At 66.1% G+C, this 461373-nt stretch carries 434 protein-coding genes, 5 tRNA genes, 1 other RNA gene and 6 pseudogenes (2 of these 446 running past the window's edge); 192 read left to right on the plus strand and 254 right to left on the minus strand.

Annotation, left to right across the window (positions count from 1 at the left end; genetic code table 11):
- The 4 genes from GGC64_RS13830 to ftsZ form a co-directional block, all read right to left on the minus strand.
- Positions 1-142, minus strand: the beginning of a protein-coding gene (locus tag GGC64_RS13830) for a cell division protein SepF (RefSeq protein ID WP_192723074.1). 503 nt of this gene lie to the left of the window's left edge; 142 of the gene's 645 nt are visible here — the first part of the coding sequence; the start codon lies at positions 140-142; its stop codon lies off the left edge, out of view.
- 65 nt (positions 143-207) lie between these two features.
- Positions 208-948 carry a YggS family pyridoxal phosphate-dependent enzyme gene (locus GGC64_RS13835; protein WP_192723876.1) on the minus strand — a complete coding sequence of 247 codons (741 nt, stop codon included), beginning with the start codon at positions 946-948 and terminating at the stop codon, positions 208-210.
- 5 nt (positions 949-953) lie between these two features.
- A complete protein-coding gene (pgeF, locus tag GGC64_RS13840; RefSeq protein WP_192723075.1) occupies positions 954-1661 on the minus strand; it encodes a peptidoglycan editing factor PgeF in 708 nt (235 codons plus the stop codon).
- A 22-nt stretch (positions 1662-1683) separates the two neighbouring features.
- Positions 1684-2820: a cell division protein FtsZ gene (gene ftsZ / locus GGC64_RS13845; RefSeq protein WP_192723076.1), complete on the minus strand. Its 1137-nt coding sequence runs from the start codon at positions 2818-2820 to the stop codon at positions 1684-1686.
- Between the two features lie 358 nt (positions 2821-3178).
- Here ftsZ and GGC64_RS13850 point away from each other — a divergent pair, with 358 nt between their 5' ends.
- Positions 3179-3808, plus strand: a complete 630-nt coding sequence (locus GGC64_RS13850; RefSeq protein ID WP_192723077.1) for a hypothetical protein — start codon at positions 3179-3181, stop codon at positions 3806-3808.
- On the opposite strand, the gene GGC64_RS13855 is transcribed toward GGC64_RS13850, so the two are convergent.
- From GGC64_RS13855 to GGC64_RS13915, 13 genes are all read right to left on the minus strand, one after another.
- Entirely contained in the window at positions 3809-4717 is a 909-nt protein-coding gene (locus GGC64_RS13855) for a cell division protein FtsQ/DivIB (protein WP_192723078.1), read from the minus strand.
- On the minus strand, positions 4714-6132 hold the full coding sequence (gene murC / locus GGC64_RS13860) for a UDP-N-acetylmuramate--L-alanine ligase (protein WP_225951907.1): 1419 nt from the start codon (positions 6130-6132) through the stop codon (positions 4714-4716). Before murC ends, GGC64_RS13855 begins: the two co-directional genes overlap by 4 nt.
- 38 nt (positions 6133-6170) lie before the next feature.
- Positions 6171-7331 (minus strand): undecaprenyldiphospho-muramoylpentapeptide beta-N-acetylglucosaminyltransferase, encoded by a 1161-nt coding sequence (gene murG / locus GGC64_RS13865; RefSeq protein ID WP_192723080.1) that lies wholly within the window; start codon positions 7329-7331, stop codon positions 6171-6173.
- Positions 7328-8830, minus strand: a complete 1503-nt coding sequence (gene ftsW, locus GGC64_RS13870) for a putative lipid II flippase FtsW (RefSeq protein ID WP_192723081.1) — start codon at positions 8828-8830, stop codon at positions 7328-7330. The genes murG and ftsW overlap by 4 nt, the downstream gene beginning before the upstream one ends.
- 6 nt (positions 8831-8836) lie before the next feature.
- Entirely contained in the window at positions 8837-10237 is a 1401-nt protein-coding gene (gene murD, locus GGC64_RS13875; protein ID WP_192723082.1) for a UDP-N-acetylmuramoyl-L-alanine--D-glutamate ligase, read from the minus strand.
- A 1-nt stretch (position 10238) separates the two neighbouring features.
- Positions 10239-11318: a phospho-N-acetylmuramoyl-pentapeptide-transferase gene (gene mraY / locus GGC64_RS13880; protein WP_192723083.1), complete on the minus strand. Its 1080-nt coding sequence runs from the start codon at positions 11316-11318 to the stop codon at positions 10239-10241.
- Complete coding sequence (gene murF / locus GGC64_RS13885; protein ID WP_192723084.1) at positions 11315-12811, minus strand: UDP-N-acetylmuramoyl-tripeptide--D-alanyl-D-alanine ligase; 1497 nt, start codon at positions 12809-12811, stop codon at positions 11315-11317. Before murF ends, mraY begins: the two co-directional genes overlap by 4 nt.
- Complete coding sequence (locus GGC64_RS13890; protein WP_192723085.1) at positions 12808-14328, minus strand: UDP-N-acetylmuramoyl-L-alanyl-D-glutamate--2,6-diaminopimelate ligase; 1521 nt, start codon at positions 14326-14328, stop codon at positions 12808-12810. The genes murF and GGC64_RS13890 overlap by 4 nt, the downstream gene beginning before the upstream one ends.
- Positions 14329-14370: 42 nt before the next feature.
- Entirely contained in the window at positions 14371-16296 is a 1926-nt protein-coding gene (locus GGC64_RS13895; RefSeq protein WP_192723086.1) for a penicillin-binding protein 2, read from the minus strand.
- On the minus strand, positions 16293-17279 hold the full coding sequence (locus GGC64_RS13900; protein ID WP_192723087.1) for a hypothetical protein: 987 nt from the start codon (positions 17277-17279) through the stop codon (positions 16293-16295). Before GGC64_RS13900 ends, GGC64_RS13895 begins: the two co-directional genes overlap by 4 nt.
- 2 nt (positions 17280-17281) lie before the next feature.
- Positions 17282-18421 (minus strand): 16S rRNA (cytosine(1402)-N(4))-methyltransferase RsmH, encoded by a 1140-nt coding sequence (rsmH, locus tag GGC64_RS13905; protein ID WP_192723088.1) that lies wholly within the window; start codon positions 18419-18421, stop codon positions 17282-17284.
- Complete coding sequence (gene mraZ / locus GGC64_RS13910) at positions 18396-18827, minus strand: division/cell wall cluster transcriptional repressor MraZ (RefSeq protein WP_192723089.1); 432 nt, start codon at positions 18825-18827, stop codon at positions 18396-18398. Before mraZ ends, rsmH begins: the two co-directional genes overlap by 26 nt.
- 356 nt (positions 18828-19183) lie before the next feature.
- Positions 19184-19582: a DUF3040 domain-containing protein gene (locus GGC64_RS13915; RefSeq protein WP_192723090.1), complete on the minus strand. Its 399-nt coding sequence runs from the start codon at positions 19580-19582 to the stop codon at positions 19184-19186.
- Positions 19583-19796: 214 nt separating this feature from the next.
- On the opposite strand from GGC64_RS13915, the gene GGC64_RS13920 reads away from it, so the two are divergent.
- The 4 genes from GGC64_RS13920 (at position 19797) to GGC64_RS13935 (ending at position 23880) form a co-directional block, all read left to right on the plus strand.
- Positions 19797-20408 carry an N-acetyltransferase gene (locus GGC64_RS13920; RefSeq protein ID WP_192723091.1) on the plus strand — a complete coding sequence of 204 codons (612 nt, stop codon included), beginning with the start codon at positions 19797-19799 and terminating at the stop codon, positions 20406-20408.
- A 66-nt stretch (positions 20409-20474) separates the two neighbouring features.
- The gene (locus GGC64_RS13925) at positions 20475-21101 is read left to right on the plus strand and encodes a DUF3153 domain-containing protein (RefSeq protein WP_192723877.1); all 627 of its coding nucleotides are present in this window, start codon (positions 20475-20477) and stop codon (positions 21099-21101) included.
- Between the two features lie 102 nt (positions 21102-21203).
- Complete coding sequence (idsA2, locus tag GGC64_RS13930) at positions 21204-22292, plus strand: bifunctional (2E,6E)-farnesyl/geranyl diphosphate synthase (protein WP_192723092.1); 1089 nt, start codon at positions 21204-21206, stop codon at positions 22290-22292.
- Between the two features lie 4 nt (positions 22293-22296).
- Positions 22297-23880, plus strand: a complete 1584-nt coding sequence (locus GGC64_RS13935; RefSeq protein ID WP_192723093.1) for an alpha-(1->6)-mannopyranosyltransferase A — start codon at positions 22297-22299, stop codon at positions 23878-23880.
- Here the strand turns inward: GGC64_RS13935 and GGC64_RS13940 are convergent.
- Entirely contained in the window at positions 23801-24205 is a 405-nt protein-coding gene (locus tag GGC64_RS13940) for an Rv2175c family DNA-binding protein (protein WP_192723094.1), read from the minus strand. The two genes, GGC64_RS13935 and GGC64_RS13940, sit on opposite strands and share 80 nt — an antisense overlap.
- 36 nt (positions 24206-24241) lie before the next feature.
- On the opposite strand from GGC64_RS13940, the gene GGC64_RS13945 reads away from it, so the two are divergent.
- Positions 24242-25465, plus strand: coding sequence for a protein kinase (locus GGC64_RS13945; RefSeq protein WP_192723095.1), 1224 nt, complete (start codon positions 24242-24244; stop codon positions 25463-25465).
- Here GGC64_RS13945 and GGC64_RS13950 read toward each other — a convergent pair.
- Complete coding sequence (locus GGC64_RS13950) at positions 25462-25668, minus strand: hypothetical protein (RefSeq protein ID WP_192723096.1); 207 nt, start codon at positions 25666-25668, stop codon at positions 25462-25464. The two genes, GGC64_RS13945 and GGC64_RS13950, sit on opposite strands and share 4 nt — an antisense overlap.
- 192 nt (positions 25669-25860) lie before the next feature.
- Between GGC64_RS13950 and GGC64_RS13955 the strand changes: the two genes are divergently transcribed.
- Entirely contained in the window at positions 25861-27555 is a 1695-nt protein-coding gene (locus GGC64_RS13955; RefSeq protein ID WP_192723097.1) for an FAD-dependent monooxygenase, read from the plus strand.
- Here GGC64_RS13955 and GGC64_RS13960 read toward each other — a convergent pair.
- From GGC64_RS13960 to GGC64_RS13970, 3 genes are read right to left on the minus strand one after another with little or no spacing between them, the layout of a single operon-like run.
- Positions 27497-28894 (minus strand): class II 3-deoxy-7-phosphoheptulonate synthase, encoded by a 1398-nt coding sequence (locus GGC64_RS13960; protein ID WP_192723098.1) that lies wholly within the window; start codon positions 28892-28894, stop codon positions 27497-27499. The two genes, GGC64_RS13955 and GGC64_RS13960, sit on opposite strands and share 59 nt — an antisense overlap.
- 33 nt (positions 28895-28927) lie before the next feature.
- Complete coding sequence (locus GGC64_RS13965; RefSeq protein ID WP_192723099.1) at positions 28928-29437, minus strand: polyadenylate-specific 3'-exoribonuclease AS; 510 nt, start codon at positions 29435-29437, stop codon at positions 28928-28930.
- Complete coding sequence (locus GGC64_RS13970) at positions 29434-30321, minus strand: hypothetical protein (RefSeq protein WP_192723100.1); 888 nt, start codon at positions 30319-30321, stop codon at positions 29434-29436. The genes GGC64_RS13965 and GGC64_RS13970 overlap by 4 nt, the downstream gene beginning before the upstream one ends.
- 84 nt (positions 30322-30405) lie before the next feature.
- Between GGC64_RS13970 and GGC64_RS13975 the strand changes: the two genes are divergently transcribed.
- Positions 30406-31683, plus strand: a complete 1278-nt coding sequence (locus GGC64_RS13975) for a glycosyltransferase 87 family protein (RefSeq protein WP_192723101.1) — start codon at positions 30406-30408, stop codon at positions 31681-31683.
- Here GGC64_RS13975 and GGC64_RS13980 read toward each other — a convergent pair.
- The 5 genes from GGC64_RS13980 to GGC64_RS14000 all read right to left on the minus strand — a co-directional run bounded on the left by GGC64_RS13980 (position 31643) and on the right by GGC64_RS14000 (position 34984).
- Positions 31643-32368, minus strand: coding sequence for a 1-acyl-sn-glycerol-3-phosphate acyltransferase (locus tag GGC64_RS13980; protein ID WP_192723102.1), 726 nt, complete (start codon positions 32366-32368; stop codon positions 31643-31645). The two genes, GGC64_RS13975 and GGC64_RS13980, sit on opposite strands and share 41 nt — an antisense overlap.
- An 83-nt stretch (positions 32369-32451) precedes the next feature.
- A complete protein-coding gene (locus tag GGC64_RS13985) occupies positions 32452-32853 on the minus strand; it encodes a hypothetical protein (protein WP_192723103.1) in 402 nt (133 codons plus the stop codon).
- Entirely contained in the window at positions 32850-34115 is a 1266-nt protein-coding gene (locus tag GGC64_RS13990; RefSeq protein ID WP_192723878.1) for an ArsA family ATPase, read from the minus strand. The genes GGC64_RS13985 and GGC64_RS13990 overlap by 4 nt, the downstream gene beginning before the upstream one ends.
- 1 nt (position 34116) lies before the next feature.
- Positions 34117-34554 (minus strand): SRPBCC family protein, encoded by a 438-nt coding sequence (locus tag GGC64_RS13995; RefSeq protein ID WP_192723104.1) that lies wholly within the window; start codon positions 34552-34554, stop codon positions 34117-34119.
- Between the two features lie 40 nt (positions 34555-34594).
- Positions 34595-34984, minus strand: coding sequence for a polyketide cyclase / dehydrase and lipid transport (locus GGC64_RS14000; protein WP_192723105.1), 390 nt, complete (start codon positions 34982-34984; stop codon positions 34595-34597).
- A 98-nt stretch (positions 34985-35082) separates the two neighbouring features.
- Here GGC64_RS14000 and GGC64_RS14005 point away from each other — a divergent pair, with 98 nt between their 5' ends.
- Positions 35083-36885 (plus strand): long-chain fatty acid--CoA ligase, encoded by a 1803-nt coding sequence (locus tag GGC64_RS14005; protein ID WP_192723106.1) that lies wholly within the window; start codon positions 35083-35085, stop codon positions 36883-36885.
- On the opposite strand, the gene GGC64_RS14010 is transcribed toward GGC64_RS14005, so the two are convergent.
- The 4 genes from GGC64_RS14010 to GGC64_RS14025 all read right to left on the minus strand — a co-directional run bounded on the left by GGC64_RS14010 (position 36882) and on the right by GGC64_RS14025 (position 40322).
- Positions 36882-38009, minus strand: coding sequence for a glycosyltransferase family 4 protein (locus GGC64_RS14010; RefSeq protein ID WP_192723107.1), 1128 nt, complete (start codon positions 38007-38009; stop codon positions 36882-36884). The two genes, GGC64_RS14005 and GGC64_RS14010, sit on opposite strands and share 4 nt — an antisense overlap.
- Positions 38010-38019: 10 nt before the next feature.
- Entirely contained in the window at positions 38020-38856 is an 837-nt protein-coding gene (locus GGC64_RS14015) for a peptidase (RefSeq protein WP_192723108.1), read from the minus strand.
- Positions 38825-39904 (minus strand): peptidoglycan hydrolase RipC, encoded by a 1080-nt coding sequence (gene ripC, locus GGC64_RS14020; protein WP_370582090.1) that lies wholly within the window; start codon positions 39902-39904, stop codon positions 38825-38827. Before ripC ends, GGC64_RS14015 begins: the two co-directional genes overlap by 32 nt.
- Before the next feature lie 214 nt (positions 39905-40118).
- Positions 40119-40322, minus strand: a complete 204-nt coding sequence (locus tag GGC64_RS14025; protein WP_192723109.1) for a hypothetical protein — start codon at positions 40320-40322, stop codon at positions 40119-40121.
- Between the two features lie 123 nt (positions 40323-40445).
- Between GGC64_RS14025 and GGC64_RS14030 the strand changes: the two are divergent.
- Positions 40446-42218 (plus strand): annotated as a pseudogene (locus GGC64_RS14030) (DEDD exonuclease domain-containing protein); the annotation flags it as partial.
- Here GGC64_RS14030 and trpD read toward each other — a convergent pair.
- The gene (gene trpD / locus GGC64_RS14035) at positions 42156-43214 is read right to left on the minus strand and encodes an anthranilate phosphoribosyltransferase (RefSeq protein ID WP_370582091.1); all 1059 of its coding nucleotides are present in this window, start codon (positions 43212-43214) and stop codon (positions 42156-42158) included. The pseudogene GGC64_RS14030 and the gene trpD overlap by 63 nt on opposite strands.
- Positions 43215-43282: 68 nt before the next feature.
- On the opposite strand from trpD, the gene GGC64_RS14040 reads away from it, so the two are divergent.
- From GGC64_RS14040 to GGC64_RS14055, 4 genes are read left to right on the plus strand one after another with little or no spacing between them, the layout of a single operon-like run.
- Positions 43283-43894, plus strand: a complete 612-nt coding sequence (locus GGC64_RS14040; RefSeq protein WP_192723111.1) for a heme-copper oxidase subunit III — start codon at positions 43283-43285, stop codon at positions 43892-43894.
- 31 nt (positions 43895-43925) lie between these two features.
- Positions 43926-44732: a c-type cytochrome gene (locus GGC64_RS14045; protein ID WP_192723112.1), complete on the plus strand. Its 807-nt coding sequence runs from the start codon at positions 43926-43928 to the stop codon at positions 44730-44732.
- Positions 44729-45934, plus strand: a complete 1206-nt coding sequence (locus tag GGC64_RS14050) for a ubiquinol-cytochrome c reductase iron-sulfur subunit (protein WP_192723113.1) — start codon at positions 44729-44731, stop codon at positions 45932-45934. Before GGC64_RS14045 ends, GGC64_RS14050 begins: the two co-directional genes overlap by 4 nt.
- On the plus strand, positions 45931-47619 hold the full coding sequence (locus tag GGC64_RS14055; RefSeq protein ID WP_192723114.1) for a cytochrome bc complex cytochrome b subunit: 1689 nt from the start codon (positions 45931-45933) through the stop codon (positions 47617-47619). Before GGC64_RS14050 ends, GGC64_RS14055 begins: the two co-directional genes overlap by 4 nt.
- Before the next feature lie 79 nt (positions 47620-47698).
- On the opposite strand, the gene GGC64_RS14060 is transcribed toward GGC64_RS14055, so the two are convergent.
- From GGC64_RS14060 to GGC64_RS14075, 4 genes are all read right to left on the minus strand, one after another.
- Positions 47699-48331: a DUF2561 family protein gene (locus tag GGC64_RS14060; protein WP_192723115.1), complete on the minus strand. Its 633-nt coding sequence runs from the start codon at positions 48329-48331 to the stop codon at positions 47699-47701.
- A complete protein-coding gene (locus tag GGC64_RS14065) occupies positions 48331-49194 on the minus strand; it encodes an MmpS family transport accessory protein (RefSeq protein ID WP_192723116.1) in 864 nt (287 codons plus the stop codon). The genes GGC64_RS14060 and GGC64_RS14065 overlap by 1 nt, the downstream gene beginning before the upstream one ends.
- Before the next feature lie 135 nt (positions 49195-49329).
- Complete coding sequence (locus tag GGC64_RS14070; RefSeq protein ID WP_192723117.1) at positions 49330-49749, minus strand: cytochrome c oxidase subunit 4; 420 nt, start codon at positions 49747-49749, stop codon at positions 49330-49332.
- 8 nt (positions 49750-49757) lie between these two features.
- Positions 49758-50792, minus strand: a complete 1035-nt coding sequence (locus GGC64_RS14075; RefSeq protein WP_192723118.1) for a cytochrome c oxidase subunit II — start codon at positions 50790-50792, stop codon at positions 49758-49760.
- A gap of 105 nt (positions 50793-50897) precedes the next feature.
- Here GGC64_RS14075 and asnB point away from each other — a divergent pair, with 105 nt between their 5' ends.
- On the plus strand, positions 50898-52829 hold the full coding sequence (gene asnB / locus GGC64_RS14080) for an asparagine synthase (glutamine-hydrolyzing) (RefSeq protein ID WP_192723119.1): 1932 nt from the start codon (positions 50898-50900) through the stop codon (positions 52827-52829).
- Here asnB and GGC64_RS14085 read toward each other — a convergent pair.
- Entirely contained in the window at positions 52826-53800 is a 975-nt protein-coding gene (locus GGC64_RS14085) for a carbohydrate kinase family protein (RefSeq protein ID WP_192723120.1), read from the minus strand. The genes asnB and GGC64_RS14085 overlap by 4 nt on opposite strands.
- Positions 53801-53943: 143 nt before the next feature.
- Here GGC64_RS14085 and GGC64_RS14090 point away from each other — a divergent pair, with 143 nt between their 5' ends.
- A complete protein-coding gene (locus tag GGC64_RS14090) occupies positions 53944-54576 on the plus strand; it encodes a hypothetical protein (protein WP_192723121.1) in 633 nt (210 codons plus the stop codon).
- A 1-nt stretch (position 54577) separates the two neighbouring features.
- Here GGC64_RS14090 and GGC64_RS14095 read toward each other — a convergent pair whose 3' ends face one another.
- Positions 54578-54934, minus strand: coding sequence for an iron-sulfur cluster assembly accessory protein (locus GGC64_RS14095; protein WP_192723122.1), 357 nt, complete (start codon positions 54932-54934; stop codon positions 54578-54580).
- Between the two features lie 81 nt (positions 54935-55015).
- On the minus strand, positions 55016-56071 hold the full coding sequence (locus GGC64_RS14100; RefSeq protein WP_192723123.1) for a glycerate kinase: 1056 nt from the start codon (positions 56069-56071) through the stop codon (positions 55016-55018).
- Positions 56072-56094: 23 nt separating this feature from the next.
- On the opposite strand from GGC64_RS14100, the gene GGC64_RS14105 reads away from it, so the two are divergent.
- The 4 genes from GGC64_RS14105 to GGC64_RS14120 are packed head-to-tail and all read left to right on the plus strand — an operon-like array spanning position 56095 to position 59064.
- Positions 56095-56757, plus strand: a complete 663-nt coding sequence (locus GGC64_RS14105) for a DUF3043 domain-containing protein (protein ID WP_192723124.1) — start codon at positions 56095-56097, stop codon at positions 56755-56757.
- A 17-nt stretch (positions 56758-56774) separates the two neighbouring features.
- The gene (locus GGC64_RS14110) at positions 56775-57308 is read left to right on the plus strand and encodes a bifunctional adenosylcobinamide kinase/adenosylcobinamide-phosphate guanylyltransferase (RefSeq protein WP_192723125.1); all 534 of its coding nucleotides are present in this window, start codon (positions 56775-56777) and stop codon (positions 57306-57308) included.
- Positions 57305-58342, plus strand: coding sequence for a nicotinate-nucleotide--dimethylbenzimidazole phosphoribosyltransferase (gene cobT, locus GGC64_RS14115; protein ID WP_192723126.1), 1038 nt, complete (start codon positions 57305-57307; stop codon positions 58340-58342). The genes GGC64_RS14110 and cobT overlap by 4 nt, the downstream gene beginning before the upstream one ends.
- On the plus strand, positions 58339-59064 hold the full coding sequence (locus tag GGC64_RS14120; RefSeq protein ID WP_192723127.1) for an adenosylcobinamide-GDP ribazoletransferase: 726 nt from the start codon (positions 58339-58341) through the stop codon (positions 59062-59064). Before cobT ends, GGC64_RS14120 begins: the two co-directional genes overlap by 4 nt.
- On the opposite strand, the gene GGC64_RS14125 is transcribed toward GGC64_RS14120, so the two are convergent.
- The gene (locus GGC64_RS14125; RefSeq protein ID WP_192723128.1) at positions 59061-60167 is read right to left on the minus strand and encodes a branched-chain amino acid aminotransferase; all 1107 of its coding nucleotides are present in this window, start codon (positions 60165-60167) and stop codon (positions 59061-59063) included. The two genes, GGC64_RS14120 and GGC64_RS14125, sit on opposite strands and share 4 nt — an antisense overlap.
- A gap of 22 nt (positions 60168-60189) precedes the next feature.
- Positions 60190-61299 carry a glycine cleavage system aminomethyltransferase GcvT gene (gcvT, locus tag GGC64_RS14130; protein ID WP_192723129.1) on the minus strand — a complete coding sequence of 370 codons (1110 nt, stop codon included), beginning with the start codon at positions 61297-61299 and terminating at the stop codon, positions 60190-60192.
- Positions 61300-61345: 46 nt separating this feature from the next.
- Here gcvT and GGC64_RS14135 point away from each other — a divergent pair, with 46 nt between their 5' ends.
- Together GGC64_RS14135 and GGC64_RS14140 are read left to right on the plus strand one after the other, a co-directional pair.
- On the plus strand, positions 61346-62431 hold the full coding sequence (locus GGC64_RS14135; protein WP_192723130.1) for an adenylate/guanylate cyclase domain-containing protein: 1086 nt from the start codon (positions 61346-61348) through the stop codon (positions 62429-62431).
- A gap of 18 nt (positions 62432-62449) precedes the next feature.
- Positions 62450-63976, plus strand: coding sequence for a leucyl aminopeptidase (locus GGC64_RS14140; RefSeq protein ID WP_192723131.1), 1527 nt, complete (start codon positions 62450-62452; stop codon positions 63974-63976).
- Between the two features lies 1 nt (position 63977).
- On the opposite strand, the gene GGC64_RS14145 is transcribed toward GGC64_RS14140, so the two are convergent.
- Both GGC64_RS14145 and GGC64_RS14150 read right to left on the minus strand, forming a co-directional pair.
- Complete coding sequence (locus tag GGC64_RS14145) at positions 63978-65741, minus strand: SDR family oxidoreductase (RefSeq protein ID WP_192723132.1); 1764 nt, start codon at positions 65739-65741, stop codon at positions 63978-63980.
- A gap of 51 nt (positions 65742-65792) precedes the next feature.
- On the minus strand, positions 65793-66146 hold the full coding sequence (locus GGC64_RS14150) for an oxidoreductase (protein ID WP_192723133.1): 354 nt from the start codon (positions 66144-66146) through the stop codon (positions 65793-65795).
- Positions 66147-66303: 157 nt separating this feature from the next.
- Here GGC64_RS14150 and sucB point away from each other — a divergent pair, with 157 nt between their 5' ends.
- From sucB to GGC64_RS14175, 5 genes are read left to right on the plus strand one after another with little or no spacing between them, the layout of a single operon-like run.
- The gene (sucB, locus tag GGC64_RS14155; RefSeq protein WP_192723134.1) at positions 66304-68067 is read left to right on the plus strand and encodes a 2-oxoglutarate dehydrogenase, E2 component, dihydrolipoamide succinyltransferase; all 1764 of its coding nucleotides are present in this window, start codon (positions 66304-66306) and stop codon (positions 68065-68067) included.
- A gap of 6 nt (positions 68068-68073) precedes the next feature.
- Positions 68074-68985, plus strand: coding sequence for a TIGR01777 family oxidoreductase (locus tag GGC64_RS14160; RefSeq protein WP_192723135.1), 912 nt, complete (start codon positions 68074-68076; stop codon positions 68983-68985).
- A gap of 10 nt (positions 68986-68995) precedes the next feature.
- Entirely contained in the window at positions 68996-69667 is a 672-nt protein-coding gene (gene lipB / locus GGC64_RS14165) for a lipoyl(octanoyl) transferase LipB (protein WP_192723136.1), read from the plus strand.
- Positions 69667-70599 carry a lipoyl synthase gene (lipA, locus tag GGC64_RS14170; RefSeq protein WP_192723137.1) on the plus strand — a complete coding sequence of 311 codons (933 nt, stop codon included), beginning with the start codon at positions 69667-69669 and terminating at the stop codon, positions 70597-70599. Before lipB ends, lipA begins: the two co-directional genes overlap by 1 nt.
- A gap of 4 nt (positions 70600-70603) precedes the next feature.
- Positions 70604-71356 (plus strand): DUF4191 domain-containing protein, encoded by a 753-nt coding sequence (locus GGC64_RS14175; protein ID WP_192723138.1) that lies wholly within the window; start codon positions 70604-70606, stop codon positions 71354-71356.
- A gap of 1 nt (position 71357) precedes the next feature.
- Here GGC64_RS14175 and GGC64_RS14180 read toward each other — a convergent pair whose 3' ends face one another.
- Entirely contained in the window at positions 71358-71831 is a 474-nt protein-coding gene (locus GGC64_RS14180) for an RDD family protein (RefSeq protein WP_192723139.1), read from the minus strand.
- Between the two features lie 150 nt (positions 71832-71981).
- On the opposite strand from GGC64_RS14180, the gene glnA (GGC64_RS14185) reads away from it, so the two are divergent.
- The 3 genes from glnA (GGC64_RS14185) (at position 71982) to GGC64_RS14195 (ending at position 76359) form a co-directional block, all read left to right on the plus strand.
- Positions 71982-73418 carry a type I glutamate--ammonia ligase gene (gene glnA / locus GGC64_RS14185; RefSeq protein WP_192723140.1) on the plus strand — a complete coding sequence of 479 codons (1437 nt, stop codon included), beginning with the start codon at positions 71982-71984 and terminating at the stop codon, positions 73416-73418.
- Positions 73419-73705: 287 nt separating this feature from the next.
- Positions 73706-74134 carry a DoxX family protein gene (locus GGC64_RS14190; RefSeq protein WP_192723141.1) on the plus strand — a complete coding sequence of 143 codons (429 nt, stop codon included), beginning with the start codon at positions 73706-73708 and terminating at the stop codon, positions 74132-74134.
- 128 nt (positions 74135-74262) lie between these two features.
- Positions 74263-76359, plus strand: coding sequence for an Ig-like domain-containing protein (locus tag GGC64_RS14195; RefSeq protein WP_192723142.1), 2097 nt, complete (start codon positions 74263-74265; stop codon positions 76357-76359).
- Here the strand turns inward: GGC64_RS14195 and GGC64_RS14200 are convergent.
- From GGC64_RS14200 to GGC64_RS14235, 8 genes are read right to left on the minus strand one after another with little or no spacing between them, the layout of a single operon-like run.
- Entirely contained in the window at positions 76348-77208 is an 861-nt protein-coding gene (locus tag GGC64_RS14200; RefSeq protein WP_192723143.1) for a TIGR03619 family F420-dependent LLM class oxidoreductase, read from the minus strand. The genes GGC64_RS14195 and GGC64_RS14200 overlap by 12 nt on opposite strands.
- Entirely contained in the window at positions 77205-77840 is a 636-nt protein-coding gene (locus tag GGC64_RS14205) for a PaaI family thioesterase (RefSeq protein WP_225951736.1), read from the minus strand. The genes GGC64_RS14200 and GGC64_RS14205 overlap by 4 nt, the downstream gene beginning before the upstream one ends.
- The gene (locus GGC64_RS14210) at positions 77837-80803 is read right to left on the minus strand and encodes a bifunctional [glutamine synthetase] adenylyltransferase/[glutamine synthetase]-adenylyl-L-tyrosine phosphorylase (RefSeq protein ID WP_370582097.1); all 2967 of its coding nucleotides are present in this window, start codon (positions 80801-80803) and stop codon (positions 77837-77839) included. The genes GGC64_RS14205 and GGC64_RS14210 overlap by 4 nt, the downstream gene beginning before the upstream one ends.
- A 53-nt stretch (positions 80804-80856) precedes the next feature.
- Positions 80857-82197 (minus strand): type I glutamate--ammonia ligase, encoded by a 1341-nt coding sequence (gene glnA, locus GGC64_RS14215; RefSeq protein WP_192723145.1) that lies wholly within the window; start codon positions 82195-82197, stop codon positions 80857-80859.
- A 57-nt stretch (positions 82198-82254) separates the two neighbouring features.
- On the minus strand, positions 82255-83784 hold the full coding sequence (locus GGC64_RS14220) for an alpha/beta hydrolase (RefSeq protein WP_192723146.1): 1530 nt from the start codon (positions 83782-83784) through the stop codon (positions 82255-82257).
- 56 nt (positions 83785-83840) lie between these two features.
- Positions 83841-84290: a GNAT family N-acetyltransferase gene (locus GGC64_RS14225; RefSeq protein ID WP_192723147.1), complete on the minus strand. Its 450-nt coding sequence runs from the start codon at positions 84288-84290 to the stop codon at positions 83841-83843.
- The gene (locus GGC64_RS14230; RefSeq protein ID WP_192723148.1) at positions 84284-85792 is read right to left on the minus strand and encodes an alpha/beta hydrolase; all 1509 of its coding nucleotides are present in this window, start codon (positions 85790-85792) and stop codon (positions 84284-84286) included. Before GGC64_RS14230 ends, GGC64_RS14225 begins: the two co-directional genes overlap by 7 nt.
- A 56-nt stretch (positions 85793-85848) precedes the next feature.
- Positions 85849-87240 carry a wax ester/triacylglycerol synthase family O-acyltransferase gene (locus tag GGC64_RS14235; RefSeq protein ID WP_192723149.1) on the minus strand — a complete coding sequence of 464 codons (1392 nt, stop codon included), beginning with the start codon at positions 87238-87240 and terminating at the stop codon, positions 85849-85851.
- Between the two features lie 157 nt (positions 87241-87397).
- Here GGC64_RS14235 and panB point away from each other — a divergent pair, with 157 nt between their 5' ends.
- Positions 87398-88234 (plus strand): 3-methyl-2-oxobutanoate hydroxymethyltransferase, encoded by an 837-nt coding sequence (panB, locus tag GGC64_RS14240; protein ID WP_192723150.1) that lies wholly within the window; start codon positions 87398-87400, stop codon positions 88232-88234.
- 15 nt (positions 88235-88249) lie between these two features.
- Here the strand turns inward: panB and GGC64_RS14245 are convergent, their stop codons facing one another.
- Entirely contained in the window at positions 88250-89029 is a 780-nt protein-coding gene (locus GGC64_RS14245) for an enoyl-CoA hydratase-related protein (RefSeq protein WP_192723151.1), read from the minus strand.
- Positions 89026-89694 carry a TetR/AcrR family transcriptional regulator gene (locus GGC64_RS14250; RefSeq protein ID WP_192723152.1) on the minus strand — a complete coding sequence of 223 codons (669 nt, stop codon included), beginning with the start codon at positions 89692-89694 and terminating at the stop codon, positions 89026-89028. Before GGC64_RS14250 ends, GGC64_RS14245 begins: the two co-directional genes overlap by 4 nt.
- Before the next feature lie 123 nt (positions 89695-89817).
- On the opposite strand from GGC64_RS14250, the gene GGC64_RS14255 reads away from it, so the two are divergent.
- The 5 genes from GGC64_RS14255 to GGC64_RS14275 all read left to right on the plus strand — a co-directional run bounded on the left by GGC64_RS14255 (position 89818) and on the right by GGC64_RS14275 (position 95174).
- Positions 89818-90138 carry a hypothetical protein gene (locus GGC64_RS14255; RefSeq protein ID WP_192723153.1) on the plus strand — a complete coding sequence of 107 codons (321 nt, stop codon included), beginning with the start codon at positions 89818-89820 and terminating at the stop codon, positions 90136-90138.
- Positions 90139-90265: 127 nt separating this feature from the next.
- Positions 90266-91018 carry a DUF1989 domain-containing protein gene (locus GGC64_RS14260; RefSeq protein ID WP_192723154.1) on the plus strand — a complete coding sequence of 251 codons (753 nt, stop codon included), beginning with the start codon at positions 90266-90268 and terminating at the stop codon, positions 91016-91018.
- Entirely contained in the window at positions 91015-91647 is a 633-nt protein-coding gene (locus GGC64_RS14265) for an urea amidolyase associated protein UAAP2 (protein ID WP_192723155.1), read from the plus strand. Before GGC64_RS14260 ends, GGC64_RS14265 begins: the two co-directional genes overlap by 4 nt.
- Positions 91644-93638 carry a 5-oxoprolinase/urea amidolyase family protein gene (locus tag GGC64_RS14270; RefSeq protein WP_192723156.1) on the plus strand — a complete coding sequence of 665 codons (1995 nt, stop codon included), beginning with the start codon at positions 91644-91646 and terminating at the stop codon, positions 93636-93638. The genes GGC64_RS14265 and GGC64_RS14270 overlap by 4 nt, the downstream gene beginning before the upstream one ends.
- Before the next feature lie 36 nt (positions 93639-93674).
- Positions 93675-95174, plus strand: a complete 1500-nt coding sequence (locus GGC64_RS14275) for a CYTH and CHAD domain-containing protein (RefSeq protein ID WP_192723157.1) — start codon at positions 93675-93677, stop codon at positions 95172-95174.
- 10 nt (positions 95175-95184) lie between these two features.
- On the opposite strand, the gene rnpB is transcribed toward GGC64_RS14275, so the two are convergent.
- An RNA gene (gene rnpB / locus GGC64_RS14280) (RNase P RNA component class A) lies at positions 95185-95610 on the minus strand.
- Between the two features lie 19 nt (positions 95611-95629).
- Between rnpB and GGC64_RS14285 the strand changes: the two genes are divergently transcribed.
- Genes GGC64_RS14285 through GGC64_RS14295 form a run of 3 tightly spaced genes read left to right on the plus strand, consistent with a single transcriptional unit; the run spans position 95630 to position 97043 of the window.
- Positions 95630-96082: a helix-turn-helix transcriptional regulator gene (locus tag GGC64_RS14285; RefSeq protein WP_192723158.1), complete on the plus strand. Its 453-nt coding sequence runs from the start codon at positions 95630-95632 to the stop codon at positions 96080-96082.
- A 10-nt stretch (positions 96083-96092) separates the two neighbouring features.
- A complete protein-coding gene (locus GGC64_RS14290) occupies positions 96093-96530 on the plus strand; it encodes a VOC family protein (protein ID WP_192723159.1) in 438 nt (145 codons plus the stop codon).
- A complete protein-coding gene (locus GGC64_RS14295; RefSeq protein ID WP_192723160.1) occupies positions 96531-97043 on the plus strand; it encodes an isoprenylcysteine carboxylmethyltransferase family protein in 513 nt (170 codons plus the stop codon).
- Here GGC64_RS14295 and GGC64_RS14300 read toward each other — a convergent pair.
- Both GGC64_RS14300 and helR read right to left on the minus strand, forming a co-directional pair.
- Entirely contained in the window at positions 97022-98437 is a 1416-nt protein-coding gene (locus GGC64_RS14300) for an HNH endonuclease signature motif containing protein (protein WP_192723161.1), read from the minus strand. The two genes, GGC64_RS14295 and GGC64_RS14300, sit on opposite strands and share 22 nt — an antisense overlap.
- A gap of 21 nt (positions 98438-98458) precedes the next feature.
- Positions 98459-100651: an RNA polymerase recycling motor ATPase HelR gene (gene helR, locus GGC64_RS14305; protein ID WP_192723162.1), complete on the minus strand. Its 2193-nt coding sequence runs from the start codon at positions 100649-100651 to the stop codon at positions 98459-98461.
- Between the two features lie 171 nt (positions 100652-100822).
- On the opposite strand from helR, the gene GGC64_RS14310 reads away from it, so the two are divergent.
- From GGC64_RS14310 to GGC64_RS14320, 3 genes are read left to right on the plus strand one after another with little or no spacing between them, the layout of a single operon-like run.
- Positions 100823-101335 (plus strand): methylated-DNA--[protein]-cysteine S-methyltransferase, encoded by a 513-nt coding sequence (locus GGC64_RS14310; protein ID WP_192723163.1) that lies wholly within the window; start codon positions 100823-100825, stop codon positions 101333-101335.
- A complete protein-coding gene (locus tag GGC64_RS14315; protein WP_192723164.1) occupies positions 101335-102051 on the plus strand; it encodes a 2OG-Fe(II) oxygenase in 717 nt (238 codons plus the stop codon). The genes GGC64_RS14310 and GGC64_RS14315 overlap by 1 nt, the downstream gene beginning before the upstream one ends.
- Positions 102048-102269 carry an Ada metal-binding domain-containing protein gene (locus tag GGC64_RS14320; RefSeq protein WP_192723165.1) on the plus strand — a complete coding sequence of 74 codons (222 nt, stop codon included), beginning with the start codon at positions 102048-102050 and terminating at the stop codon, positions 102267-102269. Before GGC64_RS14315 ends, GGC64_RS14320 begins: the two co-directional genes overlap by 4 nt.
- Here the strand turns inward: GGC64_RS14320 and GGC64_RS14325 are convergent.
- Together GGC64_RS14325 and GGC64_RS14330 are read right to left on the minus strand one after the other, a co-directional pair.
- Entirely contained in the window at positions 102247-102870 is a 624-nt protein-coding gene (locus tag GGC64_RS14325) for a cyclopropane-fatty-acyl-phospholipid synthase family protein (protein WP_192723166.1), read from the minus strand. The genes GGC64_RS14320 and GGC64_RS14325 overlap by 23 nt on opposite strands.
- Positions 102857-103816 (minus strand): NAD(P)/FAD-dependent oxidoreductase, encoded by a 960-nt coding sequence (locus GGC64_RS14330; RefSeq protein ID WP_192723167.1) that lies wholly within the window; start codon positions 103814-103816, stop codon positions 102857-102859. Before GGC64_RS14330 ends, GGC64_RS14325 begins: the two co-directional genes overlap by 14 nt.
- Positions 103817-103863: 47 nt before the next feature.
- Here GGC64_RS14330 and GGC64_RS14335 point away from each other — a divergent pair, with 47 nt between their 5' ends.
- Complete coding sequence (locus GGC64_RS14335) at positions 103864-104445, plus strand: helix-turn-helix domain-containing protein (RefSeq protein ID WP_192723168.1); 582 nt, start codon at positions 103864-103866, stop codon at positions 104443-104445.
- Here the strand turns inward: GGC64_RS14335 and GGC64_RS14340 are convergent.
- Genes GGC64_RS14340 through GGC64_RS14355 form a run of 4 tightly spaced genes read right to left on the minus strand, consistent with a single transcriptional unit; the run spans position 104434 to position 107529 of the window.
- Positions 104434-105534, minus strand: a complete 1101-nt coding sequence (locus tag GGC64_RS14340; protein WP_192723169.1) for a bifunctional RNase H/acid phosphatase — start codon at positions 105532-105534, stop codon at positions 104434-104436. The genes GGC64_RS14335 and GGC64_RS14340 overlap by 12 nt on opposite strands.
- Complete coding sequence (locus tag GGC64_RS14345; protein ID WP_192723170.1) at positions 105531-106268, minus strand: zinc ribbon domain-containing protein; 738 nt, start codon at positions 106266-106268, stop codon at positions 105531-105533. Before GGC64_RS14345 ends, GGC64_RS14340 begins: the two co-directional genes overlap by 4 nt.
- Entirely contained in the window at positions 106265-107392 is a 1128-nt protein-coding gene (locus GGC64_RS14350; protein WP_192723171.1) for a Nif3-like dinuclear metal center hexameric protein, read from the minus strand. Before GGC64_RS14350 ends, GGC64_RS14345 begins: the two co-directional genes overlap by 4 nt.
- Complete coding sequence (locus tag GGC64_RS14355; RefSeq protein WP_192723945.1) at positions 107389-107529, minus strand: hypothetical protein; 141 nt, start codon at positions 107527-107529, stop codon at positions 107389-107391. Before GGC64_RS14355 ends, GGC64_RS14350 begins: the two co-directional genes overlap by 4 nt.
- Positions 107530-107562: 33 nt before the next feature.
- On the opposite strand from GGC64_RS14355, the gene GGC64_RS14360 reads away from it, so the two are divergent.
- Genes GGC64_RS14360 through GGC64_RS14370 form a run of 3 tightly spaced genes read left to right on the plus strand, consistent with a single transcriptional unit; the run spans position 107563 to position 109545 of the window.
- Positions 107563-108240, plus strand: coding sequence for an HAD-IA family hydrolase (locus GGC64_RS14360; RefSeq protein ID WP_192723172.1), 678 nt, complete (start codon positions 107563-107565; stop codon positions 108238-108240).
- Positions 108233-108727, plus strand: a complete 495-nt coding sequence (locus GGC64_RS14365) for a low molecular weight protein-tyrosine-phosphatase (protein ID WP_192723173.1) — start codon at positions 108233-108235, stop codon at positions 108725-108727. Before GGC64_RS14360 ends, GGC64_RS14365 begins: the two co-directional genes overlap by 8 nt.
- Positions 108727-109545 carry an SURF1 family protein gene (locus tag GGC64_RS14370; RefSeq protein WP_192723174.1) on the plus strand — a complete coding sequence of 273 codons (819 nt, stop codon included), beginning with the start codon at positions 108727-108729 and terminating at the stop codon, positions 109543-109545. The genes GGC64_RS14365 and GGC64_RS14370 overlap by 1 nt, the downstream gene beginning before the upstream one ends.
- Here GGC64_RS14370 and GGC64_RS14375 read toward each other — a convergent pair.
- Positions 109499-110461 (minus strand): cobalamin biosynthesis protein, encoded by a 963-nt coding sequence (locus tag GGC64_RS14375; protein ID WP_192723175.1) that lies wholly within the window; start codon positions 110459-110461, stop codon positions 109499-109501. The two genes, GGC64_RS14370 and GGC64_RS14375, sit on opposite strands and share 47 nt — an antisense overlap.
- A 35-nt stretch (positions 110462-110496) precedes the next feature.
- Here GGC64_RS14375 and GGC64_RS14380 point away from each other — a divergent pair, with 35 nt between their 5' ends.
- Entirely contained in the window at positions 110497-111324 is an 828-nt protein-coding gene (locus GGC64_RS14380) for an oxygenase MpaB family protein (RefSeq protein ID WP_192723176.1), read from the plus strand.
- A 25-nt stretch (positions 111325-111349) separates the two neighbouring features.
- On the opposite strand, the gene GGC64_RS14385 is transcribed toward GGC64_RS14380, so the two are convergent.
- The gene (locus GGC64_RS14385; RefSeq protein WP_225951738.1) at positions 111350-112924 is read right to left on the minus strand and encodes a cellulase family glycosylhydrolase; all 1575 of its coding nucleotides are present in this window, start codon (positions 112922-112924) and stop codon (positions 111350-111352) included.
- Between the two features lie 435 nt (positions 112925-113359).
- Between GGC64_RS14385 and GGC64_RS14390 the strand changes: the two genes are divergently transcribed.
- The 3 genes from GGC64_RS14390 to GGC64_RS14400 all read left to right on the plus strand — a co-directional run bounded on the left by GGC64_RS14390 (position 113360) and on the right by GGC64_RS14400 (position 115276).
- Complete coding sequence (locus GGC64_RS14390; RefSeq protein ID WP_192723177.1) at positions 113360-113755, plus strand: VOC family protein; 396 nt, start codon at positions 113360-113362, stop codon at positions 113753-113755.
- Positions 113756-113834: 79 nt separating this feature from the next.
- Entirely contained in the window at positions 113835-114587 is a 753-nt protein-coding gene (locus tag GGC64_RS14395; protein WP_192723178.1) for a cutinase family protein, read from the plus strand.
- A gap of 230 nt (positions 114588-114817) precedes the next feature.
- Positions 114818-115276, plus strand: a complete 459-nt coding sequence (locus tag GGC64_RS14400; RefSeq protein ID WP_192723179.1) for a hypothetical protein — start codon at positions 114818-114820, stop codon at positions 115274-115276.
- A 53-nt stretch (positions 115277-115329) separates the two neighbouring features.
- On the opposite strand, the gene GGC64_RS14405 is transcribed toward GGC64_RS14400, so the two are convergent.
- The 4 genes from GGC64_RS14405 to GGC64_RS14420 form a co-directional block, all read right to left on the minus strand.
- Positions 115330-115404 (minus strand) — tRNA-Val (locus GGC64_RS14405).
- Between the two features lie 45 nt (positions 115405-115449).
- Positions 115450-115914 (minus strand): peroxiredoxin, encoded by a 465-nt coding sequence (locus GGC64_RS14410; protein WP_192723180.1) that lies wholly within the window; start codon positions 115912-115914, stop codon positions 115450-115452.
- Positions 115914-116339, minus strand: a complete 426-nt coding sequence (locus GGC64_RS14415) for a DUF3052 domain-containing protein (RefSeq protein ID WP_192723181.1) — start codon at positions 116337-116339, stop codon at positions 115914-115916. The genes GGC64_RS14410 and GGC64_RS14415 overlap by 1 nt, the downstream gene beginning before the upstream one ends.
- A 104-nt stretch (positions 116340-116443) precedes the next feature.
- The gene (locus GGC64_RS14420) at positions 116444-116947 is read right to left on the minus strand and encodes a hypothetical protein (RefSeq protein WP_225951942.1); all 504 of its coding nucleotides are present in this window, start codon (positions 116945-116947) and stop codon (positions 116444-116446) included.
- 232 nt (positions 116948-117179) lie between these two features.
- On the opposite strand from GGC64_RS14420, the gene aceE reads away from it, so the two are divergent.
- The 7 genes from aceE (at position 117180) to GGC64_RS14455 (ending at position 126750) form a co-directional block, all read left to right on the plus strand.
- Positions 117180-119969, plus strand: coding sequence for a pyruvate dehydrogenase (acetyl-transferring), homodimeric type (gene aceE / locus GGC64_RS14425; RefSeq protein ID WP_192723182.1), 2790 nt, complete (start codon positions 117180-117182; stop codon positions 119967-119969).
- A gap of 39 nt (positions 119970-120008) precedes the next feature.
- Complete coding sequence (locus GGC64_RS14430) at positions 120009-121295, plus strand: CdaR family transcriptional regulator (RefSeq protein ID WP_192723183.1); 1287 nt, start codon at positions 120009-120011, stop codon at positions 121293-121295.
- A gap of 139 nt (positions 121296-121434) precedes the next feature.
- Positions 121435-122367 (plus strand): ACP S-malonyltransferase, encoded by a 933-nt coding sequence (locus GGC64_RS14435; RefSeq protein WP_192723184.1) that lies wholly within the window; start codon positions 121435-121437, stop codon positions 122365-122367.
- Positions 122368-122429: 62 nt separating this feature from the next.
- Positions 122430-122729 (plus strand): meromycolate extension acyl carrier protein AcpM, encoded by a 300-nt coding sequence (gene acpM, locus GGC64_RS14440; protein ID WP_015307814.1) that lies wholly within the window; start codon positions 122430-122432, stop codon positions 122727-122729.
- Positions 122726-123976 carry a 3-oxoacyl-ACP synthase KasA gene (gene kasA, locus GGC64_RS14445; protein ID WP_192723185.1) on the plus strand — a complete coding sequence of 417 codons (1251 nt, stop codon included), beginning with the start codon at positions 122726-122728 and terminating at the stop codon, positions 123974-123976. The genes acpM and kasA overlap by 4 nt, the downstream gene beginning before the upstream one ends.
- Positions 123977-124000: 24 nt before the next feature.
- Complete coding sequence (gene kasB / locus GGC64_RS14450) at positions 124001-125263, plus strand: 3-oxoacyl-ACP synthase KasB (RefSeq protein WP_192723186.1); 1263 nt, start codon at positions 124001-124003, stop codon at positions 125261-125263.
- A 65-nt stretch (positions 125264-125328) separates the two neighbouring features.
- Positions 125329-126750, plus strand: coding sequence for an acyl-CoA carboxylase subunit beta (locus GGC64_RS14455; RefSeq protein WP_192723187.1), 1422 nt, complete (start codon positions 125329-125331; stop codon positions 126748-126750).
- Positions 126751-126754: 4 nt separating this feature from the next.
- Here GGC64_RS14455 and GGC64_RS14460 read toward each other — a convergent pair whose 3' ends face one another.
- Positions 126755-127540, minus strand: coding sequence for an alpha/beta hydrolase (locus tag GGC64_RS14460; RefSeq protein ID WP_192723188.1), 786 nt, complete (start codon positions 127538-127540; stop codon positions 126755-126757).
- Between the two features lie 73 nt (positions 127541-127613).
- Here GGC64_RS14460 and GGC64_RS14465 point away from each other — a divergent pair, with 73 nt between their 5' ends.
- Positions 127614-128675 carry a VIT1/CCC1 family protein gene (locus GGC64_RS14465; RefSeq protein ID WP_192723189.1) on the plus strand — a complete coding sequence of 354 codons (1062 nt, stop codon included), beginning with the start codon at positions 127614-127616 and terminating at the stop codon, positions 128673-128675.
- Here the strand turns inward: GGC64_RS14465 and GGC64_RS14470 are convergent.
- The 3 genes from GGC64_RS14470 to GGC64_RS14480 are packed head-to-tail and all read right to left on the minus strand — an operon-like array spanning position 128568 to position 132208.
- On the minus strand, positions 128568-130055 hold the full coding sequence (locus GGC64_RS14470) for an amino acid permease (protein ID WP_192723190.1): 1488 nt from the start codon (positions 130053-130055) through the stop codon (positions 128568-128570). The two genes, GGC64_RS14465 and GGC64_RS14470, sit on opposite strands and share 108 nt — an antisense overlap.
- Positions 130056-130094: 39 nt before the next feature.
- A complete protein-coding gene (locus tag GGC64_RS14475) occupies positions 130095-131633 on the minus strand; it encodes a glycerol-3-phosphate dehydrogenase/oxidase (protein WP_192723191.1) in 1539 nt (512 codons plus the stop codon).
- Positions 131630-132208, minus strand: coding sequence for a TetR/AcrR family transcriptional regulator (locus GGC64_RS14480; RefSeq protein ID WP_192723192.1), 579 nt, complete (start codon positions 132206-132208; stop codon positions 131630-131632). Before GGC64_RS14480 ends, GGC64_RS14475 begins: the two co-directional genes overlap by 4 nt.
- Positions 132209-132267: 59 nt before the next feature.
- Between GGC64_RS14480 and GGC64_RS14485 the strand changes: the two genes are divergently transcribed.
- Together GGC64_RS14485 and GGC64_RS14490 are read left to right on the plus strand one after the other, a co-directional pair.
- Positions 132268-133848 carry an FAD-binding oxidoreductase gene (locus GGC64_RS14485; RefSeq protein ID WP_192723883.1) on the plus strand — a complete coding sequence of 527 codons (1581 nt, stop codon included), beginning with the start codon at positions 132268-132270 and terminating at the stop codon, positions 133846-133848.
- A complete protein-coding gene (locus tag GGC64_RS14490; protein ID WP_192723193.1) occupies positions 133845-134759 on the plus strand; it encodes a diacylglycerol kinase in 915 nt (304 codons plus the stop codon). Before GGC64_RS14485 ends, GGC64_RS14490 begins: the two co-directional genes overlap by 4 nt.
- A 9-nt stretch (positions 134760-134768) precedes the next feature.
- Here GGC64_RS14490 and GGC64_RS14495 read toward each other — a convergent pair whose 3' ends face one another.
- From GGC64_RS14495 to GGC64_RS14515, 5 genes are all read right to left on the minus strand, one after another.
- The gene (locus GGC64_RS14495; RefSeq protein WP_192723194.1) at positions 134769-135281 is read right to left on the minus strand and encodes a DUF3145 domain-containing protein; all 513 of its coding nucleotides are present in this window, start codon (positions 135279-135281) and stop codon (positions 134769-134771) included.
- A 108-nt stretch (positions 135282-135389) separates the two neighbouring features.
- On the minus strand, positions 135390-136214 hold the full coding sequence (locus GGC64_RS14500) for a serine hydrolase domain-containing protein (RefSeq protein WP_192723195.1): 825 nt from the start codon (positions 136212-136214) through the stop codon (positions 135390-135392).
- Between the two features lie 10 nt (positions 136215-136224).
- On the minus strand, positions 136225-137154 hold the full coding sequence (locus GGC64_RS14505) for a homocysteine S-methyltransferase family protein (RefSeq protein WP_192723196.1): 930 nt from the start codon (positions 137152-137154) through the stop codon (positions 136225-136227).
- Between the two features lie 2 nt (positions 137155-137156).
- Entirely contained in the window at positions 137157-138227 is a 1071-nt protein-coding gene (locus tag GGC64_RS14510) for a class I SAM-dependent methyltransferase (protein ID WP_192723197.1), read from the minus strand.
- Between the two features lie 22 nt (positions 138228-138249).
- Complete coding sequence (locus GGC64_RS14515; protein ID WP_192723884.1) at positions 138250-139017, minus strand: class III extradiol ring-cleavage dioxygenase; 768 nt, start codon at positions 139015-139017, stop codon at positions 138250-138252.
- A gap of 40 nt (positions 139018-139057) precedes the next feature.
- Between GGC64_RS14515 and GGC64_RS14520 the strand changes: the two genes are divergently transcribed.
- Together GGC64_RS14520 and GGC64_RS14525 are read left to right on the plus strand one after the other, a co-directional pair.
- Entirely contained in the window at positions 139058-140146 is a 1089-nt protein-coding gene (locus tag GGC64_RS14520) for an S-(hydroxymethyl)mycothiol dehydrogenase (RefSeq protein ID WP_192723198.1), read from the plus strand.
- Positions 140143-140772: an MBL fold metallo-hydrolase gene (locus GGC64_RS14525; RefSeq protein WP_192723199.1), complete on the plus strand. Its 630-nt coding sequence runs from the start codon at positions 140143-140145 to the stop codon at positions 140770-140772. The genes GGC64_RS14520 and GGC64_RS14525 overlap by 4 nt, the downstream gene beginning before the upstream one ends.
- 22 nt (positions 140773-140794) lie before the next feature.
- On the opposite strand, the gene GGC64_RS14530 is transcribed toward GGC64_RS14525, so the two are convergent.
- Together GGC64_RS14530 and GGC64_RS14535 are read right to left on the minus strand one after the other, a co-directional pair.
- Complete coding sequence (locus GGC64_RS14530; protein WP_192723200.1) at positions 140795-141529, minus strand: SHOCT domain-containing protein; 735 nt, start codon at positions 141527-141529, stop codon at positions 140795-140797.
- 13 nt (positions 141530-141542) lie between these two features.
- Complete coding sequence (locus GGC64_RS14535) at positions 141543-142211, minus strand: TetR family transcriptional regulator (RefSeq protein WP_370582103.1); 669 nt, start codon at positions 142209-142211, stop codon at positions 141543-141545.
- An 89-nt stretch (positions 142212-142300) separates the two neighbouring features.
- Here GGC64_RS14535 and GGC64_RS14540 point away from each other — a divergent pair, with 89 nt between their 5' ends.
- Together GGC64_RS14540 and GGC64_RS14545 are read left to right on the plus strand one after the other, a co-directional pair.
- Positions 142301-143257, plus strand: coding sequence for an SDR family oxidoreductase (locus GGC64_RS14540; RefSeq protein ID WP_370582104.1), 957 nt, complete (start codon positions 142301-142303; stop codon positions 143255-143257).
- A 48-nt stretch (positions 143258-143305) separates the two neighbouring features.
- Positions 143306-144394 (plus strand): SAM-dependent methyltransferase, encoded by a 1089-nt coding sequence (locus tag GGC64_RS14545; RefSeq protein ID WP_192723202.1) that lies wholly within the window; start codon positions 143306-143308, stop codon positions 144392-144394.
- Here GGC64_RS14545 and GGC64_RS14550 read toward each other — a convergent pair whose 3' ends face one another.
- From GGC64_RS14550 to GGC64_RS14585, 8 genes are all read right to left on the minus strand, one after another.
- On the minus strand, positions 144395-145357 hold the full coding sequence (locus tag GGC64_RS14550; protein ID WP_192723203.1) for a helix-turn-helix domain-containing protein: 963 nt from the start codon (positions 145355-145357) through the stop codon (positions 144395-144397).
- A 46-nt stretch (positions 145358-145403) separates the two neighbouring features.
- Positions 145404-147080, minus strand: coding sequence for an acetolactate synthase large subunit (locus GGC64_RS14555; protein WP_192723204.1), 1677 nt, complete (start codon positions 147078-147080; stop codon positions 145404-145406).
- 455 nt (positions 147081-147535) lie between these two features.
- Positions 147536-148096, minus strand: a complete 561-nt coding sequence (locus tag GGC64_RS14560) for a sigma-70 family RNA polymerase sigma factor (RefSeq protein WP_192723205.1) — start codon at positions 148094-148096, stop codon at positions 147536-147538.
- Positions 148097-148099: 3 nt separating this feature from the next.
- Positions 148100-149563: a catalase gene (locus GGC64_RS14565; protein WP_192723206.1), complete on the minus strand. Its 1464-nt coding sequence runs from the start codon at positions 149561-149563 to the stop codon at positions 148100-148102.
- Between the two features lie 2 nt (positions 149564-149565).
- A complete protein-coding gene (locus GGC64_RS14570) occupies positions 149566-150033 on the minus strand; it encodes a hypothetical protein (RefSeq protein WP_192723207.1) in 468 nt (155 codons plus the stop codon).
- Between the two features lie 12 nt (positions 150034-150045).
- Positions 150046-150699 carry an HD domain-containing protein gene (locus tag GGC64_RS14575; RefSeq protein WP_192723208.1) on the minus strand — a complete coding sequence of 218 codons (654 nt, stop codon included), beginning with the start codon at positions 150697-150699 and terminating at the stop codon, positions 150046-150048.
- Between the two features lie 48 nt (positions 150700-150747).
- The gene (locus tag GGC64_RS14580; RefSeq protein ID WP_370582105.1) at positions 150748-153558 is read right to left on the minus strand and encodes an AAA family ATPase; all 2811 of its coding nucleotides are present in this window, start codon (positions 153556-153558) and stop codon (positions 150748-150750) included.
- Positions 153559-153620: 62 nt separating this feature from the next.
- The gene (locus GGC64_RS14585) at positions 153621-156386 is read right to left on the minus strand and encodes a helix-turn-helix transcriptional regulator (RefSeq protein ID WP_192723209.1); all 2766 of its coding nucleotides are present in this window, start codon (positions 156384-156386) and stop codon (positions 153621-153623) included.
- Between the two features lie 67 nt (positions 156387-156453).
- On the opposite strand from GGC64_RS14585, the gene GGC64_RS14590 reads away from it, so the two are divergent.
- Positions 156454-157413, plus strand: coding sequence for a GlxA family transcriptional regulator (locus GGC64_RS14590; protein ID WP_192723210.1), 960 nt, complete (start codon positions 156454-156456; stop codon positions 157411-157413).
- Positions 157414-157433: 20 nt separating this feature from the next.
- Here GGC64_RS14590 and GGC64_RS14595 read toward each other — a convergent pair whose 3' ends face one another.
- Genes GGC64_RS14595 through GGC64_RS14610 form a run of 4 tightly spaced genes read right to left on the minus strand, consistent with a single transcriptional unit; the run spans position 157434 to position 160710 of the window.
- Positions 157434-157880: a cupin domain-containing protein gene (locus GGC64_RS14595; protein WP_192723211.1), complete on the minus strand. Its 447-nt coding sequence runs from the start codon at positions 157878-157880 to the stop codon at positions 157434-157436.
- On the minus strand, positions 157877-158803 hold the full coding sequence (locus GGC64_RS14600; RefSeq protein WP_192723212.1) for an NADP-dependent oxidoreductase: 927 nt from the start codon (positions 158801-158803) through the stop codon (positions 157877-157879). Before GGC64_RS14600 ends, GGC64_RS14595 begins: the two co-directional genes overlap by 4 nt.
- 11 nt (positions 158804-158814) lie before the next feature.
- Positions 158815-160065: an MFS transporter gene (locus GGC64_RS14605; protein ID WP_225951741.1), complete on the minus strand. Its 1251-nt coding sequence runs from the start codon at positions 160063-160065 to the stop codon at positions 158815-158817.
- Between the two features lie 6 nt (positions 160066-160071).
- Positions 160072-160710, minus strand: a complete 639-nt coding sequence (locus tag GGC64_RS14610) for an HD domain-containing protein (protein ID WP_192723214.1) — start codon at positions 160708-160710, stop codon at positions 160072-160074.
- Between the two features lie 317 nt (positions 160711-161027).
- On the opposite strand from GGC64_RS14610, the gene GGC64_RS14615 reads away from it, so the two are divergent.
- Positions 161028-161654: a DJ-1/PfpI family protein gene (locus GGC64_RS14615; protein WP_192723215.1), complete on the plus strand. Its 627-nt coding sequence runs from the start codon at positions 161028-161030 to the stop codon at positions 161652-161654.
- On the plus strand, positions 161645-161950 hold the full coding sequence (locus tag GGC64_RS14620; RefSeq protein WP_192723216.1) for a hypothetical protein: 306 nt from the start codon (positions 161645-161647) through the stop codon (positions 161948-161950). Before GGC64_RS14615 ends, GGC64_RS14620 begins: the two co-directional genes overlap by 10 nt.
- Here the strand turns inward: GGC64_RS14620 and GGC64_RS14625 are convergent.
- The 4 genes from GGC64_RS14625 to GGC64_RS14640 form a co-directional block, all read right to left on the minus strand.
- Entirely contained in the window at positions 161932-163671 is a 1740-nt protein-coding gene (locus GGC64_RS14625; protein WP_192723217.1) for an acyl-CoA dehydrogenase family protein, read from the minus strand. The two genes, GGC64_RS14620 and GGC64_RS14625, sit on opposite strands and share 19 nt — an antisense overlap.
- Before the next feature lie 10 nt (positions 163672-163681).
- Positions 163682-165427: an Hsp70 family protein gene (locus GGC64_RS14630; RefSeq protein WP_192723218.1), complete on the minus strand. Its 1746-nt coding sequence runs from the start codon at positions 165425-165427 to the stop codon at positions 163682-163684.
- 61 nt (positions 165428-165488) lie between these two features.
- Positions 165489-166586 (minus strand): dihydrodipicolinate reductase, encoded by a 1098-nt coding sequence (locus tag GGC64_RS14635; RefSeq protein WP_192723219.1) that lies wholly within the window; start codon positions 166584-166586, stop codon positions 165489-165491.
- On the minus strand, positions 166561-166788 hold the full coding sequence (locus tag GGC64_RS14640; protein WP_192723220.1) for a hypothetical protein: 228 nt from the start codon (positions 166786-166788) through the stop codon (positions 166561-166563). Before GGC64_RS14640 ends, GGC64_RS14635 begins: the two co-directional genes overlap by 26 nt.
- Between GGC64_RS14640 and GGC64_RS14645 the strand changes: the two genes are divergently transcribed.
- Positions 166787-167530: a 3-oxoacyl-ACP reductase family protein gene (locus tag GGC64_RS14645; RefSeq protein WP_192723221.1), complete on the plus strand. Its 744-nt coding sequence runs from the start codon at positions 166787-166789 to the stop codon at positions 167528-167530. The genes GGC64_RS14640 and GGC64_RS14645 overlap by 2 nt on opposite strands.
- Before the next feature lies 1 nt (position 167531).
- On the opposite strand, the gene GGC64_RS14650 is transcribed toward GGC64_RS14645, so the two are convergent.
- Positions 167532-168638, minus strand: coding sequence for a DUF4185 domain-containing protein (locus tag GGC64_RS14650; RefSeq protein ID WP_192723222.1), 1107 nt, complete (start codon positions 168636-168638; stop codon positions 167532-167534).
- Positions 168638-169159 carry a hypothetical protein gene (locus tag GGC64_RS14655; protein ID WP_192723223.1) on the minus strand — a complete coding sequence of 174 codons (522 nt, stop codon included), beginning with the start codon at positions 169157-169159 and terminating at the stop codon, positions 168638-168640. The genes GGC64_RS14650 and GGC64_RS14655 overlap by 1 nt, the downstream gene beginning before the upstream one ends.
- Before the next feature lie 92 nt (positions 169160-169251).
- Between GGC64_RS14655 and GGC64_RS14660 the strand changes: the two genes are divergently transcribed.
- The 6 genes from GGC64_RS14660 to GGC64_RS14685 all read left to right on the plus strand — a co-directional run bounded on the left by GGC64_RS14660 (position 169252) and on the right by GGC64_RS14685 (position 175399).
- On the plus strand, positions 169252-170787 hold the full coding sequence (locus tag GGC64_RS14660) for an ABC transporter substrate-binding protein (protein WP_192723224.1): 1536 nt from the start codon (positions 169252-169254) through the stop codon (positions 170785-170787).
- Positions 170784-171752, plus strand: coding sequence for an ABC transporter permease (locus GGC64_RS14665; protein WP_192723225.1), 969 nt, complete (start codon positions 170784-170786; stop codon positions 171750-171752). The genes GGC64_RS14660 and GGC64_RS14665 overlap by 4 nt, the downstream gene beginning before the upstream one ends.
- Positions 171749-172630, plus strand: coding sequence for an ABC transporter permease (locus GGC64_RS14670; RefSeq protein WP_192723226.1), 882 nt, complete (start codon positions 171749-171751; stop codon positions 172628-172630). Before GGC64_RS14665 ends, GGC64_RS14670 begins: the two co-directional genes overlap by 4 nt.
- Positions 172627-174252, plus strand: a complete 1626-nt coding sequence (locus GGC64_RS14675) for an ABC transporter ATP-binding protein (protein ID WP_192723227.1) — start codon at positions 172627-172629, stop codon at positions 174250-174252. Before GGC64_RS14670 ends, GGC64_RS14675 begins: the two co-directional genes overlap by 4 nt.
- A gap of 12 nt (positions 174253-174264) precedes the next feature.
- Positions 174265-175005 (plus strand): SDR family NAD(P)-dependent oxidoreductase, encoded by a 741-nt coding sequence (locus GGC64_RS14680; protein WP_192723228.1) that lies wholly within the window; start codon positions 174265-174267, stop codon positions 175003-175005.
- Positions 175006-175231: 226 nt separating this feature from the next.
- Positions 175232-175399 (plus strand): hypothetical protein, encoded by a 168-nt coding sequence (locus GGC64_RS14685; RefSeq protein WP_192723229.1) that lies wholly within the window; start codon positions 175232-175234, stop codon positions 175397-175399.
- A 56-nt stretch (positions 175400-175455) separates the two neighbouring features.
- Here the strand turns inward: GGC64_RS14685 and GGC64_RS34700 are convergent, their stop codons facing one another.
- The gene (locus tag GGC64_RS34700) at positions 175456-176481 is read right to left on the minus strand and encodes a hypothetical protein (RefSeq protein ID WP_225951742.1); all 1026 of its coding nucleotides are present in this window, start codon (positions 176479-176481) and stop codon (positions 175456-175458) included.
- On the opposite strand from GGC64_RS34700, the gene GGC64_RS34705 reads away from it, so the two are divergent.
- Together GGC64_RS34705 and GGC64_RS14695 are read left to right on the plus strand one after the other, a co-directional pair.
- Positions 176447-176893: a hypothetical protein gene (locus GGC64_RS34705; RefSeq protein WP_225951743.1), complete on the plus strand. Its 447-nt coding sequence runs from the start codon at positions 176447-176449 to the stop codon at positions 176891-176893. The two genes, GGC64_RS34700 and GGC64_RS34705, sit on opposite strands and share 35 nt — an antisense overlap.
- Positions 176894-177351: 458 nt before the next feature.
- On the plus strand, positions 177352-177687 hold the full coding sequence (locus tag GGC64_RS14695; RefSeq protein WP_192723231.1) for a hypothetical protein: 336 nt from the start codon (positions 177352-177354) through the stop codon (positions 177685-177687).
- Positions 177688-177694: 7 nt separating this feature from the next.
- On the opposite strand, the gene GGC64_RS14700 is transcribed toward GGC64_RS14695, so the two are convergent.
- Entirely contained in the window at positions 177695-178105 is a 411-nt protein-coding gene (locus GGC64_RS14700; RefSeq protein ID WP_192723232.1) for a hypothetical protein, read from the minus strand.
- A 74-nt stretch (positions 178106-178179) separates the two neighbouring features.
- On the opposite strand from GGC64_RS14700, the gene GGC64_RS14705 reads away from it, so the two are divergent.
- The 4 genes and pseudogenes from GGC64_RS14705 to GGC64_RS14720 all read left to right on the plus strand — a co-directional run bounded on the left by GGC64_RS14705 (position 178180) and on the right by GGC64_RS14720 (position 181833).
- The gene (locus GGC64_RS14705) at positions 178180-178791 is read left to right on the plus strand and encodes an isochorismatase family cysteine hydrolase (RefSeq protein WP_225951744.1); all 612 of its coding nucleotides are present in this window, start codon (positions 178180-178182) and stop codon (positions 178789-178791) included.
- A 783-nt stretch (positions 178792-179574) separates the two neighbouring features.
- A pseudogene (locus GGC64_RS35295) lies at positions 179575-180309 on the plus strand (NHL repeat-containing protein); the annotation flags it as partial.
- A gap of 138 nt (positions 180310-180447) precedes the next feature.
- Positions 180448-181416, plus strand: a complete 969-nt coding sequence (locus GGC64_RS14715) for an aldo/keto reductase (RefSeq protein WP_192723235.1) — start codon at positions 180448-180450, stop codon at positions 181414-181416.
- Between the two features lie 39 nt (positions 181417-181455).
- Entirely contained in the window at positions 181456-181833 is a 378-nt protein-coding gene (locus GGC64_RS14720; RefSeq protein ID WP_192723236.1) for an SHOCT domain-containing protein, read from the plus strand.
- 4 nt (positions 181834-181837) lie between these two features.
- Here the strand turns inward: GGC64_RS14720 and GGC64_RS14725 are convergent, their stop codons facing one another.
- Positions 181838-182104 (minus strand): YdeI/OmpD-associated family protein, encoded by a 267-nt coding sequence (locus tag GGC64_RS14725; RefSeq protein ID WP_192723237.1) that lies wholly within the window; start codon positions 182102-182104, stop codon positions 181838-181840.
- A 150-nt stretch (positions 182105-182254) separates the two neighbouring features.
- On the opposite strand from GGC64_RS14725, the gene GGC64_RS14730 reads away from it, so the two are divergent.
- On the plus strand, positions 182255-185107 hold the full coding sequence (locus GGC64_RS14730; RefSeq protein ID WP_192723238.1) for an MMPL family RND transporter: 2853 nt from the start codon (positions 182255-182257) through the stop codon (positions 185105-185107).
- A gap of 91 nt (positions 185108-185198) precedes the next feature.
- On the opposite strand, the gene GGC64_RS14735 is transcribed toward GGC64_RS14730, so the two are convergent.
- The 3 genes from GGC64_RS14735 to GGC64_RS14745 form a co-directional block, all read right to left on the minus strand.
- Complete coding sequence (locus GGC64_RS14735; protein WP_192723239.1) at positions 185199-185555, minus strand: hypothetical protein; 357 nt, start codon at positions 185553-185555, stop codon at positions 185199-185201.
- A gap of 276 nt (positions 185556-185831) precedes the next feature.
- Positions 185832-186005: a hypothetical protein gene (locus GGC64_RS14740; protein ID WP_192723946.1), complete on the minus strand. Its 174-nt coding sequence runs from the start codon at positions 186003-186005 to the stop codon at positions 185832-185834.
- Positions 186006-186073: 68 nt separating this feature from the next.
- The gene (locus tag GGC64_RS14745; protein ID WP_192723240.1) at positions 186074-187408 is read right to left on the minus strand and encodes a serine/threonine-protein kinase; all 1335 of its coding nucleotides are present in this window, start codon (positions 187406-187408) and stop codon (positions 186074-186076) included.
- A 127-nt stretch (positions 187409-187535) separates the two neighbouring features.
- Between GGC64_RS14745 and GGC64_RS14750 the strand changes: the two genes are divergently transcribed.
- The 3 genes from GGC64_RS14750 to GGC64_RS14760 all read left to right on the plus strand — a co-directional run bounded on the left by GGC64_RS14750 (position 187536) and on the right by GGC64_RS14760 (position 189707).
- Positions 187536-187841: a DUF732 domain-containing protein gene (locus GGC64_RS14750; RefSeq protein WP_192723241.1), complete on the plus strand. Its 306-nt coding sequence runs from the start codon at positions 187536-187538 to the stop codon at positions 187839-187841.
- A 422-nt stretch (positions 187842-188263) separates the two neighbouring features.
- Positions 188264-188875, plus strand: coding sequence for a hypothetical protein (locus GGC64_RS35155; RefSeq protein WP_192723242.1), 612 nt, complete (start codon positions 188264-188266; stop codon positions 188873-188875).
- Positions 188856-189707, plus strand: coding sequence for a hypothetical protein (locus tag GGC64_RS14760; protein ID WP_192723243.1), 852 nt, complete (start codon positions 188856-188858; stop codon positions 189705-189707). Before GGC64_RS35155 ends, GGC64_RS14760 begins: the two co-directional genes overlap by 20 nt.
- On the opposite strand, the gene GGC64_RS14765 is transcribed toward GGC64_RS14760, so the two are convergent.
- Together GGC64_RS14765 and GGC64_RS14770 are read right to left on the minus strand one after the other, a co-directional pair.
- The gene (locus GGC64_RS14765) at positions 189704-191410 is read right to left on the minus strand and encodes a serine/threonine-protein kinase (RefSeq protein ID WP_370582108.1); all 1707 of its coding nucleotides are present in this window, start codon (positions 191408-191410) and stop codon (positions 189704-189706) included. The two genes, GGC64_RS14760 and GGC64_RS14765, sit on opposite strands and share 4 nt — an antisense overlap.
- 90 nt (positions 191411-191500) lie before the next feature.
- Complete coding sequence (locus GGC64_RS14770; protein WP_192723244.1) at positions 191501-192403, minus strand: hypothetical protein; 903 nt, start codon at positions 192401-192403, stop codon at positions 191501-191503.
- A 269-nt stretch (positions 192404-192672) separates the two neighbouring features.
- On the opposite strand from GGC64_RS14770, the gene cax reads away from it, so the two are divergent.
- A complete protein-coding gene (cax, locus tag GGC64_RS14775; protein ID WP_192723245.1) occupies positions 192673-193830 on the plus strand; it encodes a calcium/proton exchanger in 1158 nt (385 codons plus the stop codon).
- A 45-nt stretch (positions 193831-193875) separates the two neighbouring features.
- Here the strand turns inward: cax and GGC64_RS14780 are convergent, their stop codons facing one another.
- A complete protein-coding gene (locus tag GGC64_RS14780) occupies positions 193876-194592 on the minus strand; it encodes an RsiV family protein (protein WP_192723246.1) in 717 nt (238 codons plus the stop codon).
- A 670-nt stretch (positions 194593-195262) separates the two neighbouring features.
- On the opposite strand from GGC64_RS14780, the gene GGC64_RS14785 reads away from it, so the two are divergent.
- Positions 195263-196696: a lipopolysaccharide assembly protein LapB gene (locus tag GGC64_RS14785; protein WP_192723247.1), complete on the plus strand. Its 1434-nt coding sequence runs from the start codon at positions 195263-195265 to the stop codon at positions 196694-196696.
- Between the two features lie 19 nt (positions 196697-196715).
- Here GGC64_RS14785 and GGC64_RS14790 read toward each other — a convergent pair whose 3' ends face one another.
- Together GGC64_RS14790 and GGC64_RS14795 are read right to left on the minus strand one after the other, a co-directional pair.
- Positions 196716-197333: a metallophosphoesterase gene (locus tag GGC64_RS14790; protein WP_192723248.1), complete on the minus strand. Its 618-nt coding sequence runs from the start codon at positions 197331-197333 to the stop codon at positions 196716-196718.
- Positions 197330-198112, minus strand: coding sequence for a nucleotidyltransferase domain-containing protein (locus GGC64_RS14795; RefSeq protein ID WP_192723249.1), 783 nt, complete (start codon positions 198110-198112; stop codon positions 197330-197332). Before GGC64_RS14795 ends, GGC64_RS14790 begins: the two co-directional genes overlap by 4 nt.
- Before the next feature lie 557 nt (positions 198113-198669).
- On the opposite strand from GGC64_RS14795, the gene GGC64_RS14800 reads away from it, so the two are divergent.
- Genes GGC64_RS14800 through GGC64_RS14810 form a run of 3 tightly spaced genes read left to right on the plus strand, consistent with a single transcriptional unit; the run spans position 198670 to position 200980 of the window.
- Positions 198670-198816 (plus strand): hypothetical protein, encoded by a 147-nt coding sequence (locus GGC64_RS14800; protein ID WP_192723250.1) that lies wholly within the window; start codon positions 198670-198672, stop codon positions 198814-198816.
- Positions 198798-200312: a hypothetical protein gene (locus GGC64_RS14805; RefSeq protein ID WP_192723251.1), complete on the plus strand. Its 1515-nt coding sequence runs from the start codon at positions 198798-198800 to the stop codon at positions 200310-200312. The genes GGC64_RS14800 and GGC64_RS14805 overlap by 19 nt, the downstream gene beginning before the upstream one ends.
- Positions 200309-200980, plus strand: a complete 672-nt coding sequence (locus tag GGC64_RS14810) for a hypothetical protein (RefSeq protein ID WP_225951745.1) — start codon at positions 200309-200311, stop codon at positions 200978-200980. Before GGC64_RS14805 ends, GGC64_RS14810 begins: the two co-directional genes overlap by 4 nt.
- Before the next feature lie 375 nt (positions 200981-201355).
- Here GGC64_RS14810 and GGC64_RS14815 read toward each other — a convergent pair.
- Positions 201356-201429 (minus strand) — tRNA-Ile (locus GGC64_RS14815).
- Positions 201430-201892: 463 nt separating this feature from the next.
- Between GGC64_RS14815 and GGC64_RS35300 the strand changes: the two genes are divergently transcribed.
- The gene (locus tag GGC64_RS35300) at positions 201893-202189 is read left to right on the plus strand and encodes a J domain-containing protein (protein WP_192723252.1); all 297 of its coding nucleotides are present in this window, start codon (positions 201893-201895) and stop codon (positions 202187-202189) included.
- 73 nt (positions 202190-202262) lie between these two features.
- Here the strand turns inward: GGC64_RS35300 and GGC64_RS14825 are convergent, their stop codons facing one another.
- From GGC64_RS14825 to GGC64_RS14835, 3 genes are read right to left on the minus strand one after another with little or no spacing between them, the layout of a single operon-like run.
- A complete protein-coding gene (locus GGC64_RS14825; RefSeq protein WP_192723253.1) occupies positions 202263-203105 on the minus strand; it encodes a carboxymuconolactone decarboxylase family protein in 843 nt (280 codons plus the stop codon).
- Positions 203106-203112: 7 nt separating this feature from the next.
- Positions 203113-204486, minus strand: coding sequence for a TldD/PmbA family protein (locus tag GGC64_RS14830; protein ID WP_192723254.1), 1374 nt, complete (start codon positions 204484-204486; stop codon positions 203113-203115).
- Entirely contained in the window at positions 204483-206000 is a 1518-nt protein-coding gene (locus tag GGC64_RS14835; protein WP_192723255.1) for a TldD/PmbA family protein, read from the minus strand. The genes GGC64_RS14830 and GGC64_RS14835 overlap by 4 nt, the downstream gene beginning before the upstream one ends.
- Positions 206001-206045: 45 nt before the next feature.
- On the opposite strand from GGC64_RS14835, the gene GGC64_RS14840 reads away from it, so the two are divergent.
- The 3 genes from GGC64_RS14840 to GGC64_RS14850 are packed head-to-tail and all read left to right on the plus strand — an operon-like array spanning position 206046 to position 209048.
- Positions 206046-206918: a carbohydrate ABC transporter permease gene (locus tag GGC64_RS14840; RefSeq protein WP_192723256.1), complete on the plus strand. Its 873-nt coding sequence runs from the start codon at positions 206046-206048 to the stop codon at positions 206916-206918.
- Positions 206905-207732: a carbohydrate ABC transporter permease gene (locus tag GGC64_RS14845; protein WP_192723257.1), complete on the plus strand. Its 828-nt coding sequence runs from the start codon at positions 206905-206907 to the stop codon at positions 207730-207732. Before GGC64_RS14840 ends, GGC64_RS14845 begins: the two co-directional genes overlap by 14 nt.
- Complete coding sequence (locus GGC64_RS14850) at positions 207729-209048, plus strand: sugar ABC transporter substrate-binding protein (protein WP_370582111.1); 1320 nt, start codon at positions 207729-207731, stop codon at positions 209046-209048. Before GGC64_RS14845 ends, GGC64_RS14850 begins: the two co-directional genes overlap by 4 nt.
- Positions 209049-209644: 596 nt before the next feature.
- Here the strand turns inward: GGC64_RS14850 and GGC64_RS14855 are convergent.
- Genes GGC64_RS14855 through GGC64_RS14865 form a run of 3 tightly spaced genes read right to left on the minus strand, consistent with a single transcriptional unit; the run spans position 209645 to position 215721 of the window.
- Positions 209645-212806 carry an adenylate/guanylate cyclase domain-containing protein gene (locus tag GGC64_RS14855; RefSeq protein WP_192723258.1) on the minus strand — a complete coding sequence of 1054 codons (3162 nt, stop codon included), beginning with the start codon at positions 212804-212806 and terminating at the stop codon, positions 209645-209647.
- 51 nt (positions 212807-212857) lie between these two features.
- On the minus strand, positions 212858-213685 hold the full coding sequence (locus tag GGC64_RS14860; RefSeq protein WP_192723259.1) for an energy-coupling factor transporter transmembrane protein EcfT: 828 nt from the start codon (positions 213683-213685) through the stop codon (positions 212858-212860).
- The gene (locus GGC64_RS14865; protein ID WP_192723260.1) at positions 213682-215721 is read right to left on the minus strand and encodes an ABC transporter ATP-binding protein; all 2040 of its coding nucleotides are present in this window, start codon (positions 215719-215721) and stop codon (positions 213682-213684) included. The genes GGC64_RS14860 and GGC64_RS14865 overlap by 4 nt, the downstream gene beginning before the upstream one ends.
- Positions 215722-215829: 108 nt before the next feature.
- Here GGC64_RS14865 and GGC64_RS14870 point away from each other — a divergent pair, with 108 nt between their 5' ends.
- Entirely contained in the window at positions 215830-216267 is a 438-nt protein-coding gene (locus tag GGC64_RS14870; protein ID WP_192723261.1) for a MarR family winged helix-turn-helix transcriptional regulator, read from the plus strand.
- Between the two features lie 24 nt (positions 216268-216291).
- Positions 216292-217503, plus strand: a complete 1212-nt coding sequence (locus GGC64_RS14875) for an MFS transporter (RefSeq protein WP_192723262.1) — start codon at positions 216292-216294, stop codon at positions 217501-217503.
- Position 217504: 1 nt separating this feature from the next.
- Here GGC64_RS14875 and GGC64_RS14880 read toward each other — a convergent pair whose 3' ends face one another.
- A complete protein-coding gene (locus GGC64_RS14880; RefSeq protein ID WP_192723263.1) occupies positions 217505-218236 on the minus strand; it encodes a VIT1/CCC1 transporter family protein in 732 nt (243 codons plus the stop codon).
- Between the two features lie 101 nt (positions 218237-218337).
- On the opposite strand from GGC64_RS14880, the gene GGC64_RS14885 reads away from it, so the two are divergent.
- Complete coding sequence (locus tag GGC64_RS14885) at positions 218338-220260, plus strand: acyl-CoA dehydrogenase (protein ID WP_192723264.1); 1923 nt, start codon at positions 218338-218340, stop codon at positions 220258-220260.
- Between the two features lie 18 nt (positions 220261-220278).
- Here the strand turns inward: GGC64_RS14885 and GGC64_RS14890 are convergent, their stop codons facing one another.
- On the minus strand, positions 220279-220755 hold the full coding sequence (locus GGC64_RS14890; protein ID WP_192723265.1) for an LppP/LprE family lipoprotein: 477 nt from the start codon (positions 220753-220755) through the stop codon (positions 220279-220281).
- Between the two features lie 64 nt (positions 220756-220819).
- On the minus strand, positions 220820-221209 hold the full coding sequence (locus GGC64_RS14895; protein ID WP_192723266.1) for a nuclear transport factor 2 family protein: 390 nt from the start codon (positions 221207-221209) through the stop codon (positions 220820-220822).
- Between the two features lie 580 nt (positions 221210-221789).
- Here GGC64_RS14895 and GGC64_RS14900 point away from each other — a divergent pair.
- Positions 221790-222563, plus strand: coding sequence for a phosphatase PAP2 family protein (locus GGC64_RS14900; RefSeq protein ID WP_192723267.1), 774 nt, complete (start codon positions 221790-221792; stop codon positions 222561-222563).
- A gap of 34 nt (positions 222564-222597) precedes the next feature.
- Here the strand turns inward: GGC64_RS14900 and GGC64_RS14905 are convergent.
- Positions 222598-222670, minus strand: a tRNA-Asn gene (locus GGC64_RS14905).
- Between the two features lie 142 nt (positions 222671-222812).
- Here GGC64_RS14905 and GGC64_RS14910 point away from each other — a divergent pair.
- Complete coding sequence (locus GGC64_RS14910) at positions 222813-223064, plus strand: hypothetical protein (RefSeq protein WP_192723890.1); 252 nt, start codon at positions 222813-222815, stop codon at positions 223062-223064.
- Here GGC64_RS14910 and GGC64_RS14915 read toward each other — a convergent pair whose 3' ends face one another.
- Genes GGC64_RS14915 through GGC64_RS14925 form a run of 3 tightly spaced genes read right to left on the minus strand, consistent with a single transcriptional unit; the run spans position 223065 to position 226660 of the window.
- Positions 223065-223376 carry a hypothetical protein gene (locus GGC64_RS14915; protein WP_192723268.1) on the minus strand — a complete coding sequence of 104 codons (312 nt, stop codon included), beginning with the start codon at positions 223374-223376 and terminating at the stop codon, positions 223065-223067. It lies immediately after the preceding gene.
- Between the two features lie 58 nt (positions 223377-223434).
- Positions 223435-225336, minus strand: coding sequence for a DNA primase (dnaG, locus tag GGC64_RS14920; protein ID WP_192723269.1), 1902 nt, complete (start codon positions 225334-225336; stop codon positions 223435-223437).
- Between the two features lie 31 nt (positions 225337-225367).
- Positions 225368-226660, minus strand: coding sequence for a deoxyguanosinetriphosphate triphosphohydrolase (locus tag GGC64_RS14925; RefSeq protein WP_192723270.1), 1293 nt, complete (start codon positions 226658-226660; stop codon positions 225368-225370).
- Here GGC64_RS14925 and GGC64_RS14930 point away from each other — a divergent pair.
- A complete protein-coding gene (locus tag GGC64_RS14930) occupies positions 226659-228653 on the plus strand; it encodes a TPM domain-containing protein (RefSeq protein ID WP_192723271.1) in 1995 nt (664 codons plus the stop codon). The two genes, GGC64_RS14925 and GGC64_RS14930, sit on opposite strands and share 2 nt — an antisense overlap.
- A gap of 11 nt (positions 228654-228664) precedes the next feature.
- Here the strand turns inward: GGC64_RS14930 and GGC64_RS14935 are convergent, their stop codons facing one another.
- The 3 genes from GGC64_RS14935 to GGC64_RS14945 form a co-directional block, all read right to left on the minus strand.
- A complete protein-coding gene (locus GGC64_RS14935; protein ID WP_192723272.1) occupies positions 228665-230689 on the minus strand; it encodes a prolyl oligopeptidase family protein in 2025 nt (674 codons plus the stop codon).
- 117 nt (positions 230690-230806) lie between these two features.
- Complete coding sequence (locus GGC64_RS14940; protein ID WP_192723273.1) at positions 230807-231523, minus strand: CoA pyrophosphatase; 717 nt, start codon at positions 231521-231523, stop codon at positions 230807-230809.
- 3 nt (positions 231524-231526) lie between these two features.
- Positions 231527-232957, minus strand: coding sequence for a glycine--tRNA ligase (locus GGC64_RS14945; protein WP_192723274.1), 1431 nt, complete (start codon positions 232955-232957; stop codon positions 231527-231529).
- Positions 232958-232987: 30 nt separating this feature from the next.
- On the opposite strand from GGC64_RS14945, the gene GGC64_RS14950 reads away from it, so the two are divergent.
- Both GGC64_RS14950 and GGC64_RS14955 read left to right on the plus strand, forming a co-directional pair.
- Entirely contained in the window at positions 232988-233347 is a 360-nt protein-coding gene (locus GGC64_RS14950) for a metalloregulator ArsR/SmtB family transcription factor (RefSeq protein WP_192723275.1), read from the plus strand.
- On the plus strand, positions 233344-233742 hold the full coding sequence (locus GGC64_RS14955) for a Fur family transcriptional regulator (RefSeq protein ID WP_192723276.1): 399 nt from the start codon (positions 233344-233346) through the stop codon (positions 233740-233742). The genes GGC64_RS14950 and GGC64_RS14955 overlap by 4 nt, the downstream gene beginning before the upstream one ends.
- A gap of 7 nt (positions 233743-233749) precedes the next feature.
- Here GGC64_RS14955 and GGC64_RS14960 read toward each other — a convergent pair whose 3' ends face one another.
- From GGC64_RS14960 to recO, 3 genes are read right to left on the minus strand one after another with little or no spacing between them, the layout of a single operon-like run.
- A complete protein-coding gene (locus tag GGC64_RS14960; protein ID WP_192723277.1) occupies positions 233750-234157 on the minus strand; it encodes a hypothetical protein in 408 nt (135 codons plus the stop codon).
- A complete protein-coding gene (locus GGC64_RS14965) occupies positions 234157-235047 on the minus strand; it encodes a decaprenyl diphosphate synthase (RefSeq protein ID WP_192723278.1) in 891 nt (296 codons plus the stop codon). Before GGC64_RS14965 ends, GGC64_RS14960 begins: the two co-directional genes overlap by 1 nt.
- Positions 234986-235828, minus strand: a complete 843-nt coding sequence (gene recO / locus GGC64_RS14970; RefSeq protein ID WP_192723279.1) for a DNA repair protein RecO — start codon at positions 235826-235828, stop codon at positions 234986-234988. The genes GGC64_RS14965 and recO overlap by 62 nt, the downstream gene beginning before the upstream one ends.
- A gap of 63 nt (positions 235829-235891) precedes the next feature.
- Between recO and GGC64_RS14975 the strand changes: the two genes are divergently transcribed.
- Positions 235892-237430 carry an amidase gene (locus tag GGC64_RS14975; RefSeq protein WP_192723280.1) on the plus strand — a complete coding sequence of 513 codons (1539 nt, stop codon included), beginning with the start codon at positions 235892-235894 and terminating at the stop codon, positions 237428-237430.
- Between the two features lie 13 nt (positions 237431-237443).
- On the plus strand, positions 237444-237986 hold the full coding sequence (locus GGC64_RS14980) for a CAP domain-containing protein (RefSeq protein WP_192723891.1): 543 nt from the start codon (positions 237444-237446) through the stop codon (positions 237984-237986).
- A gap of 168 nt (positions 237987-238154) precedes the next feature.
- On the opposite strand, the gene era is transcribed toward GGC64_RS14980, so the two are convergent.
- From era to hrcA, 8 genes are all read right to left on the minus strand, one after another.
- Positions 238155-239054 (minus strand): GTPase Era, encoded by a 900-nt coding sequence (gene era / locus GGC64_RS14985; protein ID WP_192723281.1) that lies wholly within the window; start codon positions 239052-239054, stop codon positions 238155-238157.
- On the minus strand, positions 239051-239368 hold the full coding sequence (locus GGC64_RS14990) for a cytidine deaminase (RefSeq protein WP_192723282.1): 318 nt from the start codon (positions 239366-239368) through the stop codon (positions 239051-239053). Before GGC64_RS14990 ends, era begins: the two co-directional genes overlap by 4 nt.
- Positions 239361-240650 carry a hemolysin family protein gene (locus tag GGC64_RS14995; RefSeq protein ID WP_192723283.1) on the minus strand — a complete coding sequence of 430 codons (1290 nt, stop codon included), beginning with the start codon at positions 240648-240650 and terminating at the stop codon, positions 239361-239363. The genes GGC64_RS14990 and GGC64_RS14995 overlap by 8 nt, the downstream gene beginning before the upstream one ends.
- Complete coding sequence (gene ybeY, locus GGC64_RS15000; RefSeq protein WP_192723284.1) at positions 240647-241183, minus strand: rRNA maturation RNase YbeY; 537 nt, start codon at positions 241181-241183, stop codon at positions 240647-240649. Before ybeY ends, GGC64_RS14995 begins: the two co-directional genes overlap by 4 nt.
- Positions 241184-241187: 4 nt before the next feature.
- The gene (locus tag GGC64_RS15005) at positions 241188-242222 is read right to left on the minus strand and encodes a PhoH family protein (protein WP_192723285.1); all 1035 of its coding nucleotides are present in this window, start codon (positions 242220-242222) and stop codon (positions 241188-241190) included.
- Between the two features lie 90 nt (positions 242223-242312).
- The gene (locus GGC64_RS15010) at positions 242313-243056 is read right to left on the minus strand and encodes a 16S rRNA (uracil(1498)-N(3))-methyltransferase (protein ID WP_192723286.1); all 744 of its coding nucleotides are present in this window, start codon (positions 243054-243056) and stop codon (positions 242313-242315) included.
- Positions 243057-243062: 6 nt separating this feature from the next.
- Entirely contained in the window at positions 243063-244205 is a 1143-nt protein-coding gene (dnaJ, locus tag GGC64_RS15015; protein ID WP_192723287.1) for a molecular chaperone DnaJ, read from the minus strand.
- A 23-nt stretch (positions 244206-244228) separates the two neighbouring features.
- Positions 244229-245260 carry a heat-inducible transcriptional repressor HrcA gene (gene hrcA / locus GGC64_RS15020; RefSeq protein ID WP_192723288.1) on the minus strand — a complete coding sequence of 344 codons (1032 nt, stop codon included), beginning with the start codon at positions 245258-245260 and terminating at the stop codon, positions 244229-244231.
- Positions 245261-245408: 148 nt separating this feature from the next.
- Between hrcA and GGC64_RS15025 the strand changes: the two genes are divergently transcribed.
- Positions 245409-245723, plus strand: coding sequence for a type II toxin-antitoxin system VapB family antitoxin (locus GGC64_RS15025; RefSeq protein ID WP_192723289.1), 315 nt, complete (start codon positions 245409-245411; stop codon positions 245721-245723).
- Here GGC64_RS15025 and GGC64_RS15030 read toward each other — a convergent pair.
- The 9 genes from GGC64_RS15030 to GGC64_RS15070 are packed head-to-tail and all read right to left on the minus strand — an operon-like array spanning position 245673 to position 265657.
- On the minus strand, positions 245673-246353 hold the full coding sequence (locus tag GGC64_RS15030) for a DUF998 domain-containing protein (protein WP_192723290.1): 681 nt from the start codon (positions 246351-246353) through the stop codon (positions 245673-245675). The genes GGC64_RS15025 and GGC64_RS15030 overlap by 51 nt on opposite strands.
- Before the next feature lie 45 nt (positions 246354-246398).
- On the minus strand, positions 246399-246614 hold the full coding sequence (locus tag GGC64_RS15035) for an MbtH family protein (RefSeq protein WP_192723291.1): 216 nt from the start codon (positions 246612-246614) through the stop codon (positions 246399-246401).
- Positions 246592-247881: an NADPH-dependent L-lysine N(6)-monooxygenase MbtG gene (gene mbtG, locus GGC64_RS15040; RefSeq protein ID WP_192723893.1), complete on the minus strand. Its 1290-nt coding sequence runs from the start codon at positions 247879-247881 to the stop codon at positions 246592-246594. The genes GGC64_RS15035 and mbtG overlap by 23 nt, the downstream gene beginning before the upstream one ends.
- Positions 247875-252146, minus strand: a complete 4272-nt coding sequence (locus tag GGC64_RS15045; protein ID WP_192723892.1) for a non-ribosomal peptide synthetase — start codon at positions 252144-252146, stop codon at positions 247875-247877. The genes mbtG and GGC64_RS15045 overlap by 7 nt, the downstream gene beginning before the upstream one ends.
- A gap of 20 nt (positions 252147-252166) precedes the next feature.
- A complete protein-coding gene (locus GGC64_RS15050; protein ID WP_370582113.1) occupies positions 252167-257221 on the minus strand; it encodes an amino acid adenylation domain-containing protein in 5055 nt (1684 codons plus the stop codon).
- Positions 257214-260120 carry a mycobactin polyketide synthase MbtD gene (mbtD, locus tag GGC64_RS15055; RefSeq protein ID WP_192723292.1) on the minus strand — a complete coding sequence of 969 codons (2907 nt, stop codon included), beginning with the start codon at positions 260118-260120 and terminating at the stop codon, positions 257214-257216. Before mbtD ends, GGC64_RS15050 begins: the two co-directional genes overlap by 8 nt.
- Positions 260120-261430, minus strand: coding sequence for a polyketide synthase (locus GGC64_RS15060; RefSeq protein ID WP_192723895.1), 1311 nt, complete (start codon positions 261428-261430; stop codon positions 260120-260122). Before GGC64_RS15060 ends, mbtD begins: the two co-directional genes overlap by 1 nt.
- A 4-nt stretch (positions 261431-261434) precedes the next feature.
- Positions 261435-262181: a thioesterase II family protein gene (locus tag GGC64_RS15065; RefSeq protein ID WP_192723293.1), complete on the minus strand. Its 747-nt coding sequence runs from the start codon at positions 262179-262181 to the stop codon at positions 261435-261437.
- The gene (locus tag GGC64_RS15070) at positions 262178-265657 is read right to left on the minus strand and encodes a non-ribosomal peptide synthetase (protein WP_192723294.1); all 3480 of its coding nucleotides are present in this window, start codon (positions 265655-265657) and stop codon (positions 262178-262180) included. Before GGC64_RS15070 ends, GGC64_RS15065 begins: the two co-directional genes overlap by 4 nt.
- A 57-nt stretch (positions 265658-265714) precedes the next feature.
- Between GGC64_RS15070 and GGC64_RS15075 the strand changes: the two genes are divergently transcribed.
- Positions 265715-267301 carry a (2,3-dihydroxybenzoyl)adenylate synthase gene (locus GGC64_RS15075; RefSeq protein ID WP_370582115.1) on the plus strand — a complete coding sequence of 529 codons (1587 nt, stop codon included), beginning with the start codon at positions 265715-265717 and terminating at the stop codon, positions 267299-267301.
- A 3-nt stretch (positions 267302-267304) separates the two neighbouring features.
- Here GGC64_RS15075 and GGC64_RS15080 read toward each other — a convergent pair whose 3' ends face one another.
- Positions 267305-269848 (minus strand): RNA helicase, encoded by a 2544-nt coding sequence (locus tag GGC64_RS15080; protein WP_192723296.1) that lies wholly within the window; start codon positions 269846-269848, stop codon positions 267305-267307.
- 42 nt (positions 269849-269890) lie between these two features.
- On the opposite strand from GGC64_RS15080, the gene GGC64_RS15085 reads away from it, so the two are divergent.
- Positions 269891-270196, plus strand: coding sequence for a hypothetical protein (locus GGC64_RS15085; RefSeq protein WP_192723297.1), 306 nt, complete (start codon positions 269891-269893; stop codon positions 270194-270196).
- Here the strand turns inward: GGC64_RS15085 and GGC64_RS15090 are convergent.
- Complete coding sequence (locus GGC64_RS15090) at positions 270193-271086, minus strand: sterol desaturase family protein (RefSeq protein ID WP_192723298.1); 894 nt, start codon at positions 271084-271086, stop codon at positions 270193-270195. The two genes, GGC64_RS15085 and GGC64_RS15090, sit on opposite strands and share 4 nt — an antisense overlap.
- 33 nt (positions 271087-271119) lie before the next feature.
- Here GGC64_RS15090 and GGC64_RS15095 point away from each other — a divergent pair.
- Positions 271120-271907 (plus strand): annotated as a pseudogene (locus tag GGC64_RS15095) (helix-turn-helix transcriptional regulator).
- Here GGC64_RS15095 and GGC64_RS15100 read toward each other — a convergent pair.
- Positions 271908-272291, minus strand: coding sequence for a nuclear transport factor 2 family protein (locus GGC64_RS15100; RefSeq protein WP_192723300.1), 384 nt, complete (start codon positions 272289-272291; stop codon positions 271908-271910).
- A gap of 48 nt (positions 272292-272339) precedes the next feature.
- Between GGC64_RS15100 and GGC64_RS15105 the strand changes: the two genes are divergently transcribed.
- Positions 272340-273200 (plus strand): LLM class F420-dependent oxidoreductase, encoded by an 861-nt coding sequence (locus GGC64_RS15105; RefSeq protein WP_192723301.1) that lies wholly within the window; start codon positions 272340-272342, stop codon positions 273198-273200.
- Between the two features lie 128 nt (positions 273201-273328).
- Here the strand turns inward: GGC64_RS15105 and GGC64_RS15110 are convergent, their stop codons facing one another.
- The 6 genes from GGC64_RS15110 to hemW form a co-directional block, all read right to left on the minus strand.
- Complete coding sequence (locus tag GGC64_RS15110; RefSeq protein WP_192723302.1) at positions 273329-274684, minus strand: salicylate synthase; 1356 nt, start codon at positions 274682-274684, stop codon at positions 273329-273331.
- Positions 274663-276393 (minus strand): ABC transporter ATP-binding protein, encoded by a 1731-nt coding sequence (locus tag GGC64_RS15115; RefSeq protein WP_192723303.1) that lies wholly within the window; start codon positions 276391-276393, stop codon positions 274663-274665. The genes GGC64_RS15110 and GGC64_RS15115 overlap by 22 nt, the downstream gene beginning before the upstream one ends.
- Positions 276390-278213, minus strand: a complete 1824-nt coding sequence (locus tag GGC64_RS15120; protein ID WP_192723304.1) for an ABC transporter ATP-binding protein — start codon at positions 278211-278213, stop codon at positions 276390-276392. Before GGC64_RS15120 ends, GGC64_RS15115 begins: the two co-directional genes overlap by 4 nt.
- 81 nt (positions 278214-278294) lie before the next feature.
- Positions 278295-278990 carry an anti-sigma factor gene (locus GGC64_RS15125; protein WP_192723305.1) on the minus strand — a complete coding sequence of 232 codons (696 nt, stop codon included), beginning with the start codon at positions 278988-278990 and terminating at the stop codon, positions 278295-278297.
- On the minus strand, positions 278987-279502 hold the full coding sequence (locus GGC64_RS15130; RefSeq protein ID WP_192723306.1) for a sigma-70 family RNA polymerase sigma factor: 516 nt from the start codon (positions 279500-279502) through the stop codon (positions 278987-278989). Before GGC64_RS15130 ends, GGC64_RS15125 begins: the two co-directional genes overlap by 4 nt.
- 99 nt (positions 279503-279601) lie before the next feature.
- The gene (gene hemW / locus GGC64_RS15135; RefSeq protein ID WP_192723307.1) at positions 279602-280774 is read right to left on the minus strand and encodes a radical SAM family heme chaperone HemW; all 1173 of its coding nucleotides are present in this window, start codon (positions 280772-280774) and stop codon (positions 279602-279604) included.
- Positions 280775-281078: 304 nt separating this feature from the next.
- Between hemW and GGC64_RS15140 the strand changes: the two genes are divergently transcribed.
- The 3 genes from GGC64_RS15140 to GGC64_RS15150 are packed head-to-tail and all read left to right on the plus strand — an operon-like array spanning position 281079 to position 284154.
- A complete protein-coding gene (locus tag GGC64_RS15140) occupies positions 281079-282752 on the plus strand; it encodes a nitrite/sulfite reductase (protein WP_192723308.1) in 1674 nt (557 codons plus the stop codon).
- Positions 282749-283453 carry a phosphoadenylyl-sulfate reductase gene (locus tag GGC64_RS15145; protein WP_192723309.1) on the plus strand — a complete coding sequence of 235 codons (705 nt, stop codon included), beginning with the start codon at positions 282749-282751 and terminating at the stop codon, positions 283451-283453. Before GGC64_RS15140 ends, GGC64_RS15145 begins: the two co-directional genes overlap by 4 nt.
- A complete protein-coding gene (locus GGC64_RS15150; protein WP_192723310.1) occupies positions 283432-284154 on the plus strand; it encodes a sirohydrochlorin chelatase in 723 nt (240 codons plus the stop codon). The genes GGC64_RS15145 and GGC64_RS15150 overlap by 22 nt, the downstream gene beginning before the upstream one ends.
- Position 284155: 1 nt before the next feature.
- Here the strand turns inward: GGC64_RS15150 and GGC64_RS15155 are convergent, their stop codons facing one another.
- From GGC64_RS15155 to GGC64_RS15180, 7 genes are all read right to left on the minus strand, one after another.
- The gene (locus tag GGC64_RS15155) at positions 284156-285607 is read right to left on the minus strand and encodes an LLM class flavin-dependent oxidoreductase (protein ID WP_192723311.1); all 1452 of its coding nucleotides are present in this window, start codon (positions 285605-285607) and stop codon (positions 284156-284158) included.
- Positions 285608-285678: 71 nt separating this feature from the next.
- Positions 285679-286737 carry a sulfate/molybdate ABC transporter ATP-binding protein gene (locus GGC64_RS15160; protein ID WP_192723312.1) on the minus strand — a complete coding sequence of 353 codons (1059 nt, stop codon included), beginning with the start codon at positions 286735-286737 and terminating at the stop codon, positions 285679-285681.
- 19 nt (positions 286738-286756) lie between these two features.
- Positions 286757-287569 carry a sulfate ABC transporter permease subunit CysW gene (cysW, locus tag GGC64_RS15165; protein WP_192723313.1) on the minus strand — a complete coding sequence of 271 codons (813 nt, stop codon included), beginning with the start codon at positions 287567-287569 and terminating at the stop codon, positions 286757-286759.
- Positions 287566-288450 carry a sulfate ABC transporter permease subunit CysT gene (cysT, locus tag GGC64_RS15170; protein ID WP_192723314.1) on the minus strand — a complete coding sequence of 295 codons (885 nt, stop codon included), beginning with the start codon at positions 288448-288450 and terminating at the stop codon, positions 287566-287568. Before cysT ends, cysW begins: the two co-directional genes overlap by 4 nt.
- Entirely contained in the window at positions 288447-289475 is a 1029-nt protein-coding gene (locus GGC64_RS15175) for a sulfate ABC transporter substrate-binding protein (RefSeq protein ID WP_192723315.1), read from the minus strand. The genes cysT and GGC64_RS15175 overlap by 4 nt, the downstream gene beginning before the upstream one ends.
- Positions 289476-289593: 118 nt before the next feature.
- A complete protein-coding gene (locus tag GGC64_RS35305) occupies positions 289594-289839 on the minus strand; it encodes an Ms4533A family Cys-rich leader peptide (RefSeq protein WP_370582117.1) in 246 nt (81 codons plus the stop codon).
- A complete protein-coding gene (locus GGC64_RS15180) occupies positions 289823-290017 on the minus strand; it encodes a hypothetical protein (RefSeq protein WP_192723316.1) in 195 nt (64 codons plus the stop codon). The genes GGC64_RS35305 and GGC64_RS15180 overlap by 17 nt, the downstream gene beginning before the upstream one ends.
- A 32-nt stretch (positions 290018-290049) precedes the next feature.
- Between GGC64_RS15180 and GGC64_RS15185 the strand changes: the two genes are divergently transcribed.
- The 3 genes from GGC64_RS15185 (at position 290050) to GGC64_RS15195 (ending at position 293746) form a co-directional block, all read left to right on the plus strand.
- Complete coding sequence (locus GGC64_RS15185) at positions 290050-291294, plus strand: FAD-dependent oxidoreductase (protein WP_192723317.1); 1245 nt, start codon at positions 290050-290052, stop codon at positions 291292-291294.
- 69 nt (positions 291295-291363) lie between these two features.
- Positions 291364-293394: a glycoside hydrolase family 15 protein gene (locus tag GGC64_RS15190; RefSeq protein WP_192723318.1), complete on the plus strand. Its 2031-nt coding sequence runs from the start codon at positions 291364-291366 to the stop codon at positions 293392-293394.
- A 94-nt stretch (positions 293395-293488) separates the two neighbouring features.
- A complete protein-coding gene (locus GGC64_RS15195) occupies positions 293489-293746 on the plus strand; it encodes an ANTAR domain-containing protein (protein ID WP_192723319.1) in 258 nt (85 codons plus the stop codon).
- 112 nt (positions 293747-293858) lie between these two features.
- Here GGC64_RS15195 and GGC64_RS35045 read toward each other — a convergent pair whose 3' ends face one another.
- Positions 293859-293990: a hypothetical protein gene (locus GGC64_RS35045; protein WP_255528883.1), complete on the minus strand. Its 132-nt coding sequence runs from the start codon at positions 293988-293990 to the stop codon at positions 293859-293861.
- A 257-nt stretch (positions 293991-294247) separates the two neighbouring features.
- On the opposite strand from GGC64_RS35045, the gene GGC64_RS15200 reads away from it, so the two are divergent.
- Both GGC64_RS15200 and GGC64_RS15205 read left to right on the plus strand, forming a co-directional pair.
- The gene (locus GGC64_RS15200; protein WP_192723320.1) at positions 294248-294607 is read left to right on the plus strand and encodes a DUF202 domain-containing protein; all 360 of its coding nucleotides are present in this window, start codon (positions 294248-294250) and stop codon (positions 294605-294607) included.
- On the plus strand, positions 294604-294915 hold the full coding sequence (locus GGC64_RS15205) for a DUF202 domain-containing protein (protein ID WP_192723321.1): 312 nt from the start codon (positions 294604-294606) through the stop codon (positions 294913-294915). Before GGC64_RS15200 ends, GGC64_RS15205 begins: the two co-directional genes overlap by 4 nt.
- Position 294916: 1 nt before the next feature.
- On the opposite strand, the gene GGC64_RS15210 is transcribed toward GGC64_RS15205, so the two are convergent.
- From GGC64_RS15210 to lepA, 3 genes and pseudogenes are all read right to left on the minus strand, one after another.
- Positions 294917-295630: a sensor domain-containing protein gene (locus GGC64_RS15210; RefSeq protein WP_192723322.1), complete on the minus strand. Its 714-nt coding sequence runs from the start codon at positions 295628-295630 to the stop codon at positions 294917-294919.
- Positions 295631-295705: 75 nt separating this feature from the next.
- Positions 295706-296431 (minus strand): sensor domain-containing protein, encoded by a 726-nt coding sequence (locus tag GGC64_RS15215; protein ID WP_225951749.1) that lies wholly within the window; start codon positions 296429-296431, stop codon positions 295706-295708.
- A gap of 13 nt (positions 296432-296444) precedes the next feature.
- Positions 296445-298354 (minus strand): annotated as a pseudogene (gene lepA / locus GGC64_RS15220) (translation elongation factor 4).
- Between the two features lie 33 nt (positions 298355-298387).
- Here lepA and GGC64_RS15225 point away from each other — a divergent pair.
- Positions 298388-298972, plus strand: coding sequence for a type II toxin-antitoxin system PemK/MazF family toxin (locus GGC64_RS15225; protein WP_225951750.1), 585 nt, complete (start codon positions 298388-298390; stop codon positions 298970-298972).
- A 76-nt stretch (positions 298973-299048) separates the two neighbouring features.
- Here the strand turns inward: GGC64_RS15225 and GGC64_RS15230 are convergent, their stop codons facing one another.
- The gene (locus GGC64_RS15230; RefSeq protein ID WP_192723324.1) at positions 299049-299654 is read right to left on the minus strand and encodes a GNAT family N-acetyltransferase; all 606 of its coding nucleotides are present in this window, start codon (positions 299652-299654) and stop codon (positions 299049-299051) included.
- Positions 299655-300086, minus strand: coding sequence for a CBS domain-containing protein (locus GGC64_RS15235; protein ID WP_192723325.1), 432 nt, complete (start codon positions 300084-300086; stop codon positions 299655-299657). It lies immediately after the preceding gene.
- A gap of 183 nt (positions 300087-300269) precedes the next feature.
- On the opposite strand from GGC64_RS15235, the gene GGC64_RS15240 reads away from it, so the two are divergent.
- Complete coding sequence (locus GGC64_RS15240) at positions 300270-301292, plus strand: aldo/keto reductase (RefSeq protein ID WP_192723326.1); 1023 nt, start codon at positions 300270-300272, stop codon at positions 301290-301292.
- Here the strand turns inward: GGC64_RS15240 and GGC64_RS15245 are convergent, their stop codons facing one another.
- From GGC64_RS15245 to GGC64_RS15260, 4 genes are read right to left on the minus strand one after another with little or no spacing between them, the layout of a single operon-like run.
- Positions 301293-302024, minus strand: a complete 732-nt coding sequence (locus GGC64_RS15245) for a TetR/AcrR family transcriptional regulator (protein ID WP_225951751.1) — start codon at positions 302022-302024, stop codon at positions 301293-301295.
- Complete coding sequence (locus GGC64_RS15250) at positions 302017-302760, minus strand: creatininase family protein (protein ID WP_192723328.1); 744 nt, start codon at positions 302758-302760, stop codon at positions 302017-302019. Before GGC64_RS15250 ends, GGC64_RS15245 begins: the two co-directional genes overlap by 8 nt.
- 2 nt (positions 302761-302762) lie before the next feature.
- Entirely contained in the window at positions 302763-304133 is a 1371-nt protein-coding gene (gene glnT, locus GGC64_RS15255; RefSeq protein WP_192723898.1) for a type III glutamate--ammonia ligase, read from the minus strand.
- Positions 304134-304135: 2 nt separating this feature from the next.
- Entirely contained in the window at positions 304136-305296 is a 1161-nt protein-coding gene (locus tag GGC64_RS15260; protein ID WP_192723329.1) for an aromatic ring-hydroxylating dioxygenase subunit alpha, read from the minus strand.
- A 174-nt stretch (positions 305297-305470) separates the two neighbouring features.
- Between GGC64_RS15260 and GGC64_RS15265 the strand changes: the two genes are divergently transcribed.
- Positions 305471-306331, plus strand: coding sequence for a ribonuclease Z (locus tag GGC64_RS15265; protein WP_192723330.1), 861 nt, complete (start codon positions 305471-305473; stop codon positions 306329-306331).
- Positions 306332-306350: 19 nt separating this feature from the next.
- Complete coding sequence (locus GGC64_RS15270; protein ID WP_192723331.1) at positions 306351-307871, plus strand: hypothetical protein; 1521 nt, start codon at positions 306351-306353, stop codon at positions 307869-307871.
- Here the strand turns inward: GGC64_RS15270 and GGC64_RS15275 are convergent.
- On the minus strand, positions 307868-308725 hold the full coding sequence (locus GGC64_RS15275) for a TIGR03560 family F420-dependent LLM class oxidoreductase (RefSeq protein ID WP_192723332.1): 858 nt from the start codon (positions 308723-308725) through the stop codon (positions 307868-307870). The two genes, GGC64_RS15270 and GGC64_RS15275, sit on opposite strands and share 4 nt — an antisense overlap.
- A complete protein-coding gene (locus GGC64_RS15280) occupies positions 308722-309441 on the minus strand; it encodes a hypothetical protein (protein ID WP_192723333.1) in 720 nt (239 codons plus the stop codon). The genes GGC64_RS15275 and GGC64_RS15280 overlap by 4 nt, the downstream gene beginning before the upstream one ends.
- A gap of 88 nt (positions 309442-309529) precedes the next feature.
- Between GGC64_RS15280 and GGC64_RS15285 the strand changes: the two genes are divergently transcribed.
- Positions 309530-310012 (plus strand): MarR family winged helix-turn-helix transcriptional regulator, encoded by a 483-nt coding sequence (locus GGC64_RS15285; RefSeq protein WP_192723334.1) that lies wholly within the window; start codon positions 309530-309532, stop codon positions 310010-310012.
- Here GGC64_RS15285 and GGC64_RS15290 read toward each other — a convergent pair.
- The 3 genes from GGC64_RS15290 to GGC64_RS15300 are packed head-to-tail and all read right to left on the minus strand — an operon-like array spanning position 310009 to position 313403.
- A complete protein-coding gene (locus tag GGC64_RS15290; RefSeq protein ID WP_192723335.1) occupies positions 310009-310848 on the minus strand; it encodes a transglutaminase family protein in 840 nt (279 codons plus the stop codon). The two genes, GGC64_RS15285 and GGC64_RS15290, sit on opposite strands and share 4 nt — an antisense overlap.
- A complete protein-coding gene (locus GGC64_RS15295) occupies positions 310849-311826 on the minus strand; it encodes an alpha-E domain-containing protein (protein WP_192723336.1) in 978 nt (325 codons plus the stop codon).
- Between the two features lie 14 nt (positions 311827-311840).
- Complete coding sequence (locus GGC64_RS15300) at positions 311841-313403, minus strand: circularly permuted type 2 ATP-grasp protein (RefSeq protein WP_225951978.1); 1563 nt, start codon at positions 313401-313403, stop codon at positions 311841-311843.
- 288 nt (positions 313404-313691) lie between these two features.
- On the opposite strand from GGC64_RS15300, the gene rpsT reads away from it, so the two are divergent.
- On the plus strand, positions 313692-313952 hold the full coding sequence (gene rpsT, locus GGC64_RS15305) for a 30S ribosomal protein S20 (protein WP_192723337.1): 261 nt from the start codon (positions 313692-313694) through the stop codon (positions 313950-313952).
- Between the two features lie 10 nt (positions 313953-313962).
- On the opposite strand, the gene holA is transcribed toward rpsT, so the two are convergent.
- The 3 genes from holA to GGC64_RS15320 are packed head-to-tail and all read right to left on the minus strand — an operon-like array spanning position 313963 to position 317275.
- Positions 313963-314925 carry a DNA polymerase III subunit delta gene (holA, locus tag GGC64_RS15310; protein WP_370582118.1) on the minus strand — a complete coding sequence of 321 codons (963 nt, stop codon included), beginning with the start codon at positions 314923-314925 and terminating at the stop codon, positions 313963-313965.
- Complete coding sequence (locus tag GGC64_RS15315; RefSeq protein WP_192723338.1) at positions 314922-316466, minus strand: ComEC/Rec2 family competence protein; 1545 nt, start codon at positions 316464-316466, stop codon at positions 314922-314924. Before GGC64_RS15315 ends, holA begins: the two co-directional genes overlap by 4 nt.
- A 5-nt stretch (positions 316467-316471) precedes the next feature.
- Positions 316472-317275 carry a ComEA family DNA-binding protein gene (locus tag GGC64_RS15320; protein WP_192723339.1) on the minus strand — a complete coding sequence of 268 codons (804 nt, stop codon included), beginning with the start codon at positions 317273-317275 and terminating at the stop codon, positions 316472-316474.
- A gap of 113 nt (positions 317276-317388) precedes the next feature.
- Between GGC64_RS15320 and GGC64_RS15325 the strand changes: the two genes are divergently transcribed.
- Positions 317389-318042 carry a hypothetical protein gene (locus tag GGC64_RS15325; RefSeq protein ID WP_225951753.1) on the plus strand — a complete coding sequence of 218 codons (654 nt, stop codon included), beginning with the start codon at positions 317389-317391 and terminating at the stop codon, positions 318040-318042.
- Here GGC64_RS15325 and GGC64_RS15330 read toward each other — a convergent pair whose 3' ends face one another.
- Complete coding sequence (locus tag GGC64_RS15330; protein WP_192723340.1) at positions 318043-318939, minus strand: SDR family oxidoreductase; 897 nt, start codon at positions 318937-318939, stop codon at positions 318043-318045.
- Positions 318940-319024: 85 nt separating this feature from the next.
- On the minus strand, positions 319025-319432 hold the full coding sequence (locus GGC64_RS15335) for an N-acetylmuramic acid 6-phosphate etherase (RefSeq protein ID WP_192723341.1): 408 nt from the start codon (positions 319430-319432) through the stop codon (positions 319025-319027).
- 131 nt (positions 319433-319563) lie between these two features.
- On the opposite strand from GGC64_RS15335, the gene GGC64_RS15340 reads away from it, so the two are divergent.
- Positions 319564-320226 carry a helix-turn-helix domain-containing protein gene (locus tag GGC64_RS15340; RefSeq protein ID WP_192723342.1) on the plus strand — a complete coding sequence of 221 codons (663 nt, stop codon included), beginning with the start codon at positions 319564-319566 and terminating at the stop codon, positions 320224-320226.
- Here GGC64_RS15340 and GGC64_RS15345 read toward each other — a convergent pair.
- Entirely contained in the window at positions 320223-321311 is a 1089-nt protein-coding gene (locus GGC64_RS15345) for a hypothetical protein (RefSeq protein ID WP_192723343.1), read from the minus strand. The genes GGC64_RS15340 and GGC64_RS15345 overlap by 4 nt on opposite strands.
- Between GGC64_RS15345 and nthB the strand changes: the two genes are divergently transcribed.
- From nthB to GGC64_RS15360, 3 genes are read left to right on the plus strand one after another with little or no spacing between them, the layout of a single operon-like run.
- Positions 321258-321887 carry a nitrile hydratase subunit beta gene (gene nthB, locus GGC64_RS15350; protein WP_192723344.1) on the plus strand — a complete coding sequence of 210 codons (630 nt, stop codon included), beginning with the start codon at positions 321258-321260 and terminating at the stop codon, positions 321885-321887. The genes GGC64_RS15345 and nthB overlap by 54 nt on opposite strands.
- The gene (nthA, locus tag GGC64_RS15355) at positions 321884-322477 is read left to right on the plus strand and encodes a nitrile hydratase subunit alpha (RefSeq protein WP_192723345.1); all 594 of its coding nucleotides are present in this window, start codon (positions 321884-321886) and stop codon (positions 322475-322477) included. Before nthB ends, nthA begins: the two co-directional genes overlap by 4 nt.
- Entirely contained in the window at positions 322474-322761 is a 288-nt protein-coding gene (locus tag GGC64_RS15360) for a nitrile hydratase accessory protein (RefSeq protein WP_192723346.1), read from the plus strand. Before nthA ends, GGC64_RS15360 begins: the two co-directional genes overlap by 4 nt.
- On the opposite strand, the gene GGC64_RS15365 is transcribed toward GGC64_RS15360, so the two are convergent.
- From GGC64_RS15365 to GGC64_RS15380, 4 genes are read right to left on the minus strand one after another with little or no spacing between them, the layout of a single operon-like run.
- Positions 322762-323160 (minus strand): hypothetical protein, encoded by a 399-nt coding sequence (locus GGC64_RS15365; protein WP_192723347.1) that lies wholly within the window; start codon positions 323158-323160, stop codon positions 322762-322764. It abuts the gene before it with no gap.
- A 31-nt stretch (positions 323161-323191) separates the two neighbouring features.
- A complete protein-coding gene (locus tag GGC64_RS15370) occupies positions 323192-324097 on the minus strand; it encodes an SPFH domain-containing protein (RefSeq protein WP_192723348.1) in 906 nt (301 codons plus the stop codon).
- 20 nt (positions 324098-324117) lie between these two features.
- Positions 324118-324543 carry a RidA family protein gene (locus GGC64_RS15375; protein WP_192723349.1) on the minus strand — a complete coding sequence of 142 codons (426 nt, stop codon included), beginning with the start codon at positions 324541-324543 and terminating at the stop codon, positions 324118-324120.
- Positions 324540-325598: an acetamidase/formamidase family protein gene (locus tag GGC64_RS15380; protein ID WP_192723350.1), complete on the minus strand. Its 1059-nt coding sequence runs from the start codon at positions 325596-325598 to the stop codon at positions 324540-324542. The genes GGC64_RS15375 and GGC64_RS15380 overlap by 4 nt, the downstream gene beginning before the upstream one ends.
- Before the next feature lie 187 nt (positions 325599-325785).
- Between GGC64_RS15380 and GGC64_RS15385 the strand changes: the two genes are divergently transcribed.
- Positions 325786-326085 (plus strand): hypothetical protein, encoded by a 300-nt coding sequence (locus tag GGC64_RS15385; RefSeq protein ID WP_192723902.1) that lies wholly within the window; start codon positions 325786-325788, stop codon positions 326083-326085.
- A 149-nt stretch (positions 326086-326234) separates the two neighbouring features.
- The gene (locus GGC64_RS15390; protein ID WP_192723903.1) at positions 326235-327095 is read left to right on the plus strand and encodes an alpha/beta fold hydrolase; all 861 of its coding nucleotides are present in this window, start codon (positions 326235-326237) and stop codon (positions 327093-327095) included.
- Between the two features lie 5 nt (positions 327096-327100).
- On the opposite strand, the gene GGC64_RS15395 is transcribed toward GGC64_RS15390, so the two are convergent.
- Genes GGC64_RS15395 through GGC64_RS15405 form a run of 3 tightly spaced genes read right to left on the minus strand, consistent with a single transcriptional unit; the run spans position 327101 to position 330353 of the window.
- Positions 327101-327934, minus strand: coding sequence for a mycofactocin-coupled SDR family oxidoreductase (locus tag GGC64_RS15395; RefSeq protein ID WP_192723351.1), 834 nt, complete (start codon positions 327932-327934; stop codon positions 327101-327103).
- The gene (locus GGC64_RS15400; protein WP_192723352.1) at positions 327931-328734 is read right to left on the minus strand and encodes a mycofactocin-coupled SDR family oxidoreductase; all 804 of its coding nucleotides are present in this window, start codon (positions 328732-328734) and stop codon (positions 327931-327933) included. The genes GGC64_RS15395 and GGC64_RS15400 overlap by 4 nt, the downstream gene beginning before the upstream one ends.
- Positions 328734-330353 carry an NAD(P)/FAD-dependent oxidoreductase gene (locus GGC64_RS15405; RefSeq protein ID WP_192723353.1) on the minus strand — a complete coding sequence of 540 codons (1620 nt, stop codon included), beginning with the start codon at positions 330351-330353 and terminating at the stop codon, positions 328734-328736. The genes GGC64_RS15400 and GGC64_RS15405 overlap by 1 nt, the downstream gene beginning before the upstream one ends.
- 128 nt (positions 330354-330481) lie before the next feature.
- Between GGC64_RS15405 and GGC64_RS15410 the strand changes: the two genes are divergently transcribed.
- The 8 genes from GGC64_RS15410 to GGC64_RS15445 all read left to right on the plus strand — a co-directional run bounded on the left by GGC64_RS15410 (position 330482) and on the right by GGC64_RS15445 (position 337276).
- Positions 330482-330751: a 2Fe-2S iron-sulfur cluster binding domain-containing protein gene (locus GGC64_RS15410; RefSeq protein WP_192723354.1), complete on the plus strand. Its 270-nt coding sequence runs from the start codon at positions 330482-330484 to the stop codon at positions 330749-330751.
- A gap of 93 nt (positions 330752-330844) precedes the next feature.
- Positions 330845-332026 carry an acyl-CoA dehydrogenase family protein gene (locus GGC64_RS15415; protein ID WP_192723355.1) on the plus strand — a complete coding sequence of 394 codons (1182 nt, stop codon included), beginning with the start codon at positions 330845-330847 and terminating at the stop codon, positions 332024-332026.
- Between the two features lie 11 nt (positions 332027-332037).
- Positions 332038-332946, plus strand: coding sequence for a biphenyl-2,3-diol 1,2-dioxygenase (gene bphC, locus GGC64_RS15420; RefSeq protein WP_192723356.1), 909 nt, complete (start codon positions 332038-332040; stop codon positions 332944-332946).
- Positions 332943-334409 carry an FAD-dependent oxidoreductase gene (locus GGC64_RS15425; protein WP_192723357.1) on the plus strand — a complete coding sequence of 489 codons (1467 nt, stop codon included), beginning with the start codon at positions 332943-332945 and terminating at the stop codon, positions 334407-334409. The genes bphC and GGC64_RS15425 overlap by 4 nt, the downstream gene beginning before the upstream one ends.
- A gap of 127 nt (positions 334410-334536) precedes the next feature.
- On the plus strand, positions 334537-335370 hold the full coding sequence (locus tag GGC64_RS15430) for an IclR family transcriptional regulator (RefSeq protein WP_370582170.1): 834 nt from the start codon (positions 334537-334539) through the stop codon (positions 335368-335370).
- On the plus strand, positions 335367-336302 hold the full coding sequence (locus GGC64_RS15435; protein WP_192723359.1) for an alpha/beta hydrolase: 936 nt from the start codon (positions 335367-335369) through the stop codon (positions 336300-336302). The genes GGC64_RS15430 and GGC64_RS15435 overlap by 4 nt, the downstream gene beginning before the upstream one ends.
- A complete protein-coding gene (locus tag GGC64_RS15440) occupies positions 336295-336642 on the plus strand; it encodes a hypothetical protein (RefSeq protein WP_192723360.1) in 348 nt (115 codons plus the stop codon). Before GGC64_RS15435 ends, GGC64_RS15440 begins: the two co-directional genes overlap by 8 nt.
- Positions 336635-337276: a Dabb family protein gene (locus tag GGC64_RS15445; RefSeq protein WP_192723361.1), complete on the plus strand. Its 642-nt coding sequence runs from the start codon at positions 336635-336637 to the stop codon at positions 337274-337276. Before GGC64_RS15440 ends, GGC64_RS15445 begins: the two co-directional genes overlap by 8 nt.
- A gap of 162 nt (positions 337277-337438) precedes the next feature.
- Here GGC64_RS15445 and GGC64_RS15450 read toward each other — a convergent pair whose 3' ends face one another.
- Entirely contained in the window at positions 337439-338116 is a 678-nt protein-coding gene (locus GGC64_RS15450) for a TetR family transcriptional regulator (RefSeq protein WP_370582120.1), read from the minus strand.
- A 146-nt stretch (positions 338117-338262) separates the two neighbouring features.
- Between GGC64_RS15450 and GGC64_RS15455 the strand changes: the two genes are divergently transcribed.
- Entirely contained in the window at positions 338263-339180 is a 918-nt protein-coding gene (locus GGC64_RS15455; protein ID WP_192723362.1) for a hypothetical protein, read from the plus strand.
- Between the two features lie 85 nt (positions 339181-339265).
- Here GGC64_RS15455 and GGC64_RS15460 read toward each other — a convergent pair whose 3' ends face one another.
- Together GGC64_RS15460 and GGC64_RS15465 are read right to left on the minus strand one after the other, a co-directional pair.
- The gene (locus GGC64_RS15460; protein ID WP_192723363.1) at positions 339266-340153 is read right to left on the minus strand and encodes an SDR family NAD(P)-dependent oxidoreductase; all 888 of its coding nucleotides are present in this window, start codon (positions 340151-340153) and stop codon (positions 339266-339268) included.
- Positions 340150-342036 carry a flavin-containing monooxygenase gene (locus GGC64_RS15465; protein ID WP_370582122.1) on the minus strand — a complete coding sequence of 629 codons (1887 nt, stop codon included), beginning with the start codon at positions 342034-342036 and terminating at the stop codon, positions 340150-340152. The genes GGC64_RS15460 and GGC64_RS15465 overlap by 4 nt, the downstream gene beginning before the upstream one ends.
- 102 nt (positions 342037-342138) lie before the next feature.
- Here GGC64_RS15465 and GGC64_RS15470 point away from each other — a divergent pair, with 102 nt between their 5' ends.
- The 6 genes from GGC64_RS15470 to GGC64_RS15495 all read left to right on the plus strand — a co-directional run bounded on the left by GGC64_RS15470 (position 342139) and on the right by GGC64_RS15495 (position 348366).
- On the plus strand, positions 342139-343296 hold the full coding sequence (locus GGC64_RS15470; protein ID WP_192723365.1) for an acyl-CoA dehydrogenase family protein: 1158 nt from the start codon (positions 342139-342141) through the stop codon (positions 343294-343296).
- An 11-nt stretch (positions 343297-343307) separates the two neighbouring features.
- Entirely contained in the window at positions 343308-344867 is a 1560-nt protein-coding gene (locus GGC64_RS15475) for an acyl-CoA synthetase (protein ID WP_192723366.1), read from the plus strand.
- A gap of 48 nt (positions 344868-344915) precedes the next feature.
- Entirely contained in the window at positions 344916-345398 is a 483-nt protein-coding gene (locus GGC64_RS15480; RefSeq protein ID WP_192723367.1) for a polyketide cyclase, read from the plus strand.
- 6 nt (positions 345399-345404) lie between these two features.
- The gene (locus tag GGC64_RS15485) at positions 345405-346268 is read left to right on the plus strand and encodes an SDR family oxidoreductase (protein WP_192723368.1); all 864 of its coding nucleotides are present in this window, start codon (positions 345405-345407) and stop codon (positions 346266-346268) included.
- Positions 346265-347200 (plus strand): alpha/beta hydrolase, encoded by a 936-nt coding sequence (locus GGC64_RS15490; protein ID WP_192723369.1) that lies wholly within the window; start codon positions 346265-346267, stop codon positions 347198-347200. The genes GGC64_RS15485 and GGC64_RS15490 overlap by 4 nt, the downstream gene beginning before the upstream one ends.
- 89 nt (positions 347201-347289) lie before the next feature.
- The gene (locus GGC64_RS15495; protein ID WP_192723370.1) at positions 347290-348366 is read left to right on the plus strand and encodes a hypothetical protein; all 1077 of its coding nucleotides are present in this window, start codon (positions 347290-347292) and stop codon (positions 348364-348366) included.
- Between the two features lie 3 nt (positions 348367-348369).
- Here GGC64_RS15495 and GGC64_RS15500 read toward each other — a convergent pair whose 3' ends face one another.
- Genes GGC64_RS15500 through GGC64_RS15510 form a run of 3 tightly spaced genes read right to left on the minus strand, consistent with a single transcriptional unit; the run spans position 348370 to position 350607 of the window.
- Positions 348370-349167, minus strand: a complete 798-nt coding sequence (locus GGC64_RS15500; RefSeq protein WP_192723371.1) for an SDR family NAD(P)-dependent oxidoreductase — start codon at positions 349165-349167, stop codon at positions 348370-348372.
- 10 nt (positions 349168-349177) lie between these two features.
- Positions 349178-349468: a ferredoxin gene (locus tag GGC64_RS15505; protein ID WP_192723372.1), complete on the minus strand. Its 291-nt coding sequence runs from the start codon at positions 349466-349468 to the stop codon at positions 349178-349180.
- Positions 349468-350607, minus strand: coding sequence for a Rieske 2Fe-2S domain-containing protein (locus tag GGC64_RS15510; RefSeq protein ID WP_192723373.1), 1140 nt, complete (start codon positions 350605-350607; stop codon positions 349468-349470). Before GGC64_RS15510 ends, GGC64_RS15505 begins: the two co-directional genes overlap by 1 nt.
- A 101-nt stretch (positions 350608-350708) precedes the next feature.
- On the opposite strand from GGC64_RS15510, the gene GGC64_RS15515 reads away from it, so the two are divergent.
- Entirely contained in the window at positions 350709-352412 is a 1704-nt protein-coding gene (locus tag GGC64_RS15515) for a 3-ketosteroid-delta-1-dehydrogenase (protein ID WP_192723374.1), read from the plus strand.
- Here GGC64_RS15515 and GGC64_RS15520 read toward each other — a convergent pair whose 3' ends face one another.
- On the minus strand, positions 352413-353087 hold the full coding sequence (locus GGC64_RS15520) for a PadR family transcriptional regulator (protein WP_192723375.1): 675 nt from the start codon (positions 353085-353087) through the stop codon (positions 352413-352415).
- A 101-nt stretch (positions 353088-353188) separates the two neighbouring features.
- Here GGC64_RS15520 and GGC64_RS15525 point away from each other — a divergent pair, with 101 nt between their 5' ends.
- The 4 genes from GGC64_RS15525 to GGC64_RS15540 are packed head-to-tail and all read left to right on the plus strand — an operon-like array spanning position 353189 to position 356605.
- Positions 353189-353680 carry a flavin reductase family protein gene (locus GGC64_RS15525; RefSeq protein ID WP_192723376.1) on the plus strand — a complete coding sequence of 164 codons (492 nt, stop codon included), beginning with the start codon at positions 353189-353191 and terminating at the stop codon, positions 353678-353680.
- Positions 353677-354246 (plus strand): PaaI family thioesterase, encoded by a 570-nt coding sequence (locus GGC64_RS15530; protein WP_192723377.1) that lies wholly within the window; start codon positions 353677-353679, stop codon positions 354244-354246. Before GGC64_RS15525 ends, GGC64_RS15530 begins: the two co-directional genes overlap by 4 nt.
- Positions 354243-355796 (plus strand): FAD-binding protein, encoded by a 1554-nt coding sequence (locus tag GGC64_RS15535; protein WP_192723378.1) that lies wholly within the window; start codon positions 354243-354245, stop codon positions 355794-355796. The genes GGC64_RS15530 and GGC64_RS15535 overlap by 4 nt, the downstream gene beginning before the upstream one ends.
- Positions 355797-355798: 2 nt before the next feature.
- Positions 355799-356605 carry an SDR family NAD(P)-dependent oxidoreductase gene (locus tag GGC64_RS15540; RefSeq protein WP_192723379.1) on the plus strand — a complete coding sequence of 269 codons (807 nt, stop codon included), beginning with the start codon at positions 355799-355801 and terminating at the stop codon, positions 356603-356605.
- 4 nt (positions 356606-356609) lie between these two features.
- Here the strand turns inward: GGC64_RS15540 and GGC64_RS15545 are convergent, their stop codons facing one another.
- Positions 356610-357302: a TrkA family potassium uptake protein gene (locus GGC64_RS15545; protein ID WP_192723905.1), complete on the minus strand. Its 693-nt coding sequence runs from the start codon at positions 357300-357302 to the stop codon at positions 356610-356612.
- Positions 357303-357389: 87 nt separating this feature from the next.
- Between GGC64_RS15545 and GGC64_RS15550 the strand changes: the two genes are divergently transcribed.
- Together GGC64_RS15550 and GGC64_RS15555 are read left to right on the plus strand one after the other, a co-directional pair.
- Positions 357390-358886, plus strand: coding sequence for a potassium/proton antiporter (locus GGC64_RS15550; RefSeq protein ID WP_192723380.1), 1497 nt, complete (start codon positions 357390-357392; stop codon positions 358884-358886).
- Positions 358887-358897: 11 nt separating this feature from the next.
- Positions 358898-359950: a dihydrodipicolinate reductase gene (locus tag GGC64_RS15555; RefSeq protein ID WP_192723381.1), complete on the plus strand. Its 1053-nt coding sequence runs from the start codon at positions 358898-358900 to the stop codon at positions 359948-359950.
- A gap of 27 nt (positions 359951-359977) precedes the next feature.
- On the opposite strand, the gene GGC64_RS15560 is transcribed toward GGC64_RS15555, so the two are convergent.
- The 13 genes from GGC64_RS15560 to GGC64_RS15620 form a co-directional block, all read right to left on the minus strand.
- Complete coding sequence (locus GGC64_RS15560; protein WP_192723906.1) at positions 359978-360586, minus strand: maleylpyruvate isomerase family mycothiol-dependent enzyme; 609 nt, start codon at positions 360584-360586, stop codon at positions 359978-359980.
- A 14-nt stretch (positions 360587-360600) separates the two neighbouring features.
- Complete coding sequence (locus GGC64_RS15565) at positions 360601-361077, minus strand: SRPBCC family protein (protein WP_192723382.1); 477 nt, start codon at positions 361075-361077, stop codon at positions 360601-360603.
- Complete coding sequence (locus tag GGC64_RS15570) at positions 361074-361394, minus strand: metalloregulator ArsR/SmtB family transcription factor (protein WP_192723383.1); 321 nt, start codon at positions 361392-361394, stop codon at positions 361074-361076. Before GGC64_RS15570 ends, GGC64_RS15565 begins: the two co-directional genes overlap by 4 nt.
- A gap of 33 nt (positions 361395-361427) precedes the next feature.
- Positions 361428-361766 (minus strand): STAS domain-containing protein, encoded by a 339-nt coding sequence (locus tag GGC64_RS15575; protein ID WP_192723384.1) that lies wholly within the window; start codon positions 361764-361766, stop codon positions 361428-361430.
- Positions 361766-364282 (minus strand): SpoIIE family protein phosphatase, encoded by a 2517-nt coding sequence (locus GGC64_RS15580; RefSeq protein ID WP_192723385.1) that lies wholly within the window; start codon positions 364280-364282, stop codon positions 361766-361768. The genes GGC64_RS15575 and GGC64_RS15580 overlap by 1 nt, the downstream gene beginning before the upstream one ends.
- A gap of 124 nt (positions 364283-364406) precedes the next feature.
- Positions 364407-365246, minus strand: coding sequence for a DegV family protein (locus GGC64_RS15585; protein ID WP_192723386.1), 840 nt, complete (start codon positions 365244-365246; stop codon positions 364407-364409).
- 2 nt (positions 365247-365248) lie between these two features.
- Entirely contained in the window at positions 365249-365977 is a 729-nt protein-coding gene (gene octT / locus GGC64_RS15590) for a diglucosylglycerate octanoyltransferase (protein WP_192723387.1), read from the minus strand.
- Positions 365967-366635 carry a glucosyl-3-phosphoglycerate phosphatase gene (gpgP, locus tag GGC64_RS15595; protein WP_192723388.1) on the minus strand — a complete coding sequence of 223 codons (669 nt, stop codon included), beginning with the start codon at positions 366633-366635 and terminating at the stop codon, positions 365967-365969. Before gpgP ends, octT begins: the two co-directional genes overlap by 11 nt.
- Entirely contained in the window at positions 366632-367000 is a 369-nt protein-coding gene (gene rsfS, locus GGC64_RS15600) for a ribosome silencing factor (protein WP_192723389.1), read from the minus strand. Before rsfS ends, gpgP begins: the two co-directional genes overlap by 4 nt.
- Positions 366997-367620, minus strand: a complete 624-nt coding sequence (nadD, locus tag GGC64_RS15605; protein WP_225951983.1) for a nicotinate-nucleotide adenylyltransferase — start codon at positions 367618-367620, stop codon at positions 366997-366999. Before nadD ends, rsfS begins: the two co-directional genes overlap by 4 nt.
- Before the next feature lie 126 nt (positions 367621-367746).
- The gene (locus GGC64_RS15610) at positions 367747-369192 is read right to left on the minus strand and encodes a VWA domain-containing protein (RefSeq protein WP_192723391.1); all 1446 of its coding nucleotides are present in this window, start codon (positions 369190-369192) and stop codon (positions 367747-367749) included.
- Entirely contained in the window at positions 369192-370067 is an 876-nt protein-coding gene (locus GGC64_RS15615; protein ID WP_192723392.1) for a MoxR family ATPase, read from the minus strand. Before GGC64_RS15615 ends, GGC64_RS15610 begins: the two co-directional genes overlap by 1 nt.
- A 16-nt stretch (positions 370068-370083) precedes the next feature.
- Complete coding sequence (locus GGC64_RS15620; RefSeq protein ID WP_192723393.1) at positions 370084-371331, minus strand: glutamate-5-semialdehyde dehydrogenase; 1248 nt, start codon at positions 371329-371331, stop codon at positions 370084-370086.
- A 76-nt stretch (positions 371332-371407) separates the two neighbouring features.
- Between GGC64_RS15620 and GGC64_RS15625 the strand changes: the two genes are divergently transcribed.
- The 6 genes from GGC64_RS15625 (at position 371408) to GGC64_RS15650 (ending at position 375090) form a co-directional block, all read left to right on the plus strand.
- On the plus strand, positions 371408-372289 hold the full coding sequence (locus GGC64_RS15625) for a ribokinase (protein ID WP_192723394.1): 882 nt from the start codon (positions 371408-371410) through the stop codon (positions 372287-372289).
- Complete coding sequence (locus tag GGC64_RS15630) at positions 372286-373107, plus strand: enoyl-CoA hydratase/isomerase family protein (RefSeq protein ID WP_192723395.1); 822 nt, start codon at positions 372286-372288, stop codon at positions 373105-373107. The genes GGC64_RS15625 and GGC64_RS15630 overlap by 4 nt, the downstream gene beginning before the upstream one ends.
- A gap of 72 nt (positions 373108-373179) precedes the next feature.
- Positions 373180-373485 (plus strand): helix-turn-helix transcriptional regulator, encoded by a 306-nt coding sequence (locus GGC64_RS15635; protein WP_192723396.1) that lies wholly within the window; start codon positions 373180-373182, stop codon positions 373483-373485.
- Positions 373485-374084 carry a cation transporter gene (locus tag GGC64_RS15640; RefSeq protein WP_192723397.1) on the plus strand — a complete coding sequence of 200 codons (600 nt, stop codon included), beginning with the start codon at positions 373485-373487 and terminating at the stop codon, positions 374082-374084. The genes GGC64_RS15635 and GGC64_RS15640 overlap by 1 nt, the downstream gene beginning before the upstream one ends.
- Before the next feature lie 124 nt (positions 374085-374208).
- Entirely contained in the window at positions 374209-374748 is a 540-nt protein-coding gene (locus tag GGC64_RS15645) for a YbhB/YbcL family Raf kinase inhibitor-like protein (protein ID WP_192723398.1), read from the plus strand.
- A 117-nt stretch (positions 374749-374865) separates the two neighbouring features.
- A complete protein-coding gene (locus GGC64_RS15650; protein WP_192723399.1) occupies positions 374866-375090 on the plus strand; it encodes a hypothetical protein in 225 nt (74 codons plus the stop codon).
- Here the strand turns inward: GGC64_RS15650 and GGC64_RS15655 are convergent.
- A complete protein-coding gene (locus tag GGC64_RS15655; RefSeq protein WP_192723400.1) occupies positions 375087-377129 on the minus strand; it encodes an NAD(+) synthase in 2043 nt (680 codons plus the stop codon). The two genes, GGC64_RS15650 and GGC64_RS15655, sit on opposite strands and share 4 nt — an antisense overlap.
- Positions 377130-377172: 43 nt before the next feature.
- Between GGC64_RS15655 and GGC64_RS15660 the strand changes: the two genes are divergently transcribed.
- The 6 genes and pseudogenes from GGC64_RS15660 to GGC64_RS15685 all read left to right on the plus strand — a co-directional run bounded on the left by GGC64_RS15660 (position 377173) and on the right by GGC64_RS15685 (position 382838).
- Complete coding sequence (locus GGC64_RS15660; RefSeq protein ID WP_192723401.1) at positions 377173-377712, plus strand: cysteine hydrolase family protein; 540 nt, start codon at positions 377173-377175, stop codon at positions 377710-377712.
- Positions 377713-377747: 35 nt separating this feature from the next.
- Positions 377748-380186 carry a nitrate reductase gene (locus GGC64_RS15665; protein WP_192723402.1) on the plus strand — a complete coding sequence of 813 codons (2439 nt, stop codon included), beginning with the start codon at positions 377748-377750 and terminating at the stop codon, positions 380184-380186.
- A gap of 1 nt (position 380187) precedes the next feature.
- Positions 380188-380667: a hypothetical protein gene (locus tag GGC64_RS15670; RefSeq protein ID WP_192723403.1), complete on the plus strand. Its 480-nt coding sequence runs from the start codon at positions 380188-380190 to the stop codon at positions 380665-380667.
- 105 nt (positions 380668-380772) lie between these two features.
- Positions 380773-381222: pseudogene (locus GGC64_RS15675) on the plus strand (Hsp20/alpha crystallin family protein); the annotation flags it as partial.
- Positions 381223-381335: 113 nt separating this feature from the next.
- On the plus strand, positions 381336-382172 hold the full coding sequence (locus GGC64_RS15680; protein ID WP_192723404.1) for an NAD-dependent protein deacetylase: 837 nt from the start codon (positions 381336-381338) through the stop codon (positions 382170-382172).
- On the plus strand, positions 382173-382838 hold the full coding sequence (locus GGC64_RS15685) for a hypothetical protein (RefSeq protein ID WP_192723405.1): 666 nt from the start codon (positions 382173-382175) through the stop codon (positions 382836-382838).
- Between the two features lie 15 nt (positions 382839-382853).
- Here GGC64_RS15685 and proB read toward each other — a convergent pair whose 3' ends face one another.
- The 12 genes from proB to GGC64_RS15745 all read right to left on the minus strand — a co-directional run bounded on the left by proB (position 382854) and on the right by GGC64_RS15745 (position 398190).
- Positions 382854-383957 carry a glutamate 5-kinase gene (gene proB, locus GGC64_RS15690; RefSeq protein WP_192723406.1) on the minus strand — a complete coding sequence of 368 codons (1104 nt, stop codon included), beginning with the start codon at positions 383955-383957 and terminating at the stop codon, positions 382854-382856.
- Positions 383954-385393, minus strand: a complete 1440-nt coding sequence (gene obgE, locus GGC64_RS15695; protein ID WP_192723407.1) for a GTPase ObgE — start codon at positions 385391-385393, stop codon at positions 383954-383956. Before obgE ends, proB begins: the two co-directional genes overlap by 4 nt.
- An 83-nt stretch (positions 385394-385476) precedes the next feature.
- Entirely contained in the window at positions 385477-385743 is a 267-nt protein-coding gene (rpmA, locus tag GGC64_RS15700; protein WP_192723408.1) for a 50S ribosomal protein L27, read from the minus strand.
- A gap of 11 nt (positions 385744-385754) precedes the next feature.
- Positions 385755-386066, minus strand: coding sequence for a 50S ribosomal protein L21 (gene rplU, locus GGC64_RS15705; RefSeq protein ID WP_192723409.1), 312 nt, complete (start codon positions 386064-386066; stop codon positions 385755-385757).
- Between the two features lie 172 nt (positions 386067-386238).
- Positions 386239-389049, minus strand: a complete 2811-nt coding sequence (locus GGC64_RS15710; RefSeq protein ID WP_192723410.1) for an Rne/Rng family ribonuclease — start codon at positions 389047-389049, stop codon at positions 386239-386241.
- A gap of 306 nt (positions 389050-389355) precedes the next feature.
- Positions 389356-389766 carry a nucleoside-diphosphate kinase gene (gene ndk, locus GGC64_RS15715; protein WP_192723411.1) on the minus strand — a complete coding sequence of 137 codons (411 nt, stop codon included), beginning with the start codon at positions 389764-389766 and terminating at the stop codon, positions 389356-389358.
- Between the two features lie 10 nt (positions 389767-389776).
- Positions 389777-390166 carry a DUF4233 domain-containing protein gene (locus tag GGC64_RS15720; protein WP_192723412.1) on the minus strand — a complete coding sequence of 130 codons (390 nt, stop codon included), beginning with the start codon at positions 390164-390166 and terminating at the stop codon, positions 389777-389779.
- Positions 390163-391566 carry a folylpolyglutamate synthase/dihydrofolate synthase family protein gene (locus GGC64_RS15725; RefSeq protein WP_192723413.1) on the minus strand — a complete coding sequence of 468 codons (1404 nt, stop codon included), beginning with the start codon at positions 391564-391566 and terminating at the stop codon, positions 390163-390165. Before GGC64_RS15725 ends, GGC64_RS15720 begins: the two co-directional genes overlap by 4 nt.
- 25 nt (positions 391567-391591) lie before the next feature.
- The gene (locus GGC64_RS15730) at positions 391592-394252 is read right to left on the minus strand and encodes a valine--tRNA ligase (protein ID WP_192723414.1); all 2661 of its coding nucleotides are present in this window, start codon (positions 394250-394252) and stop codon (positions 391592-391594) included.
- Between the two features lie 41 nt (positions 394253-394293).
- Entirely contained in the window at positions 394294-394893 is a 600-nt protein-coding gene (locus GGC64_RS15735; protein ID WP_192723415.1) for a DUF937 domain-containing protein, read from the minus strand.
- Between the two features lie 53 nt (positions 394894-394946).
- Positions 394947-396206 carry a trans-acting enoyl reductase family protein gene (locus GGC64_RS15740; protein ID WP_192723416.1) on the minus strand — a complete coding sequence of 420 codons (1260 nt, stop codon included), beginning with the start codon at positions 396204-396206 and terminating at the stop codon, positions 394947-394949.
- A 10-nt stretch (positions 396207-396216) separates the two neighbouring features.
- The gene (locus GGC64_RS15745) at positions 396217-398190 is read right to left on the minus strand and encodes a S9 family peptidase (protein WP_192723417.1); all 1974 of its coding nucleotides are present in this window, start codon (positions 398188-398190) and stop codon (positions 396217-396219) included.
- Between the two features lie 106 nt (positions 398191-398296).
- Here GGC64_RS15745 and GGC64_RS15750 point away from each other — a divergent pair, with 106 nt between their 5' ends.
- Genes GGC64_RS15750 through GGC64_RS15765 form a run of 4 tightly spaced genes read left to right on the plus strand, consistent with a single transcriptional unit; the run spans position 398297 to position 400998 of the window.
- Positions 398297-398689, plus strand: a complete 393-nt coding sequence (locus GGC64_RS15750; protein ID WP_192723418.1) for a helix-turn-helix domain-containing protein — start codon at positions 398297-398299, stop codon at positions 398687-398689.
- Positions 398686-399216, plus strand: coding sequence for a PaaI family thioesterase (locus GGC64_RS15755; protein ID WP_192723419.1), 531 nt, complete (start codon positions 398686-398688; stop codon positions 399214-399216). The genes GGC64_RS15750 and GGC64_RS15755 overlap by 4 nt, the downstream gene beginning before the upstream one ends.
- A 28-nt stretch (positions 399217-399244) precedes the next feature.
- Positions 399245-400414, plus strand: coding sequence for an FAD-dependent oxidoreductase (locus tag GGC64_RS15760; protein WP_192723420.1), 1170 nt, complete (start codon positions 399245-399247; stop codon positions 400412-400414).
- On the plus strand, positions 400411-400998 hold the full coding sequence (locus tag GGC64_RS15765; RefSeq protein ID WP_192723421.1) for a VOC family protein: 588 nt from the start codon (positions 400411-400413) through the stop codon (positions 400996-400998). Before GGC64_RS15760 ends, GGC64_RS15765 begins: the two co-directional genes overlap by 4 nt.
- Here GGC64_RS15765 and GGC64_RS15770 read toward each other — a convergent pair.
- The 6 genes and pseudogenes from GGC64_RS15770 to GGC64_RS15795 all read right to left on the minus strand — a co-directional run bounded on the left by GGC64_RS15770 (position 400970) and on the right by GGC64_RS15795 (position 407988).
- Positions 400970-401455 carry a transglycosylase family protein gene (locus GGC64_RS15770; RefSeq protein ID WP_192723422.1) on the minus strand — a complete coding sequence of 162 codons (486 nt, stop codon included), beginning with the start codon at positions 401453-401455 and terminating at the stop codon, positions 400970-400972. The two genes, GGC64_RS15765 and GGC64_RS15770, sit on opposite strands and share 29 nt — an antisense overlap.
- 212 nt (positions 401456-401667) lie before the next feature.
- A pseudogene (locus GGC64_RS15775) lies at positions 401668-401892 on the minus strand (transglycosylase family protein); the annotation flags it as partial.
- Positions 401893-403066: 1174 nt separating this feature from the next.
- Positions 403067-403657 carry a molybdenum cofactor guanylyltransferase gene (gene mobA / locus GGC64_RS15780; RefSeq protein WP_192723424.1) on the minus strand — a complete coding sequence of 197 codons (591 nt, stop codon included), beginning with the start codon at positions 403655-403657 and terminating at the stop codon, positions 403067-403069.
- Between the two features lie 11 nt (positions 403658-403668).
- Positions 403669-404745 carry a 2-oxoacid:ferredoxin oxidoreductase subunit beta gene (locus tag GGC64_RS15785; protein ID WP_192723425.1) on the minus strand — a complete coding sequence of 359 codons (1077 nt, stop codon included), beginning with the start codon at positions 404743-404745 and terminating at the stop codon, positions 403669-403671.
- Entirely contained in the window at positions 404742-406691 is a 1950-nt protein-coding gene (locus tag GGC64_RS15790) for a 2-oxoacid:acceptor oxidoreductase subunit alpha (protein ID WP_192723426.1), read from the minus strand. The genes GGC64_RS15785 and GGC64_RS15790 overlap by 4 nt, the downstream gene beginning before the upstream one ends.
- Positions 406692-406983: 292 nt before the next feature.
- Positions 406984-407988 (minus strand): LacI family DNA-binding transcriptional regulator, encoded by a 1005-nt coding sequence (locus GGC64_RS15795; RefSeq protein ID WP_192723427.1) that lies wholly within the window; start codon positions 407986-407988, stop codon positions 406984-406986.
- Positions 407989-408382: 394 nt separating this feature from the next.
- Here GGC64_RS15795 and GGC64_RS35160 point away from each other — a divergent pair, with 394 nt between their 5' ends.
- The 5 genes from GGC64_RS35160 to GGC64_RS15820 all read left to right on the plus strand — a co-directional run bounded on the left by GGC64_RS35160 (position 408383) and on the right by GGC64_RS15820 (position 414097).
- Complete coding sequence (locus GGC64_RS35160) at positions 408383-409930, plus strand: PGRS repeat-containing protein (RefSeq protein WP_304611096.1); 1548 nt, start codon at positions 408383-408385, stop codon at positions 409928-409930.
- A 142-nt stretch (positions 409931-410072) separates the two neighbouring features.
- Positions 410073-411236, plus strand: a complete 1164-nt coding sequence (locus tag GGC64_RS15805) for a phytanoyl-CoA dioxygenase family protein (RefSeq protein ID WP_192723428.1) — start codon at positions 410073-410075, stop codon at positions 411234-411236.
- Positions 411233-412237 (plus strand): Gfo/Idh/MocA family oxidoreductase, encoded by a 1005-nt coding sequence (locus GGC64_RS15810; RefSeq protein ID WP_192723429.1) that lies wholly within the window; start codon positions 411233-411235, stop codon positions 412235-412237. The genes GGC64_RS15805 and GGC64_RS15810 overlap by 4 nt, the downstream gene beginning before the upstream one ends.
- Positions 412237-413109 carry a sugar phosphate isomerase/epimerase gene (locus tag GGC64_RS15815; protein ID WP_192723430.1) on the plus strand — a complete coding sequence of 291 codons (873 nt, stop codon included), beginning with the start codon at positions 412237-412239 and terminating at the stop codon, positions 413107-413109. Before GGC64_RS15810 ends, GGC64_RS15815 begins: the two co-directional genes overlap by 1 nt.
- A 25-nt stretch (positions 413110-413134) precedes the next feature.
- Positions 413135-414097 carry a Gfo/Idh/MocA family protein gene (locus tag GGC64_RS15820; protein ID WP_192723431.1) on the plus strand — a complete coding sequence of 321 codons (963 nt, stop codon included), beginning with the start codon at positions 413135-413137 and terminating at the stop codon, positions 414095-414097.
- Here GGC64_RS15820 and GGC64_RS35310 read toward each other — a convergent pair.
- From GGC64_RS35310 to GGC64_RS15840, 4 genes are read right to left on the minus strand one after another with little or no spacing between them, the layout of a single operon-like run.
- The gene (locus GGC64_RS35310; RefSeq protein WP_192723432.1) at positions 414094-415695 is read right to left on the minus strand and encodes a GMC family oxidoreductase; all 1602 of its coding nucleotides are present in this window, start codon (positions 415693-415695) and stop codon (positions 414094-414096) included. The genes GGC64_RS15820 and GGC64_RS35310 overlap by 4 nt on opposite strands.
- Positions 415692-416390, minus strand: coding sequence for a hypothetical protein (locus GGC64_RS15830; RefSeq protein WP_192723433.1), 699 nt, complete (start codon positions 416388-416390; stop codon positions 415692-415694). Before GGC64_RS15830 ends, GGC64_RS35310 begins: the two co-directional genes overlap by 4 nt.
- Positions 416384-417463, minus strand: a complete 1080-nt coding sequence (locus GGC64_RS15835; protein ID WP_192723434.1) for a hypothetical protein — start codon at positions 417461-417463, stop codon at positions 416384-416386. Before GGC64_RS15835 ends, GGC64_RS15830 begins: the two co-directional genes overlap by 7 nt.
- A 30-nt stretch (positions 417464-417493) precedes the next feature.
- Positions 417494-420136: a LuxR family transcriptional regulator gene (locus GGC64_RS15840; protein ID WP_192723435.1), complete on the minus strand. Its 2643-nt coding sequence runs from the start codon at positions 420134-420136 to the stop codon at positions 417494-417496.
- Between the two features lie 195 nt (positions 420137-420331).
- Here GGC64_RS15840 and GGC64_RS15845 point away from each other — a divergent pair, with 195 nt between their 5' ends.
- A complete protein-coding gene (locus GGC64_RS15845) occupies positions 420332-421795 on the plus strand; it encodes a YncE family protein (RefSeq protein WP_192723436.1) in 1464 nt (487 codons plus the stop codon).
- Positions 421796-422044: 249 nt separating this feature from the next.
- On the opposite strand, the gene GGC64_RS15850 is transcribed toward GGC64_RS15845, so the two are convergent.
- The 3 genes from GGC64_RS15850 to GGC64_RS15860 are packed head-to-tail and all read right to left on the minus strand — an operon-like array spanning position 422045 to position 424917.
- Positions 422045-422869 carry an ATP-binding cassette domain-containing protein gene (locus tag GGC64_RS15850; protein ID WP_192723437.1) on the minus strand — a complete coding sequence of 275 codons (825 nt, stop codon included), beginning with the start codon at positions 422867-422869 and terminating at the stop codon, positions 422045-422047.
- A 3-nt stretch (positions 422870-422872) separates the two neighbouring features.
- Positions 422873-423931, minus strand: a complete 1059-nt coding sequence (locus tag GGC64_RS15855) for an ABC transporter permease (RefSeq protein ID WP_192723438.1) — start codon at positions 423929-423931, stop codon at positions 422873-422875.
- On the minus strand, positions 423931-424917 hold the full coding sequence (locus tag GGC64_RS15860; RefSeq protein WP_192723439.1) for a substrate-binding domain-containing protein: 987 nt from the start codon (positions 424915-424917) through the stop codon (positions 423931-423933). Before GGC64_RS15860 ends, GGC64_RS15855 begins: the two co-directional genes overlap by 1 nt.
- A 155-nt stretch (positions 424918-425072) precedes the next feature.
- Here GGC64_RS15860 and GGC64_RS15865 point away from each other — a divergent pair, with 155 nt between their 5' ends.
- A complete protein-coding gene (locus GGC64_RS15865; protein ID WP_192723440.1) occupies positions 425073-425849 on the plus strand; it encodes a TIM barrel protein in 777 nt (258 codons plus the stop codon).
- Here the strand turns inward: GGC64_RS15865 and GGC64_RS15870 are convergent.
- The gene (locus tag GGC64_RS15870; protein WP_192723441.1) at positions 425846-426577 is read right to left on the minus strand and encodes a GntR family transcriptional regulator; all 732 of its coding nucleotides are present in this window, start codon (positions 426575-426577) and stop codon (positions 425846-425848) included. The two genes, GGC64_RS15865 and GGC64_RS15870, sit on opposite strands and share 4 nt — an antisense overlap.
- Positions 426578-426732: 155 nt before the next feature.
- Here GGC64_RS15870 and iolC point away from each other — a divergent pair, with 155 nt between their 5' ends.
- From iolC to GGC64_RS15910, 8 genes are read left to right on the plus strand one after another with little or no spacing between them, the layout of a single operon-like run.
- Positions 426733-427704, plus strand: a complete 972-nt coding sequence (iolC, locus tag GGC64_RS15875; RefSeq protein WP_192723442.1) for a 5-dehydro-2-deoxygluconokinase — start codon at positions 426733-426735, stop codon at positions 427702-427704.
- A complete protein-coding gene (locus GGC64_RS15880) occupies positions 427697-428578 on the plus strand; it encodes an aldolase (protein WP_192723443.1) in 882 nt (293 codons plus the stop codon). The genes iolC and GGC64_RS15880 overlap by 8 nt, the downstream gene beginning before the upstream one ends.
- Position 428579: 1 nt before the next feature.
- Positions 428580-429440: a 5-deoxy-glucuronate isomerase gene (iolB, locus tag GGC64_RS15885; protein ID WP_192723444.1), complete on the plus strand. Its 861-nt coding sequence runs from the start codon at positions 428580-428582 to the stop codon at positions 429438-429440.
- A gap of 1 nt (position 429441) precedes the next feature.
- Complete coding sequence (iolD, locus tag GGC64_RS15890) at positions 429442-431373, plus strand: 3D-(3,5/4)-trihydroxycyclohexane-1,2-dione acylhydrolase (decyclizing) (protein WP_192723445.1); 1932 nt, start codon at positions 429442-429444, stop codon at positions 431371-431373.
- Entirely contained in the window at positions 431370-432272 is a 903-nt protein-coding gene (locus GGC64_RS15895; protein ID WP_192723446.1) for a sugar phosphate isomerase/epimerase, read from the plus strand. The genes iolD and GGC64_RS15895 overlap by 4 nt, the downstream gene beginning before the upstream one ends.
- A gap of 14 nt (positions 432273-432286) precedes the next feature.
- Positions 432287-433297 (plus strand): Gfo/Idh/MocA family protein, encoded by a 1011-nt coding sequence (locus GGC64_RS15900; protein ID WP_192723447.1) that lies wholly within the window; start codon positions 432287-432289, stop codon positions 433295-433297.
- Complete coding sequence (locus GGC64_RS15905) at positions 433297-434172, plus strand: sugar phosphate isomerase/epimerase family protein (RefSeq protein ID WP_192723448.1); 876 nt, start codon at positions 433297-433299, stop codon at positions 434170-434172. The genes GGC64_RS15900 and GGC64_RS15905 overlap by 1 nt, the downstream gene beginning before the upstream one ends.
- A gap of 9 nt (positions 434173-434181) precedes the next feature.
- Positions 434182-435675 (plus strand): CoA-acylating methylmalonate-semialdehyde dehydrogenase, encoded by a 1494-nt coding sequence (locus tag GGC64_RS15910; protein ID WP_192723449.1) that lies wholly within the window; start codon positions 434182-434184, stop codon positions 435673-435675.
- A 244-nt stretch (positions 435676-435919) separates the two neighbouring features.
- Here the strand turns inward: GGC64_RS15910 and GGC64_RS15915 are convergent, their stop codons facing one another.
- Positions 435920-438097 carry a glutamine synthetase III gene (locus GGC64_RS15915; protein ID WP_192723450.1) on the minus strand — a complete coding sequence of 726 codons (2178 nt, stop codon included), beginning with the start codon at positions 438095-438097 and terminating at the stop codon, positions 435920-435922.
- 145 nt (positions 438098-438242) lie between these two features.
- On the opposite strand from GGC64_RS15915, the gene GGC64_RS15920 reads away from it, so the two are divergent.
- Genes GGC64_RS15920 through fdhD form a run of 3 tightly spaced genes read left to right on the plus strand, consistent with a single transcriptional unit; the run spans position 438243 to position 442606 of the window.
- Entirely contained in the window at positions 438243-439343 is a 1101-nt protein-coding gene (locus GGC64_RS15920; protein WP_192723451.1) for a Gfo/Idh/MocA family protein, read from the plus strand.
- Positions 439344-439400: 57 nt separating this feature from the next.
- Positions 439401-441758 (plus strand): FdhF/YdeP family oxidoreductase, encoded by a 2358-nt coding sequence (locus tag GGC64_RS15925; protein ID WP_192723452.1) that lies wholly within the window; start codon positions 439401-439403, stop codon positions 441756-441758.
- Positions 441758-442606, plus strand: a complete 849-nt coding sequence (gene fdhD / locus GGC64_RS15930) for a formate dehydrogenase accessory sulfurtransferase FdhD (RefSeq protein WP_192723453.1) — start codon at positions 441758-441760, stop codon at positions 442604-442606. The genes GGC64_RS15925 and fdhD overlap by 1 nt, the downstream gene beginning before the upstream one ends.
- Here fdhD and GGC64_RS15935 read toward each other — a convergent pair.
- The gene (locus GGC64_RS15935) at positions 442572-443519 is read right to left on the minus strand and encodes an alpha/beta fold hydrolase (RefSeq protein WP_192723454.1); all 948 of its coding nucleotides are present in this window, start codon (positions 443517-443519) and stop codon (positions 442572-442574) included. The two genes, fdhD and GGC64_RS15935, sit on opposite strands and share 35 nt — an antisense overlap.
- A gap of 178 nt (positions 443520-443697) precedes the next feature.
- On the opposite strand from GGC64_RS15935, the gene GGC64_RS15940 reads away from it, so the two are divergent.
- Together GGC64_RS15940 and GGC64_RS15945 are read left to right on the plus strand one after the other, a co-directional pair.
- Positions 443698-445005 (plus strand): nucleotide disphospho-sugar-binding domain-containing protein, encoded by a 1308-nt coding sequence (locus GGC64_RS15940; protein WP_192723455.1) that lies wholly within the window; start codon positions 443698-443700, stop codon positions 445003-445005.
- Positions 445006-445089: 84 nt separating this feature from the next.
- The gene (locus tag GGC64_RS15945; protein ID WP_192723456.1) at positions 445090-445230 is read left to right on the plus strand and encodes a hypothetical protein; all 141 of its coding nucleotides are present in this window, start codon (positions 445090-445092) and stop codon (positions 445228-445230) included.
- Positions 445231-445234: 4 nt separating this feature from the next.
- Here GGC64_RS15945 and clpX read toward each other — a convergent pair whose 3' ends face one another.
- Positions 445235-446515, minus strand: coding sequence for an ATP-dependent Clp protease ATP-binding subunit ClpX (clpX, locus tag GGC64_RS15950; protein ID WP_015308086.1), 1281 nt, complete (start codon positions 446513-446515; stop codon positions 445235-445237).
- 261 nt (positions 446516-446776) lie between these two features.
- Here clpX and mmuM point away from each other — a divergent pair, with 261 nt between their 5' ends.
- On the plus strand, positions 446777-447661 hold the full coding sequence (mmuM, locus tag GGC64_RS15955; protein WP_370582130.1) for a homocysteine S-methyltransferase: 885 nt from the start codon (positions 446777-446779) through the stop codon (positions 447659-447661).
- A gap of 53 nt (positions 447662-447714) precedes the next feature.
- On the opposite strand, the gene clpP2 is transcribed toward mmuM, so the two are convergent.
- The 4 genes from clpP2 to GGC64_RS15975 all read right to left on the minus strand — a co-directional run bounded on the left by clpP2 (position 447715) and on the right by GGC64_RS15975 (position 450579).
- Positions 447715-448362: an ATP-dependent CLP protease proteolytic subunit ClpP2 gene (gene clpP2, locus GGC64_RS15960; RefSeq protein ID WP_192723458.1), complete on the minus strand. Its 648-nt coding sequence runs from the start codon at positions 448360-448362 to the stop codon at positions 447715-447717.
- Entirely contained in the window at positions 448359-448961 is a 603-nt protein-coding gene (locus tag GGC64_RS15965) for an ATP-dependent Clp protease proteolytic subunit (protein WP_192723909.1), read from the minus strand. Before GGC64_RS15965 ends, clpP2 begins: the two co-directional genes overlap by 4 nt.
- Positions 448962-449068: 107 nt before the next feature.
- Positions 449069-450466: a trigger factor gene (gene tig, locus GGC64_RS15970; protein ID WP_192723459.1), complete on the minus strand. Its 1398-nt coding sequence runs from the start codon at positions 450464-450466 to the stop codon at positions 449069-449071.
- 39 nt (positions 450467-450505) lie between these two features.
- A tRNA-Pro gene (locus GGC64_RS15975) sits at positions 450506-450579 on the minus strand.
- 120 nt (positions 450580-450699) lie between these two features.
- On the opposite strand from GGC64_RS15975, the gene GGC64_RS15980 reads away from it, so the two are divergent.
- A tRNA-Gly gene (locus GGC64_RS15980) sits at positions 450700-450773 on the plus strand.
- 20 nt (positions 450774-450793) lie between these two features.
- Here GGC64_RS15980 and GGC64_RS15985 read toward each other — a convergent pair.
- From GGC64_RS15985 to GGC64_RS15995, 3 genes are all read right to left on the minus strand, one after another.
- Positions 450794-451825, minus strand: coding sequence for a lipopolysaccharide assembly protein LapB (locus GGC64_RS15985; protein WP_192723460.1), 1032 nt, complete (start codon positions 451823-451825; stop codon positions 450794-450796).
- Positions 451822-453030: an ATP-binding protein gene (locus GGC64_RS15990; RefSeq protein WP_192723461.1), complete on the minus strand. Its 1209-nt coding sequence runs from the start codon at positions 453028-453030 to the stop codon at positions 451822-451824. The genes GGC64_RS15985 and GGC64_RS15990 overlap by 4 nt, the downstream gene beginning before the upstream one ends.
- A 77-nt stretch (positions 453031-453107) precedes the next feature.
- The gene (locus GGC64_RS15995) at positions 453108-453893 is read right to left on the minus strand and encodes a family 16 glycosylhydrolase (RefSeq protein WP_225951998.1); all 786 of its coding nucleotides are present in this window, start codon (positions 453891-453893) and stop codon (positions 453108-453110) included.
- Between the two features lie 121 nt (positions 453894-454014).
- On the opposite strand from GGC64_RS15995, the gene GGC64_RS16000 reads away from it, so the two are divergent.
- Both GGC64_RS16000 and GGC64_RS16005 read left to right on the plus strand, forming a co-directional pair.
- Positions 454015-454845, plus strand: a complete 831-nt coding sequence (locus GGC64_RS16000) for a DUF1542 domain-containing protein (RefSeq protein WP_192723463.1) — start codon at positions 454015-454017, stop codon at positions 454843-454845.
- 5 nt (positions 454846-454850) lie between these two features.
- Positions 454851-455141, plus strand: a complete 291-nt coding sequence (locus tag GGC64_RS16005) for a DUF1330 domain-containing protein (RefSeq protein WP_192723464.1) — start codon at positions 454851-454853, stop codon at positions 455139-455141.
- Positions 455142-455159: 18 nt separating this feature from the next.
- Here GGC64_RS16005 and GGC64_RS35165 read toward each other — a convergent pair whose 3' ends face one another.
- From GGC64_RS35165 to GGC64_RS16035, 6 genes are all read right to left on the minus strand, one after another.
- Positions 455160-456680 (minus strand): PGRS repeat-containing protein, encoded by a 1521-nt coding sequence (locus GGC64_RS35165; protein ID WP_304611097.1) that lies wholly within the window; start codon positions 456678-456680, stop codon positions 455160-455162.
- A gap of 289 nt (positions 456681-456969) precedes the next feature.
- The gene (locus tag GGC64_RS16015; protein WP_192723465.1) at positions 456970-457764 is read right to left on the minus strand and encodes an Fpg/Nei family DNA glycosylase; all 795 of its coding nucleotides are present in this window, start codon (positions 457762-457764) and stop codon (positions 456970-456972) included.
- Positions 457765-457766: 2 nt separating this feature from the next.
- A complete protein-coding gene (locus GGC64_RS16020; protein ID WP_192723911.1) occupies positions 457767-458246 on the minus strand; it encodes a ribose-5-phosphate isomerase in 480 nt (159 codons plus the stop codon).
- A 114-nt stretch (positions 458247-458360) separates the two neighbouring features.
- Positions 458361-459314 carry an isopenicillin N synthase family oxygenase gene (locus tag GGC64_RS16025; protein ID WP_192723466.1) on the minus strand — a complete coding sequence of 318 codons (954 nt, stop codon included), beginning with the start codon at positions 459312-459314 and terminating at the stop codon, positions 458361-458363.
- Between the two features lie 34 nt (positions 459315-459348).
- Positions 459349-459789 carry a nucleoside deaminase gene (locus GGC64_RS16030; protein ID WP_192723467.1) on the minus strand — a complete coding sequence of 147 codons (441 nt, stop codon included), beginning with the start codon at positions 459787-459789 and terminating at the stop codon, positions 459349-459351.
- A 1-nt stretch (position 459790) separates the two neighbouring features.
- Positions 459791-461197, minus strand: a complete 1407-nt coding sequence (locus GGC64_RS16035) for a cytosine permease (RefSeq protein WP_192723468.1) — start codon at positions 461195-461197, stop codon at positions 459791-459793.
- Positions 461198-461279: 82 nt separating this feature from the next.
- Between GGC64_RS16035 and GGC64_RS16040 the strand changes: the two genes are divergently transcribed.
- Positions 461280-461373, plus strand: the 5' portion of a protein-coding gene (locus GGC64_RS16040) for a flavodoxin family protein (protein WP_192723469.1). 545 nt of this gene lie beyond the right edge of the window; only the first 94 of its 639 coding nucleotides appear in the window; it begins with the start codon at positions 461280-461282; its stop codon lies beyond the right edge, outside the window.

Genomic DNA, 461373 nt, shown 5'->3' on the forward strand with positions numbered 1-461373 from the left:
CCTCGTCGTCAAACCGCTCCTCACGCGGACGGCGGGAGTAGCCGCGCGCTGGGCCGCGGTCGTCGTCTTCGTAGTACTCGTCGTCGTAATCATCCATCGGCGCCATACCGAAGTAGGCCTTGACCTTGTGCAGTGTGCTCATCGGTGGGACCCTTCTGCTTCGCGAAGTCTTGGTGTCTGTGATGAAGATGTGACTAGAGTGACTACTCAGGGTGACGTTAGCGGCCGTTGCCCCATTAGCGCGGTACCGACACGCACACACGTCGAACCGTGTTTGACCGCGCTCTCGAGGTCGCTGGACATGCCCGCCGACAGCCCGAGCGGCTGGTCATAGGACTTCTGCACCCGTTCCTTTTCTTCTTGCAGGCGCAAGAACGCTTCGTCGGGGTCGGCGTTGAGCGGCGGGATCCCCATCAGCCCGACGAACTCCAGCCCGTCCGCGGCCGCGATGGCCGCGCACAGTTCATCCACTGAATCCGGGCGGCCGATGTCGACGCCTCCCCTCGCTTCATCGCCGTCGAGGCTCAGCTGCAGATAAACCCGTAGCGGCGCAGGCCGGCGGCCCTGCTCCAGCGCCTCGCGGGCGGCCCGATCCAGAGCGGCGATCAGCTTGGCGCTGTCGACCGAGTGCGCCGCGTAGGCCCAGTTGGCGATCGAGCGCGCCTTGTTGCGCTGAATCCGCCCGACCATGTGCCAGCGAATGGGCTCCGCGCCCGACACTGCACCGACTTCCGCGCATTTATTCGATGCTTCCTGTTCGCGCGATTCACCGAATTCACGACATCCCAGACGGCGCAATATAAGGACATCGCTAGCCGGAAAGAATTTCGTAATAGGCAGTAATTCAATTTCATTTGGATTGCGATCGGCGGCCTCTGCGGCGCGCGCGAGGCGGGTCCGCAGGGCCGCAAGCGCGTCAGCCAGTTCGCGTTCACGCACGCTCGCCATCGCGGTCATTCCATCCACACCAACGACGCCAGCCGTCCGGTCGGGGCATCGCGACGATGACTGAACAGGTTGTGGTCGGCCACCGTGCAGCGGGGGTCGACGTCGATGGCCGTGATGCCCAAAGCCGTTAGCTGCCTGGCTATTCCGGCGCGCAGGTCGAGGCCGGGGGTGCCGCGCGACGTCGTCGTGCGACTGCCGGGCAGCGCCGCCTCGACCTCCGCGGCCATCGCCTCAGGCACTTCGTAGTTGGCGCCGCTGACCGCCGGGCCCAACAACGCGGAGATGTCGCCGGCGCGCGCACCGGCTTTCAGCATGGCCTCGACCGTCCTGGCGACGACTCCGTTTTGCGCGCCGACGCGGCCCGCGTGAACGGCCGCGACCACGCCAGCGTGCGCGTCACTCATTAAAACTGGAACACAATCTGCGGTAACCACCGCCAAAGCCAATCGTGGCGTGGTAGTGACCAATGCATCGGTATTGTCGACGGCCGCCTCCAGCGGGCCGTCCACCACTACCACGTGATCGCCGTGCACTTGGTTCATCCACACCACGCGGTCGTCGCCGAGCTCGAGCGCGGCGGCGAGCCGCTTTCGGTTGGCGGCCACTGCGGCCGGATCGTCACCGACATGGTCACCGAGGTTGAAGGTGTCGAACGGCGGCGCCGAGACGCCGCCGGCGCGGGTCGTGGTCACGCGACGGATACGAACGCTCACTCGCCCAGTATCCGAGTGCGGATCAGTGACGCATGAAGGGCGGCACGTCGACGTCGTCATCGTCGTCGCCACCGATGCTGACCGTCGAGCCGTTGGTGTGCACCGGAACGCTGGCCGCGTCGGCGGGTTCGAACAGCGGCGTGCGCACCTTTCCGGCCTTGGCCGGCGCGACAGCCGCGGCGTCGGCGCCCACCACGGGTCTGCGGCCGGGGCTGCTGGCTTCGAACCCGGCCGCGATCACCGTCACCCGAACCTCGTCGCCAAGCGAGTCGTCGATGACCGTGCCGAAGATGATGTTGGCCTCGGCGTGCGCGGCCTCCTGCACCAGCGAGGCGGCCTCGTTGATCTCGAACAGACCGAGGTCGCTGCCACCGGCGATCGACATCAGCACGCCCTGGGCGCCTTCCATCGACGCCTCGAGCAGCGGCGAGTTGATCGCGATCTCGGCGGCCTTGAGCGCACGGCCATCGCCTCGCGCCGAGCCGATGCCCATCAACGCCGTGCCCGCGCCGCTCATGATGCCCTTGACGTCGGCGAAGTCGACGTTGATCAGGCCGGGCGTGGTGATCAGGTCGGTAATACCCTGCACACCGTTGAGCAGCACCTCGTCGGCGCTGCGGAACGCGTCCATCAGCGAGACGGCGGCGTCGCCCATCTGCAGCAGCCGGTCGTTGGGAATGACGATGAGCGTGTCGCAGCTCTCGCGCAGCGAGGTGATGCCGTTCTCGGCCTGGTTGCTTCTGCGCTTGCCCTCGAACGAGAACGGCCGGGTCACGACGCCGACCGTCAGCGCACCGAGCTTGCGCGCGATGGTCGCCACGACCGGCGCACCGCCGGTGCCGGTCCCGCCGCCCTCGCCCGCGGTGACGAACACCATGTCGGCGCCACGCAGCAGTTCCTCGATGTCGTCCTTGGCATCCTCCGCGGCCTTGCGCCCGACCTCGGGGTCGGCGCCCGCGCCGAGACCACGGGTGGAATCGCGACCGACGTCGAGCTTGACGTCGGCGTCGCTCATCAACAGCGCTTGCGCGTCGGTGTTGATGGCGATGAACTCGACGCCCTTGAGGCCCTGCTCGATCATCCTGTTGACGGCGTTGACGCCGCCACCGCCGATGCCGACCACCTTGATCACGGCTAGGTAGTTGTGCGGGGGGGTCATCGCTGCACCTTCTTCGCGCAAGCGCTCATCAGCGTCGCCTTTCCTCCCTGGTTGCGATTCTGTGCGCGAAGCCGCTTGGCAAACTCTCAACCTCAACCAGAGGGTTATAGTTATGTCAAGTTGTTTCGCGCAACCAGAACGGTAGGGCGAGGTCGCAGGGTATTGATGCAGGCGCGCCGAACGGCGCGCCGAGAATTTCCGCGCAACTTCGAGCCACCTTCCCGCCCGCAGGCCAGTCTGGCCAGTGGGCAGCCGCATTGGTGGTGACCCGCATTGCGGCAATATCGCAGTTTGCCTTGACAACCAATGACGCACATCGCTGTGATGTACCGAGATAGCTGAATGTCAAGGGGGGTCCATGAACATCCGCATCGCCGGCGTGGCAATGGTCGCAACGGCACTGGTCGCCGCGGGCTGTGGCGACAAGAGCGCGCAAAGCGCAGCGTCGACGTCGAGCACAGCGCCGACATCCTCGGTGGCGCCGACGCCAATGGCCTCCGACGAGGACCAGATCCGCGACGTCCTCACCCAGGAGGGCGCGGCGTTCTCCGAATGGAACTTCGCCAAGGTCGGCGAGCTGACCTGTCCACAGTTCCGCGAGCAGGCCATGTCCACCGACGCCGCGATCCCACCGATGTCGATGTTCCCGGCGTCGGCCGCGGCGTCATTGGGGCCGCAGGCGTTTGCCGAGAAACTCGGCGCGCAATTCGCTGGTGCGTCCAACGATTCGCTGCTGGCGGTGTCGAACGCGGTGATCAACCAGGACGAGCCTGCTTACAAGACCGCGATGCTCGACGTCGTGAAGCAGAGCACGTCGATCAACCTCGTCAAGGTGGACAACATCGTCATCAATGGCGACAAGGCGACCGCGGATGTGCTGCTGACGCAACGGCTTGGCACGCAACCCCCCGACACGAAGACCACCCCGGCAGCGCTGGTCCGGATGGACGGCAAGTGGTTGGACTGCACCCCGCCGGCCCAGCAGTAGCTATTTGACCGTCGGCAGGTCCGGGCTCGAGACGTCATAGGTCTGCCCCGGCTGGGTGAGCAGCGCGGCCAGTTTGAGCGCCTTTTCCTCGGTGCGGTCGGTGGTTCCCCAGACCACCGTGCGGCCGTCGTCGAGGGTCAACGTGATGGCGGCCACGGAGGGCGCGGCGATTCGGCCGACCTGTCCTGCGACCTCGGGGCGCAGCGCGGTCATCACCTGCAGCGCAGCCCTTGTCGGCGGGTCCTTGGGCCCTGGGTTTTCGGCGTCCAGGTATGGCACCCCCGCAGGCGGCGGAGCGGTCGCGAAATCGACGCCGTCCTTGTCGAACAGGTGCGGGCCGTCCGGATAGTCCTTGACCACCACTGGCAGCCGTTCGATCACGGTGACGCGCAGTGTCGAGGGGTACTGACGCTGCACCCTGGCACTGGCCACCCGTCGGATCGCCGCCACCCGCTCGGCGACGGCGTCGGTATCGACCTGCAGCAGCGGCGTTCCCGGCGCAACAGCGGCAGCGGCCGTCACCTCGTCCTGGGTCACCGCGCCGAGCCCGACCACGACGATGTTGCGTGCGGCCATGATCGGCGTGAAGTACAGCAGCAGACCAAGACCGACGAGCACGACGCTGACCAGGGCCGACCACATCAGCACCTTCAGGCCCCGAACCGTCCGGCGGCCAAGCCTTTTCGCGTCTTCCTGGGGTGCGCCCATGACTTTGCGTTTGGCCTCGCGGCGGGCTGTCTCGATCGCCATGGCCCTGGCCTGAGCGGCGCGGCGTTCTTCGCGTTCGCGGCGCGCACGCCGTCGCGGACCCTCGAAATCGGCTGCCGCCGCCGCAGGTGCAGCCTCTTGCGGGGCTTCAGCCGCGTCTTCTCCGTCGGTCGGCGCGGTCGGCTCGGTCGGCTCGGTCATGGGAACGCCTTACCGGGCCCGCCGGGCGCGCTGCGATTGGCCTTGACCCGAAGTGCGGCAAGGATTTCCGGGCCGAGCATCGTCACGTCGCCCGCACCCATGGTCACCACGACGTCGCCGGGACCGGCGGCCTCGGCCACGCGATCGGCCACCGCCGAGAAGTCGGGCACATAGGTGACCGGAACCGTGACGTGGTCGGCGACCATCGCCCCGCTCACACCCGCCATCGGCTGCTCGCGCGCGGCGTAGACGTCGAGCACGAAGACTTCGTCGGCTTTGCTGAGCGCCTGACCGAATTCTGACGCGAAAGTCGCTGTCCGCGAATACAAGTGGGGTTGGAACACGACGATGGACCGACCCTGCGATTCTCTGGCCAACGCGCACACGACCGTCAGGGCGGCGGCGACCTTGGTGGGGTGATGGGCGTAATCGTCGAAAACCCTGACCCCGTCCGCCGTACCGACCAATTCGAACCTGCGGCGCACACCTTCGAAGTCCGCCAGCCCATCGAGCACGACATCCGGTGCTGCGCCGGCCTCCATCGCCGCCAGCAGCGCGGCCAGCGCGTTGAGCGCCATGTGTCGACCGGGCACCGCCAACCGCATGGTGCGCGGGCTGCCCTCTTCAGCCAACTGCACCGTAGCCACCGCACTCGTGCCCTGCTGCTGCCAGTCCAGTAATGCGCCCGCCAGGCCGGGCTGATCACCACTGCCGTAGCGCAACACCCGGATCCCCAGGGCCGCAGTGCGTTCGGCGAGCGCCGCGGCGCCGGGGTCGTCGACGCAGACCACCAGCGCACCACCGGGTTTGATGCGCTCCATGAATGCGTCGAACACGTCGACATAGGCCTGCTCAGTGCCGAAGAAATCGAGATGGTCGGCCTCGATGTTGGTCACCACGGCGATATCGGGCTCGTACTGCACCAGCGATCCGTCGCTCTCGTCGGCCTCGGCGACGAAGTAACCGCCACTACCGTGGTGCGCATTGGTGCCTGCCTCGCCGAGGTCTCCGCCGACCGCGAAGGACGGGTCAAAACCACTGTGCTGCAACGCCACAATGAGCATCGAGGTCGTCGTCGTCTTACCGGCCGTTCCGGTGACCATCAGCGTTTTGTGCCCGGCCATCAACTTGGCCAGTACCACGGGGCGCAGGATCACCGGGATGCCGCGGCGACGCGCCTCGACGAGTTCGGGGTTGGTCTTCGGAATCGCGGCGTGCGTGGTGACGACCGCGGTCGGGCCGCCGGGCAACATATCCAGCGACGACTCGTCGTGCCCGATGCGGATGGCCGCGCCGCGGGCCCGCAGCGCCACCACACCGCGTGATTCCTTCGCATCAGAACCCGAGACCTGGCCGCCGCGGTCGAGCAGGATCCGGGCGATGCCCGACATGCCCGCTCCCCCGATACCGACCATGTGCACCCGCCGCAGTTCGTCAGGGAGCGAATTGGCGTTCACCGCAACCGCTTTCGGCCGCCACGTGCGACTTCCAAGGCTATCTCCGCGACACGCTGTGCGGCGTCCCGGTGGCCTGCGAGCGCGGCGGCAGCCGTCATCGACTGCAGCCTGCCGGGCTCGTTGAGCAGCGCCGGGACCGTGTCGGCGACGAACGACGGGGTCAGGTCGGCATCGTCGACGATGACACCTCCGCCTGCGTTGACGACCGGCAGCGCATTGAGTCGTTGCTCGCCGTTGCCGATCGGAAGCGGAACGTAAACCGCGGGCAGGCCGACATCCGTCACCTCGGCGACCGTCATCGCGCCCGACCGGCAGACGGCCAGGTCGGCGGCGGCGTATGCCAGGTCCATCCGGTCCAGATACGGCACCGCAACGTAGGGAACCCCACCCTCCGCCGGCTCCGGTAAGTCAAGAGTGTTCTTCGGACCGTGGGCGTGAAGCACCGAAATACCCGCTACCGCAAGGTCTTTGGCCGCGCCGGCGACCGCCTGGTTGATCCGTTGCGCGCCCTGCGAACCACCGAACACCAGCAGCACCTTCGCGTCGTCGGCGAAGCCGAAGTGCGCTCGCGCCTCTGCACGCAACGCCATCCGGTCCAGCGAGGTGATCGTGGCCCGCACCGGCACCCCGACGACCTCGACGCGGCGCAGCCCGGGGTCGGACACCGCCGACAGCACGCGTTGCGCCGACCGCGCCCCGACGCGGTTCGCCCAGCCCGCCGTCGCGTTGGCCTCGTGCACGACGACGGGAACACGTCGCCTACGGAGGGCTCCGCCGCGGGCAGCCAGGTATGCCGGCAATGCGACGTACCCGCCGAACCCGATCACCACATCGGCGTCCACGTTGTCGAGCACCGCGCGGGTCTGCCTGACCGCGCGTCGCACCCGCATCGGCAGCCGGACCAGGTCACCCGACGGCTTGCGGGGCAGCGGTACGGGCGTGATCAGCTCGAGGTGGTAGCCGCGTTCGGGCACCAGCCGTGTTTCCAGCCCCCGCTGGGTGCCAAGCGCGGTGATCCGCACATCCGGGTCAAGAGCGGTCAGTGCGTCGGCCACGGCCATCGCGGGTTCGACATGACCCGCGGTGCCGCCACCGGCCAGGACCACGGAAAACCCCCGGTCGCAACGCTCGCCCCCTCGGGGTTCCGAGCCATTCACCCGTAACGCTGACCTTCCAATGTCCGAGCCCGGCGCTGTCGCTGGGCGCCTCCATGATGCCCTGAGCGTCGCACCTGCCGGTCGGCCGGAGGGGGTTTGCGCTTCTTGTCGGCGACCGCCTTGGGCTTGCGCCGCGGTTCCTGCCTGCGGGAGGCGACCGGCTCAGCGCCCGGCCGCGTTCGCAACCGGTCACGCAGCGCCTCGGTGCGGCTGGGCACATACGGCTCCGGCAGCGGCAGCCGCAGCAGCCGGTTGACTTTGTCATCGCGCCCCGCCCGCAGCGCGGCCACCGCCTCGGGTTCGTGGCGAGCCGCGTTTGCCATGATGCCGACGATCAAAAGTGTTGTCGCCGTTGATGTTCCGCCCGCAGAGATGAGGGGCAGCTGCAGACCCGTCACCGGCAGCAGGCCGACGACGTAACCGACGTTGATGAACACCTGACCCATCACCCACAGCGTCGTGGTAGCGGTCAGCAGCCGCAGGAACGGATCGGCCGAGCGGCGCGCGATCCGCATGCCCGTGTAGGCGAACAGCCCGAACAGGCCCAGCAGCCCGACGGCGCCGACGAACCCGAGTTCCTCGCCGATGATCGCGAAGATGAAGTCATTGTGGGCGTTGGGCAGATAGTTCCACTTGGCGGTGCCCTGTCCCAGCCCGTCGCCGAAGATACCGCCGTTGGCCAGCGCAAACTTCGCCTGGCGGGCCTGATAGCCCGAGCCCTGGGTGTCCGCGCCGGGGTTCAGCCAGGACTGCACGCGGTCGGACCGGTAGCCCTCGGAGACCGCGAGCACGGCGGCCGAGACCATGACCGCGATCAGCGAGGACAGGAACACCCGCAGCGGCAGACCCGCGTACCACAGCAGGCCGAGCAGGATGATGCCCAGCGACACCGTCTGCCCGAGGTCGGGCTGGGCGACGATCAACGCGAGCGCGATGACGGCGGCGGGCACGAGTGGGATCAACATTTCGCGCAACGACGCCTGTTCCAGACGCCGGGCCGCGAGCAGGTGCGCGCCCCAGATCGCGAACGCGATCTTGGCCAGTTCGGAGGGCTGCATGGAGAAACCGGCGATCACGAACCAACCGCGGGAACCGTTGGCCTCGTGGCCGATTCCGGGGATCAGCACCAGCACCAACATCACGATCGTGAGCGCGAACGCGCTGAAAGCCATGCTGCGCATCAACTGCACGGGCATCCGCATCGCGATGTAGAACGCGAACAGCCCGATGCAGGTCCACAGCACCTGTCTGCCGAAGATCGCCCACGGCGACCCGTCCTCGTCGTAGGAGTGCACGCCCGACGCCGACAACACCATGGTCAGGCCCAGCGTGATCAGCAGCGCGGTGACGGCGATGATGAGGTGAAACGACGTCATCGGACGGCCCAGCCAGGCACCGAACCTGGTACGCGGGCCGCGGGCCTCGGCGGTCGCTTCGGCGGTCGGTTCGCTGTTGGGCTTGGTCCGCCGGTGCCGCAACCGGGTCAGGATGTTGCTCACGGCAGGCTACCGGGACGGCTGAGACAGCTGGGCCACGGCGGCAGCGAACGCGTCGCCGCGCTGCCCGTAGCCGCTGAACTGGTCGAAGGACGCACCGGCCGGAGCCAGTAACACGGTGTCGCCTGCGCTCGCCAACCCGCGGGCCGCGTCGACGACCGCGGCCATCAGCCGAGTCACATTTGTCCCATGCACCCCAGAATCCTCCCCCGTCACAGGCTCGACGACGGGGACATCCGGGGCGTGTCGCGATAACGCGTCCCGGATCAGGTTCCGGTCCCGGCCGATCAGCACCGCACCGACCAGGCGATTCGCCGCGCCGGCAACCAGTTCGTCTACCGAAGCGCCCTTGAGCAGCCCGCCGGCGATCCAGACCACCCGCGGATACGCGGCGATCGACGCCTGCGCGGCATGGGGATTGGTGGCCTTGGAGTCGTCGACGTACGTGACACCGTCCACCTCGCCGACCACCTCGGCGCGGTGCCTGCCGACCCGAAAGCCGGCCAGGGCATCGGCGATGGCCTGCGGCGGCACGTCGACGGCGCGAGCCAGCGCCGCGGCAGCAAGCGCGTCGAGTACGCCGACCGGCCCGGCCACCGGGATAGCCGCGGCTTCGGCAAGCGGCACGTTCGAGCCGAACGCGTTGTCGACGAGCACGCCGTCGCGCACCCCGAGCTCGCCCGGCCCGGGCTCACCGAGCCGGAAGCCGACGCGCAGCGCCGCCGCGGCCCCCGGCAGCAGAGCGGCCGCGACCGGATCGTCGAGCCCGACGACGGCGACGCGGCCGTCCAGCACCCGCGCCTTGTCGCGCGCATACGCGTCCATCGACCCGTGCCAGTCGAGATGGTCCTCGGCCACGTTGAGCACCACACCTGCTTCCGGCCGCAGCGACGGCGCCCAGTGCAGCTGGAAGCTCGACAGCTCGACGGCCATCAGCTCGGCGGGTTGATCGAGCACATCGAGCACCGGGTCGCCGATGTTGCCGCACAGCAGCGCTCGGCGACCGCCCGCCACGAGCATCGCGTGCAGCATCGACGTCGTGGTGGTCTTGCCGTTGGTGCCCGTCACCACGAGCCAGCGCCGCGGCGGCCCGTAGTGGCCGGAAACGTCCAGCCGCCAAGCCAATTCGACGTCGCCCCAGATCGGCACACCCGCCGCGGCGGCGGCGGCCAGCACCGGCGCGGTGGGCGGCAGGCCCGGACTGGTGACGACGAGGTCGTAGTCGGCGATCCGTTCGGCGGCGTTGGCGGCGTCGATGACCTCGACACCGTTGCGGGCGAACTCCGTCAGCATCGACGGGCTGTCGTCGGTCAGCGTCGCGCGGACACCGAGGGGCGTCAGCGCGGCGAGGATCGCGCGGCCGGTGACGCGGGCACCGGCGACCAGAACGTTGGCTCCCGACAGGTCCATGTCAGGCTCCGACGGTGGTCAGCCACTCGCTGTAGAAGAGCGCAACACCAAGACCGCAGGCGATCGCCGTGAGCAGCCAGAACCGGATGATGACCGTGGTCTCCGCCCAGCCGACGAGTTCGAAGTGGTGATGAAACGGCGCCATCCGGAACACCCGGCGCCCGGTCGTGCGAAACGCCATGATCTGCACCACGACCGAGGTCACCTCGGCGACGAACAGCGCACCGAGCACGACGGCCAGCATCTCGGTGCGGCTGGCCACCGAAAGCCCGGCGATGACGCCGCCCAGCGCCAGCGAGCCGGTGTCGCCCATGAAGATCTTGGCGGGGGCGGCGTTCCACCACAGAAAGCCGATGCAGGCGCCCGCGGTCGCGGCCGCGATGATCGCCAGGTCCAGCGGATCGCGCACGTTGTAGCAGCCGAGGCCCGGGCTGGTGGCGCACGCGTTGCGGAACTGCCAGAACGTGATCAGTACGTAGGCGGCGCACACCATCGCCATCGCACCGGCGGCCAGACCGTCGAGGCCGTCGGTGAAGTTCACCGCGTTCGACCACGCGCTGACGATCACGATGCAGAACAGCACGAAGATGGCCGGCGCGAGGGTGACCGTGGCGATCTCGCGCACATACGACAGTTCGGCGCTGCCTGGCGTCAGCCCGTCCGCGTTGCGGAACTGCAGCGCCAGGAATCCGAACAACACGGCGGCGGCCAGGATGCCGACGGTCTTGGCGGTCTTGTTCAGGCCGAGGTTGCGCGCACGACGGATCTTGATCAGGTCGTCGACGAAACCGACGGTGCCCAGCGCGGTGGCCAGGCCAAGCACCAGCCAGCCCGACGCCGACGGCCCCCTGCCGTCCATCACGATGCCGATCAACTGCGTGCCCAGGTAGCCGGCCCAGATGCCCGCGACGATCGCGACGCCGCCCATCGAGGGCGTACCGCGCTTCTTGTGGTGGCTGGGCGGGCCGTCCTCGCGGATCTCGTGGCCGAAGCCCTGCCTGGTGAACAGCCGGATCAGCACCGGCGTCAGGAGGATCGAGACCGTCAGCGCGATGCCGACCGCGATGAGGATCTGCCTCATCGGCAGGATCCTTGGGAGTCCCCGGCGACCAGTGATTCGGCGAGGGCACCGAGCCCCGCCGCGTTCGAGGCTTTCACCAGCACCACGTCTCCGGCCTGCAGTTCGGCCCGAAGCAATGCCAGCGCGGCGTCGGCATCAGCGACCATGGTGGATTCAGCTCCCCACGATCCCTCCATCACCGCCCCGTGGTGCATGGCGCTCATAGACCTCCCGGTTCCGACGACGACGAGTCGAGACACATCTAATCGCACCGCCAACCGGCCGATGCGGTCATGCTCGGATATCGCGTCGTCTCCGAGTTCGGCCATCTCGCCGAGCACGGCCCAGCTGCGCCGTTTCTCTCCGCCTTCGTTGGCGATGGCGGCCAGCGCCTTCAGCCCGGCAGCCATCGAGTCCGGGTTGGCGTTGTAGGCGTCGTTGATGACGGTGACGCCGTCGTCGCGGGTCGCGACCGCCATGCGGTGTTTGGACACCGGCCCCGCGGCTGCGAGCGCCGCGGCCACCTGCTCGAGGCCGGCCCCGCACTCCAGCGCAACGGCGGCCGCACACAGCGCGTTGGACACCTGGTGGTCGCCGTGTACCGCCAGGGCCACAGCTATCTCTGCGTCCGCGGTGTGCAGCGTGAACCGCGGCCTGGCCAGCCCATCCAAGGTGACGTTCTCCGCCCACACGTCGGCTCCGGCGTTGCGGCTCACCCGCACCACGCGCGCCGACGTCTTCTCGGCCATCGCGGCCACCGCGGTGTCGTCGGCGTTGAGGATCACCACACCGGATGCCGGAACAGCTTGCGGCAGTTCGGCTTTGGTGGCTGCAATGGCCTCGCGTGAGCCGAATTCGCCGAGGTGCGCTGTGCCGACATTGAGCACGACTGCAATCGAAGGGGGCGCGATTTCCGCCAGCGCGGCGATGTTGCCGGGATGGCGCGCCGACATCTCGAGCACCAGGTAGTCGGTGGACTCCGTGGCGCGCAGCACCGTCCACGGGTGGCCGAGTTCGTTGTTGAACGAGCCGGGCGGTGCGACGACCTCCCCGAGCGGGGCGAGCACAGCGGCGAGCAGATCCTTGGTCGAGGTCTTACCCGACGAGCCGGTGACCCCGACGATGGTCAGCCCGCCCTCGACGAGTTCCGCGGCGACCGCGGCCGCCAGCCGCGCCAATGCGGCGAGCACCGCAGCGCCAGAGCCGTCGGTATCGAATTCGAGCACACTGGCGCCCGCGTCCCTGGCGGCCGCCGGTTCCACGACGATCGCAGGCACCCCCACCGGCCGCGCCGCCAACACCGCGACGGCGCCCGCACCGACCGCGGCTGTCGCAAAGTCGTGGCCGTCGGAGCGCGCACCCGGCAACGCCAGGAACAGTCCGCCGGGAGTCACTGCGCGCGAATCGAATTCGACGGTGCCGGTGACGCGCGTCGCCGCCGCATCCTCCGGCGAGATGTCGGCGAGCCGGCCGCCGACTATGTCGGCTATCTGGGCGATCGTCAGATCGATCATGGGCAGCGCCTCTGCGCAACAATGGAGCCGGCGAGTTCCTCGCGGTCGTCGAACGGCCTTTTCTGCCCGTGGCTGGTCTGGCCCGCCTCGTGGCCCTTGCCCGCGATCAGCACCACGTCACCCGGTTTCGCCCAAGCCACCGCGTGGTCGATCGCCTCGCGGCGGTCGCCGATTTCGACGACCTGCGCCTGCCCGCCCTGCGCCCCCGCCATGATCGCGGCCCTGATGGCGGCGGGCTCCTCGTCACGGGGATTGTCGTCGGTGACGACCACCAGATCGGCCAGTTCGGCGGCCACGCGACCCATCGGCTCGCGCTTACCCGGGTCTCGGTTGCCGCCCGCGCCGAACACGACCGCGAGCCTGCCGTCGCTCTGCGCGCGCAACGTCTCCAGCACCGCCCGCAGCGCGCCTGGCTTGTGCGCGTAGTCGACCAATGCGAGAAAACCCTGGCCGCGGTCGATCGGCTCCAGCCGGCCGGGGACCGTCGCGCTGCGAAGTCCGGGCGCCGCCTGCTCCGGCGACACTCCGACGGCATCCAGCAGCGCGACGGCGAGCAGGCAGTTGGCGACGTTGTAGCCACCTGGCAGCCCGATCCGCAGCCCGTGGTGTACGCCCGCCGGGTCAACCGCGAAAAACTCCTGGGCACCGAGATCGACGGTCTCGACGCTTTCCACCCGCCAGTCGGCGTTGCGCCCGGTTGCGCTCACCGTCACGGGACCATCCGCGATGCGCGCCATCGCCTGTCCTGCGTCGTCATCGATACAGATCACCGAAAGGCTTGCGCGCGAAGGTGATTCGGGTTTGAACAGCCGCGCCTTGGCGTCGAAGTAGTCCTGCATCGTCGGATGGAAATCCAGGTGGTCGCGCGACAGATTGGTGAATCCACCGACCGCGAACCGCACACCGTCGACGCGGCCCAGCGTGAGCGCGTGGCTGGACACCTCCATCACCACGGTGTCGACGCCCTGCTCGACCATCACCGCGAGCAAGGCCTGCAGATCGGGTGCCTCAGGAGTGGTCAGCGCGCTGGGCTGGTCACGGCCGTCGATGCGGACGCCGACGGTGCCGATCAGCCCCGCCACCCGCTGCGCCGACCGCAGACCCGCCTCGGCCAGATACGTCGTCGTGGTCTTCCCAGACGTTCCGGTGACGCCGATGACGCGAAGCCGTTCCGACGGATGCCCGTACACGGTGGCCGCGAGGTCGCCCAACACCGAGCGCGGGTCGGCATGGACGAGCACGGGCACGGCGACGTCGCCCATCGCGTCGACGCCAGCGGGGTCGGTGAGCACCGCGACGGCGCCGCGTGTCACCGCGTCGGCGGCGAAGCGCGCGCCGTGTGACGACGCCCCAGGCAGCGCCGCGAACAGGTCGCCGGGCTGCGCATTCTGACCGCGCAACGTCACCCCGGTCACCTGCACATCCGGCACGGCGGCGGCACCGGCCGGGACCGCCTGCACCTGCTCAGCCAGCCCACAAAGCGCGTGGCCGACGGGATGGTTGGGACGCAGGTTCATGGCGTGAACACAGTACCGGCCGGGCAGGCGCCGCCTGCCGGCTCAGGTGGCTTGAAGCGTCAGCGGCGGTCCGGGATCGGGCGACAGCGGCACGTTCTCCCGCTGCAGCAGCCACGCGGCGAGGTTGTGGAACAGCGGCGCCATCGTGGTGCCGTGCTGGCCGTCTGCCGTGCGTTGCGGGTTGTCTGCCATCACACCGATCACGTAGCGCGGATCGTCGGTAGGCACCATGCCCGCGAACGTGATCCAGTAGACGTTGTCGTAGTAGCAGCCGCAGCCCGGGTTGATCTGCTGCGCCGTCCCCGTCTTGCCGGAGATCTGATAGCCCTCGACCGCACCCTGGGAACCGGTGCCCTGCTGCACGCCGGTGGGATCGCGCTGCAGTGTCGCGCGCAGCATCTGCCGGACCGTCTGGGCCGTCTGCGGCGACACCACGCGCACACCGTCGGGCCTCGGCTCGTCCTTGCGGGTGCCGTCGGCGGCAATGGTGGACTTGATGATGCGCGGCGGGATGCGCACACCGTCGTTGGCGATCGCCTGATACATGCCGGTCATCTGGAGCAGGGTCATCGAAAGGCCTTGTCCGATGGGCAGGTTCGCGAATGTGCTGCCTGACCACTGGTCGATGGGAGGTACCAGGCCCGCGCTCTCGCCGGGCAGTCCGACACCGGTGCGCTGGCCGAGCCCGAACTTGTCGAGCATCTCGGCGTAGCGCTGCGGGCCGATCCGCTGCGCGAGCATCAGCGTGCCGACGTTCGACGACTTACCGAAGATGCCGGTGGTCGTGTAGGGCGTGACGCCGTGCTCCCACGCGTCATGCACTGTGACGCCGCCCATCTCGATGTCGCCGGGCACCTGCAGCACCTCGTCGGGATTGGACAGCCCGTACTCGATGACCGAGGCGGCGGTGACGATCTTGTTCACCGAGCCCGGTTCGTACGGCGAGGACACCGACAGGTTGCCGAGGTCACGGTCCTCCTGGCGGCCGATGTCCTGGCTCGGGTCGAACGTGTTGTCGTTCGCCATCGCAAGCACCTCACCGGTTTTCGCATCGAGCACCACGGCCGATACGTTCTTGGCACCGGAGATCTCCTTGGCCTGCTGCACCTGCTGCTGCACGTAGAACTGGATGTCGTCGTCCAGCGTCAACATCACCGTCGAGCCGTCGACCGCGTCGTGGCGGTTGCGATAGCTGCCAGGGATCACCACGCCGTCGGAGCCGCGGTCGTAGGTGACCGAACCGTCGGTGCCCGCCAGTTCGGCGTCGAGCGAATCCTCGAGTCCCAGCAGGCCGTGGCCATCCCAGTCGATACCGCCGACGATGTTGGCCGCCAGCGAGCCGCCCGGGTACTGCCGCAAATCCTGACGCTCGGAACCGACTTCGGGGAACTTGGTGATGATCGCGTCGGCGACGGCCGGGTCGACTGCGCGCGCCAGATAGACGAACGAGTCGTTGCTGGTGAGCTTCTTCAGCACGGTCGGGACGTCGGGTTTGTTGTTGAGCCGCAACGCGATCTCCGCGGCGATGTCGCGCAACCGGCGCTGCGGGTCCGGCGCTTGCGGCGTCTTCGCCTTGGCTTCCTCCAGCTGCTTGCGGATCTTCAGCGGCTGGAAGGTCAGGGCTCGGGCCTCGATGGTGAAGGCCAGCTTGTCGTTGTTGCGGTCGACGATCGCACCGCGCACGGCCTTCTCCACGTCGGTGACCTTGAGCTGACTCGCCGCCTCGGCGCGTAGCCCCGCCGCTTTCGGCACCTGCAGCGTGAACAGCTGCGCGGCAGCGACCAGCAGCACCAGGAAGATGACCGCGTTGCCGGTCCGGTGCCGGAACACGAATGATGCACTGCGCAAACCATTTTCGGTCGCCGGCTGCCTGGTCCGCCGGGCCTTGGCCGAACGTTCCTGGTTCGGTTGCGACTTGCGCGCCTTCGGCCTGCCATGGGCACGGCCGCGATTGTCGGGGCGGCTCATGCGGGTGCGCCGGGAAGTGGCGCGGTCAGGGCGGGGATCGCAGGCGGCGCACCCCCGTCAATCGGCACCGCAGGAGCGGCCAACGCCGGCGGGACGTCGGCGGGGGCGGCGGGTGCTACCGCGGGACCCAGGGCGGGCGGTTGCCCCGTAACGGCGTGCGGCACCTCGACAGCTGGCGGTGCGGCAGGCGGCGCGGCCGCTGTCAACGGCATCGAACGCTCGGTGCCCGGCACCGGAGCAGCAGGCGCCCGCGGCGGCATGCGGACGGTGAGCTCACGCGGATCCACCACCCGAGGCGCGGGTGGGGCGGGCGGCGCGGGCGGGCCCTCCTCGGGCAGCGGCGTGTTCAACGGTGCCGGGGCGGCACCCTGAGCGGGTTTGGGCGTGCCGACAACCACCCAGTTGCCCGAGGCGTCCTGCACGAGGTGCGCGGTGTCCCGCGACGGGATCATCCCGAGATTGCGAGCCGCTTCGGCCAGCGCCGGCGCGGCCTGCGCCTCGAGCACCTGGCGCTCCAACGCTTCCTTCTGTTGCAGCAGCGCCTGATTCGTCTCCCTGGCGTGACTCAGCTCGTACGAGCGCTCGGCCGCGTCGGTGGACAGCCACAGCGTGACACCGAGGCCGAGGCCGAGTGACCCGATCACCAGCACGACGAACGGCACCCTGGCGACCAGCGTGCGCGGGTTGAGTTCGATAGCGGTCAGCTTGACCAGAATGCGTTCCCGCAAGGGGGGACGGACTACCTTGGGCGCCTTGGCCTTTCGCGCTTTCGCCCGCGCCTTGGCCTGGCTGGCGTTCTTCGGCCGGGCAGGCGCGTCGGTGGGCCGTGGGATCGGATTGGTCGCGGGCGCAGACCGCTGCGGACGCTGTTCACGCGCCGGCTTGCGCCTGCGCGGCGGCGCGTCCGCCTGGCGTGCGCTGGTCTTGCGAGTGCGGCGCTTTTCGTCACCACCTCGTACCGGTGCGGCCTTGCGTGCCATCATGGTCAACCCCCCACCTTTTCCAGTGCCCGTAGCCGCACGGGTGCGCTACGCGGATTGAGTTCGATCTCCTCGGCACCCGCCCGTTCCGCGCCGCGGGTCAGCGCGACGAATTCCGGTCCGTGGCCGGGCAATTCAACGGGAAGCCCCGGCGGTGTGCGGGATGCGGTGGCGGCGGCGAACTGATTCTTGACGATGCGGTCTTCCAGCGATTGGTATGCCATCACGACAATCCGCCCGCCAGGCGCCAGTGCCGAAAGCGCCGCAGGGATTGCGGCCCGCAGTGAGTCCAATTCACCATTGACGGCGATGCGCAACGCCTGGAAGGTGCGCTTGGCTGGATGTCCGCCGGTGCGGCGCGCCGGCGCCGGAATCGCCTGGTACAGCAACTCGACCAGCTCGCCGGTGCTCGTGAACGGCCGCTGCGCGCGGCGGCGGACGATGTGCGCGGCGATCCGGCCTGCGAACCGCTCCTCGCCGAACTCGCGCAGCACGCGAGCCAGCGTCTTCTCATCGTAGGTGTTGATGATCTGGGCCGCGGTCAGCTCCGCGTCGGGATCCATCCGCATGTCCAGCGGCGCGTCGGCCGAATAGGAGAAGCCACGTGAGGCGCGGTCCAGTTGCATCGACGACACGCCGAGATCGAAGAGGATACCGTCCACTTTGCTTGTCCAATAACCGGTTTCGTCCAGGACCTGCTCGATGCCGTCATACCGGGTGCGCACCAGCATGACCCGGTCGCCGAACTGCGCCAGCCGCTCGCCTGCTATCCAGAGGGCGTCCGGGTCGCGGTCGAGACCGATGAGTCGCAGGCCCGGCAGCTCAGTGAGGAACCGCTCGGCATGTCCGCCCGCCCCGAGGGTGGCGTCGATAAGGACAGCACCTTCGCCGTCGGCGTGCTGGCGGGTGAGTGCGGGGGTCAGCAGCTCCACACAGCGGTCGAGTAAGACCGGTACGTGTCCATGCTCGCCCGAATTCGCGCCCATCGCAACCTCTTTGATGAAGGCCCCTGCAGCGAGGTCCCTGTCCGAGAGCACGGACCTGGCGTTGGGGAAGTACGCCAGGGCCGGTTCGGGCAGAGGCCACGCTGCACGGGCATGGGCCGCATCAACGGTCCGGTTAGATGATGTCGTGTAGAGCTTCATCGGTGGCCGCGGAGAAGTTTTCTTCGTGGGTCTCCTGGTATGTCTGCCATGCCGCCGAGTCCCAGATCTCCAGGTAGTCAACCGATCCGATCACCACGCAGTCCTTGGAGAGGTTCGCGTAGCGACGATGATCGGCCGACAAGGTGATCCGGCCTTGTGCGTCGGGGTGTTGCTCATCGGTGGCGGCGGCCAGGTTTCGTAGGAACGCCCGCGCTTCCGGATTGCTCCGGGAAGCCTGCGACGCTCGTCGAGCCAGCTTTTCGAACTCTGCGCGCGGGTAGACGGCGAGGCTGTGATCTTGGCTCTTGGTGACCATCAACCCTCCTGCCAGCGCGTCGCGGAACTTGGCGGGCAGCGTGAGCCGCCCCTTGTCGTCGAGCTTTGGCGTGTAGGTGCCCAGAAACATCTGGCCACCTCCCTGCCACCGTCCGAAGCCCCGGTCGCTCCGTTGTCCGCCACTTTACCCCACAATCCCCCACTTTGCTCCCGTTGCGCATCTCTGATTCCCGCTTGTCCCCACTCGGCCCCGCCAGAGAAGCAGATCAGCATGCTGTCCCTGCGCGCGGACTGGCCGGGTTGCGGACAATGGTGCAGGTAGAAGGGCCGCCGGTGCCGGTGGGGCGTTGTGGGGCGCCGTTTCGGTGGTCGACGCTCGGCATCCCTGGAACGGCACGGTGAACCGTGAACGTCGTGTCGCTGCGGCGTGTCTTCGCGCACAAAAAAGGGGTAGCCCCCTCCGGGCTACCCCTCGGCTCGGTTGAACTACTCGTCGAAGCGGCGGCGGAAGCGGTCTTCCATCCGGCTGGTGAAGGATCCGCCCGAGCCCTTGGCTCGCTTCTGGCGGGCACTCTGCTCAGCTCCCGCAGCACGACCGCCGGAAACCCGCGGCCCTGTGATGGCGAAGATCACGCCGCCGAACATCACCAAGAACCCGATGACGGACAGGATCGGGAAGCTGCCAATCATGGTGGCTTTGAACGCGACACCACAGATCAGCATGGCCAGGCCGATCACGAAAAGCGCGGCGCCCTGCAGTCGGCGCCTGGCAGAAGGTGCGCGCAGAGTCCCACCACGAACGCTCGAGGCGAATTTGGGGTCCTCGGCATAGAGCGCGCTCTCGATCTGGTCGAGCATGCGCTGCTCATGATCGGAGAGTGGCATTCGTCCCTCCTTGCCGGCCCTGCCGTCTAAAACGTTCAAACTCGTGCGTGCTCGCGTTCACGGGCACCTAACAGTCATGATACGAGGTCAATCTGAGCCGTACCACCTAGTTGACGGACGATTCTATGACGAGCGCGGTGACTGTGAGCTAGGACCTCTCCCATCCAATAATGGAGTAGACGAACCGCTCGACACCGAAAGAGGCAACCAGAAGTTGGCGACATTTCTCATCGATCTGTCGCCGAGCGATATGCAACGGCGGCTCGGTGACGCGCTCTCGGTGTACGTCGATGCCATGCGCTACCCGCGCGGCACCGAGGATCAGCGGGCGTCGATGTGGCTGGAGCACACCCGCAGACACGGCTGGAAGGGCGTCGCGGCGGTGGAGGTGCCCGATCACGGCGAGCTCGGCGACGTCACCGACCGCTCGGCACCGGCATTGGCTGCGGCTCCCCTGCTCGGAGTCGCGTACGGCTACTGCGGCGCGCCGGACCAATGGTGGCAGCAGCAGGTGGTGGCCGGTCTACATCGGGTCGGCGCCGACAGAATGCGGATCGCGGAGCTGATGACGAGCTACTTCGAGCTGACCGAGCTGCACATCGCGCCCCACGCGCAGGGCCGTGGCCTCGGCGAAGCGCTGGCGCGGCGGCTGCTCGCAGGCCGGGGCGAGGCGCACGTGCTGCTGTCCACTCCTGAGATCAACGGCGAAGCCAACCGCGCTTGGCGGCTCTACCGTCGGCTCGGATTCACCGACATCATTCGCGGCTACCACTTCGCGGGAGATCCGCGCGCCTTCGCGATACTCGGCCGGGCACTGCCACTCTGAGCGGGTCGGGTCTGGCACGATGACCAGGTGCCCGCCCGCTCACGCCGGTTCCGCAAGCTCGCCGTGATGTTGCTGCTGCTGCTCATCCTGCCGATGGCTGTCGGCTGCGTGCGGGTGCGGGCGTCGATCACGGTGTCGCCGGACGACCGGGTGTCGGGGCAGATCGTCGCGGCGGCCAAACCCCGCAACGCCGACGACAAGGGCCCGCAGCTGCTGAACAACCTGCCGTTCGCGCAGAAAGTCGCGATCTCCGACTACACGCGAGACGATTTCGTCGGCTCGCAGGCCGTCTTCTCCGATCTGACCTTCGCCGAACTGCCCCAGCTGGCGAACATGAACCGGGATGCCGCGGGCGTCGACATCTCGCTGCGGCGCGCAGGCGACCTGGTCATCCTCGAGGGCCGCGCGGACCTCACCTCGCTCAACGACCCCGAGGCCGACGTGTCGCTGTCCGTCGCGTTCCCAGGCGAGGTGACCTCGACCAACGGCTCACAGGTGTCGTCGGAAGTGGTCGAGTGGAAGCTGCGCCCCGGCGTGGTCAGCACGATGAACGCGCAGGCCCGCTACACCGATCCCAGTGCGCGGTCGTTCACCGGTGCGGCGATCTGGCTCGGTATTGCGTCCTTCCTGGTGGCCGGGATCATCGGCGGGGTGGCGTACTACAGCCGCGACCGCTCACCGCGTCCTTCCTGAGTCGGGGCTGGCTTGGTACAAAACCCGTCGCACGCTCTACTCTGAGAGCACTCGGGGCGAGTACGACAGACCGGTCATGGCAGAAAGGGGCGCCCGCTGAGCGTGGATGCAGCGGCACCGTCAGCCGTCGAGCTGGCAGGCGCCGTCACCGATCAATTGCGGGAGTATCTCCGCGATCGCCGCAGTGACGCCGCGTACATCGGCCCCGATTACGCCGAATTGACCGCCGCCCTCGAAGAATTCGTGCTGCGCGGCGGCAAGCGGCTGCGTCCCGCATTCGCCTACTGGGGCTGGCGTGCAGTGGCCGACGACGACGCGAATCCAGCCGATCCGGCAATGCTGCGGCTGTTCTCGGCCCTGGAATTGCTGCATGCGTGTGCGCTGGTGCACGACGATGTGATCGATGCGTCGGCCACCCGCCGCGGACTACCGACCGTGCACCGGTTGTTCTCCGAGAAACACCGCAGCAGCAAGTGGCATGGCAGCAGCGAGCAGTTCGGGATTTCTGCTGCGATTCTGCTTGGCGACCTCGCGCTGGTGTGGGCCGACGACATCGTCGCCACTTCAGATCTGCCTGCCGACGCGCAGGAGCGAGTGCGCCGGGTCTGGTCGGCCATCCGCACCGAAGTGCTCGGGGGCCAGTACCTCGACATCGTCGCCGAATCCAGCGGGGCCGAATCGGTGGCCTCAGCGATGACGGTCAACGTCTACAAGACCGCGTCCTACACGATTTCGCGGCCGCTGCAGTTCGGCGCCGCGGCAGCCGCCGATCGACCCGATGTGCTGGCCGCATTCCACGAGCTCGGAACCAGCCTCGGCGTTGCGTTTCAGCTGCGCGACGACGTCCTCGGCGTTTTCGGTGATCCGGCGGTGACGGGCAAGCCGTCCGGCGACGACCTGCGGTCCGGTAAGCGCACCGTGCTACTGGCCGAGGCAGTCGAGCGGGCCGAGAAGGTCGACCCCGTGGCGGCCAAGCTGCTGCGCACCTCGATCGGAACCGAGCTGTCCGATGCGCAGGTGAAGGAGCTGTGCCTGGTCATCGAATCGGTCGGCGCGCTGGCCGCCGTCGAAGGTCGGATCGACTCGCTGACCCGTCGGTCGCTGGAGATCCTCACCGCCGCGCCGATCGACGCAAGGGCCAAGGTCGGCCTTGCCGAGCTCGCCAGATTGGCCGCGAACCGGTCCGCCTAGGAGCATGACAACCCCGACGTCGACGCGGGCCCCGAAAGCCGGGCCGGCGCACCACCTTTGGAAGCTGACCGCCTTCGCGGCGTCGCCGCAGGCGCGGCCCGCGCTGCTTGGTGCGATCGGCGCCGTTTTGATCACCGCGGGCGGGCTCGGCGCGGGGAGCACCCGGCTACATGATCCGCTGCTGGAGTCACTGCACATCTCCTGGCTTCGGTTCGGCCACGGCCTGGTGCTTTCGTCGGTGCTGCTGTGGATCGGCGTGACGCTGATGCTGAGCGCATGGCTGTGGCTGGGCCGTCGGGTAATCGACCGCACCGCAACCGAATACACCATGGTGGCGACGACGGGATTCTGGCTGGCGCCACTGCTGCTGAGCGTTCCCGTGTTCAGTCGCGATACGTATTCCTATCTGGCGCAGGGTGCGCTGCTGCGCGACGGCTTCGACCCCTACCTTGTCGGCCCCATCGACAATCCGAACTCGTTGTTGGACAACGTGAGTCCGATCTGGACCACGACGACCGCCCCGTACGGACCGGCGTTCATTCTGGTCGCGAAGTTCGTCACGATGTTGGTCGGCAACGACGTGGTGGCCGGGACGATGCTATTGCGGCTGTGCATGCTGCCTGGCCTTGCCCTGTTGATCTGGGCGGCGCCGCGGGTGGCCCGCCATGTCGGCGCCGACGGCGCCGCGGCCCTGTGGATCTGCGTGCTGAACCCGTTGGTGATCATCCACCTGATGGGTGGGGTGCACAACGAGATGCTGATGGTGGGCTTGATGATGGCCGGCATCGCGTTGACGTTCTCCGGTCGACATATCTGGGGGGTCGGCCTCATCGCGGTCGCGGTGGCGGTGAAAGCCACGGCAGGACTGGCACTTCCGTTCATGGTGTGGGTTTGGATGCGGCACCTTCGCGATGCTCGCGGATACCAACCGATGAAGGCCTTCACTGTCGCGACGGCGGCGTCGGCGCTGATATTCGTCGCGGTGTTCGCCGTGTTGTCGTGGTTGGCCGGGGTCGGCCTCGGCTGGCTGACCGCGTTGGCCGGTTCGGTGAAGATCATCAACTGGCTGACGGTGCCGACCGCCGCGGCGAATCTGGTCAACGTGTTCGGCAGCCTGCTGTTCCCGGTGAACTTCTACGCCGTGCTCGACGTCACCCGGATCATCGGCATCGCGATCATCGCGATCTCACTTCCGTTGCTGTGGTGGCGTTTTCGGCACACCGACCGCCAGGCGCTGATCGGCATCGCGCTGGTGATGGTCGTCGTGGTGCTCTTCGTCCCTGCCGCCCTGCCGTGGTACTACACCTGGCCGCTGGCAGTGGCGGCCGCTCTGACGCAGTCGCGCCAGGCGATCGCCGTGATCGCGGGCCTTTCGACATGGATCACGGTGATCTGGAAACCCGACGGCGCACACGGCATGTACTCGTGGATCCACGTGTTGCTCGCCACGGCATGCGCTGCGGCGGCGTGGTATTCGCTGTTTTACGCGCCTAGCACGGTCAACAGCGTCAACAGGCCATCGCCTGAGCCCGGCGCACCACTTCCCGGGCCTGATGAGAATGCAGAGCGTCCACAGGACGCGCATTAGCCAGCGGTTCTGTGCTGCCGTCGCGACGGATCGTCAGCGACGGGTCGGGCGTGAACAACCAGCGCACGATCTCGGTTTCGTGGTAACCGCCGTCGTGTAGCACCACGAGCAGCCCAGCAAGGGTCTTGACCACATGGCCGGTGCTGTCGAAGAAGGCCTTGGGTATCACCACTGCGCCTTCGCGCCGCACCCCGACCAGGTGCCCTTCCCGCAGCTGCTGGTGCACTTTCGTCACGGGTATGCCGAGCAAATCTGCAACGGCAGGCAAGTCGTAAACGTCCTCGCCGGGGTCTAGCACATCGTCGGCGGCCGGAATGCTGCTCACCGCACTGAGTCTAGGACGTGACGGGCGACTCGTAACATGTGTTCGGTGGAGGCCTACCAGCAATCTGACCCGCTGGTGGGTGCCGTGCTGGACGGCCGATACCGCGTCGAGGTGTTGATCGCGACGGGCGGCATGTCCGCCGTGTACCGGGGGCTCGATCTCCGGCTGGACCGGCCTGTCGCGCTGAAGATCATGGACTCGCGGTACGCCGGCGACAACCAGTTCCTGACCCGGTTTCAGCGCGAGGCCCGGGCCGTGGCCCGGTTGAAGGATCCCGGCCTGGTCGCGGTCTACGACCAGGGCATGGACGGTCAGCATCCATTTCTGGTGATGGAGCTGATCGAGGGCGGCACTCTGCGCGAGCTACTGCGCGAGCGCGGCCCGATGCCCCCGCACGCCGTCGCGGCGGTGTTGCGTCCGGTGCTCGGCGGCCTCGCGGTTGCCCACCGCGCCGGACTCGTGCACCGCGACATCAAACCGGAGAACGTGCTCATCTCCGACGACGGCGAGGTGAAGATCGCCGATTTCGGGTTGGTCCGCGCAATCGCCGAAGCCAAGATCACCTCCACCAGCGTGATTTTGGGCACCGCCGCGTACCTCTCTCCCGAACAGGTTCGCACCGGTGATGCCGATCCGCGCAGCGATGTGTACTCCGTCGGGATCATGGCTTACGAACTGCTGACCGGCGTCACGCCGTTCACCGGCGACTCGGCACTGGCGATCGCCTACCAACGGATCGACAACGACGTCCTGCCTCCGAGCCGAATGATCGCCGGTGTGCCAGCCCAATTCGACGATCTGGTGCTCCACGCCACCGCACGCGAACCCGCCAACCGCTACGCCGACGCCCACGACATGGCCGCCGAACTCGACTCCGTCGTCGAGGAACTGGGCCTACCCCGATTCCGGGTGCCCGCGCCGCGCAACTCGGCGCAGCATCTTTCGGCGGCCCTGCATCACAGCCAACTGCCACCCGAGCACGAAGCCGTGACCACGAAAACGGCACGGCCCCAGGCTCAGCCCATGCTCGCGCCGCGGCAGCACACACGTGAACTCACCCGTGACGACTGGCAGCCGCAGGAGCCCGAATACGAGCCCGTCTCAGGACAATTCGCCGGGATCGATCTCGATGAGTTCTATTGGGCGCGCCAACGCTCGAGGCGGGCGTTGGTGTTCTGGGTGGTCGCCGTGCTCACTCTCACCGGGTTGGTCGCGGCCGCGGCGTGGACGCTCGGCGGCAACATCGGGACGTTGATCTAGCGCGACGTCACGAACGGCACACCTGGCAGGCAGCCCCTGGTGGCGGCGTGCATCCAGGCGTCGTGGCGGGCCAGGAACAGTGCGATCCGTCGGCGTCCCACCCATCCGCAGGTGCACCCAGGGGTTCGGTGGGCCACCGTGACCACACCCGACAGCGTCGCTTCGACCGACTCGTTCAGATAACCCAGGACTGCGGTGCCCACGACTACTCCCCCGATGATCTTCTATCGGCTACCACGCCCCGGCAGCCACGTTCAGATTATTTACAAGGGCGACAGTTAGAAATCGGGTGTTTCCCTACTCTTCGCGCCGGGGGTTGCGTCGGATCGTCCATAACACTACAGTCGTAGTGGAATAATTCAACGAACGATGAGATCCAAACCGAGGTGATTGTGATGACCGAAGCTGTGGTTCCAGTGCTGGTAGTCGGCGCAGGACCGACCGGCTTGATGCTGGCCAATGAGCTCGCGCGGCACGGCGTGCGGCCGCGGATCATCGATCGCAGCACCGCGCCCGCGACAACATCCCGCGCGCTGGTCGTGCAGCCGAGGACGTTGGAGATCCTCGACGACATGGGCGTGGTCGACCAGGCGATCGCGGCAGGGACCTCGGCGTCCAATCTGACGATCACGTTCGCCGAGAAGACGGTCGAGCTGGATTTCGCGGGCCAACTGACCGGGCCGCAGAACTACACCGCCTACCCCGAACCGCGCACAGTGTCGCAGCAAGACACCGAGCGCATCCTCACCGGACTGTTGAGCGAGAAGGGCGTGGAGATCGAGCGCGGACGGGCGCTGACGGATCTGACGCAGGACGGGCAGACGGTGACCGTATCGCTGCGCGCCCAGGACGGCACGATCGAAACATTGCAATGCCGGTGGGTGATCGGCTGCGACGGCGCGCACAGCGCGGTCCGTAAGGCGGCAGGCATCCCGTTCGCCGGATCCACCTACCGCGACGAGTTCATCATGGCCGACGCCGAGCTCGACTGGAAACTGCCGCACGGCGGGCTATACGGATTCCCCAGTCCCGCAGGCATTTTCGCGGCCTTCTCAATGCCCGGCGAGAACCGCTACCGGATCTTCGGCAACTTCCCTCCCGGGCCGGAAGGCCCGAGCGCCGAGTACAGCGAACCCACCCACGACGAGTTCCAGGCGATGGTCGACGAGCGGGTTCCGTTCCCGGCCACGGTCGTCAAGGAACACTGGGTGACTCGATATCGGGTGCACAGCCGCACCGTCCCTCGCTATCGCGAAGGGAACGTGTTTCTCGTCGGAGACGCCGCCCACGTGCACAGCCCCGCAGGCGCGCAGGGCATGAACACCGGCATCCAGGACGCCTACAACCTGGGCTGGAAGCTCGCGTACGTCGAGCGCGGAGTTGCCGACGAATCGCTGCTGGACACCTACGAGGCGGAGCGGCACCCGATCGGCGTTCAGTTGCTCAAGACCACCGATCGCCTCTTCTCCGTATTCGGCGGGCAGAATCCCCTGGCCCGGCTGGCCCGCGGCCGGGTGGCACCCGTGCTGGCCGGTCACCTGCTGACCCGATCCTGGCTGCGCAGGCGGTTCATCGGTCTGCTCGCCCAACTGCGCCTTCGCTATCCGGACAGCGCGCTCAACGCGCAGGACGGTTCGGGCTGGCGGGACGCGCCCGCCCCCGGCGACAGGGCCCGCGAGGCCGACGTGACCATCGACGGGCGGCAGAGCCACCTTTACGAGGTGTTCCGCGGCACGCATCACACCGTGCTGCTGTTCACCGGCCTCGACGACGATGCGATGCCTGCGGTCGAGTTGTGCCGGATCGCCGAACAGCTCGAGCAGACGTATCCGGGGATGGTGAAAGCCCGCGTGATCACCGCCGAGCGGTTCGCGGATCATCCTGCGGCACTTGGTGATTCGACTCGGTCGGCACACCGCCAGTACGGGGTCACCGCAGCCAGCGCATTCGTCGTCCGGCCCGACTCCTACATCGGCTATCGCGGACGTCCGGTCGACGCCGAGCGGTTGTTGTCCGACCTGGCGCGGCGCGTCAGTCGCGGAGCATCTCCGCGACCAGGAACGCCAGCTCCAGCGACTGCTGAGTGTTGAGCCTGGGATCGCAGGCCGTCTCGTAGCGGCCCGCCAGGTCGGAGTCCGAAATGTCCTGCGCTCCCCCGAGGCACTCGGTGACGTTCTCGCCGGTGATCTCGACGTGGATGCCGCCGGGATGCGTGCCGAGCGCCCGGTGCACCTCGAAGAAGCCCTGCACCTCGTCGACGATGCGGTCGAAGTGGCGGGTCTTGTAGCCCGTCGAGCTCTCGTGGGTGTTGCCGTGCATCGGGTCGCACTGCCAGATCACCTGATGCCCGGTGGCCTGCACCTTCTCGATGATCGGCGGCAGCACGTCGCGCACCTTGTTGTTGCCGAGCCTGCTCACCAGCGTCAGGCGGCCCGGCTGGTTGTGCGGATCGAGCCGCTCCACGTACTCGACCGCAAGCTCGGGCGACATGGTCGGGCCGATCTTCACGCCGATCGGGTTGGCAATCACCTCCGCAAACGCGACGTGTGCGCCGTCGAGCTGACGGGTGCGCTCGCCGATCCACACGTAGTGCGCCGACAGGTCGTACAGCCGCGGTTCGGGCGCCTCGACCGGGAAGTCGGTCGACAGCCGCAGCATGGCCCGCTCGTAGTCGAGCACCAAAGCCTCATGGCTGGCATAGATTTCGGCCGTCTGCAGGTTGTGGTCGGCAACACCGCAGGCGCTCATGAACGTCAGACCGCGGTCGATCTCGCTGGCGAGAGCCTCGTATCGCGCACCGGCGGGCGAGGTGCGAACGAACTCGCGGTTCCAGTCGTGCACCTGATGCAGCGACGCAAGACCCGACGCGGTCAGCGCGCGCACCAGGTTCATCGCCGCGCTGGCGTTGGCGTAGGCGCGCACCAGCCGGGACGCGTCGTGCTCGCGAACGGCCGCATCAGGGGCGAAACCGTTGATCATGTCGCCGCGATAGGACTTCAGGCCGAGCGCGTCGATGTCCGACGACCGCGGCTTGGCGTACTGGCCCGCGATGCGCGCCACCTTGACCACCGGCATGCTGGCGCCGTAGGTGAGCACCACCGCCATCTGCAGCAGCGTGCGGATGTTGGCCCGGATGTGGGGTTCGGTGTTGTCGACGAACGTCTCCGCGCAGTCGCCGCCCTGCAGCAGGAACGCCTCGCCGCGGGCGACGTCGGCCAACAGACCCCGCAACCGATCGATCTCGGCCGGCACCGTCACCGGCGGCACGCTCTCGAGCACGGTCCGCATCATCTTGGCCGATTCGGCGTCCCAGCTGGGCTGCTGCGCCGCGGGCTTGGCCAGCGCGGCGTCCAGCCGATGCCGCAGGTCATCAGGTAGCGGCGGCAGCGGCGGCAGCTGGTCGATGGGTACGTCGACGGTCCAGTTCACCCGTCCATGGTAACGGGGGCCGCCATGTGCTTTTCACCGCTGCGCTGGTGCTTCTCCCTTTTCGAAGCGCGTGGTCATCAGACGAAAACGGACCAGGTTGTGCTTGGCGTCGACCAGGGCGTCATGGGCGTCGCGCGGCCTCGGCGGCATCCGCGGTGATCCGCGCTCCTCCCAGAACTGCCTCAGCTCGCGAGTGAAGCGCGGGATGGCAGGAGGCAGGTCGGTCATCGGTCCCCACAGCTGGCACAACACCACGTGGTCGTAGGCACCGACCCAGGCCCACAGCTCGATCGGTTCGTCGCCGTCGACACCGAAGAACTCCTCGAGGTCCATCCGAATCTGCCTTCGCGAGCGCCACAGCGGCGAAGCCGGCGACGGCAACTTGGGCAGCACGTGCTTACGCACCCAGCTGCCTGCCCGCTCCGGGTCGAATTCCGTTGAGACGGCGTAATATTCGCGACCGTCCTCGGCTGCCACCCCAATCGAGATCAACTCGATGGTGCGGCCGTTGTCGATGAACTCCGTGTCGTAGAAGTACCTCACGCCTTCGACACCTGAGCCGTTTCGCGGTTGGCCAACGGGCGTGGCGCTGCGGCAGCGTGGATTTCGCGGTCGAGCTGCTGATCGACTTCGCTGTCGTCGGGAAAGTGCGGCTCCCCCGCGATCACGTGTTGCAGCCACAGCTTGGCCTGCACGATCGGCCTGCGCAGCCGGCGTTCCCGCTCGAGCGCCCTGTGCATCTTTCGCGGCTTGTCGCCGTAGCGCCAGCGCGCCCACGGCGCGTGCGGCCGCGAGAGCCGGATGGCGCCGAGGAACAACAGCGGCGTGATGAACATCCCAACCAGACCGGTCCACACCTTTCCCTTGAGCAGAACGATCACCGCGAACAGCAGCGTCAACACCGCAACCGCGATCACCAGCGCCCTGGCCTGCAGAGATTGGTCCTCACGCCAGATGGTGACGTCGAAGAACGACAATGGGTTGAACCCGAGGATCAGCAGCCCGGCAACGGCGACGGCGGCGAACACCGCGTCCACCGACGTGCGGCCGTCTTCGGCCCAGTAAACGTCCTGCAGATGCAGGATCAGCGCGAACTCATCAAGCACCAGAGCTGCACCGATGCCGAAAAAGGTTGCGGCGACCGTGAATTCGGGTACTCCTCCGTCGACTGCCAACGTCACCATCGAGATGCCGGAGACCATGACCAGGACAACGCCGATCACCACGTGGTGGATGTGCAAGCCGCCGCCGGCAGAAATGTTGCGCGGCTGCCACCATTTATGGGGCGCATCGCTGTCCGCATGGCTTCGGATGTACCGCACGATGGTGCGGGTCAAGAAGAACGTGAGGATGAACGCGACGAGGCAGAACACCAGCGGCAGCCGCCCATGCGGGATAGAAAGATTCAGGTCGAACGTCGCGTGCACGCAGAAAACTTACGCCGACGTGCGCGTGTCAGGGTCGGGATACCGCCCGACTCGCCGGTGGGCACCGATACGCTGGTCTGCGACATGAGTACTTGGCGGTCGCCCGGCGGGGCTGGTTTGTGGCCAACACTCGCCTGGCGGCTGTTCCAACTGCTGACTGTGGCGGCGTTGGCCTGGGCTTGTTGGCGGCTGCTGAACCACATCCCCTACCGCATCGACATCGACGTCTATCGGATGGGCGGGACCGCCTGGCTCGACGGACGTCCGCTATATGCCGACGGGGCGATGTTCCACACCCGCGCGGGCCTGGACTTGCCCTTCACCTATCCGCCCTTGGCCGCGGTGGCATTCGCACCGTTTGCGTGGCTGTCGCTGAACGCGGCGAGCGTCGCGATCACGTTGACCACGCTGGCGCTGCTGATGGTGTCGACGGTGATCGTGCTGACCGGGTTGGACGTCTGGCCGCAAACGGCCATCACGCCCGAACCGGCGTGGCTGCGACGGTGCTGGCTGGCGGCCGCGATCGTGGGGCCCGCTTTCATCTACCTCGAACCGATCCGGTCGAACTTCGACTTCGGGCAGATCAATGTCGTGCTGATGACACTCGTCATCGCCGACTGCGTACCGCGTAAGACACCGTGGCCGCGCGGCATCCTGCTCGGTGTCGCGATCGCGCTCAAGCTCACCCCCGCGGTGTTCCTGCTGTACTTCCTGCTGCGCCGCGACACCCGCGCGCTGCTGGTGGCCGTGGCATCGGCGGTAGTGGCCACGCTCGCCGGTTTCGCGCTGGCGTGGCGGGACTCGTGGGAGTACTGGACCTACACCGTGCGCAACACCGACCGCATCGGCACCGCCACGCTGAACACCAACCAGAACATCGCGGGCGCGCTGGCCCGCCTCGGCCTCGGCGAGGGTGAGCGGTTCGTGCTGTGGACGCTGGCCTGCTTCACAGTTCTCGGGCTGACCGTGTGGGCAGTGCGCCGGGTGTTGCGCGCCGAGCAACCGGTGTTGGCCCTGATCTGCGTCGCGATGTTCGGGCTTGTGGTTTCGCCCGTGTCGTGGTCACACCACTGGGTGTGGACACTGCCGGCGCTGCTGGTGATGATCGTCGTGGCGCTCCGGCAACGACAGGTTGCGCTCGGCCTGGTGGCGTTGGCAGGAATCGCGCTGATGGTGTGGACGCCAATCCCGTTGATGCCCAAGCATCACGAAACCTCGGCGTCCCTGTGGCGTCAGCTCGCAGGTGGTTCGTATGTGTGGTGGGCGATCGCGGTGATCGCAGTGGCAGGCACGGTGTCCGCGCGCTCAGCCACTAGATCCGTCAGCCCGCAGCTGCTTCCGGCATCCGCGCCGGCGGCTTGATAGCCGCCTCACCTTTTCCCTCTTTGACGTCGGCGGCGTAGAGGTCGACGTACTCCTGGCCCGACAGCCGCATCAGCTCGTACATCACCTCGTCGATCACCGCTCGCTCGATGAACCGGTTGCCTGCCAGGCCCTCGAACCGGCTGAAGTCCATCGGCTTGCCGAATTTGACCTCGACCCGACCGAAGCGCCACATCTTGCTGCCGGGCGGGTTGACGACGTCGGTACCGATCATCGCGACGGGAACCACCGGCACGCCGGACTCCAGCGCCAGCCGCGCCAGGCCGGTCTTGCCCTTGTACAGCCGCCCGTCAGGCGAGCGGGTGCCCTCCGGGTACATCCCGAGCAACTTGCCTTCGTTGAGGATCCGCTGGGCGGTCTGCAGCGCGCTCTGGGCGCTGTCGGCATCCGTGCGGTCGATCGGCACCTGACCGGCGGCGGTGTAGAACCAGCGGGTGAACCAGCCCTTGATGCCTGTGCCCGTGAAGTACTCGGCCTTGGCGAGGAAGGTGATCCGGCGGCTGACCACCAGAGGGAGAAAGAAGCTGTCGGCGACGGCCAGGTGATTACTCGCCAGGATCATCGGGCCGGAGTGCGGAACATGCTCCAGCCCTTCGACTTTCGGACGGCCGAGCAGCGACAGCAAAGGGCCCATGAAGATGTACTTGAAAAGCCAGTACCACATGGACCCTCCCCACACTGGAGCACCGGACGGTGCTTTGCGACAACTTTACCCACGTGGTGTGGATGCGACCACAGGACCAGAGGTCACTCTTCCACCGTCACAGGGATGTGCTGATAGCGGCCCGGGCCGCTCGGCGACGGTTCACCACCGTTGGGGCCTGGCGGCGGGGGCGGGCTCGCCGGCGGGGGTTCACCGGGTCCGGTCGGGCCAGGCGCTCCGTTCGCTCCGTTCTCCAAGACGGCGCGGACGACCGTCAGCAGCGCGACGCTGTGTTCGGCGATGACGTCGAGCAGCGGATGCTGTTCACCGGCCACCAGCGCAGCCAGCGCACACACCGGGCACCACACCTGTTGGCACTTGCCGGCTGCGTCGCCTGTTCCCGCTGCCCGCGCGGCCGCCAGTCGCACCGCCGGGTCGAGCTTGTCGAGGATCATCTGGGCCAGCTGCCGCAGTTCGGGACCGATATCGGCGTGGGACCCGGTCATGCTGGCCACACCTCCGGGTTCGGTCGAAATCGCACGGTCAGCTCACTGCCCTTTAGCTGCGCATCCATCACAATGCATCGCCGCAGGACAGATGCCAGCCGAACGCGGCGCCGCATACCGCCTACGCCGATGATCAAGTCGTCGTCGACCCGGCCCAACGTCAACGCGGCGGAATCGACCTGCGGCAACTCTAGCCGCATCCGGTAGACCGATTCGAGTCCTGTTCCCGATTCGCGGTCGACGATCGGCCGCAGCGGACCCGGCGGCGGTGACCCGTCGCGTCGGCGCGCGCTGTCGAGTAGTTCGCCGAGCGCCTTGGGTCCGATCGGCTCCCCCGCCAGGTGCGGGACGAGCACCAGCTGCACGTCCCCGATGGTGGTGTCCAGCTCGGCGAGCACCGCCCGCTGCTCGGCGATGCGCTCGGAGTACCAGTCGAAAGCGGGATGCTCGGGCAGATTTCGGTATTCGAACGAATCATCTTGAATCAGTATTTGATTGACGATCAGCTCGCCGAGCCGCACACCCATCAGTGCGAGCGAGCCAAGCGTGCGGACCGCCTCGGCCGCGACCACTCGCTCGGCCGTCATCACCAGGTGCGCACTGACGCGCTCGCCGTCGGTGAGCAGCGAGCCAAGCCGCTCGGTTCCGGCGTGGATGCGTTCGACGAGTTCGATGACCGCGGCGGCGCGGGCGTCGTCGGCGCCCGTGGACAGCCGACGGTGCCGCGGCCACGCGCGCTCCAGATACAGCGCGAAGGTCGCGGGCAATGTCAGCATCCGCAGCGCATCGGCGGTCGACGCGCAGTCGACCACGACATGGTCCCAGCCGCCTGAGGCGGCGAGTTCGCCGACCTCGTGAAGTCCGAGCACCTCCTGGATGCCTGGCAAGGCCGAAAGTTCTTCTGGCGCAATATCTCCCACATCCGACTCGGGAAACCGGCCGGACAGCAGGCCCGCGATGTCCCGCCACCGGGCCTCGAGCAGTGCGAGCGTGTCCAAGGCCAGCGCGTCGAGGAAACCGCCGCCCGCGTCGGCTTGTCCGGTTCCCAAGTCGGCGAGCACCCGGGTCGGTTCACGAAGCCCGGTCGGGGTGACGGTGCAACCGAGCACGTCGCCGATCGAATGCGCCTGGTCGGTCGAGACGAGCAGCACCCGCTGCCCGGCGCCCGCGTCGCGCACCGCGGTGGCAGTGGCCAATGTCGACTTACCTACCCCGCCCTTGCCGACGAAGAGACTGATCCGGGCGCTAGTCGGGGCTGCAATGTCAGTCAGCCTCGACTCGTTTCTTGAGATCCTTCAACGCGGTGTCCGTAAGGCGTCGTTCGGCCTTGCGTTTCAGCAGCCCGATCATCGGGATGATCAGATCGACCGATAGTTCGTAAGTGACATCGGTGCCAGAACCCTTGGGCGACAGCCGATATGCGCCGTCCAACGACTTCAGCAGCGAGCTGGACACCAGGCTCCATTTCACCGACTTGCGGTCGGTTGGCCAGTCGTAGGCCAACACCATGGTGTCCTTGAGGACGGTGGCGTCCAGCACCAGGCGGGCGGTCTTCGGATAGCCCTCGGCGTCTGCCTCGAGCACCTCGGTCTCCTTGTACTCGGCGACCCAGTCGGGATAGGAGCCGATGTCGGCGATGACGTCCATCACCGTCGAAGGATCGGCATCGATATAGATGGTCTGCGCCGTCTTGTCCGCCACGAGAAAAATCTACCTCCCCCTGCTTGCTTCGGCCGAAGTATCAGGCCAGGGGCGAAACGCCAACCGGGCGCGTCGCCTCGAGTGTCTGCTTCACTTCGAACGCCATGTTCTTACCCGCTACCCGGCGGCGATGATTCATCTTCGCCAGGTTCATCTTGGCCAGCTGCCACGCCGCCACCCCCGAGGGTTCGGCGTGCAGGAAATAGTGCAGCACCACCCCGTCCAGGACAGGTTCCAGCCAGATCTCCATGGTGCCGGTCAGCGCACCGGCCACCGTCCAGCGATGCCCCGCCGCAGCGCGGTCCTCGACGACCGTCAACAGCAGGTCGGGCCACCACCGGCGCCAGCTCGCGGGGTCCCCGATCGCCCTGCCCACCTCGGCGGGGTCGGCCGCAACGAACGTCTCGTCGGCGATCTGGATGCTGTTCATGGCATACAAGCTTCACATACGCAGCGACCACCGCCGACGGTGGCCGACTAGGCTGTGGACGGCAAAGTCGCTAGTAATCCCCCCGAGAGGTCAAGATCGTGCGCGAATTCAGTGTGCCCGCCACGTTCACCGTCGGTGAGCACGACAACATCGTCAGCTCTGTGTTCAGCCACGAACGCGACGACCCCGACCACGTGATCTTCCAGCGCCTCGTTGACGGCGCGTGGATCGATGTGACGTGCAAGGAGGCGGCCAACCAGATCCGTTCGGCCGCACTGGGTTTGATCGCCGAAGGCGTCAAGGCCGGCGACCGGGTCGCGATCTTGTCGGCAACACGCTACGAATGGCCGATCCTCGACCTCGCGATCCTTGCCGCAGGTGCGCTCACGGTGCCGATCTACGAGACCAGCTCCGCCGAGCAGGTGCGGTTCGTCCTCGCCGACTCGGGCGCCGTGCTGATCTTCGCGGAGACCGACGCGCACGCCGACAAGATCGAGCACCTCGAAAGCGAGCTGCCCGACCTGCGCAAGGTGCTGCGCATCGAGGGGTCGGGCACCCCCGCGCTCGAGGCCCTGACCGAGGCAGGCAAATCCGTCGACCCGAAAGAACTGGACGACCGATTGGCCGGCATCTCCTCGGCCGCCCCGGCGACGCTGATCTACACCTCGGGCACCACCGGCAGGCCCAAGGGCTGCCAGCTCACCCACTCCAACCTGATGTACGAGATCCGCGGCGCCAAGACCTGCTTCCCCACGCTGCTCGACAAGGGCGAGCGGATGCTGGTGTTCCTGCCGCTGGCGCACGTGCTGGCGCGCGCGATCACGTTGGCGTGCTTCGCCAACAAGGTCACGCTCGGGTTCACCAGTGACATCAAGAACCTGGTGCCGACGTTCGGGGTGTTCAAACCGACGCTCGTGGTTTCGGTGCCGCGGGTGTTCGAGAAGGTGTACAACACCGCCGAGCAGAATGCCCGCGACGACGGCAAGGGCTGGATCTTCGGCCCCGCGGTGGAAACCGCGATCGCATATAGCGAAGCGCAGGACTCCGGCGGAGCAGGTCTGCTGTTGCGTGCCAAGCACGCCCTTTTCGACCGGCTGGTGTACGGCAAACTGCGCGCCGCACTCGGCGGTAACTGCCGCGGCGCGATCTCGGGCGGCGCTCCGCTTGGCGCACGGCTCGGCCACTTCTATCGCGGCGTCGGCCTGACCATCTATGAGGGCTATGGGCTGACCGAGACCAGCGCCGCGATCACCGTGAACCGGATCGACGAGGTCAAGGTCGGCTCGGTCGGAAAGTTGGTGCCCGGCAACAGCATGCGGCTCGGCGACGATGACGAACTGCTCGTCAAGGGCGGCGTGGTGTTCAGCGGCTACTGGCACAACGACGAGGAGACCAAGGCGGTATTCACCGACGGCTGGTTCCACACCGGCGATCTGGGTGCGATCGACGAGGACGGCTTCCTGACCATCGTCGGCCGCAAGAAGGAGATCATCGTCACCGCGGGCGGCAAGAACGTCGCACCCGCACTGCTCGAGGACCGGCTTCGCGCGCATCCGCTGATCAGTCAGGCGATGTGCGTCGGCGATGCGCAACCGTTCATCGCCGCGCTGATCACCATCGACCCGGAGGCGTTCCCCGGCTGGAAGCAGCGGCACGGCAAGGACGCGACAGCCACGGTCGGCGACCTGGCCACCGACCCGGACTTGATGGCCGAAATCGAGCTGGCCATCAAGGAGGCCAACCAGGCGGTGTCCAAGGCCGAAGCCATCCGCAAGTTCCGCATCCTGCCTGTCGATTTCACCGAGGACACCGGAGAGCTGACGCCCACGATGAAGGTCAAGCGCAAGGTGGTCGCCGAGAAGTTCGCCGCCGACATCGACGCGCTCTACGCGAAGAACTAGAGAAGCTCGGCAAGGCGCCGCGCCTTGCCGGTCCACTGCCAGTTGTCGACGACCCAGCGTCGGCCCGCCTCGCCCATCCGCGCGGCGCGATCGGGGTCGGCGAGCAGATCGCTGACCGAGGCTGCGATCGCCCCGACATCCCAGCCGTCGACCACCACGCCCGTCTCGCCGTCGACGACCGTCTCGGGTGCGCCGCCGGACCGGCCCGCGACGACGGGAACACCCGTCGCCGACGCCTCGAGAAAGACGATGCCGAGCCCCTCGACGTCCAGACCCGCACCGCGGGTGCGACACGGCATCGCGAAGACGTCGGCAAGGGCATGGTGGGCGGGCAGCTCGTCACCGGGCACGCCCTCGGTGAACACGACGTGCTCGGCAACGCCGAAGCTGTGCGCCAGCCGCCGCAGCGATGTGAGATACGGTCCGCCGCCGACGATGACAAGCGCGGCGCCGGGCACCCGCTCGCGGATCGCCGGCATCGCCCGAATCAGCATGTCCTGGCCCTTGCGTGGCACCAGCCGCGACAGACACACCACCACCGGCCGCGAGCCCAGGCGATAGCGGGCGCGCAGTTCCGCGCGGGCCACCTCGTCGGGCGTGAACCGGTCGGTGTCGACGCCTGGCGGGAGGTGCTCGAGCGCGGCGCCTGCTCCGAATGCCGAGGCGAACCGGCCCCGGGTGTACTGGCTGACATACGTGACCACATCGGTGCCAGTTCCGATGCGGCGCAACGCAGTTCGGGCCACCGGCAGCATCGACCAGCCCACCTCGTGGCCGTGCGTGCTGGCGATGACGCGGCCGGCACCCGCATCCCGGGCCAAAGGCGCCATCAAAGCCAGCGGCGCGGCCGCGCCGAACCACACGGTCTCGGCGTCGTGCCGCTTGATCAGGTCGCGCATCCGCCCTGCCACCGACGGCACGGGCAGCATCAGCGTGCCGGGGTGGCGCACCACCTCGTAGGCGGCATCGCGGTCGAACGCGTCGGCGTCCTTCCATTTCGGCGCATAGACGGTCAGCGTGTGCGTCCCTGCCGCAACCAGGTGGTCCACCAGTTCCTGCAGGTACGACTGGATACCGCCGCGGCGTGGCGGAAAGTCATTGGTAACCAGCAGAACCCGGCTCATTGGCGAAAGGCTAGCCCGACATCCACTGCCGCCACCGACCGAGCACGGTCGGCAGGTCGGCGCCGAGCGTGTCGTGCACGGCGGAGGCGGCGTCGGGATGCCCCGGTGCGCAGGCGCGGAGGTACAGCGCCCGCAGCGCGTCGGTGCCGTATGCGTCGGCGACGAACCGGGTGAACCACCACGCCCGGTCGTAGGCCCGCGACCCGGCGGGGCCGGGGTCGCTGAGTTCGGCATCTGTCGGCAATTGCGCCGTCTGCTCCGCATCTGCCGGATGGGCCTGCGGTGGGCGTGCGACGAAGTCGGCGACGCCTTCGGTCAGCCAGCGCGGCGCGTCGCCGGCCGTCTCGGCCCGCGACGCGAAGTGAAAAAGCTCGTGGCGCAACACTATTCGCAACGACGCGGCGCTCATGTCGGCAGCGCCGGGGGCGAACATGATTCGTTCGGCGGTGGTAGTGGCCGCGATGTCGGGGCCGCCGCCCGCCAGGGCGCCGAACTCGGCGTCCGTCCCTGCCGCGACGACGAGGACGTCACGTGGCCAGGCGGCCCCCCAGAAGGCGGTGACGGCCTTCGACGCGTCGTTCATCTCCGCACCGATGCGGGCCAGCAGAGGCGCCGTGCGTGCCCCGCCGAGGCCGACGAGGTGAACCGTGCGCCCGTCGTCGAGCGTCTGCGTCGTCGACGCGGCGGTCGGCGTGGTGAGCGAGGCGGGCGTGGCGACGACGGGGTGCGGCTGGTCTGCCTGTGGTCTGCCGACCAGAAGCAGCGCGCAGATCAGCTCGGTGACGAGGAGCGCACCGATGCTGGTCCGGCGACGGTCAGTAGCGGCGGACGTTGTGGATCGGCGCATTGTCGACCGGGGCGACTCGCACCGGCGTGCCGTAGGTCGAGGCGTGCACCATCATTCCGTCGCCGATGTAGATGCCGACGTGCGATGCGTCGGAGTAATAGGTGACCAGGTCGCCGGGCTGGATCTGATCCATCGACACCGGCTGCCCGCCCTGGGCGAGCGCCTGGCTGGAGTGCGGCAATGAGATGCCCGCCTGCTGGAAGGACCACATCACCAGACCGGAGCAGTCGAATTGGCCCGGGCCCGAACCACCCCAGACGTAGGGCGAGCCGATCCGGCTGAGCGCGGCCTGGATGACGGTGGCCGCCTCGGGTGACCCGCCTCCTGGCTCGGCTCCAGGCGGCGCGACATCGCCGGGCGGGATGCCCTCAGGTGGGGCAGCCAGGATGCCGGGATCGGCAGGCGGCGCGGCGTCCGGCGGAGGCGGTGCAGGGATCGGGGGCAGGGCGGCCAGCGCGTCGCGCTGGGCGGGGGTCAAGACCTCGTACTGGGACTTGACGACTGCTATCTGCACCTGCAGCTTGCTTTGCTTGGATTGCAGGTCGGCGCGCACCGCGGCGGCCTGCTCGGCGGCGGTCTTGGCGTCGGCGGCGGATTTGGCGGACGCCTGCTCGGCCAGTGCGGCCTGCTGTCCGATGTCGCGGTAGCTCTTCATCTGCGCCGACATCTCAGAGGCCATCACCCGCTGAACCGCGAGCTGATCGATCAGGCCCTGCGGCGAGGTCGCCGTCAGCATTGCGTCGAGGCCGTCGGTCCTGCCACCCATGTATTGCGCGGCAGCTAACTTGTCGACGGAGCCCTGGAACGTTGCCAACTGAGCTTTGGCCGATTCGACCGCTGCCACGTCGGCGGCGTGCTTGGCCTCGGCGGCCTGCTGCACTGCCAGCTTGTTGTTGAGGTCCAGCTGAGCGGAGTGCATCGCTTCAGTGGTCTGTTCGGCTTGCCGAGACAACTCATTGAGTTTTGCCAACGCATCATCGGCCGGATCGGCCTGCACATGCCCGGCGACAACTGCCCCGAACACCGTTAACCCAGCTATTGCCCACACAAAGGTTTTCCGAACCCGGTGAAAACCACGTGTAATCCCGCGCGTGCGGTTGAGGCTCAAGATTTGCGTCCTTCAGATGCCGTGACGAAAACCGCGTCGAACTGCTCTTAGGTCTCAGATAGGTTACGAAACGGCATCGGGGTTGTCCAACAGAAGCCGCAAATTTAACAGCTGCCTCAGAGATCGTTATCAACGACCCCGTAAACGAATTTTGTTATGCGACTCCAGAATCGCTGTCGCGGCGAATCGGCACCAACCTCAATCGGGGCGCGAGCCCGGCGTCGGCGAGCACTTCAAGCGCCTGCCGTTCGTCGTCGAGCAACGTCTCGGGCACGCCGAGCAACACGCTCACGACACAGTCCTGGCACCCGGGACCGCGCACCGCGCAGTCGTCGCAGTCGATCTTCACCGTGCCCATTTGGCTGGTCCTCTCATTCGGTGTTGTCCGCACGGTAACGACAGCCACCGACAAGCACCGCCGGGTAACTGAGCCCCCGCGTGGCAACCCGAGGCTGTCGGAGTCAGTGCCTACGTTCAGCGCATGGGGCAGCTGAGCTTCGCGGATGTGGATCCACACGCGGATGTCTCACTGCGGGAGACGACGTTCGTCGTGGTGGACCTGGAGACCACCGGCGGCCGCGCCTCCGGCGAGGGCCACGACGCGATCACCGAGATCGGGGCCGTCAAAGTGCGCGGCGGCGAGGTGCTCGGCGAACTGGCCACCCTGGTCGATCCCGGCCGAAGCATCCCCCCGCAGATCGTCGCGCTCACCGGCATCACCACCGCCATGGTGTGCAACGCCCCGACCATCGATTCGGTTTTACCGTCATTTCTGGAGTTCTCCCGCGGCGCGGTGCTGGTCGCGCACAACGCCGGCTTCGACATCGGGTTCCTGCGGGCGGCCGCCGAACGCCTCCACATCACGTGGCCCAAGCCCGCCGTGTTGTGCACGGTGAAGCTGGCCCGCCGGGTGCTCACCCGCGACGAGGCGCCAAGCGTGCGGCTGTCCGCGTTGGCCCGGCTGTTCAATGCGACCACTACTCCTACCCATCGTGCGCTCGACGACGCCCGCGCGACCGTCGACGTGCTGCACGGCCTGATCGAGCGGGTGGGCAACCAGGGCGTGCACACGTACGCCGAGCTGCGGTCCTATCTGCCCGATGTGACGCCTGCCCAGCGCAGCAACCGGCATCTGGCGAAGGCGCTGCCGCACTGCCCCGGTGTCTATCTGTTCAGGGGACCGTCGGCCGAGGTGCTCTATGTCGGGACCGCGGTCGATCTACGCAGGCGAGTCGGGCAGTACTTCAACGGCGCCGACCCGCGCACCCGCATCAAGGAGATGGCATCTCTTGCGACGGCCGTCGACCACGTCGAATGCGCGCACGACCTCGAGGCGGGCGTGCGCGAACTGCGTCTGCTCGCCGCGCACGCGCCGCCGTACAACCGACGGTCGAAATTTCCTCGCCGCTGGTGGTGGGTGACACTGACCGACGAGGCGTTTCCCCGGTTTTCCGTCGTTCGAACACCCAAGCGCGACAATGCAATCGGTCCTTTCAGGGGACGCGCCGACGCGGTCGAGACCGCAGCGCTGCTTGCCCGGTTCACCGGTGTGCGCACGTGCACCACCCGACTGGGCCGCAGCGCCCTGCACGTGTGTCCTGAGCGCGAGCTCTCGCCATGCCCCGCGCCGCAGGGCATCACCCCGATCGAATACGCCGCCGCGCCTGCCCGCGCCGTCGAGCTGATCGAAGGCGGTGACAGCCGTGCGCTGGATTCGGTGCTCGCCCACATCGCCGACCTTGCCGAGCGCAACCGCTACGAGACCGCCGCCCGAATGCGCGATCACGCGGCCACGGCCATCGACGTGCTGTGGCGCGGCCAGCGGCTGCGGGCGCTGGCCGCGGTCGACGAACTGGTCGCCGCGCGCCCGGACGGTGAAGGGGGCTGGCACCTCGCGGTGGTCAGGAACGGCCAGCTGGCGGCGGCAGGCAACGCCCGCCGCGGCGTGCCACCGATGCCCGTGATCGACGCCATTTGCCTTGGCGCCCAAGCGGTTCTGCCGACCGCAGCGCCGCTTGGCGGAGCGCTGGTCGAGGAGACCGCGCTGATCGCACGCTGGCTCGCCCAGCCCGGCGTGCGCATTGTGCGCGCCGAACCGGGTTGGGCATCGCCCGCCGCCGCGGCGGGACGCTTGGCGCAGTGGGCGTCGACGGCCCGGTCCGCCCGTGCGGCGGCCGAACAAAGCCTCGGCTCAGACCTTTTGAGTGAACCCCACCCAACGCGCGAGCAGCTTTTCGGCCGCCCCGGAGTCGATGGCCTCGGTGGCGCGAGCCAGGCCCGACTCCCAGGCGGGCACCCATTTGGCGTCGCTGGCTAGACCGGCGTGGGCCACCATCGCGCCGGCCGCGTTGAGCACCACCGCGTCGCGAACCGGACCCTTCGCCCCGCTGAACACCGAACGGACTTCTGCGGCATTGGATTCCGCGTCACCGCCGACCAACTCGGAGATGTCGGCGCGGGCGAAGCCGAAGGCGGCCGGGTCGAAGGTCAGCCGTTCCACGGTTCCTGCCTGCACCCGCCAGATGGTGCTCGTCGTCGTGGTGGTGAGCTCGTCGAGACCGTCGTCGCCGTGGACCACCAGCACGCTCGACCGGCGGGTGGCGAACACGCCTGCCATCACCTCGGCCAGTTCGCCCCAGGCGCAGCCGATCAGGCCCGCCCGCGGTGACGCCGGATTGGTCAGCGGCCCAAGCAGATTGAACACCGTCGGCACCCCGATTTCGCGGCGCACCACCCCGGCGTGCCGGTACGACGGGTGGAAGTTCGGAGCGAACGCGAAGCCGATGCCGACTTCGGCCACGCTGCGCGCGACATCGTCGGGCCCCAGGTCGATGCGAACGCCGAGCGCCTCGAGCGTGTCTGCACCGCCGGACAGCGACGAGGCCGCTCGATTGCCATGCTTGATCACCGGAACGCCGGCCGCGGCCACCACGATCGCGGCCATCGTCGAGAGGTTGACGGTGTTTGCCCCGTCACCGCCGGTGCCGACGACGTCGACGGTGTCGTTGCCGATCACCTCGGTCGGCACTCGGCGCGCGTGCTTGAGCATCGTGTCGGCCAACTCGGTCACCTCACCGGACGTCGGCCGCTTCATTTTCATCGACACACCGAAGCCCGCGATCTGTGCCGGCGTCGCCACACCGGTCATGATCTGGTCCATCGCCCAGGCCGCCTGCCCGGGGCGGAGCGCCTGACCTGTGGTCAAGCGGCCGAGAACCTGGGGCCACGTCGGCGCGTCGGTAGAAGTCACCCGCCGATTATCACCAATTGGCTGACCCGGGTGGAGATCAACAACTACAAAGCGTCATACTTGCTCCTGTGACGAGCGCTGTAGGGACCTCGGGAACCGCAATCACGTCGCGAGTACATTCGCTGAACCGACCCAACATGGTCAGTGTCGGCACCATTGTCTGGCTGTCCAGCGAGCTGATGTTCTTTGCTGGGCTGTTCGCGATGTACTTCACGGCGCGTGCTCAGGCCGCAGGTGACTGGCCTCCGCACCCCACCGAGCTGAACCTGTTCCAGGCCGTGCCGGTGACGCTGGTGCTGATCGCGTCGTCGTTCACCTGCCAGATGGGTGTGTTCGCCGCCGAGCGGGGCGACGTGTTCGGGCTGCGACGCTGGTACTTCATCACCTTCTTGATGGGCGCGTTCTTCGTCGGCGGCCAGGCCTACGAGTACTACCACCTGGTTTCTCACGGCACGACCATCCCGGGGAGCGCGTACGGCTCGGTGTTCTACCTGGCGACCGGCTTCCACGGCCTACACGTCATTGGTGGTTTGATCGCGTTCATCTTCCTGCTCGCGCGCACCACAATGAGTAAGTTCACTCCGGCGCAGGCCACCGCCGCGATCGTCGTCTCGTACTACTGGCACTTCGTCGACATCGTCTGGATTGCGCTGTTCGCCACCATCTACTTCGTCCGTTGATCGGCTAGCCGATTCGTCCGTTAGGAGTTCGATGACCGACAAGTCCCGCCGTCGGCTACGCCGGCGGCTTTCGGCAGCACTGCTGCTGCTGGTCGGACTGGCCGTCGCCGGTGGCCTGGCGGCCACCCTCACCCCCACGCCGCAGGTCGCGGTCGCCGACGAGTCGTCGTCGGCGCTGCTGCGCACGGGCAAGCAGCTGTTTGACACCTCCTGTGTCACCTGCCACGGCGCCAATCTCCAGGGCGTGCCGGACCGCGGGCCCAGCCTGATCGGTGTCGGCGAGGCAGCCGTCTTCTTCCAGGTGTCGACGGGCCGGATGCCCGCGATGCGCGGAGAGGCTCAGGCGCCGCGTAAGGATCCCATCTTCGACGAGTCGCAGATCGACGCGCTCGGCGCTTACGTGCAGGCCAATGGCGGCGGCCCGACAGTGCCCCGAGACGGCAACGGCGCCATCGCCGAGCATTCGCTGCTGGGCTCTGACGTGGCCCGCGGCGGCGACCTGTTCCGGCTGAACTGCGCGTCGTGCCACAACTTCACCGGCAAGGGCGGCGCGCTGTCGTCGGGCAAGTACGCACCCGACCTCTCCGAGGCGGAGCCCGCGCAGATCTACACCGCGATGTTGACCGGTCCGCAGAACATGCCGAAGTTCTCCGACCGGCAGCTCTCCCCGGAGGAGAAGAAGGACATCGTGGCCTATGTCCGGATGGCGACCAAGGCGCCCGACCCAGGTGGCTACGGCCTTGGCGGCTTCGGACCGTCGTCGGAGGGCATGGCGATGTGGATTATCGGCATCGTCGCCGTCATCGGCGCGGCGCTGTGGATCGGAGCGCGGGCATGAGCGAAACGTCAGACGTGAAGGGCACCGACGCACCGGGCCAGCAGGGCGCGCCGGGACAGCCGACGGACTCCGAACTGGCTTCGATGTCGCGTGAGCAGCTCGTCGACCTCGGCGGCAAGCTCGACGGCGTCGACACCGTCTTCAAGGAAGACCGCTGGCCGGTGGCAGGCACCAAGGCCGAGAAGCGTGCCGAGCGCGCGGTGGCGTATTGGCTTCTGCTGGGCGGCCTTTCGGGCCTGGCATTGCTGGTGATCTTCTTGTTCTGGCCCTGGGAGTACAAGGGCGGCGACGATCCGGGACATTGGTGGTACGACCTGGCCACCCCGCTTTACGGATTGACCTTCGGCCTGTCGATTCTGGCCATCGGCATCGGTGCGGTGATGTTCCAGAAGAAGTTCATTCCCGAGGAGATCTCGATCCAGGAGCGCCACGACGGCGCGTCCCCCGAGATCCACCGCAAGACCGTCGCCGCCAACCTGACCGATGCGCTGGAGACGTCGACCATCAAGCGGCGCAAGCTGGTTGGCCTTTCGCTTGGCGTCGGTCTCGGCGCCTTCGGCCTCGGCACACTGGTTGCGTTCATGGGCGGGCTGATCAAGAACCCGTGGAAGCCCGTGGTCCCGACCGCCGAAGGCAAGAAGGCCGTGCTGTGGACCTCCGGCTGGACCCCGCGATTCAAGGGCGAGACCATCTACCTGGCCCGCGCCACCGGCCTCCCGGGCGAGTCGCCTTTTGTGAAAATGCGGCCCGAGGACATCGACGCAGGCGGCATGGAGACGGTGTTCCCCTGGCGTGAATCCGACGGCGACGGCACCACTGTCGAGTCGCACGAGAGGCTCTCGGAGATCGCGATGGGCGTGCGCAACCCGGTGATGCTGATCCGCATCAAGCCGGTCGACATGCCCAGAGTGGTCAAGCGCAAGGGCCAGGAGAGCTTCAACTTCGGCGAGCTGTTCGCGTTCACCAAGGTGTGCTCGCACTTGGGTTGCCCCTCTTCGCTTTACGAGCAACAGACCTATCGAATCCTCTGCCCGTGCCACCAGTCGCAGTTCGACGCGTTGCACTTCGCGAGGCCCATATTCGGTCCGGCTGCGCGCGCTTTGGCGCAGCTGCCCATCACCATCGACAAAGACGGGTACCTGGTCGCCAACGGTGACTTCATCGAACCCGTCGGACCGGCATTCTGGGAGCGCAAGACATGAGTCCGACATTGCCGAAGCCGAATCTGGCTGAAATCGCTGCCGCCCAAGGCGATGCGATCGATTCGCGGTATCACCCCTCGGCGGCGGTGCGTCGCCAGCTGAACAAGGTGTTTCCCACCCACTGGTCGTTCCTGCTGGGCGAGATCGCGCTGTACTCGTTCATCGTGCTGTTGATCACCGGCGTGTACCTGACGCTGTTCTTCGACGCGTCGATGGCCGAAGTCACCTACAACGGCGTGTATCAGCCGCTGCGCGGCGTGCAGATGTCCAAGGCCTTCGCCTCCGCGCTCGACATCAGCTTCGAGGTGCGCGGCGGTCTGTTCGTCCGCCAGGTCCACCACTGGGCGGCGCTGATGTTCTCCGCGGCGATCATGGTCCACCTGGCCCGCATCTTCTTCACCGGCGCGTTCCGCAGACCGCGTGAAGCAAACTGGGTGATCGGCTCGCTGCTGTTGATCCTTTCGATGTTCGAGGGCTACTTCGGCTACTCGCTGCCCGACGACCTGCTGTCGGGCATCGGCCTGCGCGCCGCGCTGTCCTCGATCACGATGGGCATCCCGGTGGTCGGCACCTGGATGCACTGGGCGTTGTTCGGCGGCGACTTCCCGTGCGGCGGGCTGGGCTACCAGTGCTCCGCCGACGGTGTCCTGCTCCCCCGGATGTATGCGCTGCACATCCTGTTGATCCCCGGAATCATCTTGGCGCTCATCGGTGTTCACCTCGCGCTGGTGTGGTTCCAGAAGCACACCCAGTTCCCCGGCCCCGGTCGCACCGAGCGCAACGTCGTCGGCGTGCGCGTCATGCCGGTCTTCGCCGTGAAGTCCGGCGCGTTCTTCGCGATGACCACCGGCATCCTCGGCCTGATGGGCGGCCTGCTGCAGATCAACCCGATCTGGCAGTTGGGCCCGTACAAACCATCCCAGGTGTCGGCGGGTAGCCAGCCCGACTTCTACATGATGTGGACCGAGGGCCTGGCCCGCATCTGGCCGCCGTGGGAGTTCTACCCGTTCGGCCACACCATCCCCGCCGTCGTCGGCGTCGCGCTGGGCATGGGCCTTGTCTTCACCCTGCTGATCGCTTATCCGTTCATCGAGCAGAAGGTGACCGGCGACAAGGCTCACCACAATCTGCTGCAGCGGCCGCGAGATGTGCCGGTGCGCACCGCAATTGGTGCGATGGCGATCGCGTTCTACATGGTGCTGACACTGGCGGCGATGAACGACGTCATCGCGTGGAAGTTCCACATCTCGCTGAACGCGACCACGTGGATCGCGCGCATCGGCATGGTGGTGCTGCCCGCGATCGTCTACTACATCGCCTATCGCTGGTGTGTGGGGCTGCAGCGCAGCGACCGCGCGGTGCTCGAGCACGGCATCGAGACCGGCATCATCAAGCGGCTGCCGCACGGTGCTTACATCGAGTTGCACCAGCCGATCGGTCCTGTCGACGAGCATGGCCACCCGATTCCGTTGGAGTACCAGGGCGCAGCGGTGCCCAAGCGGATGAACAAGCTGGGCGCCGCTGGTGCACCGGGCAGCGGCAGCTTCCTGTCCGCCGACCCGCTGTCCGAGCACGAGGCGCTGGCCGAAGCCGCGCATGCGTCAGAACGCAAGGCGCTCACCGCATTGCGCGAGCACCAGACGCGCAACGGCTCGGGTAACGGCCAGACGAACGGCCATCACTAGACGGTAGAATCAGGCTCAACGCACGCGATCGCGAGATATGCGTGCGTTGAGCCTGATGTCGTCTTCGGGCCTGGTCGGCCTAGCGGTCCAACAACCCGCGTAGCTCGCGCAAGTAGAACCACGGGATCGCCGGCATGCCGAGCGTGACGAGGCCGGCGAGCACGTAGCACGCCCACGCGGCCGCGTTGTGGTTCACCGCCATCAAGTAGGTGGCGATGCCGATAGCGACCATTGCGACGCCCATCGCGATCGCGATGACTACGGCGCAGCGCAGCCAAAGCTGATCCACCGCAGCGGCCAACGGGCTTGGTTCCGGGCGAATGGCTTCCCGCGTTGGATAGCTGGGGCCGGCGGAAGTCGTTGCGCCGATTCGGATTTTCTCCGTCGGCGCGTCTGTCCCCCGCGCCGGCACCGGCGCCGCCGGATGAACCGGCGCGGCGCGCATCGGGGCACGCGCGGGCGGCGCGGTCTCTTCGAGCGCTGCGCGGCGCGCCCGCAGCAGCAGCGGCACCGCGCCGATGATCACCGCGGCGGAGACCGCGATCACGACATACAGCAGCCACGGAGTATCGGAATCCCCTGTGGCTTGGGCATGCCCGGTGCCCAAGTCCACCAGTGCCACTGTCGCGGCAACACCTGCGCCGAGCGCCACCAGCCACACGCCGGCGCAGACGCCCAGCAGAATGCGGTCGTTACGGTCGAATTCGCTCATCAGCAGCTTGTCTGCGCAGCGTTGTTGGTGTTCGACGAGAGCACCGTGCCGTCACTCGTCGTGATCGAGCAATTGAGCCGGCTCACCAGGAACAGGCTGGATGCCTGCACCGAGCCCACTTCGGACTGCGAGATCGGCGTCACCGTCAGCGACCACGGGATGTACACGTTGCGCTGCGTGCGGCTGCGGCCGGAGGCGTCGATGTAGGTGACGGTGATGATGTCACCGGGCGCCTTCGTGCCGGTGACCGAATAGGTGACTTGTCGCGGCCCCGCGGGGGTGGTCGACGTCGGCGGGGGCGGTGGCGCAGCAGTGGTCACCGGCGGGGGCGGTGGCGCCTCGGAAGCCGGTGGAGGAGGAGGCGGCGGCGGCTCCTGCGTCACGGTCACGGTCTCCGGCGGCGGAGGAGGCGGCGCCTCCGTGGTCGGCGGCGGCGGAGGTGGCGGTGGCGGCGGGGTCGTGGTGGTGATCTCGTCCTGCACTGGCGGCGGCGGGCTCGTGGTCGTCGCAGGCGTCGCTAGGTTGTTGGTGTCGGTCCGGGTCACCAGCACCGACACCGAGGCGACCAGCGCGATCGCGGCGACGATGGCCGCCACGCCCACCACCCACGGCCAGCGTGGAGGCCGCTCCTGGTCGACGAGTTCGGTGGCCGGGTCGTAGGCGTCGTAGTCGTACAGCGACGAGTCGGCCGGCACGTAGGGGCCGCTGGTGAACTGTTCGGACTCCGGCGCGGAGTAGGCCTGCGAGTAGATCTCCGTTTCACCGGTCAAAGGCGCCGCCGACTGGTCCGACGTGGGCTGGTCGCCTGGCTCCTGACCTGGCAGTTCCGACCCTTCAGATTCTGGGGGATTCGGCCCGCTCATCTACGCCTATCCTTCTCGACTACATCTGCGGCGCGGTTGACCGTGCCCCGGCAACACTACCCAAATTGACCGCGCGAACGAATCTCACAGCGCGGTCTACGGGCGAACTGTTGTCCCGATTGTGACCTTTTGGGGTCAGTGCTTTTCGGGGCCGGTGTAGTACTCGAAAACGAGGCCTGCGGCCGACGAGAGCACGAAGCAGACGCCCGCGGCGATCAGCCAGGGCAGCCACAGCGCGACACCGACAGCGGTGACCGACGCGGACAGCGCGATGGCCACCGGCCACCAGCTGTGCGGGCTGAAGAAGCCCAGCTCGCCGGCGCCGTCGCTGATCTCGGCGTCCTCGTAGTCCTCGGGCCGGGTGTCGAGCCTGCGCGCCACGAACCGGAAGAAGGTCCCGGTGATCAAGGTCAGGCCGGTGGTCAAGACCAAGGCGGTCGTGCCCGCCCACTCCACGCCGCCGTTGGCGAACAGGGCGGTCAACGTTCCATACACCACCGCGGACAGCGCGAAGAAGGCGGTCAGGAACTCGAACAACCTGGCTTCGATATGCATTGGCGTCCCTACTTGCTGGCCTGAGGCGGCACGCCCACCTGCTCACCGCGGCGGGTGTCGAACGGATGGGTGGTCACCGCAGTCGGCGGCTGGTTGATCGCCTGCAGCGCCTCGGCGTTCGTCTTGCCAGCCGAGCGCTGCTGCAGGTACGCCTTGAAGTCGTTGGGTTCCACCACCCGCACCTCGAAATTCATCATCGCGTGGTACGTGCCGCAGAACTCCGCACAGTGCCCGACGAACGCACCGGTCTTGGTGATCTCGGTGATCTGGAACTTGTTGTCGGTGTGATTGGCTTCCGGGTTGGGCATCATGTCGCGCTTGAACAAGAACTCCGGCACCCAGAAGGTGTGGATGACGTCGGCCGACGCCAGCTGGAACTCGATGCGCTTCCCTGCGGGCAACACCAAGATCGGAATTTCGGTGGAGGTACCAAGGGTCTCCACCTTGTCGAAGTTCAAGTAGGTGCGATCTTCGGTATTCCGGCCGCTCACCGGGCCGACGAGCTCTTCGCCGTGCGCGTCTTTGCCCTCTGGTACGGAGCGCATCGCGGCCTTGCGGGCCGGGTCGGCGCCGTCGTAGGTGAGGGTGCCGTCAGTGAAGTTGACCTTCTGGTAGCCGAACTTCCAGTTCCACTGGAAGGCGGTGACGTCGATCACGACCTCGGGATTGGGGTCCTTGTGCAACATCTTCTCCTGCACCACGACGGTGAAGTAGAAGAGCACCGAGATGATCAGGAACGGCGTGACAGTCAGCACGAGCTCCAGCGGCATGTTGTAGCCGAACTGGCGTGGCAGCTCTGTGTCGCCCTTCTTGTGGCGGTGGAACGCCGAGCTCCAGAAGATCAATCCCCAGACGATCACACCGACGACGAGCGCCGCTATCAGTGAGCCGATCCAGAGCTCCCGGTTCGCATGCGCTTCAGGCGTGATGCCTTCCGGCCACCCGAGGCCGGCCACCTCAGACCAGCTGCACCCGCTGAGCAGCACGGCAGTGCCACCCAGGACGACTGACAACGCCAACACCCGAAGCCGCCGCGGTGCCACGTTGGAGCCTCCTAGAAGTCAGTATTGCTAGGCGAATACTACGCAGCGTAGACCACGCCCCGGTGCCGGTCTCGACACACTCCCGCCATTAGGCATACTGGCGCGGTGTGCGGACTGCTGGCCCTGCTTACCGACCCGTCCGCTGACGTCTCGGACGCGCTGGTCGACGCCGTTTCCGGCGCTTCGCACCTCATGCGCCACCGCGGCCCCGACGAGCCGGGCACCTGGTCCGACGACCATGTCGTGCTTGGCTTCAACCGGCTGTCGATCATCGACATCGCGCACAGCCATCAACCGCTGCGCTGGGGACCGCAGGATTCGCCGGACCGCTACGTGCTGGTGTTCAACGGCGAGATCTACAACTACTTGGAATTACGCGAAACGCTGCGCTCCGATTTCGGTGCCGTGTTTCACACCGACGGCGACGGTGAGGCCATCATCGCCGCCTACCACTACTGGGGCACCGACGCGCTGACCCGACTGCGCGGCATGTTCGCGTTCGCACTGTGGGACACCGTCGAGCAGGAACTGCTCTGCGCGCGTGATCCTTTCGGTATCAAGCCGCTGTTCATGGCGACCGGCTCCGGCGGAACGGCAGTCGGCAGCGAGAAGAAGTGCCTGCTGGACCTGGCGTCGCAGCTCGGCATCGACACTGGCATCGACGATCGCGCCGTGCAGCACTACACGGTGCTGCAGTACGTGCCCGAACCCGAGACGCTGCACCGCGGCATCCGGCGGCTGGAATCCGGGAGCTATGCCCGTGTGCGACAGGGCAAGCCGCCAGAGGTGACGCGCTACTTCGCGCCGCGGTTCACCGCTGTGCCGTTCGTCAATGGTGGCGAGCAGCCGCGCTACGACGAGATCACCGCGGTGCTCGAGGATTCGGTCGCCAAGCACATGCGGGCCGATGTCACCGTCGGCGCCTTCCTGTCCGGCGGCATCGACTCCACCGCGATCGCCGCGCTCGCGATGCGGCACAACCCGCGCTTGATCACCTTCACAACGGGTTTCGAGCGTGAGGGCTTCTCCGAGGTCGACGTCGCGGTCGCATCGGCCGAGGCGATCGGCGCACGCCACGTGACAAAGGTGGTCAGCCAGGCCGAGTTCGTCGCGGCGCTGCCCGAAATCGTCTGGTATCTGGACGAACCCGTCGCCGACCCGGCGCTGGTGCCGCTGTACTTCATTGCCCGCGAGGCCCGCAAGCACGTCAAGGTGGTGCTGTCCGGCGAAGGCGCCGACGAACTGTTCGGTGGTTACACCATCTACCGGGAACCGTTGTCGCTGAAGCCTTTCGACTATCTCCCCCGCCCGGTTCGCCGCTCGCTCGGCAAGGCGTCAAAGCCGCTGCCCGAGGGCATGCGGGGCAAGAGCCTGCTGCACCGCGGATCGCTCACACTCGAAGAGCGCTACTACGGCAACGCGCGCAGCTTCTCCGATGCCCAGTTGCGCGCGGTGCTGCCCGGCTTTCGTCAGGAGTGGACGCACACCGACATCACTGCGCCGGTTTACGCAGAGTCCGACGGCTGGGATCCGGTGGCGCGCATGCAACACATCGACCTGTTCACCTGGCTGCGCGGTGACATTCTGGTCAAGGCCGACAAGATGACGATGGCCAATTCGCTCGAACTGCGGGTGCCGTTTTTGGATCCCGAAGTGTTCGCCGTCGCATCCCGGCTGCCCGCCGACCAGAAGATCACAAGGGCCACAACGAAATTCGCGTTGCGCAAGGCGTTGGAGCCGATCGTGCCAGCCCATGTGCTCAACCGGCCGAAGCTGGGTTTTCCCGTTCCCATCCGGCATTGGCTGCGCGCGGGCGAACTGATGGACTGGGCGTATGCGACCATCGCCGCCTCACAGGCAGGCGAGCATGTGGACCTTGCGACGGTGCGGGCCATGCTCGACGAACACCGCACCGGCGCAAGCGATCACAGCCGCCGGCTGTGGACGGTGCTGATCTTCATGCTGTGGCACGCGATCTTCGTCGAGCACAGCGTCACACCCCAGATCAGCGAGCCGACCTACCCGGTGCAGCTCTAACCCAGAGCCGCACCGATTTCGGCGCCTGCATCTGCTCCGTAGGCATCGGACAGCCGCTTGACCGCGGAGTCCTTGTCCCACGTCCACTCCTGCGGACCGGGGGCCTCCAGCACCAGCGTGGCGACCATCGACGCGAGTTGGGCGGACCGCTCGAGGCTGAGCCCGGCGCTGCGGCCGGTGAGGAAACCGGCGCGGAACGCGTCGCCGATACCGGTCGGGTCGTCCTTGTGCGTCTCGGGCACGACGTCGACATGCACGAAGGTGCCGTCGCGGCCGACGATGTCGACGCCCTTCTCCCCCAACGTCGTGATGCGCAACTCGATCTGGCGCATCACCTCGGCCTCCGACCACTCGGACTTCTGCAGCAGCAGGTCCCATTCGTAGTCGTTGGTGAACAGGTAGGTCGCGCCGTCGATGAGCTGGCGGATCTGCTCGGCGGAGAGCCGGGCCAGCTGCTGGGAGGGGTCGGCGGCGAAGGCCAGGCCGAGCTTGCGGCACTCCTCGGTATGCAGGAACATGGCATCGGGGTCGTTGGCTCCGATGATCACCAAATCGGTTGTGCCCGTTCGTGATACGACGTCCGCCAGCTTGATGTTGCGGGCCTCCGACATCGCCCCCGGATAGAACGAGGCAAGCTGGGCCATGACTTCGTCGGTGGTGCAGACGAACCGCGCCGTGTACGCCGAGTCCGAGATCAGCACGCTGTCGCAGTCCACGCCGTGCGCCGTCAGCCACTGCCGGTAGTCCTCGAAGTCCTTGCCCGCCGCGCCGACCAGTGCGACGTCACCGCCAAGCACGCCGATGGCGAACGCCATGTTGCCTGCCACGCCGCCCCGGTGGATGACCAGATCGTCGACGAGGAAACTCAACGACACCTTCTGCAGGTGATCGGGCAGGAGTTGCTCCGAAAACCGACCAGGAAAACGCATGAGATGGTCGGTCGCGATCGAACCGGTCACCGCAATGGTCACGAAACGTCACCCTTCATTTATTAAACCGTCTAGATAACCTTACCCAGGGGATACCCGCAGACTGTGCGCTAACCTGCCTACAAGTGCCCGCCCGGTCACTGTAGACAGGCAAATTCATCGACACATCTCGGGGGAGCAAATATATGACTGGTCCGTACCCGCCCGATTACGGCGCTGGACCGGTTGGCCCGCAAATGTATCCCCCGCAGCCCTATCCGGAAAATGTGCCGTCGCCCTATCCTGCGATGCTGCCGCCCCCGTTGCAATATCCGAAACGGCGGTGGTGGCCGATCGCCGCAGCAGCGGCGGCGGCCGTTTTGGTCGCGGCATTAGTCGCCGCAATTGTTTTCGCGTCCCGAAACGACGACAACTCGGGCCGCACTGCGTTGACCGATGCGAAAGCCAAGGCCGCGATCCAGGAGTATCTGGACGCGTTGTCGAAGGGTGACGATCAAACCGTCGCGCGCCACACGTTGTGCGGTCTGTACGACTCGGTCAAGGAGCACCGCTCCGACCTCGCGCTGGCCAGCCTCAGCAGCGACGCGTTCCGCAAGCAGTACAGCCATGCCGAGGTGACGTCGATCGACAAGATGGTGTCGTTGTCGCCGAATCAGGCGCAGGTGTTGTTCACCATGAAAGTGGCTCCAGCGAGCCCATCGAGCAACCGTACCCAGGCGTCGAACGACGATGAACAACAGGCCGTCGCGCAGGTACTGGCCCAGGACAAGGAAACCCTGGTGTGCTCGTACCTGCCGCGGACGGCCGGTCAGTACTGAATCAGTTGAACGAGTCGCCGCAGGCGCAGGAGCCGGTGGCGTTCGGGTTGTCGATGGTGAAGCCCTGCTTCTCGATGGTGTCGACGAAGTCGATGGTGGCGCCCTGGATGTAGGGCGCGCTCATCCGGTCGACGGTGAGCTTCACGCCGCCGAACTCCGAAATCAGGTCGCCATCCAGCGACCGGTCGTCGAAGAACAGGTTGTAGCGCAGGCCGGCGCATCCGCCCGGTTGAACGGCGATGCGCAGCGCCAGGTCGTCACGACCTTCCTGATCCAGCAGCGCCTTCGCCTTGGCGGCGGCTGCATCGGTCAGGATTGCGCCGTGGGTGGTGGTCGCCGACTCGTCCTGAACAGTCATTACATCTCCTGAGTGCATGTTCGTGGGTAGACCGTTGGGTCCACACCCTCAACGGTACCTTGTTCCGGCCCTATTCCCGATTTATCCCCAGGTCGCCGCCGTCACCTCGGCCAAGCCCTCCAGCTGGTTCGCGGCATCGTCGATGGCCAGCTGCACAGAGCCCGCGTGGTCGGCGATGGAGTATGCGGCCGCGATGCCGGCCTCGGCCAGCGTCGCCTCGTCCAGGGTGACCTGCCCCGCGAGCACCAGCACCGGGACCTGATGTGACTGCGCACCCGCAGCGAGCGCGCTGACCACCTTGCCGTGCAACGACTGGTCGTCGAATCGGCCTTCGCCCGTGATCACCAACTGGGCTTCGGCGATGTCGTCGGCGAGCCGGGTGTGTTCGGCGATGACCGCGGCGCCGGATTCCCGGCGGCCCCCGAGCGCGAGTAGGCCGGCCCCGATACCTCCCGCGGCGCCTGCACCCGGTTCCTCGCTCACATCGCAGCCCGCCGCCGCGTTCAGTTCGACGGCCCAGTCGCTGAGCCGCTGTTCGAGGATGCGCACGGTGTCGGGATCGGCGCCCTTCTGCGGACCGAACACCGCCGCGGCGCCCATCGGGCCAAGCAGCGGATGCTCGACGTCGGTGGCGGCGATGAGCTCGACGTCCGCCAGCAGCTTGCGGGCGGCTTTTAGCCCACCGAGCTCCTCGATCAGCCCTCGCCCACCGTCGGTGCAGCTGCTGCCGCCCAGCCCGACCACGATGCACCCGGCCCCGGCTGACACCGCGGCCGCGATCAGTTGACCGACGCCGCGACTGTGCGCGGCCAGCGCGGTCTGCACGGTCGGCGGGCCGCCGAGCACGGCCAACCCGCAGGCCTGTGCGCATTCGATGTAAGCGGTGCGCGGCGGGGCCTGGTCGAGCACCCACTGCGCGGACACCTCATCGGTCAGTGGGCCGCTGACGCGCTCGGTGTGTACCTCGCCGACTCGGCCGGCCAGCACGCCGGCGAAGCCGGGTCCGCCGTCGGACTGCGGCGCCAGCGTCAACTCATCGTCGGGGCGGCCGCGCCGCCAGCCGCGCGCGATTGCTTCGGCGGCTTGTACGGCTGTGAGGCTGTCGCCGTAGCAGTCGGGCGCAATCAACACATGCACCACGGCAGACTAATCTGGCATCCGTGAAGCTGCTTGGCCGCAAGAAAGACAACTCGGACTCGGACAAGGCCGTCGACGAAGCCGCCTCCGACGCCGAGGCGACTCGGCAGCGCGCCGGCACAGCACCGAAGGGCAGGCCCACTCCGAAACGCGATCAGGGTAAGCGAGGCCCGATCGCCCCTGCCCCGATGACCGCAGCGGAAGCACGCAAGCGGCGCAAGGAGACCAACGCGAAGCTGACTCGCGAGGAGAAGAAGGCAGCCAGCGCCGCACGCCGCGCCGACATGGCCGATCGCCGCGAAAAGATGATGGCAGGCGAGGATGCCTACCTGCTGCCGCGCGACAAGGGTCCGGTGCGCCGCTTCGTCCGCGACGTGGTGGACTCACGCCGAAATGTGCTCGGGCTCTTCATGCCCGCGGCGCTGGTGTTGATCTTCGTCATGCTGTCGGTCCCGTCGCCCGCGGTGCAACTTCCGCTCTCGTTCGCGATGCCGGTACTCATCGTCATCATGCTGATCGACGCCTTGTTTCTTGGCCGCAAGGTCAACAAGCTCGTCGACGCGAAGTTCCCCGACAACACCGAAAGTGGTTGGAAACTCGGCTTTTACGCTGCCAGCCGCGCCTCGCAACTGCGCCGGATGCGCGCGCCTCGGCCGCAGGTCGAGCGCGGCGACAGTGTCTCTTGAAGCCCACTGACCGCCCCGTGCGCACACTGGTGCTCGGGGGTATCAGGTCAGGCAAATCGCGGTGGGCGGAGGCGGCGATCGCCGATGCGGCCGGGCCAGGGCAGCCGGTGTGCTACCTGGCCACCGGTGCCACGGCCGACGCAGACGCCGACTGGTCGGCGCGTATCGCGGCCCACCGGGCCCGTCGCCCTTCGCACTGGTCGACGGTCGAAACAGTCGACATCGCAACACAATTGCGCACCGAGGCCGCGACACCGACGCTCGTCGACGACATCGGTGGCTGGCTGACCGCGGTGCTGGACCGACGCGACGCATGGACCGCGGGTTCGGTGGCGGCAGACGTGGCTGAGCTGGTCGACGCGGTCCATGCATTCGGCGCGCCGCTGGCGCTCGTCAGCCCCGAGGTCGGACTGACGGTGGTGCCGCACACGGTGTCGGGACGTCGGTTCGCCGACGAATTGGGCAGTCTCAATCAGCAATTGGCGGCCCTGTGCGACCAGGTGGTGCTGGTTGTCGCCGGGCAACCCCTGACCGTGAAGGCCGCCTCGTGACCGACTTCGACATCACCCCGCCCGACGCTGAGGTGGCCGCCGCGGCGCGCGCACGTCAAGACCGCTTGACCAAGCCGCCCGGTTCGCTGGGCAGGCTCGAGGACCTGTCGGTGTGGGTGGCGTCGTGCCAGGGAGTCTGCCCGCCGCGGCAATTCCAGCGTCCGCGCGTCGTGGTGTTCGCAGGCGATCACGGCGTCACGTCCTCCGGCGTCTCCGCCTATCCGGCCGAGGTCACCGCGCAGATGGTGGCCAACTTCGACGCGGGCGGTGCGGCCATCAACGTGCTCGCCGAGGCGGCGGGGGCGAGCGTACGGGTGGTCGACATCTCGGTGGATGCGCCCGAACCGCTGTCGCCGTCGATCGGTGCCCACAAAGTGCGCCGTAGCAGCGGCAACATCGCGGTCGAGGACGCCATGTCGGCCGAGGAATCTGCGGCCGCCATCGAGGCAGGCCGGCTGATTGCCGACGAGGAAGTCGATTCCGGGGCCGATCTGTTGATCGCCGGTGATATGGGAATCGGAAACACCACGGCGGCAACAACTTTGATCGCGGCGCTGACCAACTCCGAGCCCGTGGCGGTCGTCGGACGCGGCACGGGCATCGATGACGCTGCCTGGGCCCGCAAGACCGCCGCGATCCGCGACGCCCTGTACCGCGCCCGTGGCATGTCGACGGATCCGGTTGGGCTACTGCGGGTTTGCGGTGGTGCGGACTTCGCGGCGATGGCGGGATTCTGCGCACAGGCCGCAGCGCGCCGTACTCCGGTGTTGCTCGACGGCGTCGTCGTCACCGCTGCCGCGCTGGTGGCCGACAAGCTCGCGCCGGGCGCCCGGCAGTGGTGGCAAGCGGGACACCGGTCGACCGAACCGGCGCACACGCTCGCGCTGCAACATCTCGACCTCGAACCGATCGTCGACATGCGGATGCGCCTCGGCGAGGGCACCGGCGCAGCGGTCGCGCTGCCGGTCGTACGCGCCGCCGTCGCCGCGCTGGCGTTGATGGCCACCTTCGACGAGGCAGGCGTCACCGCGTGATCCGTTCGGTCACAGGCGCATTCGCGTTTGCGACCGTCCTGCCCGTACGCAGTTCTGCCGGCGTCGGCCGCGGCGTCATCACCGCATTGCCTGTCGTCGGCGTCGCGCTCGGGGCGCTCGCAGGCGGGGTGGTCCTGGCGTCAGCGTCGGCGTTCGGCGCTGGCAACCCGCTTGGCGGGGCGCTCGCGGTAGCGGTCCTGCTGCTCGTGACGCGCGGCCTGCACATCGATGGGTTGTCAGACACCACCGATGCGCTCGGCTGTTACGGGCCGCCCGAGCGGGCATTGCAAGTGATGCGCGACGGCTCGGCCGGCCCGTTCGGCGTCGCGGCGGTGGTGGTCGCGATCCTGTTGCAGGCGCTGGCATTCACCGAACTTGGTGTCGTCGCGGTGATCGTTGCGGTGACCGCCGGCCGGGTGGCCGCGGTCGCGGCATGCAGACGCGCGCTGACTGCCGCGCAGGGCAGCTCGCTTGGCGGCCGCGCCGCGGGCACCCAACCGGTCGCTGTGGTGCTCATCTGGACCGTCGCCGTCGCAGCATTGGCGACGCTTGCCGATCCGCGCCCGTGGCAGGGCCCGGTCACGGTCCTCGTCGCGGTCGGCTGCGGTGTCGTTCTGGTTGCGCACTGCGTCCGCCGGTTCGGCGGCATCACCGGTGATGTGCTCGGCGCGGCCATCGAGGTGACGACGACGGTGGCCGCCGTCGGGCTTGCGATCGCCTAACTCAGTCGCGCCATCCAGCCGTGCGTGTCGGCGAACATGCCGCGCTGGATGCCGGTCAGCGTGTCGCGCAGCGCCATGGTGATCTCGCCCGGACCGCCGTCGGCGATGGTGAATTCGCCGTCGCCGTACTTGACCCGCGCAACCGGCGTGATCACCGCGGCGGTGCCGCACGCGAACACCTCCGTGATCTCACCCGCTGCGACCTTCTTCTGCCACTCGTCGACATCGATCTTGCGTTCCTCGACGGCGAATCCGGCATCAGTTGCCAACTGCAGCAAGGCATCTCGCGTAACGCCTGGCAGGATCGACCCGCTCAGCTCGGGTGTCACCAACCGCGCGGTGCCGCCGCTGCCGAACACGAAGAACAGGTTCATCCCACCCATCTCTTCGACGAAGCGGCGTTCGGCGGCGTCCAGCCACACCACCTGATCGCAGTCGTTCTCGGTCGCCTGCGCCTGCGCCAAGAGCGACGCGGCGTAATTGCCACCGAATTTCGCCGCGCCGGTGCCGCCTGGGCACGCGCGCACGTACTCCGTCGACAGCCACACGCTGACCGGCTTGATGCCGCCCTTGAAGTACGCGCCGACGGGCGAGGCGATGACCATGTAGCGGTATTCGCTCGCGGGCCGCACGCCGAGCCCCGGCTCGGTGGCGAAGACATAGGGCCGCAGATACAGCGACTCCTCGCCGCCGGCGCGGGGCACCCACGGCTCGTCGACGGCGATCAGCTGTCGCAGCGACTCGATGAACACCTCTTCGGGCAGCTCGGGGATGGCCAGCCGGCGCGCCGACGAGCGCAACCGGCGGGCGTTGGCCTCGGGGCGGAACGACACGATGGAGCCGTCCGCCCAGCGGTAAGCCTTGAGCCCTTCGAAGATCTCCTGGGCGTAGTGCAACACGATCGCCGACGGGTCCAGCTCGATAGGGCCGTACGGGATCACCCGCGCGTTGTGCCAGCCCTTCCCGTCGACATAGTCGATCGAGACCATGTGGTCGGTGTGGAACTGACCGAACGGCGGATCGTTCAGAATCGAGGCCCGTACCTCGTCGCTCACCGGCGTCGCATTGCGCTCAACGGTGAATTCGAGGGGACCGTCAGTCATGCAGCGATTGTATATCCGCTAGCTAGCGGGTTTTTGCCTCGACAAACGGCGGCCTGACGACTTCACATTCAATGGCCCGGCCTCGCACGTCGACCGAGACGTGTTGGCCGTCGGCAATGTCTTTGTCGGTGTCGATCAGGGCAAGCGCGATACCGATTTTCAAGCCCGGGGAAAACGTTCCCGACGTCGTCACGCCGATCTGGGTTTCGCCGTCGAGCACCGCGAGGTCGGGACGCAGCACGCCGCGGCCGACGGCCCGCAGTCCGCGCAACACCCGCCTCGGGCCTGCCTCTTTCTCGGCCAGCAGCGCTTCGCGTCCCCAGAACGCGTCCTTGCGCCAACCGATCGCCCAGCCGCAGCCCGCCTGCAGCGGCGAGATCTCCAGCGACAGTTCGTGGCCGTGCAGCGGGTAACCCATCTCGGTGCGCAGCGTGTCGCGGGCGCCGAGCCCGGCCAGCTCACCGCCCGCACTGCCGACAGCGTCGACGAGCGCGTCGAAAACCATACCGGCCTGCTCCCACGTCGGCAGCAGCTCGTAACCGTGCTCGCCGGTGTAGCCGGTGCGGCACACGCGGACGGGAACCCCGTCGAATTCGGCGTCGGCATAGCCCATGTAGTCCATGTCGGTGGGTAGGCCCAATCCGCCAACGACTTTGGTCGACTCGGGGCCCTGCACGGCGAGCACCGCGTACGAGCGGTGTTCGTCGGTGATGGTCAGGCCCGCTGGCGCGCGCTCCTGCAGCGCCGCAACGACCGCCGGTGTGTTGGCGGCGTTGGGTACAAGGAAGATCTCGTCGTCGGAGACGTAGTAGGCGATCAGGTCGTCGATCACGCCACCGGAATCGGTGCAGCACAACGTGTATTGGGCCTTGCCGGGTCCAATGCGACGGAGGTCGTTGGTGAGTGCGGAGTTGACGTATTCGGCCGCGCCGGGCCCTTTGACCAGTGCCTTGCCGAGATGACTCACGTCGAACAGGCCGACGGTGGTGCGCGTCGCGGTGTGCTCGCTGACAGTGCCTGCGTATGACACCGGCATCAGCCAGCCGGAGAATTCGGCGAAACTCGCGCCGAGCTGACGATGGCGTTCCTCGAGGGGGCCGTGCAGGGTCTCGCTCGCTTCAGTGTCGGACACGGGAAATCACCCTAGTGGGGAAGTCCGCGCTGGCAGACTCCGGTGGGTGGTCGATTTCGATGCGCTGGAAGCCGCGGGAATCGCCAACGCCAGGGATCGGGCCGGTCTCATCGAATACCTGGACGGTCTGGGCTTCACGACCGAGGACATGGTCGACGCCGAGCGGCGCGGCCGGTTGTTCGGCCTGGCAGGCGACGTCCTGCAACGGTCCGGCCACCCGATTTACAGCCTGGGCGCTGCGGCGACTGCCCTGGGCGTGTCCGTCGATGACGTCGCGCACGCCTGGGAGGCGCTCGGGCTGAGGGTCCCCGATCAACAGACGCCGTTGCTCAGCCAGGTCGACGTCGACGGTTTGTCGGCGTGGGTCACGCTGCGGAAGTTCGCCGGTGAGGACGCGGCGCTCAATTTCTTGCGGGTGGTCGGTGCCGCGATGGCCCGCCTCGCCGAGGCCAGCGGAACCATGATCCGGATCGCGCAACCCAACCTGATGGTCACGCACAGCCAGGACGAGCTCACCACCGCGCTCGCGTACCGCGAAGTCGCCGAGCTGGTGCCCGGTCTCTCCACACTGATGGACTCCGTATTTCGCCATCAAATCACCAGCGCCCGAACCTATTTCGAGGGCGTCATCAGCGACGCGTCGGCAAGCGTCACCTGTGGTGTGGGGTTCGCGGATCTTTCCGGCTTCACCGAGCTGACCCAGCGACTCAGCCCGGCCGAATTGTCAGACCTCCTCGTCGAGTTCGGCGGCGCAGTCAGCGACGTCGTGCACGCCGACGGTGGCCGGGTGGTGAAGTTCATCGGCGACGAAGTCATGTGGGTGACGCCGACACCTGAACTGCTCGCCAAGGTTGCGTTCGATCTCGTCGAGTACCCGCGAGCGCGGGAGGCCGGTCTGCTGGTGCGCGCGGGCCTGGGCTACGGATCGGTGCTGGCCATCGGGGGCGACTACTTCGGCACCCCGGTCAACCTCGCTGCGCGCCTGGTGGCGGCGGCCGCGCCGGGCCAGATCCTTGCCGCCACCGACGTCCGAGACGAGCTGCCGGACTGGCCGGCCATCCCCTTAGATCCGTTGACGCTCAAGGGCTTCGACGAGCCGGTGACGGCCTACGACCTGCACTTGTCGCGCTGACAGCTAGGGTAAGGCCTCGTGAGCCCTGCAAATCCCGGTTATCAGGCCCCCGCAGTCACCGTCGCCTCGGCGCTGGCCAAACGCAAAAACGACTCGGCGGTGCTGATCGTGCCGGTGGTGAGCGGTCAGGATGAGGACGCGACGGCGACGGTCCTGCACAGTCCGTTCCTCGACGCGGAAGCGGTCGGCGAGATCGACGTGGCACTGCGGGCGCTTGGCGCGAAGGGGGGCCCGGACCAGGTCACTCGCGTGGTCGCACCGTCGCTGCCGGTGGGCAGCGTGCTGGCCGTCGGGCTGGGCAAGGACCGCGACCAGTGGCCTGCCGACGTGATCCGTCGCGCCGCCGGAACCGCCGCGCGCTCGCTGAACGGCACCACCACGGCGATCACCACGCTGTCGGACCTCGACCTGAGCGCGACGATCGAAGGCCTGATCCTCGGCGCCTACCGGTTCACCGACTTCCGCAGCGCCAAGACCGCACCCAAGGACGCGGGTCTGCGCGAGATCACAGTGCTCGCCGCCGACACCAAGGCCAAGACAACGGCAGCTGCGCAGCGAGCGACGGCGATCGCGACCGCGGTGGCCACCGCCCGCGATCTGGTGAACACCCCGCCGAGTCACCTCTTTCCTGCCGAATTCGCCAAGCGCGCAAAGGCTTTGGGAGAAGCAGCAGGACTCGAGGTCGAGGTGCTCGACGACAAGGCTCTCGCCAAAGAGGGCTACGGCGGCGTGATCGGTGTCGGCAAGGGCTCGTCACGTCCGCCCCGGCTGGTGCGACTGGCGCACCGCGGCGGCAAGAGCAAGAAGGCGAAGACGGTCGCGCTCGTCGGCAAGGGCATCACGTTCGACACCGGCGGCATCTCGATCAAGCCCGCGGCCAACATGCACCACATGACCTCCGACATGGGCGGCGCCGCCGCGGTGATCGCCACGGTCGTGCTGGCAGCCAAGCAGCAGTTGCCCATCGACGTGATCGCCACGGTGCCGATGGCAGAGAACATGCCGTCGTCGACCGCGCAGCGGCCCGGTGACGTGCTGACCCAATACGGCGGCATCACCGTCGAGGTGCTCAACACCGATGCCGAGGGCCGGCTGATCCTGGCCGACGCGATCGTGCGGGCGTGTGAGGACAACCCCGACTACCTGATCGAGACGTCGACGCTGACCGGCGCGCAGACGGTCGCTCTCGGTGCACGCACGCCAGGAGTGATGGGCAGCGACGAGTTCCGCGACCGGGTCGCCGAGCTGTCGCAGGAGGTCGGCGAGAACGCGTGGGCGATGCCGCTGCCCGAGGAGTTGAAGGACGATCTGAAGTCGACGGTCGCCGACCTGGCCAACGTCAGCGGGTCACGCTATGCGGGCATGCTCGTCGCTGGCACGTATCTGCGCGAGTTCGTCGCCGACGGGGTGCAGTGGGCGCACATCGACATCGCGGGGCCGGCATACAACACCGGCGGGCCGTGGGGCTATACCGGCAAGGGCGGCACCGGCGTGCCGACGCGGACGATGTTCGCGGTCCTGGAAGATGTAGCCGCTAACGGCTGAGCTACATCACGTTTGCGCGCGCGGAGCTGCGCATCACCTGCGGCAGCAGGTGCGCGACGCCGTACACGAAGTAGGCCTCCGGCGCGACGGGCCGGATCGGCTTGTTCTTCTTGACGGCCGACACGATCGCCTTGGCAACCTTGTCGGGGCCGTATCTGCGTGCCGCGAAAGCCTTTTCGAGCTGCGCGCGACGCGCCTCCACCTTCGCCTGCTTCCCTGCCGGCACGTCGAACCTCGTGGTGTGCACGATGTTCGTGTTGATCACGCCCGGGCAGACGGTAGTGAGCCCGACCCCGGCCTGGTCGAGTTCGGCGCGCAGACAATCACCGAACATGAACACGGCGGCCTTGCTGGTGGAGTACGCATTCATCGACTGCTGCGGCGAATACGCGGCCATCGACGAGATGTTGACGATGTGCCCGCCAGTACCTCTGTCAACGAGCCGGCGGCCGAATGACCTGCAGCAGTTGACGACCCCGCCGAAGTTGATGTCGAGCACCCTGTCGAACTGTTCGGCAGGCGTGTCAAGAAACAGCCCCGCGTGGCCGATTCCGGCGTTGTTGACCACGATGTCGGGCACACCGTGCTCGGCGCTCACGCGTTCGGCGAACTCCTCGACGGCCTCGGCGTCGGAGACATCTAGCGTGTAGAAGTGCGCGACGCCGCCGCGCGCGGTGATCTGCGCTGCGGTCTCCTTGACCGTCGCTTCGTCGATATCGCTGATCACCAGTTCGGCGCCCTCACGGGCAAACGCCAGCGCGGTCTCACGGCCGATGCCGCTGCCCGCGCCGGTGACGGAAACCAGTGTGTCGCTGAAGTATTCGCGTGGACGACCGACCTGTGCGCGCAGCAGCGAACGGGTGGCGGGCTTGCCGTTCAGAAAGTCGACGAACTCGGCAACCGACGCGGCGAGTACCTGGGGGTGCGACATGGGTGACCAGTGGCCGGCCCTGATGTCGCGCCGCCACAGCCGCGGTACCCAGTTGTGTGTTTGGTCGAACCCGTGGGGCTGAATCCAGTTGTCCTTGGTGTTGACGATCAATTGAACGGGCACATCGACGCGGTAGTCCCGTCGGACGTTGCCTGCCGAGCGCAAGAAGTTGGCGCGGTAGATCTTCATGCCGTTTGCCGCGTCCGCCTTGAACGTTTCGGCGTGGTGAAGTTGGTGCGACGGTATCCCGCGGTCGATGATCAACTGGCGAATCGCGTCGGCGAGAAACGCACGCATGGCCAGTGGCAGCAGCAGCGGCACTGAGAACACGCCCATGTAGGTCAGCCGCAGTGCTTGATAAAGCGCACGCGCAAACCGCTTCGGTCGATGCGGCCGCAGGAGCGCGTTACGCAGGTACATCACCAGATGATCGGAACTGGGGCCGGACAGCGAGGTGAAGGAAGCGACGTGATCGCTTGCCCCGGAACGGGATAAGTACTCCCACACCCCCGCCGATCCCCAGTCATGAGCCAGCACATGCACGGGCTGTCCCAGCGCCACCGCATCGATCACCGCGGCGAAGTCGTCGGCGAAACGGGGCATGGTGAAGGCCGAAACCTTTTTCGGCACAGTCGATTTCCCGGCGCCGCGGTTGTCGTAACGCACGATCCGGAAGCGGTCGGCCAGAAGCGGCACGACGCCGTTCCACAGAAAGTGCGAATCCGGCCAGCCGTGTACGAGCACAACTGTGGGGCCGTCGGGATTGCCCTCTTCATAGACGGCGATGCGCACCCCGTCAGTGCTGTCGATGAACCGCTCGGTGATCTCGGTCATGGCACCTCCGCACAGTTAGTGGGACCGCTGGTACCGTATCAGGAGCCTTGATCAGCCTTCGAGCTCTTCCCGAAGCGCGCGGTCGCGCTGAATCCGCCTGCGCGCGTCGTAATCGCGCATCCGCTGCGGGTAACCCACCTTCTGCACGTCGTAGACCGGGATCTGTAGCCGCTCGCTCAGCCTCCTCGCACCGGCGTCACCCCCGGCCCTGCGGCGGGTCCACTCGCCATCGGCGGCCACCAGGACGACGGTGACATCGGTGACGGTGGTTCTCGGCTCGACGAACGCTTCGACGCCGATGTGTTCGGCCACCCACTGCTGCAGGTACTTCAGGTCGGCTGCTGGGTCACTACCGGCCGCGCTCCGCGCTTGACGACCGCCGCGAAACCTGTCGAACAGTCCCACCTGGGCTCGGCTCCTTCTCTTTCACCTCTATCGATAGTGCCAGAGCTTTCAGACCCCAGGTCTGCGGCGAATTGCGTGGGCAGACGTGACAGGATGGGACCCGACATTCGACCCGTACCAACTGAACCGTTTTCAGAGAGCGAGGGAGTCGATACATATGGCCATCTCCGTTCAGATGCCCGCACTCGGCGAGAGCGTCACCGAGGGCACTGTCACCCGCTGGCTCAAGCAAGAGGGCGACACGGTCGAACAAGATGAGCCATTACTCGAGGTGTCCACCGACAAGGTCGACACGGAGATCCCTTCGCCGGCCGCAGGCGTGTTGACCAAGATCGTCGCTGCCGAAGACGACACCGTTGAGGTCGGCGGTGAGCTCGCGGTGATCGGCGACGCAGGCGAAGCGCCTGCCGAACCGGCCCCGGCCGCCGAAGAGGAAAAGCCCGCCGAGGAGCCTGCGGCGCAGCCTGAACCGGCCGCCGAGGAACAGGAGCCCGCGCCCGAACCGGCCAAGCCGGCAGCCGCGTCGTCGGGCGGCGGCGGTCAGGCCACGTCGGTGAAGATGCCCGAGCTCGGCGAGTCGGTCACCGAAGGCACCGTGACGCGCTGGCTGAAGAAGGTCGGCGATTCCGTCGAGGTCGACGAGCCACTGGTCGAGGTGTCCACCGACAAGGTCGACACCGAGATCCCTTCCCCGGTGGCGGGCACGCTGCTGTCGATCACCGCCGAAGAGGACGACACCGTCGCGGTCGGCGGCGAGCTGGCCAAGATCGGCGACGCCGATGCCGGAGCAGCCGAGGCGCCTGCGCCCGAACCCACGCCCGAGCCGAAACCCGAACCCAAGCCCGAGCCGAAGCCGGAACCGAAACCCGAACCCAAGGCCGAGCCGGCCGCCGATGCCAAGCCGGAACCCAAGCCGGAGCCCAAGCCGGAGGCCCAGCCGGCCCCCGCGGCCGAGGCGCCTTCGGCCGACGGCGGCCCGTACGTCACCCCGCTGGTGCGAAAGCTGGCCGCTGAGAACAACATTGACCTGGCATCGGTGAAGGGCACCGGCGTCGGCGGGCGGATTCGCAAGCAGGACGTGATGGCCGCCGCGGAAGCCAAGAAGGCCCCGGCCGCCCCGGCACCAGAGGCCGCGCCCGCTGCGGCCCCCGCCAAACCGGCCGCCGCCGCTGCGACGCCCGCACCTGCGCTGGCCCACCTGCGCGGGACTACGCAGAAGGCCAACCGGATCCGCCAGATCACCGCGAAGAAGACCCGCGAATCTCTGCAGGCCACAGCGCAATTGACGCAAACCCACGAGGTCGACATGACCAAGATCGTGTCGCTGCGGGCCAAGGCGAAGGCCAAGTTCGCCGAACGCGAAGGCGTCAATCTGACGTTCCTGCCGTTCTTCGCGGTGGCGGTGATCGATGCCCTCAAGGCGCATCCAAACGTGAACGCCAGCTACAACGAAGAATCCAAGGAGATCACCTACTACGACGCCGAGCACCTCGGCTTCGCGGTCGACACCGAGCAGGGACTGCTGTCGCCGGTGATCCACAACGCCGGTGACCTCTCACTCGGTGGGCTGGCCCGCGCGATCGCCGACATCGCGGCGCGCGCCCGCAGCGGCAACCTCAAGCCCGACGAACTGTCCGGCGGAACGTTCACGATCACGAACATCGGCAGCCAGGGCGCGCTGTTCGACACCCCGATCCTGGTCCCGCCGCAGGCGGCGATGCTTGGCACGGGCGCGATCGTGAAGCGGCCCCGGGTGATCGCCGACCAGTACGGCAACGAGTCGATCGGCGTGCGGTCGGTGTGCTACCTACCGCTGACCTACGACCACCGGCTCATCGATGGCGCCGATGCCGGACGCTTCCTGACGACCATCAAGCGCCGCCTCGAAGAGGGTGCCTTCGAGGCCGATCTCGGGCTATAGAGCGCCGTGACCAACGCCGTCATCGCGATCGCGGGGTCGTCCGGCCTGATCGGCTCGGCATTGGTTTATGCGCTACGCGCCACCGACCGCAGGGTGCTGCGGATCGTGCGGCGGGCGCCGTCGAATGCCGACGAGGTGTTCTGGAACCCGGACACCGGCGAGTTCGACTCGAGCACGCTCGACGGTGTCGATGCGGTCGTCAACCTGTGCGGCATCAGCATCGGCGAGAAGCGATGGTCGGGTGCGTTCAAACAGAGCCTGCGCGACAGCCGGATAGGGCCCACCGAAGTGCTCTCGGCAGCTGCGGTCGAGGCAGGCGTTCCGACTCTGGTGAATGCCAGCGCGGTCGGCTACTACGGCGACACCGGCGGTCGCACCGTCGACGAAACCGCCCCTGCCGGTGAGGGTTTCATGGCTCAGCTGTGTGCGGACTGGGAGGCCGCGACGTCCTTCGCCGAACGCGACGGAACCCGGGTGGTGCTGGCGCGCACCGGCCTGGTGCTGGCACCCGCGGGCGGTCTGCTGAGCCGGATCAAGCCGCTGTTCTCGTTGGGCCTCGGCGCCCGACTGGGCAACGGACGCCAGTACATGCCATGGATCAGTCTCGAAGACGAAATCCGTGCGCTGCTGTTCGCGATCAACCACGACGAGGTGGCCGGGCCCGTCAACCTGACCGGGCCCGCGCCGGTGACCAACGCCGAGTTCACCGCCGCGCTCGGCCGCACCGTGAACCGCCCGACCCCGTTGATCGCACCCGGCTTCGCGCTGCGCACCCTGATCGGCGAATTCGCCGACGAGGGTCTGCTCGGCGGGCAGCGGGCAATCCCGACGGTGCTGGAACGCGCGGGGTTCAAGTTCCACCACAACACCATCGGCGAGGCGCTGGCGTTCGCGACGGCGAAGAACCATGACGCGTAGTTTTGATGCCATGGCGGCATCGATCCGGTCGGCGACAACGCCGGTCGACGTGCGCCGACTCGGCACCGTCGACTATCAGACGGCATGGCAGCTGCAGCGCGAACTCGCCGACGCCCGAGTCGCGGGTGGCTCCGACACGCTGTTGCTGCTCGAACACCCGCCGGTGTACACGGCAGGACGCCGCACGCTGCCGGAGGAACGTCCGGCTGACGACACCCCGGTGGTCGACACCGACCGCGGCGGCAAGATCACCTGGCACGGACCCGGCCAGTTGGTCGGCTACCCGATCATCGGCCTCGCCGAGCCGCTCGACGTCGTGAATTTCGTTCGGCGCCTTGAGGAATCGATGATCAAAGTGTGCGCGGGGCTGGGACTGGAAGCCGGCCGCGTCGAGGGCCGCTCCGGCGTCTGGGCGTCGCCGGACGGCAAGCGACCCGCACGCAAGATCGGCGCCATCGGCATCCGGGTGGCGCGCGCGACCACCCTGCACGGGTTCGCCCTCAACTGCGACTGCGACCTCGATGCGTTCGGCGCGATCGTGCCGTGCGGCATCTCCGACGCCGGCGTCACGTCGCTGACCGCCGAGCTCGGCCGCCGGGTGACCGTCGAGGACGTGCTCACCCCGATGGCCGACGCCGTGTGTGACGCGCTCGACGGCCGCCTGGTAGTAGCGTTGACGTAGTGACGGTCGCTCCCGAAGGTCGAAAGCTGCTGCGTCTCGAGGTTCGCAACGCCGAGACGCCGATCGAGCGCAAGCCGCCGTGGATCAAGACCCGCGCGAAGATGGGCCCGGAGTACAAGGAGCTCAAGGCGCTCGTCAAACGGGAGGGTCTGCACACGGTCTGCGAGGAAGCCGGCTGCCCGAACATCTTCGAATGCTGGGAAGACCGCGAAGCGACCTTCCTGATCGGCGGCGAGCAATGCACCCGTCGCTGCGACTTCTGCCAGATCGACACCGGTAAACCCGCCGACCTCGACCGCGACGAACCGCGTCGGGTCGCCGAGAGCGTGCAAGCGATGGGGCTGCGCTACTCCACGGTCACCGGGGTGGCCCGCGACGATCTGCCCGACGGCGGCGCGTGGCTGTACGCCGAAACCGTGCGGGCGATCAAGAAGCTCAACCCCAACACCGGGGTCGAGTTGCTGATCCCCGACTTCAACGGCGAGCCGGCACTGCTGGAGCAGGTCTTCGCAGCCCGTCCAGAAGTGTTGGCGCACAACGTCGAAACCGTGCCGCGGATCTTCAAACGGATCCGCCCGGCGTTCCGCTACGAGCGCAGCCTGAACGTGCTCACCGCTGCCCGCGACTACGGCCTCGTCACCAAGTCGAACCTGATCCTCGGCATGGGCGAGACGCCCGAAGAGGTGCGCACTGCGCTTGTTGACCTGCACGAAGCCGGCTGCGACATCGTCACGATCACTCAGTACCTGCGTCCGTCGGTGCGCCACCACCCGGTTGAGCGCTGGGTGCACCCCGAGGAATTCGTCGAGCACGAGCAGTTCGCCAACGGCCTCGGCTTCGCCGGAGTGCTCGCAGGCCCGCTGGTCCGGTCGTCGTATCGGGCGGGCAGGCTGTACGCGCAGACAGTCGCATCCAGACCAGCCGTATCCTGAACCAATGGCGAAACCCCGTGACCCCGCTGCGGTGAAGGCTGCCAAGGCCGAGGCCAAGGCGACCCGCAAGGCCGCCTCCAAGCAGCGGCGCAGCCAGTTGTGGCAGGCGTTCCAGATCCAGCGCAAAGAGGACAAGCGCCTCCTGCCGTACATGATCGGCGCGTTCGTCGTGATCGTCGGCGCGTCGACGGCGTTCGGCATCCTTTCGGGCGGGTTCACCGGCTACTTGATGATTCCGCTGGGCATCGTGCTCGGCGCGCTGGTGGCCTTCGTCATCTTCGGGCGCCGCGCGCAGAAGTCGGTGTACCGAAAGGCCGAAGGACAGACCGGCGCCGCGGCATGGGCGCTGGAGAACCTGCGCGGCAAGTGGCGGGTCACGCCCGGCGTCGCCGCCACCGGCCACTTCGACGCGGTGCATCGGGTGATCGGGCGTCCCGGCGTGATCCTCGTCGGCGAAGGTTCGACGACCCGCGTCAAACCTCTGCTGGCCCAGGAGAAGAAGCGCACCGCCCGCCTGATCGGTGATACCCCGATCTACGACTTCATCGTCGGCAACGGCGAAGGCGAAGTGCCGCTGGCCAAGCTCGAACGTCACATGACGAAGCTGCCCGCCAACATCACGGTCAAGCAGATGGACTCGCTGGAGTCGCGGCTGATGGCGCTGGGAAGCAAGGGCGGCGCCGCCGCGATGCCGAAGGGGCCGCTGCCGGGTCAGGCCAAGATGCGCAACGTGCAGCGCACCGTCCGCAGGCGCTGACTCAGCGCCGCACGACCGCGGTATTGGTGACCTTGTCCTGCAGACCCCGCATGTCGGCGTCGGTGATCAGCGGCGGAATCACGACGGCGATCAGCGCCCCGCGCACCACCGCTCGGCCGAAGCCGACATGCTGACGGCCGTCGACAGGCACGACGATCAGACCCAACGCGTACTGGCCTGGAGTGAAGCCGAATAGCCGAACCGAAACGGCGCCGAGCACGAACCAGATGCCCAAGATCGCCCATTGCAGCCACGGCATCGACACCCAACCGAACGACATCGCCAGGGCGGCCAGCCCGTAGGCGATCAACCAGTCGACGCACAGCGCCGCGAGCCGTCTGCCCATCCGGGCGAGCGATCGGGGGCCGGATTGCGGCAAACCGAGCCGCTGGCCCGGATACTCGTTGGGTTCTTGGCCCGGACTGCCCGACTCCGAAGACGGACCCGACAGCCAGGACCCAATCTCGCGGGCCATACTGTCAGGATAAGCGGGGCCTTCTGAAGGCCCTTCGGCCGCCGCTGCAGGCAAATTGCGTAACTTCAGCGCAACATGCGGTTGACGACCATGCAACATCGTGTCCATAGCGTCAACCCGCGGGTTTACCAGAAATAAGGAGAGAACTCAGTGGCAGAAAAGACCGCCGACGACATCATCAAGCAGATCAAGGACGAAGACGTCCAGTACGTCGACATCCGGTTCTGCGATCTTCCCGGTGTTGTCCAGCACTTCTCGGTCCCGGCTTCGGTATTCGACGAGAGCGTTTTCGAGGACGGGCTGGCATTCGACGGTTCGTCGGTGCGCGGCTTCCAGTCGATCCACGAGTCCGACATGATGCTGCTGCCGGACCCCGACACCGCTCGGATCGACCCGTTCCGCGCCGCCAAGACGCTGAACCTCAACTTCTTCGTGCACGATCCGTTCACCCGCGAGGCGTACTCCCGCGACCCACGCAACGTGGCCCGCAAGGCCGAGAACTACTTGGCCAGCACCGGCATCGCCGACACCGCGTACTTCGGCGCGGAGGCCGAGTTCTACATCTTCGACTCGGTTTCGTTCGACTCGCAGATGAACGGCACGTTCTACGAGATCGACTCGGAGGCGGGCTGGTGGAACACCGGCGAGCCGTTCGAGTCGGACGGCAGCGCCAACCGCGGCTACAAGGTCCGCCCGAAGGGTGGCTACTTCCCCGTCGCGCCGTACGACCATTACGTCGACCTGCGCGACGAGATGTGCACCAACCTGCAGAACGCCGGTTTCGTGCTGGAGCGCGGTCACCACGAGGTGGGCACCGCCGGCCAGGCCGAGATCAACTACAAGTTCAACACGCTGCTGCACGCCGCCGATGACCTGGTGCTGTTCAAGTACATCATCAAGAACACGGCCTGGCAGGCAGGCAAGTCGGTGACGTTCATGCCCAAGCCGCTGTTCGGCGACAACGGTTCCGGCATGCACTGCCACCAGTCGCTGTGGAAGGACGGCAGCCCGCTGTTCCACGACGAGTCGGGTTATGCCGGCCTCTCGGACACCGCGCGCCACTACATCGGCGGCATTCTGCATCACGCGCCGTCGCTGCTGGCCTTCACCAACCCGACGGTGAACTCCTACAAGCGCCTGGTGCCCGGCTACGAGGCCCCGATCAACCTGGTGTACAGCCAGCGCAACCGCTCCGCGTGCGTGCGTATCCCGATCACCGGCAACAACCCGAAGGCCAAGCGCCTCGAGTTCCGTTGCCCCGACAGCTCGGGCAACCCGTACCTGGCATTCGCGGCGATGATGATGGCCGGCCTGGACGGCATCAAGAAGAAGATGGAGCCGCAGTCGCCTGTCGACAAGGACCTCTACGAGTTGCCGCCGGACGAGGCCGCCAGCATCCCGCAGGCGCCGACCTCGCTGTCGGCCGTGATCGACCGACTCGAGGAGGATCACGACTACCTCACCGAGGGCGGCGTGTTCACCGAGGACCTGATCGAGACCTGGATCTCCTACAAGCGCGAGAACGAGATCCTTCCGGTGCAGATCCGGCCTCACCCGTACGAGATCGCGCTGTACTACGACGTTTAGTCGTTCAGACGGTCTGACAAATGCGGGGCGGAGGATTTCCTCCGCCCCGCGTTTGCGTTGCGGCACAACACCGCCCGACGGCGCGATGTATTTGCAACAGCGAAAACACAGCCTGCATGGTTTCGAGCAAGACTAGGGAAACGCCCGATTCCTCTCGGCCGCTTCGGCCCTAGCGTCATTGCTCGGGGGGAGCCGCGTCGTGCGGCCGGTGCTCCCATGCCCCACCGGCCGCACGACGTCCGGCGTGTGATTCACAACGCAACGACGTGACCCGTAGGGTCATTCGCATGACCACCAAAGTGGACGCACGCCTCAACTCATACACCCCCGCTGTCCTGAGCCTTTTCCGCATCGTGTTCGCATTGATGTTCACGTTGTTCGGCACATCGCATGTCTTCAATTGGCCGATCGCGTTCGGAATCCCAACCGGCGCTTGGCCGGTCTGGTACGCCGGCGTCATCGAACTGATCACCGGGCTGCTGATTCTGCTGGGACTGTTCACCCGCGTCGCGGCGTTCATCGCCTCGGGCCACATGGCAGTCACCTATTTCTGGCAACACCAGCCGAAGGGCTTGTGGCCGATCGTCGCGCCACAGATGGGCGGAAACGGCGGCCTGCCTGCGATCCTGTTCTGCTTTGCCTTCTTCCTGCTGGTGTTCACCGGCCCCGGCGCCTACGCGCTCGATTCGATGCGGGCCCGTCGCGTACGTCAATAAATAGCGAACGCAAGGAAATGCAGACAGCTAACCGACGGAAACGTTAATTACCTGATCAGATCCCATAGATTTGAAATCTAGGGAAACACCCTATTCCCCTACAGCAACCAATGGTCGATCATTGATCAATGACCTCTTGGTCCAGGGCCGACGCGGCTCCGATGCTGATGGTGTGTCAGGTGGGGCCATGTGATCGCGTCACCGGAGCGGTCACCTACCAGGCGACCGTCGGGAACGACGCCGCCTTCGCCCTGTCGTTCACCGAGCCGCGCGACGGCGAAGTCGCCGACCTCGGATACGGAATGTTCCGCTATACGCCACATCCGCGGGTGAACGCCGAATCCGACAGCTTCACTGTCATTGCCGACGACGGCCGCGGCGGCTCGTTCGACTCGCTGGTGACTTGGGTCAACGACAATCAGGTTCCGGTCGCGGTCGCACCGCCGCGGTTGTGGCCGCCCGATCCGACCACCGGCGCGGTCACCGTCTCGCCGAATATCGTTGACCCCGACGGTGATTGGCTGACCTACACGCTCGATGCCCCGTTCCCGCGACGCGGTTCGGTGACGATCGACTGGGACGGCACCTTCACCTACGTGCCTTACCCGTCGGAACGCGACGACACCGCGGCAGGCGAAGAAACGCTTGGCTTCCGCGCGGTCGATCCGCGCGGCGCGAGCGCGTACATCACCGTGACCGTGCCAATCTGCCCGCGCCGCTTTGTCATTCCGCAGGATCCCGATTCGGCGATGCAGAGCCCGGACCCGCGGACCGGCGTGATCACGGGCAGCTGTGGCGGCACTGCCGAGGGATACACCTACGCTGCCAGCGCGCCGGCCAAGGGCACAGTGATGATCGACGCGAAGACGGGCGTCTGGGCCTACCGGCCCGCCGCCACGGCACGGCATCGAGCGGTCGCCGACGACGCGTCGACAGCCGAACGGCACGACAAATTCACCATCACGCTGAAAAAGGGCAAACGGGACAAAGTCACTGTGCCCGTGTCGGTTCCGCTGGTGTCGATGAGGACAGTCCCGTCGTATGCCGTGACCGCCGAGATCCCTCTTGGCGTCGTCCCCGCGGGCATGGCGGTCAGCCCGCGCGGCGAGCAGGTGTACGTGACGAGCTTCGTCGGCGAAGCCGCGGTCACCGTGGTCCGCACTGTCGACAACACCCTCTCGCGGATCCCTCTCACGTTCCGGCCCGAGGGCATCGTCGTCGGCCCCGACGGTCGCCGTCTCTACGTAGCGGACCCGGCCGGCCGACGGGTTGCAGTGATCGACCCGACCGAACACACCACGACGTTCATCCCGGTCGGCGATCGCCCGTTCCACATGGCCGTCCTCGGCGCCGACCTCTACGTGGCCAACAATCAAGACGGCACGGTGAGCGTGATCGACACCATCGAGGGAGTCGTGGTCCGGACCATCGAGGTCGGCGGACACCCGTACACGGTGGCAGGCGCGCTCGGCCAGGCCTTCGTCACCGACTACAGCTTCTACGGCGGCGAGTCCACCCACAGCGTGTCGGTGATCGCGGCGCGCGGTGATCTGATCGGGATCGCCCCCGCGGGCTACTACCCGACAGGGGTCGCGGTCTCGCCGGACGACAGGCGGATCTACGTCGCCAACAACGAGGGTTCGTACAACACCAGCCATCCCGGCACCACGACGGTCATCAACGCCACCACCGGCGCGGTGATGGACACGCTGCCCGTCGGCGGCTGCGCGGTCGCGGTCAGCGACAACGGAGACCACGTGTACGTGGCGAGCCAGGGTTACGACACCACGTTCACCAGCAAGCTGTCGATCGTCGATCTGCCCACCGGACGCATCACGAACGTCCCGATCCATGGCATGCCAAATGCGTTGGCGCTCAGCGGGGATCGCGTCTACGTCACCGATACGTGGCACTCGTCGTTGGTACAGGTGACCGCGCGCGACGTTGCTGTGGTCGACTCCGGCGCCGCCAACCACCCGCCGCAGGTGACCATCACCGAGGCCGGCTATCACCTGATTCAGGTGACCGCGGTGGACCCCGACAATGACACCGTCACGTTCACCGCGTCACAACCCTTCTGCGGCACGGTCAACGACCTCGGCAACGGCCTGTTCCAGTACACGCCCAGCGCCATGGCGGTCGGTGGATTCATCGACCGCTTCGCCATCACCGTCGACGACGGCCACGGCGGAGTGGTCACCAAGACCGTCGCCCTAGGTGTCTAGTCCAAGGTCCTTGCGGAACTTCTGCATGCCGTCGATCTTCTCGGCGAGCGACGCCGACGGACCGCTGTAGAACATCCACGGCATCGTGATGATCCCGGTGATACCGCTGGCCTCGGCACGTTCGTAGTGCTCTGGGGTGAATGCATCCGTCAGCGGCGTCAAGATCGTGAAATCATCCATCGACAGCCCGTTTTCGGCCCGCATCTCGCGGAGCCGATCGACCCGTTCGATCGCGCGATCGGTGGTGATCAGGTCGCCGATCCAGCCGTCGTTGCGCGCTGCGCGCTTCAGCGCGATGTCACTCAGGCCGCCGACGTAGATCGGGATGTGCGGGGGCGTCGGCTCCATCTCGAGTCGCGGCGCGGAGTAGAACTCGCCGTCGAATTCGGTCCAGCCGGGCTGCCACAACGCCTTCATCAACTCGAGCATCTCGTCGGTGCGCTTGCCGCGGCGGTCGAAGCGCTGACCCATCAACGTGAACTCTTCCTCGCACCAGCCGACGCCTATTCCGAGCTCCAGCCGGCCGCCCGCCAGAACAGCCGCCGTACCAATCGATTTCGCAGCGGAGTACGGATCCCGCATGGCTGGCAGGTACACGGTCGTGACGAAGTGCAGCCGCGTGGTGACGAGCGCGATCGCGCCGATCATCACCCAGGGATCGGGCCAGTCGGTGAACGCTTCCCAGCGGCGCTTGCCGTCCTTGGTGTAGGGGTACGGCGTGCTCAGCGTCTCGAGGTTGATCACATGGTCCGGGATGCCCATCCCGTCGTAGCCGAGATCATCTGCGGCCTTGGCGATTTCGACGACCTCGCTGGTGTCCAGAAACGCTGTGCTGACATAGAACTTCATCCGGCGTCCCTGGCCCATGCCGGTCTGATGAACACTCCCTCTGCCTCCACTGTGGTGCCTTCGGCGTCGCTGAGGTAGCCGCGCGCAAAGGTTTTCACGCCTTCGGTTCGGTCGATGTAGGCCTCGGCGCGCAGCGGACCCAGCGGTGTGCCGCGCAGATAACGAAGGCTGATGGTGCCGGTGAACTTCGGCTGGGTCAGCCCCTCGCTGGCGGCCTCGCCGAGAATATGGTCGAGCACCAGCGCGCAGATGCCACCGTGCACCCATCCCGGCGGCCCCTCATACGCGCCGCTGAGGGTGAACTCGCTCCAGGCTCGTCCGTCGGCCTCGTGGTGAATGATCATCGGCGGGGCGATCGCATTACGCACTCCGACAGCGGGATTGGCCCACGCCAGGGGACGCCCGGTGTCTTCGTGACGCAGCGTCGTCGTCACCGTGCGCTTCTTCTGCTCGAGCATCGCGACGACCGCCTCAACCGCGGCCTGTGCCTCCCGAGCGGTCGCCTCGTCGACGTCGGTGTGGATGCCCGCATCGATGAGTCGGCGGATCGCGTCGGTCAGCGGCTCGTAGAGCACGCGCTGACGGTCGTACTCCTGCGCACTGATCACATCGAACCCGAAGTCCATGCTCATTCGCCGAACACCTTTCGCACCACCGCTTTCGCCCGCCGCGTCACCCGCAGATAGTTGTCGAGGAACTCGCTACCGTCGTCGCTGCCCCAGCCCGCGGCCAGCGCAACGGCGTTGAGCTGGCGGCCGGGACCGGGCAGCTGATCGGTCGGCTTGCCACGCACCAACACCAACGCGTTGCGCGCCCGCGTTGCGGTCAGCCACGCCTGGCGCAACAGCTCGACATCACCCTCGGCGATCAGCTCGGCGGCGCCGATCGCGTCGAGGGTGGCCAATGTCGAAGTGTTGTGCAGCGCAGGCACTTTGTGCGCATGGCGCAGCTGAATCAGTTGCACCGTCCACTCGATGTCGGCAAGGCCGCCGCGACCCAGCTTGGTGTGCGTGTTCGGGTCGGCGCCGCGCGGAAGCCGCTCGGCGTCGATGCGCGCCTTGATGCGTCTGATCTCCTGCACGGCTTGTGCCGATACGCCGCCGGGTGGATAGCGAACCTTGTCGATCGTCAACAGGAAGCGCTCCCCCAGATCGAGGTCGCCTGCGACGCGGTGCGCCCGCAGCAGCGCCTGCACCTCCCATGTCTGGGCGTACTTCTCGTAATACGCCTCATACGACGCGAGTGTGCGCACCAGCGGGCCGTTGCGGCCCTCCGGCCGCAGGTTGGCGTCGACCTCCAGCGGCGGGTCTGCGCTCGGCGTGCCGAGCAGTGTGCGGACCTGCTCGGCGATGGTCACCGCCCAGCGGACCGCGACAGATTCGTCGACACCCTCCACGGGGTCGCACACGAACATCACGTCCGCGTCGGATCCGTAGCCGAGTTCGCCCCCACCGAGCCGGCCCATCCCGATCACCGCGATGCGCGCGGGCACCCCACCCTTGGGGGTGTTGGCCCGGATGATCGAATCCAACGCCGCCTGCAGCACGGCCACCCACACCGAGGTCAGCGCGTTGCACACATCGGTCACCTCGAGCATGCCGAGCAGGTCGGCAGAGGCGATGCGGGCCAGCTCCCTGCGACGCAGGGTGCGCGCCGCCGCGATGGCCCGCACCGGGTCGGCATGTCGGCCGGCCGAGGCGATCAACGCCCGCGACACCGCGTCGGGGTCGACTTCGAGCAGCTTCGGACCCGTGGGTCCGTCGGCATACTGCTGGATCACCTCGGGTGCCCGCATCAACAGGTCGGGCACGTAGGCCGACGTGCCGAGCACCTGCATCAGCCGCTTGGCCACGGCGCCCTCGTCGCGCAGCGTCGACAGGTACCACCGGTGGTCGGCCAGCTCCTCGCTGATCCGGCGGTACGCGAGCAGGCCCGCATCGGGGTCCGGTGTATCGGACAGCCAGTCCAGCAGAGTGGGCAGCAGGACCTGCTGCACGCGGCCGCGCCTGCCGGAGTGGCCGGTGAGCGCGGCGAGGTGGGTCAGCGCGCTTTGCGGACCCTCGTAGCCGAGCGCCGCGAGCTGACGTTCGGCGGCCTGGGGGCTCATGCCACCGGAAATTCCGGCAATGCCAACTGTGCCAACGGATTCCAGCAGTGGTTGATAGAACAGCTTGGCGTGCAGCCGCGACACCCGCATGTTCTGGCGCTTGAGTTCCTCGCGCAGCACCCCCTGCGCATCGTGCCGCCCGTCCGGACGCACATGCGCCGCGCGCGCCAGCCACCGCAGCGCCTCGTCGTCGTCCTCGTCGGGCAGCATGTGGGTGCGCTTCAGCCGCTGTAGCTGCAGCCGATGCTCGAGCAACCGCAGGAACTCGTAGGACGCGGTCAGATTCGCGGCGTCATCGCGGCCGATGTAGCCGCCCGAGCCGAGCGCGGCCAGCGCGTCGACCGTCGACGCGACATGCAACGCCTCGTCGTTGCGGCCGTGCACCATCTGCAGCAGCTGCACAGCGAATTCCACGTCGCGCAGCCCGCCGGTGCCGAGCTTGATCTCGCGGGCCCGCACCCCCGCGGGCACCAGTTCCTCGACGCGCCGCCGCATGGCCTGCACTTCGGCAACGAAGTCCTCGCGCTCGCTGGCAGTCCACACCATCGGCATCAGCGCCTCGATGTATTGCCTGCCCAGCTCGGCATCGCCCGTCGAAGGCCGCGCCTTCAGCAGCGCCTGAAACTCCCACGTCTTGGCCCACCGCTGGTAGTAGGCGATATGGCTGTCCAGGGTGCGCACCAGCTGGCCGTGCTTGCCCTCCGGCCGCAGCGCCGCGTCGACCTCGAAGAAGGCGTCGCCTGCGAACCGCATCATCTCGCCTGCCACCCGGGTCTCGAGGGCATCTGCGGTCTGGCCGACGAAGATGACGTCGACGTCGCTGACGTAATTCAGCTCGCGCGCGCCGCACTTGCCCATCGCGATCACCGCAAGCCGCGGCGGCTCGCCGCCGCCTGTCACCGATTTATTGGCGACGATCAACGCGGCGCCGAGGGCGGCGTCGGCGATGTCGGAGAGGTGTTCGCCGACCGTGGTGAACGGCAGCACTGGTTCGTTCTCGACCGTCGGCGCCAGGTCGAGTCCGGCCAGCACCAGCAGCCGGTCGCGGTGCAGCGCCCGCAGTGGCAGCAGCGCAGTCGTTGTGTCGCTTGCCTTTTCGGCCTCCGCGGCGAACATGGTCCGCAGCTCGTCGGCCGAGGGCAGGGTGACCGCACCTGCCAGCAGCCGCCACGACTCGGGGTGGGCGACCAGATGGTCGCCGAGCGCCAGCGAGGACCCGAGCACCCCGAACAGCCGGCCGCGCAGCGCCTTGTCCTTGACGAGGGCCTGGTTGAGTTCGGCCCAGTCGGCTCCAACGGCGTCGGCCAGCCTGACCAGCGCGCGCAGGGCCTCATCGGCATCGGGTGCGCGCGACAGCGACCACAACAGCTCGACGTGCGCGTCGCTGTTCCAGCCCAGTCGGTCCAGGTCCGCAGCCGCTGAGGACTCGACCAGCCCGAGCCGCCCTACGCTGGGCAGCTTGGGACGCTGCGTCGCAGGTTTGGCCACCACTCGAAACTAGCGCAGCCGTGATTCGACGCGTCAGCTAGAGGGACACTTGCCTAGAGGGACAGGTAGGTCTTCAGCTCGAACGGTGTGACGTGGCTGCGGTAGTTCTCCCACTCGGTGCGCTTGTTGCGCAGGAAGTAGTCGAACACGTGCTCCCCCAACGCTTCCGCGACGAGTTCGGAGTTCTCCATCTCGGTCAGCGCGACACCGAGGCTGCCGGGCAGCTCCTTGTAGCCCATCGCCCGGCGCTCTTCGGTGGTCAGGCTCCAGACGTTGTCCTCGGCCTGCGGGCCGAGTACGTAGTTCTTCTCGATGCCACGAAGGCCCGCGGCCAGCAGCACCGCGAACGTCAGGTACGGGTTGCAGGCCGAATCGGGGCTGCGCACCTCGACCCGACGCGAAGACGCCTTGCGCGGCGTGTACATCGGCACCCGCACCAACGCCGAGCGGTTGGCCGCGCCCCAGGATGCGGCCGTCGGCGCCTCACCGCCGTGCACAAGCCGCTTGTAGGAGTTCACCCACTGATTGGTGACGGCGCTGATCTCCTGGGCGTGCTCGAGGATGCCCGCGATGAACGACTTGGCGACGTCGGACAGCTGCAGCGGGTCGTCAGGACTGTGGAAGGCGTTGGTCTCGCCTTCGAACAGGCTCATGTGCGTGTGCATGGCCGAGCCGGGATGTTCGGCAAAAGGCTTGGGCATGAACGAGGCTCGCACCCCGTCGCCGATGGCTACCTCTTTGACCACGTACCGGAACGTCATCACGTTGTCGGCCATGGACAGTGCATCGGCGTAGCGCAGATCGATCTCCTGCTGGCCCGGTGCGCCCTCGTGATGGCTGAACTCCACCGAGATGCCCATCTGCTCGAGGGCGTCGATGGCGTGGCGGCGGAAGTTCGGCGCGGCGTCGTGCACGGCCTGATCGAAGTAGCCGCCGTTGTCGGCGGGCACCGGCGGCGAGCCGTCCTCCTCGCCGGGCTTGAGCAGAAAGAACTCGATCTCCGGGTGCACGTAGCAGGAGAAGCCGAGGTCGCTGGCCTTGGACAGCTGCCTGCGCAGGACGTGCCGCGAGTCGGCCCACGACGGCGAACCGTCGGGCATCGTGATGTCGCAGAACATCCGCGCCGAGTGGTGCTTGCCCGAACTACTGGTCCACGGCAACACCTGGAACGTCGACGGATCGGGGCGCGCCACCATGTCTGCTTCCGACACGCGCGCGAAGCCCTCGATGGCCGACCCGTCGAACCCGATGCCCTCCTCGAAGGCGCCTTCGAGTTCGGCAGGCGCGATCGCGACCGACTTCAGGTATCCGAGGACGTCGGTGAACCACAGCCGGACGAAGCGGATGTCGCGTTCCTCCAGCGTGCGCAGCACGAATTCCTTCTGCCGATCCATGACCGCAGCGTAGGTTCGCGCTGTTAAATCTGTGTTACACGGGCGCTGCGTTTGGTGCTAGCAGCGCAGACCGTCCGGCGGGACCACCGAATCCACGAAGAAGTTCACCACCGACGTGTCGACGCATTCGTCGCCGTTGAACACCACGGTGTGCTGGGTGCCGTCGAACGTGATCAGCGGGGCGCCCATCTGATGCGCCAGGTCGACCCCCGCCTGGTACGGGGTGGCCGGGTCATGGGTCGTTGAGACGACGACGACCTTGCCGGGTCCCGGCGAGGTGGCCGGGTGCGGGGTCGACGTCGGAGGCACCGGCCACATCGCACACAGATCGCGCGGAGCGAACCCGGTGAAGGCGCCGTACTCCATGAACGGCGCGACCTCACGGATCTGCCGATCAGCGTCGGCCCACACCGCGGGGTCGGTCGGGTACGCCGAGTCGACGCAGCGGATCGCGGCGAACGCGTCCTGAAGGTTTTTGTAGTGACCCGATTCGTCGCGATGCTGATAGTCATCGGCCAGCAGCAGCAGGTCTCCGGCGTCGGTGCCGCGCTGCAGGCCGAGCAGTCCACTGGTCAGGTACTGCCAATAGCGTCGCGAGTAGAGCGCGTTGACGGTGCCGGTCATCGCGTCCTGATAGCTCAGGCCGCGCGGATCCGACGTCCAGCCAGGCTTGTTCACCAGCGGGTTGACCAACTCGTGGAAGCGGTCGACGAACTTCGTCGGATCGGTGCCGAGCGGGCAGCCCGTCGACTGCGCGCAGTCGGTCGCGTAATCATTGAAAGCCGTTTGGAAACCGGCCATTTGGCGGATGCTGTTGGCGATCGGATCGAGACTGGGGTCGACGGCGCCATCGAGAACCATCGCCCGGACGCGGTCAGGGTACTGCTCGGCGTATGCGGCGCCCAGTTCGGTGCCGTAGGAGAAGCCGAGATAGTTGATCTGGTTCTCGCCGAGCGCCGACCGCACCACGTCCATGTCGCGCACCGACGACGCGGTGCCGGCGTTGGCCAGGAACTCGTTGCCCATCCGCTGGGCGCACTGGCCGGCGAGCTGGGTGTAGAGGGCTTCGATGTGGGCGACACCGTCGGGGCTGTAGTCGGCCATCGGCTCACGACGCCACGCGTCGAACTCTTCGTCGGTGCGACAGCGCAGTTCCGGGGTGGAGTGGCCGACCCCGCGCGGATCGATGCCGATCAGATCGAACCGGCGGGTGATATCGGTGTTGGCCAGGGACGCGCCCATGCCTGCGACGGTGTCGACCGCCGATGCGCCGGGCCCACCGGGGTTGACGACGAGCACACCCATGCGGTCGCCCGACGCCGGAATGCGAATCACGGCCAACTGCGCTTGGGCGCCTTCAGGTTTGGCGTAATCCACCGGAACGGACACGGTCCCGCACTGTGCGGTCGGAATGGGTGTCGTGTCCCCGACGAACCGCTCGCAGCTTCCCCACAGCGGCGGCTGGCCGTACTGCTGCAGCGACTCGCCTTCCGGCGACGCCCATGCAGCAGGACACGCGATCGCCGACATCAGGGAGATCGCGAGCAGCACTGAATTCACCCTGCCCGCCCGCCACATGGCGAACATGTTCGCATGCGCAACGGCCGCAGGTCTGCGCCTGGGATACAACGGTGACCAGGCTGTTATCTGGCGTCTAGCTCGTAGGTCAGCCAGGTGGACTTTTCGGCGCCGATGCCGTCGTAAAGGCGTTGCGCGGTCGCGTTGTCCGGAGCCGTCTCCCAAAACAACTTCTCGGTACCGCGCTCACGGCACATGTCCAGACAGCGCTCGATCAACGCGCGACCCGTGCCCGTGCCCCGGGACGCCGGCACCACGAACAAGTCGTTGAGCACCCCGACCCGGGCGGCATACAGCGTCTGCCATGTCCAGTAGATCGTCGCGAAACCCAGTGGCGTTCCGTCGGTATCGCGCGCGATGAGCTGGAGCCCCTCGGACGGGTCGTCGATCAACGCGGCCACCAGCGCGCCCAACCGCTCGTCGGAGGGCTCGACGCGATAGAAGTCGCAGTATGCCCGCAGCATCGGCATCAACTCGGGGACGTCGGCGCGCCCGACGGTGGTGATGGTCAGCATCGGGCGTTCGCCGGCGGCACGGTCACGTCCAGAAGGTAGCGCGTCGCGATGTCGTCGACGCACGAATTCCCTTGGAAGACAACGGTGTGCTGAGTTCCTTCGAACGTGAGCAACGTGCCACCGAGTTGCTGAGCCAGGTCGACGCCTGCCTTGTACGGTGTTGCCGGATCGTTGGTTGTCGAGACCACGAGGATCGGCGGCAGGCCTTTCACATTGATCTCATGCTGATCGCCGGTCGCGGGCACCGGCCAGAACGCGCACGTGTCAAGGGGTGCAAGGCCGGTGAATTCGCCGTAGTTCATGAACGGCGCGACCTCGCGGACGCGACGGTCCTCGTCGACCACCTTGGCGCGGTCGGTGATGTGCGGCTTGTCCATGCAGTTGACCGCGACGCGAACGTCGGTGGAGTTGTTGTAATGCCCCTTGGCGTCGCGACCCATGTAGAGGTCGGCCATCGCGAGCATGGTGTCGCCCGTGCCGTCGCGCAGTTCCGACAGCGCCTGGGTCAGGTGCCGCCACAGGTTCGGTGAGTACAACGGCAGAATCGTCCCGACGATCGCATCGCTATAGCTCAGCCCGCGGGGATCCCTCGTCTCGGCCGGGTGCTTCACCAACGGTTCGACCAGGCTCTTGTAGACGTCCGTCGCCTTGGCGGGATCGGTGCCAAGCGGGCAGTCGGGGTGCTGTGCACAGTCGGCGGCGTAGTTGTCGAACGCCTTCTGGAACGCGGCGGCCTGCCGGATCTCCTCCTCGATCTGGTCGGCGTTGGGGTCGACGGCGCCGTCGAGGATCATCGCGCGGACCTTGTCGGGATAGTCCTCGGCGTAAAGCGCCCCGATCCGGGTGCCGTACGAGTAGCCGAGATAGGTCAGCTTGTCGTCGCCGAGGCCGACGCGGATGGCCTCGAGATCCTTTGCCACGTTGGCGGTTCCGAGGTTCTCCAGGAATTCCTTGCCCATCTTGTCAAGACAGCGCTGGACGAACTCCTTGTTCTCCTTCTCGATGTGGTCGACGCCCTCCTGGGTGTACTCGACTGTCGGGTCCGCGCGCAGCCGGTCATTGTCGTCATCGGAGTTGCACCACGCCGCGGGCATGGAGTTGGCGACGCCGCGGGGGTCGAAGCCGACGAGATCGAATCGCTCACGCAGCGGCTGCGGCAGCGTCGAGGCCATCGACGCGGCCGCTTCGACGCCCGACTCCCCGGGGCCGCCGGGGTTGACGACGAGCGAGCCGATCTTGTCGCCGGTGGCCTTGATCCGAAGCATCGCGATCTGAGCGACGTTGCCGTCGGGCTTGGAATAGTCGACGGGCACCGACAGCAATCCGCACTCGGCGCCCGCGGGGATGCGAGCTACTTCGGTGGCCGCGGACTTGCACGGCGACCACTGGATCGGTGTGCCCGGCCGGGGCGCCGAGATGACGGCGCGTCCCTGGACCACGTTGCTGCACCCGGCCAGTAGCAGGGCAGCGATGGTCGCGAGGACCCCGATCTTGAGGTTCATGGCTTCACATGCTGCCATGACCGGGCATCCGCCCTGGCGAGGCGGGGTTTGAAGCGTTACCTCGTGGCGTCGAGCAACTCGTTCAGCGCGGCTTCGAAGTCGTCGGCCATGTCCCACAGATCGGGCAGCAACTCAGGACAGGACACGATGCCGACGTCAAGCTTGCCGGTCAAAGACATCACGGTGATGTTCAGCCCTGAGCCGTGGAAGATCGGGCCCAGCGGGTACATGGCCTTGACCTCGCTGCCGAGGAAGTACAGCGGCACCTGCGGGCCGGGCACGTTGGAGATGACCAGGTTGTGCACCGGGCGCGCCTCTGTCAGCCGACTGCTTGCGTAGACACGCATGGCCACACCGAACACCGCGGGCGCGGCGAACTGGGTCCAGTCCTGAAGCAGGGTCGCCCCGATGGCCGAACTGTGTTGTTTGGCAACCGAATTCGCCTCTGCGATGGATTTCAGCCGCTGGCCGGGGTCGTCGATGTGGGTTTCCAGTTTGGCGAACATGCCCGACACCTGATTGCGGCCGGGCCGGTCGGACTTCTCGTGCACCGACACCGGAACCATCGCGACAAGCGAGTTGTCGGGCAGTTCGCCGCGGTCCTGCAGGAACTTCCGCAGCACCCCGGAAACCAGCGCCATCACGACGTCGTTGACCTTCACGCCGAAGTGGTTTTTGACGGTCTTGATGTCCTCGAGGTCCAGTTGGGCGAACGCGATGTTGCGGTGGCCGGTGACGTTGGCGTTGAACGCGGTCTTGGGCGCGGCGAACGGTGCGGCCATCGCCAGCCCGCTGCGGGCGCGTTTGAGGGTGTCCACCACCGTCGAAAGCGTGGTCGGCACCACGTTGACCAGCCGTAACGGCCGGGTGACGAACTTGACTGCGCCGCTGACCGCGATCTCAAGACCGCTGGCATCGCCAACGCCGTCGACTGGGTCCGGCGGGGGCGCGTCCGGTTCGGTGCTGCACAGCTGCGACATCAGGTTGGCGCCGGTGACGCCGTCGATGCCGGCGTGGTGCATCTTGGTCATGATCGCCAGCCGGCCCCCGGCGTGGGCGTCGGTGCCCGCGATGTTCTCGATCACCCACGTCTCCCACAGCGGCCTGCTGCGGTCCAGCGGAAGCGAAGCGATGTGGCCGCAGATCTCGGCCAGCTCACGTCGACCGCCCGGCGCGGGCAGGCCGATGCGATGCAGATGCCGGTCGACGTCAAAGTCCTTGTCGTCCACCCACACTGGATGGTCGGGGTTGAATCGGCTGTCGGCGAGCTTCTCGCGGAACTGCGGCATCGCCTTGATGCGCAGGTTCAGCGCGTCGCGCAGCCGGTCGAAGGTGTAGCCACCCGGCATGGTCGAGGTGTCGAGTTCGAGAATCGAGCACACATGCAATGGCTGCTTGGCGGTTTCGAGGTAAAGGAAGCTGGCGTCGAGTCCGCTGAGCCGTTGCATGCCGGGAAGCTTATGCGTGGTCGCGCCGACTGTGAGGAAATCCACTTGACGGACTTTTAACTTTCCGACGCGACAGTGGCAGACTTGTGAACGTCAGACGAACCCGGGGACCCAGAGGGCCACGAGGATCGACCCGACGAAACTACGAGGGACAATGATGTCTGAGCAGACTGTTTACGGTGCTGCAGATTCCAAACCGCGCGCCAAAGTACGTACCCATCACCTTTTGAAGTGGAAGTCAGAAGGCCACAAGTGGGCCATGCTGACCGCCTACGACTACTCCACCGCCCGCGTCTTCGACGAAGCCGAGATTCCGGTGCTGCTGGTCGGCGACTCCGCCGCCAACGTCGTCTACGGCTACGACACCACGGTGCCGGTGACCATCGACGAGCTCATTCCGTTGGTCCGCGGCGTCGTGCGGGGCGCTCCGCACGCACTGGTGGTCGCGGATCTGCCGTTCGGCAGCTATGAGGCCGGCCCGCAGCAGGCGCTGGCCACCGCAACCCGATTCCTCAAGGAAACCGGCGCGCACGCGGTCAAGCTGGAAGGCGGCGAGCGCGTCGCCGATCAGATCGCGACGCTGACGCAGGCCGGCATTCCGGTGGTGGCCCACATCGGGTTCACCCCGCAGAGCGTGAACGGTCTCGGCGGCTTCCGGGTACAGGGCCGCGGTGACGGCGCCGAGCAGACCATTCACGACGCCATCGCCGTTCAGGAAGCCGGCGCCATCGCCGTCGTGCTGGAGATGGTGCCCGCCGAGCTGGCCACCCAGATCACCGGCAAGCTGACCATTCCCACCGTGGGGATCGGCGCGGGACCGAACTGCGATGCGCAGGTGCTGGTCTGGCAGGACATGGCAGGAATGACAAGCGGCAAGACGGCCAAGTTCGTCAAGCGCTTCGGTGACATCGGCGGCGAATTACGCAGTGCCGCAGTGCAATACGCTAACGAGGTGGCCAGCGGCGCGTTCCCGGCCGAGGAGCACTCCTTCTAGGTCTTCCGCCTACCGCTACTGGAACTCGGGTTTGCGCTTCGCCAGGAACGCGTCGATGCCCTCGCGGCCGTCGGCGGAGTCCGCCAGCTTCGCGATCACCCGGCCCTCGAGTTCCATCTGCTCTTCGAGGCCGGCGGAGAACGTGGACAGCAGAAGGTTCTTCACACCGCCGTTGGATTCACTTGCGGTGGCGGCCATTTGGCTGGCGAGCTGATCGGTGCGGGCGGCCAATTCCGCGTCGGGCACCACCTCGGTGACCAAACCCCACTGCGACGCCTCCTGCGAGCCCAGCGTGCGGTTTGTCAGCATCAACTCCTTGGTCTTGGTGATGCCGATCAGCCGCGGCAGATAGTACGAAGAACTGCCATCCGGGCTCAGCCCCGCGCGCGTGTAGGCCATCGTGAATGAGGAAGACTCCGCTGCCAGCACCAGATCGCCGGTGACCGCCAGCGAGAACCCTGCGCCGGCCGCGACGCCGTTGACCGAGGTGATCACCACTGCGTTCATCCGCGCGAACGTCGAGATGGCGCGGTGCAGTTCGTCGGCGACGACCTTGATGAACGGACCGCGGGTCTGCGCGGCCGCGAACGACTTGAGATCCCCTCCGGCGCAGAAGAACCGGCCCGATCCGGTGATGACGACCACCTTGGTGGATGGTGTGTCGCAACGCTTGGCAGCATCGGCCAGTTCGCGAGTCATGGTGTCGTTCATGCCGTTTGCGGCATCTGGACGGTTCAGCGTGATCCGTGTGATGGGCCCGGACTGCTCGAACTTGATGGTCTCGTATTCGGTCACACCTGGACTGTATCGGCAAACCCCAGCCGGGCGGCCGTCGCCTTGTGAAGTTTGGCGAAGTCGCCGGCGAACCCCAACGTGCGCAGTGCCCCGTCGGCAATCACCCATGGCTGCTCGTCGGGGCAATCGATGTCGTCGGAGCGCCTGTTGATCACCGATTCGACCAGCCGAAACGGCAGATCGTCTGCATCGGCTGGCCCGTCGTACTCCGCGATGACCTCGGCCGAGATGCTGCGATACCGGCCGCGCAGTTCGGCACGCCGCAACCGGAACTGTTCGAAGCGATCCAGGCGCAACTCGGGAAGCAGATACAACGCGCCCAGATTCCAGCGACTGGCGCACAGTTGGGTCACATCAGCGACGACCAACGCGTGCAGTCGTGGCGCGGCCGGGCCCTTCTCGCCGAGGAGTTCGGCGGCCAGCCGCAACGGCTCGTCGACCGTGCCGGTCAGCAGGGCGTCGAGGATGTCGTCCTTGGTGGCGAAGTGGTGATACAGCGAGGCCTGTCGAACGCCGACAGCATCGGCGATCCTCCGCGTCGATGTGCTCGCGTAACCGAGGTCGGTGAAAAGTTCGGCTGCCGCGTCGAGGATCTCCTCACGCGCGGTCTTACCCGGTCGCCGCGACTGCTCCAGCCTCGGGCGTCCACGGCCGTCGCTGCGCATGGCCCCATTCTCGCACTGAGATTGGGATACTCAGGAGATCGGCGAAGGGGGAGGACTGGCGTGAACGAGCACTCGCCGGAGCGGCAAAAGGCGTATGACCGAGAGTTAGCCCATTCACGTCATGTGATCAACACAGCCAAACTGGTGGTGACCTTCGCGGCGGCAACCGCAGCGACCTTTGTTGCTACTGCACTGCAAACGGGGAACCCGAACTGCTCGGACAGGTGGGCGGCCTGGCTGCTGATTCCCACCCTCGTCATAACCGTTGGTCTTGTCGTGTTCCCGCCGTTTCACCACGAAGGCGAGCTGACACCGGAGAAGTTTCAACACGTGAAGCGGTGGACGTGGGCGGCGTACGCACTGATGGTGGCGCAAATCGCTTTTGCGGCAGCATCGAGCGTCGTCGCTGTGATCGGGTTGCTACACGAGACGCCGCGAGCCTGACTCGAGTGGCTCTAATACCTGTCATTTGATAGAAATACAGTCAACGCACTCGTAACAGCCGCGATACGCGGGTGGAATCGCTGCGCTGAAAACTTTCAAGTGACAGTTATTCGGACAGGAGCCGACCTTGGGTACCGAATCGACGACAGGGGCGCGCGACCACGCCCGGTCTCAGGTACAAACCGCCGCCATGCGGATTCCCGCCACGCCGCCCGGCGTCGAACCGTCGCGGCTGCTGTGGGCCGAGGCTGTACCTCCCGGCTCATATGCGACCAAAGTCCTGGGCCGCGGCACCCGCCTTCGGTTGATCGACCCCGACGGCGGCGCGTGCGCGCATCTGCTGCTCTTTCGCTCAGACGCGCCATGGGAGCGACTCAACGTGGCCGACACCGTGAAGGTGCCGTGGCAGGCATACCTCGGCGTCGGGCATCCGCTGCTGTCTGATCAGGGCAGGGTGTTGGCGACCGTGGTCGCAGACAGCTCGGGCCGTCACGACACGTTGTGCGGCATGACCGATGCCGGGCGGGCGAAGATGCTGCTGGCCGCCGTCAAGCACGGCCTCGATCTGCGCGACGTTGCGCCATCGGTGTCGCTGTTCAAGGGCGTGCGCGTCGGCGACGACGGGTCACTGGGCTTCACTGGGTCGGCTGGACCGGGGGCGGCAGTCGATCTGCTCATTCACCTGCCTGTGGTGGTCGCTCTCGTCAACACGGCTCATCCCCTAGACCCCGAGCCCGCGCTGACCGGTCTCGACGTGCTGGCCTGGCGCGCGGGTGAACAGCTGACCACCCCGGTCAACGACGAACCCGAATACCTGCGTGCCCTGTTCAACACCGAAAGCACTTGGGCCGCAGCGCAAACCAGTGAGGCAAGCAAATGACAACGACAGAACTGACCGTCATCGCCGACGAAGTGGTCGATGCGTGTGCGCCATGGTCGGCGATCGTGCGGGCAGGCCAGACTCTGCAGATCATCGATCTGCACGGAAATCAGGCGGTCGACACCCTGCTCTGGGGCGTCGCCGGCGATGAGGTGGATTACCGGTTGCGCTACAGCGCACAAGCCACCATTGCCGCGCAGCGCAACATCTTCCTGAGCACCGGTTCGGTGCTGCGGGCCGCCGACGGCACACCGCTGATGACGATCGTCGCCGACGATGTCGGCAACCACGACACCATCGCCGGCGCCTGCTCCAAGGAATCCAACACGCTGCGCTACGGCCATCACACCGTGCACCAACACGCTTGCGCCGAGAACTTTTTGGCCGAGGGCGCCCGGTGGGGGCTTGGCAAGCGCGACATCGTGCCGAACATCAACTTCTTCATGAACGTGCCCGTCGAGGCCGACGGCACGCTCGGCATCGTCGACGGGCTTTCCGCCCCGGGCAAGTCGCTTTCGGTGCGCGCCGACCGCGACACACTCGTGCTGGTGTCGAACTGCCCGCAGATCAACAACCCCTGCAACGGCTTCAACCCCACACCCGTGCGGATGGTGATCTCGGCCCAATGAGTGCCATCGAGGTGGTGCGGCCCGGGATGCTGACCACCGTGCAGGACTGGCCCGGCCGCATCGGCTACTGGCATGTGGGCGTGCCACCGTCAGGACCGATGGACGATCTGTCGTTCCGGATCGGGAACCGCGTGCTCGGCAATCCGGAGGGCGCCGCAGGGCTGGAATGCACGAGAGGTGGTCCCGCCCTTCGCTTTCCGGATGGTGGACGAGTGTGCGTCACCGGCGCGCCGGTTGTCGTGACCCTGGACGGAACGCCAGTGCCGCAGTGGCAGTCGATCGCGGTCCCCGCCGGCTCAGTGCTGGATGTCGCGACGCTGACCGGTCCCGGAATGCGCTGCTACGTGTTGGTGGCAGGCGGCCTACAAGAACTCGAATACCTCGGCAGCACAGCCACATTCACACTCGGCACATTCGGCGGACACGACGGCAGACCGCTGCGCGAAGGCGACGTGCTCACGGCAGCCCCGGATTCCGGACCGCTCGACGGCCGTCCCGCCCGCGCCGCGATCGACGAGCAGCCCAGCATCGGGCACCGCTGGGAGATCGCCGTCACCGAAGGCCCGCACGCAGCGCCCGAGTTCTTCACCCGCGCCGACATCGAGACGATCATCGGCACCGACTACACCGTGCACTTCAACTCCGATCGCACCGGGGTTCGTCTTGTTGGCCCGAAACCGCAGTGGGCGCGCAGCGACGGCGGCGAAGCCGGACTGCATCCGTCGAACATTCACGACAATGCTTACTGCGTAGGCGCTTTGGACTTCACCGGCGACACCCCGATCCTGCTCGGGCCGGACGGGCCGAGCCTCGGCGGTTTCGTCTGCCCGGTCACCGTGGTCGCCGCCGAGCGCTGGAAGCTCGGCCAGATGGCGCCGGGCGACACCGTGCGGTTTGTACCGGTGCGCGCCGACAGGGCGCCGTCGCTACGCACCATCGACGTCGACCGACGCGCGTCATTCCCACTGGTGATCTCGACGTCGAGCGACAACGACGACGGTGTGCTCAGCCGGTTCATCGCCTCCGACGGCACCGACGTGACCCTGCGCCGCGCCGGCGACGGCGGAGTGCTTGTCGAGTACGGGCCGATGACGCTCGACCTGGTGATGCGGGCCAGGGTGCACGTGTTGTACGAACACCTGCTCGCCCAAGACATTCCGGGCATCATCGAGCTCACGCCTGGGGTCCGCTCGCTGCAGGTGCAGTTCGATCCATCCGCGATGTCGATCGCCGAAATGACCGACCTACTGGCCGGGCTCGACGGCAAGCTGCCCCCGTCACATCAGCTGGTCGTGCCGAGTCGCACTGTCCGGTTGCCGTTGTCGTGGGACGACCCTGCGACGCACGAAGCCATTCAGCGCTACATGCACGGCGTGCGGGCCGATGCGCCGTGGTGCCCGTGGAATATCGAATTCATCCGGCGCATCAACGGTCTCGACGATGTGGCGCAGGTGCACGACATCGTGTTCAACGCGGAGTATCTGGTGCTCGGGCTGGGCGATGTCTACCTGGGCGCCCCGGTCGCCACTCCGCTGGATCCGCGTCACCGGCTGGTCACCACGAAGTACAACCCGGCGCGCACCTGGACGCCGGAGAACGCCGTCGGCATCGGCGGCGCATACCTGTGCATCTACGGCATGGAGGGCCCCGGCGGCTACCAGTTCGTCGGCCGTACCACTCAGGTCTGGAATCACTGCCATCCAGGCAGCGCTCAGTCGTTCGAACCCGGAACACCTTGGCTGCTACGGTATTTCGATCGAATCAGCTTCTACCCGGTGAGCGCCGAAGAGCTGCTACACCTGCGTGCCGAGATGGCCGCTGGCCGCGGCGACGTCGCGATCGACGACGGCAAGTTCTCGCTCGGTGACTATCAGGATTTCCTCACCGACAACGACGCCAGCATCGCCGCGTTTCGTCAACAGCAGGCCGTCGCATTCTCAGCCGAGCGCAGGGCGTGGGACGAGGCCGGGGAATTCCGCCGAGCGTCCTGAAGCCGTTCGCTTTCGTATGGCACGCTGTGTTGCACTATGGCGAAATCCAGCGACCAGGCGAATTCCAGGTATCTGGAGGTCGAGCGCAAGTTCGAGGTGTTCGAGTCGACAGTCAGCCCTTCGTTCGAGGGGCTGTCCTCGGTCGCCCGTGTAGCCCGCCAGCCGGTGCAGCACCTCGAGGCGGTCTACTTCGACACGCCGGCCCATGACCTCGCCGCCCGCCGAGTCACGTTGCGGCGCCGCACCGGGGGCACTGACGCGGGTTGGCACCTCAAGCTGCCTGCCGGACCCGATGCCCGCACAGAGGTGCGTGCGCCGCTCGGCGACGAGGGCAGCGACACAGTTCCAAATGAATTGCTCGACGTCGTGCTGGCCATCGTGCGGGACCGGCCCGTCGCTCCCGTCGCGCGCATCTCGACCACCCGCACCGTCGACATGCTTTACGGACCAGACGGCGCAGCGGTCGCGGAGTTCTGCGACGACCATGTCGTGGCCCGCGCCGAAGACGACGATGAGGACGCCGAGCAGCAATGGCGCGAGTGGGAGTTGGAGCTCGCCGACGGCGGCGATCACGACCTGCTGGACCGGCTGACGCACCGGCTACTCGACGCGGGGGCGGCACCGGCCGCACACGGCTCGAAGCTCGCGCGCGTTCTCGACCGCGAGGAGACCGCCGGAGCGGATGCGGTCGCGCCGTCCGCCGACCCGGTGCACCGCGCGGTCGCCGAGCAAGTCGAGCAGCTGGTGGAATGGGATCGGGCGGTGCGCGCCGACGTCTACGACTCGGTGCACCAGATGCGCGTCACTACACGCAAGATCCGCAGCCTGTTGCAGGCGTCGGAGGGCGCCTTCGGCATCAGCGACGACGCGTGGGTGCTCGACGAGTTGCGGCAATTGGCAGCGGTTTTGGGTGTGGCACGCGACGCCGAGGTGCTCGCCGAGCGCTACGAGAAGGCGCTCGACGACCTGCCCGCCGAGTTGGTGCGCGGGCCGGTGCGCGAGCGCCTGGTCGAGGGCGCGAAGAAGCACTACAAGTCCGGCTGGCGACGGTCGCTGATCGCGATGCGGTCGCAACGCTATTTCCGGCTACTGGATGCGCTGGAGGGCCTGGTGGCCGCCCATCCGCCGCCGACGCCCCCCGGCGAGGAGCCAGCCGAGTTGACGATCGACTCGGCATACCGCCGGGTGCGCAAGGCCGCCAAGCGTGCCGCGCATGCGGTCGAGGAGGACCGCGACGAGGCCCTGCATCGAATCCGCAAGGGCGCCAAGCGGCTTCGCTACACCGCGGCAGCCACCGGCGCGGACAAGGTGTCCGGGCGCGCGAAGACGATTCAGACGCTGCTCGGTGACCATCAGGACAGTGTGGTCAGTCGCACCCATCTGAGCCACCAGGCCGAGGCCGCGCACGCCGCGGGCGAGGACACCTTCACCTATGGGTTGCTCTATCAACTCGAAGACGACCTGGCACGCCGATCGCGCGCCCAACTCGACGCGGCGCTGAAGAAGCTGGACCGCTCGGTGCGCAAAAAGCGCTAAGCCGAGCGGGCGGATGAGTTGGCCTGTAAGCCGGATTCTGTCCCTCGCCGCCGCGTGTTACCACGGCGGCGAAGCGGCGACCATCCATCTGGACACACCGTTGCCGGGTGCCTCAAGCGGCCTACCCGCAGACTCGGGCGAGCAGCCCTCGGGCGTCTGCGCTGTCGCCCCCCTCTGCGACATTCTTGGCCTTGCTTCGGGTGGGGTTTGCCTAGCCACTCCGGTCACCCGGAATGCTGGTGCGCTCTTACCGCACCGTTTCACCCTTACCACCGTCGCCGGTGGCGGTTTGTTTTCTGTGGCACTTTCCCGCGAGTCACCTCGGATTGCCGTTAGCAATCACCCTGCTCTGTGAAGTCCGGACTTTCCTCGAACCATCCGCCGCACCTGTCCCCCCATGGTTTGGCGCATAGTCCGCGGCCGCCCAGCCAACTCATCCGCACCATAATGATCGCATGACGCAGGTTCCGCCTGCCCGATATCTCCAGCGGGCCAAGGATCTGGTCGACGCGCGTTACGCCGAGCCGATCACCGTCGACGACCTGGCCGCGGCTGCCGGGCTGTCGCGGGCCCATTTCAGCAGGATGTTCACCCGCACCTTCGGCGAATCACCGCGGTCGTATCTGCAGTCGCGACGTCTCGAGCGGGCCGCTGCGCTGTTGCGGTACACCGACCGCTCGGTGGCAGACATCTGCGTGATGGTCGGCCTGCTGAGCGTCGGGTCGTTCACCACCAGCTTCGCGCGGGTCTACGGAAAGCCGCCTGCCGCTTACCGGGCCAGCATGCCGCCCGCCGCGATCCACGCGCGGGTGCCCAGTTGCATCCTGCGCCGTGACACGCGGCGGCCCGCCGACAGCCGGGTGAAGACAGCACACGGGGAGAAGACGGACGGCAACGGCCGACCGTAGCGTCGTGCACATGATCAAAGTTGCCAGCGCCCACTTGTGGGTACACGACCAGGGAGTCGCACTGAAGTACTGGACCGAAAAGGTGGGTATGGAAGTGCGCCAGGATGTTTCGTTCCCCGAGGAGATGGGCGAGTTCCGGTGGTTGACCGTCGGCCCGCGTGGTCAGGACGACGTGTCGATAGTGCTGATGGCTGTCCCCGGCGAGCCGGTGATGGATGAGGCAACGCGCAAGGAGGTGCTCAACCTCACCGCGAAGGGTTTCGCCGGAACCGTTTTCCTGACCACCGACGACTGCCAGGCCAGCTACGAGGAGATGAAGGCGCGCGGCGTCGAGTTCACCGAGGAGCCACACCAGATGCCGTACGGCATCGACTGTGGATTCCGCGATCCCTCCGGCAACAGCGTCCGACTGACTCAATTGACGGAGATCCCCGCCAATACTGGGTAGGTGCGAACCTCGACCGCAGCGGTTGGGTCGGCCAACTTCTTTGTGGCGGCCCCCGGAACCTTCGTTGGGCTGGGCCCGTGGTTGATCACCCACTGGGAGATCCCGGGGTCCAGCCCACCGTTGCGTGTGGTCCTCGGAGTCGTGTTGATCGGGGCCGGCCTCATCCCGCCGATCCACGCGTTCGTCCAATTCGCCAGGGCCGGTGGGACGCCGATGCCCGCCGCACCGACGGAGTGCCTTGTCGTGACGGGGTTCAACCGCTTCGTACGCAACCCGATGTACGTGGGCCTGCTCACCGCGGTCCTCGGACAGGCACTGCTTTTCGACAGCCTCTGGCTCGTCCTCTACGCAGCGCTGTTCTGGATCGCGACAGCGTCATTCGTCCACTGGTACGAGGAGCCGACGCTACTCCGTACCTACGGAGAGCAATATGCGGAGTACCGCCGCAATGTGCCTGCGTGGACGCCACGCCTGACGCCGTGGCATCCGCCTCAGAAGGGTGGGGGTTCGTAGTTGGTGGCGAGCCAGGCTTGGCGTTGTTGTTCTTCTTCGGCGATGAGTTGGGTGCGTTGGCGGCGTTCGGCGTTGATGCGGTCGCGTCGGTCTTGGGCGCGGGTTTGCTTGCGGCGCGGCATCATCAACGTGCGGTAGTGGGTGGGCTGCTCGCCGGTTGACACCGGCAGCTCGCCGGTGGATTGGCCCAGGGTGGGGAACAGTGCCGCACCGTGGGCCTGGCTGATGTAGGTGTGTCCGGTCGGGGCGGTGAGAATGATTGTGCCGTCAGGCAATTGCTGCTCACCCCAGCCGCTGTGGAAGGTCTTGATCAAATGATGAATACCGCAGTAGTGCTTGAGATCGGAGGCATGGGTGAACCCGGCAGGATAGGGCACGGTGTGGTCAAGCTCGCATTTGGCCACCGGTCGGTCACAGCCCGGCCAGCGACACGTCAAGTCGCGCCACTGGGTGAATTCGCGGGTGATCACCGAAGGCCGATACCCCGGATCCGGCGGGCCCACCGGAATCCGCACCGGGTCGAGCTCTGCGGTGGCGGCCAACTCACGCACCGATTCGGCGGGCAAGATCCCAAACCCGGGCAGATAACCCGGCGCATCACTGCGGCCCTCGACAGTGGCCTGTTCGGCCAACACATGAATCACCGCAGCATCGACGGCCACACCCTCGCCCGGCGCCGGGCAATCATCTAATCCACATCGGCACTCCAGGGCGGCTTCCCGGCGCGCCAGCGCCCAGCCGGCATCAGCGCGGCGCTGGGCGTGGGTGCGCGGATCGTTGGCACACACGCTGGCAGCCAACGCATCCAACGCCTGATCCAACGCCGCACCCGCGTCGGCGGTGACCCGCCCGCGAACATCGGCCATGCCCGCAACGCCCGGCTCGATCGTCAGGTGGCGGTTGTCTTTGACCTCCGGCGCCACCCGCACCCCAGCCGGATCGAACCGGGCCACCCACTGATCCACCCGGTCCTTGAGTTTCGGCCCGGAAAGCTTCATCCACTTCACACAGCGCGCGGCGATCGCCTCATCCAACTCCGGCATGATTGTGTCATCGACGTTCTCGGTGCGATTGACGACGGTGGCCACCAACCGAAAATCGATCACCCCGGACACGAACACCCGCGCCAGCCGCGGCAGCCGATGCCACAAGTTGCAGGCGAACTGCACCTGACCCACCGCCCGGGCATGGCTGATGTTCTGCACCGCCGACACCTCGGCGGCCACCGCATCACAATCATCGGCACACCACCACTGGCGGTCAGCCAACGCACCCCGGCGCCGGACATACAACTCGGCCACCGCGGCCAGGCGTTGGGCGATCGACGTCGACTCCTCACGAGTCGCCTCGCCCATCACCTCGATGAGCTCACCATCCCCAACATCTTCGAACACATGTTCGACTATGCCACACCCCTACGACAAGTCGGCAAGACCCGCCAGGGCCCGCGGCAGCGGCCCCTGGTGCAGGACGCCGAGGCGTTGGGTGGCCCGGGTGAGCGCGACGTAAAGCTCAGCGGCGCCACGTGGGCCGTCGGCCAGTATCCGTTCGGGCTCCACCACCAGGACGGCGTCGAACTCCAGCCCCTTGGTCTCCGCGGGCGCCACTGCACCCGGCACATCGGGCGGTCCGATCACCACACTGGTGCCTTCCCGACCGGCTTCCTCGTTGACGAATTCCTCGATGGCAGCGGGCAATTCGGCCTCGGTGACCCGCCTGGCCCATGGCGCTACGCCCGACGCGCGGACCGACTCCGGTGGTTGCACGCCCGGCGCGAACTCGGCTAGCAACGCCGCCGCCACGGTCATGATCTCCGCCGGGGTGCGGTAGTTCACCGACAACGGCCGGTACACCCAGCGGCCCGGCACGTACGGCTCCAGCACCGTGTCCCACGACCTCGCTCCGGCCTCCGAACGGCGCTGCGCGAGGTCGCCCACGATCGTGAAGGAGCGGCTCGGGCAGCGTCGCATCAGCACGCGCCAGTCCATCTCGGACAGTTCCTGGGCCTCATCGACGACGACGTGCCGGAAGGTCCAGTCGCGATCGGCGCTCGCGCGCTCGGCAAGATCCCTGGTGTCGCGCTCGACGAACCGCTCGGCCAGGTCTTCGCCGTAGAGCATGTCGGTTGCCAGCAAGTGATCCTCGTCGTCCATCAGATCCTCGCGGCTGACCATCATTTCCAGCACACCCGCGGCGTACTCCACTTCGGCTTTGCGCTCCCGCTCCGCGGCGTCGTCGCCCCGCTTGTCGCGACCCAGCAGCTCCACCAGCTCGTCGAGCAGCGGCACATCCGAGACGGTCCAGGCCTCGCCGTCAGCGCGCCACAGCGCTTCGTCGGCGCCCGCGGCCCGCAACCGGTCACGCGACGTGTAGAGCTCTGCGAGCACTGTTTCGGGTGTCAGGATCGGCCAGAGTTGGTCAAGCGCTGCGATGAATTCGTCGTTGTTGGCGAGTTCGGCGATCATGTCCGCGCGCATGTTCTCCCAGGCTTCACCGTCGTCACGGGTCAGCCAGCCTCGGCCCACCAGAGCGATCGCCCTCTCGGTGAGCACGTACGTGACGATCTCGCTGAACACGGCGCGTGCCTCGTTGTGGGGCAGCCCACTGGCGCGCGCCTCTTCGATGGCCCATTCGGCGATCTCGGCGTTGATCCGCATCGTGACGTCTTTCAGGCCGATCTCGATCGGCTCATGCGGCAGTCGCTGGTGTTCGGCGACCGCGGCCGCCAGCACCGCGAGGATGTCGCGAGAACCCTTGAGCCGCATGACATCCGGATTGTCCTCGGCGGTGACGTTCAGGCCGGGCATCAGGTCGCCCATCGTCATGAACACGACGTTGGTCTCGCCAAGCGAAGGCAGCACGCGGCCGATGTAGTTCAGAAAAGCCGGATTGGGCCCGACCACCAGTACGCCGTGGCGTTCGATCCTCTCTCGCTGGGTGTAGAGCAGATACGCGACGCGATGCAGCGCGACGACCGTCTTTCCGGTGCCTGGACCGCCCTCGATGACCAACACCCCGGGATGATCGAGACGGATGATCTCGTCCTGCTCGGCCTGGATCGTCGCCACGATGTCGCGCATCCCGTCACCGCGTGGCGCATCGACTGCAGCCAGCAGGGCCGAGTCCCCTCGTCCGCCGCGCTCTGCGCCGTCAGGGCGACCGAGCACCTCGTCGGTGAAATCGACCACGCGACGCCCAAGGGTCTGGAACTGGCGACGCCTGCGCATGTTCTCCGGGCTGGCGGCGGTCGCGACGTAGAACGGACGGGCCGCGGGCGCCCGCCAGTCGAGCAGCAGCGGGTGGTAGTCGTTCTGGTCGTCGAACAGGCCGATCCGCCCGATGTAGGAGCGTTCGCCCGACACGCTGTCCAACCGGCCGAAACACAGCCCCGGGTCAGCCACGTTGAGCCGAGCCATCTCCCTGGCCTGCGCGCGTACCTCGACATCCCGATCGACCAGCGTCCCGCCATTCTGGGCATCAATCGGGGCGCGCAACGCCGCGCGGTATTTATCTTTCGCACGCTCGCGCTCGACGTCGAGTCGCTCGTACAGCGCTGCCACATACTCGCGCTCGGCTTCCAGTTCTACTTCGTAGTCCTGAGTTGACACAGTCCCCCTGTTGGATCGACTTCTGGCGTAGCTCAGCGATTTTGCGGCATGACCCGGGTCTTGCCGCAAGCCCTCTTCTGCGTTATAAGTTAGAAGTGGCAAGGAGCGTTTCTCCTTGCCTTTCTTGTTTCACCGATCTCACGTTTCGCCAACGCGCCGCGTCTACCGGGTATGAACACTCGACACGCCGTAATTCAAAGCCCGCTCGGAGAGCTCACCGTTGTCGCCGAGGGCGACGCTCTGACGGGCTTGTACTTCCGGCATCATTGGTCTCGGCCTTCCGAGGATACGCTTGGTCAGCGCGTCGACGCGGACTCCGACCCGCTGCTCGCGAAGGCTCGGACACAGTTGACCGACTATCTGACGGGCCGCACGCGGGGCTTCAATCTGCCAACGAGGCTGCATGGTGACCCGGCCCAGCAGCGTGTGTGGCAGCTGCTGAGCACCATTCCCTACGGCGAGACCGTGACGTACGGCGAACTGGCCGCGGCTCTTGGCGACGGCACGACGGCCCAAGGGGTAGGGCAGACAGTGGGGCGCAATCCGCTGTGCGTCGTCATCCCGTGCCATCGCGTCATCGGGCGCAACGGCCAGCTGACGGGTTACGCGGGCGGGCTCGAGCGCAAGCAGTTTCTGCTGGAATTGGAGGAGCCGAGCGAGGTCAAGGAGGCGAGGTTGTTCTGATGGCAGTGACGAAATGGCAGAAGCGCGTCGACTCCGGTGACTGGGACGCAATCACCAACGAAGTCAACGACTTCGGCGGTGCACTGCTACCCCGGCTGCTGACCAAAGCGGAGGCGGACAAGATCCGAGGGCTCTATCCCGACGATCACCTGTTCCGCGCGACGATCGACATGCGGCGCTACCGGTTCGGGGAGGGTGAGTACCGGTACTTCGGCCAGCCCTACCCTGAGCCCATCGAAGCGCTCAAACAAGCGCTGTATCCCCGACTGCTGCCGATCGCCAGAGATTGGTGGACCAAATTGGGTCGCACCGCGCCGTGGCCGGAAACGCTCGACGAATGGTTGGACATCTGCCACGACGCCGGCCAGAAGAAGTCGACAGCGATCTTGCTCAAGTACGGCAAGGGCGACTGGAACGCACTGCACCGAGACCTCTACGGCGACTTGGTTTTTCCGCTTCAGGTGGTAATCAACCTCAGCGAACCGGGTGTCGACCACACCGGTGGTGAGTTCCTGCTCGTCGAGCAGCGCCCGCGCGCACAGTCCCGCGGCACCGCGACACTGTTGCCGTTCGGGCACGGCTTCGTATTCACCACGCGCGAGCGGCCGGTCGAGTCAGCCAGGGGCTGGTCGGCATCGCCGGTGCGACACGGTGTTTCAGCTGTTCGCTCGGGTGAGCGGGTCACCCTCGGGCTCGTCTTCCACGACGCGAAGTGAAGATCCGCGGCACGCTCGGCGGCCACCGCAGGACCCGTATCTACGGTCGACTGGACTGTCCGTCGGCGCTGCGGGCGATCGAACGCGGCGGCTATGTCAAAGATCGCGTGTTCTTCGCCGACGAGTCCGCTGCGATCGCGGCGGGTTACCGGCCGTGTGCGCGGTGCATGCCCGACGAGTATCGACGCTGGCGGGCTAACGGCGTCGCAGCACGATGACGTTGTCGATCCACGGCCAGGTGTCCCCGTCGGGGCCCTTGGCCTGACGCTCGACGGTGTCGACCCGCACGCGTTCCCAATCGTCACCGAGTTCCAGTCCGGCGATAACCTCCTCGGCACTGGGGAATTCGTGGTGGCGATGGTCGAGTTTCGACGGCCACGGCGGCGGCCCCGCGTGGTCGACGATGAGAAGCACTCCCCGGGGGCGCACCGCGGCCGCTGCGCGCTTGAGCAGCCGCGGCCGATCGAACGGAATCATCGAATGCAGAAACTGCGCGGAGATCAGATCGAAGGTGCCGTCCGGGAAACCGTCGGACAGGTCGTGCTGGACGAAGTCGATCCGGTCGGCCAATCCCTTGGCCTCGGCGGCAGCGGTCGCGCGCTGCAGCGCGGTTTCTGAGATGTCCACTGCGACAACGGTCCAACCGTGTTCGGCGAGCCAACACGCATCGGCGCCCTCACCGCAGCCAAGGTCAAGCGCATGGCCGGCGGGAAGCGGTGTGACCACTTCCTCGAGGCGGACGTTGACGCGGCCGCTCCAGATCCGGTCGCTCTCGGCGTAGCGCTGCTCCCACTGTTCCTTGGCATCAGGCGTCGACATGTTCACTCCAATCCGGGACCGGCAGTCCGCATTCGTCGGCCAATAGGCTCTGCACCACTGACATTCCAGCCAGCGAGCCAGCCGCGATCGCCGAGGCGACCGACGGTGGCAGTTGGGTGCTCAGGTCGCCTGCCGCGAAGACGCCCGTTGCCGTGGTGCGGCACAGGCCATCCACCTTCACCGGCGCCTCGCCGAACGGCGTCACCTCGCCGGGCTCGGCGCCGAGTTGTTCGGCAAGCGACGAACGCTGATGCAGCGTGGTGGCGGCCAGCAGGCCCCGACATTGCAGCCGGTCACCGTCGGAGAACTGCACGGCCTCCAGTTGCGCGTCACGCGCGATCAGTTCGGCCACCGATCGCTCGTCGATCTTCACGCCGGCCCCGGCCAGCCGGTCTCGGTCGTCATCGCTCAGATCGGCAGGACCGTCCGTCAACAGGACCAGGTCGTCGGTCCAGCCCCGCAGCAGCAACGCCGAGTGAATCGCCTTTTCGCCGCGGGCCAGCACCGCCAGAGATTGATCGCGCTGTTCCCAGCCGTCGCAGAACGGGCAATGGAAGACCGAGGTGCCCCAGCACTCCTGCAGGCCCTTCACCTCTGGCGGCCGGTATTCCATGCCGGTGGCCAGCAGTACTCGACGCGTCCGTTCACGCGATCCGTCGGCGAGCTCCAATTCGAAGACCTCGCCGCCGCGCTTGCCCGACACGACCTCACCTTTTCGCACCTCGACGCTGGCGTAGGCGGCGAGCTCCTTGCGGCCCTGCTGGTACAAGTCGGCAGGCGATCGGCCGTCATGTCCCAGTAGCCCGCCGACCCCGTGAGCCGCCAAGTTGCTCTGCTGCCCGGCGTCGACCAGCAGCGTGCGCCGCCTCGCGCGACCCAGCACCAGTCCCGCGCTCAAGCCGGCCGCACCGCCGCCAACGACGACGCATTCCCACATCGCATCCATGACCCGAGCTTGCCCAAATTCGCGCCGATCAATCAAACTGTTTTGCCATGGAGGCAAAAACCTCGGGCAATGAAGACTTCGATCTGCGGGTCAGGCAGCGGCTGAGACAGCTGCGCACGCAGCGTGGGCTGACGCTCGAGGACGTCGCAACCCGGTCCAGCATCGACGTGTCGACGCTGAGCAGGCTGGAGGCCGGAAAGCGTCGGCTTGCACTCGATCATCTCCCCCGTCTGGCCGCCGCGCTGTCGGTCAGCACCGACGAGCTGCTGCGCGCCCCGGAGGCCGAGGACCCCCGAATCAGGGGTGCATCGCACACCCACAACGACATCACGTACTGGCCGCTGACGCGCCATGGCCCGGCAGGCGGGCTGCACGCCTACAAGATCAAGATCAACGCCCGTCGACGCACTCCGCCCGCGGAACTGCCTGTGCACGAAGGCCAGGACTGGATGTATGTGTTGTCCGGCCGGCTGCGGCTGCTCCTCGCCGAGAAGGACTTTGTCATCAAATCCGGTGAGGCCGTGGAGTTTTCGACGTGGACGCCGCACTGGTTCGGGGTCGTCGACGAGCCCGTCGAGGCGATCACCTTATTCGGCGTGCACGGCGAACGGCTCCACCTACACAGCTGATGACAAGTAGGCGGTCTGGTTCACCAGCCGTACCGAGGCCACGCCGTCGGGATAGAACTCCGCGATGGACAGCGAAGCAAGGTCCAGATGCAGCCGGTAGAGGATGCCGGGGCCGGCGTCCAACGCCATCCGCAGCAAGGTCTTGATCGGTGTCACGTGTGACACCACCAACACATTCTCGCCGTTGTGCTCGTTGATGATTCGCGCCTGCGCACGGCGAACGCGTTCGGCGACGCCGTCGAAGCTCTCACCGTCGGGAGGGGCGATGCTGGTGTCGCGCAGCCAGCGCCGGTGCTGCTCGGGGTCCCGCTCGGCGGCCTCGCCGAACGTCAGCCCCTCCCAACCGCCGAAATCGGTTTCGATCAGATCATGGTCGACCGTGACCTCGAGGCCGAGCGCTTTCGCCGCCGCAGCCGCGGTGTCGTAAGCGCGTTGCAGCGGTGACGTCACGACGGCATCGATGCCGCCCCGCTGCGCGAGGAACTGTGCGGCCGCCTCCGCTTGCCGCCTGCCGACGTCGGTCAGCGCCGGGTTGCCACGACCGGAATACCGACGCTGCGTGGACAATTCGGTCTGCCCGTGACGCAGCAACAGGAATCGGGTCGGCGCGCCACGGGCACCGATCCAACCGGCGGGCGAGGTGGGCGTCTGCGATTGGGCGGGCGCTTCCGCGGCAGCTTCGATTTCAGCGGCGGCGTCCATCGCCTCGTTGGCAAGCCGATCAGCGTGGCTGTTCTCGGCACGCGGAATCCACGTGTAGGTGATGCGCTCGAACCGGGCGGCCAACGCGGTGGCCTGCTGATGCAGCGCGGCGATGTCGGGGTGTTTGACCTTCCACCGGCCCGACATCTGTTCCACCACAAGCTTGGAATCCATCGACACGTCGACCTCGGTGGCCCCGACCTTGGCGGCCTCCTCGAGCCCCGCGATCAGTCCGCGGTATTCGGCGACGTTGTTGGTGGCCTGCCCGATGGCCTGCTTGCTTTCGGCCAGAATCGCAGCGCGGTTGGCGGTCCACACCACCGACCCGTAGCCCGCAGGACCGGGGTTGCCCCGTGACCCGCCGTCGGCCTCGACGATCACCTTCACGCGCCGGTTCCCTTGACTCGCAGCAGGATTGCCCCACACTCCGGGCAGCGCAGCACCTCGTCGTCGGCGGCAGCCGAGATGCGGGCCAACTCGCCCTTGTCGATCTCGATCCGGCACGCGCCGCAACGTCGCCCCTGCAGCAGCCCCGCACCGGGCCCGCCGTGGGCGCGCTGGCGTTCGTACAGCCCGACCAGTTCAGGATCCAGGGACGCCGCGAGTTCGTCTCTGCGAGAAACGAATTGGTGGCGTTGCTGATCGATCTCGGCACGCTGTTGGTCGCATGCGCTCTGGGCATCGGTCAGTTTGGTCTGCAGCTCGTCGATCTCGGCCAGCGCAGTCGCCTGCTGCCCCTGCAGCTCCTCGCGGCGCTCCATCACCTCCAGCAGGGAGTCTTCCAGGCTGGACTGGCGACGCTCGAGCGTCTCTAGTTCGTGCTGCAGGTCGGTGAGCTGCTTGGCGTCGATGGTGCCCGCCGCAAGCAGGCCGCGGTCCCGGTCCTCGCGTTGCCTGACGGCGTCGATCTCGGACTCGAACTTGGCCACCTGTCCGTCAAGGTCCTCGAGCGCTATCTGCACGACGGCCAACCGGTCGTTGGCCTCCCGGTGCGCCGTCTGAGCTTCTTCGAGCTGCTGCTGTGCAGGCAGGTTCTTGCCGCGATGCGCGAGGCGGCTGAGCTCGGCGTCGACCTGGGCCAGTTCGAGCAGCGAACGTTGTTGAACTACTTCAGCTTTCATGTCCTGTTTCTCTCGACATTCCAAGGATCGGTGCGTATCGCCGACACGCGCACCGGCAGCGCGTCGCCGAAATGGCTGCGCAGCAGGTCGGCCGCCTGCCTACACCACGGAAATTCACTGGCCCAGTGCGCGACGTCGACAAGCGCGACATCCGATGCCCGCGTGTGCTCGTCGGCAGGATGATGACGTAGATCCGCGGTGACATACGCCTGCACGCCCGCATCGGCGACGGTGTTCAGCAGCGAGTCGCCCGCTCCCCCGCACACCGCGACCCTCGACACCGTCGCCTCCGAATCACCTGCGGCCCGCACCCCCCACGAGGTCGGAGGCAGCGCGTCATGGACACGGGCTACGAACGCGGACAACGGCTCTGGCCTGTGCAACGTACCGACTCGACCCAGTCCCACATCGCCGGGTACGGTGGCCAGCCCGAAGATGTCGAACGCAGGCTCCTCGTACGGATGGGCGGTCCGCAACGCGGCCAGCACATGCGCGCGCAATCGCGCAGGCGCAACCATCTCGACCCGATCCTCGGGAACCCGCTCGACGCTGCCGACCGTGCCGATCGTCGGCGACGCGCCTTCGGTCGGCAGGAACTGCCCGGTGCCCGGCGTGCTCCAGCTGCAGTGCGAATAGTCGCCGATGTGGCCTGCGCCGGCGGCGAACATCGCCTCCCGCACGGCGTCGGCGGCATCGGCGGGCACGAACACCACCCATTTGTCCACGCCGGCACCGACGGAGATCGGCTCCAACACCTCCTCGACGGTCAACCCGAGCACATCGGCGAGCGCGTCGGACACCCCTGGCGCGGCCGCGTCGGCGTTGGTGTGCGCCGTGAACAACGCCCGCCCGGTGCGGATCATCTGGTGCAGCAGGGCGCCCTTGGCGGTGCTTGCGGCGACGGTGTCGACGCCGCGCAGCAGCAGCGGATGGTGTGCGAGCAGCATTCCGCGGTCGGGCACCTCGGCCACGACGGCAGCGGTGGCGTCGACGGCCACGGTCACCGTCTCGACCGGTTCGTCCGGATCGCCGCACACCAGGCCGACCGAATCCCAGTCCGCAGCCAGCCGCGGCGGGTAGGCCGCGTCGAGCAACCCGATGATCTCCGACAGCGGCACGCTCATCGCACGAACTCGGCAATCGCGTCGACCAGCCACGATGGCGGCTCAGCGCCGCGGACGTCGACGGCGAAGTCCAGCATGCCGGGCTCCGCGGCCTGGTCGCCGTCGTAGCGCACGGCGGCACGGGGTTGACTGGCCACAGCACGACACTAGACGTCGGCGACAATGGACTCGTGACAGAAACCCTGCGCAGTACCGTCGCAGCGCGCCCGCAGTTGGTGCTCTTCGACCTCGACGGCACCCTGACCGACTCCGCGCAGGGCATCGTGTCCAGCTTCCGGCACGCACTCGGACAGGTCGGGGCGGTCGTGCCCGACGGCGATTTGGCAGGCCGCGTCGTCGGCCCGCCGATGCATCACACCCTGACCGAAATGGGCCTCGGCGAACACACCGACGCCGCGATCGCCGCTTATCGGGCCGACTACACCACCCGCGGCTGGGCGATGAACAGGCTCTTCGACGGCATCGCCGAACTGTTGGCCGACCTACAGGCCGCCGGTGTCCGGCTGGCCGTGGCGACGTCGAAGGCGGAGCCGACCGCGCGGCGCATCCTCGCCCACTTCGGCCTCGACGGGCACTTCGAGGTGATCGCGGGTGCCAGTGTCGACGGCACGCGGGCAACCAAATCCGACGTCGTCGCGCATGCGCTGGCCCAGCTACATCCGCTGCCGGATCGGGTGCTGATGGTCGGTGACCGCTCGCACGACGTCGAGGGCGCCGCCGAGCACGGCATCGACACCGTCGTAGTCGGCTGGGGTTACGGCCGTGCCGACTTTGATGATCCCGACGCGGTCAGGGCGCTTGCCCATGTCTCGACCGTGGCCGACCTTCGCGAGGTGTTGGGTGTCTGAGCCGCTGCACATCACCTTCATCTGCTCAGGCAACATCTGCCGGTCGCCGATGGCCGAGAAGATGTTCGCCCATCAGATCAAGGAGCGTGGCCTGTCCGACGCGGTACGAGTCACCAGCGCGGGCACCGGCGGCTGGCATGCGGGCGATCCCGCCGATCAGCGCGCTGCCCATGTACTGCGTGAGCACGGCTATCCCACCGCGCACCGCGCCGCGCAGATCGACAGCGACCACTTGGCGGCGGATCTTGTTGTGGCTCTTGGTCGCAACCATGAACGGATGCTGCGGGAAATGGGTGTTCCGCCCAATAGGATTCGGATGCTGCGGTCGTTCGACCCGCGGTCGGGGGCGCACGCACTCGACGTCGAAGACCCGTACTACGGCACGCACGATGATTTCGAGGACGTGTACACCGTGATCGAGGCGTCGTTGCCCGGGCTGCACGACTGGGTGGACGAGCAGTTGGCCGGCAGGGGCATCGCAAGCTGATGCGACGGTTGGCGTTTCTGCTGCGGCCGGCGTGGTTGGCGCTGTTCGTCGTGGTGCTCGCGTTCGCGTATCTGTGCTTCACCGTGCTGGCACCATGGCAGTTGGGCAAGAACACCAAGACGTCGCGTGAGAACACCCAGATCTCGAACTCGGTGTCAGCCGACCCCGTGCCGCTGAAAACCTATCTGCCACAGCAGGATTCGTCCGCTCCGGACGCGCAGTGGCGGCGGGTGACCGCGACCGGTCACTATCTGCCCGAGCAGCAGGTGCTGGCCCGGCTTCGCGTCATCGACGGTGACCCCGCGTTCGAGGTGCTGACACCGTTCGCCGTCGACGGCGGCCCGGTGGTTTTGGTCGACCGGGGATACGTGCGACCCGAGCAGGGCTCGAAGGTGCCCGCGTTCGCACCGCCACCCAGCGGGACGGTCACGATCACCGCACGATTGCGCGACTCCGAGCCGGTGGTGACCGGCAAGGAGCCCTTCCGGGAGGACGGCACGCAGCAGGTGTATTCGATCAACACCGCACAGATCTCGGGGCTCACCCGGACGCCGGTGGCCGGGTCCTATGTCCAACTCGTCGAGGATCAGCCCGGCGGTCTCGGCGTCATCGCATTGCCTCGGCTCGATGCCGGCCCGTTCCTGTCCTACGGCATCCAGTGGATTGCGTTCGGCATCATCGCCCCGATCTTGTTGGGCTACTTCATCTACGCCGAGATCCGCGAGCGCCGACGCGAGAAGGCCGCCGCACCGACGCAGCCCGACGCGCCGCTCACGATCGAGCAGAAGCTCGCCGACCGATACGGCAGGCGGCGCTGAGACCGACCGCGACGGCAGCGGCCTGCACGAGTTTCGACAACCGCACCGCCCGCACCAGATCAGCGACTTCGGGGGCACGCCCGTCGCCGAGCGTCGGCCTGATCTCCAGTTCGTGGGCATACTGCGTCGGCCCGCCGAGTCGCACGCCGAGCGCTCCGGCGAAGGCGGCCTCGACCACGCCCGCGTTGGGACTGGGGTGACGGGCCGCGTCGCGGCGCCAGGCACGGAGTGCTCCGGTGGGTGAACCGCCGACCAGCGGCGCACACAAGGCCACGAGTACGCCCGTGACCCGGGCCGCGACGAAATTGGCGGCATCGTCGAATCGTGCTGCGGCCCAGCCGAATCGGAGGTATCGGGCCGAGCGATTGCCGATCATCGCATCCAGAGTGTTGGCGCCGCGGTAGACGAGCACCGCGGGCACTCCGCCGACTGCGGCCCACAACACCGGCGCCACCTGCGCGTCGGAGGTGTTCTCGGCGATGGATTCGAGCGCCGCTCGAGTGAGGCCCGCGGAGTCGAGCGCGGCCGGGTCGCGACCGCACAGCGACGGCAACAACTGCCGTGCGCCCGCGACATCATCGGCGGTCAGCAGGTCGGCCATCTGGTGGCCGGCGCGACACAACGACGTGCCGCCCAGTGCGACGAACGTCGCGGCCGCCGTGGCCGCCGACGTCAATACCGGACCCCTGACAGTGCGTTCGAAGGCGACACCAAGCACACCGAGGGCCCCAAGCAGTGTCGCGACGTGTACCGCCCCGGCGCGGCGGGAATCGGCGTAGGTCAGCCGTTCCAAAGCCGCTGCGCCGCTACCGAACAGCGCGACTGGGTGGCCCCGGCGCGGATCACCGAACAACAGGTCGGCGAGATAGCCGCCCGAGATTCCCGCGACGCGACCCCGACTCGCTGGCACAAACACCCCGGGAGCGTCTCACAAGTGGTCTACTCGGTTTCATGAGGCTGGGCCCGCCCCGGCGTCCGACCAGGGTCGCCGACTTGCTGAACCCCGCCGCGGTGCTGCTGCCTGCGGCGAATGTGATCATGCAGTTGGCCGCACCCGCGATCGGGTACGGCGTGCTGGAGAGCCCCGTCGACAGCGGCAACGTGTACAAGCATCCGTTGAAGCGCTCTCGCACCACCGGCTACTACCTGGCCGCCGCGACCGTCGGCACCGACGCGGACCGCGCACTGGTCCGCAAGGAGATCGACAAGGTGCATGCCATGATCCGGTCGACCGCATCGAGTCCGGTTTCCTACAACGCGTTCAACCCTCGACTGCAGCTCTGGGTCGCCGCCTGCCTGTACCGCTATTACATCGATCAGCACGAATTTCTCTACGGCCCACTGGACGAGGCGGCCGCCGATGCGGTGTACCAGGACGCCAAGAAGCTCGGCACCACACTGCAAGTGCGCGAAGACATGTGGCCCGCCGACCGGGTGGCGTTCGACGCGTACTGGAAGAGTTCGCTCGAGGAGCTTCGGATCGATCCGCCGGTGCGCGAGCACCTGTACGGCGTTGCAACAGCGGCATTTCTGCCGACCCCGCTTCGGCAACTCGTCGGCCCGGTGAACCTGTTTGCGACGACGGGATTCCTGCCGCAGGAGTTCCGCACGCACATGCGGCTGCCGTGGACGCCTGAACACCAACGACTGTTCGAGATGCTGTTGATGACGCTGCGCATCGCCGATCACGTTATCCCCCGCGACTTTTGGCTGTTCTGGTACGGGCTGTACCTGCGCAGCATGCGAACCAGGGCACGCCTAGGCAGGCGGGTCATCTGACCCGCCTGCCTTGACGCCCCTCGAATTATTTCGTTGCGGTCGACGAGCCGGAACTCGTGGAACCGGTGCTACCGCTTGTGGATCCGGTGCTGCCACTGGTGGTGCCCGTTGAGCTCGTCCCGGTCGAGTTGGTAGCGGTCGACCCGGTAGAGGTGCTCGACGTGCCGGTCGTGGCAGTCGACGTCGTGCCCGTCGACGTGGTGCCCGTCGTAGACGTCGTGCCCGTCGAGGTCGTACCTGTCGTAGCCGTCGGCTCAGAGGTCGCCGTCGCCGGAGTCGCTGTCGCCGTAGCCGTTGGCGCCGTTGATGTTTCGGTCGTCGGCGCCGTCGTGGTCAGCGTGCTCTGCGGCACCTCCGTCGCAGCCATCGGCGCCACCGCGGTGGTCGTCGATGCAGTCGGGGTCGTCGACGTCGTCGTCGCAGTACCCGTCGAGGCTGCCAGAGTGACCGAACTCGGCGGCGGTGACTGCGGATGCGTCGCCGTCCACTGCTGGATCACGTTCGCGGCCGGCTTTCGGGACCAGTCGGTACGCAGCACACCGAACGTGTCCTGATCGTCGGTGCTTCCCGTCTGCCGGTCACGCGTGGTGTAGATGAACGACGGCCCGGTGTAGTCGAAGCTGCTCCAGGTGTTCAGGAAGTTCGAGATGAATGAGGCCTGGGTTGCCTCACTGACAACCGATGTCGGCTCGCCGTACTCCGAGGCCCAAATCAGTTTGTCGCCATCACCATTCGCGACCATCTCCTGGTGCATCAGGTCGAGTTGATTGATCGGCGAGGCGGGACCATATGGCCTGCCCTGCCCGAACGGAACCTGGTACTGGTACGGGTGATAGGACAGCGCGTCGAAATAGCCCTGCGCCCCGGCGTCGTACATGCCCTGCACGTACTTGGCCGGGCTGATGGCGAGGTTCGGATAGTCGGTGACCCAGCCGACCACGCCCCCGATGACGGTGGCGTTCGGATCGGCCTCTTTGATGGCGGGATAAGCCGCCTGCAGCAGCTGGGTGTATTCAGCCGGGTCCGGTGATGGATACCAGAAGGTCGCGGCGTTGGGTTCGTTCCAAATCTCATAGGCCGATACCTTGCCGGCGTAGCGTTCTGCCACTGCGCCAACGAATTCCGCATATTCCGCCGTCGATGCGGGCGGGCTCGCGGGAGCGGGCTGCCCGGGTTCGGTGGCCCAGGCCGGCGTCGAGTTCAGCACGCCGAGAATGCCCATGTCGCGCTCATATGCCGAGTTGACGAGCGCATCGACCTTGTTCCAGTAGAAAAAGTCGTTCTGCAGCTCGATGCCGTTCCACGGGATCAGGATCCGGACGTTCTGCACGCCCATCGCCTGCATCTCGTCGAGCGTCCGGTCGATGTCGGCCTGTGACATCCCGATCAGGTCCGAGTCCGCGAACCCGACCGTGGTGTTGGATGTGTTGATGGCCGCCATGGTGGCGTAGGGCAGCACGACAGGCCCCGAGCCACCGGCCATCAACAGACTTGCGGCCCCGGCGGACATGACCGCTGAGGCCGTAATTGCAATACCGATCTTGACTACGGGCCGCCCAAGCTGGCCCTTCTTCTCCCTTTGCCGCACGAGTATCCCCATTTCGTGATCCATTGCTTACCGGCCCCCGCACCGGCTCCATCGATACAATTCTTTGGTTCCCAGCAACGACAACGTTTAATCACGCTCGCAAGAAGTTTTTGCCATCAGAGCTGCGCGTTTCCTGTAGAGGATGCGCGCACCTGAAACATCAGAAGCGTCAATTTGAACTGGTGGCAAAGGCCCGACTCTTTAGTTGGAGAAACTAGACAGCACCTGAAACGTGCGCGAATTCGTTTGCTGGACAGCAATGATCATGGTTACGTTCCGAATAGGCAAACCGCCGCGAAATTTGCCGCGACGCACGCGGAGGGGACGTTGCACGGTCAAGGACCGTCGCGTTTGCCCGCTCGAGGGTCAATGATCAGTGGTGAACCGGGTCACGTCCGGTGACGTATGTAGATCGTCTTTCTCGATGTGAACAGTGAGGAGTCCACGATGGCCTTCCCGGCCCTCAACCACGTCGCGCTCACAGTGCGCGATCTCGACGTCAGCGGACCTTGGTATAAAACGCTGATCGGAACCGATCCCGTGCTCGACGAGCACACCGACGCCGGTTTCCGGCATCTGGTCTGGGCGTTCGAAAACGGCACGCTGTTCGGTATCCACCAGCACGACCGCGACATCGAGGGTGGGCAGTTCACCGAGTTCCGTGCGGGGCTGGATCACGTCGGATTCGGCTGCGCCAGCCGCGCCGAGCTGCAGGAGTGGGCCGAGAAGCTCAACGGCCTCGGCATCGAACACGGCGGGATCGTCGACGCACACTATGGGTCGGGCGTCAGTTTCCGCGACCCGGACGGCAACGCGCTGGAGTTCTTCGCCCCGCCGGAGTGATGGCAATCGCGGCTCGCAGTTACCGCGCCGCTTTGCCACAGATGCGAACCCACTCGCGGTTTCTCGGTAATATCTGCCGATGAGCAACCGTCTGCGACGCGCCGGCCTCGGCGCCGCCGCTGTGCTGGCCGCCGGTGCTGCGCTGATCGCGCCAAGCGCCCTCTCGCCCGCTGTGCCGTTGGCCAGCGCCGACGACTGCCCGGACATCGAGGTGACCTTCGCCCGCGGCACCGACGAACCGGTCGGCCTCGGGCGCGTGGGCCAGGCCCTCGTGGACGCGCTGCGTGAGCAGACCGGCATGAACATCGGTGCGTACGCGGTGAACTACAAGGCGAGCCTGCTCCAGTTGCACACCGACGACGGCTCCAAGGACGCCGTAGCGCACATCAAATCCATGGCCGACAAATGCCCTAACACGCCGCAGGTGCTTGGCGGATATTCGCAGGGCGCGTCGGTGGTGGACATCGTCACCGGCAATTCGGTAGGCGGTCTGCTCAGGGGCACTACGCTGCCAGCCCAATACGCCGACAACGTCGCGGCGGTCGTCACCTTCGGCAATGTGGGCGACCGCAGCGGTTCACCGATAACGACCCAGAGTTCTCTGCTGGGTGCCAAGGCGATGGATCTGTGCAATCCCGCTGACCCGATCTGTCACGCCGGCCCCGGCAACGAATGGAGCGGACACACCGAGGGCTACGTACCCGTCTACACCGATCAGGCGGCGAGCTTCGTCATCGCGAATCTCTTGGGCGCCCAGCTTCCGACGACGTCAGGGCCTTATGCGACGCTCGCACCCTCCACGGCGGCCGAAGCGCCCCTGGCTCTCCACTGACGGGCACAACGGCCCACCTCGATGAGGCTGGTGGGCGCGGAGGGTATCGAACCGCCGACCGCTGGTGGGTAACTCCCTGTCCAGATCACCACCCAGTACCGAGGTGGAACCCAGTTGAACTGCCCAGCAAGAAACCACCAAGGCGTCCGCTGCAGCCTTGCGGATGACCAGCCACCCCGAACCGCCAACAGCGAAACGGCACCTACCCGGACAAGAGAGACAGCACGCCAATGAAAACGAAGACGCTTGCGAGACCGATCGCAGCGGTCATCGCGACCACCATCGCCGTGGCTGCCTGCTCCACTATCGGCGCACCCTCCGCGTCGGCCGACCCACAACCGACTCTGGGTCGTGCCTGGAACCCGAACACCAAGGGCTACGGAACGGTAGCGCCGACCAATGTCAACAACGGAGGCGACCCGACGGGCGATATCTGGGACATCACATGGTCTTCATGGGGCGGCGAACAGGCCATCGGCACGGGTACTTCCTACGCGATACCGCCGGGGGCCTTCAGCGTCGCACAGTCGGTCAAACAACCGGCGACGATCGTGGCCTACAACCTCGGCAACTGCGACGGCAAGCTGATGTATCAAGCGGCGAAGTGGTACTTCCCCGGCTACGGAGAATCGTTCAATCCAGCCGGGCACTACAACATCTGCACCGGTGACTATGTCGACGGCATCTAACGGAAGTCGCCAATAAACACCCACGATCACACGAAGCTGGCCTCGCTGAATGTTGGTGGGCGCGGACGGTATCGAACCGCCGACCGCTGGTGTGTAAAACCAGAGCTCTACCACTGAGCTACGCGCCCCTGCTCGGGCAGGCTACCGGTCGATGACCTGCAGGTGGAAATCCGTCAGCCCGATCGCAGCGCTTTGAGCGCCTCGGTCCACACGGCTTGATCCCGCGCCTCCCCCGGCTGCTTCATCTCGGCGAACCGGATCACGCCCGACCGGTCCACGACGAACGTGCCGCGATTGGAAAAGCCGGTGTCGTCGTTGAACACGCCGTAGGACTGCGCGACGGCGCCGTGCGGCCAGAAGTCGGACAGCACCGGAAACGTGAAACTGCTCTGCGTCGCCCAAACCTTGTGCGTAGGCGGCGGACCCACCGAAATCGACAGCGTCGCGGTGTCGTCGTTCTGGTAATCCGCCAGGTGGTCGCGTATCTCGTCGAGCTCGCCCTGGCAGATGCCGGTGAACGCCAGCGGAAAGAACACCAGCAGCACATCCTTGACGCCGCGGAAGCTGCTCAGCGTTACGGGCTGGCCGTTCTGGTCCTTGAGCGTGAAGTCCGGCGCCTCGCTACCGACTTCCAGCACTACCGCCTGCCGGCCGCTTTGGATTTCGGCTGCACCAGCCTGCTGGCGATCCAGTCGCCGAGATTGGCCGACGACGTCTGCATCAGGCCCGCTGTCGGCGCCGATTCGGCGATTTCGGCGGGTTGCACGTGGCCCGGCTTGCCCGTCTTCGGCGTCACCACCCAGATCACGCCGTCGTCGGCGAGCGGGGTGATGGCGTCCATCAGGTTGTCCACGAGATCGCCGTCGCCGTCGCGCCACCACAACAGCACCACGTCGATGACCTCGTCGGCGTCCTCGTCGAGCAGCTCGCCGCCGCACGCCTCTTCGATGTCGGCCCGGATGTCGTCGTCGACGTCGGAGTCCCAGCCCAACTCCTGCACAACCTGATCTCGTTGGATGCCCAGTCTGCGGGCGTAGTTCGGGGCGTCATCCGCCGCGACCACGGTCGGTCCTCCTTCAGCCAGCTCGGGCGCACGATGCGCCCGGTGATGTCTCAAGGCCTATCGTCGCACGCCGCGGCCCGAAGACCGACCACCGGCGGGCAGGTTCATCGATATGCCGCGTCGCAGAGGTTCAGCGCGGCGGTCTTGGTGTCGTTCAACTTGGTGATCGCGGCGTTGAATTCTTCGGGGCCGAAATTGCCCGCGATCGCCGCCGCGAGCCCCCTGGCCGCGTCCACCCACGCGCCTAGGGCGTCGCGCAAATTGGGGCTGAGCGGGTCGGAAACGCTGCGACCCACCAGATCGGCGCTGTGGTTGAGCGCATCGATCGCAGGCGGCGCCTTGGCCGCGGCATCGGCGGCGTTCTTGTTGAACGCGTCGACGTAGTTGTTCACCGCCGTGATCGCGTCGACGCTCGACGAGCTCAGCGCTTCGCACGACGAGTGGACGGCCTGGGTGGTCAGCGATGCCTGGCGTTCGGATTCGCGGGAGCTCGAGCTGGCCGCGGACTCTTCGATCGACGCCGATACCGAGGCCCGGTAGACCGGAGCGTCGGCACGGTCGATCTCCGCGCTGCCCTGCGTGACGCTGGTGCAGCCGACGATGATCATCGCCGAGGCAGCAAGACCGCCGATCACCAGCGCCACGATCCGCAGCCGCTTGCGAGACAGCCCAGCGATCAGCACGGTCTGCAGACGTTACCGGTTTGCACCCCGTTGGACCCTTTAAGTGGGTTCATTCCACTCGGCACCCCCAGCGGTGCAAGTGGGGCACGATGGGACAAAGATGGAGGCAGCTGCGCCGATCGCGTAGCACCTGTAACCGCCTAACAAGGAGCGGAAGTTGACCACCGAGTTCGTGCGCCAAGACCTGGCCCAAAACTCCAGCACCGCAGCCGAACCCGATCGGGTTCGGGTGATTCGGGAAGGCGTCGCATCATATCTGCCCGACATCGATCCGGAAGAGACCGCCGAATGGCTCGAGTCGTTCGACGAATTGCTCGAACGGTCGGGCCCGGCGCGGGCGCGCTATCTGATGTTGCGGTTGCTGGAACGCTCTGGCGAACAGCGGGTGGCCATCCCCGCCCTGACGTCCACCGACTATGTGAACACCATCCCGACCGAACTCGAGCCGTGGTTTCCCGGCGATGAAGACGTCGAGCGCCGCTACCGGGCATGGATCCGATGGAACGCCGCGATCATGGTGCACCGGGCGCAACGCCCGGGAGTCGGTGTGGGAGGCCATATTTCGACGTACGCGTCGTCGGCGGCGCTGTACGAGGTCGGTTTCAACCACTTCTTCCGCGGTAAGGCCCACCCGGGCGGCGGCGATCAGGTGTTCATCCAGGGCCACGCCTCGCCCGGCGTCTACGCGCGCGCGTTTCTCGAGGGCCGGCTAACCGCTGACCAACTCGACGGCTTCCGCCAGGAGCACAGCCACCCCGGCGGCGGACTGCCGTCGTATCCGCACCCGCGGCTGATGCCGGACTTCTGGGAGTTCCCGACGGTGTCGATGGGCCTTGGCCCGATGAACGCGATCTACCAGGCACGGTTCAACCACTATCTGCATGACCGCGGCATCAAGGACACCTCCGACCAGCACGTGTGGGCATTCCTCGGCGACGGTGAGATGGACGAGCCGGAGAGCCGCGGGCTGATCCAGGTCGCAGCCAACGAGGGCCTGGACAACCTGACCTTCGTGATCAACTGCAATCTGCAGCGCCTCGACGGCCCGGTCCGCGGCAACGGCAAGATCATCCAGGAGCTGGAGTCCTTCTTCCGGGGCGCTGGCTGGAACGTGATCAAGGTGGTGTGGGGACGCGAATGGGACACGCTGCTGCATGCCGACCGCGACGGCGCACTGGTCAACCTGATGAACACCACCCCCGACGGTGACTACCAGACCTACAAGGCCAACGACGGCGCTTATGTCCGCGACCACTTCTTCGGCCGCGATCCGCGCACCAAGGCGTTGGTCGAGAAGATGTCGGACAGCGAGATCTGGAATCTCAAGCGCGGCGGGCACGACTACCGCAAGGTGTATGCGGCCTACCGGGCGGCCATCGAGCACACGGGCCAGCCGACGGTGATCCTGGCCAAGACCATCAAGGGCTACTCACTCGGCGCGCACTTCCAGGGCCGCAACGCGACGCATCAGATGAAAAAGCTTGCGATAGAAGACCTCAAGTTCTTCCGCGACGCGATCCGCATCCCGGTCAGCGACGAGGAAATCGAGAAGAACCCCTATCTGCCGCCCTACTACCACCCAGGGCCCGAAGCTCCCGAGATTCGGTACATGCTCGAAAGGCGCCGTGCGCTGGGAGGTTTCGTACCCGAGCGCCGCACCAAGTCCAAGGCGCTGACGCTTCCCGGCCGCGACACCTACAAGGCGCTGAAAAAGGGTTCGGGCAACCAGGAGGTCGCCACCACGATGGCGACGGTTCGCACATTCAAGGAACTGTTGCGGGACAAGGAAATTGGCAAGCGAATCGTGCCGATCATTCCCGACGAAGCCCGCACGTTCGGCATGGACTCATGGTTCCCGAGCCTGAAGATCTACAACCGCAACGGCCAGCTCTACACCAGCGTGGATGCCGAATTGATGTTGGCGTACAAGGAAAGTGAAATCGGCCAGATCCTGCACGAAGGGATCAACGAGGCGGGCTCCACGGCGTCGTTCACCGCGGTCGGCACTTCTTACGCCACGCACAACGAGCCGATGATCCCGGTCTACATCTTCTATTCGATGTTCGGCTTCCAGCGCACCGGCGACGGATTCTGGGCGGCCGCCGACCAGATGGCCCGCGGCTTCGTCCTCGGCGCCACCGCGGGCCGCACCACGCTGACCGGCGAAGGCCTGCAGCATGCCGACGGCCACTCGCTGCTGCTCGCCGCGACCAATCCGGCAGTGGTGGCCTACGACCCGGCGTTCGCCTACGAGATCGCCTACATCGTGGAAAGCGGCCTGCACCGCATGTACGGCGAGAACCCGGAGAACGTCTACTTCTATATGACGATCTACAACGAGCCCTACGTGCAGCCCGCCGAGCCCGAGGGAATCGACGTGGAAGCGCTGCTGCGCGGCATCTACCTCTACCGCAAGGCGCCGGAGAAGCGCACGCACGTCGCGCAGATCCTCACGTCGGGTGTCGCCATGCCCGAGGCGGTTCGGGCGGCCGAACTGCTCGCCGACGAGTGGGACGTCGCCGCCGACGTCTGGTCGGTGACCAGCTGGGGCGAGCTCAACCGCGACGGTGTGGCCATAGAGAAGGAACGGCTGCGCCACCCCGAGCGTCCGCCGGGCACGCCGTTCGTCACCCAGGCCCTGGCCGAGGCGGCGGGGCCGGTGGTCGCGGTGTCCGACTGGATGCGGGCGGTGCCCGAGCAGATCAGGCCGTGGGTGCCGGGCACCTACATCACGCTTGGCGCAGACGGCTTCGGGTTCTCCGACACTCGCCCGGCGGCGCGGCGGTACTTCAACACCGATGCCGAGTCGGTCGTCGTCGGCGTGCTCGAGGGCCTCGCGCGCGACGGGAACATCGACGAGTCGGTCGCGGTCGAGGCCGCGCGCAAATACAAGATCGACGATGTGATGGCTGCGGGCGTCTCGTACAAGGACACCGGCAGCGCCTAGTTGGAGGTTTCCTCCAGAAGAGTCGCGTAGCCTTTGGGGATGGCCGACAATCGGTTCATCCCGCCGAAGTCCACGATCGAGGTGCTGGAGACGGTGCCCGACACCGTGCTGCGCCGGCTCAAGCAGTACTCCGGCCGGTTGGCGACCGAGGCCGTGCGCGCCATGGAGGAACGACTGCCGTACTTCGCCGACCTGGAGGCCTCGCAGCGCGCGAGCGTGCAACTGGTGGTGCAGGCGGCGGTGGTCAACTTCGTCGAGTGGATGCGCAACCCGCAAAGCAACGTCAGCTACACGGCGCAGGCGTTCGAGGTGGTGCCGCAGGATCTACGGCGACGCGTTGCGCTGCGGCAGTCGGTCGAAATGGTCCGCGTCACCATGGAGTACTGCGAGGAAGTGGTGCCGCTGCTTGCGCGCTCCGAGGAGCAGTTGACCGCGCTGACGGCCGGAATCCTGCGCTATAGCAGGGATTTGGCGTTCGCCGCCGCCATGGCCTACGCCGACCAGGCCGAGGCGCGCGGCGCGTGGGACACCCGGATGGAGGCCAACGTCGTCGACGCGGTGGTCCGCGGGGACACCGGCCCGGAACTGCAGTCGCAGGCCGCCGCGCTGAACTGGGACGCAACCGCGCCCGCGACCGTCATCGTCGGGCTGCCCCAACCCGACCGCGTGGACCTCACCAGCGATGATGTCCACGACGTCGTCAACCGCAACGGGCGAGCCGCCCTGTCCGACGTGCACGGCACCTGGCTGGTCGCCATCGTGTCGGGCGCGCTGGCACCGACGGACAAGTTTCTCTCCGAGCTGCTGGGCGTCTTTGCCGACGGTCCGGTGGTGATCGGGCCGACAGCGCCCACGCTGGGCGCCGCTTACATCAGCGCCACGGAGGCGATCGCGGGGATGAACGCGGTGGCCGGCTGGAGCGGAGCGCCGCGGCCGGTATTGGCACGCGAGTTGCTGCCCGAGCGCGCGTTGTTGGGCGATGCGACGGCCGTCGCAGCGCTGGAAGCCGAGGTGATGCGCCCGCTGGCCGACGCAGGTCCGGCGCTCACCGAGACGCTTGACGCTTATTTGGACTCGGGCGGTGCGATCGAGGCCTGCGCCCGCAAATTGTTCGTTCATCCAAATACCGTGCGCTACCGGCTCAAACGCATCGCCGACTTCACCGGCCGCGATCCCACGCTTCCGCGCGACGCGTACGTGCTGCGGGTCGCCGCGACCGTAGGTCGACTGGGCCGGCAGCCATACCACTCCAGCACGCCAAATACCTCGTCAAGATCGGTTCAGACGACAGGCGCAGCGTGGCAGGGATCACATCGCCCTGCCTGAATTGATCGCGGGATGTTGCAGAGCGGTATCGATGGAGTCCCATCACATGCCTTTTTGTGGGAGTCCCACAAAAACATAAGACGAGGTTCATAATCTCTTACACCGTGCAAAGTCGTCTTCACAGTGTTCTCTTAGAGACGTGCCTCAACAAACTGCGCTTGCCTTGCTTGCGCCCGGCCAGGGCTCCCAGACTCCCGGCATGCTGGCCGCCTGGCTCGAGCTGCCCGGCGCCGCTGAGCGTCTTGCCGCCTGGTCCGAGATCAGCGGCCTTGACCTGGTTCGCCTTGGCACTACCGCGACCGCCGAGGAGATCACCGACACCGCGGTGACCCAGCCACTCGTGGTGGCCGCGACGCTGCTGGCGCACGAGGAACTGACCCGGCGCGGGCTGCTCAACGACAGGGACACGGTTGTCGCCGGCCATTCGGTCGGTGAGATCGCCGCTTATGCGATCGCCGGCGTGATCTCCGCCGACGATGCGGTCAAGCTGGCCGCCACCCGGGGTTCGGAGATGGCCAAGGCCTGCGCGCTGGAGCCGACGGGCATGTCCGCGGTGCTCGGGGGCGACGAGGCCGAGGTGCTGGCTCGTCTCGAGGCGCTGGATCTTGTTCCGGCCAACCGCAACGCTGCCGGTCAGATCGTGGCCGCCGGCGCGCTGTCCGCCCTGGACAAGCTCGCCGAGGATCCGCCCGCGAAGGCCCGCGTCCGCCAGTTGGCCACTGCAGGTGCCTTCCACACGCACTACATGGCCTCGGCGACCGAGGGATATGCAAAGGCGGCCGAAGCGGTAACAGCCTCGGAGCCCAACACGACACTTCTGTCGAATGCGGACGGGCAGCCCGTCGCCTCGGCAGCGGACGCGATGACCAAGCTGGTGGCACAGCTGACCCGCCCCGTGCGGTGGGACCTGTGCACCGAGTACCTGCGCGGCGACGCGGAGGTCCGAGTGTCGGCGATCGTCGAGTTCCCGCCGGCGGGGACGTTGGCAGGCATCGCCAAACGTGAACTTCGGGGGGTACCGACGCACGCCGTCAAGTCCCCCGCTGATCTGGACGGGCTAGCAGAGCTCTGACCAGTACAACGAAATAGAGATCGTTAATTCCAGCAGTAACAACCCAATTAGAAGGAGCCATCGTGGCCACCACCCAGGAAGAAATCATCGCCGGCATCGCCGAGATCATCGAAGAGGTCACCGGTATCGAGCCGTCTGAGGTCACCCCGGAGAAGTCGTTCGTCGACGATCTGGACATCGACTCGCTGTCGATGGTGGAGATCGCGGTGCAGACCGAGGACAAGTACGGCGTGAAGATCCCCGACGAGGACCTCGCCGGCCTGCGCACTGTCGGTGACGTCGTCGCCTACATCCAGAAGCTCGAGGAAGAGAACCCCGAGGCCGCTGCGGCAATTCGGGCGCAGATCGCGGAGACCAAGTGACCAAGCCTTCCACTGCTAACGGCGGCTTCCCCAGTGTTGTAGTGACCGCCGTCACGGCAACGACTTCGATCTCTGGGGACATCGAGAGCACGTGGAAGGGCTTGTTGGCCGGCGAGAGCGGCATCCACGTACTCGAGGACGATTTCGTCACCAAGTGGGATCTGCCGGTCCGCATCGGCGGTCACCTCAAGGATCCGGTCGACGACCACATGGGCCGGCTGGACATGCGACGGATGTCGTATGTCCAGCGCATGGCCAAGCTGCTGAGCGGCCAACTGTGGGAGACCGCGGGTGCCCCCGAGGTCGACCCCGACCGCTTCGCAGTGGTCATCGGCACGGGTCTTGGCGGCGGCGAGAAGATCGTCGAAACCTACGACGCGATGAACGAGGGCGGGCCCCGCAAGGTGTCCCCGCTGGCTGTTCAGATGATCATGCCCAACGGGGCGGCAGCGGTGGTGGGCCTTCAGCTGGGGGCCCGCGCCGGCGTCATCACCCCGGTGTCGGCCTGCTCGTCGGGTTCGGAAGCCATCGCCCACGCGTGGCGCCAGATCGTCATGGGTGACGCCGACTTCGCCGTCTGCGGCGGCGTGGAAGGCGGCATCGAGGCGTTGCCGATCGCGACGTTCTCGATGATGCGCGCCATGTCGACGCGAAACGACGACCCCGAAGGCGCGTCGCGGCCGTTCGACAAGAACCGCGACGGCTTCGTGTTCGGCGAGGCGGGCGCAATGCTGGTCATCGAGACCGAGGAGCACGCCAAGGCGCGCGGCGCCAAGCCGCTGGCCAGGCTGCTGGGTGCGGGCATCACGTCCGACGCGTTCCACATGGTGGCTCCGGCCGCCGACGGCGTGCGGGCGGGTCACGCAATGAAGCGTGCGATGGAAACGGCGGGGCTGGAGCCGAAGGACATCAGCCACGTCAACGCCCACGCGACCGCTACCCCGATCGGTGACACGGCCGAGGCGAACGCTCTGCGGGTCGCCGGTGTGGAGCACGCCGCGGTGTACGCCCCGAAGGGTGCGCTTGGCCACTCCATCGGTGCGGTCGGTGCGCTCGAGTCGGTGCTGACGGTGCTCGCGCTGCGCGACGGCGTCATTCCGCCGACACTGAACTATGAGACGCCCGACCCCGAGATCGATCTCGATGTCGTTGCGGGTGAGCCTCGTTATGGCGAATACCAGTACGCCATCAACAACTCGTTCGGCTTCGGTGGCCACAATGTCGCCCTGGCGTTCGGTCGGTACTAGGCGAGAGGAACGTTCGGCACAGTAATGGGAGGACGAACTCAGCTTTCCACGGGGAACGGTTTCCCCAATGTGGTTGTCACTGGCATGGCCATGACGACCGCATTGGCGACCGACGCCGAAAGCACGTGGCAGAAGCTGCTGGACGGCCAAAGCGGTATTCGCAAACTCGAGGATCCGTTTGTCGAGCAGTACAACCTTCCGGTCCGGATAGGTGGCCATCTTCTCGAGGATTTCGACGGCGAGCTCAGCCGAGTTGAGCTGCGTCGGTTGTCGTACCTACAGAAGATGTCCACCGTTCTGGGACGACGGGCCTGGCAGCACGCAGGTGCGCCCGAGGTGGACACCCGCCGCTTGATGGTGTCCATCGGCACTGGCCTTGGTTCGGCCGAGGAATTGGTCTTCGCGTACGACGATATGCGCGCGAAGGGCATGCGAGCCGTGTCCCCGTTGGCCGTGCAGAAGTACATGCCGAACTCGCCCGCGGCCGCAGTCGGCCTCGAGCGGGCAGCCAAAGCCGGTGTCATCACGCCGGTTTCGGCGTGCGCATCGGGCTCCGAAGGCATCGCACACGCGTGGCAACAGATCGTGCTCGGCGAAGCCGACATCGCGATCTGCGGCGGCGTGGAATCGAAGATCGAGGCGGTGCCGATCGCCGGCTTCGCTCAGATGCGAATCGTGTTGTCCACCACCAACGATGACCCGGCAGGCGCGTGCCGACCGTTCGACAAGGACCGCAACGGGTTCGTGTTCGGTGAGGGCGGTGCGCTCATGGTCATCGAGACCGAAGAGCACGCCAAAGCACGCGGCGCGAACATCCTGGCACGCCTGATGGGTGCCAGCGTCACGTCGGACGGCTACCACATGGTGGCGCCCGACCCCAACGGTGAGCAGGCCGGGCACGCGATGTCGCGTGCTATCCAGCTCGCGGGCCTAAAGCCCACTGACATCGACCACGTCAACGCACACGCGACCGGCACCTCGGTCGGCGACGTGGCCGAATCGCATGCGATCAACAACGCGATGGGCGGCCACAAGCCTGCGGTGTACGCACCGAAGTCCGCGCTCGGCCATTCGGTCGGCGCGGTGGGCGCCGTCGAGTCCATCCTGACTGTGCTGGCGTTGAAGAACGGGGTCATCCCGCCGACGCTGAACCTGAAGAATCTCGACCCGGAGATCGACCTGGACGTCGTGCATGGCAGTCCTCGCCCCGGCAATTACCAATACGCAGTGAACAATTCGTTTGGATTCGGTGGGCACAACGTCGCGCTCGCCTTTGGAAAATATTGAGGAAGTACTTCCTCAAGTTTCTAGAGGGCATCCAGCCGACATCCGATGCGCTACAGGAGGTTTCAATGACCATCATGGCCCCGGAGGCTGTCGGCGAATCGCTTGATCCACGCGATCCGCTGCTGCGCCTGAGCACGTTCTTCGACGACGGCAGCGTGGCGCTGCTGCACGAGCGTGACCGCTCGGGCGTGCTGGCCGCTGCCGGCACCGTGAATGGCGTGCGCACCATCGCGTTCTGCACCGACGGCACCGTCATGGGTGGTGCGATGGGTGTGGAGGGCTGCGCGCACATCGTCAACGCCTACGACACCGCAATCGAGGAACAGAGTCCCATCGTCGGAATCTGGCACTCCGGCGGCGCGCGGCTGGCCGAGGGCGTCAAGGCGCTGCACGCGGTCGGGTTGGTCTTCGAGGCCATGATCCGTGCCTCCGGTTACATCCCGCAGATCTCGGTGGTGGTCGGTTTCGCGGCAGGCGGCGCCGCCTACGGCCCCGCCCTGACCGACGTCGTGGTGATGGCGCCGGAGGGCCGGGTGTTCGTCACCGGCCCCGACATCGTTCGCAGTGTTACCGGCGAGGACGTCGACATGGCGTCGCTCGGCGGTCCCGATACCCACCACAAGAAGTCGGGCGTGTGCCACATCGTCGCCGACGACGAGCTCGACGCTTATGAGCGCGGCCGTCGCCTGGTCGGATTGTTCTGCCAGCAGGGCCATTTCGACCGCAGCAAGGCCGAGTCGGGCGACACCGACCTGCATGCGCTGCTGCCGGATTCGGCGCGGCGCGCCTACGACGTGCACCCGATCGTCGAGGCGCTGCTCGATGACGACGCGCCGTTCGAGGAGTTCCAGGGCAAGTGGGCACCGTCGATCGTCGTCGGCCTCGGCCGGCTGTCCGGCCGCTCCGTCGGCGTCATCGCCAACAACCCGCTGCGGCTCGGGGGCTGCCTGAACTCCGAAAGCGCCGAGAAGGCAGCGCGTTTCGTGCGGCTGTGCGATGCGTTCGGGATTCCACTGGTGGTCATCGTCGACGTGCCGGGTTACCTGCCCGGTGTCGATCAGGAGTGGGGCGGCGTGGTGCGTCGCGGCGCCAAGCTGCTGCACGCGTTCGGTGAGTGCACGGTTCCCCGGGTCACGCTGGTCACCCGCAAGATCTACGGCGGGGCCTACATCGCAATGAACTCACGGTCGCTCAATGCCACCAAGGTGTTCGCGTGGCCCGACGCCGAGGTCGCCGTGATGGGCGCCAAGGCTGCGGTCGGCATCCTGCACAAGAAGAAGCTCGCCGCCGCGTCGGACGACGAGCGCGAGGCTCTGCATGAGGAACTGGCGGCCGAGCACGAACGGATCGCAGGCGGTGTGGATTCCGCTATCGAGATCGGTGTCGTCGACGAGAAGATCGACCCGGCGCATACCCGCAGCAAGCTGACTCAGGCGCTGGCCGAGGCGCCGCAGCGCCGCGGTCGACACAAGAACATCCCGCTGTAGTCGGTCAGAGGCCGCGGGCACCCAGCCAACCATCGATGCGTTGCGCCACCGCTTCCCAGTTCGGTTCGAGCATCAGGTTGTGTCCCATACCCGGGAAGATTTCGGCTTCGGTGCCGTACGCGCGTGCCGTGGCATGCACTTCTTCCTGAGTGAAGCAACCGTCGCATTCGCCGCCCAAAACCAGTAGCGGGGTGGTGATCCGTTGCGGCTTGGGCAGATTGAGCAACGTGTCGAAAGTAATTCCGCCCGTGAATTCCTCCGTGAGCCGAGCGGTGTAGCGGACGACGTCGGCCTCAGGCGTTTCCGCGGAGAAGAAGTATCGGCGCGCACGCTCGGGTGTGTTGAAACCGTGTAACGACCGAGTCGTGACAGTGGTTCTCACTGAAACCCAAGGGTGCCGTTTCATCTCGCGAGCGAAGAATCCGCGTGCACCCTTCGGCGGCGCGGAGGCCAGCAGCACGCCGGCGGGGGCATCGTGGGACTCGAGATACTTCTGGACCACAAAGCCACCCAGGGAATGCCCGATCACAACGGGCCGGGCGGGCAGGTCGTCGGCAACCGTGCAGACGTCGCTCACGTAGTCCGCCACCCGGCAGAACTGCATGCGTTTGACCGCCGGGCTGCTGCCGTGGCCGCGAACGCTCAGGGCCATCGCGCGATAGCCCTTGTCGGCGAAGAACCCGAGGAAGTGTTCGTCCCAACACCATGCGCCGTGCCATGCGCCATGAATGAAGAGCAGCGGCACCGGGTGCGCCTCGCTGACCGCGCCCTTGTCGATTACTTCCAGCATGTGATCAGATTCGCAAGCGTGTCTGGGAGCCGAACAAGTATTTGGATACTCGATTTCGGGGAATGATCGCGACATGGATAGCGATCTGCGTCGCTGGCGTCAGCATCTGGCCAATGAACGCGCCGAAGCAGGGGTGTACCGGCATCTGGCCCAGCGCCGGACGGGCGAGGAACGCGCCATCTTGCTGACGTTGGCCGACGCCGAGCGGCGCCATGAGCAGCATTGGCTGAACCTGCTCGGCGACCAGGTCGGCAAGCCGCGGCGCGCCGACATGCGTACCCGGATGCTCAGCTTCCTCGCCAAACACTTCGGTTCGGTATTCGTGTTGGCGCTCGCGCAACGAGCAGAAGCCCGCTCTGCCTACGACACCGACGTCGACGCCACGCCCACGATGGCCGCCGATGAGCGCATCCACCTAGAGGTCGTCCGCGCTCTGGCCACCCGTGGGCGCAACCAGTTGTCGGGCAGTTTCCGCGCGGCGGTTTTCGGTGCGAACGACGGACTGGTCAGCAACCTTGCGCTCGTGCTCGGCATCAGCGCCACCGGCGTAACCAACCACACGGTGCTGGCAACCGGCCTTGCCGGTCTACTCGCGGGCGCACTGTCGATGGGTGCAGGCGAGTACGTGTCGGTCAATTCACAGCGCGAACTACTGGAGGCATCCACGCCGAGCCCAGAGGCCGGCGACGCGTTGCCGCAACTGGACGTCAACGCCAACGAGCTCGCATTGGTGTACCGGGCCCGCGGCATGAGCGCCGACGAGGCGACAGGTCACGCGGCGAAGGTGCTGAGCAACCTTGCGACAAGCGGCAGCCCGAGCCGACTCGGCCGGCCTGAACCCGACGGGCATGAGGCTGTCGGCACGGGTGTTCGCGCCGCGGTGTCGAGCTTCAGTTTCTTCGCCTCGGGTGCGCTGATTCCGGTGCTGCCCTACCTGTTCGGGTTGCAGGGCACCGTCGCGGTCGTGGTCGCCGCCGCCCTGGTCGGAATCGCTTTGCTTGCAACGGGAATCGTCGTCGGACTGCTCTCAGGTGGACCGCCCGTGCGTCGCGCCCTGCGACAGCTGATGATCGGCTACGGCGCCGCTACCGTCACCTACCTGCTCGGGTTGCTGTTCGAGACCGGCGCGAGCTAGCCCGACGTCGACGGGTTCGGCTGCATCGCGTCGGTCGATGAACCGCCGGTTCACCAGGTACAGACCCACGACCACCGCCCACGACAACAGGCTGAGCAGCAGCTGCGACCGCAGTTTGTCGTCCAGATACATCTGCACCAGGATCGCCAGCATCGCGATCGTCGTCAGGATCGACAGCGCCGGGAACAACCACATCTTCAGTCGCAGCTCGGCGTCGCGGTCGCGATAGCGCAACACGATCTGCGAGATCGCGATCAGGATGTAGACGAACAAGATGATCGCGCCGCTGGAGTTGAGCAGGAACGCGAAGATCGTGTCCTCGGCGAACGCGGCCGCGATCACGCACAGGAATCCGACGATCGACGAGAACAGGATCGCGTTCGCCGGCACGCCCCGCCTGGTCAACCGGACCAACCGTTGCGGCGCTTCATGGCGCGCCGCGAGCACGAACAACATCCGAGAGGCGGTATACATCCCGGAATTCAGGCAACTCAGCACGGCGGTCAGCACCACAGCGTTCATGATGTGGTCGGCATACGGGATGCCCATCTTCGTGAACGCCGCGACGAACGGCGAACCGGCCAGCCCTTTGTCGTTCCACGGCACGATCGTCACGACAAGGAACACCGAGAGAACGTAGAAGACCAGGATTCGCAGGATCACCGAGTTGGCCGCCTTGGCGACGGCCGTCTCGGGATCAGAGGACTCCGCTGCGGCAATGGTCGCGATCTCCGGGCCGACCATCGAGAAGATCACCGTCACGATGCCGACCGTGATCACTCCGGCACCCATCGGCATGAACCCGCCGTGGCTGGTCAGGTTCGAGAAGTCCATCGACCTGTCGGGCCACAGCCCGAAAACGAAGCAGGCGCCGATCGCGATGAAAGCCAGGATTGCGGCCACCTTGATGCCGGCGAACCAGAACTCGAACTCACCGTAAGACTTCACCGAGAACAGGTTGGTCGCCGTCATCAGCACCATGAAGACCAGCGCACACAGCCACAGCGGGACGTGGATCCAGTACTGCACGATCTTCGCGCCGGCTATCGCCTCGAAGCCGACGACGATCACCCAGAAGTACCAGTACAACCAACCGACCGAGAAACCCGCCCAGTGCCCGAGTGCATCGCGCGAATAGTCGGCGAACGATCCGGTCGAGGGGTGGGCCACCGCCATCTCGGCCAACATGCGCATGACCATGATGATCAGCACTCCGGACAACGCATAGGTCAAAAAGGCGCCTGGGCCGGTGTCGCCCATCACCACTCCGGAGCCGACGAACAGCCCCGCTCCGATGACGCCGCCGATGGCGATCATCCTCAGTTGGCGCTGGCTGAGGGCTTTCTTCAGTGTTGGGGTAGCAGCTGTGGCCTCCGTCATTCGTTCCATGGACAGCTGAGTGCCCATTCAGTCACGCGGTTAAGCGTGTTGTGTCAGCAACTCCTCGGCTGCGGCCGCCGCTTTGGCACGGTCCGATGCAACCAGCCCGATGCGGGTCCGGCGGTCCAGGATGTCGTCGACGGTCATCGCGCCTTCATGGGTGACCGCGTACTCGAACTCCGCTCGGGTGACGTCGATGCCCTCGGCCACCGGTGCCGTCGGCCGCTCACAGCTGGCAGATGCGATCACGTTGGGCGCCTCTGCGCCGTAGCGGGCGACCAGTGACCCCGGCACCTCGATTGAAGAGCGCAGGGTCGCAACGGGATTCGACGGCGCGCCGACCAGAGGCAGGTTTCGGGTCCGGCATGGGCGTGCCGGTAGCCCCCGCAACGCGACGGCGCGGTCGAGGACGTCCTCGGCCATGTACCGGTATTCGGTGAGCTTGCCGCCGATCACACTGATCACGCCGGAGGGTGACTCGACGACCGCGTGTTCGCGCGAGACGTCGGCCGTGCGGCCTGCGCCCGTGTCGATCAACGGCCGCAGTCCGGCGTAGGAGCCGATCATGTCGCCCATACCGAGCTTGACATCCAGTGCGGTGTTTACGGTGTCGAGCAAGAAACTGATTTCTTCCGAGGTCGGCTCCGGCACATCGGGAATGGGCCCCGGTGCGTCTTCGTCGGTCAGCCCGAGGTAGACCCGCCCCAGCTGTTCGGGCATCGCGAATACGAACCGGTTGATCTCTCCCGGTATCGGAACGGTCAGCGCGGCAACGGGATTGCCGAATGCCTTGGCATCGAACACCAAATGTGTTCCGCGGCTGGGCCGCACCCGAATCGAGGGGTCCACCTCCCCCGCCCATACACCGCTGGCGTTGATGACGGCGCGAGCGGTGACGTCGAACGACTCACCGGAGCGCGTGTCGGTCAGCGTCACCGAGGTTCCCGTCGCGTTCGAGGCCGCGACGCGGGTCAAGATGCGCGCACCATGCTGAGCCGCCGTGCGCGCGACGGCGGTGACGAGTCGCGCGTCGTCGATGAGCTGTCCGTCGTAGGCCAACAGACCGCCTGTCAAACCGTCGCGGCGGACGGTGGGCGCCATCTCGATCGCACGCGCCGCATCGATGCACCGTGAGCGCGGCAGCGTGGCGGACGGTGTGCCGGCCAGTCTGCGCAGGCCGTCGCCTGCCGCGAATCCGAAACGCACCAAAGCCCTTGACGTCGAGCTCATTTCGGGCAGCAGCGGCACCAGCTGGGGCATCGCCTTGACGAGGTGAGGAGCGTTGCGCGTCATCAGGATTCCGCGTTCGATGGCGCTGCGGCGCGCGATGCCGACGTTGCCGGTCGCCAGGTAGCGCAGCCCGCCGTGCACCAGCTTCGAACTCCAGCGGCTCGTGCCGAACGCCAGGTCGTGCTTCTCGACCAGAGCGACGCGCAGACCGCGAGTCGCCGCGTCCAACGCGATACCGGTTCCGGTGATGCCGCCGCCGATGACGACGACGTCGAGCTGTTCGCCGTCGGACAGCGCAGCGAGCTCGGTGGCTCGGCGGGTTTCATTGAGGGCTGTCGAGCCGGTCATGGTTTCAGGTATCCGTTCAGCGAGTGGGCGAGTTCGACAGCCAGCGCGTCGGCGTCGAGGATCGGCGCGACCATCTGCGCCGACTGAATCGCCGACTGTGTGATCAGCAGGCACATCGCGGCGAGATGCCGCGGTTCGCCCGCCCGGATGCTGCCTTCCTCCTGGGCGAGCTTGATTGCCTGCGCCAGCGTGTCGATCAGGATCTGCTGGCTGGTGCCGAGCCGTTCGGTGATGTAGACCATCGCAACGTTCGGCGCGTTGTGCAGCACCGCCATCACAACATCGTCGGCGCGCAGATGCTCTGCCGCCGCGACGATGCGTTCGACGAGCGCTTCGCGGTCGGAGCCTCGGTCCGGCACCTTGTCGAGAACGCCGGCGATGCGCATGGTCAGCAGTTCGGCGAGCACGAAGCGGATATCGGGCCAGCGGCGATAAATGGTCGGACGGCTGACCCGAGCCCGGCGCGCGATTTCGGTCAATGTCATTCGCTCGACGCCGAACGCCAGCACGCACTCAGCGGCGGCATCGAGGATCCGGGACTCGACAGTCGATCCAGAGTTACGGATTGACAGCATATGTAATACTGTAACGCATGACGGGTCCAGATGACCAGCAGACGACGCTTTTGCCCCCGATGAAGTGGAACGCATGGGGCGACCCCGCGGAGGCAAAACCGCTGTCGGAGGGCATCCGCTCGCTGCTCAAGCAGGCACTTGGGCTCGAGGACGCGAGCACCGCCGAGCTCGAGGCCGACCAGGTCCGGTTGCGGCCGTCGGCGCTCTCGCAGGCGGACCGCGACGCGCTCGCGGCGATCGTCGGCGCCGAGTACTGCAATGTCGAGGACCGGGCGCGTTTGCTGCGGGCCGGGGGCAAGTCGACGTTGGATCTGTTGCGCCGCAGAGACTTTGGTGTACAGGACGCGCCGGACGCGGTGCTGTTGCCCGGCGGCGAAGACGAAGTGGCCGAGATCCTCCGGTTCTGCGCGGACCGCAGCATCGCCATCGTCCCGTTCGGCGGGGGCACCAGCGTGGTCGGTGGCCTCGACCCGATCCGCGGTGACTTCAAGGCCGTGGTTTCACTGGACCTGCGCCGACTCGACCAGTTGCACTCCCTCGACGAGGTGTCCGGCGAAGCCGAACTGGGCGCCGGCCTCACCGGCCCGGACGCGGAGCGGCTGCTCGGCGAACGCGGCTACTCGCTCGGCCACTATCCGCAGAGCTTCCAATTCGCCACCATCGGCGGATTCGCCGCGACGCGATCGTCTGGCCAGGACTCAGCCGGCTATGGCCGCTTCAACGACATGGTCCGCGGCCTGCGCACGGTGACGCCCGCAGGCGTGCTCGACCTGGGCCGCGCGCCGGAGTCCGCAGCGGGCCCAGACCTTCGTCAGCTGATGATCGGCTCGGAGGGCGTGTTCGGCATCATCACCCGCGTTCGCGTCAGGGTGCATCCGGTACCGGAGACCACGCGGTACGAGGCCTGGTCGTTCCCCGACTTCACGACTGGCGCCGACGCACTGCGCGCCGTCGTGCAAACCGGTACCGGGCCAACCGTGATCCGACTCTCCGACGAGGCCGAAACCGGCGTCAACCTGGCGACCACCGAAAACATCGGCGAGGACCGCGTCACCGGCGGTTGTCTGGCCATCACCGTGTTCGAAGGCACCGCCGCGCACACCGAGAGCAGGCACGCCGAGACCAGGGCGCTGCTGGAGGCGATGGGCGGCACGTCGTTGGGTGAGGGGCCCGCGCGGGCGTGGGAGCACGGCCGGTTCGGGGCGCCGTATCTTCGCGACTCGTTGCTGTCGGCGGGTGCGCTGTGCGAGACGCTCGAGACCGCAACCAGTTGGTCGAACGTGCCCGCGCTCAAGGCCGCCGTCACGGAAGCGTTGACGACCTCGCTGGGCGAATCGGGCACGCCTGCGCTTGTGCTGTGCCACATTTCGCATGTGTATCCGACTGGCGCATCGCTGTACTTCACCGTCGTCGCGGGGCAACGCGGCAATCCGATCGAGCAGTGGCGCAAGGCGAAGACCGCCGCATCCGATGCGATGATGCGCACCGGCGCCACGATCACCCACCACCATGCTGTCGGTGCCGACCACCGGCCGTGGATGCACGACGAGGTCGGCGACCTCGGTGTCGCGGTGCTGCGGGCCGTGAAGGCCACGCTCGATCCGGCCGGAATTCTCAACCCCGGCAAGCTCATTCCGTGACACAACGCGAGATCGGCCGCGTCACCGTCCTGACGAATCCGATGTCGGGGCACGGCAACGCAATGCATGCAGCCGAGCGGGCAATCGCCCGCTTTCAGCAGCGCGGCGTCGACGCGTGCGAAATCGTCGGCAGGGATGCCGATCACGCGCGCCTGCTGCTCGACGAGGCGTTGAAAGCCGGCACCGACGCGCTTGTGGTGTGTGGCGGCGACGGTGTCATCTCGTTGGCGTTGCAGTCACTGGCGCTCGGCTCCGTCCCGCTCGGCATTATTCCTGCGGGTACCGGAAACGACCACGCACGCGAATACGGCCTTCCCAGAAACGATCCCGAGGCCGCTGCGGATGTCGTCGCCGACGGGTGGACGGAAACCGTCGACCTCGGCCGCATCGACAACCACGCGGGGGTACAGCGGTGGTTCGGCACGGTCATGGCCGCCGGCTTCGACTCATTGGTCAGCGATCGCACGAATCGTATGCGTTGGCCGCACGGCCGGATGCGCTACAACCTGGCGATGGTCGCCGAGATCTCACGGCTGCGGCCGCTGCCGTTCCGACTGGCGTTCGACGACGGTAAGACGATCGTCGCCGACTTGACGCTGGCCGCCTTCGGCAACACCAAGAGCTATGGCGGCGGCATGCAGATCTGCCCCGGCGCTGACCATGCCGACGGCCAACTCGACATCACCATGGTGCATGCGACGTCGCGAACAAGGCTGATTCGCTTGTTCCCCACCGTTTTCAAGGGCACGCACATCGAACTCGACGCCGTCACCACCGAGCGTGCACGCTCGGTCAGCGTCGACTCCCCCGGCATCAACGCCTATGCCGACGGCGAGTACGTGTGCCCGCTGCCGGTCGACGTGTCAGCAGTGCCGGGCGCGCTGCAGATCCTTACCCGACTCCCTTGCTGATGTCGTCGGCTACCCGACTCCGCGGTTCAGCCAGCTGACCTCCGCCGTGTCCCCTCCGTCGCGGTACGGCTCAAGCGCCTCGTCCCATGCGGTGCCCAGCACCGTATCCAGTTCGGCCGCCAGCACGTCGGCCCCCGACGACATCAACGTACGCAGCCGCATCTCGCCGACCATCACATCGCCGTTGGCGCTCATCACGCCGCTCCATAGACCGAGCTGAGGGGTGTGGCACCAGCGGTGCCCGTCAACGCCCTCGCTGGGGTCCTCGGTCACCTCGAACCGCAGGACCGACCATGAGCGCAGCGCATTGGCCAACTGGGCGCCGGTGCCCACCGGCCCGATCCAGTTGGTGATCGCGCGCAGTTGACCCGGCATGGCCGGCTGCGGCGTCCACTTCAGGTTCGCCCTTGCTTGAAGGGTCGACGACAACGCCCACTCGACGTGCGGGCATACCGCCGCGGGTGAGGCATGGACGTACACCACACCGGTCGCCGCGTCGGCGAATTGGTTCGCTGCACGCATCTGCTGCTCCTTCGGTTCCACGAGGGACGTCTTCCCCAAGCGGCCTTGTGAATCCGAATTACAGCTGTGTCGTGCGTGTCCATTGTGCCTTGTGAGGCCTATGTTGCGCTAGTCTGTCCCGAATTCTCTCAGGACTTCGTCAGAGATTGCTGGCCAGAGCGGGTATGTCCACTCGCCGAAGCTGCGATCCGTCAGCACTACGAGCGCCAGATCCATGTCCGGATCGACCCACAAAAACGTCCCTGACTGGCCGAAATGGCCGTACGTGCGCCCTGAGTTGGACGCTCCCGTCCAATGCGGCGACTTGGCGTCCCTGATTTCGAAGCCAAGCCCCCAGTCGTTGGGCCGCTGCGACCCGAAACCTGGCAAGACCCCGGCCAGCCCCGGAAACTGCACGTCAACAGCGTCGGCGTGCATCTGCGGTGACACGGTTCTGGGCCGCAGCAGGTCCCCCGCGAAGGCCACCAGGTCGGCAACCGTCGACGTCGCCCCGAATCCGGCGGCTTCGGCCCCGCCCTCCAGCTCGGAATCGGTCATGCCGAGCGGTTCGAACACCGCCTCGGCCAGGTACTGGCCGAACTCGATGCCCGAAGCGTGCTCCAGCGTCTCGGCGAGCACCCGGAACCCGTAGTTGGAGTAGACGCGGCGCTGACCCGGCTTGGCGATCAGTTCCGGCGAGTTCATCGCGTAACCCGTCGCGTGCGCCAGCAGGTGCCTGACCGTGGACCCCTCTGGCCCGGCTTGGGTGTCGAGTTCGACGACACCCTCTTCGATCGCGATCTGGGCGGCGCGCGCGACGAGCGGCTTGGTCACCGACGCCAGCGCGAAGCGCTGTTTCGCGTCGCCATACTCAGCGACCACACCCGACGGCGCGACCACGGCGGCGGCAGCGGAATCGACCGGCCAGTCGGCTATCGCATCGAGCGCAGTCACCCGCAGGAGCCTAGTTGGCCCGCCACGCCGAAACGATCGCCGCCACATGCCGGGCGTCCGTGCCGCAGCAGCCGCCGAGCACAGTGACAGCCGACAGCCGGTCCCGAAGCGCGCCGTGCCTGGCGCCGAGATCGACCGGATCGCCCTCGTCGAGTTCTGTCGCCTCATCGAGTTCGGCGTGACTTTTCATGGATGCGTTCGCACGCAGGCCGACGAGTCTTCGCCGCCATGCCCCATCGGGTTTGAGCGCATCGGCAAAGTGAACGGGGTGGGCGCAGTTGATCATGAAATACGCTGCAGCAGCGCCGGTCTCGGCGTCGACCTGCTCGATGGCCTCATGCAGCGGCTGGCCCGCGGGTAGCCGACCGTCGCCCTCGACCGTGAAGGATATCGCCGCGGGGATGCCCGCCGCCGCGGCAGCGCGCACGATGCCGATCGCTTCGTTGACGTCGGTCAGGGTCATCGCGGTTACTTGGTCTGCGGTGGTCGTCGCGAACGTGCCGATCTGCGCCGCGTGGTAGCGCTCGGCCTCTTGCGGCGTCATCACGTTCGCCGGATCGTAGCCGTCGCCGCGTGGGCCGACGCATCCGCTCACCACCGCGCTGACCCCGTCGGCCGCCGCGACCGCCCGCACCTCTTCGGCCAGCGTCACTGCGTCGCGGTTGACGGCGTCGAGTTGTTCGGAGGAATAACCGAGTCGGTGCGCCCATTCGGAATTGGCCCGCCACGTTGGGGTTTCGATGAGGAAGCCCGCGCCGTGCTCCCGCGCGATGGCGAGATAGCGGTCGTAGTAGCGGCGAAGGTGGGCGCGAGTCTGCGGGTCACCGAGCAACGGGAACGCGGCAAAGCACGGCAAGTCGAGGCCGTCGTGGAAGATCAGCTCTGTCTCCAGGCCGCCGTCGGTCACGAACAAGCCGTCGCCGCCCAGTTGAGGCAGCATCACTACTTCCGCGCGACGTAGTAGAAGTTGATCGGGTCCGAATCGATCTCGTGCACCTGGACATCGCGGAAGCCGGCATCGGCCAGCATCGTCGTGGCAAGCTGACGCCCCCACACGGTGCCCAGCCCGTCGCCGTCCAAGCCCAGCGACACACTCATGCAGTGCATCGTCGAAACGGTGTACAAATACGCGGCGAATGGCACGCCGATGTTGTCCTCGACTTGGCTGGACGCCTTGATGTCGACCATGAGGAAAACACCACCGGGCCGCAGCGCTCGGTAGATGTTGGCGAGCACCTGCGCCGGATGGGCTTGGTCGTGGATCGCGTCGAAAACGGTTATGGCGTCATAGGTTTCGGCCTCGTCCAGTGCGGCGACGTCCTTGGCGACGAACGTCGCGTTGGTCAGTCCCCACTGGGATGCTTCTGCCCTGGCTGCGGCGAGACCCTCGTCGGAGAAGTCGATACCGGTGAACCTACTGGCCGGGAACGCCCTTGCCATCACGTTGATGGCATGTCCGCTGCCCGTGCCGATGTCGGCCACGTCGGCGCCGTCACGAAGCAGCTCAGGGAGGCCGCCGGCCATCGGCAGTATGACGTCGATGAGCGCGGCGTCGAACGTTTCGCCGCTCATCTCGGCCATCAGCTTGTGGAACCGCGGATACTCGCGGTACGACAGCCCGCCGCCGGCGGAGAAGCAACCGATGATCTTCTGTTCCACCTCGCCCAGAAGCGGAATGAACTGCGCAACGCGCGACAGGTTGTCTGGCCCGGCTGAGCGAGTCAGCACGGCGGCGCGGTGGGCAGGCAGAGAATAGGTCTGCGCCGTGGGGTCGTAATCGACAATCCGGCCCGCGGTCACACCTCCCAGCCACTCACGGACATAGCGTTCGTTGAGCCCGGCGGCGTCGGCGATCTGCGCGCTCGTGGCGGCCGGCAGCCCGGCCATCGTGTCGAACAGCTTGGTCTGGTGTCCGATCGAAAGCAGGATGGCCAGGCTGGCGCTGTCGATCGCGCCGATCATCCGTTCGGCGAATTCCTCGGTGGTGTCGGTATTCGGCTCAAGCGTCGTCATGCCAACGTCAACGGTTGGCGGGTCAGATCAGTTCAATGGACCGTTTCGCCAGGCCCATCCAGTAGCCATCGATGACCTGCTTGGGCGTCTGCCCCGGGTCGCCGGACGCCCCGAGCGCGACGAACAACGGCGAGAAGTGCTCGATCGTCGGATGGGCATAGGGCATGCCTGGAGCGCGGCGACGGAAGTCGACCAGCGCGTCGACATCGCCGGCCGACAACCGCTCCCTGGCCCACGCGTCGAATTCGGTCGACCACCCCGGCGGAGTGGCTCCGGGCGACGGGTCATCGAGGAATGGCAGACCGTGCGTGGTGAACCCGGATCCGATGATCAGCACGCCTTCGTCGCGCAGCGGTCGCAGCCGCTGGCCCAACGCAAGGAGGTGCTGCGGGTCCAGCGTGGGCATCGAGATCTGCAGCACCGGGATGCTGGCTTCGGGATACATGACCGTCAGCGGCACGTAGGCGCCGTGGTCGAGCCTGCGATGGGGATCGTGGGCGACGGGTTCGTCGTCGGGCATCAGCGCTTCGACCCGGGCGGCGAGGTCGGATGCGCCTGGTGCGTCGTAGGTGACGTCGTAATAGCGCTGCGGGAAACCCCAGAAGTCGTAGGTCAACGGGGTCTCGGTGGAGGTCGACCCGATGGTCAGCGGAGCGGCTTCCCAGTGGGCAGACACGACTAGGATCGCGCGTGGCGCAGGCAGATCGCGCGCCCACTTCTTCAGCTGCGAAACCCATAGCGCGTCGTCGACCAGTGGTGGTGCGCCATGGGACAGGTACAGAGCCGGGATCACCCCTTTAGCCTCCCACCGCTGCCATTAGGTTGTACGCATGACTCAGACGGTGCGCGGTGTGATTTCGCGGAAGAAGGGCGATCCAGTGGAGTTGGTGGATGTGGTCATCCCCGACCCGGGGCCCGGCGACGTGGTGGTCGACATCCTTGCGTGTGGGGTTTGCCACACCGACCTGACGTACCGCGACGGCGGCATCAACGACGAGTTCCCGTTCCTGCTCGGACATGAAGCCGCGGGCACCGTCGAGGCGGTCGGCGATGGCGTGACCCATGTCGAGCCCGGAGACTTCGTCATCCTGAATTGGCGCGCGGTGTGTGGTGAATGCCGGGCGTGTAAGCGGGGCAGACCGTGGTACTGCTTCAACACGTTCAACGCCAGCGCTCCGATGACACTGACCGACGGCACCGAGCTGACCCCGGCATTGGGCATCGGCGCGTTCGCCGACAAGACGCTGGTGCATGAGTTGCAGTGCACCAAGGTCGATCCCGCCGCCGATCCCGCGGTGGCCGGGCTGCTGGGCTGCGGCGTGATGGCCGGCCTGGGCGCTGCGGTCAACACCGGCGCGGTGGGCCGCGACGACACCGTCGCGGTGATCGGCTGCGGCGGTGTGGGTGATGCGGCGATCGCGGGTGCGGCGTTGGTCGGCGCCAAGCGGATCATCGCGGTCGACACCGACAACACGAAACTGAACTGGGCCAGAGGATTTGGCGCCACGCACACCATCAACGCCCGCGACCTGGATCCGGTGCAGACCATCCAGGATCTGACCGACGGGAACGGCGCCGACGTTGTCATCGACGCGGTCGGCCGACCGGAGACGTGGAAGCAGGCGTTCTACGCCCGCGATCTAGCGGGAACTGTTGTGCTGGTTGGTGTTCCAACGCCGGATATGAAGCTGGAAATGCCGCTGATCGACTTCTTCTCTCGCGGCGGCTCGCTGAAGTCATCCTGGTACGGCGATTGCCTGCCCGAGCGCGACTTCCCCACCCTGATCAGTTTGTATCTGCAGGGCAGGCTGCCGCTGGAGAAGTTCGTCTCCGAGCGCATCGGCCTCGGCGACATCGAAGACGCCTTCCACAAAATGCACGCAGGAGAGGTACTGCGCAGCGTGGTGGTTGTGAAGTGAACGGCGGTCCAATCCAGCGGGTCGTCACCCACGGCACCTTCGAACTCGACGGCGGCAGTTGGGAAGTCGACAACAACATCTGGATCGTCGGCGACGACTCCGAGGTGGTGGTCTTCGACGCCGCGCACGACGCAGGACCGATCGTGATGGCCGTCGGCGGTCGCCACGTCGTCGCGGTGGTGTGCACGCACGGGCACAACGATCACGTGACGGTCGCGCCGCAGTTGGCCGAGGCCCTCGATGCCCCTGTGCTGCTACATGCTGCCGACGATGTGCTCTGGCGAATGACCCATCCGGACAAGGACTTCCGAACCGTTGACGACGGCGACACGCTGCGGGTTGCCGGTCACGAATTGCGCGCGATCCACACGCCGGGTCACTCTCCGGGGTCGGTGTGCTGGCATGCCCCTGAACTGGGCGCGGTGTTCTCCGGCGACACGCTGTTCCAAGGTGGGCCCGGCGCGACGGGTCGGTCCTATTCCGACTTCCCCACGATCCTCGAATCGATCTCGGGCCGACTCGGGACGCTGCCGGGTGAGACGGTGGTCTACACCGGCCACGGCGACTCGACCACCATCGGCGACGAGATCGTGCACTACGACGAATGGGTGGCCCGCGGCCACTAGACCCAACTCCTCCGCGGGATGTTCAGCGCTCGAGGATTCTGCGCTTCTCGTTCTCGAATTCGGCTTCGGTCAATGCGCCCGAATCACGCAGTGCCGCAAGCTGTCGCAGCTGCTCCAGTCGCACGCCCTGGTCGCTCGGTGCGTAGCTCGCCACCGGTCCGTCGCTCCACGATGGCTCGTCGAGGTGCACGGTCTCCTCAGGAGTGAGCGGTCTGGCCGCCTTCGCGGAACGGGCCGACCAGAACAACCCCACCACAAGCTCCACTACGCCGAGAGCGAGAATCCCGCCGAACAACCACGTCAACCATCCGTAGGAACTGCCGTGGCCGAACGCGAGCCGAGGATCGATGTAGCCGTTGACATTTCCGTCCGTGACGACGTCGTAGTCACCCCCTTGCGGGACCTGCAGCAGCCACACCTGTACATGCGTGTCGCTGTTCACCGTCGTTGTGCCGCCCACGCTTTCGGTCACTTGGGGTTTGGCGCCGCCGTGCTGCGGCGTGATCGAGAACTTCAGGTCCGGAATGGGAAACCCGCTCGAGGGGCTGCCCGTGACCATCGTGTGAAAGCTGACGGTCACCTCACCGGCCGGCAGGTGCAGGCTGGTCGAACCGGGGACCGGCACCTCGCCGTAAGCGTCGAACTCGTCGAGCACGAACGCGTTGAGGATCAGCATGGCGATAAGGCCGACGCCTCCGACAACCAACGCCACGACGGCGGAGAGAATCGCGATCCGAGGCCCGACCCGTTTGCGCATGCGCGAAAGTCTGTCACGCCCCGGTTTGCGCCGCGGCGCCTATCAGCCACGTCGACAATCCGATGCGAAGGCCGTCGCGGAACCGCTGCTCAGGTTCAGTAATGCCCAACTCGGCTATCGCCGCGCGGACCGGTTCGGTGGGCACTGAGAACGGATACATCCCCGCGAGCAGGGTCAACGCGCCCTCGGCGAAGAAGTCCGCGAAGTCGCGCGGCAGCCACGGCAGGTGGGTAGCGACCAGTTGGGCCAACTCTGCTATTCGCGCCGTCGCACGCGCCTTGAAGTCACGCGCGAAGTCATAGGAGATGTTGCGTTCGAGCACGACGGCCATCGACGCGACCAACTCGCACAGCGACTGTCTGCCCTCGAGAGAGTCAGCGATCATCGTTGCGACGCGAATTTCGTTGGCGTAGTTGGGTTTCCTCGCCCGCGGTCTGCCGAGTCCCGCCTCGAGGTCCGCCAGCCAACCGGCAAACTCCTCGTCGAGGATTTCGAGGAAGATCGCTTCCCGGCTGTCGAAGTAGCGCAGCACATTGGACTTGGCCAGGCCGATTCGATCGGAGAGTTCGCGCAGGCTGATGTCGGCCACCGCCTTCTCGGCCAGCATTTCGCGCGCGCTGGTCAAGATCGCCGAGCGGCGGGCCGCCAGCTGTTCGGGCCGCCGTGCGCGCTGAAACGTCACAGCTAGAAGTTATCAGACCAATGGGCTCTTGTTATCAGACCGATGGTTCGTTATTGTTCGGTTATCCCGCCGATGCAAGGAGAAAATCCGTGGCCACCAACGAACGCGACGTCACCGTTCCCGACCTGTCCGGCAAGCTGGCCGTCGTGACCGGGGCTAACTCCGGCCTCGGTCTCGGGTTGGCCGCACGGTTGTCCGCTGCAGGCGCCGACGTCATCATGGCCATCCGCAATCGGGTGAAGGGCGAAGTCGCCGCCGATCAGATCCGCGCGACGGTGCCGAACGCGAAGCTGACGATCAAGAGTCTCGACCTGTCGTCGCTGGCGAGCGTCCGGGCGCTCGGCGAGGAACTCGTCGCCGAGGGCAGGCCGATCGACATCCTGATCAACAACGCGGGCATCATGCAGCCGCCGCAGAGGGAGACGACCGCGGACGGTTTCGAGCTGCAGTTCGGCTGCAATCACCTCGGCCATTTCGCGCTGACGGGCCACGTCCTTCCGCTCTTGCGCGCCGCCGACGGAGCGCGGGTGACGTCGTTGAGCAGTTCGGCGGCCCGGTTGGGCGGCATCAAGTTCGACGATCCGCAATGGGAGAAGCGATACAACGCGACGGGCGCCTACGCACAGTCCAAGTCAGCGAATCTGATGTTCGCGATCGAGTTGGACCGCAGGAGCCGACGCGGCGGATGGGGCATCGTCTCGAACGCCGCACACCCCGGCCTGTGTAAGACGAACCTGCAGCTCAGCGGCCCCTCGCAGGGCAAGGACAGCCCGACGCTGTTGGAACGCTTCTACCGCGTGAGCCGGCGGCTCGCGCCGTTCATGTGGCAGGAGATCGACGAGGGCATCCTGCCGCCGCTTTACGCCGCGACATCCCCCGAGGCGAAGGGCGAGGCGTTCTACGGCCCGCATGGCTTCCTCGAACTCGCAGGCGGCGGCGTCACCGACGCCAAGATCCTCGATCGCTCCAGGAACGAGGCCGACTGCCGCCGGTTGTGGGAGCTCTCCGAGCAACTGACCGGGGTGAGCTACCCGACGGCAGACTGAACCGGGCCTTCGTCGGCGCTCGCCGCATCCGGGAGCTACCGTCGTAGTGTGCCCGAATCGAGCATCGTCGTACGGCCGGAGCCGATGAACAGCGGTTCCTATACGGCCAGCTCACGGCTGCAAGCAGCCGGATTACCGGTAGCGATAAAGCTTTTGGAAGACGCGGCCGAAACCGTCCCACTTCCCCGGCCACCGCAACCGATCGTGATCGCCGATTACGGGGCGTCAACCGGTCACAATTCCCTGCTGCCGATCTGCGCGGCAATTGCAGTGCTGCGCAAGCGGACCCGGCCCGAACATTCAATCTTGGTCGCGCACACAGACGTGGCCGACAACGACTTCACCGTGCTCTTCCAGACGCTCGACGACGACCCCGACTCGTACTTGAAGAAGGATGCGGCGTGCTTCGCATCGGCGATCGGCCGGTCGTTCTACCACCAGATTTTGCCGTCCAACAGCGTCCACCTTGGCTGGTCGTCTTGGGCGATCCAGTGGCTCGGCAAGGTGCCCGCACCGGTGCCCGACCACCTACAGGTGTCCTACAGCGAAGACGAAAGTGTGAAGGCGGCCTACGCCAGGCAGGCGGCGATCGACTGGCATGAGTTCGTCGCGTTCCGCGGTCGTGAACTGTGCCCCGGCGGGCGCCTTGTCGTGCTGACAACGGCGGTTGGCGACGACGGCGAGTTCGGACACCGGCCGTTGTTCCGCGGCATGATCGCCGAACTCGCCGACCTCGTGGCTCAGGGTCTGCTCACCGAGGACGAGCACTACCGTATGTGCATTCCGATGGTGTCTCGCCGGGCGGCGGATTTCTTGTCGCCGTTCGCGCCGAAGGGTCGATTCGAGCGACTCGAAATCGAGCACCTCGAGGTGTTCAACGCCGAGGACCGGTTCTGGTCCCAGTACCGAGTCGACCATGACGCCAAGGCTTTCGGCGTCCAGTGGGCGGCGTTCGCGAGGGCGTCGGTGTTCCCGACGCTGGCCAGCGCGCTCGACGGCGGACGAAGTGATCCGCGGTGCGCCGAGTTCATGGAGCGGCTGGAGGCCGGTGTCGCGGCGCGGATGGCCGCGGAGCCGGAGGAGATGCAGATTCCGTTGGCTCAGGTGGTGCTGTGGAAGCGGCCCAAGCCCAGATGATCAGCCGGCCATCCGGTCGCGAAACGTGTTGCGATAACTCTGCGGCGGCACTCCGGTGAGCCGCCGGAACTGCTCACGGAAATTGGCCGGCGAGCTGAATCCGACGTCGCGGCCGATCTTTTCGATGGCGTGGGCGGTCCCCTCCAGTAGCTGCTGAGCATGCCGGATGCGAACGCCGGTCACCCACTGCATCGGTGTCTGACCCGTCTCGGCCTGAAAGCGGCGGTTCAGTGTGCGCACGCTCATGGCGGCCCGGGTGGCGATGTCGCCGAGCGTCAGGTCGCGATGCGCCTGCTGCTCGATCCATGCCAGCACATCGTCGAGTTCGGTGCGCTCGGCAATGTGCTTGGCGGGAGCCACATTTCGCAAGATGAACTGCGCCTGTCCCCCGCTTCGATGCAACGGCGCGACGGCGAGGCGTGCGGCGTGCGCCGCTACGGCGGCGCCGTGATCGCGGGCCACCATGTGCAAGCACAGATCCAAGCCCGCCGATGCACCCGCGGAGGTCAGCACCTGGCCGTCGTCGACGTAGAGAACGTCGGGATCGAGGTCCACCGCTGGGTACGTGGCACGAAACTCCTCGGCCGCCAACCAGTGAGTGGTCGCGCGCCTTCCGTCCAGCAGTCCCGCTTCGGCAAGGCTGAAGGCGCCCGAACAGATCGACGCGATCCTGGCGCCGTTCTCATACGCCGCCTTGAGCACGCGCAGCACATGATCGGGCGTGGCAACGGTGACGTCGTTGCGGCCGGGCACCACGATCGTGTCGGCCTCGGCCGCGGCGTCCATGCCGTGGTCGGTGGCGATGCGCATGGGGCCGGCGGTGACGACGGGTTCAGCGCCGCACACCAGAACCCGGTAGGCCGGTTCGCCGGTCAGCAGCACTGCCCGACCGAACGTTTCGACGGCGGTGCACAAGTCGAACGCGATCGTGTCCGGCAAGGCCAGTACCGCGATGGTGTGCACAGCCCGACAGTAGCAGCCGCGATGGCAATATCACGGCGGCAGGCCTCTATCTGGCCAATACGGCGTCGATGAGGTGCGGTCCTGGCTCCGCGATCGCGGCGCTGAATTGGGTCGCGAGTTCTTCGACGGTGGTGGCCCGAGTGGCGCGAACACCGAACCCGTCGGCGATGGCGACGAAGTCGAGGTTCGGATTGGACAGGTCGAGCAGCGACTGCGCCTTCGGGCCGCCCGCAGTGGCGCCGACGCGCTGCAACTCGAGTTGCAGGATCGCGTAGGCGCGGTTGTTGAGGATGACGACGGTGATGTCGAGTCGTTCGCGAGCCATGGTCCACAACGCCGAAATCGTGTACATGGCGCTGCCGTCGGACTGCAGTGCGACGACGGGCCGGTGCGGCGCGGCGATGGCGGCGCCGACCGCGACCGGCAGTCCTTGTCCGATCGCACCTCCGGTCAGCGTCAGCACATCGTGCGGGGGTGACGCGGCCGTCGCATCGGGCAGCAGCAGACCGCTGGTGTTGGCCTCGTCGGAGATGATCGCGTTGTCGGGCAACAGCGCGCCGATGACTGAGGCCCAGTTGTCGGATCGCAATGGCCCGCTTGGTAATTGCGTCGGACTGGATGGGGACTCGACAAATGCTGGGGCGGCCAGACGGTCGGCGACGTCCGCCAGGCGTGAGGCCGGGACCGTGTGCACCTTTGCACCACTGGGCACCAGATCGCCGGGCAGGTTCGGGTACGCGAAGAAGGCGACCGGGGACCGCGCGCCCGCAAGGATCAAATGCCTTGCGCCCCTGAGCTGTTCCTGCGCCATTTCGGCGAAATAGCCGAGCCGCGCGATGTCCGGCACACCTCGGCCCCGCGCCAGTCGGGCGGGAAACGTCTCGACGAGCACACGAGAGCCGGTGGCTGCCGAGATCCTCGCCGCGGCACGCAGACCGGACGCGGCGGTGGTAGGTCCGCCCAGCAGCAGCACTGCTTTCTCCCCGTACGTTTTCAGCAATTCCGCGGCACCTGCGACGTCCACGTCGGCTGACTCGCGCGTTCCGGTCGCCCACTCACTTCGTGGACCGAGTTTTGTCATCACGCGATACACGTGGCCTTCGACCGTTCTGGTCGATACGGTCAGCTGCTCGGCGACCTCGCGAATGGAGTGTCCCTGCGAAAGCAACTGTACGATCTCGCGCTCGCGATCGGTCAGTGGTGCCGATGGGGATGCGTCGGCTTGCGCGTCACCCCACGACAGGTCGGCCGGCAAGACGAGCGTCGCGATACGGCCGAGATTCGCCGAGGCAATGGCCCGGTCGACGGTCGCTGAGAGCTCTGCGGTTGACCCGGGCCGATGCACCGTACCTGTCAGCCAGTGCCCCAGCACATCGATGTCGGATTGCAGGGGCGCATCAAGTCTTTGGTGATAGGTGGCGTGATCGCCGACGACGTTGACAACCGGGCTGTGCGCTCGTCGCGCATTGTGCAGGTTGGCCAATCCGTTCGCCATGCCCGGCCCCAGATGCAGCAGGGTGGCGGCGGGCTTACCCGCGATGCGCGCGTACCCGTCCGCTGCGCCGGTCACCACTCCTTCGAACAGGCACAGCACCGCTCGCATCTGAGGAGCGGAGTCCAGCGCAGCGACGAAATGCATCTCCGATGTGCCGGGGTTGGCGAAACAGACGTCGACTTCGCCCGCGATCAGGCGGTCGATCACAACATGTGCACCGGTGGTCACCCACCAATGATGGCATTGGCCGCCAACACCTCCAGCGGTTGTTGTCACCTATCTATGACGCGCGGCTGGACGACTCCCGCTATGGGCGCGGATCCCAATCACTTTGGCAGTGACGGCCTGCGCCTTCAGCACCGGCCAACTACTCAGCCCGTAGCACCACGACGGCAGCGGCCACGCCTTGCGTCGCTTGCATTTGTCATGGCCCGGTTCCAATTCGACCCACTGCCAAGGCACGAGGGATTGCTTGTCGGATCCCGACGCAGGCGGATCACGGCTCGGCCCGGCGGCTACTCCGTCGTCAGGGGCTGCAGCGGCGCCTGACTGGTTGCTTCCGCCGTGAGGTTGGGCATCATCAGCGGATGCCGGGGCGGCGATGACAACCGCGAAGACAGCGAGCGAGGCGGCCACTGTGACAGTTGGGCATCCGCTGCGAGACCGCCGCCGCCGGAAGGTCGTCATGCAGCTGACACGCGACTGATTGGCTGCGAGATCAGACTGTTCCGCAGCTGTTTACGTCCTCTAGCGAGTCGCGACGACACCGTGCCGACCGGGCAATCTGAAATCGCGGCGATCTCCTTGCAGCTGAACTGCAGCACATCGGCGTAGAACACGGTCGTACGCACGCTTTCCTGCAGCGCGGCCAACGCCGCCCGCAGGTCACCGTCCGTCATCGAGTCCAAGGCCGACTCCTCGGCCGACCGAGCGGCACACGTCCGCAACGTGGCAGCCGAGTGCAGATCGGCAATGTCTCCCACCGCGAACTCATCCGGGCGACACCTCGTCTTGCGATATTGGCTGACCCAGGTGTTGTGCAAGATCCGATACAGCCATGCCCTGGCGTTGGTGCCGTCACGAAAGGTGTGAAATCCCGCATAAGCACGCAACATCACTTCCTGTGCGAGATCTTCCGCGTCTTGTCGAGTGCGTGTGAGAGTCGTTGCCGCAGCCAATATCTGGTCGCCGAGCGGTATGACGAGGCGACAGAAGCGTTCGGTGTCCTGCATTTGCGCCGGCATGCCCTACTCCTGCACGCCGCGACCGCGAACGGCTAATTCGATCTCGTCGCCGACCTCTTTGTCGATGTTCTTCCAATACTCGAATGCACGCTGCAGCACCTCCTCGGACACGGCGTTGCAGAGATGCTCTGCGACATTGTGGACCAACCGATGACGAGCAGGCGCGTCCATCACTTCTCGGACCAAAATTCCCGCTTGTGTCCAGTCGTCGTCGTTCGGCCGCAACGTGTATGCGGTACGCACCATTTCCCCGTCGGCGTACCAGAGGGCCTCGGCGGTAAGTTGTGGGTCGGCCTGCGGTCCGCCGTACGAGTTCGGTGCGTACACCGGGTCGGACGCGTTCTCGACGCGCATCCGACCGTCCTTGGAGTAACTGTGAACTTCGTTTCTCGGTGCGTTGACAGGAATCTGCTTGTAGTTGACTCCGATACGCGCTCGATGCGCGTCCCCGTAGGCGAACGTGCGGGCCAGCAGCATCTTGTCGGGGCTCAATCCGGTCCCTGGCACTTGGTTCGCCGGGGCAAAGGCGGCCTGCTCGATCTCGGTGTGATGGTCGGTGAAGTTACGACTCAAGACGAGCTTGCCGACCTCCAGAAGCGGATAGTCGCTGTGCGGCCAGACTTTCGTCAGATCGAACGGGTTGATGCGATAGCTCTTGGCGTCTTCGAACGGCATGATCTGAACCTTCAGCGTCCAGCTCGGATGGTCGCCACGCTTGATCGCCTGGTACAAGTCGCGCTGGTGGTAATCGCCGTCGACGCCGGCTAACCGGTCGGCTTCCGCCTGCTCTAGGTACTCGATGCCCTGATCGGAAATGAAGTGGTACTTGACCCAAGAGATCTGATCATCGGCGTTGATCCAGCTGTACGTGTGGCTGCCGTAACCGTGCATGTGCCGCCACGTCCGCGGAATGCCTCGATCGCCGAACAACCAAGCCACTTGATGTGCACTCTCCGGCGACATCGTCCAGAAGTCCCATTGCATGTCGTTGTCGCGCATGCCGGTATCGGCGCGGCGCTTCTGCGATCGAATGAAGTGCTGGAACTTCATCCCGTCCCGAATGAAGAACACCGGGGTGTTGTTGCCGACGATGTCGAGGTTGCCCTCCGCGGTGTAGAACCGCAGCGCGAACCCACGCGGGTCGCGCCAGGTGTCTGGGCTGCCGCGCTCCCCGGCCACGGTGGAGAAGCGGGCCAGGGTATTCGTCTTGGCGCCGGGCTGAAAGACGGCAGCCCGGGTATAGGTCCGGACGTCCGCGCTCACTTCGAAATAGCCGAAGGCACCGGAGCCCTTGGCATGTGGCTGCCGCTCGGGTGTCCGCTCCCGGTTGAAGTTCGCCATCTGCTCTATCAGATAGTTGTCATGAAGCAGGATGGGGCCGTCAGGCCCGATGGTCAGCGAGTGGCCGTCACTGGCCACCGGTGCGCCAGCATCCGTTGTCGTGGCAATGCCCTTGTGTTGATTCATTACTAGGCTCTCGAATTCATGCGTCGCGACTCTGCCGTCAGTAGCAGGCCCTGCCATTCGACCATCTGCCCGATCTCGCCGAGGAGGTCGGCGATCAACTGGTCGGTGGCGCCTATCTGCTCATAGACACACCGAATAGTGCTGAGGGCGAGGGATATTCGCTGGGATATCATGATCACTGCAGCCGTTGCACATCGTTCCCCCGGCCTCAACGTTGGTACAGCGACGGGGGTTTCGTTGATGATGAAGCGTCGGACACCGTCGTAGTCGGACCCGCGCACCAACTCCGCGACCGCATCACTGGCCTCTCGGGCGGTGCGCACGACTGCTTCCAGGCGATTCTGCATGCCGATGAATCTGGTTCCGCTGAAGTGTGCGTGCGCTTCCACGGCCTGGACATGGAGGTTGAACAGCTCGCCGAGCACCGTCGCCAGGTCGTGCCGCAGCGTCGGGGTGGAGGTTTTCGTCATGGCAGCACCCGACTATTCCGGCCAGCTGTTGTTGAGGATGATCGTCACGAAATCGTCTCGGACGAACGACGGATCGAAGTGGGCCAGCACGTCGGCGTTCATCGTGCCGAAGGTGCTGCGCGGACGATGCTTCATCCCGTCGGTAAACGCTTGCAAAATACGATTTTTGAAGTCCGGCCGCGGGTGCGCGGACGTGACGGCGATCAGTGATTCCGACGACAGATCGTCTCGGCCCAAACCGAGCACGTCTGTCTCGACGCCTGCGGTGACCAAAGCGATTTCCGGGTCCAGGAACTCCGGTACCCCTGGTGTTGTGTGCAGTGCAATGCTCAGCCACACTCGGCGCGCCTCGGCTTCGTCGACTCCGTGTTGGAGCAGGAAGTCACGGGCTGCGTTGGCGCCGTCTACCTCGAACCGAAGACTCGAGGATGTTCGATACGGTTCTGTCAGCCCAAGGTCGTGAAACATCGCGCCCACGTAGAGCAATTCGAGGTCGGGCTTGAGGTTGCGCCGTTCACCCTGCAGGGCGCCGAAGAAGAACACCCGGCGTGAGTGGTCGAACAACAGGTCGTCCTCTGCACCTCTGATGAAGTCGGTGACGTCGCGGGTCAACGGCGTGTCAGGAACAGTTATTCCTGCGACAGAGGCGAATGTTTCGGTGGCCATGGGTCAATCTCCGTTCGGTCAGGCGTGTACTCCTCACTGTGCCGCCGGTCATCGAGCAGCAACATCACCCGCCGGGTGATTTCTAAGCTGGCCGCGCGAGTTGATACCGAGTTTGGTGAAGGCGTTGCGGACATGGGATTTCACCGTGTGCGGCGAGAGGTGCAGCTGCTTTGCGACGTCAGAGTTGGTCGCGCCATTGGCGATCAGGTTGACAACCCTCATCTCGGCGTCGGTCAGGCTGTCCCAGCCGGTCTTCTCACGCCGGGCTTGAACTCGCCGCACCACGCCCATCGATCGCAGGCGGCGAGCGACTCTGTGCGCGTCGGCCGCTGCCTCACATTCGACGAACGCGTCGAATGACGTGTTGAACTGGTCGACCGCTGCTGCGTTCCTGCCGACGCTGGCCAAGGCGACACCGGCGTCTTCTGCTGCTGATGCGGACAGCAACGGGCGATACGCCCGTAACGCTGCAGCTGCACAGGCCAACGCAGCGCCATCGCATTCCAAGATGCCTCTGGCGTAGCCGGTGACGGCCTGGAAAATGGGGATGTCCTCGCTACTTGGCGCGAGTAGTTCAAGACTGCTCAGCACGCGAGCCCTCAGCCACGCGTCACCAGTGCTCACGCCCACCCGGGCGGTGCTGATCAACCTATCGAAAGCATTCGGCCACAACGGATTCAATACTTCACCACCGTCACGGCTGAGCCAATGTGCCGCTTCGTGTACATCACCGCAATGCCACGCGGCCAAGGCGAGCACGTATGCTGCGCCCCGACTGACCAGGGTCGCACCATGGGGATTGGCTGCACGCACCGCGACGACTGCTTCCTGCAGTGACTCGCGGTCACCGGTGTGCGCGGCCACCTCGGCCAGGATCAGCCACCGGTTCATGCTCATCTCGCTCGTGGCACCCCATAAGGGCGCGGCAACCCTCTCGAGCGTTCGTCGTGCAGTGGCCAAGTGTCCGGCAGCGAAGTGGATGGCTGCGACCTTCAGTGCCCATAGGGCAGTGGCGACATCGCTGCAATCTTGCTGGGCCACTTCGAAGCCGGGCAGCGCCAGGGCAGCAGCATCATCCGCGCGGCCGATGAAGCACAGCACATTGCATCGGTGCACACCTGCCAGAACGAGTGCGAAGCTGGGATCGTCGTTGCGTGCGGGAGGGTCGAGGTCTTCCAACCTTTGCAATGCACGCAGTGGCTGGCCGTGGACGTATTCGAGGATGGCAAGCGATATTTCGGTGATGACCCGTGTCTCCGTGTCGTCAGTGGCCGCAGCGGCCGCGACCGCCGGGGCGATGATCGCCTCGTCGGCAGGCAATCCACTGACGGCGTGGTTGCACAGCAGCCAGGCTTGATGACGTGATCGCGTCACGTCGCTGATGCTCTTCAGCTGCAGAGCACGCTGGTTCTCTGACACACGGGTTTCCAGCGAGTCGCCGGGGGCGGGGATGCGTAGACGCGCCTTCGCCTGATCTTCAGGCGATAGCTGCGCCAGCATTGCGGCCGCCAGTTCCTCGGCCTCCTGACATCTCGCTGAATGATTCAACAGCCACACGGTTTCCGCGACCAGCGAGCCCCGCTGTGGGTCGTCGCCAGCCAGCAGTTCGAGCGCACGTCGGCTCAACTCCGCCGCGGCACTCTTGTCGCTGGCCGCTACGCATCGCGCTGCCTCGCGTAACGTCGCGATGGCCGCCTGGTCGCCGACGTCGGCGCTGCGCGCCAGCTGGGTGGCCACTTCCGCTGGCGCAGCGCCCATCTGCAGCATGACGGTCACCGATTGTCGCTCGATCGCGCGCAGCAGCGAGGTGGGCAACGACTGACGTGTCGCATCACGCAGCAGGTCGTGCCGGAACCTCAGCTGATCCTCGTCCTCCACGAGCAGATCGGCACGCACGGCTTCTTCTATCGCTGACATCAGCGCCGCGGGTCGCCGGTCAAGCATCTGCGCTAACAGCGCCGCGGTGAACCGTTCTGGCAGCACCGCCGCGATCTGGATGACTTCCTTCGTCTCGTCTGACAAGGCGTCCAATCGCTGACTCATGTTGGTGCTCAACCGCCGCGGCAGATTGTCGCCATGAGCCACGGCGCAGCCTCGAGTGACGTGCAGCCGGGTTTCCTCGAGCAACCCGCCGAGCAATTCGGTGATCAAGAACGGGTTGCCGTGTGCCTTACCGGCCAGCCTCAGCAGCGAGACATCGGCACGAGCCCGGACCGCGTCTTCGACAATGTCGATCACTCCCTCACGCCCGATCGGCGACAACCGGACGAACCGCGCGCCTCGGCGCTCCAGTTCGCCGAGGGTGTCGGCGACCGCGGGGCCGCCGGCGCCCGTTCGCGAGCTGAGTATCCAGAGCACCGGTGACTCGTGAGGGATCGCCGTCAGCGCTCGCAGCGCCATCAGCGTGCCGGTATCCGCCCAATGAATATCCTCGAGCAGGATCACCATTGGTGTATTGCCCGCAGCGGCGCGGATGGCGGTGCGCAGATCATGCACCACCCAGTAGTGCAGATCGGGCGAATTGCCCAGTCGGCGTAGCGCATCCGGATCGCCGACAGGCGGGTCCGCATACACGGTCGCCGTGAACAAAGCGAAGAACGGGACTGTCTGCTGGTACTCGAAGGCCTGGCCGACCAGCACCCGCATGCCGGCTGCTTCGGCGATGACTTTCGCCTCAGCCATCAGGCGGGTTTTGCCGATTCCCGGCGACCCCTCCACGACGAGTACGCCGCCACAACCCTGGTGCAACGACGAGATGAGCGACTTGATGACGTCAATTTCGGGTGCACGTCCCCGAATCGGCATTGAGGGCGTGGGCGTGCGCGGCCGTCGTTCCGCCGGGCCATCGACGCTCGTCACAGTGTCGACGATGGTGCATGCGGACAATTGCTCGCATCCACCACTGGCTAGCGCGGACTGGGTTAGTTCAAGACGTACTCCAGCTGGCTGCGCGACGAGATATCGAGCTTGGTGAAGACTTTGCGCAGGTGATATTGAACGGTTTTGGAACTGATGAACAAGCGGGTGGCGATCTCCGGATTGGACAATCCCTCGCGCGCCAATCGAGCGACCTGAATTTCCTGCGCTGTCAATTCCGGAGTGCGGGTGACAGTGCGCTTACGGGACGTCTCGCCGGTGGCGAGCAGTTCGCGACTCGCGCGTTCTGCGAATGCGGCCATACCCATGGACTCGAACATTTGGTGAGCCGTTCGCAGATGCTCGCGAGCGTCGACGCGTCGGCGCTCGCGGCGGAGCCATTCGCCGTAGATCAGGTGCGCGCGGGCCAGTTCGGTTCGCACGCGGCTGTCGCCGAAGCGAGTGATGGCTTCCTGGTAGAGGTTTTCGGCTTCGTCGCCTTCGGTTATCAGCGCACGGGAGCGCGCTTCCACACCGAGTGCCCAGTTCGTGCCGCTGGCGCCGGTCATCTCGACGATCCACTCCAGGGTCTGCGAAGCGGCGTCGGTCATCCCGCTGCGGACCGCGGCCTCGACGTGCTCGGCGGCCGCCCAATTCGCCACGCCCGGATATCGAACATCGGGATACTCCTGGTGGTACAGCGCCTGCTCGGCAGCCGCCATCGCCTCGGGGTACTCGCCCTGTCCGTTATGCAGAACCGCTCGGGTCCACTCGGCGACTGCCGTCCCAATACCTTCTCCCCGCAGGGGCACCTCCCGCGCGGTCTTGGCTATCAACGCAAATGCCTCGCTCTGGTCCCCACGCAGCGCTGCCAGGCGCATGGCGGCATACGGCGCGAGATTGCCGCCGGTCGCTTCCGTCACTGCTTCTTGCTCGTCGACCAGCGCGCCGGCTGCCGAAAGATCACCTGCGAACAACAGCAACATGGCGCGGGTGCTCAGCGCCAACGGAAGCTCACTCAGTGCGCCGCTAGCCCGGGCAAGGTGAAGATAGCGACTGGACAGCGGATCCCAATGATCGTCGTCCCACAAGTGCAGGGCTGCGAGGTTGATCAACCACATCCACCGCAGTTCCTCGTCCGGCGACATGTCTTGGCCGAAGGTCGCCAGCGCGTCACGAAGAGCGGGCACGGCCGCCGCGTATCCGGCGACGAAGTTCGTTGCCAGGCCGTCGAGCAAATGATCGGAGGACCGCGACGGCTGGGTGGGCGCCGGCGCCCGCACGGCGGCTCGTGCCACCTCGACGACGTGACCGCCGGGGGCTGCGAGTCGTCCGGCGAATGCGGCTGCGTTGATCGCGTCCAGGTAGGTCTGCCGGGCCAGGCCGGCATCGATCTGTTCGAATCTCTTTGCCGCGGTGAGCAATAGCGCAGGAGCGTCGCCGCCGCGATTTGTTGCGAAGGCGAGTGCGCCGCGGAGCAGTTGGAGGCTGGCCTGTTGCGCTTCATCCAGCGGGCCGCTCTCGGCCATGGCCAGCAACTCTGTCGTCGCGTCGAACGCGCCGGCCTGAAATTTCGTGCCGGCCGCGGCGAGCGCGCGTGCCGCCCGCCCCGCGGAGTCGAGCGTGAGCAAAGCTGCGCGTTCCAGGAACGCGGCCGCAGCGGCCAGTCCGCCCCTGGCTCGCGCTTGTTCAGCGGATCGCTCCAGTTCCGCGGCGATCTCCTCGTCGGGGCCCGGGCTCGCCTCGGCCCGATGCCACACCCGCCGATCGGGATCGACTGTGGCATCGGTTTCTTCGGCCAACGCGCCATGCGCTGCTCGCCGACCGTCAAGGGAGGCCGACCAGTAGGCCACCGCACGGGCCAGCGGATGGCGAAACCGGACGCGCGTGCCGATCTCCGCGATGCCGGCCTCGACCGCGGGGCCGGCCGCTTCTGCCGCCAACCCCAGGCGCCGGGCCGCACGCCACACCAGGCCTGGGTCGCCGGTAGGGTCAGCAGCCGCGAGGGCGAGTAGCTGCCGAGTATCGGCGGCCAGGGCAGTGATGCGGCGGCGAAAGTTCTCCTCGACTGCGCCGGAAAGCGTTGCAGCAGTGGGTAATCCAAAGCCTCCGGCCAAGTTCGCAGGAGACAGACCGCGAGGCAGTTCGAGCAGGGCAAGCGGATTGCCGCGGGTCTCTGCGACGATCTGATCGCGAACTCTATTGTCGATCCGCCCTGGAATGACGGTGGCCAGGAGCTCCCGCGCTTCGGCGTCGGATAGCCCATCGATTCGCAGCTTCGGCAGGCCGGCCAGTTCGTCGGCGGGTGTGCGGGTGGCAAATATCATGCCTACCGACTCGGCCCCGAGCCGGCGCGCGACGAAGGCCAGCACCTGCGCCGACGCTCGGTCAAGCCACTGATGATCATCGATCAAACAGAGCAGCGGCCGGTCGTCAGCCCCGGCGGAGAGCAGTCCGAGTACCGACAGACCGATCAGAAACTGATCGGGCGCCGACCCGGCCGCCATCCCGAATGCGACCTGCAGCGCCTGCCGCTGTGGTTCCGGCACCTCCACGAGGCGGTCCAGCATCGGCGCGCACACCTGATGCAGGCCGGCGAACGGCAACTCCAATTCCGATTCGATGCCGGCGGTGCGCACGATTCGGCAGTCCGGCACCCGCGCCGCCAGGTGGTCGATGAGTGCGGTCTTGCCCACACCGGCGTCCCCGTACACGACCAGGGCGCGACTCTCGCCCGTCCGCACCGCTGCCACCAGTTGGTCGAGCACGTCGCGTTCTGAACGACGGCCGGTCAACTTGGTTGCCGGACCGTCTGGCGGCGGTGTCGACATGGGAAACGAGATTAACTGAACCGCCGGTCTGACGCCTGACCCCGGCCGGCCGGATTATCGTTCGGACATGTCACGCTGCGTCGCGATTCTCGTCTACGACGGCGTGACCCTATTGGACGTCGCGGGTCCGGCGGAGGTGTTCAAGGAGGCCAATCGGTTTGGTGCCGATTACCGAATCGCGTTGCTGTCGCCGACGGGCGAGGACGTCATGTCCAACCTCGGGTTCGGGGTCACCGTCGATGGCGGCGTTTCCTGCGAGCACCCGCCGGACACGTACCTGGTGGCCGGTTCCGACCGCTATCCGCGGACTCCTGTGCCAGAAGCACTGGCGGAAGCGGCGCGGGTGCCTGCGACGGGAGCCCGTCGCGTCGCATCAATCTGTACCGGCGCGTTCATCCTCGCCGCTGCCGGCCTCCTCGATGGCAAGCGTGCGACCACACACTGGAAGGTCACCCGCGAGCTCGCCAGCCGATGCCCGACATGCCGGGTCGAACCCGACGCGATCTACGTTCGTGACGGCAGCACGTACACATCAGCGGGAGTAACCGCGGGAATCGATCTGGCCCTCGCGCTCGTCGAAGAGGATTACGGACCGGACTTGACCCGCGACGTCGCCCGCGCACTGGTGGTCTACATGCAGCGTTCCGGTGGCCAGTCGCAGTTCTCCGCTCCACTGCAAGGACCGCCGCCTCGCTCCCCCGCGCTGCGCAAGGTCACCGATCTGGTGACGGCCAACCCGCATGGCAATTACTCGCTGACTGAATTGGCCAGACACCTCAACGTAAGCACCCGGCACCTGAATAGGCTCTTTCGCGAAGAACTGTCCACCACGCCGGCCCGGTACGTGGAAGAGATCCGCTTCGACATGGCCAGGGCGCTGCTCGACCAAAGACACACCGCGACGGATGCCGCGACTCGGGCCGGATTTCCCAGCTACGAAAGCATGCGACGCGTATTCGCGAGGAAGTTGGGAATCAGTCCCGCGGCCTATCAGCGTCGCTTCGGCACCACGCGCCGCGCCAACTAGGGATTGCTGAGGGCGGACGCCTATGAGTGCGGATCGTCGACCTTGAGCTGCTCTCCGGTGGTGGCGACGAACACCACCAACAGTTTCGCCTCTGCGGTTTGGCTGGCGTTCTCGGTGGCCACGTGGTGGGCGCCCGGCGGCTCGTACCAGTTCTCGCCTTGGTGATAGACATGCGCGGACTGGCCTTCGAGCTGGCTGCTTACGGCGCCTTCGAGGACGTAGGCGTAAACGAAAGCGTCGCCGTGGCGGTGAGGGACAGCGCGAGCGCCTGGCGGGAAGCTCACAATCGCGGAGGTGAACGTTTTGCCCGGGGCGTTCGGAAGCGCCTGTGTGAAAAGGGGCGCCAGTGTCTCGGCCGGATGCGCCGACGCAGTGTCGGCCTGTGGTTCGGCTGCAGGTGCGCCGCAGGAGACGATCACGGCGGCAAGCGCGAAGGTCAACAGTCCCTTGGCAATACGGGTCCTCATCGGCGCTCTCCTGCTACTTGGATGACCGTTTTTCCGGGAGCGCGTCGACGGCGGCTGAACGCGTCGACGGTCTCGGCCAGGGGGCGCACCGAACTGATGATCGGCTTCAGCCGCCCGTCGCGCAGTCGCTCGGCGAGCCCGGCTAGCTGCGTGCGGTCCGGTTCGACGACGAAGAACACGGCGCGCCCTTCCTCGGGGTGCACCTTCGGTGGCGCGGCGATTGTGACGAGGGTACCGCCGGGGCGCACCAGAGCCGTTGACCGCTCGAGGATTTCGCTGCCGATGACATCGAAGACGACGTCGACTTGACCGACGTCCTCCAGTGGGTCGGCGCCAAGAACGACGAATGCCTGTGCACCGAGGCCGAGCACGACGTCGCGGTCTTCGGACCGTCCGGTGCCGATCACGTGAGCACCCACCTCGAGTGCAAGCTGGACGACGATCGACCCCACGCCGCCGGCAGCGCCGTGGACCAAGACGGTCTGGCCGGTGGTCAGCCCGGCGTGAACGAATAGTCCTTGCCAGGCGGTCAGCCCTGAGATCGGCAGCGCCGCCGCCACAGTGTGGTCGATGTCGGCGGCCAGCGGGACGAGGTTGCGCGCCTCCACCGCGGTGTATTCGGCCAGGGAGCCGTCGCGGCACCAGTCGGTGAGGCCGAACACCCGTTGACCGATGGTGAGACCGGTTGTGCCATAACCTAACTCGACAACAACCCCCGATAGTTCGTGTCCCGGAACGGTCGGGGTTCGGTCTCGGCCGGCCCGGTCGGTCCAGGTGGCGGGCCACTCGAGTTCGCCGGGCGTGAAGCCGGCTGCGTGGACTCGCACGATGACGTCGTTCTCGGCGGCGTGGGGGTAGGGCACGTCGGTCAGCTCGAGGCCACCGATACCGGCGTCCCGGTCTCGTGCGGTGATGGCTTGCATGTCGGGTCCTTTCATGCGGTTTCTCGAACGATGGACGGCTGCAAACGACGTGACGGCGGCGGGTCCGGCCGGGAGAGGAGGCGACGACCGCCGTGGAGCGCCGCGGCGAGAGACAGCGCTCCGACAAGCGCGGCGTACAGGTAGCTTGTGGACGCGAGTCCCCACGACGGGGCGGCCAGTCCGGCGGCGAGAGCCGGAAGACCCAGCGCCGCATAGCTGATCACGAAGGCGGCGGAAAACACCTCCGATCGTGACTTCGCAGTGGCGGCCTCACTGATGTCACGAAATGTTCCGTTGAACGTCAGGCCGACACCTAGGCCAGAAACGATCGACGCACCAATGAAAGTCGACGGGGACCCGAAGGCCAGGGCGGCGGCCAAACCAGCCGCGCCCAATGACAGCAGGACCGCTCCCAGGGCCGTGGCACCTCGCGGCGAGCGCCCCGCCGCCCACAGTCCACCCGCGCTGTTGGCGATGTACAGCACCGTGATGCTGAGACCCCCGGCAGCGCTGAACCGCACATGCAGGACGTCGCGCACCACGGATGGAGCGAGAGCGAGGAAGAATCCGGTGATGGACCACCCCGCCACGATGGCGGGAACCGCGGCGAAGAACTGCCGCCGTGATTCGCGCGGAACCCGGATCCGCGGACGCAGGGCAGCACGTCCTCCCGGGCGCCGAACGGCGGTCTCGGGAATCGCGAACAGGAGGGCGGCAAGGATCAGGAACGCCAGCGTGAGCGCCGGAAAAATCGCAGCGTCGGGACGGGGACTGAGCTGAACCAGGGCGCCCGCCAAACCTCCACCCAAGGCCAGTCCGAAACTGGTGCCGACGGCGGTCATCGTCGGCCCTGCGTGCGGGCGGCCCACGGGGGATAACTCGACCAGGCCGGCGGCGAGGGCACCCGTCGCCATTCCCGTTGCAATGCCCTGCACCACCCGGGCGAGCAGGAGCGAGATGACGCCTCCAGCCGCGCAGAAGATCGCTGTCCCTGCGGCGGCCACCAGAATGGACACCACCAACACCGGACGCCGCCCGAGGTGGTCACTCAGCGATCCGACCGTCAACAGGGCACCTATCAACCCGGCCACGTATACGGCGAAGACCAGAGTCAGGGCGGTGACTGAAAAGCCCCACCGCTCCCGGTACAGCGGGTATATCGGCGACGGTGCGCTGGTTGATGCCATGAGCAGCACGTTGGCGAAGACGAGGACGCTGAAGGAGCCACCTCGTCCGAGCGTGAAGCGCCTTGCCCCATGCATCGTCGATCAGCTTGGCCAGGCCGAGCCGAGCATGCGCTCGACAGTGGTTGTGCGCCGGTACTCGGGCATGAAGTGCTCCACCACATCGGAGTTCACGGTTCCATTCGTCGTCTCCGGGCGGTTCTTGAACCCGTCGAAGTAGGCTTGCAGGAACTCGTTCTTGAAGTCGCCCCGCGGATGAACGGCGAGTATTTCGTCCACCTCGTCGGTGTTCAGATCGTCAAGGCCGAAGCCGACCACATCGGTCATCACACCCAGATGGGTGGCGGCGATCTCGGGACCCATCCGCCCAGGAATCCCCGGTGTCGTGTGCAGCGCGATGGCCGTCCACACGGTATCTGCTGCGGCGGTGGAGAATCCGTGCTCGATCAAGAACTTGCGCCCGTGGTCGGCCCCATCGACCTCGAAACGCTGTTCCACATCGGAGTAGGGGGTCACGAGACCGGTGTCGTGAAACATGGCGGCCAAATAGAGCAGTTCGGGATCCGGTTTCATGCCGAGCCGCCGGGCGTGAAGCTGACCGAACAGGAACACCCTGCGGGAGTGGTGGTAGAGCAATGGGCTGGTCGTCTCCGAGACGATACGAGTCGATTCGGCGACCGCCGCGGTCTCCGGAAGCTCCACGCCCCCAACGATTTCTGACATGATTTCCGCCCCTTCTTGTCGTGGTTGTGAGACCGTGCCTGATATCGATACTGGCGGTAGCCGCACGTTGTGCGCCGCCTCAATCCGGCCAGGAATCCCTCAAAAGTGGACGAAAGAGATCGGCCTACGGTCACGTCTTATGCAACGCGAACTGCCGAGTGATCGCTGCATGCCGCCGGGAAGCGCGGACCCATGGCCCAACTGGCCTCGAGCACACCTTCAGCTTCAGCCCGCTCGATAGCTGACTGGCAACATCTCGGCGGGCAATGACCGCCTGACCGCTGTTCCACCATGGTCGGCGACCCGACGATGAACAGGTGCACGCACAGATTGTGTTGTTCGACGGGTTCGACCCGCTCGATGCCATCGCGCCGTTCGAAGTGCTGGCCGCGGGCAGCGACGAAGTGGGCGGCGCCTTGGACGTCGAGTTGGTTTCGGCCGAGGGTCCGCGGGCAGTGGTCAGCGGGACCCGCGGCATGGTGTTACATGCGACTGCCCAACTCGATCCCGCGAAGCCCGGCTACGTCATCGTGCCGGGTGCCAGCGGTCCCATCGACGGCGATCCCGACGAGGTCGACACGATCCCCGTTCTTCTGGCCCGCTTCGGCGAGACGGCAGCGGTGCCGTTGATTCAGCAGGCGATGCAGAATCCCGACATCACTGTCGCGACCGTCTGCGGTGGATCACTCGCGCTCGCCATGGCGGGGCTGCTCGAGGGCAGACACGCCGTGACGCATCACCTCGGCATGGACGTGTTGGACGCCACCGGCGTCAACGTCGTTCATGCCCGGGTCGTCGACGACGGCGATCTGATCACCGCGGGTGGGGTGACCTCCGGCCTCGATCTCGCACTGCATCTACTGCACCGAAGCTATGGGCCGCGCGTTGCGCTGGCTGTCGAATCGTTGTTCGCCTACGAGCGCAGAGGAACGGTATGGAGCTAGCCGGCCAGTGGGACGTGACGATCAAGACGCCGATCGGATCACTGGCGGTGGTGTACACATTCGCCGACGACGGGGTCACCGGCACCGCGACCGCAAAGGGCGAGACGGTTCCGCTGCGCGACATCGTCGTTGCGGGACAACGGGTTACCTGGCGTCAATCGGTGACCAAGCCGATGCGGCTGAACCTCGAATTCGAAGTCGTAGTCGATGGCGACCGGCTGGCCGGTCACTCCAAGGCCGGGCGGCTGCCGCGGTCAGCCGTGACAGGTGTGCGACGTCAGGGTCGCATCGCGTAGGCGCCGTCGTAGGCCTTGACGCGCTCCCACACCCGGTTGAATCGGTCTGCATCGGTCACGGGTTTGCGGATTGCACCCACGGCCCAGTCCTGTTGAGCCTGCGTCGAGCTCGGCTTGCCGTGCAGCGCAACGGCATAGGTGGAGAAGTCGCGGATCTGGAAGTCGAAGATCTGATCCACGATGTCGTCATCGATCCCGGTCAGCGCGGCCTGCTCCAGGATGAGCTGGCCGTAGACGATCAGCGAGAACAAATGCCCCACGTTGAGCATGAAGTCGAGATCCTTCTGCTGATCCGCATCGGGGGCCGCGCTTGCCAGCAGCGTCGAAAACGCCTGAGCCTGTTCGTAGAACCGTGCGACATTCGCGATCCCCGCGTTCCGCTCGTAAACCGGCTTCCAGTCCGCGAACTGCACCTTGGCCGCGCCGCGCGTCGGTCCCTGGTTCCAGAAGAACACGTCGTCGGCAGGATCGTTGCGGGTCGGGATCTCCGGATACTCGGCGGGATTGAACATGTAGTTGGGCATGAACTTCAGCACCAGGCCGACGTTGACATGTACGGTGCCCTCGAGTCGCGGCAGCGTGCCGATCAACTGCGAGACCTCACGGAACATCGTGTTCTTCTCATATCCCTTGGCGGCGATCACGTCGTGCAGGGCACGCAGTACGGTCTCGCCCTCCATGGTGACCTTCGCCTTGGTCATCGGGTTGAACAGCAGATACCGCCGGTCGTCGAGGCTGGCGCTGCGGAAGTAGTCGACAGAGCGCTGACTGAACAGTTTCATCGCGACCAGTCGTGCGTACGCGTCGACGAAATTGGCTCGCACATGGGTGAAGTCGGTGACCGGATTGCCGTAGAGGATTCGGTTCTGCGCGTGTGTGATCGCCTCGTAGAAGGCGTGTTCGGTCATGCCGATCGTGCACGTGCACAAGTTGAACTTGCCGACGTTGACCGTATTCAGTGCTGCGGCAAAGGCTTCCACGCCGGTATGCAGGATGTCGGATTCCCGCACCGGATAGTTCTCCAGCCGGAACGTGCTCACGTAAATCTGCATGTGCACGACGTTGTCGATCAGGTGATAGTTCTCGTGCTGGCTGTCGACGGCGAAGAAGACGTAGGCATCCTGACCCTCGACGTCGCCGCGGCGCCCGAACACCGACACCATGCTGGCGACGTTGCCGTTGCCGATGTAGTACTTCTCCCCCGACGCCCGGTACAGGATGCCGTCGGCGCGGTCCTGTTCGCTGGTGGGCGTGAGCACCATGTCGGTGTTGTAGACGTCGGCGCCGTGTTCGCGCTCCGACAGCCCGAAGGCCATCACCTCGCCGGCGTCCAGGTCATCGGCGGCCTTGAGCTTGGCGTCCTTGTTCTCGCTCTGCCAGATCGGTCCGAGTCCCAGGATCGTGACCTGCTCGGTGTACCAGTAGGTCAGCCCGTAGAACCCGAGGATCTCCGACAGCGCGGCGTTGCGCGCGGCGTCCCACCGCTTGTTCGGGTCGCCGTCGGCGAACTCCGACGGTGTCAGAAAGGTCGCGAACAGTTTCTCGCGCTTGACGAAGTCGACGAAATCCGCGGGCCACTGCGCCGCCAGGTCGGCGTCAAGGATGCGCTTTTTGCCCTGGCCCTCGAACCAATCGATGGTGGCGCGCAGCAGTCGCCGCGTCTCCTCGTCGAACTGCTGTGGGTCGTAGGTGTTCGGATCGAAGAGCAAGCCGTCGGTCATGCACGCGAGCCTAGGGCTGCGCCGGTATCTGGGGTGCAGGAACCCACGGTAGACCGGGGATCGTCGGATACGGGGCGGTCGGACTCCACGGCGGCGGCTGCGACGTCGGCGGAGCTTCGGTGGTCGGCGGGGGCGCCTCCGAAGTGGGCGGCGGCGGTGGAGGCGCCTCCGTGGTCTCCGGCGGAGGCGGCGGAGCTTCGGTCGCGGTCTGCGGAGGCGGCGCCTGCTGGGTCACCGTGCGGGTCTGTGGTGCGCGCGTCTGCGGCGCAGGCGCCTGAGTCTCTGGTGGTGGTGCGGCCGCGGTGGTCGTCGGGGCCGGCGTCGTGGTCGTGGTGACGGGGCCGGTGGTCGAGGCAGGCGTCGGTGTGGAGTCGTCGCGCATCACGTACAGCACGGCGGCGGTCAGCGCGGCCAGGACGGTTAGTACGCCTGCGAGCAGCACCAGCGCGGGCTTGCGGTACCACGGCAGCGGCGCCGCCTCCTGCTCGATGGGGTCGCGATCGAACTGCATTTGAGGACGCGGGTCATAGCCGGCGTCTGCCGGTGCGGCGTACTCGTATGGGTCACCGGCCGTGACATCGGGGACGTCGTCGGCGTCCGACCACGCCAGCGCGTGAAACGTGCTCGACTGCGGCGCGTCCTGCGGTCCGACTTCGGGTGCCATCGCGGTGGCTGCGCCCGCCGCGGCGGCGACACCGGGTGCCACCGCCATCGACGTCGCGCCCTCGTCGACTGTGCCGCGCACCGCCCGCAGGCCTGCCCCGATCGCGGCTGCCAACTCCGGCTGCGCCGCGGTGATGACGGGTACCCGAAAGTGTTCGGACAGTGTGGTGGTGACGATCGGGATGCGGGCCCCACCGCCGACACTCGCCACGGCGACGAGATCGGCGCCCCGAATTCCGTTGCGCTCCAATGAATCCTGAACGACGCCGACGAAGTCGGCGAGCGGCGTGCGGATCGCTTCGTCGAGTTCGTTGCGGGTCAGTCGCACGTCGCTGCGATGCCCTGGCAGCTCGGCCACCAATGAAGTGACGGCGGAGGTGGACAGCCGCTCCTTGGCTCCGCGGCACTGGGCGCGCAGCCGGCTCAGTGAGCCGATGGCCGAGGTGCCGGACAGATCGATGGTGCCCGCGGCCGACAAGTCATTGATGACGTGGGTAAGCAACGCCTGATCGATGAGATCGCCGGACAGGTCGGTGTGACGGACTGTCGGGCCGACTGGCGCGAAACCGTTCGTGGCGTCGACGAGCGTGATGCTGGTGCCGGTGCCGCCGAAATCGCAGAGCGCGATCACGCCGCGAGTCGGCACCCCGGGATCGTCCTGCAATGCGGTGAGCGCTGCCGACGCGTCGGATAGCAGCCGCGCCTGCTTGAGCTCCGGCATCGCCGATAGGGCGTTACGCAGTGCGTCGACGGCCGCGGGTCGCCAATGCGCGGGGTACGTGACGGCGACCGGGCCCGCCGCCGGCTTGCCGACGGTGTAGAGCATGGCGCGCAGCGCGTCGGCGAGCACTTTGTCGGCCAGATGTGAGGACCCGTCGGCCGCGACGATCCCGACGGGGTCGCCGACGCGGTCGACGAAGTCGGTGATGATCAGGCCACGTTCGGTCAGGTTGGGGTTTTCACTGGGCACACCGACCTCGGGTGGTCGGTGCGGATACAGCGTCACCACCGGCGAGCGCGTCACCGCGGTCCGCCCTACTACGACGGCGGTCAGGTTGGTGGCACCAACCGACAGCCCTACCCCGTCAGACATGTCACTCCGTCTCGATGAAACCCTATCGGTATTCCATCTTGTCTCACGGCGCCAGCGTTACTCAGCGAATGGTCCCCACACCGGGAATCAGTGGTAGATCCAGAGCCGTCACCCAGCCTGGCGAAAGGTCGTTGACCGCGGGCACCGCGTTGAGCGCCCGCAGGCCGGTGGCGAGGCAGCCTGCGGCGGCGGCATCGCGCCCCGAGCCGTCGGTGAACCGGAACGCCGTCTCCTGGAAAATGCTCGGTGTGCCCTCGATGTCGACGCGATAGACATCGTTCTGCGTGCCAGACGGCCAGTCCGGTGCGGCGTCGTTGCCGATCCTGTTGACGTGTTCGAGTTGAATACGGGTCTCGCCCTGGTATACGCCGTTGATCGTGAACCGCACGGCCGCAACGTTTCCTGGCTCGATGATGCCCTTGGCGGACTTGCGCTCGGTGGGCGTCACCCACTTGTCCCACGTCGTGGTGATCTCGTCGAGCATGATGCCTGCCGCATGCGCGATCATCGGAACTGTTGCGCCCCAAGCAAAGACCAGAATGTCGGGGTTTTCCAGCAGAGGTCGGTACTCCGGCGGCTTGCCGATGCCCATCTCGAACTCGTAGTCGCCTTCGTAGTTCGTGTAGTCCAGCAGTTCGGAGGCACGCACCTTGCGAACCTCTGAACACAGTCCCATCAGTGTCATCGGGAACAGGTCGTTGGCGAAACCCGGGTCGATGCCGGTGGTGAAGCAGGAGGAGCCGCCGAGTTCGCAGGCCACGGTGATGGGTTCGATCCAGTTCGGCGGGTTGAGGTGCATGGTCGGCCACACCCAGGGCGTCATCGCCGTGGAAACCACGTCGATGCCCGCCCGCAGGAAGCGGGTGATCAGCGCGATGTTGTCGTCGGCGTGCGCGGCGGTCGGACCGTAGTGCACCAGCGCGTCCGGTTTCAGCGCGATGAGCGCATCGACATCGTCGGTGGCGGACAGCCCGAGTTCTTCACCGAGAGAACAGATTTCACCGATGTCGCGGCCGACCTTGTCCGGGTTGCTCACCCCGACGCCGACCAGTTCGAACAGCGGATGCTTGACGATTTCGCCGATCACCATCCGGCCGACGAAACCGGTGCCCCAGACGACGACGCGCTTCCTGTCAGATTGCTTCACGGCCTTCACCATAGGCGGGCTCGCGATCCCCGGTGAGCAAGTTCGAGAGTCGGCGAACCTCGTTCCGTCGTTCGTCGATCTGCGCCCGCGTCGCCGCTTCGCTGACGGTGTCCTCCTCGGCGCGGGCAGCCAGACCTCGAGGTTGTGCCAGCACCTGCAGCGAATACTGACCTGGCGGGAATGTTCTCGCCGCGATGCGCCTTGAGGGTGGCATGACTTCATCACTTACTGGACGGCGCGCACTCGTAACCGGCGGATCGCGCGGCATCGGCGCCGAAATCGTTCGGCGGCTGGCTGCCGATGGCGCAGCCGTTGCCTTCACCTACGGCGCATCGGCGGTCGAGGCCGAGAAGCTGGTTGCGGAGGTCGGCGAGGCCGGCGGTACCGCCGTCGCCATTCAGGCCGACAGCGCGGACCCCGAACAGGTGGCCAAGTCGGTCGACGATACCGTCGCACAACTGGGCGGGTTGGACATCCTGGTCAACAACGCGGGCGTGGCGTACGTCGCCGACACCGAGTCGTTCCCACTCGACGAGTTCGACCGTCTCGTGGCCGTCAACGTGCGTGCCGTCTTCGTCGCGGTGCAGCGAGCACTTCCTCATCTCGGCGAGGGTGGCCGGATCATCAATATCGGCAGCGTCAACGCCGACCGGGTACCCGCTGCCGGCCTCGCCGTGTATGCGATGACCAAGGGCGCCGTCAAGAGCCTCACCCTGGGGCTGGCGCGCGAGCTCGGACCGCGCGGCATCACCGTCAACAACATTCAGCCCGGGCCGATCGCCACCGACATGAACCCCGAAGAGGGCGAATTCGCCGATTGGGCAAGGCCGTTGACGTCGCTGGGCCGCTACGGTCAGACCAGCGACATCGCCAGCGCGGTGAGTTATTTGGCAGGGCCGGAAGCGTCCTATGTGACCGGCGCCAACTGGAACGTCGACGGCGGTATCACGGTTTAGTTCACAGGTTGATCGGGTCAGGCGGCGGTACGGTCGTCGTGGTGTCTCGCAGCGCGGCCTTGAACTGCATTGCGCGGTAAGGCCATCCGATGTCGGTGTTCCACTGGGACACCACGAGACCGACGCCGCCCTGCACATCGAACCGCGAGCCTGGCAACAGGTAGCCGCCGTAGAGTTGGGCGACCCTGTTCTTGGAGTGGTTCTCGTCGTTCCATGACGAACCGAGCACGGGCATCTGGAGTTCAGTGGTGTGCATGTTGGCGACGGGTGAATCGACGACGCGGTAACCCAGCGCATACTGCGACGCCAGGAATCCGCCGAGCACCCACTTGCCTTGGGCCATCCGGCGAAACGTCAGCTCGCCCCATTTCTCGCCCTGCGGCGTGATCGGCGTGGCCGGCTGTCCCCACGCCCACTGACCGGCACTGTAGCCCCAGCTGACATATCGCGACTTCTGCCCGATGTCGTCGGGTCGCACCCGCATCAGGATGATGCCCTTGTCGCGCTGAAATCCCGTCGCCACGACGTAAACCCAGCCGTCGTCCAGGTCGTAGTCCCACGACCAGCATTGGGCGTGGCCGCCGTACAGATCGGCGGGAAACTTCGCCTCCTCACCCATGTGTGACCACGAGACGCCGCTGTCGTCGGAGCGCCAGATCTCGGTCCAGACGACGTTGCCGAAACCTCGATTCACGATGGCGTGCAAGTAAATCGAGTCGCCGACGCGCAGCAGGTCTGAGGGGATCACGGTACTGATGCCGCCGTGTGTCCAGCCGGTGGCGGCGTCGTCGTGGATGTAGTGCCACAGCTGGTTGGCGTAATTCGGGTCGTCTCCCCCGGCCCGCTCGTAAGCGATTTCGTGGTCGGCGTCGCCGGTGCCGATCAGCACGACGGGCGAGCGCCAGTCACCCTGACCGACCTTGCGACCGGAGAACGTATCGCCGAACACCGAAACCAGCTTGCCGTTGGGCGCGACGACCGACGCCCCGAGGTCGGTGCATGTGACGCCCCAACGGCTGGTGCGGCGCGGCCCGGTCAGGTTCACCACCTTGCCGTTGAGCAGCGGGACGGCAGTACCGGTGTGAGCCCTCCGGCGCCAGCGGGCCACTACTGGCAGATGCGCAGCCCGGCGGGCTCGCAGTACAGCGGATACTGCTCGACCGGAAATGGCAGCGGTCCCTGGTAAGTCATCGTGAACGGGATCGTGATGATCCCCGGCTGCAGTCCGCAAACGTCGTTGTGGGCGATGTTGCGGGTGCCCGTCATGGTGAGGTCGTCGAACTTGAACGTCTCGACTGTCGGCGCCCAGCTACCGTCGGGGCACTGCATCCCCTGGCTGGTGTTATAGGTCCACTCCCAGACGCCGCCGGTCAGCCGTGCCAGACCGCTGGCCAGACCTGACGACCCGGCCATGTGCAGCCTGCAGGCGACCGGCAGGTTCAGCGGCTCTCGCAGGTCGCCGACCACCGGTACGCAGGACGGCCAGATCGAGTAGGTCCCGCTGTCACCCTGCTCCGGCGTGTAGGTGTAGACGCCCTGGACGACCTGATCGGCGTGGGCGGGGCCCGCGAACCCAAGGGCCGCGCACGCCATGATGACGGCTGCGGCCAGACCACGGAATATTCTCACGTCGCTGAGTATCGCAGCCTTCGTTTCGCTAAGTCACGGTTTGGTGGCGCGACGGAGTTTCGGAGGCCCGACGCAGCGGGTAGAGATCCCAGGTGACGAAACCGGCGGTAGTGACCGCTGTCGGCGTCGTGGTGGCGGTCGTGGCTGCCCTCAGTGGCTGTTCCACCGGTTCCCGGGTTGATCTCGGCGACGACTCGTCGAGCAACCTGGTGGCCGCGATCGCGGGCGAGCCCGACCAACTCGACCCGCAGAAGACCAGCGCGTACTTCTCGTTCGAGGTGCTGGAGAACGTGTTCGACACGCTGGTGCAGCCCGACGCGAATCTGGAGATGCGGCCCGCTCTTGCGGAGTCCTGGGAGGTCAGCCCAGATCAACTCGCGTGGACGTTCCACCTGCGCCGCGGCGTCACGTTTCACGACGGCAGCCCGTTCACCGCCGACGACGTCGTCTACTCGTATCGGCGCATCATCGACCAGAAGCTGGCCAACGCCGACAAGTTCAGTGCCGTCACCAGCGTCACGGCACCCGACCAAACCACGGTTCGGATCACGCTCAAGCAGCCGACGCCGAATCTGTTGACCAATCTGGGCGGATTCAAGGGTGTGGCGATCGTGTCACGCCGGAACGTCGAGAGCGGCCAGATCGCAACGCATCCCGTCGGAACGGGACCGTTCGTATTCGCAAACCAGAAGAGCGGCGATTCGATCGTGCTGAAGGCGAATCCGACGTATTGGGCGGGGGCGCCGAAGGTTTCGGGTGTGACGTTCCGGTTCATCTCCGAACCGTCGACGGCGCTGTCGGCGCTCCAGGCCGGTGAGATCGACTGGACGGACTCCATTCCGCCGCAACGGGTCGCTGCGCTGAAAAACGACGACTCCATCACTCTGGCGGCGACGCCCAGTAACGACTACTGGTATCTCGCACTGAACGAGGCGCGGCCACCGTGGAATGACGTGCGGGTGCGCCAGGCCATCGCCTACGCCATCGACCGCGACGCCATCGTGCAGGCGACCAGTTACGGGACCGCCGTTGCCAATCAACTCGCGATTCCCAAGGGCAATCCCTGGTACACCCCGTACGACGGCTACCGCCACGACGTCGAGAAGGCGAAAGGTTTGCTTGCAGAAGCCGGTGTGGCGCCCAAGACCCTGGACATGCTGGTGACCACCGAGTATCCGGAAACGGTGACGGCTGCGCAGATCATCGCGGATAACCTTGCGCCACTTGGTATCACGGTGAACATTCGCACTGTCGACTTCGCGACTTGGCTCGACGAGCAGAACAACGGCCACTTCGACATGCTGATGATGGGCTGGCTCGGCAACATCGACCCCGACGACTTCTATTACGCACAGCACCACACCGGCGGCAGCAGCAACGCGCAGAAGTTCTCGAACCCCGAGGTCGACCGGCTACTCGATGCGGGTCGAGTCGAAACCAACCGGAATGCGCGTGGCGACGACTACAGCAAGGCGGCGACGCTCATCGCCGACGAAGCGAGCTACATCTACCTGTACAACCCGTCGGTGATCCAGGCCTGGACCAAGAGGCTGTCGGGCTACGAGGCGCGCCGCGACGGCGCGGTCCGGTTCAGCACCGCGACGCTGACTTCGGGAGGGGCAACGTGACTTCCGCACTCACCCATCCGATCACCCGTTTCATCGCGCGACGGCTGCTCTACTCCCTCGTCGTCCTTGCCGGTGTGCTCGTCGCGGTGTTCGCGCTCGTGCATCTCGTTCCGGGCGACCCGGTCCGCATCGCACTGGGCACCCGCTACACCCCGGAGGCCTACGACGCGCTGCGGTCGGCAAGCGGCCTGGATCGCCCCATCGTCGAGCAGTTCTTCGGCTACCTCGCCTCCGCGTTCACCGGAGACCTCGGCGTCAGCTTCCGCAACGGCGACCCTGTCACCGTCACTCTGCTGGAACGCCTGCCCGCCACCGTGTCACTCGGCGTCGTCGGCATTGTCATCGCGATGGTGATAGCGCTGCCCGCAGGGATCTTCTCGGCACTGCGCGAGGGCCGTGTCTCCGATGCGATCGTGCGCATCACCAGCCAGTTCGGCGTGTCCATTCCGGACTTTTGGCTGGGCATCTTGCTCATCGCACTGTTCGCGACGACGCTGGGCTGGCTGCCGACGTCCGGGTATCGTCCGCTGTTCGACGACCCGGTGGGTTGGCTGCGCCACATTGTATTGCCTGCTCTGACAGTGGGTTTGGTGGCCGCGGCGATCATGACGCGTTATGTCCGGTCCGCCGTGCTCGAAGTCGCGTCGATGGGTTACGTCCGCACCGCGCGGTCGAAAGGCTTGCCGCCGCGCGTCGTGACGTTCCGGCACACCGTGCGCAACGCGCTCGTTCCGGTGCTGACGATCACCGGTATCCAGCTGGCGACGATTCTCGGGGGTGTGATCGTCGTCGAGGTCGTGTTCGCCTGGCCGGGCCTGGGCCGACTGGTGTACAACGCGGTCGCGGCCCGCGACTACCCCGTCATCCAGGGCGCGGTGTTGTTGATCGCCATCCTGTTCCTGGTCATCAACCTGATCGTCGATGTGCTCTACGCGGTGGTCGATCCGAGGATCCGGTTGGCATGAGCACACTCACAGGCGAATCGACGCGCGTGGCGTCGTGGCGGCTGTTGTTGCGCAATCCGGTGACCGTCGTCAGCGCCGCCGTGCTCGGCGTCGTGGTTGTCGTTGCGGTGGTGGCCGACTGGATCACGCCCTTCGGTGTCAACGACGTCGATGTTCCGAACGCGTTGCGACCACCTAGTGGCGAACACTGGTTCGGCACAGACGAATTGGGGCGAGACGTGTTCTCGCGGGTGTTGGTGGCCATGCAGGCGTCGATGCGGGTTGCGGTGATCAGCGTCGCGTTCGCGGTCGTCGTCGGCGTCATGGTCGGTGTCATCGCCGGTTACCGTGGCGGCTGGGTCGATGCGGTGTTCATGCGCGTGGTCGACGTGATGTTTGCATTTCCTGTGCTGCTGCTGGCCTTGGCCGTCGTCGCGATCCTGGGACCGGGAACGACGACGACGATTCTGGCGATCGGCATCGTCTACACGCCGATCTTCGCGCGGGTGGCCCGAGCCAGCACTCTGAGCGTGCGCATCGAACCGTATGTCCAGATGTCGCGTGCCATGGGCACCGGAAGCCTGTACATCCTTGGCCGCCATATCGTTCCGAACATCGCCGGGCCACTGATCGTGCAGACGTCGCTGTCGTTGGCGTTCGCGATCCTGTCCGAGGCCGCCCTGTCGTTCCTCGGGCTGGGCATCCAGCCGCCGCAGCCGTCGCTGGGCCGGATGATCTTCGACTCGCAGGGCTTCGTGACGATGGCGTGGTGGATGGCCGTGTTTCCCGGTGCGGCGATCTTCGTCATCGTGCTGGCCTTCAACCTTGTCGGCGACGGACTGCGCGACGTGCTGGACCCCAAGCAGCGCACGATGATCGAGGCCAGGAGCCAGCGGTGACCGATCAAGTACTGAGTGTGCGCGGCCTGCGGGTACGCATCGGCAACCGCCACATCGTCCGCGACGTCGGGTTCGTCGTGCAGCGCGAACAGACGCTCGGCATCGTCGGCGAGTCCGGGTCGGGCAAGACGATGACCGCGCTCGCGGCGACGGGCTTGCTGGACACACCCGGCGCTGTCGTCGACGGCAGCAGCATCCTGGCGGGTGAGACCGAACTTGTCGGCGCGTCGCCTCGGTTGTTGCGCAGCGTGCACGGCGGCAAGATCGGTTTCGTCTTCCAGGACCCCGGCACCTCCCTGAATCCGTTGCTCACACTGGGCCGCCAGATCACCGAATCGCTTGAGACACACCGGAAGATGACGCGACGCCAGGCGAACACCCGTGCCCTCGAGTTGCTCGAGGCGGTAGGCCTGCCGGATCCCGCGAGCCGCCTGCACGCCTATCCTCACCAGTTGTCGGGTGGGCAGCGGCAGCGCGTGATGGTTGCGATCGCGCTGGCCTGCGACCCCGAACTGTTGATCGCCGACGAGCCGACCACATCGCTGGATGTGACGACGCAGGCCCAGATCATCGAGTTGGTTCGGGACCTGCAACGTGATTTCGGCACTGCGGTGGTGTGGATCAGCCACGATCTGGGAGTGATCGGACAAGTGGCCGACAACGTGACCGTGTTGCGCGACGGTGAAATAGTCGAGCAGGCCCCGATCCTCGAGCTATTCGACAATCCGCAGCACGCGTATACCCAAGAGCTATTGCAGGCGCGCCCGATCGTCGGCCGGTCCGCGCCTGCGCCCTTTGACGATGACGCGCCGGTGCTGCTGCGGGTCGACGGCCTCGATGTGCGGTTCGCCGTGACGACACCCGTCGGCAGATCGACTGTGCATGCCGTGAAACAACTTTCGTTCGACATGAAGCGAGGGATGACGCTGGGCTTGGTTGGCGAATCGGGCTCGGGAAAGTCGACGGTGGCGGGGGCGCTCACCGGGCTGGTCGAGCCCGACGCGGGCACCGCGCAATTGGACGGTGTGGACGTAATCGACGTTCGTGGGGCGGCGGGCAGGGCGCTGCGCCGCAAGATCGGACTGGTCTTTCAGGATCCGTTCTCGTCGCTGAACCCACGCATGCGGGTGCAGACCGCGATCGAAGAACCATTGCGCGTACACGGATTGGTCAAAGGCAAAAGTGATCGGCAGACACGGGTGGCCGAGCTACTCGAACTCGTCGGTCTGCCTGCATCTTTCGCGTCCCGGTACCCGCACGAGCTGTCCGGCGGGCAACGTCAGCGCGTGAGCATCGCCCGTGCGCTGGCCGCGGAACCGGAGCTGTTGATTCTCGATGAGGCGACTGCATCGTTGGATGTTTCGGTACAGGCTCACATCCTCGACTTGCTCGCGCAATTGCAGCGCGAGCTCGGGCTGACGTATCTGTTCATCGGCCATGACCTGGCGGTCATCCAGCAGATGAGCCACGAGGTGCTGGTGATGCGCGACGGTGAGGCGGTTGAGTACCGGCCCGCCGCGCAGCTGTTCGCCGACCCGGAGCACGAATACACCCGAGCGCTGTTGGCGGCAGTTCCGCCCGGGCGACCGCGCGCCGCTGTAGGGGCCGGCGAAGGCTCGTGAGAAGGTCTTGCCATGACGCAACTGGATGGCAAGGTCGCATTGGTCACCGGCGCCTCGGCAGGACTCGGCGCAGCCACAGCACAGCTCTTCGCCGAACGCGGCGCCTCGGTTTTCGGCATTGCACGCGATGCCGACCGGATGGCGACCGTTTTCGAAAACGTGCCGGGTGGCAAGTACGCGTCGGTGGACATCTCCGATCCCGCGGCGTGCAAGCAAGCCATCGCAGACTGCGTCGCTGAGTTCGGGCGCCTCGACATCCTGGCCAACATCGCCGGCTTCCACCAGATGCGGCACACACCGACGATGACCGACGACGACTGGGATCGCGACCTCGCGGTGAACCTGAACGGGCCCTTCTATCTATGTCGGGCCGCGCTTCCCCACCTGCTCGAAACGGGCGGCAACATCGTCAACGTGTCGTCGATCGCCGGCGTCGAAGGTGAGGTGTATTCGGCCGGGTACTGCGCGGCCAAGCACGGGCTCATCGGCCTGACTCGCGCGCTGGCCGTCGAATTCACGAAGGAGAAGCTGCGAGTGAACGCGGTGTGCCCCGGCGGCATGCCGACCGCTCAGTCGACGGAGTTTCAGGCCCCAGACGGCGCCGACTGGAACCTGATCCTGCGCATCGCCTCTCCGCGCGGCTTCATGGAGACCGTCGACGTGGCCAAAGCGATCGCGTTTTTGGCGAGCGACGACGCCGCCGCCATCCACGGGGCGGTGTACCGGGTCGACAACGGCAAGGGCGCCGGCTAGCCCGTTTGCTGTGACGCCCGTCACGCCAGTGCCTTGATTCATGCCATCTCACGCCGGGCAGTAGTCGATTCCTGCCAACCGGCGATCAATTGCTGCCAGCGGAATTAAACCTCTGACCTCCCCGTTTAACACATCAGAAACGATGGAGAGAATTCCCCACCGGCACCAAAGATGTTCGAGTCGCGACAACCGCGCCACGAGTCGGACAAGAAGAGAGGGCACCAAAATGAAGAAGTTCGGATTTGCCACAGTCATCGCCAGCGGCCTGGCCGCCGCGGTCCTCGGGCTCGCAGGCCCGGCCTCGGCCGACATCGGCCACCATGACTGGGTGAACAACACTCAGCCGTCGGTGAGCGTCCCGCACGTAGATAGCTCCGTGCAGCAGAGCCGCTGACCCCGACATACGAAGAGGGGCACCCATTTCGGGTGCCCCTCTTTCGTTGTGTGCCCTTAGTGCTCTGGCCGACGGCGCCCGAGGAACAGGGCGAGGCCGATGGCACCGAAGCCCAGCGCCACGGTCACCCCTGCGGCGACGTACAGGAAGATGTCTCGACCACTCATGCCGGCCGGTGACTCATCCGAGGCCAGCCGCAGTTGATAGTCGCCCGGCAGCGGTGCTTCCTGCGGAGCATCGAGACCCGGGAACTGCTGGGTCCGGTGCACCTCGAATTGCCGTTCACCGCTTGCCGTTTGGGTCCACTCGCCCCACGCCGGAGTGGCACCGTCGAGCAGCACCTTGCGCTCACCGAACTGGGGGTCGTCGCCGACGTCGATGATGCGCCGAACGCGGAACGGCTCATAGCGCGCGTGCGAGTAATTCACCAACACCGGGACGTTGTCGTAGCGCAACACCGGAGGCGGAGGCGGAGGCAACGGCAAGCCCACCGCGGGGATGTAGCCACCGCCGAAGAACGAGCCGACCGCCACGTTGAGGGCGGTGTCCACCGCCGCGTTGACGAGGTTGGCCGCAGTGTCGACGACAGCGGTGAAGCTGTACGCCGCGAACTGCGCCACGTCGAGCACGGCCCGCGCCAGCGGCGGGATCCAGATGATCCGCGGGGCGTTCTGGTAGACGTACACAATCCGAACGCGCTCGTGATACGGGTTCAGGATGATCGGCCGGTAGTACTCGTCGTACTGCACCCAATCCGGCCTCCACTGGCGGATCGGGCGGTCGAATACCCGGTCACTCGCGAGTCGAGCATCCACCTTCGCGCTAGCGCTGGCGTCGACACCGAGCGGGCTCTTCACGCCGAGATCAAGCCCGATCGAACTCGCGATCGAATCAACATCCTGCTTCGGCGCCGGATCTGCTTTCACCTCAATGGGTTTGGCGTTCTTGGCGACCTCGACATCCTCTTTGGGCGCTTCCAGTGTCTGCGGTTGCGACATCTGGATCACCTTGGCGGCCTGCGTCACCGAGACGGTTGGCTCGCCCGACGTGGCCGTTGCCGGCGACGTCTGCGCCGCGCTCACCTTCGGCTCGCCGGACGCCGCCGACTCGCTCGACGGCGATGATGCCGTGCTGCCCGTGGACGGCAGGTCCGCGGTTGCCGCGTTCGGTGGGACCAGCGCGGCCGACGGCGGCACGGAACCGACCGACGCCGTTGCGGAAGCGCTCGCGGTCTCCGACACTGACGCTGGCGACGACGGCGCCTGCGTGGCGGGACTCGGCGAGGCCACAGTCGAGGTGACCGTAGGCGTGTCAGAACTCGGGGCGACAGCACGTGGCGCGGGCGCCTCGACCTTCGTCACGGTCGGCGCCTCGACCTTCGGAGCCGGCGCAGCCGGCGTCGCCGTCGGCGATGCAGGCGCGACGACAGCCGTAGTCGTCTGCGTCACGGGCGCGGGCGCGACCGGTTCGACCACCTGCTGCGTCGGTTGCTGAGTCTGCGGTGCCTGCTCGACGGGCGCCGCAGGCGCAATGGCGGGCGCCTTCGGCGGCGCCTGTTGGACCGGAGCTTCAGTCTCCTCCGCGACCGGCGCCTTTGGCTCCGGCGCCGCGGCCGTCGTCGTGATGACCGGCTCGGTGTCCGGCTTGGCGAACGCCGGCGCGACTCCTCCAGTCAAAGCTGTGAGAGAGATCACGACTCCTGTCGCCAAAACGGCGACAACGCCTCGCTTCGAGCAGATTTCAAGCGGTGCACCCATCTGTGCATCGACTCCTCTAGTAACGGAGCGTGGCGGATTGCTCCGCCACTGCTGCCATGCGCAGCCATCTCCCCCAACGCTGGGCCCGGTCCAGCAGCTGCCGCGGCTCTGCTAATTCATCGCTGGTTTGCCGCAACTGTTACAGCCGCGCGGCGCATCCTTGAACTACCGACCCTGCGGGTCAGGAGGACTGCCATGTCACCCAGGTACGGATTGCTCGCCGCGGGACTCGCTGGCGCCGCGGTCGTCTGCGCGCCCGCCGTCGGCGCTGAGCCGGTGTGGCCGGTCGCCGGCGCAGAGGACGCCAACGCCACCGTCGACGACCTGCAAGCCCAGGGCTACGACGTTCAGATCAACTGGGTCAGCGGTGTGTCGTCGGTCCCGCTGCACTGGTGCAAGGTCACCGCCATTCACAACCCCAACCACGAGCCACCCACCGGCGAGACGTTGGCGACGGTCTACGTCGACGTGTCATGCCCCAATCCCGATGACGACTACTGGGGCGGTTTCGGCGTGGGAATCGGATTCTGACGCCCGTTCAGATCCTGGTCAACGTGATGAAGATCGGCTGCGAGTAACCCGGCGCGAGTCCCCATCTGCACCCGGTCGCCGGACTCGTCGTCAGCATCGTGCCGTTGTTCTGCGCGGAGTCCACATGGAACGTGACCGTGCCGGGCAGCACGCCGTCGTTGTTGCATTTCGTCCCGTCCGGCAGATCTGCCACAAAACTCCACACCGCGCCAAACGGGTGAGCCTCCGCAGACCAGCCGTTGCTGTCGGAGACGCGGGCGCAGTCGGGGCCGCACGGGGTGACGACCCAGGTGGAATTCAGGCCGGGTCCGTTGGGGATGAAGGTGCCGCTGAAGCCGTCGGCGTTGGCCTGTCCTGCGAGTCCGACCGCAGTTCCGGCGAGTACGACGGCTGCGGCGAGGCCTGGCGTGACGTTCATGGTGCACTCCATTCGCTGGCGGCGTAGAACGATTATTTGCGACCGAGGCGGCGACGGGAGAAGAAATGGTCGACATGACGTATGAGAAAGACATCACGGGCCTGGTGGTGATCGATCCGTACAACGACTTCATTTCCGACGGTGGCAAGGTGTGGGATCGGTTGAAGGGTGTCGCGGAGGCCAACAGCTGCATCCCTCACATGCTCGAGGTGCTCAATGCCGCGCGCAGAGCAGAGATTCGGGTCTTCTACGCGCTGCATCACCGGTATCGCCCTGGTGATTACGAGACGTGGCGCTACATAGCCCCGATTCAGCGAGCGGCCTGGGGACGCAAGACATTTGAATACGGCAGCTGGGGCGGTAAGTTGCGCAGCGAGTTCGAGCCCCAACCGGGCGACGTTGTGGCCCAAGAACATTGGTGCTCCAGCGGATTCGCCAACACCGACCTCGATGTACTGCTCAAGCGACACGGCATCCACAAACTGATAGTCATCGGCTTGATTGCACACACCTGCGTGGAGGCGACCGTACGCTATGCCGCCGAGCTCGGCTACGAAGTCACGATGGTGCGCGACGCGACAGCGGACTACTCGGATGTGGAGATGCATGCCGCGCTCGACGTGAACATTCCGAACTACGCGAGCGCGGTGGTGACGACAGACGAGATCGTGCGCGCGCTGTCCTAGGCGTCAGCAGCGCGCCAAGAATCTGCCAAGTCGGGGAAGGGAGTGTCGACCCTCACGAGATCGATCACGAGATGAGGGACGTTCATGAGGAAAGCCTTAGGCCACCAACGGCTTAAGAAGATGGCAATGGTCGCCGCGGTCGCGGCAACGATTCCAGTTGCCGCGTGCTCGTCGAGCACACCGACGCTGGACACGACCATTGCAAGCAAGGCGCCGACCACTGCCGCGGCAGCCGGCCAGGCCGCCGGCTGTGAGATCAACCCGGCGTCCGCACCGCTGCCCACTGCGGAGCCCTACCGATCGGTTCCAGCCGGCGCCAGGATCTCTGTCGCGATGAACGGCGTCCCGTCAGGCACTGTGAAGCCAGGCGATCCGATGACGGAAATCGATGTGACGCTGTGCAACAACTCGCCGGTCGACTACCCGAAAGTCGGCGTCGTGTTCGCGTTGCCGCGATGCAGTTGCGCGACTTCGCCGATGGGACTGCCCGAGGCCACCGCCGACCGCTTCGACGCGGCCACCGGAAAATGGGTCAAGCTGAAAGACCCTGTGATGGGGACCGGCATGGACTATCTGGGCGACTTCACTGATGTGCAGCCCATGCCCAAGGGCACGGTCGTGACGCTGAAATACCGTTTTGCGCTTGATGCTTCGATGACTGACGGCAGGGGCGCGGTGGAGGCCGCGGCCGTCATGCCTGATCCGCTTGTCGAGATCGGAAAGGCACATCTGCCGTTTGTCGTGTCGAAGGAGTCGACCGTCCCGCCGAAGAGACCAGAACCGACGGTGTTGCCATTGGCGGGCCTGACCTACCCGCGCGGTGTTGCTGTGAGTTCAGCAGGCGATGTCTACGTCGCCGACGGGGAAGGCGGCCGAGTGCTGAAGCTGGCGGCCGGGGCGACCGAGCAGACCGTGCTGCCGTTCACCGACCTCAACCGCCCTGATGGCGTCGCGGTCGATGCCGCCGGGAACGTCTACGTCACCGACGACACCAAGGTCCTGAAGCTGGCAGCCGGGTCGAATCAGCAGACGGTGCTGCAGTTCACCGGCCTCGAGCGCGCCCGGGCTGTCGCGGTCGATAACGCCGGCAACGTCTACGTCACCGACGACACGAAAGTGGTGAAGTTGGCGGCCGGATCAAACCAACAGAGCGTGCTGCCCTTCACCGACGACAAGTGGCTCCGCGGCGTGGCGGTGGACGCCGCTGGCGACGTCTTCGTCAACGCGGACAACAGGGTGTTGAGGTTGTCGGCCGGATCGACCGAGCAGACAGTGCTGCCGGTGACCGGAATCGAGGACGCCGAGGGTCTTGCGGTGGACGGCGCGGGTGACGTGTACGTCATCGACGCGGACAACCGAGAGATAGTGAAGATCGCAGCAGGCTCGAACAAGCAGACCGTGGTGCCGTCTCCCCTGCTCTACGCACCCCACGAGGTGGCGGTGGACGGCGCAGGCAATCTGTACGTCATCGACGCCCGCGGGTTCGGCCAAGTGCTCAAGATTGCGGAGGGCTCGTAAGCCAGAGATATTTTCGGCCGCGAGCGGCGTCCCCCGCGTTCGCCGCTCGCGGCCGAGCTGTTGATAAGCCAAAGCATCGCGCCGATCGCTACGCAGGGCATGCGTAGTCGACTACTCGAATTTCAGTACGGTGGGCGCATGAAGTACCTCGACGTCGACGGAATCGGGCGCGTCAGCCGGATCGGTGTGGGCACCTGGCAGTTCGGCTCACGCGAATGGGGTTACGGCGACAACTACTCCTCTGGTGTCGCCCGCGACATCGTGCAGCGCGCCCTGGCGTTGGGGGTGACGCTGTTCGATACCGCAGAGGTGTACGCGATGGGCGCCAGCGAGCGCATCCTCGGCGAAGCGCTCGGCGAGCAACGGTCGTCAGTCGCGTTGGCCAGCAAGATCTTTCCGATCGCGCCGTTTCCGCCGGTCATCAGACAGCGCGAACGGGCGAGCGCCAGGCGATTGCAGGTCGACCGCATTCCGCTCTATCAGATCCACCAGCCCAACCCGTTCGTCCCCGACTCGGTGATCATGCCGGGGATGCGCAGCCTGCTCGACAGCGGCGATATCGGCGCGGCCGGCGTCTCGAACTACTCGCTTGATCGATGGAAGAAGGCCGATGCCGCGCTCGGACGGCCCGTGATCAGCAATCAGGTGCAGTTCTCCCTCGCCCAGCCGAGCGCGCTCGAAGACATCGTGCCGTTCGCGGAGCAGGAGAACCGCATCGTGATCGCGTACAGCCCGCTGGCGCAGGGCCTGCTGGGCGGCAAGTACGGGATCGACAACCGGCCCGGGGGCGTTCGGGCGGTCAACCAGCTGTTCGGCACCGAGAATCTGCGCCGCGTGGAGCCGCTGCTGCAGACGCTGCGTGACGTGGCCTCAGATGTCGGCGCCAAGCCGGCGCAGGTCGCGCTGGCATGGCTGATCGCCCTTCCGAACGTCGTCGCGATCCCAGGCGCGTCCAGCGTGGAACAACTCGAGTTCAACGTCGCCGCCGCCGACATCGAGCTCAGCCCCGAGGCGCGCGATGCGCTCACTGCGGCCGCCAGGGCGTTCCGGCCGGTCTCTACCAGCCGCTTTCTGATTGACCGTGTTCGCGAGAAGCTCGGGCATTAGTTGGGATCGGTAGCACCGGGCGCGGTGTCAACTTGCGGCATGAACAACAACAAGGTCGTAGTGATCGTGGTCGGAGCGGTGGTCGCTCTCTTCGCAGTGTCGATGGTGATGCGGTTCGTCATGCTGAGCGAGTACGGCGTATCGGGCAGCTGGATGTACTTCGGTCTGCCGATGGGCGGTGTCGGTCTGGTCGTGCTGTTGCTGCGGCTCGGGCTGTTCAACTTCGGCGAGCGCTCGGCGCGCCCGATGCAGCCCTGGCAGCACAACATCGGTTACCAGGCGCCGCCCGTAGCGCCTCCGGTGCACGGCGCCTCGGTTTCTTCACGCCTGCAGCAACTCGACGGCATGCATGCCAGCGGCGCGATCTCCGACTCCGAATACAGCGCAAAGCGCCAGCAGATCATCGCCGGCATCTGACCGCTTACTTGCCGGTGCGCTCGCGGTGTTTGCATCCCGGCCAGCAGCAGGGTCGGCGCATGCCTTCCTCGAGCTCCTCCTGAGTCCGGCGAATGCGGCGCGCTCGGGTCGCCTCCTGCTTGGCGTCCTCGACCCAGCAGATGAACTCGTTGCGCGCCAAGGGTGTGATGTCTTTCCAGGCGGCGAGCGCCGTGGTGTTGGCGATCAGCGACTTGCGCAGGTCGTCGGGCAGCTTGTGCACCACTCCGCCCGGCACTCGTTGGCTGGTCATGGGGTCAGGGTAGCTGCCGCTGTGCGCCCCGCCCCCGTGACGGGGCGCACAGAAACGGCTCCGATTCTGGTATGACTGAGGCAAATACGACCCGTTAGGGAGGAGTCCCGCCTCGGTGCCCGGTTGGTGCGTTGAGCGGATAGCGACCTAGTGAGTGCCCCGACGACCGACCCCGTCATCTCGGCTGAGCAGCCCCCGCGATCGGCCGTAGCCAAATGGATCCGCCGCTTGGCGGTCCCGATCATCCTCGGCTGGATCGCGCTGATCGCGGTGCTCAACGTGGCCGTGCCGCAACTCGAGGTCGTCGGCGAGATGCGATCGGTGTCGATGTCGCCGAAGGAGGCGCCGTCGGTCGCCGCGATGATGCGCATCGGCAAGGTCTTCGAGGAGTTCGATTCCGATAGCTCGGCGATGATCGTCCTCGAGGGTGACAAGCCGCTCGGCGAGGACGCGCACCGCTTCTACGACGACATGGTCGCCAAGCTGCGGGCCGACAAGAAGCACGTCCAACATATTCAGGACTTCTGGGGCGACCCGCTGACGAGGGCCGGAGCGCAGAGCGACGACGGCAAAGCGGCCTACGTGCAGGTGTACCTCGCGGGGAACATGGGTGAGGCGCTCGGCAACGAATCGGTCAACGCCGTGCACAAACTCGTCGACGGGTTGAGTCCGCCGCCGGGAGTGAAGGCCTACGTCACAGGAGGGCCGGCGCTACAGGCCGACCAGGAGGCGGCAGGCAACAAGAGCGTCAGAACCATCGAGATCGTCACCGTCATCGTCATCATCACGATGCTGCTGTTCTTCTATCGGTCGATCTTCACCGTCGTTCTCGTGTTGCTGATGTTGATGCTGGGACTGTCGGTGACCCGCGGGGTGGTGGCGTTTCTCGGCTACCACGAGCTGATCGGATTGTCGACGTTCGCGACCCAGCTCCTGGTGACTCTGGCGATCGCGGCGTCGACCGACTATGCGATCTTCCTGATCGGGCGCTACCAGGAGGCGCGCACGGTCGGCGAGGACCGAGAGTCGGCCTTCCACACGATGTTCCGCGGCACCGCCCACGTGGTGTTGGGGTCGGGCATGACGATCGCAGGAGCGACGTTCTGCCTGTCGTTCACCCGGCTGCCCTACTTCCAGACACTGGGCGTGCCGCTGGCCGTGGGCATGGTCGTCGCGGTTCTCGTCGCGCTGACGTTGGGTCCCGCGATGATCACCGTCGCGAGCCGGTTCGGCTTGCTGGAACCCAAGCGCGCCATGCGGATCCGGTTCTGGCGACGCATCGGTGCCGCGATCGTGCGGTGGCCGGGCTTCATCCTGCTCGCCTCGATCGTCCTCGCGTTGGTCGGGCTGTTGACGCTGCCGGGCTACGAGCCCAGCTACAACGACCGCAAGTACCTACCGGCCGACCTGCCCGCGAATGAGGGTTTCGCGGCGGCCGAACGCCATTTCCCGGTGTCTCGGATGAACCCCGAAATGCTGCTCGTCGAAACGGATCACGACCTTCGCAATTCGGCTGATTTCCTGGTGATCGAGCGGATCACCAAGTACGTGACGAAGGTTCCCGGCATCGGACGCGTGCAGTCGATCACGCGCCCTGAGGGTAAACCGTTGAAGTTCAGCACGATTCCGGCCCAGATGAGCATGAGCGGCACGTTCCAGGAAATGAACCGCGACTACATGAACAACGTGATGGCCCTGATGAAGGTCCAGGCCAACGACATGCAAAAGACCGTCGACACGATGGACCGGATGATCGTGCTGATGGAAGAAATGAGCGCGACCACGCACAGCATGGTCGGCAAGTCCAACCAGATGGCGGTCGATGTCGCCGAATTACGCGACCACATCTCCGATTTCGACGACTTCTTCCGTCCGATTCGCAACTACCTGTACTGGGAACCGCACTGCTACGACATCCCGATCTGTTGGTCGCTGCGGTCGACGTTCGACGCGTTGGACGGTGTCGACACCATGACGGATGACTTCCAGAGCCTGCTGCCCGACTTGAACAAGCTCGATGCGCTGATGCCCCAGATGATTGCGACGATGCCGCCGACGATCGAGACGATGCGCAACGCACGCGACATGATGCTGAGCATGCAGTCGAGCCAATCGAGTCAGCAGGATCAGCAGCATGCGATGAGCGAAAATCAGTCAGCGATGGGAGATGCGTTCAACGACTCCCACAACGACGACACCTTCTACCTGCCGCCGGAGATCTTCGACAACAAAGACTTCAAGCGCGGCATGGACAACTTCATCTCCCCCAACGGCCACGCGGTTCGGTTCATCATCTCCCATGAGGAAGACCCGCTGTCGGCTGACGGCATCAACCGCATCGACGCCATCAAGAACGCCACCTTCGAAGCGATCAAGGGCACGCCGCTCGAGGGATCCAGGGTCTTCATCGGCGGCACCGCCTCGACGTTCAAGGACATGGAGGACGGCAACGCCTACGACCTGATGATCGCAGGCGTGGCTGCGCTGACGATGATCTTCATCATCATGCTGCTCATCACGCGCAGTGTCGTGGCATCCGCCGTCATCGTTGGCACGGTGGTGCTGTCACTGGGCGCCTCGTTCGGCTTGTCAGTTCTGTTCTGGCAGCACCTTCTTGGCATCCAGTTGCAATTCATGGTGATGGCGATGGCGGTCATCATCCTGTTGGCGGTTGGCGCGGACTACAACCTGTTGTTGGTGGCGCGAATGAAAGAGGAACTACCCGCCGGCATCAACACCGGAATCATTCGCGCCATGGGCGGCAGCGGATCCGTCGTGACGGCAGCCGGGCTGGTGTTCGCATTCACGATGATGTCGATGTCGGTCAGCGCGATGGTCGTGGTCGCACAAATCGGCACCACCATCGGAATGGGTTTGTTGTTCGACACCTTGGTGATTCGGGCCTTTATGACTCCGTCGATCGCGGCGCTGCTAGGTCGGTGGTTCTGGTGGCCGCAGGTGGTGCGTCAGCGGCCCGCGCCCGCAAGAGAACGCGTCCGCTAGCGACCGCCGATTGGTCAGACGTTCAGGCACAAAGGATTCGGCCCGCCACCGGGGGAGGGAGAGTGGCGGGCCGAACGATTGATGCAGCGGGTCAGCGTTGTGCGACGAGCACAGGCAGGTTGCGGTCGAAGACCGGCTTCTTGCCCACGGTGCCGGTACCGCCGCTCACGGTGCCCTTGCCGCCGTCAGCGCGCTGCGGCGCGGTGGTGATGACGATCTTGCCCCCGCGGCAGCTGACGATGTGGCCGTCGACGAACACATCCTGGCCGTCGTCGATCGGGATGTCGTAACCGTCGGCGTCGGTGTAGGTGCACCCGCCGGAGCCGGGGGTCGGCTCGTTGTCGACGGCGAAGGCGGTCGCCGGGGCCATGGCGAGAATGCCGAAGGCGCCGAGGACGGTCGCTGCGTACTTGAGGCCGGTCAGCTTGCGGGGGGCTGCAGTGGTCATCGTGGTGAATTCCTCTCGGGGAGTTTGGTGTCGGTGCCTGTTGTGGTGTTGAGAGAAATACTGCTGGTCAGCGGGCGCCCGCGTAATCGCCCACAAGCCAGATTCCACTGCTGGAATGGGAAGACTTTCCTATCCCCCGGGTAAGGACGGCGCGGACATCAATGGTCGGAGCGCCGGCGACCGCGGCTGCAGCGGCGTTGCCCGTTGCGGCCGTGGAGTATGCGACTCAAACGCCGAGAGTCTGGCGTTCTACGTCAGCTGGGACAAGTTGGACTGTCAGTCGTCTTTGGCGTGGCCCGGCCGGCCGGGAGTCGGGTCGTTGGCGGGGTCGGCCAGCGGATGAGGCCCTTTGGCGTCCTCCGGCAGGGCGTGATCGTCCCCGCCGGGATTCGGGTCACCTGATGGATCTACGTGATACTTCTCGCCGTCGCCCATGTCGTCCCCTCTCATCGTCGCGATAGCACATTCGAACACAGCGGCCACACGGTCGGTTGATGTTTGACCGTGCAAGCACTGGTTTACGGCGGCCCGGACAGATTTCCCCGCCGAATGTCCTCGCGGCACTCGAGGCGTGTCTGGCCGGTCTGCTGGATACAGACTTCGACCTGTTGTTCAATGCCCGCGGGGTAGACGGGGTCGGTTGGGCCTTTGGAGACAGTCGGTGTCGGAACGACGCCGGAGACCAGGGACCACATGGTGTCGCCGGTTGACGGCAAACGTGCGCAGTACGCCTTCTGGCCGGTCTCGGTGACGCCGGCGGCCCCCAGGACTGCGCAGTCGGCGCCGACGAGCACCACAGGCACTGGCGGCGCGGTCGGACTCGGCGGGGCGGCCTGGTTTTGGTGACGCCCGGCCAGCATGACGGCCGCAACTCCCCCGACGATCAGCACCGCAGCCAGCATCGCCGAAGCGATCAGCAGCGTCCGCCTTCGGTTTCCCGGCTCTGTTCGGCGACGGCGTGCAACCGCAACGGCATCCAACGTCGGTTCGCTGGCGCCAAGCTCATCCACGGTGACGTTGAGATGCCGGGCAAGAGCGTTCGCGAAGTCCTTGCACGTGCCGTAGCGATCGTCGGGCGACTTGGCGAGCGCTTTGGACAGCACCGGGCCGAGGCCGGAAAGCTCTGGTTTGCGCTTGGCGATCTCGGGCGGCGGTGCGGAAAGGTGCTGACTGATCACCACGGCAGGGTTCGGATCCTGGTACAGGAGCGAACCGGTCAAGAGCTCGAAAGCCGTTGCCGCAAGCGAGTATTGGTCAGCACGGCCGTCGAGTGTCAGACCCATCAACTGCTCGGGTGCCGCGTAGGCCACGGTGCCGACCGCCATGTTGGTCTGCGTCAATGAGCTGGAATCGTCGACCCGTCTGGCGATGCCGAAGTCGGCCAGCATCGCGCGCCAGCCACCGGAATCCAACTCGGCCAGAAGGATGTTCCCCGGTTTGACGTCACGGTGAAGCAGCTGGCGTTGATGGGCGTAGTCGAGCGCGTCGGCCACCGCGGTGACGATCCGGACGACTTCGTCGGGCGGCATGCCCTTGCGGTATCGCTCCTGCAATAACCGGCCAGCGTCGATGCCTTCGACGTAGGCCATCGATATCCACAACTGGCCCTCATGCTCACCGCGGTCGTAGATGGCGACGATGTTCGGGTGCGAGAGCGTGGCGGCGTTCTGTGCTTCGCGGTTGAAGCGTTCGCGATACGTCGGATCATCCGATACCTGCTGCGCGAGCACCTTCAACGCATCGCGCCGCGGCAACCGCGGGTGCTCGACGAGGTAGACCTCCCCCATCGCGCCTGAACCCAGCCGCTGCAGAATCGTGTACCCGGCGAATGTCTGGCCGGCTACTAACGACATGTCGGGATCCTATCGGCGTCAACCCGCGATGACGGGTCGCGCGCTGGTAACACCCGCATCTCAAAATGCGCCGCCTCCTGCGTGCCGCTCGCACCAAGTGGGTAAGCAGCGGTAGGACGGACTCAATATGACCATGCTTGCGAAAACCACATTGCTGGTGGCGGCGATAGTCGGCGCACTGCTAGGCGCGCCGGATGCTGCCGCCACCCCCGAGAACGATTTCTGCCGGAGCATGGCCGGCGTGGGTTTCACCGGCGACTGCACCGCCCTCACCGCGCTCGCCCGAGACGCGTGCGCTCAGAAGGCCCGCGGCGTCGATCTGACTACTGTGGCGCAGAAGTTGGACCTCGCGACGAAGAACGAGAACCTGTCCAACTACATCATTGCCGGTGCGCAGATCTACTTCTGTCCAGACCGCCCCCCAACGACCTGAAGCGCGCATACGGGGCTAGTCGCGATCGCCTGGGAGTTGTCGGAGAACCGATTCCAGCAATACCGGCGCGGGCAGAAAATCGCCGTATCCACCCATCGGCGAATAGTGGTAGTTGTGGCAGACATTCATGTCCGGCCAGACCGAGAACGGCCGGCGTCAAGGCGGTAACCGCCAGTGCCACTCCTGACTTCATCGTTGCTCGGACGGCCTGACGAGGGTTCCAAGAATTCCCCAAGGCCGCTGCCGCACGCTTCACCTACCGGTCGGGGCGTCGGCACTGAAGGAGCATCGTGTACCAAAAACTGCTGGTCATCTCCACTTTCCAGCGTGTCAGACCGGAGTACAATCCGACCTACGCATTTTGGGGAGCGCGCAAAGCGGCTGCGGCCGTTGGCCGGAGTCGTCGCGCGAGAGGGGGACCAATGAGCTCAGCCATTTCCGTCGTCCGTCATCCCCTTGCGATCGGTGCAATCGCCGTTGCGGTGAGCATTCTGGCTGGCGGAGCTCCGCTCGCCTCCGCCGCACCGGGCTGTGATGGTCGGTGCGACGTGACAGTCGCCGGTCCGAGCGGTGGATCGTCGAACAAGAACGGCGGTTCGCACGGTGCCCAGCCCACGATCCCCACGGTGAAGTTGCCGCCTCCGGCGATCATCAACGCGCAAACCGTTGTGCAGACGGCTCCTCCACCACCACCTCCGGTCAGGATCCCGCCACCGGTGATCGAGGTTTACCAACCCAGCATTCCTGTCGACACGCAGCCTCACGATGTACTACCCGTGGATGTCGCTCCGTCCGTTGTGCCCGTCGCGCCGGCGCCCGTTGAGATTCCGTTGCTTCCGCCGCCGCCGTCGGCACCGCCCGCCCCGGTATCAACACCAATGCCCCGTGTGCTGTTCACCAGCAGCGCGGAGCCGGGTACCCAGGCGCTGACGCTCATCGTGCTGTTCATGGCGTGCGGATGCTGGATATACGGCAATCGGATCGCATCGCAGATGACTGTGCGAAAGAAAGAGCGTGTGGCGGCGGGCGCGTAGCGCCGTCGCGGTCGTGGTCCTTGCGGCCGCGACGATCCTCATCGGCGCACCAAGCGCGCACGCCCAGGACAACCCGGTCATCATTCACGCGACTCTCGACGGCCACGATGTGGCCATCGGTGCGAGCGCCGAGCCGATCCCGCTGTACCCCGACAGGGTCATCGACGTCACCGTAGATGTGGCGAACCACGGGACGGATCCGATCGAGATCTCCTCGGTGCAGTTGGTCGGCCGCGTGCTCGGCCTGACGTTCTTCAGTTTCGCGACGGGCGTCGAACTGACCGTCGCACCGGGCGCCAGCGGCACCGTGCATTACCAACTCGACCTCACCGACCTCAAGCATCAGGCGACTGGCCTCATCGAAACGCAGTTGGTCGTGCGCAACCACGCCCACGACACGGTCGCGGTGGTGCACATGGTCGCAGATGTCCGCGGCTCGCTATGGTCGGTATACGGCTTGCTGGGCTTGGCACTGCTCGTACTCACGACGCTTGCCACCGTCGATGCTGCCATCGCGATCGCCCGCCACAAGGTGTCCCAAAACCGTTGGCGCCGCGGGCTTCGGCTGCTGACCCCCGGTATCGGTATCGGGCTGGTGCTTGCGTTCTCGGCGTCCGTTGCCCGCTGGTGGGTACCAAGCACGGGGACCTGGCTGCTGGCGGCCGGCATCACCGCCGCGACGTTCTTCGTGCTCGGCTACTTCTCGCCGACGCCGTCGGACGAAGAGGAGGACGAGGACGACGTTTACGTCGAGTCGGATGGAGACACGGCAGTCGTAGCGGCGGTCGACTCTGACGCGACGCTCGTCGACGAAACCCGGTCCGAGGCTTAACGGCGGCTGCCGCGCGCCCGTTCGTCGCGTACCCGACGGCCCCGCTGGCCCGCCGCGATCGCGGCGGCCAAACCCGCGCCCGCACCGAGGCCTGCAGACACGATCAGGGTGGCGACGGTGGGGGGCTCACCGAGCAAGATCCACGCAGCGGCGACGACGGCGGCGGCCAGCGCCGCTGCGAACAACGGCACGGCCACCACGGATGAAGGACGCTCACGCCCTCGGCGCAGCACCCGCAGGTGGGACTCGAGGTAGGCGCCCGCAATCAGCACGACAATTCCCGTCGCGGCCGCCAGCGCGGTGGTAACCGCAGATTGCTTGCTGCTCAACGTGATTCGTTCTGCGCCGATTGGGGTGTTATCACGCAGCACGGTGATTTCGGCAGGCAAGTTGCCCGCCAACACATAACGGTTGACCGGCGGCGGGACAACCGCACCACCCCCGGGACCCAGTTGCGCCTCGCGACGTCCGACTGAGAAGCCGAGGACATCGACCGACAGTGCGACCGAGTCGGCACCGGCGGTGGTGACCCCGACGGGGATCGGTTTCGAAAGGTCGACGGGTACCTCGTGGTTGCTCTTGGGGTCGTTGCCGTTGATGGTCACGGCGCCGGGCGCCAGGTCGCCGCCGGTCGGGACGGAACCAAGGCCGACGAGGGCGACCGCGACAGCGGCCAACGCCAGTGCGGCCGCGATTGCCGAGGCAATCGTCGGCGAACGTGACGCGCTTGGCTGACGGGCAGCGGCGGAGGGCGTGGGCCTAGGCGCGAGCACGGTTCGCAAGTCTTCGGTGGACTGCGAGGAGGGGTGTACCAGTGTGGCCGCGTCATCCGGGGATGGCTCCACAATCGTGGTGGCCGCCCCCGAACTCGGCGGAAGCGGGGACACCTGGTTGGACAGCGCTGCGCGGGCGGCCGCGGCGAGTTCGGACGCGCTCTGATAGCGCTGCTGCGGATCTTTGGCCATGCCCCTGGCGATCACCGAGTCGAAGGCGGCGGGGACCGCGGGGTTCACCGACGTCGGGCGCGGCGGATCCTTGGTCATGTGTCCGGCCATCACGTGCTCGAGGCTGTTACCGGGGTACGGCGCCTTCCCGGTCAGGCATTCGTGCAGCACACAAGCGAGCGCGTAGATATCGGCGCGCGCGTCGGCGTGGCCGGTGGTGAACCGCTCGGGGGCCATGTACGCCACGGTGCCCAGCACCGAGCCGGTCTGCGTGATCCTGGTGTCGGATTCGTCGTGGGCGATGCCGAAATCGATCAGGTAGACGAATTCGGAGGGCGTCATCAGCATGTTGGACGGTTTGACGTCGCGGTGCACGAGCCCGTGCGAGTGGGCCGTATCCAGTGCGGCGGCAACCTGTTCGATCACTTTGACCGCGAGCTCGGGGGTCATCGGCCCGCGCTCGGCCAGCGACGTGTGCAGATCGATTCCTTCGACTATCGGCATCACGAGATACAGCCGACCGTCTATCTCGCCCGTGTCATAGATCGGGATGATGTGCGGTTCGTTCAGTCGCGCCACCGTGTAGGCCTCGCGCCGGAAACGCTGCACGTACCCGCGTTCGCCAAGCAGATTGGCGGGCAACACCTTGATCGCGACGTCGCGCCCGATTTCCGTGTCGTGAGCCCGGTACACCTGACCCATGCCGCCCTGGCCGATCAGGCTGATCAGCCGATAACGCCCGAAGAGTTCTTCATCCACCGAGGAACGGCCTTAGCACGCTCAGCATGCTATCGACCGATTGCTCGGCGTGCGCCTTGTTCGATCGGCTCCACAGGTCATCGGGGTCCTTCACAGCCCGGCGGACCGTCGTCGCCGCCTGTTGGGAATGAACAGCACGGCCGCCATGACTGCGCATATCGCTCCTCCAATAAACGGCCACTTTGGGATGCCCGGCGCAAACGCCCAGCCGTTGTACACATGGACGTCGAGCACTGAACCGTCCTGCACACCGTGAGTGTCACCCCAGATTTGGCCCGTGTGGGTCTTCTCTTCGAGAGTCCATGTGCCCCGACAGCTTCGGGCGCGCTTCGCGGTGTGACTGCAACTGACTATCGTGGCCCGCGTCGGCATACCGACGTGGTAGCCGTAGACCTGATATGCGCCAAAGCCGAAGAGCAGCAACGAAAGAGCAACGCCAAGGGCCGCCGACATCCGGTATGACTTGGTGCGCCAACTTCGACGATTTTCGAGCATCTGCGATGCCACCGCAGAGTCGGGTGGCGCCGATACCGCGTGGGCCCCGGCCTGTGTCACCGAGAACTCCTGCAGCTGGCCGGCCAGTTCGGCCGCGATGCCGCTTGAGCCGAGTTCCAAGTCCAATTCTGCCGACTGGGCACGAGATTTGAGGTGGTACAACCACAAGCCGTCATCGTCCCGGACGGTCGTTATTTCGGCATCCCCTCGGGCAAGGGTGAGTATCGGTGACCCGATCGGCCGGTAACCGGTCATGCCTCGGTCGGTGTCGGTAATCAGAATTCGCGTCGGTGTGAGGATGAGAAACATTGTCTGTGGCAGTCGAGCCTGTGGCTGCCCGTTGACGATCAGCGACGGCCGCCACAACGGAGTAAAGCTGTCCAAGCGCATCCTGTCGTGCATGGTTGCGGCGTTGAGCGCGATGCAGCGCAGAATCGGCTCGCCCAGCTCCGATGACAGCTGCGACGCGAGCCGTTGCTCATATTTTCGGAGCGCCATCACCCCCACCCCCCAGGTCAGAGACCAAGAATAAGCGCCGCCCGCGGCACCCAGCACGCATTTCGCTGCGACGGCACAGGTGACCCGGCACGCCTTACTGACGCGGGCGTCGAAGCCTCAACGATCAGCCGAAGTACGGGAGCTCTGTTGTTTCCCACTCCCACAATGGATCCCGACACAGCTGGGTCGCCGGCGCGGTCTCAGCGTGTTTTTCAACGCGGACCGTTCGATTCTGGAAAAGTTCGGCGCGATCAGAACAGGAGAGGCGTGTGACGACCACCCATACCGAACAGCTCCCGCTGCTGACCCGGCGCGACCGCATCATGATCACCATCACGGTTGTCGCGGCTGCGGCCGCCGGAGTTCTGCACTTCGCCCACATGAACGCAGTGCTGGCGTTCATTGTGTCCGCGCTTGCGCTGGCCACGCTGGCATCTCTGGTCGGCCGATCGGTCGAGGCCCTCGGAGACCGGCTCGGGCCCAACGCGACTGGGATATTGCAGACGGCGCTGGGGAACCTGCCTGAGCTGTTCGTCATCCTGTTCGCACTCAAAGCAGGCCTTTACGACGTGGTGAAGGCCACCATCGTCGGCTCGATTCTGTCCAACGTCCTGCTGGTGCTGGGGCTGGCATTCGTGGTGGGCGGTATCAAGCACGGCCGTCAGCGCTTCGCCGCCGACGATGGGCGCACCCTCGGACTGATGTTCACTCTCGCGGTGTTCATCCTCGCAATCCCGTCGCTGACCGCTGCCATCCACTCCCCGGCGCAGCAGCATGAGCGGGCGGTGTCTGTCGTCGTCTCCATCGTCATGTTGGTCCTGTTCGGACTCTCGCTGCCGGCCATGCTAGGCAAGCGGTCTTCAGACCCATCGACGCACACAGCTCACGATCCCGCCAGAGCGTCGTCACCCATTGTGGCGAGCCCCGATTCGGCCAAGGCCGCCAGTGTGGCGACAGCACACGGCGAGTGGCCGCTGGCGATGGCCATCGGCATGCTGGGCGCCGCCGGTATCGGTGCGGCATTTGTGTCGGAATGGTTCGTCGCCGCCCTGGAGCCGGCGATGCGCGCAGCGGGCATCAACGAGGTTTTCGCCGGTCTGGTGATCGTGGCCATCGCCGGCAACGCGGTGGAGAACTTCGTTGGCATTCAGTTGGCCGCCAAGAACCAGATGGACTACGCGGTGCAGGTGATCGTGCAGTCGCCCGTGCAGATCGCGCTGACCATCGCCCCGATTGTCTGCCTGGCGGCGGTCTGGCTTGGTCAGCCCGGTTTCGATCTGGTGTTCTCGCCGCTGCTGTTGGCGTCGATGATCATGTCGGCGTTGGTCGCGGTGCTGGTTATCTTCGACGGCGAGTCGACCTGGTTCGAAGGAGCGGTGCTCATCGCGCTCTATGTGGCGATCGCTACGTCGTTCTGGTGGGGCTGACCGCAGCTGCTGGCTTATTCTCGAAAACGATTGCCACACAACCACCTAGGGGACATTGTTTATGGGGATGCCATCGAAGACGGCCCAGGGCACGGTGATCGCTACGAGGCCGTGCGGGCCCACTTGGTAGTCATCGAAATGGAGTTCGATGCCGTTGCTGGTGGGAACCCAGTTTGCGAAGTTTTCGGCCGCGGGGGCGACCCCGTCTGGTCTGAAACCGTCACCCAACTTGGCAGACAGCTGGGTGGTCGCGTTTTGCGAAAGCCGTTGCAACGCCGAACCGAAGTCACCGAATACATCGGCGAGCATCACTGGCTGAGCCGTGGTCTTGTTGATGACAAAGGTCGCCACGTGGTAGCTACCGTGCGCTTCGTGGGCAGTGTCCACCCTTGTGACCCACAAGCCGCTAACGGTGTTGTTGCCCAACCACACTGCCTGTTGGTTCTGGTTGGTGGTGAGGGTCCATTCGGCTGGCATGGAGTCGTTCTGCAATGTGGTGATCTGCTGGCGGAAGGAGGCGTCGACGGTGTTGTTGAACGCGTCGACGACAGCCTGGTTGGGGCCGGTGACGGCGGGCATGGTGACGTCGTAGGTGACGGTGCCGTCGGTTCCTGAGGCATTGCGGGATGTCGCGTTGTAGCCACCGTTCGGCGACGTAGAGCCGCTTCCGTCGTCTGCGTGCGCGATGCCGGCCAGACCGATCGTTGCCGCAAGCGTCGCCGTGGCGATCAGTGCAAGCTTCATGATCCTGCTGGTGCTCATTGGGTCCCTTCTTGGTCGCATGCCGGCGTCGTGACGCGGCGTCGATTTTGTGCGTGGGACCACTTTGCGGCGGACGGCTTGGAAGATTCTTTGAGGATCAGCCGAGGCAATACATTCCGGGAGTGTCAAGATCAACCGAAGCAGGTGTAAAGCATCAGCCGAAACACTGTCAGCCATCAACCGAAGACCCAACGCCAAGCATCAACCGAGGCAATACACCTCTGAAGTGGGGCGGGCGGGGCTCGAACCCGCGACCAACGGATTACGGAACGGCGATGCGTGCGAGCACCGACGCGTTCTCTAATTTGCTTGCTTCCCAACGGAGTTAGCATTCTCTCCCGATTCGGAAGTACCGACTGATTCCGACCGAATCCGGATCATTCTCGCCGAATAAGCGGCAACTCAGTCGCGCGCGGAACGGACAATCCCTTCGCGAGACCTGGGATGCCTCAGCCAATTGGCGGATGAGGCTTTAACCGTTGATCACTTTCACCGAACAGCGGTGCCTGCTGCGCACCGCGCTCGACGGCGAAGGGTCCGCTTCGTTGCGCAGCGCGATGAAGGCGGCGCGTGCCGGAAACTACGAGCGGCGCGGCAGTAAGCGACTGGAGGCCGGATCTAACACCGCATCATTGGCCGCCATCGTAGGTCACGAAGGTAATGTGCGCCTATGCCAGACGCCCTTCCTCTCTACGTTTTTGTCGCCACGCCCGGCGACGTCACCACGGAGCGAACGCTGATTTCAACCTGCATCGATGAACACAACTCGCGACAGGGGGCGACTGGCGTCAAATTCAAGATGGTGGGTTGGGAAAGCGTTCGTGGCACCGCTCGGCGGCCCCAAGAGGCAATCAACGAATTAATCGGTGAGTCTCACTACCTGATAACGATGTTCAAAGAATCGTGGGGAAGCGAACCAGGGAGCCCGTGGGGCTTTACGTCCGGCACCGAGGAGGAGCTATTCACCGGCCTTTTGGAGCTTGGTCGGCCTGAACAGCCAATGCGGGATGTGTGGGTGGCGTTTTTGCCCGCCGCATCGCCCGATCCGCGAATCAAGTTGCTCCGGGACCAAATGGCGGGCACTCACGCAATGATGTACGAAGTCCCCTCCGACCTTCGCGACTTGAAGTCCAAGATCGCTGACCGCCTCGAAGGGTGGGCGGCCACCGCCACAGCTAGGAAAACAGCCCGACACGTCGAACTTCTTCCAACTTCTGGTAAGGACATCCTTCGGGCAGCAAACCTGCGTCGCGATGGCGAGAAGCTGGTCGAACTCGGTCAGCCGGGTACAGGTGGAGCCAAATTGAAAGAGGCCGCGGCAATCGGCGGACCGCCAGAACAACTTGCGTATGCGAAGTTTCTCGAACGCCGAGGCGATCTTGACGACGCACGATTGGTGATTCAGCGCGCAATCGACTACTTCGCGACCGGGCCAGGCGTTCTGCACTCAGCTTTGGCTGCTGAAGCATTTTCCGCTGACGCCCGCATACTGCGCCGGCAGGGCGACGAAATCGGCGCAATTGGCCGCTTGCAGCATGCTCTGACGCTCCTTGTGGATAGCGACCCGTTCTCCACGAGGGTCAAGTCCCGCATACTCGATGACCTTGGGATTGCTTACCTGGCCACGAAGGACTATGACTCAGCATTGAAGGAATTCGAAACCGCGCACGAACTTCGCAACCAGCAGGGCGACACTGTCGAAATCTCTCAGTCGTTGGTCAACATAGCGCGCGTCCATGGGAGGGCCGGCGAACATGTGGTTGCAGAGGAATTTGCAAAAAAGGCGCTAATTGGGCTACGAGAAGTGCCGCCTGACACTCTGCGTGCGAACGCAGAAATCCTGGTCGCCCAAACTTTGCTGAGATTGGGGAGAGCTACGGAGGCGATCGAAAACGCGGAACGGGCCGTCGCGATAAATCAGCAGATTGGCAATAGACAAGGCGAAGCAATCGCACATCTGGTGGCTGCTCAGTGTTGTCGGTCTTCCGGTCGGAACGACAAAGCTAAATTCCACGCCCAGAACTGTCTAGAACTCAACAAAGCCATGGGAAATAAGTACGGTCAAGATCGAGCGCGCTGGCTACTCGATCAGATCGGTAACTGAATTCGCGAATAACGCATCGCTAGTGGACGGGCGTGCCGTCAGTATTCACCTGGAAATACGTCAGCGACGGCCATACAAACGCTGTTAGCCGACCATCTGCGAATGATCCACAACCGGTATCGATTCGGGCCCCGTCCCTATCGATTAATGGCACTGTGCCCACCGAGACGTGAGCGGACACTGAGTAGCGACCCTCGAGGCCCGACTCGGACAGAGGTATGTGCGAAGCCACCACATTCGCATACTCAAACCTGTCCGGCATGTGCCGAATGAAATCAACATGCGCTGCAGGGATTCGCGACCGCAATTCGGCCAAAACATCAGGCCCGACCGGCCGTCGCAAATATGAGTGGATCGTTTTTGCGCCTCCAATCTTGAGAAAATGCGTCAAGTTTTCGGTGTCCAACGCTTCCAATAGAACCTTCTCGTGGTTTCCCTTTAGCAGCACCATGGAACGTCGCATTGATTCATTAAGCAAAAGCTCGATAACACCAGCCGAATCGGGACCTTTATTAAGATAATCTCCAAGGAAAACCGTCTTATCGACACCTATGTTCTCAATGACGGTCATCAAACCACGAAGGGCATCAGCATTTCCATGTATGTCACCGACAAATGCGATCGACGTCGGACTCATAGAAGTATCTTATCTACTTCCGCGTAACCGGTATCCGCGCCAACGAGACCAAGGGCCATAAAACCAATCGCCAAGAGATCGCCTCCGTGGTCCCACTCATTGACGATGAGTGCCTCAAGGGAGCCATGGGGATTCGAGGGCAACTCACCAAGGATTTGCTCAAGACGGATAAGGCATTCGCGCAGGTCTGCCACTTGAGGTGGTTCAACATGTCTGGATGCCAACAGGGAGACTAACGACGGATCGTCATGTCGCACTGCAATCTCGCGTACCGAGAAGCAGGGGTGGCCGGCGGCAATCGCCTGCGCGTAGAGGCTGCTTCGCAAAAGGTAGCGGGCTTCGCGCAGGAGACCGCGCAGGTATTTCGGTAAATCAGCGTCCAGAGCACCGAAAACCTTCGCCATGTTCTTGACCCGGCTGAAAAGACGTGCTGTGTCGACCTCACCCAGCCCATTCACTAGCTCTTGCAGGCGTCCTGTCGGATCCCAAATTATCCTCGCATCGCGCCGTAAGTGCGCGCCGAAAAGCGTACCGACCCCTGACTTCAACTGATCGACCGTGTAAAAGCTGACATTTACGAGGCCTGAATAAGTGCTTGGCAACATTCGCTCGGAAAGGGCGAGCAGATCCAAGTCGGATCCCTCGACAGAATCTCCGCGGGCTCGACTTCCATATACCAAAAGCCCTTGCACACCGGCTGGAAGGTCAGGGACATCGTGTAGAACTTCGTCGGGAATGCCCAATCCGCGGAACGCCTCCAAGATGGCATCTCGCTGCAATCCGCTCCTCCGGGCATCCTTGTTGCTCAGCCAAAACCCACAATATCGGAGCCTATGTCGGTGTTCGCATGGTCCAAGGATTGCCGGGCTATGTTTGCCTGTCTTGGAACACCCTCGGCACAACGGGGTTTTGGTGTCCGCCCGTTCGATCGCGTTCGACTGATGACCTGCTGCGCAACTTCAGCTGTTGGTACAGCACCTCTTGGAAGCGGTCGGCCCGGTTCTGCGGCGTCAGCCGTTCCTCTCCCGTCGAATTCGCTGACACTGTCCAAGTGCAGCGCCAGCTGACTGTATCTGCACGGGCGTCTGTTGACGTAGGTGCGAAACGCTTGAACGAGCGATGACATTGTTCGGTCGGTGAGCGCGGAACTTGTCGTATCTGCTGGGAGACTGTGAGTGAAGGCCGTGTCACCGGGGAGAGTGTTGCGGGTTGCGACGTGGCGGTAAGCCGGTCGACTGTGATGTGCGTCACAGTGTTGTCGTTTTCGGCGTTTGAGGCGGCCTGTGTCTAGAGGTCCCGTATGGAGCGGGGCATCGACGCGATGAGGAGGCGTCTCATGGAAGTAGATCACACTAGCGGCGAGGAGCCTGACGGCGAGCCGGCGGGCGATCCCGAGGACTCGGTACCGCGGCTGCCCGCAGTGGGTTCGGCGGCGGGCCAGGCGATGATGGCTGCCGGTCATGGATGCCTGATGACGCGCTGACTGGCTTCGCCAACCACTTCCAGGCCGATAATCGGCTAGCCGGTTCGCCTGCATTGCACTCGGTCATGGACATGGTGACCCGTGCCGGTCGTGAGTCGGGGCTCGGTGTGTCGAACTTGATCGGCAGCGAGTACTTGTCGCAACTGCCGGGGGCGACCACTGGTGTGAATCTGACGAATCTGTGGGCCAAAAACGCGGGGATGCCGTGGCATGAGCTGCACGGGGGGCCCAGTCCGGTGCAGATGGCCGCCGAAGCGGTTGCCCGCGCCCGGGAAGCCCTGGACATCGGGCGGCCCGGTTCATTGACACACGACCTATTCGGTACAGGCGCTGGCGGGGTCTTGGGTGAGCTGCACTCTGGGCCCAGCCCGATAGCGGAAGCGGCGGCCCGCGCCAGGGAGGCCTGGCAAGAGCTGCAGGCGGGGCCGAAGCTGACGGATCTGGTGCCCCCGACCCCGATCTGGGAGAAGTTCAACACTGGGCCGAGCCCAATGGCACAGATGACGGCCGAGGTGGCCGCTCGGGCCCGGGAGACCCTGGGCAACGGTCCGGGATCACTGACGCACGACATGTTCGGCAAGAGCAGCGTGGGGTCGATGTTGGAGGGGCTGCAGTCGCAGGTACCGGATCTGGCGAGCTCGTTCGTGCCGTCGGCAAACTCGGTGCTGTCGGGGCTGTCGGAGGTCATGTCCGGTTTCGCCGACAAGATGCTGGGCGACCCGCAATGGGGTCCTGGGCGCTTTTTCTCGACCGAGTACCTGACTGGTGTGACGTCATGGATGGGTGCAGCTGGGCATCAGTCGTGGATGGACGGCGTGTGGCGTTCGCCGGAGGAATCCATTGCCAAGGTGTTGCAGTCGTTTTCGGCGCTGGCTGATCATGGCCTGGCGTGGGGCTGGCAGGCGTTGATGGCGGCGCTGCGGGCCCGCCGCGCTGTGCTGCGCGGGGATGTGGAGGCGATCGTGCTGTTCCTGCGCCAGTGGTTGGGGTTCAAGCGCACGCCGCCCACCTTGGTCGACGCCGCCTCGTCGGTGTTGTTGGAGGAAGCGGCCTGGCTTCCGATCGGGTTGGAAGCCGACGAGAAATTGTGCCCCCGGATTCGGAAGTTGACCATCGATGAGCACCGGAACTTCCGGTTCATCGGTGATACGCAACTGATTGGTCGGCGGGTGGACGCGCTGGACCGAACGGTGAGTATCACCGATGAACCGGATGCGACCTTGACGCTGGTTGACGTGGTACCGGCGTCTCCCCCGCTGCCGAACATGGACGACATCAGCGATCCTCGGTTGCTGTGGATTATTGACAGGCTCGATGAGCGTGAGCGCAGGATTCTGCGGATGAAAGCCGAGGAGAAACGTACGTGGGCTGACGCCGCGGTGTCGTGCGGCCTCGCGCCGGCCGACGGTGAAAACCTGCGCCGCAAGCTCAAAAGGCTGGGCAAGGCTGCCGATGTCGACGCACCGGTGAGTGCGGCCGCGGCGGTGTGGGGTTGACGAGGTCATCGGGGCGGCCGTCCAATCCAGTGCTGGAAAAGGCGTACGCCAACACCGCGGGGGCGGTTGCCTATCTCGACGAGACGTTTGAGCACGGTGAACACGGCGCCGGCAGGTTCTATGTATTCACCGCAGTGCTGGTAGAGCGCACCGAGATGGAGGTGCTGCGCGATGAGCTGCGAGCGGTGGCTGGTGGCACGTTCTGGCACACGACCGACGAACTGCTCACCGAGGACGGCCGCAAGAAGGCCTCCGGAATGCTGGAGTTCTTGGGCGAAGGCGACGAGATCTGCGTGATTTCTCACCACACCCGCGTCGCAAATGACGACGAAAATCTAGAGGCGGCGCGGCGCGAATGCATGCGGGGCTTGGCGTCCACGCTGTCAGCTGGAGCTGCACCGTTGCGGGGCCAGGTCGACTTGATGGTGTTAGAGGAACGCAACCCGCGGAATCTGAGCACCCTGGACCGTAAGAACATTGCGGCGATGCGCGGCGAGGGTCTTATCCACCGGTCGATGCAGGCGGTTTTGACATCACCGAAGTTTGAGCATCTGTTGTGGCTGCCGGACTTGGTGTCGTCCGCGTACAGGAGAACGGTCACCCACAGAGACGATTCGCTGTTTTCGCTGATCCGCCCGATGGTGCACTTCGTCGATCCGATGCCGTAATCCGGCCCAGAAATAGAGCAACCCCTGGGTGCCGTAGCTGTCATCAGGGGCCAGACCAGCTGTCAAGAGAAAACCCCGAGGGCCGGTTCCTTGCTCGCAACTAGATTAACATCTATTCAGGTTGGAATCATCCTCGTTCACAGGGCGTCGCCCGTGTGAACGACCGGTCTGGGATGGCTTGCCCCTCAGACCGGTGTGACCTGCGGCAATGTCTTGAATTCGGCGGCCGTTTCAGCGGGTCCGAGCTGACCGCTACAGGCAGCTACTACTCACGCCACTGAGCGCGGGCCGATGTTCGGCTCGACCGGACAGTCGCTAAAAGCGGTGAATAAACGGTGACTGATCAAGATCGTCGCCCAAAAATGGCCTCTGAAGTGGGGCGGGCGGGGCTCGAACCCGCGACCAACGGATTATGAGTCCGCGGCTCTAACCGACTGAGCTACCGCCCCTATTCACAGTTTCGCGGCAATCATGGTCGCATACGCCGAGAACGGCGGCGTACCCCGCCGAACATGTGAGCGAGGTGCGTCAAGACACCTGTCACGGAAATCAACGGGATGGTTAATTCGGACGCCAGTGGGGTAGCCCTGCGGGAGCGAAGCGACCCAAGACCCCGGTGCGCTTTGCCGGTCCAATAGGAGGCACCACATGCGCAATCCGTTTCCCGTTTTGGTAGGCGCGATACTGTTTGCTGTCGGTGCGATAGGAGCGACGATCTGGCTGTGGTTCAAACGCAGGCAGTTGGTGCTCGCGGCGGCTAAAGCGGCGCCGGAGAGAGCAACGGCAGCCGCTACTGATCAGGCATCAGCCGTGCCCAACGCCATACCTGATCAGGCATCGGCAGCAACCAACGCGGCACCAGAACTTCGACCTTCGGGGCGTTAAGCCCTGACGCGAGAGGTGGATCCGCGGATGGAAATCGATCCGTACGCCGTCCTGGGGGTGCGTGCAACGGCAACCGCGGACGAGATTCGACGTGCCTACCTCAGGCAAGTTCGGATTCATCATCCCGACGCCAGACCCGCAATCTGCAGGCAGAGCAGTTCGCCGATGAGCCACTTCGACGGGTCGTGGCGGCCTACGACCTGCTTCGCGACGCTGAGCGCCGGGCACGCTACGACCGCTCACAAGCAAGTGCCGACTCTGTCGCCCAGCACAGGACACGTGCTCCGCGTGTACCGGCGGAAACCACGAGTAGATCGAAGCTGACCGGTAGCCTCCGCATCCCGGGGCTTCACGTTCGATTCGGCGTCAAGCGGCTCTCGGACTGAGTTCGCCGCAGTTAACCGACGACCGTCTGCCCGTCCGCGTCGACCCGGAACAGCTCGGTCCCCTCGGCCACCTGCGCCGCATCCGCTCCCAGCGCGACCATGATCTTGTTGCAGGCATTGCGCATGACGTCGAGCGTCAGCTCGAACGCCTCCTCCTCGGTGAAGTGCTCGCGCACCCCTGCTACCACCGACCTCGAAATGCGCGACGGTGTCCATATCAGCGCGTCCACATACCGCAGCGCCGCCTTCTGCCGGGTCGACAGCTGCTCCGAGGTCTCGAAGTTCTCGATGTCGCCGTACAACGACTCCGATCCCCCGGCATCCAATGCATTGCCCTCGCGACGCGACTTGCACAGCCTGCAGTTGTGCTGCGCGGCGCCACGCAGCCGCACCACCTCGGTCGTCACCGGATCCAGTGCCTGCAGCCGCGCCACCGCCGGCGCGAAGTCGTTCAGCAGCGCCCCGATCGGATCGGCGTCGTGGTCCCAATCCGGAATTCCCCCGTTGCCCGGCTTGCCCATGCCGAGCGCTTCGAGACCCGCCCACACCCGGGGGACGAAGTCCGCGATGAACGTCGCGACCGTGACTCGGAACGCGTCCTTGCCCAGCGTTGAAACAAACTGCGCGCGTTGGTGTTTGCCGATGCCCGCGACGTCGACGGTGAATTGTTCGGCGAACGCCACCACCACCGCTTCGCTGCCGGACTTACCATCAAGCAGGTCGACCTCCGACGGCAACGGAGGCAACGACAACGCCCTTCCACACGTCAGCCGGATCAGCGTGTCGAGCCGAGTATCACCCGATGACATCGCCACCAAGCCGGCCAGCCGCTCGGGAATCGCTTCGTCAGCCACGCATGGATTATTGCGCCTGGCTCACCGAGGACATGTGAAAGTCAGGGATCCGCAGGGACGGCATCGCCGCCCGCGTCGCCCAATCGCCCCATTCGCGTGGCAGCGTCACTTCGCTGACGCCCGCCTCCGTGGCCCGGCGCAGCAGGTCCAACGGACTTTCGTTGAACCGGAAGTTGTTGACGGCCGCGGTCACCTCGCCGTCCTCGATCAGATACACGCCGTCGCGGGTCAGCCCCGTCAGCAGCAGCACCGTCGGGTCCACCGTGCGGATGTACCACAGCGTGGTCAGCAGCAATCCGCGCTCGGTGCCCGCGATCATGTCCGCCAGGCTCGCCGACCCGCCCGTCATCAGCAGGTTGCTGGCGGGTGCCACCACCGGCGCGTCGTATTCAGCCGCCGCCGCCCGCGGGTAGGCCAACGCGTTGATCGTGCCGTCGCGGATCCAATCCACCCGGCCGATGTCCATGCCGTTGTCGAACACCGACATCCGCTCCGATGAGGCCGCCGTCGCGACGAACGGGGTGCATTCCAGCCGGGCAGCGGACGGATCCGAATACAACGTCAGCGGCAAATCGGTCAGCTTCTCCCCCACTCGCGTGCCGCCGCCTGGCGCCGACAACGCCGTGCGCCCTTCCTGCGCACCGAGGCCATCCATGGACCACGCCAGGTAGATCATCATGTCGGCCACCGTCGACGGCGGCATGATGGTCTCGTATCGCCCCGCGGGCAGTTCGACCGTTCGCTCGGCCCAACCGAGCTGCGTCGACAACTGATCAAGTAGCGACTCAACCTGCACATCAACATAATTCGGCGTGCTCACCCCAGCCCAGGCACTCGCACCGCCACGCTTGGCATTGATCTCCACCGAGCCCGTCGGTTGCGTGTATCGCCGTCGCAAACCGCCGGACGTTGCGACGAATGTCGTCTCCACGACGTGCCGGGCATACCCGTACAACCGATCCGTGCCCCGAAAGCCTTGCGCCAGCGGACCCGCGATGCCCGAGAACACCTGCGCACCCGTGCCAGGCACCGGCGCATCCCAGTCACCCGGAGTATCGGTACCCGACAGCGCGGGTGCACTATCGCGGGCCTCCGGCGCGGACACGGCGGTCTGCTGTGAGGCCGCTACCAGGTCTGCGATCGCGGCTGGATCCACATCGCTGGAGCGCACCGAGCCGACCTGGGCCGTATCTCCTTTGCGCACAATCGAAATCACGGTGGTCGTCCGGCTGACAGACTCCCCATTGGTGGTCATCGAGTTGCCTGCCCAGCGCAGCGCCGCGTCAGCGCGATCAGTGACCAGCACAATCGTCTCGTCGGCCTTACCCAGTCGCGCCGCCTTGGCCAGTGCAGTGTCGATGACCTGCTGCGCCCCGATCATCGGCCGCCCTCGGCAAGCGTGTTGAGCACGTTGATGCCCCGGAACAACGTCGATGGGCAGCCGTGGCTGACCGCCGCCACCTGACCCGGTTGCGCTTTACCGCAGTTGAACGCGCCGCCGAGCCGCCAGGTCGACGGTCCACCAACGGCTTCCATCGCGCCCCAGAAGTCCGTGGTGGTCGCCTGATACGCGACGTCGCGCAACTGGCCGTCGAGACGGCCGTCCCGAATCCGGAAGAACCGCTGTCCGGTGAACTGAAAGTTATACCGCTGCATGTCGATTGACCAACTCTTGTCGCCGACGATGTAAATGCCGTCCTCGACACGCGCGATCAGGTCATCGGTCGTCACGTCGTCGGCAGCCGGCTGCAACGACACGTTGGCCATCCGTTGGATCGGCACGTGGTGCGGCGAATCGGCATACGAACAGCCGTTGGACCGTGGCAGCCCCAGTCGCGGGGCGAACACCCGGTCGAGCTGGTAGCCGACAAAGATGCCGTCACGCACCAGATCCCAGCTCTGCGTCCGCACCCCCTCGTCGTCGAAACCGATTGTGGCCAGACCGTATTCGACCGTCCGGTCGGCGGTCACGTTCATCACCGGCGAGCCGTAGCGCATTGTGTCGAGCTTGTCCGGGGTGGCGAATGAGGTGCCCGCGTAGGCGGCTTCGTAGCCGATGGCCCTGTCGTATTCGGTGGCGTGCCCGATCGATTCGTGAATGGTCAGCCACAGGTTGGAGGGATCGATCACCAGGTCGGTCGGGCCGGCGGTCACCGACGGGGCCTTGGCCTTCTCGGCAAGCAGCGACGGCAGCTGCGCCAGCTCGTCGGTCCAGTTCCAGATTTCGTCGCCGGCCACGTACTCCCAGCCGCGGGCTGTCGGCGGCGCGAGCGTGCGCATCGACTCGAACGTGCCCGCTGCCGCGTCTACCGTGATCGCATCCAGTGTCGGCTGCACGCGGACCCGCTGCTGGGTGGTCGACGAGCCGAATGTGTCGGCGTAGAACGTCTGCTCCTTGGCCGCATAGAGCACCGCCGACACGTGGTCGACGCCTTCGGCGGCCAGCAGCCGACCCGAGTACTCACCCAGCACCGCGATCTTGTCGGCGACGCCGACGGCAAACGGGTCGACCAGATAGTCCGAAACCCAGGTGACGTCGGAGTAGACCGGCTCGGCGGCCAGCTCGATCGTCTCTGCGTTCAGCGGCGCGAGCGTCGTCGCCACCTGTACAGCGCGCCGCGCGGTCTCGGCTGCGACGTCAGCATCCAGCTCGGCGTGCGAGGCGAAGCCCCACGTGCCATTGACGATGACCCGGACGGCAAGGCCGATCTCGTGGTTGACCACCGCGGTTTCGAGTTCGGCGTCGCGCAGCTGCACGATCTCGGTGGTGATGGCGTGAATGCGCAGGTCGGCGTAGCTCGCGCCGGCAGCCATCGCAGCGGACAACGCGGCGTCGGCAAGCTGATGCCTCGGCAACGCGAGGAACTCGGCATCGACACGGCGCGCTGCTGTCACGCCACTACCGTAGTGGCAGGCCACAGGTGGCGCTTTAATGGCTCGGTGGCAGCCAACCGTGTCCGGTCGACGGCGTTGGGCTACGCGCTACTTGCCCCCAGCCTGTTCGGCGTGGTGACGTTCTTGCTGTTGCCGATGCTGGTGGTGGTGTGGCTGAGCCTGCACCGCTGGGATCTCCTCGGCCCGATTCGCTATGTCGGACTGGACAATTGGGAGTCGGTGCTGACCGATTCGTCGTTTTCGACCTCGCTGCTCGTGACGCTGGCGTTCATCGCGATTGTGGTGCCGGGACAGACGGTGCTCGGCCTCATCGCCGCGGCCATGCTGGCGCGCGGGCTGCCCGGCTCGGGGTTCTTCCGCACGTTGTACGTGCTGCCGTGGATCTGCGCACCGCTGGCCATCGCCGTGCTGTGGCGGTGGATCCTGGCGCCAACCGACGGTGCGGTCAGCACACTGCTCGGCCACCAGATCGAATGGCTGACCGATCCGGGTCTCGCGCTGCCCGTCGTGTCCGCCGTGGTGATCTGGACCAATGTCGGCTACGTGACGCTGTTCTTCCTGGCCGGCATACTCAACATCCCCGACGACATCCACAACGCGGCCCGCACCGACGGCGCGACCGCGTGGCAGCGGTTCCGCCGCATCACGCTGCCGATGCTGCGGCCGACGTTGTTCTTCGTCACGGTCACCGGGATCATCAGCGCGGCCCAGGTCTTCGACACGGTGTACGCGTTGACGCGCGGCGGTCCGCAAGGCCGCACCGATCTGGTGGCCCACCGCATCTACGCCGAGGCGTTCGGCGCGGCGGCGGTCGGACGCGCAGCGGTGATGGCAGTGGTGCTGTTCGTGCTGCTGGTCGGTGTGACGATCGCCCAGCACCTCTACTTCCGGCGACGGATCACCTATGACCTCACCTAGCCGGACGATCTCGGCCGCCGTCATCTACGCCGGGTTGGCGGTGGGGGCGGTGATCACGTTGGCGCCGTTCGCATTGGGGCTGCTGACGTCGGTCACCTCGGCGCGACAATTCAACACCGGTTCACCGCTGTCGCGGCCGAACCCGCCGACCCTGGAGAACTACACCGGACTCGCCGACGCGGGATTCGGGCGAGCGCTCCTGGTTACCGCATTGATGACCGCCGTCATTCTGTTGGGGCAGATGACTTTCTCGGTGCTGGCGGCGTATGCCTTTGCACGACTGGAGTTTCCGGGCCGCGACGCGCTGTTTTGGGTATATATCGCGACGCTGATGGTGCCGGCCACCGTGACCGTTGTCCCGTTGTATCTGATGATGGCCGAAGCCGGCCTGCGGAACACGTTCTGGGCGTTGGTGTTGCCGTTCATGTTCGGCTCGCCGTACGCCATCTTCCTGTTGCGCGAGTACTTCCGCACGATCCCCGCCGAGCTGATCAACGCTGCCCGCATCGACGGGGCCAACACGCTGGACGTCATCGTGCATGTGGTGGTGCCGGCCAGTCGGCCGATCCTGGTGACGCTCGCACTGATCACGTGCGTCAGTCAATGGAACAACTTCATGTGGCCGCTGGTCATCACCAGCGGAAGCAAGTGGCAGGTGTTGACGGTGGCTACGGCGGGCCTGCAGTCCCGCTATAACGCGCAGTGGACGTTGGTGATGGCGGCGACGACGGTGGCGGTCGTGCCGCTGATCGTGTTGTTCGTCGCGCTGGGCCGTCACATCGTCCGCTCGATCGTGGTGACCGGACTGAAATGACCGCCCGGCCACGCACTTCCACACTTGTGCTCGCCGGCGTGGCTGCAACGATGGCCCTCCTGCTCGTCGCGGCGATGCTGCTGGGGCGGTCCGACGACCGGGGCGCACGGACCGTTGTGACGGTGCGGTTGTGGGATGAGCAGGTCGCCGCTGCGTATCGGGATTCGTTCGCCGAGTTCACGCGCGAGCATCCCGACATCGAGGTGCGGGTCAACGTCGTCGCCTACTCGAGCTACTTCGACACCCTGCGCACCGATGTCGCCGGCGGCGGCGCCGACGACATCTTGTGGTTGTCCAACGCCTATCTCGCGGCATACGCAGACAGCGGCAGGCTGATGCGGATCGACCGTTCACCCGCATGGGAACCATCGGTGGTCGACCAGTTCACCCGCAACGGTGTGCTGTGGGCGGTGCCGCAGTTGACCGACGCGGGTATCGCGCTGTACTTCAACGCCGACCTGCTGGACGCCGCAGGTGTGGACCTACACGAGCTGTTGACACTGCACTGGTCGCCCGACGGCGACGACACGCTGCGGCCGCTGCTGGCCCGGCTGACGTTCGACGCCGACGGGCACGCCGCGGGCACACCGGGTTTCGATGCCACGCGGATACGTCAGTGGGGCTACAACGCCGCCAACGACCTCCAGGGCATCTACCTCAACTACATCGGGTCGGCCGGTGGTGTGTTCTCGATCGGCGACCGGTTCGCGTTCGACAACCCGCAAGCTGCCGAGGCGTTCGAATACCTGGTGCGGCTGATCAACACCGATCATGTCGCCCCGCCCGCGTCGGACACCAACGACAACGGCGACTTCTCCCGCAATCAGTTCCTGCAGGGGCGGATGGCGTTGTTCCAGTCGGGCACCTACAACCTCGCGGCGATCGCGAACCAGGCGCCGTTTCGGTGGGGGGTGGCTATGATGCCGTCGGGGCCGACGGGTCGCGTCAGCGTCACCAACGGCATTGCCGCCGCGGGCAATTCAGCCACCAAGCACCCCGATGCGGTGCGCGAGGTCCTCGCATGGATGGGCAGTCGGCGCGGCAACGAATATCTCGGGGCGAAGGGCTCAGCGATTCCAGCAGTGCTTTCTGCGCAGCCGGTTTACCACAAGTATTGGGCGTCACGCGGTGTCGACGTGGCCCCGTTCTTCAAGGTGCTCAACGGTCCTCGCATCCCTGCGCCAGGCGGCGCCGGATTCGCCGCCGGATTCGATGCGCTTAAACCGTACTTCGACGAGATGTTCCTCGGCCGCGCGGAGGTCTCGGCCAGCCTGTCCGCGGCACAACGAGCGGCCAACGCGGCAGCTGATCGCTGAGTGAGGTGCCCTGAGCAGGGCATACCGCGCCCGTCGATCAGTTCGCGCAAACGGGCACCAGTGGATTCATACAAGGATTCGTCGGCGGTGCTTGTGTGGTGGCAGGCGACGGCATCGGCGTTGGTACCGGTGTCGATGTCGGGGACTGCGTAAAGGTCTCGGTTCCGATGCCGGACGGATCATGAGTTCGTAAGGGAGACGGAGTGAGTGTTTCCGAACCGATGTCTGACAAATCGTGCTGCGACCCCGGCGGGCCGGGATCAGGCGGTGGCGCCACGCACTTACCGAGACCGCCGTTGTCCTGGAGAACGCCGTCAATGACATCGCAGCATCTGGTTTGATCGCTCGCCGCGCCCTTCGCACACGCTTTGAGGTCCCATACGTCTTCGACGCGTGGAGCCGACGTGATCACAACGATTACCAACGCCGCTGCGATCGCGCTCAAGGACAGGGCTGCCATCGCAATTTGTATGTGCCTCATGTCCCTCCTTGACTTGGCACAGAGTGTGCTTGCCCCCGATTCGGCCGACTATAGGCCTGTGGCAACTGCGCCGCGGGAACTCGACAGCAAAAGTGCAGTCCTGATCGGCGCGGGGTCACGCCAACGCTTGCGCCAACGCCATGAAGCCCTCCGCCCGTAGTGAAGTCGCCATGGTTCGGAAGCGTTCGGCGTAGTTCCGATACGCCGTCTCGTCGCCCTCGGCTTGCGCCACGAACGCGTGGACGAGAGACGACACCATCTGATCGAGTGCGTAACGCGGACTGCGCAGTTCGGCGACCGAATCCAGGACGCGGTGCACTTCTCGAAAGTCTGCAGGGCCACCGCGAGTCAGCAGGAGTTCGACGAGCGTCGCCGCCGCTCCGGCACGGCTCATCATCTCTCCTGAGTCGGATAGGCGTGCAAGGATTGCTCGCGCTGACTCGATTGCGCCATCGAGGTCACCGCCTGCGGCCATCTCCTTCACGAACACACCATCGATGTACGGCAGTGTGGTGGTGCTGAACCGCTCGCGGAGGCATGCCTCACGGGTCTGTCGCAGCAGATCCAGACCGGCGTCGCGATCCGCACCTTCGAGAAATATCAACGTGACACCCCGGACGAATCGTGCAGCGGTCAACGCGAAGTCGTCGCTCGAATCCTCTGCCAACCGTAGCGCTTCGGCCGTCTCCCGCAGGGCCGTGTCGTCGGGCAGCAACGCACCCGAGGCGATGCCCAGATACTTGTACATGACCGCGAACACCAAGCAGGACGGATCGTTGGCGCGGGCCATCTCGACCGCACGGTCAGCATCGTCGCGCCAGCCGGCCGTCCCGATGCGGTAGCGCAGGGTGCCGCGGATCGCGAGCAACAACGAAAGCGGCGAGCCGAAGATCAGGTTGCCCATCGTTGGATCACCATCAGTGAGATCGATAGCGCGCTGGGCCATTTCGAGCGCCTCTGTCAATTCACCTGCCTCGTACTTCGCAAGGATGAGAGGGAACGACAAGCCGACGGTCAGTGCGGGATCGCCGATCGACTCGAACAACGCCATGCATTCGGATGCGAGCTCTGATGACTCCCGATGGCGGGAATGAACCGTCAACGCCATTACAAAGCCGGACATGCCCATGGACAATGACCGCTTGTCGTCTGACATCCCGGTCAGGTCGCGTAGTTCATCGAATCCCGAGTCCGCGACCCTTCCGCCGACTCGAAAAGCCGAGGCGCTCAGCAGGGTTCGCGGAGCGATGCGCATCGCGGTGATATCGGCGGTGTCATCGGGCAACCGGTCGGCGACACTGCTGGCTCGCCGCCAGCTGATACGAGCGGCCGCGATGTCGCGGGTCGCCAGCCATCCTGCCGCACGCATGTGCCACCCATATGCAGGCAGTAGATCACCGGCCGCTTCCGAGTGCTCGGCGATCAAGGCCGCATTCGCCTCGATGGCGCCCGCATCGCGCTGTTCGATCACCGCGGCGAGTCGGCGGTGTAAGTCTGACCGATCCGCCCTCAGCTGTGACTCGTAGGCCACGGTCCGGATCAAGGGATGCCGGAACGCGTACTCCGGTTGCGGCCCGGCGAGCACTTCGTCGATCAGCTCCGCATCGACCAATTCGGCAACTGCCGGGTCGACGCCCAAGCTCACCAGCAGGTCTGCGGTGAATCGCGAGCCCACCACCGCTGCCGCCCGCAGCGTCCGTTTGGCCATCGGTCCCAGGCGATCGATGCGAGCGGCGATTGTCGCTTGCAGCGTCGCCGGAACATCGATGGCGGCCACATCGCCGTGGCAGACGTAGTGGCCGCGACTGCCGATCAGCACGCCACGGTCCGCCAAGTCCCGCGCGATCTCTTCGGCGAAAAACGGGTTTCCGGCGGCCCGCTCCGTGATCAGCGCTCCCACCTGAACGATGGACGCGTCGAAGCCCAGCAACTCAGCCGTCAACGCGCTTGCCTGCGAAAGTTCCAGCGGGGCAAGTGTTATTTGCGTTGCTCCGGCTGTCTGCGTGAGCGCGCCGCGGTATTCGGGTCGATAGGAGACGATCGCCATCGACTGCGAACGCGGTATCGCCGTGAGCACGTCCGCCAGCATCGATTCGCTGACCTCATCGATCCAGTGGGCGTCTTCGATCACGTAGATCGTCGGACGCGGGCGCGACTGCAAGGCGTTGGTCAGCAGCGCGGTCAGCCGTCGCCGACGGGCATCAGGGTCGATGTCCGGCATCGCCGATTCCCGGTCCGCGACCCCCAGCAGATCGTCAAGAAGAAGAAGGTCGTCTTCGTCGGCGCCACGGAACTGGGACCGAATCTCTTGTCGGGCAACAACATCGGGCAGGTCAATCAATCCGCATGCTGTGCGCAGCAGATTCGCAACGGCATGAAACGCGATGTCTTCGGCATGCGCTTCGCAGTACGCCACGTGCACATCAGCCCCGCTGCGCGCCAACGCGGTCGATTCGCCGACGAACCTGCTCTTGCCGATGCCCGGAGGCCCGACGACGCGGACCACCTGCCCACGTCCACCTCTCGCCTGTTCGATGGCCTCGGTGATGCTGTCGATCTCACGCTGGCGCCCGACGAACGTCGACTGCCACCGGCGAGGCTCGGGACGTCCGGAATGGACCGCCAGGAGTTGACGGGCCGGTACGCCCGCGTCGCGGCCCTTGACCCGCACGAGCTCCGGTTCACCCAAGTCAGCTGCCGCTTCGACGAGCTTTGCGGTGGACTGACTGAGCATCACCCCGCCGGGCCGTGCGACGGACTCCATCCGCTGGGCCATGCCGACTTGTTCGCCGATCGCGGTGTATCCCGCGGCGCTCGAAGTCATTTCACCAGCGACCACCTGACCGGAATTCAGGCCGACACGCAATTGCAGTGTCAGGCCGTCGCGGGCATGCACATCGACCGCTTGGCGTTGCACAGTCTGCTGCAGCTCGAGTGCCGCACGGCAAGCGCGTAACGCGTGATCCTCCAACGCGACCGGTGCGCCGAACAGCGCCATGATCCCATCGCCGGTGAAGCCCTGCACCGTACCGCCGTAGTGCTCCACGGCCGCGGCAGCGCCATCCACCAACTCCGCCATGATCTCTCGCAAGCGCTCGGGTCCGACGAGGGCCGCGATGCCCATCGAACCTACGACGTCGGCGAACAGCACCGTGACTTGCTTGAACTCAGCGGGGTCGGGCGCCGCGCCGATCGGCGCACCACAGGAATCACAGAACCGAGCACCAGCCCGCGGTTCGGTGCCACACGAGTCGCATACGGTCGCTGCCGTCGCCATCCGTCCCCCGCTGTTGCACGGTCCGCACAGACCGCTTGGCCAAGGATAGAGCTACAACGTGCCCAGTACGGTCAGTTCGAGCGCCAGCGCAACCGCGCACACCACGATGACGATCGAGAGCGCGATCCAGTCAGCGCGTTTCGGGCCCGACGGTACGGCCGAGATTTGACCGGCGCCGCCGCGGGCCGTGATCGCGTCGCCCATTTCGTCGGCGCGGCGCAGCGCCACGGTGATCCCGGCCGCGAGAATGTCGACGAGCTCCAGTGCCCACCGCTTCCTGCGCTGCCGACGCGTGACGGGCACCACCTTCGGCCGCAGCCTGCGCGCCGCGTAGAGCACGCGGAATTCGTCGATCAACATCGGAAATGCCCGCAAAGCCAACGCCAAAGCCACCGCCCAGTCGTCAACCGGTACCCGCAGCGGCCGCAAGGGTTTGCCCAATGTCGCGACAGCGGGCGCGATTTCGGCGACATTGGTGGTCCACGACACCATTGCGCCCAGCCCGAGCAGCACGATCGAAACCGCGGTGATGCGCAGGAAGGTGAGCAGTCCACCGAGCGCGAGGTGCACCGAACCGACGTCGAGCACCGGGCTGCCGCCCGCCAGCGCTGCAGTGGCACCTCCGAAGAACAGCAGGATCCACAGCCACCGCGGAATCGCAGGCAACGTCCCCCGCTGAATGCGCGCCAACCGCGCAGCCGTCAGGATCAGTGCGGCCACCAGACCGATCGGCACCCAGCCCGGATAAAACGTCAACAGCACCCCGATGCCCGCCACCGCGATCAGCTTCGTTCCGGCCCACAGCCGGTGAATAACGGTATCTCCCGGCACCGGACGCAACAAGACGACCGTTGTGCGCTGCCGCGCAGGGGCGGTCACGAGACGCCTCCAGCCGTCGTCGGCGCGGCCAGCTGGCCGTTGTGCAAGTGCAGCGTACGTGGGCACAGGTCCTCGAGGCCCGAAAAGTCATGGGAGATAACGACAACCGTGAGACCTGCCGTACGGCGCAGCTCCTCCAGCAGCCGCAGCAACCCACGCGCACTCGCGGCATCGAGGCCGGCCAACGGCTCGTCGAGGATCAACGCACGCGGCGAGCGGGCCAGCAGGCCGGCAAGAACCACGCGGCGCATTTGGCCGCCGCTCAGCTGGTCGATGCGTCGCTTGGCCATGCCGGGATCCAGCCCCACGGTGGCCAATGCCGCGACCACGCGGTCGTGATCGCGGTGCGAAAAACCAGCCGCCGAGGCCACTTCCAGGTCGACGCGGCTGCGCATCAGTTGCAACCTGGCCGCCTGGAACGAGATCGCGACCGCGCCCACCTGATCGGAGACCGGCTTTCCGTCAAGCAGACACTCGCCCGTCGTCGGCACCGTCAGCCCGGCCATGATCCACGCCAGCGTCGACTTGCCCGATCCGTTCAGACCGTGGATCAACAACCCGTCGCCCTGGTGGACAGCGAAGTTGATGTCCCGTAAAGCCGTTGTCGCCCAAGGAGTTCCGCTCGCGTATTCGTGTCCGACACCGTTGAGCTCGAGCACCGCCGTATCGGAGTCGTGTGCGACAGCGCTGGTTGCCGTCGGAGGGGCGGCCGTCTCGACCATTTCGGTGTTGTCGGAAGCACCGTTTCCGGTCAGGTTGATCACCCGGTCGGCGGCATCCGCCTCGCTGTTGTAGTGCGTGATATGAACCAGCGACATCTGGTGATGCTGGGTCAGGCCGGACAGCACCGCCATCAACCCGTCGCGTCCGTCCTGGTCGACCATGCTGGTGACCTCGTCGGCGATCAGCAGCGAGGGTTCACGCGCCAGCGCCGCGGCCACGGCGAGCCGCTGCAGTTCCCCGCCCGACAGCCCGCCGGTATCTCGCTCGGCGAGCCCGTCCAGTCCGACCTCGCCGAGCAGCTGATGGACGTCGATCGTCTTGCCAGGCGGCAATCCCCACACCAGGTCGTCGGCGACGCGGGTACCGAGCACCTGGCTTTCCGGGTGCTGCATGATCACCGCGGTGCCGCCGAGCTTCCCGAGGCCGACGGCACCCGCACGCTCGATGGTCCCCGAGGTGGGTTCGCGGCCGGCGAGCATCAACATCAGCGTGGTCTTGCCTGAGCCGTTGGCGCCGGTCACCGCGACGTGCTCACCGGGCTCGACACTCATCGACACTGGGCCGAGAGCGTCGTGGTCGACGTTGGGATAGCGGAATCGGACGTCGTGCAGCCGCGCAGGCACCGGCGCGACAGGCCCCGCGTCGGTCGACGACTCCAGCTTGTGCACATCGGGTATGCCGAGCAGCCGGGTCATCACCCGCGACAGCGCCCACCACCCGATGAACGTGACGAAGACGATGGACATCACCGACGAGCCGAAGAACAGAAACGGCCAGTAGTGCAGCGCGGTCGCGAAGTCGTGCTTCAGCCGCTCGGCGGCGGGCTCCATGTCGGGGATGCGGGCGATCACCGCTGCGAGCCCGTTGATGTTCGCGGTCACCGAGTCGAAGAGAAGGTGGCGCAACCTCGCCAGAATCGCCAGCCCCGCCACCGTGAAAACGCCGAACAGCGAGCCCGCGACGAGCGAAGCACAGAACACCGTGAAGAGACCGCGGCCGCGCCGCTTGACGATGCCCGTCAGGCCGCCGATGTAAGCGCAGTTGACCACCGTCATGAACCCGCCCATGCCGGCGATCAGGAACGCGATTAGGGCGCCCGCGACCGTCGCAGCGATCAACACGCGAAGCCGGTATCGATACGCGAGCAGACCCATCGGGACCGTACCCAGCAGCGACACGCCGGCGGCGAACGGGACGACGACGGCGATGATCGCGGTGGCGGCGCACAACGCCGCCATGACAGAGGCTTGTGCGAGTTCGACCGGTTGAAGGGAGCCGGCCCGTCGAGGGGTGCTCGGCTCGGTCGCGGTCATTTCTCGATTCTGCCAGCCTCCTGCAGGCACCCCTTTTCACCACGCTGTGAGCGCCGGCACGGCGCCGAGCGTTTGAAACGCATAGTAAACCTATGTAATCATGGAGTCATGTCCCCGACGCTCGGAGCCGATCTGCTGGCAGTGGTCGCCCGTATCAACCGGCTGGCCACGCAGCGGGTCCGCATGCCACTTGGATTCGCCCAAGCGCGGCTGCTGTCCACGATCGAGGATCGGGGCGCGACCCGGATATCCGACCTGGCCGCGCTCGACCATTGCTCGCAGCCGACGATGACCAACCAGGTGCGCCGGCTCGAAGACGCGGGACTGGTATCGCGCACCGTCGACCCCGACGATGCCAGGGCGGTACTGATCCGCATCACCCCGAAGGGGGTCGACACCCTGAGGCAGGTGCGGGTGGACCGCGGCGCGGCCATCGACCCGTACCTGGAGCGCCTCGACGCCGCGGATCGCCAGACACTGAGCGACGCCGTGCGGGTGATGCGTCGCCTACTCGCGGACGCGGCCGTCCCGACCCCTGTCAAGTAACAACCGAAAAGGAGAAGCCACCGTATGTGGCGCCAACCCAAGGCTGTTTGGGCCGTTGCCTTCGCGTCCGTCGTCGCGTTCATGGGCATCGGTCTCGTCGACCCCATCCTCAAGCCGATCGCCGACAACCTGAACGCGTCCCCGTCGCAGGTGTCGCTGTTGTTCACCAGCTACATGGCAGTGATGGGCGTCGCCATGCTCATCACCGGCGTGGTGGCCAGCCGCATCGGCCCCAAACGCACGCTGCTGATCGGCCTGTTGATCATCATCGCGGGTGCAGGGCTGGCGGGCATGTCCGACACCGTGGCCGAAATCGTTGGCTGGCGGGCACTTTGGGGGCTGGGCAACGCGCTGTTCATTGCCACCGCATTGGCCACCATCGTCGGCTCCGCACGCGGATCGGTCGCGCAGGCGATCATCCTCTACGAGGCGGCGCTTGGCCTCGGCATCGCGGTCGGGCCGTTGGTCGGTGGCCTGCTCGGCTCGATTTCCTGGCGTGGGCCGTTCTTCGGGGTTTCGGTCCTGATGGCCCTTGCGCTCGTCGTCACCGCGTTCCTGCTGCCGTCCACGCCGCGTGCCGAACGCGCCACCACGCTGGCCGACCCGTTCCGCGCGTTGCGCCACCGCGGTCTGCTCGGTGTCGCAATCACCGCGCTGCTGTACAACTTTGGTTTCTTCACGCTGTTGGCGTTCACGCCGTTCCCGCTCGACATGACCGCCCATCAGATCGGGCTGATCTTCTTCGGCTGGGGGCTTGCGCTTGCCTTCACCTCGGTGGTTGTCGCGCCTCGGCTACAGCACCGCTTCGGCACGGTGCCTACGCTGATCGTCAACCTGCTGGCGATGACGGCGACGCTGGTGGTGATGGCCGTCGGTACCGACAACAAGACCGTGTTGGCCACGTGTGTGGTGGTCGCCGGGCTGTTCATCGGCATCAACAACACACTGATCACCGAGACCGTCATGAAGGCCGCACCTGTTGAACGCGGAGTCGCTTCGGCCGCATACAGTTTCGTACGCTTCGCGGGCGCCGCGCTGGCGCCGTGGCTGGCAGGCGTGCTCGGCGAGCAGGTCAGCGTGCATCTGCCGTTCTGGGTCGGCGCCGCCGCGGTGCTGCTCGGGGCAGGGGTGTTGTTCTCGACGCGTCAGCATTTGGTCGGTATCGACGTCGAGGACTCGGAGCTAGACGAGATCACCGAGCAGGCGACGGCCGTCACCGTCGGCAACGACACCTAGATCAGACCACAGTTCCGACCAGGTGGCCGACAAGATACGTCGCCGCGATCGCTATCGTCCCGAATAGCAACTGACGCAAGGACGCAAACCACAGCGGCTTCTTCGTGAACCGCGCTGCGACTCCCCCGGCGATCAGTAGGCCCACGCCGCCGAACAACAGACCCAGCCACAACGACTGGAAACCGAGGAAATACGGAATCAGCGGAACGATGGCGCCGATCGCGAACGTGACGAAGCTCGAGCCGGCAGCCACCCATGGGGATGGTTTCTCCTCCGGGTGAACCCCCAGCTCTTGTGCGACATGCACATTCAGCGCCCGATCCACGTCGCGATGTATCTCCTCGGAGGCCTTCTCCGCGGTTTCCGGGCTCATTCCCATCTCGACGAGCATCCAGACCAGTTCGGTTTCCTCCGCCTCGGGATGCTTGCTCAACGCGTGCCGCTCCATCAGCACCTCGGCATCGAGCTGCTCGTTGGCGGTGGTGACGGACGTGTACTCACCCAATGCCATCGAAAACGCACCGGCGACCAGGCCCGCGAAGCCGCTGATCACCACGGTGTGGGCATCACCAACCGCGCCCACGCCCGCGATCAGCGCCGTGTTGCTGACGAGACCGTCCATCGCACCGAACGTCGCGGCGCGCAGCCAGCCGCCCGACACGTCCGAGTGTCGATGGTGCGGGATGTGCGGCATGCCGGTCGGCGATACCGGCGCCTCGTCGGATTCGGTCATGGGGTCGATTCAACGTCACAGGTATCTGCTGGTCTAGCAAGGTTTGCCTACGTTTCTGACATCACAGTTTGCCGGGGCACCAGAAGGGCTAACGTCTCGGTATGACCACCACTGCGGAGCATCTACGCAACACGCTGGACGGCCGTTGGCGCGACGTGAAGAACAGAATGCGATCCGAACTCTCCAACGAGGTGTTCCGCCCGCATTACACCCCGAACACCGTGATCGCCCGCACCAAGGTGATGGAGCAGATGAAGATCATGGCGGCGCACGGGGCCGCCGAGGACGGGTTCAAGAAGGAACACGGCGGCAACGGCGACGTCGCTGCTGCCGTCACCCGGATCGAGATGCTGGCGATGTCCGATCTGTCGTTGATGGTCAAGGCGGGCGTGCAGTGGGGCCTGTTCGGCGGGGCCGTCGAGAACCTCGGCACCGAGCGCCACCACCAGGCGTACGTGCCGCGCATCATCAACCTGGATCTGTTGGGTTGCTTCGCGATGACGGAGACCGGTCACGGCAGCGACGTTCAGTCGCTGGAGACGACGGCCACCTACGACCCGTCGACCCAGGAGTTCGTCATCGATTCCCCCACTCCGACCGCACGCAAGGATTACATCGGTGGCGCCGCCGAAACCGCCACCGTCGCAGCGGTATTCGCCCAACTGATCACACCCGACGGCGAAGGGCACGGAGTGCACTGCTTCGTGGTGCCGATCCGCGACGACGACGGCAACGACCTGCCAGGGGTGACCACCGGAGACTGTCACTACAAAGGCGGCCTGCCGGGGGTGGACAACGGTCGCATCCAGTTCGACAATGTCCGCATCCCGCGGGAGAACCTGCTCAACAAGTATGCCGATGTAGCCGAGGACGGCACGTACAGTTCGCCGATCGAGAACCCGAACCGTCGGTTCTTCACAATGCTCGGCACGCTGATCCGCGGCCGAGTCACGGTCGGCGGAAGCGCAGGGGCCGCGGCACGAGTCGCCCTCGACATCGCCACCCGATACGCATTGGAGCGCAGGCAGTTCCAGGCTCCCGGCGACGACCACGAGGTTTTGCTGATGGACTACCTGGTGCATCAGCGCCGACTGTTCCCGCTGATCGCCCGTTCTTACGCGCTGCAGTTCGCGCAGAACGAGTTGGTCGCCAAGACGCACGAACTGCAGAGTGCCGACGATCCCGACAAAGAGGAGCAACGGGAACTCGAGTCCCGCGCCGCCGGACTGAAGGCCGCCAACACTTGGCACGCCACCCGTGCGATCCAGGAAGCTCGCGAAGCATGCGGCGGCGCAGGCTATCTCGCCGAAAACCGGCTCATCGCGCTGAAGGCTGACACCGACGTGTTCACCACGTTCGAGGGCGACAACCACGTACTGATTCAGCTGGTGGCCAAGGAACTGCTCACCGCGTACGCCGACGACATCAAGGGCATGAGCCCCGTCGAGTGGGTGAAGTTCGCGGCCAACTTCGCAGGCGAGCGGGTCATGAAACGCACTGCGGCCGAGACGATCATGCAGCGAATCCTCGATACCAGGCAGGACAACGAGGAAGAGGGCAGCCTGTTCAACCGCGGTACTCAGGTCAAGATGTTGGAGGACCGCGAGGAGTACATGGTCGCGACGGTCGCGCGTCGGCTGCGGGGTAAATCCAAGGAAATGAACGCATTCGAGGCGTTCAACGCGGTGCAGGACCACGTGCTGCACGCCGCTGCGGCGCATATCGACCGCATCATTCTGGAGGCGTTCGTCGCGGGCATCGACGCCTGCGAGGACGACGAAGCCCGCAAGATCCTGGACATGGTGTGTGACCTGTACGCGCTGTCGGTGATCGAGGATGACAAGGCCTGGTTCATGGAACACCAGTTCCTGTCGACCGAGCGCGCGAAGGCCGTCACGCGCGGCATCAACGAACGCTGCCGCACGCTGCGACCATACGCGGAGCTACTCGTCGACGGCTTCGGCATTCCCGAGCAGTTGCGCTACGCCGAGATGCTGCATCCGGAGAACATCGCCGAGACGTAGGACGACTCGGGAGACCGACTATTTGTTCGGAATGGGATCGAGCGCCTTGAGCTTGCCGTCCTCGATCTTGAACCGCACCGTCGCCGCGCCCGTCGGACAACACGCAGGGTCCTGGCCCTGACGCCATTGATACTGCACCGACGCGGTGTCATCGCCCGTCGGGGTGATGGTGACGTATGGACGCGGGTCCGGCGTCGGCGTGCCGATCGGGGTTTTGCGATCGAAGAACAACACCTGTCCCGGGCTGTCGGAGGCGTCGCCCGAACCGACGACCACCCAGTGCAGGCTGCAGTCGGCGGTGTGGCCGCTCATGATCTCGAGCCAGTCCGCCTTGGGCAGCTTGGCGATCTCGGCCGTAACCGTCTCCTCGCTTGGCCCGTCGTCTTTTGTGCAGGCGGCCGACGTCGTCGGAGCCGATGACGGCTGGTTGGAGCCACAACCCGCGGCAAGCAGGATCGTGAGTGGGACGACGGCAATCAGCCGGGAAGGTCGCATGGCCCGAGCTTACGGTGGGCCATGCGACGACAACTCCCCGGCCCAAAAAGGTTGCGCGAAGCGGTTATCCAGCAGCGAGCTGCTTCTTGCCGTAGACGCGCTCCAGCAACGCCGTGTCGCCGTGCACCTGAACGTGAACGGTCTTGCCGTTGCGAATCGTGAATACGTCGGCGTCCTCGCTGGTCTCGCCCCCAGCGGTCACCTGGGTGATGGCGACGACGGTGTCGCCCTCGGCGACGAGCTGCTTGAGCTCCACCGTCAGCCCCTTCTCGGCCAATCGCCCGAACTGCTCCATGACTTCGGTCTTGCCGTGATAGGTCCCGCTGACCGCGCTCGAACCTGGCTGTACCCATTCGATGTCGTCGTCGAACAGACTCATCACCGTGTCAAGGTCACCAGCAGAGAAGGCTGCGTAGCCGCGTTCCATGAGTTCTTTGTTTTCCTGCTCGGACATTCGATCCCCCTTTTGTGTATCCGATACGTCGGCAGCGACACAGTCGTGCCTGGAGTGGGAACCGCGGTGTGCAGCTCCGGGACACTCAGACCTTCGCCGACTTGTCGATTATCGACCCGGCGCGATCGGCGTCCAGACCGTTCACCGCAAATAGATTGGCGCCGTTGACGATGCAACCACATCGCGTCGCAGCGGTGTTTGCTGCGAGCGGGCCCGCCGATTCGCGATGTGACGCTTCTTTCTTCAGTGCGCAAGCAGGTGGATCACCCGCAGCGATCGAGCAACCTTTGACACTCCTGCTAAGCAAACCGGGAAACTGCTATCTACTTTCCGGCAATGGAATAGCCACCCCAACGGCCACCGCGCCGAAGCCAGCGGTTTGGCCCACAGTCAATGAAAGCCGGCTGGGCCAGAGCGCTTGATTTGCAGGGCTATTCGCGGCCTAAGTGACTGGCCAGCCGGGTTGCGACGTCTTGGCGGTCTCGCGGCCGCCCGGGATCACGGGTCTCCGCAGCAACGTCAACCCAGCTGATGGCGATGGGACAGCAACGAGAATGTCGTGCATACTGTTGTCATCACTATGATCGTCATCGTTCTCATCGGCGTTGCAGTCGTGCTGGCTACGCATTCGCTGTTCACTTACCGGCCGTTCGCGACAGTCTTACGCGTCGGTGGGCTGCTGTCGGCATTGACGGCGCTCACGATTGGCGTGCACGCCCACGGCTGGGTAACCAGCCTGGACGCAGCCGCATCGAAATGGGCGGTCGGGCAGCGGTCGTGGTCACTGGACATCGCCACCCGGATGATCGGCGAATATGGACATCCGGCCACCGCCGTGGCTTTGACGCTGATCAGCGGCACTTGGTTGTCGCATCGGGCTCGATCGGTGGTCCCCGGCGCGGTGGTGCTCGGGACGGTCGTGGGTGCGACGGTGACCAAGACAGTCCTCAAAGCGGTCGTACTGCGGCCACGCAGCTCGGCCGAGGCGCAGCTGGTGATCCATCATTTCGGTCCGGCCGGTCAACACATGTTTCCTTCAGGCCACGTCACCCGGACCGGCGCCTTGCTGGGATCGATCGCAGTGTGCCTCGGCGTGGGACGCAGCCGCGCCGTACGCACGTTGCTTGCGGGTGTGGTGGGCGCCGGCGTGCTCGTCATGGCCGTCACCCTGGTGCATGTCGGTGTGCACTGGCTCACCGACGTCATCGGTGGCGCGCTGCTGGCCGCCTTGTTCGTGACTCTGGGTGCCGAAGTGATCAGGTACTTCCACTTCCGATCCGCCAGGGGCGCGGCGCAGTACGGGGCTCAGCCACGCTCGACGACCGATGTCGCCGTTGTATCTGCAGGGCGCTGACCAGACTTCGAATTGGCTTCTGCGCTAATGCTTGCTCCCCCGGCTGGACTCGAACCAGCAACCCTTCGGTTAACAGCCGAATGCTCTGCCAATTGAGCTACAGGGGACTGTTGCTTTCGCGCGGCCTGCGCCGCGAACCAAGACTTTAGCGTACGTGCCGCGCGGGCCGCCAATACGCGCCCGGCCCGCCGCTACACAGCCAAGTGAGGCAGGATGGAGACCAACGCACCGTCGTCTGGGAGGGGCCCTGTGATCCGGTATCTCGTCGTCTTGGCCGTTGGCTACGTGTTTGGTGCGAAAGCGGGCCGGCGCCGTTATGAACAGATCGCCGGAACGTACAAGGCCGTCACCGAAAACCCGGCCACCAAGGCAGTGCTCGACGCCGGGCGCCGCAAGATCGCCGACCGGGTCTCACCCGATCCGACATTGGTCACGCTGACGCCCATCGACTCTCAGACCGACGTATTGCAGCCGGAGTCGATGGTCAGGAAAGACGGCTAGCTAGCCGATCGGGGTGGTCCAGGTCTGCGACGGCAGCAGCGGCCCGGTGCTGATGCCGACACCGCCACGGCCGCTACCGGCGTCTGGGCCATAAATGCCGAGGTCAGGAGTGCCGACGAAGACCGGCTGGCCATTCGAGTAGGACAGGCACTTGCCGTCGTCCCTGTTGCCGAACCACGCCAAGCAGGCCGGAGAAGCCGTGACCTGCGCGCTGTCGGACGACACTGCCGCGGCATAGCACGGAACAGCCACCGCAGCGGCCACGAAAACACCCGCGATCAGCCGAGTTCGGTTGGGTTTCCGATTGAACACGGGCCTCCCTTTCCACACGATCCCCGACAGCCTTAACACCATAACCTGCTTGCTGTGTTCACGCAGTAAGGTCGTCGCCGCTGGCCTGTTCCAGCAGGCTGCGCCGATAGGCCTCCATGGCCACCAGGTCACCGAATAGTGCGTGGTATTCGTCGCCCTGTTCCACCGGTGACATGCGCTGCAATTTGGACTTGACCTCGGCAATCTGGCGGCCGACCCACACTTCCTGCAGTCTGGCCAGCACTCCGGAGATGTACCGGGGCAATCTCTCGTCGTCGTCCACGTTGATGGCCTCGACGCCCAGTTCGTTGACCAGGTTGGCCGCCGCCGGCGACGCCGTCTGGTCACGCACGGCCTCTATCCACTGTGCGCCGGCCAGGCCCGCCGACATTCCGCCTGCCGCCTCGATGGCCGCCCGCACCGCCGCGTAGCCCGGGTGGGTGAAGCTCTCGACGGTGAGTGAGTCGAACACCGGACCCGCCACCGCCGGATATTGCAGTGCCGACTTGAGCGCCTCGCGCTGCGGCCACAGCGTGGGGTCGGCCGGGTCGGGACGAACCGGTGCCGGTGTCTCGGCGGAGGGGCGACGGCGCGCGGTGCGCGCGCTGTTTTGAGACTTTCCGGTCGCGACTTCACGGACACGGTTGACGACCTGCGCGACGTCGTCCCAACCGACCCACCCCGCGAGCCGGCGAGCGTATTCGTCTCGCAACGCCACATCGCGGATGCGCGCAACCATCGGCACTGCGCGACGCAAGCCGTCGACTCTTGCCTGCGGGTTGTCGTCGAGTTCCTTGTTGTCGGGCAGCAGTCCCCTGATCGCGAACTCCAGCATCGGTACCCGCCGCGCGACCAGATCGCGCAGCGCCCCGTCGCCGTGTTTGAGCCGCAGATCGCACGGGTCCATCCCGTCGGCCGCGACCGCGACGAAAGACTTGCCCGCGACGTTCTGGTCGCTGTCGAACGCCTTCATCGCGGCCTGCTGGCCCGCGGCGTCACCGTCGAACACGTAGATCAGTTCGCCGCGAAAGAAGTTGTCGTCCATCATGAGTCGACGCAACATCGCCAGATGCTCATCGCCGAACGCCGTGCCGCACGAGGCGACAGCAGTCGTCACTCCGGCCAGATGCATGGACATCACATCCGTGTATCCCTCGACCACCACGGCCTGATGGGCCTTGGCGATGTCGCGCTTGGCCAGGTCGAGACCGAACAGCACCGACGACTTCTTGTAGAGCACCGTCTCCGGGGTGTTGATGTATTTGGCTTCCATCGTGTCGTCGTCGAAGATGCGGCGCGCCCCGAAGCCGATCACCTCGCTGCTGCTGGCCCGGATCGGCCACAGCAGGCGGCGGTGAAAGCGATCCATCGGCCCGCGCCGACCCTCGCGCGAGAGCCCAGCCGCCTCGAGCTCCTTGAATTCAAATCCCTTGCGCAGCAAGTGTTTTGTCAGCGAATCCCAGCCAGACGGGGCAAATCCGCAGCCGAAATGTGCGGCTGCCTGCATGTCGAAGTTGCGGTCGAGCAGATACTGCCGAGCAGGCGCCGCCTCGTCGGACTGCAGCGCTGCGGCGTAGAACTCCTGCGCGGCGGCGTTGGCGGCCAGCAGCCTGCTGCGGCTGCCGCGGTCGCGCTGCACATTCGTCGTCGCCGAACCTGTGTAGGTGACGGTGTAGCCGACGCGGTCCGCGAGCAACTCGACCGCCTCGACGAAGCTGACATGCTCGATCTTCTGGACGAAGGCGTACACGTCGCCGCCCTCGCCGCAACCGAAGCAATGGAAGTGTCCGTGGTTGGGCCGGACGTGAAACGACGGCGACTTCTCGTCGTGGAACGGGCACAGCCCCTTCAGCGAATCCGCGCCCGCGCGCCGCAGCTGCACGTAGTCGCCGACGACGTCCTCGATCCGGATTTTTTCGCGGATGGCCGTGATATCGCGATCAGGAATCCGGCCGGCCACCGGCTCAGTCTAGGCGGGCGCGCCGCGTCGGCTAAGCGGGTTCCAAACGCTCCAACCGCCCCTCTGTGAATGACGCGATCTGGTCGACGACCACCCGCAGCCGCGCGCCGTCGTCAGCGGCGTCGTTGAACGAGGTGGCAAAGATCGGATCGAGCGTCGCCGGGGCCCCGGCGAGGACCCACTTGGCGACGCGGTGGATCCGGTCGCGCTGTTGGGCCTGCAGCTCGAGGTGTCTCGGGTCGGACATGATGAACTGCAACGCCAGGATCTTGAGCACGGTGACCTCGGCGCGGACCAGGGCCGGGACCCGCAACTCCGCCTGGTAGCGGACCAGCGGCCCGGGGCCGTAGGCCTCGCGGGTTGCGGCGATCGCTGCCGAAGCAAACCGGCCGACCAGCTCACTGGTCAACCGTTTCAGCGCCACCGACGCGGCCAGCGTGGCGTCGTACTTGCCGACGGCTGCGACCACCGGCAGCGCCGACAGCCTCTCGGCGGCGGCCACCAGATCGTCGGCTCGCAGGCCCGCACCCATGCCGTGGGATTCGCCGAGCCGGCCGAGCACCGCGGCCGCGTCGTCGTCGGCAAGCACCCGCATGTCGATGCGGCCGGAGACGACCCCGTCCTCGACGTCGTGCACCGAGTACGCGACGTCGTCGGCCCAGTCCATCACCTGGGCCTCGAGACACGGCACGCCCTGCGGTGCGTCGACACGCACCCACTGGGCCACGGCGGCGTCGTCCTCGTAGAAGCCGAACTTGCGGTTTTGCGATCCTCGCGGCCAGGGGTACTTGGTGACCGCATCCAGGCCAGCCCGAGTCAGGTTCAGTCCGGCGCTACGGTCTTGGGGGTCAAGGACTTTGGGCTCAAGGCGGGTGAGGATGCGGAAGTTCTGCGCATTGCCCTCGAAGCCGCCGTGGTCGGCGGCGAACTCGTCAAGGGCGCGTTCGCCGTTGTGGCCGTACGGCGGATGGCCGATGTCGTGGGCCAGGCCCGCCATGTCGACGAGGTCGGGATCACACCCCAGCCCGATGGCCATCCCGCGACCGATCTGCGCCACTTCCAGCGAGTGGGTCAACCGCGTGCGCGGCGTCTCGCTCTGGCGCGGCCCGACCACCTGCGTCTTGTCCGCCAGCCTGCGCAGCGCCGCGCTGTGCAGCACACGGGCCCGGTCACGCGCGAAATCCGTGCGATGTTCGGTGGCCGTCCCCGGCAGCGAGGCACCCTTCGGCGGTTCGACCACCACACGCTCGCGGTCGAACTCTCCGTAGGGATCTCCAGTCACAGCCACCGACGCACAGTCTGCCAGTACTACATTGTGGGCCATGCGCATCGCCCGTTTGCTCGGCCTCGTGCTCGCGGCGCTGACCGTCGGCGTTCTGCTGGCACCGGCGGCGACCGGGCAGCCGCCGTTCCGGCTGCCCAGCTATGTCAACGACGACGCCAACGCGCTCAGCGGGTCCGAGTTCAGCGACGTGCAGCAGGCCGTCGACAAGCTGTACAACGACCGGCACATCCGGCTGTGGGTCGTCTACGTCGACACGTTCTCCGGTAAGGGCGCGGTCACCTGGGCCGAGGAGACGAAGAGTTTCAGCGACATCGGCGGCCAGGACGCGATTCTCGCGGTCGCGACCGAAGACCGCGCGTATGCATTCCTGCCGCCGACCACGGGGTCGGACGGATTCGACGTCACGTCGTTGCGCACCAACGAAATTGAGCCCAAGCTGCGCCAAAGCGACTGGGCGGGGGCCGCGATCGCTGCGGCGCAGGGGCTCGACCCTGGGACTTCCACGACGAATGCGGATATTTCCTGGTTCGGCTTGTTGGTCGCGTTCGCGGTACTGGCTCTCGCGGTCCTGGTGGTGTGGCTGTGGCTTCGGCGCCGCAAACGCAAGAGGCGTGAAGCGGAGTTCGCCGCGGCGCGTCGTGTCGACCCCGCCGATCCGAACGCCTTGGCCTCCGTCCCGATCGACGCCCTCGACGAGCTGTCCAAGTCGATCGTCGTCGACGTCGACAACGCGGTACGCACCAGCGACAACGAATTGGGTTTGGCGGTGGACGAATTCGGTCCGGACGAGACCGCGCCCTTCAGCAAGGCCGTCGCGAGCGCCAAGACCACGCTGGCGCAGGCATTCAACGTCCGGCAGATCCTCGACGACGCCGTTCCCGAGACCGTGCAGCAGCGACGCGACCTGCTGACTCGGGTGGTGGTCGCCGCGGCGAAGGCCGACCGTGAACTGGACGCGCAACGCGAAGCGTTCGAGAAGCTGCGAGATCTGGTGATCAACGCCCCGTCGCGACTGGACACGCTGACCCAGCAGATGGTCGACGTGACCGCGCGGATCGCGCCGTCGGAGCAGGCGCTCGCGGCGTTGCACAAGCAATACTCCGACACGGCGCTGGCTTCGGTGGCGGGCAACGTCGAAACCGCCAAGCAGCGACTGGCTTTCGCCGACCAGAACCTCACCAACGCCCGAGCACTGGTGGCGCGTCCGGTCGGTCGCCAGTCCGGTCTGATCGACTCCATTCGCGGCGCGGAGTCCGCGCTGGGACAGGCGCGGACGTTGTTGGACGCCATCGACAACGCAGGCACCGACATCAACCGCGCGATGGCCAACCTACCTGCGTCGATCGCGGACATCCAGCAGGGCATCAATCAGGCCGCAAGCCTGCTGGCGCAGGGCAATACACCGCATCCGACCGAACTCGGCGCCGCTCGCGACGCCGCGGTCAAGGCCGTCGCCGACGCCCAAAGCGCCGGAACCACGGACCCCTTGGGTGCCTTCACCAAGCTGACGCAGGCCGACGCCGAACTGGACCGACTGCTGGCCTCCATCGCCGAGGAACGTGAAGCCGCCGAGCGGCTCAGCCGCGCATACGACCAAGCCCTGTTCACTGCCCAATCACGAGTGCGCGGTGTGTCCGACTACATCGACACCCGGCGCGGCAGCATCGGCCCCGATGCCCGAACCCGGCTCGCGGAAGCGGTGCGCCAATTACAGGCCGCGCAGGATATGAAGGCCACCAACTTGAATGAAGCCATCGCACACGCCAACGGCGCCTCGGTGCTGGCGGCGCAGGCGCAGGACCTGGCCAACGCGGATGTCCGTGCCGCGCAACGTTCCTACACCGGACAGTACGGCCAGACCAGCGGGTCCAACATGGGCGCGATGATCGGCGGCATCATCATCGGCAACATCCTGTCCGGTGCGCTGCGCGGCGGAATCGGCGGCAGTATGGGCGGCGGCTGGAGTTCGACGTCGTTCGGTGGGTCGGGCTCGTCCGGCGGCTGGAGCGGTGGCGGCGGCGGGCGGCTCTAGCCGCCCCCACGTCACGGAGTCAGCGTGCGATGTAGGAATTCATACATCAGCGCAGTTTGGTGGGCGGCCTGGGCATTGTTTGACACGCCGCCGTGCCCGCCTTCGGTGTTTTCGTAGTACAGGACGTTGTGTCCCGCATCGGCAAGGGCGGCCGCCATTTTCCGGGCGTGGCCGGGGTGGACGCGGTCGTCGTTGGTCGAGGTGGTGATCAGGATCGGCGGGTAACGGCGCTCGGTGCTGATGTTGTGATACGGCGAATATTGCTTGATGAATTCCCAATCCGCATCGTCGTCGGGATCGCCGTATTCGGCGACGAAGGCCGAGCCGCCGAGCGCGGAGAACCGCCGCATGTCCAGCAGCGGCTGGCGGCACACCAACGCACCGAACAGCTCGGGGTATTGGGTCAGCATCACCCCCATCAACAGCCCGCCGGCGCTGGCACCGCTGGCACCGAGTTGTGCCGGGGTCGTGACACCACGATCGATCAGATCAGTGGCGACAGCGGCGAAATCCTCGGCTACCTTGTGCCTGCCTTCCCGGATGGACTGCAGGTACCAGTCGGGTCCATACTCACCGCCGCCGCGTGTGTTGGCCTGCGCGTAGGCGCCACCGCGCTCGAGCCACAGTCGTCCGACCGTACCGAGGTACCCGGGCCCCTGCGACTGCGCGAAGCCTCCGTATCCGCCGAGCAGGACGGGACGGGGACCGTCCGAATCGCGGTGGGAAACAAGAAAATACGGTATGCGAGTGCCGTCGGCAGAAGTCGCGAAGTGCTGGCTGACCGCTAGATCGTCGGCCCTGAAACGGGCGGGCGACGATTTGATCTCGGAAACCGATTTATCGGCGTAGCCGTGCAGTAGGCGCGGCGGTTGGAGGAAACCGTAAGAGACCAGAAAGATTTCGTCGCTGTAACCATCGGCCGCGTGGACCCCTGTTTCGGTGTTGTCAGGCACACCTGGGATCGACTTGGCTCGCCAACTGCCGGGCGTCATGACCTCCAAGCGGCTGACCACATCCTGCATGGTGACAACAACGAGATGGTTCTTGGTCCATACACCTCCTTGCAGGAACGTGTTTTCGTCAGGCTCGAACACGACATGCAATTGACCTGTCCCGGCGAGGAATTCGTCGATATCGGCAACGAGCAGCGTTCCTGGCCGATACGTGGTGTCCCCGCGGATCCACTCGACAGGCACCGAGATCAAGATCCATTGCCCGTGCAGGTTCACCGGCGCTTCTGAGGGGACGTCGAGGCGCACCAGTTGCCCATCGCGCACCAGCATCATCTCGCGGCGTCTGTTGTCGATCTGACGAACGAATAGTGTGCGCCCACCGTACTGCCTGTCGACGGCGGCGAACACCGCGATGTCCCCGTCGGAGGCAGTGAAGACCGTTTCGGCATCCGCCAGCGGCGTGCCGCGCCGCCACCGCTTGATGACCAGCGGGAAGCCGGCCGCCGATATCGTCCCTTCGCCGAAATCGCCGCTCACCAGGACGGTGTTCTCGTCTTCCCAGCTGACATCGTTTCTGGCCGCCGGTAGGTTGAACCCGTCCGTGACGAATTCCCTTGTGAACATGTCGAATTCGCGAACCACCATCGCGTCCGAGCCGCCGTGCGACAGATAGATCAGCGCGCGACTGTACTCCGGGTCGATCACGTCGACGTTCTGCCACACCCAGTTCTCGTCCTCCGCGGCGGCCAACGCGTCGAGGTCGACGACTACGTCCCAATTCGGTTCGGCCTTGCGATACTCCTCCAGCGTGGTCCGCCGCCACAGGCCCCGCGGATGCTCGGCATCGACCCAGTAGTTGTACAAGTAATCCCCGCGGCGCTTCACTGTCGGAATGCGGTCATCGGCATCGATCGATTCGAGCGTTTCGCCGCGCAGCAGTTCGAACCGCTCACCGCACAACGTGCCGAGTGTCGCGGAGTTGCGTCTGTCCACCCAAGCCCGGGATTGCTCGCTGCCGGTGTCCTCCAACCACAGATACGGGTCATCGACCACAGATTTGCCCACATCACTCGTCGCTGTCATTACGGCACCCCTGTCCCCCGTGTGAGCCGCGCGTTCGGCATTTGAAGTGTGCCGCACATCAACGTGGGGCGAGCGAGTAATCGCCTACTCGAGCAGCGTTGCGCGGGGCGGTGCCAGCTACTTCCAGGCGAAAACCGGTTGCTCCAGCCCGTTGACCGCATCACCGCGGCCTTCCAGGCAGAGCCATCGAAACTGAAGCAGCACAGCACCTGTCGGTGCGTGAATGAGGTCATTTCCCAACGGAATCTGCACCACTGGGCGCGGGCTCTCCGGGATCGTGATGAACCGCGGCGAGTCTTCGCGTTGCAGTTGGTGCAACCCGACCCGATACACGGCGGCCACCTCGTCGGGAGCGGGCTGCGGGTCGAGCCGTCCCCCGCCCCAGACGACGACCGGGGTGATCACGTATCCCGACCGGGTCGGGTAGTCGTCGAGCAAGCCCAGCACCGTCGAGGCCGGCAACGAGATGCCCACCTCTTCCTCCAGTTCCCGCAGGGCGGCGTCGACAGCGGTTTCGCCTGGGTCGAGGCGCCCGCCGGGAAGTGCCCATTGCGCTGCATGGGCGTTGAGCCGAGATGCCCTGCGGCACAGCAGAAATGCGGCCCCGCCGGAGACGTCGATCATGCGGCCGTCCAGACCGATCTGGCCGAGCAGCTCAGCGATCATCCCGTCGGCTCCCACCGGATCCACCCGGTCCTCACCGACTTCGGAGTCCACCAACACCACGGCGACGGCCGCATGCCGCTTCGTCGGATCCGCGACGGTGCGACGGTCGTGTGCCGCCAACCGTTCGCGGATCTGCTCCCGCAGCGCGTCGTCGTAGGTGATCGTCACCGGTTAGCAGCCCTTGAGTCGGGCCGCCAGATAGTCGCTGACTGCGTCGAGTGCCACGCGGTCCTGAGTCATGGCGTCGCGCTCGCGGATGGTCACCGCTTGATCCTCGAGGGTGTCGAAGTCGACCGTCACACAGAACGGGGTGCCGATCTCGTCCTGGCGCCGGTAGCGCCGCCCGATCGCACTGGCGTCGTCGAATTCGACGTTCCAGCACTTGCGCAACTCCGCGGCGAGGTCGCGCGCCTTCGGCGAAAGGTCGGCGTGCCGCGACAGCGGCAGCACCGCGGCCTTGACCGGCGCCAGTCGCGGGTCGAGCCGCAGCACCGTGCGTTTGTCGACGCCACCCTTGGCGTTGGGCGCCTCGTCCTCGGCGTACGCGTCGACGAGGAACGCCATCAGTGACCGGGTGAGCCCGGCTGCGGGCTCGATCACGTACGGCACGTAACGGGTGTCGCTGGCTTGGTCGTAGAACGACAGATCGACACCGGAATGCTTTGAGTGCGTTGACAAGTCGAAGTTCGTCCGGTTCGCGACGCCTTCCAGCTCACCCCACGGGTTGCCCTGGAAGCCGAACTTGTACTCGATGTCGACCGTGCGATCGGAGTAGTGCGACAGCTTGTCCTTGGGATGTTCGTAGAGCCGAAGGTTGTCGGCGTCGATACCGAGGTCGACGTACCACTGCAAGCGGGTGTCGATCCAGTACTGGTGCCACTCCGGGGCGGTGTCGGGCTCGACGAAGAACTCCATCTCCATCTGTTCGAACTCACGGGTGCGGAAAATGAAGTTGCCCGGCGTGATCTCGTTGCGGAAGCTCTTGCCGATCTGGCCGATGCCGAACGGCGGCTTGCGGCGCGCGGTGGTGACGACGTTGGCGAAGTTGACGAAGATGCCCTGCGCGGTCTCTGGCCGCAGATAGTGCAGCCCCTCCTCGGTCTCGATGGGGCCGAGGTAGGTCTTGAGCATCATGTTGAAGTCGCGCGGCTCTGTCCACTGGCCCTTGGTGCCACAGTCGGGACAGACGACCTCGGTCATCGGCACCGACTCCGGGTCCTCGATACCTTTCTTCGCCGCGTACGCCTCCTGCATGTGGTCTTGGCGGTGGCGCTTGTGACAGTTCAGGCATTCGACCAGCGGGTCGTTGAACACCTCGACGTGCCCGGAGGCGACCCACACTTCGCGCGGCAGGATGATCGAGCTGTCCAGGCCGACGACATCGTCGCGGCTGGTGACGACCGAGCGCCACCACTGCCGCTTGATGTTCTCCTTGAGCTCGACGCCGAGCGGACCGTAATCCCACGCCGACTTTGTGCCGCCGTAGATTTCACCGGCCTGGTACACGAGCCCGCGCCGCTTGGCGAGGTTTGCAACGGTGTCGATGATCGAAGTCGCAGCCACGGGTGACAACCTTATCGGCCGCCCGCCATGCGTTGACATGCGCGGTCACGCATGTAATCTGGCGGCATAATGAAAACCGTTTCCACTTTGCCCGGCAGCGGGTCGCACGACCACGGCGGCGTGCCGCTACCGGAGCTTCCGTCGCGCGACCTTCTCGACACCGCCGGCGACCTGTTGCGGGCGTTGGCCGCGCCGGTGCGCATCGCGATCGTGCTGCAGCTTCGCGAGTCGGCGCGCTGCGTGCACGAGCTCGTCGACGCGCTGGCGGTGCCGCAGCCCCTGGTCAGCCAGCACCTGCGCATCCTCAAGTCGGCGGGCGTGGTGGCGGGCGAACGCTCCGGACGCGAAGTGATGTACCGGCTGGTCGACCACCACCTCGCCGACATCGTCGTCGCGGCGGTCACGCACGCGGCCGAGGGCAGCGAGTGAGCCCGGCGACGGGCGTGCGCGCCACCCGGCAGCGCGCGGCGATCTCAGCGCTGCTGGAGAACCTCGACGACTTCCGCTCTGCCCAGGAACTGCACGACGAACTGCGCCGCCGGGGTGAAGGCATCGGGCTGACGACCGTGTACCGCACGCTGCAGTCGATGGCCGCCAGCGGACTCGTCGACACGCTGCGCACCGACACCGGCGAATCGGTGTACCGACGCTGCTCGGACGATCATCACCACCACCTCGTCTGCCGGACCTGCGGTTCGACGGTCGAGATCCAGGGCGGCGACGTCGAGGCCTGGGCGGCCGAGGTCGCGCGCGAGCACGGCTTCTCCGACGTCAGTCACACCATCGAGATCTTCGGCATCTGCGGCGACTGCGCCGACAAGTAGCGGGGCGCTATCCGACCAAATCGCGGCGGATGTCGGCGCCGGTGCCGAGCACCAGCAGGATCAGCGTGCGCAGCGCGTCGTCGGCCAGACCGACGCCCGGGAAGTTGTACCGCAGCAGCACGTCGCCGACCTTCTTCGAATTGCCTTTGGCGCCAGCGCTTTTCTCCACCAGCGACACGGTGCCGAGCAGCGTGTTGCGGGCGTGGCTTGCGATGCGGTTACGAATCTTGGCGTCCACCGGCAGATCCCACGCCAGAATCTGAGTCAGCGACACCATGTCCAGACCCTCGCCGATCGTCACCACGCGCAGCGACGAGATCGTCTGGTCGTGGCGCACGGTGAGCGCGCCGTCGTCCTCCCGCTGGATCGACGTGACGTCGTCGAGGATCGTGGCGAGTCGCTCCTGAAGATCCATCAGGCCCTTCCGAAGCGCCGGTTGCGGTTCACGTACTCCTCGCACGCCTCCCACAGGTCGCGGCGGTCGTAGTCCGGCCACAGCTTGTCCTGGAAGACGTATTCGGCGTAGGCGGCCTGCCAGATCAAGAAGTTGCTCGCCCGTTGCTCCCCGGACGTGCGGATGAACAGGTCGACGTCGGGGATGTCGGCGCGATGCAGATGCTTGGCGAACATCGCCTCGTTGATCCGGTTGGGGTTGATCTTGCCGTCGGCCGCCTCCTGTGCGAGTTCGCGGGCGGCCTCGACGATCTCGGTGCGCCCGCCGTAGTTCACGCAGTAGTTGATGGTGATGACGTCGTTGCCGACCGTCATCTGCTCGGCGATATCGAATTCCTTGATGACGCTGCGCCACATCCTGGGCCGCGAGCCGACCCAGCGCATGTTGACGCCCATGTCGTTGAGGTTCTCGCGCCGCCTGCGCACCACCTCGCGGTTGAACCCCATCAGGAAGCGCACCTCCTCGGTGCTGCGCTTCCAGTTCTCGGTGGAGAACGCATACACCGTCAGGTGTTTGATGCCGATTTCGATGGCCCCGCAGGTGATGTCGATGAGCACCGCCTCACCCATCTTGTGGCCCTCGGTGCGGTGCAGGCCGCGCTGCGTGGCCCACCGCCCGTTGCCGTCCATCACGACGGCGACATGGCTGGGCACCTGGTCGGCAGGAATCTTGGGCGCGGCGGCCTTCGAGGTGTGCTGCGGCGGGCGGGCGAACCGGCCGTTGGTGTGCGGTGGCAGATCCGGGAACACCACCGGCCACGTCGACTTGTCGGGAAACGTCGGATAGTCGTCAGGCGCCGGGGGCAGCTGTGGGTAAGTGGTCTTGCCCCGCTTGATCGCCATGGCTGACATCCTGCCCGAACACCGATACGCGGTGCTCAGCGACTGTGCGATCAACCCGGTAGGTCCGTTCGACCAGCGGCAATGTTCGCAGCTGGCGTTCCAGGTGCCACTGCAGGTGCGCGGCCACCAGCCCGCTGGCCTGGCTGCGGTACGACGACGGCGACGCTTGTGCGTGCTCCCAGTCGCCGTCGTTGAGTGCGGCCATCAAGTCAAGCACCCCCTGCGGCGGAGTCGCCGACCCGGACGGGCGGCAGTGCACGCACACGCTGCCGCCGGCCCCGACGTGGAACGCCCGGTGCGGACCGGGTGTAGCGCAGCGGGCGCATTCGGTCAGTGCCGGCGCCCAGCCCGCGATTCCCATGGCGCGCAACAGATATGCGTCGAGCACGAGTTCGCGGGGACGGCTGCCATCAGCGACCGCTCGCAGAGTCGCCACGGTGAGCCGGTGCAGCGCGGGCGCGGGAGCCCGCTCCTCCCCCGCCAACCGCTCAGCGGTCTCCAGCACCGCGCACGCGCACGTGTAGCGGCCGTAGTCGTTGACGATGTCGGTGGCGAACGCGTCGATGGCCTGCACCTGGGTGACGATGTCGAGGTTGCGGCCGGGATGCAGCTGAACGTCGATGTGCGCGAACGGCTCCAGCCGCGCCCCGAACTTGCTGCGCGTGCGACGCACACCCTTGGCCACCGCGCGCACCATCCCGTGGTCGCGGGTGAGCAAGGTGACGATCCGGTCGGCCTCGCCGAGCTTGTGCTGACGCAGCACGACCGCCCGGTCCCGATACAGCCGCATTAAGAAAGTCTCTCACCGCGATCTGACAGTTGCTGGTTGGCAACGCCGATATTCTCGTAATCGATGGTCGAACCTGCCGGACGCAACGCCCGATTTCCTACGATCACCAACCAGCTTTACCAGCTCGCCGCGGGCACGGTCACGTCGGACCAACTGGTACGGCGATCACTTGATGCCATCGAGGCGAGCCAGTCGACGCTCAACGCGTTTCGGGTGGTGCTGCGGGAGCAGGCGCTGGCCGACGCGGCCGAGGCCGACCGCAAACGCGCGGCCGGAAAAGAACTTCCGTTGCTGGGAATTCCGATCGCTGTCAAGGACGACGTCGACGTCGCAGGCGTCCCCACCCGGTTCGGCACCGCCGGGCATGTCCGCGACGCCGAGCGCGACTCCGAGGTGGTCCGCCGGTTGCGGGCCGCGGGCGCGGTGATCGTCGGCAAGACCAACACGTGTGAATTGGGCCAGTGGCCGTTCACCAGCGGGCCGGGGTTCGGGCACACGCGCAACCCGTGGTCGAGCGAGCACACGCCGGGCGGTTCGTCGGGCGGCAGCGCGGCTGCTGTTGCGGCGGGCTTGGTGGCGGCGGCCATCGGCTCCGACGGCGCAGGCAGCGTGCGAATCCCCGCGGCGTGGACCCATTTGGTCGGCATCAAGCCACAGCGCGGTCGCATTTCGACCTGGCCGCTGCCCGAGGCGTTCAACGGCATCACGGTGAACGGCGTGTTGGCGCGCACCGTGACCGACGCCGCGCTGGTGCTGGACGCGGCGTCGGGCAACGCCCCGGGCGATCTGCATCAGCCGCCGCCGGTGCTGGGGGCACCTCCCGCTCGCGGGGGAATGTCGGACTTCGTCGCGCAGGCGCCGGGACCGCTGAAGATCGCGATGTCGACGAAGTTCGCCTACAGCGTCTTCAAGCCCAAGTTGCACCCCGAGATCCGTGCGGCGATGGAGACCGTCGCGGGCCAACTCGAGGAACTGGGCCACACGGTCGTCGAGCGCGACCCCGACTACAACCTGCGGATGTCGTGGAACTTCTTGTCCCGCTCGACCTCAGGCCTGCTCGATTGGGTCGATCGGCTCGGCCCGAACGTCAAACTGGACAAGCGGACGCTGGCCAATACCCGGACCGGTTGGCTGCTGTCGCAGAACACGCTGCGCAAGGCCCGCGCCCGCGAGGCCGAGTCGCAGCGCCGGATCGGGTGGATCTTCAATCTCGTCGACGTCGTGCTGGCGCCGACGACCGCGCTGCCCCCGCCGAGGGTGACCGACTTCGACGAGCGGGGCGGGTTGTCGACGGACCGCGCGATGATCCGCGCATGCCCGGCGACGTGGCCGTGGAACCTGCTCGGCTGGCCGTCGATCAATGTGCCCGCCGGGTTCACGTACGGCGGCCTGCCGATCGGTGTTCAGCTGATGGGCCCGGCCAACAGCGAACCGCTGCTGATCTCGCTTGCTGCCGAGTTGGAGGCGCTCAACGGCTGGGCGATGCGGCAGCCCGACGTCTGGTGGGACCGGCGTCAACGCGCAACGGCGCCTGAACTGGTTTCCGAAGCTGCTATGGAGAATCTTGCCGCTGACGAGCCGCTGAGCAACGAGGTCGCGTAATCTCCCGATCGTGATGGTTCTTCGTGCGCTGCCGGTTGTCGCGGTGGTTGTTGGCGCCGTCGCGGGCATGCCCGCCGCCAGCGCCGACAACAAGCGGCTGAACGACGGGGTGGTCGCCAACGTCTATACGGTCCAGCATCAGGCCGGCTGCACCAACGACGTGAAGATCAATCCGAAGCTGCGTCTCGCCGCCCAGTGGCACACCAACGACGTGCTGAACAACCGCGCACTGGACGGTGACATCGGTTCGGACGGGTCAACGGTCGCCGATCGCGCGCGCAACGCCGGCTACGCCGGACCCGTGGCAGAGACCGTCGCGATCAACCCCGCACTGGCGATCAGCGGCGTCGAGTTGATCAACCAGTGGTATTACCGGCCCGACTACTACACGATCATGGCGGACTGCGCCAACACCGACATCGGTGTGTGGTCGGAAAGCCAGCTGGACCGCACGGTCGTGGTCGCGGTGTACGGCAAGGGTGACGGCGCTCCGCCCGTCAACGCGCCGCCGGGGCAGCGGCCGTTCGGACAGCCCGGCGCGGGTTGGCCGGGCTAAACCTCAAAGCCCAGTCGCCCAAAGTTGTTTCGGCTCACCCCGGTCGAGATCGCAGTTATTGCGAAGAACTATGAGTGCACCGCACGATAACTGCAATCTCGCGGGCTAGGGCCAGTCAGCATATGGCCGTCAGAAGAAACGGTCGCCACACGACACATGCTCCCGGACTCAGAAACCCAACCGTCCAAGCTGTTTCGGGTCGCGCTGCCAGTTCTTCGCAATCTTGACCCGTAGGTCGAGATACACCTTCGTGCCGAGCAGCTTCTCGATCTGCGTGCGGGCCGCCGTGCCCACCTCGCGAAGCCGTGCGCCGCCCTTGCCGATCACGATGCCCTTCTGGCTGTCCCGCTCGACGTAAAGGATGGCGTGTACGTCGATCAGGTCGTCGCGGTCTTCGCGCGGGCTGACCTCGTCGATGACGACCGCAAGCGAGTGCGGCAGTTCGTCGCGGACACCCTCGAGCGCGGCCTCGCGGATCAGCTCCGCCATCAACGTTTCCTCGGGTTCGTCGGTGAGTTCGCCGTCCGGGTAGAATGCCGGGCCCGGCGGCAGCTGGTCGGCCAGCACCTTGGTCAGGACGTCGAGGTTCTCCCCGGTGGTCGCCGACACCGGCACGATCTCGGCATCGGGTCCGACGAGCTCGCTCACCGCGATCAGCTGGGCGCCGACCCGGTCCTTGGCCACCTTGTCGATCTTCGTCACCACGACCACGAGCTTGGTTTTCGGCGCGATCGCACGGATCTGCTCGTAGATCCACCGGTCGCCCGGCCCGATCTTCTCGTCGGCGGGCACGCACCACCCGATGACGTCGACCTCCGAATAGGTGCTCTTCACCAGATCGTTGAGCCGCTGCCCGAGCAGCGTGCGCGGGCGGTGCAGGCCCGGGGTGTCGACGAGGATGATCTGGAAGTCCTCCCGATGCACGATCCCGCGAATCGTGTGCCGGGTGGTCTGCGGCCGGTTCGACGTGATCGCCACCTTCGCACCGACGAGCGCGTTGGTCAGCGTCGACTTCCCGGTGTTGGGCCTGCCGACGAAACAGACGAAGCCGGAACTGAACTCGCTCATACGGGTGAGCCGCTGCGGTCGGTGACGATCACGGCGGCGTCGCTGGACAGCTCACGCACCGCCGCCACGCCCTCGTCGTCAGCCGATCCGCCGACGAGCACGGCGGCCTCCAGTCCCGTCGCACCGCTGGACACCGCTGCGGCGACCGCGGCCTGCAGCGCAGTCAACTGCAACGCATCGAGTGCGACGGGCGCGCCCGCATAGGTGCGGCCGTCCAGGTCACGCACTGCCGCTCCGCTGCCGGCTTCGGCCCGGCCCATCGCGCCCCTGGCCAACACCACCAGCTTGGCGTCCTCGGCGTCCAGTTCAGTCATTGTGCTCCTCGGCTTCCGGGGTGGGGCTGACCAGCACGGTGCCGATCCGGACCCGGCCGCGGTGGTCGGGTCCGCCTTCAGCCTTCAGCCGCAGCCCGTCCCACGTCACCTCTGCGCCCGGCAACGGGACGCGGCCGAGCTCCAACGCCACCAGGCCGCCGACGGTGTCGACGTCGAGGTCTTCGTCGAACTCGATGTCGTACAGCTCGCCGAGATCCTCGATGGGCAGCCGCGCCGACACCCGAAAGTGCTTGTCGCCCAGATCTTCCACCGGGGCGACCTCATCGGTGTCGTACTCGTCGGCGATTTCGCCGACGATCTCCTCGAGTACGTCCTCGATGGTGACCAGGCCCGCGATCGCGCCGTACTCGTCGACCAGCAATACCATGTGCACGCGGTCGCGCTGCATTTCACGCAGCAGCGCGTCCAGCGGTTTGGAGTCGGGAACGAACACCGCGGGGCGCATCACCGCGGACACCTTCGTGTCGCGGCCGCCGTTGGTCGAGTAATACGTCTTCTGCACAAGGTCTTTGAGGTAGACCACACCGATGACGTCGTCGACGTTCTCGCCGATCACCGGGATGCGGGAGTGGCCGCTGCGGACCGCCAGTGACGTGGCCTGGCCTGCCGTCTTGTCGTTCTCGATCCACACCATCTCGGTGCGCGGCACCATCACCTCGCGGGCCGGAGTGTCGCCGAGTTCGAACACCGACTGGATCATCCGGCGTTCGTCGTCGGCCACCACGCCGCGCTGCTGGGCCAGGTCGACGACCTCACGCAGCTCGATCTCGGACGCGAACGGACCGTTGCGGAATCCGCGGCCGGGTGTCAGCGCGTTACCGATCAACACCAGCAGCCGGCTGATCGGGGTGAGCAACACCGAAATCGCTTGCAGCGGAAGGGCGGCCACCAACGAGATGCTGTAGGCGTTCTGCCGTCCGACAGTACGAGGGCCGACGCCGATCGCGACGAAGCTGACCACCACCATGATCGCGGCCGCGGTGAACAACCCCCAGCCGACACCAAGCAGGCCGTCCAGATAGGCGACAAGCAAAACGGTCGCCGCCACCTCGCACGTGATACGCAGCAGCACAACAAGATTGATGTAGCGCGGTCGCTCGACCATGACCCGGGCCAGCCGCACCGCGCCTGGCCGTTCGTCGCGCACGAGCTCCTCGACACGGGCCACCGACACCGTGCTGACGGCCGCGTCGATCGCCGCGAACAGTCCGCCGAGGCCGATCAACGCGATCGCGCCGACGAGCGGGCCTATGCCGGTCACAGTTCGTCGAAATATCGAGACTTGTCCAGCAGCCGGCGGTCCTTCTCGGACTGGCGGTCCTGGTGGTAAGCCTCGACCTGGTCGGCCACCCACTCCTCGAGCAGTTGGCGCTGCAGGGCGAACATCTCTTTTTCCTCGTCCGGCTCGGCATGGTCGTAGCCCAGCAGGTGCAGCACGCCGTGCACGGTCAGCAGCGCCAATTCTTGACCCAGCGTGTGCCCGGCCGCGTTGGCCTGCTGCGACGCGAATTCCGGGCACAGCACGATGTCGCCGAGCATCGACGGGCCCGGCTCCGGCGCGTCCGGGCGACCACCCGGCTCGAGCTCGTCCATCGGGAAGCTCATCACGTCGGTCGGTCCCGGCAGATCCATCCAGCGCATGTGCAGATCGGCCATCGCCGCGGTGTCGAGCAGCACCATCGACAGCTCAGCCGCCGGGTTCACCTTCATCTTGCGGATGACGAATCGCGCGACGCTGATCAGTTCCTCTTCGGATACGTCGATGCCCGACTCGTTGGACACCTCGATGCTCACACGGTCACCTTCGCGATCGGGTCCCCGACGAGCGCCGCTGAGCCCTGTTCATCAGAGCCGGCTCCTCGGACTTGGCATACGCGTCGACGATTTCGGATACCAATCGGTGCCGAACGACGTCGGCACTGGTCAGTTCGGCGAAGTGGATGTCGTCGATACCGTCGAGAATGCGCATCGCAGCGCGCAGGCCCGACGCTGCGCCGCCGGGCAGGTCCACCTGCGTGATATCGCCCGTCACAACGATTTTCGAGTTGAACCCCAATCGCGTCAGGAACATCTTCATCTGCTCGCCGGTGGTGTTCTGCGCCTCGTCGAGGATGATGAACGCATCTGACAGGGTCCGGCCACGCATGTAGGCCAGCGGGGCGACCTCAATGATCCCGGCGTTCATCAGCTTCGGGATCGATTCGGGATCCATCATGTCGTACAGCGCGTCGTACAGCGGCCGCAGATACGGGTCGATCTTCTCGCTCAGCGTGCCGGGCAGGAAGCCAAGGCGCTCACCGGCTTCCACGGCAGGACGGGTGAGTATGATCCGGTTGACCTGCTTGGTCTGTAAAGCGTTGACCGCCTTGGCCATTGCCAGATACGTCTTGCCCGTACCGGCGGGCCCGATGCCGAACACGACGGTGTGCACGTCGATCGCGTCGACATAACGCTTCTGGTTCAACGTCTTCGGCCGAATCGTCTTGCCGCGTCGCGACAGAATGTCGAGCGTCAGCACCTCGGCCGGCGATTCGTCCCCGGTGCCGGTCAGCATCGCGACGCTGTGTCGCACCGCCTCCGGGGTGAGGCGCTGGCCGCTGGCCACGATGGCCACCAGTTCGGAGATCACCCGTTCGGCCAGGGCGACGTCGGCGGGCTCGCCGGACAGGGTCAGCGCGTTGCCGCGGGCATGGATGTCGGCGGAGAGGATGGATTCGAGTGCCCGCAGATTCTCGTCAGCGGAACCCAGCAGGCCCACGACGAGGTCGGGCGGAACATCGATGCTGCTGCGAACGGGCGCGTCCGAGTCAGCGTTCGTCTCGCGGGGCGTCACGTGGGGTTTTCTGCCTGCTTTCTGGGTTCTGGCCTGGTTGTTTGCTCTGGAATACCCAGTTTACCGCCGGGTACGGACGCATCCCAATGCTTAACCCGCAGACCATCGCGACGTCAGGACGCCGAGCGCGCCCAACGCGACGGCCGCCGCCGTCGACGTCCGCAGCACCGCCGGCCCCAGTTGCACCGCCGTCGCGCCGGCGCCGGTCAGCGCCGCGATTTCGTCGTCCGCGATACCACCCTCGGGGCCGACGATGAGGAATAGCGAATCTGCTTGTGCCACTGGTATTTCCGTCAGCTTGCTGGTGGCCGACTCATGTAACACGAGTGTCGTCGCGCCAGAGTCGCGCACCCGCTCTACCAACTCAGCCGTCGACAACACCCCGCTGACCGGCGGAATGTAGGGCCGCCGCGACTGACGTGCCGCCGAGCGGGCCACCGCGGCCCACCGGCGCAGCCCCTTGTCGACCTTCGCCGACGACTCCCACCTGGCCACGCATCGGGACGCCTGCCAGGCTACGAAGGCGTCGGCGCCGGCCTCGGTGGCGAGTTCGACGGCCAACTCAGAACGGTCGGACTTGGGCAGCGCCTGCACGACGGTGACGCTCGGCACCGCGACATCGACGGTCCGGCGGTCAAGCACTTTCGCCGTCAACCTGCCCTTGGCGACATCTTCGACGACACAGTGCGCCACGGACCCGTCACCGTCGCCGAGGTCGAGTTCCTCGCCGACCCTGATGCGCAGGACGTTGGCGGCGTGGAAGCCTTCGTCGCCGTCGACGACGGCAAGCTCACCGACCGCGGGCAGCGCGTCGACGTAGAACAGCGCGCGCACGAATGTTCAGCGGCCGGTGAAGGTTTCGCGCAGCCGGCTGAAGAAGCCGCTGCCCGACGCCGCGCTCTGGCTCGAGCGAACCTCGGCCACGTCGCGAACGCGCTTTTCCTTCAACTTGTGCAGCAGTTCGATGTCCTCGTGGTCGAGCCGTGACGGCACCACGACCTCGATGTGGGCGTGCAGGTCGCCACGCACGCCTGAGCGCAGGTGCGGCATGCCGTGTCCGCGCAGTGTGGTCACCGAACCGGGCTGGGTGCCCGCGGGAATGGTGAGCTCCGTCGGCCCGTCGATGATCGCGTCGACGGTGACGGTGGTGCCCAACGCGGCGTCGACCATCGGCACCGAAATCGTGCAGTGCAGGTCATCGCCATCGCGGACGAACACCTCGTGCGGCTTTTCGTGGACCTCGACATACAGGTCGCCTGCGGGGCCGCCACCGGGGCCGACCTCGCCCTGCGCGGCCAGCCGCACGCGCATCCCGTCGCCGACGCCGGCAGGGATCTTCACGCTGATGTCGCGTCGCGCCCGGATCCGGCCGTCGCCGCCGCACTGGTGGCACGGGTCGGGGATCACCTCGCCGACCCCTCCACACACCGGGCAGGGCCGCGACGTCATCACCTGGCCGAGCAGCGACCGCTGGACAGTCTGGATCTCCCCGCGCCCACCGCAGGTGTCGCAGGCGACCGGCGTGGACTTGCCGTGGGTGCCCTTGCCCTGACACAGATCGCACAGCACCGCGGTGTCGACAGTCACCTGCTTGGTCACGCCGGTGGCGCACTCTTCCAGGTCAAGCCGCATCCGTAGCAGCGAGTCCGAGCCAGGGCGGACCCGGCCGATCGGGCCGCGGGAGGCGGTGCCGCCGCCAAAGAAGGCCTCGAACACGTCGCCGAGGCCCCCGAAGCCGCCGAAGCCGTTGCCCGCGGCACCCGCGCTCTCCAGCGGATCGCCGCCGAGGTCGACGATGCGCCGCTTCTCCGGGTCGCTCAGCACCTCGTAGGCGACGCTGATCTCCTTGAACCGGGCCTGCGCCTCTTCGTCGGGGTTGACGTCGGGATGCAGCTCACGCGCGAGCTTCCGATAGGCGCGCTTGATCTCCGAATCGCTCGCCCCCCTGCTCACCCCGAGCAGCCCGTAATAATCGCGTGCCACGCCAGACCTTTCCAAAACCGGGATTACCGGCTGCCTAAGACTTCACCTATATAGAGAGCAACCGCAGCGACATTAGCGATAGTTCCCGGATAGTCCATCCGCGTGGGTCCCAACACCCCCATGCCGCCGTACACCTTGCCCGAACTGCCGTACGTGGTGCTGACCACCGACGTCCCCGCCATCTGCTCGGCCTCGGTCTCATGCCCGATGCGAACGGTGACCTTGCCTGCCTCTTGCTGTGCGGCCAGCAGGCGCAACACCACCACCTGCTCCTCGAGGGCTTCCATCACTGAACGCAGTGAACCGCCGAAGTCCGCGGTGTTCTGCGCCAGGTTGGCGGTGCCGCCGAGGACAAGACGCTCCTCGCTGTGCTCGACCAGCGTCTCGACCAGCACGGTGGCCGCTCGGCCGACCGCGTCGGCGAGGCGCCCGCTGCCGTTGAGCTGTGCGGCCAGGTCGGACACCGCGATCGAGGCGGCAGCCAGCGGCTTGCCCTCCATGGCTTGGCCGAGCCGGTCGCGCAGCTGGGACAGCTCGTGATCGTCGATGGCGTCGCCGAGTTCGACGATGCGCTGGTCGATGCGCCCGGAGTCGGTGATCACGACCAGCAGCAGCCGGGCCGGGGTCAACGCGACCACCTCGAGGCGTCGCACGCTCGACGTGGACAGCGTCGGATACTGCACGATCGCGACCTGGCGGGTGAGCTGGGCCAACAGCCGCACAGCGCGCCGCAGCACGTCGTCGAGATCGACCCCCGATTCGAGGAAGGACAGAATCGCGCGGCGCTCCGAGGACGACAGCGGCTTGACCTCGTCGAGCCGGTCGACGAACTCGCGATAGCCCTTCTCGGTGGGCACTCGCCCGGAGCTGGTGTGCGGCTGGGTGATGTAGCCCTCGGCCTCCAGGACGGCCATATCGTTTCGTACGGTCGCGCTGGAGACGCCGAGATTGTGCCGCTCGACAAGAGTCTTCGAACCGATCGGCTCCTTGGTGGATACGAAGTCAGCGACGATGGCACGCAGCACTTCGAAGCGACGGTCGTCGGCGCTACCCAATGGTCACCTCCGTTTCGCAGCCAGTCAGCGCCCATTTTACGGGCATCAGCAGGGCCGATGCTCCTCGAGCCGTCGTGCGCGTGGCGGACAGCCGATTTCCGGCTAGCCTTTGCCATGTGACGCCGACGCCGCCCGAGAGATCACGTCGATGATCTTCAAGGGAGTGCGTGAGGGCAAACCGTACCCCGACCACGGCCTGTCCCAACGGCAGTGGGCCCAGATTCCGCCCCGCCAGCTGCGCCTCGACGAGTTGGTGACCACCACGACCGTGCTGGCGCTCGACCGGTTGCTGTCGGAGGACTCGACGTTCTACGGCGACCTTTTTCCGCACGCGGTCAGGTGGAAGGGCATCGTCTATCTGGAGGACGGGCTGCATCGTGCGGTCCGGGCCGCGCTGCGGAACAGGACCGTGTTACACGCCCGCGTGTTCGACATGGACATGCCGCTTTCGCAGCAGACCTAGCAGTACCAGGGCGCTGAAAACCTGCCACGCCAGAATCGAATACACCGGAATCCGCTCCAGGAGACCGACCGGCCCATAGTTGTGGCCCCACACGTTGTAGTTGGCGAGGGTCAGCCAGGCGAGGATGCCGACCGCGGCGATCAACAGCGACACCGCTCGATACCACCAGTTGGCCTCTGCGGCGCGGGCGACGGTCGATGACCCCGGCACGATGGCCAGGTTGCCTGCGATGAACACCAGCAAGGCGCCCGCCATGTGCAACTGCATGCCGTCGCCTTCGGCCAGCGGCGAGCCGCCGTGGACCGTCGCGACCAGGAAGTAGCCGACGGTCGCGGCCGCGGTGAAGAAGAGGAAGACCACGGCGCGACGGCCGGAGGCGCGCGTCACCAACACGGCGCCGACGAACATCAGCACGCCCTGCAGGTAGAAGGCCCCGTTCATCAGATAGGCGTACCGGCCCCAGTCCGGGACGCCGAGCACGCTGATGTAGTGGTGGAGGTAGCTGTAATGGCCTTTGACGTTGTCCGCGGCGATCTTCTCGACCAGCAGATACACGACGGCGGCGAGGATCCAGACGACGGCGGCGACCCGCGAGAGCTGGGTGTGGCTCGCTGTCTTGGTCACCGTCACAGCAACCACGGTAGGCCAAGGCGGCAAAACCGTGCCGACGACGCGTCAGTCGGCAGCCATCGCCTCGCGAAGGCTGCGCGGCCGCATGTCGGTCCAGTGCTCCTCGACGTAGGCCAGGCAGTCGGCGCGGGTGCTCTCGCCGAACACGACCCGCCAGCCAGCCGGGACGTCGACGAACGTCGGCCACAGACTGTATTGGTCCTCGTGGTTGACCAACACGAAGAAGGAGCCGTTGTCGTCATCGAATGGGTTGGTACTCATCACTTCTCCTGATAGGCCGTTCGGGGGTGGTGAAGTCTGCGCCGAGGATCCGGTCAGACAGCAGCCCGAGGCAACTGAGGTTGGGGAAGCCGGGCCCCTGGGTCAGTCCGGCCAGCCCGGGCAGGAACAACTTCGGCGCGACACCGCTGACCGCGAGGTCGTGGCCAATGGCTTCCTGTAAGGGTTCCCCGGTCAACGGGCCGCCCAGCCCGAGTTCCAGCAGATCGAGTGCATCCTGGCCAAGCAGCGGCACGAACCAGAGCCCGTCGGCGCCGGAGCCGTCGATCACCAGATCGAAGCCGTGCACGGTCTCCAGCGCTTCGACGCCTCGATTTGTGCTCAGCGTCAAGCGAATTCGCTCATCGCGGGCCACCGCATGGGCGACCCTGCCGCGCAGGTGCCGAATCCTGTCGTCAGCCAGCAACGCCTCCTGCACGCGTGCGGAGAACACGCCGCGGTCTGTGCGCATCAACGCATCCCGCCGCTCGACCGGCGTCAGGCTGGACCAATCGGTCGGATCCGAGTACAGCGTGTTCTCGAAGAAACCCTCTCCGCGGGTGAACAACGTCACCTGCGGGGAGATGACGGTGATGGTCGAAACCCGGTGCCGGAAAAGCTCGTTGAGGATCGACGCCGCGGTCTCGCCGCCGCCGATCACGGCGACGCGTTCGGCGTTCAGCAGTTCGTGCTGGGCGGCGCGGCGCCAGAACTGCGCGATGGACAGCACTCGCGGATGGCCGGGCAGGATCGACCGCTCGGCCTGGCCGGGCCCGGTGATCATCACCGCGTCGGCGTTCACGGTCTGATCGGCGGTGTGCAGCGCCCAGCGCCGACCCTTGACCGCGATCCGGCGGACTTCGCCCGCGACGACGGCCATTTCGACGTTGTCGGCCACCCAGCGCAGGTACTGACTCCATCGGCGATGAGTCGGTGCGGGCCTGCCGCGGTCCACCCATTCGGCGAACTGGCCAGTGCCGATCAGGTACGACTGCCAGCTGTGCCGGATCATCCGGTCGTCGAGTTCGGCGTTACGGCCGGCCACCAGCGAGGAGCGGTACGGAAACCCGACATCCTTCTCGGGACTGGTGCCCAACCGATGTTGGCCGTCGGTCCAGCCGCCGTCCGGACGCCAGTTGGCTGCGACGCCACTGCGTTCGACCGCGACGACGTCGGGCACGTCGACACCCATCGCACGCAGTTCGGCGGCCTTGGCGGCGACGGCCACGGCCTTCGCGCCTGCACCGACAACCGCAAGTGTGGTCATGATGCGACCTCCCGCAACGCGTCCTGCCACATCGACTGCAGCGTCGCGACCTCGTCGGCGGACAAGATGTCGGGCAACGTGCGCCACTGCGTGGCCAACATCGGCGTATCCGCATCCCCGACGATGCCCGCGATGATCGTCAACTCGTAGCGCGCCGCGACGCCCGGTTCGGGCAGCGCCGACACCTTGGCGAGGAGGTCGCGATCCACCCGCAGGCCGTTGCCGCTACCGCCAAAGTGCAAGCGGCCCAAGTAGTTCAGCAACAGCTGCGGCTCGGGGTACGCCCGCAGCCGCTCTGCGGTGTCCGGCCGCAGGTACCGCAGCAGGCCGTAGTCGATGCCGTCGCCCGCAATCTTGGTGATCGCCTCTGGCGTGTCAATCCTCAGCGGGTAAACCGCGCTCAGCAGACCAACAGTGTCCGAGGTGTCGGCGTCGTCGGTGATGGCGTCGGCGCGACCGTGCGTTTCGATCGCCAGCAGCGGTATCCCCGGCTGCTGCCCGCGATGCCGCCGCCAGTTGCTCACCATCTGCGCCGCGGCCGCCGCCAACAGCTGGGTGATCGGCCGTTTCGCACCGAGCAGCCGGGCCGTCACGTCGGGGTCGGTTGCGCACATGGTGACGGCGGCGTCGCCGACGCGATCGGTGGTGGGCTGGACCCGGCGCGCACCCAGATCCGGGTCCTCGCCCTCGAGTTGGGCCACCCAGAAGTCACACGTGTCGAGTTGCGCGGCACGCTCGGTCAGCAGCTTCGACCAACGCCGGTGTCTGGTGTGCTCCTGCACCGGTGCGAAACGGCGGCCGGCGGCCAGCGCGCGCCACGCGGCGTCGAGTTCACCGAGGACGATGCGCCACGATGCCGGATCCATGGCCAGCACATGCGCCGTGAGCACCAGCACGCCTGCCTCGCGCAACCAGACGGCGTCCAGCAGCACACCGTTCTCCGGGTCGAGGCGGTCGACGGATTGGCGGGCCACCTCGGCGACGGTTTCCGTCAGGTCGCCGGTGACGGCCGCTTCGACGAGCGCGACGGTGCCGTCATGTGCGACGAGCGTCATGGTGTCGCGGTCCAACCGGCTTCGCAGTACCTCGTGACCGTCGATCACGTTCTGCAGCAGCGTTTCCAACTGCTCGCGGGTGACGCCGGGCGGCAATCGGATTGCTTCGGTCTGCGCCAGCCGGCGCGGTTCGCCGTATTCGTAGAGCCAGCGCGCATTGGACAGCAGCGTGATCGGGCCGCCCTCGTCGTCGGCGACGCCGGGGCGCACCGATTCGTTGTCGATGGCCGCCGCGAGTTCACGGATGGTGCCGCACTCGAGCATCAGCCGGGCCCGCAGTGCGATACCGCGTTGCCGCGCCGCCTGCACCACCGACAGCGCGACGATGCTGTCGAGGCCCTGGCGCACGTAGTCGGTGGCGACGTCGATGTGATCGGACTCCAGGACCTCGGCCATCAACTCGGCGAGGGCCGTCTCGGTCGGTGTTTCCGGCTGTGCCACAGCCAAATCCGTATCGTGCTGCCGCATCGCGAGAGCGGCCTCGTCGACTTTGCCGTGTGCCGTCAGCGGCATCTCGTCGAGGACGACGATGTGATGCGGAACCATGTAGCGCGGCAACCGCTTTGACAGCATCGCCCGCAGTTCGGCCACCTCGGGCGGGGGGTCGGCTGCGACGTACGCGGTCAACCGCGGCGCAGCGCCTTGCCGTTTCACCGTGACGTGCGCGTGCCGCACCGATGGATGGGTGTGCAGTACCGCCGCGATTTCGGCGGGCTCGACGCGGAATCCGCGGATCTTGACCTGTGCGTCGGACCGGCCGAGGTACTGCAATGCCCGATCCGGCTGACGTCGCACCACGTCGCCGGTCCGGTACATCCGCTCGCCCGCCACGAACGGATCGGCCACGAATCGAGCCGATGTCTCACCGGGCCTGCCGAGGTAGCCGCGGGTCAACTGTCCGCCGGCGAGGTAGAGCTCGCCGGGCACGCCGATCGGCACCGGTCGCAGCCACGAGTCGAGCACGTAGGCCCGGCTCGCCGCGGTGGGTCGCCCGATGACGGGCGCCTCGTGGTCGGTGATCGCAGCGACGACTGATTCGACCGTGGATTCCGTTGGGCCGTAACAGTTGTAGGCAACCATCCCGGTGCGGACGCATTCGTCACCGATCATGTTCCACGCCGGCATTCCGACCGCCTCGCCGCCGAGCGCCAACACAGCGAGCGGGACCGTCGTCAAGAGGCCGGCAGCACGCAGTTGGCCGAACATCGACGGTGTGGTGTCGAGCATGTCGATGCCGTAGCGGGCGATCGTCTCGACCAACGCCTCGGCATCGCGCTGGGTTTCGTCGTCGATGATGTGCACGGCATGCCCGTCGAGCAGCACGGCAAGCGGTTGCCATGCCGCATCGAAGGTGAACGACCAGGCATGCGCCACCCGAAGCGGGCGACTCAGCCGGGTAGCCGCCGGTCGCAGGATGTTTCGGGCGTGATCTTCGGCATAGGCGAGCAGCGCCTGATGCGTCCCGACGACACCCTTCGGCGTCCCGGTGGTGCCCGAGGTGAAGACGACGTAAGCGGCCTGCCCGGGATGCGTGGCCGCGGGCCGGTAAGCGCCGAGAGGCTCTGCCGCGGTGAAGGTCTCGTCGACGACGACGGCGGCGTCGGTCTGGCGCACGATCTCGGCTGCGCGTTCGGCCGGCATTCCGGGGTCGAGCGGAACGATCACGCCGCCTGCCTTCAGCACACCGAGCATTGCGACGACGTAATCCGGTCCCCGCGAAAGATTGATCGCCACCGGCGTTTCGGGCCGCACTCCGCGGGTGACGAGTGCGGCGGCGACACGGTCGGCCGCCTCATCCAGCTCTCGGTAGGTGTACCGGCCGCCAGCCCAGCTGAGCGCGACCGAGCCGAGCCTGGTGGCGGCGCCGTCGGTGAACCGGGTGTGTACCCCGCCGCCGATCGGAGTGGGCGTTACCGTCGCCGCGCCGCCTTCACCGTCGAGCAGGACGCTGACATCACGAAGCGGATCATCCCAATGCTGGATCAACCGCTGGGTTGTGGTGAGCAGTCGCTGACCGAGCGAGTCGGGGCTCGTCAGTCCCAGCGCGCGGTCGATCACCTCGATCAGCAGTGTCAGCTCGCCGTCGGTGATGTGGGCGGCGACTGTGACCGGGAAGTGCGAAAGGCTTTCCAGCGCCGCGGGCCGGAAGGTCGCCCCGTTGGCCGTGAACTCACCGCCGCCGACCAGCCCGCCGGGCGGGAAGTTCTCGTACACCAACAGGGTGTCGAACATTTCGCCGACGCCTGCGAGCGACCGCAGTTCCGCATGGGCCAGGTAACTGTGGTCACGCAGCTTTGCGCCTTCGCGTTGCAGCGCGATGCACTGTGCACCTACCCGTTCGGCAGGATCGAGCCGCACCCGCAGCGGCACAGTGTTGATGAACAGTCCGACCATCGTTTCCACACCGGTCAGCTCGCCGGGACGGCCCGACACTGTGACACCGAAGATCACGTCGCTGCGGTCGGTCACCGCGGACAGAATTGCGGCCCAAGCCATTTGAACGAGTGTGTTGACGGTGACGCCACGCGCGCGGGCGGCCTCGATCAGGCATCGGGTGGCATCGGGGGCGAGTTTGAGTTCGGTGCGGCGCGGCGTACCGGCGGGCGGCTCGCCCGCGGTCAGCGCGGACGTCATCAGCGTCGGTCCGTCGATTCCGGCGAGATGCTCCCGCCACAGCGAGCGGCTGGTCTCCTGGTCGCGGCGGGCCAACCAGCCGATGTAGTCGCGGTATGGCCTCGGCGGGGGTGGCAGCGCCGCGCCGTCGCCGCCGCACCGGTACAGCGTGATCAATTCGCCGACGAACAGCGGCAGCGACCAGCCGTCGATGATGATGTGGTGCGCGACGATCACCAATCGCCAATGAGAGTCAGGCACTTCGATGAGGACAAAGCGGATCGCCGGACCGTGTTCCAGGTCGAACGGTTGTCGGCGTTCATCGGTGTCAAGCGACTCGACCTCATCGGCCGTCGCCGTGACATGCCGCCATGGCACCTCGACATGCGATGGGACGATCTGAACGGGACGACTCGTTTCAGTGCGCAGAAAGCTCACCCGCAGATTCGGGTGGCGCGCCAACATCGTTGCAGCGCAACGACGCAGCAGGTCAGCGTCGAGGCTGCCGTCGATGTCGGCCGCCATCGCGATCACATAGGGATCGTGTTCGGACAGCGCCGCCATCGAGTAGAGCCCCTGCTGCAGCGGGCTCAACGCCATCACGTCTTCGATCTTTGTGTTCACGTCATACCGTCCTGGGACGACCTCCACAGCGCGGTGACGGCGGCCAGCTCGTCTGCGGACAGGCCGGACGCGGTCATGGGTTCGTGGTGGGTATCGCCGGCGATCGCCTTGCCCGCGTCGTCGACAGCCGCGGCCAGGTCGTGGATTGCGGGGTGTTCGAACACCATTCGCGCAGTCAGCGCCATGCCATTGTCGCGAGCGCGGGCCGCCAACTGCACGGCGAGGATGCTGTCGCCCCCGAGTTCGAAGAAGTCGTCGTAGCGGCCGATTTCGCCGACTCCAAGCACGTCGGCCAGTATCGCGGCCAGCCTGTGTTCGGTGTCGGTGTGTGGCGGTTCGGATGAGTCAACGGGCTTCGGCTGCGGTGTCGTCGCCTGCTCGGTACTGCCGACGAACTCCAGCCGTCCGTCCTCTGTCCAGCGGGCACGTTCCCCGCTGCGGTGCAGCGGCGAGTCGAACGCAGTGCCTGCGTAATGGACGTAGCCGACCACCCCCACCGGAACGGGTTGGTGCTGATCGTCGAGCACGTGGACGTGGGTCATGCCGCGGCTCCAGTCCTCGACCCGTTGCCTCTCGTCAAAGTCAGCGATCTGGATCTGGCGCAGCGTTTGGTCCGGGTCGTCGGCGAATGCGTCGAGAACGCGGCCGAGCCACCGCGTCAGTCGTTCAATCGTGCTGCGCCGGTATAACTCCGGCCGGTAGATCACATGACCGCGATAGCCGTCTGCGGTGGCGAAGAAGTTCACCGACAAGTCGGCGTGCGCGACATCGAACGTCGGTTCCAGCGCGGTGAACGTGGTGGCGCCGTCGACGGTTCCGGTGGGCAGTTCTTCTCGGACGTGCACGACGACCGAGAACAGCGGGTTGCGCGACAGTGACCGCACCGGGCTGACCGCATCGACCATCCGATCGAACGGCAGGTCCTGGTGCGCATAGGCGGCCAGCGCCATCTCGCGTGCGCGGTCCAGGGTCTCGCGCACCGTCGGGTCGCCGCCGAGATCGTTGCGCAGCACCAGGATGTTGACGAAGAACCCGATGAGCTGGTCGAGCTCGGACTCGGTGCGTCCGGCCACCGGCGTGCCCAGCGGAATGTCGGACCCTTCCCCGGCCTTGTGCAGCAGCACGGCAACCGCCGACTGCAACAGCATGAACTCGGTGATGCCCAGCTCCCGCGTGAGGCCGACGAGTTTGGCGCGCGTGGCCGAGTCGACGGTGAACTCGACCGAATCGCCGACTCCGCTCGGTACTGCTGGGCGCGGGAAGTCCGGCCGCAGGGCGACATCCTGCGGCATGCCCTGCAATTGGTGCTTCCAGTATTCGCGTTGTGCTGCAACGATTCCTGCGTCGTCGCCGAGCAGCGCGCCTTGCCATACCGCATAGTCGGCGTATTGGACCGGAAGTGGAGACAACGCCGGTGGTTCGCCGGCGCGGCGCGCGTGGTAGGCGGCCAGCAGGTCGGAGAACAGCACGCCTGCTGACCAGTGGTCTGCAGCGATGTGGTGGACCACCAGCGACAGCACGTGATGCTCCGGAGTCGACAGCACAGCCGCGCGGATCGGCGGTTCGCGCTCGAGGTCGAACGTGTGCCTGCGTTCCCGGTCGAGCTCGGTCTGCAGCCACGCCTCGTCATCGCCGCGGTCGCGCCGCACCGGCACGCCGGTCGGCCGGTTGACGATTTGGTATGGGATGCCGTCGATTTCGCGGTAGGTGGTGCGCAGCGTCTCATGCCGGTCGACGACGTCGGAGACCGCGGCCACCAATGCGTCCACATCGCACGGTCCGGACAGCCGAACAGCGAACGGGATGTTGTTGACTGGGCTGGGCCCGTCGATGCGGTACTGAAACCAGGTACGCAGCTGGGATGCCGACATTTGGCATGGCCCGTCGTGCGGGGTCGCGACCAGTCGGCGTCGGGCCTCATCGCCTGGTGTCCCGGCGTCGATGCGTTCGGCGAGTTGCGCCACCGTGCCGAGTTCGAAGATCTCCCGCACGCCGAGATCGATGCCGCAACGCGAGCGGATCGCAGCGACCAGCTTGGTGGCCAGCAGCGAGTGACCGCCGAGGTCGAAGAATGAATCGTCGGCGCCGACCTGCTCGCGACCGAGCAACTCGGCAAAGAGTTCGGCGAGGGTCTGCTCCGTGCCTGCGGCGGGCTCACGGAACTCCGTGTCGGAGAAGATCTTCGGGGCCGGCAGCGCGTCGCGGTCGATCTTGCCGTGCGCGGTGATCGGGATTTCGTCGAGGACCACGTACCCGGCGGGCGTCATGTAGTCGGGCAGCGCGGCGGCCACCCTGGCTCGGACACGGTCGACGTCGACCGCTTCGGTGTCCGCTGCGGGCGTCAGGTAACCGACCAGGCTCTTGCCGAGATTCGGCAGATCACTGATCACCACGACGGCCTGACCGACGCTGGGGTCGACAGAGATCGCCGCGGCGACCTCGCCGAGTTCGACGCGGAACCCGCGGATCTTGACCTGTTCGTCGGCGCGGCCGACGAATTCGATGTCACCGTCGGCGTTGCGGCGCGCCAGATCACCCGAGCGATACAGCCGCCCGCCGGGGGTGAACGGGTCGGCAACGAACCGTTCGGCGGTCAGCCCCGCCCTGCGGTGATAGCCCCGCGCGACGTGTCCCCCACCGATGTAGATCTCAGCGATCACGCCGACGGGAACGGGTCGTAGTGCGTCGTCCAGCAGGTGAATCTGGGTGTTGATCTTGGGCTTTCCGATCGGCACGATCCGGTTGCCCTGCTTGCCCTCGACCTTGTATCGGGATGCGTTGATCACCGTTTCGGTCGGGCCGTAGAAGTTGTGTAGTAGCGCATCGAAGGTGGCGTGGAACTTGTCGGCGATCTCGCCGGGCAGCGCCTCACCTCCGATCGGCACCCGCTTGAGCGTGCGCCACTGGTTCACGCCGGGCAGCGACAGGAACAGGCTCAACAGGGAGGGAACGAAGTGCATCGAGGTGATGCCCTCGTCATGCAGAAGCTCGGTGAGATAGCCGATGTCGCGAAGCCCATCGGGGCGCGGGATCACCAGCCGCGCACCGCAGGACAGCATGCCGAAGATCTCGGCGATCGAAACGTCGAAGCTGGGTGAGGCGACCTGAAGCAGTCGCTCGTTGTGGTCGATCTGGTATTCGTCGCGGAACCACTCGAAGAACTCGGCCACCGGCCGGTGTGACACCGCGACACCCTTGGGCAAGCCGGTCGATCCCGAGGTGTAGATGAGGTAGGCGGCGTTGTCTGGGTGCACGGGGCGCTCCCGGTCGTTGTCGGTCGGGTTGTCGTCGCGGTGGTCGTCCAGATCGGTAACGGGTTCGCGCAGAACGAGTCTGGGGTCGGAGTCGGTCACGATGAAGTTCAGGCGGTCCTGCGGATACGTCGGGTCGATCGGCAGGTAGACGGCGCCGGCCTTCAGGATGCCCAGCGCGGTGATGACGAGTTCCGGCGATTTGTCGAGCAGCACCGCAACGCGGTCCTCGGTGCCGATGCCCTGCCCGATCAGCCAGTGCGCGAACCGATTCGCGGCCTCATTGATCTCCCGGTAGCTGTAGTGCCGTCCTTCGTAGGCGATCGCGACGGCATCGGGTGTCCGGGCGGCCTGCGCCTCGATGAGCGCGGGCATCGTGGTCGCGGCTACGCCGAACTGCTCACCGACCGATACGTTGCGCAGCCACTCGGAATCCGCGTCGCCCATCAGCGGCAGGTCGCGCAACGGCTGATCCGGGTTGGTGAGGGCAGCTTCCAGCAGCACGGCGAAGTGGTTCACGAGTTGACGGACCAGCCCGGCGTCGAGGATCTCGGTCAGATACTCCGCTTCGACCGTCGCACCGTCGGTGTCGAACTCGATCATGAATCCCAGCGGCAGCTGGGTGTACTGGCCGCGCAGTTCGGCTCGGCGACAGGAGATGCCCCGCGGGCAGAAGCCACCGCCGTCGGCCTCACGGGCTCCGAATGTGACGCGGGCCAGGCGCTCGACACCGTGACGGCGGTCGGGATTGATCTCCCTGACCACTTTGTCCAGGTTGATCCGCTGATGCGCGAAGGCGCCCACTGTGGTGTCGCGGGTCGCGGCGAGCAGTTCGCGGAAGGACTGCGCGGGGTGCGGGCGCAGGCGCAGCGCGACCGTGTTGCCGTAGTAGCCGATGCAGTCGTCGACATCCGCGCCGCGGTTGAGCACCGGAGTCGCGACAAGGAAGTCGTCGGTGTGGGTGTAGCGGTGCACGAGCGCACCGAATGCGGCGAGCAGCACCATGTACGGGGTGGCCGCCGCCTGGCGGGCAAGCGCAGCCGTGCGGTCGACGGCCTGCTTGGACAGCCGCATCGTAGTGCGCTGCGATCGCAAGTTCGTCGGGACGATCGAACCGTTGGGACCCGGAAGTTCCAGTGGTTCAGGCGGATTCGCCAGCGTGTCGCGCCAGTAGGTCAGTTCCTCCGCCTCGGTGTCCGGCCACGGCGCGGCCGATGGGATCGCCGACGGCAGTTCCTCACCCTCGTAGGCACGGGTGAGGTCGGCGAAGAACACGCGCCAGGACCCGTCATCCCAGGCGATGTGATGCGCGACCAAGAGCATTACGTGCTCGCCGGGCCCGGTACGGGCCAGCGTGATGCGCAGCGGCGAATCTGAACTCAGATCGAACGGGGTGGCGAACTCACGCTGGGCGAGCACCTCGAGGCGTAGCGCGCGGGCATGTTCCGACAGCTCGGACAGGTCGTGCTCGGACCATCCGGGTTCGAGGTCGTCGTGGATGGTCAATTGCGGCTCGCCGTCGGCGTCGGCCTGATAGGTGGTGCGCAGCACGCTGTGTCGCCGTGCGACCGCATTCACCGCGTCATGCAGGCGCGCGGTGTCAAGGTCACCGGTGATCCGGTAGGACACGCAGACATTCAGCAGCGCCCCGGTGGCGTCGGCCGACTGGACGAACCACATCCGGCGCTGCCCGTCGGACAGCTCCGTAGTCGACTGCTCAGGCTGCTCTTCGACCCGCAGGCCGCGCTCGTGCAGCCTGCGTCGCAGTAGCTCCAGTCGGATGTCCATCGTGTCAGTCACGCGAGGTGTCCACCTTTTCTGAATTGTCTGGGGCGCCGAGGCGCTCGATCAGCTCGTCGCCGGTGATGCCGCCGAGCAGGTCGGCGAGCGGAACCGACCTGCCGGTGGCGCGGCGCAACCGCTTGCGCAGATCCAGCGCAAGCAGCGAGTCCACGCCCAAATCAAGCAGTGATGCGGAAAGGTCGATGGTTGCGGCGTCGCCGAGATTCAACGCCGCGGCCAGCTCAACCCGCACCCGCGCAGCGTTGTCCACCTCCGATGGCGCTGCATCGACATCGGATTCGCCGCTGCGCCGGCTGCCGAAGAACGTCTGCAAGCGGCCCCGGTCGGCCGCCAGGATCAACGGATCGGCCGGATGGTCACGCAGGCTGGCCTCGATCGCAGCCTCTGGCGTCATCGGCAACAGCCCGGAGCGTTCGATCCGCGTCACCTCTTCGGCGCTGATGATGCCCGCGCCCCACAGCCCATACTTCGCGGAGACGCAGTGCCGTCCCTCGGCCCGTAGCTGCCCGGCCACCACGTCGAGCATCCGGTTGGCCGCCGAGTACGCGGCGTGCCCCTTGCCACCCCACACTCCGGATACCGAGGAGCACAACACGATCCGCGCATCACTTCGCAGTGGCCACAGTTCGGTGATCCAGGCCAGGCCCATCACCTTGGCGGCGACGGTTTTTGTGAATGCCTCGGCGGCGATGGCGTCACACGGTGCAAACGTCGCGGCGCCTGCGGCGTGGATCACCAATGATGCACCCGGGCCACCATATTCGAGCGCCGCGGCGCGCACCTGTTCTGCCGACGTGATGTCGCATCGCGGCGCCACCAGTTCGACGCCGGGCACGCTGAGGGCGTCGGCAGCCACGCCGTTTCGGCTCAGCAGCACGATGCGTCGCGCACCCCGGTTGGCGAGGTACCGGGCGTAGTGCAGGCCCACCGTACCGCTGCCGCCGGTGATCACGACGTCGTCAAGAAGTCCCGCGTCCAACTGCCACGGTTCGGCGGGGTCGACTTCGGGCAGTGCTCGGGTGTAAAGCGTTGGCCCCGAAATCCCTTCGCGAACAGCGACTTCGGCGCCTTCGCCGAGTAACGCCTCGACAACACTGGCCGTCTCCTGGAGATCCCAGGACGTCAGGTCCAGATGCCTGAACGTCTGATCGGGATGCTCGAAGCCGATGCTGCGGTGCATCGCCGCCAGAGCCGCCTGAGCAGGCAACGCAACAGGCTCGTCGGGGCGGACGTGCTCACCGCCGACGGTGACGAGCCAGACATCGCGGCAGGCCGTCCCGATCGCGCCCGCATAGTCGAGTAGTCCGTGTTCGAGGAGCCTCGCGATGTCATCGGCGGCCCGTTCGGTGTCGGGGTGGTCGAGTAGCGGTGCGACCGCGACAAGCATGTCGGCGGCGTGCTGATCGGCCAGTTGGGCGGTGGGATGCGCGTCGATGGCATCACGCATTTGGCCGGCAAGCGGCCCGATCGGCCCGGCCAGCTCCAGCAAAGCGATGCGGCGCACCGCGAGGCCAGGTTCCGATTGTGGCTTCGCTTCCCACTTTTCGGCCGCGATGGTCAGACCGGGCAGCGGGGGCAACGGCTCGGGTGTCGCCCACAGGTGCACCGCATGCATCGGAGCATTCGGAAATCCGGACAGCGGCCGCTGGTGTAGGTCGACAAGCTCGGCCCACCGGTAGCCGGGGTCGGCGACCGCCGCGGCGGCGATGCTGCCGGACAGCACGTCGATCATTGGCTCATCGCGCCGCCCGGATCCGACGGCGACCGGATCGTCGTCTCCGACAAGGTCGCCGAGCGCGAACAGCAGCGCCGGATGCGCGGACAACTCGATGAACCTGCCGGCGCCGTGCTCACGAGCGGCGGCGATCGCGCGGTCGAACCGGACGGTGTTGCGCAGATTCCGATACCAGTAGTCGGCGAAGCCGGTGCCCGGCATGACCACCGATCCGGTCGCCGATCCGATGAATGACACTGGCGCATCGGCGAATTGGGCATGTGGCAGCCGGGCGACCAGATCGGATTGCAGCGGTTCCAGTGCGCTGGTGTGCGCGGGGAAGTTGACGGCGATCTGGCGCGCGAACCTGCCCTCGGCTTCACTGGCGGTCACAATCGCCGTGATCGCGTCGCGGTCCCCCGATACCACCACTGAGGAGCGGGCGTTGACCACCGAGAGCTCCAGCCAGCCCGGCGTGGCATCGATCAACCGCTCGGCCTCGGTCACCGAGATGCCCAGCACAGCCATGCCGTAACGGCCGGGAAGGCCGTCCACCACCTGCGCACGGGCGATGACGATCGCAGCGGCGTCGGCAAGCGTGATCGCTCCGGCGATGTACGCGGCCGCGACCTCACCGAGGCTGTGTCCAACCGTGATTTCGGGAGGGATGCCGCATGTCTTCCACACCCGGGCCAGTCCGGCGGCATGCGTGAATTGCGCGGCCTGCGTCTGAACCTGCGAGAAGTCACCTTCGGTCATCAGGTACGGCAGCGGCGACTCCGCACCGGCGGCGACGAACGCCGCAGCACACGTGTCGACCTCGGCCCGATAGACAGGGAGTTCCCGATACGCCTCGGCGCCCATCGCAGGCCATTGGCTGCCCTGTCCTGGCAGCACGTATGCCGTCCGGAAAGTGCTGGTTTCAGATGAACAGGCCACCAGTGGGTGATCCTCGCCCGCAGCGAGTGCGCGCAGCCCGGCCGCCAACTCGGCGACATTGGCTGCGCGTACCACGGCCCGGTGGCGTCGCAACCGACGCGTGCGGAGCAGCGTGGCGGCGACCGACCGCACATCGGGGCTGCGATCGAGGTAGCGAAGGATCGCCTGCGCGTCCGCGGCGATCAACTCTTCGGCGTGCGCGCTCAGCACGACGGGTGTGCGCCCGTCGGGGAATGCGATCATCAGGCCGCCCGATCTGTTGCGGGCATCGACACGATCACGTGTGCATTCGTTCCACTCATGCCGAAGGCGGACACCGCAGCGTGGCGCTGCCCGGCCGTCGCAGGCCACGGCGTCAGCGTTGTCGCAGGCCGCAATCCCTGGCTGTCCCAATTGATTTCGCGGCTCCGCTCATCCAGGTGCAGGCTGGCAGGTACCGCACCATGCTCGGCGGCGACCAGCACCTTGGCGAGTCCAAGTGCTCCCGCGGCGGCCTGCGAGTGGCCGACGTTGGATTTGACCGATCCGAGCAGCGCGCCACGACCCGGCTCGGTGGTGCCGTATGTCTGTGCCAACGAATGCAATTCGGTGCGGTCACCGAGCTTGGTCCCGGTGCCGTGGCCCTCGACCATGCCGATCGCCTCGGGCCGCACGCCCGCAGTGTCGATTGCCCGGCGAAAGAGCCGCGCCTGCGCGGGCCCGCTGGGTGCGGTCAGGCCGGTGGTGCGGCCGTCCTGGTTGACCGCCGTCGCACGCACCTCGGCCAGCACGCGGCGCCCGTCGCGCACCGCCGCCGACCGGCGCTGCAGAACGAACATCGCTGCGCCTTCCGCCCAGACTGTTCCGCTGGCCTGCGCGCTGTACGGGCGGCAGTGCCCGTCGTCGGACAGGGCGTGTTGTTTGGAGAACTCGACGAAGAAGCCGGGTGAGCCCATCACGCACACCCCGCCGGCCAGCGCCATGTCGCAGTCTCCCGCCCGTAGCGACTGCACGGCGACGTGGAACGCTGCCAACGCCGACGCGCACGACGAATCGATGGTCATCGCAGGGCCTGCCAGCCCGAGCGTGTAGGCGATGCGACCGGATATCACGCCGAGCGCGGTGCCGGTGATCAAATGCCCTGAGTGGTTGGAGAATTCGGCCAGGTCGGGGCCGTAGCCGGTGATCGATGCGCCGACGTAGCAGCCGACGTCGTGGCCTGCGAGATCGTCGGGGTTGATGCCGCTGTTCTCCAGTGCCCGCCAGGCGACACGCATCGCGACCCGCTGCTGCGGATCCATCGCCACGGCCTCGCGCGGTGAGATGCCGAAGAAGACCGGATCGAAAGTGGCCGCCCCCGATAGGAATCCGCCGAGGTCGTGGATGCGTTTGAAACCGTCACGCCGCGAACCGTCGAGCAGGTCACGCACGGACCAACCACGATCGGTCGGGAACGGCACCAACGCTTCTCGTTGCTCGGACAGCAGCGACCAGTAGGACTCTGCGGTGTCCACCCCGCCGGGCGCCTCCAGCGCCATGCCGACGATGACGATGGGATCGGTGCCGTCATCCATGCCATCAGCCATTGACAAGCTCCGCGACGGCGTCGGTGTGTTCGTTGAGATAGAAGTGTCCACCGTCGAACATCAACAGCGTGAAGACACCCTCGGTGTGGGTTTCCCAGCGCTGCAACATGTCTCGGTCTACACGGTGGTCGTGGCTGCCGCCGAGGACGTGGATGTCGGCGTCGATCCGAACGTCGGGAGCACACGAGTAGCGGTTGAACGCCTCGTAGTCGGCGCGCACCGCACGCAGCAGCAGATCGACGAAGTCCTCGTCGGCCAGCAACCGTGGGTCTGTGCCGCCGAGATCGACCATGTCGGCGAGCACAGCTCGACCGGAGGTTGGCAGCGGCGGTGACGCCGAGACTGTCGCGGGAGCCTGGCTGGCAGACACCCACAGTTCGCGAACGTCGACTCCGTGACGTTCTGCGGCACGGGCGAACTCGAACGCCACGATCGCGCCCATGCAGTGGCCGAACAACCGCAATGGGCCTACCCGGCTCCAGTCGCCGGCTTCGAACAGGCCCGTCGCCATCGCTTCCACCGTCTCGGCGGCGGGATGGGTCAGGCGGTCGGCGCGCTGCGGGTACTGCACCACATAAGCGTCAACACCTTTGGCCGCCATGGAGCTTGCCAACCCACGGTAAGCCGCCGCGGCACCGCCTGCGTGCGGGAACACCACTGTCGCGCCACCGCGCTTACCGGGAAACCGTTTGATCCAGGGCTTGAAGTTCAGTTGTGTCGGTTCGTCGATCGCCGTCATGAATTCGATGTCGTTTCAAGAGCGGACAGCACGTCCGCGTTGTCCATGTTCGCGACTTCCAGATACATTTCGGCCACTTGCTCGAGGCGACGGCTGCCTGGTTCGCGCGCGGTGAGCCGCGCTGCAAGGGCCGCAACGGTGCGGGTGGCGAAGATGTCGGCGACCATCACCGTCGGTGTGTCGAGCCAATTGCGAATGCGTGCGACCGCGGTCGTCGCGAGCACCGAATCGCCGCCCAATCCAAAGAAGTCGTCGTCAACACCGACCACGTCGGCACCAACGAGATCGGCAACGATCGATGCCAATGCGGATTCCAGCGGCGTTGACGGCAGCTTCCCGCCACTCGCGAGGTCACCGGTCTTTGCCGCGTCGGCCAGCCGTCTGGCGACTGCGCGCCGGTCGGTCTTGCCGCCGACCGTGAACGGGATGGCCTCGACGATCTCGAAGTGACGCGGAATCATGTGCGCAGCAACGAGTTCGGTGAGGCCACCGCGTAGCTGATCGACCGTCAACGTGGCATCCTCTGCGCCGACGACGGCCGCCAGCATGTCGCCGCCGCGCTCGCCTGCCAGCGGCACGACCGCCGCGACTGCAGCGCGCACGCCCGGTAGCCGCTGTAGCGCAGCCTCGATATCGCCGAGCTCTATGCGGTAGCCGCTGATCTTGACGCGGTGGTCGGCGCGGCCGACGAACTCTAGCGTGCCGTCCGGCCGGTAGCGGGCCAGGTCGCCGGTGCGATACCACGTGCGGCCGAGGTAGGAGACGAACCTGTCGGCTGTGAGGTCTTGGCGGCCGCGATAGCCCCGCGCGATCCCGCGGCCGGTGATCCACAGTTCGCCCGGCACCCAGTCGGGGCAGTCCGCACCGAACGAATTCACCACTCGGCAGGCGTTGTTCGTGAAGGGCACGCCGTAGGGCAGCGCGGTGCAGTGCTCGGGCAGATCACCCGCTTCGTACAGCGTCGCGTGCACCGCGGTCTCCGTCGCTCCGCCGAGGCCCGCGAGCCGAACCCCTGGCGCCTGGGCCTGCAGGCGTCGCACCATCGCGGTGCGGACCCAGTCTCCGCCGGTGGGTACCGCCCGCACCGATCCAAGCCGCCCGTTGCCGACCTCGACCACCATCTCCAGCCAGCCCGGGAGGAAATTCAGCACGGTGACGCCGTGGTCGGCGATCTGCTGTGCCCAGTGATCGGGGTCGCGGCGGTGCGCCTCGTCGACGACGACGATCGTGCCGCCGGCTGTCAGCATGCCGAACACGTCGCACACCGAGAGGTCGCATTCGAGGTGCGACAGGGCGAGGCATCGGTCGGCTGGCCCAATTCCAAAGTAGCCGTTGAGGAATTCGATGGTGTTCATCGCGGCGTCGTGGGTGACCTCGACGCCCTTGGGCTCCCCCGTCGATCCCGAGGTGAACAGCACATAGGCGAGCTCGTCGGGATCGATTGGAGCGGGCTGGAAATCGGTGTCGCGGCGACCCACCCGCAGCGCTTCGTCAATGGTCAGCGCGGGCAGCGTTGTCGGTGGCTGGTGGTCGCCGCAGACCAGTGCCATGCGGACACCGCCGGTTTCGATGATCCGCGCGGCCCGCTCGGCGGGATGGTCGATGCCGATCGGCAGATACACCGCGCCCGCAGTGAGGATGCCGTACAACGCGACGACCTGGTCGGGACACTTGGGCCCCAGCACCGCGACGGTATCGCCGGGTTCGATGCCAGCGACGCGCAGCGCGACCGCAACGGCGAGCACTTGCTCGCGCAGTTCTGCGTATGTCAGTTGTCCCGACGAGCCGATGACCGCGACCGCGTCCGGCCGGGCAGTCGCTGAGACGAAGAATCCGCTGTGCAACGAATTGCCGGTGGGCGCAGCGGTTTTGCTGTTGATCGTGTCGCGAACCGCACGTTGTGCGTCCGTGATGAGGGGTGCGCGCGGCTGTTCCCACGCGATGTCGTCGGAGGCGAGCCGCCGCAGCTCGTCGATGTGCCGGTCGAACATCGCGTCGATGACCCCCGGCCGGAACGCGTCCTCACGGACGTCCCAGTTGACCAGGATGCCGCCGTCGAACTCGGTGACCTGGGCATCGAGAAGCACCTGCGGGCCTTGCGAGTTGATCCACATCGGAGTGCCGAACGCTTCGGTCACCTCCGCGGCGAACAGCTCGCCAAGGCCGAGCGCGCTGGTGAAGACGACCGGCGCGAGCACCTGCGCGCCGCGGTGGCGTCCGAGATCGCGCAACACCGACAGTCCCGGATAGTTCGCGTGCGAGGCGGCAGCGCGAAAGGTGTCCTGCAGGGCGCGTGAACGTGCGGTTGCGGTTGCGGCGGCGGCGAGGTCGACGTCGAGCAACACCGACGAGGTGAAGTCGCCGACAAGTTTGTCCACATCGGGATGGCGCTGCCCGCGGCCGAACATCGGCACGTTGAGTAGGAACCGCGGCTCGGCCGACCAGCCCGCCAACGCGTCGGAGAACGATGCGGCAAGTGCCATCGCAGGCGTGACGCCGCGGCGGCGCGCCGCGGCGAACAGCGCGTCCCGGGTATCGGCATCGAGCCAGGTCCACCGCCGGGTGGTGTGGTGCGGATCCCCCTGCTCGGCAAGGGGAACCAGCGGAAGGCGCGGCGGATCCGGCAGCTCCGGGATCCGCTGCGACCACCACTGCCGGTCGGATTCGGCTGCAGCAGTTGGGACTGGTGCGAGCCGATAGTCGCGATACGTGTAGCCGAGCGCAGGCAATTGGTCGCCGCGATAAAGCGCGGCGAGGTCCGACATCAGGGTCCGGTAGCTCATCGCGTCGGCGGCCTGCATGTCGAGATCGACGTGCAGGCGGCTCTTCCCACCCGGCAGCACCGACAGCGCGAGCTCGAAGACATAGCCCTCGAGTTGCTGATGCGATTTCACGTTGCGGGTGGCAGCGAGCTGTCCTTCGACCTCGTCGGCGGTCAGGCCGCTCAGGTCGACAACGGCAACCGGGTACGGGTCGGGTGCGGGCCCGATCCGTTGGGTGCCGTCGGGCAGGAACTCGACGCGCAGCATCGGGTGGCGTGCGGCCAGTGCGGTCGCGGCACGCTCCAGCCGCCGGAGATCGACGCCCTCGCCGTCGAACTCGACGTAAAGGTGGCCCGCCACACCACCCAATTGCTGATCGCCTTCGCGGCCCACCCACATCGCATGCTGCATCGGAGCAAGCGGAAAAGGCACGCTCGAATCAGTATGGGCAACAGCGGGTTCCGCTACCTCTTCGACGAAGGCTGCCGACGCGACAAGGCCCGACCATGCGCGAATCGACGGATCGGCGGCCAGCGAAGCGAAGTCGACGTCGATGCCTTGTTTGCGCCACCGGCCGGCCAGCGACATCATCCGAATGGAGTCAAGGCCCTGGCTGATGAGGTCGGTGTCGGGGTCGATGTCGTCTGCGCCGACACCGAGAAGTTCGGCGACTTCTGCACGGATCGTCTGCGAATTCGCAGCCGCAACACCCACAAGCCCTCCATTGGTTAGCCTCGCCTTAGTTTGTGGAGGCTACCCTATATTCGAGCCGTGAATAGTCCTACCTTCGTGCCCTTTCCGCCCGAGCGCGCAGCCACCTATCGCGCGGCCGGCCACTGGACCGGTCGGCCGCTGGACTCGGTGCTACGCGACGCTGCGACCGCGTGGCCGGATCGGGTCGCCGTCGTCGACGACTCCGGGAGCCACACATACTCCGAACTTGACGACCTGGCCGACCGGGCCGCGGCGGGGTTTGGTGGCATCGGGATTGCGCCGGGTCAGCGTGTGCTGATGCAACTGCCGAACTCGTGCCGGTTTGCGGTCACGCTTTTCGCGCTGCTGCGCGCGGGAGCCATCCCAGTGATGTGTCTGCCGGGCCATCGGTTGGCGGAGCTGAATCACTTCGCCGAGGTGAGTCAGGCCGTGGCGCTCGTGATCGCCGATACCGCAGCCGGTTTCGACTACCGCGCGATGGCCGACGAACTGGTTCGCACGCATCCGATGAAGATCGTCAGCGAGTTGATCACCGAATCCTCCGCGGTTCCTTCTATTGAAGTGGACACCGCGTCGCCTGCGTTGTTGTTGGTCTCGGGTGGCACGACCGGCGCGCCGAAGCTGATCCCCCGCACGCATGACGACTACGTGTACAACGCGACCGCGAGTGCTGAGTTGTGCGGGTTGACCGCCGACGACGTCTACCTGGTGGCGCTGCCGGCGGCACACAACTTTCCGCTTGCATGCCCTGGGCTGCTGGGCGCGATATCGGTCGGTGCCACAACGGTTTTCACCGCTGACCCGAGCCCGGAGTCGGCGTTCGCCGCGATCGCGCGTCATGGCGTCACCGTCACCGCGTTGGTGCCTGCGCTGGCGAAACTGTGGGCGCAGGCGTGTGAGTGGGAGCCGCAGCGGCCCACCACGTTGCGCTTGCTTCAGGTCGGCGGCGCGAAACTGGGCGCCGATGATGCGCGAGCGGTACGCGAAGCGTTGACGCCGGGCTTGCAGCAGGTGTTCGGCATGGCCGAGGGACTGCTGAACTACACCCGCCTCGGCGACCCGCCTGACATCGTCGACAACACGCAGGGCAGACCGCTTTCCGAACACGACGAGTTGAAAGTGGTCGACGATGCGGGCAACGACGTGGCCCCGGGCGAGGAGGGCGAACTACTAGTGCGGGGGCCATACACGCTGAACGGGTACTTCAACGCCGCCGCCGCCAACGAGCGGTCGTTCACCCCGGACGGCTTTTACCGCACGGGAGATCGGGTGCGCCGCTTCGCGAACGGGTATCTCGAGGTGACGGGTCGGGTGAAGGACGTGATCGTGCGCGGCGGAGAGAACGTGTCGGCGCTCGACCTGGAGGAGCACTTGCTGACGCACCCATCGATCTGGGCAGTGGCCGCCATTGCGGTACCCGACAATTACCTCGGCGAAAAAATCTGTGCCGCCGTCGTTTTCAACGGTTCAGCAGTGGCGCTGCCCGAGCTGAACAGCTTTCTGGACAGTCGCGGCGTCGCCGCGCACGCCCGCCCAGATCTGCTGGTGTCGATGCCGAGTCTGCCCACCACCGCGGTCGGCAAGGTCGACAAGAAGGCGATCGCCAAGCAGCTGGTGCTCGGAAATCGCACCCCGCTGTCATGACCCCTAGTCGAAGCGTCCCGCCTCGATCACACGGAGTACCGCTGCGCCCTCTTCGTCGGAGGCTTCCAAATCCACTTCCACCTCAAAGCCCCAATCGTGGTCGCCCGCCGGATCGTCCAGGATCTGGCGTAGCCGCCACACGTCGGGCTGCCGGTCGATGATCAGCAGTGCCGGACCCCGAGCGTCGGCGCCGATGCCGACGTCGTCGTGCTCGGCGAAGTACGCATCGATGACCTTCTCCCAGCGCTCGGACGTCCACCCAGATGCGCGGTCCAGCTCACCGAGGTCATGCCAGCGCCGCCGCGCGAACAGCTCCACCCGCCGGAACAGTGCGTTGCGGACCATCGCGGTGAACGCTCGTTCGTTGCCGGTCAGCGGGCGCGGCCGAGCCGGGACCGCGACAGGCGTGTCCAGCGGTTGGTCCGGGCTGGTCAGCTGTTCCCACTCGTCGAGCAGACTCGAATCGACTTGGCGCACAAGCTCACCGAGCCACTCGACGATGTCGGTGACCTCCTCGGTCCGCGCGGCGGCCGGCACGCCGGACCGCAATGCCTTGAAAGCGTCGGAGAGGTAGCGCAGGACTGCGCCCTCGGAGCGGGTCAGCCCATAGACGCTGACGAACTCCCGAAAAGTGAAGGCCCGCTCCCACATCTCGCGCACCACGGACTTCGGCGACAGCTGCCCGTCGGCGGCCCACGGGTTGCTCTGCAAATACACCTCGAAGGCGTGGCTCAGCAGCTCGTCGAGCGGCTTGGGATAGGTGACGTCGTCCAGTAGTTCCATTCGCTCGTCGTATTCGATCCCCTCGGCCTTCATTGCTGCGATGGCCTCGCCCCTGGCCTTCTTCAGCTGAGCCGCCAGAATCTGGCGAGGGTCCTCGAGGGTGGCCTCGATGACCGAAACGACATCCAGCGCATAGGTTTCCGATTCCGGGTCGAGCACGCCGACGGCCGCGAGTGCGAATGTCGACAGCGGCTGGTTGAGCGCGAAGTCGGGTGGAAGGTCGACGGTCAGTCGGTAACGCCGCCCGTCGGGCTCGGGTTCGGAAAGCCGCTCGACCACGCCGGCCTGCAAGAGCGATCGGGCGATGCCGATTGCCTCCCTGATGTGCTGCAGTTGTCGCTTGCGTGGTTCGTGGTTCTCGGTGAGCAGCCTACGCATCGCGGCGAACGGGTCACCCGGACGATCGACCACATCGAGGATCATCGCCGTCGACACCCGCATGTTGCTCGTCAGCGGTTCGGGGGCGGCCTCGATCAGCCGCGTCATCGTCGACTCGCTCCACGGCACCATGCCCTCGGGAACCTTGCGCCGCACCAGCTTTCGACGCTTCTTCGGGTCGTCGGCGACCTTCGCGAATTGCTTGAGGTTCTCGACCTCGTGGTCGGGCGCCTGGACGACGACGGTGCCTGCGGTGTCGTAGCCTGCCCGCCCCGCGCGCCCGGCGATCTGGTGGAACTCGCGGGCGTTGAGCAGTCGGGTGCGGACGCCGTCGTACTTCGACAGAGCAGAAAAGACAACGCTCCGGATCGGCACATTGATGCCGACGCCGAGGGTGTCAGTTCCGCAGATGACCTTCAGTAGGCCGGCCTGTGCGAGTTGTTCCACCAGCCGTCGGTACTTGGGCAACATCCCGGCGTGGTGAACGCCGATCCCATGTCGAACCAGCCGCGACAGCGTGGCGCCGAACGCGGTGGAGAACCGGAACGCGCCGATCATGTCGGCGATCGCGGCCTTTGCGTCCTTGGTGGTCACGTTCACGCTCATCAGGGCCTGGGCCCGCTCCAGCGCCGAGGCCTGAGTGAAGTGGACGACGTAGATCGGCGCCTGGTTCGTGTCGAGCAGGTCGGCGATCGTCTCGTGCATCGGCGTGGTCGCGTAGTAGTGATGCAGCGGAACCGGGCGCTCGGCGTTGGCCACCAGCGCCGTCGCCCGGCCGGTGCGGCGGGTCAGGTCCTCGCGGAGAAACGTGACATCGCCGAGCGTCGCCGACATCAGCAGGAATTGCGCCTTCGGCAGCTCGAGCAGCGGCACCTGCCACGCCCAGCCGCGGTCGGGGTCGCCGTAGAAATGAAACTCGTCCATGACCACCAGGCCGATATCGGCATTCGCCCCCTCCCGCAACGCGGTGTTGGCCAGCACCTCGGCCGTGCACGTGATGATCGGCGCGGCCGCGTTCACCGCGGCGTCGCCGGTGAGCATGCCGACGTTGGCTGCCCCGAACACGTCACACAGAGCGAAGAACTTCTCGCTGACCAGCGCCTTGATCGGGGCCGTGTAGTAGCTACGCCGACCGGCGGCCAGCGCCGCGTACAGCGCGCCGGTGGCCACCAGTGACTTACCCGAACCGGTCGGCGTCGCCATCACGACGTTCGCACCGCTGACCAACTCGATGAGCGCTTCCTCCTGCGCCGGGTAGAGCACGGTGCCCTGCGCCTCGGCCCACGCAGCGAAGGAGGCAAACAGCTCGTCGGCGTCGCCGCCCTTCGCGCGCAGGGCGGACAGGTCGCCCGGATCGTCGAGAAGGGCAGGAGCTGTGGTGGACATATTGAAGCTAAGCGTGCCTGACAGGGAGGCTAGTTTGAAATCGTGATCGTCAGAACATGGTCGGCGCGGGCGACGACGTCAGGCGCCGACGCGTATAGCTCGTACTTTCGGCAGACGTTGCTCCCGCAATTGCAAGAACTCGACGGCTTCTCGGGTGCGTTCCTGTTGGCCCGCGATGACGACGGGCTCGTCGAACTGACCGCGCACACGCTTTGGGACTCGCTCGACGCGATCCGCTCCTTCGCAGGCGATGACATCGCGACGGCCGTCGTCGAACCCGAAGCCCTCGCGGTGCTCGAGCACAGCGACACGACCGTCGTTCATCGCGACGTCTTGCTTCACGTTTAGGACATGTCCGACATGGCGGCACGGACGTCCTCGAAGTGGCATGCACCGCTGGCGCGGAACGGCTCGGCGAGTTGCGCGAGGTATCTCACCGGGTAGTGCGGTTTGGCCGCCATCCCGAGATCGCTGCTGTGAAAGCGCCGGTCCCGGTCGAACGAGAATGTGCGAAGCGCGTGATCCCAAACCAACGTGAACAAGCCGAAGTTCACGTCGCCGATCCCCGCCCATTTCAAATGATGGAATCGGTGACCTTCGTTGAGCGCAAGCAGGTATCGCAGTGGGCCGACCCGGTAATCGGCGTTGGAGTGCTGCAACAACAATTGCACGGCGATCAACACCGTCAGCGCGTCAGCGACCGACTTCGGCAGGCCGATGATCAACAGCGGAACGGTGCCCGCCGCCAACTCGACGGCCCCGTGCAGCGGATGCTTCATCAGCCCGTTGAAGCCGTAGAACCGTTTGATGCTGTGGTGCACGGCGTGCAGCCGCCACAGCCAGCCGATCCGGTGACTTGCCATGTGCACCAACGTGATACCCATGTCCGCGACGACGACCGCGTACAACACCTGAAGCAGGAACGGCCACGCCGACGGCCACGACCGATGAAACGGGGTGAGCACCGCCAGCGCCGGAATGACCAGCACGACAAGCAAGAACGCCGACTCGTTGACCACCGCGTGCGCGACGTCTCGTCCGGTGTCGGCTGACCGCCCGTTCCACTCCGCCGCATACGGGATGAGCCGTTCGACGACAAACGACACCGCTATCGCCGCAACGATCAGCAGTGCCATCCACAGTTCAGGCGACGGCGCGCGTGCCAGCAGCACTGCGGCGCCGCCGATGCCGAGCATCATCACCGGCACGAAGCCGTATCGCGCAAGCGAAATCCCCATGCGGCCAGTCTTCGGCCAGGCGACAGCCCGCGCATGTACAGATCCGTCGACATGTGCGGTGCATACTCCCCCTTGTGACATGGTCCGGCATAGCGGTGATCGAGCCTGGCCTGCTCGTCTATCGCGGTGAACTGGGCACGGCTCACACGCACAACCACGCCGCCGTGCAGATCGCGATCGCGGCAACAGGGTCAGTGACGCTCACGGACGGCAGCGGTCGTCGCGGGCACGGTTCGGCGGGGCTGATTCCCGCAGGCGCCGCACACGCCATCGACGGGGGCGCCGCGACGGGACTGATGATCTACGTCGATGCCACCGGCGTGACCGGTCGGCGCTTGGCGGCCTTGTTCAGCGACACTGAGCGAGACGATGTACGCGCGTGGATAGCCGCGGCCCAACACGTCACGACGTACAACGAGGCGATGCCGGTCGAGCAGGCCGCCGAAACGGTCCTCCTGCAGTTGACAGGCCGACACGGGCCGATGGCCGTCGAACCGTCGCATCCAAGCGTCCGCCGCGCCATCGACCTGTTGCCGAACTTGCTGTCCGGGCCGGTCCGGCTCACCGATGTCGCACGCGCGGTGCATCTATCGCCCGATCGTCTCGGCCGTCTCTTCGCACGCGATGTCGGATTGTCGTTCTCGGCCTATGTCCGATGGGCACGGCTCATGCGCGCCATGGAGATCGCCCGCGACGGTGGCACTCTCACCGATGCCGCCCATGGCGCGGGTTTCTCGGACAGCTCACATGCCAACCGCGTGGTGCACGAAATGTTCGGAATCGCTCCGATCATCGCTCGGCGCGGCGTCCGGCTGAGCTGACTAGGCGCGCGGCGGCGGCTGCGCGCCGGCATCCTCCGGATCCACTTCCACCGCATACGAAGTGATCGCAGTGATCTCGTCGCCGCTGAACTCGTAGATGTCGCAACTCGCGACGGCGGTCATCCCGTCGGGGCGGGTGTAACGGGCGAAGGTGTCGACCGCGACGGCGTCCGAACCGGCGACGACCACACACCGGTCGTAGGCCGTCTCGGTGCCTTCGAGGCTTTCGGCGGTGTCGCGGCACGTCTGTCGGACCGCGTCGGCGCCTTCGAGCACCATGTAGCCGACGATCGTCCAGCGCACATCCTTGGCCAGGTACGGCAGCGCGACGTCGAACCGATGCTCGGAGAAAGCGCGGCCGACGGCGCCGGGATCCAATGCCATGTGTCGACGGTAGCGTGAGGCTGTCGATCAGCGGAAAAGGATGGGCGCATGGACCTGGCAGGTGTCGGTGTGTGGAGCAACCAACTGCGCTACGGCGATCCGGGTGAGGCCGCCGATGCCGCTGCTGAGTTGGAGGAACTCGGCTTCACCGCATTGTGGATTCCGGACATCGGCGGCCCGCTGTTCGATTCGATCGACAATCTGCTGACGTCGACCAAACGGGCGGTAGTTGCGACCGGAATCCTCAACCTGTGGATGCACGAACCATCCGACGTCGCCGAGCGATACACCTCGCTGACGAAGGCGCATGGCGAGCGTCTTCTGCTCGGCATCGGTGTCAGTCACGCGCCCTTGATCGACACGCGAGAGCCTGGCCTTTACCGCAGGCCGTTGGCCGCGACGCGCGCGTTCCTCGACGCGATCGATGCCACCGACACACCGGTACCCGTAGAGAACCGGGTACTCGCCGCGCTCGGCCCGAAGATGCTCGAGTTGTCGGCCACGCGGGCCCGTGGCGCGCATCCGTACCTGGTCACACCCGACCACACCCGTACGGCACGTGAGGTGCTCGGCGACGGGCCGTTGTTGCTTCCAGAACAGGCTGTGTTCCTCACCGACAGCCGCGACGAGGCGCGGTCCGTCGGCGCCAATTTTCTGCGTACCTACACGGGCCTGCCGAACTACGCCAACAATCTGCTGCGCTCGGGCTTCACCCAGGACGACCTCGACTCGGTCAGCGACCGCCTGCTCGACGCGATCATCGCGTGGGGTGACGAGGAGGCCGTCGCGCGCCGGGTCGAGGAGCACAAGCAGGCCGGTGCGGACCACGTGTGTGTTCAGGCCCTGACCGCTGAGCCGCTGGCGTTTCCGCGCGAGCAGTGGCGGCGCCTGGCAGCCGCGCTGACATAGCTAGCTGGTTCACACCACGCGCCGCCGATCAACTCGAGCGCGCGTGGGGGCAAACCATCCTCGAAGTCGCAGTTGGTGCGGAAAAGTGCGAGTGGCCATCACGATAACTCCAGTCTCGCGCGCTCGCCTCACGTGCGTCGCGGCACCAGATACGGCGCGAGTGTCGTCAGCTTCTCGCATGTTTCCTCGAATTCGCGATCCGGTGTCGACTCCTCGATGATGCCGGCACCCGCGCGCAGCCATGTCTTGCCGTCGGCCTCATACGCCGAGCGCAACGCCAGCGCCGCGTCCATTCCACCGTCTGCCGTGAACATCACCACTGCACCGGAATACAGCCCACGCGGGCCATCGTCCAGCCGCAGGATCGCATCAACGCTTTCCGCCTTCGGGATGCCCGACGCGGTCACCGCGGGGAACAGGGCCTCCAGCGCGTCCATCCGATCTTTCGAGGGATGCAGCCGGCCGCGGACCGTCGAGCCCAGATGCTGCACGCTCCCCCGCTCCCGCACCGTCATGAAGTCCATCACGACCGCGGTACCCGGCTCAGCCACCTCAGCGATCTCCTTTAGCGAGCTGCGCACCGAAATAGCATGCTCGACAATCTCTTTGGAGTTCGACTCGAGATCGTCGCGAGCGGCGCGGTCGTGGTCGTCGCCACGCCCGAACGCGCGCGTGCCGGCCAGCGGTTCGGTCACCACAACCCCGTCGCAATGGACTGCCGCGACGAGTTCGGGACTGTAGCCCAGCGCCCGAAGACCGCCGAGCCGTAGCAGAAACGAGCGCGCGGGTGTGTTGTGTCGACGACCAACGCGGTAACTCGAAGGAAAGTCCAACACGAACGGCACGTCAACACGCCTCGACAGGATCACCTTCTGGTAGCGACCGCAGGCGATCTCGCCGATCGCCGTACCAACCCGCCCGCGGTAGCCACGGGCATCTTCGCGCACATCGACGGCGCTGGGCTGCGGCGCAGCCGATACTCCATCGGTCAGCAGTCGCTGCAGCGCATCGATGTAGCGGTCATCGGCACCGACCACGACCACTTCGGAGCTCGTCACCACCACCTGTGTGCGCGGCGCAAAGATTCGAGCGAGCGGCGTGCCCGGCTGTAGCTCCTGTTGCAGCCCATACCGATAAACACCGAATTCGAATGCCACCCAACCGAACACCCGATCGACATCCAACAGGAGCCGGTCGATCACCTCGCCAAGCGCTTCGCCAGCCTGACCGCACCAGGCCCGCCGCTGCACAACACCGTCGGTCACCACCCGCAGTTCGTCGCTGTCCAACTCGACGAGGGTCCGCGCACCGCTGGCGAGAATCCACTGCCCGTCGTGCTCGTAGATCAGGTACTCCTCGCCGTCACGCTCCGGCACCGCACTCGCGAGTTCTGCCACCAGGTCGGTGGGCGTGACGCCCGCCGGGATGACGTACGAGAGTTCTTCTGGGCTCGTCTCGATCGTCACTTGGTCACCATCACCCATCCACTCGCTGTTGCTCGCTGCTTCCAGAACTGGCCATATTGCCCACCGCGCGTGATCAATTCGGCGTGTGTGCCGCTGTCCTGCACGCGGCCGTCGGCCGACAGCACGACGATGTTGTCGGCGGCGGTGACCGTCGACAATTTGTGCGCGATGACGATCACTGTGCTGCTGTTGGCAAGCCGTCGGATCGAGTCGGCGACGTGGTCTTCGTTCTCGGGGTCGAGCGCGCTGGTCGCCTCGTCGAACAGCACGATCGGCGCTTGTTTCAGCAATGCCCGTGCGATTGAAACCCGTTGACGTTCACCACCAGACAGTGCAGAGCCGCCCTCGCCGACCCGGGTGTGCTTCCCGTCAGGCAGGCGCTCGATCACCGGCAACAACCCGGCGGTGCGGGCGGCATCCGCGATGTCCGCATCGCTGGCATCGGGCCGTCCGATGCGGATGTTCTCCCACAACGTGTCGTCGAACAGGTAGACGTCTTGGAACACCAGCGACAGCTGGGCCATCAAATCGGCGGTGCTCTGGTCGCGGACGTCGACGCCGCCGACGCGGACCACTCCGTCGTCGACATCGTAGAAGCGGGCGATCAGCCTGGTGATGGTCGTCTTGCCCGAGCCCGAAGGGCCGACAAGCGCCGTCATCGTCCCTGGTTCGGCGGCAAAGGTGACATCGGTCAACACCTGGCGGCCCGGATAGCTGAACGCCACGTGGTCCAATTCCACGCCGCCGCGCTTCGACACGGCTTGGGGCGCTGCCGGTTCCGGGAGTGCCGGTGAGTCGAGCACCGAGGTGACGCGGCGCAACTCAGTGGCCGCCATCCGCATCGCCGAGCCGTATTCGGCGACCGCGGAAAGCGGCGAGGCGAACCGTGCGGCGAGGCCGAGAATGGCAACCAGCGTGATCGGATTGATTTCGCCGCCGACCGCGATCCACGCCCCCGCCGCGATCAGCGCCGAGAAAACCGCTTGTACCGCAATGCCGTTGAGCATGAGCCCGGCCACCGATTGCCACAGCGCGCTGCGACCCACACGATGCTGGGCCTCGAACGCGTCAGCCAACGGTTCGTAACGCATGCCGGCACGGCCGAACGCCCGCAGCACCGGCTGACAGCGGGCGAATTCGATCACGCGGCTGTTGACGTGCACAGTCGCGTCATGTGTTCGGCTTTCTGAGCCCGCGATCAGACTCGACGCGAACCGCCCGCACGCCGCGAGCACCACACCGCCGATGAGCGCGACCACTCCGATGCGCCAGTCGTAGACGAACAACCCGACGACGACCGTCGCCGCGCTGGTGGTGTTCAGCACCACCGGGGTGATCAGGTTCGCCCCGCTCGTGCCGACGAAAACCGTTCCCTTGACGGCGATCTGAGATACATGACCGACAGTCTCGCGGTTGAACCAGCCAAGCGGCAAGCTCACCATGTGGTCGCCGAGCCGGTGGTGGAGCAGCCGCATCGTCGCCAGCGCCATCCGAATCGCGAGTGTGGCCTGAACATAATGGGCCACCGCCCCGACAACCACTACGGCGGCAAGCACGCCCAGCCAACGCCCGGCATCTGTATATCGTTCGTCGAACAGTGCCACCGAGATCGGCACCAGCAGGATCATCGCGGCGCCGTGCAGCAGCCCGTAGCCGGTGACCCATGCCAGATACGCGTACATGCGGCCGCGCTGCGGTCCGAGGAGGCGCAGAAAACCCCTGATCACTGGACCACCTCCCACTCCTTGGCCTGAACAGCCGTGTAGGCAGCCCACATCCGGGCGTACTGACCGCCCCGCGCCAGCAACTCGTCGTGGCGGCCCTGCTCGGCGACGCGGCCGGCGTCGAGGACGACGATGCTGTCGGCATTGACGATCGAGCCGAGCCGATGCGCGATGACCAGCACGGTGCGTCCGACGATCAGCCGCGACAGCGCGGCCTGGATCTGCGCTTCGGAGTCAGGGTCGGCGAACGCGGTTGCCTCGTCGAGCACCAGGATCGGCGTGTCGGCCAGCAGCGCGCGGGCGATGCTCACCCGCTGCGCCTCGCCACCGGAGAAGTGGGCGTCTACACCGACCACCGCGTCATACCCGTTGGGCGAAGCGATGATTCGATCGTGAATGTAGGCAGCCTTGGCTGCGTTGACGATGTCGTCGTCAGTGGCGTCGGGCCTGCCGAGCCGGATGTTGTCGGCCACGCTGATGCCGAGCAGTTGGACGTCCTGCAGCACGAAACCGACGTGGCGATACAGCACCGCCGGGTCGATCTCCCGAACGTCGGCTCCGCCGACACGCACCGCTCCGGCAGTCGCATCGTGGAACCGCGGCACCAGGGAGGCAAGGGTCGATTTACCGCTGCCAGACGGGCCGACCAACGCGGTGATAGTGGCAGGCGGCAGAGTGAGCGAAATGCCGTCTAGAACGGTCCGCTGCCCGTCGTAGGAGAAGCTCACCGCATCGAACTGGACCGAGTTGCCCTCGGGGACTTGCGGATTCCTTACCGGGGACAGCGTCGGCGTTTGCAATAGCCGTTGCAGCCTGCCCGCCGCTGCCTGCGCCTGCCTTTGGATATGGGTGGAATATCCGACGGTCAACACGGCCGCGGGGATGGTCATAGCAACCAGCGTCGAGCCGAGCATGTCTATCGGCGCTATCCAGCCGCTACGGACGAACCAGTAACCGCCTGCCAGGTTGGCCAGCAACAACAGTGGTGTCTCGATGAAGATCGACGTCGCGGCCTTGACCTTGGTGAGCGGGCCCATCCAGTTGGCGAAGCTGTCGTTGAACTCGTCGGCCGCGTCGGCAAAACGCTTGTGCGCCTTGCCCGCTTCGCCGAACATCTTGACCACCGAAACACCCGCGATGAACTCGACGATGGTGGCGCTGATCCGTTCGATTCCACGGTCCAGCCTCTCCATCTGCGAGCGCGCGTCGCGGCCCAGCCACGAATAGACCGCGAGATACACCGGGATGGGGGCGAGCGCCAACAGGCCGAGCCGCCAGTCCAGGTAGCAGCAGTACGTCAAGCCGAACAGCGGCGTAGCCAGCGCGCCGGCCTTCTCGACGGCCGAATGTGCTACCAGATAATGCAATTCGCCGACGTCATGCTGGACGGCTTTTCGGACTTCACCTGAAGATGTGGCGCTGAACCAGCCAAGGGGCAGCCGGCCCAACGTTTCGACGATGCGGCGGCGCAGCGAGCGCTGCAGGTCGACGTCGGCCAAATGCGTGATCGTCAACGCCGTCCCGCCGGCGAGCGTGCGCACCAGCAGCGCAGCGATCACCACCGCGACGATCGTCCACAGTCGCGCCGTATTCACCGGCCCCTCGGCCAGCAGCGCGCGGCCGAGTTCGACGATGCCGACGAACGGTGCGACAGTCGCCGCCGACGCAATCAGCTGGATCCGCTGGGCCCTGCCGGTGGCGACGCGAACGGGAGCGAGCAACTGCTGTAACGCCAGTGCGTCGAACTTGGCGCGACCTGTGGGTCCGGTGGACTTCTCGGCTCGTTCCGACTCGACCTCGAGCGTTTCTTGCACAGCCGTCATCCAGCCTCCAGCGGGCACATAGGTAAGGTTTGCCTAACCCTAGTGCGCGGCCGCCGGAATTTGGGGGCTACCCGATGTCGGCTAGCGCATTGTCTTGATCGCCAGCGGCTCGTTGCTACCGGACACCCGGATGTCGACTGTCTTGATCTGCTTGGCGGGAATGCTCGTCGCCGCCGACAGTCCCGTCGCCTCATCTCCGGCCGGCTTCCACGAACCCACCGTCTGCTGCACGCCGTCGTGGGTCGTCACGACGATGTCGTAGCTGGCGACATTCCGCGACCAGTCCTTGGTGTACTGGCACGCCCAGTTCAGCTCTGTGCCCCACTTCTTCTCGGTGACGGCGAGCTCGGCGGTGAGCCCGCCGCGAGGGGTTGGCTGCATCGCCTGCATCGCAACTGTCTGTGTCGGGGCCGGCGAATTGGCGAACACCGTCGCCCCGACGATGCCGCCCGCGATCAACAGCGCCGCCGCCGATGCCGCCGCTCCCGCCAGCCACCTGCGACGTGAGCGCTGTTGCCGCTTGGCCGCCGCGTGGGCGAGCGATGCGATGTCGTCGGGCCGCTGCTCCGCGGGCGGCGCACCGGCAAGGTCGGTCAGCGCGACCGCCTCGTCACGACTCAACGCGTTGAGAATGCCTGGCATCCCGGCGAGTTCGGTGAGTTCGGCTGCCCGCGCCGGGTTGGCCGCAAGGTAGCTCTCATACGTTCGCCGTTCTTCGAGGCTGAGCGCGCCGAGGACATACGCGGCATCCCATTCGGCAAGGTCGTCATCGTTCATCGGACAACCCCCCTTTCCTGCAACGCAATTCGCAACGCACGAAGCGCGTAGTGAAGCCGGGACTTGACGGTTCCCTCCGGAATACCCTCTTGCTGGGCGATATCGGCCACTGTTTGGCCGAGATAGTAGGCGCGCACGATCGCGGTGCGATGGTCCGGCGACAGCGACGTCAGCGCGTCGGACAGGATCCACTTGTCGAAAGCCGGCCCGATCACATCGGGCGACGCCCTCTCGGGGAGGTATTCGCTTTGCAGTTCGCGGGTGTATCGCGCGCTGCGCCGGTCGTCGATCACCAGATTGCGCGCGACGGTGAACAGCCACGCGCGCACGTTGTCGGTGGGCTGCTCGAGCACCTCCGGCTTGCGCCAGAGCCGCAGCAGCGACTCCTGCACCACGTCTTCGGCGAACGGCATGTCACCCCTCGTCAGTCTCAAGACGTAACGCAACAGCGTGTGGCCGTGCTCGTCGTGCACAGCCCGCAGCAGCGCCGCCTGCTCGGAATCGTCAGCCATGCTTCATGCCCCGCGCATCCCTTGCTTTCTGTCGGCCTTCGCTGAGCACAACGATGCAACGTAGGTGAATCGTTCAAAGCGGTTTTCGCGGATTGCCGATCAGGCCAGCAGCGCCCGAACCACCGCGTCGGCCAGCAGCCGCCCGCGGTCGGTGAGCACCAGCCGATCGGCGCAAAGCACTACGAGGCCGTCGGCGATCGCCGTTTCGGCGCGGGCTCGTTCGGCTTCGTCCAACACGGCTGTGGTCAGGCCGCCGCGCAGCCGCAGCCGCAGCATCACGTGCTCGACGTGCTGGGTGGCGTCATCGAGCTGCTCGAAATCGGCCACCGGCAACAGGCCGTCGGCCAACGACTGCGCATAAGCGTTGGGGTGCTTGACATTCCACCACCGCGTGGCGTCCACATACCCATGCGCCCCTGGCCCAGCGCCCCACCATTCGCCGCCGTTCCAGTAGCCGATGTTGTGCCGGCATTCACCGCCGGGCCTGCTCCAGTTGGAGACCTCGTACCAGTCGAACCCCGCCGCCGACAGCCGATGGTCAAGCAACTCGTAGCGCTGGGCGAGCACATCGTTGTCGGGCGCCGCGATCTCGCCGCGCCGCACCCGACGGGCCAACGCCGTCCCGTCCTCGACCACCAGCGCGTAGCCGGATACGTGGTCGACGCCCGCCTCGATCACCGCGTCGGCCGAACGGCAGAGGTCGTCGTCGGACTCCCCCGGCGTGCCGTAGATGAGGTCGAGGTTGACGTGGTCGAAGCCGGCGTCACGGGCCTCGCGCACCGCATCCAGTGCCCGGCCCGGCGAATGCACGCGGTCAAGCACTGCCAGCACGTGCGGGACGACGGACTGCATGCCCAGCGACACCCGGGTGTACCCCGCCGTCCGCAATTGCTCGAAAAACGCAGGCGAGGTGGATTCCGGATTCGCCTCGGTGGTCACCTCGGCGTTCGGAGCCAGGCTGAAGTGTGCGCGAATCGCCTCGAGCACCGAAGGCAGCCCGTCGCCGCCGAGCATCGAGGGGGTGCCGCCCCCGACGAACACCGTGTCGACGGGTGGCGGCCCCAACCGCGTCGCCGCCAGAGTGAGCTCACCACGCAGGGCTTCGAGCCAGCCGGCGGGGTTCGCGCCACCCAGTTCTGTGGGCGTGTAGGTGTTGAAGTCGCAGTAGCCGCAGCGCGTCGCGCAGAACGGCACGTGGATATAGATGCCGAACGGCCGACCTGGCGTGGTGGCCAGATCGGGCAGCTCAGTAGGAGCCGTTCGGACTGTCATGCAGACCAGTCTCCCAGAGCCGACTTTTACTCACCCTGCGCGCAAATCTGTCCCGGTTAGGGCCGGTGTGGGTATTCGTGGCACAATTGGCCACGTGACTGCCGTCCGATTCCCCCAGCGTGTATCCCTGGTGGCGCGGCTGCATGTCGACCTCAAGCGCGTTTGTACCTGTTGTTGTCTGCCTTGACGCGCTAGATCTCAGGACCCAGCCCACCCCGTACTTCAGCTGGCCGCCGGATCTGCGCCGCCGGACAGCCCACCGGTGAAACGCGCGATCCGGCTCCAATAAGGAGCCCACACCAACATGACCACCGCGGAATCAAAGCCCGTGAAGCGCCCGCGCGGCGAGGGCCAGTGGGCCCTCGGCTACCGCACCCCGCTCAACCCCAATGAACAATTCAAACGTGACGACGACGCGCTGAACGTGCGCGCGCGCATCCTCGACATCTACTCCAAGCAGGGCTTCGACAGCATCGACAAGCAGGATCTGCGTGGCCGCATGCGCTGGATGGGCCTGTACACCCAGCGTGAACAGGGCTACGACGGCACCTGGACCGGCGACGAGAACGCCGACATCCTCGAGGCCAAGTACTTCATGATGCGGGTGCGCTGCGACGGCGGCGCGCTGACGAACGCCGCACTGCGCACGATCGGCGAAATCTCCACCGAGTTCGCCCGCGACACCGCCGACATCAGCGACCGCGAGAACGTTCAGTACCACTGGATCCGCATCGAGGACGTGCCGCAGATCTGGGAGCGGCTCGCCGCGGTCGGCCTGCAGACCACCGAGGCCTGCGGCGACTGCCCGCGTGTGGTGCTCGGCTCGCCGCTGGCCGGCGAATCGCTCGACGAGGTGCTGGACCCGACCTGGGCCGTCGACGAGATCGTGCGCCGCTTCGTCGGCAATCCGTCGTTCTCCAACCTCCCACGCAAGTACAAGACCGCGGTGTCAGGCCTGCAGGACGTCGCGCACGAGGTCAACGACATCGCGTTCATCGGCGTCAACCACCCCGAGCACGGCCCTGGCCTCGACGTTTGGGTCGGCGGCGGCCTCTCGACGAACCCGATGCTGGCGCAGCGCCTTGGCGTGTGGGTACCGCTGGACGAGGTGCCCGAGGTGTGGGAGGCCGTGACCTCGGTGTTCCGCGACTACGGATATCGCCGGTTGCGCAGCAAGGCGCGGCTGAAGTTCCTGATCAAAGACTGGGGCGTCGAGAAGTTTCGCCAGGTCGTCGAGGACGAGTACCTCGGCCGCAAGCTGATCGACGGTCCGGCACCCGAACCGCTGAAGCATCCGATCGACCATGTCGGCGTGCAGAGGCAGAAGAACGGGCTCAACGCCGTCGGCGTCGCACCAATCGCGGGTCGCGTCACCGGCACCATCCTGACCAAGGTCGCCGACCTCGCCGAAGCCGCGGGCTCCGACCGGATCAGGCTGACGCCGTACCAGAAGCTGGTCATCCTCGACGTTCCCGATGACAAGCTCGACGCGCTGGTCGCCGGCCTGGATGCGCTTGGCTTGCCGTCGCGGCCGTCGTCGTGGCGTAAGAACCTGATGGCCTGCACCGGCATCGAGTACTGCAAGCTGTCGTTCGCCGAGACCCGCAACCGGGCTCAGGTGCTGGTGCCCGAGCTGGAGAAGCGGCTCGAGGACATCAACGCCCAACTCGACGTGCCGATCACCGTCAACATCAACGGCTGCCCGAACTCGTGCGCGCGGATCCAGGTCGCCGATATCGGGTTCAAGGGTCAAATGATCGACGACGGCGACGGGCCGGTCGAGGGTTTCCAGGTACATCTGGGTGGCAGCCTCGGCCTGGATAGCGGTTTCGGCCGCAAGTTGCGCCAGCACAAGGTGCTGTCAACCGAGCTGGGTGACTACATCGACAGAGTGGTGCGCAACTTCGTGAAACAACGCGAGCAGGGTGAGCGTTTCGCTACGTGGGCAGTACGAGCAGACGAGGCGGATTTGCGATGAGCGAACTGATTACAGAGACCGACCTGCAGGCATTGGCCGAGCGGGGCGCCGCGGAGTTGGACGGCGCGAGCGCGCTGGACCTGCTGCGGTGGACCGACGAGAACTTCGGCGGCAACTACATCGTCGCGTCCAACATGCAGGACGCGGTGCTCGTCGACCTGGCAGCCAAGGTCCGCCCCGGCGTTGACGTGCTGTTCCTCGACACCGGTTACCACTTCGTCGAGACCATCGGCACGCGCGACGCGGTCGAGGCGGTTTACGACATCAACGTGGTCAACGTCACCCCGGAGAACACCGTCGAAAAGCAGGACGAGCTGTTCGGCAAGGATCTGTTCGCCCGTGAGCCCAACGAATGCTGCCGGATGCGCAAGGTCGAGCCACTGAGCAAGGCGCTCCGCGGCTACTCCGCGTGGGTGACGGGGATCCGTCGCGTCGAGGCGCCGACTCGTGCCAACGCACCGCTGATCAGCTGGGACAAGGCTTTTGGGTTGGTGAAGATCAACCCGCTAGCGGCGTGGACCGACGAAGACATGCAGGCCTATATCGACGACAACGACGTGCTGGTCAATCCCCTTGTGTTCGAAGGCTATCCGTCGATCGGCTGCGCGCCGTGCACGGCGAAGCCCGTCGAGGGTGCTGATCCGCGCAGTGGCCGGTGGGCGGGCCTGTCGAAGACGGAATGCGGTCTGCACGCATCGTGACAGCTCTGATCCTCACTGCGCACGGGTCTGCTGATCCCCGCTCGGCGGCATCGGCGCATGAGGTCGCGAACACCATCCGCAGAATGCGACGAGATGTCGACGTGCGGGTGGCGTTCTGCGAGCAGAACTTTCCGAACCTACGCGACGTGTTGGTCGCGACGGGACGCAACGCCGTGGTGGTGCCACTGCTGCTCGCCGATGCGTATCACGCGCGCGTCGACATCCCGGCGCTGATCGCGGAGTCCGGGATCGACGCGCGGCAGGCCGACGTACTCGGTGAGGATGACCGGCTCATCGCGGTGCTTCGGCAACGGATGACGCACGCGGGAGTTTCGCATCTGGACCCCGACGTTGGCGTTCTCGTTACCGCCGTCGGTTCCTCACGCCCCCAAGCCAATTCGCGAACCAGCATGGTGGCCGACTATCTCGTCCAACACACGAACTGGATCGCCACCACCGCCTTCGCCACCGGCCCGCACCCGACGGTGGCTGAGGCGGCCGACACCTTGCGCGAGCGTGGGGCCTCACGTCTGGTCATCGCGCCCTGGTTCCTTGCACCTGGCCGGATAACCGATCGCGTTGCCGAATATGCCCGGGCACAAGGGATTCCGATGACGGCACCGCTTGGGCCGCATCGGCTGGTCGCCGACACGGTACTGGATCGCTTCGATCAAGCACTGGCCGCTCAGGTGGCGGCCTAGTTCATCTGCCTCTGCTCGGCTGCGGGGCGGCCGACGATGACGAGGACGGCACAGTGGACGGGCGTTCGATGATGGTTGACGCCGGGCCGCCAACTCGGTATCGCGCGCCGCGGTGTTCGTCAGGTAGCCGGTCGCCGTTGCCCAACAGCTTGTTGCGCAGAGTTCCCGGCGCATAGCCGGACTGGTAGGCGCCGCGGGCTGTCAGCACCGGCACGACGTAGTCAACGAAATCGCTGAACGATCCAGGCGTGACGGCGTAGGCGAGGTTGAACCCGTCGACGTCGGTTTCCTCTACCCACTCCTGGAGGGTGTCGGCTACGCGAACCCCCGAACCGACGATGCGCGGACCCATTCCGCCGATCTCGCCCCACTCCGCGATGTCGCGCACGACCCATTCTCGACCGTCGGGATCCGCGGACTGAAACGCGGCGACGGCCGACAGGATCGCATTGGAATCGGCATTGCCGATCGGCTCCTCGAGCCCGTAGCGCGCGAGGTCGACACCCATCCACCCGGACATGAACACCAGCGCACCCTCTGGATCGCCGTATGACAAGTACTCGGCGTGCTTGGCGTGTGCCTCCTCGTCGGTCTCAGCGGTCACCACTGTGGTCAGGTTGAAGATCTTCGCCGCGTACGGGTCCCGGCCCGCCAGCTCCAGCTCGCGACGAATCGTCGAGACCACCTCGCGCAGAATCGCTTTCGTCGGGGCCGCAGTGAAGATCGCCTCGGCGTTCTCGGCAGCGAACCGCACTCCGCGCGGCGAAGAGCCGGCCTGGTAAATAACCGGTGTGCGCTGCGGAGAGGGCTCGGCGAGATGCACGCCGGGCACGCTGAAATGCGTTCCCTCATGCCCGATGTGGTGCACCTTCGCCGGGTTGGTGAACACGCCGCGTTCGCGGTCGCGGATCACGGCGTCGTCCTCCCATGACCCTTCCCACAGCTTGTAGAGCACCTCGAGATACTCGTCGGCGTGGTCATACCGGGCGTCGTGCGCAGGCTGGTCGGTCTGCCCCATGTTGCGTGCGGCGGCGGGCAGGTATCCGGTGACGACGTTCCAGCCGATGCGGCCATTGGTGAGGTGATCGAGTGTGGACATGCGGCGGGCGAATGGGTACGGGTGCTCGAAACCGGTACCGGTAGTGATGCCGAACCCCAGGTTCTCGGTCACCAACGCCATCGCTGACACCAGCAGCAGCGGGTCGTTAACCGGAATCTGCGCGGCATGTCGAATCGCCGCTTCGTCGCTGGCGCCGTACACATCGTAGGTGCCAAGAACGTCGGCGATGAAGAGGCCGTCGAACCGACCACGCTCGAGCAGTTTCGCCAGTTCGGTCCAGTAACCGAGGTCTTTGTAGCGCCAGGACTGGTCGTCGGGATGCCGCCACAGGCCTGGCGATTGGTGCGCGACGCAGTTCATGTCGAACGCGTTGAATCGGATGATGCGGCTCACTCGATGGAATGCTGCCGAACTCCGGTCCCGAGGTCACCGATTGCATTCAAAGCGATTGTATTTCTGAAACATCAGGCCTTCGTCAGCGACTCATCCTTGTCGGCATTATCGGACCGGGTGGTCTCGGTAGCGCCCGGCAACGGCGGAATACGCGTGGCGCGCACATACACTGTGTCGCCCTCCTTCAACCCCAGCGCCTCGGCGTCGCCGCGGGTGATCTGCGCGGTGAACGGCGTGTGGTCGGCCGCGCTGGTCAGTTCGACGCGAACCTCGAAGCCCAGCACCACAATTCGATCGATGACCGCACGCACCACACCCGTTGCCTGAACGGAATCGTCACTCGTCGCGATCGCCATCTCCGGGTTGCGGCCAACCCGGATGTCGTGGGGGCGAACCAGTGACCCGTTGAGCGACGACACCGCCCCGAGGAACGACATCACGAATGCGTTGGCGGGCGCGTCGTAAACCTCCGTCGGCGAACCGACCTGCTCGATGCGGCCCTTGTTGAGCACCGCGATCCGGTCAGCCACGTCAAGCGCTTCGGCCTGGTCGTGCGTGACCAACACCGTCGTGACATTCACCTCGTCGTGCAACCGTCGCAACCACGCCCGCAAGTCCTCACGGACCTTGGCGTCCAGTGCACCGAACGGCTCGTCAAGTAGCAGCACTTCGGGATCGACCGCGAGCGCGCGGGCCAGCGCCATGCGCTGCCGCTGACCACCCGACAGCTGATTCGGGTACCGGGTCTGAAAACCCGCCAGCCCCACCACTTCCAGCAGGTTGTCGACCTTCGCCTTGATCTCCGCCTTGGGTTTTTTGCGGATCTTGAGGCCGAACGCGACGTTGTCGCGCACGGTCAGATGCTTGAACGCCGCGTAGTGCTGGAACACGAAGCCGATGCCGCGGCGCTGCGGCGGGATGTGCGTGACGTCGCGGCCGTTGATGGTCACGGAACCGGTGTCAGGCAGGTCGAGTCCGGCGATGGCGCGCAACAACGTCGACTTGCCAGAGCCACTGGGGCCCAACAGCGCGGTCAGCGAGCCCGACGGCACCTCGAAGTCGACGTTGTCCAGTGCCGCGAAGTCGCCATAGCGCTTGTTCGCACCTCGCACGACGATTGCGTCGGTCATTACTTTCGTCTCCTTATGCCTACGTGCTCGCGCGCGAACGCCTGGCGTCGAGGACCACCTGAACGATCAGGACGATTACCGCGACGGTCATCAGCAGCGTGGACACCGCGTAGGCGCCGTATTCGTTGCCGCGGTTGTACCGGTCGGCCACCAACAGTGTGAGGGTTTGCGAAGTTCCCGGCAGGTTGGAGGAGACCATGATCACCCCACCGAACTCGCCCAGTGTGCGCGCAATCGTCAACACGACGCCGTAGGTCAGGCCCCACCGGATCGATGGCAGCGTGACCTTCCAAAACGTCTGCCACCACTGCGATCCCAGCGTTGCGGCGGCTTCCTCTTGGTCAGTGCCGATCTCGTGCAGCACCGGTTCGACTTCACGAATCACGAAGGGAACGGTCACGAAGATGCTCGCCAGGACGATGCCGGGGAAGCCGAAGATGATCTTGAGGCCGAGGTTGTTTTCGACGAACCCGAAGAGTCCCGCGGAGCCCCACAACAGGATCAGCGCGACACCGACCACCACCGGTGAGACCGCGAACGGCAGGTCGATCACCGCTTGCAGGGCACTCTTGCCACGGAACCGGTTGCGCGCCAACACCAATGCGGTTGGCACGCCAAACAGAACGTTGAGCGGCACCACGATTGCCACCACAAGTAGCGACAGTTGGAGCGCCGAGAGCGCCGCGGGGGTGCTGATCGAGTCGAAGAACGCGCCGATGCCGGGCTGGAACGTGCGCCACAGAATCAGCCCGACTGGCACGATGACGAGGATCCCGATGTACGCCAGGGCAAGGTAGCGAAGAAGATGCCGGACGGCAGGCGTCAGCGTCATTGCGCCAGCTCCTCACGCTTGGCCGCCCTCGATCCGACCGCCCGCAGGATGAACAGCACCACGAACGAAACCACAAGCAACACAATGGAGATCGCCGCGGCGCCGGTGCGGTCGTCGTTTTCGATCAGGGTGCGGATCCACTGTGACGACACCTCGGTTTCACCGGGCACCGCCCCGCCGATCAGCACCACCGAACCGAACTCGCCGATGGCGCGCGAGAACGCCAGCCCGGCTCCGGACAACAGGGACGGCAGCAAGGCGGGCAGGATCACCTGAGTGAAGATCGTCGCGTTGTTGGCGCCCAGCGACGCCGCGGCTTCCTCGACCTCCCGGTCCAGTTCGAGCAGGACAGGCTGCACCGAACGCACCACGAACGGAAGCGTGACGAACAACAGCGCAATGCCCACACCCCACTTGGTGTGCTGAAGATGAAGGTCCACAGGGCTATTCGGCCCGTAAAGGGCCAGCATCACCAGGCTCGCGACAATCGTCGGCAGCGCGAACGGCAGATCGATGACGGAGTCGACGAGTCGCTTGCCCGGAAAGTCGTCTCGGGTGAGCACCCAGGCCACTATCAGCCCGAAGAAGAGGTTGACCAGGGTCACGCCTACCGAGATCGTCAGCGTCACCCGGAACGACTCCAGCGCCGCATTCGAGGTGACTGCGCGCCAGAACGCATCCCAGCCGCCGCCCGCCGACTGCCACACGATTGCCGCCAATGGCAGCAGCACGATGACACTCAGCCAGATCGAGGCGGCCCCCACCCGCAACGACGTCGTCCCATACCGACCGCCGAACAAGCGGGGCGCCCGGCCGCCCTCACCGTTTCCGGTGAGTTCTGGCCGGGTCGCCTCCGGATTGGGTTCGACGGTTGCCGTCATCCAGTCGCCTGCTTGTAGATCTTCGTGATGGTTCCGTTGTCCTTGTCGAACAACGCGGGATCAACCGCGCTCCATCCTCCCAGATCAGCGATCGTCCACAGCTTCTCTGGCGTCGGGAAGTCGGTGGCGAAATCGGTCGCGACGGACGGATCGACGGGCCGGAAGCCGGCCTGCGCCCAGATCTTCTGCCCTTCCTTGGTGAACAGGTAGTTCTTCAGCGCGGTCGCCTTGTCCAGATGCGCGCTGGAGGTCACCACCGCGACAGGGTTCTCGATCTTGAAGGTCTGCGGCGGGTTGATGTGCTCGACGGACTTACCCTGCCGCTCGACGTTGATGGCCTCGTTCTCGTAGCTGATCAGCACGTCGCCGGTCCCCTGCAGGAACACGTCGGTGGCCTCGCGGCCGGAACCCGGGCGGGTCTTGACGTGCTCGGTGACCAGCTTGTTGATGAAGTCCAGACCCGCCTGCTGGTCCTTGCCACCGTTGCTCTTCGCGGCGTACGGCGCCAGCAGGTTCCACTTGGCGGAGCCGGAGCTCAGCGGGCTCGGGGTGACGACCTCGATCCCCGGCTGCAGCAAGTCGTCCCAGTCTTTGATGTGCTTCGGGTTGCCCTTGCGGACGACCAGCGAAACGACCGACCCGAACGGGATGCCCTTGGTGGTGTCCGCATTCCAGTCCTTGGCGACTTTGTTCGCCTTGACCAGGCGGCTCACGTCGGGCTCGACCGAGAAGTTGACGATGTCGGCGGGCTTGCCGTCGACGACCGCGCGCGACTGGTCGCCCGAAGCGCCGTACGACGTGGTCACGGCCACGCCCTTGCCTTCGGGGGTGGCGGCGAACGCCGGGATGATCTTGCTCCAGCCGGGCTCGGGCACCGCGTACGCGACAAGCGTCAGCGTCGTCTCAGCGGCCGGCTGATCGCCGCCGCCCGCCACGTCGCTGGATCCGCCGCCGCATGCCGCGAGCAGCGACGCCGTGACGGCGAGAGCGGCGGCAGGCCGCCAGGACTTCCGAAGGTTGAGCATTGTTGACCTTTCCTTGCTGGGGACTAACGGGACAGCCCGTCGCGACGGCAAGGCGAGGAATCAGTACATGGGCATGAAAACAGCCGTTACCGACACCAGACCGCGGACGGGAATGGAGTCAGCAACAACAACAGACATCAGCGACAGCACTGAATCCCACGGCAATGAGGGCCAGGATGTGGCCACTCTTGTTGCCGGACGCTGTACGCATGGCGCGAAGAATAACAGAGTCTGGCAACGCACCCAGGGTTGGCCTTCGCCCGGTCAACGGGTCAACAACCACGCAACGAGCACCAACACCACGAGGATGACGAGCACCAGGGTGACTCGCGAACGCGGCAAACCACTCACTCCTCGTCCTCATGCTGATGACGCGCGCGCCGCAGGATTCGAATCCCGTTGCCAAGCGCGCCGTCCAGAAGGATCGCGATCCCGTAGGCCAATGCCAGCACCACCGGCATCACCACCGCGGTCTGTGCGACGAACGGCAGGCCGGAGAGCCACAGTTCGACGCCGTCCCACCAGTTGAGGAAGCCGCCCACCCGGCCAGCGTATTCGATGGGAAGATTGCCTCGTGGCGGCCGACGGTAAGCCCACCGAGAAGACCACCTGTGTGATCGCCGGTGGCGGTCCCGCGGGAATCATGCTGGGGCTGCTGCTCGCCCGTGGCGGCGTCGACGTCACCGTGATGGAGAAGCACGCCGACTTCCTGCGCGACTTCCGCGGTGACACGGTGCACGCCAGCACGCTACGACTGCTCGACGAACTCGGCCTTGCCGACGAGTTCGCCCGGATGCCACACCGCGTCATCGACACGCTGAACATGAAGATCCAGGGCACCGAGGTAGGCATCGACTTGAGCCGAATTCCCGGTCCGCACAAGCACATTGCCCTGGTGCCTCAGTGGGATTTCCTCGAATTGCTGGCTGCGGCGGCCGAGAAGGAGCCGACGTTTCGACTCTTGCGCAGCACCGAGGTGCTGGCGCCGATTTTCGGCGAGGGGACGCGCAAAGAAAAAGTGATCGGTGTGCGCTACCGCGACGGCGAGGGCGAGGTGCATGAGTTGCACGCCGAGTTGACGGTGGCGTGTGACGGCCGCTCGTCGACGCTGCGCGCGGCGATGGGGTTGACGCCGAGGAGTTTCGGCGCGCCGATGGACGTGTGGTGGTTCCGACTGCCGCGTAATCCCGACGATCCGCATGGCCTGGCGGGTGTGCTCGGCGCCGGGCATGCGCTGATCGTCATCGACCGCGGCGACTACTACCAATGCGCGTACGTCATCCCGAAGGGCCGCGACGCAGAGCTGCGCGCGCAGGGCATCGAGACGCTGCACCGCGCCGTGGTGTCTCTCGTTCCGTGGTTGGCCGATCACATCGCCTCGCTGACATCGTTCGACGACGTCAAGCTGCTGGACGTCCAGTTGAACCGGCTGCGGCGCTGGTACGCCGACGGGCTGTTGTTGATCGGCGACGCGGCGCACGCCATGTCTCCAGTCGGTGGGGTGGGGATCAACCTGGCGGTCGCCGACGCGGTAGCGGCCGCCGCCGCGCTGGCGGGCCCGCTGCGCCGCGGCCCCGTGTCGACCAGGCAGTTGGCCCGGGTGCAAGCGCGTCGGTGGCTGCCCGCCGCGCTGATTCAGTCGGTGCAGCGGACCATCCACACCCGCGTCATCGCCGTCGCTGTTTCTGCAGGTCAAGCCGCCGAGCCGCCGTTTTTCGTCCGGCTGGCCGGCAGGGTTCCGGCGCTGCGCTCAGCGGCGGGATACGGGATCGCGATCGGGCCGCTGCCCGAACACGCACCGAAGTTTGCCCGACGCTGAGCCGAAAGACGCTCGGACACGCATCGACACAAGTAGACGCCGGGGCTCTCCGCAGTTGATGATGTCCGCATGGTTCTGCAACAAACCGAACCGTCCGACGGGGCGCCGAAGGCCAATGGCGCAGCGGCCGTTGCGGTCGACGAGTCCGACGCCCCGTTCACCGTGACGGCACCGGTCCCGTATTCCGGCGGCGGGTTGCGGAATCCCTTTCCGCCGATCGCGGACTACGCGTTCCTTTCCGACTGCGAGAACACCTGCCTCATTTCGTCGGCGGGCTCGGTCGAATGGCTGTGTGTCCCGCGCCCGGACTCGCCAAGCGTGTTCGGCGCGATCCTCGACCGCGGTGCAGGTCACTTCCGGCTCGGCCCGTACGGCGTTTCGGTGCCCGCGGCCAGGCGTTACCTCCCGGGCAGCCTGATCCTGGAAACCACCTGGCAGACGCACACCGGCTGGGTCATCGTGCGCGATGCGCTGGTGATGGGGCCGTGGCACGACATCGAGACCCGGTCCCGCACGCATCGGCGCACGCCGATGGACTGGGACGCCGAGCACATTCTGCTGCGCACGGTGCGATGTGTGAGTGGCACGGTCGAGCTGGTGATGAACTGCGAGCCGGCGTTCGACTACCACCGCATCCCCGCGACATGGGAGTACTCGGCGCAGGCGTACGGCGAGGCGATCGCGCGGGCCAGCCGTGACCCCGACGCGCATCCGACGCTGCGGCTGACCACCAACTTGCGGCTGGGGCTGGAGGGCCACGAAGCACGGGCCCGCACGCGAATGAAGGAGGGCGACAACGCATTCGTCGCGCTGTCGTGGTCGAAGCACCCGGCGCCGCAGACCTATGACGAGGCCGCCGACAAGATGTGGCAGACCAGCGAGTGCTGGCGGCAGTGGATCAACATCGGCGACTTCCCGGATCACCCGTGGCGGTCGTATCTGCAGCGCAGCGCACTGACGCTGAAGGGCCTTACCTATTCGCCGACCGGCGCGCTGCTGGCGGCGCCGACCACCTCATTGCCGGAAACGCCTCAGGGCGAACGAAATTGGGACTACCGATACGCGTGGGTGCGTGATTCGACGTTCGCGTTGTGGGGTCTGTACACATTGGGTCTGGACCGCGAGGCCGACGACTTCTTCGCGTTCATCGCCGACGTGTCCGGCGCCAACAACGGTGAGCGCCATCCGCTTCAGGTGATGTACGCCGTCGGCGGGGAACGCAGCCTCGTCGAAGAGGAATTGAATCACCTGTCCGGCTACGACAACGCCCGCCCGGTGCGCATCGGCAACGGCGCCTATAACCAGATGCAGCACGACATCTGGGGCACAATGCTGGATTCGGTCTATCTGCACGCCAAGTCGCGCGAGCAGATCTCCGACACGCTGTGGCCGGTGCTCAAGCAACAGGTCGAGGAAGCGATCAAGCATTGGCGTGAACCCGACCGCGGCATCTGGGAGGTGCGCGGCGAACCGCAGCACTTCACCTCGTCGAAGATCATGTGCTGGGTGGCACTGGACCGCGGCTCCAAACTCGCTGAGCTACAAGGCGAGAAGTCCTACGCGCAGCAGTGGCGGGCGATCGCCGAGGAGATCAAGGCCGACGTGTTGGCCAATGGCGTCGACTCGCGTGGCGTGCTGACGCAGCGCTACGGCGACGATGCGCTGGACGCCTCGCTGCTGCTGGCGATCCTGACCCGGTTCCTGCCTGCCGACGATCCGCGGGTGCGCGCAACGGTGCTGGCCATCGCCGACGAGCTGACCGAGGAGGGCCTGGTGCTGCGGTACCGCGTCGAGGAGACCGACGACGGCCTGTCCGGCGAGGAAGGCACGTTCACGATCTGCTCGTTCTGGCTGGTTTCGGCGCTGGTCGAGATCGGCGAGATCCACCGGGCCAAGCACCTGTGTGAGCGGCTGCTGTCGTTCGCCAGCCCGCTACACCTCTACGCGGAGGAGATCGAACCGCGCACCGGCAGGCACCTGGGCAACTTCCCGCAGGCGTTCACCCACCTGGCGTTGATCAACGCGGTCGTGCACGTCATCCGCGCGGAGGAAGAGGCCGACAGCTCCGGGGTCTTCGTGCCGGCCAACGCGCCGATGTAGCGACGGTAGCGAGCCGATGACGGCTCGGTAGCGCTTCAGGATCATCGTGGCTTGATCCCTTGTTGACCGCTGACCGATCACGCACGATGACTGCATGAGTTATCGCGTGGGTGAGGACACTTCGCGCCGAGTGATCGACGTGGCCACAGGGATCCTCGTCGCACTGCGCGGCTGCTCCGATCAGGAAGCCTTCGAGGAACTGGTGCGCGTGGTGCATCAGACGGGCATCGGCATCGGGCGGCTGGCCGCTGGTTTGGTGGCGCTGGCGAGCGGCTCGACCACTGCGGAGCATGCCGAGGCGTTCGCGGTGTGGGGTGAGCTGGTGCGGCGTCCGCTGGGCGCGACTTCCTGACGGCGTCAGAAGTATCCGCTCCTCGGCAGCCGGGGCAGCGGCGTCGGTGACATCGAAGGCCACACCGCCGTTCACCTTCACCACGCCGTCGGGATTCGCGGCCCCGCACTAGTCACAGCAGCAATCCTCCGACGACGATGACGGCGACGCCAAGAGCAACCAGGAGCCACGGCCAGCCGGCGGTCAATCGCACATCGGCCAGCATCGGTCCGTCGGGGCCTGAGAGGTATGCATCTTCGACCACGAGCAGAGGCTAGGCGTCAAGCATGGCCGATTCACCGGCCACGACGACCGAATCCCGCTGCCCGGATTGTGCACGTGGACCCAAGTGCTTAGTCAATTCCCTTGTGGCATCGTCTTTTCAGCGAGTAGGCACAGGGCGCGAAACACCACCCTTACACCTTCGAATCAGAGTGGTTGTAACGCTGACGGCAGCGACGCTGTCCTGGCGGTGTTGCCATGTACGAGACACGCACATCAGGGCTTCGTTAGGTTGAGCACGTGGGCGACGACAACGCGTCTGAAGCCGAGCCTGACTACCGATTCACGCTGGCCAACGAGCGCACGTTTCTGGCGTGGCAACGCACCGCGCTCGGACTGCTGGCGGCGGCCGTCGCCGTCGTGCAGTTGATCCCCGAACTGTCGATTCCCGGCGCACGTCATGTGCTCGGAGTCATTTTGGCGTTGCTCGCGATCCTCACCGCGGGCATGGGAATTCTTCGGTGGCGACAAGCCGATCACGCCATGCGCCGAGGCCTGCCGTTGCCCCGCCATCCCACGCCCATGTATCTCGGCATCGGACTCGTCCTGGTCGGGTTGCTCACCGCGGGCCTCATCGTCGTCAAGGCAGTTTCCGGTTGACGAGCAACAGCCAAACCCAGCCCGAGCGAACCACATTGGCATGGACGCGGACCTCGCTGGCGGTGCTCGCCAACGGCGCGATCCTGTTGATCCGCGACACGCACGGCAAGCCCAGCGCACCACAACTTGCAGCGGCGGGTGTCGCTGCCCTGCTTGCGATTTCGACCTATCTCATCGGCCACAGGCGCCAACGGATGCTGGCCCAGCGCCCACTGCCGAACCGCATTTCACCGCGGCGCGAGGTCTATCTCACCGGCAGTGCGATCATCGCACTGATTGTGATCAGCGCTCTGGCGCTTACGGTTTGAGCTACTTCTTGGCCGCGTTGGCGACCATCTGGTTGGCGATCGTCGCCGCCTCGTCCTTGACGTCATAGCTGCAGGCCCATGCCTCGACGGTGACATTCGAGACCACCGACAGACCGTGCTGACATGCCCAGCCGCCCGCGTCCTCCTGCGCCGTCAGCTGAGTGATCAAGTTGTCTTCGGACGCGACGTTGTCGATCTGCCACAAGTAGGTGGCGTTGGCATCATCGACCGACACCGAATAGCCCGAGCATTTGTCCCACGATGCCTTCGAGTCATCGAAGAACTTCTGCGCCTTCTCGGCCGACGGATACAACACCGCGGTCTGCTCGACCCAGTGCTCGTTGTCCTCACCGGGCTCGCGCACCACTTGGTCGCGCACCGCCGTCCAGCCGCTGCCTGCGTAGACGGGCTCCTCCGCGCCATAGATGGAACCGAGGCAGTCGGGATCGGAGACCTCGCCGGAGTGATCGGTCATGTCCTCCAACTCGCTGGTGACCTTCATCTGCGTGGAGCCCATGATGCCGTTGAGTTCGCCTATCGACAGCAGCACGTCGTCGAGCTTGGCCTCGGTCAGCGACGGCACGTCGATCGGCGCCGCGTTTTGCGCGCGCACCGCATTGCCGGACACCGTGCTCACGCAACCCGAGAGCAGGACGGACACCGCGATGACGGCCCCGACAGTGCATGCGCGGGCGGCCGTGCGGACAAAGATCACCGCGCTATTGTGACCGACCGGCCCCGAAAGTGTCGGGTAGCCGTCAATTTTTGCTGGTTGCGCAGGCGCGGGCGCTCACGAAACGCCGATCTTCTGCAGCATCAGATTCGCGACGCCAACGGCACCGGCCGCGTTGCCACCGTTGACCGCGGGCGGGTTCGTAACCTCCACATCCACAACGCAATCCGATGTGACGCCGAGGGCGCGCTGGATCGTCGAACCGTTGTCGTGCAGGACGATCGCGGACACCATCTTGTTGTCGACGACGACGTCGGTGATCCGGCTCAACCCATCGGCTCCGTGCTCCGGTTGATGCAACACCAGCGTCTGGCCGTTGCAGCGGTGCCACTTGTCGGCCGCCGCCGCGAAGAACGCCTGAGCATCGTCGGGAGTGGCGAACTGCACGGCGCCGAAAAAGCCCGAGTATGACGGGCCGCTCTGATCCCCGCCGATCCACGACTGACTCGCCACGGTGCGCACCGGATTCGCCTGATACACGATCTTTTCCAGCCGGAAGCCCGCGCTGACGCAGTCCAGCGGCGTGGCCTCTGATTCGCGCACACCTGCCAACAGCATCTCCGGCCCGCCCTTGACGGGGCGGCCCATGAAGCCCGCAGTACCCAGGATGGTGGCCAGTTCGTTGGTCGTCGGCAGGGCCTGATCCAACGCCCGCGACACTGTGGGCTTGGCGGCCTCGGTGATGTGGACGGTGGGCGCACTCTGCACCGCGGCCGAGGAGCAGCCCGCCAGCACCGCGCATGCGCTCAACGCGACGATCGTCGACCGGGTTGAGCGCATCATCGTCTGAAGACTCCTACTTCTTGGCCTTGTCGGCCGGGGCGTCGGTGGACAGCGCGGCGACGAACGCCTCCTGCGGCACCTCAACCCGGCCTATGGTCTTCATTCGCTTCTTGCCTTCTTTTTGTTTCTCCAGCAGCTTGCGCTTACGCGTGATGTCACCGCCGTAGCACTTCGATAGCACGTCTTTGCGGATCGCGCGGATGTTTTCGCGAGCAATGATCTTGGAACCGATCGCGGCCTGCACCGGAACCTCGAACTGCTGACGCGGAATCAGTTCCTTGAGTTTGGTCGTCATCTTGTTGCCGTAGGCGTACGCCGAGTCCTTGTGCACGATCGCGGAAAACGCGTCAACTGCCTCGCCCTGCAACAGAATGTCGACCTTCACCAGCTCGGCTTCCTGCTCGCCTGCCTCCTCGTAGTCGAGGCTGGCGTAGCCGCGGGTGCGCGACTTCAGCGCATCGAAGAAGTCAAAGATGATCTCCCCCAACGGCATTGTGTAACGCAACTCGACGCGCTCGGTTGACAGATAGTCCATGCCGCCGAGTTCGCCGCGCCGCGATTGGCACAGTTCCATGATCGTGCCGATGAATTCGCTTGGGGCGATGATGGTTGTCTTCACGACGGGTTCGTACACCGTGCGGATCTTCCCGTCGGGCCAGTCAGACGGGTTGGTGACGACGAGCTCGTCGCCATCTTCCTTCACGACGCGGTACACCACGTTGGGCGACGTGGAAATCAGGTCGAGATTGAACTCACGCTCGAGCCGCTCGCGGGTGATCTCCATGTGCAGCAGGCCGAGGAAGCCGCTGCGGAAACCGAAGCCGAGTGCGACCGAGGTTTCCGGCTCGTATGTCAGCGCGGCGTCGTTGAGCTGCAGCTTGTCCAGCGCGTCGCGCAGATCGGGATAGTCGGAGCCGTCGACGGGATACAGCCCGGAATAGACCATCGGCCGGGGTTCGCGATAGCCGGTCAGCGGCTCGGTCGCGCCGTGGCGCGCCGCCGTCACGGTGTCGCCGACCTTCGACTGACGCACGTCCTTCACGCCGGTGATCAGGTAGCCGACCTCGCCGACGCCGAGGCCGGCGGACGGCTTCGGTTCGGGCGAGACGATGCCGACTTCCAGCAGTTCGTGGGTGGCGCCGGTGGACATCATCTTGATGCGCTCGCGCGGGACGATCTTGCCGTCGACGACGCGGACGTACGTCACCACGCCGCGATACGTGTCGTAGACGGAGTCGAAGATCATGGCCCGCGCCGGGGCATCGGGGTCACCGACCGGCGGTGGGACCTCGCGGACGACGTGGTCGAGCAGTTCGGAGACGCCCGCGCCCGTCTTTCCGGACACCCGCAGCACATCGGTGGGTTCGCAGCCGATGATGTGGGCGATTTCGGCGGCGTAGCGCTCGGGATCGGCCGCGGGCAGGTCGATCTTGTTGAGCACCGGGATGATGTGCAGGTCGCGGTCCAGCGCCAGATAGAGGTTGGCCAGCGTCTGCGCCTCGATGCCCTGGGCGGCGTCCACCAGCAGCACCGCGCCTTCGCACGCCTCCAGCGCGCGCGACACCTCATAGGTGAAGTCGACGTGGCCAGGAGTGTCGATCAGATGCAGCACATAATCGGTGTCATCCAGTTGCCATGGCAGCCGGACGTTTTGGGCCTTGATCGTGATGCCGCGTTCACGCTCGATGTCCATCCGGTCCAGGTACTGCGCACGCATGTCCCGATCGGCAACCACACCGGTCAGCTGCAGCATTCGATCAGCCAGCGTCGACTTGCCGTGGTCGATGTGGGCGATGATGCAGAAGTTCCGAATCTGCGCCGGCGCCGTGAAGGTTTGGTCGGCGAAACTGCTGATGGGAATCTCCTGGTGAGCGCGTTGGTGTGCGGTACCAGGGTATCTAGGCGAGGCCGTCTCGACACAATCGCGGCCGCTGCGACTCCCCTATGCTCGGGTTTATGGCCCCGCCATGGAAACCACTGCAGACGTTTCAACGCTTTGCGGAGAACCTGGTGTTCAACGAGGCGCCCAAGTTCATCCGTCAACAGCTGCAGACCGGCATCCAGACCAGCATCAGAATCGGGCTCGACGCGCTGTCCGGCATGCCCACCGACGAGGCCCCGGCCATCACCGCGGGCCGCCCGGTCACCGACAACAGCGTTCCGACCGCACAGCGGGCGCGCAAGCTGGTGTACGCCCCTGACCTGGACGGCCGCGCCGATCCCGGCGAGATCGTGTGGACCTGGGTGGTCTACGAGGACGATCCGACCCGCGGCAAGGACCGGCCGGTGCTGGTGGTCGGCCGGGACCGCTCGACGCTGCTTGGCCTGATGCTGTCCAGCCAGGAACATCACCGCAACGACCGTGACTGGGTCGGCATCGGCAGCGGTAGCTGGGACTACGAGGGCCGGCCCAGCTGGGTGCGGCTGGACCGCGTGCTCGACGTGCCCGAAGAGGGCATTCGGCGCGAGGGCGCAATCCTGGAGCGCGAGGTGTTCGAAATCGTGGCCGCCCGGCTACGCGCCGAATACTCCTGGAGCTAGCCGCCATTTCGGCGAGTGACCGTGTTTGCACGCAACACGCCGCACTTTCTTGGCATTTTGGGGTCGCTCGCGGTAGTTACCGCGGGTTGCGCCACATCGGCCACATCGGCGGCCCGCCGTCGGGCAGCTTGATCTCGCCCATGATTTCGAAGCCGAACCGCAGGTAATACGCCTCGTTCTTCGGATTGCTGTTCTCCAGGTATGCCGGAGAGCCTTCGGCGTCGCACCGGTCGAGCCGCGACCGCATCAACGCGTGGCCGAAACCCGCTCCCCGCACGGACGGGTCGCTGCCGATGAGCATGAGATACCAGTGGGGCTCTTCGGGATGGTGCTTTTCCATCAGCTCCATCACCCGCATGCTCGCGGGAACTCGGGAGCGAAATGCCCACAGCATCGTGGGCGTCGTGATGAGCTGTTCGACCAGGCCAGGCTTGCGTTGGCCCGGCGGATCCCACAGCGTGGCGGCACCGACGGTGCCGTCGCGCACCCCGACCTCCGAGCCGGCGCGCGGCAGAAAGTGGTGGCGGGCCAGCGGCGCGAATGCCCTGGTCAGGGCGGTCAGCCGGGAGCTGTCGTCGGGCAGCATCCAGCTGGTCACCGGATCGTCGTAAAACGCCTTGGCCAAGACGCGGGCAGCGCCGCGCACATCGCTCCGCCCCAGGGGGCGGACGTCAATCGACACTCAGCGACCTTGAGTGATGTAGGCCTGGAGATGCTGCTGCTCGGCCTCGAGTTCTTCCAGTCGGTTCTTCACGACGTCGCCGATGCTGACGATGCCTGCCAGGCGCCCGTCGACCACGACAGGCACGTGCCGCACCCGATTCTCGGTCATCAGTGCACTGAGGCTGTTGACCGAATCCTCCGGTGTGCACGTCACCACCACCGTCGTCATGATCTCCGACACCGGGCGGTGGAGTATCTCGGTGCCCAATTCGTGCAGCTTGCGCACGACGTCGCGCTCCGAAACGATGCCGACCAGCCCGTCCTGCGACACCACCACCATGGCGCCGATGTTGTGCACGGTGAGCTCCGTGAGCAGACCGGCGACCGACGTCTCGGGCGTGATGGTGGCCACCGCCGCACCCTTGTTCCGCAATACATCTGCGATCCGCATGGTCGCCTCCTGCTCGTGACTTACTTCACAGGCTAGAGCCGACGCACGCGGCGTGAAAGGCATTTGGTGGTTGCAACACTGTCACGTCCGCGACCTGCCTGTTCGGTTGACATCTGCAGTCAATCGATGCCGAACAGGCGCGCGATCGGAATACAGTCTCGGCAAGATTCGTTAGGAGCCACCATGACGAGTGCCAACACAGTGCCCACGGTCGAATTGGGCGACGAATTAACTGTCAGTGCAATCGGTTTCGGCGCCATGGCGCTGACCCCCGTATATGGCGAGGTCGACGACACCGAGTCGCTTGCCACGCTGCATCGCACGGTGGACCTCGGCGTGACGTTCATCGATACCGCCAATATCTACGGCAATGGCAACAACGAGAAGCTGATCGCCAAGCTGCTCGCCGATCGCCGCGACGAGGTCACGCTGGCCACCAAGTTCGGCATCCAGGGCAACCCGGCGGACCGGGCCGCAGGGAAGATCGGCGTCCGCGGCGACGCCGCCTATGTCGCGCAGTGCATCGACGAGAGCTTGCAGCGGCTACAGACCGACGTGGTCGACCTCTATTACATGCACCGCCGCGACGTGACCGTGCCGATCGAGGAAACCGTCGGTGCCATGGCCGAATTGGTAGCCGCAGGCAAGGTCCGCCATCTGGGCCTGTCCGAGGTGACGGCAGACGAACTGCGGGCGGCGGTTGCCGTGCATCCGATCGCCGCCGTGCAGAGCGAATGGTCGATCTGGAGCCGTGACGTCGAACGGAAGGTGGTGCCCGCGGCCGCCGAACTCGGCGTCGGCTTCGTGCCGTATTCGCCGTTGGGACGCGGGTTTTTGACCGGAACGGTTCGGTCAGCCGCCGACCTGTCGTCGCCGAATGACTTTCGCAAGACCATGCCTCGGTTCAGCGAGGGCGCATTGGACGCCAACCTCGCCGTGGTCGAAGTGGTCAGGTCCGTCGCCGAGCAACAGGGGGCGACGCCGGCCCAGGTGGCGCTGGCGTGGCTGCGCTACCGCGCCGACGCGCTTGGTGTGGCCTCGGTGCCGATTCCCGGCACCCGACGCGCGGAACGCGTCGCGGAGAACCTGGCCTCGCTGTCGGTGTCACTGACGCCTGAACAGCTCGACACGCTGGACGCTGCGGGCGCGTCGGTCTCGGGCAGTCGGTTCGCGGACATGACGTTCGTCTCGGCAGGACGCGAGTAGTCACTCCGGCTGTGGACGTGTGACGCGTAGCGCGATCGACGCGTCGTCGAACTGCGCGGCCTGCGCGCTGATCCTGCTGATCTCGCTGGGCCGCTTCAGCAGTCCGCGGACGGCGATGATGGCGACCTGCTCGCCGACCCGGATCGCCTCCTCGACCCGGTCGCCTTGATCCGTGTGCAGGCGTGTGCGCTTCTGGGCGCCCTCATCGAAGTTCAGCAGTAGGCCCGCGGTTTCCTCGCGATCGCATTCGATGAACTTGCCCTCGGTGATCGCGGCGCCGATCAGGTCGACGACCCAGTTCTTCAGCCGCTCGTAATCCGCCCAGAACTGGTGGAATTCGGCCCGCTGGTCGTGGGCGATCCTTTGGATTTCGTTGAAGTCGATCGGCGACAGCGCGAGCTGCATGGTGTCGAACCGCAGCAGCCGGTAGAGCTTGACCGCGGGCGAACCGGAGCCTGCGCCGACCTCGGCGATGAACTTCAGCGGCGCCCGGTTGACCAGCAGGGTCTCGCCGAGCAGCTGTTCCTTGTTGCGAAACCAGTAGTACAGCGACGACTGCTGCAGGCCCGCCGCACGCGCGATGTCGCTCATCGTCGTTTGGGCGTAGCCCTTTTCGGAGAACAGCTTGGTCGCCGCGTTGACGATGTCGGCACGCGGCTTGACGGCCCGTGCGGCATCGACGCGGTTGGTGGCGTTGTTGCGCGGTCGTCCGATGGCGTGGAGTTTAGCCAAGCGGCGGCTGCTCACTGTGCGCACGCGCGACGGTGTCACGCGCGGCGGCGACCACGTCGCGCCACAACTCGAGGCCCATCGCCTTCGTCGCCCGCGACGGATATCCGGTCACGCCGTTGGTCGACACATGCTGGACTGCATATTTGAAGACGGCGCCTTCGGTCCGGTCGGGATCGTCGGCATCGCCGATCCTGTCCGTGTCGACCAGCTCGGGCCGCAGCACCAGCATGAGCGATGTCTCCGCGGCGTTCGCATGCCAGTCGAGCGCATCCTCCGTCGCGCGCTGCGCAATGTCGGGTGTCAGATCCCACCACTGCATGACACCGATGCGCAGCTCGGGAAACTCCCGCCGGAAGCGATCGCATGCGATCCAGAGCGCGGCGGCATTACCGACATGACCGTTGACGAACAACAGCCTTCGGAAGCCGTTGTCGACGCAGGCTTCCGCGACAAGGTATGCCGTCGCGGCCGTCTCCTCGCCCGAGAACGCGACCGTGCCCGCCAGCCGGGTGCCGTGAAAGAAGCTGGCGCCGAAGGCAAGCGGCGGCAGCACGACCGCCGTCTCCCCTGCCGCCGCATCGGCCAGCGCCGTCGCGATGATGGTGTCAGTGCCCACCGGCAAGTGGGGCCCGTGTTGTTCGGTGGCACCGACGGGTATCAGCCCCACGCAGTCGGGGTCGGCAGCCAAGCGGGCGGCCAACTGCACCGAGGTGAGTTCCTCCCACAGGTGGCTCATGGTCACCAGAACCTCAGGTAACGCTCGGTCTCCCATGCCGACACGTGCGCGGTGTATCCGTCCCATTCGGCGCGCTTCTCGGCGACGAACGAGTCGAACATGGCGTCGCCGAAAACCCTGCGAACCAGTGGGTCGGCCTCGAGCGCGTCAATCGCCTCACCCAGTGACCTTGGTAGCCAACCGATTCCGCGCGCGAGGAGGTCGGGTTCGGTCAGCCGGTAGAGATTGTCCCGGTTCGGCTCTCCGGGGTCGAGGCCCTCGCGGATGCCTTCCAGGCCTGCGGCCAACATCAGCGCACCGCCGAGGTAAGGGTTGTTGGCGCTGTCGGCGGCGCGGCACTCGACACGTCCACCGCCCCTCGGGATACGCAGCATGTTCGTGCGGTTGTTGTCGCCGTAGCAGGCGAACACCGGCGCCCACGTCAGGCCGGACATGCTGCCCTGCTTGACGAGCCGCTTGTAGCTGTTGACCGTCGGCGCAATGACAGCGCAGATCGCATCCGCATGGCGCAAGACGCCTGCGATGAACTGATAGCCCAACTTCGACAGCCCGCATCCCCGCGGATCATCCTCGGCAGCAAAGAGATTCGTGCCCGAGGTGTCGGCAAGCGACATGTTGTAGTGTGCGCCACTGCCGGTACGGTCTGCGAACGGCTTGGGCATCCACGATGCGAACAGACCGTGCTTGCGGGCGATCTCGCCGACCATCATCCTGAAGAACACCAGCCGGTCGGACATCGACACCACGTCGGTGTAGGTGAAGTCGGTTTCGAACTGCCCGTTGCCGTCCTCGTGGTCGAATGAGTAGACGTCCCAGCCGAGTTCGTTCATCGCGGACACGATCTCGTCGACCACCGGATAGTTGTGCAGCATGGTACGCAGGTCGTAGCAGGGCTTGTCGAGGTTGTCGTCGGGGCTCGCAGGCGATGGTTTGTCGTTGTCGGTGAGCAGAAAGAACTCGGTTTCGATGCCGAGATTGAAGGTGTATCCGAGCGTCGCGGCGTCGGCGGTCACGCGCTTGAGGATCTGTCTGCTGCACGCCTCGAACGGACTGTCGCCAATCCACAGATCGCCTGGAAACCAGGCTATTTCGCGGTTGAACGGCATGATGATCGGCGCGTCGAGGTCAGGATGCGGGGCAACCTCGTCGTCGTTGACGTCCTGTGGCACACCGTCCAGCGCAGCCCCGGTGAACATCTCGGAGCCCAGCGCCGCCTGGGTCAGATGGCCGAGCGGCACCATCTTGCTCTTGGGCTTGCCGTGCATGTCGACGAAGCTGATTGCGGCGTACTTCACGCCCTGGGCCGCGAGCGCATCTGCCACCTCCCGTGCGGTGGACGCGATGCCGGTCTGGCCGTTGAGGGTTGTCGTCATTGTCATCCTGTCGATGCGAGGGTGGTTGGATTGGTCAGTCCGAGTTCGCGGCCGAGGTAGCGGTAGAACTCCCACAGCGGGCGTTCGAGGTGTGAGAGCCGTCCCTTGCTGGTTACGCCCGAGCGGACCGCGCGCTGCACGGCGGCGCAGACGTCGAGATCCTCGCGATGGACGTCGCAGATCAGCTTGACCAGCTCGTTGCGGCGTTCCTCGACATTGGGTGCGGCCAGCGAGGCGGGCGACATGCAGATGTCGAGTTGGAGTTCGATCTTGCCCGCGCCCAGCGGAAGCGTCTTGAGCCAGTACATGTATGCCGGGCCCATCGCGATCTGCAGCAGGGGGTAGGCGATGAAGATCAGCGACCGGTCTTTGTGCTCTGCGGTCAGCGTGTCGGCACCCGGCGACAGGAACGGCGGATCCGCCGGATACTCGGGCCGCTGCTGGGACCACATCGTGGTGAAGTAGTCGCCGACCTCTCCGGTGAAGCTCATCGCGGCGGGAAATCGGTCCTCCAGCGACCCGCGGTGCGGGCCCATGTGGTGGTAACACTCCATGAAGTTGTCCACCATGATCTTCCAGTCCCAGTCGCACACCCCCCAGGCGGTCTGCTCGACGGTCTGGTAGTTCTCCAGGTCGTAGGCGTCGACGATCGGATCGAGCGCGGCGTACTGGCTCGCCAACGACTCGGCCTGCCCGTCGAAGTTCACCATCACGAAGCCCTTCCACACCTCGTGGCGAAACTTCTTGAGCGGGTAGTCATTCCGGTCGAAACCGGGCGACTTCTTCATCTCCGGCGCACCCGCGAGATGCCCGTCCAGACCGAAGGACCACAGGTGGTACGGACACTGCAGCACGTTGGCTTCGCCCGCGCCGCTGCACACCTCCATCCACCGGTGCGTGCAATTGCGTGACAGCACGCGAATCTCGGAGTGACGGTCGCGGGTCACCACAAGTGGGGTGCCCAGGATGTCGATGCTGTAGTAGCTGCCGGCAGCGGCCACCTGCTCGACACGGCACAGCGGAATCCAGCCGCGCTTGAAGATGCGGTCGACCTCGGCTGCGTAGAGGTCGTCGCTGTTGTAGGCCTCAGGCGGCAACGTGACCGCCTTCTCGGGTGACTCCACGGCGCACGTGGCGGTGAGGCGGGAGTAGTCGAATGTCATGGCCCGACGCTATGGGCGCTCTGTTGCGGGCGGGTTTCCCGGTCGTAAATGACCTATTGAAACTTTTGCGCTGGTCGACTCGCGGATTTCGTGGCTGTTCCAGCCTGCCCTCAATACCCTATTGAAACCAAGGTTTCACTTTCTGACGCGTCCGAAAACGGTAGGAATAAGGGCATGATCGAGGTGACACTGCTGGGCACTGGTAGTCCGATTCCTGACGCCAGGCGCGCTGGTCCGTCCACCCTCGTGCGGGCCGGCGGGCAGACGTTTCTTGTCGACTGCGGACGCGGTGTGCAGCAGCGAATGACGGCCGTCGGCGTCGGCGCGAACGGACTCACTGCGCTGCTGCTCACTCATCTCCACAGCGACCACATCGCCGATCTCGGCGATCTCATCATCACCCGTTGGGTGACCACATTCACCCCCGAACCCAATCCGCTGCGAATCATCGGCCCGCCAGGCACCCAGGCCGTCGTCGACGCCACATTGAAGGCGTTCGGCCCCGACATCGGTTATCGCATCGCGCATCACGCCGATCTGACCAGTCCTCCTCCAGTCGAGGTTGAGGAACATGTCGAGGGACTGGTTTGGCATCACGATGGTGTGCGGATCACCGTGGCGCCCACCGATCATCGGCCCGTCGAGCCGACCATCGGTTTTCGCATCACCTACGAGAGCGCGTCGGTGGTGCTGGCAGGAGATACGGTGCCCTGTGCCACCCTCGACGAATTGGCGGCTGGCGCTGGGGCATTGGTCCATACGGTGATTCGCAAGGATTTGGTCGAGTCGATGCCGATGCAACGCATCCGCGACATCTGCGACTATCACTCGTCCGTACAGGAGGCAGCAGCCACCGCAGCGCGGGCGGGCGTCGGGATCCTCATCCTCACGCACTACGTGCCCGCGATAGCGCCGGGTCAGGAAGACGAGTGGCGCGCGTTGGCAGCCTCGGAGTTCGATCAGCAGATCGAGCTCGGCGATGACTTGCATCGCGTGGAGGTTCACCCGGGGGTGTGCGCCAAACCGGCCAGCTGATCGGCGGCGTGGGGGCGAAATGGGAATCAGGTGGTTCGACCGCGCTGCTGCGTTGGAGGACTTGACCGCTGCTGTCGAGGGCGCGAATCACGGGGGCTCCCTCTACGACACTGCCAGGGCCCTTGTGCCACTGGCTCTCGACGGAGCCGATCCGGACGCGGCACTGCGAGTGCTGTCGGCCATGCGCCCGCGCACCTGGCTTCGGCTGGATGTCGAATTACGGAGCTTGCGCCACATCTTCCGTCCGGGTGACGAGTGGCGCCAGATCACCGACGCTGCATGGGCCGGAGCCAATTCCGTCGCGTTGCTCCTCACCGCCTGCTCGGGCGACGGGCGGCAGCGGCAACGTTCCGTGCAATCGCCACTGATGCGCAGTGATCAGCGGCTGCTACCTGTGCTGCTGATCCGGACCGCCGACTGGGCGAAGCCGGTACGGGACGACGCCTGCCAAGCGCTCCCGCCCGCGCTCGACTCGGCGGACACGGAGGGGCTGATGCGGGCGATCAGCGTCGCGATGGTGATGACGGATTGGCAGCGCGGCGACGTCGCGATCGCTGCGGTGACCGAGGCAATGCGCACCCGATCGGACGGGATGCTTGACGCGGCCCGGATCAGCGCCGACGTTCGGGTGCGGCGACTCGCCTATCGGGTGTGGTTGGAGTCGAGTCGAACCGACTCGGACGCGATCATTGCGGCCGCGCTGACCGAATCCGACATCATCTGCCAGCGACTCAGCGTCGATGCCGCCGTCCGTGCCGCCGTGCGCACCGGGCGGCGCGACGCGTTAGATCGTTTGCTTACATCCCGGTTCGCGCGCGTGCGCGTCGAAGCACTTGCCGGACTGGTCCAGATTGGGCACCCGGAGGCGGGCGAAGCGTTCCTAGCCGACCGGTCGGCGATGCTGCGGGCCACCGCGCAATGGGCGATGCGCCGCGCAGGCCGGGACGCCGCCGAACGGTACCGAGCCATGCTGGCGTCGGGTGACGACTCGGTGGTACGCGCGGCCGTCGCCGGTCTCGGCGAATGCGGCACGGCCGACGACGCGCAGTTGGTTGCTCGCTTTATCCGGCACGCCCGCCCGCGGATACGGGCCGAAGCGATACGGGCAGTGCGGCGGGTCGGCGGGACGCTCGGTCCGGTCGCAGACATGCTCAGCGACTCAGCTCCTGTCGTGGTGCGCGCTGTCGCCGACGCTGTGATTGGCCAGCCAGACCTCGCACCGGCTGATCGGCTGTGGGAGCTGCTGGCCGCCGATCAGCCAGCACATGTGCGGCGCACAGCGTTTCGGCTGCTGACCGCGCGCGACACCTGGACACGGATCGAGGCGGACCTTTGGGGTGTCATCGATTTCAACGAAAGGCTGCGCGCCCACGCGAGGTCAGATCTCACCGGCTGGCTCGACCGCGAGGCCTCAACCGCGTATCAGATGCCACCCGAGTCCACGCGCGAGCGCCTGTACCGGCTGATCGATGCCGCCGAGCCGAACATCGGCACCTCACAGGCACGCCTACTGCGCTGGCACCTCGGCCTCTCGCGTTAGGCTGCGAGCTGATCCGCCGCTCCTGCAACACAATTGAGGTCAGTATCGGTCAGCGGCCGGCCGCGGGCGATCACCACGACATGTTGAACCCCGAGATCCCTTAGCGCGCAGCATCTTTCGACCAGATCGTCGGTTCCTTCGCCGTTGCGGAGTGCCGTCGTCACGGTGCGCTCGATCTCGTTGGGAAGTCTGCCGACATCGGCGCAGTGCTGGTCCAGCACGGCGAGCTGCCTGCGGATCGCAGCGCCGTCGTCGGGCACATCGAACAGATTGCAGGCGTCGCCATACTCTGCGACCAGCCGTAGGGTGCGCCGCTCGCCGGTGCCGCCGATCAGCACCGGTGGCGTCGTGGCGGGCCGCGGGTTGCCGATCGGGTGCTCCAGATCCAAATGCTCACCGCGGAAAGGGGTTTCGTCACCGTCCCACATCTGGCGTGCCAGCCGCAACAACTCGGCCATGCGCGCGAACCGCTCGGCAGTGCCCGGCATGAACAGACCCATCGCGCGGGCCTCGTCGGCGTTGTAGCCCGCACCGAGTCCGAGCCATGCCCGCCCTGCCGACAGCGCGTCCAATGTGGTGACGGCCTTGATCAGCAGGGCGGGTGCCCGAAATGTCGCGGCGGTCACCATGGTGCCGAGGCGGATGCGCGACGTGACGGCCGCGAGATATCCCAGCGACGTGTACGCCTCCAGCATCGGCTCGTCGAGTCGGCTGGCCGGATCGGCCTGCAACAGGTGGTCGGGCACCCACAGTGTGTCGACCGCTGTGGCGTCCAATGCGCGCGCGAGTGTAGCGAGGCGCTGCCCGATCGAGTCCTGCCACGAGTAATTCGTCACGCTGACACTGAGTTTCATGATCGCGCCGTCGCCTCCTGCTTGTTTTGCCGACGCAGCGGCAACATCGCACCTGCGGCGATCAGCCACACCAGGCCGGTGAACCGGCAGACCGGCAATAGCGGCGACAGCCCTGGCCAGATCAGCACCAGCGTGGTCAGTTCGGCGAGACCGGCGATGACGAGCCCGGCCCAGGCGAGCGCTCGCGGCAACAAGCCGACGATCAGGCCGGGTACCGCGATGCCCGCGATCAGCAGGCCGAGTGTGACCACGTGCCACGGACCGCCGGTCAGATACGTGAGGTAGTACAGCGCGCGGACGAGGGCGGGGTCGGCGGTGACCTCGGGCCGCGACAGGGTCCAGATCATCAGGCTGGACAACCCGAGTCCGGCCGACGCCAGCAGACCGCCCGCCAAGGCGATCGTCGCGCCGGGGGCCGTGATGCCGAGCTGACGCAGGCGAGCACTCGCGGTGGCCGCATAGATGGCGAGCGGTATCGACGATCCGAATGTTCCGACCGCCATCGCAACCGCCGCTGCGTGGTTGGCCGCGACGTAGGCCTGGATCTCCGTGGCGGAGCCATACGGCAAAGGCATGACACCGCCGGCGAGCGCGACGCCGACGACGAGGCCGGCAAGCAGCAGGGCAAGGGAGACACCCGCGAGCATCGTCAACGGCGGTCCGCCCTGCGATGGTCGCGTGACTGCCACCTTCGTATCCGTTGTTGAATCGTTCATAGCGTGAACGATATGCCTGATCTTGCAGATGGACAAGGTGATCCATCACTTCGCGTGAAAAATCGTTCAGAACTGATACTATTCGCAGGTGCCTTTCTCGACGAACGGTGACAACGTGGCGTTCTTGCTGTCGCAGCTCGGCCACCGTTCCGCCACGGTGTTCTCCGACCTCATTGCGTCGATCGACCTGACACCACCGCACTCCGGAATTCTGCGGGCGATCGCCGCCGAGCCCGGGCTCAGCCAGCAGGCGCTCAGCGGTCAGCTGGGGCTGTTGCCGAGCCGCGTGGTCGCCTACGTCGATGAGCTGGAGGACCGCGGATATGTCGAACGTCGCCGCAATCCCGACGATCGGCGACTGCATGCGCTGTACCTGACCGCGGCGGGCAAGAAGGTGATGGGCAAGATCGGCGAGTTGGCACGTCAGCACGAACGAATGATGACAGCTGGCCTGGACGCCGAGCAGCGAAACACGTTGCGCGAACTGCTGTCACTGGTGGCCGAAAATCAGGAGCTCACGCCACACGTGCACCCGGGCTTTCGCAACCTGGGCCGCGCGAACACCCGTTAGGCCAACCGGGTGATCTCCACGACGACGTCCAGATCCGTCGAGCCTTCACCGGAGTAAATGCCCTTCAGCGGCGAGACATCCGCGTAGTCACGGCCGACCCCGACGCTGACGTACTGCTCGTTGATCTCTTTGTCGTTGGTCGGGTCGTAATCCCACCAGCCGCCGGTCCAGGCCTGCACCCAGGCATGACTCTGCCCGTCGATGGTGTCGCCGACCTTGGCCTTGGCCTTGGGATGCAGGTAGCCTGACACGTAGCGCGCGGGAATACCCATGCTACGCAATAGGATCAGCGTCAGATGGGCGAAATCCTGACAGACGCCCTTCCCCTCGCGATGTGCATCCAGCCCCGACGAGTGCACACCGGTAGTGCCCGGCACGTATTCCAGCTCGCTGTGTACCCAGTTGGCCGCGGCGGTGACTGCCTCCTGCGGATCGTGATACTTCGCGATTCTCTCCCCTACCCGCCGAAACCTCTTGCTCACCGGCGTGTAGTGAGTCCCGCTGAGTACCTCGTCGAACCGGTCGATCACCGCCTCCGACCGCAGGTCCTCCCAGCTGACCTTGTCCTTGGGCATTTCTCCGCGATCCGTCTCCACCACCGAGCTCGACGTGACCTCGAGTTCGGTGTGTGGGGCGTGCAGGTCGAACGCGGTCACCGCGGTGCCCCAGTAGTCCACATAGCGATAGGACCGTGTCGCAGGCACGGTTTCAACACGGTTGAGGATGACGTTCTGCCTGGTGTCCGAGCGCGGAGTCAGCCTGGCCTCGTTGAACGACGCGGTCACCGGCGACTTGTAGGCGTAGCCCGTTGAGTGCACCACCCTGAGCCGCCACATCTAAACTTCACCTTCCTCGATGACCAGCGCGCCGTTGTGCCCGGCGTCATGCCAAGCCACCCATGGTGCGGAGTGAAAGTACTGAAGCGCCAGCGCTTCTCCGACGTCACGACACAACTCTTGCAGACCGGCCAGCCGCTTCTCCAACGATTCCAGCAACAGTCCGGGACGCAGGAACTCCAGCTCGCTGCGCGCCCTGCCAAGCAGGCGCTGCGCCTCCGCGGTTGCACCGAGCCGATTGTGTGGCCGCTTCATCAACTCGTCGAGGCTGTGCTCGGCCAGCCGCAGCGAATAGAAGATCGACCGCGGGAAAAGCCGGTCGAGCAGCATGAATTCGACCACTCGGCCGGCGTCCATCGTGCCACGGTAGGTGCGCAGATACGTGTCGTGGGCACCCGCCGACCGCAGCAGCGTCACCCATGCGGGTGAGGACGCGCTGTCGCCGACACGGGACAACAACAGCCGCACCGTCATGTCGACCCGCTCGATGGCGCGGCCGAGCACCATGAACCGGTACCCGTCGTCACGGCTCAGCGTCGAGTCGGCCAGACCGGCGAACATCGCGGCCCGGCCCTCGACATAGGACAAGAACTCGTGCGGCCCAAGGCGTTTGGCGGCGCGTTCGCGTTCTGCGAGCGCGTTGTAGGTGGTATTGAGGCATTCCCATATCTCGGTGGACGTGACTTCCCGTGCACCGCGGGCGTTTTCGCGTGCCGCCGAAATCGATTCGACGATCGAGCAGCCGCCTGCGGATTCACGGCTGAACGCGACGAGGTCGGTCAGCGACCACACATCCAGCTGCTGCTCGGGCGCCTCGATGCCCAGCACCCGCAGCAGCGTCCGCGACGCCTGGTCCGGGTCGACGCTGGAATCCTCGAGCAGTTGGTGCACCGTGACATCCAGGATGCGGGCGGTGTCGTCGGCCCGCTCCACATAGCGGCCGATCCAATACAGCGATTCGGCGTTGCGTGCCAACATCAGATCATCACCGCCTACTGCTGCTGTTGTTGTTGCTGTTGACTTGACCCGTTGGTCGGTCGCTGCGCCTGCGATTGCTGCTGTTGCTGTTGCTGCGATGACCCGTCAGAGTCGTTGTCGGGCTTGGCTTTCGATGTCTTGGGCAGCGACCGCACCACCTCTGCCGCAGCGAGCTCGCGGTCAGCTACCGACGCTCGCGATGCCAGCACCCAGGTGTCCTTTGATCCGCCTCCCTGACTGGAATTGACCACCAGCGAGCCCTCGGGCAGCGCCACCCGGGTCAGCCCGCCGGGCAGCACCCACACGTGATCCCCGTCATTGACGGCGAACGGCCGCAGATCGACGTGCCGCGGTGCGAGCTTGTCGCCGATCTGGGTCGGCACCGTGGAGAGCTGCATCACCGGCTGCGCGATCCAACCTCGCGGGTCGTTGCGGATCTTCTTGCTGATCGCGGCCAGCTCCTTCTCCGACGCGTCGGGCCCGAACACGATGCCGTAACCGCCGGAGCCCTCCACCGGTTTGATCACCAGTTCGTCGACGCGGTCGAGCACTTCCTCGCGTTCGTCGTCGAGCCAGCAGCGGTAGGTGTCCACGTTGGCCAGCAGCGGCTTCTCGCCGAGGTAGTACTCGATGATCGTCGGCACATAGGTGTAGACCAGCTTGTCGTCGCCGACGCCGTTGCCGACCGCGCTGGAGATGACGACGTTGCCCGCGCGAGCGGCATTGAGCAGGCCGGCCACCCCAAGCACGGAATCGGGGCGGAACTGCATGGGGTCGAGGAACGCATCGTCGATGCGGCGGTAGATCACGTCGACCTGACGCTCACCCTCGGTGGTGCGCATATAGACGGCGTTGTCGCGGCAGAACAGGTCGCGGCCCTCGACGAGCTCCACGCCCATCTGGCGGGCCAGCAGCGAATGCTCGAAGTAGGCCGAGTTGTAGACGCCGGGCGTCAGCACCACCACCGTCGGGTCGGCGACGTTGTTGGCCGCCGCGTTGCGCAGCGCCCGCACCAGATGTGAGGCGTAGTCGCCGACCGCGCGCACCCGATGCGTGGCGAACAGGTTCGGGAAGACCCGCGCCATCGTGCGGCGGTTCTCCATGACATAGGAGACACCCGAGGGTGAGCGCAGGTTGTCTTCCAGCACGCGGAAGTCGCCCTTGGCGTCACGGATCAGGTCGATGCCCGCGACATGGATGCGCACGCCGTTGGGTGGCACGATGCCGACGGCCTCGCGGTGGAAATGCTCACAGGAGGTGACGAGCCGGCGCGGGATGACGCCGTCGCGCAGGATCTCCTGCTCGCCGTAGATGTCGTCGAGGTAGTGCTCCAGCGCCCTGACCCGCTGGGTGATGCCGCGCTCGAGCCGCGTCCACTCCGCTGCTGAGATCACCCGCGGGACGAGGTCCAGTGGAAACGGCCGTTCCTGGCCGGACAGGGAGAACGTGATGCCCTGGTCGATGAATGCGCGGCCCAGCGCGTCGGCGCGGGCGGCCAGCTCAGAGGCATCGGAGGGAGCAAGCTCGGCGAAGATCCCTTTGTACGGACCGCGGACGTTGCCGTCGCCGTCGAACATCTCGTCAAAGGCCTGCGAGTAGCGCCCCGCGCCCTTATAGCCGTCGAAGATGCCGTCGTACCGTTTGGACGTCCGGCCGTTCGTGCGCGACGTGCGTGCGGTCTCGGAGGGCAGGGTTCGAAGGCTCACCCATCACATGCTGCACCAAGTGAGCCGTTTCGGCAGGCCAGAAGCCCTCGCTTTGGGAGATTAGGGGGCGCGCTGGTACCCTGAACAGTCGCTGCCCGCCGTCAGGTGCGGCGCAAAAGACTTTGACCATCCAACCTAGATTTTCGAAGGAATTACCGCGTGGCCAACATCAAGTCGCAGGAAAAGCGCAATCGGACCAACGAGCGCCGCAGACTGCGCAACAAGTCGGTGAAGTCGTCGCTTCACACGGCGGTCCGTGGCTTCCGGGAGGCCATCGAGTCCGGCGACAAGGACAAGGCAGGCGCATTGCTGGCGTCGACCAGCCGCCAGCTGGACAAGGCGGCCAGCAAGGGCGTCATCCACAAGAACCAGGCCGCGAACCGCAAGTCTGCGCTTTCGCGCGCGTTCAACAAGATCTGAGTCAGGCCGTTCAGCCCTCCGCTAACTCGGCGACTTTTCTGACCGCCGCCTCCAACGCGTAGTCCGCGTCGGCCGCGGCACCCTTCACGTCGGCGTTCAGCGCCGCGACCAATCGCATGGCTTCGGCGATCGAACCGCGCGACCACCGCCGCGCCTGCTTCTGCGCCTTCTGCACGCGCCACGGCGGCATGCCCAATTCGGACGCCAGCCGGTAGGGGTCGCCGGACAACGGCGCGACGCGGGCGATGGTGTGCACGGCCTCGGCGAGCGCGTCTGCCAACACCACTTGTGGCTCACCGCTCATCATCGCCCAGCGCAGCGCCTCGGCCGCACCGGCGACGTCCCCGAGCACGGCCTTGTCGGCGATGTCGAAGCCCTTCACCTCTGCCTTGCCGGAGTGGTAGCGGCGCACCGCCGCGGCGTCGACGGTGCCGTCGGTGTCGGCGACCAACTGCGAACAGACAGCGGCCAATTCACGAATGTCGGAGCCGACGGCGTCGAGCAGCGCGGTGACGGTGTCGTCACTGACCTTTGCTTTCAGCGTGCGGAACTCTTTCTTCACAAAGTCGGCCCGCTCACTGGCCTTGGCGATGCGCGCGCATGGATGTACCTCGGCGCCAAGCTTTTTCAGTTGGTCAGCGAGCGCCTTGGCGCGGCCACCGCCGGAGTGCACGACCACGAGCATGGTGCCCGGCGGCAGGTCCGCGGCCGCCTCTGCGATCAACGCGGCGGCGTCCTTGCCCGCCTCCCCCGCGGCTTCGAGCACAACGACACGCTCCTCGGCGAACAGCGAAGGGCTGAGCAGTTCGGCCAGCTCACTGGTGCTGACCTCGCCCGCCCGCATGCGGTCGACCGGGACGTCGACGGTGCCTGCCTGCTTGCGTGCCTGCCGAAGCACCGCAGCCACTGCGCGCTCCACTAGCAGCTCTTCGTCGCCCAACACCAGGTGCAGTCCAGAGGCTTCGTCAGTCACCCCCCGATCGTGTCATGTCCGGCCGACAGCCCCGACACCGTCCACGCGAGCAGGCACGCCGCCGCAACGCCGACACCGATGCGGATCCACCGCCACCGCCAGCACACCACCGCGGCGACACCCCCTGCGGCGACACACAGCACGCCGAGCAGACCCGACGGCACGCCGACCGACCCACCGGGCACGCGAGCGGCCCAGTGCGCCACTCGCAGCAGCCACCACAGCTCCGGCCCGGTGAACCGGATCAGCAGTTGGGCGCCCGCAGGCCACAGCGGACATAGCGCAGCAGCGGCCGTGCCGACAACCGTGATCGGCGGAATGACGGCAGTCACCGCGAGGTTGGCGGCGATTGACACCACACTGAAGGTCCCCGACATGCCGGCGACGAGTGGAGCGGTGACAAGCTGCGCGGCGACCGCGACGCTCACCGCATCGGCCAACGGCTTCGGCCAACCGCGCGCGGTCAGCCGTCGCGACCACACCGGTGCGATCACCACGAGCCCGGCGGTCGCCGACACCGACAGCGCGAAGCCGACGTCGACCGCCAGTTCGGGCGCCGCGACCATCAGCATGATCACACTGGCCGACAGCACCGGGATCGCTTGCCTTCGACGGTGCGAAACCACAGCGAGTAGCGTGATGCCGCCCATCACCGCCGCGCGCAACACGCTGGCCGAGGGCTGCACGACGATCACGAACGTGACGAGTGCGAGCGCGGCGAGCGCGACGGCCAGCCGAGGCCCGAACAGTGCGGCGGTCATCAGGACGGCCCCGCAGACGATGGTCACGTTCGCGCCCGACACCGCGGTCAGATGCGTCAGCCCGGCCGCGCGAAACTCCTCGGTGGTCTGCGTGGTGAGCGTCGAGGTGTCGCCGAGCACGAGCGCGGGCAGCATCGCCGCCTGATCAGCGGGTAACGCCAACCGTGCGGCATCCGCGAAGCCCGTTCGGATGACGTGCGCAACCCTGTTGATCGGTGCGGCGTCGCCCAGCTTCGGCGCACCGGTCGCCGACAACACGGCCACGGTCAGGTCTCGTCGGGAGGGCCGACTGATGCGGGCGCGAAACCTCGCGGGCCGGCCCGCGGTCAATTCGGCGAATTCCGCGCCGCTCGTGAAAACGACTACCCGGCCTGATGTTTCGATCTCGCCGATCCGTTGCAGCGAACCGCGGAACATCAATCGGTTGGCGCCAAGCGAACGCGGGGTCTCGGTCGGCGAGACGACGACGGTGGCGACCGCGCCGTAGCGTTCGACGATCGGGTGATGGCGCAGTTCGGCAACGCGCAGCCCGATCGCCACGGCGAACGCGACGCCGACCACCGCGACAGCGACGATGCCGGTGGCGATGGCTGGCCTTTCGCCACTTGGCTCGCGCCGTGCACTACCCCACCGCCCGGCGACGGCCGTCGCGGCGACTGCCGCGGCGAGGACGATGACCGAACCGGTTACGTGCCAGAGGATTCCAGCTGCCGTCACCGCCCAGCTGGTGAGGGCCGCCGGAACCAGACGCAGGTCCAGCCTGGCTGTGGCGGTATCCACCGGTGTCAAACACGCACCAGGTCACGCAGCTTCTCCAGCCGCGCCGGCCCGATGCCGTCGACCTCGCCGAGTTGGTCGACGTTGGTGAACCGGCCGTTGGCCTCGCGCCATGCGATGATCGCCGCCGCCGTCACCGGGCCGATGCCTGGCAGCGCGTCCAGGTCCTCCGCGGTCGCCGCATTCAGGTCCACCAAACCGCCTGGCGCTGAGGCTTTTCCGGCTGGCGCTTCGGTCGGTGCCGCGGTCGATGTGCTGACCGAGCTGCCCATCGCCACCGGTTGGCCAGGGGCCGCGACGATTCCGACGATAATCTGCTCACCGTCGCCGACCCGGCGGGCCATGTTCAATCCGATCAAGTCCGCTCCGTCCAACGGCCCGCCTGCCGCGGTGAGCGCATCGGCGATCCGGGCACCCGGCGCAAGCGTGACAAGTCCCGGCTTGTGCACCAGACCCACCACGCTGACGACCACTGGACCGTCGGCATCGGCCGGCGCTGGAGTTGGGCTGGCCGACGAAACCATCTCGACCGGCGGTAGTTTCGCCGAGGACACCGGTGGCGCGTTGCCGCGCATCACGGTGAAGACCGTCACCAGCACCGCGATCACACCGACGGCCGCCAGCGCAATCAGACCCGCTCGGCCCGGATCTGCCCGGACGGCAGCGATCCAGCCCGCGGGTCCGGCCGGTTTGGTCGTATCGGGCAGCCACCGCGACAGAGACGTATCCGGCTCGCCGTCAGAGCCATCGGACGACTCGTTGGAGTCCCCGAGACGGCGCTGCAACCGCTCGGTAGGCAATTCGGTTCGCATGCGGCCAAAGTAGGCACGCGCTCCCACGACCTCGAGCGCGCAGGGCGCCGAGCAACGCGCCCTGTGGATGAAATCCCGGGTGTGGATAACCGCGCCCTCTAGAGTGATTTGCTATGGATCGTCGTGTTCCGATGATCGCTGGTATCGCCGCTGCGGTGCTGTTCACCGCCGGGCTGCTCATCGTTCCGACGCTTCCCGGCATCGACAAGCCGGGCTACGACATTGTCTCGTTCGTGAACGCGCACGCCGGTGCGATGCGAATGCAGGTGCTATTGACCACCTTCGGCGCCTTGGCGTTGGTCATCGTTCTCGGGTACGCACGCGACCGCCTGGCCGGCCCACCGGGGTACGTGTTCACCATCGGCTCGGCACTCGTCCTCGTCGAATTCTTCATCGTGATGTGGTTCAACGGCGGTCTTGCGCTGCATCCCGACCAGCTCGGCTCGGCGACCGCGCGCACCATCGCCGACATCACGTCGATGTTCGGACCGATCCTCACGGTCGCAGACATCATGGTCGCGGTGCCAATCCTGTTGGCCGCCAACGCGGGTCGCTTCCCGCGGTGGCTCGGAATACTCGCAGCGGTGTTCGCCGTCGAGCAACTGATCGAGACGATCACGATCATCGGCCCGCCTGCAAGCTTCATTTCCCCTGGCGGCGCGATGAACTTCTATCTCGGCGGACCGCTCTTCATCGTGTTCTTCTTGGGTCTCGGCGTCGCATTGTCCTTGGAACAGGCAGAGCCGCCGGCGACAGACGACGGCTAGTCAGGTGGGCGTCAGGAGATATTCGGCTTCGCCGCGAAAGATCGGGGCGTTGCGTCGCGCGAACTGCGCGAAGGTCGTCGGCGTGATGCCGAAGCGCTGATGGGTTGACAGGTCGACAGTGGATCGGCCAAGCCGACGGCGCTCGTCGAATAACTGGCCGAACGCCTCGGCGCGGTAAGGCGGATAGCCGGCGTTCAGCCATTCGCGCACCTTGTCTCTGGACGACACCGCGACGTAGCGGACCGATTTCCCGATGGCGGCCGAAATCCGTTCCGCCACTTCTTGCATGGTCAGTGCCTCGGGTCCGGTCATCGTGTAGGTCTTGCCCCGGTGCCCGGCTGTCGTGAGCACCTGGTAGGCCACTTCGGCGATGTCGGCTATGTCGACGGGAGCCAATGTCGCCGCACCCAGGGGCAATCGCAACTCGCCGGTCTCGACGATGGTCGGCGTTTCCTCGAAGTACACCTGCATGAACTGGGAAGGACGCAGCATCGTCCACGACATCCCCGAACCGACCAGGTACCGCTGAATTTGCTCGTGGCTTCTGGTGGAGCGAAAGCGCTCCGGGTCGAAGCCGTCGATCGAGTCTTGCCCCGAGAACTTCACGATGTGCTCGACTCCGGCCCTGTTCGCGGCGTCGATGAAAGTGCATTGCGTCTCAAGCATCTGCGGGCCTGCACCCGAGATCATCAGCACGCGGTCGACTCCGGCCAGCGCACCGTGCAGCGTCTCCGGGGCCAACATGTCACCACAAACCACGTCGACATCCGGCAGCCCACGCAGGACCGCCGCCTTGGCCGCGTCTCGCGCGAGTGCGCGCACTGGTGTGCCGTGACGTACGAATTCGCGAATGACCGCCGAACCGGGACGGCCCGTCGCTCCTGTTACGAGAATCATTGCTACTCCAGGGATATCAGTAGGTAGCCGCCCGACGCTGCGGCCGCCCCGGGGTCACTGGCGCCGGGACGGCCTGCGCAACAGCTCAACCGTTGAGCTGTGCGACGGCAGCGACGATGTCGGGATTGTCGGACTGCATGCGCCCGGCGAAACCCGCGTTCTCCAGCGGATAGAGATTCATCAGGATCAGTGTGTCTTCGGTATTGGCCAGTTCGCCGTATGCGGCACTGATGGCGGCCTGAATCTTGTTGGACATCTCCCGCCTGGCGTCGATGCTTTCCAATACTGGTGCTTCGAGAAAGCACACTGGCCGCAGGGGTTCGGCCCCGATGCGACCATCTTGCGCAACGTTCCCAGCGTCGTACTCGCGCAACCAGATCCGTACGTCGGGAATGTGGTACGCGGCGTCGATCGCCGAGGTGATCTGCCGCATCATCGTCTGCTTGGCATCGGGATCGATACCCGCGGGCGCCTCGATGAAGAACTGTGGCATGACGGTCATCTCCTCTGGTGGTTGTGGTGGGTCAGGCCCGATGGGGCCTGCAGACCCGACCCTAGCAACGGTACTTGGAAAATCCAAGTGTTCAATTGGATTTTCCGATTAATGCTGGTAGAGTCGCATTCATGGTTGGCAAGCGGAAGTACGACGACGGGTGCGCGATCGCACAGGCCCTGGATCTCATCGGCGAGCGATGGGCACTGCTGGTGGTGCGGGAGTTGGTGCTCGGCCCCAAACGCTTCACCGACCTGTTGGCGGGGCTGAGCGGGGCGAGTTCCGATGTGCTCACCCAACGGCTTCGTGACCTCACTGACGCCGGGGTCGTGCGCCGTCGTCGCCTGGGTCCGCCTGTCAGCACATGGGTTTACGAGCTGACCGAGTGGGGCAGCGAACTCGAGCCGATCATCCTCGATCTCGCGCAGTGGCTGCACAAGTCGCCGTTGATGCGCTACGACCTGCCGCTGGGACCGGACTCGCTGATGCTGTCGTTGAAGACGCGTTTCGACGCACGCGCTGCCGATGACATGACCGCGACAATCGGATTGTCGTTCGGGGACGCGCATTTCGGCGTCCACATCGCAGGCGGCCAGCTCGACATCAGTCGCGGGAACCCAGATCGCCCCGATCTCGTTCTCGATACCGACGAGGCCACGCTGCTTTCAGTGCTGAATCCCGACGGCTCAGTTGACGACGCGATCGCCAGCGGGCAGCTACGCCTGAGCGGGGACACCGCGTTGGCGCAACGACTCCGACACGTGTTTCCAATTCCCGCCGACGTATCGGGTTAACCCTTTTTCGCCTCGCGACGGTCGTGTTTGGCGGTTGACGGATCACGATGCTTCTTCAGGGCAGCCTGGCCCGAATCATGTTGTGCGCTCGGGCTTTCGGACAGCGACTTCACCGCGACCGATGGCGCTTGCTTCGCTGCCGAGGGGAACGGATCGTGCAGTGAGTTCCGAATGTTGGTCACCGCGGTGTTCACCGCCGCGACGACTGGCGCGCTCGCAGTGGCGGCTACCTGCCGGGCTTGCGTCGCACCCGCCGCCAGCGCGGACGCCGGATCACCCGAACGCGCGAGTTCCTGCGCCGACGCGTCGGCGATCTGCACCGCACCCGACAGCGCCAACTCACCAGCCTGGAACGCCACCGCCGTTGTCACATTGATCGCCTCGACCGCAACAACTTGCACGATGTTGGTGGCACCCGTCGGGGTGGTGGGCGTGCCGACCGGTTGATTGAGGGCGTTGAGGATGTTGGTGCGCCCGGCCTGCACCGCCTGTAGCAGGGCGCCGGGGGTGAAGACCGCCGCGCTCACATTCGTCGCCTCGACGACGGCGACGTCAAGCGCGTGAAATGCCTTCGGCACCACCAGAAATACGTCGTTGTTGATCAGTGGTGTCACGGCCGCGTCGGCCGGGCCGGTCACGGACGCGGCGGCGGCGCCAAGAGCCCGCAGTGGCGAACTCGTCGAGGTGAGGGCGCCGAGGAACGTCGCAGGAGCCTGCGCCACCGCAACCGGAACGGTGATCGCGCCCTCGACCGCGTGCGGGCAGATCAGGCTGCAGTACTGGAACTGATTGCGGATGAACGCCAGTGGGATCGCGCCGAGCGCGGGCGCAGCCGTCAACTGCACGTCGCGAGTAACCGTCGGCGGCGCCTGAGGCGGTGGCGCCGACGGCGCAATGGCGAGCGCCGCAATCCCGATCATGGCTGTACCGACGATGGCAGACGAACGGATATGCGTGTGCACCTCGTAAACACGGGCGGGGTCGTCGAAAAGTTCGATCGTCAACGAATTGATCGCCGTACGATCGACGACGTGGACGGCGTGCACGACCTCGGCGGCCTCGACGGGTTCGGCCCCGTCGAGCACACGCCCTCAGAGTCGCTCTTCGACGAAGACTGGGAGCGGCGCGCTTTTCGGCTGATGATCGGTTGGATCGGGGCGCAGAATCCGCCCGGCGGACGGTTCCGGCACTCGATCGAGCGAATGGCTCCTGAGCACTACCTGTCCTCGCCGTATTACGAGCACTGGCTGACCGGTGCGGCGACCATGGCTGTCGAGGCGGGCTTCACGACGCAAGATGAACTCGACAGACGTGCCGGGGGGCGGTTTCCGCTTTCGGCGGCTGATCGGGGTGTGCTGCCCGACGACCTCACGCCCCGCACGACGCCGCGCTATGCCGTCGGCGACGAGGTGCGGGTCCGCGAATGGCACCCACCGGGCCACACGCGCGCGCCTCGCTATGTGCAAGGCCGCCGCGGCACGGTTGTGCGCGTCGACGGCGCCTACGCCATCGACGACATTGCAGCGCACGGCGGCGGGTCCGTCGCCGACCCGCTCTATGCGGTGCGCTTCACATCCCGCGAGTTATGGGGCGAAGCCGGCGCCGACGGCGAAGTGGTGTGCGTCAACCTGTTCGAGCGCTACCTTGAGGATCCGCGATGACGACCGACCACCATCACCCGACCGTAATGGCGCCGATCGAAGCCCGGGTCGCGGCGATCGAGTCGGTGCTCGTCGAAAAGGGTGTCCTCGACACCGATGCCCTCGACCAGATCGTGCAGCACTTCGAGGACAACCTCGGCCCGATGAACGGCGCGAAGGTCGTCGCGCGCGCATGGTCCGACCCGGATTACAAGCAGCGCCTGCTCGCCGACGGCACCGCGGCCATCGCCGAATTCGGCTTTCAGGGCCCCGAAGGCGAATACATGGTCGTCGTCGAAAACACCCCGCAGGTCCACAACCTTGTGGTGTGCACGCTGTGCTCGTGTTATCCGTGGCCGACACTCGGGCTTCCGCCGAAGTGGTACAAGGCGCCTGCCTACCGTTCGCGGGCCGTTCGGGAACCACGCAAGCTGCTTGCCGAGATGGGCACCGACATTCCCGCCGACGTCGAGATAAGGGTGTGGGACTCCAGTGCCGAGGCACGCTATCTGGTGTTGCCGATGCGTCCGGACGGTACGGACGACATGTCCGAGGAGCAGCTCGCCGGCATCGTCACGCGGGATTCGATGATCGGCGTGCAGCGACTATGACCACCGGTCTCGACGACGCGTCGCTGCCGCGCGACAACGGTGAGCTCGTTTTCGAAGCTCCTTGGCAGGCAAGGGCTTTGGCCATCGCCGTAGCCTTGGTCGAGAAGCTGGACCTGCCGTGGGATGCGTTTCGTCACCGATTGATGGCCGAGATCGCGAGGGATCCGCAGCGTCCCTATTACGAAAGTTGGAGCGCCGCACTGGAATCCATGGTCGTGGACCTGGAGCTGGCCACGCCCGCGTCGCTCGATGCCGCGGCGCCCACGCAGCGCATGCCGCTGTAGCTACTGCTGCGATGCGAGTACCGCGATCCTGGGTCCGCCGACTTCCCCGACAATGAGATAAGCGATGGTGGGACAATCGATTTCCGCGCCGTCGGCGGTGCGGCGCGACATCGTTCCGCGGTAGAGCGAAGAGAATGAATTGAGAACCAGTATCTCTGACTGAAGCACCTCGGTATGGTGATATCCGTTGGCCCGCAGTCCGTCAACCAGGCCCTGCATCACTGCCGTCGCCTCGTCGTCGGTCATCAACTTGGTGAGGCCGTCATCGGTGGTGATGATCAGTGGGATGCCGTAACAGCGCACCAACTTCGCCATCTCGACTTCGCCGCGGACGCACGCCGAGAACGTGTCGAGATAGGTGTCGAACCAATGGCGGATCAGGTCATCTCCGAGAGGCATGTCCTGATCATGCTCCAGCCGACAGGCTTGGCTAGGCGTTCTGTCCGGAACGGGGGTTGGCGACCGGCCCGTTGAGCGTGATGGCGCTGACGTCGTCAGGCACCTTCGGCGCGGTCAACTCCGGCGTCTCGGCTTCGGCGGCCTTGTCATCCTTCTCCGGCGTGGAGCGCTTCTCCGGCGTCGAGCGTTCCAGGAACCGCAGCAGCTCGACCGGGAACGGCAGGATGAGCGTCGAGTTCTTCTCGGCAGCGACCTCCACCACGGTCTGCAGCAGGCGAAGCTGCAGCGCCGCCGGCTCAACCGCCATGATCTCGGCGGCCTGCGAAAGCTTCTCGGAGGCCTGCAGTTCGCCGTCGGCGGTGATGACGCGGGCCCGTCGCTCACGCTCGGCCTCGGCCTGGCGGGCGATCGAGCGCTTCATCGAGTCGGGCAGCACGACGTCCTTGATCTCGACGCGATCGATGTGAATGCCCCAGCCGAGTGCCGGGCTGTCGATCAGCAGCTCGAGGCCCTGGTTGAGTCGCTCGCGGTTGGACAGCAGATCGTCGAGATTGCTCTTGCCGATGATCGACCGCAGCGAGGTCTGCGCTACCTGCGCGATCGCGGACATGTAGTCCTGGACGTCGACCGCCGCGCGCACCGGGTCCTCCACTTTGAAGTAGATGACGGCGTCGACGCGCACCGTCACGTTGTCGCGGGTGATGCCGTCCTGGGCCGGCACCGGCAACGTGACGATCTGCATGTTCACCTTCTGCAGGCGATCCACGACAGGGATGAGCCAGGTCAGCCCCGGCGGACGCACGCGGCTCTGCACCCGCCCGAAGCGGTAGACGACGCCCCGTTCGAACTGTTTGATCACCCGGATGTTCTGCAGTGCTATCCACAGCACGCCGATCCCGGCGGCCCCGGCCGCTGCCAATGTGTAGAGGATGGTCATGGTGTCCTCCTCGACGGACCCTATGACCCGAGTGTGCTCCCCCAGCCGTCGCTTCGCCAGCACGTCCAATCGATCTCGACGAGGGCACCGACCGCAAGCCCGCTGACGCCAACACAGGTGCGCGACGGCAATCGATCGGGAAACCAGGCCGCGTAGGCGGCGTTGAAGGCGCCGTAGTCGTTCCAGTCGAGCAAATAGGCGCGCACGGAGACGACGTCGGCGATTCCCCCGCCGCACAACTCGGTGACGCGCAGCAGATTTCGCAGCACCTGGTCGGTCTGAATCGCGACGTAATCGCCGACGACCGCTCCGGTGACGTCAGTGGGCATCTGACCGGTCACGTACAACGTGGGTCCGGCCGCCGTGGCGTGGGCGAACGGTGCGACGGCTGGCGGCACGCCGTCGGCGGGCGTGAACGTGAACGAGCGAATCCCGTTGTCGCTCATGCCGGTATCCCCGCCCAGCGCGGAAAGCAGCGCTTGTCGATGCGGCCGTGCACACCCTGACGTTGGTCCACCACCTGTGTGACCGTGAAATCGGCGGCCACAGACATGAACGAATAGGCGTCGGCACGCGAAAGCCCAAGATAGCTCTGCAGAATGGCGTGGGTGCGCAATGCCGCGGCCTTCATAGCCGCGTCGAGCGTGTCGCCGAACCCGTGCACCAACAACTCGGTCGCCGTTTCGAGGACCGGCACGGTGAAGGGCAGATCGCGCCGAATTGTCAAGCGCAACAGCCCATTCAACGAAGCCTCAAGCGCAGTTCCACTGATTTCACCGTCGCCCTGCGAGACGTGGGGATCGCCAACGGACAGCAGCGCGCCGGGCACCTGCACCGGGTAGTACATCGTCCCGCCCGCACCGATGCGCCAGTTGTCGACATTGCCGCCGTGATCACCTGGCGGCACCGACGACACCCGCTCCGGCGCGGCCGGTGCGACGCCCATGGTGCCGAAATGCGGTCGCAGAGGCACGATGACGCCGGGCAGCGCCGGCTGGCGGGCCTCCTTGTCGGGGCTGACGATCGTGCCGGGCTCGTTGGCCAGCGGTGTCGCGGTCCAGTCGTAGCCGAACAGGGCGCGGCCGAGGCTGGCGTGGGTGTCGAGCTCGTAGATGGTGACGCGTTCGACAGGCATCTCGCCGTACAGAAAGCCCCAGTGCGCCGCGAGGTTGGAGCCGTAGGGCAGTCGCGGGGTGGCCTCGAGGATGTCGACCTGCAGGACGTCGCCGGGACGGGCGCCCTCGACGGCGATCGGGCCGGTGAGGAGGTGCGGGCCGGGCCCGCGGTCGGTGACGCGGTCGAAAATATCGGTGATCCCCGCGTCCATCAACAGATCCGGCGCGTCCCCTGCGTGATGCGTGAGGGTCTCGATGGCCACCAGATCGCCGGGCGCGACGGTCAAGACCGGCTCGAGGCGCGGGTCGAAGTAGCCCCAATGGACGGTCGACGGCGTCGCGGGAAGGCGGTGAACGGTGGGCGATGCGACCGGGCTGAGCACCATCGGATGATCATGCCAGCCGGTTGCGATGGCGTCTTCTCAAGCAAGCACGGGCGTCAACAGGTTTATTGCTGCCAACCGTCGATCAAATTCTGCCAATGGAATTAAAGGCGTGATCTTGAGAGTTGAAGTATTCAGCTGCAGCGAACCGAAACAAGTGAAGAAGCACGAAAAGATGAGGGCACCCAGAATGAAGAAGTTCGGATTCGCAACTGTACTTACCGGCGGATTGGCCGCCGCGTTCCTTGGCCTGGCCGCACCGGCGGACGCCGCTCCGACCGGTCCGGGCAACGCCCAGGACACCATCAACCAGCTGCAGGCCGACGGCTACAACGTGGTCGTCAACCGCGTCGGGACGACCCCGTTGGACCAGGCGACCGTGGTCGCGGTGCGGCCCGGCCAAACCTACAGCAGGACTGATTCCGGAAACCCCGGTGACAGCTTGCAAACCACCGTCACCGACAAGACGGTCTACGTCGACGTGAAGTAGATCGCCGAAAACGCAAGGGGCACCCCCACAAGGGGTGCCCCTTCGTTATTTGTAGGCGCCCGTTGACCGTAGGACGTCCAGTCAGCGGAACACCGCAGCGAGGTTCGGTGCGGGCGTGGCAGGCTGGCGGGGTGACGCGCTCATCTGAACTGGCCGCTGCCGTCGAGCAGGACCTTCGTGAAATCGCCGTTTCAGCAGGCGTCCTGCGCTACTACGACGCCGGCGAAGGCCCGACCCTCTTGTTCCTGCACGGCTCGGGACCCGGCGTGACGGGCTGGCGCAACTTTCGAGGAGTACTGCCCACGTTCGCCGAACGGTTCCGCTGCTTGATTCTCGAGTTTCCCGGCTTCGGCGTCAGCGATGACTTCGGCGGGCATCCGATGGTCACGGCTCAGGGGGCGGTCGCCCCGTTCCTCGATGCTCTCGGCGTCGACCGCGTCGACATCGTCGGAAATTCGATGGGCGGCGGGGTCGGCATCAACTTCGCCATCCACCACCCCGACCGCATCGGCGGGCTGGTGACGATCGGCGGCATCGGCACCAACATCTTCAGCCCCGGTCCCAGTGAGGGCATTCGGCTGCTTCAGGAATTCACGGAGGAACCGACCCGCCAGCGCCTCGTCGATTGGCTGAATTCTATGGTGTACGACCAGGGTCTGGTCACAGAGCAGCTGATCGAAGAGCGCTGGAAGCTCGCCACTGATCCAGAGACGTTGGCGTCCGCGCGGCGTATGTATGGCAAGGCCGCGTTCGCACAGATGATGGCGATGATGAAGGCGGCTGACGTTCCGATGCCATGGGCGCAGATGCACAAGGTGGCCGCGCCGACCTTGCTCACCTGGGGCCGTGACGACCGGGTGAGCCCCTTGGACATGGCGCTGATCCCGATGCGGACCATCCCCAACGCTGAGTTGCACGTGTTCCCGAACTGCGGTCACTGGGCGATGATCGAGGCGAAGGAAGCATTCGAAAGCGCTGTGATGGCGTTCCTGACCCGACCTGCTGCCTGAAGCGTTTACCGCTGGGTGGCACCGGCGTCCACGGGCAAAGTGGCCGCAGTGATGTACCGCGCCTCGTCGGAGGCAAGGAACAAGCACGCATTGGCGACATCGACCGGTTCCACCCAGGGAATGTCGAGCATGTTCATGGTCCTGGCCGCTTCCTCGAACTCCTCGCGGGTGGGCGCGCGGTCCAGGTCGGGCCGAAACGCACTGGCCACCGCCGCATTCTGGATCATCGGTGTGTCGACATTCGTCGGATGCACCGAGTTGACCCGAATGCCGTGCGGGGCAAGCTCATTGGCGAGACTGCGCATCAGGCCGACAACCCCGTGCTTGGCCGCGGTGTAGTGCGCCACCCCGAGCAGGCCACGCAACCCCGCGATGGAACTCACCAGGATCACCGATCCCGATCCGCGGGCGATGAGGTGCGGAACGGTGACCTTGCAGGTGCGCCACACCGCGGTGAGATTGACGTCGAGCATCGTCTGCCATGCCGCCTCCGACAGCTCCGTCGCCAATCCTCGAGACGTGATTCCCGCTGTCGCACAGACGATGTCGAGCCCGCCGAAGCTCGCCACCCCATCGTCGGTGGCCGACCGCAACTGGTCCTCATCTCGGACGTCGACGATGCTTGTGACGATCCGGCCACCGGCGGCGCGAACGAGTCGCGCGGTCTCGTCCAGATCCTCGGGAGTGGATGCCGGCACCGACACGGTCTCGACCGGTCCGCAGAGGTCCAGCGCGATCACGTCGGCCCCCTCCTCGGCGAACCGCAGTGCCTGAGACCGGCCGATCCCCCGGGCCGCCCCGGTGATCAACGCGACCTTGTCCGCCAGCCGGCCGGTCATGTCGTCTTCTGCGTCAGACCGGCATCGACGACGAGCTGAGTCCCCGTGACGTAGCGGGCTTCGTCGGAGGCAAGGAACACCGCCGCATTGGCGACGTCCACGGGCTCCACCCATGGCACCGGAAGCAGGTTGCGCGCCTCGAGAACCGCGGCGGCATCGTCGGCGGTCGGATTCGGCAGGTCCGGCCGCAGCCGTTTGTACGTCGCCTCATTCAGCACCATCGCCGTGCCGACGGCGCCGGGATGAACAGTGTTCACCCGGATCCTGCGCGGGCCGAGTTCGTTGGCAAGAGTGCGTGCCAATCCGACGACCGCATGCTTGCTGGCGGTGTAATGCGCAGTGTTGGCTGTCCCGCGTAAACCGTTGGTGGAGCTGATGATCACCACTGAACCGCCATCCTCACCGATGTGCGGCACAGCTGCCTTCACCGTATGCCACACCCCGGTCAGGTTGACGTCGAGCGTACGGCGCCACGCGTCCTCGGTCAGCTCCCACGTCGGCGCACCCGCAGTATGGATGCCGGCGTTCGCGACGACGACGTCAAGCCGGTTCAGGTCGCCAACCCCGGCGCCGATCGCCGCAGTCAGCGCGTCGAAGTCGCAGACGTCGGCCAAGCCCGTCACACAACGACGGCCGCGTTTCTCGACTTCAGCGGCGGTGACTCCCAGATCGGTTGCCGCGGAGGCAATATCGATCGCGATGACATCGGCGCCCTCGTCGGCGAACCGCTCGCAATGGCTGCGGCCAGTCCCGCGCCCGGCACCGGTCACGACCACCACCTTGTCGAGCAAGCCCGACATCACGACGCCTTGATGAGGTGAAATCCTTTGTAGCCGGCATTGGCGACCTCGGCGCAAATACCGTTGTAAACCGCGAACCCACCGAGAAACAACATGAACACGCGGGGCTTGCCGGGAACGTTCGCGCCCAGGTACCAGGAATTCGCCTTGGTGAACAGGGTGGCCTCTGCGCGCTGCGCGCATTCGGCGAGCCAGTTGTCCACCGCGTCGGGGGTGGCCTCGATGCCTGCATGCCCGTGTTGATCGAGGTGGGCGATGCAGTCAGCGATCCAGTTCACGTGTGCTTCAGCGTGCAGCACCATGTTGGCGAGCACCGCGGGCGCACCGGGACCGGACACGATGAACAGGTTGGGATACCCGTCGACGCCGAGTCCGAGGTAGGTGCGGGGACCGTCCTTCCAGTGCTCGCGCAGCTGTGCGCCGCCGCGGCCGAGGATGTCGATCTTGCCGAGGGCTCCGGTCATGGCGTCGAAACCTGTTGCGAACACAATGACGTCGAGGTCGTAGTGGGCGTCGGTGGTGTTGATGCCGGTGGTGTCGATCGACTCGATCGGGGTCGCGCGCACGCTGACGAGGTTCACATTGGGCCGGTTGAAGGTTTGAAAGTAGTTGGTGTCGGTGCAGATCCGCTTGGTACCGATGGGGTGATCGGTCGGTATCAGCAGATCGGCAACTTCGGGATCGTCGATGACGGCGCGCACCTTCTCCTCATAGAACTTCCGCGCCTCCTCGTTGGCCGCCATGTCGGTCATCTGGTCAGTGAAGGTCTTGGAGAAGAGCACACCGCCCAACTCCCAACGCTTTTCGAACGCTTCACGGCGCTCTCGGGCCGTCGCCTGCATGGTCAGTTTCGGATGAGGCGTGTGCGGAGATCCACCGCCGCTGCGCCAGGACAGCCGCCGCCGCTCGGCATAGTTCGCTTTGTACTCAGCGACGTCATCGGCGGTCAGTGCCCGATTGCCCGCCGGCACACTGTAGTTCGGCGTGCGCTGGAAGACGTAGAGCTGCTCGGCCTGCTGGGCGATGACCGGCACCGACTGGATGCCCGACGATCCGGTCCCGATGACGGCTACCCGCTTACCGGTGAAGTCGACGGGATCGTGGGGCCAGTGAGCTGTGTGGTACACCTCCCCTGCGAACGTGCTCAACCCGGGGAAGTCCGGCGTCAACGCTGCCGACAGCGGACCGGTCGCCATGATGCAGAACCTCGCGGAGATGACCTCTCCCCCGTCGGTGGTCACCATCCAGCGCAGCGTGTCTTCGTCGAGTACCGCCGAGGCGACCCTGGTGTTGAACGTGATCCCGGAGCGAAGGTCGAGTTTGTCCGCGACCCACTTCATGTACCGCAGAATCTCGCCCTGGGTGGCGTACTTCTCCGTCCACGTCCACTCCTGCTGCAGCTCATCGGAGAACGAGTAGCAGTAGTCGACACTCTCGACATCGCACCGCGCGCCGGGATAGCGGTTGTAGTACCAGGTGCCGCCGACCTCCGGCGCCGCCTCGAACACCCGGACCGACAGCCCTTGCGACCGGAGCTTGTGCAACGCATACAGGCCTGCGAATCCCGCGCCAACCACGACGGCGTCGATAACTGGCTGCTGGTCTGCCGAGACGGTCACGACACCACGCTAGGTCGCAATGACCGCGTCGCCTGTCTGTTTCCCGGTGACCGGACGCCATGACGCCGTTCTCCCAGACATCGGTCATGCCTGTCGGCATCAGCGGATCTGCCGAAGACACTCATCCCATGACCAGAGTCGAGGTCGATCTGGATGGAACGCGTCACCGCCTTCGATGGCCGCGGGGCAAGAGCCTCGTCGACACCATGCTCGAGGCGGGTATCGACGTCCCGTACTCCTGCCGGGAAGGGCACTGCGGTTCGTGCGTGGCCACGGTGGTCTCCGGCGAGGTCGACATGGACAGCTGCGACATCCTCGAGCCTGCGGACCTCGCCGATGGGCTCATTCTCGGATGCCAGGCCCGTCCGGTGAGCGACGATGTCCACATCGAGTATTAGCCCTGGATTGGGTCCACTGACCGGGATTGGCCCCGGTCCGGCCATCACCTGCGGTAGACCATTAATCACGCCCAGACAGTTAGGACACAGCGAATGAGCGAGCGCGTACTCGACCGGGTGATGGGCCTGGCGGACCAGTTCAAGGAAATGGCTGTCGAGGCCGAGAAGATCGGTCAGCTGCCCGAGGCCACCGTCAAGAGCATGAAGTCGATCGGCTCAATCCGCCTGCTGCAGCCCGAGAAGCACGGCGGGCTCGAGGTCCATCCCCGCGAGTTCGCGGAGACGGTGATGGCCACCGCCGCGCTGGACCCGGCGGCCGGCTGGATCAACGGCGTGGTCGGAGTGCATCCTTATCAGCTGGCCTACGCCGACCCACGGGTCGCCGAGGAGATATGGGCTGACGACATCGACACGTGGGTCGCCTCGCCCTACGCCCCACAGGGCGTGGCCCGGCCGGTCGACGGCGGCTATATCTTCAACGGACGCTGGCAGTTCAGCTCCGGCACCGACGCATGCGACTGGATTTTCTTGGGCGCCATGCTCGGCGATGACGACGGCAAGCCGTTGATGCCGCCGCAGATGCTGCACATGATCTTGCCGCGCAAGGACTACGAGATCGTGCCGGACTCGTGGAACGTGGTGGGGTTGCGGGGCACCGGGTCGAAGGACGTCATCGTCAAAGACGCGTTCGTTCCGTCATACCGAACCATGGACGCCATGAAGGTCATGGATGGCACCGCCCAGATCGAGGCCGGCATGACCAAGACGCTCTACAAGATGCCATGGTCGACGATGTTCCCCTTGGGCATCAGCTCGGCAACCATCGGCATCTGTGAAGGCGCTCTGGCCGCGCACCTGGACTATCAGCGCGAACGCGTCGGCGCCAATGGCACTGCCATCAAAGACGATCCGTACGTCATGTACGGCGTCGGCGAGGCGGCCGCCGACATCAACGCCGCCCGCCAAGAGATCCTCGCCAACGTCGACCGCATCTACGACATCGTCGACTCAGGCGCCGAGGTGTCCTTCGCCGACCGTGCTGCGGGCCGGCGCACGCAGGTGCGCGCCGTGTGGCGTGCAGTGTCCGCCGTTGATGAGATCTTTGCCCGCTCAGGTGGCAACGCTCTGCGGATGGACAAACCGCTGCAACGGTATTGGCGCGATGCGCACGCCGGCATGGCCCACGCCATCCACGTGCCGGGCACCGTGTACCACGCCTCGGCGCTCAGCTCGCTGGGCATCGACCCGCAGGGTCCACTGCGGGCGATGATCTGAGGGGTTTGTCGATGAGTGATCTGAAAAGCCTTGGGTACGTCAAGGTTCAGGCGACCGACATGCCTCGGTGGCGGCAGTTCGCATTCGACGTGCTCGGCTTCGCCAAGGGCTCGGGGCCCGACGAGGATGCGCTGTACCTGCGCATGGACGAACGCGCTGCACGAATCATCGTGGTGCCCGGCGACACCGACAAGATCGTCACCGTCGGGTGGGAGGTTCGCGATCACGCCGCGCTGGAACGCGTGAAGGCCGCACTGGACGCAGGGGGAGTGCCGGTCAAGGAACTTTCGCAGGCGGAGGCCGACGCCCGTCGCGTCGAGGAGGTCATCGCGTTCGACGATCCAGCGGGCACCTCTACGGAGGTCTTCCACGGCGCTGTCCTCGACCACAGTCCGGTGGTAACTCCGTTCGGCGCCAAGTTCGTCACCGGCGAGCAGGGCCTGGGCCACGTCGTGTTGCCCGCCCTCGACGTGCCGGGGCTGTTTCAGTTCTACACAGAGGTACTGGGTTTCGTGTCTCGCGGCGCATTCCGGGTCCCGACTCCGCCGGAGTTCGGCCCCTTACGCGTCCGTTTCCTCGGCCTCAACCAACGCCATCACAGCCTCGCGATCTGCCCGGCGATGACTCTGCGCGATCCCGGCCTCATTCACTTGATGGTCGAGGTCGACAGCCTGGACGCGGTCGGACAGGCGCTGGACCGAGTCAACAAGGACGGCTTCCAATTGTCCTCGACACTGGGCAGGCACACCAACGACAAGATGGTGTCGTTCTACGTGCGCGCACCTGGCGACTGGGACATCGAATTCGGCACCGACGGCATGCGCGTCGACGAAACGTATTACACCGCAGAGGAAATCACCGCCGACAGCTACTGGGGCCACCAGTGGGTGGGCGACCTGCCTGCGGCGATGCGGCCATGACCGACAACGACGTCATCCCAGTCCCCGCATCGTCGATCAGCGACTGGGACCACGAAGCCGATGTCGTGATCGTCGGCTACGGCATCGCCGGCGCCGCGGCCGCGGTGGAGGCCGCCCGCACCGGCGCCGATGTCCTGGTGGTCGAACGCACCGGCTCGTGGGGCGGCGCTGCGGCGATGGCCGGTGGGTTCATCTACCTCGGCGGCGGCACATCGATCCAAAAGGCTTGCGGCTTCGACGATTCCGTCGACAACATGGCCGCCTTCCTCAATGTTGCGATGGGCCCAGGGGCCGATGAGAAACGCATCACAGACTATTGCGAAGGCAGCGTCGCGCATTTCGACTGGCTGGTCGACTGTGGTGTGCCCTTCAAACCGGAGTTCTGGGGCGAGCCCGGCTGGGAGCCACCGGCCGATCAGGGGCTGATGTTCACCGGCGGGGAGAACGCATTCCCGTTCAACACAATCGCCGAACCCGCTCCGCGCGGCCACATCCCGCAGATGTCCGATAAGCGCGCCGGCGAGAAGAGCGGCGGCTACATGCTGATGAAGCCACTTGTAGAGACTGGGACCGCCGCCGGCGTGCGGTCGCTCTACGACACCCGAGTGGCTTCGCTTGTTGTCGAGTCGGACGGCCGCGTGGCCGGGTTGACCGCCCGTCAGTACGGCAAGTCCTTCACGGTTCGCGCTCGGCGGGGTGTCGTCCTGGCGGCGGGCAGCTTCGCCTACAACGACGCGATGGTCGCGCAATACGCGCCGCGAATCGCAGGCCGCCCGGCCGCATCGATCGAACAGCACGATGGACACGCGATCCGGATGGCTCAGGCACTCGGCGCGGACCTCGCGCACATGGACGCCACCGAGGTCGCGTTCCTGATCGACCCGCAGCAGACGGTGCGCGGCATCCTCGTCAACGGCCGCGGGCAACGCTATGTACCCGAGGACATGTACTCCGGGCGTATCGGGCAGCTGACGCTCTACCACCAGGACGACACGGCGTTTCTGATCATCGACGGCGATGCCCAGGAGGAGGCGAACGCCGCCATCTCCGCCACCCCGTTCCTCAAACGGCCTGCGACGTGGGTATGTGAGACGGTCGCCGAACTCGAAGCCGAAATCGGGCTGCCCGCCGGATCGCTACAAGCCACGGTCAGCGCATACAACGAAGCCGCCGCGCGCGGCGAGGATCCGCTGTTGCACAAGAAGCCAGAGTGGTTGCGCCCCATCGGTTCTCCAGTAGGAGCCATCGACATGCGGGCCAGCTGCGGCGGCTTCACGCTCGGCGGCCTGCAGACCTCACTCGAAGCCGAGGTGCTGCACGTCAGCGGCGCCCCGATCCCCGGCCTCTACGCTGCGGGCCGCACCACTGCGGGCCTGGCGGCATGGGGCTATGCCAGCGGTATCTCCCTCGGCGACGGCAGCTTCTACGGTCGCCGCGCCGGTCGCAGCGCCGCCAAAGCCTGACCCTCCTTCTCGCCCAAACTCACGTTTGGGCGGATAAGTGCGCTGCAAGTGCGTGACACGGACCACATCTATGTGCTACAAACAGTCATATTACTATTAGGCATATAGCCGAGGAGGCGTCATGACTGTGACTGTCGATTCCCCAACCCCGAGCGCCGTCATCGACCGGGTGTCGCTGGTGCTCGACGCGTTCGACGGCCCCGGTCGGCTGACTCTGGCCCAGATCGTGCGACGGACCGGCCTGCCACGCTCCTCTGCGCATCGCATGCTCGAGCGATTGGTGCATCTGCGCTGGCTGCGCCGAAGCGGGCGCGACTACGAACTCGGCATGCGACTGGTTGAGTTGGGATCGTTGGCAGTGCACCAGGACCGACTGCACCGCGCAGCAACCCCGCTACTGCACGACCTCCACCGCGCCACTGGGCTCGTCGTGCACCTTGCGGTATTGGATGGCTCTGACGTCGTGTATCTCGAGAAGATCGGCGACCGGATGACCGCCGCGATCCCCACTCGCGTCGGAGGACGCCAGCCCGCGCACTGCACTGCCGTCGGCAAGGCGATGCTGGCCTACACCGAGGGCGCCGACGTCGTCGACTTGGCGACCCGTAAGACGAAGTATTCAATCGGCACTGCCGCGCAATTGAGTGCTGAGCTGGCGAAGGTGCGCGCACACGGAGTGGCGTTCGAGCGCGAAGAGTCGTTGCCCGGATTCGGTTGTGTCGCAGCGCCAATCGGTGGACCGGGAGAAGCCGTCGCGGCGGTGTCGGTCTGCGGACCGATGAACCGCATGACGTTCGATCAGCGCCTGGCCGCCCCAGTGCGGATGACCGCGATGGGGATCTGGCGCAACGTCGAAGACGGGCCGCAACGCGTGGCACCGACACTGCAGCAGGTACGACCGCTGCGTGGCGGACCCGCACTGCGCCCGGTCCGTGAATCGGCTGCGCTGCAGTACGCATGAGCCTGGATCCGCAGATCGCCGAAATCATCGAGGCGCTCGACGCAGGATTTCCGCCGGTGCACACGATGACCGGCGCGCAGGCGCGGGCCGCGATTCGGTCGCGCTTCGTTGCTCCCGCAGCTCCGGAAGAAGTCGGCGAAGTCCGTGATGCGAACGTGCACGGTCCTGCCGGCGACATCGCGGTGCGCATCTACCGCCCGGCGTCGATGTCGGGCCCTGTGCCGACACTGGTGTACGCCCACGGTGGCGGGTTTGTGTTCTGCGACCTCGACAGCCATGATGGGCTATGTCGCACCTTCGCGAATTTGATTCCCGCCGTTGTGGTTTCAGTCGCATACCGGCTAGCACCCGAGCACCAGTGGCCCGCCGCAGCTGAGGATGTCTTTGCGGTAACCCAATGGGCCGCCCGCAACGTGGACGCGCTCGGTGGTGACCCGAAGCGCATTGTCGTCGGCGGTGACAGCGCGGGCGGCAACCTGGCAGCCACCACCGCATTGATGGCCCGCGACCACGGCGCACCGTCCCTCGCCGGGCAGCTGCTTGTGTATCCGATGATCGCTCCGAACTTCGCCACAGCCTCCTACCTCGAATTCGGCAATGGGTTCTACAACCCCCGTCCCGCTTTGCAGTGGTACTGGGATCAGTACGTGCCCTCCCCCGCTGAGCGCGAACATCCCTACGCCTGCCCGCTGAAAGCAGACCTGCATGGGTTACCGCCGTCCGTCATAGTCATCGCGGGCCATGATCCATTGCGGGACGAAGGGATTGCATTCAGCAAGGCGTTGGAGGATGCAGGCGTCGCGACGACACGGCTGATATACGACGGCGGCATCCACGGGTTCATGACGATGCCGACGATGACTCTGGCACAGCGTGCCCGCGTCGAGGCGTGCCGTGGGTTGTCCACACTTCTCGCACCCACTCATGTCTGACGGTCAGGTCTTTGTCATCGACCGGGTGGTGACTCAACCCGGGCGATGCAAGGAGTTCGTCGACCGCTACCTCGCCGAGTATGCGCCCGGGGCCCGCGAGCGCGGAATGACGTTGCGAGACATCCTCGTCAGCCCACCGGTGTGGTTCACCGACCAAGCGAACACCGTCACCATCACCTGGCAACTGCCGAGTGCACAGGCGTGGTGGGAGATGACCTGGAAGGGCAGACCCGACCCCAGCATCGGCCAATGGTGGGCCGACATCGACGAGCTCATCGCCGAGCGATCCCGCAGTGTCGCCGCTGCCGCCGCAGATGTCGATGGGCTGTGCAATGTATAGCGTCACGCGGCTGATTCACACATCGTCGGACGCCGCGCGAGATCAGTTGCTGACACCGCTACGCACCTTCGCCTCCGTTGCCGACCACGCTATCGTCGCATCCAGCCTGCCGGGTTCCCGCAATGGCGGCGATATTCTCATGCACCTCCGCTTCGCGGATGACGACCAGTGGGCTTCTGTCGCAGGCGATCTCGAAAGCATTCTGTCCCGTCCACCGGTCACGCGCGTCGATGGCGCCGAGTATCGCGGCATTCCGCAGCCGGCCGAACGACCAGCGCAGGGCACCGTGTACCGCACGCTGTTGCTGCGAGTGGCACCGGATACCGACGAGACAACGGTCGCCAGATTCGAAGACGACTTACGGCTACTGCCGCGATACGTCAGCACGATCGTCGCGTGGCAGCTGAGCCGCGTCGACGAATCGCTAGGAATGTCAGAGTGGACTCATGTTTTCGAGCAGGAGTTCACCGATGTAGACGGGCTGATGGGCCCGTATCTGATGCACCCGATCCATTGGGCGGTCGTCGATCGATGGTTCGATCCCGAATGCCCCGAGGTCATCGTCCGCGATCGCGTGTGCCACAGCTTCTGCCGTATCGGTGGCGCGCTGTCCTCACGCCGTTTGAGGCAATAGGTGTGTATCGCGACCGACTGGTGCGCAAACCTCAGGGTGGCGAATCACCCACCGTACGTTCGATGTTCACATTTCCATCGGCGACATCTCGGTACTGCAGCCCGGGGGATGGTTAGATTCCGGCGGGCATACGCTGGGTCGACCCCGAGTGTGCCGGCCTCCTCATTCGCGACCACGCGTGCCACGGCTTCTGCGTGCTGCCCGATTCGGTTCCGACTTGACTGCAGGAACCCGCTTCGACGGCAGGGGCGGCAATGCGTTGACGACCATCCGCATACCTGCCCGCAGCGATGATTCCAATCTGTCGACGTTGCCGTGCTCCACCCAGTGCACGTAGGCCTGGCGACAGATTTGGATCACTAGTTGTGCGGGGAGGGTGCGGACGAACGGGTCAGCCCCGAGATCGACTCGCTCAGCCAGGAATTCGGATATGGGATCGGCGAAGTCTTGGCCCCAATCCAGCCAACGAAGCCGGTACTGAGGATCGGTGATCATCAGGGACATGAACCTGCGGTCGATCTCAGGTGCACCGCGCTTGGCAACCTCTGTCGAGAATGCCGTCACCAGGGTCTCGACGGTGTCGCTTGTGCGAGGGGCGGTTTCCAGGACCTCAACGCTGAGACCGCCGAACCGGCGGAACAGCGGCATCACCACATCTTCCTTGACCGGGAAGTGGCGGTGAAAGGTGCGCGGAGCGATCCCCACTGCTTCGCAGATCCGCTCGACAGTTGCCGAAGTGGATCCATCAGCAAGGAAAATGTCACGTGCGGTGAGCGCGATAGTCATTCGAAGCTCGGCGGCACGCCGTTCCGTCAACGTCGGTCTGCTCGCGGTGCTCACTGAAGCTCCTTCGTCGTCCGGGACTCCCGCACAGTGGGATGCGCCCAACCCGCCTGGCTGACCCGATCCTAACGTCAATATGTCACATTCTGACAGACATACAGGTTCTGACATAGCGCATCACGATAAGGACGGAGACGACGACGATGAGCGAACTCAATTACGACGACTACACCCATGACTTCATGGGAAAGGTCGGCAACATCGAGGACTTCTCGCGGGACTTCCTGCTGGGACTGGCCCGGGTGTTCGAGGACACGCTGAACTTCGTGCCCTACGCCCACGTGAAGACCTATTCCGAAAAGGTCGGTATCAACGCCGCCATGGACATTGCCGCCGAGGTATCGAGGGCCGGGATGCGCCAAGTGATGCCGATGGGTCGCTTCATTGCACCTCCGGCCTGGGATTGGAAGAACGCCCAGTACCAGGCCATCCCATTCGATGTACAGACCGAGGACCTGACGAAAGACGCCCTTATGCGGCTGATCAAGACCTACTGGGATCAATACCTGAAGGGCCACAACTACTTCATCGACCAGTGGACGAAGATCATCCCGGAAGAGGAGGTCTGGCTCGGTCTCCCAGGACTCTACGAGCTCATCATCGACTACCGGTATCCCAAGCTGGCCAAGGTGATGAAGATCGAACCTGTGTACGTGGTTGATTTCCTGAAACTGGCTTGCCTGAGTATCGACGGCACCCTCGGCTACGGCGGCGAATACATCGTGCACAACCGAGATCACGTGGTGCTCAACATGCGCCGCTGTGAAGTCCTGCAAAAGTACACCGACGAAGGTCTGTATCCGCCGGCGCGGGCCTGGATGAACTGCACGTTCGAGCAACGGATCTCTGCGGCGTTCTTTCCTGGTTGCAAGCTCGACATCAACTTGCCCCCCAAAGACTTCAAATTCGCTGACGGGGAGCCTTTCTGCGTCTGGACCTACACCCGTGGTGCCGAGAATCATGCGGCTGCAGCGGCGGCACCGGATCCCCGAGCGAGCGCAATGAAGAAGATCCCCATAATGCCGGTGTCTTCAGGCGCAGTACCGTCTGCCTCTGAGTAGGTCATAGAGCTTGTCCTTCTGCAACGGGTGTAGACCGCACAAACCACCATGTGGTCTACACCCGTTGCGCCCCTCGGCTTTTGCGTCACATGCCCGCACGCAGGATATTCGGATTGGCTGTCGCCGGCGGTTCCAATGGTGGCAGTGCAGACTTACCGTCCAGGCTGTGCACTCGAAGTCCTTGCGACCATGGGTAGTGCAGGCTGAACGCCACGAGCCCAGTGCGTTCGGCGGCCGGCAAGTGGCACATCGCCAACACGGTCTCTGCCAAGTATTCGACAGGCTCGGTCGGGAAAGCCTCCGGGATCAACTGCGCCGCACCAGGTGTCCGGATCGCGGTGGACGGACCCACGCAGTTGACTGCGATGTTCGCGTCGACCAACTCCGCCGCAACGCCCTGGGTGAACCGGTGCAGCGCGGCCTTCATTGACGCATACACCACGTCGCCCGCGGTCTTGTTGTAATCCCGGTACGGCCGCACTGGAGCTACCCCCGTCACCGAGCCGATGTTGACGATCCAGCCAGCACCCTGCTTGCGCATGTGCGGGACCGCTGCTCGCGTCAGCACGAACGGGGTCCGCAGGTAGTGCTCGACCGTGCGGTCGAACGTCTCCAGACTCATATCCTCGACGAGACTGTAGTCGGCGAATCCCGCGTTGTTGATGAGGATGTCGAGGCGGCCTGTGCGGTCGAGGACCTTGTCGATGAGGCCGTCTCGCTGCTCGGTGTCCTCGAGGTCGGCGGCGACACCGAAGGCGCTACCACCGACGTCTTCGATCAGTGCGATCGTTTCCCCGATGGTGCCCGGAATTGCCGCTGCCGACCCGGCCCTGACAGACGGGGACGGCTTATGGGCGCGTGCCGTCACCGCGACCGTCGCTCCCTCGGCCGCCAGTCGCTGGGCGATCGCCCGGCCGATCCCCCGACTGCTGCCGGTGACCAAAGCCGTTTTCCCCTCGAGCATTTGCGTCATGCCAGGTCGAAGTGCTCCTCCACCGGCGCCCGGTGCTGATGCCACACGTCGACCAGCCGATACGGAGTGGACACCACAACGCGACCTGAACCGGAGCGGTAATAGGTGTGCGCGTTGGGGGTGTGACACCACACGGTCCGCGACATCGCCTCGTCGATCCCTGCTACGTACTCGTCGTACGCCTGCCTGGTCACTTCCATCGTTCTCGCGCCGCGCAGCGCCATCAATTGCAGACACTCGACGATGTAGTGCGCCATCACCTCCATCGAGAAGTTGGCGCCGGCCCCGTGGCCAGGACTGTAATTCGGTGCGGAGTTGATGAACAGGTTCGGGAAACCGGGCACCGTCCCACCGCGGTAGGCGCGCGGACTGTCACCCCACTCATCGGTCAGTTTGCGTCCGTCGCGGCCACGAATGTCGATGGTGGACAGGAAGTCCAGGTGATATCCCGTCGCATAAACGATCACGTCCAGGTCGATCTGCCGACCGTCGCGGGTGACGATGCCTCTGGCGTTGACCTCGGCCGGCTCGGCGGCTTCCACGTCGACATGGTCGCGAGTCAGCGCGGCGTAGTAGCCGCCAGGGTCGCGGATGATCCGTTTACCGTACGGCGCGAAATCCGGGGTGACCTTCTTGGCGAGTTCCGTTCCCGCTCCGAAGGTTCGGTCGATGTAGTCCAGGCACATCTGCAGCAGTACGTCGTTGGCAGGTGAGATCGACAGGTGACTCTTCGCCCATTCAGGGTCCTGCAAGATGACCGGGTAATTGTTGTCCGCGGTGCCCCAGAACGACTTCAGCCGATGCCACTTGGCGTAGTACGGCAAGCGCCGACCGAGATGCCTTCGGTATTCCGGAACATCGTCGGAGGCGCGCCGACGGGGCGCCACCCAATGCGGTTGGCGCTGAAACACCGTCATGTGCGCCACGGCATCCACGCAGGCGTCGACGATCTGCACCGCGGTGCAGCCCGCGCCGATGATCGCCACCCGTTTTCCCGTGAGGTCCAGTGACGGATCCCACTGGGCTGAGTGAATGCTGGTGCCCGCGAATGTGTCTCGTCCCGACAGCTCGGGCCAGCGGGGGCGGTTGAGGTAGCCGGCGGCGGTGATCACCACGCTGGCATGGCTGACGCGGCGCGTGCCGTGCCGGTCAACCGAGTGGATCTGCCACTGCTTGAGGTCCTCGTCCCACCACAGCGCTTCGACCTCGGTGCCGAACCGGGTGTGTTGCCGCAATCCGTATTTGTCGGCCAGCGAGACCAGATAGGCCTGATATTCCGCGCCCTGCGGATAGTAGCTCGACCACTCGGGATTCACCTCGCGGGAGAGCGAGTAGTACGCCGAGGGCGTGTCAACGCCGATGCCGGGATACGTGGTGGTCAGCCACGTACCGCCGACTTCGTCGTTGCGATCGAAGATCTCGTATCTGACGCCGGCATCGGCAAGGCTGAGCGCGGAGATGATGCCCGCGAGGCCGGCTCCGATGATGGCTACTGTCATGGTTTCCGGCATCGGCACCGTGCGCGGTAAGGCCGGCTGCGACAGTTGGAAGCCGCCCTGCTCGAGCAACAGTGGAACGAACTCGTCGTCGACCTCGGAGCCGAGCGCCAGTGGCAGCAGTCGCTTGAAGAGTTCCGGGTCGACGGCGTCCGAAGACACGGGCGCATCCAGTGCCTCGACCACCGCCGCCACGAGCGCCTCAGCGGTGTCGGCGTCGGTGACCCCTGCGCGCTCCGGGGGGTCTGGGACATGTGAGATCGCCGGGCCGAACCGCTCGATCACCGAACCATCGCCCGTGAGCTGAGCCAGCACCGCCACCAGCACTCCGGGGTCGGCCTGACGCAAGCTTGCCCGCAGCTGGTCGATTTCGACATCGATCGTCACAACAACCGAGTATCGAAGCACGCGCCCCGGCTATGAGCGGTGTTGTCTACTGAGCGGGACACGCATCCGTTCAGCCGCGACGGGCTCGCATACTCTTCGGCCATGCAACGGGTGCACTACGACGATGACCACCGCGCGTTCGCGGAACTGGCCGGTGATTTCGCCCTCAAAGAAGTCGCACCCCACATCGCCGACTGGGAAAACGACGGCATCGTTCCGCGCGAGGTGTTCGCAAAAGCCGGTGCCGTTGGGCTGCTGGGCTTCGCCGCAGACGAAGCCTTCGGTGGCGTCGGGACGCGCGACTTCCGCTACAACCAGATCCTGATCGAAGCCTTCATGGACGCCGACTGCGGCGCGGTCGGCCTGAGCTTCGCTGTCCACAACGACATCTGCCTGCCGTACCTGGCCGAACTCACCACTCCCGAACAGCGAGACCGCTGGCTGCCAGGATTCGTGAGTGGAGACCTGATCGCCGCCATCGGCATGACGGAGCCAGGCGCCGGATCAGACGTCGCCGGTATCCGCACCAGCGCCGTCGACGCGGGCGATCACTTCGTCGTCAACGGCGCCAAGACCTTCATCACCAACGGGCAGAACGCCGATCTGGTCATCACCGCCGTGCGTACCTCCCCCGACCGCCACCGCGGCTTGACGCTGATGGTCCTCGAACGGGGCATGCCCGGATTCGAGCGCGGCCGCAATCTCGACAAGCTCGGCCTGCACTGCCAGGACACCTCCGAGTTGGCGTTCACCGATGTGAAGGTGCCCAAAGACAACGTGCTCGGCGAGGTCGGCCGTGGCTTCGACTATCTGATGGGCAACCTGCCACAGGAACGCATGCAGATCACGGTCGGGAGCCTCGCGCGGGCCCGCGCAGGTCTGCGCTGGACCGTCGACTACGTGCGGGAACGCACCGCGTTCGGCAAACCCATTGGGGCACTGCAGAACACCCGGTTCGCATTGGCCGACGTCGCAACGGAAGTCTCGGTCACCGAGGCCTTCGTCGACCGCTGCGTGATGGAACTCAACGCCGGGCGGTTGACACCGGCGGACGCCGCCAAGGCCAAATTGTGGGCGACCGAAATGGAGTTCCACTGCCTCGATGCCTGCCAGCAGCTCTTCGGCGGCTACGGCTACATGCGCGAGTACCCGGTCGCCCGCTCGGCCGTCGACGCCCGCGTGACCCGCGTCTACGGCGGCACGTCAGAGATCATGCGGGAAATCATCGGCCGGGACCTGGATCTCGCGCCCAAGCCGTGAAGGACAACGACATGCAGGTGCGCAGCCACACTCTCGGCGATATCCCCCGTCGTTCCGCCCGCCGGTATCCCGACAAGGTCGCCATCGTCGACGGCGACGTGTCCCTCACGTTCGCCGAGTTCGACGAACTCGTGGACCGGGCCGCAGCAGCGTTGCGGGACAAAGGTTTTGCGGCCGGAGACCGAGTCGCGCTGCTGGCGCACAACTGCTGGCAGTATGCGGTGCTGGCATTCGCCACCGCGCGCGCCGCGGTGGTTTTGGTTCCGATCAACTTCATGCTCACCGCCGAGGAGATCGCCTTCATCCTCGGCCACTGCAAAGCCAGCGGGTTCATTGTCGAACACGACCTCATCGGCACTGCTGAGCAGGCGATGGCCCAGGACGGCGCCGTATCGACGAAAGTCGCATTGACGGCCGACGCCGAGGACGTGCCGAACGGCTGGGAAGACTTCGCGCAATGGCTCGACACCACCACCCCCGCGCCGGACCTCGAGATCGCCGACGACCAGTTGCTGCGTCTGATGTACACCAGCGGCACCGAATCGCGTCCGAAGGGCGTGATGCACTCGAGCCGCAGCTTGGTGTCGAACTACGTCAGCACGATCGTGGCCGGATCGATGTCGGCCGACGACGTCGAAATCCACTCGATGCCGCTGTACCACTGCGCGCAGTTGGACAATTTTCTTGCGACCGACATCTATCTTGGCGCCACCAGCATCATCATCCCGCGGCCCGATCCGGAGGTGATCCTGCGTGGGATCGAGAGGCATCGGGTCACCAATTTCTTTGCCCCGCCGACGATCTGGATCGCGCTGCTGCGCTCACCATTGTTCGACCGGGTCGACCTGAGCAGCCTGCGCAAGGGTTACTACGGCGCGTCTGCGATGCCGACGGAGGTCTTGCACGAGATCCGCGAGCGGCTGCCGAATCTGCAGTTGTGGAATTTCTACGGGCAGACCGAGATGGCGCCGCTGGCCAGCGCGCTCGGACCCGACGATCAACGCGATCATGCCGGTGCGGCCGGTCGGCCCGCGATCAACGTGGAAACCGCGGTACTCGACGACAACGACATTCCTGTCCCCGCAGGCACTGTCGGTGAGATCGCCCACCGCGGACCGCATCTGATGCTGGGGTATCTCGACGATCCGGCGCGCACCGCCGAGGCGTTCCGCGGTGGCTGGTTTCACTCGGGAGATCTCGGCTACTACGACGAGTTCGGTCTGCTGCACGTCGTTGACCGCAAGAAGGACATGATCAAGACCGGCGGCGAGAACGTGGCGAGCCGCGAGGTCGAGGAGGTTCTCTACCGCCATCCGCTCGTGCAGGAGGTGGCGGTCTTCGGTGTCCCGCACCCGGTGTGGGTCGAGGCGGTGGTCGCGGCCGTGGTCACGCGCGACGGCGCAACGCTGCGGGAGGACGAACTGCTCAGCCACTGCCGCAGCCACCTGGCCGGGTACAAGACACCCAAGCAAGTGTTTTTCGTCGAGGCGTTGCCGAAGAATCCGAGCGGCAAGTTGCTGAAACGCGACCTGCGGACCCGTTTCGGCGCCGATCAGAATGTGTTCCACTGACCGGTCGCAACGGTGCCGCGCGACGCGGTCCGGCGGTTGACTGCAGCCATGAGCACCGACATCACCTTGTCCGAAGTTCAGGAGTTCATCGCCGGCTTCTGGTACCACTACGACCAGGGCCACTTCGGGGAGCTGGCGGCACGTATGGGCGACGAGATGGAGTACCTCAGCCGCTCCGAATCCGGTGAATGCCCGTTCGAGGATCTGCTCGCCGCCGAGTTGCACGGCGGCGCCGAGACCCTGGCCTGGCTGACCCGGCACCGCAACGAAAACCCGTATCCGCTGCGCCATCACGCCACGAACGTCTTCCGGACCGGAGTCGACGGACCGGTCACCAACGTCCGCTTCTACCTGTTCGTCAACCAGGTCACCAACGCGGTGCCGTTTGCGGTATCCAGCGGTGTGGTCGATGTCGGGGTGCGACGCGGCGCCGACGGCCTGGTGTTCACCTCGATGAAGGTCGTTCTGGACGCCGACGATTCTGTGCCGTTCGCCGAGTACAACGCCGCCGCTACTGCTGCGGGCGCGTAGTCGATCATGTCGGCTCGCGACGTCTTCGGCGGCGGGGTGGCCGTCATCACCGGTGCCGGTGCGGGGATCGGGGCGGGGCTGGCCCGTCACGCCGCACGGCTGGGCATGACGGTGGTTCTCGCCGACGTCGACGCCAAAGCAGTTGCGGCACTTCGAGATGAGCTCGTCGCATCGGGCGCGGTCGCCGTCGACGCCGTGTGCGACGTGCGCGATCCCGAGGCGGTCGATGCGTTGGCGGAGCGGACCTATCGCGATATCGGACCCGTCCGGCTGCTTGTCAACAATGCCGGCGTCGAACAGTTCGGCTATTTGTGGGATATCCCCGTCGAGAATTGGAACCGGCTGGTCGAGATCAACATCAGTGGCGTATTCCACGGCGTGCGTGCGTTTCTCCCGCGCATGCTGGCCACTGAGGAACCCGCCTGGGTGTGGAACTTGTCGTCGATCGGCGGCGTGGCCGTCGTCCCACTGCAGGCGCCGTACATCATGAGCAAGCACGCCGTGCTCGCACTCACCGAATGTCTACGACTCGAGGTCCAGCACGCCGGATACGATCACCACATCCACGTTCAGGCCGTCCTGCCAGGCGCGGTGGCATCCAACATCTTCGAGTCCGCAGGCGGGGTCGACGACGGTGACGTCGCCGCTGCCGAATCGCAACGCGCAGCCATGCTCGATATCAAGACCGATGCCATGGATCCGCTCGCGGCGGCCGAAGTGGTGTTCGATCAGGCCGCCGAAGGGCGGTTCTACCTCTTGACACAACCCGACTATGTCGGCTCCGCGATGGCTGAACGCGCGGAAGTACTTGTCTCCCAACGCCCACCGGTGCTGCGGACGGGCCGCCGGTTCGACTCTGCGCACCAATGAGACTCGACCCCGACGCCGCCGCACGCGTCGCGTCCTTCGGTCAGATCCCGCCGATGCGCCAGCGCGGACTGGCGGCGGTGCGCGACGCGGTCGAGTCAACCCCGCATCCCGACAACATGCCGGCGATGGCGCACATCGAGGACTGTGCGATCCCGGGGCCTGCAGGCCAGATCGCCATCCGGATCCACCGCCCGTCCACGGAGTCCGGCGGGCCGGTGCTGGTGTACTTCCACGGCGGCGGCATGGTGATGGGCTCCAATCATTCGTTTGAGCCGCTGGCGAGATCGCTTGCCGCCGAGTCGGGAACCACGGTGGTGGCCGTCGACTACCGACTGGCCCCCGAGAATCCACCGCCGGCACAGTTCGACGACGCGTACTCGGCCACCGCGTGGGTCGCCGCGAACGCCGAATCCCTTGGCGTCGACGCCGCTCGGCTGGCGGTAGTCGGCGACAGCGCTGGCGGTTCGCTGGCCGCCGCCGTGGCATTGGCCGCGCGCGACCACGACGGACCGAGCATCTGTTGTCAGGTGTTGCTCTACCCCGGCCTCGACCGCGACATGGCCGCACCGTCGGTCACGACGCTGGCCGACGCGCCGATGCTCTGCCTCGATGACATCAACTACCTGCACGACCTCGCTGACGGCGGTGCGGGCGCACCGCACGATGCCTACCGGGTGCCTGCGTACGCCACCGACCTCACCGGGTTGCCTGCGGCGATCGTCGTGACCGGAGAGTGCGACCCGATCCGCGACTGGGGTGAGCGCTACGCGATGCGCCTGCGCGACGCGCGAGTACAGACGACTGTCACCCGCTACCCCGGCATGTACCACGGCTTCCTGATGCGCTCCGATGCCACCGCCAGGGGCAGGCTGGCCATCGCGGAGATCGGCGCGCTGCTCAGGGCGAAATTCAGTCACCCGCTGCCCTTTTAACGTCCCGATCAACGGGCATGTGCGTGCTGCGGCGCCGTCGACGGCCGCAAAATCAAGTCCACACTCCAAGCACACCAAGAGGAGACGCAATGCTCACCGAAGAGCGGCGAACGGAGCTTTCAGAGATCCTGCGGCCGGCTTCACCGCCCCGGGAAATCGACAACGTCTACACCGAGGACCAGAAGCAGCGACTGCTCGATGTTGTTCACGCCGAGGGCCCATGGCGGCTGATCATCGCCCAGCACTTCGCGTCGGCCGACGAGTTGATGGCCACGATGAGCGGCATGTTCCCCGAGGGGTTCGAGCCGTCGCTGGATCTGTTTCTCACCCCGACGTTTCGCGGGTATCTGGCCAACTACGGCGCCGTGCTCTACCCCGAACTCCACGACGTGTTCTACAACGAGTCATTCCTGAACATGGCCAAGAGCTACTGGGGCGCGCAATACGCCAAGCCGGAGATGATGCTGTTCAACATCAACGGTCCGTGCGCGAACCGCGACCCCGGCCACCTCGACTCGCCGAGCTTCCGCGGCGTGCGCCACGAGAACGCCCCGACCTGGTTGTGCAGCGTGATGGGCAAATCCGGCCTTTTCACCGACTACCTGATCAAGATGGCTCAGGTCATCACCTGGTTCTCGCTCGACGAGGGCAGCGGCTTCACCTACTGGCCCGACGGGCCGCTGAAGGCGCCCAAACGCATTCTGCCTCCGATCAACAACCGCGGCGTCGTCGTCCAGAACGAGATGATGGTGCATCGCGGCGAGGCCAATGGCCCACTGGAACAACAGGTTCCAGCAGGCCTTGCATTCGATACGGTATTCACCGGCGACCCAGCGGACCGCGACCATTGGCTGCTCAAGAACGGTGACAACGTGATCGCGCGGCATCACACCGACGAGCTGCGATTCCTTGTGCACTGGTCGGCCGAGGTGTTCTCCGACTTCGACGAGCTGAAGAAGAACATGGACGGCACCGACGACCTGACGATCGAACGCGCCATCGAGACGATGGTCAAGGACCTCAACGACAGGGGCCTCAAGTTGTCGCTGCCCGGCGATCCGCTGCATGATGCGGAGTTCATCGGCGCGCTCAACGCCGCCTATGACCTCGGCGGGCCCACCGCATACCCGCAAGAGGCTCCGCTCAGCGCGTTTCAGCTGGCCTGAGCATCAACGCACCACTACAGAACTGGGCTCGCGCGGCGCGCCCAGCATGTCGCGGTGCGACGGCGGTCGCCGACCGTCCTCGTCGGTGATGCCGTAGCGCTGCGCGAGTTCCGCGCCGATCACGGTGTGTCCTGACAACTCGCCGAGGTCTGGATCGTGGTACAGCGCATTGATCAAATGCCCAGTGAATTCCGGGGTTTCGGCGTGCTTCGCGGTCTCGGTGAGCGCCTCGGGGTGCCCCGCGAAGGCGCTGCGGAACCGTTCGGTGAGCAGAATTCCCATCCAGATCGACACCGTCGCTACTCCCGTTTCGCGGAAGTCGACGGCCATGTCGGCGGCCATCTTGTCCACCCCCGCCTTCTGCGCACCGTAGGCGGGGCCGTGCATGTAGCAGGCCGATCCGGGGGACGACGTGAACGCGACCAGGCCGCGATCCTGCCGGACCATCAACGGTGCGGCGTGCCAGGACGCCACATACGCCGACCGCAGCCCGACGTCCAACACGTCGGCCAGCTCGAGCGGCTTCTCCCAGAACGGCTTTGGATTCGTCAGGTCATCGTGGATGGCGGCGACATTGTTGACCAACAGATCCAGCCGGTCACACTCGTGCGCCACCCGTTCGAACAGCGCAGCTACCGCGGCGTCGTCGCTGTGGTCGACCTGTACCGCGATTCCGCCGTCGCCCGGGTCGGTCACCGTCCTGCCGGTCACGTACACCCGCCAGCCGTGGGCAACGAGCGCCGCGGCGATACCCCGTCCGGCGCCGCGACTCGCCCCGGTGACTACCGCAACACGTTTCACGGATACGAAGTTACGTCGTCGCCGGCACCGTCTCGTCTACTACCGGCAGATCGCCGTTGCGCACCGCCTCGACAATCGAATCGCTCAGTGCCGAACAGGCCAGGAACAAGCCTCGTGCCGCGTGCGCGGCGAGGTTCTCGGCATCGCGGCGCTCGTGGCAGCGGGCCGACGCCTCGCGATTCCACTGCACACTGGTCTGGTTCCAGCTGCTCTTGCGGGCCAGCACACAAGCCTCGCAACGGCGGCAGGCCACCGGCGCCATCGGGCAGTCGGCGTACCGGTTGTCGGGCCGCACGGTCATCAGGTGGTCCCCGCGGCCGTCCTCGCAGCGAGGTTGGCGTTGACCACCTTCATCCACTCTTCGTGCGGGCTGGTGGTGTCGAGTTCGTATTCGAAGCGGTCCACCATGTCGGGCTGCACATCGGCAACGTCGACGTAGAACTGCTCGTACCATCGGCGGAGCTGGTAGACCGGACCGTCCTCCTCACACAACAGCGGATTGTCGATGCGCGCCTTGTTCTTCCAAATCTCGACGTCCTGCTCGAAACCCATCTTGACGAAATCCCCAAGGCCGATCGCAGTCTGCAATGCCTGATCACCCGGCAGCGCCTCCGACTTCTTGACGATGATGCCGTATTGCAGCACAAAGGAATTCGCGTCGATCGGATAGTGACAGTTGATCAGCACAGTCTTGTGATCCACGTCGGGATAGTGATAGGTCAGGTCGTCGATCATGAACGAGGGGCCGAAATACGATGCCACCGAGGTGGTTCCAAGCATCTGCGACTCCCCCGGGTCGCCGATGTCCGGGCGGCCCGCCCCATTCATGTACTGAGTGGCGACGTGGCCTTCGAAGATGTTCTTGAAATGTGTGGGCAATGATCCGTGGATGTAGAAGAAGTGCGCCATGTCGACGACGTTGTCGATGATCTCGCGGCAGTTGATGTGCACGACGGTGGTGTACCAGTGCCAGTCCGTCCACTCGTCGCTGGTGGCGCCCTCGATCCGGGGGATGCTCACCTCCGGCGGCGGCGGATTGCGCTCGGGGTCGTTCCACACGAACAACATCCCGTCCTGCTCGAGGGTGGTCCACGTCGCGGTGCGGGCCAGCCTCGGCACCCGCTTGCTGTACGGCACCTTCTTGCACCGGCCGTCGCCTCCCCAGCGCCAGTCGTGGAACGGGCACGCAATCTCGTCGCCCTTCACCTCGCCCTGGGACAGGTCGCCGCCCATGTGCCTGCAGTAGCCGTCGAGCACGTTGATCCGGCCGTCCCCGCTGCGGAACACCACCAACTTCTTGCCGAACGCATTGATCCCATGCGGTTTGCCGTCGCCGAAATCCCTGGTCAAACCAAGGCAATGCCAGCCGCGGGCGAATCGAGTGGGAGCCGCTTCGGCCTCGATCTGCCGAATCTCGTCAGTATCTGACTGCAACGTCATGACCTTGTTTCTACCGTCGCAGGACCGGTGACGGAGGCGATCGTCCCGCTAGAAGGGAGAAGTGCGCCGCCGCGCCGTTTCTGCGACTTACCGTCACACCCGTGACCTCTGCTCAAAGTGCGGCCATTCCCGCGGGCCTACCGATCGGTGACACGACGGTTGACTTGCTCGTCATCGGTTCCGGCACGGGCATGGCCGCGGCGTTGGCTGCCGCAGAGCGTGGGCTGAAGGTGCTGATCGTGGAGAAATCGGCCTATGTCGGCGGGTCTACCGCGCGCTCGGGCGGCGCGCTGTGGTTTCCGGCGAGCCCGGTCCTCGAGGAGAACGGCGCGGGCGACACGATGGCGCGTGCCGACACCTATCTCGAGTCGGTCGTGGCCGGCACGGCCCCTCCACAACGCTCGACGGCCTTCCTTGCGCACCTCGCGGAGACGGTGGAGATGCTGCGGCGCACCACACCGTTGCGATTCATGTGGGCACGGGAGTACTCCGACTATCACCCCGAGCAGCCAGGAGGAACGGCGGCGGGGCGCACTTGCGAGTGCAAGCCGTTCAATACCTCGGTGCTGGGTCGTTACCGCTCCCGACTGCGTCCCGGCGTCATGAAGGCGTCGATTCCCATGCCGACGACCGGTGCCGATTACCGCTGGATGAATCTGATGGCACGGGTGCCGCGAAAGGGCATTCCGTTGATCGTCAAGCGGCTGGGCCAGGGAGTCGGTGGCCTGCTGCTCGGCCGCCACTACGCGGCCGGTGGTCAGGCGCTGGCCGCGGGCCTGTTCGCGGGTGTACTCCGAGCCGGCATCGGCGTGTGGACGGACACCTCGTTGGTGCGGCTGACGACTGATGGCGCCGAGGTCACCGGCGCCGTAGTACTACACGATGGAAAGCAATTCACGGTGACAGCGCGCAACGGGATCGTGCTCGCCGCTGGGGGTTTCGACCACAGCATGGACATGCGGTGGAAGTTCCAGTCGGAATCCCTCGGGGAGCATGCCAGCCTTGGCGCAGAGTCCAACACCGGCGACGCCATACGGATGGCCCAAGATGTCGGGGCCGCAATCGATCGCATGGACCAGGCCTGGTGGTTTCCTGCTGTCGCCCCCCTGCCTGGCGGCGCCCCGGTGGTGATGCTGGCCGAGCGGTCGCTTCCGGGTTCGCTGATCGTCGACCAGAACGGCAGCCGGTTCGTCAACGAGGCGACCGACTACATGTCGTTCGGGCAGCGTGTGTTAGAACTCGAACGCGCAGGCACGCCCGTCGAGTCGATGTGGATCGTGTTCGATCAGAAGTATCGCAACAGCTACGTCTTTGGCGCCGAACTCTTTCCGCGGATGCGCATCCCCCAGGCGTGGTATGACGCGGGCATCGCCCGCCGGGCCGACAGTATCGCTGAGCTTGGCCGCCTGATCGGTGTCTCCCAGGAGACATTGCTTGCGACAGTCTCCCGGTTCAACGAAATGTGCTGCGCCGGAGATGATTCCGATTTCCATCGCGGACGAAGCGCCTATGACCGGTACTACGGCGATCCCACTATCACCCCCAACCCGAATCTGCGCGCGCTGAGCGAAGGCCCGTTCTACGCGGTGAAAATGGTGCTCAGCGACCTGGGCACCTGTGGCGGCCTGCGGGTCGACGAACGTGCCAGGGTGCTACGCGAAGACGGCAGTGTGATCGACGGGTTGTATGCGATCGGCAACACCGCCGCCAACGCCTTCGGGGCCACCTATCCGGGTGCAGGCGCCACGATCGCGCAGGGTTTGGTCTACGGCTACATCGCCGCGCACGACGCGGCAGGCAAGTAGTCAGTCGGAGTCTTCTGCGTCGGCCTTCTTCTCGATCTCGTACCAGTATTCCGGTGCGGGCCACGGAACCTTCGTCCGTCCACTGTCACCGACGCGAGGAAACTCGGCGTCCGCCTCGTCGAGCTCCTTGATCATCTTCAACGTCAGCTCACGCTCGTTGGCGTAGTACCGCTCGGCCCATCGCAGCGCCACCCGCGCGTACGCCCACGACGGATCGGCCCCGGCCCATTTGGCATCCTTGGCGGCCTGCCGGTGCATGTCGTCGGCATAGGCCAGGTGCTCCTGCAGAATCTCTTTCAGCCTCGTCGGGTCGGTGAGGTGTCCCAACGTCACTCGCAGCAGTGGGCTGTGTTTGAGCACGGGCGGGTCGAGGGGCGCTTCGTTGGCCCACCGCGTCACCGCTTCCAGCCCAGCCTCGGTGATTTTGTACAGCCTGCGATTGCGGGTGTTGCCGCTGTTCTCGACGCGCGACGTGACCAGGCCGAGTTGCTCCAGCTTCTTGAGTTCGGAGTAGATCTGGCTGTATGCCGGGCTTCCGTAAAAGAACCGCATGCTCCATTCGATCCACTTCCGGATGTCATAACCCGAAAGCTCGTACTCATACGACAGCATGCCCAGCAGCGCCCAGCTGGTGGCCGCCAGATTTGGCTTGCCCGGTGGATCGCCGTCTGCCATTTTTTCAGACTAACAACACTGGTCACAGCCGAAAGCGTCACTCACCACTGGCCGGGACGCCGTGTTGCGGTAGCTCAGTGCAGGCCCGCACGCTTCCAAGCATGACCACCACCAGACTCGACACGCCAAGCCCGGCGACGATGAGGGCCGTGCTCGGCCATTTCTGTACCGGCGTGGCAGTCATCACGGGGCACGACGGTGACCGCCCGGTGGGCTTCGCCTGCCAGTCGGTCACATCGGTGTCGTTGGATCCGCCGTATGTTTCGTTCTGCCCGGCGCAGACGTCCTCGAGCTGGCCGGCCATTCGGGCGTCCGGACGGTTGTGTATCAACATCCTTTCCGCCGACCAGCATCACGTGTGCGCACAGTTCGGCGTCAGTGGCGGCGACAAGTTCGCCCGAGTCGACTGGAGCCGTGGTGACAACGGCGCACCTGTGCTGGCGGGCGCACTTGCGACGATTGAAGCCGATCTCGAATTCGAGCTCCCGGCGGGCGACCACACGATCGTCGTCGCACACGTCACCGGCCTGCGCGCGTCGAAAGGTCGCCGACCGTTGCTGTTCTACCGAGGCGGCTATGGCGGGTTCGCGTGAACGAACGGCTTGCGCAGTCGGTGCGGCGGCTCATCGATGCGACCATCCGCACTGAGGTCGACGACGCAACCTTGACGACTGTGCAGAGTCAAATCGACTGGGCAACAGCACAATTGAGCGTATCGCTGATGCCCGGATCATTCGGGGTGCGGCAGATGGCCGACGGTCAGAGCAGGGCATTGGGCAACGTGGTGATCGGCGACCGCAACCCGGTCGCGCCGCCCTTGAGAATCAACGATGACGCCGAGGGGCTCGTGTGGACGGAGTTCGTCCTCGGGGCCGCATACGAAGGCCCAGCCGGACACGTGCACGGCGGGGTGTGCGCGATGATTCTCGACCACGTGCTGGGCGCCACCGCGCATCTGCCAGGCAAGCCGGCGTACACCGGCACGCTGACACTGCGGTATGTACGCGGCACTCCGCTCGGACAACAGCTGCGTGCGGAGGCGCACGTCGAGCGGACGGAGGGATCGAAGACATTCGCAGTCGGGCATATCGCAGACGCGGAGGGCGTCACCGTTCAAGCTGAGGGCGTGTTCATCCATCCGAAGAAAGCCGAGCATTGACGACCTGGGACGACGAAACCGATGTGATCGTCGCCGGCTCCGGCGGCGGGCTGGTCGGCGCGTACACCGCGGCCCGCGAAGGACTGTCGGTCGTGGTGCTGGAGGCCAGTGAGCTGTTCGGCGGCACGACCGCATACTCCGGTGGCGGCGGCATGTGGTTCCCCTGCAACCCGGTGCTGCGTCGGGCAGGCGCCGACGACACCCTCGACGACGCGTTCGAGTACTTCCACGCCGCCGTCGGCGACCGCACTCCGATAGAACTGCAGCGTGCGTACGTGTACGGCGGCGCCGAACTGGTCGCCTACCTCGAAGCAGACGACCATTTCGAGTTCGACATCCTGCCCTGGCCGGACTACTACGGCAGCCTTCCGCATGCGCGTCTCGACGGGATGCGGCACACGGTGATGAAACCGCTTCCCGCCCAACGGCTTGGCGAGCTTGCCGACCGGATACGCGGCCCGCTGGACAGAGAACGGCTCGGTGCGCAGGTGCCGAAGTATCTGATCGGTGGGCGGGCGCTGATAGGCCGACTGCTCTCGGCGATCACCTCATATCCGCACGCTTCGCTGCGTCTCAACAGCCCGCTGGTGGAACTGATCACTTCCGAGGATGGGGTCGTTGGCGCAGTGGTCGAAGACGACGGCGGCCGCCGCGCTATCCGCGCCCGCGCCGGCGTCCTCCTCGCTGCAGGCGGATTCGAGAACAATCCGGCGCTGCGCGAACGCTTCGGCATACCCGGCGACGCGCGTGACACGATGGGCGCGCCAAGCAATCTGGGTCTGGCGCTCGAGGCGGGCATGGCCGCGGGTGCTGCGACCGACCTGTTGGACCAGGCGTGGTGGTCGCCCGGGTTCACCCATCCCGACGGGCGCTCGGCGTTCTCGCTGTGGTTCACCGGAGGCATCTTCGTCGGCCAGGACGGTAAGCGCTTCGTCAACGAATCCGCACCCTACGACCGGATCGGCAAGGCGATCATCGAGCAGATCTCCAGCGGCGCAATGACTTTGCCGTTCTGGATGATCTACGACGACCGAGAGGGCCTCGTTCCGCCGGTGAAGGCCACTAACGTGTCGATGGTCGATGCCGAGCAGTACGTCGACGCCGGTCTGTGGCACACCGCGGACACCCTGCCCGAGCTCGCGGCGAAACTCGGTGTGAATGCCGACAACCTGGTCGAGACGGTCAAGCGCTACAACGAGTTCGTCGCGGCGGGCACAGACGACGACTTCGGCCGCGGCGACGAGGCGTACGACCGCGCGTTTTCGGGCGGCAAGTCGCCGATGGTGCCGATCGACACCGCGCCTTACCACGCCGCGGCGTTCGGGCTGTCCGATCTCGGTACCAAGGGCGGACTCGTCACCGACAGCCACGCCCGCGTGCTCGATGCCGACGGCAACCCGATCGGCGGCCTCTATGCTGCGGGCAACACCATGGCCGCGGTCACCGGCACCGTCTATCCGGGCGGCGGCATCCCGATCGGCGCGTCAATGTTGTTCAGCCACCTCGCCGCACTCGACATGACAACTCACATCTCATCTGAGAGGAACTGACCATGGCATCACTTCAGCGATACACCGACCGTCGCGTCCTGATCACCGGCGGCGGCTCCGGCATCGGGCAGGCCACCGTGTTGCGCATTCTGGACGAAGGCGGCCGGGTCGTCGCGGCCGACATCAGCGAATCCGGCCTGAAGGACACCGTCGCCAAGGCCGAACCGCACGGCGATCGGCTCAGCAGCGTGGTCATCGACGTCGCGAGCGAGGAATCCGTCAAGGACGGCGTCGCCGAGGCGGTCGGTGCGCTCGGCGGGTTGGACGCCCTGGTCAACGCCGCGGGGATCCTGCGGTCATCGCACTTCCTCGACACCACGCTTGCCGACTTCGAGCAGGTGCTGCGGATAAACCTCGTCGGCACGTTCCTGGTGATCCGCGAGGCGCTGCCCGCGTTGCGTGGCGGAAACGATCCGGCAGTCGTCAACTTCAGCTCTACCTCGGCGTCCTTCTCCCACCCGTACATGTCGGCCTACGCCGCGTCCAAGGCGGGCGTCCAAGCGATGACTCACGCGCTGGCCCTGGAATTCGCCAAGGACCGGATCCGCTTCAATGCTGTTCAGCCGGGCTCGATTTCGTCCGGGATGACCGACGGCACGGGTGAATCCAAGCAGAGCATCGGACCCGGACTGCCGACGGATGCGGACTTCTCGCTGTTCGGCAAGATCACGCCGGTGCTACCGCTCGAGGACGGCGGCATGTTCGCCAGGCCGGACGCCGTGGCCGCAGTCGTCGCGATGCTCGCCTCGTCGGACGCCTACTTCGTGACCGGAACAGAGGTCCGCATCGACGGCGGCACCCACATGTAGCCGGTCACCCGTCGGTACGGCGGCGTCGAACCGGCGCCGCAGCGGCTCGCACGAGCGCCCGAACCTCGTCGTCCAATGCCCCGCCTGCGACGAACAGCATCTCGTCGCCCACCTGCAGCACCTCATCTGCTGTCGGCAGGAGCACTTCACTGCCACGCAGGACGGCGGCCAGCGCGGTGTTCTGCGACAAGGCCAACTCACGAATCCGTTGCCCGACAAATGCGTTGCCCTCGGGCAGCGTGAGCTTCGCGAGGTTCACCTGGCCCTCGCGAAGTTGCATCAACCGCACGAGGTGTCCGATGTCGATAGCCCCCTCGACACCTGCCACCATCGCGCGGGGCGTGGAGACCGCGACGTCGACACCCCACGCATCGGTGAACAGCCACTCGTTGCGCATCTCATTGACCCTGGCAACCACCCTCGGCACGCCGAACTCGGTCTTGGCCAGCAGCGCCGCGGTGAGGTTCACCTTGTCGTCCCCGGTCGCGGCGATCATCACCTCGCACGTCTGCAATCCCGATTCTTCAAGCGAGACAAGCTCGCACGCGTCGGCAAGCAGCCATTCGGCCGCAGGAACCGTGTGCGGTTCGTAGTGTCCGCGGTTGCGCTCGATCAGCAAGACCCGGTGGCCATAGTCAAGCAGTTCACGGGCGACCGATCGGCCGACGGCGCCGGCACCTGCGATGCCGATCCGCATCGTCGGCCTATCCTCGGCATGCGCCAACTGCTTTTGACCCTTCGACCGCCACCTCCCGCGAAGCACAAAGTCATACTGACCCATGACATGAGCTTGCAGCAGCTGTACCTCGCGCTTCTCGCCGGTGGAGTCGTGCTGCTGGCCAGCATCGTCGCGACGCGGCTCGGCACCCGCGTCGGCCTGCCCAGCCTGCTGCTGTTTCTCGGTGTTGGCGTCATCGTCGGCGAAGACGGCCTTGGCCTGCATTTCGACAACTATCTGCTGGCCGATCACCTCGGCACGGTGGCGTTGGCGATCATTCTGATCGAAGGCGGCCTGACGACGAAGTTCGCCGACGTGCGACGGGTGTTGGCGCCGGCAGGCGCGTTGGCCACGGTGGGCATCGCGGTCAGCATGGCGGTCACCGCCGCAGGGGCGCATCTGTTGCTCGGAATGGACTGGCAACTGGCACTGCTGATCGGCGCCGTCGTGTCGTCCACCGATGCCGCGGCGGTGTTCTCGGTGCTGCGAGTCGTGCCATTGCCGCGCCGCGTCGCCGGGCTGCTGGAAGCCGAGTCGGGATTCAACGACGCGCCCGCCGTCATCCTCGTGCTGATGTTCAGCGTGACCCCGCTGCATCTGTCACCGGTGCACGCGCTCGCCGAGTTGGTCTACGAGTTGGCTGTCGGGGCCGCGATCGGCTTGGGCTGCGGCATACTCGGCGCGTTCGCGTTGCGCCGCATCGCACTTCCGGCCTCCGGCCTCTATCCGCTTGCGACGTTCGGACTGGGTATGGTCGCTTTCGCCGCGGCCGGGACCGCTCATGCCAGCGGGTTCCTCGCCGCCTATCTGGCCGCGGTCGTGCTCGCGAACTCGGGGTTGCCGCACCGTTCGGCCATCCGGTCGTTCGCCGAAGGGCTCGGCTGGCTCGCACAGATCGGCCTGTTCGTCCTGCTTGGTCTGCTCGTCGACCCCAGCGACCTCGGTGCTGAGCTGATACCGGCGATCGTCATCGGTCTCGTCTTGCTGTTGGTCGCACGGCCGCTCTCCGTCGTCATCTCGCTGGCCGGATTCCGGGTGCCCTGGCGCGAGCAAGTGTTTCTGTCCTGGGCCGGCCTGCGCGGCGCCGTCCCGATCGTGCTGGCGACCTTCCCGATCGTGGGCGGCGTCCCCGACAGTCTGCGCATTCTGAACATCGTGTTCATCCTGGTGGTGCTGTTCACCGTGGTGCAGGGACCGAGCCTGCGTCCGCTGGCCCACCGGCTGGGGCTGATCCCACGCGATGCCACCAGGGAGATCCAGGTGGAAGCCGCACCGCTGGACGTGCTGGATGCCGAGTTGCTGACCATGACGGTCCAGGCGCCGTCGCGACTGCACAACGTCACAGTCCTCGAATTGCGGCTGCCCGACCCGAGCGTCATCACCCTGATCATCCGCGACGGCCATACGTTCGTTCCGCAGCCCGACACCCGCATCGAGATCGGTGATGAACTGCTCATCGTCACCACCACGAAGACGCGCGCGATTGCAGAACGCCGACTTCGGGCGGTGAGTCGGCGCGGCAAACTCGCGTACTGGTTCGATGAGTACGGCGAAGCAGATTGACCTCAAAGGAGATGTTGATGACGAACCGGCCACTACGCGTCATCCAGTGGACCACCGGAAACATCGGACGGCGCTCGCTGCACGCGATCATCGGCCGCGACGACATGGAACTGGTCGGGGTGTACGCGCACGGCGCCGACAAGATCGGCGTCGACGCCGCCGAACTCTCGGGTTGGCCCGAGCCGACCGGTATCGCGGCCACCAACGACATCGACGCGCTGCTCGCCACGAAGCCCGACGCCTGTTGCTACAACCCGCTGTGGCCCGACGTCGACGAGTTGGCCCGACTGCTCGAGTCCGGCGTCAACGTCTGCTCCAGTGCGGCGTGGATCACCGGCGGAAAGCAGACGCCCGAGGATATGGAGCGCATCCGAAAAGCCTGCGAGAAGGGCAATTCCACGATCTTCGGCAGCGGAGCCCATCCCGGTATGACGAACCTGGTCGGCATGGTGCTCAGCGGATCGTGTGAACGGGTCGACGAAATCCGCATCACCGAGTCGGTGGACTGTTCGACCTACGAATCGGCGGGCACCCAAACCGCGATGGGCTTCTCCCAGGACCCGGATACGCCCGGTCTGGCCGAGAGTGTGCGGCGCGAGAGTGAGGTCTTCGCTGAATCGGCCGCGATGATGGCCGATGCGATCGGCGCCAAGCTCGACCGGATGACGTTCGACGTGCAGTTCACGGCGGCCACCGGTGACACCGATCTGGGTTTCATGCAGATTCCGAAGGGCACGGTGGCGAGCGTGTACGGCTATCACCGCGGCTGGGTGGGCGACCGCAATGTCGTCAGCGTCGGCTTCAACTGGACCATGGGCGATCACGTCACCCCGCCCAAGCCGCTGGAGCACGGCCACGTGATCCAGGTGTTCGGGCTGCCCAACATGCGGACCGTGCTGCACTGCCTGCCGCCGAAGGACTGGACCGAGCCGGGGTTCATGGGCCTCGGCATGATCTACACGGCGATGCCGGTGACCAACGCGGTACCCGCGGTCGTCGCCGCGCCGCCAGGCATCGTGACGCTGAAAGATCTGCCACCGGTCACCGGCCGCTTTCGCGGCTAGCTCAGCCGGCCGCCCTGGCGGCCCGAGTCAAAGCCGTTGGGCCAGTTTGGCTTTGCCGGGACCGTCGAGGTCGTCGAGCGCGACGCGCCGGCCGGCCATCGCCATCAGCACCGCTTCGCCACTGCCCCGCACCTCGGGGCCCTTGCCGTAAGTCCAGTCGACGTCGGTGGCAACCAGACGCACCCCGCGAGTACGCAGAGCCCCCCGAAGTCGCGGCGCCCACGTGGTGAAACCCAGTGCGATTCGCAATGATTCGGCAGGGATGTCTCGCGGAATCCCGAGCGGCCTTCGGATGTCCTGCTGGTGAACCATCCCGTCGGTGAGCGCTATCCTGCCACCGAAGCCGGCCGTCAACCCGTGCGGCACGGCGTACTCACGCATCAGCGCCATCAACTCCTCCGGCGACTTGCATGCGTACTCCGCAACCCCGACCACGTTGGCACCGCCCCGCGTTACCAGGCCTTTGGCCATGCGCCGCAACAGTTCTGCGCGACTCAGCGGGTCGTAACCGATGACGTGCGCGACGACATCGCGCACCCGCCACTTCTCGCACAGAGTCGGGCTGTCCCACTGCTCAGCAGACAACCCCTCCAGCAGTGTGGCGAACTCCTCGCGCTCGGCCCGTGCCAACCGCATCGTGTCCGTTGACGTCATTGGTCGAACAGGCCGGCGTAGCGGCCGAGATACAGCGGCCAACCTGCGTCGCCGTCGACGCCCGTTGCGACCGACTCCCAACCGTCACCGTGGCGTTCGATGTGCCGGTGTTCCAGCTCGACGCGTGTCCGCTCGGCCGACTCGGCAATGAACCGGACCTCCACCTCGCTGGTCCGGGTGAGGTCGGTTTCCAGCTGCCATGTCGGGCCGATGTCCCATGTGAAGACGACGCGGTTGGGCGGCTCGAAGACGAGGACACGCGCCCATTTGCACAGGCTGCCGTCCTCACCGCGGTCATAGATGTGTCCGCCGACGCGGCCCTCGAACACCGTCTCGGCGATCGGGACGTTCATCAGATTGTGTTCGCGCGGCTTGAAGTCTCCGAACCGCTCGGTGAATACGCGAAACGCCCTATCGAGTGGGGCATTGACGACCACGTCGTGACGGATGCTCACCGGTCGCGCTTGCGTCATGATTCGTCTCCCTCCAGATGTTCGACGGTGTCCTTGAAGCCGGCCAAGGCCTGCACCCAGAACCGGTCGAGGTCGGCTCGCAAGGCTTCGAGCCCTGTCGGGTCCAACTGGTAGACCCGTCGGGTGCCTGCCGCACGGTCGCGCACCAGGCCTGCGCGTTTGAGGACTTTCAGGTGTTGCGATACCGCGGGCCTGCTGACGGGCAGGTCGCGGGCGATTTCGCCCACCGCCATCGGCCCATGTGCGAGACGTTCCACGATCGACCGCCGGGTGCGGTCGGCGAGCGCGACCCAGACGTCATCTTGGTAAGTCGGCACGAACCGTAAGTTACCACTTACCGATATGGCTGATCAATGCTCGTCGAGTGCAGCAGTCTTCGGGTGTGGCACTTCGATGGCGACCAACTCGGCGAGGCCACTGATGGTGAGGCTGCGCATCAGCACGGAGTTGACGATCAGGTGAATGTGGTCGGCTACGTGGTACAGCGCATTGATGGCTGAGCTGTCGAGGTACTCGACTGCTGTGAGATCGACGGTGAGCCGTTCGCCGCTCTTCGCTGCCGTCGCGGTGGACTCGGTGAGGGCCTCGCTGAAGGAGTCGATGTTGCTGAGGTCGATTTCCCCGACCGCGATGAGAACAAGGTTTCCGTTGTCGCCGCGCGCGATCTCGAGCGTCAGCGACGCGGACATCAACCGACCCTAGCGGTCAGGTGAACCGTGGTTCCGGCAATGCCGGGCTGGATGGCAACCTCCTGCATGAGCCCGCGCATCAGTGCGATGCCCCGACCGCGAGTGGAGTCCCTCGTCGGCTGCGGAGGTTTCCACGAGCCGGAGTCAGTGATGGTCAAGTGCACCCGGTCGACCAGTGCCGTCGCGTCCATGCTGATGACTCCGTTCGGGTTGTCGCGGTGACCATGCTCGATCGCGTTGGCGACCGCCTCTCCCGCAGCGATGAGTAAGTCCATACTTTGATCCGGATTGACCATGGCTCGTTTCAGCCAGCCGCGTAGGGCATGCCGAGCGGCCGCGAGTTGGCTTGCGTGCGCTGGAAATTCAAGCGCGAGCGGGCCCGGGTGGCGGTAGAGCAACACGACCACGTCGTCCTGATACCCGCCTGCCGGCGCGACACCGGACATGATCTGGTTCGCCAGATCGTCCATTGTTGACGCGCGACCGTCCCGCACCACCTCGGCTACTCGGGAGATACCGTCGTCGAGTCCTCTTCTGCGACGTTCGATCAAGCCGTCGGTGTAGAGCAGCAGAGTCGCGCGCGGCGGGAGGGTCACCCGCGCTTCGGGGCGCGACCAGTTCGGCCGTACTCCCAACGCAATGGTGTGGCCGTCCTCGAGAATCCGAATAGCGCCGTCGGCTTCGACGAGGATGGGCGGCGGGTGCCCGGCACTGGAGTACACCAGCTCACCGGTCTCGGGGTTGAGCACGCCGCAGACGACCGTGGTGCATCGGGCGCCGGGAAGGTGCGAAGCGAAGCGATCCATTCCCTGCAAGGCCGCCCCCGGGCTGGCGTCGCTGAACAGCAGCGCACGGCAGGCGCTGCGCACCTGTCCCATCACGGTGGCAGCGGCCAGGCCGTGACCGACGCAGTCGCCGACGATCAGCGCGATGCGCCCGTCCTCGAGTTCGACGATGTCGTACCAGTCACCGCCCACCTGGAGGGGTCGACTTGCGGCCTGATAGCGCGCCGCGAATCCGGCCGGTAGCTCGGCGGGACCGAGGATTGCGTGTTGCAGCGCAAGGGCGGTTTCGCGCTGTTTGTCCACCTGATGCACCCGCTGCAGCCCCTGGCCGAGGCGGCCTGCCAGCACCGTCAGCAACGTCTGGTCCTCCAGCGTGAACGACCTCTGCTCAGCGAGCTCGATCCAGACCACAAGCACCCCCTCGGGATGCTGCAGCGCGATGCCCGTCGCGCCCGGCGGCATGGTGTTCGGGGAGCTGAGAAGATCGCCGTCGCGCAATTCCGTGATCAGCTGTTGGGTCTGAGGCGGCAGGTCGCTCCACGTCGCCGGCTCGCCGACCGACACCACATCTGGTGCACCATCGGCTCGTTCACCCGGGGTCGTGAAGGTGACCGCGAGTACCCGGCGCGCCCGCCACAGTCGGCGAAGTTCCTCCGCGGCGGCGCGCAACGCGTCCTCGACGGTGTCGGCCTGGGCGAGTTCCTGGTTGAGCGCATGCTCGCGACCTGCTGCCAGTGCCAACGCGATCGCAGCGTGCCGGGCGAAGTCGCTCACGAGGTCGAGGTAGTCGTTGCCGAACGGCGTCTGTTGAGGCTGACGGGCGATGGCGATCACCCCGAGCACCCTGCCGTCGGCGATGAGCGGTATCACGATCGCGGAGCGCTCCCCGACATCGGTGAACCCCTCGATGGGATATTGAAAGGAGTCCGTGATCAGCGGTATCCCGCGACGCGCGACGCCGCCGGTGGTGGAGCCGTCCATCGGTACCTGCTGACCGATCACCTGCGACGCGTACCGGCCCGCCGTGGCGGCCACGACCAGCGTGTCGACTTGATCTGGCAGGTCAGGCTCCCGCGGCACCAGCAATATCGCCTGCTCTGCATCGGCCAGCTCGAGCGCCCGGTTCACAATGAGCTGCAGCGGTCCCATTTGGGGATCGCCGGAAAGCAGCGCGGTGGTGATCTCGCGGCTGGCGCTCGTCCATTTCGCCGCTTCGCGTTCTCTCTCGAAAAGTCGAGCGTTGTCGATTGCGGCTGCCGCCGCCGTCGTCAGTGCGCGGACGGCGCCTTCCTGGGAATCGGAGAACACCCGGCCCGGCCGGTCGTCCGCAAGATAGAGAATTCCAAAATCGGTGCCCCGCACGGTGATTGGCGCCCCGAGGAGTGCTCGTAGCGGTGGCTTGTGTGCGCTGAGCACCTCGCCATGCGGATGCGCGCTCAAGTCATCGAGGCGCAGTCCCTCGCCGATGGGAAGCTCGCCGAGCCGACGCGCAGTCTCGTCGTCGATGCCCGCGTGCACACCCGAGACCAGGCTGCCGTCTGACGCGCGCAGTCTCAGCACCCCGTACCGAGCGCCGGCCAGCTCGATCGCCGCGTTGACGATCCGTTTGAGGGTCACGTCCAAGTCCAGGTCGGAACCGATCTCGACGATCGCCCGCACCAGCTGTTCCAACTGGTCGCGGGCTGCCGCTAGCTCATCTAGCTGATTACGCTCGCCCTGGGGGTCTTCCATCCGCGCAAAACCTCTTAACAGTCACTCACTTCGGAACAGCGAACGCGACCACACACTGGAAACCGGACGACCGCCACCTATCTGTGTACCCAGCGAAGCGCCCGAGTACCCATGTAAAACCGGGTTACTGCTCAGCCAGTTGCACGGCAACGCCGACCGCACCGCCACCCACGTGAACCGACAACAGCGGCCCCATGTCGGTCACGACAAGCGACTCGATCTGGGGCAGCCGCGTCGTCAACGCCGCGCCGATCTCGTCGGCGGCGTCGTGATTGTCGACATGATGGACCGCGATCGCCGCCTGCCGCTCCCCGACGACTTCGGCGACCCGATCCACCATCGCCGCGTGCGCCTTGGACACGGTGCGGATCCGCTGATCGAGCACGAGCCGCCCGTCGACGTCGAGACACAGCAGCGGCTTCAGCGACAATGCCGTGCCGAGCCGCGACGCTCCCTTGCTGATACGCCCGCTGCGTCGCAGGTTGTCCAGCCGGTGCACGACGACGAACACGTGCCCGCGCGACTGCGCCGTACGGGCCACCGCTTCAACGGCATCCAGATCGGCACCCGAGCCCGCCGCACGCGCGGCTGCCAGCGCAATGAAGCCCACGCCCATCGCCGCCGACCGCGAATTCACTACCCGCACCGCGGGACCGAAGTCACGCGCAGTCAGCGCCGCCGAACTGTAGGTGCTCGACAGCGCCGCCGAAAGATGCACGGCCACAACGCCGCCGCCGTCGCTGTCGGTCAACGCCTGTTGATAGATCTCGGCGAGTTCTGCGGGTGTGGCACCGGCTGTCGTCACGCGCGGACGGTCGTGGATGTCGTAGGGCACGTCGTCGATGCCGTCACGCAGGTCAGTTCCGTCGACCAAGACGTGCAGAGGCACCTGCCGGATGTCGTACTCTTTGAGCTCGTCTGGCCCCAGCCGCGACGACGAGTCGGTGACGACGACGACCGGCATGACTACCGCGAATCCTCTTGCGGCACGCCGGCTTCGGCGAGCGCCTTGAGCATCAGCTCGGCCACTGCCTGGTGCGCCTCGAAGTTCCAGTGAATACCGTCGGGGTTGCCCCGACCGCTCATCACTTCCTCCTCTACAGCCGCCTTGAGGTCGACGAGCGGCACATCGTGCTCCTCGGCCCATGCAGTGATCGCCCTGGCCGTGCCTTCGCGGCCGTGGTGGGCCTTGCCGTAGGTCTCGGCGATGTGCACCGACGGCAGCGACGCGACGACGGGTATACCCGGCCTGTTGAAATCGATTGCTCCACGGGTCATTTCGAGATATTCGACCGAAACATGCGGAGGAAGGGCTGCGCGGGAGATCGGCGACAGCCGGGGCTGGACCCAACCGTAGCCGTCGCGAACCCAGCGCCGCAGCCAGGCCGGCCGGACATATCTGATCAGCTCACGCAGCGCTGTTGGCAGCGGCGACGGCAGCGAATCCATGCCGCCGGTCGCGAAGACCACCGCGCCCGCCCGTGGCAACGCCGCCCACGCCCGCGGGTCCTGAGTGGCCGCCCACCAGATGTCGCGACAGGTCCAACCGATCCGGCCGATCACCTCGACATCCCAACCCAGTTGTGTGGCAACGATATTCGGCCAGATTCGCGGATCGTCGGCGGGCAGCCCGCCGGTCGGGCCGTAGTAGGACAGCGAGTCGCAGAAGACCAGAAGGGTCTTGTCAGAGGACATCGTTGGCGACCTGGGCCGAGGCGTTCCACACATCGAGTCGCCAGCGGATGTCCTCCGCAGCGGCATCGGGCCGCGAATGGCCGGACAGCTGCACCCAGCTGGCGTTGCCCATGCCGCCGAGCGCCGGCCAGTTGTCGACCGGCAGGCCAAGCAGCGCGGCCGTCAACGCCGCGATCAGTCCGCCGTGCGCGACGAGAACCACGGGGCGCTCGGGATCATCGACACCCCACTCGGTTTGGTCGGCGACCAACTCGGCCAGCAGCGGCATGCTGCGCGCCGCGACATCGACACGGCTTTCACCACCGTGCGGCGCCCAGCGCGCGTCGTCGCGCCACGCCAGCCGCGCACCCGGCGCCGCGGCATCCACTTCGAGATGAGTCATCCCCTGCCAGTCGCCGAGGTGCGTCTCACGCAGCCGGGTGTCGACGAGCACCGGCTGACCTGACCGCTCACCCAATGCGACAGCGGTGTCCAATGCCCGCCGCAGATCCGACGAAACGATGACCAGCGGCTGCCGTTTCGCAAGCACTTCCGCGGCGGCGGCGGCCTGGTCGCGGCCGAGGTCGGACAGCTCGGTGTCGAGTTGGCCCTGCATGCGGCTGCCCGCGTTGTAGTTGGTCTGCCCGTGGCGCAACATCACCAGCCTGCGCACCCTCATGGCGACGCTTCCAGATCCACCGGCACGATGGGGCAGTCGCGCCACAACCGGTCGAGGGCGTAGAAGTCACGCTCGTCCTGATGCTGGATGTGCACCACGATGTCGACGTAGTCCAGCAGGGTCCATCGGCCCTCGCGGGCGCCTTCGCGACGGGCCGGCTTGTATCCGGCGATACGCATCTTCTCCTCGACCTCGTCGACGATCGCGTTGACCTGCCGCTCGTTCGACGCCGACGCGATGACGAAGCAGTCGGTGATGACGAGCTGTCCGGACACATCGATGATGACGACATCTTGGGCGAGCTTCTCGGACGCGGCGCGCGCGGCGACGGTGGCCATCGCGACCGCTTCATCGGTGGCGGTCATATCTTCCCGTCTTTCGTCGCCGCCGGTTGGGCAGCGTAGAGGTCCCGCTTCGCGACGTATTGCACAACGCCGTCGGGCACCAGATACCAGATCGGCCGGTTCTCCTCGGCGCGCTTGCGGCAGTCCGTCGACGAGATCGAGAGCGCGGGCACCTCGACGAGCGTCAACGCGTCCGCAGGCAGTTCGGCGACCGCAGCCGCGATGTGCTTGCCGTCCAGTTCGTAGCCGGGCCTGCTGACGCCCACGAATTTGGCGATCGAAAACATGTCCTCCCAGTTCTGCCACGACAGGATCGAGGCCAGTGCGTCGGCGCCGGTGATGAAGTAGAGGTCCGTGTCGGGGTTCAGCGCCCGCAGGTCGCGCAGCGTGTCCTTGGTGTAGGTAGGACCGCGGCGGTCGATGTCCACCCGGCTGACCGAGAACCTCGGGTTTGACGCGGTAGCGATGACGGTCATCAGGTAGCGGTCCTCGGCGGCGGTCACATAGCGGTGGTCCTTCTGCCAGGGCTGACCGGTCGGCACGAACACTACTTCGTCGAGCTCGAAGAGATCGGCGACCTCACTTGCCGCGACCAGGTGGCCGTTGTGGATGGGGTCGAACGTCCCACCCATCACCCCCAGCCGCCGTCGCGAAGTCACAAACAGCCAGCTTACGGGAGGGGCGCACGCGACTCTCCCTGCGCCGAACGTGGGTTACCGTCACGCTTCAGCCGCTCTAGACGTGCGGGTAACCCACGTTCGCGGGGATTAGACGGGCAGCAGCGCGTCGATGACTCCTGCCAGCTGCTTGGCCGACCGGCATTCGTGCATGGTGATGACGTCCTGATACCGCGGCACCGCCGAGTCGCCGCTGCCCCACAAGTGCTTGGGCTCGGGATTCAGCCAGTGCGCGTGCCTGCTGGCGTTGACCATGTGGGCCAACAGCTCGGTCTCCGGGTTGCGGTAGTTGTTGCGCCCGTCGCCCAGCACCAACAGCGAGCTGCGCGGCGAGAGCACGTTCGGCCACTTCTCCATGAACGACACGAACGCGTTGCCGTAATCGGAGTGACCGTCGCGGGTGTACACGCCTGCCTCGCGGGTGATGCGCTGCACCGCGACAGCGAGATCGGAGTCGGGCCCGAACAGCTCGGTCACCTCGTCGGTGGTGTCGATGAAGGCGAAGACGCGAACTCTGGAGAACTGCTGACGCAACGCATGCACCAGCATCAGCGTGAAGTGGCTGAAGCCGGCCACCGAACCGGATACGTCGCACAACACGACGAGCTCGGGCCGCGCGGGATGCGGCTTTTTGAGCACGACGTCGATCGGGACGCCGCCGGTCGACATCGACTTGCGCAGCGTCTTGCGCATGTCGATCTCACCTGCGCGCGACCGGCGCCGCCGCGCGGCCAGCCGAGTCGCGAGCGTGCGTGCCAGCGGCTGAACCACCCGACGCATGTTGCGCAGCTGTTCACCTGAGGCGCGCAGGAATTCGACGTTCTCGGCGAGCTGCGGGACACCGTACATCTGCACGTGCTCGCGGCCAAGCTGCTCCGCGGTGCGGCGCTTGGTCTCCGCCTCCACCATCTTGCGCAGCTGCGCGATGCGTTGGGCGGCAAGCGCTTTGGCGATTTGCTCCTGCGACGGCGTCGGCTCGTCGCCGTACGGTGCCAGCAGCCCCGCCAGCAGCCTGCCTTCGAGGTCGTCCAGGCTCATGGCTTTGAGCGCCTGATACGACGAGTACGACGGCCCGCGGCTGGACTGGTAGCGGCCATAAGCCTCGACGATCTGGGCGATCATCGCCGCCAGCCGCTCGTCCATGTTGGCCAGATCGGCGTTCTCGCTGAGCATGTCGATGAGCGCGCTGCGCAGCGCCTCGATGTCCTCGGGCGGCAGGCCCTGCTCGACGTCGTCGGACTCGTCGTCGTCCTCCAGCACCGTTCTGGCGCCGAGCGCCGCGGGGAAGAACAAGTCGAACATCGCGTCGTAGGTGTCGCGGTGGTCGGAGCGGCGCAACACCGCACACGCGAAGCCCTCGCGCAATGCCTCACGGTCGCCAAGGCCCAAAACGGACAACACGCGGCCGGCGTCGACGGTCTCCGACGGCCCGACCGAAATGCCTTGCTTGCGTAGCGCTTCGACGAACTCCACCAAATGCCCCGGCAGGCCGTGAGGGGCCAGCGGCTGAGGCGGGCGGGTGCGGCGGGCGGCCATCAGTTCAACCTGAGTTCCCCGGATGCCTTGACCTGATCGGACTGATGCTTGAGCACCACGCCGAGGGTCGCCGCGATCACCTCGTCGTCGATGGTGTCCATGCCGAGCGCCAGCACCGTGCGGCCCCAGTCGATGGTCTCGGCCACCGACGGCAGCTTCTTGAGCTGCATGCCGCGCAGCACCCCGATGATCTTCACCAATTCCTGCGCCAGGTGTTCGGGCAGTTCGGGAACGCGCGACAGCAGGATGCGGCGTTCGAGATCGGGATCGGGAAAGTCGATGTGCAGGAACAGGCATCGCCGCTTGAGCGCCTCGGACAACTCCCGGGTGGCATTGGAGGTCAGCAGCACGAAGGGCGGGCGCTCAGCGGTGATGGTGCCCAATTCCGGCACCGTGACTGCGAAGTCGGACAGCACCTCGAGCAGCAGACCCTCGATCTCGATGTCAGCCTTGTCGGTCTCGTCGATCAGCAGCACCGTGGGCTCGGTGCGCCGGATCGCGGTCAGCAGCGGGCGCGTCAGCAGGAACTCCTCGCTGAACACGTCGGTCTTCGTCTGCTCCCAGTCGCCGTGGCCGGCCTGGATCCGCAGGATCTGCTTGGCATGATTCCACTCGTAGAGCGCGCGCGCCTCGTCGACACCCTCGTAGCACTGCAGTCGCACCAGCCCGGAACCGGTGCACTGTGCCACGGCACGCGCCAGTTCGGTCTTGCCGACACCGGCGGGACCCTCCACCAACAGCGGCTTGCCCAGCCGGTCAGCGAGGAATACCGCTGTGGCCGTTGCGGTGTCGGGTAGATAGCCCGTCTCAGCCAGCCGTCGCGAAACATCGTCGATATCGGCGAACAGCGGCGCAGGGCGCGCGGGGACGCTCACGAAAGTCTTCTCCTGTTTAGGCCGGGCGGGTGTGGCCGTCTCCCCACACAATCCACTTGGTTGACGTCAATTCGGGCAGGCCCATCGGTCCGCGGGCGTGCAGCTTCTGAGTCGAGATGCCGATCTCGGCGCCGAATCCGAATTGCTCACCGTCGGTGAAGGCGGTCGATGCGTTGACCATCACTGCGGCGGCGTCGACACGCTCGCTGAATCGTTGGGCCGCAGCGAGATTCGTCGCAACGATGGCCTCGGTGTGTCCGGTGCCGTACTCGTTGATGTGCGCGATCGCCGAGTCGAGGCCGCCGACGACCGCAAGCGCGATATCCATCGAAAGAAACTCGGTACGCAGTTGCTCTTCGGACGGATCGGCGTGCACGGTGACGCCGGCGTCCTGCAGCGCCTTGGTCAACCGCGGCACCGCAAGCTCGGCGATGGCCCTGTCCACCAGCAGCGACTCGGCGGCGTTGCAGACGCTGGGCCGACGGGTCTTGGCGTTCAGCAGGATGTGCTCGGCCACGTCGAGATCGGCCGATTCATGAACGTAGACATGGCAATTGCCGACACCGGTCTCGATGGTCGGCACCGTCGCGTCTCGCACCACCGCATCGATAAGGCCGGCCCCGCCGCGCGGGATCACGACGTCGACGAGGCCGCGCGCCTGGATCAGGTGCGTGACGCTGGCGCGGTCCTCGCATGGCAGCAGTTGCACGGCATCGGGGTTGCGGTTCTCGAGTTCGAGCGCGTCGCGAAGTGCCTTGACCAGAGCGGCATTCGAGCGCGCGGCCGACGAACTGCCGCGCAGCAGCACAGCGTTACCCGACTTGAGCGTCAGCCCGAACGCGTCGACGGTGACGTTAGGCCTGCCCTCGTAGACGATGCCGACGACGCCGAGCGGGACCCGCTGCTGTCGAAGCTGCAGACCGTTGGGCAATGTGCGCCCGCGCAACACCTCGCCGATCGGATCGGGCAGGCCGGCCACCTGGCGCAGCCCCGAAGCGATGCCGTCGATGCGGTTCGGATTCAGTGCGAGCCGGTCGAGCATGGCCTCCGGGGTGCCGGCCGCCTTGGCGGCAGCCAGGTCCTCGGCGTTGGCGGCGAGGATCGCACCCTCCTCGCGCAGCAGATTGTCGGCTGCGGCATGCAGCGCGGAGTTCTTCGTGTCGGTGCTGAAGGTGGCCAACTCGCGCGCGGCGACGCGTGCCCGCCGCGCGGCGCCGTGCACCTGCTCGCGCAAGCCGGAGACGGCTGGTGCCTGGACACTCATCGACCCAGCGTATCGGACATGCCCGAGCCGCTCGACAGATGTCAGGTCGGGCCGAGCTGCGTTAGCGTTGACAGTTATGGTCGCGCGGGTCTGCGTAGTGGGCAGTGTCAATGCCGACCTCACTTTCACCGTCGATTCGCTGCCGAGGCCCGGCCAGACCGTCCTCGCGTCGTCGCTGTCGTCGGCACCAGGCGGCAAGGGCGCCAATCAGGCGGTGGCCGCGGCCCGTGCCGGCGCGGAGGTGCAGCTGGTTGCGGCGCTCGGCAGCGATACGGCCGCCGATCAGCTGCGCGCTCACCTTCGCGACAACGAGATCGGGCTGGACGGCCTAGTCACCCTGCCCGGGCCCAGCGGCTCGGCGGTGATCATCGTCGACGCCGCAGCCGAGAACACGATCGTCGTGGCGCCAGGCGCGAACGCCCATCTGACCGTGACGTCCGGCGACGTGCGCGCGGTGATCACCGACAGCGACGTGGTGCTGCTGCAGTTGGAGATCCCGATCGCGACGGCTATCGCCGCCGCGGGAGTCGCGCGGGGCGCCGACGCGGTGGTGATGCTCAACGCGTCGCCTGCCGGCGCCGCACCCCACCAGTTGCTTGCGCTTTCCGAGTTGGCCGACATCGTCATCGTCAACGAAGCCGAGGCGCGTGAATGGCATTGGCCCGTACCGCATCTGGTGATCACCCGCGGCGCGCGCGGCGCGAGCTACCTCGGCCAGGACGAGCGGTTCGACGTGCCCGCCCCAGCGGTCGAGGCCGTCGACACCACCGGCGCGGGTGATGTTTTCGCTGGAGTGCTGGCCGCCGGCTGGCTGCAGGGGCACGAGGATGCGCTGCGCCGGGCCTGCGCGGCGGGTGCGTTGTCGACACTGGTTCCGGGAGCAGGCGACTGCGCGCCATACGCAGAGGCCATCGATGACGCGGTGGTCAACCGCAGGGCGGGCGAAAGGCAGATATGACGACAACCACGCCACGTCCACCGGAGGGCGACTGGCTCGGCACGCCGTATCTGCGCTTCACCAGGGAGGGCGCGTTCGGCGTGTGCACGCTGGACCGGCCCGAGGCGCGTAATGCGATGACGCCCGCGATGTATTTCGGCATCCGCTACGCCGTGCGGCACGTCGACGCCGACCCGGACCTGGCCGGCCTGATCATCACCGGCACCGGTGACGTGTTCGCGCCCGGCGGCGACTTGGGCGGCGGCGACGGCTCGGACAACTGGCTGACGTTCGGCTCCGCGTTGGGTATGGACGTGACGCCGTTCGAGGTGCTGCGGCAGTCGGTGAAGCCGGTGGTGTCCGCGGTCAACGGGTTGTGTCAGGGCGGGGGCTTGCAGATCGCGCTGTGCAGCGACATGGCGGTGGTCAGCGACCGGGCGACGTTCCGGGTGCCGGAGTTGTTGCGCGGCATCGCCGACACTTACTACAGCCACATGCTGGCGCGGCTGATCGGGCCGGTGCGCACACGGGACCTGATGTTCACCGGGCGGACGTTGAGTGCGGCCGAGGCTGCGGAGTGGGGCATGGTCACGCGGGTGGTGCCGCATGACTCGTTGCTCGATGCGGCCCGCGAGGTACTCGGCCAGTGCTGCAGGACCGCGCCGGCGGCGCGCGGCGTGGTGAAGTCGAGCCTGGACAGTTACATGGGGCTGTTCGACCGGATCGGCATGCAGGCCAGCTACTCGTCGCCAGAGGCCTTGGAAGGCTTCCGCGCTTTCAAGGAACGGCGTTCGCCGGACTGGGTGCACCCCGACCTGCGGATCGACGGCCGCCTCTGAGCGATTTGTGCACGGTTTCACGCGATGAGCGCGGATTTTGAATAGTACAGATTCTGCTGTACTGTCTGGCGTATGCAGACCGTGATGCAGCGCGATGCCCTGGCGCGGTTCGGTTACGCGCTGTCCGATGCGACTCGCACCGAGATCCTGCTGACGCTGCGCGAGGGGCCGGGCTATCCGTCCGAACTGGCGGAGAAAATCGGGGTGTCGCGGCAGATCCTGTCGAACCACCTGGCGTGCCTGCGTGGCTGCGGGCTGGTGGTGGCGCAGCCGGAAGGCAGGCGCAGCCGCTATGAGCTGGCCGACAAGCGAATCGCGCACGCGCTCGACGATCTGGTTGGCCTGGTGCTCGCCGTCGACCCGACCTGCTCCTGCTGATGCTCGAGACGCGTCGCGCCACGCTGCAGCGCCGGATCCGGCTGCTGGTCACCGCGACCATCACCTACAACGTGCTCGAGGCGATCGTCGCGTTGGCGGAGGGCACGCGGGTGTCGTCGTCGGCGCTGATCGGCTTCGGCCTCGACTCGGTTGTCGAGATCTCCTCCGCGGCAGCCGTGGCGTGGCAGTTCTCGGCCAAGGACCCCGAGACGCGGGAGAAGGCCGCGCTGCGCTTCATCGCATTCTCGTTCTTCGCGCTCGCCGCCTATGTCTCGGTCGACGCGATCTTGTCGCTTCTTGGCGTCGGTGAGGCGCGGCCGTCAGCGATCGGCATCGCCCTTGCGACGGCGAGCCTCGTCATCATGCCGGTGCTGTCGCTGACGCAGCGCCGTACCGGCCGCGAGCTCGGTTCGTTGTCTGCCGTCGCCGATTCCAAGCAGACGCTGCTGTGCACATACCTATCCGCGGTCCTGCTGGCGGGACTGGTGCTCAACAGCCTCTGGGGATGGTCGTGGGCGGACCCGATCGCCGCTCTTGGTATCGCCGCTATCGCCGTACGAGAAGGAATCAACGCGTGGCAAGGTGACCCATGCTGCTGATGAGGGAGTTCGCCGTCTTCGGTGTGCTCGGATTCGGTTGGCGCAGTTTGGATCAGCGACCGCGACTATCTCGCCCACATCGGCCGCTTCGTGCCAGGAGTCGGCCGCGTCTAGACTGCCGGGCATGCCGTTGCTAGGAAAGCTGCTCCGCCGTTTCCGCGCGGGCGAAGCCCGCAGTCCACTGTCCGGCCCGGACTACTCCGGTGCCGCCACGATCGAGGTCACCAGCCCCGCGTTCACCGATGGCGGCGCGATCCCGCAGAAGTACGCCGGAAAAGGTGTGGGCGACAACGTGTCTCCTGCGCTGCAGTGGACCGGCGTTCCACCCGAGGCCAAGCAACTGGTGCTGATCATGGACGACCTCGACGTCCCGATGCCAAAGCCCTTGATGCACACCACCGCGGTGCTCGAGTCAGGTCTTGGTGGGCTCGATGAGGGTGAACTCAAGCCCGGCACCACCGGCGTTCGGTTGATCAAGGCGTTCGGTGACACCTACGTCGGGCCGGCGCCGATCCCCGGTCACGGGCCGCATCATTACCGGTTCCTGCTGTTCGCAGTTGACCAACCGATCGGCGATGATGTCGCCGACAACAAGGCACTTCTGACCGCGATGGCCGGCCATGTCGTCGCGCGCGGCGTGCTGACGGGCACTTACGAGCGCTGACCGCCTGGTCGCAGACGTGATGGAGGCCGACAGGCACTCAGTCTTGGGACCTTAGCCTCTGCTCCTGCCGATACGCCCTGGCAGAAGGTAGGAGCATGAATCAAGTGGCGCAGCGCCATGATTGACCTGGTGCTCTTGGTGTACGCGCTGTGCGGCATCGTCACGTTTTGGGCGGTGTTCACAGGTGCTGCCGGCGCGACGGACGACGATCCGCCCACTTCCAACGCGGCAGCGGCGGTTTCGCTTGCGGCGAGCGTCGTATGGCCGCTTGTGTTGCTAGGTGCACTCCAGGTGTCGGTACTGGCCATGGTCGGCAGCCTGGCAGCGCCACGACCGAGCTAGTCCTCGGGGACTTCGCGTTCGATCTCCTCGAGCCAGATCCGCGCCGACATGTCCGACGGTGCCCGCCAGTCTCCGCGCGGCGACAGCGATCCGCCGTGGGACACCTTCGGCCCGTTCGGCATGGCCGAGCGCTTGAATTGCGCGAACGAGTAGAACCGCTGCGCAAACACCTGCAGCCAGTGCCGAATCTCCTTCAGCGAGTACGCGGGCCGCTTGTTGTCCGGGAACCCGACCGGCCAGTCGCCGCGCTCAGCGTCGCTCCACGCATGCCACGCCAGGAACGCGACCTTGGACGGCCGGAAACCGAAGCGCAGCACCTGAAACAGCGAAAAGTCCTGCAGCACATAGGGTCCCACCTTGGACTCGCTGCTTTGGATCTCCTCATCCTCGCCGCTCGGAACCAGTTCGGGGCTGATCTCGGTGTCGAGCACGGACTGCAGCACCTCGTTGACCGCATCGTCGAACTGATTCGACGAGATCACCCAGCGGATCAGATGCTGGATCAGGGTCTTGGGCACACCGCCGTTGACGTTGTAGTGCGACATCTGGTCGCCCACACCGTATGTGGACCAGCCCAGCGCGAGCTCGGACAGGTCGCCGGTGCCCAGCACGATGCCGCCGCGCTGGTTGGCCAGCCGGAACAGATAGTCGGTGCGCAAACCCGCCTGCACGTTTTCGAATGTGACGTCGTAAACCTTCTCGCCGCGGGCGAATGGATGATCCATCTCCTTGAGCATCAGCTCCGCGGTGGCCTTGATGTCGATGGTTTCGAACGTCACGCCCAACGCCTCGGCAAGCCGGATCGCGTTGCTCTTGGTGCGATCTCCCGTCGCGAACCCGGGCAATGTGAACGCCAGAATGTCGCTGCGCGGCCGGTCTTCCCGGTCCATCGCGCGGGCGGCGACGATCAGCGCATGCGTGGAGTCCAGCCCACCCGAGAGACCGAGCACGACCTTCGGATAATCCAATGCGCGCAGCCGCTGCTCCAGTCCGGCGACCTGAATGTTGTAGGCCTCGTAGCAATCCTGTTCCAGCCGTGAGGGATCCGCGGGAACGAACGGGAACCGCTCGACCTCGCGACGCAGCCCGATGTCACCTGCCGGCGGGTCGAGTTTGAACTCGACTCGACGGAAAGAGTCCGTTGTGATCCCGTGGTGGATGCGGTTGTCGTCGAAAGTGCCCATTCGCAGCCGCTCGGAGCGCAGCAGATCCAGGTCCACGTCGGCCACAGAGTACCTGTCCCCCAACGGGAATCGCTCCGACTGCGCCAGGCACACTCCGTTCTCCCACACCATCGTCTGGCCGTCCCAGGCCAGGTCGGTGGTCGACTCGCCCTCCCCCGCGGCGGCGTAGACGTACGCAGCCAGGCACCGCGACGACGCGGATCGGGCCAGCAGGCAACGGTCTTCGGCGCGCCCGATGGTGATCGGGCTGCCCGAAAGGTTCGCCAACACCGTCGCGCCCGCGAGAGCGGCCTGGGCGCTTGGCGGAATCGGCACGAACATGTCCTCACAGATCTCGACATGCAGCACGAAACCCGGTAGGTCGGTCGCGGTGAACAGCAGATCGGGACCGAACGGCACGTCGGAGTTGCCGATCCGCATCGCACCGCGCACCAGGTCGCCCGCCGCCACCTGGCGCCGCTCGTAGAACTCGCGGTACGTCGGCAGGTAGGACTTCGGCACGACGCCCAGCACCCGCCCGCGGTGGATCACCACCGCGGTGTTGTAGATCCGGTGCTGATAGCGCAGCGGTGCGCCGACCACCAACACCGGCATCAGTTCGGCCGAGGCCACCACGACATCGAGCAGCGCGTCCTCGACGGCATCGAGCAGGGTGTCCTGCAGCAGGATGTCCTCGATCGAATAGCCCGACAGAGTCAGCTCCGGGTAGACGGCCAGCGCCACGCTTTCGTCGTGGCAGGCTCTGGCGACCCGCAGCACCGACTCGGCGTTCGCGGCGGGGTCAGCGATGGCCGTGTGATGCGTGCACGCGGCCACCCGAACAAACCCCTGGTGATATGCCGAGTAAAAGTCCATGCCTAATTGTTGCCCGAAAACGTATCGGGGTATGCAACACGCCATGAGTGACGTCGCGGTGCTGGTCATCGACATGCTGAACACGTATCAACACGAGGACGCGGATGTCCTCGCAAGCAGTGTCGGAGATATCGTCGACCCGCTGGCCGGGCTGATTTCGCGGACGCGGGACCGCGACGACGTCGATTTGGTTTACGTCAACGACAACTACGGGGACTTCACCGCCGAGTTCGACGATCTCGTCGAGGCTGCACTGCACGGCGAGCGACCTGAGCTGGTATCGCCGATCGCGCCGACGGAAGGCTGTCAGCGGCTGCTGAAAGTGCGGCACAGCGCCTTTTATGCGAGCTCGCTGGACTATCTGTTGACCAGGCTCGAGGCGAAAAAGCTGATCTTGACAGGTCAGGTCACCGAGCAGTGCATCCTCTATACCGCGCTAGACGCCTACGTGCGGCACTTCGATGTGGTCATCCCGCCGGACGCCGTCGCGCACATCGATCCCGAACTCAGCGACGCCGCGCTGACGATGATGCACAAGAACATGCATGCCGAGATCGTGCCCGCGGAGAAGTGCCTGGATTGAGGTTTTGACCTGCTCATGGCGGGTAGGCGCTCGGCGTGGAGCAGCGCGATCGCATCGCCGAGCCTTGGGGTGGCCGAACGCCTTACGGACGAGGCAGAACCTGGCCCACTCGCGTGGACATGTTTCTGGACAACGGGGTTGCCGAGGACGACGTCGAGGAATGGGTTCAGTCGGCGGCGGTGCTGCACTCCAACGGCGATGGGCTCGACATCGCGGTCAAGGGCGGCCGCATCGTCGGCGTCCGGGGCCGCGCCGACGACCGCGTCAACCACGGTCGGCTCGATCCCAAAGATCTCTACGGCTGGCGGGCCAACGCCTCTCCCGACCGGCTGACCACACCGCTGATCCGCCGCCATGGTGAGCTCGTCGAAACCGACTGGGACACCGCGATGGACGCGATCGTGCGGCACAGCAGAAAACTGCTCGACGACGTCGGACCAAGCGCAGTCGGCTTCTACACCTCCGGCCAGCTGTTCAGCGAGGAGTACTACACCCTGGGTGTGATCGCCCACGGCGCGATCGGCACCAACCACGTTGACGGCAACACCAGGCTCTGTACGGCGACCGCCGCCGAAGCGCTGAAGGAGTCCTTCGGATGCGACGGGCAGCCCGGTTCCTACACCGACGTCGACCATGCCGACGTGATCGCGTTGTTCGGCCACAACGTCGCAGAAACGCAGACCGTGCTGTGGATGCGGATGTTAGACCGGCTGGAAGGCGACAATCCGCCGGCGCTGGTGTGCGTCGATCCGCGTCAGACACCGGTAGCGCGGCACGCCACCGTCCATCTGGCGCCACTGCCGGGCACCAACGTCGCGCTGATGAATGCGCTGCTGCACGAAATAATCGCCAACGACTGGGTCGATCACGATTACGTCGCCGCGCACGCCGTCGGCTTCGAAGAGCTTCGCAAGCGAGTGGCCGAGTTCCCGCCGGAGCGGGCCCACCAGATCTGTGGCGTGCCTGCAGCCGATATCCGGGAGGCGGCCAGGCTGATCGGCACCGCCACGGCATTGCTGTCCACCGTATTGCAGGGCTTCTACCAGTCCAACCAGGCCACCGCGGCGGCGGTGCAGGTCAACAACATTCACATTCTGCGCGGCATGCTCGGCCGCCCCGGTTGCGGACTTCTCCAGATGAATGGTCAGCCCACCGCCGAGAACACCCGAGAATGCGGGGCGGATGGTGACCTCGCCGGCTTCCGTAACTGGTCCAACGACAGTCACATTGCCGAGCTCGCCAAGTTATGGAACATCGAGCAGAAGCAGATACCGCACTACGCGCCGCCGACCCACGCCATGCAGATGTTCCGCTACGCCGAACAAGGCACACTGCGTCTGCTGTGGGTCAGCGCCACCAACCCTGCGGTGTCGCTGCCCGAATTGGCCAGGGTACGAAGCATTCTCGCCCAAGACAGGCTCTTCCTCGTCGTGCAGGACATCTTCCGTACCGAAACCGCCGAACTTGCCGACGTCGTGCTGCCCGCAGCAGCGTGGGGCGAGAAGACCGGAACATTCACCAACGCAGACCGAACTGTTCATCTCTCCGAGAAGGCGATCGAACCGCCGGGACAGGCCCGCCCCGACCTGGACATCTTCATTGACTACGCGCGGCGCATGGACTTTCGCGACAAGGACGGCAACCCCATGCCGCCTTGGGAGGACTACGAATCGGCGTTCGAGGCATGGAAGAAATGCAGCGCGGGTCGGCCGTGCGACTACACCGGGTTGACCTACGACAAGCTGCGTGGCTCTGCGGGAATCCAATGGCCTTGCAATGACGAACATCCCGACGGCACAGAACGACTGTATGCCGACGGGAAGTTCTGGGCCCGGCCCGACTACTGCGAGGCCTACGGCAAGGACCTGATCACCGGAGCGCCACTAGAGCCAACCGAGTATCGGGCGATGAACCCCGATGGCAAGGCCATCATCAAGGCAGCAGAATACGTTGCACCGCACGAACAGCCGAGCGGCAACCACCCGTTCGTGTTGACCACGGGGCGCACGCTGTATCAGTTCCACACGCGAACCAAGACCGGCCGGTCACCGCAACTGCAGCACGCCGCTCCCGAGGTCTGGGTGGAAGTGTCCGAGTCCGACGCTTCGCGGCTGCGCATCGGCGAGGGCGATGTGGTCGAGGTGACTACCGCCCGCGGTTCGGTCACTGCCAAGGCGCGAATCAGCGGGATCCGCGACGGGGTCCTGTTCCTGCCGTTCCATTACGGGTACTGGGACGAGCACGATGCGGCCAGCCACCATCGTGCAGCGAACGAGTTGACGATCACCGACTGGGACCCCGCTTCCAAGCAACCGATCTTCAAAACTGCTGCAGCACAACTACGCCGGATAGCCGACGGCTCCGGACCGGCTCCCGCACCGACCACCACGGCTTCACGACCGGTCAGCGACGCCGTTCAGCAGACCGTCGGCGGTCCGGATGTCGGCGTCACCGAGTCGACGGTGGGAGGGTGAGGTGAAGCTCGGGCTTGCACTGCGGGAGCTGCACCGGTCGGAAGTCAGGCTGGCTCGAAGCCTGGATGCCATCGCAGCGCGCCATCACAACGACCACGGCATTTACCATGTGGCGCTCGACTTGGCGCACTGGTCTCGTGAGCACGCGACGTTGATAGCCGAACTCGGGGAGAAGTACGGCGTCCGGTTGCGTCAGCATCCCCGGACGACCGCGATTGCCGATTCCGCACAGGAGTGGATCAGCGACCGGTTGGGCCGGCGACCTGAACCGGCCCTGCTGTTGCTGGCCGATCTTCGCAGACTGCACCGGCTGGCGGCGGGCGTGTCGGTCGACTGGGAACTGGTGGCACAGGGCGCGCAAGCGGCGAAGGACGACAATCTGGTGGCGCTCACGCAACGTTGCCATCCGCAGTCACTGCGGCAAATGCGATGGGCCAACGCCATGCTCAAGGAACTGGCTCCGCAAACGCTGACCAACTGAGGCGCCGAATTCTGTTGGTCTGCAGTTCGCCCGAGCGCATCGCAGACGATCCGTCGATTTTGGTTGCGTCGGGCATCGTGAATCAGACCGCCCAACCCTGGAGGAATCGTGAATCAGCTTGCTGTTCAACGTCAGTCGCGCCCGCTGCTGCCGGAGCTGCCCCAGCTGCTCAACGGCTTATCAAGCTTTCCTGCCTTCGCAGGCCTGGCGAGCCTGCGGTCTTTCTTCGACGGCAAGCCGATGCGTCTGGAGGATGAGACCAAGGACGGGTCATACGAGGTGCGCGCCGAGCTTCCCGGCGTCGACCCCACCGACGACATCGAGGTCACCGTGCACGACGGCCGGCTCACCATCAGGGCCGAGCGCACCCAGGCCAGCGAGTCCAACGGGCGCTCCGAGTTCTCGTACGGCACGTTCGCGCGGACCGTGGCATTGCCCGTGGGAGCCGACGAAGACGACATCAACGCCACCTATGACCGCGGCATCCTGACCGTGACGGTGCCGCTGTCAGAGGATCACCCGGCCGAGAAGCGCGTCGAGGTCATCGAGACGATCCTCGTCGACGAAGACGAAGAAGACGAAGACCAGCCCGAGTTCGAGGAGGCCGAGCACGGCGCTGACGAGGAGCAACACCAGCCGGTTGGCTGAGCTGCATTAACCTGGAAAGCGTGGAAGCACCGGAACTCGTCGCCCTGCTGGACGGACGCCGTGTCGCGGTGCTCACCGGCGCAGGGATGTCGACGGATTCGGGCATCCCGGACTACCGGGGCCCGGACTCGCCGCCGAGCAATCCGATGACGATTCGCCAGTTCACCTCCGATCCGGTGTATCGGCAGCGGTACTGGGCGCGCAACCACGTCGGCTGGCGACACATGGACGAGACGCTGCCGAACGCCGGCCACCGCGCACTGGCCGAACTCGAACACGTCGGCGTGGTCTCCGGCGTGATCACCCAGAACGTCGACCTGCTGCACACCAAAGCGGGCAGCCGCAATGTGATCAACCTGCACGGCACCTACGCCCAGGTGATCTGCCTGGACTGTGGGCACACCATGCCACGCGCGACGCTGGCCGAGCTGTTGGATGCCGCTAATCCCGGCTTTGTCGAGCGGGCGGAGGCCGTTGGCGGCATCGCGGTGGCGCCCGACGCCGACGCCGTGGTCAGCGACACCACATCGTTCGCGATCATCGACTGCCAAGAGTGCGGGGGCATGCTCAAGCCCGACATCGTCTACTTTGGCGAGAATGTGCCGAAAGACCGTGTGGACGAAGCATATTCGCTTATCGATGACGCCGAGGCGTTGCTCGTCGCCGGGTCGTCGCTGACAGTGTATTCGGGGTATCGGTTCGTCCGGCACGCCGCCGCGCTGGACATGCCGATCGCGATCATCAACCGCGGCCGCACGCGCGGCGACGATCTGGCGACGGTGAAGGTCGAAACCGGTTGCTCGGAGATGCTCTCCCTGTTGGCCGATGAGCTTCCCGCGATTGCGAATTCGGCGTAGATGACCGACGACGACGCCTCCTGGCTGCAGTCGCTGCTGGAACGCAGGCGACCCGAGCCTGGGCCGGTCGCCGGGCGGTGGGCCCTTGGCATCGGCGACATGGTGGCCGATCATCCGCTGACACCGGACAAGCTGCACTGGCTGGCCCGCAAGCTGAACCATTTCGGCGGCGTGGCGATCAGCGAAGAAGGCGTCGAGTTCGACGGCGACGACGTCAAGTGGTCGGACGTCACCGAGATTCGCACTCGCAGCCTCATCGAATATCTGTTCACCGGTGGTGTGGACAAGCAGGCGGACAAGCTGCCGTTGCCGTGGTTCCCGTTCCGCGGCAAGGTGATCCAGGCGATTTCACGCGGGGCGCTGACGCTGCTGCTCGCCGCGGCCAAGCAGCAACTCGAGGGTGGGGCGATGGAGATCCGGATACCCGCCGAGGTGCACTATCACGGTCTTCTCGGGACACGCGAACTGTCGCCGGGGATGCTCGCCGCTGTCGTGCTGGCCGACCCCGCGGTTCGTCAGTGTTTCGAGGCGACCGCGCAGGCACACGGGGTCACGATCTGTCCGGCCGAAGACGATGTGATGACCGACGCCGACCACCGCGCCGAGCAGATCAAGTCGATGCTCGGTGCGATTTCGGCGCGGATACGGTCGCTCAGCGACGGTTAGCGCGCCGAAATCACTTTAGACGGCAACCAGATCGTCGGCGTGCACTGCGGGACGGCGCATTTCGGCTGGCAGGTCCGACGTCGAGCGGCCCAGCATGGTCGCCAGCTCGCTGTGGTCGTAGGCCACCACGCCGCGAGCCACCATCGTCGCGTCCTGTGACCGCAGCTCCACGACGTCGCCGCCGTAGAACCGGCCCGAAAGCGCTGTGATGCCCGCCGGCAGCAGCGAACGACGTTGCCGCACAACGGCACGCACCGCTCCATCGTCGAGCGTCAGTGCGCCTGCCGACTCGGCGGCGTAGCGGACCCAGAACCTGCGCGCCGACATGCGTTCGGACCGCGGCGCGAACACGGTGCCCACCGACGCGTCGGCCAACGCGGTGGCGACGTCAGCTGCTGCGGCCAACAGCACCGGGACGCCGGCGTCAGCGGCCAGCAGCGCCGACGACAGTTTCGACGCCATCCCGCCGGTGCCCAGATGGCTACCGCTGCCTGCCACCACACCATCGAGGTCGTCGGGCCCGGAGACTTCAGAGATGAAGCGGGCGTTGCCTTTTCGCGGGTCCGAATCGTAGAGGCCGTCGATGTCCGACAGCAGCACCAATGCATCGGCGCCCACCAGATGGGCGACCAACGCCGAAAGCCGGTCGTTGTCGCCGAACCGGATCTCGTTGGTGGCGACGGTGTCGTTCTCGTTGACGATCGCGACCGCGTGCAGCGCGCGCAGCCGGTCCAGCGTGCGCTGGGCGTTGGTGTGCGACACCCGTCGCGAGATGTCGTGTGCGGTCAGCAGCACTTGGCCGACGGTGCGGTGGTAGCGGGCGAACGCCGTGCTCCACGAGTTCACCAGCGCCACCTGCCCGACGCTGGCGGCGGCCTGCTTGGTGGCTAGATCCGTCGGGCGTTTGGAAAGCCGCAGCGGTTCGATGCCCGCGGCGATCGAGCCCGACGACACGATCACCACATCGGAGCCTGCTTTCATGCGCCCCTCGATGGCATCGGCCAACACGGCCAGCCTGCCCGCGTCGAACACCCCCGAAGGCGTGGTCAACGCGGTGGTGCCGACCTTGATGACGACGCTGCGCGCGGTGCGGACCGCCTCGCGATGCGGGCTCGTCATTCTTGATGCTCTCGACGTTGGCGCCGCGCGGCCTTGCGCTCATCGGCGCCGACGCGGTCGGTCTGTTCCAGTCGCGAGTCGGTGCCGCGGCCGGACAACGTGACGTCGACGCCCGCCGGTGTCTGCGGCTCCCAGTCGAATGTCATGTCGCCGATGGTCACCGCGCAGCCGGGCTTAGCGCCAAGGCGCAGCAGCTCGTCCTCGACACCGAGCCGGGCCAGCCGGTCGCCGAGATAGCCGACGGCCTCGTCGTTGTTGAAATCGGTTTGGTTGACCCACCGTTCGGGTCGGGTCCCCCGCACCACGAAGCCGCCCTGGCCGGCGGGCTCGACGGTGAAGCCACTCTCGTCCACGGCGATCGGCCGGATCACCGGACGGCGCGGCACGATCGGCGGCTGCGCGGCGCGGTACACCGCGACCATGTCCCACAGCGCGAATATCAACGGCCGCAGTCCTTCTCGAGACACGGTCGAGACCTCGAACACCGGCCAGCCGAAGCGGCGGGCGATCTCGTCGCGGACGAAGTCGGCCAGTTCTCTCGCATCGGGCACGTCGATCTTGTTCAACACCACCGCGCGTGGCCGCTCGGCCAGATCGCCAAGCGTCGTATCTCCTTGCAGCGTCGGCGTATACGCGGCCAGTTCGGCTTCCAGCGCCTCGATGTCGGAGATCGGGTCACGGCCCGGTTCCAGCGTCGCGCAGTCCACCACATGTACCAGCACCGCGCAGCGCTCGATGTGCCGAAGGAAGTCGAGACCGAGACCGCGGCCCTCGGACGCGCCGGGGATCAGGCCAGGCACATCGGCGACGGTGAAGGTGTGCTCCCCCGCCGACACCACACCCAGATTGGGCGTCAGCGTGGTGAACGGGTAGTCGGCGACCTTCGGCTTGGCCGCAGAGATGGTCGAAACCAGCGACGACTTACCCGCCGACGGAAACCCGACGAGGCCGACGTCGGCGACCGTCTTCAGCTCCAGCGTGAGATCGCGCTCCTGGCCCTTTTCGCCGAGCAGCGCGAAGCCGGGCGCCTTACGAGCCCGCGACGCCAGCGCGGCGTTGCCCAGCCCACCGCGTCCGCCTGCAGCCGCTTCGAAACGGGTGCCGGCGCCGACGAGGTCGGCGACCATCCTGCCGTTCTCGTCGAGCACGACGGTGCCGTCGGGCACCTTGACCTCGAGATCGGTACCTGCGGCGCCGTCGCGGTTGCTGCCGGCACCCTGCTTACCGGAGGGAGCGACGACGTTCGGGTGGAAGTGAAAATCGAGCAGGGTGTGCACCTGCGGATCGACGACCAGCACGATGCTGCCGCCGCGACCGCCGTTGCCGCCGTCGGGTCCGCCGAGTGGTTTGAACTTCTCCCGGTGGACCGAGGCGCAACCGTTACCGCCGTTGCCCGCTCGCGCGTGGATGACGACGCGGTCTACGAAGCGCGGCATTGCGGTGCCTCCTTAGCCGAAATGGACGTTTGGGCGGGAAATTACGAGAGTCCCGCGCCAAAGCGTCGATCTCGACGCGGAAACTAAGCCTGCGGGGCGGACGGTCGCACCACGCTGACCGTCTTGCGGCCACGCTTGGTGCCGAACGTCACGGCGCCGGGGGCCGTAGCGAACAGGGTGTCGTCCCCGCCGCGACCGACATTCACGCCGGGATGGAAGTGGGTGCCGCGCTGGCGGACGATGATCTCGCCGGCCTTGACGATCTGGCCGCCGAACCGCTTGACGCCCAGCCGCTGGGCGGCTGAGTCGCGACCGTTACGTGAGCTGGAAGCGCCCTTTTTGTGTGCCATTTCGTCGCCTCCTACTTGATGCCGGTGACCTTGAGGACCGTCAGCGGCTGACGGTGACCTTGCCGCTTGTGATAGCCGGTCTTGTTCTTGAACTTGTGGATGCGGATCTTGGGGCCCTTGGTGTGCTCGAGCACCTCTGCGGCGACGGCCACCTTCTCCAGCGCCTTGGCGTCGGCGGTGACCTTCGAGCCGTCGACAACGAGGGCGACGGGCAGCGAGACGCTGGCACCAGGCTCCGAGTCGAGCTTCTCGACCTTGACCACGTCGCCGACGGCAACCTTGTACTGCTTGCCGCCGGTCTTGACGATTGCGTACGTCGCCATCGTGCTATCACTCCTAGGTCGTTCACTTGACTGCGCGCTACCTGTTGGTGCGCTCGCGGGTCTCGGGTGCGGAGCCGCGTAGGGCCCGCTGTCGTCGGCGTCAGCCGAAAGACAACTGGTCCAGGGTACGTGAGGCCCGCCTACAGGGTCAAATCACCGCAGGTCACACCGCTCAGCCGTCGTGAGCCGGCGGGCCGGCGGGCCGCACGGCGGCGCGACGGCGGTGCCGACCGCCGGGAGCCGTCGCCGCGGCGGGCTGCTCGACGTGGTCTTCCGACTCATCCGAGTCGTCATCCGAGTCATCTGAGTCGTCATCCGAGTCGTCTGAGTCGTCCTCGTCGGAGTCGTCTTCGTCGAACTCGTCGTCGTCATCGTCGGAGTCTGTGTCGTCGTCGGTGTCCCCGTTGATGACCTCGATGTCGTCGTCGATGTCTTCATCCTCGTCGTCGGCGTCGAGGTCGATCTCGTCCTCATCCGATTCGTCGTCGTCGGACTCGTCGTCGTCGGACTCGTCGTCGGACTCGTCGAAGTCCTCGTCCTCGTCCTCGAGTTCTTCGTCCTCGGCCTGGACGTACGCCTCGCGGATGGTGTCGGGTTCGAGCTCGGCGACTTCCTCGGCGGCCTTGGTTTCGTCGACCTCACCGTCGATGTCTTCGTCGTCCTCGTGCTTACCGTTGGCCGCGGCCATCGCCTTGAACATCGGATGCTCACCGGCGGGGTGGGCGGGCACCTTCGCGACCTCGACGTCGTCGGCCTTACCGCCCTTCTTGCCCCGCTTGCCGCGACGTCCACCCGAGTCGGACTTGCGGGCGCCCGCGGATACGGAATCCACCGGGTCACCATGCAACAGGATGCCCCGGCCCGCGCAGTGCGGGCACGGGGTGGAGAACGCCTCAATCAGGCCGGTGCCCAACCGCTTTCGTGTCAGCTGCACCAATCCCAACGATGTCACCTCGGACACCTGGTGGCGGGTGCGATCGCGCGCCAGCGCCTCGGTCAGCCTGCGCAACACCAGATCCCGATTGGATTCCAACACCATGTCGATGAAGTCGATGACGACGATGCCGCCGATATCACGCAGCCGCAGCTGGCGCACGATTTCCTCGGCCGCTTCGAGGTTGTTGCGAGTGACCGTCTGCTCCAGGTTGCCACCCGAACCGGTGAACTTGCCGGTGTTCACGTCGACGACGGTCATCGCTTCGGTGCGGTCGATGACCAGCGTGCCGCCCGACGGCAGCCACACCTTGCGGTCCATCGCCTTGGTCAGCTGCTCGTCGATGCGGTGAACCGCGAACACATCCGGGCCACCCTCGGCGGGCTCGTACTTCGTCAGTCTCGGAACAAGTTCGGGCGCAACGGTATTCACATAGTCGTTGATGGTCTTCCACGCGTCGTCGCCGGACACGATCAGGCCGGAGAAGTCCTCGTTGAACAGATCGCGGATGACCTTGACCAACACATCGGGCTCTTCGTAGAGCGCGATCGCAGCGCCGGCCTTTTTCGCGATGGTCTCGGCGGCCTTGGCATCGATCTCGGTCCAGCGCTTCTGCAGACGCTCGACGTCGGTGCGGATGTCTTCTTCCTTGACGCCCTCCGAGGCCGTGCGGATGATCACGCCCGCATCGGCGGGGACCACCTCCCGCAGGATTTCCTTCAACCGCTGGCGTTCGGTGTCGGGCAGCTTGCGGCTGATGCCGGTCGACGACGCGCCTGGCACATAGACCAGGTAGCGGCCGGCGAGCGACACCTGCGTCGTGAGCCGCGCGCCCTTGTGTCCGACCGGGTCCTTGCTGACCTGGACCACGACGTAGTCGCCGGGTTTGAGAGCCTGCTCGATCTTGCGGTTCTGCCCGCCGAGGCCCGCGGCCTCCCAGTTCACCTCGCCGGCATACAGCACGCCGTTTCGGCCCCGGCCGATGTCGACGAACGCCGCCTCCATCGAGGGCAGCACGTTCTGCACGATGCCGAGATAGATGTTGCCGACCAGGCTGGCCGATGCGGCGGAGGTGACGAAGTGTTCGACGACGACGCCGTCCTCGAGCACCGCGATCTGCGTGTAGCGGGCGCCTTCGTGCGGCGGCTCGGTGCGCACCTTGTCGCGCACCACCATCGTGCGCTCGACCGCCTCGCGGCGGGCCAGGAATTCGGCCTCGCTCAGGATCGGCGGACGGCGCCGTCCCGCGTCGCGGCCATCCCGGCGGCGTTGCCGCTTGGCCTCGAGCCGGGTCGATCCGCTGATGCCCTGGATCTCGCCGTTGCCTCCGTCGCTGTCGGCCTTGCTGGACCGACGCGGCGCACGCTCATGGACGACGGTGTTGGGCGGATCGTCCGGCGAGGTGGCCTCATCACTGTCGTCCCCGGAACCGGACTTGCGGCGCCGACGGCGGCGGCGACGGCGGGTTGCACCTTCGGTGCCACCCTCCTCATCGCCGGTGTCGTCGTCGGATTCATCGGAATCGCCGTTGGAATCCTCGTCGCTCTTGGCGTCGGACTGCCCGTCGCCGGAGTCGTTGTCGTCGTCGTCGTTCTGTTCACCGCGCCCGCGGCCACGACCGCGACGGCCCCGGCGGCGGCGGCGACCGGCGGGCCGTTCCTCTTGGTCGTCGTCGGAGTCGGGTCCGCCGTCGTCGTCCTCGTCGTCTTCGTCGGAGTCCGGGTCGTATTCCAGCTGGACCGGCTGCGGCGCCATGAACAGGGGCAGGTAGTCGGCCCGTTCGGGTTCGGGGGCTGTCTCGAGGATCAGCCGCGACTCCGGCTCGTCTTCTGAGGGGCCTTCGGCGTCCTCAGGGGCTGCGGAACCGTCCGGTTCGTCTGAGTCCGCCGATGCTTCGGCGTCTGCCGACTCCGGTGACTCCCCGGACGCATCGTCCGCAGGACCTTCCTCGGCGTGGTGCTCGGCCGGCGGGTCCGTCAGCGCCTGTGGCTGGTCCTCACCGGGCTGAGTCTCTTCTGATAGGTCTTGGGTAGGCGCATCTTCGGCCACGTATTCTCCTCAAGCCCCCGGGCGCGTCCTGTCTGACGCGGCCACGCGAGGGCTTTCCCTATGAGCCCGGGCTACTTCTCCCGAGCTTGTTATGGTCTCGCCCCGAGGAGTCCCTTGTTCGGAACCGTCTCGGTGCCGGTCTGAATGATGGCTGGACGGTCGGCGCCGCACCGCGGTAGCGATGGTCGCGCACGTCTAAGTCTTCATTCGGGCATCCGCCCCGCGTAACAGGCCGGCTACCCGAGGCCAGTATCCCACATCACTCGTCGGTGACCGACCAGGCTGGACAACCGCGGCTGTCGGCAGCTAAAGATCCGGAAACCAGAGCTCGATCTCGCGGGCCGCAGACTCCGGCGAATCAGACCCGTGCACGAGGTTGTCCTGGGTGACAAGTGCCAGGTCACCGCGGATTGTGCCGGGCGCGGCCTTCTCGACGGGGTCGGTGCCGCCGGCGATCTGGCGAAACGCGGCAACGGCCCGCGGGCCCTCGACGATGGCCGCCACGACGGGGCCCGAGGTGATGAACTCCAGCAGCGATCCGAAGAACGGTTTGTCCTCGTGCTCGGCGTAATGCCTGCGAGCAAGGTCGTCGCTGACGTTCTTCAGTTCCAGCGCCGCGATGCTCAGGCCCTTGCCTTCGATACGGCTGAGGATCTGTCCGACCAGGCGCCGCTGGACGCCGTCGGGCTTGATCAAAACGAGGGTCCGCTCAGTCACGGCGCACAGCCTAGTCGGACGGTGTCTGCTGGCCCGGCAGCAGGCCGCGCTTCTGCCTGCGCAGCACTTCGGCGCGCAAGTACGCGATGAACAGCCACACTGCGGCGAAGATCAGGCCGATGAAGCCGACCGCGCCGTTGAGCAGCCACCCCGCGATCAGCACCACCTGTACCGCGACGTTCACCCAGATCGCCCACGGTCGACCCTGGACGCCGGCAAGCAACACCAGCACGATCGCGAAGCCGATCAGGTAACCGGCGGTCAGCGGGGTCAGGCCATGATCTGCCGAGGAGACCACTGGCAGCGCCAGCAGCACCACGATGGCTTCCAGGATCAGCGTGCCCGCCATCACGCCGCGAAAGCTCTTCCACGGGTCGGGGGTTTGAGGCTGCTCGCTCACTCTGGATCCTTCCCGAACAGCGTGCGCGCCGCCCCCGCGGTGACGACCGAGCCGGTGATCACCACGCCGGCGCCACTGAACCCTTTGTCGTCATTGCTCTCGACGAGCGCCGTGGCCGTCTCGATCGCGTCGGGCAGCGTGGCTGCCGTGACGACTCGCTCCGGTCCAAACCTTTCCTCGGCGCGCAGCGCCAGTGCCTCGACGTCGAGCGCACGCGGTGATCCGTTGTGCGTCACGACGATCTCATCGAAGGCCGGTTCGAGCGCGGCGAGGATGCCGTCGACGTCCTTGTCGGCCATCACCGAAACCACACCGACGAGGTAGCGGAAGTCGAACTCCTCCTGCAGCGCCTGCGCGAGTGCTGTTGCGCCGGCGGGGTTGTGGGCCGCGTCGATGAACACCGTCGGCGCGGTACGCAGACGCTCCAGCCTGCCCGGGCTGGTGGCGGCGGCGAACCCGGCACGGACCGTTTCGATGTCGAGCTGGCGGTCCGCGCCCGCACCGAAGAAGGCCTCTACCGCAGCGAGCGCGACCACTGCGTTGTGCGCCTGATGTTCGCCGTGCAGCGGAATGAAGATGTCGGAGTAGACACCGCCGAGGCCCTGCAGTTCGAGCAGCTGACCGCCGACGGCCACCTGCCTACCCAGCACCGCGAACTCGGAGTCCTCACGCGCCACCGCGGCATCAGCTCGAACCGCTTGCGCCAGAAGAACTTCCATCGCCTCGGGCAGTTGGCGGCCGATGATGGCGACGGTATCCGTGGCCACCAGGTCGTCATTCTGCTTGGTGATGATGCCTGCCTTCTCGCCGGCGATCTCCGCGATGGTGTCGCCGAGGTAGTCCGCGTGGTCGACCCCGATCGGCGTGATCACCGCGACCGGCGCGTTGACGACGTTGGTGGCGTCCCAGCGGCCGCCGAGACCAACCTCGATCACAGCCACGTCGACGGGAGCGTCGGCGAACGCGGCGAACGCCATCCCGGTGACGACCTCGAACTTGCTCATGGCGGGCCCGCCCGCCGCTTCCGACTGCTGGTCGACGAGCTGCACGAACGGCTCGATCTCTTGATAGGTCGCGACATAGGTGGCGGGACTGATGGGCCTGCCGTCGATCGAAATCCGCTCCACAGCCGACTGCAGATGGGGGCTGGTGGTGCGTCCGGTGCGCCTGCTGAACGCGGTGAGTAGTGCGTCGACCATCCGGGCCACCGATGTCTTGCCGTTGGTCCCTGCGATGTGGATCGACGGGTAGCCAAGCTGCGGCGAGCCGAGCATCTCCATCAGCGCGGAGATGCGAGCTGTGCTCGGCTCCAATTTCGTTTCAGGCCAACGCTGATCGAGCAGGTGCTCGACCTGTAGCAGCGAAGCGATTTCGTCCGGGGTGGGGACGAGTTCAGTCATTGAATTCCACTCTTCGCGCAAGCGCTCATCGACCGAGCCCGGCCAACCTCGCGCTGATGCGATCAACTTCTTCGCGGGCCAGCTGTTGGCGGGCGCGGATCTTCTCGACGACGTCGGCGGGCGCCTTGGCCAGAAACGCGTCGTTACCGAGTTTCCCTGCGGTGCCTGCCAACTCCTTTTCGGCTGCGGCCAAGTCCTTTTCGAGGCGACGCCGTTCGGCCGCGACGTCGACGGTGCCCGAGGTGTCGACCTCGACCACAACCGTGCCCCGCGACAGCCGCACCTCGACTTGGGCCGACGGGGTGAACGACTCGTCGCTTTCGGTGAGCCACGCCAGTGACCGCACGGCCGGGATCTGCGCATGCAGGTCGTCCATGTCCGACAGCCGCGCAGGCACCCGCTGTCTGTCGTTGAGGCCCTGATCGCTGCGGAACCGGCGCACCTCGGTGACCAGCTTCTGCATATCGACAATGCGTTGCGTGGCAACGGCATCCACGGCGAACCCCGAAGGCTGCGGCCAGTCCGCGATGACGATCGACTCGCCGCCCGTCAGCGTTTTCCACAACACCTCGGTGACGAACGGCATCACCGGGTGCAGCAACTTCAGCAGAGTGTCCAGCACAGCGGCCAACACCGCGGTCGTGTGTTGGGCACGACTCACTTCTTCGGAGGCCAGTTGCACCTTGGCGAGCTCGACATACCAGTCGCAGAACTCGTCCCAGGCGAAGTGATACAGCGACTCGCACGCCCTGCTGAACTCGTAGCTGTCGAACGCCGAATCCACCTCGGCGCGAACCTCTTCCAAGCGGCCGAGGATCCACCGGTCGGCGTCGGTCAACTCCGACACCTCTGGCAGCGGGGCCGGCGCGGCGCCGTTCATCAACGCGAACCGGGTGGCGTTGAACAGCTTGGTGGCGAAGTTGCGCGATGCCCGCGCGTGGTCCTCGCCGATCGACAGGTCGCCGCCGGGACTGGCGCCGCGGGCCAGGGTGAAGCGCAGCGCGTCGGCCCCGAACTGCTCCACCCAGTCCAGCGGGTCGATGCCGTTGCCGCGCGACTTGCTCATCTTGCGGCCGAACTCGTCGCGAATGAGGCCGTGCAGGAACACGTTTTCGAACGGGACCTGCGGGCCGCGCTTGCCGTCGAGTGTGATCGCGGGATCGTCGGCAACGTATGTGCCGAACATCATCATCCGCGCGACCCAGAAGAACAGGATGTCGTAGCCGGTCACCAGCACCGTGGTCGGATAGAACTTCGCCAGGTCGTCGGTGTGGTCCGGCCAGCCCAGCGTGGAGAACGGCCACAGCGCCGAGGAGAACCAGGTGTCCAGCACATCCGGGTCCTGCTCCCAGCCCTCGGGCGGTGTCTCGTCGGGCCCGACGCATACGGTTTCGCCGTCAGGGCCGTGCCAGATCGGGATGCGGTGGCCCCACCAGAGCTGACGCGAGATGCACCAGTCGTGCATGTTGTCCACCCAGGCGAACCAGCGGGGCTCCAGGCTGGGCGGATGAATCACGGTGTCGCCGTTGCGAACCGCATCACCGGCGGCCTTGGCGAGCGACTCGACCTTGACCCACCATTGCATCGAAAGCCGCGGCTCGATGACTTCGCCGCTGCGCTCGGAATGCCCGACGCTGTGCAGATACGGGCGCTTCTCCTCGACTACGCGGCCCTGCTCGGCCAGCGCCTCGCGGACCTTGACCCGGGCGTCGAACCGGTCAAGACCGTCGAATTCGGTTCCGGTATCCGTGATCCGGCCCTTGGTGTCCAACATCGACGGCATCGGCAGCTGATGACGCAGGCCGATCTCGAAGTCGTTGGGGTCATGGGCGGGCGTGACTTTGACTGCGCCCGTTCCGAATTCGGGGTCGACGTGGTCGTCGGCGACGATGATGATCTGCCGGTCGAGGAACGGGTGCGGCAGCGATTTGCCGACGAGGTGCCGGTAGCGGTCGTCGTCGGGGTGCACTGCGATCGCGGTGTCGCCGAGCATCGTCTCGACCCGAGTGGTGGCGACCACGATGTGCGGTTCGCTGTCGTCGAGCGAGCCGTATCGGAACGACACCAGCTCGCCCTCGACCTCCTCGTACTTGACCTCGAGATCGGAGACAGCGGTCTGGAGCACCGGCGACCAGTTCACCAGCCGCTCGGCGCGATAGATCAGCCCCGCGTCGAAGAGCCGCTTGAAGATGGTGCGGACGGCCCGCGACAGCCCGTCGTCCATGGTGAACCGGTCGCGACTCCAGTCGACGCCATCGCCGAGGCGGCGCATCTGGCCGGCGATGGTGCCTCCGGATTCGCGCTTCCAATCCCACACCTTGTCGATGAACAGTTCGCGGCCGAAGTCCTCTTTGGTCTTGCCGTCGACCGCGAGTTGCTTCTCCACCACGGTTTGGGTGGCGATGCCGGCATGGTCCATGCCCGGCAGCCACAACACCTCGTAACCCTGCATCCTCTTGCGCCGGGTCAACGCGTCCATCAGCGTGTGGTCCAGCGCATGGCCCATGTGCAGGCTGCCCGTCACGTTCGGAGGCGGAAGCGCGATCGAGTAGGCGGGCTTGGTGCTGGAAGGGTCGGCCTTGAAGTAGCCGGCGTTGACCCAGCCCTCATACAAATCGCTCTCCACCGCGCCCGGCTCCCACGACTTGGGCAGGGCATCGGCGGAGTTATCGGAGCTGGCGGTCACCCGGCAATTCTAGGGAGACAGCGCGACCGTGCCGTTGGGGGCTACTTCTTCCCGCCCAGCAAGCCGCCGAGGATGTCGCCGAGTGCGCCGCCCTGCTTCCCACCGAGCACGCTGCCGAGGATGCTGCCTAGCGGGTTGTCACCGCCGCCACCACCCGCGCCGCCGAGGATGCCGCCCAGCACGTCACCCAGGCCGCCGCCTGAGGACTGCGCCTGCGGCTCGGCGGGCGTCGAGTTCTTAGTCAACTGTTTGCCGATATACGCGAGCACGATCGGCGCGAGGATCGGCAGCAGCTTCTTGATCAGATCGCTGTTGCCCGCCCCGCCGCCTGCCAGTGCCGAGGCGACCGCATTGCTGTCGTTGCCGCCGAAGATCCGCGAGATGTACCTCTCGCCCTGGTTCGAGTCGACCTGGTCGACATTGACTCCGCCGTCGAGCAGACCGCTTTGACCCTGCTGGGCGACTTCGGATTCGAGCTTGGTCGAGTCGATGTCGTCGGCCGCGACGTTGTGTTGGATACCTCCGACAAGAGCGGGCACCAGGGTCTTGACGGCGCTGTTCACTTCCCCTTCGTCGACGCCCAACTTGGCGGCAATCTCTTGCGTGGGAATCTGATTGAAGAGTTCCTCAAGATCGGCCATGGATCGACCCTAGTCGCTGCGATCTTGGCGCACAGCGGTTCTGCGCGGGCAGGTCAATTCAGTCGGGTCGTCTCCAACGTCACACCGACAGCGGGGAATCGATCCATCAGCGCATCGCCCATCGCGGCAGCGGGCGTCAGCACGCCGCGCAGATCGGACAGCCGGTCGCGGTCCAGCGCCAGCGCCAGTCCGCTCTCCCCCAGCAAGACCGACGTCGCCTTGTATCCGGGGTCGCCCTGCTGCGACATGGTGCTTCGATAGCGCGCACCGGTCGTCGTGGTCGTGTAGGTCTCGATGGTGTAGTGACCTTTGTCGCGGACGCTTTCGTTCGGTCCGGTGCCGGGTTTGGGGGCGATCCGTTCGACGAGCTTGTCCGGCAGTAGGTTGAAGTAACGGCTGCCGAGCGCGATCGTCGCTGCGTTTCCCCCGGTGGCCATGGCCGCTGCGACGGGCGCGACGAGGGACTTGCCGACGCTCATCTGCTCGGCGTATTCGAACCGCCTGCCGTACGCGTAGTCGAGTAATGCGTTGGAGCGCCGCACAATTCGCGTGTTCGCTGCGGCCATCACGAAGGCTCCGGTCCAGTAGCCGTCGAGTTCCGGGGCGATCTCACGGCCGCGGCGCCACCGCGCGTCGGGCTGGGCGCCGAGTTCGGGTTCCGCGGCGCGGTCGGGGCTCAGTGTGTACGGGTCGATCATCAACCGCCGGGCCTCTGGATCCGACGAAGCCACGCGAAGCAGTTCGAGCATCGATGCGACGGTGCCACCGGACACCCCTGCGGCGAACTTCCGTACCACCATGTTGGTGTCGGTGAGCTGGCCCGCCTGGTCCTGCTCGGCGCGCCGGTGCAGCGCGAAAACGGTGAGATCCGAAGGGATGGAATCGAATCCGCACGAGTGCACGATCCGGGCGCCCGTGTCGCTTGCCTGCTTGTGATAAAGGTCGATGCTTTCGCGGATGAACAGCGATTCGCCCGTCAGGTCCGCGTAGTCGGTGCCGGCGGCAGCGCACGCGGCGACCATCGGCAAGCCGTACTTGATGTAGGGGCCGACGGTCGTCACCACCACCTGCGTCCTGGCGGCCATCGCATCCAGCGTCGACTGCCGCGACGCGTCGGCCTCGATCAGCGGCCACGCTTGCGCGGTGTCCCCGAGGGTGTCCCTGACCGCCCGCAGCTTGTCCTGCGACCGGCCCGCCAGCGCGATGCGGGCGTCGGCCCCGGCTCTGGCCAGGTACTCGGCGGTCAGCTTGCCCACGAAGCCGGTGGCCCCGTACAGGACGATGTCGAACTCGCGAGGCTCCGGTGCGCTCATGTCGGCGACGCTACCCCAGCGTCTCGGGCAGCTCGACGTGCTCGCCGAGTACATGCTCGGCGAGGAACGCGGTGACCACCTGATACCAGATCTTGGCGTGCTGCGGCGAGAGCACCCAGTGGTTCTCCGACGGGTAATAGAGAAACCGGTGCGGGCTGGTCCCGTCGTCCGCCGCCGGCAGACCGGACTCTGTCAACAACTCGAACCACAGCCGCAACGCCTCGCCGATCGGCACGCGGTAGTCCTTGTCGCCGTGAATGACAAGCATCGGGGTGCGGATCTGGCCGACGAAGCGGTGCGGCGAATTCCGTTCGGCCATCTCGGGTGTCATCTCGCGAGCCCACCAGTACGCACCGTCGGTGGTCGGCCCGAACTGGTCGAGCGCCCACAAGCTGGCGTGGGTGACGATCGCGTCGAACCGGTCGGTGTGGCCCGCGATCCAATTCGCCATGTAGCCACCGAACGAACCACCCATGACCGCGGTCCGCGTCGCGTCGACACCCGGGTGCGCACACGCCGCGTCAGTGGCCGCCATCAGATCGGTGTAGGGCGCGAAACCCCAAGCGCCCCAGCCACGTTGGATGAAGTCCTGGCCGTAGCCCGTCGACAGCGCCGGATCCGGCATCAGTACCCCATAGCCCTTGGCCACCAGTAGCCAGGGATTCCACCGCCAGTGCCAGGCGTTCCAACTGGCCAGTGGGCCGCCGTGCACCCACAACACCAGCGGCGCGGGCCCGTCGTCGCCGTTGGGCAGTGCCAGCCACGACCGCACCGACTGGCCGTCGGCGGCCGTCGCCGTCACCTCGGTCAGCGTGCCGGGCAGTTCGGGCGCGGGCACGCAGGGCAACTCCGTCACAGTCCAGTCGCTGTCGATCCGGACGGGATGCGACGGCCGCGTATACGAACTGCGCATCGCATAGACAACGCCGCCCGGCGCGGTGCGCACATCGGTGTAGGTGTAGTCGTCGTTGGTGAGGCGGCTGACCGCGCCGGTCGACGGGTCGACCGCGAAGATCGGGCCACGTCCGTTCTCGTCGGCGGTGACGATCACCGCCGAACCGTCGGTCCGCCACGTGACCGAGGTGGGCCATCGGTCCCATTCCCCGGTCAATTCGACCAAGGGCTCGCCGAAACGCATGTGACACAGCGTGATTCGCGGCGCCTCGGCGGGTGTGGAATGTGTTTCCCTGATGAAGGCCACCGCGGTGCCGTCGGGCGAGATCGCGGGCAGTCCAAGATCGGCATCGGCTTCGTCGGCAATGACTATTCGCTGCCCGGTGGCGACATCGATGCGGACCAGGGTTACGCGGATCGATGCACCTGTCGCGGGGGCGTGCCACGACGTGACGATGAACGCGCCATCGGCGCTGACGTCGAAGTCGGTCTCGCGCAACGCGTCATCGGGCTGAGGCGTCAGATCCCGCGAGCCGGCGGCGTCGATCAGGTGCGGCTGATCGGGTCCGAGGTCGTGATCCCAATAGCGCACCGGATAACCGCTGTGCAGGACGGCCGACACCTTGTTGTCCTTGCGCAGCGTGCGCAGTCGCTTGTCGTCCTCAACGCCGGCCGCGGAGCGCAGCAGTTTCGCGGCGACCACCGTCACCCCCGCGCCGGTGGCGGCGCGAACGCCGTCGACGCCGCCGGGCAGTGCGAGCACCTCGACGGCTTCCCCGCCTGCGGCGGGCAACCGCCACAACGCTGCTGGCGGCTTGTCGTCGTCCTCGGTGGGCCGCGCGGCCACGAACAACAAGTCACCGTCGGCGGTGAACACGGGCGACGATTCGCCCTTGGCGCCGCGGGTGAGGCGACGTGCCGGCGTCCTGCCCTCGGGATCGAGCTCCCAGATAGCGTTGACGAAGTCGGTGCGTTTCTCGTTGAGTTCGGCTATCGACGTGACCACCCGCGATCCGTCCGGTGACACCGCCAGTCCCGAAGCGCGCGGCAGCGCGAGGAAAGCGTCGAGGTCATCAAAAGGGGTCGTCATGCATCGAGCCTGCTCACAGATCGCAATCTCACGCAAATTCGCGACCTCCCGGCAGTCTCGCAGCAGCGAGTTTGACTTTCAAACTCACTGCTGCGATGCTTGCGTCATGCGCACAGTGGTCCTGGCCGACTTGCCGGGTCGGGCATGCCCGATCGCGGCATCGCTGGAGTTGGTCGGCGAGCGGTGGTCGCTGCTGATCATCCGCGAACTGGCGCTGGGCAATCGCCGCTTCTCCGGGATCGTCGAGAGCACCGGAGCGCCGCGCGACCGCGTCGCGGCCCGGCTCAAGGCGCTGGAGGAGGCCGGCGTGGTCCGCCGCGCCGCCTATCAATCAACACCGCCGCGCTTCGAGTACCACCTGACCGACTCCGGTCGAGGCCTGATCCCGGTGCTGGACGCATTGACCGCGTGGGGTTTGGACCACGCCGTCGAACCCGACGACCCCGACCGCCCACGTTTCCGCCGGGCACCGTGGCAACCAACAGAGAGGACACCATGACCGCCGAATTGGTAGATACCGACGTCCAGGCCGACTGGGGGCCGGAGCGTTCACGCACCGTGACGTGGCACTCGCCGGGACCCAGCACCGCCAAAGGCCTGACGATGGCCGGCATCAACTACCTGCGTGCCATGGTCGACGGTGAACTCCCCCAAGCTCCGATCGCCGGACTGATGCAGTTCGAACTCGCCGAAGTCGAACACGGCCGAGCGGTATTCACCTGTGTCCCTGACGAATCCGCGTACAACCCGATCGGAGCCATCCATGGCGGGCTGATCTGCACGCTGCTGGATTCGGTCACCGGTTGCGCCGTGCACACCACTCTTCCGCAGGGCAAGGGATACACGTCGGTCGAGATCAAGGTCAACTACCTGAAGGCGGTGCGACTCAACAGCGGAACGCTCACCGCAACGGGCACGGTCGTGAAGTCCGGTTCGCGAGTGGGCTTCTCAGAAGGTGTGGTGACCGACGCCAGCGGCGCGGTCGTCGCGACGGCCACCAGCACGCTGTTGATCTTCGACCTGTAGCTGCCGCGGGCCGCGCTACCTTCGAGGGATGGCGCAGCAGATCCTTGTCATCGGGGCGGGCATCGCCGGGCTGGCGACGGCGGTGGCGCTGCAACGCCGCGGCCACGAGGTGACGGTCATCGAGGAGCGCACCGATAGCTCGTCCGGCGCTGGGATCAGCATCTGGCCCAACGCGCTTGCGGCACTTGATGAAATCGGCCTCGGGAACGCAGTGCGCGAGGCCGGCGGCAGGGTGACCGCAGGGGCGCTGCGTTGGCGCGACGGTACGTGGCTGCGCCACCCCGCCAGGGAGCGGTTGGTCAAGGCGCTCGGTGAGCCGCTGGTGGTGATCCGCCGTTCCGCGTTGACCGCGGTGCTCGCCGACGCACTTGCCGACGGCACCGTGCACACCGGACTGTCCGTCCGCGAGCTGGTGACGACTGCCGATGGTGTACGAATCACCTTGTCGGACTCCACAACTCGGGAAGCCACCGCGGTCGTCGGCGCCGACGGCACCCGGTCGATGGTCGCCCGCCACCTCAACGGTGCGCTGGCAGACCACTACGTCGGCTATACCGCATGGCGTGGAGTGTCCGACTACTCGATCGACCCCGATGTCGCAGGCGAAGTCCTGGGTCCCGGCATCGAGTTCGGGCTTGTGCCGCTGGGCCCCGATCGCACGTATTGGTTCGCCACCGAGCGAGCCGCAGAGGCGCAGGTATCGCCGCGGGGTGACCTCGCCTATCTCACGGCCCGCTTTTCATCGTGGGCCGCCCCGATTCCCGCTCTGCTTGCCGCCACCGATCCGAACGGCGTGCTGCGCAACGACCTCTACGACCGCGAGCCTGCAAGACAATGGTCACGTGGTCGGGTCGTCGTGGTCGGGGATGCGGCACATCCGATGCGGCCGCATCTGGGACAGGGCGGCTGCCAAGGCCTCGAGGACGCCGCGGTGCTCGCGCGGTTCGTCGACGGCACCGACGACGTGGCTGCGGCCTTCGCGCGGTTTGCGGCGTTTCGCCGACCGCGGGCGAGGGCCCTGGTACGGGAGTCGAAGGTGGTCGGACAGCTCGTCAATCTGCGGCCGGCCTTGCTCAGCGGTCTGGTCGGGCGGGCGACGGTGCTGGTGCCGGAGGCGTTGATGACTCGGCACCTCGCGACGGTGGCTGCGCGTTCGGCGTTCGTATTGCCCAGCGACCGGGATGCGGCGTCGGTATGACCGTCAGTCTCGGGCCATTGGTGGTCGACGCGGTCGAGCCGCCGGCCCTGGAGAAGTTCTGGGCCGCCGCGCTGGGCTCGTCTGCTCAGCGCGCGCTGCTGTCGTTTCGCCCGCAGACGCGAGACAAGGTGGTGAAGAACCGCGTGCATCTGGACGTCTATGTCCGCGCGATCGAGCCGCTGCTGGACCTCGGCGCAACGGTCTTGGCGGAATACCTTCCCGAGCGGGCCACGCTTGCCGATGTCGAGGGCAATGAGTTCTGCGCGTTTCTCGACCCGCAGTCGAGCTGCGAGCCGCCGGCCCGCGCCTTTGCGGTGTGTACCGACAGCGACCGGCCCGAGGAGCTCGCGGCCTGGTGGGCTGACCGCGTCGGTGCCGAGGTCCGCGACGGACCCGACGGCACACCGCGCTGGCTGTACGGGTCAGCCGGCTGGGAGAGCTTGATCTGGAAGTTCGTCCGGGTGCACGACGAACGCGTGGTGCCGAACCGCTGGCAATGGACAGTGCAGGGCGATCTGCGCGTGCTCGTCGACCCCCAGGGCAACGAATTCGGTGTCAGGCCCCCACTGCGCCCAGCGGGTTGAGCAGGGCGGTGCACATCTGCCGCGGGTTGATGAAGCCGAGCAGCCCGCTGGTGGGCATCGCGGCGCAGCCGGTCGTCACCGTGGGTGCCGTCGGCGTGCTCGGCGCACCCCAGACGGCGGGGCTGGCGCCCTGGGTGCCGCACTTGGGCCACGCCTTGAGGCCCTGCGTGCGCAGGACGTTCTCAGCGACGCGGATCTGCTCGGCACGCGACGCGGTGGCGGGGTTTCCCACGCCGCCATTTGAGGACCAGGTGGCCTGCTTGAACTGCAGGCCGCCGTAGGCGCCGTTGCCGGAGTTGGTAGCCCAATTGCCGCCCGATTCGCACTGGGCGATGGCGTCCCAATTCACGCTGTCGGCGTTGGCCGTGCCCGTCGAGAGCGCCATTGGGATGACGCCGAGAGCTCCGGCGATGGCGGCGGCCAACAGGCCTTTGGTGAATGCCTTACGAATGTTCATCACTGCGGTCCTTCCCCGACCGTTTGAAACAAGGCCCGCGGTGGAGCAGTTGCGCGTTCTCCGCTGCGGCTATCTGATGTTTCGGGTGATCAACATCACGCGTTACGCAAGTGTCAAAAGTTTTAACCGTTACTTATCTGGTGTAAGGGGCTTCTGAGAAAGAAGAGGCGGCGCCGGGCAAAAGCCCAGCGCCGCCTCTGTCGTCCTAGTGACTAGCCGCGCCTGCCGCACACAGGCCACGCCTTGATGCCCTGCGTGCGCAGGACGTTCTCGGCCACGCGGATCTGCTCCTCGCGACTGGCGTGCTGCGGGGATCCCTGCCCGCCGTTCGCATGCCAGGTGCCCATCGTGAACTGCAGGCCGCCGTAGTAGCCGTTACCCGTCGCGGTCGACCAGTTGCCGCCCGACTCGCAGGCTGCGACGGCGTCCCAGTTGACCCCGCTGTCCGCATTGGCGGTGCCGGTCACCAGTCCGAGCGATGCTGCCATCGGTGCCACAACGAGCGCACCGGTGATGGTGGCCAGACCAAACGTCTTGCGGATGTTTTTCACTGCTTTCCTTTCGCCAAGCGCGCGCCATCGCCACCCGCGCGGAGACGCGGGCGTGGTTGCCTGTACACAGGCGAGGGGGTTGGGCCGCACCGTCTCGGTCAGGTGCGGCAGCGGGAGGCATGAAGTGCCTCACCGGGCAACAGGCCCGGCGGCTGTCGAAAGCGGAAAACCGCCTTCTCGTAGGTGTCAGCCCCGACTCACACGCAGGTTCTTGGTTTTGAAATTATTTGCTCCGTTGGGAGCTGAAGGGACCGTACAAAGCCGAGGCCGCAAAGTCATATCAGCGCGTTGGCGTGTCGCAGTTAGATCACGAGAAGATCACGGCCGAACCTGAGAAACGTCTGTGCAGGTCAGCTCTGGGTTTGACGCGACAGCGGAATGGGTAGCTCCGGCGTGTCGACGTGATTCAAATCACGATCATTTTGTGAGCTGAGACACCTGATTTGAAGCCGGAACATGCGCCGAAAACGGCCTTGCGCCTGTGGAAATCGCTGGATAGGGCACCGAACAGGTCGTCTTCTGACATCAGTTCGCTGATCGAGTCCACATCGAGCCAGCCGCGGTGTGCTCGAAAAGCCCTGTCGGCGTTGCTTTTTCGTCACCCAGCCGACCCGGACGTGTGAGGGTCCGGTCAGACCGCTCGTTGGTGGCGAGAACCTTTAAGAACCCAATAGCATTGACGTGCAACGACTTTCGAGTGCGAAACCTCTCATTGACTCTTTCCACGGACATTATGACGGCGCGGACCTACCCGCGTGGCCGCCCTGCACAATCCGGCCAGTCCCTGGGCGTCATTAGCACCGCAGCACGACTGAACGGTGGCGAGCAGCCAAACATTCCATAACGCGCCGAAATTCGGGGCAAAAGTCATCCACGCGTTCGCCAATATCCCTGCCAGGCAACCGGTTTCACGTACATCCGGGGCATCGGCGGCCGGGCCTGCTGCAGAGCGCGGTCAGCGATAGTCGCCATTTAATAGCAGCAGAAATATGGGCGAATTCATGCAGGGAATTTAAATTGGTTGAATGCGCAAATTAACAGAGCAAGATGATCGAATTTGCTAGGCAATTTGTGGCGGGCGCACGGCGCTGAGGTCGGCTGCCGTGTTGACGTTGGTCAGCGACGGCTGCTCGGGCATCACGATCCGTTGCGTGTCGACCCTGTCGACCAGCGCACGCATGCTGCGCTCCCCCGCGACGATCAGGTCATCGACGCGGTCGGCAAGCGCCGTTCGGTAGATCCCAGCCAGGTAGTGGTCGCGGCCATCCCACGGCAGCACGACGTCGGCGCCGAGTCGCACGGCAGGGCCCGCGAGCTCGTCGATCAACTCGACCTCGAGCAGCGGCATGTCCACGGCACACACGAATGCCAACTCCAGCCCTGCGTCGGCCGCCGCACGCAGCCCTCGACCGGTCGCAAGCAGGGGCCCCTCGCCGCGAGCCTCGTCGCGCAGTACCTGGGCCTCCACTTTGGGCAGCGGCTGGCCCGGCGCGGCGATGACGAATACCGGTGCACACCGCGGGCTCACGATCGACATCGTGCGCTCCAGCAGCGTGCTGCCTTGATACGGAAGGTTGGCCTTGTCGCGGCCCATCCGGCGGGATGCCCCGCCGGCCAAGATGACTGCTGCAAGCGGCACGGGGGGCGTCACGTCAACAGAGGTTAGTCGACGGTCCAGGTGTCCTTGCCGCGAAGCAGCGCTTGCAGTGCGGCCGTGTCGTGCGGCTTGGCCTCACGGGCCGTGGCGACCTGGTTGCGTGCGGCATCGTCGTAGGTCGGCTTGCTGACCTGACGGAAGATGCCCATCACCATGTGCTCGAGGTTCTGCTCCGAGAGCCGGGACAGCGCGAAGGCATACGCCGGATCCTCGATGGTGGCGTTGTGGACGACGATCTCGTCGGCCGACACGTCGGCGGTCTTGGCCACCTCGAGCCCGTAGCCGGACTTCACCACGCAGTACGCACCGTCGGCGCCGAACGTGATCGGCTCGCCGTGGTTGAGGTTGATGATGCGTTCCTCGGCGCCTTCTTTACGCAGCGGGTCGAACGAGCCGTCGTTGAAGATCGGGCAGTCCTGCAGGATCTCGACGATCGCGGCGCCGCGGTGCGCGGCCGCGGCACGCAGCACCTCTGACAGTCCCTTGCGGTCGGAGTCCAGGGCACGGCCGACGAACGTGGCGTCGGCGCCGAGCGCCAGCGACACCGGATTGAACGGATAGTCCAGCGAGCCCATCGGGGTGGACTTGGTGATCTTGCCGACCTCGGAGGTCGGCGAGTACTGCCCCTTGGTCAGGCCGTAGATCCGGTTGTTGAACAGCAGGATCGTGATGTTGATGTTGCGGCGCAGCGCGTGGATCAGGTGGTTGCCGCCGATCGACAGCGCATCGCCGTCACCGGTGACGACCCAGACCGACAGGTCGGGGCGGGCCAGCGCCAAGCCGGTCGCGATGGTCGGGGCGCGGCCGTGGATCGAGTGGAAGCCGTAGGTCTCCAGGTAGTACGGGAAGCGGCTGGAGCAACCGATGCCGCTGACGAACGCGATGTTCTCGCGGCGCAGCCCGAGCTCGGGCAGGAAGTTGCGGATGGTGTTGAGGATGACGTAGTCACCGCAGCCGGGGCACCAGCGCACCTCCTGGTCGCTGGTGAAGTCCTTGGCCTTCTGCGGCTCGTCGGTGGTGGGCACCCCGCTCAGCTTCGAGAGTGGGGTGACGCCTAGGTCCGATCCGATCAGGTCTGTCATGCGTTAGCTCCCACACCGTCTACGTCAATAGTGGCCGCGGCCAACCGCGCGAACTTGGCCTTGTCGATTTCCTTGTCGCCCAACGTTCCATCCAACGCGGCGTCGATGATGCCTTCGACCTCGTCGGCCAGGAACGCCATGCCTTCCACCTTGGTCACCGACTGAACGTCGACCAGGAACTTGCCGCGCAGCAGCAGCGCGAGCTGTCCGAGGTTCATCTCCGGCAGCACGACCTTGGGGTAGCGCCGCAGCACCTCACCGATGTTGGCAGGCAATGGGTTGAGGTTGCGCAGCTGCGCATGGGCGACCTTGATGCCGTTGCGTCGCGCACGCCTGCAGGCCTCGCCGATCGGGCCGTAGCTGCTGCCCCAGCCGAGCATCAGCAGTTCGGCGTCACCGGTCGGATCGTCGACCTCGAGGTCCGGCACCTTGATGCCGTCGATCTTGGCCTGACGCAGCCGCACCATCAGGTCGTGGTTCTTGGGCTCGTATGAGATGTTGCCCGAACCGTTGGCCGCCTCGAGGCCGCCGATGCGGTGCTCGAGACCCGGCGTGCCCGGGACGGCGAACTGCCGCGCCAGCGTTTCGGGATCGCGGGCGTACGGCTGGAACGGCTCGCCGGATTTCGCGAAGGTGTGCTTGATCGGCTGGTAGGTGCTGACGTCCGGAATCGCCCATGGCTCAGAGCCGTTCGCGATCGCGCCGTCGGAAAGGATGACCACCGGCGTGTGATAGGTGACCGCGATGCGGGCAGCCTCGACGGCGACGTCGAAGCAATCCGACGGGGACCGGGGTGCGATCACCGCGACCGGCGACTCGCCGTTGCGCCCGTACAGCACCTGCAGCAGGTCGGCCTGCTCGGTCTTGGTGGGCAGGCCGGTCGACGGTCCGCCGCGCTGTACGTCGACGACGATCAGCGGCAGCTCGGTCATCACCGCCAGACCCATCGCCTCGGACTTCAGCGAGATGCCGGGGCCCGACGTGGTGGTGATGCCCAGCGCCCCGCCGTAGGACGCGCCGATGGCCGCGCCGATGCCTGCAATCTCGTCCTCTGCCTGGAATGTCAGCACGTTGAAGTTCTTGTGCTTGGACAGCTCGTGGAGGATGTCGGAGGCCGGCGTGATCGGGTAACTGCCGAGGACTACCTGGATGCCTGCGAGTTGGCCCGCGGTGATGAGGCCGTACGCCAGCGCGGTGTTGCCCGAAATCTGCCGGTACTCACCGGCTTTGAGCTTGGCAGGCGACACCTCGTAGGTGGTGCCGAACGCCTCGGTGGTCTCGCCGTAGTTCCAGCCTGCCTTCAGCGCCAGCACGTTGGCCTCGGCGATGTCGGGCTTGCGGGCGAACTTCTCGCGGATGAACGCCTCGCTGTGCTCCAGCTCGCGGCCGTACATCCACGACAGCAACCCCAGCGCGAACATGTTCTTGGCGCGCTGACCGTCCTTCTTGGATGCGCCGATCTGCTCGACGGCGCCCAGCGTCAGCGTGGTCATCGCGACGGGCTGCACCACATAGTCGGAAAGCTCGTCGGTCTCGAGGGGGTTGGACTCGTAGCCGACCTTGGCGAGGTTGCGCTTGGTGAACTCGTCGGAGTTGGCAATGATCAGGCCGCCGCGGGGCAGATCGGACACGTTGGCCTTCAGCGCCGCGGGGTTCATCGCGACGAGCACATCCGGGCGGTCACCCGCGGTCAGGATGTCGTAGTCGGCGATCTGGATCTGGAACGACGAGACGCCGGGCAGAGTGCCCTGGGGCGCGCGGATCTCGGCGGGGTAGTTCGGTTGCGTCGCAAGGTCATTGCCGAACAGCGCGGCTTCCGAGGTGAACCGGTCACCGGTGAGCTGCATGCCGTCGCCGGAGTCACCGGCAAAACGAATGACGACCTTTTCGAGCTTCTGCCGAGGGCCTAATGTGCCGGGACTGACCGCATTGTCGTTGGCCCCCACTGCGCCCTGCCTTCCGATGCTGTCCGGCGAAGTCCTCCGAGTCGCGGTCAGGCCGACGCGCCGTCGGGGGACATTCACCAAATTTTTGATGTCACTGCCAGTACCGATTATTGCACTTCTCTTAGGCAGCCCTTTACCCGACGCGCAGGCGACGTGCGAATGACCTGAGATCGAACGCAATGCTCAGCGCACATGTCGGCGACTTACGCGAGACATTATTGTGTTTTCCGTCACGTTTCGGAGAATGCCATTCTCTTAAAATTGGTTACCGATCAGTAGCCACTCGCTAGCACTAGCCCGGCACGTTGTATGGGGTGATCACCTGGATCGGGACCGGCCGCGACGGCTCGACCGGCAAAGCTCCGCGCTCCTGCAGGATCAGCCGCATCGCCAGCCGCGCGTCGGCGCGCAGATCGTTGTGCAGCACGACGGAGATGCGACCTTCGCGCAGCAGTCGCCGGTTGTCTGCGTCGAGATCGTGGGCGATGAAAACCCTGCAGACGCGGCCCAACGCTTCGAACGCCGCGACCGTCGCGGTGTTGCCGCCGCCGACCGAGTAAACCGCCTCCACCTTGGGGTGCCGCTCCAGCGCCTCGAGCACCAGGCGCTCGTTGGTCGCATCGATACCGTCGCTGTCGCTGACCTCCACGATTGCCCGGCCGGATGCCCGTAAAGCCGAGCGGAATCCCACCTCACGCTCCCCCTCGCCCCGGAACACCGTTCGCGACAGCGTGATGAGCACATCTGAAGGGGCCGAGCCGAGCCACTGGTTCATCAGGTAGGCGGCCGTCACCCCCGCGCCATGGTTGTCGATGCCGACATAGGCACAGCGAGAACTGGCCGGCACATCGGTCGTGTAGGTCACGACGGGCACACCGCCGTCGACGAGGCGATCGATCGCCTCAGCCACTTCGGGCTCATCCTGCGCTTTGAGCACCACGCCGTGGCTACCCTTCAGCCGACCGAGCGCTTCGGCCATCTGCGCCGTCGACCCCGACTCCCACAGATGAAAACGGGCACGCACCATCGCCGGTGCGAATGCGGGCAGTTCGGCCTCGACCGCGGCGCGAAAGGCATCCGAGAACCGGTGCGGCGTCTGCATCACCACGTCGATCAGGTAGCGACGGCCGTTGAGCCGTAACTGCGCGCGCTGCTTGTCCAGGTCGGCGATCGCCTGCATGACCTCTGCCTTGGTGTTCTCCCGCACCCCGGGCCGTTCGTTGAGGACGCGGTCGACCGTCGCTTCGCTCAGCCCGCTCTGTTGAGCGATCTCGCGGACCTTGTAGCGGTGCGGCACGGCGTTCCTTCCTCGGTGCAATCGGTGAGGGGTTTCTGATGGCTTTCTGATGCTGAAGCCAGGGTGTCACACGCCGGCGTGGGAGGCGGCCTTTCGTCGCTGCACGTCCCTCTCGCGGGCCAATTTGTCGGGCACACCCCCTATTTCTCGTCGCCTGTTTTGCTGCCAACGCTCCGGACTGTGGCCGTTGACATAGCAAAGAACATCGCATTCGCAGCAACCGTGGCGAGCGGCGCCCTGGGTAGCCGACGGCCCCGCATCACTGCAGTAGTTGCAACCGAAATATTCGAGTAGGGAACTACTCGCGCCAATCTGCCTGCACCAACCGAAGCTCTGAAATGTCCAGTAAAAGACGGGTAAGGCGTGCGACCTGCCCACCACGAAGGGGGTCTTAATGTCCAGTCGAAGCAAGCGAGGTCCCGGCGACCGCCAGTCGCCAAAGACTGCTCGCACTTTCGCGACGGCGGCGATCGGCGGGGCAGGCATCGTCCTTGCCGCTCCCGCGGCGGCGTTGATTTTCTCGTCCGGCGTAGCGCATGCCGCGCCGGCGGCCGAACCATTTGGCCAGGTATGCGGGGGCACAAGCCTCTTCGGCTGCGATGCAATCGGCGCATCCAGCCTGCTCACTTCGTCGCTTGCACCCAACCTTTCTGATCCGTTTGGCGCGTCGGATGCCTTCCTCGACCTCGCCGGTCAGATCCCGGGCCTCAACATCTTCATAGGCAACGGCGCCGACGGCACCGCCGCACATCCCAACGGCTTCAACGGCGGGCTGTTCGCGGGTAGTGGCGGAGACGGCTACAACGCGACTACGCCTGGAGCAAACGGGGGCAACGGCGGCAACAGCGGACTGTTCCTTGGCAACGGCGGCAACGGCGGCAACGGTGCGAACGGCAACGCCAGCGTCGCGGGCGGCAATGGCGGCAACGGCGGCAAAGGCTCGATGTTCATCGGAAACGGCGGCTCGGGCGGGAATGGCGGCCAGGGTGGAGCCGGCATCAACGGCGTCAACCCGGCGACGTTGAACACGGCTGCCAACGGCACCAACGGCGTCGATGGCGTGTCGGCGGCAACCAACGGCCACTCAGGTGTCGGCCTGCAGAACGGCGGCACGGGCGGCGTCGGCGGCAACGGGCAGAACTTCGGCCTCGGCGGCAACGGCGGCGCAGGCGGCGGTGACGGCGGCAACGGCGGCAACGGCGGCACCGGCGCTGTAGGCACTACAGCTCACCTCGCCGGTGGCGGCGGCAACGGCGGCAGCGCTGTTGCCAACGGCGGCAACGGCGGCAACGGCGGCATGGGCGGAAGCGATCCGACTAACCTGCCCGACAGCGCAGGCGGGAAGGGCGGAAACGGCGGCAACGGCGCAGTCGGAGTCAGCGGTACGAGCGGCACTGCAGGCGGCAACGGTGGCAGCGGCGGCAGCGGCGGCGCCTTCGGTGTTGGCGGCAGTGGCGGCGCGGGCGGCACCGGCGGCGATGGCGGCGACGCTGCGAACGGCGGCAGTGGCGGCGCCGGCGGCACCGGCGGCTCAACCCTGAAGAATGCCGGCGGCACTGGCGGCAACGGCGGCTCCGGCGCCGCGGGCGGCACGGGCGGCACGGGCGGCAACGGCGGCAACGGCGGGGCAGCAGGCACCGGTGGTGCCGGCAGCGGCACGGCAGGCGCGGCCGGCGACGGCGGCAGCGGCGGCTCGGGCGGATCCGGCGGATCAGGCGGTGCGGCAGGCGCGGGCGGCTTCGGTGAAACCACCGGGGCAGCCGGCAGCGTCGGCACCGGTGGAGTCGGAGGCCATGGCGGCGCCGGAGGCAAGGGCGGCACCGACGGCAGCGGCGCAGCCGGCGCGACCGGCGGCACCGGCAGCGGCGGCACTGGTAACTCCGGCCAGTCCGGCGGTTCTGGCGGCGGTGGTGGCGCAGGCGGCGCAGGCGGCAGCGCCTAAACCGCTACGCGGGTTCAACCTCGGGGGCGTCGGTACCTACCGGCGCCCCCGAGCGCGCGCGCAGCAGGCGCCGAAGCTGTGATGGCTTTTTGATGGATTTTTGGCGTTGAATGCGGTCGCCGTCACAGCAAGACTATTCGGCATGACCGCAGCCGCTCGCGCTACGCACTGCGCGTGGATCGATGAGGCCGACTTGCGCCTCGACGACTTCCGCGCACAGGTGTTGCGCATTACCGATCGCGCCGAGTACCCGATGGCGACCGATGTGCGAAGCAATGTGCTCGTCTACTCGGCGAGCACTGTCGCCAACGCAGACCGGCGAGCACTGCAATCGGAATTGATTCGGGCGCTTGCTGACGGGCCAGGCGTCGTGGTCTTCGAGGGTGCGTTCGACGCCGAAGTGGTCGATCGGACCAGCGACGCGTTCTTCGCGATCATCGAAGCGCAGCGCGCGGCGGGCACCGCGGCCGGTGACCACTTCGGCAAGCCCGGCGCCAACGACAGGATCTGGAACGCTGCGCAGAAGCTCGCGCTGCACGACCCGCATGTGTTCGCCGACTACTACGCCAACGACGCACTCGCTGTGGTCTGCCAGGCGTGGCTGGGTCCGCGGTATCAGGTCACCTCACAGGTCAACGTCGTCAATCCCGGTGGGCAACAACAGGTTCCGCATCGGGACTATCACCTCGGCTTCGTACCCGACGAGCACCTGACTGCCTACCCCGCCCATTTACATCGCACCTCGCCGGTGCTGACCTTGCAGGGCGCAGTCGCGCACTGCGATATGCCGGTCGAGAGCGGCCCGACGATGTTACTGCCGTTCTCACAGCAGTTCGAGGGCGGCTATCTGGCCTTCAACCGACCCGAATTCGTCGACTTCTTCGCCGAGCATCACGTCCAGCTGCCACTGGCCAAAGGCGACGCGGTGTTCTTCAATCCCGCGCTGTATCACGGTGCAGGATCGAATGTTTCGAGCCACCTTCGCCGGATGGCGAATCTGTTGCAGATCTCCTCACCGTTCGGTCGCGCGATGGAAGCGCTGGACCGCACCGCGATGGTGCGTGCGGTGTACCCCGCGCTGCTCGCGATGAAGGCTGCGGGCCGCCCGCAGCGCGAGCTGCTCAATGCGGTGGTGGCCACCGCCGAGGGCTACGCGTTTCCCACCAATCTGGACAGCGACCAGCCGATCGGCAGCCTGGCGCCACCCAGTCAGGTCGACACAGTGCTTTCGGCGTTGGCCGACGACCTCACCGCAGAACAACTCGATGTCGCGCTGCGCGACCAGGATGATCGGAGAATGCCATGACCACCCTCGGGGTAATCGGACTGGGCCGCATCGGCGCCTTCCACACCGAGACGTTGTCCGGCCTAGAGGGCGTCGACGGCCTCGTCGTCGCCGACGAGCGCGCCGATGTGGTCGCCGCCGTCGCCGCCAAACATGGTGCCAAACCGGCGGATTCGGTTGAGGAGCTGCTGTCCTCAGGCATCGACGGCGTCGTGGTGTCTGCGGCCACGCCCGCGCATGCGGAGCTGACGCTGGCCGCCGTGCACCGCGGTCTGCCGACCTTCTGCGAGAAGCCGATCGCCGCCACCGCAGCCGAGAGTGCCCGCGTCGCCGACGTGATCGCCCGGTCCGGTGTGCCGGTTCAGGTCGGCTACCAGAGGCGGTTCGACGCGGCGTTCGCCGCCGCCAAGCGCGCAGTCGACGACGGCTCACTGGGTCTGCTGCACACCGTGCGCAGCACGACGATGGATCCCGCTCCCCCACCGATGGAATACATCGCGGGTTCGGGTGGCATCTTCCGCGACTGCGCGGTACACGATTTCGATGTGTTGCGCTGGATCACCGGCCAGCAGGCTGTCGAGGTATACGCGACGGGCAGCGTGCAGGGCGACCCCCGGTTCACCGAATACGGCGACGTCGACACGGCCGCCGTCGTGGTGAGGTTCGATCAGGGCACGCTCGGCCTCATATCTGCGGCCCGCTACAACGGCCGCGGCTACGACTGCCGACTCGAGGTGCACGGTTTCCACGACACCGTGGTCGCCGGCTGGGACCAGGGCGCACCGGTGCGAAACGCCGACCCGGCCAACGAGTTTCCGACCGGGCCTGCGCACCATTTCTTCATGGATCGCTTCACCGACGCGTTCCGCGCCGAGTTGAGCGCGTTCGTCGACGTGGTCAACGGCACCGCCGCGCCTGCCTGCACGGTGGCCGACGCGGTCGAGGTGGCCTGGCTGGCCGAGGCCGCGACCGAATCACTTCGCCGGGGCACCCCGGTACGAATCGAAGAAGTGAGGTCATAGTGAAAATCGCTGGCGCACCGATTTCGTGGGGTGTGTGCGAGGTGCCGGGATGGGGCTATCAGCTCAGCCCACACCGCGTCCTCACAGAGATGCGCGACGTGGGTTTGGCCGCAACCGAACTCGGGCCAGAGGGATTCTTGCCCTCGGATCCGGGCGAGCTGACTGCGCTGCTCGACTCGTTCGGGCTCAGCTGTGTGGGCACGTTCGCACCGGTCCTGCTGCATGACGCCGAGCACGATCCACTGGCCGACATCGCAGGCCCGCTCGAGGCACTCTTGGCCTGCGGGGCCGATGTGCTGGTGCTGGCAGCCGCCACCGGCACGGACGGCTATGACTCCCGCCCGGCACTCGATGACGACCAATGGGCAACCCTGCTGGGCAATCTGGACCGGCTCGCGGCCGCGGCAGCCGACAAGGGTGTGCTCGCAGTGCTGCACCCCCACGTCGGCACGATGGTGGAGACGCGCGCCGACGTCGACCGCGTGCTCGCCGGTTCCCAGATCAAGCTGTGCCTCGATACCGGGCACCTGCTGATCGGCGGAACCGACCCGCTGCAGCTGGCCCGCGAGGTGCCTGACCGCATCGCGCACACTCACCTCAAGGATGTCGACGCCGCGCTGGCCGCCCGCGTCCAGTCCGGTGAGCTGACCTACACCGACGCGGTTCGCGAAGGGATGTACACCCCGCTCGGCAGCGGCGACGTCGACATCGCAGGCATCGTCACGGCGTTGCGCAGCAACGGCTTTGACGGCTGGTTCGTGATGGAGCAGGACACCATCCTCGACGGAGAGCCAGCCGACGAGGGACCGCTGCGCGACGTCCGGACCAGTGTCGAGTACATCAGCGAGGTGGGGCGGTCGGTTCCGGTATGAGGCCGAAGACGAGCGGGAGTCGAGCATGAGTCTGCGCATCGGGGTGCTCGGGGCGTCGCGGATCGCCGAGCTCGCGATCGTCGGACCCGCGCATGAGTTGGGCCACCGGCTGGTGGCCGTCGCGGCGCGTGACCCGCGACGAGCCGAGCTGTTCGCCGAAAAGCACGGTGTGGAACGGGTTTTGGCGACCTACACCGATGTCGTCAACGACCCCGAGGTCGACGCCGTTTACAACCCGCTGGCCAATGCGTTGCATGCGCCGTGGAATCTGGCGGCCGTCGCGGCGGGTAAACCGGTGCTGACCGAAAAGCCGTTCGCCCGTGACCGGGCAGAAGCGCAGCGGGTCGCCGCGGCCGCCGACGCCGCAGGCATCACTGTGATGGAGGGGTTTCATTACCTCTTTCATCCCGCCACCCGCCGCGCATTGGAACTGGCGGGTGACGGCACGCTCGGTGAGCTGGTGCACGTCGAAGCGCGGATGGCCATGCCGGCGCCAAGCGACGACGACCCGCGCTGGTCGCTGGAGTTGGCCGGTGGCGCGCTGATGGACCTGGGCTGCTACGGCCTTCACGTGATGCGGCGGCTTGGGCATCCGTCAATCGTCCGCGCCCACGCCGAACAACGCAGCCCCGGCGTAGATGCCTGGTGCGACGTCGATCTGGCGTTCCCGGGCGGCGCCACCGGCCTGAGCGCGAACTCGATGGTCGCCGACGACTACGCGTTCACCCTCCGCATCGTCGGTGCTCACGGAGATGTGTTGGTGCACAACTTCATCAAGCCACACGACGACGACCGCCTGACGATCAACACTCCGGACGGCACCACCGTCGAACGGCTTGGCACCCGGCCGTCGTACACCTATCAGCTCGAAGCGTTTGCCGCCCACGTGCAGAACGGCGCACCACTGCCACTGGATACAGCGGACGCGGTAGAGAACATGGCGTACATCGACGCCGCCTACCGCGCCGCCGGGATGTCGCCGCGCTAGACGATAGTGGTCTTGCCGTTGAGTCGGTTGGGCAGCTGCTCGCGCAGTTTCGTGCAGCTGCGCTCGGCCACGGCGGCAATGGTTTTGGACGGGTTTCGCCCGATGGCCCTCGGGATCACCGAACCGTCCATCACGAACAGATTGCGGTGATCAAACACCTCGCCCATGTGATTGGTCACCCCTGCTCCGGCGGCGGCGGCCATGTTGCACCCGCCCAGCGGGTGTGGTGTCACCAGCATTCGCAGGCGTTTCCAGGTGATCAACGGGATCGGCGTGCCCTCGGTCGCGAGCGTCATCGCGACATGGATGTCGTTGAACGTGTCCAGCGCGCTAGCCGATCCTTGCGGATTCCAATTCAGCTGTGTTCTGGCGCGCCAGAACTTGAACCTGCTCCGCATCGAGAATTCACCGTCAGCGGCGTCGATCGACTGGCCGAACCATGGGATCATGTGGTCGAAATCGGTGAGGTCACTGGCCTTCTGGTACAGCCGGCGCCGCAGTGCGCCCTTCTTCTCCCAGCGTCTCAGTAGATGCGCACCGAGATTCGGCAGGCCGCCGTCCTCGACGTAGATGCGTCCATCGAATCCGACCATGTCGTCGCCTGGCAGATCGACGCCATCGAGGAAGTCGATCACTCCGCCGATGGTGGGGCCCTTCGTGGGTTGCAGCGCGGAGCGTCCCTTGTAGCGGGCCAAGGTGAGGAAGTCGCCATTGGGACTCCAGCCCCTGCCCAGCGCACGGGGAAGATTCTTCAGCGTTCCGAATCCGTCGCGCGAGCGCAACAGGATCTCGGTCGAACCCAGCGATCCGGCCGCCAGAATGACGATCTTTCCGACGATCTCGCGCTTGCGGCGGCAACCGCCCCGGATGTCGAGATAGTGCACGCGCCACGCTCCGTTGGGCCCTTTCCCGATGTGCGTGACCATCGAGTGCGTCTTGATCTTGGCGCCGTTGCCCCTCGCGTTCTTGAGATAGTTCTTGTCGAGCGTGTTCTTGGCGTCGTTTTCGCAGCCGATCACACAGTTGCCGCAATGCACGCAGGTTCCGGTTGCGTATGCCCGCGCCGGCTCCCACGGATGGCCCTTCGTGGGGGGTGCCGCGTTGTCGAACGTCACCGCTAGCGGTAGCGGCCGATACCGGGCCTGTGCCCCCAACTTGCCGGCCGCTTTACTCAGCAGGTCCATCCTTGGGTTGAATTGACCCTCCGGAACAGGTTGCGGATTCAGCATTTTGCCGACGGCGGCGTAGTACGGCTCCAGTTCTTCGGCGGTGATCTCCGACGGCCACCCGCTGCGGAACACTCGGTCCGGCGCGTTCACACAGACGTTGGCGTAAATCAGGGAGCCACCGCCGACGCCTGCGCCGGTCGCCACCACCATCTGGTGAAAGAAACGGATGTCCAACCAGCCGTTGAGCCACTGCGGAATCCTGCTGGAATACAAGTAGTCCCACGGTCGTTGCGGCGTCATCTGTTCCGACCAGTCGCGACCACGTTCGAGCACCACCACTGAGCGGCCTTCGTCGGCAAGGTGGCAGGCGGCAACCGCGCCCCCGAATCCACTTCCGACGATCACGACGTCGGCAGGCTCGTCGGTCACCACCGACGGCCTTTGAGGTACGTGTTGACAAGTGACGACACGAAGAATCGGTAGAACGAGAACAGATGACGCAGTTTGTCGTACCACCTGACCTTGCCGGTGATCCTCATCGACAGGAGTTGACGCACGAAGTCCCGCAGGGTCAGCCGCAGAATGCCTGCGCCCACGGCTTGGCCGCGTTCGCCTGCGAGCGGGAACAACTGGACATGAAGCGTCGTGGTGGCGGGCCACAGGCGCCAGGGCGGCGACGGCTCCATGTACTTGCGGCCGCGCATGCAAAACGTTTGGTCACCTACGGAGATGATCGAGTCGTACACCATCTCGCGAACACCCTTTTCGTTCCTGATGGCACGCTGGAAGAGCCGGAAGTCACCGACTCCCGTACCCTCGATGTCGCCGCCGAGCACCGGGATCGAGCCCGCCGCCGACCAGCGGCCGCGATGACTCGGATCCCTAAGGAACGCAGGGAGATTCGGCACGTCGACAGTGACCTCGAGTCGCATTGCGATCGCCGCGTCGTCCTGGTAGCCCTTGCTGGGCTCCGTGCAGCCCATGGTGATCATGCCGCTCATCACTTCACCGAAGCGCAATCCCGGCCGGCCGAACAGCACCGTCTTGCGAACATCGGCGGAACTCGGCGCGTCGTAGCCGCCATCCGGGTCGGTTTCGATCGGCTGATCCGCGTGCATCACCATGGCTTCCGCAATTCATCGAGGATGAACGGGAACACGTCCCGGTTGGAGTACTGGCCGAGAAACACGTCGAGATGCCCGTAGCCGGCGAGCTTTTGGAATGTGTGTTTGCCCGGCTGATGGCGCTCGTAGTACTCGAACGTGCGCGCCATGCCGGCGGGCAAGAAGGTCTGGTTCCTGTCGCCTGTCATGAAGACGAAGCGCGCGTCGGTCTTCGGCGCTTCGGCGGTGAACAGCGGTGGCAGCTCGGAGTATTTCCCTGTCGATACCATCTCGCCCGCGGCCGAGGCGTCGGCGATATGTCCGTAGTACGTCATCGGCACCTGACCGAATTCGCCCTTGATCCATTCGTGGGTCTCGTCGTTGAGGTTCTCGTGGCGCCACAGGGTCGGGTGGCCGTAGCCATACATGAAGCTGGTGTGATTGCACACCCCGTTGTCGCATTCGTCATGGGTGGCCTTGACGTACCAGTCGAGGATCTTGGGCAACAGTCGCGGCGCATGCAATCCCCATTGCGGGTTGATGCCCGTGACCTTCTCAGCGTTCAAAAAGGCAACGGCCAGTGGCAGTTTCAGTCGGGCCTGCCACGGCATGACGGGGTGCAGGGCCGACGAATTCGAAATCACCATGGACACGTCCGGGAGCAGTCCGGCAGTGATCGCCATCATGAACGCGCAGGAACCCTGGCAGTGAATGAGAGCTTTGACGCTGCTCCTGCCGGTGTGCTTCAGCACCTCCGCGACCGCGCTCGGCATGTCGAGCACGGCGGCGTCGTCGAGTGTGTACCTGACGGCGGGCAGGTCGATGCTGGAGCGCCAGTTGAGCATCCATAGGTCAAACCCATTCTTGGTCAACTGCTTCAGCAGATTGTCCGTCGGCGGATTCCAGAGGTTGGCACGGGTGCCCGTGCCGGCGACCATCAGCAGCGGTTCCCCGTCGCCGGGCAGGTGCTTGAAATTGAGCATGAGACCGTCCCGCGCGCGGAACTCGATGGTCTCGAAGCGGTCATGCGGGATCGGCTCGAGCGAGTCGGGCGCCAGGGTCGTCGATTTGACCTGCCCATTTGCACTGACCATCTGCCCCCCTGCACATACCCGGTTGCCGAGCTACAGCGTGCTCGGCGAACGCGGGGGTGTCTTGCGTAGTCCGGTACTCGTTTTTGCCGCCGCGACGACCTCGGCCAGCAGGGTGCGGTCGGCGACGTTGAGTTTCATGCAGGCGCGATAGATATGTCCCTCGACCGTGCGCACCGAAACGGACAACCGCTCGGCGATGGCCTTGTTGGTCATCCCCTCCGACACCATGATCGCGATCTCGAGTTCTCGCCCGGTCAGCGGCAACGGATTCAGCACCTGATCGAGCGCGGGCGTCGATGCACCGCCTGCGAGTTCGGCGGCGCGGGCCATGGCCTCCACCTCACCCTTGCGCTCGTGGCGGGCGGCGAACACCTTGGCCGCCTGCGCTGCTGCGTCGGCCGCTGCGCACTTCATCCCGAGCTCGGCGAGTTCGCTTGCGACAGTTGTCAATCCGTCGGCGTCACCGGCGGCCAGCGCCCTCCCGTGGGCCAACGCGGCCCTGCCTGCGACGCAGTCGAGGCCTGCGGCCACCCGCGCGATGGCATCGGCGGCCGTGGTATCGCCGAGCCGAACGGCCTCGTGCAATGCCTGCAGGGCGACCGCCAGCTGTCCCGACCGCTCCGCGATCCGGGCCGCATCGCGCGCCGCGCTGATCGCACCGGTCATGTTGCGGCCGGCGGCCAGCGTCCACGCCCGTCCAAGCGCCAACTCGGGCGCATACAGTTCCGACCGCAGACTGTGCCGAGATTCTGCGCGCGCCAAGATCTCTGCCGATCCCGCCGCGTCGCCCTGCTGACCGAGCGCCTGCGCCAAATACATCAGCGCGAGCGGGCCCCACGAGTAGCCGGTCTCCGACAGCGCGGCAGCGGATTGACGCAGCAGCGACGTCGCGAGGTCGAACTCCCCCGACGCGATCAAGGTCCGCGCGAGGAGGACTTCGCCGATCGCACGACCCGGCTGCTGCAATTCGGAGAACTCCATGAAGTGGCGCGCCAGTCGCTGTGCATGCACCACGCTTTTGGTCATCAGCAGCGTGGTGATCTCGCCGAGCCCAATCGTGAACCGCAGCAGGCCGGGATGCGGTGTGGCCAGGCCCCGTTCGGCCAACGGGCCGACGTCGTCGAACCTGCCCATGCGGGCGCTCGACAACGCCGCGGTGGCCGCCGCCCATGCGACCGCGAGGTCCTGGCTGGCTGAGGAATCGAGCACCTCGCCTGCGATCTCGACCGCTCGCCGCGGATCGCCGGAGTTCATCGCGAACGTCGCGACCAACGCGTCGAGGGTGGCCACGGCCGCGGGCTCCGATATGCGGTCACGCATCGCGTACAGGAAATCGACAGCCGCCTCGGGCTGGTCGAGCATCCAGAACTGGTTGGCCGCCTTCGGCAGCGTCCACGCGGTGAGGTCCCACTCCGAAAGGCTGTCGGGCTCGACGGGGTTCAGCACGTCGTCGGCATCGGGACCCCTGCCAAGCCAGGACAGGGCGTGTGCGAGCGGCAGCCTCGCGGAGAGGCCGCCCGACCGGTCGAGGGCGCTTTGCGCCAGGCGCTCCCCGAGCAACAGGTCGCCCAGCCGCATGGCTTCCCACGACGAGGTGACCACATCGTCGACGGGGGGCGGCGTATCGCTTTCGATCGCCAACGCAGCCAACCGCAATCTGGCGCTGACGTGCTCGATCGGCGTCGACGACAATTGCGCGACCAGTTGGGTACGCAGCCGACGGGTGGCGATCTGACCAAGCGATGCCCGCACCTGCTCGGCATAGAGCGGATGCGCCGAGTGCACGACCAGGTCGTCGCCACGCTTGACGACCTCGATGACGCGCAGGTCCTCGGCCTCCTCCAGGGCGTCGCGGCCCGCGAGTTCGGTCAAATCCCGCAGGCTCAGCGGCTCCTCGACCGCCAGATACTCCAGTACCGACGTCACCGAGGAGGGCAGCGCCTCGAGACGACGGCCAATCAATGCCGACAGTTCGGCCGACAGCCCGATATGGCCGCGCAATTGCCAAACGCCGTCGACTTCGCGCAATGCTCCCGAGTCAATCGCGCTTTCTGTCAGATGACGCAAATAGAGCGGATTTCCCTGGCTGGCGGAAAATACCTCGTCCGCGCTGGACGTCTCCATCGGCCCGCCGAGGACAGCTTCCAGCAAACTTTTTGTCTGTGGACAGTCGAACGGCTCGATGTCCATCCGGTCGAGCAGCCGGTCTTTCCACAGCGACGTGATGGCATCGGGCGCGGACTCACCGGTCCTGACGGTGATCACGAACCGCGCCGACCCGGTCAGCGCCAGCTGATGCACCAGTGTCGCGGACAGATTGTCCAGGTGATGGGCGTCGTCGATGGCAAGGAGCAGACCCTGGCCGCCATGCTGCAGCAGCGAAGCGCGGGCCGACCGCAGCAGCGTCGGAGAATCGCCGACACCGGCGACGTCCACCAGATGGCTGAATGCGCCGAACGGGATCTGGCTGGCCGATGCGGTGCCTGCGAGCCACTGGACGGATACACCGCCGTGTCGTTGAGCAAATCGCTCGACGGCGTGCCGGGCAAGCACCGTTTTGCCAACTCCGGCCGAACCCGCAAGCACCGCACCGAGGCGGTTCTTGCTTTTCAGGGTCGACTCCAAAAGGCCCAGCGACTGCCCGCGCGGAATCGTGCGCCATTCCATGGCCATTGGCGAATCCTATGACGGGCGATCGGTTTTCTCCCTGTATACGAGCAAACTGTCGCGGAGCACGGCTGCCCGCCGTGATCTGCAGTAGCTCAAAACAGGTAGTGGACTACGCGTGTTTTGCGGGTCCGGGGATCCCTAGCCTGCAGGTGCGGAGCAAACTCCGCGAACTTCCGGGGGAGGACAGGAGATGGACGGTTGGGCGCAGCAGGATTCCTCGCTCGTGCGGGTGCAGCGGCGCTCGCCCTCGGGATAGCGATCGCGATGCCCGCGCCCCCTGCGCTGAACTCCGCGCCGGAACAGATCCCAGCTTCGGCAGGCTGGACCGGGGTGATCTCGGCCATCCTCGTGGCGTTGGGGCGCCGACCTTCGATGGGCGGCGGTTCCGGGTCGATGCCGGGTCTGACGCGCGCCGGGCGGATGCGCTCGATTTTCCGGCGTCGGGAACGCTGCTCGTCGACGGCGGTCGCGCCGGTCCGCACACCCGACGTCGACGAGGCACGAAGCGCCGCGGTGCAGACGGTGGCCGGTATCGGCCCGGTGTGCGACATCGCGCTGTCGCCGGGCGGGCGCTACGCCTACGTTGCGTCGCATCGGGACACCTCGGGTGTCGACGCATGCTCGGTCGACGTCGTCGACACCGCAACCAACGCGGTGATCAAGACGATCGTTCTTTCGGAGGTCAGCCCGACAAGCCTTGCGACCAGCCCTGATTCGTCGAGGTTGTATGTCGCCGACCGCAACGCCGCTGCCATCCGCGTCGTGGACATCGCCGAGGGCAGCGCCACCCGCAACCGCGTGGTCGACTCGCTTCGGCTCGAGGGCACGCTACCCGTCGGCTTCGGTACGCCAACCTCAATTGCCCTCAGCCCCAACGGGTCACGACTGTATGCACAGATGACCGATCCGGCGGTACTCATCGTGGACCCCGACACTCGCGTGTTGGTCGGCACCGTCGCGGGTGGCGATTCGATTGCGATGTTTGCCGCAGGTGAGCGCATCTACATCTGCGCCGACGATCGGCTCGGGCAAACCAACGTCACGGCGGGAGTGGTGATCCTGGACGCCGACACCGGCGTCGAGCTCGGCTCGTTCGGTCTCAACGACGCGCCCGCCTTCATCAGTCAACCCATCCTCGCGGGCGGCAGCGGCCAGTTGTATCTCGACATCGACGATCTCGACGGCCGACTCGAAGTGGTGGACACGTCGTCGCTGAATGTGGTGGCGCGGATAAAGATTGACGCCTCGGTGGACCGGGGGCTGCGCAGCATCCCGGCCGCCGCGGCGTTGAGTCCCGACGGTGGTTGTCTGTATGTGGCCAACCAGGGTGTGCGCTCGTCGTCGGAGGAGGCGACCGAGGTCGGCTGGATTTCAGTGGTCGACACCCACCTCAACGAGGTCGTCGACGACATCGCTTTACCCGAGACCGACGAACGCCAGGGCGCCAATCCGCAATTCATCGTGATCAGCCCGGCAGGCGATCGGTTGGTGGTCGTCAACGAGTATGGGATCGCGTCGATCATCGACGTCGCATCCAGGGCCGTCGTCAGCACTGTGACACTTGGACGACCGACGGACCAGCCGCGGGTGGTCACCGTCAATCCCGCACGCAACGCCGTCTACGTCGGGGGCGATGCGGGGTTATCCGTGATTCCGCTGTAGCTGCCGCGGGTCGCTTTCGTCGGACGCGCGGCGCTCATGCCACCGCAGCCGCAGCAGCAAGAGGTGACGGTGCGCCCGGAACCCCGCAGACAGCGGGTCACGCCACGCCGGCGTGTGCGCTTTCGCTTCAGGTTCTGTGTGCACGTTGCCATTGTGCCGTCTTTGTGCAGCGGGTGCCGCGCTGCCATGCTGCCGCGCAGGTGAACGGCTTTATAACGTTTGTCACGACGCGTTGAGGAGCAGGGTCGGTTATGCGTCTTTACCACGCAGTTCGTGGGACAGCGCCTCCAATTCGTCGCCGCCGGCCATCTCCTGGGTCAGGTGTTCGAGCGTGATGTCGTCGTACGTGCAATCCAGCTTCTGACGACCGCGGTTGAGCAGCACGAAGTGGTCGCCGACCATATGCGCGTGATGCGGATTGTGCGTAATGAACACCACACCGAAGCCTGCCTCCTTCGCGGCGGTGATGTACTTCAGCACCACCCCGGACTGCTTCACGCCGAGCGCGGCCGTCGGCTCGTCCAGGATCAACACTCGCGCACCGAAGAACACCGCACGGGCGATGGCGACGCATTGGCGCTGACCGCCCGACAGCGAACCGATCGGCACATCGACGTCGGGAAGATCGATGCCCATCTTGTGAAGCTCGCTCAACGTCGTCGCACGCATCGCGTTGGAATCGAGCGACCACGGGAAGCCTTTCTTCCGGATCTCCTGACCGAGGAAGAAGTTGCGCCACACCGGCATCAGCGGCACGACAGCGAGGTTCTGGTAGACCGTCGCGATGCCCTTGGCCAGTGAGTCCTTCGGCGAGTTGAAGGTCATCGGTTCGCCGTCGACCAGCAGCTCACCTTCGGTCTGCGGGTGGTAACCGGCGATGATCTTGATCAGCGTCGACTTGCCTGCGCCGTTGTCGCCGAGGATTCCGGTCACCTCACCGGCGTGTACACGCAGCGAAATGTCTTTCAGCGCCGTGATATTGCCGTATGACTTGCTGATGTTCTTCATCTCGACCAGCGGCACCTTGCCGCCCGACGGGGCGTCATGCACTGGACGATCCACTGTCGCGGTCATCGGTCACCTCTTCGCGGCGTAGTTACGGAAGGCGTTGTTGGCGATCACCGCGAACAGCAGCATCCCGCCAAGGAAGAACTTGAACCAGTCGGGGTTCCAGCCCGCGTAGACGATGCCCTGGTTCACCATGCCGAAAATGAACGCGCCGATCGCGGCACCGATCGCGGTGCCGTAGCCGCCCGTGAGCAGGCAGCCGCCGATGACCGCGGCAATGATGTACAGGAACTCGTTGCCAACGCCCTGGCCCGACTGCACGGTGTTGAACGCGAACAACAGATGCATGCCGACAAACCAGGCCGAGAAGCCGACGAACATGAACAGGCCGATCTTGACTGCGGTGACCGGCACACCGACCGCGCGCGCACTTTCCTGGTCGCCACCGACAGCGAAGATCCAGTTGCCGACCTTCGTCTTGAACAGCACATAGGTTGCGACAGCGGTGAACAGCAGCCACCACACCACCGTGATGCGGACACTGACGCTGCCGATCGAGAACGACGACGAGAACACCGCCTTTGCCGAATCCCAGCCTTCCATGTCCGACACGCTCGGTGTGGCGACTTGGCCCGAAATCAGCTTGGTGACTGCGAGATTGATGCCAGTGATCATCAGGAACGTACTCAGCGTGATCAAGAAGCTGGGGATCTTGGTCTTCATCACCAGGTAGCCGTTGAGGAACCCGACACCGAGGGCGAGGATCAACCCCAGCACAGCGCCAAGCCACAGGTTGAGGTGCAGGTTGTAGGCCAGCATCGAGGCGGCCAGTGAACTGAATGTCACTGCGACACCGGATGACAGGTCGAATTCACCACCGATCATCAGCAGCGCGACCGCGCATGCCATGATCCCGATCGTCGAGCTGGCATACAGCACGGTGGCCAGCGCTTCCGGGCTTCGGAACGGCGGCGCCACGATCGTGAAGAAGACGAAGATCGCGATCGCGCCGATCAGAGCGCCCATCTCGGGACGAATCAGCAAGCGCTGTACACGGTTTCGTTCCTTGACGCGTTCGTCGTGTACGACTTTGCGTTGGCTGAGGTCGACCTCGGCCTGGGTACTCATCAGCGCGTTCCGTTCTTCGCGTACTGGGAGATGGCATCGATGTTGGATTTCTCGATGAACGCCGGCCCGGTCAGTGTCGGCTGACCACCGCCGATCACGTTGCCGTTGTTGAGGTACAGCCACAACGAGTCGACCGCCAGGTAACCCTGAAGGAACGGCTGCTGGTCGACGGCCCACTGCACATCTCCGCTCTTGATCGCGTCGACGAGCGCGGCATTGGTGTCGAACGTGCCGATCTTGGCCTTACTGCCGGCGTTCTTCGCGGACTGCACGGCGGTGAGCGCGAACGGGGCGCCGAGCGTAACGATGTAGTCGATGCTCGGATCCTGTTGCAGCTTGGCGGTGATCGTCGACTCGACGGACGGCATGTCCTTGCCGTTGACGTTCAGGTTCTCGGTGGCCGCGAAGGTGTTCTTCAGGCCGGCGCAGCGCGCCTCCAGGTCGACGTGACCCTGTTCCTGGATCACGCAGATCGCCTTCTTGGCGCCTTCCTTGGTGAGCCGGTCGCCTGCGCTCTGACCGGCGATATAGCCGTCCTGGCCGAAGTACTCTTTGACACCCATCGCCTGCCAGTCCTTGAGGCCGGCATTGAACGCGACAACGGGAATGCCCTTCGCTTCGGCAGCCTGCACGGCAGCGCGCATCGCGTCGGGTTTGGCCAGAGTGACCGCGATGCCCTTCACGCCGCTGTCCACCGCGGTCTGCACCAGGTTGGCCTGGTTCGGCGCCTCGGGATCGTTGGAGTAGCGCAGCTCGATGTTGTCCTTCTTCGCAGCGGCTTCCGCACCCTTGCGAATCAGATCCCAGAACGAGTCGCCAGGCACCTCATGCGTGATCATCGCGATGGTGGCTCGCGGCGTGTCCGCGGTGCCGCCGCCCATTCCCCCGCCGTTGTCCTGCGGCTTTCCGCCAGTGTTCGAACAGGATGCAATCCCCACCACGAGCACGCTCGCTCCGGCGATCGCCGCGAGCCGGCTGAACCTCATTGTTTCTCCTCGCTCTTGAGTGCGGCGCGGTACGCCCGCTTGGCTCGATGTAATACGGCTCACAGCTGAAAGTCAATACTTTGTCCTGACATTAGGACCGCACATCAAATGCTAGGGTCGTCCCTGCTGGTCAGAGCGAGGGAGATGACAAAGCCATGAGTGACTTCGAGCTTGCGGTCTGTTCGGAAATGGTCTTCACAGAGTTGCCGATCGTCGAACGGATCCGGCGCATCCACGAGTTGGGCTTTGCCGTGGAGATCTGGAGCTGGCACGACAAAGACCTCGAAGCGCTCGCGGCGACCGGAGCCCGATTCACCTCGATGACGGGGTATCTCCATGGGGATCTCATCGACCCTTCGACCGCGGACGAGGTCGTACGCACGGCCGAGCTATCGATCAAAGCCGCTGAGACACTTGGTGTTACGCGGCTCAACCTGCACACTGCCGAGCTGGTCGACGGCAAGGCGGCCCGCCCGCGGTTCCGCGCCGACGGCGAAATGTGGGCCACCGCGCTGCGCACACTCGCGCGCATCGGTGAACTCGGCGCCGCGGCGGACGTCACGTTCTGCGTGGAGAACCTCAACACGATCGTCGATCATCCCGGTGTCCCGCTGGCCCGCGCCAAGGACACGCTGGCGTTGGTGGAAGGCGTCGGTCATCCGAACGTGAAGATGATGCTCGACCTGTACCACGCGCAGATCGGCGAGGGGAATCTGATCGAACTGCTGCGCCGTTGCGGCGACGCGATCGGCGAGATTCAGGTCGCCGACGTCCCCGGCCGCTGCGAGCCCGGCACCGGCGAAATAAACTACCCGGCGATCGCGAAAGCGTTGCGCGACATGGGTTTCAGCGGCACGGTCGGCATGGAGGCGTGGGCTTCCGGTGACAGCGTCGCGGCGCTGGAAGCATTCCGGGCCGCGTTCAGCTCCTAGCGGTCCACCAGCGTGGTGTCGAAGTAGTACCGCGAAGCGCGGTAGCAGTGCGTGCCGAATTCGACCGCCGTGCCGGAGTCGTCGAACGCGGTGCGCGCCATGGTCAACAGCGGCGCGTTGGGTTTCTCGTCCAGCAGCCGGGCTTCGGCTCGGCTGGCGCCGCGTGCACCGATGCGCTGGCGCGCCAACCGGATGTGCACACCGCGCGCCCGCAGCGACTGGTACAGCCCGTTGCTCTCCAGCTCGTCGGCATCCGGCGCGATCTCGGCGGGCAGATGATTGATCATCACCGCAAGCGGCTCGCCGTTGGCACAGCGCAGGCGATGAATCGAGACCACCTCACGGTCGGCGGCAAGGTTGAGCTCGCTGGCGACCTCTTCCTCGGGGGGACCCACCCGGTAGTCGAGCAGTTGGGTGGTCGGCTCCTGCCCGGCGCGGGCGAGGTCGTCGAACAGACTGGTCAGCTCCACTCTGCGATGCACGGGATTCTGGACCACCTGTGTGCCCACTCCCCGCTTGCGCACCAGCAGGCCCTTGTCGACCAATTCCTGGATCGCACGCCGAGTCGTCGGTCGGGACAGGGTCAGCCGCTTTGCCAGCGCCAGTTCGTTTTCGAAGCGATCACCCGGCGCCAGTTCCCCGTCGCGGATCGCAGCCTCGATGGCTTGAGCGAGCTGATAGTAGAGGGGAACAGGGCTGGACCTGTCGAGCTCCACCGTCAGGGGCACGTCGTCTCCGATCTCCCATTCGACCAGATGAACAGTAGCTGCATCCTAACATCGCGTGATCAAAAGATAGAATGTCAGGACAAAGTATTGACAGCGCCGCGTGACCCGGGGCACAGTCGTTACCGAGCAATCACCCCTTTCTTGGAAGGCTGACTTTGAGCACCGCACAGCCATTTGACGTCCTCGCCATCGGGCGCAGCGGCGTCGACATCTACCCCCTGCAGACCGGTGTTGGCCTCGAGGACGTCACGACGTTCGGCAAGTTTCTGGGCGGCAGCGCCGCCAATGTGACGGTGGCCGCGGCACGACTGGGCAACCGCGCCGCGCTGATCTCCGGCGTCGGCGACGATCCGTTCGGCACGTTCGTTCGCAACGAGTTGGCCCGGTTGGGCGTCGACAACCGCTATGTGGCAACCCACGGTGAGTACCCGACGCCCGTCACGTTCTGCGAGATCTTTCCGCCCGACAACTTTCCGCTGTACTTCTACCGCAAGCCGAGCGCGCCCGACCTGCAAGTTCGCGCCGACGAGATCGACGCCGAGGCGATTCGCGACGCCCGGTTGTACTGGTCGACGGTCACCGGTCTGTCCGAGGAGCCAAGCCGCAGCACACATTTCGCGGCGTGGGAAGTGCGTGCGCGTCGACCGTTCACCGTCCTGGACCTTGACTACCGGCCGATGTTCTGGGAGTCGCCCGCCGCGGCGACCGAACAGGTGCAGCGTGCGCTGCAGCTTGTGACGGTCGCGGTCGGCAACAGCGAGGAATGCGAGATCGCGGTCGGAGAGCGCAACCCGCACAAGGCCGCTGACGCGCTGCTCGATCTCGGCGTCGAGCTGGCGATCGTCAAGCAGGGCCCGCGCGGTGTGCTCGGCAAGACCCGGCATTCGCATGTGATGGTGGCGCCCAACGAAGTCGACGTCGTCAACGGCCTCGGCGCCGGTGATGCGTTCGGCGGCAGCCTGTGTCACGGTCTGCTGCACGGCTGGCCGCTGGAGAAGACGCTGCGCTACGCGAATGCCGCAGGGGCGATTGTCGCGTCGCGGCTGGAGTGCTCGACGGCTATGCCGACGGCTGCGGAGGTAGCCGAACTCGCCGAACAGGCTGCGGTGGAGGCCGTCAATGTCTAGCGCGCTTTGCAGCAGCTACGCGGAGGTCACCGAGGTGCGCGCGGGTGATCCCGGCGCGATCGACCGGGCATGGCAGAACCGCGTCACCCGGCCGACAGTGCGCGGCAACGGTCGACTGATGATCGTCGCCGCCGACCACCCCGCACGCGGTGCGCTCGCGGTGGGCTCCCGACCGACTGCGATGAACAGCCGCACCGATCTACTCGACCGGTTGCGGGCGGCGCTCGCCGATCCCGGTGTCGACGGTGTGCTCGCCACCGCCGATATCCTCGACGATCTGGTGTTGCTCGGCGCGCTCGAGGACAAGGTCGTGTTCTCGTCGATGAACCGCGGCGGCCTGGCCGGCGCAGCATTTGAACTCGATGACCGGATGACGGCGACCACGGCCGCCGCGACCGCCGCGATGCGGATGAACGGTGGAAAGATGCTGTGCCGCATCGATCTCGGCGATGCCGGCACCGTGGCCACTTTGGAGTCGTGCGCGCGGGCGGTCGACGAGCTTGCGTCGCACGGTTTGATCGCCATGGTCGAGCCGTTCATGTCATCACGCGTCGACGGCAAGGTTCGCAACGACCTGTCCCCCGACGCGGTGATCAAGTCGATCCACATCGGGCAGGGGCTCGGATCGACGTCGGCGTACACCTGGATGAAGCTGCCGGTGGTCGAGGAGATGGACCGGGTGATGGAGGCGACGACGCTGCCGACCCTGCTGCTCGGCGGTGATCCCGCCGACCCCGACGAGGCGTTCGCCAGTTGGGAGAAGGCACTCGCGCTGCCGTCGGTGCGCGGCCTGATCGTCGGCCGCACCCTGCTGTACCCGGCCGACGACGATGTCAGTTCCGCGGTCGCGACCGCCGTCTCGATGGTGAGGTGACATGCATAGCAAGTACTACATCCCGGCACGCAGCGCGACGTCCCCGTACACCGTCGACGTGACCCCCGAGTCGGCAGGCTGGACCGAGTCGAGCCTGCGCGTCGTCGAAATCGATTCCGACCTGACGCTCGAGACCGCCGACACCGAGGTGATGATCCTGCCGCTGTCCGGACAGGGCTCCGTGGCTGCCGACGGTGAGACGTTCGTATTGTCTTTGCGTACATCGGTTTTCGATGGTCCCGCCGACATGGTGTACCTCGGCATCGGTCAGACATTCACGCTGTCCGGTGAGGGCCGGTTTGCGATCTGCGGTGCGCGCGCTACCCGCCGACTGCCCAACCGCCGGGTGGCCGCCGCCGATGTGCCTGTCGAGCTTCGCGGCACCGGCAACTGCAGCCGCCAGGTGCACAACTTCGGCACCGCAGGCGTTTTCGAGGCCGATTCGTTGATCGCGTGCGAGGTGATCACCCCCGGCGGCAACTGGTCGAGTTATCCGGCGCACAAGCACGACGAGAACACGCCCGTCGAGTCGGCTCTGGAGGAGATCTACTACTTCGAGATCGATTCGGGGCCAGATGATTCCCGCGGCTTCGGCTATCACCGTGTGTACGGCACACCCGACCGCCCCATCGAGGTGCTCGAAGAGGTCCGCAGCGGCGACGTCGTCCTCGTCCCGCACGGCTACCACGGTCCCTCCGTCGCCGCGCCCGGCTACCACATGTACTACCTGAACGTGATGGCAGGCCCCGGCGAGGAACGGGCCTGGAAGATCGTCGACGACCCCGAACACGCCTGGCTGCGCGGCACCTGGGAAGACCAGGCCGTCGACCCCCGGCTGCCCCTGCGATCACGAGGAGTGTGACGTGGTCTCCAAAGCATCCGCATTCAAAACGCCACACAACGAGCCGACCGTCCGACTCACGGTCGCGCAGGCCACCATTCGGTTCCTCGCCAACCAGTACGTCGAGCGTGACGGCGAACGCAGCAAGTTCTTCGCAGGCTGCTTCGGCATCTTCGGCCACGGCAACGTAGCGGGCATCGGCCAGGCGCTGCTGCAGGCCGACCTGGACGCAAACGGTCCTTCGCTGCGATATGTGTTGGGCCGCAACGAACAAGCCATGGTGCACACCGCGGCGGCCTACGCACGACAGAAGGACCGGATGCAGGCGTGGGCGGTGACGGCCAGCATCGGGCCCGGTTCAACCAACATGTTGACGGGCGCGGCGCTCGCCACCATCAACCGGCTGCCGGTGCTGCTGTTGCCGTCTGACACGTTCGCAACGCGCGTGAGCGCACCTGTGCTGCAGGACCTCGAACAGCCGCATGACAACGAGCTGACGGTCAACGACGCGTTCAAGCCGCTGTCACGCTTCTTCGACCGGGTATGGCGCCCGGAGCAGTTGCCGTCGGCTCTGCTGGGTGCGATGCGCGTGCTCACCGACCCCGTCGAAACAGGCGCAGCGACCGTCGCCTTACCGCAGGATGTTCAGGCCGAGGCGTTCGACTGGCCGGAATCGCTGTTCGCCGAACGGACTTGGCACATTGCGCGGCCCGTCCCTGAGCGGTCGGTCATCGCGCGGGCGGCCAAGGTCATTCGATCCGCGCAGCGACCGTTGATCGTCGCGGGCGGTGGCGTGATCTACTCCGGCGCCAGCGGCGCGCTTGCGGCGTTCGTCGAGAAGACCGGGATCCCCGTGTCGGAGACGCAGGCAGGCAAGGGAGCGCTGCCGTATGACCATCCGCAGGAGGTCGGCGCGATCGGCTCGACAGGGACCACCGCCGCCAATGCGCTGGCCGCCGCGGCCGACGTGGTGATCGGGATCGGCACCCGCTACAGCGACTTCACCAGCGCCTCCCGTACCGCTTTCAACGATCCCGATGTGCGGTTCGTCAACATCAACGTGGCGTCGTTCGACGCGGTCAAACAGGGCGGCCTGTCGGTGGTCGCCGATGCGCGCGAAGCCCTGGAGGCTTTGTCGAGCGCGCTGGGCGATTACTCGACGACCGACGAATATCGGGCGCAGGCAGCAGAACTCGCACAGGAATGGGACCAGACCGTGTCGGCCGCCTATCGGGTGGAGGACGACGGCAGCGCGCTGAACCAGAGCCAGGTCATCGGGCTGACCAACACGTTGTCCGATCCGCGCGATGTGGTGGTGTGCGCGGCCGGTTCGATGCCGGGTGACCTACACAAGCTCTGGCGCACCCGCGAACGCAAGGGCTACCACGTCGAATACGGCTACTCCTGCATGGGTTACGAGATCGCAGGCGGCATCGGCATCCGGATGGCCGCCCCCGACCGCGACGTGTTCGTCATGGTCGGTGACGGCTCGTATCTGATGATGGCCACCGAACTCGTCACCGCGGTGCAAGAGGGTGTCAAGGTCATCGTGGTGCTGGTGCAGAACCACGGCTTCGCGTCGATCGGTTCGTTGTCGGAGTCGTTGGGCTCGCAGCGGTTCGGCACCGCCTACCGCTATCGCAGCAGCGACGGTCGCCTCGAAGGGGACAAGCTGCCCGTTGATCTAGCCGCCAACGCCGCCAGCCTCGGGGCCGAGGTGATCCGCGTGACGACGGCCGCCGAGTTCACCGATGCGGTCAAGGTGGCCAAGGCCAGTGAGCACACCACCGTCATTCATGTCGAGACCGATCCGCTGGTGTATGCGCCTGACAGCCAATCGTGGTGGGACGTTCCGGTGAGCCAGGTTTCGGCATTGGAGTCCACGAATACGGCGTATGAGACCTACGCCGAATGGAAGAAGGTTCAGCGACCGTTGATCAGGCCATCGGAATGAGCACCATTCTCGTCGGCTCAGCACCCGACTCGTGGGGCGTGTGGTTCCCCGACGATCCCAAGCAGACGCCGTATGCCCGCTTCCTCGACGAGGTGGCTGCGGCCGGTTATCAGTGGATCGAGTTGGGGCCGTACGGTTATCTGCCCACCGACTCGCAGAGGCTGTCCGACGAACTCGCGGCGCGCAACCTGAAGCTCTCGGCGGGAACGGTTTTCGAGCATCTGCACCAGGACAATTCCTGGGATGCCGTGTGGAAGCAGATCGAGGACGTCGCAAAGCTGACCGCCGCTGTCGGCGGCAAGCATGTCGTGGTCATCCCCGAGATGTGGCGTGACCCGGCCACCGGCGAGGTTCTCGAGGACCGAAACCTCACCGCTGAGCAGTGGCGCAAGAAGACCGGCGGCATGAACGAACTCGGCAAGGCGATGTTCGAACGCTACGGCGTGCGAGCGCAATACCACCCGCACGCCGACAGCCACGTCGACACCGAGGAGAATGTCTACCGCTTCCTGGACGGCACGGATTCCGATTTCGTCAACCTCTGCCTGGACACCGGCCACATCAGCTACTGCGGCGGCGACAATCTGGCGATCATCAACCGGGCGCCCGAGCGCATCGGCTACCTGCATCTCAAGCAGGTCGATCCGGAGGTGCGGGCCAAGGTCGAGGCGGAGGATCTGCCGTTCGGTGAGGCCGTCAGGCTCGGCGCGATGACCGAACCGCCACGCGGAATCCCGGAGATGCCGCCGTTGCTCGACGCCGTCGAGAAACTCGGCATCGACGTCTTCGCGATCGTCGAGCAGGACATGTACCCGTGCGAACCCGATCAGCCGCTGCCGATCGCTACACGCACCCGCAGTTACCTCGGGTCGTGTGGCGTCCCGTCGGTGAAGTTCTAGGAGTTCGAAAGACCATGTCAGATTTGCGTATTGCCGTGCTCGGCGTCGGCATGATGGGTGCCGACCACGTCACCCGCATCACGAGCAAGATCAGCGGCGCTCGGGTCGCCGTCATCAACGACTACCTGCGGGAGAAGGCCGCGGAAGTCGCGGCTTCCGTTCCCGACTCGAGGGTGGCCACCGATCCGTTCGACGCGATCAACGCCGACGACGTAGACGCCGTGGTGCTCGCGACACCGGGGCCCACGCACGAGAAGCAACTGCTGGCCTGCCTCGAACAGGGCAAGCCGGTGCTGTGCGAGAAACCGTTGACCACGGACTCGGCCTCGTCGCTGGAGGTGGCGCGGCGGGAGGCTGCATTGGGCAAGCCGCTGATTCAAGTGGGCTTCATGCGTCGTTTCGATCCCGAGTACCAGCACCTGAAGATGCTGATCGACGGCGGCGAACTCGGCCAGCCGTTGGTGATGCACTGTGTGCACCGAAACCCCACGGTGCCAACGAGTTTCGACTCCGCGATGATCGTGCGGGACTCACTGGTGCATGAGGTCGACGTGACGCGGTTCCTGCTCGGCGAGGAGATCGCGTCGGTGCAGATCATCAGGCCGATGCCGAATCGCGGTGCACCGCGCGGACTGCAGGACCCGCAGATCGCGATCTTCCGCACGGTCAGCGGCAGGCACGTCGACGTCGAGGTGTTCGTCACCACGGGCGTCGCCTACGAGGTACGCACCGAGGTCGTCGGCGAACTCGGCAGCGCCACAATCGGTTTGGACGTCGGGCTGGTGCGCAAGTCGGCCCCGGGACTCTGGGGCGGACGCATCACGCCGGGCTTCAGGGAGAGGTTCGGGACCGCCTATGACATCGAGGTGCAGCGGTGGGTCGACGCCGTGCGGTCCGGTGTCAACGTCGACGGACCGACGGCGTGGGACGGCTACGCCGCGGCAGCGGTCTGCGAGGCCGGTGTCCGCTCGCTGGAGACCGGCGAAGCCGTCGACGTCGACCTTGCGGAACGAGTGAGCGTTTGATGAAGGTCGCGCTGGATCCCACCCCGTTCCACCACGATTTTGAGCTGCTCGAATTGCCGCGCGTGGTGGCGGAATTGGGTTACGAGTATCTGCAGCTGACCCCGCACCGGGATTTCATCCCGTTCTTCAACCATCCGCGCGCCGACGACGAGCTGGTCACCCGGTTCCGCAAGGCATGCGCGGACGCGGGCGTCGGCATCGCGTCGGTGTTGCCGGTGCTGCGCTGGTCGGGACCCGACGAGGATGCCCGTGAAGCCGCGGTGCGCAACTGGAAGCGCGTCATCCAGATCACCGTCGACCTCGGCGTCAACGTGATCAACACCGAGTTCTCCGGGCGGCCTGAACAGGCCGAGGAGTCCGAGCGGGCGTTCTTCCGTTCGATGGAGGAGCTGCTGCCGATCTTCGAGCGTGAGGGCATCGACGTCCGAATCGACCCGCACCCAGACGATTTCGTCGAGGATGGGCTCGAGGCGTTGCGCATCATCCGTGGCCTGAACTCGCCGAACGTCGGTTTCGTTTTCGTCGCCTGCCACGCCTTCCACATGGGCGGCAACATGACGGAGATCATCCGTACGGCGGGCGATAGGCTGCGTCTGGTGCATGTCGCGGACACGATGGACCACCGTCGCAGCCACGGCCTTCGCTACATCACCAACCCGCCGGGCAACCCGGCACGAGTGCACCAGCACCTCAAGATCGGCGACGGCGACGTCGACTGGGACGAGTTCTTCGGCGGCCTGGCCGAGATCGAGTTCTACGACCGCTCCGACACCGTCATGGTGTCATCGGTTTTCGCCGAGAACGAAAACGCCAACGAGGTGTCGCGCTACCAACTCGCCACCATGTCCGAATACGTATCCAAATACCGCAAATAGGAACAGCACATGACACAGACAATCCCCCACTGGATCAACAACAAGCCCTATGCGGGCGACGCAGACAACAGCCAGCCCGTGACGAATCCGGCGACCGGCGCGGTGACCGGGCACGTGGCGCTGGCCACCGTCGAGGATGCGCGCGCCGTGATCGATGCGGCCGCCGCGGCGTTCCCCGCGTGGCGCGACACCTCGCTGGCCAAGCGCACTCAAGTGCTGTTCAAGTTCAGGGAGCTGCTCAACGAGCGCAAGGGTGAGCTGGCCGAGATCATCACCAGCGAGCACGGCAAGGTCGTCTCCGATGCACTCGGTGAGGTGTCGCGCGGCCAGGAGGTCGTCGAATTCGCCTGCGGGATACCGCATCTGCTCAAGGGCGGGTTCACCGAGAACGCCTCGACCAAGGTCGACGTCTACTCCATCCGCCAACCGCTGGGTCCGGTCGGCATCATCAGCCCGTTCAACTTCCCGGCCATGGTGCCGATGTGGTTCTTCCCCATCGCTATCGCCGCAGGCAACACCGTCGTGCTCAAGCCGTCGGAAAAGGATCCGTCGGCGTCGCTGTGGCTGGCCAACCTGTGGGCCGAAGCTGGGCTCCCCCCAGGGGTTTTCAACGTGTTACAAGGTGATAAGACCGCCGTCGACGAACTGCTGACCAACCCCAAGATCAAATCCGTTTCGTTCGTCGGCTCGACCCCGATCGCGCAGTACGTCTACCAAACCGGCACCGCGCACGGAAAGCGCGTCCAGGCCTTGGGCGGGGCAAAGAACCACGCGGTGATCCTGCCCGACGCCGATCTGGATCTGGCCGCAGACGCGATGGTCAACGCCGGCTTCGGCTCGGCTGGGGAACGCTGCATGGCCATCAGCGCGTGTGTGGCTGTCGGCCCGATCGCCGACGATCTGGTCGCCAAGATCGCCGAGCGTGCCCGCGTTATCAAGACCGGCGACGGCACCGGAGACGCCGACATGGGCCCACTGGTCACCAGCGCGCACCGCGACAAGGTCGCCTCCTACATCGACGCCGGCGAGGCCGACGGCGCCAAGATCGTCGTCGACGGCCGCACGGTGAAGGCCGACGGCGGGCCCGAGGGATTCTGGCTGGGCCCCACCCTGATCGACCACGTCACCCCCGAGATGAGCGTCTACACCGACGAGATCTTCGGGCCCGTGCTCTCGGTGCTGCGCGTCGAGACCTATGACGAAGCCCTCGATCTCGTGAACTCGAACCCATACGGCAACGGCACCGCGATCTTCACCAACGACGGCGGCGCGGCCCGACGCTTCCAAAACGAGGTCGAGGTCGGCATGGTCGGCATCAACGTGCCGATCCCAGTGCCGATGGCCTATTACAGCTTCGGCGGCTGGAAGGCTTCGCTGTTCGGCGACACCCACGCCCACGGCATGGACGGAGTCCAATTCTTCACCCGCGGCAAAGCCATCACGAGCCGCTGGCTCGACCCCAGCCACGGCGGCATCGAACTCGGCTTCCCGCAGAACAAGTAGCCCCAACTACCGCGTGGGCCCACACGTGAGTAGGCGAGCGTGCGTGTCTGCACCGCAACACACCGCGAAACCCGTACGTTTTGCGCACCTTCGGCCGCGATGAGCGTGCGCGAAATGCACACAAATGGCGGCGTGTCTGCGTACAGACACGCACGCTCGGCGTATGAGGATCGCCGAGTGTGGGGTATGCGGGTTTACCAGTGCCCGCGCTGACGGGCACCACCCCACACTCGGCGACGTCTGCTCAGAGGATGTAGAGCATCTCCTGATAGGTCGGCAGCGGCCAAAGATCGTCGGCCACAACGCCTTCCAGAGTGTCGGCCGCGGCACGGACCGCATCCATCGCAGGCAGCAACGCGTCGCGCGCATGCAGCGCTTCGTCGTAGGCGCTCTCAGCGTGATGGTCGGCGAGCGCCTTCTTCAGATCGGCCAGCGCACTGGTCAATGCGGTGAGCGGTTCGGACACCGCCTCCAACAGCGCCAGGCTCGGCGTGACACCGGCCTTCTTCAATGCGGCCACGTTCTGCGCCAGTTCCGTCTGATAGCGCAGCGCAGCGGGAAGCACGACCGTCGAGCCGATCTCGAAGGTCAGCTTGGCTTCCACCCCGATGGTCAGCGCGTACTGCTCCAGCCGAACCTCATAGCGGCTGTGCAGTTCTCGCTCGTTGAACACACCGTACTTGTCGAACAGCTCGACGGACTCGGGTGCAATCAACGACGGCAGCGCGTCTGGCGTGGTCTTGAAGTTCGGCAGGCCGCGCTCGGCCGCCTCGATCTGCCAGTTCTCCGAGTAGCCGTCGCCGTTGAAGACGACCGCCCCGTGTTCGGTGATGATGTCGGTGAGCAGTTTTTGCACCGACTTGTCGAAGTCCTCGCCGTCTTCGACCGCCTTCTCCAAAATCGTTGCGATGTAGTCGAACGAGTCGGCCATGATCGTGTTGAGGATGATCATCGGCACCGCGACGGTCTGGCCAGATCCCGGGGCGCGGAACTCGAACCTGTTGCCGGTGAACGCAAATGGGCTCGTGCGGTTGCGGTCGCCCGGATCGGTCGGCAGCGGCGGCAGGGTGTCGACGCCGATGATCATCGTGCCCTTGCCCTTGGACGACGTGGCCGCGCCCTTGGCGATCTGCTCGAACACGTCGGCCAACTGATCGCCGAGGAAGATCGAAATGATCGCGGGCGGGGCCTCGTTGGCACCGAGCCGGTGGTCGTTCGTCGCCGATGCCACCGAGATGCGAAGCAGCGGTGCGTATTTGTGCACGGCCCGGATGACCGCCGCACAGAACACCAGGAACTGAGCATTCTCATGCGGTGTGTCCCCCGGCACCAGCAGGCTGCCGAGTTCCGCATTACCTACCGAGAAGTTGACGTGCTTGCCCGAACCGTTGACACCCGCAAACGGCTTCTCGTGGAACAGACATTCCATGCCGTGCTTCTTGGCGATGGTCTTGAACGTCGTCATCAGCAGTTGCTGGTGGTCGGAGGCCAGGTTGGCGCGCTCGAACATCGGTGCCACCTCGAACTGGCCGGGTGCCACCTCGTTGTGCCGAGTCTTGGCTGGAATGCCGAGCTTGAACAGCTCCCGCTCGGTGTCCATCATGAAGCCCAGGACCCGTTCGGGTACCGCACCGAAGTAGTGGTCGTCGAATTCCTGGCCCTTGGGCGGCTTGGCCCCGAACAGGGTGCGACCGGCGTTGATGAGGTCCGGTCGCGCAAGGAAGAAGTGGCGGTCGACGAGGAAGTACTCCTGCTCAGGACCGCAGAACGACACCACCTTCTCGAGTTGCTCATGGCCGAACAGCTTCAGGATGCGCTCGGCGTGCGTACCCATGGCTTGCTGGCTGCGCAGCAGCGGCGTCTTGTAATCCAGGGCCTCGCCGGTCATCGACACGAACACCGTCGGAATGCACAGCGTGTTGCCGTTCGGGTTCTCCAAGATGTAGGCCGGGCTGGTGACGTCCCAGCCCGTGTAGCCACGCGCCTCGAACGTGCTGCGCAAGCCACCCGATGGGAAACTCGACGCGTCGGGCTCACCCTGGATCAGGGTTTTGCCGGCGAACTCGGCGAGCGTCTGGCCGTCGGACACCGGTTCCAGGAAGCTGTCGTGCTTCTCGGCCGTCAGCCCGGTCATCGGGTAGAAGACGTGGGCGTAGTGCGTGGCGCCGCGCTCCAGCGCCCAGTCCTTCATCGCCGCGGCCACCGCGTCGGCGACCGCCGGGTCGAGTTTCGCGCCCTTCTCGATGGTCGCAACCACGGATTTGTAGACCGACTTAGGCAACCGCACCTGCATCTCAGCCTTGGTGAAGACATTCGACCCGAAGATCGATCCGGGCGCCTCGCCCGGGTCGAAGCTGATCGCAGGAGGGACATGCGCCTCGACGTCGTTGATCGCCTGCAGGCGCACCGCATTTCCGCTCAATTCAGTTCCTATCACCCCAGATGCCCGGCATCTGATTTGCTCGACGTTGACCGGCCAACCCTAGGGACCGTCGATGGCAAACTTGTTACGTCGGCGTCAACGCGGCGTGTCCCCCGTCGGCGGGCCCACGCGGGAGAATGGGGCAATGCGACGACTGACTGCAGGCATGGTCGGTGGCGGCCCGGGCGCGATGATCGGCGCCGCGCACCGCCACGCCATGTGGCTGGACAACCAATACGACCTTGCCGCAGGCATTTTCGGGCGCGACACAGCCGCTTCGGCTGAGTTTGCCACCACCCTGGGCGTTGAGCGCGTCTACGACGACTACCAGGACATGGCCCGCACGGAGTCCGGGCGAATGGACGTCGCCGCGGTCGTCACGCCCAATGACAGCCACTTCGACATCGCCAAGGCTTTCCTCGAGGCGGGTATCGCCGTCGTCTGCGAGAAGCCGCTCACCAACGACTCGGCGTCTGCGGCCGAGCTGGTGGCAATCGCGAAAGCCAACAACGCGATTCTCGCTGTGCCCCATATCTATTCGGCCTACCCGATGGTTCGGCATGCCGCGCGGATGGTGCGCAACGGCGACCTCGGCCGCATTCGCTTCGTCGCCGCAGAACACGCATCGGGCTGGGCGTCGGCAGATGTCCAACAGTGGCGGATGGATCCGAAAATGGGCGGCGTCGCCACCGCTGTGGCCGACGTCGGCACCCACGCGTTTCACTTGCTGCGCTACATCACCGGACTCGAGGCCACGCGCGTCTCGGCCGAACTCAGCACACTGGTGCCGAAGAGGCCCGTGTTCGACAACGCGACGATGCGGCTGACGCTGTCCAACGGCGCGCCCGCGACCGTGTGGGCGACGATGGCGGCCACCGGTCACGAACATGGCCTGCGGATCCGGGTTTTCGGCGACGACGCGAGCCTGGAGTGGCGTCACGAAGATCCGCAGCACTTGATCGTCCGTGATCTGGCGGGCGGCGCGACGATCCTGGCGCACGGCATGAGCACGCTTTCGCCTGACGCCACCCGCCTGACCCGCGTCGGGCTGGGCCACCCCGAGGGCTTTCTGGAGGCATTCGCCAACTTCTATCTCGACCTCGCGGACCTGTTGCGGGGGCGCGACGCACCCGACTTGTCCATCCCCACCGGGGTCGACGGTCTGATCGGCGTCCAACTGGTCGAAGCCGCGATCGCCTCTCACCAACACGACGGCACCTGGGTGGATTTTCCGGAAAGCGGGTAGCCCGGGCTAAAGGCCGACCGGCGCCACAGCGCTTTTCGAACGTCCTAGGCTGGTTTCATGCGGTTGGGTAAACGACGCGACATCACCCATGACTTCGACGCGGACTACGACGAGCATGCGGTGGTTGTGACCGGGCCGGAGCATGAGGCGGCCGGCGTCAAGGCCGTCATGGTGTCGCTGCAGCGCGGACTGAAATCGATGGGCGCGGCGCGCACCGCTGCGGCGCTGGCCCGGCTGAACCAACGGCACGGCTTCGACTGCCCCGGATGCGCATGGCCGGAGGAACACGGTGGCCGCAAATTCGCGGAGTTCTGTGAAAACGGCGCCAAGGCCGTCGCCGAAGAGGCCACCAAGCGCGTCGTCGCCCCGGAGTTCTTCGCCAGACACTCGATCGCCGATCTCGACTCCCGGCCCGAATACTGGTTGTCCCAGCAGGGCCGCCTCACACATCCGATGGTGCTGCGCCCCGGTGACGACCACTACCGCCCGATCGAATGGGACGAGGCGTACCGGTTGATCGCCGACGAGCTTCGTGCGCTGGCCCATCCGGACGAGGCCGTGTTCTACACGTCGGGCCGCACCAGTAATGAAGCGGCGTTCCTGTACCAGTTGTTGGTCCGCAGTTTCGGCACGAACAATCTGCCCGATTGCAGCAACATGTGCCACGAGTCGTCCGGGCACGCGCTCATCGAGGCCATCGGGATCGGCAAGGGCTCGGTCACCGTCGACGACGTCACCAAGGCCGACCTGATCGTGATCTGCGGACAGAACCCTGGCACCAACCATCCGCGGATGCTGTCGACCTTGGAGAAGGCCAAGGCCAACGGCGCGAAGGTCATCGCCGTCAACCCGCTGCCCGAAGCAGGGTTGATCAGGTTCAAGGACCCGCAGAAGGTGCACGGTGTGGTCGGCAACGGAATCCCGATCGCCGACGAGTTCGTGCAGATCCGCATCGGCGGAGACATGGCCTTGTTCGCGGGTATCGGCCGGTTGATGCTGGAAGCCGAGGACAAGGCGCCTGGCAGCGTGCTCGACCGCGACTTCATCGACAAGTACTGCGCGAACTTCGACGAGTACGAGATGCAGACCCGCGCCGTCGACATCGACACGGTGTTGGAGGCCACCGGCATCGATCGGGCCCAGCTGGACCGCGTCGCCGAGATGTTGATGGCTTCCGAACGCACCGTCGCGTGTTGGGCAATGGGGCTGACGCAGCACCGGCACGCCGTGCCGATGATCTCGGAAGTCACGAACGTCTTGTTGATGCGCGGCATGATCGGCAAGCCCGGTGCGGGACTGTGTCCGGTCCGCGGCCACTCCAACGTTCAGGGCGATCGCACGATGGGCATCTGGGAGAAGATGCCCGAGGAGTTCCTCGCCGCCCTTGACGACCGGTTCGGCATCGTCAGTCCGCGTGAGCACGGCCTTGACACAGTCGGCGCGATCCGCGCGATGCGCGACGGGCACGCGAAGGTGTTCATGGGCATGGGTGGCAACTTCGCGATGGCCACACCGGATACCGCGGTCACCGAGGCGGCGCTGCGCAATTGCGCACTGACCGTGCAGGTGTCGACGAAGCTGAACCGCAGCCACGTCGTGCATGGCCGCACGGCGTTGATTCTGCCTTCGCTGGGCCGGACCGACCGAGATATCCAAAATGGCACCAAACAGCAAGTGTCGGTTGAGGATTCGATGTCGATGGTGCATCTGTCGCGGGGCAGCCTGCACCCGCCAAGCGATCAGGTGCGCAGCGAAGTGGCCATCGTCTGCCAACTGGCTCGCGAACTGCTCGGGCCGCAGCACCCAGTGCCGTGGGAACAGTTCGCAGGCGATTACGATGCCATCCGCGACGCCATCGCGGTCGTCGTGCCGGGCTGCGAGGACTACAACCGCAAGGTTCGCCAGCCCGACGGCTTCCAGCTGCCGCATGGACCGCGGGATTCGCGCGAGTTTCCAACCAGCACAGGCAAAGCCAACTTCGCGGCCAACCCGCTGCAGTGGGTGCCCGTGCCCGAAGGGCGGCTGGTGTTGCAGACCATGCGCAGCCACGATCAGTACAACACCACCATTTACGGTCTCGACGACCGGTACCGCGGCGTCAAGGGTGGTCGTCGCGTGGTATTCGTCAATCCCGCCGACATAAGGAGATTCGGGCTCGCCGAGGGTGAACGTGTCGACCTGGTCTCGGAGTTCACCGACGGTGAGAACAATCTGCAGGAGCGGCGCGCCAAGGACTTCAAGGTGGTGTCCTACTCGACGCCGGTCGGCAACGCCGCGGCGTATTACCCGGAGACCAATGCCCTGGTGGCGCTGGATCATGTTGCGGAGAAGTCGAATACCCCGGTGTCCAAGGCGGTCGTGATTCGGCTAGAGCGCTCGGCCGGCGTGAAGTCGGACGATCGGGTGGTCACCTAGTGGGACGGGTGACGGCCAGGCGCCGGGTCCAACACGTGACCGCCGAAAGCGCGGTGGCGCGGCCCGACACGCTGGTGGTCGAGGAGCCTCTGGAGATCCGCGTCAACGGCAAACCGATCACCGTCACGATGCGCACACCTGGGTCGGATATCGAACTGGCGCAAGGCTTTCTGCTCACCGAAGGGGTGATCGCCAACCGCGACGACGTGTTGACCGTGCGGTACTGCAAGGGCGCCACCGATGAAGGGGTCAACACCTACAACGTGCTCGATGTGACGCTGGCGCCCGGCGTCGACATGCCGGATGTCGACGTCACCCGCAACTTCTACACCACGTCGTCCTGCGGAGTGTGCGGCAAGGCGTCGCTGGACGCGGTGCGGCTCATCAGCAGGCACTGCCCCGGCGACGACCCGTCGACGGTGGCCACCGAAACACTCTCGGCCATGCCGGACAAGCTGCGCGATGCGCAGAAGGTGTTCGCCAGCACCGGCGGTCTGCACGGTGCAGCCCTGTTCGACACCGACGGCACCATGCTGGCCGTGCGCGAAGACATCGGCAGGCACAACGCCGTCGACAAGGTCATCGGCTGGGCGCTGGAGGCCGGCCGCATCCCGCTGACCGCAACCGTGCTGCTGGTCAGCGGGCGCGCATCGTTCGAACTCACCCAAAAGGCCGTGATGGCAGGCATTCCCGTACTGGCCGCGGTGTCTGCGCCGTCATCGCTGGCGGTGGACCTGGCCAGCCAGTCCGGGCTGACGCTGGTGGCGTTCCTGCGGGGCGATTCGATGAACGTCTACACCCGCCCCGATCGGATCACGCCGTCCTCGCCTCGAACGGGTCGGCCGTGACGATCGTGCGGCTGATGGCGTCGGTGACGGCATGTGCCGCCTCCTGCAGCAACATGTGACCTGCCATGGGAAGGTGCTCGTGTTCGGCGCCAGCGATGGCGTCGGCCATGTCGTGTGAGTGTGACGGTGGGGTCAGGACGTCGGCTCCCCCACTGAGGATGATCGTCTGGGCGCGAACCGAACCCAGCGTGGCGGTTTGGTCGTAGGCCCGCAGGCTGGGCAGGAACCCGACCGCAGCGTCGAGGGAAGTCGTGGCGGCCAGGGCATTGGCGAACAGCGCGGCAAGTGTCGAGCGCGCATGGCTGCCGACCTGGAGCGCCAACGTCGCGCACACGGGCTTGGTCAGCAGCCGGATGGCGCGCTGCGGCGCGAAGGCGGCGAGCCCGCACAACACGTCCGCTGCGGGACTGGCCAGCAGCCGGGCGATGCCGCGCTCGGCGAGTCGGCCCGCGGCCGTCGCGACAAGGACCAGTCCGTGCGGCTCGACGGGGCGATCGGCGGGAGGCCTGCCGAGATAGGCGAGTGCGACCATCCCGCCCATCGAGTGGCCCGCCAGGGTGACTCGGCCACGCACGCCGAGGGCCGTCAAGACGTCGGCGAGGTCGTCGGCAAGCTGCGCGACGGTGTAGGTGCGCTTCGGCGCGGAATCCGACCCGCCGTGGCCGCGGTGGTCATAGCTGATGATTCGGATGCGCTCGCCCCACTGCCGAGTCAGGTGGCGGATCTGGCCGGCCCACGATCCCCTCTCCAGGCATAGGCCGTGCAGCAACACCACGGTTGACTCGGCGTCACGTGGGCCCTGGTCTCGCACTGCCAACCGCACGCCGTCGCGGACGGTGACGGTCAGTTCGGTGTGCACGCGGCTACGCAACGAAGCGCTTGGTGCGCCGGGTGCGAAGGTTGCGGTAGCCATGACGAAATGGTCAGGGATGCGGTAGGTACTCCGTAATCGTCGCGACGCCAGATTCCGCAGGCGAACGGAGAGGGTTTTCTATCCGTCAGGTAAGCCGGCGCGTCCCTGCCTGCAATCTCCACCCGATCTCCACACAACCTCCAAGCCCGGGTGTCCGTCGTTGGCAAGCATCGAAGCCATGCCGGAAATCCTCATCGCAGCGCTGTCGCCGGTCGGCCACATCGCCCCGCTACTGAACGTCGCGCAGGGTCTGGTCGACCGCGGCGACCGCGTCACCGTCCTCAGTTCCGCCGAGCACGCCGGCAAGATTCGCGCTGTCGGCGCGACACCACACCCGATACCGGCCGAAGCCGACTTCGACCTGACCCGCCTCGACATCGACCTGCCCGGCCGCACGGGGACCACCGGCATCAAGCGGGTCAACTTCGACATCGTCCGACTGTTCGTGCAGCCGATGCCGCATCAGACCAAGGTGCTGTCCGAGTTGATGGCCCGCACTCGGTTCGACGCGATCATCGTCGACGCCGGCTTCTTCGGGATCCTGCCGTTTCTGCTCGGCGACCGCGCGGCCCGGCCGCCGGTGCTGGCGTACGCGACGACGCCGCTGATGATCACGAGCCGCGACACCGCACCGAGCGGCATGGGCCTGCCGCCGTCGTCGAGTGCGCTGGGCCGGCTACGCAACCGCGCGTTGACCGTGCTGTCGCAGAAGCTTCTGCTACGGCAATCGCAGCAGGCCGCCAACTACCTGCTGGACCACCTGAACAGCCGGCCGCTGCCGACGTTCATTCTCGACTCCGGCCTGCTCGCCGACCGCTACATCGCGCCGACGGTTCCGGAGTTCGACTATCCGCGCAGCGATCTGCCCGCCCACGTGCGCTACGTCGGGGCGGTGTACCCGCCGCCGTCGAACGGATTCCGGCTGCCGGCGTGGTGGGCCGAACTCGACGGTGACCGGCCCGTCGTGCATGTCACCCAGGGCACGATCGACAACGCCGACCTGGGCCGGCTCCTCGAGCCGACGATCGAGGCGCTCGGCGGCGAGGACGTCATCGTCGTGGCGACCACAGGTGGCCGCGACATATCGCAGGTGAAGGTCAGGCTACCGTCGAATACCTTTGTCGCCGAATACATTCCGCATGACCTGCTGTTGCCGAAGGTCGACGTGATGGTCACCAACGGCGGCTACGGCGCGGTGCAACGCGCACTGTCGATGGGAGTGCCGCTCGTCGTCGCGGGCAACACCGAGGACAAGCCGGAGGTCGCTGCGCGAGTGGCGTGGACCGGGGCGGGCATCAATCTGCGCACCGGTACGCCGACGCCGGGGGCGGTGCGCGCGGCCGTCCGTGCCGTGCTCAACGACGACCGCTATCTGAGCGCGGCCCGCAGGCTCGAGGTGGCGTTCGCACGGCGCGACGGTGTCGCCGAGATTGCCGCACTCGTGGACGAGGTGATCGGCGAACACCGGACGGCGGTGCACCGATGAGCGACCGACGCTTGTTGTGATTACGAGAAAGTCGCGTAGTCGCCTACTCGTGTGCATCGCCGCCGCGCGGAGAAGTCTTGAGCCATGGTTACCGAGCTGCAGTTCGTCGCGGTCGCGGCCTTCTTGATGTGGGGCCTGGCGGCCTCACTGTGCGGGCTGCTCAAACAAGACGTCGACGACACACAGCTGGTGCAGCGCGAGGGTGAGTCGGGCGCGCAGCGCTGAGGGCCTAGGCGGACTTGTCCCGGCGCTCGGCACGCGACGGCTTGCGCGGCACGATCGTCGGCAACACGTTGTCCTGCACGGTCTCCTTGGTGACGACCACCTTGGCGACGTCGTCGCGGCTCGGGATGTCGTACATCACCGGCAGCAGGACCTCTTCCATGATGGCGCGAAGCCCGCGGGCACCGGTGCCGCGGTGGATGGCCTGATCGGCGATCGCGTCGAGGGCGTCCTCGGTGAACTCCAACTCGACGCCGTCCATCTCGAACAGCCGGACGTACTGCTTGACCAATGCGTTCTTCGGCTCGGAGAGGATCTTCACCAACGACTCTTTGTCCAGGTTCGTCACCGACGCCACCACCGGCAAGCGGCCGATGAACTCGGGGATCAGCCCGAACTTGATCAGGTCCTCGGGCATGACCTCGGCGAAGTGGTCCTGGGTGTCGATCTCGGCCTTGGAATGCACCTCGGCGCCGAAGCCGAGGCCCCGCTTGCCGACGCGGTCGGAGACGATCTTCTCCAGCCCGGCGAACGCACCCGCGACGATGAACAGCACGTTGGTGGTGTCGATCTGGATGAACTCCTGATGCGGATGCTTGCGGCCGCCCTGCGGAGGCACCGAGGCCTGCGTCCCCTCCAGGATCTTCAGCAAGGCCTGCTGGACGCCCTCACCGGAGACGTCACGAGTGATCGACGGGTTCTCGCTCTTGCGGGCGATCTTGTCGACCTCGTCGATGTAGATGATGCCGGTCTCGGCGCGCTTGACGTCGTAGTCGGCGGCCTGAATCAGCTTGAGCAGAATGTTCTCGACATCCTCGCCGACGTAGCCGGCTTCGGTCAGCGCGGTGGCATCCGCGATCGCGAACGGGACGTTGAGCATCTTGGCGAGCGTCTGCGCGAGGTAGGTCTTGCCGCAGCCGGTGGGGCCGAGCATCAGAATGTTTGACTTTGCAAGCTCGACCGGCTCGGCGCGGGAATCGCGCATCTTTTCCTGTGCCTGCACGCGCTTGTAATGGTTGTAGACGGCGACGGCCAGCGTCCGTTTCGCGGTGTCCTGCCCGATGACATAGCCCTCGAGGAAATCACGGATTTCCGCGGGCTTGGGCAGCTCGTCAAGCTTGACGTCGTCGGCGTCAGCCAGTTCCTCTTCGATGATTTCGTTGCAAAGGTCTATACATTCATCGCAGATATAGACGCCTGGGCCCGCAATGAGTTTCTTGACCTGCTTTTGACTCTTCCCGCAGAACGAGCACTTCAGCAGGTCACCGCCGTCTCCAATGCGTGCCATGGTGGTGGGGTCCTACTTTCCTCGCAGTCGTAATGAAACGTGTTTACGAGTCACTGTCGGGTGTTGGTCCCGACGCTACCCGTATGTTCCGGCGCGGTGCGACCGATAAAGCCGAATCGCGTCGTTGGTATTTATCTGTGTTGCAGAACATATCGCCTGACTCGCCGTCTAACCCCTCGGAACCCGCCACTGTGTCCCTGGCGTGTCGCCGCCGTTATGAGACCGAGAGGCCGCCCCCGTAGTGGCCGTAGAGTTTGCGATGTGGTGTTCGCTGCGCCCCACGATACCGTGCTGATCGCAGATGGCGGGCTGGCAACCGAATTGGAGGCCCGCGGCCACGACCTGTCCGACGACCTGTGGTCGGCCCGGATGCTCGTGGACGCCCCGGTGGAGATTGTGGCCGTGCACTGCGCGTTCTTCCGCGCGGGAGCCTCGATCGCGACGACCGCGAGCTACCAGGCGTCGTTCGACGGGTTCGCGCAACGCGGAATTTCGCGAACCGAGGCCGAGCGCCTGATGCGGCGCAGCGTCCGGCTTGCCCGGGAGGCACGCGACGAGGTCGGCGGCGACGTTTGGGTGGCCGCGTCGGTCGGGCCGTATGGCGCGGCGCTGGCCCACGGCGAAGAGTACGTCGGGCGCTATGGGCTCACGGTTTCGCAACTGGCGAACTGGCATCGACCGCGGCTGGAGATCCTCGCCGACGCCGGCGCCGACGTGCTGGCGCTGGAGACGGTGCCCGATGTCGACGAGGCCGAGGCCTTGGTTGCGTTGGTTCACGAACTGGAGGTCGCTGCGTGGCTGTCGTACACGATCGCGGGGACGACGACGCGCGCCGGGCAGCCTCTTGCCGAGGCCTTCGCGGTGGTCGCCGACATGCCGGAAATCGTTGCGGTTGGGGTGAATTGCTGCCACCCCGACGACGTAGAGGGCGCGGTGCGGGTCGCTCGCGAGGTGACCGGCAAGCCCGTCGTCGTCTACCCCAACAGCGGGGAACAGTGGGACGGCGAGCGGCGCACGTGGACCGGGCATGGCCGGTGGTCCGCGGACCTCGCGCCGCGCTGGGCGGCCGCAGGGGCACGCATCATCGGCGGGTGCTGCCGGGTGCGCCCCGACGACATCGCGGCGGTCGCGTCGACTCTGCGCTGAGGGCGAGGCGCTCTCGCGCTTCTGCGCCGTAGACGCAGAGTCAACGGCGAAAGCTAGGCCGTCTGGGCCGAGAGCTTGCGGTACTCGAGGACCGTGTCGATCACGCCGTACTCCTTGGCCTCCTCGGCCGTCAGGATCTTGTCGCGATCGGTGTCCCGCCGGATCTGGTCGGCGTCCTTGCCGGTGTGATGCGCCAGCGTCGTTTCCATCAGCGTGCGCATCCGCTCGATCTCCTTGGCCTGGATCTCCAGATCGGAGAACTGGCCCTGGATGACGCCGGACAGCGCGGGCTGGTGAATGAGCACGCGGGCGTTGGGGAGCGCCATGCGCTTACCCGGCGTGCCCGCGGCGAGCAGCACCGCGGCGGCCGAGGCGGCCTGGCCGAGGCAGACGGTCTGGATGTCGGCCCGCACGTACTGCATGGTGTCGTAGATGGCCATCAGGCTGGTGAACGAACCACCGGGCGAGTTGATGTACATCGTGATGTCGCGGTCGGGATCCAGGGACTCGAGCACCAGCAGCTGGGCCATGATGTCGTTGGCCGACGCATCGTCCACCTGCACGCCGAGGAAGATGATGCGTTCCTCGAACAGCTTGTTGTACGGGTTGGACTCCTTGACGCCGAAGCTCGAGTGCTCGATGAACGACGGCAGGATGTAGCGGCCCTGCGGTTGCAGGCGGGGGTCCGTGTGATCGGTCATTTGTCTAGTCCTGCGGTCGGGCCGGAGCCGTTGAGGCTGGCGCTGGTGATGATGTGGTCGACGAACCCGTACTCGAGGGCTTCCTGCGCGGTGAACCAGCGGTCGCGATCGGAGTCGGCCTCGATGCGCTCGATGGACTGGCCGGTGAATTCCGCGTTGAGGCGGAACATCTCCTTCTTGATGACCGCGAACTGCTCGGCCTGGATCGCGATGTCGGCCGCGCCACCGGTGATGCCGCCGAGCGGCTGGTGCATCAGGATGCGGGCGTGCGGCAGCGCGTACCGCTTGCCCTTGGTGCCCGCCGCGAGCAGGAACTCGCCCATCGACGCGGCCATACCCATCGCGTAGGTGGCGACGTCACAGGGTGCGAGCACCATCGTGTCGTAGATCGCCATGCCGGCGCTGATCGATCCGCCTGGCGAGTTGATGTAGAGGTGGATGTCCTTGGTGGGGTCCTCTGCGGACAGCAACAGGATCTGCGCGCACAGCCGATTGGCGATGTCGTCGTCGACCTGAGAGCCAAGGAAGATGATGCGCTCGGACAGCAGCCGTTCATACACCGAGTCGACAAGGTTGAGGCCCTGCCCGGCGCCACGCATGTCAGTCACGACTGGATACCTGCTTTCTCTTCAAGTCTTGGTGCACTCGACACTAACCAACCCGAGCGGCCGTGCACTCCCCAGACAGCGCCCGTTCGCTCACAGCGTCACTTGGCGTCGGCGGAAACCTCGTCCGAATCGGTCTCCTCGGCGGCCTCATCGGCAGGCTGCTCGGCCTGTTCACCCGACGGGCCGAAGAACTCCGTGGTGTCGATCACGTTGCCGTCGGTGTCGGTGACGGTGGCGCCGTGCACGACCGCAGCGACGGTCAGGCCACGGCGCACGTCGGCGAACATCGCGGGCAGCTGGTTGTTCTGCTGCAGGAACTGCAGGAGCTGCTGCGGCTCCATGCCGTACTGCCGCGACATCAGCACGAGGCGCTCGGTCAGGTCGTTCTGACCGACCTGGATGTCGAGCTTGTCGGCGATGGCGTCCATCAACAGCTGGGTCTTGACGGCCTTCTCCGCGTTGCGGCGGTTGTCCTTGTCGAACTCCTCGCGGCTGCTGCCCTGCTCCTTGAGAGCCTCCTCGAACTTGGACTCGTCGTGTTCGAGGCCGTGGATCGCGTTGTGCAGGGTGTCGTCGACCTGGGCCTGCACGATGTTCTCCGGCAGCGGAACCTCGGTCTGCTCGAGCAGCACCTCGAGCGCCTTGTCGCGGATCTGCTCGGCCTGCTGGACGCGCTTGACCCGCTGCACCTGTTCGATGAGGCTGGCCTTCAGCTCGTCGATAGTGTCGAATTCGCTTGCCAGCTGGGCGAATTCGTCGTCGGGTTCGGGCAGCTCGCGCTCCTTGACCGACTTGACGGTGACGGTCACCTGCGCCTCTTTACCGAGGTGCTCGCCGGCGGCAAGGGTGGTGGTGAAGACGCGGCTCTCCCCCTCCTTGAGGCCGACGATCGCGTCGTCGAGACCCTCGATCAGCTGACCGGAACCGATCTCGTGCGAGAGCCCTTCGGTCTTCGCCTCGGGTACGTCCTCGCCGTCGACGGTGGCCGACAGGTCGATCGAGACGAAGTCGCCGGTCTCGGCGGCGCGCTCGACGCCCTTGAGCGTGCCGAAGCGGGCGCGCAGATTCTGCAGTTCGGTATCGACCTCTTCGTCGGTGACCTCGATGGGGTCGACGGTGATCTTCAGACCCTCGAGTTCCGGAATCTCGATCTCGGGGCGGACGTCGACCTCAGCGGTGAACGTCAGGTCCTGGCCGTACTCCTGGTTGGTGATGTCGATCTCGGGCTGGCCGAGCGGGCGCACGTCGGAGGTGGTCACCGCCTCGGAGTAGCGCGCGGGCACCGCCTCGCCGATGACCTGGTTGAACATCTCCTGCTTGTCGACGCGCGCCTCGAGCAGCTTCACCGGCACCTTGCCCGGCCGGAAGCCCGGCATGCGCACCTGCTTGGCCATCTGCTTGAAGGCGGTGTCGATGTCTGGCTGCAACTCGGTGAAGGGCACCTCCACGTTGATGCGAACCCGGGTCGGGCTCAACTTCTCGACGGTGCTCTTCACGCTCTTGCTCCTCATGTCTGTAGTGGTGAACGTCCGGAGTCGGGGTGACAGGATTTGAACCTGCGGCCTTCCGCTCCCAAAGCGGATGCGCTACCAAGCTGCGCTACACCCCGCGCCCATTGGCCAGTCCGAAACGCAGACCTGACCACGCGAGATACTACGTGCTGGACACGCAAAGGTTTTAATTGGATTTGATTCGGGCGGCGCTAGTACAGTCTGCTGGTGCTGCACACGCGGGCGTAGCTCAATGGTAGAGCCCTAGTCTTCCAAACTAGCTACGCGGGTTCGATTCCCGTCGCCCGCTCCAACGTCGAACGAAAGTTCGACCTAGAAATCCTTGTCGACCCTCGGGGCGACCCAGGAAACGATCACCGTGACCAGCAGGGCGCCCGCCAGGACCCAGAAGTTGGTCAACACCCCAACGGTGAACGCACCGAGCACGCCGAGGACGACGACGCCGAGTCCGAGATAGATCTTCAGCGACCGGAATTCGCTTTGGCGCAGCATCGTTCCCCAGAGGTTGCGCGGCAGACTGAGCGCCAACCGCCCGAACATGACCAGCACGACGATGCACCCGACACCGGTGACGACGCGCGCCGCCGAACTCGGCTCATTCGGATGGTTTCGCTCGATTTGGACCGACAGCCACAGCGCGGCCCACGCTGCGACCGTCGCCCAGCTCATCCACTGGCGCACCGTCGCCGTGATCGCCTTGCGGACGCTATCGCCGATGTGCGGATCCAGCTCTGCGGCTTGGGTGAACCCGGCCAGCGCCCCGGCCAGGTCCCGCCTGTGCGCGCGATTCACCGCGATGTTGTGCAACGCCCTCGCGTGTCCGGGTTGCAGCCGCAGCGCCTCCTCGTGCGCGGCCGTCGACTCCGCCCGTCGACCCAACAGGCCGAGGATGTTGCCCTTCAGGTCGTGGGTGTCGGCGTCGGCCGGCGCCAGGCGCAGCGCCTCCTCTGCCGCAGGCAGCGCCGACGCTGGATCGCCCGCGGTGGCCAGCAGCCGGGCGTACTCGTAATGCATCGCGTGATCAAACGGGGCTGCGTCGACCGCCTTTCGCGCCCACGTCAACGATTCCCGTCGGCGCCCCAGCTCACCCAGGATCGACGCGTAGATGCTCATCGCGTATGCGTCTTCGGGGGCGTGGGCTATCGCCTTGCACGCGCTCTGCTCGGCGGCCTTGTTGTCGCCGAACAAGTGCTGTGCCCGAGCCAACTCGGTCAACAACCTCGAGTTGTGCGGATAGTGCGCGAGCGCCGAGCGCAACACTTCCTCGGCACGCCGGTAATTCCTGGCCTCCACATAGGTGTTGGCCAGCGTGATCGCGTCAGCGATGTCCGACGGCGACGTCATCGAAACTTCCTGCGGCGCATGTACTTTGCCAATTCGTCGTAGGCGCCGTCGCGGTTGCCGAACTCGACGACGTTGCGGGCGATTTCGAACCACTCACCGCCGCTCGGCCGGATCTCGGCCATGGCCGCGTGGATGTCGCTCATCGAGATCGGCCGGACCTCACCCGAGCGCACGGAATCGGCCATCGCCAATTGTGTTGCGGTGTCGCAGATATGGGCGAGGTCTGCTCCGGTGAATCCGTCGGTGCGCGAAGCGATCGACTTGAGATCGATCCCTGCCACCGGGCGGTCACGCAGGTGAATTCTCAAGATCTCCATACGCGCCTCGGTGTCCGGCAGCCCGACGAAGAGCATCCGGTCGAAGCGGCCAGGCCTGCGCAGCGCCGCATCTACGTCCCACGGCGCATTCGTCGCCCCGAGCACGTAGACACCGCTGTTATCGGAAGTGGCCGGATCCATCTCGGCGAGAAGCGAATTGACCACCGTGCGGTGCCCGGAGCCACCCTGAAGGTTCGCCCGCCGCATGCCCAACGCGTCGACTTCGTCGAAGAACAGCACGCATGGTGTATTGCGTCGGGCCACCTCGAAGATCTCGTGCACGGCCCGCTCGCTGTCGCCCAACCAGCGGCTGAGCACATCAGCGATGCCGATCGGGTAGAAGTTCGCGTCGAGTTCGCCAGACACCGCCCTTGCGAGAAACGTCTTGCCGCAGCCAGGCGGTCCGTACAGCAACAGTCCGCCTCGAGCCGAAATCTTGTAGGCCCGCATCAGTTCCGGATTACGAATCGGCCCCAGCAGCGATACGTCGAGCCGGTCCTTGACGTCCTTCATGCCTGCGACGTCGGCAAGCTTCACGTCGCTTGGCGACAGCACGTCGCGGTCGCGCTCGTTTTCGATGTCGGGCTCGTCGCTTTGTTCGACGAATGCCGGCTCGATGATGTCGGCGACCTGTTCCTCGGCGGCCGACCAGTCGAACGCTGACTTCTCCCCTGCCGGAGCGGCCATTGCGGCAGTGCATCGCTGCAGCAACGCCAACGCCGCGGCGTGCGCCGGGTCTTTCGTCAGCGCCGCGCTGCAGTGCGTCAGCGCCTCGGCGTAGCGCCCGTCGGCCAGCAACAGCTCAGCGAGGTGCAGCCGCAGTTCTACGGCGTCCGGATTGCGTTCGACCGCGGCGGACAACTCGCGAATCAGCGCGTCTTCTGCCACCGATTACCCCCCATTCCCTGGGGTCTGATGGTACTAAGCGGCAAGCTCGACTAACACTTATTAATTCAAGGATCCAGCTACCACACGCGCACCCAGTCGATGAGCATGTCCGCGGGATAGCTCCCCCCACTCGGGTCGCCTCCGCCGGAGCCGGCGACCGCGAGGTCCAAGACGGGCGACAGGGTGAAGCCGGGATCGTTGAACTGCCAGGACGGCAGGGAGTGCGCAGGCACGGTGAAGTACGGCTGGGCGCCGTCGGTGTAGTCCTTCCAAAACCGCATGCCCGCGTCGTCCCACGTGCATCGCCACGTGTGCCAGGCGCTGTCGACCGAGATGGTCTGGCTCGAATGTTCACCGCCGTTGAGCTTGGCGTGCACCGCTGTGCCGGGAGCCCAGCTGCCGTTGCCGTACCACTCCATGATGTCGACTTCGCCGCCGTTGACGGGGTTGTCGTTGGACAGATACCACGCCGGCCAGCAGCCCGGGGTCAGACAGTTCAGCTTGATCCGGGCTTCCCAGGTGTGGCCGATGCCGCCGTAGAACGTGCTGAACACCTTGCCGCTGTAGAACGTGTTGCCGTCCTTGGCGGCGTGAAAGACGAGGTTCGAGTTGCCGTCGAGGTAGACGTTGCGACGGTCGTTGCGGTACTGCCCGACGTGCTCGGGCAGCTCCCAGTACGTCGGGTCCTGCATCGACTCGCGGGCTTTTGCCACCAGCCACTTGGACGGGTCCGGTGCCGAGCCCGCCGGCCCGTCGAACTCATCTTGGAAGATGTACGTCGGCTGCGTGCCACCGGGCGGCGCCGCCGACGCCGTCGGAACGCGGATCGCGGCGCCCACCGCGCCGAGTCCTGCCATCACCATCAGATCGCGACGATTCAAGTCAGCCACGCCTGCGATGAAACCATGCCCGGCATTCTCGGCTCCGCTCTGGGCGTATTCGCGACCGCCTTTCGGCCGATTTCCTGTCGGTACGCTGGACGCCATGAACGGGGCCTTGCTCGTGCTCATCATCGTGGTCATCGGCGCTATCGCGTTCGCCGTCTACAGCTCGTCGAAAGCTTCGGGCAGGCGCAACGCGGCCTCGCTGGACGACGCGAAGGCCGATGCGCGGCGGCTCATCGAGCGACTGGGCGGACAGGTGCTGAACCTGACGGGCACCGACGACGCGTCCAAGCAGGCGATGGCCGACGCCTCCGAGCGCTACACCGCCGCGTCCTCACAGATCGATCAGGCCACCACCGTGCGACAGGCTGCGCTGGCGAAGGAAAGTGCGATCGAGGGGCTGTACTACGTGCGCGCCGCCCGCACCGCGATGGGCATGGATCCCGGACCGGAATTGGAGTCGCTGAGCGGACAGCGGTCCGCGGGAGCCGTGACAGAGGATCGCCGAGTCAACTACGAGGGCCGCGAAATCGAGGCCTCACCGACACCGTCGCCGCGCACGCCGAACTACTACCCCGGTGGTCGGGTGGCCGGGCGTCCCGTACCGGCGGGCTGGTACTCGGAGCCGTGGTGGAAGACAGCTCTGGTCGCGGGCGCGTGGGGTGTGGGCTCAGTGCTGTTGTTCGACGCGTTGTTCGACGGCATGCACGGAGTTGATTACGGCGCACAGGGTTTCGAGAGCGGCTACGGCGACGGGTACTCCGACGGTTTCGCCGCTGCGCAGGACGGCGGCGGTTTCGACGGTGGCGGCGCCGACGCTTCGGGCTTCGACGGATACAGCGGCGACGGCGGTGGTTGGGACGGCGGCGGCTTCGACGGCGGCGGGTTCGACGGCGGCGGGTTCGACGGCGGCGGCTTCGGCGACTTCTGACGTCGATGGCCGCATACGTCATCTCCGAGGTTGAAGTCCTCGACGAGAGCAGCTTCGAGCAGTACCGCAATCTCGCAAAGCCGTCGATAGAGAAGCACGGCGGGCGCTACCTGGTGCGCGCGGCGCTTCCCGAAGCGGCAGAAGGAGATTGGCCGCCGCAGCGACGGCTCGTCATCGTCGAGTTCCCCGATATGGAAACCGCGCGGCGGTGGTACTCGTCAGAGGACTACGCGCAGGCGTTGACGTTCCGCGACCGTGCGCTGAGCCGACGCCTCACCTTCGTCGAAGGCATCTAGGGCGGCAACGCTCAGTTGTCAGGGGGTGCCGCCGCTGCCCCCACTGCCGCCCGCGCCGCCGGAGCCTCCGGAAGTGCCCGACGACCCGGTGCCTGGCGAACCGCCCTTGGCCCCAGTGCCCGACGTGCCGCTACCGCTCTTGCCGCCTGCGCCGCCCGCGCCACCGGTGCCGCCGGTACCTCCGCTGCCATCAGGGCCCGCCGCGCCGGTCTTGCCGCCGGCCGCGCCGCCTGTACCGCCCGTACCGCCGGAGCCGCCCATGCCGCCGGAGCCACCGCTGCCGCCGGCCCCTGCCGTTCCGCTGCCGCTGGCGCCCTTCCCGGCCGCGCCGCCGTCACCGCCCGCGCCGCCACTGCCGCCGGTGCCGCCGGTGCCACCGGAGCCGCCGTCACCGCCGGTGCCGTCGGGCGAACCATCGGTGCTGCTCGCGCCGCCTGCGCCACCGTTTCCACCGTTGCCGCCGGAGGCGGCGTTGCCGCCGTTCCCCCCGCTGCCGCCGGTGCCGCCGCTGCCTCCGGTGCCGCTGAGCAAGCCGCCGCTGCCGCCCGATCCGCCGCTGCCGCCCGCGGTGCCGTTGCCGCCGCTGGTGCCGGTCGCGCCGTTGCCCGCGTCGCCGCCCCAGCCGCCGTTGGTCGGGGACACCCCGCTCAGGTCAGAACCACCGGCACCACCGTTGCCGCCGTTGCCTCCGTTGGCCAGGGCATCGCCGCCGTCGCCGCCGTAGCCGGCGTGCGTCAGGGGCGTCCCGGCCCCGCCGTCGCCACCGTTGCCGCCGTTACCGCCGAGGGGTCCGCCGTCGCCGCCGTCCTTCCCGAGAGACCCAGGCTCCGGTCCTGGCACGCCGTTCGCACCGTTGCCGCCGTTCTGCAGGCCGACGCCGTTCTGCCCGGGCGCCGCGGTGTTCGACGTCGTCGGGTTCACGGCGTTCGTGCCGTTGGCGCCGTTGCCACCATTGCCGCCGCTGCCGCCGTTGCCGATGAACAACCCACTGGCACCGCCGTTGCCGCCGTTACCGCCCGCGTGCGTGGCGTCGCCGTCGGCGCCGTTGCCGCCGTTGCCGCCGTTGCCGATCAGGAATCCGCCGCGGCCGCCCGCGCCGCCGCTTGCGCCGACGCCGGTCGCGTTGAAACCGTTGCCGCCGTTGCCAATCAGCAGACCGCCATTGAAACCGTTGGGGTGTGCCGCGGTGCCGTCGGCGCCGTTGCCGATGAAGATGTTCACGATCGGAATGCCGCCGGCGACATCGAGGAAGGGCTGGGCCGTCGCCAGGCTCGCCGTCAAGCTGTCGCCCAATCCCGCGCTGTCGCCGGCAAGGCACTCGTCACCCGTCGTCGTGCCAACGATGCACCCGAAGAGACCATTCGGCGTCGGCGCCAACGGTGCCGCGTGCGCTTCGCCGGGCATGGCCAACAGTGCCGCGGCGGGAGCGCTCAGGACGAGGCCGGCCCCGCCGACGGCGACCGCCGTCGCGACCAGCCGACGCGACTTCGCCTGCGCGCGGTGACGCCCGTTGCCTCGATACCGACGGTGCTTCGACATGGGAACCCCTTTGACGACGCGATGCCTGGCCGTCCGCAAAGGTAACTCCAGCAACCAAGAGAATGTTGAAGAATGCACCAATTATGTGTCCGCCCGGATGGGCCCGACTTCCAATGGCTGGCCGACGGTTGATCCGTCGGTACTTTCCTATAAGCGGCGCTCACTGGTGGAAACCTGAGGTCCATTATGCAAAACGGCACTAGCCGAGGCTTGCTGGATTAGACAACTGATTTGCCGTGCCATTCGGGCGCCGGAGCAAACAGAGTTTATTTGCATTGCCGATAATTTTTCAGCGCTGACAGGTCGGGCACCAAAACAGATTGCGGCCCTCGAGTTCGGCGGTGCGGATCGTCGTTCCGCACACGCGGCAGGGCTCGCCGGCCCTGCGGTAGACGTAGGTGCGGGGCCGGTTCGGGGCGTACGAGGGCAGGCCGTGGTCGTCCTCGGGGCGCATGACGATGATCTTTCCCCGGCGCAAGCCGACCTTCATCAGGTCGACCAGATCGGTCCACATGGCGTCGAACTCTGCCTCGTCGATGTGCGTACCGATGCGGTACGGGTCGATCCGATGCCGGTACAGCAGTTCGTTGCGGTACACATTGCCGACACCCGCGATCACCGTCTGATCCATCAAGAGTGCGCCAATTGGCCTGCGGGACTTCGTGATTCGCATCCATGCCAGGAAGCCGTCGGCGTCACGCCGCAACGGGTCCGGGCCCAGCTTGGCGACCACGTCGGCGACCTCGGGCTCCTCGATCACCTCGCACACCGTCGGGCCGCGCAGGTCGGTGCCGAATTCGGTACCGATCATCCGCATCCGCACCTGGCCCACCGGAAGGGGCATCGGTATCGGCAGTTCGGTGAATGTGCCGTACAAACCGAGGTGCACATGCACCACGCGGCCACCCTCGTAGTGGTGGAACAGGTGTTTGCCCCATGCGGTGGCTTTCTTCAACACCCGTCCGTTGACCGACGCAGCGCCGTCGACGAACCGGCCCTGTGGGCTGGACACCATCACAGGCGCCCGGCCGAACCGGCGTTGATGCAACCGGGCTAGCCGGTGCAGGGTGTGACCTTCCGGCATACCTACGCGGGCGCGCCGGGCACCGGCGGCGCGACGTGAGTCTTCTCGTACTCGGCGAGGATGTCGATACGACGTTGGTGCCGTTCGGCTTTCGACCACTGGGCCGCCAAGAACGCGTCGATGATCTCCAGTGCTTGCTCGACGGTGTGCATCCGACCGCCGATGCCCATCACCTGTGCGTTGTTGTGCTCGCGGGCCAGCGTTGCGGTCTCCACACTCCACGCCAGCGCGCAGCGCACGCCGGGAACCTTGTTCGCGGCTATCTGCTCGCCGTTGCCCGAGCCGCCGATCACGATGCCGAGGCTGGCGGGGTCGGAAACGGTCTTCTGCGCGGCTGCGATGCAGAACGCCGGGTAGTCGTCCTCCGCGTCGTACGCGTAGGCCCCGCAGTCGATCGGCTCGTGGCCGGTCTTGCGGAGGTGCTCGATGACAGCCTGCTTGAGTTCGAAGCCGGCGTGGTCAGCTCCCAGGTAGACGCGCATGGCGGTCATTCTGGCAGAGGGTGCGCCCACCCCTGCCGCGAGCGCCCGTGTTTGTGCGCGACACGCCGCGAGATGTCGGCATTTTGCGGTCGCTCGCGCCAAAGGCGGACGCGCCTAGCCGACTGTGATCGCGTCGAGCCTCTCCTTGATGAACGTCGACGACGTCACCGGCTCCAGGCCCGACACCCGTCCGATCGGCGGCGCAAGCGGCGTGACGAGCGCGTCGTGGTTGGCCTCGTAGAAGTAGACGAGCGAGACCAGATCTTCCTCGGGCGCGTGCGGTTGCGGCGGCAGCACCCGATGACGACCCGACGGCCAGCGCCGCCCGCTCCAGTACTCCAACAAGTCGCCGATGTTCACGGTCAGCGCATCCGGGTCATACGGTGCGTCGGTCCACCCGTCGTCGTCCGAATACACTTGCAGGCCACCGGCACCCGGCTCGCGGTCGAGGATGGTCACCGTGCCGAAGTCGGTGTGCGGGCCGATGCGGAACTGACCGGGCTCGGGTTCGCCGACGACGCTCACGGGCGGGTAGTGGTTGATGTTCATCGTCCATGTCGGCCTGCTGGCCAACGTCGCGAAGGGGTTCTCCGGCAGCCCGAGCGCATAGGCGAACAGGGCCAACAGATCGTCGGCAAGCCCACGCATGGCTGCGGTGTATTCGTCGACCAGCAACTGCAGTGAAGGCACTTCGTCCGGCCAGACGTTGGGCGCGAACCAGATTCGGTCCACCTCGGGGTCGCCTGTCGCGGTCTCTGCGCCGAGGCTGTAGCTCTCCTTGAGGTCCGGCGGCGTCTCCGTGCCCTCGGCATACGCGTTGGCTTCCACTCCTGGTGGCAGCCAGCCGTGTCCAGCGACCGGGACTGAGTACCGGCGTTTGATGTCATCGGGCAGGGCGAAGAACTCCCGCGCTGCGGCGCGCACCCGCTGTGGCAGCGCCGGATCGACCCCGTGTCCGGTGACGAGCAGAAAGCCGGCGCGTTGCAGACCTTGATCAACAGCAGCGGCTACCTCGGCGGCCGTCGCGCCACCCTCGTGCCAGTGCGAGATGTCAACGGTCGCAATCACTCACTCACTCTCCCAATGCTCTTCGCGCAAGCGCTCATCGCCCTATATCTTCGTTCCACAGTTGCGGGTTGGCCGCAATGAACTCCGCCATCATTGTCACGCATCGCTCGTCGTCAAGGATCGTGACCGAGGTGCCGTGTTCGGCCAGCCAGTCATGCCCACCGGTGAAGGTGCGGCTTTCACCGATCACGACCGCCCCGATGTTGAACTGACGCACCAACCCGCTGCAGTACCAGCACGGCGACAGCGTCGTCACCATCACCGTCGATCGGTAGTCGCGTTGCCGACCGGCGGCACGGAACGCGTCGGTTTCGGCGTGCACCGAAGGGTCATCGTGCTGGACCCGTCGATTGTGACCGCTGCCGAGCAACACGCCGTCGGCGCTGAACAACGCGGCGCCGATCGGAATACCGCCTTCCGCCAAGCCTTTTCGCGCTTCCTGGTAGGCGACCTCGAGCATCGCTTCGGCGTCCATCTCAGACAGCGGCCCGCTCCGCGGCGATCTTCGACCGGCACAGCACCAGATAGGCGGCACCGGAGAGCAGGAAGCCGACGAAGAACGTGACATCACCGAGCGCCGGATATGTCTTGGCTACCCAGCCGACGAACTTCTCCTGGTTGGAGAACAACGCCACCGACACCACCAGGCCAATGGCGAACGCCAGCAGCCCATTCCAATTGGCGTAGGAGCGGTCGTAGAGGAAGCGCGCGACGATCTGGTTCTGGCGCAGGTATTGGTCGGCGAACATCACGCCCAGCCACGGGCCGATCCAATACGCGATGATCAGCAGGAACGCCTCGTAGCTTTGCGCGGCATCGGGCAACGCCCACCAAGCCACCAGGAAGCCGGCCACACCGAAGAACACGGTGACAAGAGCCCTCGCGATGTGGTGGGGCAGCTTGATACCCAGCGTCACGAAAGCCATTGCGCCGGAATAGATGTTGATGGCATTGGCCGCGACCGCGCCGATCGCGATCGCCAACAGCGTCGCCTTGGCCAACGGCGAGGCGAGCTGGCTGGTGAACGATGCGGTCGGATTGTCCAGGGTGTCGCCGCCGATGGTGACGGACGCGGCGCCGACGGCCTCGAGGAACACGCAACTGAGAAACAGGCCGGCGGCCGCGAAGAAGCCGGTGGCCCTGGTCGAAACCGTCGCGGGCAAATAGCGGGTGTAGTCCGCGGCATACGGCGTCCATCCGGCGGCGTAGCCGAACGCGGTGCCGACGGTCAGCAGGAAGCCGCCCATGCCGCCGACACCGCCGGCGGCGGCAGGCGCGCCGAAGTGCGACTTGGACAGGATGACCACCGACGCGATCGCGAAAATCACCGCGAGCACCGGGAACGTCCACTTCTCGAATGCCTGCACGAGGTTGTGCCCGAAGAACGCGAGCCCGGTCTGCAGCAGCACGATGATCAGCAGCCCCACCAGCGGCCCGAACCCGAACAGCGTGGCCAGCGCGTACGCGCCGCTGACGCTGTTGGTGGCGAACCATCCGACCCCGGCGGTCACCGACATCAACACGGCGGGCAGCGCATTTCCCTTGAACCCGAACGCAAGTCGACCCAACACCATCTGCGGCACACCGTGCAGCGGCCCGCGGGCGGACAGGAAGTAATGCGCGATCGCGCCGAGACCGGTGCCGATGACGATGCCGAGCACGGCCTGCCAGAACGTCATGCCGAAAACGGCGACGGACAGCACGCCGACGAAGATCGTCGCGAACTCGAGATTGGGCGAGGTCCAGGTCCAGAACAACTGGCTGGGCTTGCCGTGGCGGTCAGCCTCGGCGATGTATTCGTTGCCGCCTGGTTCGACCGCGGCGACTTGGTCGCGGTAGGTGCCGTCGGTCTGGACGGTCGGTTCGGTCAGTGTCACCGTCATACATTCATCCCCGCGACCCTTCCTCGCAACCGGAGTAAACCCGCCGGAAACAAACCGGCGGCACAGCAAGTTGCTAGCCCACGTGAAGACACTCGTGGTCAGCGCAAGCCCGCGCGATGACGGCAACTCCCATGTCCTTGCCCGCTCCGCGATCGAGGGCGCCCACTCAGCCGGTC

Origin of the sequence: Mycobacterium sp. OAS707, from assembly GCF_014873705.1 — a bacterium.
Taxonomy (GTDB): Bacteria; Actinomycetota; Actinomycetes; order Mycobacteriales; family Mycobacteriaceae; genus Mycobacterium.

Bases quoted from the DNA above. Each gene is read 5' to 3' on its own strand.
- GGC64_RS15835 (WP_192723434.1), bottom strand. From the start codon at position 417,463: ATGGTCAGTGCAAATGGGCAGGTCAAATCGACGACCCTGGCGCCCGAC.
- GGC64_RS14700 (WP_192723232.1), bottom strand. From the start codon at position 178,105: ATGAACGTCACGCCAGGCCTCGCCGCAGCCGTCGTACTCGCCGGAACT.
- GGC64_RS14180 (WP_192723139.1), bottom strand. From the start codon at position 71,831: ATGGCCCGCGAGATTGGGTCCTGGCTGTCGGGTCCGTCTTCGGAGTCG.
- GGC64_RS15625 (WP_192723394.1), top strand. From the start codon at position 371,408: ATGGTCGCGCGGGTCTGCGTAGTGGGCAGTGTCAATGCCGACCTCACT.
- GGC64_RS14510 (WP_192723197.1), bottom strand. From the start codon at position 138,227: ATGACGACGCTTGAGCCGAATACCGACACCACCGAGGAATTCGCCGAA.
- kasB (WP_192723186.1), top strand. From the start codon at position 124,001: ATGGGAGGACGAACTCAGCTTTCCACGGGGAACGGTTTCCCCAATGTG.
- GGC64_RS13985 (WP_192723103.1), bottom strand. From the start codon at position 32,853: ATGACCGGGTCCCACGCCGATATCGGTCCCGAACTGCGGCAGCTGGCC.
- GGC64_RS14330 (WP_192723167.1), bottom strand. From the start codon at position 103,816: ATGGATGCGATGTGGGAATGCGTCGTCGTTGGCGGCGGTGCGGCCGGC.
- GGC64_RS15770 (WP_192723422.1), bottom strand. From the start codon at position 401,455: ATGAACATTCGTAAGGCATTCACCAAAGGCCTGTTGGCCGCCGCCATC.
- GGC64_RS14885 (WP_192723264.1), top strand. From the start codon at position 218,338: ATGACCACCACTGCGGAGCATCTACGCAACACGCTGGACGGCCGTTGG.
- GGC64_RS14195 (WP_192723142.1), top strand. From the start codon at position 74,263: ATGACCTCTTGGTCCAGGGCCGACGCGGCTCCGATGCTGATGGTGTGT.
- GGC64_RS15540 (WP_192723379.1), top strand. From the start codon at position 355,799: ATGGCATCACTTCAGCGATACACCGACCGTCGCGTCCTGATCACCGGC.
- GGC64_RS14925 (WP_192723270.1), bottom strand. From the start codon at position 226,660: ATGGCCCACAATGTAGTACTGGCAGACTGTGCGTCGGTGGCTGTGACT.
- GGC64_RS15565 (WP_192723382.1), bottom strand. From the start codon at position 361,077: ATGACGCAAGCGCGACCGGTGAGCATCCGTCACGACGTGGTCGTCAAT.
- GGC64_RS14095 (WP_192723122.1), bottom strand. From the start codon at position 54,934: ATGACTGTTCAGGACGAGTCGGCGACCACCACCCACGGCGCAATCCTG.
- GGC64_RS14845 (WP_192723257.1), top strand. From the start codon at position 206,905: ATGACCTCACCTAGCCGGACGATCTCGGCCGCCGTCATCTACGCCGGG.
- GGC64_RS14750 (WP_192723241.1), top strand. From the start codon at position 187,536: ATGACCATGCTTGCGAAAACCACATTGCTGGTGGCGGCGATAGTCGGC.
- GGC64_RS15380 (WP_192723350.1), bottom strand. From the start codon at position 325,598: ATGGTGCTCAGCCCGGTCGCATCGCCCACCGTTCACCGCCTTCCCGCG.
- gpgP (WP_192723388.1), bottom strand. From the start codon at position 366,635: ATGAGGGTGCGCAGGCTGGTGATGTTGCGCCACGGGCAGACCAACTAC.
- GGC64_RS15995 (WP_225951998.1), bottom strand. From the start codon at position 453,893: ATGGTGATGGCAGGACTCGGCGCGGTGGGCGCCGCGATCCGCGTTCCG.
- GGC64_RS15375 (WP_192723349.1), bottom strand. From the start codon at position 324,543: ATGAGCGACAACGGGATTCGCTCGTTCACGTTCACGCCCGCCGACGGC.
- GGC64_RS15270 (WP_192723331.1), top strand. From the start codon at position 306,351: ATGGGAATCAGGTGGTTCGACCGCGCTGCTGCGTTGGAGGACTTGACC.
- GGC64_RS14205 (WP_225951736.1), bottom strand. From the start codon at position 77,840: ATGAGCATGGACTTCGGGTTCGATGTGATCAGTGCGCAGGAGTACGAC.
- GGC64_RS14065 (WP_192723116.1), bottom strand. From the start codon at position 49,194: ATGAGCGGGCCGAATCCCCCAGAATCTGAAGGGTCGGAACTGCCAGGT.
- octT (WP_192723387.1), bottom strand. From the start codon at position 365,977: ATGTCCTCTGACAAGACCCTTCTGGTCTTCTGCGACTCGCTGTCCTAC.
- GGC64_RS35305 (WP_370582117.1), bottom strand. From the start codon at position 289,839: ATGAGGACGAGGAGTGAGTGGTTTGCCGCGTTCGCGAGTCACCCTGGT.
- GGC64_RS15880 (WP_192723443.1), top strand. From the start codon at position 427,697: ATGTCTAGCGCGCTTTGCAGCAGCTACGCGGAGGTCACCGAGGTGCGC.
- clpP2 (WP_192723458.1), bottom strand. From the start codon at position 448,362: ATGACCGATCACACGGACCCCCGCCTGCAACCGCAGGGCCGCTACATC.
- obgE (WP_192723407.1), bottom strand. From the start codon at position 385,393: ATGCCGCGCTTCGTAGACCGCGTCGTCATCCACGCGCGAGCGGGCAAC.
- GGC64_RS14125 (WP_192723128.1), bottom strand. From the start codon at position 60,167: ATGACTGACGGTCCCCTCGAATTCACCGTTGAGCGCAATGCGACGCCG.
- GGC64_RS14400 (WP_192723179.1), top strand. From the start codon at position 114,818: ATGAAAACGAAGACGCTTGCGAGACCGATCGCAGCGGTCATCGCGACC.
- GGC64_RS15860 (WP_192723439.1), bottom strand. From the start codon at position 424,917: ATGAGGTTCAGCCGGCTCGCGGCGATCGCCGGAGCGAGCGTGCTCGTG.
- GGC64_RS14235 (WP_192723149.1), bottom strand. From the start codon at position 87,240: ATGCAACGGCTCAGCGGACTCGACGCCAGCTTCCTTTACCTCGAAACC.
- GGC64_RS15035 (WP_192723291.1), bottom strand. From the start codon at position 246,614: ATGAGTACCAACCCATTCGATGACGACAACGGCTCCTTCTTCGTGTTG.
- iolB (WP_192723444.1), top strand. From the start codon at position 428,580: ATGCATAGCAAGTACTACATCCCGGCACGCAGCGCGACGTCCCCGTAC.
- GGC64_RS13835 (WP_192723876.1), bottom strand. From the start codon at position 948: ATGGCGAGCGTGCGTGAACGCGAACTGGCTGACGCGCTTGCGGCCCTG.
- GGC64_RS15265 (WP_192723330.1), top strand. From the start codon at position 305,471: ATGATCGAGGTGACACTGCTGGGCACTGGTAGTCCGATTCCTGACGCC.
- GGC64_RS14420 (WP_225951942.1), bottom strand. From the start codon at position 116,947: ATGATCATCGTCGGCTGCACCAGCGTCACGCAGGGCAGCGCGGAGATC.
- GGC64_RS14395 (WP_192723178.1), top strand. From the start codon at position 113,835: ATGAGCAACCGTCTGCGACGCGCCGGCCTCGGCGCCGCCGCTGTGCTG.
- GGC64_RS14975 (WP_192723280.1), top strand. From the start codon at position 235,892: ATGGTCGAACCTGCCGGACGCAACGCCCGATTTCCTACGATCACCAAC.
- GGC64_RS15840 (WP_192723435.1), bottom strand. From the start codon at position 420,136: ATGGCCATGGAATGGCGCACGATTCCGCGCGGGCAGTCGCTGGGCCTT.
- GGC64_RS14670 (WP_192723226.1), top strand. From the start codon at position 171,749: ATGAGCACACTCACAGGCGAATCGACGCGCGTGGCGTCGTGGCGGCTG.
- GGC64_RS14090 (WP_192723121.1), top strand. From the start codon at position 53,944: ATGACTGGTCCGTACCCGCCCGATTACGGCGCTGGACCGGTTGGCCCG.
- GGC64_RS15295 (WP_192723336.1), bottom strand. From the start codon at position 311,826: ATGTTGGCACGCAACGCCGAATCGCTGTATTGGATCGGCCGCTATGTG.
- GGC64_RS15435 (WP_192723359.1), top strand. From the start codon at position 335,367: ATGAGCCTGGATCCGCAGATCGCCGAAATCATCGAGGCGCTCGACGCA.
- GGC64_RS15685 (WP_192723405.1), top strand. From the start codon at position 382,173: ATGACCGACGACGACGCCTCCTGGCTGCAGTCGCTGCTGGAACGCAGG.
- cysT (WP_192723314.1), bottom strand. From the start codon at position 288,450: ATGACGGCAACCGTCGAACCCAATCCGGAGGCGACCCGGCCAGAACTC.
- GGC64_RS14590 (WP_192723210.1), top strand. From the start codon at position 156,454: ATGTCACGCTGCGTCGCGATTCTCGTCTACGACGGCGTGACCCTATTG.
- GGC64_RS14900 (WP_192723267.1), top strand. From the start codon at position 221,790: ATGATCGTCATCGTTCTCATCGGCGTTGCAGTCGTGCTGGCTACGCAT.
- GGC64_RS14780 (WP_192723246.1), bottom strand. From the start codon at position 194,592: ATGAGCACCAGCAGGATCATGAAGCTTGCACTGATCGCCACGGCGACG.
- GGC64_RS14285 (WP_192723158.1), top strand. From the start codon at position 95,630: ATGACGCAGGTTCCGCCTGCCCGATATCTCCAGCGGGCCAAGGATCTG.
- GGC64_RS15260 (WP_192723329.1), bottom strand. From the start codon at position 305,296: ATGACATTCGACTACTCCCGCCTCACCGCCACGTGCGCCGTGGAGTCA.
- rsfS (WP_192723389.1), bottom strand. From the start codon at position 367,000: ATGACCGCCACCGATGAAGCGGTCGCGATGGCCACCGTCGCCGCGCGC.
- GGC64_RS15160 (WP_192723312.1), bottom strand. From the start codon at position 286,737: ATGACCGACGCAATCGTCGTGCGAGGTGCGAACAAGCGCTATGGCGAC.
- GGC64_RS14265 (WP_192723155.1), top strand. From the start codon at position 91,015: ATGACAACGACAGAACTGACCGTCATCGCCGACGAAGTGGTCGATGCG.
- GGC64_RS15025 (WP_192723289.1), top strand. From the start codon at position 245,409: ATGATCTTCAAGGGAGTGCGTGAGGGCAAACCGTACCCCGACCACGGC.
- GGC64_RS14605 (WP_225951741.1), bottom strand. From the start codon at position 160,065: ATGCATGGGGCAAGGCGCTTCACGCTCGGACGAGGTGGCTCCTTCAGC.
- GGC64_RS35155 (WP_192723242.1), top strand. From the start codon at position 188,264: ATGAGCTCAGCCATTTCCGTCGTCCGTCATCCCCTTGCGATCGGTGCA.
- GGC64_RS15320 (WP_192723339.1), bottom strand. From the start codon at position 317,275: ATGCGAACCGAATTGCCTACCGAGCGGTTGCAGCGCCGTCTCGGGGAC.
- GGC64_RS14335 (WP_192723168.1), top strand. From the start codon at position 103,864: ATGGAGGCAAAAACCTCGGGCAATGAAGACTTCGATCTGCGGGTCAGG.
- GGC64_RS15060 (WP_192723895.1), bottom strand. From the start codon at position 261,430: ATGGATGACGGCACCGATCCCATCGTCATCGTCGGCATGGCGCTGGAG.
- GGC64_RS15735 (WP_192723415.1), bottom strand. From the start codon at position 394,893: ATGGCCGATCTTGAGGAACTCTTCAATCAGATTCCCACGCAAGAGATT.
- GGC64_RS15895 (WP_192723446.1), top strand. From the start codon at position 431,370: ATGAGCACCATTCTCGTCGGCTCAGCACCCGACTCGTGGGGCGTGTGG.
- GGC64_RS15905 (WP_192723448.1), top strand. From the start codon at position 433,297: ATGAAGGTCGCGCTGGATCCCACCCCGTTCCACCACGATTTTGAGCTG.
- GGC64_RS14870 (WP_192723261.1), top strand. From the start codon at position 215,830: ATGTCCCCGACGCTCGGAGCCGATCTGCTGGCAGTGGTCGCCCGTATC.
- sucB (WP_192723134.1), top strand. From the start codon at position 66,304: ATGGCCATCTCCGTTCAGATGCCCGCACTCGGCGAGAGCGTCACCGAG.
- GGC64_RS14325 (WP_192723166.1), bottom strand. From the start codon at position 102,870: ATGTCGACGCCTGATGCCAAGGAACAGTGGGAGCAGCGCTACGCCGAG.
- GGC64_RS15065 (WP_192723293.1), bottom strand. From the start codon at position 262,181: ATGACGGCGATCGACGAACCGACACAACTGAACTTCAAGCCCTGGATC.
- GGC64_RS14460 (WP_192723188.1), bottom strand. From the start codon at position 127,540: ATGCTGGAAGTAATCGACAAGGGCGCGGTCAGCGAGGCGCACCCGGTG.
- GGC64_RS14640 (WP_192723220.1), bottom strand. From the start codon at position 166,788: ATGCCACCCTCAAGGCGCATCGCGGCGAGAACATTCCCGCCAGGTCAG.
- panB (WP_192723150.1), top strand. From the start codon at position 87,398: ATGTCTGAGCAGACTGTTTACGGTGCTGCAGATTCCAAACCGCGCGCC.
- GGC64_RS15560 (WP_192723906.1), bottom strand. From the start codon at position 360,586: ATGCGGTTGGCACGGGCCGAGCGCGAGGAGTTCGCCACACTGCTGGAG.
- GGC64_RS15325 (WP_225951753.1), top strand. From the start codon at position 317,389: ATGGATCGTCGTGTTCCGATGATCGCTGGTATCGCCGCTGCGGTGCTG.
- GGC64_RS14740 (WP_192723946.1), bottom strand. From the start codon at position 186,005: ATGAGAGGGGACGACATGGGCGACGGCGAGAAGTATCACGTAGATCCA.
- GGC64_RS14455 (WP_192723187.1), top strand. From the start codon at position 125,329: ATGACCATCATGGCCCCGGAGGCTGTCGGCGAATCGCTTGATCCACGC.
- GGC64_RS15400 (WP_192723352.1), bottom strand. From the start codon at position 328,734: ATGTCGGGCTTGCTCGACAAGGTGGTGGTCGTGACCGGTGCCGGGCGC.
- GGC64_RS15120 (WP_192723304.1), bottom strand. From the start codon at position 278,213: ATGACGGCTGTGCAAGAAACGCTCGAGGTCGAGTCGGAACGAGCCGAG.
- GGC64_RS13895 (WP_192723086.1), bottom strand. From the start codon at position 16,296: ATGAGCCGCCCCGACAATCGCGGCCGTGCCCATGGCAGGCCGAAGGCG.
- GGC64_RS14770 (WP_192723244.1), bottom strand. From the start codon at position 192,403: ATGGCGCTCCGAAAATATGAGCAACGGCTCGCGTCGCAGCTGTCATCG.
- GGC64_RS15740 (WP_192723416.1), bottom strand. From the start codon at position 396,206: ATGAGCGCACCGGAGCCTCGCGAGTTCGACATCGTCCTGTACGGGGCC.
- GGC64_RS14945 (WP_192723274.1), bottom strand. From the start codon at position 232,957: ATGTCAACGCATGGCGGGCGGCCGATAAGGTTGTCACCCGTGGCTGCG.
- GGC64_RS14610 (WP_192723214.1), bottom strand. From the start codon at position 160,710: ATGTCAGAAATCGTTGGGGGCGTGGAGCTTCCGGAGACCGCGGCGGTC.
- GGC64_RS16030 (WP_192723467.1), bottom strand. From the start codon at position 459,789: ATGGACGCCGAAGCGATGCTCGAGGTCGCCTACCAGGAAGCGCGAAAA.
- GGC64_RS15640 (WP_192723397.1), top strand. From the start codon at position 373,485: ATGCTCGAGACGCGTCGCGCCACGCTGCAGCGCCGGATCCGGCTGCTG.
- GGC64_RS15830 (WP_192723433.1), bottom strand. From the start codon at position 416,390: ATGGTGATGCACGCGGATCAGCCGATCGAAACCGACCCGGATGGCGGC.
- murF (WP_192723084.1), bottom strand. From the start codon at position 12,811: ATGATCGATCTGACGATCGCCCAGATAGCCGACATAGTCGGCGGCCGG.
- GGC64_RS15445 (WP_192723361.1), top strand. From the start codon at position 336,635: ATGTATAGCGTCACGCGGCTGATTCACACATCGTCGGACGCCGCGCGA.
- GGC64_RS14470 (WP_192723190.1), bottom strand. From the start codon at position 130,055: ATGACGGAGGCCACAGCTGCTACCCCAACACTGAAGAAAGCCCTCAGC.
- GGC64_RS15610 (WP_192723391.1), bottom strand. From the start codon at position 369,192: ATGGCCGCCCGCCGCACCCGCCCGCCTCAGCCGCTGGCCCCTCACGGC.
- cysW (WP_192723313.1), bottom strand. From the start codon at position 287,569: ATGACGCTGACGCCTGCCGTCCGGCATCTTCTTCGCTACCTTGCCCTG.
- GGC64_RS14935 (WP_192723272.1), bottom strand. From the start codon at position 230,689: ATGACAGCGACGAGTGATGTGGGCAAATCTGTGGTCGATGACCCGTAT.
- GGC64_RS14250 (WP_192723152.1), bottom strand. From the start codon at position 89,694: ATGCGCAGCGACGGCCGTGGACGCCCGAGGCTGGAGCAGTCGCGGCGA.
- GGC64_RS14050 (WP_192723113.1), top strand. From the start codon at position 44,729: ATGAGCGAAACGTCAGACGTGAAGGGCACCGACGCACCGGGCCAGCAG.
- GGC64_RS15300 (WP_225951978.1), bottom strand. From the start codon at position 313,403: ATGTTCGACGGCGACGGCAACGTCCGCGGTCCGTACAAAGGGATCTTC.
- GGC64_RS15635 (WP_192723396.1), top strand. From the start codon at position 373,180: ATGCAGACCGTGATGCAGCGCGATGCCCTGGCGCGGTTCGGTTACGCG.
- GGC64_RS14785 (WP_192723247.1), top strand. From the start codon at position 195,263: ATGCCAGACGCCCTTCCTCTCTACGTTTTTGTCGCCACGCCCGGCGAC.
- GGC64_RS15580 (WP_192723385.1), bottom strand. From the start codon at position 364,282: ATGGAAGACCCCCAGGGCGAGCGTAATCAGCTAGATGAGCTAGCGGCA.
- proB (WP_192723406.1), bottom strand. From the start codon at position 383,957: ATGACGAGCCCGCATCGCGAGGCGGTCCGCACCGCGCGCAGCGTCGTC.
- GGC64_RS14695 (WP_192723231.1), top strand. From the start codon at position 177,352: ATGTCACCCAGGTACGGATTGCTCGCCGCGGGACTCGCTGGCGCCGCG.
- era (WP_192723281.1), bottom strand. From the start codon at position 239,054: ATGAGCGAGTTCAGTTCCGGCTTCGTCTGTTTCGTCGGCAGGCCCAAC.
- GGC64_RS15340 (WP_192723342.1), top strand. From the start codon at position 319,564: ATGGTTGGCAAGCGGAAGTACGACGACGGGTGCGCGATCGCACAGGCC.
- GGC64_RS14635 (WP_192723219.1), bottom strand. From the start codon at position 166,586: ATGGTGAAGGCCGTGAAGCAATCTGACAGGAAGCGCGTCGTCGTCTGG.
- GGC64_RS15655 (WP_192723400.1), bottom strand. From the start codon at position 377,129: ATGGACTTTTACTCGGCATATCACCAGGGGTTTGTTCGGGTGGCCGCG.
- GGC64_RS15330 (WP_192723340.1), bottom strand. From the start codon at position 318,939: ATGATTCTCGTAACAGGAGCGACGGGCCGTCCCGGTTCGGCGGTCATT.
- GGC64_RS15805 (WP_192723428.1), top strand. From the start codon at position 410,073: ATGACCGCAGCCGCTCGCGCTACGCACTGCGCGTGGATCGATGAGGCC.
- glnA (WP_192723145.1), bottom strand. From the start codon at position 82,197: ATGGATCGGCAGAAGGAATTCGTGCTGCGCACGCTGGAGGAACGCGAC.
- lipB (WP_192723136.1), top strand. From the start codon at position 68,996: ATGGCGGCATCGATCCGGTCGGCGACAACGCCGGTCGACGTGCGCCGA.
- clpX (WP_015308086.1), bottom strand. From the start codon at position 446,515: ATGGCACGCATTGGAGACGGCGGTGACCTGCTGAAGTGCTCGTTCTGC.
- GGC64_RS35300 (WP_192723252.1), top strand. From the start codon at position 201,893: ATGGAAATCGATCCGTACGCCGTCCTGGGGGTGCGTGCAACGGCAACC.
- GGC64_RS14890 (WP_192723265.1), bottom strand. From the start codon at position 220,755: ATGCGACCTTCCCGGCTGATTGCCGTCGTCCCACTCACGATCCTGCTT.
- GGC64_RS15290 (WP_192723335.1), bottom strand. From the start codon at position 310,848: ATGTGGCGGCTCAGGGTGGTGCACTCAACGGGCTACGCCTACAAGTCG.
- GGC64_RS15850 (WP_192723437.1), bottom strand. From the start codon at position 422,869: ATGACCGCGACAGTGGATCGTCCAGTGCATGACGCCCCGTCGGGCGGC.
- GGC64_RS14830 (WP_192723254.1), bottom strand. From the start codon at position 204,486: ATGATCGGGGCGCAGCAGGTCATCGACACTGCACTGGCCAAGGCGGCG.
- GGC64_RS14045 (WP_192723112.1), top strand. From the start codon at position 43,926: ATGACCGACAAGTCCCGCCGTCGGCTACGCCGGCGGCTTTCGGCAGCA.
- GGC64_RS14145 (WP_192723132.1), bottom strand. From the start codon at position 65,741: ATGACCGAGATCACCGAGCGGTTCATCGACAGCACTGACGGGGTGCGC.
- rsmH (WP_192723088.1), bottom strand. From the start codon at position 18,421: ATGAAGCTCTACACGACATCATCTAACCGGACCGTTGATGCGGCCCAT.
- GGC64_RS14390 (WP_192723177.1), top strand. From the start codon at position 113,360: ATGGCCTTCCCGGCCCTCAACCACGTCGCGCTCACAGTGCGCGATCTC.
- GGC64_RS15080 (WP_192723296.1), bottom strand. From the start codon at position 269,848: ATGTCCACCACAGCTCCTGCCCTTCTCGACGATCCGGGCGACCTGTCC.
- GGC64_RS15785 (WP_192723425.1), bottom strand. From the start codon at position 404,745: ATGACAGACCTGATCGGATCGGACCTAGGCGTCACCCCACTCTCGAAG.
- GGC64_RS14880 (WP_192723263.1), bottom strand. From the start codon at position 218,236: ATGACCGAATCCGACGAGGCGCCGGTATCGCCGACCGGCATGCCGCAC.
- GGC64_RS15425 (WP_192723357.1), top strand. From the start codon at position 332,943: ATGACCGACAACGACGTCATCCCAGTCCCCGCATCGTCGATCAGCGAC.
- GGC64_RS14850 (WP_370582111.1), top strand. From the start codon at position 207,729: ATGACCGCCCGGCCACGCACTTCCACACTTGTGCTCGCCGGCGTGGCT.
- GGC64_RS14875 (WP_192723262.1), top strand. From the start codon at position 216,292: ATGTGGCGCCAACCCAAGGCTGTTTGGGCCGTTGCCTTCGCGTCCGTC.
- GGC64_RS14370 (WP_192723174.1), top strand. From the start codon at position 108,727: ATGCGACGGTTGGCGTTTCTGCTGCGGCCGGCGTGGTTGGCGCTGTTC.
- GGC64_RS14480 (WP_192723192.1), bottom strand. From the start codon at position 132,208: ATGCTGTCAATCCGTAACTCTGGATCGACTGTCGAGTCCCGGATCCTC.
- murD (WP_192723082.1), bottom strand. From the start codon at position 10,237: ATGGACCTGTCGGGAGCCAACGTTCTGGTCGCCGGTGCCCGCGTCACC.
- GGC64_RS14465 (WP_192723189.1), top strand. From the start codon at position 127,614: ATGGATAGCGATCTGCGTCGCTGGCGTCAGCATCTGGCCAATGAACGC.
- GGC64_RS14805 (WP_192723251.1), top strand. From the start codon at position 198,798: ATGCCTGATGACGCGCTGACTGGCTTCGCCAACCACTTCCAGGCCGAT.
- GGC64_RS15545 (WP_192723905.1), bottom strand. From the start codon at position 357,302: ATGCGGATCGGCATCGCAGGTGCCGGCGCCGTCGGCCGATCGGTCGCC.
- GGC64_RS14705 (WP_225951744.1), top strand. From the start codon at position 178,180: ATGACGTATGAGAAAGACATCACGGGCCTGGTGGTGATCGATCCGTAC.
- GGC64_RS14200 (WP_192723143.1), bottom strand. From the start codon at position 77,208: ATGAAGTTCTATGTCAGCACAGCGTTTCTGGACACCAGCGAGGTCGTC.
- GGC64_RS14575 (WP_192723208.1), bottom strand. From the start codon at position 150,699: ATGGCCACCGAAACATTCGCCTCTGTCGCAGGAATAACTGTTCCTGAC.
- GGC64_RS14380 (WP_192723176.1), top strand. From the start codon at position 110,497: ATGAGGCTGGGCCCGCCCCGGCGTCCGACCAGGGTCGCCGACTTGCTG.
- GGC64_RS15440 (WP_192723360.1), top strand. From the start codon at position 336,295: ATGTCTGACGGTCAGGTCTTTGTCATCGACCGGGTGGTGACTCAACCC.
- GGC64_RS13935 (WP_192723093.1), top strand. From the start codon at position 22,297: ATGACAACCCCGACGTCGACGCGGGCCCCGAAAGCCGGGCCGGCGCAC.
- GGC64_RS16005 (WP_192723464.1), top strand. From the start codon at position 454,851: ATGGCCGCATACGTCATCTCCGAGGTTGAAGTCCTCGACGAGAGCAGC.
- GGC64_RS14495 (WP_192723194.1), bottom strand. From the start codon at position 135,281: ATGCGTGCAGCGAACCAATTCGCCGACGCGGCGACCGGTGTGGTGTAC.
- GGC64_RS13980 (WP_192723102.1), bottom strand. From the start codon at position 32,368: ATGTGGTACTGGCTTTTCAAGTACATCTTCATGGGCCCTTTGCTGTCG.
- mbtD (WP_192723292.1), bottom strand. From the start codon at position 260,120: ATGATCGCATTCCCCGACGGGCGCACACCCGTCGTGCTGAGCGCGCAC.
- GGC64_RS14530 (WP_192723200.1), bottom strand. From the start codon at position 141,529: ATGCGCAAACGGGTCGGGCCTCGGATCGCGATTCTCTCCGCCGTCGTG.
- GGC64_RS15485 (WP_192723368.1), top strand. From the start codon at position 345,405: ATGTCGGCTCGCGACGTCTTCGGCGGCGGGGTGGCCGTCATCACCGGT.
- GGC64_RS13850 (WP_192723077.1), top strand. From the start codon at position 3,179: ATGAACATCCGCATCGCCGGCGTGGCAATGGTCGCAACGGCACTGGTC.
- GGC64_RS13855 (WP_192723078.1), bottom strand. From the start codon at position 4,717: ATGACCGAGCCGACCGAGCCGACCGCGCCGACCGACGGAGAAGACGCG.
- GGC64_RS15660 (WP_192723401.1), top strand. From the start codon at position 377,173: ATGAGTGACGTCGCGGTGCTGGTCATCGACATGCTGAACACGTATCAA.
- GGC64_RS15910 (WP_192723449.1), top strand. From the start codon at position 434,182: ATGACACAGACAATCCCCCACTGGATCAACAACAAGCCCTATGCGGGC.
- GGC64_RS14345 (WP_192723170.1), bottom strand. From the start codon at position 106,268: ATGAAAGCTGAAGTAGTTCAACAACGTTCGCTGCTCGAACTGGCCCAG.
- nthA (WP_192723345.1), top strand. From the start codon at position 321,884: ATGACGACCGACCACCATCACCCGACCGTAATGGCGCCGATCGAAGCC.
- GGC64_RS35165 (WP_304611097.1), bottom strand. From the start codon at position 456,680: ATGTCGAAGCACCGTCGGTATCGAGGCAACGGGCGTCACCGCGCGCAG.
- GGC64_RS15585 (WP_192723386.1), bottom strand. From the start codon at position 365,246: ATGCCGGTCGTCGTCGTCACCGACTCGTCGTCGCGGCTGGGGCCAGAC.
- GGC64_RS14965 (WP_192723278.1), bottom strand. From the start codon at position 235,047: ATGTCAGCCATGGCGATCAAGCGGGGCAAGACCACTTACCCACAGCTG.
- GGC64_RS15460 (WP_192723363.1), bottom strand. From the start codon at position 340,153: ATGACGCAAATGCTCGAGGGGAAAACGGCTTTGGTCACCGGCAGCAGT.
- GGC64_RS15475 (WP_192723366.1), top strand. From the start codon at position 343,308: ATGCAGGTGCGCAGCCACACTCTCGGCGATATCCCCCGTCGTTCCGCC.
- GGC64_RS14015 (WP_192723108.1), bottom strand. From the start codon at position 38,856: ATGCGCCGATCCACAACGTCCGCCGCTACTGACCGTCGCCGGACCAGC.
- GGC64_RS14620 (WP_192723216.1), top strand. From the start codon at position 161,645: ATGGAGCTAGCCGGCCAGTGGGACGTGACGATCAAGACGCCGATCGGA.
- GGC64_RS14800 (WP_192723250.1), top strand. From the start codon at position 198,670: ATGGAAGTAGATCACACTAGCGGCGAGGAGCCTGACGGCGAGCCGGCG.
- GGC64_RS15125 (WP_192723305.1), bottom strand. From the start codon at position 278,990: ATGAACGATGACGACCTTGCCGAATGGGATGCCGCGTATGTCCTCGGC.
- GGC64_RS15630 (WP_192723395.1), top strand. From the start codon at position 372,286: ATGACGACAACCACGCCACGTCCACCGGAGGGCGACTGGCTCGGCACG.
- hemW (WP_192723307.1), bottom strand. From the start codon at position 280,774: ATGACAGTCCGAACGGCTCCTACTGAGCTGCCCGATCTGGCCACCACG.
- GGC64_RS13975 (WP_192723101.1), top strand. From the start codon at position 30,406: ATGAGTACTTGGCGGTCGCCCGGCGGGGCTGGTTTGTGGCCAACACTC.
- GGC64_RS15480 (WP_192723367.1), top strand. From the start codon at position 344,916: ATGAGCACCGACATCACCTTGTCCGAAGTTCAGGAGTTCATCGCCGGC.
- GGC64_RS16015 (WP_192723465.1), bottom strand. From the start codon at position 457,764: ATGCCGGAAGGTCACACCCTGCACCGGCTAGCCCGGTTGCATCAACGC.
- GGC64_RS14600 (WP_192723212.1), bottom strand. From the start codon at position 158,803: ATGCAAGCCATCACCGCACGAGACCGGGACGCCGGTATCGGTGGCCTC.
- GGC64_RS15145 (WP_192723309.1), top strand. From the start codon at position 282,749: ATGAGCGAACTGATTACAGAGACCGACCTGCAGGCATTGGCCGAGCGG.
- GGC64_RS15865 (WP_192723440.1), top strand. From the start codon at position 425,073: ATGAGTGACTTCGAGCTTGCGGTCTGTTCGGAAATGGTCTTCACAGAG.
- GGC64_RS14350 (WP_192723171.1), bottom strand. From the start codon at position 107,392: ATGAGCGTGCCGCTGTCGGAGATCATCGGGTTGCTCGACGCGGCCTAC.
- GGC64_RS15090 (WP_192723298.1), bottom strand. From the start codon at position 271,086: ATGGGGATTTCGCTTGCGCGATACGGCTTCGTGCCGGTGATGATGCTC.
- GGC64_RS14430 (WP_192723183.1), top strand. From the start codon at position 120,009: ATGGCCGACAATCGGTTCATCCCGCCGAAGTCCACGATCGAGGTGCTG.
- GGC64_RS15750 (WP_192723418.1), top strand. From the start codon at position 398,297: ATGCGCACAGTGGTCCTGGCCGACTTGCCGGGTCGGGCATGCCCGATC.
- GGC64_RS14735 (WP_192723239.1), bottom strand. From the start codon at position 185,555: ATGACCACTGCAGCCCCCCGCAAGCTGACCGGCCTCAAGTACGCAGCG.
- GGC64_RS15195 (WP_192723319.1), top strand. From the start codon at position 293,489: ATGAGTTATCGCGTGGGTGAGGACACTTCGCGCCGAGTGATCGACGTG.
- mraZ (WP_192723089.1), bottom strand. From the start codon at position 18,827: ATGTTTCTGGGCACCTACACGCCAAAGCTCGACGACAAGGGGCGGCTC.
- GGC64_RS15360 (WP_192723346.1), top strand. From the start codon at position 322,474: ATGACCACCGGTCTCGACGACGCGTCGCTGCCGCGCGACAACGGTGAG.
- GGC64_RS13890 (WP_192723085.1), bottom strand. From the start codon at position 14,328: ATGAACCTGCGTCCCAACCATCCCGTCGGCCACGCGCTTTGTGGGCTG.
- GGC64_RS14315 (WP_192723164.1), top strand. From the start codon at position 101,335: ATGGCAGTGACGAAATGGCAGAAGCGCGTCGACTCCGGTGACTGGGAC.
- mraY (WP_192723083.1), bottom strand. From the start codon at position 11,318: ATGAGGCAGATCCTCATCGCGGTCGGCATCGCGCTGACGGTCTCGATC.
- GGC64_RS35160 (WP_304611096.1), top strand. From the start codon at position 408,383: ATGTCCAGTCGAAGCAAGCGAGGTCCCGGCGACCGCCAGTCGCCAAAG.
- GGC64_RS15275 (WP_192723332.1), bottom strand. From the start codon at position 308,725: ATGAAACTCAGTGTCAGCGTGACGAATTACTCGTGGCAGGACTCGATC.
- GGC64_RS15140 (WP_192723308.1), top strand. From the start codon at position 281,079: ATGACCACCGCGGAATCAAAGCCCGTGAAGCGCCCGCGCGGCGAGGGC.
- GGC64_RS14585 (WP_192723209.1), bottom strand. From the start codon at position 156,386: ATGTCGACACCGCCGCCAGACGGTCCGGCAACCAAGTTGACCGGCCGT.
- GGC64_RS14625 (WP_192723217.1), bottom strand. From the start codon at position 163,671: ATGACCGACGGCTTGCTCTTCGATCCGAACACCTACGACCCACAGCAG.
- GGC64_RS15520 (WP_192723375.1), bottom strand. From the start codon at position 353,087: ATGGCAGACGGCGATCCACCGGGCAAGCCAAATCTGGCGGCCACCAGC.
- GGC64_RS15225 (WP_225951750.1), top strand. From the start codon at position 298,388: ATGGCCCCGCCATGGAAACCACTGCAGACGTTTCAACGCTTTGCGGAG.
- GGC64_RS14725 (WP_192723237.1), bottom strand. From the start codon at position 182,104: ATGACCAGCCAACGAGTGCCGGGCGGAGTGGTGCACAAGCTGCCCGAC.
- glnT (WP_192723898.1), bottom strand. From the start codon at position 304,133: ATGACGACAACCCTCAACGGCCAGACCGGCATCGCGTCCACCGCACGG.
- GGC64_RS15755 (WP_192723419.1), top strand. From the start codon at position 398,686: ATGACCGCCGAATTGGTAGATACCGACGTCCAGGCCGACTGGGGGCCG.
- GGC64_RS14505 (WP_192723196.1), bottom strand. From the start codon at position 137,154: ATGCTGCCTCAACTGGGCGGCGACGGCTTGTTCGTGACCGACGGCGGC.
- GGC64_RS15415 (WP_192723355.1), top strand. From the start codon at position 330,845: ATGAGCGAGCGCGTACTCGACCGGGTGATGGGCCTGGCGGACCAGTTC.
- GGC64_RS15760 (WP_192723420.1), top strand. From the start codon at position 399,245: ATGGCGCAGCAGATCCTTGTCATCGGGGCGGGCATCGCCGGGCTGGCG.
- ftsZ (WP_192723076.1), bottom strand. From the start codon at position 2,820: ATGACCCCCCCGCACAACTACCTAGCCGTGATCAAGGTGGTCGGCATC.
- GGC64_RS15745 (WP_192723417.1), bottom strand. From the start codon at position 398,190: ATGACGACCCCTTTTGATGACCTCGACGCTTTCCTCGCGCTGCCGCGC.
- GGC64_RS15335 (WP_192723341.1), bottom strand. From the start codon at position 319,432: ATGCCACAGTTCTTCATCGAGGCGCCCGCGGGTATCGATCCCGATGCC.
- GGC64_RS15395 (WP_192723351.1), bottom strand. From the start codon at position 327,934: ATGACCGGCCGGCTGGCGGACAAGGTCGCGTTGATCACCGGGGCGGCC.
- GGC64_RS14980 (WP_192723891.1), top strand. From the start codon at position 237,444: ATGGTTCTTCGTGCGCTGCCGGTTGTCGCGGTGGTTGTTGGCGCCGTC.
- GGC64_RS13945 (WP_192723095.1), top strand. From the start codon at position 24,242: ATGTGTTCGGTGGAGGCCTACCAGCAATCTGACCCGCTGGTGGGTGCC.
- GGC64_RS15385 (WP_192723902.1), top strand. From the start codon at position 325,786: ATGAAGAAGTTCGGATTCGCAACTGTACTTACCGGCGGATTGGCCGCC.
- GGC64_RS14055 (WP_192723114.1), top strand. From the start codon at position 45,931: ATGAGTCCGACATTGCCGAAGCCGAATCTGGCTGAAATCGCTGCCGCC.
- GGC64_RS14855 (WP_192723258.1), bottom strand. From the start codon at position 212,806: ATGGCGACGGCAGCGACCGTATGCGACTCGTGTGGCACCGAACCGCGG.
- GGC64_RS15175 (WP_192723315.1), bottom strand. From the start codon at position 289,475: ATGCTCAACCTTCGGAAGTCCTGGCGGCCTGCCGCCGCTCTCGCCGTC.
- GGC64_RS15810 (WP_192723429.1), top strand. From the start codon at position 411,233: ATGACCACCCTCGGGGTAATCGGACTGGGCCGCATCGGCGCCTTCCAC.
- GGC64_RS15240 (WP_192723326.1), top strand. From the start codon at position 300,270: ATGACGAGTGCCAACACAGTGCCCACGGTCGAATTGGGCGACGAATTA.
- GGC64_RS15920 (WP_192723451.1), top strand. From the start codon at position 438,243: ATGCGACGACTGACTGCAGGCATGGTCGGTGGCGGCCCGGGCGCGATG.
- GGC64_RS15235 (WP_192723325.1), bottom strand. From the start codon at position 300,086: ATGCGGATCGCAGATGTATTGCGGAACAAGGGTGCGGCGGTGGCCACC.
- GGC64_RS15820 (WP_192723431.1), top strand. From the start codon at position 413,135: ATGAGTCTGCGCATCGGGGTGCTCGGGGCGTCGCGGATCGCCGAGCTC.
- GGC64_RS13925 (WP_192723877.1), top strand. From the start codon at position 20,475: ATGTTGCTGCTGCTGCTCATCCTGCCGATGGCTGTCGGCTGCGTGCGG.
- GGC64_RS14950 (WP_192723275.1), top strand. From the start codon at position 232,988: ATGAAAACCGTTTCCACTTTGCCCGGCAGCGGGTCGCACGACCACGGC.
- murC (WP_225951907.1), bottom strand. From the start codon at position 6,132: ATGGTCGGTATCGGGGGAGCGGGCATGTCGGGCATCGCCCGGATCCTG.
- GGC64_RS14310 (WP_192723163.1), top strand. From the start codon at position 100,823: ATGAACACTCGACACGCCGTAATTCAAAGCCCGCTCGGAGAGCTCACC.
- GGC64_RS15510 (WP_192723373.1), bottom strand. From the start codon at position 350,607: ATGACGTTGCAGTCAGATACTGACGAGATTCGGCAGATCGAGGCCGAA.
- GGC64_RS14000 (WP_192723105.1), bottom strand. From the start codon at position 34,984: ATGAACAGCATCCAGATCGCCGACGAGACGTTCGTTGCGGCCGACCCC.
- GGC64_RS14270 (WP_192723156.1), top strand. From the start codon at position 91,644: ATGAGTGCCATCGAGGTGGTGCGGCCCGGGATGCTGACCACCGTGCAG.
- GGC64_RS15505 (WP_192723372.1), bottom strand. From the start codon at position 349,468: ATGACCGTGCGGCCCGACAACCGGTACGCCGACTGCCCGATGGCGCCG.
- GGC64_RS15965 (WP_192723909.1), bottom strand. From the start codon at position 448,961: ATGCGTGGCGCCGGGCAGGGCCTCAACCTTGTCGACTCGGTGTATGAA.
- GGC64_RS15765 (WP_192723421.1), top strand. From the start codon at position 400,411: ATGACCGTCAGTCTCGGGCCATTGGTGGTCGACGCGGTCGAGCCGCCG.
- GGC64_RS15490 (WP_192723369.1), top strand. From the start codon at position 346,265: ATGAGACTCGACCCCGACGCCGCCGCACGCGTCGCGTCCTTCGGTCAG.
- GGC64_RS14790 (WP_192723248.1), bottom strand. From the start codon at position 197,333: ATGAGTCCGACGTCGATCGCATTTGTCGGTGACATACATGGAAATGCT.
- GGC64_RS15150 (WP_192723310.1), top strand. From the start codon at position 283,432: ATGCGGTCTGCACGCATCGTGACAGCTCTGATCCTCACTGCGCACGGG.
- GGC64_RS13955 (WP_192723097.1), top strand. From the start codon at position 25,861: ATGACCGAAGCTGTGGTTCCAGTGCTGGTAGTCGGCGCAGGACCGACC.
- GGC64_RS14230 (WP_192723148.1), bottom strand. From the start codon at position 85,792: ATGAACCTCAAGATCGGGGTCCTCGCGACCATCGCTGCCCTGCTACTG.
- GGC64_RS14960 (WP_192723277.1), bottom strand. From the start codon at position 234,157: ATGGATCTTCAGGAGCGACTCGCCACGATCCTCGACGACGTCACGTCG.
- GGC64_RS14275 (WP_192723157.1), top strand. From the start codon at position 93,675: ATGGCGAAATCCAGCGACCAGGCGAATTCCAGGTATCTGGAGGTCGAG.
- GGC64_RS14565 (WP_192723206.1), bottom strand. From the start codon at position 149,563: ATGAATCAACACAAGGGCATTGCCACGACAACGGATGCTGGCGCACCG.
- GGC64_RS14060 (WP_192723115.1), bottom strand. From the start codon at position 48,331: ATGAGCGAATTCGACCGTAACGACCGCATTCTGCTGGGCGTCTGCGCC.
- GGC64_RS14520 (WP_192723198.1), top strand. From the start codon at position 139,058: ATGACTCAGACGGTGCGCGGTGTGATTTCGCGGAAGAAGGGCGATCCA.
- GGC64_RS13915 (WP_192723090.1), bottom strand. From the start codon at position 19,582: ATGCCACTCTCCGATCATGAGCAGCGCATGCTCGACCAGATCGAGAGC.
- GGC64_RS15495 (WP_192723370.1), top strand. From the start codon at position 347,290: ATGCTCACCGAAGAGCGGCGAACGGAGCTTTCAGAGATCCTGCGGCCG.
- GGC64_RS15985 (WP_192723460.1), bottom strand. From the start codon at position 451,825: ATGACGTCGCCGTCGGACATCGCTGACGCGATCACGCTGGCCAACACC.
- GGC64_RS14895 (WP_192723266.1), bottom strand. From the start codon at position 221,209: ATGTCCGAGCAGGAAAACAAAGAACTCATGGAACGCGGCTACGCAGCC.
- GGC64_RS15130 (WP_192723306.1), bottom strand. From the start codon at position 279,502: ATGGCTGACGATTCCGAGCAGGCGGCGCTGCTGCGGGCTGTGCACGAC.
- GGC64_RS16000 (WP_192723463.1), top strand. From the start codon at position 454,015: ATGAACGGGGCCTTGCTCGTGCTCATCATCGTGGTCATCGGCGCTATC.
- GGC64_RS14025 (WP_192723109.1), bottom strand. From the start codon at position 40,322: ATGGGCACGGTGAAGATCGACTGCGACGACTGCGCGGTGCGCGGTCCC.
- GGC64_RS15365 (WP_192723347.1), bottom strand. From the start codon at position 323,160: ATGCCTCTCGGAGATGACCTGATCCGCCATTGGTTCGACACCTATCTC.
- GGC64_RS15945 (WP_192723456.1), top strand. From the start codon at position 445,090: ATGGTTACCGAGCTGCAGTTCGTCGCGGTCGCGGCCTTCTTGATGTGG.
- GGC64_RS14645 (WP_192723221.1), top strand. From the start codon at position 166,787: ATGACTTCATCACTTACTGGACGGCGCGCACTCGTAACCGGCGGATCG.
- GGC64_RS14290 (WP_192723159.1), top strand. From the start codon at position 96,093: ATGATCAAAGTTGCCAGCGCCCACTTGTGGGTACACGACCAGGGAGTC.
- GGC64_RS15575 (WP_192723384.1), bottom strand. From the start codon at position 361,766: ATGTCCGCGTCGCTGACGCTCGAGATCGCGCGCGGCGACAACGGAAAC.
- GGC64_RS15550 (WP_192723380.1), top strand. From the start codon at position 357,390: ATGAGCTTGCAGCAGCTGTACCTCGCGCTTCTCGCCGGTGGAGTCGTG.
- GGC64_RS15215 (WP_225951749.1), bottom strand. From the start codon at position 296,431: ATGATGCGCTCAACCCGGTCGACGATCGTCGCGTTGAGCGCATGCGCG.
- GGC64_RS15935 (WP_192723454.1), bottom strand. From the start codon at position 443,519: ATGGCTACCGCAACCTTCGCACCCGGCGCACCAAGCGCTTCGTTGCGT.
- GGC64_RS15455 (WP_192723362.1), top strand. From the start codon at position 338,263: ATGAGCGAACTCAATTACGACGACTACACCCATGACTTCATGGGAAAG.
- GGC64_RS14680 (WP_192723228.1), top strand. From the start codon at position 174,265: ATGACGCAACTGGATGGCAAGGTCGCATTGGTCACCGGCGCCTCGGCA.
- GGC64_RS14070 (WP_192723117.1), bottom strand. From the start codon at position 49,749: ATGCATATCGAAGCCAGGTTGTTCGAGTTCCTGACCGCCTTCTTCGCG.
- GGC64_RS15940 (WP_192723455.1), top strand. From the start codon at position 443,698: ATGCCGGAAATCCTCATCGCAGCGCTGTCGCCGGTCGGCCACATCGCC.
- GGC64_RS15250 (WP_192723328.1), bottom strand. From the start codon at position 302,760: ATGAGCCACCTGTGGGAGGAACTCACCTCGGTGCAGTTGGCCGCCCGC.
- GGC64_RS15620 (WP_192723393.1), bottom strand. From the start codon at position 371,331: ATGAGTGTCCAGGCACCAGCCGTCTCCGGCTTGCGCGAGCAGGTGCAC.
- GGC64_RS15725 (WP_192723413.1), bottom strand. From the start codon at position 391,566: ATGACTGAACTCGTCCCCACCCCGGACGAAATCGCTTCGCTGCTACAG.
- GGC64_RS15190 (WP_192723318.1), top strand. From the start codon at position 291,364: ATGGTTCTGCAACAAACCGAACCGTCCGACGGGGCGCCGAAGGCCAAT.
- GGC64_RS14745 (WP_192723240.1), bottom strand. From the start codon at position 187,408: ATGTCGTTAGTAGCCGGCCAGACATTCGCCGGGTACACGATTCTGCAG.
- GGC64_RS14595 (WP_192723211.1), bottom strand. From the start codon at position 157,880: ATGAGGACCCGTATTGCCAAGGGACTGTTGACCTTCGCGCTTGCCGCC.
- GGC64_RS15370 (WP_192723348.1), bottom strand. From the start codon at position 324,097: ATGACCATCCTCTACACATTGGCAGCGGCCGGGGCCGCCGGGATCGGC.
- GGC64_RS14990 (WP_192723282.1), bottom strand. From the start codon at position 239,368: ATGACTGAACTGGACGCCGAGGACGCCAAGCTGGTGGTGTTGGCCAGG.
- GGC64_RS14485 (WP_192723883.1), top strand. From the start codon at position 132,268: ATGAAGTGGAACGCATGGGGCGACCCCGCGGAGGCAAAACCGCTGTCG.
- GGC64_RS14715 (WP_192723235.1), top strand. From the start codon at position 180,448: ATGAAGTACCTCGACGTCGACGGAATCGGGCGCGTCAGCCGGATCGGT.
- GGC64_RS15110 (WP_192723302.1), bottom strand. From the start codon at position 274,684: ATGGGTGATGGTGACCAAGTGACGATCGAGACGAGCCCAGAAGAACTC.
- GGC64_RS14220 (WP_192723146.1), bottom strand. From the start codon at position 83,784: ATGTTCGCCATGTGGCGGGCGGGCAGGGTGAATTCAGTGCTGCTCGCG.
- GGC64_RS15105 (WP_192723301.1), top strand. From the start codon at position 272,340: ATGGACCTGGCAGGTGTCGGTGTGTGGAGCAACCAACTGCGCTACGGC.
- GGC64_RS16020 (WP_192723911.1), bottom strand. From the start codon at position 458,246: ATGCGCGTCTACCTGGGAGCTGACCACGCCGGCTTCGAACTCAAGCAG.
- GGC64_RS15045 (WP_192723892.1), bottom strand. From the start codon at position 252,146: ATGGCGTTGAGCCCGCTGCAGCAGGGGCTCTACTCGATGGCGGCGCTG.
- GGC64_RS14475 (WP_192723191.1), bottom strand. From the start codon at position 131,633: ATGACCGGCTCGACAGCCCTCAATGAAACCCGCCGAGCCACCGAGCTC.
- GGC64_RS14560 (WP_192723205.1), bottom strand. From the start codon at position 148,096: ATGCCGGCGCAAATGCAGGACACCGAACGCTTCTGTCGCCTCGTCATA.
- GGC64_RS14225 (WP_192723147.1), bottom strand. From the start codon at position 84,290: ATGCTGACCATCACCACCGTCGGGCGCGCCGACGTCCCCGAGTTGATG.
- GGC64_RS15410 (WP_192723354.1), top strand. From the start codon at position 330,482: ATGACCAGAGTCGAGGTCGATCTGGATGGAACGCGTCACCGCCTTCGA.
- GGC64_RS14720 (WP_192723236.1), top strand. From the start codon at position 181,456: ATGAACAACAACAAGGTCGTAGTGATCGTGGTCGGAGCGGTGGTCGCT.
- GGC64_RS14685 (WP_192723229.1), top strand. From the start codon at position 175,232: ATGAAGAAGTTCGGATTTGCCACAGTCATCGCCAGCGGCCTGGCCGCC.
- GGC64_RS14865 (WP_192723260.1), bottom strand. From the start codon at position 215,721: ATGACCGCGACCGAGCCGAGCACCCCTCGACGGGCCGGCTCCCTTCAA.
- GGC64_RS14010 (WP_192723107.1), bottom strand. From the start codon at position 38,009: ATGAGCCGGGTTCTGCTGGTTACCAATGACTTTCCGCCACGCCGCGGC.
- GGC64_RS14930 (WP_192723271.1), top strand. From the start codon at position 226,659: ATGCGCATCGCCCGTTTGCTCGGCCTCGTGCTCGCGGCGCTGACCGTC.
- GGC64_RS15100 (WP_192723300.1), bottom strand. From the start codon at position 272,291: ATGGCATTGGATCCCGGCGCCGTCGGCCGCGCTTTCTCCGAGCATCGG.
- GGC64_RS13900 (WP_192723087.1), bottom strand. From the start codon at position 17,279: ATGATGGCACGCAAGGCCGCACCGGTACGAGGTGGTGACGAAAAGCGC.
- GGC64_RS15855 (WP_192723438.1), bottom strand. From the start codon at position 423,931: ATGAGTACCCAGGCCGAGGTCGACCTCAGCCAACGCAAAGTCGTACAC.
- GGC64_RS15470 (WP_192723365.1), top strand. From the start codon at position 342,139: ATGCAACGGGTGCACTACGACGATGACCACCGCGCGTTCGCGGAACTG.
- GGC64_RS15900 (WP_192723447.1), top strand. From the start codon at position 432,287: ATGTCAGATTTGCGTATTGCCGTGCTCGGCGTCGGCATGATGGGTGCC.
- bphC (WP_192723356.1), top strand. From the start codon at position 332,038: ATGAGTGATCTGAAAAGCCTTGGGTACGTCAAGGTTCAGGCGACCGAC.
- GGC64_RS14630 (WP_192723218.1), bottom strand. From the start codon at position 165,427: ATGTCTGACGGGGTAGGGCTGTCGGTTGGTGCCACCAACCTGACCGCC.
- GGC64_RS15650 (WP_192723399.1), top strand. From the start codon at position 374,866: ATGATTGACCTGGTGCTCTTGGTGTACGCGCTGTGCGGCATCGTCACG.
- GGC64_RS14175 (WP_192723138.1), top strand. From the start codon at position 70,604: ATGGCGAAACCCCGTGACCCCGCTGCGGTGAAGGCTGCCAAGGCCGAG.
- GGC64_RS15280 (WP_192723333.1), bottom strand. From the start codon at position 309,441: ATGAACGATTCAACAACGGATACGAAGGTGGCAGTCACGCGACCATCG.
- GGC64_RS14570 (WP_192723207.1), bottom strand. From the start codon at position 150,033: ATGACGAAAACCTCCACCCCGACGCTGCGGCACGACCTGGCGACGGTG.
- GGC64_RS14385 (WP_225951738.1), bottom strand. From the start codon at position 112,924: ATGGGGATACTCGTGCGGCAAAGGGAGAAGAAGGGCCAGCTTGGGCGG.
- GGC64_RS15645 (WP_192723398.1), top strand. From the start codon at position 374,209: ATGCCGTTGCTAGGAAAGCTGCTCCGCCGTTTCCGCGCGGGCGAAGCC.
- GGC64_RS14190 (WP_192723141.1), top strand. From the start codon at position 73,706: ATGACCACCAAAGTGGACGCACGCCTCAACTCATACACCCCCGCTGTC.
- recO (WP_192723279.1), bottom strand. From the start codon at position 235,828: ATGCGGCTGTATCGGGACCGGGCGGTCGTGCTGCGTCAGCACAAGCTC.
- GGC64_RS15925 (WP_192723452.1), top strand. From the start codon at position 439,401: ATGCGGTTGGGTAAACGACGCGACATCACCCATGACTTCGACGCGGAC.
- GGC64_RS15525 (WP_192723376.1), top strand. From the start codon at position 353,189: ATGACCACCACCAGACTCGACACGCCAAGCCCGGCGACGATGAGGGCC.
- rpmA (WP_192723408.1), bottom strand. From the start codon at position 385,743: ATGGCACACAAAAAGGGCGCTTCCAGCTCACGTAACGGTCGCGACTCA.
- rplU (WP_192723409.1), bottom strand. From the start codon at position 386,066: ATGGCGACGTACGCAATCGTCAAGACCGGCGGCAAGCAGTACAAGGTT.
- GGC64_RS16035 (WP_192723468.1), bottom strand. From the start codon at position 461,197: ATGACGGTGACACTGACCGAACCGACCGTCCAGACCGACGGCACCTAC.
- GGC64_RS15555 (WP_192723381.1), top strand. From the start codon at position 358,898: ATGTTGATGACGAACCGGCCACTACGCGTCATCCAGTGGACCACCGGA.